Here is a 461373-nt window from a genome sequence, read left to right as displayed (position 1 = left end):
GCACTTGTTCACCAAAATGACTGACCTCTTCAGCATTAAAACTTGAAGGGATTAAAGGTGTCCATACAGGACCAGGCGCTACAGCATTTACTCGAATACCCCGTTTTATTAAATTTTGCGAGAGGGGGCGGGTAAAAGCTACTAATGCTCCTTTTGTAGCAGCATAATCAATTAAATGATCATTTCCTTTATAGGCTGTGACAGAGGTTGTATTTATAATAACAGCACCATTTTGTAAAAATGGTAATAAAGCCTTAACCATGTAAAAATAAGAAAAAAAGTTGGTTTTAAATGTTTCTTCCATTTGCACGCAACTAATATCCTCTTCGGTATCTTGAGGGTATTGTATTGCAATATTATTGATCAAAATATCAATTTTACCACATTGTTCAAGAGATATTTTACAAAGAGTCTCACAAGCAGAATACTCTTGTAAATCTCCATCGCTTAACCAACATTTTTGACCTATCTTTTCTATCATGTTTTTAGTTATTTTTGCATCTTCATGTTCATTTAAGTAATGGATGTAAATATCAGCCCCTTCTTGAGCAAATAAGCAGGCTACTGCCCTACCAATTCCGCTATCGCCTCCTGTGATTAATGCTTTTTTGCTTCTTAACTTATTACTTGTTCGATGATGAGGAGATATAAAAATGGGTTTTGGATGCATCTTTTTTTCGCTTCCTGGTTGTTTCTTTTGATGTTGTGGTGGTTGTTGAAAAGAGTTCTTTTTCATAATGAAATTCCTTTTAGAATATCTTATCCAACAGCCTTCATATTTAAATTCGATGTGCAGCTTATTGTGAAATAACTGGTAGGAATTGGTTTCTTCCATATTTATTATTTAATCATAGAAGAAAAAACAATGTTTGATCTTTTTTATGCGTAATATTTTTCAGGCTTAATTTAAATAACTTTCCGCAATCTAAGCTTTTTGATTACGGCAGTTATTTGAAATTTTTCAATACATTATAAGGCATTTAAAATCCTGTTTTTCTTTTTTTATAACGCATCCCATAGCAGGCGCATACTAATACAACTAAAAATTAGTGTATCGCGTGGCTTTTGTGATGTGATTTTTTTGCATGCTTTTTATGTGAAAAACCTTTATTTTTAGTTGCTAGAGCATGAGATTTTGTTGTTTTACTTATTCTTCCAGCAAATCTTTCTATTTTTCTTTCGGTTTCATTCGGAAGGTAAAACCAAACAGAAAAGAGCTTGCTCATGTAATTGAGGTAATTAAGGTTGTTTTTTAGCAATACGTTCATCTGTTTTTCCATGAGATCGTAAGGTGTACGAATTGCACCAAACTCTTGGGGATGGATGTAAGCAAAATCGAGAAACATTTTTTTACTTAATTCCATAGTGAGTGGTATGGCGGATGATAAATGACTGTTCATGTCTTCCATGTCTATCTCCTTATAAAAACTGTTTAATTAATTATCATAGAAGAAAAAAAACTGAAGTCAAAAAATAAAATATATCAAGTTACAGGAGTATTTTTTACGTCCAATATTATTCTTATATCTTTTTATTCATTGATGCCGCACTATGTAATAAACAAGAATAAGTTTTTAAATACTGATATCAATGCCCCCGGTGAGGCCATATTTACTTTTCACTTGTGTGCCATAACAGCTTTGTCTTAGTGGGATGTTCACTCCAAGGTAACAGGAAATGGCATGCATGTTGACTCTTAATCCGGGCAATAAAAAATACTATCTCCACCGCTATTCTGATCAGTAAGACCTGCAATATTATCCTTTGCAACATACTCACCATTGAATTCCATAACGCCATCGATATAAAACTTAGTCTGTTCATTTTGAAAAAGCTCTAAAACGGTCGCAAAATTATAATCAAATACCGAGATAATGTTGTTTCCTGCGTTCCTTCAGTGCTTTGGGTATAAATTAAATTCGAACTTAATGAAAATTTCTTAAATTGTTTGGAAATAATAATTCCTGCAAATGGGGTCCAAGCACCACTTCCAGGTTGATCTGATGCTGAAAATAGAATGCCATTTTACCTCTTGCTCGTCTTTAGCCAATGATATTCTTAAATTTCTTGATTATTATTTGGGAAATTGTTTATTTAAGTGCTTAATAATTAAGTGCTTAATAATTTATCTTTTGTATTTTCTTATGATATAGTTGCCAATTTTTGCAGCGAGAACAATAATAATGCCTTCAAATCAATTAGCTCTATTATGTCAACAAATTGAAAAGCAAAATACCGATCATTTTGGTAAGTTTTATATGTATGTTAGTTTGTTAAATACTTTGACCGTGAGAAATAAAACTTTTGCTGACGGCTTACCCAAATATACTCGTGGAATGGCTTTTTGGAGAGATAATCATCTGAATATTGGCGAGGAACTACCGATTGAATTTATTCAGCAACTAAACCTTTATTCTCGAGAGTTTATTAATACGGAACCTCATTGGTCGAAAACTCTTCATAATATTGTTATGACATATGTTCGTAAAGGGAAAATTACAGATTTAACCTACATTATTGATCAAATGCTAAATCATCTTACTGCGATACAAGGTTGTCAAAGTCATAACCAAAAGATCTATAAATACATTCAGTTTGATAAAAATAAAGCAGGTTTAGTAGAGTTTATTAACCAAATTTCAGCTTTTAATCAGCAATTATTATCTATAGCTGATGGGGGTTGTAATACTGCATTATCAATGTTGGCGGTTACTATCGGATTAGTGCTCGTTTTAGCCTCTGTTGCTTCTATTATACCTCTTATTATTGGTTTGCCGCTCGTATTTGGGGGGGGATATGGTACCTATCATTATGTGACCAAAGCAATAGCACAAGCAGAGCAATTAGAAGCGCAAGCGAATAAAATAGTGCAAAAAATGAATATGCTACCAAAGGATGAGAGTTTATTTGGCGATAAAAACTACAGTTCCTTTTATGCCGCAGCAATTAAGCCTTTACCTTATACAGCGATTACAGCAGGTGAGCAATTAATGTTTGAGGAGTCTCAACAGAAGTTGTTAACAGAGAGCCGCGAACAAATGGACCAATTAAGCCGCATTTTATCCATTTAATTACCCTCTATCTATTCGAGCATGCAGATAAATTTGCATGCTCAAGAAGTTTGGTTGTCAGATGAGCTTGGCTGAATTGAGTGGATTATTTTCATGTAAAAGTAGGGGGTTATATGATCTCTACTAAGATATTTTATATTACACATGTTTACATGTATTTTATTGTTTGAATTAGGTATGATAGCTATTGTTAATAGAATAAATAATGAGTCAATGATGAAAAAATTAATTTTTATTATGGCATTACTTCCACTGAATACATTTGCTATTGATCCTGTAAACCCAAATTTATATGCAAATAATGATTGTGAAAGCATACAAGATCCAGCAGAGAAAAAAGATTGCTTTAATATTGAAAAGAAAAATGAAGCGGAAGAAAATTTTAGAAATTTCCAAGAAAATAATCCTGCCCCCTATCAAGAAGAGTTCTAAGTAAAAAGAGAACCACTAAAATAGAGGTAGTGCATTGAATTGAATGATTACTCATGAATTTCCTAGCTGGATTTAGAGCGCTGTACTACTTACTACTTAATGATTTTCTCGAAATGATTAAATCAAATGTTTGTATAACAGATTCTGGTTTAACTAAAAATCAGGAAAAACTTTAGGGAAGTTACCTTGAGTACTACTACCTAAAATCCCATTTTAACAATACGAACATATAAATATTTTCTCAAAAAAAACTACCATTAGGGTGATTTATGGTCTATATGTATATATTATGTTCATTCTAATGCTTTTTGTATGATTTAAGGAGAGACATAATGAAAGTGATAATTGCATCTTCAGCGTTACTCATGTCCTTAAGTTTGGTTGGATGTAATACAATGAATGAGGCCAGTCAATACAGCAATGCAACTGTAGGTGCCGGTGTAAAGTATGGTGCTAACGTGGTAGGTACGGGTGTGGGTTTTGTGGCCGATACTGGTGCAGCTGTAGGACATGGAATTGGTAGGGTAGTTGATACTGGTGTTGGAGTAGTTACAAATCACCCAACTTCATATCGCAAGGTAAAAACCCATCAATAAAATATATTGTTTATTATAATGGCTTATACTAAAAAGTTCATATGTTCCTATGTGTTAATCTTAAATGGCTCTTCATTAAATTGATTTCAGAAGAGCCATATTTGCATCAGCAGGGTATTACTTTGTAAAATTAAAAGAGACTACAACTCGGGTTTTTGGGGGCATCTTTTGCTGTTGTTTCTGATTTCTTATGTCCTGGGGCATACATACTGTATGTATTAGCCAATGTGGGTACTTTTGTATTGAAACTTAATTTTCCTGCTAAATTTCCAAGTTTCAAGCCATCTAAGTATTCTTTAAACACAGGGTAATTGGCTTCCTGTTGCGTATCTATTATCGGAAATACGATATGTTGAAAGTGTTTGGCTCGTTTTTCAATTTCCTCACGATATATTCTGGCAACAATATCAGGCTTATTCTTAAAACTTCCGCATCCCCAGGCTCCCAAGATCGCATCAGTTTTTCCTTTAAGTATTAATGTATCGAGTTGAGCACCTATACGGCGTCTTAAGTCACTGGTGTATTTACCTAAAAAATCTTGATTTCCTAAGTCAATTTCTTTGCCAACAAGCTCAGGGGCAGCTGCTCTGATTTCATAAAAAGGAAATATTTTCTCTTTTGGGAGAAATGCGTAGCTCAATGTACTGTCTGCAATAAATTGTTTTGATGTGAATTCATCAGAATTTGTTGGAACCAGAATTTCCGGTCCTCTAAAACAAATCTGGGGTTGCTCATCCATAAAGACTTTATAGGCTTTAGGAGTTTTTATTCCAAGTCGTCTACTTAATGACTCCAATTCATCGGGGCTCATTTTTTCCTGCCCGCGCAAAAGTTTTCTGGTATTTTCATCATAAAGAAAATATTTTCGTGCCTCATCATAATAAATTCCTTCTGACAGTAATGAGCGGGCACAAGATGAACGATGCCACATATTTTCTTCCTGGGCGCTTCCTCCTTCTAAAGCAGCTCCGCCAGGAAATAAAGAATTGGCCATGTTGAGAACAGGATATACTTTTCCATGTTTTTTAGTCATTTCTAAAGCAGTGTCTCCAAAATCCTGGTGAACCACTTCAACTTTTTGGGGCGGTGCTTCTTTTTCTTTTTGCCATGATCTTAAATTATTAAATGCATGTGATTCCAATTCATGAAACATCTCTGGATCTGTAATATGGTCCAATGTTACTCCCATACTTTTATGACGCCAACGATCGCCAGAAAGAGTACCCCATAAAAAACCAGGTTTTTGGGAGAGATGGACGTCCTTGATTTTCGAAAAATGATAGGGTTTCATACGGTGATGTAATTCTCTTAATGCTCTCATAGTAACTCCCTTAAATATGGGTCTCATTCAGATATTTACGAGACAGCTCCTGTAATTCTGGTATAAATTTACCAGTAATGATCTATATTTTTCCATTGTAGTTCTTTTTACATCATTGTTGTTATCTCATATATTGATCTATCTGGTCAATAAAAACCTTTGATTGAATTGGGAGTAGCAAGAAATAAGGAATAGTGATAATTGTATTTAAAAGGCTTCACAAAATAAACGTTATTGAATATTTTCTTTATATTCAATAACGTTATTATATTTGAAAGGTTCAATATGAGTTTTTTGAATAATCACCATGTATAATAATATCCTTTGTGATAGGGATGTTTATGATATTTATAATGTTTATAAGGATATTTTTTGTGCTTATATTTATGATGGTATTTAACAGGATGACCATTATAGTACCAATTATGATGCTTATAGTGCTTATGATGTTTATGATGATGTCCATGATGATAGCCATTATATGCCAAAGCAATCGAACTTATACTCATGAATAATCCTATTAAGAACATCTTGAGTATCTTAATCATAAAAACTCCTTTTTAATGATTGTGTGTTAATTCTAGCTTAATTTGAACTCAATGTCTAAAAAATAATCATCTGAGACGCATTACCTTATTTTTATTGAATAAAATTTAGACTAAAATATAAAAAATGCTATATAAACTTTGGGACTACTTTAATTTTAGAGCATTTCCGGTGGATTAAGTAATAGAGAGGGTTCCAATTTTTTAAAGGGAATTTATTTTGAAAAAAGATTGTTCCTATTTTCAAACTATTATCGCGTTGTTATTTTTCATTTTTTGTGTGAATGGATGGTCTTCTCAAAGACTACCTCTTTTGAGTGATTTTATGCAAATTAAGACAGTCAGTGAACCTGATATATCGCGAGATGGAAAATGGGTAGTCTATACAGTAGAAGAAAATGTTAGCAAAATAGATGCAGTAAGTAATATTTGGGTAGTGTCTTACGATGGTAAAATATCAAAACAACTTACGACTGATAAGAAATATAGCAGTTCTTTACCCAAATGGAGTCCTAATGGTCAATGGATTGCTTTTTTATTTGAGGATGATGAAGCGACAATTCTTCAATTATTAAACAGACAAAGCGGACAAATTATTAAATTAACTAATAGCCTGTATGATGTGAGTGATTTTTCCTGGTCTCCCGATTCACAAAATATTGCTTTTATTGCCAGTAAGTCAAAAGAAAAGGATTCCAAAAATAAACCCATAGTTATCATAAGATATCTTTTTAAAAAGGATACAGAGGGTTATCTTGGCGAAGAAAGAACACATCTTTATCGCGTGGAGATCCAAAACAAGCAAATTAAATTATTAACTTCAGGTCCTTACGATGAATGGGCTCCAGCCTGGTCTCCTAATGGAGATTACATTGCATTTATTTCTAAAAGAGGAGCTGAACCGGATAGGAGTTACAATTCGGATGTGTATGTAATAAGCAACAAACCCGGAAGTAAGGCGATGCAATTGACCCGTATTTCAGGAGGTGGAATGGATCCGGATTGGGAATCTAATCCCGCATGGAGCCCTAATAGTTCTCAAATAGCTTATTTGAGCTTTAATAATAAGTCACCTACCTATGCTCCCACACAATTAGCGGTTGTTGGATTAACCAGTCATAAAGAGGAGATTATTGCCCCTATAGATCGCTGGTTTACTAAACCTAAATGGTCTGAAGATGGTAAGAAAATATATGCACTGATTGAGACGAGTAAAAATACTCATCTTAGTGAAATTGATGTCGTTACAGGTGCTGTTAGAGCATTAACTAAAGGAGAGCAAGTTGATAGTGAATTTTCAACAAGGCTGCAACGAATAGTAGTTGTTTCCTCTGATGATCAACATCCACCAGAACTGTTTGCAGTAGAAAATACTTTAAGACCATTAACTCATCATAATCAAAAACTTTTAGATGAAGTGATATTTCGTCCCGTGGAAAACATTGAATTTGAAAGTTTTGATGGAACTTTAATCGAAGGTTTATTGCTGAAACCTGCAAATTATAAACTTGGAAAACAATATCCTGCATTTTTAAATTTACATGGAGGGCCCGTTTATCAATTCAGCCATGAGTTTAATTTTGACTGGCAGTGGCTTGCTGCACAGGGGTATACCATTATAGCTCCTAATCCGCGGGGAAGTTCTGGAAAAGGATTTGATTTTGCCAATGCTATTAAGGCTGACTGGGGGAACCTTGATGTCAAAGATGTCCTTGCTTCTGTAGATCATGTAATTAAGAAAGGTATTATCGATCCTAATAAATTGGCTGTAGGAGGCTGGAGTTATGGTGGTATGCTTACTAATTACGTTGTTGCAAGCACTCAACGTTTTAAGGCGGCGATTAGCGGAGCTGGAACTGGTAGTATTTTGGGAAACTATGGTCAGGATCAATATACTTTAGATTATGAGTCTGAATTGGGGAAACCATGGTTAAATACTCAAATTTACCTGAAGCTTAGTTATCCATTAATGAAGGCAAATAAGATTAAAACACCTACTTTGTTTATGTGTGCCAGTTTGGATTTTAACATGCCATGCACTGGTTCCGAACAATTATATCAAGCCTTAAAATCACTGAGAGTACCCACACAATTGATCATTTATCCCGAGCAATACCATACGTTTGATAGACCAGATTTTCAAATAGATCGTCTGCAACGATTTAAAGATTGGATGGATTTATATCTTAAAAAAGACTAGACAACGCTCCTAAATTAACTATTGAAAAAGTGCGCCATAGGTTAATTGCAATCGAACTTTTTTTACTACTAAACCCATTGGCAAAGGGACCGGTTTGGGTTTGTCCATTTCATACAGTATTGTTCAAGAACATCATGGAACAATTTCGACTAACAATGTTCAGGGAAAAGGAGTGAATTTATTATTACTCTGCTCATCAAATAGGTCACTGAACTTGGCTTACAGTGATGAAAAGTTCTTCCTTAAATCCGCTGAGTATCTATACTATGTTTTGACTAAACTATTTACCAAAATATTTATTATAAAGAGCTAAATAAGTTCCATCAGTTTCTATTTGTAATAAGGCTTTATTTATTTTATCAATTATAGGAGCATTCTTTTTAAGTGCAATTATTCCATATCCATTTCCTGTAACAATAGGTTTTCCTACAAGTTGAAAACCATCTATGGTTTTGTTGAGTAATAGATATTTGGCAACATCTTCATTCATTAACGCTGCATCAACCTCATGAGTGCTTACAGCTTGTATTAATGCTGTAACTTGGGGATATGTTTTAATATTTTCTTTGGACGTATAGTTAGGGAGAATATTGTACTGGAAAGAAGTTGCTTGAAGCGCACCAATTTTTTTGTTTTTAATATCCTCTATTGAGTTGATATCGGAGTCTTTTAATACTACAAATTGTCCTTTACTTATCATATAAGGCAGACTGAATACGTAGTCTTCTGATTCAGTCGAAGAAAGAGGACTTGGTAACGTGGTAATGTCTATAACACCATCATTTAAATCTTTGAACTGCGAGTTCAAATCAGTGGCTTTGTAGGTACATGTTGCATTAATGCGTTTACATATTTCATTCAGCAGGTCGATACTGAAACCAAAGTAGTGATTGTTAGTACCCACTGATGAAAAAGGGGGAGCAAATTTTAAAACACCTACAATGAGTTGATCACAGTAGCCAAAGAGACTGTTGAACAAGAGGGTTATAAAAACAATATACCTGATAAGCTTCATGCTATTTATCCATCCTTTGTATATTGAAACTCTAGTTTGTTAGAAAAAGGTTGTCAATTAACATTGTTTTTTTATATTCATATAAGCAAAGAACTGAATCAAATCATCCAGATCCTTATCGGATAAAGAGTGTTTATCTGAACCACTCATTCGTCCTCGTGGAAGTGAACGGACTGATTTAGGATCACGAATAAATTTTTTTAATTGGGTTATATTAGGATAATAATCTAATGGATTTTTCGGACAATTCAAATCTGGGCCAATTTTACTTTTTCCAATGTGATTTATCATATGACAACCTTCACAATGACTAATGTAAATTTTATATCCGTTAGCAATCGCGGAATTTGTTGTTACGGGGGGAGCAAGAACATGTTGATAATTAAGTTTTCGAATAACTTTTATCGTAATGACACTCCATGCCCAATATTCATTTGATATATAGGAGCGTTTAGGATAAAGCCAAATAATTTCATAAGGCCCAGCAGTAAGACCCGTATGATTATCAATTATTGGCCATTTTGATGCAGGCTCTATAGCCAACATCGCGATGGAAGAATTTTTACTGCAATCCATGATTTTAAGTGCCGGTACATATACATGAAAATTATCTTTAGCTATGAATTCGATGATGTCATGTTGTTTGATGTGAAAGGGGGCAAGCAGCTTGCACAAAGGGATCACCTTATGATGCATGATTTTGTTGGGGTAGGCTCGGTCATTGTTAATAGTGACTTGGGTCAGATCCGGATGAGACAGCAACTCAGGGTTAGTTAAAGTGAATGTTTGTTTCGGAGTAATAATACGAAGTGTGGGATATGATGCTCCGGTTGCAGTAAAAGCAGTTTCCCATATTAGCAAGATACTGACCAATAAAAAAATATATTTCAGTCCCTTCACGTTAACTCCTGGCTTTTATAGTTGTTTCATATAAATACAACCCAATTACTTTTACACAGATGAGGGCATTTTTCCAGAAAAAATAAAATAGGTGTCTTGATTTTTGCATGCATACACATCATAGTGCAAAGCTGATTTTTGATGGGGCTTTACAAAGACATCATCGTTAATAATTCTTAGCAAGGAGTAAGACAAATGGGCTACAAATTTCGCTTAAGCTTTGCATTTTTATTGAGTGTGCCGTCGCTCTTGTTTGCGGATGATACCCTTATTTTTGCTGTTGATATCATTCGGCATGGCGATAGAACACCTATTGTTCCACTCACCGCTGTAAATTACCAATGGCAGGAGGGGCCTGGCCAGTTAACAGCTGAGGGGATGCAGCAAGAATATAAAATGGGTATGGAGTTCCGTAAAAAATACATTGAAAAGGCACATTTATTGCCCGAGCATTACGAACAGGGAACAATGTATGTACGTTCTACGGATTATGAGCGTACGCTTATGAGTGCTGAATCATTGTTAATGGGACTCTATCCGCCTGGGACAGGACCAAATACTTCAGAGTCTGCTCTTCCGGCTTTACCCTATGCTTTTCAACCCATTCCTATTTTTAGTGCACCGTCTAAATATGATGAGGTAATTATTCAACAGGTAAGTTCTGCAGAACGGGAAAAATTGATGGAACAGTATGTGTACTCAACAAAAGAATGGCAAGAAAAAAATAATGAACTCAAGAATCAGTATCCTCTTTGGAGTGCTTTGTCAGGTGTTCAAATTAAGAGCTTACCTGATCTTGAATTACTAGGTGATGCTTTATACATTCATCAAATACATAATGCACCGATGCCAATTGGATTGAGCACTCAAGATGTTGAAACAATTATCAGTGCGAGTAATTGGGCTTTTATGGCGCAAGAAAGACCGTATCCAGTGGCAACTGCATATAGCACCAAGCTCATGACTAATATTGCCAAGTATCTCGACGGCGGCAGTCAGAAAAAATCAAAACTTAAATATGTTTTGTTATCCGCACATGATACTACCATAGCTAGTGCCCTGAGCTTTTTGGGCGTTCCTTTGGAGACAGCACCCCCTTACGCTTCAAACCTCAATTTCTCACTTTATGAAAGTGATGCAAATGCTTACTTGGTAAAAATCACTTACAATGGAAATCCTGTTTCAATTCCAGCATGTGGCGGGTCTACTTGTGAGTTGCAACAATTTATAAAACTGGTGAATAATTCCAGAACTCATCTGAGTTAAGAACTTTTTTCTCTTCTGTGAAAAATTTGAATCTTAGTCATAGTGTGCTTCTCCAATTATAAATACCGTTCTTTTATATGTGCAAAATAGTAGTCGGGATTTAAAGTTTCACCAGTTGCAATATGTAATAGTTCATAATAGGTTAGTAATTTTCCTTTCTGATGAATATTTTCCCTTAGCCAAAATAACAAAGGTTTGAAATCACCTTGTTTTAACTGTTCTCTAATATCAGGAATTGATTTTTTTACTGCCGAAAATAATTGAGCAGCGATTAATGCTCCAAAGGTATAGGCAGGAAAGTATCCAAAAACTCCTGACGGCCAATGTACATCTTGCATTACTCCATTTTTATCATCACCTTTTATTGATAATCCTAAATATTTTTGCATGGATGAATCCCAAATTTCGGGTAAGTCAGCAATACTAATCTCAGAGGAAAAAAGCTTTTGCTCTATTTCATAACGGAGTATCACATGTAAAGGGTAGGTTACTTCGTCGGCATCAACACGAATTAAACCAGGTTGTACTTTTGTATAATGATAAAAAATATTTTCTTCAGTTATATTTTCTACATCCTTGAAATATTTTTGGGCAATAGGTACCAGAAAATGGAGGTATTCCAGACTTCTGCAAATCTGCATTTCAATAAACAAGGACTGACTCTCATGAACTGCCATTCCTAAGGAATGACCAACCGGTTGGGTACTCCATTCTTTTGATAAGCCTTGTTCATATAAGGCATGGCCTGTTTCATGGGTAATTGCCATTAATGAAGATAAAAATTCATGTTCATTGTATCGTGTTGTAATACGTACGTCACTTGAAATGCCGCCACAGAAGGGGTGATGACTCACATCCAGTCGGCCATGATTAAAATCAAAACCCAGACGCGTCATTATTTCCGTGCCCAGTTGTTTTTGCTTTTCTATGGGAAACGATCCTGAAATTGTTTTTATTTGCCGTGTTTTTTGCTTTTCAATAATCCTGGGGATCAGTTTTGGTAATTTATCTTTTAAAGAGTTAAAAATTGGAGTAATCGTCTTACAATCTAAATCTGGAGAATACTCATCAATTAAAACATCCAGAGGGGATTTCCCAAATGTTTGTGATTTAATTTCTGCAATTGTTTTTACTTTTTGAAATAATTTTTCCAGAAAAGGCTTAAACGATTTCCAATCATTTTTTGCGCGTAATTCTCGCCATGCCTGGCCACAAATTAAAGATTCATTAGTAAATTCTTCGACTAAATTTACAGGAATGCAGGTTGCCTGCATATATTCTTTTTCCATCCAGTACAGATTCTTTTGCTGCCATAATGATAAACCTTCAATATCTTTTGCTTGGTTTAGCAAGTCGCCTACTTTTTTATTGGTCAACCAATCATGCTGAACAGCACTTAATGTAGCCAAGGCTTCTGCTCGGGCTTTGCCTCCACCAACTGGCATCATAGATGCTTCATCCCAGGATACAATTGCTGCTAGATTTTCAAAATCATAATACTTTTTAAAATGTTGTTCTAATTGTTTGTATGCGTTCATGTGAATTGTTCTCATTATTCTGTTTCCAATTGCGCAATTTTAAATATATATCCATATTCATATGAGTCAAAATAAATTGATGCTAGATAAAGGGAATTATTTTTTCCTAATCGTTGCTTTGTATTTTGCATATTCAGGATTTTTTATTACTTAGTAACGTTTTCTTTGTGTTTTGAAATGAAAAAATGATTAATCCAGAAACAGATTAAATTGTACAGTTCTACCAAAATTTGTAAATTAACTGTCTCCAAGTTTGTTAACCATGCTTTCAATCGTATCCATGATGAATGCCCTAGGCTTAGTTGAGGAAAATGATCTGGAAGAAAACCTGAGCCAAGAAGAACAAGCTCAAGAAGAAGTAAAATCAACCGAGCAGCAGGAAGAAGTAAGTGACGCAAAAAATCAAAAAGAAGAAGAACCGAACGAAGAGCACGATCGAGGGTACAGTTACTTTATGTAAGATGTAAACTCGAATTCCGCAGCCTTGGCTGCGGAATCACTTTAACCATAATCTCACTTAAAAAGATTCCTATTAATCTCCAAACTTTTTTATTTCCTAGAATGCTCACGATTGCTAATCCACACTAATTTCCTATAATATCGACGCACCTAAAAAAGCGACTTGAAATTAAAAAAAGGAATAATAATGAGTGGTATAAAATGGATGTTAATTGGATTTTTTGCTTCTGCTTCAATGTCCCATGCCAATTTACCTTATTTTCCCTTAGATTTTCCCAGAGATGAAGCGGCTCATTATCAAAATATACCTTATTCATTTGATCGTCTCATTGAATGGTGGTATTTCAATGGCAAGTTGGTGACTGATGAGGGTAGGCATTTAAGTTTTGATGTTGCTTTGTTTAACTCAGCTATCAATGTAAAAGGACGTGTTTATACACAACCCATGCTGCATATGCAAGTAGCGGATTTGGATAATAAAATAGGCTATGGGGTTGCTAAAGACTATTTTCTTAATGAAGGTAAATTTGCTACAGATAAATTAAATATTATCTTAAAAAATGATTACAGCTTACAAAAAAAGATTCAGCAGGGAAAAGAGGTATATTTGTTGAAAGCGGAGGGACGCCAAAATAATACGGTTTTAAAATTCAATTTAGTTTTGGAACCCAATGCACCGTTTTTTTTGATCAATGAGAATGGACTGATGCCAATGGCTGATGATACCAATTCCTATTATTATTCCATACCCCATTTTAAAACAACGGGGAATCTTAAACTCAACGACAAGATTTATCAAATTAATCAAAACCCTGGCGATTCATGGATGGACCATCAATGGGGTGATTTTAATCTGGATGCGAATGGTTGGGAATGGTTGGGGGTTCGCCTGAATAATGGAATCGTTGCTAACATTTTTCTTATTTTCAATTTCAACGGCAACAATGTAATCGGTGGTTTAGCCAATGTCATTCTTCCTTCAGGGGAAAAGCAATTTATTTCTTATCAGGAGATGGAAGTGATTCGTGAGGATTATTGGCTTGACCCAGAATTATCAATTCTTTATCCCACTACATATCGGATTAATATACCCAGTATAGGCCTGTCATTTACTAATGTTGCAGCTTTTCCCGAGCAGGAAAAACATGGTTATTGGGAAGGATATTGCGAGATATCAGGGAACTACAATCAACACGAAGTTTCGGGTTTTTCTTATACAGAAATTGTTTACCAGAATCCAACTTTATCTTTTTCTCCCCGGCTAAGTGGATTTGAGAATGAATAAAATGATCAAACCTCAGTGAGTGCACATCATGGAAGCGAGAATAAATGAGACTATTAATAAAGATGATTAAAAAACTTCTTTTTTTTCCATTCATAATGATAATTTTTTTCATCGCCATTTCAGTGAATGGTGCTCCTGAGTCTAAAGAAATTCAGCTCGAGATAAACAAACTGGCTGAAATCGATAAAATAGGTACTAAAGTAAGCCTTACTCAATTGCCTGCTCCTTGCGATAAGTTATTAACTCAACCTTTAATGACGAAAAGTATCGAACAATATTATGCGCGTAACGCCATTATAAAAATAATATACGCAAATAGAGATCAAACTAGCAATACTTACAGTCGCTCCATCGTAATGTTTGTTGATAGCAACAAAAAACGAAATAAACCGAATATTGCACAAACTAAAAAAGAACTGATGGCAGTTGAACTTGCCTTTATCACTATGAACTTTAATGAACTCCCAAAGAGCATTATAGAAGAAGTTCTGCATACGAATACCCCTTTTGGTAAACTGCTGGTCAAACATCATGTACAAATACTTACTCGAGACCGAAATTATTATAAAATCAGGTGCGACAGCAAATTGGAGTCATTAATCCATTGCAATTTAAATAATTTTATTTATGGGCGTAAGAATACCATTATTAGAGCGGATAATAAAAAATGGCTGGCACATGTTGTAGAGATTTTACCGAATCCTGCCGCAGAAACTTCCCAATACAAGGTCAAAAAAAGTTTTATATAACTGTTTGTTTCAGTGAGTATTAAATGTTTATTATGATATTATTTAAGCCAATAAGTTATTATATTAAAGTCATTGATATTTCATAATACTACTGAATCTAATTGAGATTTTAATTATTTAAAAATAGAGCAAAAGGAACTTGGTGATTTATGTGGAATCAAAAAGCAACAAAACCCTTCCTCATTATTTATATTGGCTTTTTATTTCTTGCAACTTTTTTTATTGTTCCTACCTTCACTAGTTTTTATTATTACGCTTGGGGAAAACACTTGGCTTGGTCCTATTTTGATGGGCCGCCCATGATTGCTTATTTTTTCCATATTTCTCGAGCGATTTTTGGCGAGAAATTTTTTTCAATTAATATTATTGGTTTTTTGTGCTTGATTGCAGGTGCTTATTATATGTACAGGATAGGTTGCCTTTTGCACGATCAGCGAACAGGATTAATTAGTGCGTTGATATGGGTTGCTTTGCCTACTACTACAGAAAGTATTTTCGTTCGTGTTTTATATGATGCACCATTGAATTTATTTACTATCCTGTCTTTTTTTTATTTTGCTCGTTATATTTCATTCAAGCGAATTCTTGATTTATATCTTTGTGCTTTGTTAATTGGCGCCATGCTTTTATCTAAATATACAGCCGCAGTGACTGTGATGGGGATGCTGTACATTGTATTTTCAAAACAGAGACAACTGTTTAAAAGTATGCACTTTTATCTTGCCAGCCTTGTCATTATTCTCATGGTTGCTCCTGTTATTTATTGGAATGCTAATCACAATTGGGTATCAATTACTTATTTATTAAATTTTCACAGTCAAACTCAAAATAATACTACAGCAGCTCATAGTCTCTTAGTACTGTTAGGTTCATTACTGATTAATTATTCGGTTTTTTTATTGTTCGCTGCATGGGGTTGGTTCAAGTATCGACAAACTAAAAACTCATCCGATAACCCGGTTTTGGAACTGACTTATACGGTATTGTTTGTGGGACTATTATTCTGGATTATCGCAACTTTATTAGGCGGTGATACCCGAGCGGTTTACTTAACCCCGCTTGGGATGAATCTTGCCTTAATCACTGGGTTTAACGTTGCACGATATCATTATCAACGCTTTTTCATGATCGTTTACCCCTTCTTTTTAACTTTTAGTATCCTTGTAATTATTGTTAATTCATGGCCAATCGCAACTTATCTGAAAAAGGACGGAGCTTATACGGTACTAAAAAAAGCGATTAACGCGCCAGAAATTATAAAAAAAGGACAACCAGTAGTTACAGGTTATTTTGCTAATGCTGCAGTATTGAGTTTCTTTATGCCCAGCGATCCTGTTTATGCAATTCCTTGCGGTGATATTAATCAATATCAATATTGGGGAGAAGCTTTTTTAGATGCTTTATCTAAAGGAAAAATTGATAAAATTTCTTATATTGATTTTAGAGATACAAAGCAATGTGCAGAACAATTTTTTAACCATTGCCAATCAGTGGCGACATTGTCTCATCATAAGATGATTCCGGTAATCCACAAATTGACCCAACCTATATATTTGTATGTCTATGAATGTTCTTCACCTCGTATACAAACTTCTAATGCATAGATAAAAATGAACTGGTTTTTCACTATCACTTAGTCCCTGGCGTGTCTTGGGTTTGCAATTTATTTTCTCATTCTGGTTTTCTTTTCAATTGCACTTGTAGTTTTATAAAGTAATAATAAATCCCGTTTTCCACCGGTTACAAACATATGGTGTTTGTATTAAGCTTTATTTCTTTAAGGAAGAAAAATGAAACAAAAATTACTCATTGGATTTACTGTTGCCGCACTATCTTTTGCAACAATATCGCATGCAGATTTTACATTTTATTCTAGTGCAAATAGTTGTGAAGATGTTCCTGGAAATTGGGCAGGATCAGGAAAGGCCTCTAATTGGTTAATCGAGTGTGTGTATAATGGATCGGGAACAGTCAGTGCTCTCGATAGTGCTGGGAACTTTAAAATCGAGGTCAGCGCAGACAAACGTTCAGGAAGTATTTTGTGCCCCGACCATCATACCACAAAGCTGGAAGGAGTTTGTGTTAATGGAACGGTTACTATTAAAACAGAATACGGTAACTTAAATGGTATTTTTACAAAAAATTCAGGCAGTGCAAAAGGAGCACTAAATATTTCTCCAGGGGTGGATGTTGATGTGGCAATTCAATTTAAACGTGTAGATTAAAAAATTCTCACCTGGTAGCAGGGAGTTAAAATGACGAGGCTTTGCTAAAGTCCAAGTTTCACTTCGCTGCATTCAGGCTATATGTGCCAGTGCCCAACCTCAGCCAGGGAACGGGCTGTATTTGGCGTATCTTGCGAAAAAACTATCCTAATCAATACTCACATACTGATGTATGCTGCGCTTGCTTAGAAAAATTTTTTCACAACCTACGCTCAAATCCAACCGTTCTAATAAACATTCAAAGGATCTATTCACCTAATTTAATGATTTTTTTAAAGCCACTATATGCTGATATGCTTCATTTATCCGTTCTTGGCTGATTTCTCCAGATTGGACTTTGGTTTCAATTATATTGATGACTTGAGCTGGATCTTGAGCCGGAACAGATAAGTTGTTACCGAACATCAGCATATCTGCCCCGGCATTAATCGCCAATACTAAGGCTTGCTCAAGACCATAATTGTCGCTAATTGCTTTCATTTGCATATCATCTGTAATAATTACGCCTTTGAAGTGCAGTTGATTTCGTAGAAGACCCGTTAATATTTTGTGGGATAGAGTTGCTGGTAATCCAGATGGATCTAATTGACGATTTACAATATGTGCTGTCATGACCATACCGCACGTAACAGGAGAGTTCAGCAATTGCTCAAAAGGATTTAATTCATAAGGTCGCCAAGTATCGGTAACATCTACAAAACCCAAATGTGAGTCTTTGGTAGAGCTGCCATGTCCTGGAAAGTGTTTATAAGCACACTGAATTTTTTGATTTAAGAAATGATATGTATAAATGGTTGCATAGCGTATTACTTGCTTGGGATCGCTGGAAAAGCTTCGATCTTTTTTTCCAATCACAGGATTATCTGGGTTGACGTTTACATCCAGTTCTGGAGCAAAATCCAAATTAAATTCTGCCTTTTTTAAAGTTCGAGCCATGGAGCCGGCTGTGGATTCAGCTTCTTTAGTTTCTCTTTTTCCAACTTCGGCAGCGGATAAGGCTGGAGGAAAGCCATATTGCTCTCCTAAACGATTTACATGTCCTCCCTCATAATCCACTGAAATTAATAGAGGCAATTGCAGTCGATGATGTTTCAAATTACCTTGTTTGGCAAAAAAGTGTAGTTCATGATTAAGTTTTTTTACCTGTTCTGGACTTGCAATATTTTTGTCAAACGTTTTTGTGCGATAATTGTAGTCAAATAAGATGACGCCACCAATATTATTTTCTTCAATCGCTTTTACTATTGCAGATTGTTCATTAATCTTTTTTCCATCAAAGCCAATAAGAAGCATTTGGCCAATTTTATCGCGCAAACTCGTTTCAGATGCAACACCAGCGAGGCAGCTCGTGGAAAAAAGTAAAGCAAGAAATAATGAATAAAAACAGTTCATATGTGGTGCCCATGTATTTACCGAGTGGAGCCAATTTTATCATTAGGTGTTGTTTTGTGCAATCTGATTCTTGTTTTGCCTGTTCTGGCTTAGTATACCTGAATGATGAGAGTTGCTATTATTTCTCTTTTATTAATTAAATAATATAAGGTATAAATTATGATTGCCGCGAGTGAGTACTTTAATAAAAATTGGCAACAATATCAAAGTGCTATTAAAAATAATACATTATATCATCGTGAAATGTTGCAGGCGTTACAAAAATTTCTCGCAACCCATATAGGAAACCGTCCTTTTTCTTTTGTAGATGTTGGTTGCGGGGACAGCAGTACCGTTGTTTCTGTGCTTACTGCAACCTCAATAAAGAAATATATTGGTATTGATGCAGCATCAGATGTTCTAAAAATTGCAGAAAACATGCTTTCTTCACTGGATTGCAAAAAAGAGTTCATTGCAGATCATATGATTGCAGCACTTCCTCGTTTATCCGCTCCTGTCGAGGTGATTTTCACCAGCTATGCGGTTCACCATTTATCGTTACACGATAAAAACAGTTTTATTGCTATGTGCAAACAAAAACTAAATCCTAATGGTTTTTTATTAATGGTTGATGGTGTTCTTAGACCGCATCAAACACGTGATGAGTGGCTGGATGCTTTAAAATCACGGATGTTGGAAAGTGATCCCGAAATAACTGATGATGAAATTGTTGCACGGATGGAGCATCCACGTGCTGATGATCATCCCGAAAAAATTGATACATTTGTCCAAATTGCCCGTCAGCAATCTTGGAGTAACTTTCAAGTTCTTGTAGACAAAGGGATATTTGCTTTTATGGCATTTACCAAATAATTTTCCTGGGTTATGTCTTCGTGAATAGATGCACGCCGTCACGATCAACATCATTCTGCTCATCCTGAGAAACTGAAACATCCTCAAGAAAAATCTAAATTAGAACCTCATTTTCATAAAAAAGAAATAACGTGACTGGAAAGTAAAACTAAGAGCAAATAAATTTCTTAAGCAAAATTATATTGAGGAAAGTTGGCTTTCCCTTTTAAGAAAGGCAAGGCCAAGGAAGTGATTATCTATATCAACGTAATTGACCCAAGCATTTCGCCAGCAGCCTGGATGATATGGAGCTGGTGATGAATTGGGTCCTGGAGCATTTAATACACACATACCATACATATTCCTATGATAACCATGGCCGCATCCTTGAGCTGCACTGGCAATGGACGTATAACCTATGGCGAAGAATAATGAGCTTACTATAATACCTGTACGTAACATTATTGAAATGCTTGAACTTGTATTCATTACATCCTCTTTGACTTTACTTTTTACTCTTTGGGTCGGTTTATTATCGAAGCAGTCATTCTTGAAATACAGGTTAATTTTCCTTTTTCATTAGAAATCTTAACTTGCCAAACTTGAGTAGAACGTCCCAGATGAAGAGGAGAGGCGATTGCTGTAACTACACCATCCTTAACCGAATGAATATGATTGGCATTAATTTCCAAGCCGACACAAAAAAAATGATTCAGATCAATAACGGCGTTTGCTGCAGTACTGGCTACTGTTTCGGATAATGCGACATTGGCACCACCATGAAGAATTCCTATAGGCTGTTTGGTACGCGCGTTTACAGGCATGGTTGCTTTTAAAAAATCATCACCAATTTCAATAAACTTGATGTCCAGAAATTCAGACATAGTATTTTTCCCAAATTGATTGAGATCTTCTAGAGTAATTTCTTTGAACCATATAGCCATGTTATATCCTTTTTATTAAAACCTAAAATAAGATAAACTTTATTTATCCTAAAACCAATAAGAAATTTATGATGAATCAAATATGTATGAGATGTTATATCTCGGGAAAAGTTCAGGGAGTGTGGTATCGCGCTTCAGCACAAAGAGAGGCGAAAAAACTGGGTATCACGGGTTGGGCGCAAAATCTGAGTGACGGGCGTGTAGAAATTTTTGCTTGTGGAGCGGTTGAAAATTTGAAATTATTTTATGCATGGTTGCAGGAAGGGCCGCAACTCGCTGTTGTAGAAGAGTGTACTTATGAAGAGCTCAGTTGGCAGGAATATGAAGGTTTTGATACTTTTTAAGTGCATTTAAATTGTATCCTGTGGGTGAAGGAAAAGCCGTAGCACAGGATGCACTGCGCTGCACCGAGGGTTACACGTAGTGTGCTTTGATAAACTGTTCTATAGATTCAATTAACCGAAAAACTTGATCGGGCACAAATATTTCAAGTTGGGCAAAAACATGGATCATCCCCTTAAATTCTTCTAATTCAACAGAAACTCCTAAAGTTTTTATTTTTTTTGCAAAAGCAATTGCTTCGTCAAATAAAGGATCGTATTCAGCAGCTGCAATGTAACAGGGTGGTAATAATTCCAAATGTTTAAAATACATTGGTGATGCTTGAATTCGATCGCCGCCATTTTTGAAATAATTGTCAAAATACCATTTAACTTTCTCTCGTGTGAGCAAAAATCCATCTCCATTACGTTGATATGATTCATAGTTCATAGAGAAATCAACAGAAGGATAAATTAACACTAATCCTTTAATTGTATGATCACCACATTCTTTCATTTGATGACAAACAGAAAGTGCCAAATTTCCTCCAGCACTATCGCCCGCTAAAAAAACATGGTCCATATTCACTTGAAACTCTTTAAGCAACTCCACTTTTTGTTCGAAAACTGCCATACAATCGAGTAATCCTGCCGGGTATGGATATTCTGGAGCTAAACGGTATCCAACAGAAAGGACTACGGAGTTACTGGCAACAGCAATTCGCCGACAAAGAGCATCATGAGTTTCGAGACTTCCTGATAAATGTCCACCACCATGAAAATAAATAATTAAGGGTAATTTTTTTTGTGGAGCTGGATGATAAATTCGTGTCGCTATCTCATGATCAGCAAGCCGAAGCATTGAATTGCTGATCAGGGGGACAAATAATTTAGGTAGAGCAAAAGCGTCTGCTGTCTTTTCAGCGAGATCACGTACTTCCTCGGGTATAAAAATAGCTGGTTTTGTATTGGTCAAAGCCAGAAAATTTTGTAGTGATTGTGGTATCTGGCCATGCGACATTATTGCCTCCTGCTCCAATTAAAGAATTAAATAGTTAATCTATATCGTATATCACTTCATTATCTTCAGCGAGTTTTGACGAGGTCTATTGTATTATTGGTCTTTGGGGATTTTATTAACAATAGTGCTACAACAAGTAACCAAACAAGGCTTAAAATAATAATAAAACTTAATAAAGGATTGACCATTAAATAGCCCATCACAATGACACTGAGTGTTGCAAAACACATGTTAACAAAACTCATCATGGCTGCGGCGCTGGCTTTGTCCTTAAGTGCATTAGAAGCAACAAAAGAGCCTCCTGAAAATAGAAAACTGCTAAATAGATATAAACTGGCTGTAATAAGAAAAAACCATAATGAGGATTGAGTCCCAAAATACCACATGATTAATAAATTAATTATTCCTGCAGCAACACCAAGAAAACCAATGGTGATGAGTTGGTTTGCTGAAAAACGTGCGAGCAATCGTTTGGCTAATAATCCACCTAAGAGCATCCCAATAATATTAAGGATATTCCAATACCCATATTCAGCTGCCGAAAGTTTCAATATTTTTTCTGAAATTTGAGGTCCAGCAGCAGAAAAGCAGTAGGATATTGCAGAGCAGCAACCTACTACTAATGAAAAAATTACCAATTTTGCAGAAGCAAGTGCAGCATAATAATCGCGAACAATAGTCAAGATATATATAGATTTAGGATGAGTCAATGTTTCACTAAATATACAAGTTCCCCACAGCATTATTAAACCATGTGCGAGTAAAATCCAAAAACATCCTTGCCAATGAAGAAATTCAGTAATTATCCCACCTATGACTACAGCGATACCGATTCCTAGTGCAAAGGACAAAACTGAATAGGCCATGGCCGTTTTGCGTTGTGTTTCGGGTAACCATTCATTAATTAACATGAAGGTGCAGGCAAGCCCACTGGCAGCACCCAAGGCAGTTATCAGTCGTCCGCCTATAAGTAACCAGTAGCTTTCTTGAAGCAATGCGAGCAAACATACAACAAGCCCAATCAGGTTAATTACCAGACCTATACGTAATGCTTTTAAACGGCCAAATCGATTAGCAAGCGGTCCATAAATCAATTGACCAACTACATAGCCAATCAAAAATGCCGAGACTATCCATTCGATAACGCCGGGACCTAAAGCATATTCAGTTTGGATTTTTGGTAAAGCGGGAGTGATGATAGCTGCTGAAACGGATGCAATAGAAATGTAGTTGAGCAACCAAAACAGATTAAATGAGGAAATTTTTTCTGTTGCACTCATGACTATCCTTATGGACTTTTTAAATTAAGGGGTTCATTGTAAGTACTTCTTTATCTGAGTCAACAATTCTTTTTTGTCATGTGCAGAGTTTATTGAGAAATATTCATTCTGAATAAATATAGTAAATTCGAGTTGCATTACTCTATAGGTGCTTTGCGAAATGTCCTGACTATGTTATTTGTTTGATTGTCGATAATCTCACCGCGGATATCATCAAAGTGTCCATTAACTTGAATTAACATCCAGGTATAAAGCTGATCAATATCGTTTCCTGTTTGGGTTGCGATTCTTTCTTCTTTACAGTAGACATTTGCAGTAAATTGTTCGCTCATTTTAAGAATCCTTTAATCCAAACATCATATATATAAGTTTAGCTTTTTTTAACTGTTTCACCACGTTATTTAAGGATATATTGACTATAATTTATATAGGAGGGATTTTCAGGAGATTGTTATGGGTACCAATTTTTTAGCTTCAGCACTAGGTTGGTATTTGGTAATTATGAGCTTACTTTTACTTACACGACGTGAAGTTGTAATCACCGCCATGAGAGAATTGATGGGACAACGAGCGGTTATGTTAGTTGTTGGTATAATCACATTAATTATCGGATTATTAATGGTTCTGAGCCACAACGTGTGGGTAATGGGTTGGCCAGTCATAGTGACAGTCTTTGCCTGGCTAATACTAATTGGTGGTTTGTTTAGGCTCTATTGTCCAGATACTGTGTATAAAGTTTGGAATAAAATGATAAATAAATCGGAAGTGTTTATCGCAAGTGGAGTAATTACATTAGTTATTGGTCTATTTTTATTATATAAAGTTTATTTTGGCTGATAAAATGACCCAAAATACATAGGTCGAATCGAACTTATACCTATATTTCCTGGGTTTTAAGCGGGGTAAAAAATTTATTTTGCCCCCTTAATTAAGCTCTTTGAATGTTACAGATAAACTGGTATAAAAAATAGTAGTTGTACTTTCATATCCGGAGTCCGTACCGAGAATTAGCCATACCTCACCTTTATTATTGGTTCTGGTTGTGTAGCTGGCGAGTTTTTCTTGCATTTCTTCAGTGGGTAAGTAAGGTAATGTCTTTAATCTGTAAACGGAGTTTGCAGTGTCTACCCCAAAGGAACCAATAGTGATCATATCGTTTCCATCAAGAGCTTGATTTCCTTTGTCCAAATTGATTCTGTAATAATTAGAGTCATCCACGTATCGTTGAGGTTTATGAGATACAGCCCCAATTTTTACATAGACTGAATCACCAGGTGAACCTCCTACACCCATAGAGCCCTCAGGAGCATTTGAGGCAAATTCAAAAGAAAAACTGGCGTGATAGGTTGTATTGGGTTTTAAATCCTTTACCTTTTTATAAGCATACATAAATAAATCATCACTATGATTATTGCCTGATATTTTTAATCCATGAAGAGAAGTATTAATTTCATGAGGTAATTTAGCACCGTTTTTAAATTGAAGTTCAAAAAACTTTTCTTTGCCTTTAGGGTAATCAGCGAAAGAGACCTTAAAATTTTCTTTTTTGGAGAAAGTATACTTATATGATTTTATCTCCGGATTATTTAAAGCAAATGCGGAGTAAGAAGCTATTAGAAAAAGAAAAAATAAAACAGATCTTTTCAAGATTTATCCAATTTCTGGTTGATAATGCTGCATTTTAAAATTAAACCTCCAATAGAGCAATAAAGCACTGATGAGCGCACCTAATGACATACCCCACCAGAGGCCAACGCCTCCCCATTGCAGAGGAATTGCAAACAAGTAACCTATAGGTAACGCAACTCCCCAAAAACTAATCATTGAAATCATTAAGGTATAACACGTATCTTTTAACGCACGTAAAGCGCCAAATAGCGAGATGCGGGCTGATTCGAATATTTGAAATACTGCACTAACTGCCAGAAGTTGAATTGCAAAATGTAACATTTCCTGGTTGCCGGGCTCATGAATATCAAAATCAATAGCAATAAGTACTTTAGGGAAAAGCCAATAAATAAGTGCAGCACTAAACATAAAAGTAACTGAGGTAAAAGTACCGATGTAACCTACATGTTTTGCAGTAATTACATCGCCTTCTCCCAATAAATGCCCCATGCGTACAGTGATTGCCTGAGCTATTGAAAAAATAATTGATGTTAAAATACATAAATATTGTAATGTGATCTGATTGGCTGCCAACAATTGATTGCTCAGTGAACCCATAATTAAAATCAATACAAAGAAAAAGCCAATTTCAACACAATACATTATTCCTAAAGGGGCCCCAATTTTGAGTAGCTCAATTAAGTAAAATGGTTTGACATAAGTAAAGAGTAGGCGAGTATAGGGTTTATAGTTTTTATTTGTAAAAATATACCAAGAGAAAAATAATACGGTAATCCACAGACCTATAGTTGTCCCCCAACCTGCACCAGCAATCCCCATGGCTGGTAAGCCAAATTTTCCAAAGATCAGGGCAAAACTAAATAAAATGTTCAATGAGACATTCAATGCACTAAAAAATAGTGCAAGTCGAGTTTTGCCAAGTCCTATAACAAACTCCATGAGTACCACCGTAATAAAATTTGCTAATAACCCCCATGTAAGTGCATGCAAATATGATTCAGTGAGTTTCACTAAAGCTTGGTTTTGGCCAAGATATAAGAGTAGTGGAGCAATATGCCAAAAGAAATAACAGGCAGGAATGGTCAAAATACAGGCTAACCAAAATCCATCTCGAAACACTAAAGAAACTCCATGTTCATCTTGAGCACCATGTTGATGAGCTACTAAGACATTAATCGCATTTAATATACCGATAACAATGATGTTAAATGTCCCAAAGAGCCAGGCCACCAGTGAACCTGCTGCCAATGCATCTTGGTTAACACGAGCTAAGAATATAGTAATAAAAAAGTAAACAGAAGATTGTAATAATCCGGTGAGAATTAGTGGAATAGCTAATCTTAATAAGGATTGAAAATTATTTTTAAATGCTTTCACAACTTTACTGCCGTAGTTTATCCCTTTCGTTATTCGAAAAAATAATACGAGAAGAGATTAAATTGATATGCTAAATAACCTAATTATAGTTGTTACATTTAATAATGAGCATATTTGTGATTCATCCATGTATTAAGTTTTGAACGAAGTATATCAATAATCTTAGCCGATTTGAGCACCGGCTAAGATAAATTCAAGTTAGCAAGTAAGAGAAGTCGATTTAGGTGCTTTAGGACAGTAATCATCATAGAAGCATTTTATGTCTTCATGTAATCCTATTAATTCCTCAATATCATAAATTTCTTTTTGAGCTTGTTTGTTTAACTCATCGTATTTTTCAATGTATTCTTCGAATAGACTCTTTATATCAGGGTCATTCACGCGTTTATCTCTTTGAATTGTTACAATAAAATCATCTAATTCAGTTTTTATTCCCTCATATTCATCTTTATTTCCTAGAATTTTCACTTCGGGATCAGGTTTATTGAGTGCTTGATATACGAGATAGAGTGCAAGTAATCCAATAGGAATTAAAACAATTAAGCCCAAATAAACACCGGCATAAGATGTTTCTTGTTCTGATGCTCGGCATACAGCCATATCTTGATCGCTGCAGGCTGCTATAGTTTGGACTTGCTCTGGAAGCACAGGACACGCTGCTTGCTCAGCGATCAAGTTGGGCAAACAATTTTCTTTTCCTGAAGAGTATTTGTTCGATTCAAAGAAGGATGGACGTAATTTTGATGAGTGATGAGATTTTTGTCTTGGTTGTGGTAATAAGTCAAGTTTGTCCGGTTCTTTGGGTGGCTCCAAACCTTTAAGTGTGTATTGGAATGTGATCCAGCGATGCATCGACTCCATCAATTCATTTAACTCCTGAGCTTGTCCAGAAAGTGTTACGAAGTCAGTGCTTTTTACTTTAGGACCATTTAAATGACCAATAACGTAATTTACTTGTTGCTTAAGTACTTGATTGGTTTTTGTAAGATCGGCTGTGGTTGATGGAAATTGTGCCAAAGTATCTTGATTTTCTATGAATGTGTTTAACTTTTTTGGCTCAGATGTTAACCATTTTTTTAGAAAAGATAAATTTTGTTCCTCATGAATCGCTTTATGATAAGCAAGTGTATTTGCATGAATAATTTCTTCAATATGAATGGATGATTCATCAATAAAATGTTCAATTTGTTTCAATAATAAAGATAATTGCTCCTTAAATTGAAAAACGGTATACACTTCACCAGCTTGTTCTAAGAGGTCCATTGTTTGAGTAATAACTTTTTGAAACTGGTTGAGCTCATTTAAATCAGTTATGGCTTTGGCATAATGATCTAACACTTTACTTTGCATGTTGATTAACTGAAAATTGGGACAATCTTTAAGTTCTTCGCTTGTTAACTGCAATACAGAGATAGGGTTTTCTACGACAGCAGTTGAAATTTTCCCACATTCTTTTACTGCCTGGGTGGGGTAGGCTTTTAAATCAGCTGGCCTATCGATTGTGAAGGTATAAGGATGAGGATTAACCTGATTCGTGTTCAGAGCAAAATGTAATATTCTGTTGCGCTCAGTAGATAATTGCTCAATGGTTTTTGATAATTCACCAAGACGATCTTTTAATAATTGTGATTCAATCTTATGTGTTAACTGTGGGTGGATTTCATCATCAATTACGCTGCGGAAATTAGCTAAAAAAAGTCGATCTGAACCTGCAAAGGGAGAAATGTTTTTTTCAATAGTGCGTACGTAACGGGTGACATGCTCCAGTTGTTCTCTTGCTTGTTTGATATTCGGATTTTGACTTATTCCTTTCAGAATATGATTCAGATCCAATAAGAAAAAATTCATAGGCTGGTTTAAATGAGTTTGGGGCAATGCCTGATTTCTTAATAATAAATAATCTCCAGTTTTTTGCATTAAGTCATATAAAGTAGTCCATTGGAGGCGTTGGCCATCAATAGGCTGAACGTGAAAGTCATCCCGGGTTAAAACGTGACGGGTCCTGAACGCATTAGAGTAAAACCAGGAGTGCTCATAAACATTGATTAAGGCCTGGGAATCATCAGCAAACCAGGAGCTGGGGTTTGATAAATAATCAGGATGAATTCCTGAGTTACTGCGGGTTTTAAGAATCAATATTCTTTGCTCTAATTCTTCCTCAGTATAACAGGACTCCGAGTGGACCCAAAAACGAGATTGATGCTGCTGAGGCTGATATGAGGTGTAATACTCTCTTTTTTCCTTTGCCATACTTCTCACTCCTTGAGATAGAAATAACATGAAATTTATTGTACGGTTGGCAACTAAATAGAATATTTTTGAACCAATTAATTTGATAACATTCTTTACATAAATATGCAACATTGGAGAAATTGACATATTGGAAATATGGTGCAACATTCTGTTTTTTGTTAAATTACATTTTTTAACTTGAACGAGTAACTTATGCCTTCTTTTGATATTGTCTCTGAAACAAATATGGTTGAATTACGTAATGCTGTGGATAACGCTTTGCGTGAGATGGGTACTCGCTTTGATTTTCGAGGAGTAGAGTCAAGTATAGAACTTAAAGATCTGACAGTGACATTACGAGCCGAATCTGACTTTCAGGTCAGGCAATTAGAGGACTTATTCCGTAATCACTGCAGTAAACGTAATCTTGATGCTTCTGGAGTGGATATAGAAGATGAGCCAGTGCATAGTGGAAAATTTTATTCCTTAAATATGACATTTAAGCAGGGAATAGATCAGCCAACAGCTAAAGACATTGTGAAATGTATTAAAGACTCCAAAGCTAAGGTCCAAGCCTCTATTCAAGGAGATAAAATTCGGGTCACCGGTAAAAAACGTGATGATTTGCAGGAAACAATTGCGCTTTTAAAAAAATCAAATATCAAATTGCCGTTGCAGTATGAGAATTTTCGAGATTAATCGTTACTTACACTCATTTTATAATGTATTTTATTGTTAGAATAAATTTGAGTAGTCTGTTTGCAAGCAAACGGACTATTTTTTAATTCACAATTTCATCAATTTTGGCAGAGATCCTTTCTAATAAATAAGGGTCTTTGTTTGCAAGACTACGGGCCACTTTAAGTTGAGCTACTGCTGCTCTTTTTTGTCCTTCCAGAAGTAAGCACTGAGCTTGGGTAAAATAGGCGTAGCCTTTTTGATGTGATTGTGCTTGGGCTCGAGCTAACTCACGACATAAAACAAGATCTTGCTTATATTTCCTACTGCCTTTAAGTAGGATACTTGCTGCTTTTTCATGTTGATTTGCAGCCAATAAACCTTGGGCGTACGCCATAAGTGCTGCATAATTATCCGGGTAATTTTTTTGTATTTCTCCCAATCGGGAGAGTGCTTCTTTATGTTGGAATAACCCTGTTTCAGTTTGTGCCATAGCAATTTGAAAATAGAGATTATTATTTTGTACCAATAAAGGTGTCAAAATGGCAGCTGCTTTTGTATAATTATTATTGTTGATTAAGGTAAGGGCATGACCATATTGGCAAGCATATGCAGGAGTTTTTTTGTTACATTGATGCTCATAATAATCAAGTAACATTTTAGGATCGCGGATGACTGACGTGCGAATTAATTCTTTGACTAAGGGATATTCGAGAGAGTCTATATGTTTTTTGTGTGAAAATTGCGAGGTTCGGTTTTCTGCTTCAGCGATTCTATCTCCATCAAGAGGGTGGGTTCGTAAAATGGCAGGTACGTTTGCAGTGTAATAATAACGAGAATTTTCCTGCATTTTTTTAAAAAAAGCAGCCATACCCTGAGGGTTATACCCTGCTTTAATCAGCATATCGATTCCAATTCTATCCGCTTCTTTTTCTTTAGAACGGGTAAAGTTGATGTTATCTTGGGAAAATCCTGTCATGGCACCCATCATTCCCGCCATCCCAACTGTGGGATTGATGACGCCTAAAGCAGCAGAGGCCAGTATGGAAGCTAGCATGGGGATACGCATTTGTTTTTGATGCTCGATCATTCTGTAGAGATGATGCAAACGCACGTGCGCGATCTCATGGGCCATAACTCCAGCAAGTTCACTTTCACTACTCGTGGTTAAAATAAGCTGTGAATTAATGCCTATATGTCCTCCTGGACCAGCAAAGGCATTGATTTCATTTGATTTTACTATAAAGAAATCAGGTGTTTTAATATGACCTGCATGAGCAAGTTTTTTCCCAATACGGTTAATGTATTGGCTTGCTAAAGGGTTTCGCTCCACGCTTTCCGACTGATTAATTTGCTGTATGAATTCTTTTTCTAATTGTTCCAACTCACTCGTTGAATATGGAGACAGCGCCGCAGAGAAAGAGGGCTGCGCAAGAAAAGTTGCTAACAGTATCCAACAGACGGTTTTCTTAATTTTCAATTTAATCATTAGGCTACTCAAAAATTGAATAATTTGTTATCATTCAAGCATCGTAACTACTCATCCCTTCTCGTTATCCCGAGGCTTATCCTTGGGAAGGCGTCTATTGAGCACGTGAGCAGTTACCATGCATCTTAGAAAGGTACTAAAACAATGCACAAAAAGTTTTTGCTCGCAGCACTTGATCAGGCCCGACTTGGACAAGGCCATTGCGCCCCAAATCCCTGCGTTGGTGCTGTTGCTGTGCAAAATGAAACTATTATAGCACAAGCATGTCATAGCGGTGCAGGGACTCCGCATGCAGAACAATTATTGTTAACACAGATTCCTCCTAAAATTCCAGGGGTTACTCTATATATTTCTCTCGAACCCTGTAATCATTGGGGAAGAACGCCGCCGTGTGTCGATGCAATTATTAATCATGGCGTGGAAGAGGTTGTTTTTGCTTATTTAGATCCCAATCCAGTCGTTGCTAAAAATAATTCTTCAGATAAATTACGTGCTCATGGCATCAAGGTAACTTATTACCCTGTAGATGAAATTACAGAATTTTATAAAAGTTACTCCCACTGGACTTTAACCAAAATGCCAAGGGTAACGGTAAAAATAGCACAAACATTGAATGGTAAAATTGGCCGCGCAGTAGGAGAACGTGTTATTTTGTCAAATACCCAATGCGGGGAGTTTACACATCAAATGCGTGCTGCAACGGATGTAATTCTTACTACGGCCAGAACAATACAACTGGATAACCCTAAGATGAATGTGCGTTTAGGCCAGCAAGAACACGCAAAACCAGTTGCAATAATCGATAGACAGTTGGGTCTTAATCAACAATCCATAATTTTTTCAACAGCAGCTCATTGCCATGTATATCATTGTAATGAGCAGGAAGTTTCTTATCCCACCAACAGTACTTTACATTTAATGCCCATGAAAAATGGAGCAATGGATTTAGGTGCTGTGATCTGCCATCTGGGAGAATTGGGATATCATGATGTTTGGGTTGAAGCAGGAGGTGCTCTTTTTAGTGCACTGCACCAGGAAAAGTTAGTTCATCGAACTTATTTATATATCGTTCCAAGTATTTTGGAGCACGATGCAATTTCAGCATACCAGCAAAGTGGGATATTTGACCGAGAGCATACTATTTCTTGGCATGCTATGGGTGACAATATGATAGCATGTCTGGATTGGCAGGAGGATTAAATGAACACTGGATCAAATGAGGTCGCGTTATGAAGTATTCATTAGCTACAATAGAACACGCAGTGGAAACACTCAAAGCCGGTAAAATGGTTATTTTAATGGATGATGAAGATAGGGAGAATGAAGGAGATCTGGTTGTGGCTGCAGAGTATGCTACGCCAGAAGCAATTAATTTTATGTCTCGTCATGGTTGTGGATTGATCTGCTTATCGATGGCGGATGAATTGATTGATAAATTACAATTGCCAATGATGGCGCAAAATAATAAATCACCTTATGGCACAGCATTTACCGTATCCATAGAAGCAGCGGAAGGTGTCTCAACGGGGATTTCAGCTAAAGACAGGGCTCAAACAATTAAAGTCGCAATTAATCCTGAGAGTGGTCCAACTGACATCATTTCTCCAGGACATGTTTTTCCCTTACGTGCTAGAAAAAAAGGCGTTTTGGAGCGACAAGGTCAAACAGAAGGTAGTGTTGACTTGGCAAAGCTTGCTGGTTTAACTCCTGCTGCGGTGATTTGTGAAATTATTAATGAAGATGGTACCATGAGTCGCCGTGATGAATTGGTTTCTTTTTCCAAAAAACATAATATTCCTCTGGTAACGATTAAAGATTTGATAGAATACCGAATTCGCCATGAGGTGTTGGTCAACTCTGCTGCTTCAACACGTATTCCTTTGCAGAATAAAGGTGATTTTAATATGACCGTGTTTGCAAACGAACTTGATAATGCAGAACATTTTGCTTTGGTAAAGCCACCGGTGTTTGCGAATCGAGTACCTTTAGTGCGTATTCATTCAGAGTGTATTACAGGTGATATTTTGGGTTCCTGTAAATGCGATTGTGGCAATCAATTGGAAAAATCTTTGGCATTGATTGCCGCTGAAGGTGGTGTTTTAATTTATTTACGTCAGGAAGGACGAGGAATTGGTCTAGCGAATAAACTAAAAGCTTATGCCTTGCAGGAGCAAGGGTGGGATACCGTTGATGCGAATCATCAATTAGGTCTTCCTGTTGACAGTAGAAATTATGCTATTGCCTATCAAATACTCAAATATTTTGGTATTGATGCAATAAGGTTATTAACCAATAATCCTTCAAAAATTGCTGCTGTGGATCGTTATGGAATAAAGGTTATGGAGAGAGTGCCTTTAGAAATAGAACCTACTAAGGAAAGTCACAGATATTTGAAAACTAAAAAAGAGAAACTGGGACATTTATTGGCGATAAATTAGGTTGATTTTGTTGATATTTTTGTAGCCTGGGTGAAGCGAAGCAGAACTCGGGGAATCTGTAGAAGGAAACTCCGGGTTCTGCTTCGCTTCACCCAGGGCTAGGCTACAATAAAATCCGAATTTTCTATTTCTCTACCGAACAGTACTTAATTAGCAGGATACAAGGTCAATTATGACAAATTTTATTTTTATTACAGGTGGAGTGGTCTCTTCCTTAGGAAAGGGTATTGCAGCTGCGTCACTTGCTGCGGTTCTTGAGGCACGTGGTCTTAAAGTAACATTGATTAAGCTTGATCCCTATATTAACGTTGATCCTGGAACTATGAGCCCATTTCAGCATGGTGAAGTTTTTGTGACCAATGATGGTGCAGAAACGGATCTGGATTTGGGGCACTACGAGCGTTTTGTAAATACGACAATGACAAAGCGTAATAATTTTACCTCAGGGAAAATCTATGAAAACGTCATTAAAAAAGAAAGAAGAGGCGATTATTTAGGGGGTACAGTTCAGGTAATTCCCCATATTACCAATGAGATCAAACGATGCATCAAATTAGGTGCCGATGGTTTCGATGTGGCAATGGTTGAAATTGGCGGGACTGTAGGAGACATTGAATCATTACCTTTTCTTGAAGCAATTCGTCAAATGCGCATTGAATTAGGCTTACAAAGAACCTTATTTATCCATCTGACTTTAGTACCTTATATTGCTACTTCAGGTGAGACAAAAACAAAACCAACTCAGCACTCAGTGAAAGAACTACGCTCTATAGGTATCCAACCTGATATTTTGATTTGTCGCTCGGAAAAAGCGCTGGCTATGTCTGATCGCGCTAAAATTGCTTTGTTTACCAATGTGGAGAAAGAAGGGGTTATTCCGCTTGAAGATGCGCCCAGTATTTATCAAATTCCAAGAATATTACATGAGCACGGGCTTGATGACATCGTTGTGAAAAAATTGGGTCTCGAAGTAAAGCCTGCCGATTTAAGTGAATGGGATTGTGTGGTGGCAATGCGCGCCGCTCAAACCATGACTGTAAAAATTGCTATGGTAGGTAAATATATTGAATTGAATGATGCATATAAATCCATTAATGAAGCTTTGCTGCATGCTGGACTTCATACTCAAACTAAAGTTGAAATTGTTTATTTGGATGCCGAGTTAATTGAAAAACATGGAGCTTCGCTTTTGGATGGTATCGATGCCATTCTTGTTCCAGGTGGTTTTGGGGAGCGTGGAGTTGAAGGCAAGATCAAAGCAATCCAATATGCCCGAGAGCATAAAGTTCCTTTCTTGGGAATTTGTTTGGGAATGCAAACCGCGGTCATTGAATTTGCCAGAAATGTTGTTGGTTTAAAGGAGGCGAACTCCACTGAATTTAATAAAGATACTCCATATCCTGTGCTTGGTTTAATCAGTGAGTGGATGGATGCAGATGGCTCAAAACAGCTTCGTGATGAACAAGGTGATTTAGGCGGTACAATGCGTTTGGGCGCGCAATTGTGTCAATTGGAAGAAGGTACGCTCGCACGCAAGGTCTATGAAAAGCCACAAATTATTGAACGTCATCGTCATCGCTATGAAGTCAATAATAAATATGTTGAAAGCCTGGTTGAACATGGATTAATTATCTCTGGACGCTCAGCAGATAATTCTTTAGTTGAAATGGTCGAATTATCTGATCACCCCTGGTTTTTGGCATGCCAATTCCATCCTGAATTTACATCAACTCCGAGAGCAAGCCATCCACTGTTTAAACAATTCGTGCTTGCTGCTCGAGAGAAACATCAAGGAAAAAATTAAGAATGAAATTATGTGGCTTTGAAGTAGGTTTAGATAAACCTTTATTTTTAATTGCTGGACCTTGTGTCATTGAGAGTGAAGAACTGGCTTTTGAAACAGCAGGTTATTTAAAAGAAATATGTGTTCAATTGCAGATTCCGTTTATCTATAAATCCTCGTTTGATAAAGCAAACCGTTCTTCTATATCCAGTTATAGAGGCCCTGGTTTTGAAAAGGGATTGTCCATTTTGGAAAAGGTAAAAAACCAGGTGGGCGTTCCTGTTTTAACGGATGTTCATGAAGACACCCCTTTGCTGGAGGTATCCAGTGTAGTTGATGTGTTACAAACTCCGGCCTTTTTATGCAGACAGACCAATTTTATTCAGAAAGTCGCGTCAATGAATAAACCGGTTAATATCAAAAAAGGGCAATTTCTCGCTCCTTGGGAAATGAAACATGTAATTGCCAAGGCAAAATCATGTGGTAATGAGCAGATTATGGCGTGTGAGCGTGGTGTGAGTTTTGGGTATAATAATTTGGTTTCAGACATGCGTTCTTTAGCCATTATGCGTGAAACTGGATGTCCTGTTGTTTATGACGCGACGCATTCCGTACAATTACCTGGAGGAAACAACGGAGTTTCGGGAGGGCAACGTGAATTTGTTCCTGTTCTTGCGCGTGCTGCTGTAGCAGCAGGTATTTCAGGATTGTTTATGGAAACCCACCCTGATCCGGATAAAGCCTTGAGTGATGGTCCAAATAGCTGGCCCCTGGCTAAAATGAAACCTTTACTTGAATCACTAAAGGCGCTTGATGCAGCATATAAAAAGACAGGAGAAATTGAGTAATCAATTTCTTCCTTGCAAATCCTATAGCATTATGGGCAATAGATGGAGGTTAATTTATACTAAAGCAAAAAAAGAAATTGAATTACGGAAGCAAAAAAGGCAAAAATGGAATTAGAGTGGAAAGATGATCCAGTTAATAATAAGGTTGAATTAGATGAGCTCAAAGCCACTCAGGGTGCAGTGGATTTACCAACGGAATTGAAAGCCAAAATAGAACATTTAGGCCCTAAGGATGATGGTTTTTTGGAAACAGAAGAACTCAAATACACCTCTAATAAACCAGCGCCTTAATGGTACTTTATTCTGATTTTACTGTGTTTTTATTTTCTCACTATTTTTTAAATTTTGTAGCCACTTTTCTCTATTTTCTTTTCCCATGTCGTCCTTCTTAATCACATAGTGCAAAAGATAAATTCCTTGATCATCTTTGAGAAACATTTCCAATTCATCTTGAACTTGGTTTTGTGGTTTCTCTATTCTTATTTCAAGTATTACTCTGTTCTCCGTATCCTCAAGGTAATTCACAATAGGTTGGTACCCTAAGGATTTTATATTTTCAACCATGGTATTTGCGAATTGTTTTAGAGACATTTTTTTCTGTAGTCCAGGAAAAAATTGACTTGTAACTAATTCATGCCAATGATTAATATCGTCACCTGCAGGAATGTATTCAATTGTTGTGCCAATTGAACTTTTATTTCCCCAAGCCATTTGCCAAGGGCGATCATCAAATACAATTTTTAATTGTTCATAGTTTTTTATTTCAGGATCAACAGCCTGCGTATCAGTTTTTGTTGCATCACAATAAAGAACACCTCTATAGAGGTAGTATTGCACGCATTGAGTATCATTTTTCGGAGTGACTTTAACTAAATTGTCAAAAGAAAATGAAGCTGCTGCGATTGAGTTCGAAATCACGAAAGTCGAAAGAAGTAGAATCAGTCTGCCGATTTGCTGCATGATGAATCTTTTTTAGGGGAGGTCTATAAAGAATAGCTTATAACTATGAAATAGTTAAGATGAAGATGGAGCAGGGTAAATAGTTTGTTTGAGATGTAAGTGACCTCTCCCAGTTGGAGAGAGGTTTTATAGGGTTCAACAAATCCTAACTCAGTTCGCCCATGGTAGATACCGCATGGTAGCCAGCATCTACATGTACTACTTCACCAGTAATACCCGAAGCAAGATTAGAGCATAAAAATGCCGCAGTATTACCCACTTCTTCAATAGTAACATTTCTATGGAGTGGGGTAATGTTGGCATAAGCACTTTGGATTTTACGGAAATCTTTAATTCCAGCAGCAGCAAGTGTTTTGATGGGACCTGCAGATATGGCATTGATACGGATACCTTTAGAGCCTAGACTTGATGCTAAATAACGTACAGAGGCTTCAAGGCTTGCTTTGGCAACGCCCATAACATTGTAGTTAGGTACTGCTTTCTCAGCACCATAGTAAGTTAACGTTAAAAGAGAACCTTCGGTACCTTCCATCATGGGTAAAGCCGCTTGTGCTAAACCTATTAGGCTGTATGCACTGATGTCATGAGCGATTTTAAAGCCTTCGCGAGTGCAGGATTCTACGAAATCTCCACTAATTTGATCTGCTGGGGCATAAGCAACGGAATGGATTAAGACATCCAAATGATCCCAATGCTTGCGAAGATTAGAAAAGAGAGCATTGATTTCTTCATCATAGGCTACATCGCAGGGAAAGGTTAGTGAAGAGTTGAATTCTGCTGCCATTGTTTCCACACGTTCTTGCAACCGTTCATTTTGATAAGTAAACGCTAATTCAGCTCCTTGCTCATGAAATGCTTTGGCAATACCATAAGCAATCGATCTATTACTAGCCAGACCAATAATGAGTGCTTTTTTACCTGCTAAAAATCCCACCATTCCCTCCTCAAATTAATTAGTGTGTGACGCTAACAATTCACGCATCTTAGCTTGAATCATTTCAATAGCAATCCTGTTTTCTCCTCCGCGAGGAACAATGATGTCAGCGTAGCGGCTGGATGGTTCAATAAACTGTAAGTACATAGGACGTACTGTTGTTTCATATTGATGTACTACCGATTCAAAAGTTCTATGCCGTTCAACCACATCTCTTTTTAAACGTCGGGTTAAACATACGTCGAGAGGAGTGGACATAAAAATTCGAATATCCATTATTTCTCGCAATTCTTTATCGCTAAAGAGTAAAATACCCTCAAGAATAATGATGGCATGTTGGCCAACTGTTCTGGTTTCAGGCAGACGCATGTGCTTGGAGTGAGAATAAATTGGAATTTCGATAGGCGTTCCATCTCTTAATTGACGTAAATGTTCGCAAAGCAAAGCATGATCAAAAGAATCAGGGTGATCATAGTTAACTTTTTCTCTTTCAGGGAAAGGCAAATGGCCATTATCTTTATAGTAAGCATCTTCAGAAATAACCACTACTTGTTCTGAGCCAAGCTCATTAACAATGGTATTTGCTAAAAGACTTTTTCCTGATGCAGAAGGGCCAGAAATCCCAATAATTATCGCTTGCTTATTCATGATGATATCGCTAGAAATTTCGTGCAAATACTAAAGCTTTTTCGTGTTAAATTCAATCTTTATATTAGGTCGTACTTACAAAACTACTGGTTTTTTTAGAGTAATAAAACACACTCTCCTCTTAGTATAAGTTTAGCTGATTTCGATATTTTTTTGATATTCAAGCTTGGCAGCAGCGAAGCAGAACCCGAGAGCTGAGATAAATCATTCCTGGGTTATGTCCTTGCCTTCACCCAGGAATTTCTATATAAAAAGCCCTTTTTTAATTAAAAGCCTGTACTACTTCTTGCAAAGGCTGACCCACAGCTGCAGAGGGTTTTTTTATCATAAGAACAGCAGATAAAGTGGGTGCAATATCAGGTGTGTAAGTCGGTCGAAAAATACGTTGTGCTTTGAAATACGGGTGAACGAAGAGTAGAGGGACATAACTGTCATATTGCCAAGGACCGCTATGAGTTACGCGATCTTTACTTTTAGTACCATATGATTGATTGGGAGGTTGAATGAGGTAAATATCCCCAGAGCGATCTGGATAATACATTTTGTTGACTTTAGCGTTCAGCCAGTCTTTTTGTATATCAGTAATTGGTAATGCATATGCTTTGAATATTCCTGGTTGCTGTGTTAAAGCATGAGCAAGATAATTTTTCACTTCATTCAATTTCAGCTTATGCTGACTTATGACTTGATGATTGAGATAGATATAAGGCGGCGTAATCGACATCAGAGTTTCTTCTGGAAGTGCATATTGTTCATTTAATACAGTACGAATGTATTGTTCCATTTGAGGGATATCAATGGGCTTAATTTCAGTCATATGATGCGCCTTGAGATAAGTTGGCCCATCATTTACGCCATGATCTGCTGTAAGAACAATGAGGGTATTTTTTAGACCCACTTGTTTATCAATAACTGTAAGAAGATGTGCTAAAGTTTTATCCAATTCTAATAAATTGTCTTCGGACTCAAGACTATTTGGACCAAATTGATGGCCTATCGCATCAACTGCGGAGAAACTGATACCTAGATAATCTGTTTTTCTGGGAGATTGTCCTAATCGTTCTTCAGTTAAAAGATGCTCTGCGAAATCTGCAGTTAATTGGTCGGCTTTGGGAGTTCTAGATAAAGATTTAAAAAATTCAGGACTTGGAGCTTGTGTTACATGATGTGGAAAAGTTTGACCAAAAAGCTCATCTTCATGATGGAACACAGGTGAGTTGGTATTTTGATATTCTGCTTTTGCTCGACCAAGAGTCCAATCATAGTTTTGCGGATGGTAGTTTTCGTTCCAATTTTTAACCCATTGAGGGTATTGATCGTAATAGTAAGAACTGGTAATAAAACCACCATTGGTTGTATCAAACCAAAAAGCTTTGCCCGCATGGCCTGCAAGGGTTATTGCAGAGCGATCTTTTAATGACACTCCAAAGGCACGTCCTTTTTGGGAGAGTATGAGCTCATCACTTAAGGTTGAAGTATATAAGTTCTTAGGAGAACGTCCCGGAGTAATAATGCGTGTATGAGGAGTATTTAATATATTGGTTTTTAAATCTTCCATGCAATAGATTGGTTGCTGTGATTTTCGGTCATACCATTCATTATTTACAACACCATGTAAGGCTGGAAAACTTCCTGTTGCTACAGTCGCATGCCCTGCGCACGTTGTTGTGTTAGCATGTGGATGATGGGTATTATGATAATCAATGGCATTGCTTAATAAATAATTAAATCCTCCTTTACCAAATTGCTGTTGATGTTGTTGAATTAAATCGCCGCGTAATTGATCAATAACCAGTTGAATAACCAATTTGGGTTGATTGATTTGGGCATAGGTGTTTAAAGCGCTTAGAAAAAGAAAAATGAAGTAGTATTTCTTCATAGCTCATCCTGTAGGACAAAAGTGTAAATTAATCAACAGGACAGTAAAAAGCAATCAAAAAAGGTAAATATAAAGCTTTATTCCAATTTCTTAAGTCTTTCGGCATTGATTGTAAACAAAAAAAAGATATCTGATCAATCTTGAGTATGCTCTCTATGTTATTGACTTTAAAGATTAAAAATTAATTAAGAAGTAAAAAGAAAATGCATGACTGGCTTTGTGAATTAGTTTAAACTTCCCCTTGGAGTAAATTTTACTAATCCCGATTCATGGAGTTTAAGGAGAGCAGAAATGGGTTTTAAGTATGTTGACTATGATACATTATCGAAATATATCAGGGAGAGTATTGCAACTGAATTAAAAAGTCATAAGCTCGATGCAAGAAATTTACCGAAAGCATTAAGAACTCTTTCTATTAAACATCCTGATCGTGCAATTCAGTGTAGGTATTTACTTGCAGTTCTTAACTGTCTTGATAAATCCAGTAGCCCGGAAAAAACAGGGATACTCAATGCAGCCGCTTTTTATGTCCGTGAGCAAATTTTTAATAGTTATCAAGGAACTGTAGCTTCATTTTTCTTGTCTCCCGAGAACAGTACTTTATATAATGCATTAACTACTTCGCTCAATCTCACCCTGGAAAATTTTCCTCACTCCCAAGATTTGCTCGAAATGTACGATGCTCTTAGTAAATTCATGCATGCACATGTATATGTCGATTCAGATCCAAGCAAAGGGTATCTGGATTTAAGTAAACAACCTTTCTCAAGTCAAAAAATTAAGAATTATAAAGTAGAAAAAGTCCTAAAAGACTTGGTTAAAAAAGTGGCCAACTTTAAGGTGGAGCAGATTGATCAGACTACTGATAAAAAAATAAAGAACCGTATGGGGCTATTTGCAGATAAAGCTATTGAGCCTTCTTCATCTCCATCTGAGATTGTTGTAGAGAAAGTATCAATCCATACACCACTATAATTAGGCTGCAAAATTTGTAGTCTGAGTGCAGCAAAGCAGGGTTACTTGTTCAAGTATCAAATATCAGAGTCTGCTTGTTCTGCCCAGACTATAAATAAAATTACAATTGGAGCTCGGATGTTTTTTTCTGCTGTTCTATAGGGTAACCCGACATTGCCCAATCGATAATACCCCCATCAACCGAATAAACTTCTTGATACCCCAAGTCCATTAAGGATTGCGCAGCAAACAAAGAGCGTATTCCACCTTTGCAATGCAAATAAACGGGTTGATCTTTATTAGGGATTGTCGCTGCAATAGATGATGCAATGAGGTCTTTAGGAATATGGATCGCCCCAGGTATATGAAACTCTTGCCACTCGTCCAATTCACGAACGTCAATCAAACAAAGAGTGGAATTATTAGTCATTTTTTCTTTTAGTTGATGCACATCGATGGTTTTAATATTAGGCTTGTTCATAGCGAACCTCTCTGATTGTCGGTCTTGTAAGTGTGGAGTGGTGCAGCAACCAATAAATTGTTGCCGTGATCACACCCCCTATTAACGTTGCAAATGCCCAGGTGGCCGCAGAAACCAAAACTGGTTTTTGTCCCATACGATTCATGTTTCCTGCATCATGGGCGACGGCACCAGCAAAAATCAAATGTAAAATACCATTGATCAGCATCATGATATATAAAAAAGTTTGTATTTGTGTGGAAAATTGTTGCACTAGCTCATTGAACATGAATAAAGTTCCTTTAGTTTGTCTAATCAATGTTTGTTGGACATTTAAGTCCAACAAAACTTATTCCGTTAGTAATATTATGCAATTCAGTTGCTCACCAAACTCAATATTAATAAAGATTATATTGAGGATAAAATCTAACCTGCAATATAATAACAGAAATCAATAAGATCTTTTATTTCTGTGTTAACCCCGGTAACATCGTCGAAAAGAATAAAAAGAGAGAAAGCATGAATGTTCATGAAATCCCTGTACCCCATTTGACTACAGCACATTCTGGCCCATTGTTTCATGTGGAAAAAATTGTTTTAAATCAAATAGCAGCTATTGAAGCATGGTTTAGACACCAATGGAAAGAAACTCCTCCGCCATTAACTTCATCTGTTGACTTGCGGCATGCCGGATTTAAACTGGCGCCTGTAGATACTAATCTATTTCCAGCCGGTTTTAATAATTTGAATCCGGAGTTTCTCCCCTTATGCATTCAAGCCGCACAATCGGTATTAATCGATTATATCCCTGATTGCACTAGAATTTTACTGATTCCTGAAAGTCATACTCGAAATAAGTTTTATTTAAAAAGTCTTAATGTATTACGAACTATTTTTATAAGAGCTGGATTTGTAGTTCGTATCGGCAGTTTAGATCCTGAGCTTAAAGAACCTACTGAAATTGTTCTTGACAGTGGAGAAGTGCTCTTGTTAGAACCCATACAGCGTCAGGGAGATCGAGTGGGTCTGGCTAATTTTAATCCATGTTTTCTCATGCTGAATAATGACTTGTCCCAAGGGGTCCCTGAAATTTTGCAAGGAATACAGCAAAAAATAAGGCCTACAGCACAATTAGGTTGGTTTTCGCGATTAAAATCCAACCATTTTAATTTTTATGATGAGATTGCTACAGAGTTTTCCGAGTTGGTAGGAATGGACTCTTGGTTAATCAATCCTTATTTTAGTGCCCTCGAGGGTTTGGATTTTATGGCTCAGGAGGGTATAGACAGGTTAGCAATTGAAGTAGAGAAAATTCTCACTTTAATGAACGATAAATATGCAACCTACGGAATCAAAGAGAAGCCATTTGCTGTTATTAAAGCAGATAATGGCACTTATGGTATGAGCGTGATGATGGTGCATAATGCTGAAGAAGTACGTCAATTAAATAGAAAACAACGTACTAAAATGTCTGCCAGTAAAGGCGGTCGCAAAGTAGACAGGGTAATTATCCAAGAGGGCGTATATACTTTTGAAACGATGCCAAACGGTTCTGTTGCTGAGCCTGTAGTTTATATGATTGGTCAATTTGTAGTAGGTGGATTTTATAGAGTCCATCAAGAGCGCGGTATTGATGAAAATCTGAATGCGCCGGGCATGCATTTTGAGCCTTTAGCTTTTGCTCAGGCATGTAATATGCCTTGTGATGATTTAACTGAATTGGATGAGTCTAATCGTTTTTATGTTTATGGGGTTATTGCTCGATTGGCTGCACTTGCTGCGGCAAGGGAAATTGCAGCGATTGGAGGTGAATAATGAAACTTGCAGTGTTGTTGGATCCTTTAGACCAACTGAAGCCCTACAAAGATACAACTCTGGTTATGATTAAGAGAGCACAAGAGCTGGGTTGGTCTTGTGTTGTTTTTACTCAAGAAGATTTATTCTGCAGGGAAGGACGTGCTTTTGCACAAGTTTATGATTTAAACATAGGCGATGTGCACAGTAAGGATTGGGCGACAACTAAAGACTTATCTGAAAAACCTTTAGGTGAATTTGACATTATTCTGATGCGTAAGGATCCTCCTTTTAATACAGAGTACATTTATACCACATATTTTCTGGATCTCGCAGAACGTGAAGGAGTACTCGTAGCAAACAAGCCACAAAGTTTACGGGATGCCAATGAGAAGTTCTTTACTTTAAATTTTCCTCAGTGCTGCCCAGCAACACTTGTTTCGCGAAATATGAAGAGGTTGAGATCTTTTTGGGAAGAGCACAAGCAAGTTATTTTTAAACCTATGGAAGGAATGGGAGGAAATTCTATATTTCATGTTGAGGAACAAGGGAAAAATTTGGCAGTTATTTTAGAAGTCTTAACTAAAAATCAGACCCAAACTATTATTGCTCAAAAGTATATTCATGAAATAAAAAAATCGGGTGATAAACGTATTTTATTAATTAATGGAGAACCTGTTCCTTATGCATTGGCACGTATTCCTGCGGAAGGAGACTTGCGAGGTAATTTGGCGGCGGGGGCGCGAGGTGAAGTGGTGCCCATTACAAAAAGAGACCGATGGATTTGCGAGCAAATAGCACCTACCCTTAAAGCTAAAGGTTTATATTTTGTTGGTATTGATGTGATTGGTGATTATTTAACGGAAATCAATGTGACAAGCCCAACGTGTCTTCAAGAAATAGAAGCTGAAACAAAACTCGATATTGCGGGTGATTTTTTACGTTGCCTCGAAAAAATATGTCGTGCCTAGTCTGTAGACTTCTATCCTAAGTCTTTTATTCATCTACATAATCACCACCAGTTTCTGCAGCAGCTTCCTGATCTGCTTTCTTATCATCAACATACAAAGCTCCGGTATCTGGTTGAGTACCGGTGATAAGATGATTACGATATTGTAAGTAGGCATCTCTCATGAAGGCATATTTATCTAAAGCCTCATCCATTATGCTATCAGTATCTAACAGTTGCGCACGTAAATCTACCACGCGTATAGCAAGCAGGCTGTAAACTAGAGTATCTTCATTAATGTAAACATATGGACTGTATAATGCAAATTGAAATAACCATCCTGCTCCATCACGCAGAGTACTTGGTCCTAACAAAGGAAGAACCAGATAGGGGGAGTTTTTATCGCCCCATTTGGCTAATGTAAGTCCTAAATCATTAGAGTGAGGGGGCAGGCCAAAGGTTTTGGCTACATCAAATAAGCCACCCACACCTAAAGAGGAGTTTATAATGAATCGCCAGGAGTCACGAATTGCCCACTTTCCCTCAGCTTGTAGAAGATCATTTCCTACGGTTGGAATAAGATCTAAATTGTTATAAAAATTATTGATACTTTTACGAACAGGTGCTGGAAGGACGGATCGATATACTTTTGCGGAGGGTCTTAAAATTACGTTGTCTAATGCAGTATTAAATTTATATACTTTTCGATTAAAAGGTTCAAAAGGATCGGCGGGATGAGTTCCTTTATGCATACAACCAGTTAAAATGATACCACTGGTAAAACTTATAACTATTGAAATTAATCGCATGATTTTTTTTATTATTTAACTTAACGAAAGATGTTACACGAGTTTAATGCTCTTGCAAACAATCATAGTGAGGACGTTACTTTTCATTTTATTCCTAGAATTTTAGCAAAAAAGTTACAGGTCCATCATTACACAAATGGACCTGCATATCAGCACCAAAACATCCACTTTGTGTATGAGGATATAACTGAGCGGCTCGCGTCATGAGATTATCAAATAATTCTCGACCCAGTTCAGGTGGTGCTGCATTTGAAAAACTGGGGCGCAATCCTTTTTGAGTTTCGGCCATTAAAGTAAATTGAGGTACTAATAATAAACCACCTTGAACTTCTTTAAGGCTTAAATTCATTTTACCTTGGCTGTCGCTAAAAATACGATAATTGATGCACTTATCTAACATTTTATTGATATTATGTTCTGTATCATTGGGTTCAAATCCACAGAGTACCAAAAGCCCCTGATCTATCTTTCCAACGGTCTCACCATCAATATCTACTCGGGCTTGTGTTACTCTTTGAATGACAATCAACATGCATCAAGTCCTTGTTTGGAAATTTCTTTACTCGCATAAATTAGGGCATCAATTATACCCGACTCTCTATCCGAATGTCCCGCATCACGAACTATTCTTAAATTAGAAGCCGGTATCGCTTGATGAAGCTCAAAAGCACCAGCGAGCGGAGAAATTAAATCAAAACGACCGTGTATGATGTAAGTCGGGATGTGTCTTATTTTATGGACATTTGCCATTATTTGATTTTCTTCAATGAAAAAATGATTGTTGATATAATGGGATTCCAATGTTGCAAGAGCCAGAGCAAAATGAGGATCACTGAATTGATCAATAACATATAAATGAGGTTGCAAACTACTGCAACGTGCTTCCCACAAGGCCCATGATTTTGCTGCACTCATGCGTGCCAGTTCATTAGATCCTTGCAGGCAATTGGCATAATATTTGGGAATTTGATCCAGCATGTTTTCAGGGACACTACTAGTAAATTCTTGCCAATAATCAGGATAAACCAGGCTGGCACCATGCTTATAAAACCAATCAATATCTTGTTGTCTCCCTAAAAAAATTTGATGCAGTTGTAGTGCCTTAATTTGTTGGGGGAATTTTTGAGCATAAAGTAATGCAAGCAAAGAACCCCAGCCTCCTCCCGATAATACAAACTCAGATAATCCTAAAAAATCTCTGATGGCATCGATATCATCCAATAATAAACTGGTCGTATTTTCAAGAATTTCCAGGTGAGGAGTAGAGCGCCCAGAGCCACGTTGATCAAAAAGTATAATCCGATAATGTTGTGGATCAAAAAAGCGCCTAAGGTAACCATCCCCAGAAGAGGCGCCTGGACCGGGATGTAATACCACGACAGGCAGACCTTCTGAATTTCCTGTTTCTTCAAGATAGAGTGTATGCAGTTCACTGACTTTTAGTTCATGTTGCGCATAAGGTTTAATTGATGGATAGAGCGAGTGCATTTTAGTCCTTTAGGAAGTTTTGCTTTTAGCATATTGCGTTATTTTGCGCCGTGAAGCGTTTGAAAGCAATAAGTATTCACTTTCAAACAAGGTTTATACTTATAGTGAGTATAGCTCCAATTTTCTTTCGCTTGCGAGAGAGTGGATCTATTAATAGAATACAGCATCTATTTTTCCTGGAATTTATTTATGACACTTGCTGCAATTCTTAAAGGATTGAATGAACGACAACGTGAAGCAGTTACTTCCCCGCTTGGTAATACGCTGGTGCTTGCTGGGGCAGGAAGCGGTAAAACAAAAGTTTTAGTCAGTCGCATTGCTTGGTTAATTGAAGAGGAACATATTTCGCCGCATGGGATACTCGCAGTAACGTTTACTAACAAGGCTGCTGGTGAAATGAGGACGCGATTAAACAGTATGTTAAGTGCTCCTGTGCTGGGATTATGGGTTGGAACTTTCCATGGACTGTGCCATCGTTTGCTCCGTCGACACTATAAAGACGCTAATTTGCCTGAACTATTTCATATTTTAGATTCTGAAGATCAAGCACGTCTGATAAAGCGGGTCATTGGCTCATTAAATCTTGATGCGGAACAATGGCCAGTAAAACAGGCCCAATCCTTTATTAATGGACGCAAAGATGAAGGGGTACGACCTCAACACGTACATACTTCGTCTTATGGGCCAGGTAAAACGTTACTCAATATTTATAGTGCGTATGAGCAAGCCTGTCAGACAGCAGGGGTGATTGATTTCGCAGAATTGTTATTGCGAACCCACGAGTTATTGCGCGATACCCCAGAGATTCTTGCCCATTATCGTCAACGTTTTCAAGCAATATTGGTTGATGAGTTTCAGGATACCAATACAATTCAGTATGCATGGATACGTCTTCTTGCGGGTGAGCATGCTGCTGTTTTGGCTGTAGGCGATGATGATCAATCCATTTATGGTTGGCGTGGAGCCAAGGTTGAGAATATTCAGCAATTTGCTCATGATTTTAAAAACACACAAATTATTCGGTTAGAACAAAATTATCGTTCAACAGTAACGATACTCGACGCAGCAAATGCATTAATTACACATAATAATTCACGTATGGGGAAAGATCTGTGGACAGATGGAGCCACTGGAGAAAAAATTCTGGTCTACAGTGCTTTTAATGAGCTTGAAGAAGCGCGTTTTGTCTGTGAACGAATTATGATGGAAATCAATCAGGGTATAAGTGCTGATGAAATTGCTATTTTATATCGCTCCAATGCTCAATCCAGGGTTTTAGAGGAAGCGTTATTACGTGCAGGAATTGCCTATCGTATTTATGGTGGATTACGTTTCTTTGACCGTGCAGAGGTAAAAGATGCCTTGGCTTATTTGCGCTTATTGGTTAATCCCGATGATGATACTGCTTTTGAGCGCATCGTTAATTTCCCCACTCGAGGTATTGGTGAAAAGACGCTTGATGAGCTGCGTTATTATGCCAAATCAGAACAATGCTCTTTATGGCATGCCGCAAAAACATTACTGCAATCAGGTGAAATGGCGCAACGGGCAGGTTCTGCACTATTAAAATTCATCGAATTAATCGAACAGTTACAACATAATACAGTAGCAATGGAATTGGACGAGCAGTTATCCGTAGTGATTCAGTTGAGTGGCTTGTATGCTCATTTCAACAAAGTCAAAGGGGACAAGTCGGAGTCCCGCCTGGATAACTTACAAGAATTAATCAATGCGGCAAAACAATTTCGTTATGAGCAAGAGGAGGAAGAGGAAATTCCTTTAGTGAATGCATTTTTAGCACATGCTTCTTTGGAGGCTGGAGAAATGCAGGCGGGAGAACATGAGCGTTACGTACACCTGATGACCTTACATGCTGCGAAAGGCCTTGAGTTTCCCATTGTATTTTTAGTAGGCATGGAAGAGGGGATATTTCCAGGAAAACAGTCTTTAGAAGAGCCTGGGCGTTTGGAGGAAGAGCGTCGTTTATGCTATGTAGGCATGACACGTGCCATGCGCAAACTGGTTTTATCTTATGCTGAAATAAGACGACAATACGGGCGGGAAGAATATCATCGGCCCTCACGATTTTTAAGGGAACTTCCTCAGGAATCACTTGATGAGATTCGCGTTAAGGCGAAATTTCAAGCACCAGTTATATCCCGAAATAAACCTTCCGTTGTGCCAGAAACTTCGGGGTTGTCTTTAGGCCAAAGTGTGACTCATGCAAAATTTGGTCAAGGAGTAGTAATGGCAGTAGAAGGTAGTGGGGCCCATACCCGTGTTCAAGTGAAGTTTAGTGAGCATGGGGTTAAATGGCTTGTTTTAGCCTATGCAAATTTAGCTGTTGAAATGCAGTGAGTTAGTTTGAAATGTAGTGGGCAAGCCGGTTTTAATTCGTTATAATTAATGGCTTCGCCCCTGCACCAAGGCTTCGAGAAATCTATATTAACCTTTATAATTGCGATACAAAAATTAATGCAATAACACACTAACTAGGCCTGTTTACAATTCGCCATTTAAGTTCAAAATAGTAGAATTGTAAATAGACCCTATTGAATTTTCTTAAAGCGGATGCTAGGGTGCCGGTTGGAAAGTTGTAGGTATTATGTAAACTATATAAATTAAGGGGAACTGTGTGAAATTTACAAATTTATTAACAGTAGGAGCGCTGGCAGCATCTTTAGTATCACCTGCAATTATGGCAGCAGATACCAATAATACAACTCCTATGTCTGATGCACAAAAAAAAGAAATTGAAAAAGTAGTGCATGACTATTTAGTAGCGAATCCCGAGGTGCTCTTGGAAGCTTCACAAGCGCTGCAACAAAAACAACAACAAAATATGCAGCAGCAAGCTCAATCTGCTATTAAAGAAAATACAGATCAATTATTCCAAGGTAAAACTACGATTGTGGGTAATCCAAAAGGTAATGTGACTATAGTAGAGTTTTTTGATTATCAATGCATTCATTGCAAAAAAATGTCACCAATTATTGCAAGCTTGATTAAGAAAGACAGTGATTTGCGTGTTATTTATAAAGAGTTTCCAATTTTTGGTAAAAGCTCTGAGTTAGCTTCCAGAGCTGCTTTAGCTGCTGGTATGCAAAATAAATACCAAGCCATGCATAATGCATTAATTTCTGTTGACAAACGCCTAAATGATCAAATCGTTATGTCTACTGCTAAGTCCTTAGGTTTGGATATGAAAAAATTTAAGACTGATATGCAAAGCAAAGAAGTAACCGCTATTTTAGATGCAAACCGTGAATTAGCAGAGAAGTTACATCTGATGGGAACTCCCGCATTTATAATTGCCTCAACTCCAAATGGTCAATTTAAAGTAGGTTCTGAGCCATCATTTATACCTGGTGCAGCCAGTGAAGAGTCACTACAAGAATTAATTAAGAAAGCAGCAGGTAATTCATAAGTAATCAAGTTAAATACAAACGTAGCCTGGGTGAAGCGAAGCGGAACCCAGGCTTTTCATGATACAAATTTTTCCTGGGTTCCGCTTCGCTTCACCCAGGCTACGTTGAGATCTTCATGACAAAACCATCTACATTTCAGGACATTATTCTCACTTTGCAGCAATATTGGGCTGCTCAAGGATGTGTAATTTTACAACCTTTTGATATGGAGGTTGGCGCGGGCACCTTCCATCCGGCAACTTTCCTGCGGGCAATAGGGCCTGAGCCCTGGTCGGCTGCTTACGTACAGCCTTCTCGAAGACCTACTGATGGTCGTTATGGAGATAACCCAAATCGTGTGCAACATTATTACCAATTTCAGGTTGTACTCAAGCCTTCACCTATAGATATACAAGATAAATATTTGGATTCATTACGAGCACTGGGAGTTGATCCTTTAGCTGATGACATTCGTTTTGTTGAAGACAACTGGGAATCACCTACTTTAGGGGCGTGGGGTTTGGGATGGGAGGTTTGGCAAAACGGAATGGAGGTATCCCAATTTACCTATTTCCAACAAGCAGGTGGTTTGGTGTGTGCACCGGTAACTGGTGAGTTGACTTATGGTTTGGAACGTTTGGCAATGTATATATTAGGAGTGGATAATTTATTTGATCTGCCCTGGAGCAATACCACAAATGGCATAATCACTTATGGTAATGTGTTTCATCAAAATGAAGTGGAAATGTCTGCTTATAACTTTGAACATGCAAATGTAGAAGAATTATTTAAACAATTTGATTATTATGAAGGCGAGGCACAAAAACTGATTGCATTGCAATTACCACTTCCAGCTTATGAAATGGTAATCAAAGCATCACACTCATTTAACTTGCTTGATGCCCGCAAAGCGATATCCGTTACTGAAAGACAGCGCTATATTTTACGCGTAAGACATTTATCAAGAGCAGTAGCGCAGGCTTATTACCAAGCGCGCGAAGCTTTAGGCTTTCCTATGCTTAACCAAAAGGTGTGTGATGGTCAATGATTTTATTTTTGAATTGGGTTGTGAAGAATTACCTTCTGGTTCAGTTTGGCCTTTGGCCGATGAGTTTGCTAATCAATTATTGGCTGCATTAGATAAAGCACAATTAAGCTATGGACAAGTAAAGCGTTTTGCTACACCAAGACGTATCGCGATTACTATTTTGGATTTGCAAGAAGAACAAAAAAGCCAGAGTGTTACCCGTCGAGGTCCCGCATTAGCTGCTGCATACGACAAAGAAGGCAAACCAACACCCGCTTTACTTGGCTTTGCCAAATCATGTGGTGTAGAGGTAGCGCAACTTTCCCGAATAGAAACAGGAAAAGGGGATTGGATTGTCTATGAAACCCAAAGTAAAGGTAATAAAACCAAAGATTTACTCCCTGTTTTAATCAGCCAATCTTTAGCTGCCTTGCCGATTGCTAAACCTATGCGTTGGGGAGTAGGAGAGGAAGAATTTGCCCGACCTGTACATTGGGTAGTGATGCTTTATGGTGACAAGGTTATAGAGCATACTTTTTTGGGAGTTCAAAGTGACCGTAACAGTAGTGGACACCGTTTTCATCATCCACAACAAATCGTAATTAACTCAGCACAAAGTTATGAATCACAAATGAAAGAAGCATTTGTTATTGCTGATTTTACAACCAGAAAGCAAATGATTAAAAAACAAGTTGAGGAGTTAGCAGCGTCCATTCAGGCTACAGTAATCATGCCCGAAGATTTGCTCGATGAGGTGACTTCAATTGTTGAATGGCCTCAGGCTTTAATGGCTGATTTTGAAAAAGAATTTCTCGAAGTTCCTGCTGAATCCTTAATTGCTTCAATGCAATCACATCAAAAATGTTTTGCTCTAAAGGATAGCCAAAGGAAGTTGCTGCCTCATTTTATTACGGTTTCGAACATTGTCAGCACCAATCCCAAACAAGTAATTTTAGGGAATGAAAAAGTGATGCGAGCGCGTTTAAGTGATGCAGCATTCTTTTTCCGACAAGATAAGAAACTGCCTTTGAGTCAGCGTATTTCGGGTACAGAACATGTTGTTTTCCAAGCAAAATTAGGAAGTTTACAGGATAAAGCGTTACGCATTGAAGCATTAATGACTTATTTGAGTCCTGCTATGCATTTGAACTTACAACAGGCACAACGTGCAGCACAGTTGAGCAAATGTGATTTGTTGACAGGAATGGTTGGTGAATTCCCTGAGTTACAGGGATTAATGGGATATTATTACGCACTCAATGATGGCGAAGATCAAATTGTTGCCCAAGCTTTAAATGAACAATATATGCCGCGTTTTGCTGCGGACAGTTTACCTGAATCGGATTTGGGTTTGGCTTTATCTTTAGCAGATCGGATCGATACTTTGGTTGGTATTTTTGGTATAGGGCAAAAGCCTTCCGGGGTAAAAGATCCATTTAAGTTACGTCGTCACGCTTTAGCTGTTGTCCGTTTACTTAGTGCAACAACAGCACAACTCAATTTAAGTACATTAATTGAACAAGCAATGATTCATTATGGCAATCTGATAACTGTTGAGCCCAATTTACTGAATGAATTGAAATCGTTTATTCTGGAACGTTTACAATCTCATTATCAAAGCCAAGGGCTAAGTGTTGATTTGGTACATGCGGTACGAGCTCGTCAAGATGACTGGTTGTATGATCTGGATAAGCGTTTGAATGCGCTGCAGTTGTTTGTAAAACTGCCTGAAGCAGCCTCACTTTCTGCTGCATGTAAGCGCGTGAATAATCTGCTTTCTCAAGCAGGAAGACAAACTTTGCTACCTGTTAATGAACAACTCTTTGAAGAAGAGCCAGAGAAATTTTTATATGTCCATATCAATCAAATTGCACGCGCAGTAGAACCTTTATATCGTTCTGCTGATTATGGACTATTACTTAAATTACTTGCCAGCCTTAAAGAACCGGTAGATCTTTTCTTTGATAAAGTAATGGTCATGGTGGAGGACTCAGCAATAAAAACTAATCGTTTAGCACTTCTAGCGCGATTGCAGGATTTATTGCAAGGAGTTGCTGATATTTCATTGTTGCAGATTGGATAATTGCCGTAATTTATGTAGTAGATGTAGCCTGGGTGAAGCGTAGCGAAACCCGGGATATATAAATTTTACTTTCCCGGGTTTCGCTACGCTTCACCCAGGCTACAATTGAATAACTCTTGCGATATTATATGGTCGATATTTCAGCAGTAGGTTATGAGCACGAAAACCTGCACGATAAAGCAAAAGCAATTGCAAAACAATTGAATTTTGTTGTAGATAGAAATGCAAGTCTTTGCCTCTTTGTTACTGAAGATAAACTGTCATTAAAAATACCTGGTTTTTCCCCAATCTTTGCTGAATTCAGTGCCGCTTTTTGGAGTAAAAGAAAGTCTGAGGGGAAAAAACAAGGATTAGTTCGTGCCTGCAAACCCTCTCCCGGGCTTAAAATTATTGATGCAACTGCAGGTTGGGGGCGAGACTCTTCCATTTTAGCCAGTTTTGGCGCTGAAGTATTAATGATTGAGCGTCATCCTGTTATGGCTTCTTTATTGTCGGATGCTTTAATTCGCAGAAATGAATCAGAACAACACCCACTGCATTTGATGCTTCATGCTGGAGATGCTTATTCCTATTTGAATTCCTTAACAGAACAAGACTACCCTGACGTTATTTACATTGATCCCATGCACCCCGAACGCAGTAAATCCGCATTGGTAAAAAAAGAAATGCAAGCGTTACAACAAATCATCGGTACAGATGAAGACGCACTGGGACTCATTCAATTGGCGATAAGTCGGGCGAAACAAAAAGTAGTAGTAAAATGGCCGCAAAAAATAAAACCTTTATTGCCTGGAAATGTGGCTGTAGAGGGAAAAACAGTGCGGTTTGATATTTATTTTTCTAATTTTCGGTAATTGTAGCCTGGGTGCAGCAAAGCGGAACCCGGGATTCAGGACTATTTTTCTCCCGGGTTCCGCTTTGCTGCACCCAGGCTACAATACTAACCAAATTCTGCAAGTTCTTCTCGGAGACGTTTTTCTTCAAATAAGTCTTCTATTTTTCTTCTTCGCTCCAATTTAGTCGAAGGATTTGTTTCCGTAGTTAGGGGGGTATCGACACCAAACTCTTCCATCTCGTTAGCTTCTTCATCGAATTCACGAGTATCATCCATAGCTATCTCCTTAGCCTAACCCGTAGTTAATCTTATAAAATAACAGAAATTAGGTTGAGGGAATAGTGGAATTTTTTGAGCATTATTTTAGGTAAACTATCAAGAACGTCATACCTGGTTTTAAAATAAAAAACCAGGTGGCGTTTTAGTTAACTACTGAGAATTTGCTTTATTTTGTCTTCATGTTCATGTTCTTTAGTCAGATCAATTTCTGGTCTATGTTCTTTTCTACCGTCATCTAATTCTTTGCGAAATTTTTGGGTAGTTGTTTCGGAAGATACTGGTGTAGGTACTTTTACTAATTTATCGAGTTTCTCACGTGTTTTGGCTGCTTTTTGATGAAGATCATTCAATTCTTCGTCAGAGAAGAGATCTCTTGGATTAATTTCATTGCCAGCTCCATCTTTTAGATGAATACCTTTTCTTTGCTCTTTTGCATCTTTCTTCTCTTCCCCAGGTAGCGGGGCCGGATCAAAACCCGTTTCAAGTGCTGCTTTATAAGCTTCTCGAGCTCTTGCTTTTTGGGTATCTTTATCCTTGAAATTAATAGTCATGGTGATTGAGTCAAATCCAGAGGCTCTAACTGCTTGAGCCATCGTCAGCATGTCTACTTTAGGTTTTTCCTTATTACTTAAATAGTAAAAAGGAGAAAGTATGCGAGGATGCATTTGTACTGTCCACACACCAGGTTGGTCAGCTGTTCCCTTAGTTTGGTATATCCGAGACCCGGATAGGGAAATGATAAAATCTAAGTCTTCTGCGCGTACGGCAGAGATTGTATCCTTATCATCGCTACTATCTATATAAGCTGTTGTAAGCTCATCTGGACGAGTCATCTGCCTTCGCTTCAGGTTCTCCTCTCGTGCCCGATTCATTTCATCCAACATGTCTTGTTTATCTTGGTCGTTCAGCTGTAATCTCGTCTTTTCTAATAAGACAGAGAAGACCATACGTCTTTGTTCCTGGCCAGCAGCTTTATGGAGTATTCCCTCATTGTCTTTTGCAGTTTTATCGAATTCGGCCCGTTGTTCTTCATGGGATTTTTTTAAGTCTTTGATTAAATTATCTTGTATTTTTTGTATTTCCCCAGGATCGCTAATATTTAAAGCGGTTCCGATTTTCTTCGCTATACCCTCGGCTTTAGCTTCTAAATTTTTTAGTTCTTCTTTTTGTTGAGCGAGTAGTGCGTCTCTTCCGCGAGTAGTAATTTGTTCAAGTTGGCCTCGAAGGTTGTCTATTGTAAGCTCTGGAAATTTCTTCATCCGTTCATGAAAATACTCCATTGAATCTTTATATTGCTGTTGCGCTGCAGTAAAAAAATCTTGGGGTTCTAATATTGATTTGAGTTCATCTCTAACTTCTTTTTTCTCTTTAGGAGTATCGCCTTTGAGTAATTTCTCAAGAGTATCTTCTTCCTCTGGACCGATTTGCGTTTTAAAGCCTGTGTGATCCTGGATTCTTTTATTAACATGGTTATCAAAAGCTTTATCTCCAAAAGTAAGGTCTTCAGATAATCCGACTGTGTCGCGATAGTCTTTATAGATTTTTTCTAGTTCTTCAGGTGTAAATTGTTTTGTAAGTGTTCTAGAATGTAAAAGATTAAAAAATGCTTGTCTAAATGAAGGCATAGATTGTTACCTCAAGAGTTCTCTTTTTTATAAAGTATAACACTTTTATGAAGTATAACACTTATTCATTAAGAGAGGATTAGGTCCAAATCGTCAGGATTGTTAAGATTGGGTAAACACAGCTAATGATTTGAACATGAGATTTTTACCAAATGAAACACTAAAATACTCTTGGCTTGACGGCCATGGGTTGTATGCCTAGTATTTTTCGATGTTCGCGAGAGCCGCACGAATGGTGGCTGGAACAAAAAGGAGCCTATTCCATAACCCTGGGTGACGGCTTTGCCTTCACTCAGGTTATCAATCTAAATAGATCTACCAAGCAGGAATGGCTGAATCGCCAAACAAAGTTTTCGCCTTTTCTTTAACCTCTTCAGAGTTTAACGCCTTAACAAAAAGCTCCAGTTGTGCTTTTTTAGGAGAGTTGCTGCGAATGACAATGATATTGGCATAAGGTGAGCTCTTATCTTCAGTAAATAATGCATCACGTGCAGGACTTAAACCTGCGGGTAAGGCAAAGGTTGTATTGATTACTGCTGCATCAACATCAGGTAGAACTCTTGGTAATTGTGCGGCATCCATTTCTTTGAACTTCAGGTTATATGGATTTGTTGCAATATCTTTTGTGCCAGTATTCTGAGTCGGTTTTAAGGTAATCAGTTGTGCTTTTTCCAATAATTGCAGCGCACGCATCTCATTGCTGGGGTCATTGGGGAGGGCGATTACTGCTTTTTCCGGTAATTCTTTTAAAGAGGTGTATTTTTTGGAATAAATTCCCATTGGGTAAACAAACGTTCTACCTATTGCCTCTAGAGTATATGCATGTGCTTTAACAGCCGTATTAAGATAAGGTAAATGTTGGTAGACATTTGCATCCAAGCTTCCATCTTGTAATGCTTCATTGGGTAAATTGTAATCATTGAAGGTTACAATTTTTATATTTAAGTCGTATTTATTCTTTGCTACTTCTTTTGCTGTTTCAACCAGTTCAGTTTCTGGACCAGCAATGGTTCCTATTACCAAAGTATTTGGTGATGGTTTGTTGCATGCAACAAGACTCAATAATAAAACGCAATAAGCTAAAATACGCATTTAATACTCCAAAAATAATATAGATTAAGGCCTAGTTATGTAAAAAACGTTTTGCTAAATAATCTCCGGCCATTTGAATCAGTTGTACCATCACAATCAAAATGATTACTGTTGATATCATCACTCCAGCGTCAAAGCGTTGGTAACCGTAGTTAATTGCCAAAGTACCCAAACCGCCAGCACCAACAGTTCCTGCCATTGCTGAATAATTGACTAAAGTAATCGCCGTAACAGTAATCGCATGAATTAATGCAGGTTTCGCTTCAGGTAATAAAATATGCAAGATAATTTGTTGGGTGTTCGCACCCATTGCGTAACCTGTTTCGATAAGGCCTGAAGGTAAACTGCGATAAACATTATCTACCAATCGAGCAAAAAAGGGTGTTGCACCAAGTGTAAGAGGTACTATTGCCGCGTTCATTCCAATTGAAGTACCCACTATGAGCCGGGTAAATGGAATAATTGCTACTAATAAAATAATAAAAGGTATGGAGCGTGCCATGTTAATGAAAGCGGATAATGCTTTATACACTTTAGGCATTGGTTTAACATGACTGGACGAATAAAGCCATGTTCCTAAAGGTAGGCCGAGTATAATTGCAAATAAAGTACTAATGGCTACCATATACAGTGTTTCATATGTTGCAATGAATAAATCATATGCCATCGGGAAGGACATAACCTAAAACCTCCACAGTTAAATTGGCTTGTTTACAGCGTTCAATGAATGCTTCAAGTAAAAATTGATGTGCAGTTAATTCAACAACTACAACGCCGCAAGTTACCGTATCATAGCGATCGATGTTGGCGAGCAAGATGTTAATGTCCAGATTTAACTCACGACTTGTTTGACTAATAAAAGGTACCGTTGCTTCTTCGCCCTGGAAGAATAGGCGCAGTAAAGGTTTATCGGTTACATAATCTGCGAGTCTTTTAGTAAGACATTCAGGCAATTGTGGGCTAAGCTGTGCATAAAGCATACTTCGAGCCAGACTGTCTTTTTTATTAAATACACTAGCAAGTGCGGTGGTTTCGACTAACTCGCCATCAACCATTACTGCCAACCGGTTACAAATACGTTTCACTACATCCATTTCATGAGTGATAAGGATTATAGTGATGCCATAAAGCGCATTAATTTTTTTTAGTAACGCTAAAATAGAGTCTGTTGTTTCTGGGTCTAATGCTGAAGTTGCCTCATCGCAAAGCAGAATCTTAGGTGAGCAACTTAAAGCACGAGCTATAGCCACTCTTTGTTTTTGGCCCCCACTGAGTTGTGCGGGGTATGCCAGTTTTTTATCGGTTAATTCGACAATTGGCAGTAATTCTTCAATTTTATTACATATGACCTCTTCGTCAATTCCTTGAATGCGCATGGGGAGCGCAATGTTGTCATAAACGTTTTTTGAGCCGAGTAAATTGAATTGTTGAAAAATCATTGCCATTTTGTGGCGGGCTAAAGCCAAGTCTTTTCTTGAAAGACTTGTTAGGTATTGGTTATCAATGATGACATGACCTTCATCAGGTCGTTCTAGAAGATTAATACATCTTAATAAGGTTGATTTTCCTGCACCACTTTTACCAATGATTCCGAAAATTTCACCTTCTTGGATAAATAGATTAATGTCACGAAGAACCTCTTTACCCGAAAAGGATTTGGATAATCCACTTAATTCAATCATATTATAACCTGAGATTATGCGTGCGGGCAGAGACTTAGAGGAATGTAATCATATCCGCTTTAGCCGTATTTTCAAAAAAGAGCTCCTTTTTTGAGCGTCCGCAAGCTGAATTTCAAATCGACGCCATTGCAATATTATACACAAATTGTTGGCATAAACAAATGCGATATTTTAAATTTTAATCGTGTTTTGATGTTACAAATGAGTTTTGGAGAACAGGACAGTAAGTGTGAGTTGGAGCAATGTTTTTTGTTGTCTCTGAAAGATATTGTTTATGATTTTATTGCATTGTAATATGTTTAGCTTTAATAAACATTAACTTGCTGAGATGCCCAAGCTGAGTTGTCCACTTCGGTGGATACAGAATGATGGATGATGCAGTTTAAAGAAATACAAGGATGTCTAATGCGTTTTGATAAAGCCAGCTATAGAGGATTAGTACCAATATTTTTGTCCTTCATGAGTTCAACTGCTTCTTTTGCAGAGGGTCAACCAGTAAATAATTTCTTTTTCGATTATACAAAAGGTCATTTGGTTCTTGAGCTTGGAGGATTTTATGCATCTCAGGGGAAAGCTCAAGACATTAGAGTGCAAAACTTAGTTGGAAATCGATATACGGTTAAAAGTCATTTTCAAGGTAGTGGTCTTGCGGGAGTGGGTTATTTTTTAGATGGTCCACAACTGGATCGCTTTAATTTTTCTTATGGTGCAAATGTTTTCTTCTTAGGTACAACCACGACTAAAGGGTATATTATTGAAGAGCATTTGGATACGAACCTTTCTTATACCTATAAGATTCAAAACATTCCATTGTTTTTTATGGCTAAAAGCATTGTTCCGATTCATAGTGAAAAAGTTAATCTTGCTTTAGATGTGGGTATTGGTCCGAATTTTATTGAAACCAGTCATTATAAAGAAGTACCGCTTACCTTATTTACCCTTCCTAACAATGGTTTTTCAGATCGTAATTCCACTGCATTTGCAGCTACAGTGGGTGCTGGTCTTCAATTTAACAATGTTGCAGATAAGATTCCTCTGGAATGTGGTTATCGTTTTTTTTACTTGGGTCAAGGGCAATTGGCGAAGAATAATGATCTCATTATCAATACTCTAAAAACAGGTAATAACTATGCTAATGCCATTATTTGTTCAGTCACAATTTAGTAAAAAGGAATTCTAGGATGATGAAAAGGACACTCTTTATTGGTATGACGCTGTTTTTCTTTTTAGAGCCAGTGGTTTTTGCCACATGCAATGATTTTATCCCCGGATCCGGACAACATTTTTTGGCAACGATTCCACCGGCTTCATCAACGCTTTCTATTATTACGACTACTCCGAGAAAAATTTATCCCACGGCGGGAATAAGAATTCTTACACCAGGATATAGTATTATAGGCCAATCGCCATCCGCCAATGGATTTGTCCTTTTTTCGGTGAGCGATACCATGCCTGCACAATTCGCTATAGATGGTCCGATAGGTACTATAAACATTAGGCTGTGTTTGAATGGTATGGGAAAAAAATATTCCTGTGAAGAATATTTTTTATCCATATCTTAGTCCAAAGTTATTTTTACCGCTTGAAGGACTCTCTAAGATTAGTTATGGATACTGCTGAATTTTTGTAATAATGCAGCAGTATCCATTTTTTATTGTTGTAATTCTTCACGATCTTTAAAATAATCTAATGAATTAGGGTTTGCCAGAGATTGCAAATTATTTACAGGTAAACCATGAACAACTTGTCTGACAGCAACCTCTACTATTTTGCCGCTAATTGTTCTTGGAATATCTTCAACTTGCAGTATTTTCGCTGGTATGTGTCTTGGTGAGGCATTCTGACGAATCGTTAAACGTATTTTATTTATTAGCTCTTCGGTGAGCTTCACGCTGTCACGCAATTTAACAAACAAAACGACCCGCACATCGTCTTGCCAATCTTGACCAATTACAATGCTGTCAACTACTTCATCTATTTTTTCTACTTGTCTATAAATTTCAGCGGTACCAATACGCACGCCTCCAGGATTTAAAACAGCGTCGGAGCGTCCGTAAATGATTAATCCATTGTGAGCGGTAATCTCTGCAAAATCTCCATGAGCCCATATTCCGGGAAATCGTTCGAAATAAGCGCGTTGATATGCAGTTCTTTCGGGATCATTCCAAAAACCTACAGGCATGGACGGGAAGGGGGCTGTACAGACTAACTCCCCGCGCTCTTCACGAACGGGATGTCCTTCTTCATCAAATACATCAACAGCCATACCAAGACCTAAGCATTGCAATTCCCCTCTGTAAATTGGAAGCATTGGATTACCTAAGGCAAAACAAGAAATGATGTCTGTACCACCTGAAATAGAACAAAGCTGCACATCATCTTTGATTTGTTCGTAAACAAAATCATAGTTTTTAGGTAGAAGTGGTGAGCCTGTTGAAAGAATGCATCGCAAGTGAGTTAAATCAAACTCTTCTTTAGGTTTAACTCCTGCTTTTTCTACGGAGGAGATAAATTTGGCACTGGTGCCAAAAACAGTGACCTGTTCGTCTGCGATTAATTTGAATAAACGATCGCTTTCAGGGTAAGTCGGAGAACCTTCGTATAAAGTGAGAGTCACTCCTAAGGCAAGTGCAGAAACAGTCCAGTTCCACATCATCCATCCGCAAGTAGTATAAAAGCATAAGTTGTCTTTAGCATGCAGATCGGTATGCAACCCTAACTCTTTAATGTGCTGTAATAGAGTTCCACCCGCTCCGTGAATAATGCATTTTGGTTTTCCAGTAGTTCCTGATGAGAACATAATGTAAACTGGATGTTCAAAAGGCATGGAAACAAAGTCACAGTGACTTGCTGGACGAAGAAAATCCTTCCAATGCTGAGCTTTAGGCAGTGCAGAGATATCTATGGACTCGTTTATATTAGGGCAAATTACAATTTGGATGAGTGAGCTAATAGCATCATTAAGTTGTTTGATTTTTTCAGATCCACTGTGTTTTTTTCCTTGGTATTGGTGACCGTCACAGATAAACAGTACTTTGGGGTCAATTTGTCCCAATCGATCAATTGCGGCTTGAGCGCCAAAATCAGGTGAACAGGAAGACCAAATCGCTCCTAATGATGTTGTAGCGAGCATGGCGATAATTGTATGTGCAGTATTGGGCATTAAAGCAGCTACTCTGTCACCAGCACTAACTCCTATCGCTTTTAAACCTGCTGCACATTGTGCGACCAAATCATGTAATTGTTCATAGCTAATTACTTGTTTGCTGTTGTCTTCATTAAGACTAATTAAAGCTGGATGTTTATCTTTGCGGGATAATAGTTTTTCAGCAAAATTAAATTGAGTTCCAGCAAACCAATGTGCATTTATCATTTCATCATTATGATAATGATTCAGAATTTGGTAAGGTGCAGTATCAAACTGCACATGAAAGAAATCGCAAAGTGTTGGCCAAAATGAGTCAGGATGTTTAATGGACCAGGTATGCAGATCTTGATAATTTTCAAAAATCTGACCGTTTTTTTTGGCAGCGAACTCCATAAATTGCCACATTTTACTTTTTTTAGGGTGTTTGGGCTTCCATAAGATATCATTCATGTTTCACTCTCTCATATTTATTACTTTATTTCAGCCAGACTCTATTCAATAGAGACAGTCTGGGAGACGTGGGATATACCTTGATAAATATTCTAATTACAGGGGTTTGCTAACATAGCATTCGCGACTTTTGATTGATTCTTACGTCCTAAAATTTTACAGATCATATCGCCAGCCGTCACAATTTTAAATATATCCACGCCTGTATTTATTCCTAAACCATGCATTAAGTATAGAACGTCCTCGGTAGCTACATTACCGCTTGCTCCACGTGCATAAGGGCAACCACCAAGCCCAGCAACTGAACTATCAAAACGGTGGACACCGTGTTGTAAGGAAGTATAAATATTTGCTATGGCCTGGCCATAAGTGTCATGAAAATGCATTGCTAATTGGTTTAGAGGCAATAACTTAAGTGCTTGTTCGAGTAATAGATGAGTTTGATATGGAGTTCCAACACCTATAGTATCTCCTAATGAAATTTCATCTACGCCCAAATCCAATAGTTTTTTAGTTACTTCAACTACTTTCTCGGGAGTTACACTTCCTTCATAAGGACAACCAAGGACACAGGAAATATACCCTCGTACCTTGATGTGTTTTTCTTTTGCTAAAATGAGGACGGGTTTAAAACGAGAAATACTTTCGTCGATGGAACAATTAATGTTTCGTTGGTTAAATTGTTCACTTGCTGCCGTAAATACTGCAATTTCTTTTACACCAGCTTCCAACGCTTTGAGCATGCCCTGTTCATTAGGAACTAATGCAGAATAGTGTATGGATGGGACTTTAGCTATTGCACGGAATACTTCATTATGGTCTGCCAGTTGAGGAATTGCTTTTGCAGATACAAAACTTGTTACTTCGATATATTGCAAACCAGATTCACTGAGTAAATTGATTAACTCAATTTTATGTTTGCTGGATACAAAAGAAGACTCATTTTGCAAGCCATCACGCGGGCCTACTTCTATAATGGTTACGTTTTGCGGATAGTCCATAATTATCTCTTTTAATTTTCCAAGGTGGCCATACTTTGTTGGTAAAGCGAAACTGTAATCATGTGCTAATCCTCTCTGTCATTCCCGCGAAAAAGGGAACCATTTCTAGCGAGGCAAAGTGCTACTTTAAGATTAGATTCCCGCTTTTACGGGAATGCAAAAACTCTTAATTTAATGGTAATGGTGCTAACTCCTAGGGTTTGTTTCGTTTCCTCCAGCAATATGACCAAACTTATTTAAGAATCTTCTTCACTTAATGACAGTAATTCTTCTCCTTCGTTCACTTGTGCGCCCACAGTATAGAATATATTCAATAAAGTACCGTCAGTGGGGGCATGAATGGTATGTTCCATTTTCATTGCTTCTAAAACGATTAAACGTTCGCCTGCTTTTACCTTCTCGCCGATATTTTTTAAAATTGCGACTACAGTAGCTGGCATTGGTGCTGTAAGCTGTCCTTTATGAACGTTGGTTTGCGCACCAATTGTTCCCCAGTTAAACCGTTCAATAGTAATTTGCCCTTGATTCGTATACAAGGTCAAAGATTGTTTTTTATTTTCAACTGTAGCGTGATGTTTTTGTATCTTTATTTCAACAAAGATTTTATCACCAGACAAATGAGCATAAATTAAATGCTCCTGTGTTTTGAATCGAACTTTAAAGTGATTTTTATCAATTGGAGTGATAAATGCTTCGATCAATTCATTCTGATCTTTATAACGCCATATCCAATGGCTTGATATTTGAGATTGCCAGGCAAAAGTTTCTTGCAATAAGGGATCTCGAAATGTATTGATGTTGTTTAAATAATCAAAACTCACGGTCATGACTAAGGCTATTTCTTTGTCTATTGCAGAGAGTATGATTTTTTCCTGGCTTAAAAAATCGGTACTGAGTTTTGCCTGTCTAAATTTGGGATGTTGGCAAATAGCTTGTAAAAACGGAATGTTCGTTTTCACTCCGCCAATAAAATAATTGGATAAAGCATGTTCTAATCTGGATAAAGCTTCATCGCGATTAGCCCCCCACACGATAAGCTTAGCGATCATAGGGTCATAGTACATAGTAATTTGTGATGAAAGTTGTACCCCTGTATCAATGCGTATCCCATCTCCAAAAGGTTCTTGTAAAAAGTGGATTTGCCCTATGGATGGAATAAAGTCATGATGCGGATCCTCGGCGTAGATACGGCATTCGATTGCATGACCATGTACTTGAATTCTATCTTGTACTAAGGGTAAAATTTCATTAGCAGCAATTTTCAACTGCCAGGCGACTAAATCAAGTCCAGTAATCATTTCCGTCACTGGATGTTCTACCTGCAATCGAGTATTCATTTCCATGAAATAGAAGTGTTCTGAATCATCTACTAAAAACTCAACAGTACCTGCGCCACTGTATTTTATAGATCGGGCTACTTCACAGGCCGCCTCAGCAAGTTTTTGTCGTAAAGAAACAGATAAATTGGGTGCTGGAGCTTCTTCAATTATTTTTTGGTGTCTCCGTTGAATGGAACAATCCCGCTCGAATAAATGAACTACATTGCCATGATTGTCTGCCATGATTTGTAATTCAACATGGCGAGGATGAAGCACCAGCTTTTCTATAATCATTGTATCATCAGCAAAACTTGCCATTGATTCACGTTTTGCTCCTGCCAGGGCAGCACGAAACTCTGATTCGTGATGAACAGCACGCATCCCTTTACCCCCACCTCCATTAGCCGCTTTGAGAAGGACAGGAAATCCTATTTTTTTTGCTTCAGCCAGTAATTTGTCTTCAGTTTGTTCACTGCCATGATAGCCCGGGGTTAATGGCACTTTGGTTTTTTCCAGTAATTGTTTGGCCAATTGTTTGGAGGCCATTGCTTCCATTGCTTTGACTGAAGGACCAATAAACACAATGTTAGCTTCTATACATGCTTTGGCAAATTCAGGGTTTTCAGATAAAAATCCATAACCGGGATGAATAGCTTGTGCTCCACATTCCTTGGCAATATGAATAATATTAGCAATATTCAGATAGCTGTCTTTAGCTGGTGCGTCACCAACAAAATACGCACTGTCAGCACTTCGTACATGCAGACTGTTTTTATCAACCGAGGAATAAATAGCTACTGTGTGTATGCCCATAGATTGAGCAGTTTTGATAATTCTGCAGGCAATTTCACCGCGGTTGGCAATAAGAATTTTATTAAACATTAGTGCCTCATTAATTTTTACTTTTATAACCACTTAAACTCTTCTAATGGAGTCCGAGTACTTTGTAGCTTGGTGCAGCGCAGCGGAACCCGGGATCGGTAAACGATGTATTTCGGGTTCCGCTGCGCTGCACCCAGGCTACTAATTCCAGTTTGGTGTTTCTTTCTTTAAAAACGCATTAAGTCCTTGTTGTCCTTCAGCTGATACTCTTTTTTGAGCGATTAAGGAAGCAGTGTAATAAACAAGCTCTTCATTTATTTTTCTATTTGCTACATAGCTTGCCAGTTGCTTTGATGCTCTGACTGCGTCGGGTGCATTGTTGCTGATTTGTTTTGCATAATTAAGTGTAAATTCCAGCAATCTTTCCTCAGGAACACAGTGTTGTATTAAATGTAATGACAATGCCTTAGCTGCATCAAAAACCTCAGCACTCATAAATAACGCTTTAGCACTATGTTCGCCAATGGCTTGCACGACGTATGGACTAATTACTGCTGGTATTAGGCCCAATTTAACTTCCGAAAAACAAAAACGTGCTGATTGGGAAGCTATAGTAATGTCACATGCTGCTGCAAGTCCTGCTCCACCACCAAAAGCAGAGCCATGCACCATAGCTAAAGTCGGTTTAGGACTTTTATTTAAAGTGTACATCAGATTACCAAGTATCATGGCATCCTTGAGATTTTCTTCTTCATTATAACGTGCCATGTTTTGCATCCAGGCTAAATCAGCGCCTGCAGAAAAATGTTTTCCATTTGCTTTGAGCACTATGACACGAACATTAGAATTGGCAATAGCAGCATCAAGCTGATGTTGCATCTCACTTAAAAGCTGATTATCAAAGGCATTGTGTTTACTCACACGATTTAAAGTGAGTAAACACAATCGATCCTGAATTTCATACAACAAGTCACTCACCTGTGTGCTCCTTACATGCGAAATACGCCAAAGCGTGTTGATTCAATAGGGGCATTTAATGCGGCTGATAACCCTAGCCCTAATATTTTGCGTGTATCCTGAGGGGCGATAACACCATCATCCCACAATCGGGCACTGGCGTAATAAGGATTTCCCTGAGTCTCATATTGGGAGCGCAATTGCTCTTTAAAACGTTCCTCCTCTACCACAGGCCAATCGTTTCCTTGTTTTGCCAATTTGTCTCGATTAACTTGCGCCAAAACATGAGCAGCTTGTTCTCCTCCCATGACTGAAATGCGTGAGTTAGGCCAAGACCAAAGAAAATTAGGGTTATAGGCACGCCCGCACATAGCATAATTCCCTGCACCAAAACTACCGCCAACAATTACTGTAAACTTAGGAACATTGGCATTGGCAACAGCGGTTACCATTTTGGCGCCATGTTTTGCAATACCGGAAGCTTCATATTTAGAACCAACCATAAAACCAGTAATATTTTGCAAAAACAACAAAGGAATTTTACGTTGGCAACAAAGTTCTATAAAGTGGGTTCCTTTCAAGGCACTTTCACTAAATAGAATGCCATTATTTGCAATAATTCCTATGGGGTAACCGTATAAATGTGCGAAGCCACAAACCAATGTTGTGCCAAATAATGCTTTAAACTCATCAAATTCAGAACCGTCAACAATGCGTGCAATAATTTCTCGAATATCAAAGGGTTTCCGGGGATCTGTAGGTACTATCCCATTTAGTTCTTTACAGTCATAGAGTGGTTCTACGGTTTCAATCCGCATTAATTGCTGTGGTTTTTTACGATTTAAATTACTAATGGAGGTTCGTGCTAGATGAAGTGCATGAGCATCGTGTTCGGCGTAATGATCCGCTACGCCTGAATGTCGACAATGAACTTCAGCGCCGCCTAATTCTTCAGCACTGATGACTTCACCTGTAGCTGCTTTGACAAGAGGCGGTCCACCAAGAAAAATCGTAGCTTGATTTTTAACCATAATTGATTCGTCGGCCATTGCAGGAACATAAGCTCCTCCAGCAGTACAAGAGCCCATAACTACTGCAATTTGTGGGATATTTTGCGCAGACATTTGTGCTTGATTGAAAAAGATTCGTCCAAAATGATCGCGATCAGGGAATACTTCATCCTGATGGGGCAAATAGGCTCCTCCGGAGTCTACCAGGTAAATGCAGGGCAAATGATTCATTAGCGCGATTTCTTGTGCCCTTAGGTGTTTTTTTACGGTTAATGGATAGTAAGTGCCACCTTTTACCGTCGCATCATTCACAACAATAACACACTCAATACCTGAAACCCAGCCGATCCCCGTGATAATCCCTGCAGCAGGGACTATATCATCATATACTTGATAAGCTGCAAGCTGTGAGAGTTCAAGAAAAGGGCATCCAGGATCAAGTAATTGCTGCAATCGTTCCCTTGGTAATAATTTACCGTGTTTTAAATGACGGGCACGTGCTTTTTCATCGCCACCTAAAGCAATGTACTGTATTCGATTGTGTAATTCATCCACTAAGGATTGCATAGCTGTTTGGTTTTCTTTGAATTCTTGACTGGTTGTGTTGATTTGGCTAATTATTTTTACCATGCCTGTTCCTTATCGTAGTACCAAAATATCGCTTAGGACAATGATTGTCCAAATAATCCAAGTAATTGCAATAAAGTGAGGCATATTGCCCCCTTTTATGAACTTGTAAATAAGCGCTGGAACGGCAGTAATCACTACAGGTAATACAACAAGAACCAAAATTTTCCGAACTACAAGCCCCCAGCCTGTTTGACTGAATATAGGGGTCAATTTCAAATTAACGTAGGTGAAAAACATATCAACATAGACAATAATAAGATGCGCGTATTTTGCGAATAGTACTACTAAAATACTCAGTAGCAGATAGATAATACTGTGTCGTAGCATGAACATCCTTTTTTGTAAGTGCTCGGCCCTATGAGGGAAATGGCTGTATTTGGAAACATCTTGCGAGAAAAATTTTCTCACATCCTGAACTCAAACCCAACCATTCGAGTAGTATTAATATGGGAACCTGAGCTATTACCTTTATTTATAAGAAAATCCCCTATCCCATTTATGGGTTAGGGGCCTTTTTGTTTTAAATTAATTCAATTGCCATAGCCGTTGCTTCACCACCACCAATACACAATGAAGCGACACCGCGTGTTTTTCCTTGATGTTTTAGAGCATGTATTAAAGTTACTAAAATACGCGCACCGGAAGCGCCAATAGGATGGCCCAAAGCACAAGCTCCGCCGTGAATATTAACTTGTTCTGGATTTAATTCAAGTTGTGTCATAGCTGCCATTGTTACTACAGCAAATGCTTCATTTATTTCATATAGATCCACATCATTTTGTTTCCAGGATGCTTTATTCATGACTTTACGAATGGCATCTACTGGTGCTGTAGTAAACCACTCCGGTGCTTGTGAATGACTTGCATGAGCAACAATACGGGCAATGGGTTGAATACCACGTTTTTCAGCCTGTCCCGCACTCATTAAAATCAGACTTGCTGCACCATCAGATATGGAACTTGAATTGGCTGCGGTAACGGTTCCATCTGTTTTAAAAGCAGGTTTTAATTGGGGTATTTTAGCGATTTTTGCAGCATCAGGACCTTCATCTACATTCACTGTAATATCACCCTTACGTGTATTAATCGTTATCGGAGTAATTTCTTCTTTAAAAGCTCCATTTTCTATTGCCTCGAGTGCTCTGCTCATGGAGCGAGTGGCAAATTCATCCTGCTGATCTCTGCTAAAATGAAAATGATTCGCTGTAGCTTCTGCGAAAACACCCATTAACTTTCCTTTATCATAGGCATCTTCTAATCCGTCAAGGAACATATGATCTTTTAATTCACCATGTCCTAGCCTGTATCCTGAGCGTACCTTATTCAATAGATAAGGTGCATTACTCATACTCTCCATACCACTGGCAAGGATAATATTTGCAGAGCCTGCTCGAATTAAGTCATGAGCTAACATGACAGCTTTCATTCCTGAGCCACACATTTTATTTATTGTGGTCGCTCCTGAAGAGTTGGGCAATCCTGCTTTAATGGCTGCTTGTCGTGCCGGAGCTTGACCAATTCCAGCCTGTAAGACACAACCACTGATTATTTCGTCTATTTCTGCTGGGCTAATTCCTGCTTGAGATAAGGCCGCTATATGTGCAATTGCCCCTAATTCTGGAGCTGAAAGAGTTGATAAATTTCCTAACATGGCTCCCATGGGAGTTCTTTTTGCCGCAACAATTACGATGTCATTCTGTTCCATTTTATTTTTCCTTATGCTGTTTCTTTAAAAAGTTCTCGTCCAATAAGCATTCTTCTGATTTCAGAAGTACCAGCCCCTATTTCATATAATTTTGCATCGCGCAGTAAACGTCCTGTGGGATACTCATTAATATATCCATTACCACCAAGAATTTGAATTGCTTGTAATGCCATTTGTGTTGCTCTTTCAGCCGTATATAAAATCACGCTTGCAGCATCTTTACGACTGACTATACCTTGATCACAAGCTCTGGCAATAGCATATAAATATGCTCTTGAGGCACCCAGATCAGTATACATATCTGCTAATTTACCTTGGATGAATTGAAATTCACCTATGGATTGTTCAAATTGTTTGCGTTCATGTACGTAAGGCAAAACAACATCCATACACGCTTGCATAATTCCTACTGGGCCTGAAGCCAGAATGGTACGTTCATAATCCAGTCCACTCATTAATACAGTTACACCTCGATTGACTTCGCCCAAAACGTGTTCTGCTGGAATTTCACATTGTTCAAATACCAATTCACAGGTATTTGAGCCACGCATTCCTAGCTTGTCGAGTTTTTGAGCTGTTTTGAAGCCTGGCATTCCTTTTTCAATTAAAAAGGCAGTGATTCCCTTGCTTGCAGCGTGTTTGTCAGTCTTGGCGTAAACAACCAGGACATTCGCATCAGGTCCATTGGTGATCCACATTTTGGTGCCGTTGAGAATATATTTGTTGCCTTCTGGACGAGCATGTAATTGCATACTGACTACATCGGATCCTGAATTGGACTCACTCATAGCCAGAGCCCCAACATATTCTCCACTAATAAGTTTAGGCAGATATTTTTGTTTTTGCGAATGCGTGCCATTTAAATAAATTTGGTTGACGCATAAATTGGAGTGAGCGCCGTAACTTAAGCCTACAGATGCTGATGCCCGAGAAATTTCTTCCATAGCGATAACATGAGCAAGGTATCCCATGTTGGCACCGCCATATTCTTCACTGACGGTAATTCCCAGTAAACCCATTTCACCTAGCTTTCTCCATAAATGGTTGGGGAAAGTATTACTTTCGTCAACTTGAGCAGCAAGCGGAGCAATTTCAGCACGAGCAAATTGGTAGACACTGTCGCGCAACATGTCGTAAGTTTCACCGAGTTGATAATTCGGTCCTGTATACATAGGTGCCCCCTGTGGTTATAACTATTACCTGATACAAGAATTTAATGAACGCCTGAATTTGTCTAATCTTGATGCAGAGTAAGTCGTCTGTTGTTTTTTACAAATGTGTTAGACTATACCCAATCAAGTTGAAGATGCAAATAGAATTTCGCAGATCTTTTTTCTTACTAGAAATGCTCCTTTACCTGATTTAAAAAATCGCCTAATCTTAAGCCAAAGGAAAAACTATCGAACTGTTTATAAGGGTAGTTATAGCTAAAGTTTCAGCATTTCGGTTTATTTATTTAGGAGAGTCATTCATGCGTAAGTTAGTACTCTGGGGACATAGTGTTGATGAGTATCGTGAGATGTTTGATTTGTCTCAAGAAGATATGAACTCCAGGATTTTAGAATATGGATGTGGTCCCAGTGCAGTAAACGCCCAACAATTTCAGGAAGCACATCAAGCCGTAAGTTGTGATCCTTTGTTTGTTTTGGATAAAGATACATTATCCTCTAAAGCAGTTATGATTTTTGCACAAATGGCAGATGAAGTACGCCGAGAACAAGATCAATTTGATTTCAGTCGTGCTGGAGGGTTAGAGCAATTACTGGAAAACCGTCGTAATGGCATGAAAAAATTCTTTGCCGATTATGAGCGAGGTAAGACTGAAGGACGATATTATGGCGCAGCAGATTACCATTTACCTTATCCTGATTTCTCTTTTGATTTTGCATTAAGTGCGAATTACTTATTTGCCGACTTGGAAGAACAAACTGTCAAATTTCATGTAAATGTAATTCGTGAATTAGCAAGAGTAGCCAAAGAAGTAAGAATTTTTCCTTTAAATGACATAGAAGGCAAGACCTCTGAGTTCTTAGGCCCCGTATTACTTGAATTACAAAAAGAAGGATATGGTGTAGAGATTAGAGAAGTAGAGTATCATTTGCATAAGTCTGAAAACGCTATGCTGCGTGTTTGGGCACAGAAATGCGATATTTAATAAATGTAGCCTGGGTGACGCGACACGAAACTCAGGTTTGGTATTAACTCTAAACCCCTTTGGTTTTGCCTACACAGACGACAAGGTTTTTTATGTATTCAATGTTACGTCCTTTACTTTTTAGCATGAATCCTGAAAGTGCACATACTTTTAGTTTATCTGCTTTACGTTATGTACCTAAGATTTGTTTTAAAAAGGTTAAGCCTAAACCTACTACAGCCTTAGGATTACCATTTCCTCATGTTGTTGGTTTGGCAGCAGGATTGGATAAAAACGGAGAGTATTTGGATGCATTGGCGAAATTAGGTTTTTCTTTTATTGAATTAGGAACAGTTACACCAAGACCACAAATGGGTAATCCCAAACCACGGTTATTTAGGTTACCAGAAGCTGATGCGATTATTAATCGTATGGGGTTTAATAACCAGGGCGTGGATGCTTTGGTGGACCATGTAAAAAAAGCACGTTATAAAGGAATCTTGGGCATTAATATTGGTAAAAATAAAGACACTTCGTTAGAACATGCCGCAGATGATTACATTCATTGTTTGAGAAAGGTGTATGAATATGCTTCTTATATAACCATCAATATTTCTTCACCGAATACTCCTGATCTACGCCAATTGCAGCAGAAGGAGTATTTTGCCAATTTATTATCGCAAATTCAGGCTGAACAAATTAAATTATCCGATAAACTTCAGCGCCATGTTCCCTTGGTGGTTAAAATATCACCAGATGAAGAACCAGAAACTTTAAAACAAATGACTGAAGTGATTTTGAGTTATGGCATTGAAGGAATTATTGCGACGAATACAACCTGTTCCCGCAACGGAGTGTCTCATTTACCTTATGCTGAAGAAACCGGAGGGCTAAGTGGTAAGCCCTTATGGGAGCTATCTACTGAGTGCTTGCGCTTGCTAAAACACTATGTAGGTAACGATGTAACTTTAATCGGAGTCGGTGGCATCGACAATTGCAGCAGTGCACAGGCAAAGCTGGATGCAGGTGCTTCATTAATTCAAGTGTATACTGGTTTGATTTATCAGGGACCTAGGTTGGTATATGACTTAAAAAAAGGATTAAAATAAAACAGCAGGCGAAGACTTTGGCAGTCACCTCCTAAGTAGGATGCTTATGAGCAGTATCTAAGGATCTTGCTTTAAAAAAGAGCTCCACAATGTCTCAACGCATCGTTCTGGATGGAGAAATTTGAAGGATCACTTAAGCCTAAAACCAGGGAAGAAATTTGGGGAGGCTCTGGGGATTCAATGGGAACTATTTAAGATGAAATGTATTACTAAAGATCTGGCAGCACAAATGGAGTCTTGCATCAAGCAAACTCATATAGAAGTAACTCAGCAGTATTCTCAAGGAAAGATAGTGGAAATTAATGGGGGCGCTGCCTGTTTTTCAGGATTTGATTCTTACTTGTCGCAAGTAGTAGGGTGGGGATTTAATACGAAATTCAAGTATTTTCAGCCTGAGATTGAATGCATAGAGCAATTTTATAGGAGATTAAATCATAAGCGAGTAGATATTGAATTATGTCCTTTCGTAGGAAATGAACTTACCGTATTTTTAAGTCAGCGTGGTTATTGCATCACCGAATTAAATAATGTCTCAATCCTGGATTTAAAAACATATCAGCCGCTTGATTGCGTTGCAGATCTTTTAACAATTAGAGAAATAAAATCAAACGAAACGAGAGAGTGGGCCAAAAAGGTAGCTCTAGGGTTTAATGCCCCTGAGGCTGAAGAGCAATTTTTTTGTTATGCCCAATCTAAGGGGGTCAGTGCCTATGCTGTCTATGATAAAGATGTCATTGTAGCTGGGGCAACACTTGCCATACATGGCGATTTTTGTGATTTAGGAGTTACTAGTACTTTACCTGCTTACCGAGGGAAGGGGTTACAAAAAAAATTATTAGTGACCCGATTGAATACCGCAAAACAGAATGGATTGTCTTGGGCAACGGTTACAACAGAACCTGGAAGTGTTTCCGATTGTAATGTCCAAAAAGTAGGATTTCATTGCGCTTATACACGAATCAAAATGACCTTGGAATGATGTTTGCCGATAGGTAGTCAGGGTGCGGCGTGTATAACTCGGGTTTTTTGATGCGAATGAACATTCGATGTTGGTTTGCTGCTGCACTGTGGCCACCTGCATGCTTTAAGGAATATTAGCACTTCCATGTAATAACAGTTACAATAACCCATGTTTCGATTGAACTACTTGAGTCATGAAAAAGAAACTTTCTGTTAAAACCAGCATTTTATACAAACGTTTGTTAGCTTATGTGAAGCCATTTTGGCCCATATTGGCCTTAGGTATTTTTGCCAATATTTTGTATTCACTGATTGACGCAGGTTTTACTTATATGATGCGGCCTTTTTTTGATAAAAGCTTTATTAATGTTGATATGGATTTTATTAAAAAAATTCCTTATATCATTCTAGTAGGGATTACTTTGAGGGGACTTGTCAGCTCCGTGGGTAGTTATTGTATGACCTGGGTTGCGCGCGCTGTGGTTAAGGTATTAAGGGAAAAAGTTTTTAACCATATTCTTCACTTACCTGCAGATTTTTACGATGAAGCAACTTCAGGACAAATGCTTTCTAAAATTCTTTATGATGTAGAACAAGTAGCTCAGGTTAGTGCAGAGGCCTTGACAGATATTGTTCAAAATACGTGTTTAATTATAGGCTTTCTCACGGTCATGATGGTGATTTGCTGGCAATTATCCCTTATGTTTCTGTTAACCATTCCCTTTGTTGGTCTTATTGTGAATTACACCAATAAACGTGTGCGACGAATCAGTCATAAAGTACAAAAAACAATGGTCGAGGTGACTGAGATTGCGAGTGAAGCAATTGAGAGTTACAAGGTGGTGCGCATTTTTGGAGGTGCTTCTTATGAATCTGAAAAATTTACTAAAGCCATAGAGTATTCACGTCAGAACGATATGAAAGTTGCAGCAAGTAAAGCACTCAATGTCTCTGGGGTACAAATTGTTATCGGTATAGGAATTGCCGCAATCATTGCAGCAGCCATTAAACTGTCTACGGTAGTGATTATTTCTGCAGGTTCTTTTTTAGCAATTATCGCGGCAATGATTCAGTTGATTAAGCCGATGAAAACCCTCACTACTTTGAATGCAGTAATTCAAAAAGGCTTGGCTGGAGCAGAAAGTGTGTTCAATATGTTGGATCTCCCTACAGAACAAGACCGAGGAATTGTTCTATCGCAAAGATCACAGGGTTCTTTGGAGTTTAAACATGTGTCTTATGCTTATAGACAAGGGGATAAGGTATTGCATGATGTAAGTTTTACGATTGAATCGGGTAAAACAGTGGCATTGGTCGGACATTCCGGGAGCGGTAAAACTACCATAGCCAGTTTATTACCTCGTTTTTATGAAGTAACTCAAGGTGTGATTACTCTGGATAATATCCCTATCAATCAAATAAGTTTGACCAGTTTGCGAGAGCAAATGGCGTTGGTCAGTCAAAATGTGACCCTTTTTAATGATACTTTGGCTAATAATATAGCGTATGGCCGCTCGGATGTAAGCCGACAACAAATTATACAAGCCGCTAAAATGGCTTTTGCCCATGAATTCATTAGTCGTTTACCCGAAGGTTATGACACATGTGTTGGTGAAAATGGTGTGTTACTTTCCGGTGGTCAGCGGCAAAGGATAGCGATTGCGCGTGCTATTTTGAAGAATGCACCCATTTTAATTCTTGATGAAGCAACATCTGCATTGGATAGTGAGTCAGAGCGATACATACAAATTGCTTTAGAAGAAGTAATGAAAAATCGAACAACTATAGTCATTGCGCACCGCTTATCGACGATCAAACACGCAGATAAAATTATTGTGATGCAACAAGGATGTATTGTGGAACAAGGCACTCACCAAGAATTACTTGACTTGCAAGGATATTACGCACAGCTTCAGGGCATACAACACTCAGATACAATTCATGAGGATGCAATAGCCTGATGTCTTCTTTCTTAGAGCAATTATGGTATGGCCATCATCACCCGCTACAATGGATATTGCGTCCATTATCTTGGGTTTATTCTACGATTGCTTCAGCCAGACGTTATTTTTTGCGACGTTTTAGACAAATAAGTTGTCCAGTTCCTCTCATTGTTGTTGGTAACATAACAGTTGGAGGAGTGGGTAAAACTCCTCTGGTGATTGAATTGGCTAAGAGAATACAACAAAAAGGATTAAAGGTTGGCATTGTGAGTCGTGGCTATGGCGCAACAATAAAGCAATTCCCCTATGAAGTTCAAGTCAATGATCCCGCTCCAAAAGTTGGAGATGAGCCCTTACTGTTAGCACAAAAAACCAAATGCCCTGTAGTGATTGCACCAAAGCGAATCCAGGCTGTACGCTATCTCTTAGAAAAACATCAAAGCCAAATCATTATTAGCGATGATGGATTACAGCATTACCGTATGGGGCGAGCTATTGAAATTGCTGTTATTGATGGGACCCGAGGATTAGGTAATGGTTTTTGTTTGCCGTCAGGACCACTGAGAGAATCTGCTATACGTCTGGAACAAGTTGATTTTATTGTGGTAAATGAAGGTCATTGGAGCAATGCATATCCTATGAAATTAAAACCCGGAAAAATTAAAAAATTAAGTACGGATGAGGAAGTTGATGCACATACATTACATGGAAAATGGGAAGCGATCGCCGCAATTGGTAATCCTCAACGTTTTTATTCCACTTTGTTGCAATTAGGGATAGAATTCGATAGCACTTCTTATCCTGATCATTATCAGTTTAAGCCAGATGATTTGAATTATTCCAAATCACCTATTATTATGACGGAAAAAGATGCGGTGAAATGCCGATCATTTAGTTCGGACACCATGCATTATTTACCTGTAGACGCTGTATTGGATGATGCATTTTGGGACGCATTGTGGTTACATCAACAGTTAAAAGGTTATTGCTGATTATGTTTGCTTGGATTCGCTGTTTTTTATTTGTAATAATATTCCACACAAGTACAGGATTGTTTGCATCTGAAGTAGAGCCCATGCCGCAACCGGTACAATCCACCGAACCAACCATAGGGAGTTGGACTTTTTCCGGTATGGTGAAAAATGAGAGTGGGGATAAATACGGCTATTTTTTTGAAATGCAGCGTCAAGGCTCCGATTTCCATACTAAAGCTGCTTTAGTTGATGGACAAACAAACCAATTAGTATTTTTTTATGAAAGCAAAGAAAAAATAAAACAATCAACACCGCTTGATTGGCATGTTGGTTATTCTTTTATTCGTTTCAATCCCATCAATGACAGTTGGATCTTTGGTGTTAAGGCAGCAGACAAAAAAGGCTTTAATTTCAAGGTGGACATGTTAAAGCAAGAAAATAAGGCCAATGAAACCTTAGTCTTGCGTCCCGGAGTAAAATTTGCAGTGTTACAGACAAGCCAGCTTAATGGACATTTGCGTATTGATGATAAAGAACAATTTGTTACCGGGAATAAAGCCTGGTTTGGCAAATTGGTATTAAACAATGATCAGAAAGACGCACATGAAATCAGTACAACTTTTTGTCGTTTAAAGGATGATAATGGTTTTTACTCTGCAAATCTTAAAGAAAAGGATGCAACCAGTGCGGCTGTTGCGGGTTGGCTTGATCCTTTGGGTAATAAAGTCAAAATGTCTCAATTTGTTTCATTAAAACCATTAAAAGATGATCAGTGTATGCTGAGTATTGGATTGCCTAAACTGCACCTAACATTGATTAATACTCTGAAGGCTAATGATCCATCATCACATACAGTTGCTGGGTTTTCTAAAGACAGTAGCGGTGACTTTTGTTTTGTTACTCAACAATCATTCTTAAAAAGTACTGAATTAGATATCGAAAATATCAAGTTAACTGCTTGATATTTATAAAATATGTAGCCTGGATGCAGTTGCGCTGCATCCAGGCTTGAATACATTAAACAAAACTCAAAGTATCTTTCTGATCCTTGTCATCATGACGAAGTACTTGCGTTTTTTGTATCATTTCTAATCTTTTCTCTACTTCAGGAGGCAAAGCAAGCTCAGGAGGAACGGATTTTTTATGAGGACCTCCTAATGCTCCCACCATCATTTTATGCGAGGTAGGTTTAGGCTGTTCCAGATGAGGGTCTAAATTTGCTTCCAGTTTCTGTGCTAATTTAGGGTCCAAAATCCACATGGCATCGGCCAGAGCAGGAATACACATATTAGGCTCATCATTTACCCACCAACCTAAATCGGTCATCGCTTCACGTAACAAATTTGCCTGCTTGTTATGTTTATCGAGTGCGTAGCGTAATATGGTGACAAGTGCTTTTTCTGGTTCATTATAGTCAATAGAAAGTTCTTTATTCCAACTTAAAAATTTAAACCACGTATTTTCTAATTTTTCATGATATTTTTGTTGAAACATATCACACAAATGTTTGGTGCTTTGCTCTTTTGGTGCTGATATCTTATATTGGCCAAGGATTTCTTTACTTTTATAAAATTCAGACATCAACAATGCATGCATGGTGGCGGTTGGATGAACATCATCCCAAAACATATGCTTCATACCAGGAGATGTTCCATCAGGATTTATCTTATAATCTGGCGAGTCTTTATAAGCTTCTTTTAGTTTTTTGGCGTCAAAGTATTGAGCATATTTTGATTGTTCACCGTAAATACGAACATCATCATAAATTTTACTAAAGACAGTGTTGATATCGAATAGATCAATTGAGCAATCAGAATAATCTTTTTTTAGTTTTTCATATTCATCTTTTAATTTCTTATTATAATATTTTGCTATTTTTGCAGCATTATCTCGCTCTGATTGAGGCTTATTCTGAAAACGTGGTGTTAATGACAAATCGGGCAAATTACATAGAACAATATTTTTATAACCTTCATCCATTAATTTCTTAATATTCTCAAGGTTACTTTTAATGGCCAGATCAGCTGCTTCTTTTGTTGGTTCTGCATTAGCTGTAATTAAATCATTGGCTCCAGAAAATACAGTAATCAGGGTCTTTTCTTTTTCATCGGAAATTTCTTGTTTCTCAACGTCCTCTAAGAATTGATCTACCTGCTTGGTCAAGTTGGATACCATTAAGCGAGTGAAAAATAGTTTTATTGAAGTAAACGGAGAAAGAATGGAAAGAAATAGGCCTTTCCAGCTGTAATCATAAGATGTTGCACCACCTTGGGCGTAATTTGCAAAGAAATTTTGCCCGTTATATTGAGCAGTGCGACCATTATCGAGTGAATAATATTCCTCAATATCCTTTCTATAACGGGGATCTGTTATTACCTCGTCAGATATATCATCAGAAGATTCTCGAAGTGTGATTTTGGGAATCTCTTCTCTTTTCATGAGAAAAGTACGTTTTATATTATTTTTGTATCGTTGTGAGATTACAGCATCAGCTATATCACTACTATCGACCATATGTCTGGGCTTTTCTGAAACTTTTGGAGTATTTTCTTCCTCTATTGAAAATAGATGTCCTATTTCTCTATCTTGTACACGTTTTTTACGTTTTACTTGATTTGATTCAGCTTCAACTTCTTCCCAAGTATATCTTTTACGCTGATTAGGTGACTGAGAGATAACATCATCACTGATATCTGCATTATCCAGGTTATATTTTCCAAAGCGATGTGCAGAATCCTTTTTTATTTTATCATCATTAAGAAATTTGCTGATAAGAGTGGCTCTAAGCACATCTGCCCAAGTATAACCATTCGTGAAGCGTTCTTTAGGAGACTTATCTAATCCTAATGTTTTTTTCCATAATCCGTTGATCCAGGGGCCTAGAAAAGAAAACTTTTCACCCATGTTTTTACCATCAGAAAGACTATCACCCAATACAACAAAATGGGTTATTTCCTTTTTAGGATGAGGAGGTTTATGATCTCTTTTGGCTTCTGCCATACAAAATAACCACACAATGACCAATAATTGTTTATTTTATAGCTTAATTATTAAGGTTTTATTAAATAAAATAACCTGCGGTGGACTTTTCCTTTGTCAGTCTAATGTTTTTTAATGTTGTCATGTGAGTCTCCTCGAAACGAAATCCACTTCCTTTGAGTATGGAGAAAAGGCATTCCACTTTTTCCTGCAAGTAATGCGGCAACTCCCGCTGCTTGTTTCGACGGGAAGTAAAAAGTTATATTCTGCACAGTGGCATGATGGAAGTGTTTTCTAAAGAACAGGAGGTGGATTGGCCGGAAAACTATACGCTTTCTCTCGAAGTATTAGGTATTGAATTAGGCAGAAAAAAGAAAACCATTAAGATAGAGATCCCTTCGCACTTGGTGGTGCACTCATCGTAACATCTTTTTCTGTTAATGGTGATGATGATTTGAGCTTTGCTAAATGTGTTTTGAAGCTGGCGCTATTTTCCGGTTTACACATTTTTTTAAGAAAATCAGCTTCAGCATCTTTTGCGATATACACGTTAGTATTATCTTGAAATAATAAAGTTTTATTTTTATAACCCATTGCATCACTAAACGCGCGAGCTTCCTCCTTACTCGCAAAGGTCAATTGTATGGAATAGTCTATTTCTCCACGAGTGTCTTGACGTATTTTAGTATTTTCATATTTAACAGTAGGTGCTGCAGAAATTTGTACCTTTTTAACAACCTGTATTTGTTCCACACATTTTTGTTGTAATTCCTTTGTTCTTTGTTCCGAAGGCTTATCATCTTGATGCCCCTGCATTACATGAGTAAATGCAAGTTTGGGTAGATTAATATCAAGGGTTAATATCTTAGCAACCGCTCCCTGAGTTAGATAAACTTTATTATCATTTTGAAATAAATTTTTCTTATCCCTCAGCGAAACGTGATTGGTAAATTGTCGCGCTTGTCGTGCATCTTTAAAAACTAATTCTATAGGAAAATCCTGTTGGGTATCTTGCTTAATTTTTTGCGGATAATGACCCGTATGCACCGTTGCCGTGGTAAAAGCTGGGCTGCTTTTAAGATTTTTTTGTAAATCAACCACTGGTTTCATTTTTTCTTGTTGTGCTAATTGTTTTTTCTCGTCTTTGCTTTTCTTAAATGCTGTTAGAAAATTTTCATCACAAGTATTCATATTCCTTTGAGTTTTTAAATCAATTCCTTTTTCCGTTGAAAAAACAGCGTCTACGGCGATGCTCGTTCCGTCTCGTTTAAAGGCTGTATTCGCTTCACTGTGTTGGTATCTAAAATTGGGATTCGGTAGGAAATTGTGCATTTCCTGAGGAAAACTCTTAGGTCCATTATTCATGTCGCCACCCACAACCACATCGATGTCACTATGATGTTTTCTGAATTGTTCCACATCTTTCATGACTTGATTGAGATCGACTCGAGGAATTTTTGGTGGATAAGGAGCTCCAGGTTTTGGAGGGCTTTCCGCATGCACATTGACCAAAAGCCTTTTTTTGCCGTTCTCATCCTCAACCAGTGTGATTAAAACCTGACCCTTCGTTGCGCCTGAATCTTCATATTTTTGTTGTAACTTTTTTACATCTTTTTCTAATGCTTGATTAGGGCTAGGTGTAACTGGATTACAACTGAACGTGAGATTGCCAAAAGGATGAGTACCATTTTGATTATACCTCATGCTCAATTTTTGCATGGGATCTAAATACTTCTCAATATTGGCGATTAATTCATCTTGGGAATCATGAGGTATTTCCTGCAACATGCCACTGGTAACCTCTCCGCTGTTAATTTTTTGCGCTATGGTAAAAGCTTTCATTTCTAAATCATCATTGAGATTAACTTTATCTATGTTCCAGATTAATGTTTTACCGAATAATTGGGGATGATGATCTGAGTGAAGATTTTGTTCTTGAGTAGTTGTTTTGGTGCCTGTTTTAACTATTGTTTTTAATTTCTTAGCCATAAGTACCCTGCACTTCAAATGAAACTGTCTTAAAGTATGTCTGGCAAAATATAGATACAAATATTGACTTGACGAAACTGACGCTCGATTAATACAGACTATATTTGCTATTTCTTATACCCTTATATAAATACAGTGTAGCAGAAACTACAAAAAGTATTGGAAGATTCGAGTTCTGCTCGCTTATGATTTGGATTTTATTCGCGATAAATTAAATGCCTTCTCCAGAAAGACAGCAGAATTTAGAAAAATAAAAAATCAACCGTTCCCACTCCTATACAAATAGAGAGTCTCTTATGATTTTTTGTCCTGCACAGAGTGGGTGCTTAGTGGTAAAGCAGTTTAAATATAAAATCACTTTCCTAGGATCTTGGGCAATTTACATTTATCGTCATTACGCTTGTTTCTCTGGAAGAAATTGTGATAAAACGCTGGCGATAACTAACGCAGCTGGAATGATTAAAAGGGTAAGTTGATAATCCCCTAGAGTATGCATGTTCGTATTGCCTTTGAAGTAGTCGAGTAAATAACCTACGAGCGGTTGCAGTAGCGGGGCAGTGGCCATGGCTAAGGTATTTGTGAAGCCTGTACAGGCGGAAAGTGATTCTGACGGTGCCAGTTCATTGGCAATGGTAAAGGCAAGCATATATGCGCCACAACATAACCCAATTGCAAACAACAAAATTCCAACGAGGAGCAGATGATGTATTGGTAAGTAAAGAACAAGGATGAATAAAACGGCAGTTGATAAACAGGAAATATGGATGAGTGGTTTGCGTTGAGACAGTTGAATGGACAGCCAACCATAAATAGGACAACTTAACCCGGCTCCCAATAAGATCATTGAGGTAAGAATGCTGGCACATTCTAGAGAACATTTTAATTTTAACTGGAGAAAAGGAACTGCCCACATTGCAGCAAAAACAGTAATAACAGAAAATTCCAGTCCAACAAATAATCCATTAAACCATATCAATTTATTTTTTAACATGAGCACTAAATGCTTTTTATACTGCTGATAATTATTGATTACTGGTTTGTTACTGGGAATAAGAGTCGCACATAAAACAGCAATTAAAAGACCAACGACTCCGGAACCTACAAGAAAATAATTCCAGCTAATGCGGGTTATCTGGGAGCCCATTCCAATCATACTAAATACAGTAATAGTAAATCCTAGGGTTTCGGTGAGCCCAATCATAAAGGCATATTGTTTTAGAGGGTAATGTTGGCGTAGTATTCGCGTCATACCCACAAAGGCAAATGCAGAGCCGCCACCTATAATTAAACGACCTAGAAATAACACAAATAAGTTATATCCTGTAGAAAATAAAAAACAGCCCAAAGCACACAATAAAGCATTTAAGGACAATAAGGTTCGTGTATTGAATCGATCAAAAAGAAGGCCAACAGGAATTTGCATTGTGGTGTAGACATAATAAAAAGCACTACTTAATAGACCAGCAGTGAGTGCGGTGAGGTGCTTCTCATACATTATAGCACCAATAATAATTCCTGAAGATAATTGCAAGAAAAATTGAAATAATAAAAAGGATACGCCGACTAACCATATGATGGTTCTTTTGGAGCTATATGAATGTGTTGAGGTCAATAATTTCATTGATTCTGTTTCAAGAAAAAGGCGAAATATATAGCATCATGGACAAAGTGTAAATTTTTTTTAAAAAATGAGTGCACTTATGTAATTTTTAGGTTGGGTGCAGCGTAGCGGAACCCGCCGGTTGGTGGGTATGAATGAACTTGTTGATCCCTGGCTCGTGCTACAAATACAACCAGGAATTAATTTTATCTAAAGGAAATGAATGATAGGCACACCAACGTTGAATAATATTCTGATCTAACGGTAAGGATATTCCGTGCACTCCAGGCGTCAGTTTTTCTTTCAGGAACGTTAATGCGACACGGTTATGGATATAAAATTCCGGATCGATATATTTCATTGGTGTAGGATCATTGAGTACAAAATTAACTGGCATTTTATGATTTAAGACTTCTTCATCGCTAAAATGAGGGCCAAACTCATCATAGACTCCTAAATTCGCCAGAATTTTTCCACTAAACCAGGAGTGAGGATAAGCACTCATAATGGCTTTTTGTCCAGTTGCGGTAACAACCACATTCGTTTCAATTAATGCACGTTCTAGCTGGCTGAAATCCTGAGGATCAATCGCTTTGATACCCAGATTTTGTGCTAAATTTCGTTGTTTTTCATTGGGATCGACAACAACGACAGGAACTTTATTTTGGCTGCAAAAATAGGCGAGGCCGCGACCAATCTTTCCAAAGCCAAATATAATCCATGATGTTTCCGCATGATTGATTCCTGTCAATTGAGTCAAGGCTGTATGGCTGCTTTCAGCACATCCAAAAACTGTTTCGAGTTGTTTTGTCAATGTGCGATCAACACTAATCACAGGAAAGTTAAGCGTTTGTTGACGATAAAATTGATCACCGGAAGCCGTTAATTCGATTGCACCAATTTTGGGTTTTCCCAAAAATTGATAAAGCTGAGCACCACAATCAAAATAAAGATCATACATTTCACCAGCAAGCGAGCGTGGATCTTCTATGTAATGAATTTTTGCTTCAATTAAAGAGGATACCGCATGCGGATGGGCATAACAAAAGTCTGTAGGATTAGTGACTGTCACATCAGCACCTGCTTCAAGTAAGCATGCTATTTTTAATAAAGTATTAGCTACTATAGGAACATGATGGATCACACGTAATCCAGTCAGAGGACGTGCGGCACTCCATTCGGCGAGTTGTTCGTACATAAAAGGAGCTTCTGTCTGCGGGTAATTTTGAAAAAATTTTTTTAGTGCGTCCTGCATCATGTCATAACAAAGGATAAAGAATGTCACATCCTAGCATAATTTATTCATGCAGAATATTTTCTAAAAAATAAAATTAGTCTGGGTGCAGCACATAGCCGTCAAGTGATGCAGCAAGCGGATGCTCTCGCTCCTGCGAAGGCAGGAAACCATCCATGATTAAGCACATTGCCAATATAAAAATGGATCTTCGCCTGCCGCGCGGAAATGACGGAGTTACTTGCAAATTGGGTCATAATGAAACACTAAGTGCTCTTAGCTTGACGACCAGGGCAGCACAACCCAAACTTCAATCGTTTCTCTATTGGTTTATTGCCTTAAAGACAATCTATTTTCCTCAGTAGAAGAGCTGTTATAGCCAAAACCAAGCCAGTTTACAATCCACTGCCAAAAATCAGTGTCTGAGTCTTGCTTTTTAGTATGAAAAAAAGAATGATTGCTCAATCTACTTTTGGGATTATTTATTTTTTTTAAATAAGTTAATTCATCACGAAATAGAGTACGAGTAGCTGTAGTATCATTTTCATTGATTTTTTGATTGATTGAATCAATCAATTCATCTAGGTAAGGCAACTCTTCCACAGTATAAGAATTGCGAATTACTTCTTGGAGATCTTTTTTAGCAGTATATTCGTCTTTAAATTTCAGTTGTGACGCTAAATCTTTTTTTAATTGAGCCCCGTCATCATTAACTAGGATCGCATATTCAATAAGGAACACTTCTTGTTCTGTTTGTGCTAATTTAATTAAATTTTTGTAATGTTGGGCACGAGTTTGTCCACGATAATAATCAAAGAAATAAGAAAACAAGCTTAAAGTGTGATCCCGATGTTGCAGATAATAATTCAATGCTGCAGTGCATCCCTTTTTCAAGGCAACTAGACGAGATTGTGTTGCAACTGATATAGACGGCGAGGGTTCTTTCTCTTGTAGTGTTGGTGAACTCTCGGATGGGGGGGGTGGGAAATAGCCCCGAATCTGAGGTAAAACAAAACTCTCTGGTAAGTTTGCTTGTATTAATGTTTCACGAAGTAACTCGATTGTAGTATTTAATTTTTTTTGAGTTTCTTCACTTTGTTCTGAGAGCGGTTTTTTAAATTGTCTGAGTAAACAATACAGCTTAAACTCCAATTGACACACTTGTTTAAATCGAGGGTTTTCTATCAATTTTTCCAAAATCCCTGCATGTTCTTCACTCAAGTAGTCCGGAGAAATATCTTGCCCTGCCATAACGCTTTTTATTTGTGCCAGATGATTTACTATTTCTAAGCTTTCAATGGCTTGCTCGAGATCAATTTTCTGTTCGGTGATGATCTTCTGGCATTCCTCGAATATTTTACCAAGCTCTTCCAGAGCTTGCTTATATGGCAAGCTGTTAAAAGTATAACGGTAAATTTGATTGTTTAAATCAAGCTGTTTTTCCAGCATATTAAACTCAATACGCTCCAGAGTTTTTTGAATGTCCTCTCGATATGGGATGGCTAATTGAACAAGAATATGCGTGTTTGTATTAGCTAAAAGTTTAAATAACTGCGGACGGACGTCGGTTTTATCATAATGTGCTTCGAGGTTTTCTAAATAAGCCTTAATAATGTCGATACCATGTTCTTCGACATGTAGTTTTATATCCGAATCTAAATCATTCCATACTTTGTTTTCAATAAGATTGGCAAACGTTGCCCATTCTTTTTGTTTAAAGGCTTCATCTAATAATTTTTTTAGACCGTATTTTTTTTCAAATAAGGGAAAGATACTTGCAAAAAGAACAGGGTCTTTTAAAAAGTTTATAATACTTTCATCCGGCCCGCTTGGAAGGTTGCTTTGTGCAAACAATGTGTCAAATATCTTCTCATTTTTTTCTTTAATAGCGCGTTTTAAGGGATTTAAATACAGCGTAGTATTTTGGAATAAGGGATCATGTTCTCGATTTTTAATTGATCGTAGTAAAGAGGCTCTTGGGTTTTGTACATTAGTTTTTAATAATAATTGATAAAGCCTGCCATAACCTTGTGCATAGACCGTATCAAACAGCTCGGAAGCAGATTGATCGTCAAATAATTGTTGAATTGCACTTTGCTTTTCAGTGGGACTCAGAATAAATTCTTTGGTAAGCAGCAGGTTGGCTATTTTTGCTTGTTTTTGAGCGCAGCTAAAAAGAAACAATTCTTTGAAATCCAATCCGAAATTAAGACTGGATTCAATAAATGGTTCTAAAACAGAATCATAGCCTTGTAGAATTGCTTGTTTAAGCAATTCTACAAGGGGTTGTTTGAATTGCGTATCAGGTGTTATTCTTCCCAGTTTTAAAAATCGGGCAATTAAGTTTTTATAATTATTGGCCAAAGCCGAAGCAAAAATTTGTTCGGATAATTCTTGTTCAATGGCAATTTGATCTTTAGCCAGTAAAAAATCTATAGGTTTCAGCAAATTATTTTGTGTCAACATGGGTACAAGTTTTGGTTTTTGCTTCAACTCTGGGAAATTTTGAAGCAAGCATATGATTCCATTTTCATTTTTTTCCAGAATTAACTCATCAAGAAAATTATCGAGCTCATCTTCTCCCCATGCTACTTTGTTACATAATATTTTTGCCAGATTGAGGAGTTTATTTTTGAAACAATCTTTGATTGCTTTTTTTTGTTCTGAGATATCAAGATTCAATGAAAGTGTATCGGGAGGAAGAGAGTGCGTATTAATTACTCTATTGAGCTTAGTTAGTTTGCCAAGGTTTGTGATTGAGTCATTAAGATACACATTATAAAGTTGAGGCTCTTTTTGGATGCAAAGTGTTATTACAGGCCCAATATTCCAGTTTAAACTGTATTCTAAAAGGAGTTGCTTTATTTTGGGGCTTGCTTTAGTAAAACACCTTTCAATAATTGAATAGTCATCATACTCAAAACACAGCATAAAAAGTGCGTGTATGTCTTTGATGTTATAGAGTACATTGAAATTTAATTGAGTAAGTACGGATAAAATGGATATGTCTTCCTCTTCTAATCCTTTATGGTAGAGAAATTCCAAGGTATCTGATTCAAGATGGCTTTTTTTAGCTTTTAATTTTTCCTGGAGGAACAAGCACATTTCTTGATTACCGTTCAGTATGGCAATGGTAAGCGCGCTTTTGATCATCTCCTCAGTAATATTATCTTTCCATGCATTTTTCACATGATTATTTTTCCTAAGGAAAATGAGTGCATTGAGTAGCGTTGTTGAACCTAGGGAAGTGCTTAAGTCGATTAAGTCATATTGAAATTGATCAATATGCTCCCAAAGAGTTGGGTCAGTTTGCTCAGCCAATGCACGTGCATATGTTTCAAAAATTGTTTTGTCATGACGCTGCATGCATAGAGGAAGTAAATCTAGGGCTTGGGTATCTACAGTAAAACCATTTTCAAGGAGTCTTTTTAAAGTTGTTGAATTAACCTCTTCAATAAGCTCTTTAGTGAAAATAGAAGGAAATGATTTGGGAGCAATTTTTGCAGTTGCTAACTGAGAAATTAATAGATTTAAAACATGATGTTGATTGGTGATGGCGGCGCACTGAATTTGTTTTATTATTTGTTCTGGAGAAATCTTGCTTAAAAACTGCTCTTTTGATAAAGGTTTTACTTCCTGTTTAACAAAGGTTAGAAATTGCAGGTGATTATAAGCGGTTTGATTTTGAGGTTCTTGAGAAAGATTTAATTGCTCGAGCAACTTTAATAACTTGCTGTGGTCTGCTTCTTTTTTCATGAGCAACAAGTGTTTGCTTACCGGTTCGTCAAGCAATTCTTGCAGTGCGTTTTTTAATTCATCTTGTTCCTCAGCTGTAATGTACGTCTGGATATAATGATCAATCAGCTTTTCTGCTTCTTTGTGGTTTCCTACATAGAGGGTGGCTCTAATCCCTCTTAAAATAGCATTTTTTAGAATAGGTGATTTAGGTTGCTGCAGCAAAAAATCATTAAATTCAGAACGAAAATATTCTTTTCCTAAGTTGTCATAGTCAATTTTATTGTGTTTAAATAAGTACTTAACTGTATCAATATCTTTTGCTAGAGCAGCATAGAAACTTGAATCAATATTTGTCTGATCTGCGAAGGCGATTTGATGTAATTCATCGTGAGAAGGGTAGTGTTCAGGTGTTGCATGGGGATGAGCAAATGTGCGAATTATTAAGCCGAAAGAGTCATTTTTGTAATCAAAGCACTCTTTAATTTCCTTAATTAATTCATCAACTGTTTCAAACTCTTTTGTTCTTCGATTATAGTTCGGATCATAAATTGTATAGCTGTATTTCCCATTTTGAAAAGTTAGAGCGATTGCATGGGTTTTACTGGAAATATAGTATGATCGATTATTACGGCCGATTTTTTTGAAAATTTCTTTCCAATGTGTTTCATTTGTGTTGAGGCCCAAATTAAATTCATTTCTTAGAGGTTTCTCCCTAATATCCAAGAGTTTCTCGAGATCAGTTTGTAAGATTTCGTAATTACTGAATTCTTCCGCATTAAATGTTTTTTCAATTTTGATAATGAAATTATCAATGGCATGATTATCACCGAATCGGTAAGTGCTAGGTAAACTGGCTAATTGGTCAAGCAAATAAAAAAACAGTGATGTTTTATTTTCTAATGTATATTTGATGTATAAAGCAGCAAGTGCGGAACAAACTCCTTTTTTATTTAGTTCAAAATCAATATTGTTTTTTTGCTTGATGCAAAGATTTACTGCATTAATAATTTTGCCTTGATTTGGCATAACAATCCCTCTTTTTTGATTTTGTGATTATAAATGTCAAAACAGTTTAATTCAATACATAATGGATTAAATTTAAACAAAATGATTCGTTTGCAAGATAGTGTGAAAACATAAACATTTTAGCGCGCTATGATTCCAAAATAATTTCATGCGCGGGTGAACGTAAATTGTAATGAGAGCTCATACAGTGCCCATAGGCACCAGTGTTAGCGATTAAAATGATGTCTTCTTCATGTGTGGTAGGTAATAAACGGTCGTATCCAAGGGTATCTCCTGATTCGCAAATTGGACCTACCACATGTGAAAATCCAGCTTTTTGCGAGTACAACTGGCTTAAATTGACAATTTCGTGATAAGCACCATATAAAGAGGGTCTAATTAATGAGTTCATCCCTGTTTCAATTCCTATAAATTTTACTTCGCCTTTTTCTTTACATTGAGTGACCTTTGCCAGGATGACGCCGCTTTCTGCAACAAAAAAACGACCGGGCTCCAACCAGAATTTTAAATGGGGATAATGCGATTTTACTGCCAATAATCGTGTATCGAGTTTCTCGAGATCCAAAGGTTTTTGTCCTGGTTTTTCAACAATTCCTAAACCGCCACCTAAGTTAATGAATTGAGTATTGGGAAATTGCTTAATGAGCGACGTGAGTATTAAAGCAGTCTGTTCCCACAATTCTGGGGTAAGAATTCCACTTCCTGAATGTGAGTGTAATCCAATGACACGGATATTATGTTCCTGGGTCAGTGTTTTAAGTTGTTCTATATCTTTTTGGTCAATGCCAAACTTTGATTCATTTCCCCCTGTTACAACGTGTTTGTGATGGCCTGCGCCCGCACCTGGGTCAATACGGATGATGATGTCGCGGTTTTGAAACAGCTCGGTCCAGCTTGCTAAAGGGTACACATTATCTATTGTTACATAACAACCTAAATTCATTGCAAATTCATATTCATTTTTTGGTGCGAAATTGGGGGTAAATAAAATTCTTTTTTTGTCTATATCTGGAAATAGTTCTGATATTCGCTTTAGTTCCTGAATAGAAACGCACTCAAAACCAATACCTTCTTTTTCCAATGTTTTTAAAATCGAAGGATGGGGGTTGGCTTTAATTGCATAAAATAAAGTGTCGATTGATTCCAGACTCAGTAATCGTTTCGCCTGAGATATTTGTGTTGCGCAGTGATATACATAACAAGGTGAATGCGTTTCTGCTATTGCAAGCAAGGATTTTCTCTCAATTTGCCACCATGGAGCAGGACGTGTAACTTTTTCTGGTTTTTGAGGATGAAAAACTTTTTCCAATTGAATGATAAAATTATCCAAAATTGGATTATCTCCAAGTAGATAATCATCAGGGATCATGCACAACTGTTCAAATGCTTCAAAAAATTGCTCCGTTTTATTCTCCAAAGCATAGTGTTCGTATAAGTCGGTCAATCCAGTATAAGCTGATGATTTATTTAGTATAAAATCCTTATTGGACTTTTGTTTGAGGCATAAGGTGAGCGCATCAATAATTCGGCTTTTTTGTGACATTATGAGCTCATGGGTTGGTTTTATCATATGAAATTATAATTTACAAGTAGATCGAATTCAATTCATATTGTATTTGGTTTAATGTTGTTCATTATGATGTATAAATTTATGCTTGCAATTTTATTGATGCTCACATAGTCTGGTTATTCCAATTAATTATCACAAGGAATTGATATGGCCAAAGATAAAATAAATATTGATGATGCTGGTAAGACGGCTACATTACTAGCGCTTGGAAATACAATTTTAGCTCCACTGTATTGGGTTGATGCAAAACTGGGTTTGACTGCAGCAATTGCTGCAACTGGTGCATTTTTATATGGTGCGCATGAGATAGGCAAAAAAAGAAGAGCTGTTGGAAATAGAATAAATGGTATGAATTCTTTTTTTGGCGGTATAACTGGTGATAAAAGTACAGAAGTGCAAAATACTCTGGCAAATATCGCAGTTGGAGGTGCGGCGATATTTGATGAAATTATGCCCAGTGAAAGTAAGCGCCCCTAATACGTATCTTAATAACCTATCAAGGAAGTAGTAGTATGCCTAGAGATCAAATAAATCCTGAAAAAGCACTAAAGACTGGCGCATTAATCAGTTTTGGAAATTTATTTATGTCCCCTTTTTATGGAAGATTAGGCACATTTGCCTCCCTAACTCTTACTGCTGCAGCATTATTTGGATTGCATGAAGTAGGCAGAAGCAAACAATCGGGAAATGGTTTTTGGGGTTTTTTCTCAAATAAGACTAATCCTGGTGTCTCCGATGTAAATACTGCAATGAACCATGTTATGGAGGGAGGTTCAACTGTATTTGATCGGATTTTTCCTCCAGGGAAAAAATAAGAAAAGTTCAGAGATTGGGCTTCGAGTTTGTAGCCTTGGGAGAGTACTGCGGAACCCAGGTTTTCTACTTACAGAACCTCCAGGGCTCCTCTGTGTTCCTCTCAGGCTAACATATATCGCATCATTATCCCAATTTATAAATTTTAACCAACATGCCAATCTGAGGATTGTCCAAATAATAAACAACATCATCTTTTAAGCGCTGTTTTTGTGACACAGTAAATGACGATTGTGGATTGCTGGGTGGTGATACCTGTAACTCTGCATCAAAAGAATAATAATTACTTTGCTTCACATTTAATGTACCCTGCATTTGCCAGCCATTATGTTCTACTACAGGCAGTGCGACATTGCTTTGATTATTGGCTGGTTGTCTCCATGAGTAATGACCCAAAACTTGGTAATGTGATTTTCGACTCAATAGGTAATACTCATCGCGCAGACTGGAGGATGATGGAGATAACAAACGATAAGGTTTTCCTGATTTTTCTGTATCCGTTTGCAAAAATATAGCATGTGCACCCATTGGAATAAGAGGTGCGTCAACTGCCATTTCCGCGTTTTGATTGGGATGGGCAAATATAATTAAATCAACTTGATAGGAAGACTTGGCTAAAGTCAGGCAGGAGTATAGGATACTTAGCGTTATTATTATTAATCGTTCCATGGCTCAATTTATTTATTGTTATTATTTTAATGGACTTTACCCTTAATCGCATTGTAGCTGAATAAGGGATGGTCTTAACTCGATTATACCTGTCTCCAAAGAATTCACTCAACAACAATTTTGGGAAATTTGTCTGCATAATTAATTGGTTTTTTTGCCAATTCAATAGCGCTTTTCATCGCTGTTTTCAGGAATGTATTCGTTAACTTGTCGCGAGTATGAGTCGCAGTAGGGGACCCCTCATCACAGTTTTGTCTTATGCGTCCATCTAAGGGAAGTTGTCCGAGTAATATGATTTGGTGCGCAGTACAAAGCGTTTCAGCTCCACCTGCACCAAAAATTGCTTCTTGATGTCCGCATTGACTGCAAATATGGGTGGACATATTTTCTATAATACCCAGCACATCAATTCCTGTTTTAGAAAACATGGTTAGCGCTTTTTGGGCATCAAGTGTCGCCACGTTTTGTGGGGTGGTCACTACTATAGCAGCAGTGAGAGGGATTTTTTGCACCAAAGTTAATTGAATATCACCAGTTCCAGGTGGTAAATCGATAAACAAATAATCCAGATCATTCCAAAGGGTAATATCCAACATTTGGATTAGTGATTTAGCGAGCATAGGACCTCGCCAGATAAGTGCTTGTTCACCATGTGTTAGATAACCAATAGACATAGTTTGTATTCCATGCGCTTTTGCAGGAAGATAATGCTCACCACTGACTTCCACTGGTTCAGTTTTTCCAAGCATTAGGGGCATGCTTGGACCGTAGATGTCAGCATCTAAAACACCTACCTTTGCACCTAAGCGGGCTAATGCAGTCGCTAAGTTGACAGTTACAGTAGATTTTCCCACGCCTCCTTTCCCTGAAGCTACAGCAATAGTGTTTTTAACTCCACGTAAGCCTTTGCCAACGAATTGTGTTCTGTGTGGTTTGATTCGTTGACTGATGTGAATTACTATGTGTTGATGTGGGAGTGATGACTGTAATGCAGCTAGTAATAAAGGTTTATAATTTTCTTCAAGTAAGGAGCAGGGAAATCCGGAAGTTAGGTTAATGATCAACTGATTATTTGTCACTTCAAGACTGCACTGTAAATTCATTTCTTTGCCTGTAAGGCCAAGAAATGGATCTTTTAATGTACTCATCAAGTGGATTACAGTATTTTCAGTGGTCATAGATTGGCCCTTAAACACAAAAGAGGAATGATAGCGCAGAGCAGTGTTATTTCATAGAATTTGTTTTCAGTGATCAAACCGTTAGCTCAGAGCGCTCATACTGCCAACTAACCCAATGATTGCTGGGTAGATAATAAATACCACAATAGACAGGAAGGGATGTGTGGGTGGATAGATAAGAACCGTATTCATGTAATTGTTGTCGGTGTTTCATCAATGAAATTTCATCTTCTTTTCCAGTTTTGAAATCAATAATCCAGCGTTTACCTTGATCTTCAAAAGTACGATCAATAATGCGAGTAATGGGTCTATTTTGTTGTGCCACCAATAGTTCGTATTCGTTTTGTTCCTGGTCATGTTTGTTAATAATCCAAAAACCTGTTTGATCCTCAAACATCCGGGTAATTTGTTCTCGCATGGTAAATAGTGCTTCATGTTGTGTTCTTTCATCAAAACCTAACTTTCTCAATTCATACCGAGCGATGCTCCAGGGAATTTCCGTTATAGCTTTTGGGTGATTATCACAGATCCATTGCAATAATTGGTGAGTTACTATGCCAATGAGTCGAGGAATACTTGTTGATAAAAGAAAGGGATCTGTCTTTATATTGAGATGGAGATTAAAAATTTCAGATTTTTTATTTTGGTAATAATCAAGCGGTAAACTTAATAGTTTAGGCAGAGATGAGTTTCGCTCTTCAACAAGCAACGTCGGTTCATTATCAGTAAATTCTAGATGCTTAAGAAGATTCCTAAATGATGCTTTGGAGGATCTTTCTGAATGATCCATTAGATACAAACGTGACTTTGCTCGAGTCACAGCAACATACAGTAATCGTTGTGCTTCATAATGACTTTTTACTTCATCTAATTGGCTTAAATAATCATATAAAGCACAATGTTCTTGATGTGCGCCTTGTATCGGTGACATGAGTAATAAATTGCCCTGTTTTTGTGTCGGTAAATTCAGCCAGCGTATCATTGGATTATCGCCACGATTAGGTTGTGCGCCTAAACCAGGTAAAAATACCGTATCAAATTCAAGTCCTTTGGACTTATGAATGGTCATCACGTGTAAACGAGCAGGATTTGCTTGCTGTGAATAGAGTTTATTGAGTTCTGAGAGAAATTCTTTTATATCCGGTAAGCGACCGTCTTGTTCATAGCGATCAAGTAAGGTCCAGAATTGTTCGAGATCATTGAGTTGATTGGTGTTTAGGATATTGTCGATGTGTAATTCTTTTAAAGTTTGAATTACCCAGTCAGAGAGCCTGATTTCATACCTTTGAGTCAGTGCTTTGTGCATAATGTGTATAAAAAAATTAGCGCGAATTCTGCCTTCCTCGCTTAATCCTAGGATTTTGTTTAAATGCAATAAAGCAAAGTAAATCGACTTTTTCTTGTTAAAGTTGGCTATGATATGGATATCGTTTAAATCCAAACCACAATAAGGACTATGAAGTACAGCGAGCCAAGAGAGGCGGTTTGCTGGGGTTAGTAAAGCCTGGGTTAATGACCAAACATCACGCAGGTGGCTTAGATTGGCTAATAAAGTGATATCAGTGCCCTGATAAGGAACTTGATGGTGGCGCAAGAGACGAATGATTTCACCAAGTTGAGTTCTTGAGCGTACCAAAATAGCCATAGTTTGTTCGGGATTAGTTTGCAATTCGTATTGAATGATTTCTATGAGTTTCTTTGCTTCCTGTTCTCGATTTTTAAATTGAATGGTATGAATTGCGCTGTATTTTTCATCCTGGATGACATCTTTACTGGGATGAAATGAAACTGCACCTGACTCAATATCAACTTGCCTGGGGAAGATATAGGCGAATTGATTATTTACCCAATTTACAATCGTTTGTGTTGAACGGAAATTGCAACACAGTTGCAGCGAGCGGAGTTTGACGGGGCCTATGCCTCGTTCTTTGGCGCGAAAAAATAATCCTACTTCTGCTTGCCTAAAGCGGTAAATGGATTGCATGGGATCACCGACGATAAAAAGAGTTTTCCCATCACCTTCCTGCCATCCACTTACAAGTTTGGTTAACAATTCAAACTGGGTAATCGAAGTATCCTGAAACTCATCGACCAGAATATGATGAAGTGTATGATCTAAATATAAAGCTAAGTCAGTAGGATTTTCTACATCGCCTAATGCACTCAATGCTTGCTGCGATATTGCAGTGAAATCAACTTCATTTTGTTCGCTAAACAAAATGTGTAAATGACCTACAAGAAGAGGAAGTAACAAAAAGAGTGCTTGCAGAACTTCCCATTGCTCAGGATCATATTTTGGCTCAGGTAAATTGCTGACTTGAATTAATGCTGCAAGGAAATCAGGATATTCATTGAGCTCGTTGAGCAATTCTTTGCTGGTATTTTTGAGTCTTTTATATTCGTCCGGTGTACAGGAGCTACTAAGTAAACCAACGTGATGATCAAAACTTTTACGAAAATTCGCATCGCCTGTAAGCAAGAGTTTACTTAAAGCGTTCGCAATCTCTTGATTGGTGTGTTGAAAATCATGCCAATCTTTTAGCTGATAGCGTGGCGAGTGGGGATTATTTTCTATAATTGCCAATTCACGAGCACATTGGGTCAACTCAAGAGCCAAATGTGAGGGTAGACTTTGTTTGAACCGCTTTAATTCATGCTGTTCTATAAGTCGTAGTGCGCGTTCAAAAGTTGATTTTTCTTGTGCACGTGCTTGAAAGAGAGGGGCTAACCATTGATCTCTTTGAGAAAGGAGTGCAGTAAATAATTCAAGTAATCGATCCTGACGATTATCAACATGCAACAAGAGTGTTTTTATCGCCTTTTGATATTCATGTCTTGCCAGAGCAAACTGAATACAGTGTCGGCTCGCGTTTAAATAATAACTGTTAGCTTTTTCAGTAATCTTTGAATAAGCAATTTGTTTTTCTAAGAGAGGAATTGCCTGATTGATGCTTTGGCATAAAGAGTCAATTGTAATGACTTTTAATCGATTCGGTTGATGTAATAAATTCCATTGAAAATGACTATCACACTGAAGGGCTGCACGAGCAAAATCGAGTGTCATTTGTTGATGAAGTGTATTGGCTTTTTTATTATTTGCGGCTTGTTGTAATGCGAGCACTATACGCTCCCGCATTTCACTTGCAGCTTTGCGGGTGAATGTTAATGCTACAATTTGCTCTGGGGCAGTTACAGTGCTTAATAGCCGCAAATAACGCTGCGTAAGAATTTCAGTTTTACCTGAGCCTGCTGGAGCTTGTACGATAAATGATATGGAAGGATTTGTGGCTTGGCTTCGTTGATCACTGTCGATTAGCATTGTTATTTTTTATCCCTGTATTTTTGTTATTAATGGGGAGAGGGCGAGTAATGAAATTGAATTATAAAAACATCATAATCCTTCTATGGGGACCTTCGCTCCACTACCATTTACCATTAGGTTAAGGAAAAAATGTTCATTCCTGCGAAGGAGGAAATTTATTTCTAGCGAGGTACAGTGCCATTTTAAAAATAGATCCCCGCGTGTGCGGGAATGACAAAAAACCTTTAACTTAATGGGCCTTCTCCCAGAGGAGAAGGAATCAATCGATAACAATTTCTTGTGCCGGTGGACGTAAATTGTAATGTGAACTCATGCAACGGCCGTAGGCTCCAGCATTAGCAATTAATAACACATCACCTTCTTCGGTGACCGGTAATAATCGGTCATAGCCTAAGGTGTCTCCTGACTCACAAATGGGACCTACGATATGAGAAAAGCCCGCTTTTTCCTCATGCAATCGACTTAAGTTGACAATTTCATGGTAAGCGCCATATAAGGAAGGTCGAATTAGTGAATTCATACCTGTTTCAATGCCTACAAATTTTACCTTACCTTTTTCTTTACATTGAGTGACTTTGGCAAGAATAACACCGCTTTCTGCTACAAAAAAACGACCAGGCTCAAGCCAGATTTCAATGTGTGGATAACGTGATTTTACTGCCATTAACAAAGCATCCATATTTACAAAATCTAAGGGTTGTTGCCCAGGTTTTTCTATGATACCCAAGCCACCTCCCAGATTAATGGATTTGGCATGTGGGAATTGCTCTGTTAGAGAGGCAAGCATTAAGGCAGTTTGCTGCCATAACTCCGGAGTAAGAATGCCGCTACCTGAATGTGCGTGTAAACCAACTACCTGGATTTTATGTTTATTGGTTAGTGCCACAACCTGGTCAATGTCATTTTGGGTAATGCCAAATTTTGACTCATTTCCCCCAGTTGAAACATGTTTGTGATGGCCAGCACCAGTCCCTGGATCAATACGAATAATGACTTCACGGTTTTTAAATAAATTAGGCCAATGTTCAAGGGGGTATAAGCTATCTATGGTCACATAACAGCTAAGATTTAATGCATATTCGTATTCCGTTTTTGGTGCAAAATTAGGGGTAAACAAAATTCGTTTTCGGTCTATGCTAGGAAAGAGTTCCAATACTCTGTCTAATTCTTGAATGGAAACACATTCAAAACCGATGCCTTCATTTTCCATAGTTTTTAAAATCGATGGATGAGGATTGGCTTTAATCGCATAAAACAATGTATCGATCGATTTTAAAGTCAACAATTGCTTGGCTCGGGCGGCTTGAGTTGGACTATGGTAGACATAGCAAGGCGAATTAAGTGAAGCAATAGTTAATAAACGATCGCGCTCTTTTTCCCACCATGGAGTATCACGAACAGCAGGTTTGCCAAATTCCTCATGCCAGCTTTTTGAATAATAGAAAATTTGAGGATTATTTTCTATGAGCAAATGATGCAGCTTTTGGCATAATTGATTTGCCTGCGATTCATCAACAACAAAGGTTAGGTTCAAGTCATTAGATGCGAGTGACATTAAATAGACTTGTTTTGCTTCAAACACTTCTAACGCAGGACCAAGTTGTGGCAATACAGTTCTGATATGATGGCCTACGAGGCTCACAGCACTACAGGGTTCAATGAGCTTTGCGCGGCCAAATTGATTCAATTCAGCGAGTAAGGCATTAATTGCTGGTCGGTCATGTATTTTACTATTGATATCGAGAGACAATGTGACGTTAAACTCAGAGGAAGAGAGTAAATCTACTGAGAAACCGTGATTTTTGAAGGCTGTAAATACATCAGATAAAAATCCAACTTGTTGCCACATGTGCAAGGTATCTATAGAAATCAATAAAATACTGTTTTTGATTTGAATGGATTTTATTAATGGTGCAGTTTCATCAATATCCTTAGTAATGAGCGTTCCTGAATGTTCTGGCATTTGCGTAAATTTGACTGACATTGGAATATTGGCTCGTCGAACAGGAGGAATACAATTGGGATGCAATACTTTCGCTCCCATCGTCGCAATTTCCTGAGCTTCATCATAATTTAATTTTTTCAATAAACGTGCCTGTGGCAATTGATGAGGATTCGCAGTATAAATTCCAGGAACATCAGTCCAGATTTCACAAGATGAAGCTTGGAGTTTTCCAGCAAGTAAAGCCGCCGAAGTATCAGAACCCCCGCGGCCTAACAAAACAGTCTCGCCCTGAGGATTCGCAGCAAAAAAACCTTGAGTAATAATGGTTTGAGCACCGCTTGAGATAAATTTTTCGACTAATTCAGGATCATGTTCACTCTCACAACGGGCAGACAGATAATTTGCAGACACCCCATCAGGGAAGGGTGTGCTGGTTAAAAGTTCACGTGCATCATACCATTTACAACGAATTCCTTGTTTTTCGAGAAATGCATGACCTAGACGGGTCATCATGAGTTCGCCCGTACTTAAAATTTCTGCATGCGTTTTCGCAGGAGCTTGTTTTAATAAGGCGATGCCAGTGAGCCACTGTTGTAATTGCAACAAATCTTTGGCAACTAATTCAGAATCTACTTCCAGCTGTTTAGCTAGATTAATATGTTCATAACGAATATCAGCAAGAATGCTCTGATGTTCATTGATTAAAGCAGCCTCAATGGCTTTTTCAAGTCTGTTAGAAATTTGTGTGAGTGCGGAGCATACAATAATGGGCTGTACCCCAGCGCTCATATGTTTTTTAGTTATGGAAGCAATGCTATTCCAAGTGTTACGAGTTGAAACGCTGGTGCCACCGAATTTAGTTACTATTTGTCGCATGATTCATGTCCGCACAAAATTAAAACACATTAGCATGGACGGGAGTAGGTGTACAAGTCTAAATGTTTTGAATTGGACATTCATAGACAGGCTTCATATTAATTAACCATGATGATTTAATTAAAATCATCATGGTTAATATTCATTACTTATTGAATATAAATAAGAAAAAAGTGTTTTTAAGGTGTTTTTAATGATTTGAAAACAGGGTACACTCGCTATTTAGTGGACGTATTTTATCAATTTTTTTGAAGTATAACGTTATCCACTAAGTACTAGATGAGGCGCGAGTAAAGTAAGATGAAGGAGTGTACTCAAGTACATGACTGAGCCGAACGAACTTGCAACGATGTATAGAACTTAGTGGGTGGCGCTATATGATACTGGAGGAGTTAAGGAGTGAAAAATATGCACAAACCTTTAAGGACACTAGTTAGCGCGGCTGTCATTAGTGTTCTGGCTGCAGGTGGAGTTCATGCAGCAGGATTTTCTTTATACGGAGAGGGCGCTGGATATGTAGTTGGTAACTATGCTGCTGGTTCTGCAGCTGAAGCAGCTGATGCATCAACAGGCTGGTATAATCCTGCTGGTTTAGCCTTAATTCGTGAGCAGCAATTAGTGTTTGGTGGAGTTGGCATATTTCCCACTATGAAACTGGATGGCACGAGTACTTTTACTACGCGCACTGGTCCTACTTCTGTTCAATACATACAAAATTTCGAAGGCCTAGATGGAAGCTATGATGCATTTGTTCCTTCATTTCATTATGCTCTTCCTTTAGGTGAGCGTACCACCTTTGGCATAAGTGTTACTTCTCCATTTGGGTTGTCTACCGACTGGGCTTCCGATTCTCCTGTACGTTATTCAGCGACGTATACCGAAATTTTGACAATGGATGTTTCACCAGAATTAGGTACTCGACTCACGGAACACCTTGCATTGGGAGCTGGTCTTGATATTCAATGGTCTCGTGTTAAATTTAATCAAATGATTGGTGCGCCTACTTTATTTCAAATTCTTGGAGAAGATCCTGCTCTCGTTGACACTTTAAGTTACAACAAAGCAAAATCTTATGGAGTTGGCTTCCATGTTGGAGTGATGGGAATATTTAATGATAATCACACCCGCATAGGTCTTAATTATCAATCCAGAGTAAGACATGTTTTTTACGGACATAGTCGCTTGACTGGAGTATTGGCTAATAATAATTTTAATCTGATTTTCCCAGTATTACCCCCTTCAACAACCCGTAGAAATAATGAGCTATTTGGTGATCCACAAGAATTCCCAGATGTACTTACATTAAGTGCTTATCAGGATGTCAATGAGAAGTTAGCTTTATTAGGATCTGTTGTTTATACAGGTTGGGGTGTTTTTAAACAAATTCAATTAAATAATGTTGCAGTACCCAATATTGGGCCACCATTACTTTTTAATGTGACGCAAGCAAATATTAATAGCGTCGTACCACAAAACTACCATGATTCTTGGCGTGTTGCTCTTGGTGCAAATTATCATGTGAATCAAAAACTTATGCTTCGTGTAGGTGGTGGCTATGATCAGACTCCAACAACCGATACGGATAGGAATGTTCGTTTACCTGATATGGATCGTTGGGCAATTGCTTTTGGTGCCCATTATCAATGGCGACCCACTATTGGTGTCGATGTAGGATACACTCACCTGTTTCCTGGAGGTAAGCCAAATGTTAATTCTGTCCAGGCACTTTCACAAACCTCTACATACAATGTGAATGTTAATGAGGGTAACTTCGCAGCCGATCTTGTGGGTGCTCAATTGACATGGATTATTGATAAAGTTCCCGAAGTACCTACTAAATAATTATTTTAGAAGTAGTCACGATAAATTAAAAGCCACTTAAAGTGGCTTTTAATTTGTACCCGTAGTTTTGCAACCCACTGTGTATCCTTCGAGTTTCATTGCTGGGCTTTGTAAGCCCAGAATCAGCCTACATAGGCTATGACCCATTTGCCATGCATAGCAGCGGACGGTTACTTTTATGTTATTAATTTATTACTGAGTAGTTTAGATGGAGGCGAATCCGCCTCCTAACTGATATAAATGAAGATAATTAATTTTTGGTAATGGTTGCCTCACCAAGACCATTTACAAAAAGGGTATATCCGTTCCTTGATAAATATTTTGGAGTGATATCACCGGTTTCAAGATCCATACGAAGTTCTCCAACTTCTATGGGATTAGCAGTATTAGTAGCCATTTTAATTATTGCAGTACACTGTTTACCAGTTGTATGTCCATAGCAGGCCAATTTTACGAGATTCCAATAAACTTTTTGTGTTGAATTGGCGGCAGTGGGGTATGGGGAAGGTACACCTGCAATGTATGCATTTGACTCTACAGGAGTATTGTTATGGGTGATTAAATAAACGGGGCTTGCAAAAGCTGTTACAGCACTTAAACTTAAAGCTACTGCTGAAAAACCTTTAAATATTAAATTCATTATATCTTTCTCTCCATTTAATTTATAAGTGATTCGTTAGAAGTTAATATGTCACTAGGTTGTGAAAAAATAACTGTTCTTAACCAATCGGATTTTTTACATCTTTAAAACGCATCAAAGAGTATATCTCGCAAAATAACTTAGTGTCTATTACCATTAACTTAAGCAAGTTTTTGGAATGGTATTAGAAGTCTATTTTCCCTCAGATAACAAAAGCAAACTAAAGAGTCTGTGCTTTCTTCTACATAGAGAATAAGTGTTTTAGCTAAGCGCGCTTATACTATATGATTTATTCTTACTCAATAAACGTGCGATATCTTTGGCAAAGTAAGAAATAATAAAATCTGCTCCAGCACGTTTTATCGCAACCAAACTCTCCATTATAGCTTGCTCTTCATTGATGAGCTTGTTTTGAGCAGCAATTTTAATCATCGAATATTCACCGCTTACCTGATAGGCACAAAGAGGAACTTCAGGGAAATGTTGCTTTAGCTTCGTTATAATATCCAGATAAAATCCGGCAGGTTTTACCATGATCATATCGACTCCTTCTTCAATGTCCAGGGCTGTTTCTCTTAAAGCCTCGGCACTGTTTGCGGGATCCATTTGATAGGCCTTGCGATCACCGAATTTTGGTGCACCCTGAGCTGCCTCTCTAAAAGGCCCATAAAGGCAGGAGCAGTATTTGGCGCTGTAACTTAAAATAGGAATATGCTGATATCCTTGGGCATCCAATGCTTCACGAATGACACTTACCATTCCATCAGTCATTCCACTAGGTGCGACCCAATCTGCACCAGCTCGTGCATGACTTACAGCTTGTTTTGCAAGAAAAGCCAAAGTCTTGTCGGTATCAATGCATTCTCCAGCGAGCACCCCACAATGGCCATGATCTGTGTATTCGCAAAAACAAAGGTCAGTAATAATTAGGATGTCCTTATTTACAGAACGAATTGCTTTTATCGCTTTTTGAATAATTCCTTCATGATTAAATGATTCACTACCATAAGCGTCTTTATATTTAGGTATACCAAACAAAAGCACTGCAGGAATACCCAAGGAAGTGAGTAATTCAATTTCATTTGGAATACAATCGAGACTTAATTGAAATTGACCGGGCATTGCACTTATTTCTTGTGGTGCATTAAGTAATTCACTAATAAATAAAGGAGCAATGAATTGTTGTGGATGTAAGCGTGTTTCTTTAACTAAAGCACGAGACATTGCACTATTTCTTAAGCGAGTTAACCTTAATGGTATGTTGTAATCGGTCATGAAATTAATCCTGTTATGTAGTTCATTTCGGCACAGCCATGAGAATCGAAGATGCAAAATCGTAATATATTAACATAACTTCTGTAATGCTTGGTGATGCGTGGCGGAATCCTTGTTTTGTTCCTTCACCCAGTTCAAATTACCTCGAGTGTTTTTCTTTTTTAATTTTTTTATTTGAGGTATACAAAAAGTCAATAGCACTACTCGTATCACTGTTACTTACTTGAATACTAAAAAACTTGCTGAGTAAGTATCTCAGGGTCAACATATTTGTATCTGTTTGAGATAGGCCAATGTTATAGCTTAAATAAAGACGTTTTGAAAGTGATTTTCCTACCATAAAAGAAGTAGTATCACTCGTGGTATTGGTTATTTGATTGTAGTTCGTATTCGTTTGTATATTAAAATCAATACCTGCTGTTTGTTTGAGTTGCTCTAAAAGTTGGAGGCTCTTTGTGTCACTTCCTAGATTCATAGAAGATATCGCCGCAAGAAGTAATTGACCTCCAGCCTTATCTGCTTGGTCCGCCGGGCGACCAAGGACAAGCAGGGAAAGGATATCTGCTTGAGAAAAAGTTGAAGGATCGGAAAATAACTGAATTTTAGGACGTATTAATCGACCTGTGACTTCTACGCCTAGAATCATTGTTTCTCCGTAATTAATATTTTGTAGGTTTGTGCTATTGAAGTCCAAAAGTTGGCTTGAGGTGGCAAAAGCAGTTCCAGTAGTTCTAATTTTTTTTGCTGCACGTAAGTTAATTCCAGGATTACTCATGGATCCGCCAAATATTAATTGTCCCTGTTGTATTGCTAAGTTCTGCCCATAGGCTTTATAAATACCATCTCTAACTGATAATTCACCATATGCATTCATTGAACTTTGTTGTTGTTTGATATTCAGTGTTCCATCTAAATGCCCGTTTAGTCCTTTTACATTGACAGCAACTTCTTTTCCCATTTCGAGATCAATATCTATATTGTTAATTAAAGTAAATGAAGAGGATGTTTTTTCTTTACGTTTAAAAACTACATCATCCGGTAAAGAAATGCTGTTGTTGAATGAGCGAGGTTTAATTTCAGCATAAGGAACCAAAATAGTACCAGAAAGAGATTGCAGACTTGGCGTTAAACGCAGATTAAGTTTGGGTGAAATGTTAATTTTGTATTCACTGGTTTGAACCAGTGGAAAATCATTGCCTTCAAGAGTGAAGTCCCCTGTAAATTGAGAGTTTAAGCTTCCTTTTCCGGCAAGTGATAAATGGCGACCTGCTGATGCTGCTGAACCTGTTGCTTCCCAAGAGCGTTCATTGCCACGTACATTCATTTCGAGGGTATCTATATTAAGACCCAGTTTAGGTAAGGAAAGGCTTGCTTTACTGAGTATTAAATGACTCTCTATTTTTCTTTTATTCAAAGTGCCATTTACTTTTAATGAAGCGATCAATTGTCCTTTGATCTTATCAATTTCAGGGCTAATTTTTTGCAAAAAAGTCAGAGAATTTAATTCCAATGATAATTCGCTGTTTATTGCTTGGTTGTCTTTTAAACCAGCATCGAGAGTAAATTTAGGCAGGTTAAATTGCAGTTTTAAGTTTTTATTTTCGTCAATTGCCAAAATACCAGAGCCTTTCAGCTGTTCTGGTGAAAGGATGATCTTTAAAGACCCGCCTTTAAATTGAACAATTGGAAGGATGTCAAAATTGGGGTCATGATAAAAGCCAGGACGTATGGTCAGTAATAAATTACCTTGATTTTTGGCAGTGATCTCGCCACGGGTAGATAAATTAGTATGCAAACGAGCATGTTGAGCAGAGATATTCTGAGGTTGGATTAGATTGGCATTAAAAGTCCACTTCCAAGGAAAAGTTCCGCGAATTTTTGCATCCATTAACCACTGATCTTTGGGTACTGTAGTTATTTGTGAGTGCATATTGATTTGTATGCTTGGTAAAATACCGGTTGCGGTGATTGTCCCTTTTTCACTGTCTATGATTTTATCTTTTGCTGTATCCCATTGCAGACCTTGCCATCGAGCAGTCACTAATTGACTTTCTCGCAAAGAATGAGGCTGCCATTTTACTTCTAATTGTTCTATTTTTACTTTAAGTGATTTATTTTGGTATTCAATTCCATTCAGAGTAAAATGATTGAGAAGGCTTCCTTCAAGTTGCTGGATTTTTAGAGTGCCAGGAAAGTATAGACGACTGAATTGAATGAGAGTATGCAGCCCTGGTTTTGTATCCAATAAAAATAAGACTATTCCGGCTAGTAAAATAAGGAATAAAGAGCTTATATAAAGTGTTTTAACTAATACTCGCAGAATTTTTATCAGGATTCGTTTCATAAATCGGGTCCCATGCTGATCACCAAACGAGGGTTGTTTCCATCACGTTGCCATCGATTATTAATTGTCTGGGCCAACCCTACTTTGATTGGACCTAGAGGTGAAACCCACATTATACCACCGCCCGCATCATAATAAGGTGTTAAAGGGGCTGGATTGTAAACAGCTCCTGCATCATAAAATGCAATCAGATACCAATTTTTTTTAGTTTCCTTTTGAATTTCAAAACCAGCATAACTTAGTATTCTTCCTGGACCTATTGAATTAAATCCAAATGCTTTTAAATTATCCATTCCTCCCAAAAGTAATGCAAGTGATATAGGTTGCTGATTAATATTATTGATTGCGGTAACCCCTTGAATTGCATGCCCATAAAGGCGTAAACGCAGAGGTTCGATTCGCATTGCAGCTTTTATATCTAATGAAGCCTGAGCAAAATTAATAGTAGATAGAAGAACTTTGCTTGCAGCAAGGCCATTAACAGTGATGTTATATCCTGAAGGTGAAAAGAGTAGATCTTGGGTTTTGCTAAACGTTAAACTTGCTTTGGGATAAAGTAGAAATTGCTTTGAATTTTCCTGAAACGAATAATGAAAACCTTCATAAAGTGTATTTATAGAGAGTATACGCTGATAATTGGTTACCCGATGTTGTTGAGCCAGGGAGATAAGATATGAATTACTGTACCCTGCAGTGTAATTTAAATTCGAAAAATTTCCTGTAAGAGTGTATTGATCATTGACGGGATTATTACCGGGAACAATATATTGCGCTTGTAATGCATTTTGAACAAAAGATCCTTGAGCCATTAGATTGAACTTATGTCCTTGGCGATTGACTGGTACTACATGCATTGCAGCTCGACCACGAACGCCCGTATCTGTTCCAAATCCTGCACCAAGAGTGTAAGAGTATTTGGATGAAGGTTCAGTATGGATTTGCACTGGAACCGTTGAGTTTTCAGTAAATTGAGGTTTAACAACTACAGAGCTAAAGTAACCGCTATTTGATAAATCATTATTTAACTGAAGTATTTTATCCCCGGAATAGATTTGTCCTGGATGAAATGGAACAAAACGATGCAGTAACTTAGGGTTGATGTATGTAGGATTAAATTGTATTTGTCCAAAATAATAAAGAGGCCCAGTATCAAGAATAAGTGTAATTTCTGCAGTGTAATTTTCTTCATCAATTAAAATTTCACTTTCCTTAAATCCAGCACGCATGTAACCTTGACTTTCTGCTGTATCGAGAAGTTTTAATTTGGTTCGCTCATATTGCTCTGTGAAGAGAGGTGCTCCTTGCTTTAATGGTACATTTTTTATTGCATCACGCAGGATAAGGTTGTGTGATCCTTCACCTGTGAGTTCTATTTTAAGTTGTGAAATTTTGATTTGCGGCCCAGCATGGATTATGACAGTCAACTGCTGTGTATCAGGCCATCGTACAGTAGCATCAGCTTTAAAATAGCCAAAAGGTTGGATTGCCTGCATGACTTGTTCTTGCAATTCTTCCTGGCTGAATTGTGAAAGAGGTTTTAATTTCTGTAGTTCACTCAAACGTTTTTCGACGTTTGCTTCGACTTTTCCGAAAACTCCGTAAATTTTAATGGATACTTGATCATTATTTTGAGCGAATAACGCAAAACAGGTAATGAGAAGTATCAGATAGATTAGTTTTTTCACGATAGTCTCAATACTTTTTTCACCAAAAATGTTCCTATCTGCATTAGAAAACATTTTGAGAATATACACTTAATTGAGAGGAAGGGCTAGGGTAGTATAAAAGGATATATAATAATCATTCTTATTACACTTGAATTAATATGTAAAATTAGTCAGCATGCAGCACATTTAATTACGGCTACAACGCTGTACGATATATGTACTTTGAATCACTTTTAACTTCTAATCTGTTTTTCACTAGAGGCAAAGCTGTGTACTGTGAACAGTCAGAGTGTGCTTTTCCAGATCCCACAGTTAAGAGGTTCAATTGAATAATGACATTAATTTTTTACCATACTTTTAAGCCGATAAATTAAATCAAGTGCTTCTCGAGCAGTCAGGTGATCAGGATCAAGCTGTACTAATTCATGTAAAATAGGTGATTGGTTAGGTACTTGAACCTCTGAGTGTATTTGAGAAACTGGGGGTGTGGTTTGTATGTGATTTAAATGAGCATGAGCAATTTTTAAAACCTCAGCGGGGATGCCGGCAAGCTCTGCTACTTCCAATCCATAACTTCGATTTGCATGTCCTGGTTCCACTCGATATAAAAAGATGATGCGTCCCGTATCTAATGATGCTTGTAAATGAACATTCCGGATACATGGCCATTGCTGAGGAAGATGAGTTAATTCAAAATAGTGTGTAGAAAATAAAGTATACGCTTTGATGGTCGTTGCCAGATAAGTACAAGTCGCATAAGCCAGAGCCATGCCATCATAAGTGCTAGTACCGCGCCCGATTTCATCAATCAAAACCAAGCTTTCATGTGTTGCCTGTCTTAGAATTTGTGCTGTTTCGGTCATTTCCACCATAAAAGTTGAACGCCCAGAGGCCAGATCGTCACTCGCACCAATACGAGTAAAAACTCTATCAATAGGTCCTAAAGTTACCGATTTAGCAGGAACAAAGCTGCCAATGTGAGCTAGAAGGACAATTAAAGCAGTTTGACGCATATACGTCGATTTACCGCCCATGTTGGGACCAGTGATGAGTAATATATTGTGCGACGGTTTGAGATGTAAGTCATTGGCGATAAAACGTTCTTGTAACAAATGCTCAATTACTGGATGACGGCCTGCCTCAATGGAAATTTGCGATTCGGATACTAGGGTTGGGCAACACCAATTGAAACTTTGAGCTCTTTCTGCAAGAGTCGTTAGTACATCCAACTTTGCTAGTGCTTGTGCTAATTGTGTCAATTTATTTATATTTTGCTGAATTTCTACCAGTAAATTTTCATACAGCCACTTTTCGCGTGCCAAGGCTTTTACTTGTGCTGATAATACTTTTTCTTCAAATTGTTTCAATTCAGGTGTGATATAACGTTCCACATTTTTTAAAGTTTGCTTTCTGTGGTAATGCAGAGGTGCTTTTTCTGCCTGGGTTTTAGAAAGCTCAATATAATAACCTTGTACATTATTGAAACCGAATTTCAGAGTAGATAGTCCAGTTTTTTGTTTTTCTTCTTGCTCTAAATGAATGAGCTTATCATTGGCTCGCGTACTAAGGAGTCTTAATTCATCGAGTTCCTCATCAAAGCCAGGAGCTATGACGCCACCATCACGAATCAGTACAGGGGGATTTTCTATAATTGCCGATGCTAGCAACTGTTGTAATGCAGGTATTGGCTTAATGTGTCTTTTTAACTTCACTAGGAGTTCGCTTTTGTTGTGAGTAAGTACTGCATTCAGCTCAGGAAGTAAGGTTAAAGTATGACTTAAAGCAACTAAATCGCGTGGACGCGCTGATTTCAGAGCAATGCGCGACACAATTCGTTCTACATCACATATTTGTCTCAATAGTTCATAGATGGATACATCGTGTTGTAGAAGGATGATTTCCTTTATGGCATGTTGACGTGCCATGATTTGTTCATGTTGTTTGAGTGGTCTTCCCAACCACCGTTTAAGTAAACGGCTGCCCATGGAGCAGGCAGTTTTATCCAGCAGAGATAATAAGCTGTTTTCATGGTTGCCACTCATATTTTCAAATATTTCTAAGTGTTTTTGTGTTGAGGCATCCAGTTGCAAGTAATCATGGGCATGCTCAAGAGTCATTGTGGTTAAATGAGGAAGAGCTTGTTTTTGTGTCGTCTGTAAGTAGCTTAATAAGGCACCTGCTGCAACCAGAGCAGTAGGATGATCTTGTTCACCAAAAGCAGAAAGATCGTTGACTGAAAATTGCTCGCATAGGCGTTTTTTTGCGTTGTCAAAACAAAATTCCCAGCCAGGTCTCAGTTTGATTGGAAAATTCGCGCAGTATTCTTCCAAAGAAGATTCTTCTTGTAAGAGCAATTCAGCGGGCTGCAGTCTCATAAGTTCTGCGCTAAGCTGATTTGCTTCCATTAATTCCAACAAATGAAAACGTCCGCTGCTTAGTTCAACCCATGCAAGACCAATTTTTTGTTTTTGATAGTGAATAGCCAGCAATAAATTATCTTTTTTTGCATCCAAAAGCGCTTCATCAGTCACTGTTCCTGGAGTGATAATACGAGTAACCTGACGCGCTACAGGTCCTTTACTTGTAGCAGGGTCTCCTATTTGTTCACAAATAGCCACTGACTCGCCTTTTTTAATTAATCGAGCCAGATAATTTTCCACAGCATGATAAGGCACACCAGCCATGGGAATTGGTTTGTCAGCAGATTGGCCGCGATGGGTCAAAGTAAGATCCAATAATTGAGCTGCACGTTTGGCATCATCAAAAAATAATTCGTAAAAATCGCCCATACGGTAAAGCAGAAGCATATCAGGGTATTCTGATTTAATGCGTAAATACTGTTGCATCATCGGTGTATGGGAAGTGGTCATGAATGTATTTTGCTTGAGTTGAAATTGCGGCAATTCTAACAAAATCACATGAAGTAGAGTAGATACAATTTATATTCAACTTCAATAAATAACCCTGGATTCAAAAATAGAATCTGGGATATTATCAATGACTCATAACGAATAGGCAAAGGAAATGCTATGTTAACTCCAAAGGATGTTAAGACTGTTGAGGCAGCAAAGCAAATTATCGAGGAGCGAAATCTGACCCACATCAAGGTTGGTTTATTTGATGTGGATGGGGTGATGCTTGGAAAATATATGAGTCGTAATAAATTCTTCTCGGCTCTGGACAATGGGTTTTCTTTTTGCGATGTGATCTTAGGATGGGACTCCAAAGATAAACTGTATGATAATGGGAAATATACAGGTTGGCATACAGGATACCCTGATACATTAGTACGCGTTCTCCCAGAAACGTGCCGTGAGCTTGTTTTCGAAGAGAATCAACTGTTGTTTATGGCTGAATTTTCTGGAGAGGCCGAAGTGTTATGTCCTAGAGCATTACTACGTCGAATTGTTCAAAAAGCCGATTCAATGGGATTTGATGTTTATGCCGCATTGGAATATGAATTCTTTATGTTTGACGAGACTCCAGACAGTATACGATCTAAAGGGTTTCGTGATTTAAAACCGATGACGCCTGATTTTTTTGGTTATTCAATGATTCGTAATACGGTTCATGCGGACTTATATCATCAGATCCTCAGTATGAGTGAGATTATGGATTTTCCTATTGAGGGGCTGCATGCAGAAACAGGCCCGGGGGTGATTGAAGCAGCAATCGCTGTAGATAAAGTTATAGAAGCGGGAGATAAGGCAGCGTTATTTAAAACATTCATGAAGATCTTAGCCCAGCGTAACAATATGATGGCAACTTTTATGGCTAAGTGGTCTCCGCATTATCCTGGACAAAGTGGACATATTCATCTCTCCTTACGCCATAAAAATGATATGAGAAGTGCTTTTTATGCCCCCTCGATGCTACATAATATGAGTGAAATTCAGCGGCATTTCGTGGCAGGTCAACAGAAGCTTATGCCTGAGTTTTTGGCAATGGTCTCGCCCACAGTGAACAGTTTTTCCCGCTTGATTCCCGGACTCTGGGCTCCAACTGATGCGACATGGGGGGTAGAAAATCGTACCACGGCACTGCGTGTTATACCAGGAAGTGATAAATCGCAGCGTGTTGAGTATCGCTTGGGTTCCGCCGATTCGAATCCTTATTTGGCTTTGGCAGCAGCTTTAGGTTCTGGCCTTTATGGAATTGAACATGAACTGGAACCATACCCAGAAGTCAAAGGTAATTCCTACGCACAACATCATGAAGAAGAGCTTGCATTGCCACGTACATTGTGGGAAGCCGCTACTCGTCTTAAGAAGTCAAAGGCTGCACGTTCTTTATTTGGTGAGCCTTTTGTTGATCATTTTGCTGCTTCTCGTGAATGGGAAGAACGAGAATTTCGTCGTCATATTACAGATTGGGAATTGGACCGTTACTTTGAAATTATTTGACTCGGATCTAGATTATGGAAGATACATTGAAGACCTATTCACCTATAGACAATTCTCTTTATGTGGAGCGTGCTTTTGCCAATGACCATGAGATTCAAGCTGCATTGGATCGCGCAATAGGAGCAAAAAAACAGTGGGCTGCGACCACCTTAACTGAGCGGGCGAACTATTGTACTGCCGCGGTAGATGCTCTAGTTGCTAATAAGGATGAGATTGCTAGCGAAATTTGCTGGCAAATGGGAAGACCCATTTGTTATGCTGTTGGAGAAATTAACGGCCTTGAAGAAAGGGCTCGTTATATGATTGCTGCCGCAAATGCAGCACTTGCTCCTATCAGGCTACCTGAAAAACAGGGCTTTATTCGTTACATCAAGCGTGAGCCATTAGGACTGACCTTAGTTATTGCTCCCTGGAATTATCCTTATCTTACTGCAGTCAATGCGATTATCCCAGCCATTATGGCTGGAAATGTGGTGTTGCTGAAACATTCAGCGCAAACACCACTTGCAGCAGAACGGTTCGACCAGGCATTTAGGGAGGCAAACCTTCCGCAAGGGGTTTTTCAGTATTTACATCTAACGCATACTAATACAGAAGAAATCTTACGTCACTCAGCAATAAATAATGTTGCGTTTACAGGTTCTGTTGCTGGTGGAGAGATGGTTGAACGAGTAACGGCCGGACGCTTTTTGAATGTAGGACTAGAGCTTGGAGGAAAAGATCCTGCTTATGTTCGTTTTGATGCGGATATTGATAAAGCTGTAGATACGCTTATGGACGGGGCATTTTTTAACTCAGGCCAATCCTGTTGTGGAATTGAGCGTATTTACGTACATAAGAATGTTTATGATCATTTTATCAGTAAAGCAGTCGCATTGGTTAGACAATATAAACTCGGACGTCCTGATGAATCGGAAACAACTTTAGGACCACTTGTTCGCCCATCTTCTGCTGAATTCGTTCGCGCACAAATTCAAGAAGCTTTGGCCCAGGGTGCTGTAGCACATATCGACAGTCGAGATTTTGTCATGGATCAACCAGGATCTGCCTATATGGCTCCCCAGATTTTAACGGAAGTAAACCACAAAATGCGGGTGATGACGGAAGAAACGTTTGGACCAGTGGTCGGTATCATGTCTGTTGACAGCGATGACGAAGCTATTGCATTAATGAATGATAGTAACTATGGATTAACTGCAGCTGTTTTTACCCAAAATATAGACCAAGGAATTGCTATTGGTGAGCAACTTCACACAGGAACATTTTTTATTAATCGTTGTGATTATCTAGATCCTGCCTTGGCTTGGACTGGCATTAAAAACTCTGGGCGTGGATGTACTCTCTCTTCTATAGGATATGATGTACTGACCCGACCCAAATCTTTTCATGTAAAAATGATCGATTAGAAAGGAAATTATCGATGAGCACATTATCATTAACGGCCAATTGGAACTATCCTACTTCGATAAAGGTGGGGGTGGGACGTGTTCGTGAGCTTGTTGATGCCTGTCATACATTGGGAATGAAATCACCCTTGTTAGTCACAGACAGTAACCTTGCAAAATTACCAATGATTGAATCCGTATTGATGAATTGCCGTGAAGCGGGTTTGCTTATTGCTTTATTCGCTACTGTAACAGCAAATCCATCAGGTGAACATGTTACGGCAGGTGTAGATATTTACCGAAAAGGGCAACATGATGGAGTCATTGCCATGGGAGGAGGATCTGCTCTTGATGCGGGTAAGGCCATCGCATTGATGGTTGGACAAAATTGTTCCTTATGGGATTTTGAAGATACAGGAGATAATTGGCGACGGGTGAATGTTGCTGGTATAGCTCCTGTTATAGCGTTACCGACTACTGCGGGTACTGGTTCAGAGGTGGGGCGTGCTTCGGTTATTACCGATACGCAACAACAGCGTAAAAAGATCATTTTTCATCCTAAGATGTTGCCTGCCATGGTTATTTTAGATCCGGAATTGACAGTTGCTTTACCTCCGAATATTACAGCAGCAACAGGTATGGATGCATTATCTCATTGCTTGGAAGCTTATTCTGCTCCCTGCTATCATCCATTGGCAGAGGGGATTGCTCTTGAGGGGATACGTCTAATAAAAGAATATTTACCACGAGTAATGCAAAATGGTAATGATATAGAGTCAAGAACACAAATGCTTGTCGCTTCTCTGATGGGCGCAACAGCTTTTCAGCGTGGTTTGGGCGCTATGCATGCACTTGCTCATCCATTAGGAGCGATTTATGATGCCCATCATGGTCGATTAAATGCCATTTTAATGCCTTATATATTGCAAGCCAATCGACTTAAGATTGAATATAAAATAACACGGTTGGCAGCTTATTTGGAGATTGACAATGGATTTGATGGATTTCTCAATTGGATACTGAAATTACGTCGTGAATTAGGTATCGAGCATCGTTTAACTGAAATTGGCATTGATGAGCAATATGTGACACGTATCGCACTAATGGCAACAGAAGATCCTTCAGCACAAAGCAATCCGATCCTTTTCGACCAGCAGCAATATAGAAGCATTCTTATAGCAGCAATCCAGGGGGATGACTCACATCATTAGACCTCTTTCCAACCTCGCTAAGGAGCGCGGAATGCGAGGAGACGCGGAGCGGAGAACCGGAGTGTATATGCAAGTACATAAGGATTCGAGCACCGCATCGACGAAGCAATTTGCCTCTTTAGTAGAGTTTGAAAGGAGGTTTATTTGAAGACTGTGGTACTGAGATTGGCAGAAGCGCCTTAAAAAACTCCATCGGGACTATTATGAAAATTGGAATATTGCAATGTGGCCAAGTAGTACCAGAATTAATTGCTGTCCATGGCACTTATTCAGAAATGTATACCAAACTACTGCATCAGGCAGAACCCAATTTGATATTTACAGTCTATGATGTTTGCCATGGTGAGCTACCCGCTCATATTAATGTCGAAGATGCTTATGTTATTACTGGGAGTCACTATAGTGTTAATGATGGCTTTACATGGATTACTTCACTTGAAGAATTGGTCCGATGCCTTCATGCGGGTAGAAAAAAAGTCGTAGGAATTTGTTTTGGTCATCAGCTTATTGCGAAGGCATTAGGCGGTAAGGTGATTCAATCTCCCAAGGGTTGGGGGATAGGAGTGTCGGTAAATAAAATCACTCAGCATAAATCTTGGATGACTCCATCTCTTAGAGCGCTTAACCTAATTGTTAGCCACCAGGATCAAGTTGTGGTTCTACCGCCAGAAACCGAAGTGCTCGCTGCAAATGATTTTTGTCCGTTTTATATGCTGCAAATTCGCGACAATCTGTTTACTGTACAAGGTCACCCTGAGTATAGTAACAATTATGCCCAGGCATTGATTGAAATCCGTAAAAATAAGCTGAGTAAGGAATTGGTCGATCAGGGACTAAACTCATTACAGCAATCTTGTGATGATAGAGTATTTTCTAGTTGGATTGTTAATTTTTTGAGTTTTTAAATAAGAAAATATTGTATGCTTCAACTTTTTTATTGAAATATCAATAGGTCATGGTTGAATTTAAATTTATTTGCTAGAATCTAAAGGGATTTAAAAAAATATAAACTTATAGGGAGAGTAAAATGAATCGTTTCGCTTTAGTTGCAACAACTGGTTTATTAGCATTAGCGTTAACTGCATGTGGTGAGCAAAGTAATAAACAACCCACGGCAGGAACAACTGATACCACTACAACACAACCAGCACCAGCTCAGCCTGCTGGCGAAAATCAAAACCAAACTCAAAATCAATAAATCTTTTAACCTGGGTGAAGGTTTAGACCGAAACCCAGGGATAACGTCTACATATTCATATATTCATGAGCTCTTTTGATAAATTAATCAAAGAAATTGCTGCAATTCTAAAAAAAAAGAGTTGGCAATTAGTCACAGCTGAATCATGTACAGGGGGGCTTATTGCAAGTTATCTCACTGAAATTTCTGGAAGTTCAGTCTGGTTTGAGCGTGGATTTGTTACGTACAGTAATTTAGCCAAAGAAGAGCTGCTCTCAGTACCTAAAGAATTAATTGAGGAATATGGTGCTGTCAGTGAACCTGTTGCACAGGCTATGGCGACTGGCGCTTTACAACATAGTGCAGGAGATGTGGCTGTATCTGTTACTGGTATTGCAGGCCCGGACGGAGGTAGCTTTGAAAAGCCAGTGGGTACTGTATGTTTTAGTTGGGCAGCTAGGGGCATGAGTTCTAAAATATTAAGAAAACAATTCACTGGAGACCGACAAGACATACGCTTGGCTGCTTGCCAAGAAGCTTTGTCAGGTATTCTTTCCTACATCAAAAATTGATGAATATTCTGCGATGTATAAAAAAGTAATCTTATTGAGGGTTGGAAATTTCAATATATCGAAATTTCCAACTTTTGATAGTAACACCAAACCCGGGTATTTGAGCTATTTATTTTAGGAAAGATATAGCGGTTAAATCCTCAGCCACCGTTAGTGCTTTTCGTTTAAATTCAAATTGAGCACGATCTATAAAGCGTACTCTTGATTCCTCTGGGGTAGGAAAAAAGAGATGCTTAGTGGCATTAGAAATATTAATTACTATGCGTTCTGCATACAATGAAGTAGATATTACGTCAGAAATTGGTGATGGTTTTTCATTTTTACTTTGCATAAAATTTTCTATTTAAGATACATTTATTAGTATTTTACCATGTAGTAAAAATATTAATCAACTACTGGATTGTGAATGGATATTAATAGGGCTCAAAAAAACTCTTTTAAACTGGTGAATCAATTTGCTGCTTGTTTCTATCTGTGTGATAATTTTACCCTTGCCTAACTCTAACTACCTGGAAAATATTATGGAAGAAAATAAACAAAAAGCATTATCAGCTGCCCTTTCGCAAATTGAACGTCAATTTGGTAAAGGATCAGTGATGCGTATGGGAGACAGCAACGTATCCCGAGATATAGAAGCCATTTCAACAGGATCTTTAGGATTGGATATCGCATTGGGAATTGGTGGTTTGCCTAAAGGACGTATTGTTGAAATTTATGGTCCCGAATCTTCTGGTAAAACTACTTTGACCTTACAAGTTATTGCAGAATGTCAAAAAATGGGAGGCACTGCCGCATTTATTGACGCAGAACATGCTTTAGATCCTAGCTATGCACAAAAACTGGGTGTTAATGTGGATGAATTATTGGTTTCTCAACCCGATACAGGGGAACAAGCTCTAGAGATTACCGATATGCTGGTTCGTTCAGCCGCTGTAGATGTAATTATTGTCGACTCTGTTGCTGCATTGACTCCTAAAGCAGAAATCGAAGGGGAAATGGGGGATTCACATGTTGGTTTACAAGCTCGACTCATGTCACAAGCTTTACGAAAATTGACCGCTAATATTAAACGATCTAATACGCTAGTCATTTTCATTAACCAAATTCGTATGAAAATTGGTGTGATGTTTGGTAGCCCTGAAACAACCACTGGTGGTAATGCATTGAAATTCTATGCTTCTGTCCGCTTAGATATCCGCCGCATTGGGTCAATCAAAAAAGGCGAAGAAATTTTAGGTAGTGAAACCCGTGTTAAAGTAGTTAAGAATAAAGTTGCTCCACCATTCAAGATGACTGAATTTGATATTCTTTATAATGAAGGTATTTCTCGTGAAAGTGAAATTATCAACTTGGGTGTCCAACTCAATCTGATTGAAAAAGCGGGTGCTTGGTACAGCTATAAAGGAGAGAAAATTGGCCAAGGTAAAGATAATGTTCGCTTGTACCTTAAGGAAAACTCTCAAGTTGCGGCAACTCTTGAGCAGCAAATTCGTGCTGAGCTCTTAGAGAAAAAACTACCTATGCTTGCATCAGCTAGTGCCGATGAATTTGAGACAATTGATGACTAAAGCATTTGATAGTGCTGTGCGCCTGCTATCCAGGCGCGAGCACAGTAGGGTAGAGCTTTATGATAAATTAAAACAAAAAGGATATAATCCAATAGAAATAAAAAATGCACTGGAGGAGTGTCAGCGCTTGGATTTACAAAATGATTATCGTTTTGTAGAAATATACAGCCGCTCGCGCATTCGTCAGGGTTATGGACCTTTAAAAATAAGCCAGGAATTAGGTAGTAAAGGCATTAATAAGGAATTAATTCATCAGTTTTTGCGGCAGGAGGAAGATAATTGGTTGACTTATGCTTTAGATGTTTGGCGGAAAAAAAGTAAAGGTCAATGTGATTTATCTTTTGAGGAACTCCAAAAGCAGCAGCGGTTTTTGCTTTATCGTGGATTTAGCATGGATATCATTGCTCAAGTAAAAAAAGAATTGAAAAAATAAAATGAAATCGAAGCCTAGGATGCTTTTGCATCCTGGTTATATTAAAAGATTAACTCAAATTGGTGTTGATTATAAATGAAAAGTTCTGAAATTAGACAAGCATTCTTTGATTATTTCACACAACGTGGTCATCAATTAGTGGAATCCAGTTCATTAGTTCCTGCGAATGATCCTACTTTATTGTTTACAAATGCAGGTATGGTGCAATTTAAGGATTTATTTTTAGGACTTGAAATACGCCCTTATCAACGGGCAGTTACCTCGCAACGTTGTGTGCGCGCAGGTGGTAAACACAATGACTTGGAGAATGTGGGCTATACAGCAAGACACCATACATTTTTTGAAATGTTGGGTAACTTTAGTTTCGGAGATTATTTCAAGCGAGAAGCAATTAAATTTGCTTGGGAATTTTTAACTCAAGTTCTGCATTTACCTGAAGAGCGTTTATGGGTGACTGTTTATAAAGAAGATCAGGAAGCAGAAGATATCTGGCTAAAAGAAATGAAAGTTTCAGCCGCACGATTCTCGCGTTGTGGGGAAAAAGATAATTTTTGGTCCATGGCCGACACCGGTCCCTGTGGTCCTTGCACTGAAATCTTTTATGATCATGGCCCTGAAATTCCAGGTGGTCCTCCAGGCAGTCCTGATGAAGATGGGGATCGATATATAGAAATTTGGAATCTGGTATTCATGCAATTTAACCGAGATAAGGATGGGAGTTTGCATCCTTTACCTAAACCTTCTGTAGATACAGGTATGGGACTTGAGCGACTCGCCGCAGTAGTTCAAGGCGTACACAGCAACTATGAAACGGATATTTTCCAATATTTAATCCAAGCCACTGCAAAACTTGGAAACATTATTGATTTAAACCATACCTCTTTAAAAGTCATTGCTGATCATATTCGCTCTTGTGCGTTTTTAATTGCCGATGGAGTGATTCCTGGCAATGAAGGACGAGGATATGTATTAAGAAGAGTTATAAGAAGAGCAGTAAGGCATGGTAATAAGTTAGGCTTGTCAACACCATTTTTTTCACGATTAGTAGAGCCCTTAATTAAAGTAATGGGTGATGCATATCCTGAGTTGATAAAATTTAAAGCTCATATAGAAAAAATCCTTAATCAAGAAGAAAATCAATTTGCTCGTACTCTCGATCAGGGCCTACGTCTCTTGCAGGAACAAATGCATTCTCTTGGGGGGCATGAAATATCTGGAGAAATCGCATTTAAGTTATATGATACTTATGGCTTTCCTGTTGATTTGACTGCTGATATAGCTCGAGAACAAGGGCTTTATGTGGATATGGATGGTTTTAATCAATTGATGCGACAGCAAAGAGAACAATCTCAAGCTGCGAGCCAGTTCAGCGTGGATTATAGCACCAGTGCTCAATTAGACTACCAATCTGACTTTCATGGATATGAAAAAAAGGAAACAGAAGCAAAAATTATTGCCTTGCTGCATGAGGGAAGTAAAGTGCAAACCTTAACTCAAGGTACAAAAGGAGCTTTAGTTTTGGATCACACACCCTTTTACGCAGAAAGTGGTGGTCAAGTAGGAGATAAGGGAATATTAACAAGCAAGGGCTTTTGTTTTCGTGTCGATGATACGCAAAAAAAAGGTCAAGCCATAGTACATTATGGTGAAGTGGTGGAAGGTACTGCAGCTTTAGATCAATTAGTTAATGCTCAAATAGATAATGAGCGTCGAGAAGCAATCCGTTTAAATCATACAGCAACACATTTATTGCATGCTGCGTTAAAAACGGTAGTTGGACCACAAGTCCAGCAAAAGGGTTCATTGGTTGATGCGGAGCGTGCGCGTTTTGACTTTTCTCATTTTGAACCACTAACTGCAGAACAAATTATAGAAATTGAATCGTTGGTCAATGATCAAATTCGGGCCAATCATGATGTAGTAACTCGAATTATGGATATTGATTCTGCTAAAAAAAGTGGTGCAGTAGCTCTTTTTGGAGAGAAATATACTGATAAAGTGCGCGTATTATCCATGGGTGAATTCTCTAAAGAGCTTTGTGGTGGAACGCACGCGCAACGGACAGGTGATATTGGTCTATTTAAAATTGTTGCGGAATACGGTATTGCCAGTGGAGTGAGGCGTATCGAGATGGTGACAGGGCGTTATGCTTTAACATGGGTTAATGAACAGCAGTTTATGCTGAACGAATTAGCATCTTTGTTAAAAACCACAACAAATAGTTTATCGGATAAAGTAGGGCAGCTTATTACCGAAAATAAAGGTTTGGAAAAGGAAATTGCTAAATTACACAGTGAGAAAGCACAAAAATCAGGTGCTGATCTGGCAAATGAAGTGGAAAAAATTAATGGAATCAGTTTACTTGTAAAACGATTGGAAGGTGTAGATAGTCAAACCATGCGTACTACTTTGGATCAACTGAAGTCCAGGCTCGACTCAGCTGTCATTGTTTTATTTACCATAGACCAAAATAAAATGAATGTGATTGCGGGAGTGAGTAAAAATATTTTAAGTGAAGCACCTTCTGCGGCTGCTTTAGTAAGGCATCTCTGTGGAAAAGGTGGAGGCCGTGATGATATGGCCCAAGGAGGAGGGGGTGTCCCGCCTGATTTGGAGAAAAAAATAGAAGAAATTAGAGAAATGGTGCGCCACTCTTAAAAATGATGCAAGTAGCCTGTTTTCTTAGGCTACTTCTCTTGAAAACAACCATCCATAAGGAAATGACATGAGTTTTCTGCAAGAGTTTAAGAAATTTGCTATCAAGGGAAATGTGATTGATCTTGCCGTTGCTGTGGTTATAGGTGCTGCCTTTGGCAAAATTATTAGCTCCTTAGTCAGCGGTATTATTATGCCTTTAATTGGTTTGTTATTAGGTGGGATCAATGTCGCAAATAGGACGTTTACCGTAGGTGATGCGGTTGTAAAGTGGGGAGAGTTTCTCCAGGCAGTGATCGATTTTACCATTATTTCGTTTTCAATTTTTGTAGCAATTAAATTGATTTCTTTATTAAGAAAAGAAGAGGAAAAGAAAGAAACCCCAACAAGGGAAGAAACTTTATTAACTGAAATTCGCGATTTATTGAAAGAAAAAAAAAGTAAAAGGAATAAAATTTAATCTTTTCATTATTTCTTAACCTCTCTCTCCCTACGCATTGTGCTTTATGCATGGCACGTAGGATGAAAAAATTTTGGGGAATCTCTAATGGAGTCCTGGGTTTTTTCTATTCGAGTTTTTACAGGTTCCGCTGTGGCCTCACCCAGGCTATGTAAATTTTTATCGTTTTTCTGCCGGTAGACCCCTAAGTATTTGCAAGTCTGCTATAATTTTAAACAGGAAACCTCATTAATAAGGATAATTAATTATGGCCGAGATTCTAAATTTAATCGCTGTAATTGTTATTTTCGGGGTGGCTTTGTGGTTAATCAATACTTTTATTCCTATGCCACCATCAATTAAAAGCCTGTTAAATGTGTTGGTACTCATCATTTTAGTTATCTATATTTTACAATTTTTTGGTTTGATAAAAACAATTTTACCCATGATTAAAATTATAAAATAAATTAATCAAATAAATAATTAAGTTACAAGTTTTTTGTAGCTCTCATACCTATTTTAAAGAGTTAGTATGGATTCTTTGAGCGCTGTTGCTAGGCTTCGTCAGCAACAGCCTACATAGTTGCGCTACTTCCAATTTCAATGTTTCCCCAAAGCCTTCATAACTTTGTTGACATCTTCCTCAATAATTTTATTTATTTCCGACGCTTGATCTGAATAACCAACAGATTCAACAACCAATGTAGCGACTTCTTCATAAAAAGTATCGCGTTCGCGATGTTGTTTTTCCAGGAAATTCTTCATGTCATCTATCGGAAGTGATGGAACTCGGCCATTTTTCATACGACCAAGTTGCGCTGGAATAGATACTTTCAAGTAAACAACAAATTCAGGGGATAACAATTTTCGACACTGTTCGCTTGACACAACACATTCTTCTAATAAAGCGATAACATTTTCTTTTTCGGTACAATGAGAAATGATATCAGCTTGACAACGATTAAATGCTGCTTCACCTTGCTCGCCCAGAATATCTCGTGTCTGTCGACCAATGTAACGTTCAATACTTGGGTTTGCATCGACGATTTGCCATCCTAATTTTTTAGCCAACGCTTCAGTAAATATAAACTTACCTGAACCCATATGGCCGACGATGAAGATACGCTTTGTCATTTTTTAATATCCCCTTATAGTTTCAGCAATGAATTATATCATGTTGAACTGGTCAGTCCCTAAGACTTCATTAAATATCATTTTACTAATGAATGGTTAGGATTAAGCAGTGAGCGTAAATTTGAGTGAGATGGCGTCATGGGCGCCTTCATTGATGCCAGTTATAATATTCTGGGAGGTTTGGATATCAATATGTTCCTTTTTAAAAAAACCATGGCCATAACCGAAATCAACAGTGAGATGGTTCATCAATCGATATCCCATGGAAAAACCGGTAATCAAACTGTCTCCAGGTCCTATTTGAAATCGCCCATTCGAGGGTGACTGATTATATGTTCCTGCTACTCGGACTACCCACTTTGGTGAAACTTGATAAATTGTCCCGAGGGTTAGAAGCCAACTGTTGTGAAAGTGATAATTAATGCGGGCTCGGGGGACGATAAAGACTTGGGATGCGGCTTGCGTTGCAAAATTATATACAGAAACTTCTTTAAAGATATTCCATTGCAGGTATTGAACAGTTCCTAAAAAGCCTAATTTATCATTGATAAAATGGCTTAGTGTCACAACACTTCTTGCTGGTGTCCAGTATTTAAAATGGTAATCATCCGAAGAAATACTTTGCGAACCAGTTATTGTACTACTACCCTGTAAATTATAAGTCACTGCACTGCGGTAATTAAAACCCAAGACTGTTTTTTTACCGGGTTTAATTAGTAGCCCTAAATCACCGCCCAAACTATTTGCTTGACTGTCATTCAGGCTACGGCTTTCAGGAATATTCAAACGGGCTATGCCTGCAGCAATAGGCTCCTGGATGAGATGAGCATAGGTAAAATTAATGTTTCCCCCTATGGAAAGATATTGATTATTTTTAATGCCAAGAGCGGGAATAAAATCAATATTATTCGTTTGATTGCGTGCAAGAATATAGCGAAGAATCGGGTGGTTATCCAATTCGCGATTAAAATCATTCGCAACAACAGCAAAACCCACCACGAATCGTTCATTTATAGGGACACTTAGATACATGGAAGGTAAGAAAAAATTGGATTTATAGGTTGTTGATCCCGACTCAATAATCCCAAAAGGTATTTTTTGCGCACTCCCGCTAAATTCAAATTGCGCTTTTGCCAAGGTGCCAAGAAGGATAAGTTGTTGATGAGGTGAAATAGTTAGTGCTGCCGGGTTAAAGTAAACGGCTGTGGCATCCTTCACTACAGCAGCTCCCATTGTTTGTTCAATAAAAGAGGCATGTAATGGTGAGACTAATAACAAAAACCCTATAATTACGTACTTCCTTAAATCAATTATGCTTGCCATGAGTCGTAAGGAGAGAGGGAATGTTCTTCAAGTTGTAAGAGTATTTTTTCATATAGTCAAGGTTATTTATTTTAGGGCGATGGGATCTCACTTATATTATTCAATATAACTAAACGTTAACTTGCAGAGTCCAGTTCGTCCCTATCAAAAATCCAAAGATAAGCCAGATGATCTTGAGTATCAGGCTTATTGAATGGGTAAAAAAATAGCTGAAGCCAGTCAGTATTGTTATGGAGGCCACAGGATGAAGAATGTTTTAAATGCTTTGGAAAAATTCTAGGTATTCGAATCTAAAAATTCTTCTAGAGCTGATTGCGGCCTGTTTCCCATAAGATTGTTCTTCATATTATTTTTAAATGTGACAGGAACACCTCTAATAGCAGTACCACAAACATTTTCAAATTTATCATTTGCCATTTGATAGAAAATCCAATCCCTGTATTTTTCTTTATCAGAAACTTGCTTGTAAACCGGCAAAAAAGCCTTGCAGTGTGAGCACCATGATGCATGAACTAATAAGACCGTTTTAGGCATTGCTAAAGCAGCACAATCTTTGCTAGTAAATGGTCTTAGAGTTGCAAAAGACAGAGTAGGAATCAGAGTTATTAGCGCTATAGCGAAACATTTTGTTACATTTTTCATTTATTTCTTACACTGGATTTGATTTCGATGAGAGATGATAAGATATATGATAATTCAAATCAATTAGAAGGAAATAGCTCTATGAAGAGTGTAATGAGCTCAGCTCGCAAATCATATTTAAAAGGAAGTATCTTTTTAAATGAATGAGTAGAGTATAGTCGAATACTCTATGAAAAATGACTTTTATAAGCAGTTAGAGGATTAATATGCCTTGCAATTAAGAAAAGGCTAAGGGTTATATAAGAATTTATTTTTTGAACAGGAGAAATACATGTGGGCTAAGGATTTATTTATTGATATCCCTTTGCGAGATAATGCACCAGAAACCAAATTGCATATACGGATAGTCAGTGAAAATGAGGATAATCTCAACAAAATGCCTTACATTTTTATGCTTCCTGGCGGCCCTGGTGCGAACCACTCTCACTACAAGGATTATGAATGCCTACGTACGACAGGCAATATAGTATTCATTGATCCCAGAGGATGTGGATTAAGCGATAAACACGACCCTTCATCATATACCATGCAAAATTACATCCATGATGTTAATGAAATTCGGAAAGCCCTTAATCTGGATAAAATCGTTTTATTGGGTAAATCTTATGGAGCAATGTGTGCATTAGGATATACCCTTGATTACCCGAAACATGTTTCCAGTCTTATTCTGGCAGCAGGTTCTCCAAGCTTTAGAAATATTGAGACGGCGCGTCTCAATGTTGAAAAAAGAGGTACCCAGGATCAGCAAAAAGCCTGTGAACAGTTATGGGAAGGGAGTTTTAGAAGTGATGAAGAGGTAGATAAGTTTTTTGATGTCATGGATTCCATGTATTCTTGGAAAAAAAGACATAAGCTCCCGGTAAGTCGACCAGCCCCGGATTATGTTTTTGCTCATGAACCTTTGAATCAGGGATTTGGCGGATTTTTACGAACATTTGATTATGAGGATCGTTTACATGAAATAACATGCAAAACGCTCATCTTGGTAGGTGAGGAAGACTGGGTTACCGATAAAACACATTCCGTGTTCATGGCGAGCAGGATTCCAGATAATGAATTTATCGTGTTTCCTAATGCAGATCATTCAATGGAATCTGATGTTCCAGAGGCATTCTTTTCAAGCATACAATCCTTTGTGAAAAGCCAGTGTGAAAAAAAAAATCCTCATCATTTTTTCCAAGAAAATGAAAATACTGGGAAGGGAAACCTAATTTGACTGCTGATGCAACTAAGAGTTTTTTATTAAGTTAAAAATTATCTGAGATATGCGTTCCTAAAGGGGCACTAAAACTTTCTTAAGCCTGATTAACTGTATAATTAGACCTAAAAAACAATTCTATTATTAGATATGTTCATTATCTTGTTTCTCTATCTGCTTTTCTTTTTTTTAATGCACAAATACATCAAACAGAAGTGATGTCAATCTACCTTTTTTCCGGTTGGTTTCGCATTGATTTTTGCTGGGGTAAGGTTGCTGGTAATACGAGAGACGGTTTTATCTACTCGTCGCTGAAGCATGATTTCAACCATTACTGTTTCATTCGGATGAAGAATTTTGTTAATGTCAGCGAGTGAGGAATGAAAATCAAGTAGCTTGTAATAGGCAAGGGCTTGGTCACTTGATTCAGGGTATGCCTTAATACGGAAACCCAGATTACCCTGCATTTTGGGCGTATTAATTCCAGCCTCCATGATATCATAGTCAAGAAAATAAGTTAGTTTTCCCCGATCATGCTGGTTTCGCTGACGGTCTGCAAAGAAACCTGTAGGAAGCGCATACTCGCTATATTGGGGGCCAGCAGTTAGATAAAGATCATAATCGTCAAGATGATTGCCCCGGTCATCAATAAGTCTGAATATAATCATAGAGTAGCGATTGGTGATATACTCACGTTTATGTATAAGAGTCTTTACAAGTTCTGTATGCTCATTTTTCTGGGTTTCTTTAGTAATCTTATCGAGATCTTTTGTCAATATATTATAGGTGTCACGGTTTTTTACTTGGAGGCATCGCAAGACCCATATAGCCGTAGGATGAGTAGCGGCATTGGCCATAGTAACACTGCGGATGATTCCCATTTTTTTACCGGAATGCGAACACTCAGGCAGAACCCCAAATGCCATTTGTTTTGTCCGTGTCATTTTGGAGACAACAAGATTTTCACCGTTATTCCCCTCTTGATGTAACTTTAATAAACTGTAATTCATATTTGCAGCAGCGACGCGGACAACTCCATCAGACCCAGCTTCTCCCGTGTAGGAGTTAAGAGCATCATAAAGTTGGCGATCAATTTTCTGACCTGTAAGTACAAACGAATAGATACCATGAGCAGTGCAATCGTAATCAAGCCAACTTTCATTAAGTTGCCAGCTCATATTGCTTCCAAGCTCAAGCCAATCAAGTACCTGCTGTCCTGGTTCAATACCTTCAAAAAAACTTTTTATACGGCCTAGCCGGGATTTACCAAGTTGAGCAAGTGCAGAACCATGGTTGGCGGGGGCCAACATGATAAGATGGCTCAATGGGCATTTTGCAAGATTATTCTTAAAGTATAAATCCATCCATTTACGAACAATGGGGCCACCGGTAGAGTGAGTAATACAAGCAAAACGCGCTCCATCTCGCAGTTTATCAGCAATTTCATCGCGCACTGCATGATCAAAGGCACGTGCTATATCGTCGACAGTTACTGTATCGTCAAAACTGATATAGTGTCCAAGATAGATATTACCAACTTGAATATTCAGCTTTCTGTCTTTGCTCTGACTTTCAAGCCATTGAGGAAGCTCTCCATAAGTATTGGTATGTGTGACACTCCAACCATGGACGAAGATAACAATCATAATTTTCCTTAATTTATTGACATTTCAAGGGGCATTGTTGAGTAAGTCGGATGATATTGGATTATTTTACAATAAGATAGTTAAGTAAATTAAAAACTTGAGGATTGACACCTTGTTGCCAGTAATTAACTCTAACTGTTGTTGCCCGAATTTATAAAACCCTGAAGTATCACTACAATGTCAAATCTTACCCATTTTTTTATAAAGAAAGAATGGCAACCGAGTGATTATTGCCATAATAATTTTCCAAAAAAAAGGATAGTAAAACACTCTTTTTCTGTGTATCAGCGCGTTCCAACAGGCTTTTGCACAAGCATTTGGAGGGGCTGCATAAAAAATACCAGGTAAACCATAGGTTTGCTTGGTATCAATAAAACCCAAGCGGGCAATGGTAATGTGTTGATTAGGACTGGCTCCCTGTTGTAGACCATGGAGGTAAATTTCAATGCTTGCTTTGCTGGCTCCATAAAGACTGTTTTTGGATCGCCCTCGACATGCAGCAACCGAACTTAAGAACAGCAAATTATATTCTTTTTGTTGGCGATTTAAGTAAGCGTGGATCAATAAAGTAGTTGTCAAAATATTCAGTTTGATAAGATGAGAGATTGTTTCATCATTTAAATGATCGTTATCGGTGAAGTCACTATGTGCAATAAACAAATCAAGTTCGCCATCTTTTGTTTTAAGCATTGAAACTAGAGCATCAATTTGCTCAATTAAATCCAAAACAAGTACATCACAACTGATTTTATACCTAAGTTTAACATCATTTGCGATGAGATTGAGTTGCGTTTTCTGGCGTCCTACTAAAAGTAGTTGATGTCCTAACTGGGCAACAATATGTGCAAATTTTTCTGCAATGATGGAAGTTGCGCCGATTATGACCCATGTTCTCTGTGTCATTTTTTTAGCCCTAAACGTTGTGCCAGATCAGAATGCATAGTACATCCATATTGCTCAAGAGTTTGAGAAAATTGTTCATGTTTCTCATACATCTGGTGAAATTGCTCTTCATTCAAAAGTAAATCCTTAGCCAAATAAACTCGACCATTGAGTTCAGTGATTAATTGATTCATGGCTGATATTGCCTGTTTCGCTTGTGAGTTATGAATAAAATCAACGGCTAAGGTAAATCCTGGTTTACAAAATGAGAGTAAACCTTCACCTGATTGGGTGAATAGTTTGAGTACAGCAAGAGTAGGTGTTGCTTTATGAGCTTTTATCGACTGTACTAACTGTTCCAAAGTGTCTGGGGCATGGTCTTCACTGAATACTGCCTGGAATTGAATTAATCCTTTAGGACCATAAAGTCTATTCCAATGCATGAGTTTATCAAGAGGATTATTGAATTGTTCAAGCGCAAGTTTTTCATGTCCTTTTTTATTATTAAAAAAATACTGATTAAATAATTTCATGTTCCATGATTTGATTAAAGAAAAGGGAATATTAGGTATTGTATGGATTTTTATTTTTTTATTATCGAAAGGTTCACAGTGATCCGCCACTGAAAGAACGGCGCGTAAATCAGGATTGAGTAGATCAAGCCAAGCTACTTGATAATCATGGTGAATACCTATGGTTTTCATATATTCAGTGAGTGTTTGAAACGATTCGAATGGCTGATGTTTTGCCTGCACAAAACGAGGAGCCTTTCTAAGACGGATTGCAGCACGAGTTATAATACCAGTAAGACCTAGACCTGCAATTGTGGCATGAAATAAGTCACTGTTTTCATTACGACTGCAATGAAATTTTTTACTTTTTATCAATAAATCAAATTCAACAAGATGGTGGCCAAAACTACCTGCGCGATGATTATTTTTTCCATGCACATCGTGAGCAATTCCACCAGCAACTGTAGCGTGGACAGTGCCTGGAAGGACAGGAGGAATGAAATCAGGATGCACTAAAAATAAATCTTTAAGTGGTACTCCAGCCTGGCAGATAACAATACCCGTTTCACGATCAAAATTGATAAAATGATTCAGCCGTTCGCTGTCGATAATTAAACCATCGGTATTAAAACAACTGTCGTTGTAACATAACCCTGAACCGCGCACGAGTATGTTTTGCTGAGGATTATGGGCAAGATAATCAGTAAGTTGTTCTTCATTCTCTGGACGTAGACAGAAAGACTGACTGGAGCGTGCACGGCTAAAATTACTGAGCGTTCTTATTTTGCTGCGCATTTTAGGATTATTAATAATTTTGAATATTTAAGACTATAATTTATTTAAGAGTATAATTAAAAGGAATTATAATGAAAAATTTTTTAATCATTTGGGGTTTTCTTTTTTCATTTGCAGTTTTTGCAGCAGATATTCCTCAAGATACCTTGGGTGCACAAAAATACGATAGAACACAGTGCCTTCATAATACAACTCAAGATTGTATTAATTCGCAATGTCTGACCTCAGAAGAAATTGATTGCCAGGAGAATTGTCGAAACATGGCGCAAGCAAAATGTCAGCAAGAAATTAATGAATAAATTGAGCTAATATTTTTTTCATTAATTTAGATGCATTGTCAAATGATTGGCATATGATTTTTTGACTGTCAAACCTGCCCATCTTTTTTTCCAATTCATAATCGAGGTGCATTAGAGATTGTGTCATAAGTGCGTTTTTATAAATGGCATATAGTTTGCATAAGCCTATTCAATAGAAAAATCATGATGCTTACTTGAATGTAATGAGTGAATTCAAGTTTAAAAATTAGTATGGATTGCTTATGGCTGATAAAAACGTTTTATCACAAGAAGAAATAGATGCGCTGCTGAAAACAGTTAGTGAGTCTCCCGAAGCAACAGGAGATCAAGCCGCTACCGGAGAAAAATCGGACCATAAAAAAGCAAAAAGCAGGAAAAAGGAAGTATCTAATGCTGTATTTGAACCTGTAGTACTACAGCAAGAAGGTGATGTAAAAACACTTAACTTTACTGCTCAGGAACGTATTGTCAAAGGCAAGTTACCTGTATTAGATAGAATTTATGATCGCGCAGTGCGTTTATTTGCATCGGATATCTATAATGTAACTGCCAAGGATTTTGAAATTAAACAAGATCCATTGCTTATTATAAAGCATCGCGATTTTATGGAGAGCTTACCTAATCCAAGTTTAATGAGTATTTTTAAATTCAAGCCATTACGAGGCAAAGGCATTATTCTTTTTGATAGTACTTTTGTCTATGATCTCGTCGACTATTATTTTGGCGGCAGTTCTCAATTCTTTGCCCAAAAAGATAGAACCGATTTTACTGCGACTGAGCTGCGTGTTATGGATGTAATTACGAAAAAGCTTATTGCCAATCTTACCCAAGCGTGGAAGCCAATTATTCAGCTCGATATCAGCAAATTTAATGATGAAACTAACCCGCAATTAGTCAATATAGCAGAACCTGGAGAAATGCTGTTAGTCGCACGATTTTCAATGGATTTTGGCAAAGAAATCGGTATCTTCTATTTCATCTTGCCATACTCCATGGTTGAACCCATCAAAGAGCAACTGGAGCTTGGTGCTTCTCGTCCGGATGATGAAATTGATCCGAACTGGGTTAAATCATTAAAAGAAGAGTTAATGGACGTTGAATTAACTGTAAGTTCTGTAATGGCTGAAACACAAAGTACTTTAGGTTCTGTAATGTCATGGCAAGTAGGTGATTTTATACCTATAGAAATGAAAGAAATAGTTACATTAGATATTGAAGGGACACCAGGTTTTACGGCAACTCAAGGAACAGCAAATGATAAGCGTGCTGTAAGAATAATTAAAAATATTAGTTACTAGGAGATGAGGAATGTCTCAAGAAGCAATTGAACAACCTAAACCATCAAACACTCTTCATCAGGAAGCAGACAGTGAGAAAATGGATATGATTTTGGATATCCCTGTTTCGGTCACTGTAGAAATTGGTCGCACCAAAATGACCATCCGTAATTTACTCCAGTTAAATCAAGGAGGAATTGTTGCCCTCGATTGTTTAGCAGGAGATCCTCTAGATGTTTTAGTCAATGGGACTTTAGTTGCACATGGGGAGGTGGTTGTAGTTAATGACAAGTTTGGTGTGCGATTGACTGATATCGTCAGCAAAGCAGAACGAATTAAGCGATTAAGATAATGCAAAGTGTACTTAGTCATGGAGAGCTCATGCGTATTGTCATGGGCTTATTATTAGTTTTATTGCTCATCATTGTATTGTCTTGGGTAGTGAAACGATTATATGGGATGCAAATGAGGTCGGCAAAAGGATTTCAACCCATAGCGAGTATGATTTTAGGACCTAAGGAAAAAATTACTTTGTTAAAAGTGGGAATGCGTTATTTATTAGTCGGCTCAGGTTCTGGACAGGTTACACTGCTCTATGATTTTGGTGAGCAATTGCCGACAGGCTTTGACTCTAAAAATAAAACTTCATTTGCAGATCTGCTTAAATCAGTTGCGAAATCATAAGATGAAGATAATGAATTTATACGTACGAAAATGGTTATCATCGGTATGGAAGTTGTCATTCTCGCTGTCGAGATCCAACTTTAATCGAATATCTATTCTAATTCAGAAATGGATTTCCGCCTGTGCGGAAATGACAAAATTCCATAACTTAATGGCAGAGGGAGGTTCTAAATCCTGGGTTACGCTTCGCTTCACCCAAGCTACTTTAGTTCTGATTTTATTTTGTTTTGTACCCTTTGCTTTACAGGCAGCCCCTTTATCATTACCTGCATTAACAGTACAACCTGGTGCAAATGGTGAGCAAACTTATAGTGTTAATCTGCAAATTTTGATTTTTATGACCTTGTTAACTGTTTTGCCAGGAATGTTGATGGCAATGACAGCTTTTACGCGAATAATTATTGTACTTTCCATATTACGTCAAGCCATAGGCATGGCCCAAACTCCTACGAATCAAATTCTAATTGGTATTGCTTTATTTATGACTTATTTTGTGATGTCTCCTGTTTTTAACAATATTAACGAAACAGCGGTGCAACCTTACCTCGCGGAGACTATAAAATTTCCTCAAGCCTTGGCGAATGCACAAGTGCCTTTACGTCAATTTATGTTGAATCAAACACGTAAAAATGATTTATCCTTGTTTGAAAAATTTGCTCAAACAAATCCAGCGACTCTTAATGACGTGCCAATGAGTGTGGTAATTCCTGCATTTATTACCAGTGAATTAAAAACAGCGTTCCAGATAGGTTTTATTTTATTTTTGCCTTTTTTAATTATTGATATGGTGGTATCGAGTGTTCTGATGGCTATGGGTATGATGATGCTATCACCTTTGATTATTTCATTACCCTTTAAGATTATGCTCTTTGTGATGGTCGATGGTTGGACACTTGTTTTGGGATCGCTTGCGTCAAGTTTTGCTATGAATTAAAAGCCGCATTTTATCAATGCTACGAATTATAAGGATAATAGAACTTCTTGAAACTCGCTGTAGTGAGCGAAGTACGAGGAGAAGGGGGTGTACACGCAGTGACATGAGGATTCGAACATTGCATCGACTAAACAATTTGCCGCTACAGTAGAGTTTCAAAAGAAGTCTAAAAAATTATAAGGAAATAATATGACTCCAGAATCAGTGGTTTCAATATTCAGTGAAGGAGTATATTTGATGCTGTTACTTATCAGTGTACTTATTCTTCCTGGTTTGATTATTGGTGTTATTGTTTCCATGTTTCAAGCGGCAACACAAATTAATGAAACGAGTCTAAGTTTTATACCCAAGTTATTTATTACTTTTTTGATGCTCGTATTTGCAGGCCCCTGGTTACTCAAGATCATAGTGAATTACACAGATTCTTTAATTACCAATATTCCATATTTAATAGGTTAGTCTCAAGATGAAACTGGATTATCCAACAATAATACATATGATAAGCCAGATTATTTGGCCAATGGGACGCATTGGTGGCTTATTACTTACAATACCTGTTTTTTCTTCTGTTTTATTACCCCCACGTATTAAAATTATTTTGCTTTTTGTTTTAAGTTCTGTTTGTGCCTTTACGGTTCCTAAGGAGCTTTCATTTCTGAATTTCAATGGGTTTTTTTTGGTATATATCATCCAAGAACTGCTCTTTGGTCTATTAATGGGTTTTGTATTGCAGCTTGTTTTTCAGATTTTTGTTTTGGGAGGACAAATTATTGCGATGCAGGCTGGTCTTAGTTTTGCAGTGATGGTGGACCCTGCAAGCCGAGCCAGTGTTCCATTGGTCAGCCAACTTTATTCAATGATGATGACTCTAATATTTTTGGCGCTTAATGGACATTTAACTGTTTTTGAAACGTTATTGGATAGTTTCAGAATAATACCTGTAGGACAGATTTCTGTTACTCAATCTATGGTATGGAATGTCATTTTATTTTCGGGATGGATGTTCAAACAAGCAGTATTAATTTCAATCCCAGCTTTATTGTCTTTGCTTATTGTGAGTCTTGCATTCGGAATTATGTCTCGAGCTGCGCCACAATTAAATATTTTTTCTTTGGGATTTCCCATTACGTTAGTTATGGGAATAGTCGTAATTAAGGTGGGTTTGCCTAGCGTTGCAATACAGATGGCAGATCTTATCAAAGAGGGAATGCGTTTTATGACAAGGATGTTGCACTGATGGCTGAGCAAGAACACTCACAAGAAAAAACGGAACAGCCCTCGGCCAAACGACTTAGAGAGGCTCGTAAAAAAGGCCAGGTTGCACGCTCAAAGGATTTCAATACCACAGTAACGTTACTTTTTACTGCATTGGGATTTCTTATTTTTGGCAAGCAACTAGCCAACCAGCTAGTAGCCCTGATGCATTATGCATTTGAATTTGATACGCGAGCTATCATTACTTCAACAGTAAGTGTTGAGCGTTTATTCTTTTTAGCGAAAATGGGGTTTTGGTCCTTAATGCCTTTATTAGTGGTTATTTTTCTCGTTACTTTGGCTGCTCCTTTGCTCATGGGAGGATGGGTTTTTAGCAGTCAAGTCTTACAGCCTAAACTTTCACGATTAAACGTATTTCAAGGATTTAAACGAATGATTTCGTTGAAAGGTTTTGTCGAAATGTTCAAATCGTTTTTTAAATTTCTTATCGTAGCAGTTACCGCTATAGTGGTACTTAAAGCACAGATTCCCATATTACTCAGTTTAGCCCATGCTCCTATTGAAACAGCAATTGGTAGTGGTAGTTTGGTCGTGGTGAAATCTTTTGTGTTGATTTCTGCCAGCTTGATTTTGATTGCTGCTTTTGATGTTCCTTTTCAATTGTATGAGCATCAAAAAAGCATGAAAATGACAATGCAAGAATTAAGGGATGAATACAAAGAACTAGAAGGTAAACCCGAAATAAAAAGCGCTATTCGTCGTGCTCAGCAAGAGATTTCGAGACGGCGTATGATGAATGAAATATCTAAAGCAAACGTCGTTTTAACCAATCCAACTCATTATGCTGTAGCAATCAGTTATAAAGAGAAGGGGCATAAAGCGCCCATAGTAGTCGCAAAGGGTAAGGATTTGATTGCTTTCCAAATTAGTAAAGTTGCAACATCACATCAAATTCCCATTATTTCAGTGCCACCTTTGGCTCGTGCTCTTTATTTTTCTACCAAATTAAATGCAGAAATACCAAGAGGCCTTTATATCGCTGTAGCTCAGGTTTTAGCCTATGTGTTTCAACTGCGAGACAAAGAACGTTATGATTATAAACCTGCTGTATTACAAAATGTCCCTATTCCAGAAGAGTTAGTAAGAGAAGCAGAGGAGGATGCTAATGAATAAGGCATTGTACTATGTACAATATTGGATGCGTCAAGGTTTAGGAACACCTCTGGTGCTGATCATCATGCTTGGCATGATGATGTTACCTCTGCCTCCATTTTTATTGGATGTCTTTTTTACTTTTAATATCGCTTTATCACTTGTAGTTTTGTTAGCTGTGATTTACAGCGAAAGGCCTTTGGATTTTGCTGTATTCCCCACAGTTATATTAATTGCAACTTTATTACGTTTGACATTAAACGTTGCCTCAACTCGTGTTGTTTTATTAAATGGCTATAAAGGTACTGATGCTGCAGGACATGTGATCCAAGCATTTGGCGAAGTAGTAATTGGTGGGAACTATGCAGTGGGTTTGGTTGTTTTTATTATTTTAGTAGTCATAAATTTTGTTGTAGTAACTAAGGGTGCTGGGCGTGTATCTGAAGTAAGCGCTCGGTTCACTTTGGATTCTTTACCTGGAAAACAAATGGCTATCGATGCCGATCTGAATGCGGGTTTAATTAATCAGGAGCAGGCGATAAATCGTCGATTAGAGGTAGCACAGGAAGCAGACTTTTATGGTTCGATGGATGGTGCGAGCAAATTTGTTCGAGGTGATGCAATTGCTGGGATTTTGATTTTGGCTGTTAACATTATTGGTGGATTGTTAATTGGGGTTTTTCAGCATGGAATGAGTGTTCCTGATGCGCTACATAACTATATTTTGTTAACTATCGGTGATGGTTTGGTAGCGCAAGTGCCTTCTTTAGTTTTATCAACAGCTGCCGCTATCATTGTTACTCGAGTTTCCAGTGCGCAAAATATGGGACATGCAGTTATTTCCCAATTATTTGCTAACCCACGTTCATTAATTATTGCATCAGCTATTATGGGATTGATTGGTATTATTCCTGGGATGCCCCATATTGCATTTATTTTACTTTCTGCAGGTTTGGGAGGAATTGCCTATTTGTTTCTTCAACAAGATAAAGAAAAACGCAAGGAACAACTCAATCAAGAAAATGAATCTAACACTATTCAAAACCCCAATATTTCTACTGAATTGTCATGGGATGATGTGAATCCAGTTGATGTGATTAGCCTTGAGGTAGGATATCGTCTGATTCCTTTAGTGGATCAGGAACAAGGAGGTGTTTTACTTTCTCGTATTAAAGGGGTACGAAAGAAAATATCACAAGAGCTGGGCTTTTTAATTCCATCTGTACACGTGCGTGATAATTTGGATTTAAAGCCTAACCATTATCGAATTGGTTTGGCGGGAGTGGTGATGGGGGAGGCAGCAATTCATCTTGACCGCTGCCTGGCGATAAATCCTGGGCAGATTTTTGGTGAAATTGAAGGAATAAAAACACTTGATCCGGCTTTTGGTATGGAAGCTGTCTGGATTAATGAAAGTCAAAGAGAGCAAGCCCATACTTTGGGTTATACCGTAGTCGATACCTCTACTGTTGTTGCCACACATTTAAGCCAAATATTAGAGCAAAACAGCCAGCAATTGTTAGGTTATGAAGAAACCCAACAGCTTTTAGATAAACTTGCATTAAGTTCGCCCAAATTAGTGAAAGAGCTAGTACCTGAGGGGCTTTCACTAGGGATGGTTAGTAAAGTGTTGCAAGGCTTATTGGCGGAACATATTCCTTTAACGGACATTCGCACTATAGTCGAAACTTTGGCGGAGCAAGCGCCAAAATCTAAGGATACGGAACATTTAATCAGTCAGGTCCGTATCGCCTTATCTCGATTAATTACTCAAAAAATCAGTGGTGTTCATGAAGAACTACCAATTATTACGCTAAAACCTGAGTTGGAACAATTATTGCAGAATATTATTCAGAGCAGTGGATCCGGAGGCGTAAATTTTGAGCCAGGAATGGCAGATAAAATACAACATTCTTTGACACAATTAGCAATGCAACAGCAGGCGAAACAAGAGAGTTCTGTATTGGTAGTACAGCCAGGAATACGCGCAGTGTTGGCACGATTTGTGCGTAATATTTCTCATGACTTTCATGTTTTGTCTTATCAGGAAATTCCTGATAATAAACAAATAAGAATAGTAGGTACAGTGGGATAGGAGTAACTGAGAGTGTATCGCAGGGGTGTTGAATGCAGGGGCCTAGGGTTAAACTTCTCAGTTTTCCTACAAACAAGCTACACTTTCTAAAAGAGGCATTGCGTGAATAGTGACAAATTTCTTCATAAGCAGGAGGCTTTATGAAATTAAAACGTTTTGTTGCGACCGATACACGCAGCGCTATGAAACAAATTAAAGAAACGCTTGGTGCTGATGCCGTTATTTTGTCCAGCCATCATATAGATGGTGGAGTGGAAGTTGTTGCTGCGATTGATTTTGATGAAACAATTCTGTCAACCTCAGCAGCAGTAGCTTGCGCTGAACCAACGAGTCAAGCTAATAAATTCCAAATGCAAACACCCCTCGATGACATGCGTCAGGAGATTCAAACACTAAGAAGTATGCTTGAGGCACAGTTAAGGGGAAACGTGGGCGTCCATGAGCCTTTGCATACTATTTTACTGCAAAAACTTCTATATCTTGGGGTAAGTCATACTACAGCCGCAACTTGGGCATGTTCTGTGCCATCTGATTTAAATCAACAAAGAGGCTGGGAAGCTGTATTGAATCACATTGCGGATCAATTAACCATTTGTGATACACGAAGAATAGAAGAAGGTGGGGTTTATGCTTTTGTTGGTCCAACTGGTGTTGGAAAAACGACAACATTGGCCAAAATTGCAGCCCGATTTACCTTGAGATTTGGAGCGGATAAGTTAGGTCTTGTTACTATGGATACCTATCGAATCGCGGCGCAAGAACAACTCATGATGTATGGAAAAATTTTAGGAGTTAAGGTCTGTGTTGCACAGGATGAAGTTTCTTTGGCGCGAGTATTACGGCAATTAAATGACAAAAAATTAATTCTGATTGATACCGCTGGAATGAATCCTGCGGATGAGCGAGTTGTAAAACAAATGCATGTCTTGGGTACTTATTTATTGTCGATTTCCAAGGTTTTGGTTTTGCCTGCAACAAGTCATTACCAAGTGTTAATTGATGCAATAAAACGGTATGAAGCAAATCAAATTGATCAGTGTATTTTGACCAAGTTGGACGAGTCATTGGCGGTAGGTGGGGCGTTGAGTGCACTTATTGAGTCGGGTTTAGGTGTGAGCTATCTAACACACGGGCAACGCGTACCTGAAGACATTAAAATGGCCACGCGCCATCAGTTAATTGAGTTATTTGCAGAGCAAGAAACACAACTATTCCAGACGGATAAAGTTAAGAAAGTACAGCAAAGTTCTGGGAGAGAATATCATGTCTAAAGTGAATCAAAATATAAGCGATCAGGCTTCTGGTTTGAGAAATCTGTCTCGTGCAAAACCGATTAAAGTAATTGCAGTTTCAGCAGGAAAGGGAGGTGTAGGCAAGAGTAACGTTTCTGTCAATTTGGCAGTTGGTTTGGCTCAGCTTAAAAAAAGAGTAATGCTGCTTGATGCTGATTTAGGATTGGCTAATATTGATATCATGTTGGGGTTGCATACCCGATATAATTTATCACATGTAATGCAGGGAATCTGTCATTTAAGTGACATTATTATGTCAGGGCCTGATGGCATCCTTGTCATTCCTGCAGCCTCTGGTACAGAGTTCATGACGCAACTCTCTGCTCCAGAGCTTGCTGGAATCATCGATTCATTTAATGAGCTTACTGATGATTTAGACTACATGATTATTGATACTGCTGCTGGTATTTCTGACACTGTTTTAAGTTTTGCCCGTTCCTCGCAAGAATTAATTGTTGTTGTATGTGATGAACCCACCTCATTAACCGATGCATATGCTTTAATTAAAGTAATGAGTAAGCGTTATGAATGGACTCGTTTTCATATTTTGGCAAATATGGTACGGAATGAGAGAGAGGGACGGGAATTATTTAACAAATTATTCAAAGTTTCCGAGCAATTTCTCGAGGTTCAGCTAGACTATTTAGGAGCAGTACCTTTTGATGAACACATACACAAGGCAGTGAAAATGCAAAAACCGGTATTAATTGCTTACCCTGATTCTGCTGCTGCTTTAGCACTTAGACAGTTAGCAGATGAAGTATCTGAGTGGCCTCCCAGCTCCTTATTGGGAGGTAATACCAGTTTCTTTTTAGAGCGTTTAGTAGCAGGTGAATTTTAAGGAGATCATTGTGGATGCTTTGGCTGCCTATAGCAAAGTTAACCAGCAGATTCAGGAAACGCTGGTAAAAACTCATGCCTTATTGGTTAAACGCATAGCACATCATTTATTGGGACGTTTGCCACAAAGCGTACAGCTGGATGACTTAATACAAGCAGGAATGCTCGGATTACTGGAAGCAACACGACATTATGATTCTTCCAAAGGCGCTTCATTTGAAACCTATGCGGGAATTCGCATTAGAGGGTACATGCTTGATGAAGTAAGACGTAATGATTGGGTACCTCGCTCAGTACATCGTAATGCAAGAATGATTTCGGAAGCTGTTAAAAATATTGAGCATCGGTTAGGAAGGGAAGCTAAGGATTCTGAAATTGCAGTTGAGCTTGGAATATCGATTGCTGAATACCATGGAATGTTGCAAGACTCTGTGAGCAGTCACTTGTATGGTTTTGACGATTTGGGCGTCACTGATGATGCCCTGCAGGTTGAAAATGGATACGTTTCTACTGAGCCGCATGTCAATGTATTGCATAGTGATTTAATGCATCGTTTATCCGAGGTTATTCGGGGATTGCCTCAGAAAGAACGAATGGTACTTTCTTTATATTATGAACAGGATTTGAATCTAAAGGAAATTGGGGAGGTTATTGGCGTTAGTGAATCACGCGTTTCACAGATTCTTAGTCAGGCAATACATCGAATTAAATCACGGTTACCGGAATAAAAAAGAATGGATGCTTTAACTTTAATAGGGATACTCACTAGTTTTTTAGCTATTACACTTGCCCAAGTTCTTGAAGGTGGAAGTATGCAGGCTTTAATGAATTTGTCTGCATTGTTGATTGTGCTCGGAGGAACAATTGGAGCAGTTATGGTGCAAACACCACTATACACCTTTAAAAGAGCATTTAAAATTTTGCCTTGGGTTATTACTCCCCCTAAACTTGATTTTGAACCTTGCCGCAACAAAATGTTGGATTTAGCACGAAGAGCACGTCAATTGGGGCTTCTTTCTCTAGAGGAGCACTTAGAGGTTGAAAAAAATCCGCTTATCAATAAGGGCTTGGAGTTATTGGTAATTGGTGTAGATAAACTCACTATAAGAAAAGTCTTGGAGGACGAGATAGAGCGAGTAGAAACTCATGATATTCACGCAGCACAAGTATTTGAAAGTATGGGGGGATACAGTCCAACCATAGGAATTTTGGGAGCAGTGTTGGGATTGATTGAAGTGATGCGTCATTTATCTGAACCGAATGAATTGGGATTAGGTATTGCGGTAGCTTTCGTAGCGACAATTTACGGAGTTGGAATGGCAAATCTTATTTTTTTACCCGTGGCAAATAAGTTAAAAAGTTGTATTGCTCGTCAGGTACATTATGACGAAATGATTGTAGAAGGTATTGTCACTATTGCTTCTGGGGAAAGTCCAGGTGTTTTGATGTTAAAACTCAATAATTTTGGTCAGCAAAAGAAAAATGAAAAAAAGAAAAAAAAGAAATGAACAGCATAATGATCATCATCGTTGGGTTGTCTCATATGCAGATTTCATTACCTTATTATTCGCATTTTTTGTAGTGATGTATGCTATTTCGTCTGTCAATACCTCAAAGTACAAATCACTTTCAGATGGAATGAAATCGGCTTTTAATAAAAAAGATGAAGCTCGAGCTCTTAAATCAACAAAAAGTATAAAAGATGGACCACAAACCACACCATTTCAAGGGCCATTTCATGATGGGCTTGATGAATTAAATCAAGCACTTATAGAATTACAAGATGGAAATTATAAGATAAATCGACAGGAAGGTTGGATAGAGTTGGATATTAAATCAGGAGCTTTATTTGACTCAGGTGAGGCAGATTTAAAACCAGAAGCTTTTGTTAAATTAATGCAATTAGCCGCTAAAATTAAAAAATCATCTTCTATTGTCGCAGTAGAAGGATACACAGATAATGTTCCTATAGAAACACCGCAATTTCCATCAAACTGGGAGCTTTCAGCAATGCGTGCAGCAGTTGTTGGACGTACTTTAAATTCATTTGGGATAGCAACAGATCGTCTTTTAGTGACGGGTTATGGTGAACAATATCCAGCTGCAGATAATGTTACAAAATTAGGGAGAGCTGCAAATCGTAGGGTGACTATTATCATTGCTTTGAATCGAAATGTTCCTCGACTTTTAAACCCTGCGATAAGCGAACAAGCTCATAGTGTGGTCATCGGGGGTAAAAATAAATGATAACTTTTCTTTTAAGCGTTAATGTGGTTGTTTTTTTATTTATCGTGAATTACTTATTGAGTCAGCGGAAAAAACTAATCAGTTTTCGAGAGGATTTGAATACACAGCAAAAATTAATTGATCAAATCACAAAGGATCATCCTGTATTGATTCATGCTGATTTATTATTCTCCAAGCAGTTAAAAGAAATTAATACTCAATTGATTAGTATGGATAATCAAATCCAGGACTTGGAAAATAAGCGAGATAATGATGGTGGATATCGCCATGCTTTGCGTATTTTGGAGATGGGTGGTAATCGCGATGAAATTGTCGAAAGTTGTCATTTATCCCTCGCAGAAGCAGATTTATTAATGAATTTGCAAGCCTATCGGACCGCAATGAAAACTTCATAGCTGTTTTTTTGCCTACTTTCACGGTAAAATCCCAGACTAATTTTTTACTAAGTAATGCTCTTCTCATAATGTAGCCCAGCCAGGGCTACATTATGAGAAGAGCATTGGGCGATTACTATTTTTTAAGAGACATTTATGTTAGAAGTAAACCAAATTAATCTTAATCTGGTGGAGCTTGATAAGCGAGTAGATGCGCTTAGGGGGTATCTTTGACTTTGACGCTAAGAGTGAGCGTTTAGAAGAGGTTGTCCGAGAACTGGAATCATCAACGGTTTGGGATAATCCAGAGATTGCGCAGGCATTAGGACGAGAAAGAACACAGCTTGAAGCAATAGTTACAACTTTAACTCAATTAGGTCAATCCATTACTGATTTAAGTGAATTGTTTGAGATTGCGCGTGAGGAAGGTGACGAACAAACGATCAATGAAATTGGCGAAGAATTACACTCTATTGAACAAAAGGTTGCCGATTTAGAATTTCGCCGTATGTTTTCCGGAAAAATGGATGACTCGAATGCTTATTTAGATATTCAGTCAGGTTCAGGGGGTACGGAGGCACAGGATTGGGCAGAAATGTTGTTGCGCATGTATTTGCGTTGGGGTGAGCAGCATGGGTTTACTACGGAATTAATTGAGTGTTCTCCAGGCGAGGTTGCCGGGATTAAAAGTGCTACGATTTATTTTAAAGGAGAGTACGCTTTTGGATGGCTGCGTACTGAAAGCGGAGTACATCGGTTAGTACGAAAGTCCCCTTTTGATTCAGGAAATAGACGGCATACCTCTTTTGCAGCAGTATTTGTTTCACCTGAAATTGATGATGATATTGATGTAGAAATTAATCCGGCGGATTTACGTATTGATACATACCGAGCTTCCGGAGCTGGAGGGCAGCATGTTAACCGAACTGATTCAGCAGTACGTATTACTCATGCGCCAACTGGGATTGTAGTACAATGCCAGAATGATCGAAGTCAGCATCGCAATAAAGATCAGGCAATGAAACAACTGCGTGCCAAATTATATGAATTGGAAATGCAAAAGAAAAATGCAGAGCAGCAAGCATTGGAAGCAAGTAAATCAGATATAGGGTGGGGATCCCAAATTCGTTCCTACGTATTGGATCAATCTCGTATTAAAGATCTGCGCACCAGTGTCGAGACGAGCAATACGCAAGCAGTATTGGATGGGGCGTTAGATCAGTTTATTGAAGCCAGTTTAAAGGCAGGAGTAGGGCAGCATGAGTGAAGAACAAATTGAACATATTGATGAAAGTGAAGTTTATTGTATTCGTAAACAAAAATTGGCTGAATTACGTACAAAAGGTTTTAATTTTCCAAACCAGTTTCATCGTGAAAATTTAGCCCAGGAAATCATAAAACATTATGATTCATTAGATAAGGAATCTTTAGCGCAACAGCATACTAAGGTTACGGTAGCTGGGCGTATTGTGCTGAGACGTATTATGGGTAAAGCCAGTTTTTTTCATATTCAAGATTTTTCTGGGCGTATCCAAGTATATCTCCGAGCCAATGATCTTCCTGAGCAGTATGAAGAGTTTAAACATTGGGATTTAGGTGATATTGTCGGGGTTAAAGGTGAATTATTTAAAACAAATACGGGCGAGCTTACGGTAAATGCAGAGTATATAGAATTATTAACTAAATCATTGCGACCTTTACCGGATAAATTTCATGGCTTGGCTGATCAAGAAGTAAAATACCGTAAACGTTATGTAGATTTAATTGCTAATGATGAAAGTCGCCTTACCTTTTTAACACGTTCGCGATTGATACAAGCATTTAGACAATTTATGGATCAACACTATTTTCTTGAAGTAGAAACCCCCATGATGCATCCTATTCCAGGCGGCGCTATGGCACGTCCTTTTGTGACGCATCATCATACTTTAGATATGACCATGTATTTGCGCATTGCGCCTGAACTTTATTTAAAGCGCCTCGTTGTGGGTGGCTTTGAGCGAGTTTATGAAATTAATCGTAACTTCCGTAATGAAGGGATTTCAACACGCCATAATCCAGAATTTACTATGGTTGAATTTTATCAAGCCTATGCAGACTATAAGGATTTGATGAATTTTACCGAGGAATTAATGTCTTACCTCTGCGATTCTGTTTTGGAAAGACGTCAGGTGGAATATCAAGGTCAAGTAATTGATTTTGATAAGCCATTTACACGCATGACTGTAAAAGAAGCCATTTTACATTATCATCCGGAAATCGATGCGAAAGAGCTCGAAAGTGTTGTGAGTTGCCGTACCATATTACAGAAAAAAGGATTTCCTTTTAAAGAAACTGATGGTTTGGGTAAGTTACAAATCATATTGTTTGAGGAAACTGTTGAGCATCAATTATTTCAGCCTACTTTTATTACGGGTTATCCTACTGAAATATCACCTTTGGCACGTCGCAGTGATAATGATCCTGATGTGACTGATCGTTTTGAGTTTTTTATTGCTGGCCGGGAAATTGCTAATGGATTTTCTGAATTAAATGATGCCGAAGATCAGGCAGAACGTTTTCGTAAGCAAGTTGAAGAAAAAGATGCAGGTGACTTAGAAGCCATGCATTTTGATAGTGATTATATTGAAGCTCTGGAATACGGATTGCCTCCCACGGCAGGAGAAGGGATAGGGATTGATCGGTTGGTCATGCTATTTACCAATTCTCAATCCATTCGGGATGTTATTTTGTTCCCCCATTTACGACAATAAAATAGAATATTTTTTTATAGTTTGGTTGTAAAGATGTTCTAGCTGGTTTTGAGAGAGTCAAAAGTGGCTTTCTTTAACCACTGCCATTAACTTACTGGCAGTGTCTCTATAGCCAGACTATGTAATTATGAGTTCTATTAAGCACTGTTCCAAATATAAGAAATAGAAAATCAAGGAATAATAATAAGTTATCAGGTGACTTATGTTTGTTACTCACTTCCAGAGGGCGATTACATATATTAGAGAAGCCCAGGAAATCGCGTTATTTATTACACTGGCTGATGCAAGATTATCTGCGATATTTCGTATATCACCTTTATTTTATATCATGTTGCCTTTTATAGGTTTCTTACTGACTGTAAATGCTTTAATAAATGGCTATTATCTCGCAAAAGCAAGCAATCACAATTTTGATCGATGGTTTCTTTTTACTACTTCTGCAGCTTGCGCGGTTTTAGCCAGTATATCACTCTATGGTGCAGCAATATCAATGGCCCTTGGTTATAGTTTTGCTGCAGCACCTTGGTTTCTTATCAGTAGTTTAATTGTGGCATGGGGGCATCAGCTCGTCATGTTGAGTCTCAATTTATATAGAGCATTTGAATCTCCACCAAATAGCATTCAACGTATGCATTATATCCAAGCAGCATTGAGTAATTTGTTTACTATGACTCTTTTAGCTTCTGCTTTAGCGGCAGTTGTTTTTACTCTGCTTTTTCCTATTGCTCCTGCTGTAGGAACTCTATTTGCACTAACTGCAGTCTTATTTACTGGCCTCGACATATTGTGGCGTATTGCTCCTTATAGTTTAAAACAAACAATCAAAGGATGGTTTCATTTGAGTAAACCCGATGTTACTCAGGATGCAATTGCAAGTCAGGAGGAGATCTTAAAACTTAAAAATTTAAAAGAAGAAGCAAATTATCCCAAACATTATAGGATATTTACATGTTGTGATTACAGTGCAGTAATTCGAACGATGGCTCTGGATGCAATCAAACCGTATCTGGTAGGGCTTATTCAGTGTAAATTGCAAGTATTAGGACAAAAAGCCGATCTACAAAATGATAAAATAAAAGATAAAATTTCCTTACTAACAACATTATTAAACGTGATAGAAAACCCTCGAGAAATTTCTAAAAAGGATATATTGGCAAGATATCCTTTAGCGTTTCAAAGTTTTTGGTCTGAAAAAGGCGAGATTGAGCAAATATTTGATGCGGTAATTGTTTCTCAGAATAGGAGTCAACCCACAGAGATAAATAATCTATTACATAAAATAAGTGTATAAAAATATATCAAATACGTGCAAAAGTATATATAATGTTACAATTATTATCTTTTTGAATAAGAAATTTGTTAGTTGAAATGAGACTTTTCAAATTTTGTCTTAATTGCTATGGTCTATATTTATAGTATGTCCTACAAATAAATGATCGAGCAGTAAAGGAGAGTTTTATATGCCTTTTAAATATCGATCGATTACAGCAAATTGTGGCAATGACACACTTGGTGAAGGTGCATCCCGCAGAATTATTCAGTTGCTTTATGAAGACGATGCAGATTTTTTCGTCATTAATTGTCAAGAAGCTCATTTTGGAAAAACTCAGCAACAGTTAAAAGAATTAGCTCTGGAAGGCTATGAGGTAGAATGCTTGAGCCAGATGGCAACTCATACTAAATTGGATACGCAGATCCTTCCTACGACAGGAATGGCAACCTTTGTTATTCATAAAACGGGGTTACAGGTAAGCGTCGTGGGTGATCCAGTAGAAGCACGACGAAGTAGCAGCAGACTAAGTGGTGCCGCATATAATAAAGGAGGCTTGGTTACTCATTTTACTGTAGCACGAAGCGAAGACATTGAAAAAGGTATTAGTGAAGAGCATATTAAGGTTCAAGCAGTTACTGGGCATTTGGATGCAGGTAATGTAGTAAAGCGTAATACAGATTGGCAGAAGCTCTACAGAGCAACTGTAAAAGAGGTTAGCAGCTGGAAGCAGCTTGTTGATGCGTGTCCTGATTTATTGCTTTCGGGATATGATGCAAATACCCGAAACAAATTTGATAAGAAGCATAAGACCGAGACTAAGATTTGGGATAATCCTGATGCTTATCCTGAACTACATGCACTTGATCTTGTTTCCAAGGCAGCAGCCAAGTACAGCAAAGATGAAACCTATAGTCATATAACAAAAGACCCACAAACAGGTGAAGACGTAATAGCTGATCCAAAACGTGAAGGTGATGCAGCACGTGGAACACTTGATTTTGTAACTATCTATGATGGTAATCGCGATGATGAGATGGTTCCAAAGCATATTCAATTTGGTAAAGAAGTAATTGAAGTCAAACCCGAAGAGGGTTCTGAGCGTGATCATAGTGTGATTATCTGTCCTCCTCAAATATGTACACCTCTTGATCCTAATAAGTCATTTGATCGAGTTAAAAATCTAATGGCTGCCCGTTTAATTGGTGTTGCCCCAGATTTAGCTAAAAAAATTCGAAAAATCGAGGAGAGTGAAAAAAGTCAAAATGAACTAGTGAGAGTCTATCAACAATATTTAGGTCCCAATGGATTTTTAGATAAAGCTATCGATTTACACATACGTAAATTGGAGTGTGTTCAACGAATACTGAATGATCCACAAAATAAAAACTTAGAAAGAGTTCTTAAAAATGCTTTATTTAGTGAACTTGAATGGTGTGCTGGTGAGCCAGAACAATTAAAAGCAAAACAAGAGTTAGTGGATAAGTTTCTGGATTCATTGGCTGAATGTGAGCATGCGGTAGGGATCGATGCGCGTTTGGTTTGTTATCTTGATCTAAAACAACAGCTCATCGAAGGTAAAAAAATAGAAGAAATAAATGCAAATGAAGCTTTTAGGGATTCAGCAGTCCAAGCGTATCAAAATCATTATCTGGTCTTTACACAGGCATTAAATAAACTAATGAATGCGAATCCAGACCTTCAAAATGAAATGGGGAAAATATTAATACCACTTCATGCAATTGCTGATCATAGCGATGAAGCTGCATTGAAAAATCTTGATCCAAAAAAATTGGATACGCTGACTCATATTGTTGCACAGTGTCATAAAAGTGTTACTCTGTTGCAGGCAGGTGAAACACAAGAAATGGAAAAAATTAATGCGGAATTAATTAACCTTTCTCATGAGGCAATGGGAAGTTCTTCTTCCGTATGGCGCGCTTTGGCCGAAACTGTGAAGTTCTTTGTGTCTTTAATTTCTAAGATCTCGTCCAACTCAAAATTGGCTGAGCAAGTAGGAATTGTTCAAGATAAAAAATTATCCGACTCTATAATAAAATATAATTCTGCTCTTTATAAATCTGCTCTTAAGGAAATAATTCCCGAGGAAGAGGGAGATAAAAATCACCTGCTTAGTAAATAACTTTACAGGAAATATGGCTAAGGAAATGAAATAAGATTGGGATGATGAAAAAATCGAATAAAGATAAAGTTTATGAAGCTTATGATGAGCTCATTGATTGGTTTGATGCGCATCGCAATAAAGAACTCCATATGGAGCAATTTTATTTGCACCAAATCAAAAAATATTTTCCTCATGGTGGGAATGTACTGGATGTTGGCTGTGGTACAGGAGAGCCTATTGCAAAATTTTTTATTGGAGCAGGTTATGATCTAACCGGTGTGGATGCCAGTAAAAAAATGATAGAACGTTGCAAGCAAAACTTCCCAAATGCTCAATGGGTTTTAGCAGATATGCGAGTGATGAAATTTACTATTCAGTTCGAGATTGTTATTGCGTGGCATAGTTTTTTTCATTTACCGCAAGCTGATCAACGAGGTGTGTTGAATTTATTTTCTTCCTTGGTTAAACCAAATGGTCTATTACTTTTTACGTCGGGGCCCGAGGCAGGGGAAGTCTGGAGTGAAAATGGTGGATATGATTTATATCATGCTTCACTGGATGCTAAGGAGTATGAAACTATTTTACATCAGAGCAATTTTCAGGTTCTGCTGCATAATGTGCGCGACCCCAATTGTAGGGGAGCAACAGTATGGCTTGTCCAGAAGAAAGAGTATCTAGACAAGAAAACAACATCGAATTAATTGAACTGTAAACTATCTTTATTCGCCAGGAATTCCTTGATTGAATAAACACATGTCTATTTGATTATCAGCACAATTCTTGTATCAGGTAATGGACTTCAAGTACAATAATCCCGAAATTTTTTAAATCAAGGAAAAACAGGGAGTGCAAACAAATCCTATTATTGAACTAAATCTTTGGTTGGCAAATGAGCGAAAGAGTGGAGCACCTCAACCCAATCACGCCGTTCTATCATCTACTTCATTGGATGGTACGCCACATAGCCGCGTTGTCGCTATTCGCGAAATTTCAGATGAAGGGATTTTATTTTTTACACAAAAAAGTACTCGCAAAGTAAGCGAATTAAAAAACAATCCCCAAGTAAGCCTTGTGTTCTGGCTGGAACTGTTACAACGGGAAGTGATTATTGAAGGTAAGGCTTTATTTCTAAATCAGGCTGAGAATCAACATTATTGGAACAGTTATCCTCAGTGGGCGCAAATTCGTTTTTTAAGTTATGCTTCTACGTCAATGCAAGTGATTGAGGCCAAAGAAATTCTTGAGAAAAAACACCAAGAGATTAAAGATACATTTCTCAATCAACCAATCTCTATAAGTCCGGAATATTGTGGTTTCCGTATCCAACCTGAACGCATGGTATTTTATGCATACCGACAGGATGAACTATCCGATGTATGGGAATATATTTTATTGAATAATGAATGGGGTTTGCGACGTTTGTCACCTTAAATGCCAACTGATTCAAAAAAAACATTGTGCTAGTATATTTTTAAATCATTCTCTATCATAATCACCCCTCAAATAAAAGTAATGAGTGAGAAGCATCCTAAGCGATTTCTTGCCTATTTAAATCATATTTAAAGGGTTCTTATGTCCAGATTAACACAAATACATAAAAAAATACGTACGAATTTTAACGCTTATTTATCTGATAAAAGGAAAATAGAGTTATTAGCTGAAAATATTGAGCTGTTTGAAGAAATACCAGTTTCTTATTTAAACGAATTTTTTAAAAGAGCACCGGTATTTGCTTTTGCAGAAAATAATGAAGTTTTATTAACTACCGCACACAGCTACATCCATTATTCTTTTGAGAATAAAGAAAATATGAGTCTTGATGAGCTGATTGTTCTGCTAAATAAAGCGAATGCTTGTTTCCAGAGAATAATTAATTCTTATCAATTACTTCTTCCAACTTTGTTAAGCACAGAGCATTCAGACCATATATTAATAGCTAACTTTGGATTACATAAAATTAAATTTCTTAGAGCTGAAATGCGACTTTTTTTTATTGAAAAAGAAGCAACAAATGAGATTCAAAATATAACCATAAAAAGAAAAGAGTTAACAAATATTATTGATGAGTACACCCTTTTTCATAGTATTTTGGATAATCAGTATAAAGATCCGTTTCTTAGAGAAAGGCTTTCAATCAATAGTAAACTATTGTTCTCCATTCAAGAGGGACTTGGCCAGGCAAGAAATTTATTGAACGTGTTGCCGCAACGGAAATCACAAAAGAGATATTTACCGGGAACCATTTCGGAAAATAAATTTTCTACTCAGGTAGGCATAGATTCATCTAAAGTAAAAAGAAAAAAACAAGAAGTAAAAAAAAATAATAAGTCAAGTTCATTAAGTTTAAACCAATCACAACAAATGCATTCAGAGAGCGGAAATAGCTATGAAGGGAATGATTTAGCAATTTTAAGTGCTGCTGCTGTTGAAATGGCACCCATGGGGATAACTCATGATGAAAGTGAGATGATTTTTCCATCTATGTTTGATCCTGATGTTGTACCGCAATTTCTTTGGTCACAACCACCTGTTCCTAAATCCGTAGAAGACAGTAAAAAGTTTCTCATAGAGTTTAAGAAATGGGCTCATGTGTATTTCAATACAAAAAGCGATTTTCCAGAAATAGAAAAAACTGGAAAATGTTTAGAAAAAATTGCTCATTCTTTATTATATGCTGCAGTTACTTTGCAAAAGGAAAGTTCGGTTTTTAAAGGGGAAAAATGCAATCCTGTAGTTCAAAAAGCGATACAGTTACTTTTATACACAAGTGAAAAGGGAGCACAATCAACTTTGGAAGCAGTAGAGAAATTAAAGAATTTATCAATGACCTATGCTGCACTATTAAAACCTTTCATACGTTCATTTCTTCATTTGGAATCTGAAAAATATATTAGCCACTTAAGGATGCAACTTGCTTCTGGAAATTACTCTAATATCTCATTTCTTGGCTTAGAGGCTCAAGAAATTGTTGAGCGATTATTTAAGCTATTTGAAACAGAATTAACTGACGAAGATTATGATAAAGTAATGAAATGCTGCCTTGATTGTGTGATACGGGCTCATGATAGATTGACTGAGCAAAATCATGTTCTATTTAATCAAGGCTATTAGCTGAATAAGCTCAAAAATAAAAGATGATGAAACGGATGGCTCTCCGTTTCATTCATACGTTTTATACTTGAAGGCTTACATCCCAGTATAATTTGGTCCGCCACCCCCTTCTGGCGCATGCCATACGATATTTTGTCGAGGATCTTTGATGTCGCAGGTTTTACAATGGATGCAGTTTTGGGCATTAATTTGTAATCTAGGGCCTTTTTCTTCCTCAATTATTTCATATACACCTGCAGGACAATATCGACCTTCTGGGAATGCATAAGTTTTTAAATTGAGATCAATTGCCAATTGAGGTTTTTTCAATACGAGATGACAGGGCTGATTTTCCTCATGATAGGTATTTGATAAAAAGACAGATGAAAGTCTGTCAAAAGTGAGAACTCCATCGGGTTTAGGATAATCTATTTTCTTTGCTTCCTTTGCCGGAATTAAAGTACTGTGATCAGCATGATTCTTTAAGGTCCATGGAGAGTATCCACGTGTAATGTATGTTTCAAAAGCGGCATTGATTAAGCCTGGAATTAAGCCATATTTAAATCCGGGTCTTATATTGCGTACTGCATAAAGCTCTTTATCCAGCCAGGAATTTTTGATTTTCGCTGGATAACCCGTTAATTCAAATGGGGCAGAGTTTTTTTGTTGCAGTGCTTCAAAACATGCTTCTGCTGCAAGCATGCTGGACTGCATTGCCATATGTATTCCTTTGATTTTAGGTACGTTAAGAAAACCTGCAGCATCACCAATCAATGCACCACCTGGAAAAGTGAGTTTTGGTAAGGATTGCCATCCCCCTTCATTAAGGGCTCGCGCACCATAACTGATGCGCTCGCCTCCAGTTAAAATAGGTTGAACTAACGGGTGTGTTTTAAAGCGCTGGAATTCCGCAAAAGGATTTAACCACGGATTTTTATAATCCAAACCGACTACAAAACCAATAGCAACGCGTTGTTTTGACAGATGATATATAAATGAACCACCATAGGTTATGTGATCCATTGGCCAGCCTACAGTATGAATGACTAGTCCGAGCTTATGTTGTTCTGCCTTGACTTGCCATATTTCTTTTATTCCAAGTCCATATGTCTGTGGATTCGCATTATCCCTTAAGTGATAATGTGCCATCAAACTTTGGCTAAGTTGTCCACGACATCCTTCGGCAAATAAAGTCTGTTTTGCAAGAAGATGCATACCAGGTTGATAATTATTTGTTTTCTCTTTATTTTTGTCGAGGCCCACACTCCCAGTTGCAACACCAATTACTTGATTGTGGTCGTTATAAAGTACGTGGGCTGCGGCAAATCCAGGATAAATCTCGCACCCCAGCGACTCAGCTTGTTGTGCGAGAAATGCGCAAAGCTCGCCTAAGCTAATAATATAATTTCCTTCATTATGCATGGTCTTTGGAGTAGGGAGCTTATAGGAGTTTCTTGAGGTTAGAAAATAGAAACGATCTGCGGTTACTGCGGTATCAAGAGGAGCCTCTTGCCAGGTATCAGGAAGTAATTCTTTAAGACTTCTGAGCTCTAGAACAGCTCCGGAGAGAATATGAGATCCGACTTGGGCTCCTTTTTCCAAAATACAAATGGATAATTCTTTTTGCGCAGCTAAGGCAAGCTGTTTCAATTTAATCGCGGCAGATAACCCCGCCGGTCCTGCACCGACGATGATTACATCAAATTCCATGGTTTCGTGTTCCACACGCGCTCCTAACTGTGATTATAAAAAGATAAAATAATCGCTTTTCTATGCTTTAATATCAAGATTTATATTGAAAATTAATATATTTTGTAGGGGCGGATGAAGCACAGCGAAATCCGGAACAGTAATACCGATTTTGGGCTTTGTTGTGCTTCACTCAGGCTATATACGAATCTAGCAATTAAATTGAATATTGATAATCATTTTCACAACAGTCCGTTGTTGCAGAAACAACTGTGGCCGCTGAACGAGTAAATAGCGAAACAATGCTGTGGGGAATACTAAAAACTGTTAGCAAAGCTCCTGCGGCAGTTCCAAGAAGTGTTAAACCCACAAGAGCAAGGCTATTAGCGACCCCTTCCAACGCTGTATTACGATACTCGGCACTCATCATTATAATTGACAAAAGCCCAAGTAATGTGAATCCAACAAAGTAACACGCAGCAATAAGTGCGGTAAATGCCATAAATGCCGTTCCAGCTGCAGATGCTATAGGATACCAAATCGGAGCCAATAATCCGCCTGCAAATTCCTGACCATCTTGATAGGGAGTAAAAAAACCGGGGCGTTCCCAATATTTGCTTACTGCTCGTTCAATGATTCCTGAAAGATAACTTTCATCCTGTGCTTCATCGTTTAAATCTAATATTTCACTTATTTCATTCCAGCCAATTAAGTTTAACATAAAATCCTCTTAATGATTCAGCTTTGTGCAGGGTATCTAATTTAATTAATAGAGTCAAATAGTTAGCTTTATTTAAATCAATTTCCAAATTATGATTTTTTATTGAACTATTTTTTGATTTCCTGAATAAGAGTACGGCAAAAGTGGTAACAGAATTTAACAAAATAAGCTAAACTGATTGTAGGTATTAAAAAGGAGTTTGTTAATGAAAACAGTATGGGGTTTATTGCTTCTTAGTTTTTCCATGATGGGCTATGCAGATGATAATTTAACCATGAATGTTAATGTGAATGCTCCAAGTTTTGTAGTGACCTTACCCGCAAATCCAACTACAGGATTTCAATGGTCTGTTGTGCGCTTTGATAAAAATTTATTAACGCTCCGAAGCAGTACTTATGAACGACCGAAGACTGATCTTATCGGTGCCGGTGGGCAAATGCATTTCACCTTTGGATTACAGAAAAGTAAAAGCTATCCAGAAAATACGATAATCGTATTTAAATACGCCCGCTCCTGGGAGCCTGATACAGCAACCTTGAAAAGTATTAAAGTAAATTTCGTAAAAGCTGATAAGAATTCAATGTAATGTAATGTAGGTTGGGTATAAGTTGCGCGCTTACACCCACCTACATTACATTGTTTTTAGTTTAGAACATTCATCAGGATTTTTTTAACTTAAATGGTAAATATCTAGGTTCCCAAAACATATCTTCTACCAGTTTTTCCAAATCAGCATCATGATTTTTTTGTGCAAGTCCCGAATTAATAGCGCAACGTGCTACAGCGACCGCAATTTCCTTAGCAACCGTTTGTGCATCATCCAAAGAGGGTAATAAGGGTAAGTAACTTTCTTTTTTACTGGGTGCGAACTGACATAAAGTATGTGCTGCAGCCAGAATCATATCTTCAGTTAATTTTGTTGCGTTAACTGCGAGGACTCCAAGTCCTATTCCAGGAAAGACCAGAGCGTTATTACATTGAGCAATTTGTACCATACGATTATGGTATTCAACTGCCGGAAAGGCTGTGCCTGTAGCAATTAAAGCTTTTCCCTGACTCCAAGTTAGGATATCTGCTGGTTTGGCCTCGCATTTTTCATCTGGATTAGACAATGGGAAAATAATAGGACGTTCACAATTAACAGTCATGGTTTCGATGATGTCTTGAGAGAAAGCTCCTGGTTGAGCAGAACAACCTATAAGAACAGTAGGTTTAACATGTCTTACAGTATCAGTAAGTGAAGGATGTTGTTTTTCATTAATGGTCCATTTTTCTATTTCTTTGGGGGTACGTGCATAAGGCTTTTGTGCCTCAGTAAGATCGGGGTCCGTGTTAAGTAATAAGCCTTGACGGTCAATCAACCAAAAACGTTGGTACGCTTCGTCGGAACTAATCCCTTCACGTACCATTGCATCAATAATTTGATCACTAATACCAGTTCCTGCGGAACCTGCACCAAAAACAACGATTCGCTGTTCATGCACTTTTGTACCGGTTACATCACAGGCCGCTAATAAAGCCGATAAGGTCACAGCGCCGGTACCTTGAATGTCATCATTAAAGGTACATAATTGGTCTTGGAATTTTTCCAGAATGCGTCGCGCATTGCCTCGGCCAAAATCCTCCCAGTGTAAAAATGCATTGGGGAATTGTTTGTGAATTTCATGAACAAAAGTAGAGATAAAATCGTCATATGCAGCTGGACTAATGCGTGGATGGCGACAACCTAAGTACATAGGATCATTGAGTAATTCTTGATTATTTGTGCCTACATCAAGAAATATTGGCAGGGTACGAGTCGGTTCTATACCTCCGCATAAACAATAAACCATCAATTTCGCAACAGGAATGTCCATTCCTCCAATTCCTTGATCACCGATACCCAAGACTCCTTCTCCATCAGTAACGACAATGACATCAATTTCTGGATTAGAACGATTTTTTAATATTTCTTCTATTTGATTTTTATCTGTATGGGAAATATATAAGCCGCGAGGTTGTCTATACTCATGACTGAAGCGTTTTACTGCGGTTCCTACAATAGGAGTATATATCGTAGGTAGCATTTCACCTAAATGACGGTTGATTAATTTATAGAATAAAATTTGATTTTTATCGTGTAAATTATTTAAATAAATATTTTGTTGTAGCCGTGTTGTATAACTGGAATATTGTAGATAAGCGCGTTTGACTTGTTCCTCCAGTGTTTCAACGCGATAGGGCAGTTTTCCCAACAGACCAAACTCTTTTCTTTCTTCGTTGGTGAATGCTGTACCTTTGTTCAATTGGGGAGTGGTTAGGAGTGGTTTACCGCAAAGAGAAGTTTCAATATATTGTTCTCCTGTTTGAGGATCACGTAGCAATTTAAAATCAAGCATAGTTATCTCATAAGATGGTGTTAGCGTTTGTCTAATGATAATATCGGTTTTTCGTAGTTTACAATAGGTTGAGTATGAATAAATCTTTGGCAGTATTATTTGTAATTTTAGGGTTAACGTCTTGCTCAGCAAAAAATGAACATTATTACAGAACGCATCCTAATGAATTGCAACAAGCGATAAAAGCTTGTCCAAACAGACAACCAGCGGGTTTGACCTGTGAGCAATTGGAGTCTCTTGCCAACCGTATGAATAAATTGGCATATCAATTACAGCTCAGTCCCCAGGGTTTTGGAAAAAAAATTATGGCTTTGCAAGAGACAATTGCTAAAGAACAAGCACAATTAAAAACTGAGAATAATAATGCAAATTTACAAGCCAATTTAACTCAAAACAGACATGATTTAGCTGATCATTTAGCAGTGGTTAGATGGTTTGAATCACCTATGAGTTAAAAAATGAGAGTACTAATAAGTAATGATGATGGAGTTTTTGCACCCGGAATTAATCGATTAGCCAAGGAACTATCAACTTTTGTAGATATCGAAGTTGTTGCACCTGATAGAAACAGAAGTGGCTCAAGCAATTCTTTGACCTTGTCGCGACCGCTAAAAGCTAAAAAATTGGATAATGGTTATTATAGTGTTGAAGGCACTCCAACGGATTGTGTGCATTTGGCAGTAACAGGCTTTTTAGATACCGAATTTGACATGGTTGTTTCTGGAATTAATGATGGCGCTAATTTAGGGGATGACATTCTTTATTCAGGGACGGTAGCTGCCGCAATGGAGGGACGTTATTTAGGTTTGCCTGCCCTTGCATTTTCTATGGTAGGGGATAACATCCAACATTATGACACCGCGGCAGTTATTGCCAAGTATTTGGTAATGAAATTAAGTACGCACCGCCTTCCTTCGCAAACTATTTTAAATATTAATGTTCCTGATATGCCTTTGGATAAAATAAAGGGATTGCAAGTTACTCGACTAGGTACTCGGCATGGGGCTGAGCCTGTTGTAAAAGATAAGGATCCTAGAGGGCGCTCTATTTATTGGATTGGCTTGCCTGGAGCAGAGGCTGATGCAGGCCCCGGAACAGATTTTTATGCGATAAGTGAAGGGTATGTTTCAATCACACCTCTTCATTTGGATATGACAAATTATAAAATGTTCGATCAATTAGCTAATTGGCTCGATGGAATTCGCATTCAATAAAACAATTTGTTTGAGGTTTAATAAAATGATAGCCACATTTTGCAAAAGATTTTTATGTCTTTTCCTCATTGCAACCTTAGTTGGTTGTGGGAATAATTTGGCTCCTGTTACAGAGTTAAAATGGAGTCCTTATTCGCGCTATCAGAAAGTATACGTTGTAAGGCGTGGAGACACGCTTTTTTCTATTGCATTTCGCTATGATACGAATTACAGAACCCTAGCTCGGTTAAATCATATTAATCCACCTTATTCTTTAATAGTGGGGCAAGTAATCAACTTGCAAGGTATTATTCCAAGACATAGACAAACAACACGTCCAACCACAGTGAGACATTATGTTACTCCACAGGCAAGACCTTCTGTAATTTATTCGCCTGCAAATAGATATGTTCGTTCTGCTTCGGGATGGTTATGGCCTGTGAGTGGACGAGTAACTACAACATTTATTCCTGAACAAGGCAAAAAAGGTATAAACATTGCATGTAAAAAGGGCGAGAAGGTAATTGCGGCGGCAGATGGTGTGGTTGCTTATGCTGGAAGTGGATTAGCTGGTTATGGTAACTTGATTATTATTAAGCACAATCATGAGTATTTAACTGCTTATGGCAATAACGCACGGATTATAGTTTCCGAAGGACAGCATGTAAAAGCAGGACAAATTATTGCAATAGCAGGTATTATCGATCGTAAGTATACAGGTGTTCATTTTGAAATCAGAAAATCAGGAGTACCAGTCAATCCTTTGAATTATCTACAAAAAGGTTGACAGATAACTTGTAGTTATAGCAACAATAGTCTTTTTATGAAGTATAATGTAGTTATGGAATAAATTTCGCAACATGACTAGGGGCTTATATTTAGCTAGCTTAAGTCAAAACGACCTGATTTTCTGCGCTCCAAAGCACACCATACACGTAGTATGAGAGCTTTGGAGCGCAGAAAATCAGGTCGTTTTGACCAAGATAGTAGAAATGTAAACAGGCCTTAATACTATAGGTGAAAAACAATGCATGAAGATGATGAGTCAAGTAAAAAGCCAGAACTTAAGGATGAAGATTGGTCTGAACCGGACGATGAATCACTCTTAATGGAGGAAAACATTGATTCTCTTCTTGAAAAAAATGAAGAAGATGAAGAGCCCGATCTTCCTGATTTTTCGGATGATAATGCCTTTCCCTCATTTCGTGGTAAAAATGCACTAAAAATGATGGATGCGACACAGCTCTATTTGAGTGAAATTGGATTTTCTCCTTTGCTTAGTGCTGAAGAAGAAGTGCACTATGCAACCCTTGCTTTGAAAGGGGATGTTTCTGCCCGTAAAAAGATGATTGAATCTAATTTACGTTTGGTGGTTAAAATTTCACGTCGTTATCTTAATCGTGGTTTACCTCTTCTCGATTTAATCGAGGAAGGAAATTTAGGTTTAATGAAATCAGTTGAGAAATTTGATCCTAAACGTGGTTTCCGTTTTTCAACTTATGCCACATGGTGGATTAGACAAACAATTGAACGTGCTATTATGAATCAAACACGGACTATTCGTTTACCTATCCATGTAGTTAAAGAGTTGAATGTGTATCTTAGAGCAGCAAGACAACTAACCCAAAAATTAGATCATGAGCCTTCACCCGAAGAAATTGCGGACATGGTTGATAAACCTTTGGAAGATGTACAAAAGTTATTAGGATTGAATGATAAGGTAACCTCTGTTGATACTCCTATAGGCTTTGACGAAAATAAATCATTATTAGATACTATTGCTGATGAAAACAGCGTAAATCCTGCAGAGCTCTTAACTAATGAAAACCTACGTTTACATATTGAATCTCTATTGGATAAATTGACTGAAAATCAACAGCAGGTTATCGCGAGAAGATTTGGCTTAAGGGGTTTTGAAAAAGCAACGCTTGAGGATGTGGGTAAGGAAATTGACTTAACACGAGAACGTGTTCGTCAAATCCAAGTTGAAGCATTAAAAACATTGCGTGGTTTGTTGGAAAAAATGGGGTTAACACAAGAAGATTTATTTTAAGCCGGTAACCGTAAAAAACTGCTTATTTTAACCTGGTGAAATGAAGGAGCATTGAATTTTCAGTGTTCTATTTTTTTTGCACCAGGTTAGTTTTTTACTATTAATATAAAAGACTGGAGTTGTTGTAATGAAAAATATGAATTTTATCAACTTTAGTTGTATTATCATCGGTGTCTCCTGCAGAGCCGCCGTTATGGCTGCGCTTTCACCAAGATTTACTATGGGGATGCAAAGTTCGCTTTCAGTCCTTGCCAGCAATCCACATAATCTTTTTGCATTTGTGGAATACGCATAGCTTGCTCGGTAACTTTCCATACATCCCTAGTTTCAAACATGAAGGCTAAAGTATTCAGATACACTTCCGGTTCCAGTTTTTGCGCCACTGCCTTTTCATAACTTATTTGATCAGGTCCGTGCGGCGTCATGCAATTATGAATGCTTACTCCGCCAGGTGAAAATCCTTCTTTTTTGGCATCATATTCACCTCGGACAAGCCCCATAAGTTCATTCATGTAATTACGATGATAATAGGGTGGTCTAAATGTATGTTCGGCAACCATCCATCGAGGAGGAAAAATGACGAAGTCTAAATTGGCTACTCCTGGCGTATCACTTTCTGAAGTTAATACGGTAAAAATACAGGGATCAGGGTGATCAAAACTTACTGTATTAATTGTATTAAACAAACTTAAATCATAACAATAAGGAGCATAATTACCATGCCAGGCTACTACATTAAGCGGGGAATGATTGCATTTTGCTGTCCATAATTTATTTTGATATTTGCATATAAGGGTCGCTTGCGTAATATCTTGCTCAAATGCAGCTTTAGGAAATTGAAAATGTCGTGGATTTGCTAAACCATTAGCTCCGATAAGTCCTAATGGAGGTAGGGTGAGCGGGCTGCCGCTGTTTTCACATAGATATCCTTTTGTTTCGGAACCAATGAGTTCCATTTTGAATTTAACTCCACGGGGAATAACAGCTATCATGCCTGGGCATATATTTAATTTTCCAAACTCAGTATGTAAGTTCACTTCGCCTAAGTAAGGAACAAAAAGCATTTCCCCGTCATTATTGGCGAAGTATTTATTTTGCATGGAGCGGGTGCAATGATAAGTATATGCATTTACATGTTGGCTTCCTGCAAGATGAAACATGCCATCGACAAAATCAAAGTCTTCTTCTTTAAACAAATCCAGAGGGGACCAGCGCATGGGATTTGGGGACTGTTCTGCATGATAGGGTTTGAACAGCTCCATTTCATAAACCTGATATGTGCCTTGGGCTACAGAAGGCAGAATGCGATAAAGCCAGCTTCGTAAATTACTCTGTCTTGGACGAGTAAAGGCTGTCCCACTTAATTGCTCGGCATAAAGACCTAAGTTACAGTGTTGTGGTGAATTCTGACTACTTGGCAAAGCGCCTGGAACTGCTTCAGTTTGATGATGATTACCGAATCCCTGCAAATACACTGTTGATCTCCTTTAGTGTTTATGATCATTACGATATTAAAAAACTTAATGTCGACTATAGTCTAAAAAAGTTAAAAATGTCGAGTCCAAATATAAGTTAAGTTATTCTTTTTAACAAAAGAGCATGTATAATTTATACAAAAATTAAATAAAGTTTCGAGGTAGTAACATGGCCGGTCATAGTAAGTGGGCAAATATTAAATTCCGTAAAGGTGTTCAAGATGCAAAACGTGGAAAAATATTCACTAAATTAATTCGAGAGATTACTGTAGCTGCTCGTATGGGAGGAGGAGATGAGTCTTCTAACCCAAGATTAAGGGATGCAGTTAAAAAAGCACTTAGTGCGAATATGAAACGCGATACAATTGAGAATGCGATTAAGCGTGGAGTAGGAGGACTTGATGGTGAAATAATGACTGCCATGCGTTATGAGGGTTATGGACCTGGTGGGATTGCAGTTCTAGTAGATTGTTTATCAGATAATAGAAACCGAACTGTATCCGAAGTGCGCCATGCATTCACGAAAAATGGCGGTAATTTGGGAACAGATGGCTCAGTATCTTATCTCTTTACTAATCAGGGCGAGATTCTTATGGCACCAGGACAACCCGAAGAGCAGGTTATGGAGATTGCCATAGATGCTGGAGCAAATGATGTTTCCGTAGAGGAAGGTCAAATTGAAGTGATTACTCCTGTCGAAGCGTATCATAGCGTTTTAAATGCGCTTACAGAAGCGGGTCTGGAAATTGAACAATCTCATTTAACCATGCGTGCACAAACTTTAGTCTCTATTGATGATGACGCAGCAGAAAGTCTCTTGAAGTTAATCGATATGTTGGAGGATTTGGATGATGTGCAAGAAGTGTACAGTAATGCGGAACTCTCAGAAAAACAATTAGAATCAATAAATTAATGGACATAATTTTAGGGATAGATCCTGGTTCAAGGATTACTGGATATGGATTGATCAAAGAGTCAGATGGTAAAATTGAATACATTGATAGTGGTTGTATACGTACTACTCCAGATGGAGAGTTAAGCCAAAAATTATTGCAAATATATGATGGTATTTGTCAGTTAATGGATCATTATTCGCCTACAGAAGTAGCGATTGAACAAATATTTATGCATGAAAATCCAAACTCAGCTTTAAAATTAGGGCATGCACGCGGTGTTGCTATGGTGGCTGCAGCATCGCATCGTGTTAAAGTAAGTGAATATTCCGCGCGAGAAATTAAGCAAATGGTAGTCGGGTATGGCGCTGCAGAAAAGGCTCAGGTAAGTCATATGGTCGTACATCTTCTTGCTCTGAATAAGGAGCCACAAAAAGATGCTGCAGATGCCTTGGCAATAGCAATTTGTCATAGTCATATGCGCCATAATTTATCATCAGTGATTGGTAGACGAGGATTAAGGAGAAGGAAAAGATGATTGGTTGGTTGGATGGGCAAATAATTGATAAACATCAACCAGGAAAATTGGTCCTTAATGTCCATGGAGTTGGTTATGATGTAGAAACCTCATTAAATACCTTTTTTCAGCTTGATAACCTAAGTGGTTCAGTAGGTTTACATATACATACTATTGTTCGTGAAGATGCTTTGTTGCTCTATGGTTTTTTGGAGAGGCAGGAAAGAGAGTTATTTAGAGCTTTGATTAAAGTAAATGGTATTGGCCCAAAACTGGCCATGTCGATTCTTTCCAGCATTACTCCAAATGAATTTATTCAATGTATTCACCAAGAAAATGCTTCTTTTTTAATGAAATTACCTGGCATAGGTAAAAAAACAGCCGAGCGTTTAGTTGTTGAAATGCGTGATAGCATGAAGCAATTCTCTGTATCTGCTTCTCTAAATGACAAATCAATTCTCATGATGAGTGGTCAGGATGAAGCCGTTAGCGCTTTGGAAGCACTGGGATATAAACCTCATGAAGCATTAAAAGCAATCAATAAAGTAAATGATAACTCTAAAAATTGCGAGCAGTTAATTCGAGACGCGCTGCAAATTTTAGCGGCTCGATAATTAAATTAATAATAATTGTAGTTTGGGTGAGCCGGGTAAGTAATATGGTAAATAAAATAAAGGAACAGACTATTTTTATTGAATAGGCAAAAAGAATCTTACAATTAAACCTGTGCCTTTCTTGGGTGTATCCAGCATGAGTCTTCCACCATGTAACTCGGCAATTTGCTGAACTATTGCTAAGCCAAGACCACTGCCCGGGCTTTTATTTCCCAGAACACGGAAAAAACGCTCAAAAACACGCATTTGTAATTCAGCCGGAATACCTGGTCCATTGTCACTTACTTCAAGCATTATTTCGTCTTGCAGTTTAGCCAGGCGAACTATAATTCTTCCATGTTCATTACAGTATCGTATTGAGTTATCTACAAGATTACGAATTAATATTCCCAACGCAGTTGAATTGCCATAAATAGTTAGATTTTCTGCATCGCTTTCAAATTCTAGATCAATTTGTTTTTCCACAGCAGCTGGTGCAAGCATAGCAAGTATCTCGCGAGTTAATCGACTCAGATTGACCTCATCTTTTTCATCCATGTGAGCGGCTTCTGGTACAAGTCGACTCATAGTAAGTAACTGCTGAACTATGTGAGTACTGCGATTAACGCTTGCAATAAGTTTTTGTAATGCCTGATTTTTTTCTTCTATATCATTAGAGTGCAATGCAACTTGTGCTTGTGTTTTTAGTGCAGCAAGAGGGGTGCGCAGTTCATGTGCTGCATCCGCAGCAAAACGCTTTTCTCGTTCAAATCCTTCTTTTAGTCTGAAAAACAATTTATTCAATTCATCGATTACAGGTTTAATTTCCTCCGGAACCTCATGTAAATCAACCGGTTCAAGATGGGTGGGAGCGCGGTTAGCTACTTCTTCAGCGACTTTATCTAGGCTATCTAACCCACGCCCAATAATAATCCATATGAGCAGACCTGATAACGGGAAAGTCAAAAGCATAATATAGAGATCATCTTGAGCAATTCTATGGCCCAACTCATTCCGTGTGTCGTAACGCTCAGCTAAAACAGTGCGAATTCCTGCTTTATCATTGTAGGTAGTAAAGACTCGCCAATCTTGGTTAGATACTTTTTTATCACTAAATCCATCAACTTCCGAGGTTAAAGGAATTTTTGGTGCTGAAGATGAGTGTAACAATAATTTGCCGCCATTGGTCCAAACCTGAAAATTAAACTTATTCAGATAATTTTCTGGAGGCTCTTCATTCAAAAATCTTTTTTGATAGTATGTATCAATTTTTTTAGGAATTGTTTCGAGTGCTTCTTGAATTTTCGCTAAAGGGCGTTGATGAAGATCGTCACCTAGTAATGCTTGATAAGAAAGTGCAGAAACGGCCATTAAACTATCTAAGTGATCTTGAATGTCCTTTTGATCAAGATAATAGTTACCTATAGCAGTTAATGTGGTCGTTATAGTAATGGCCAGCAATAAATTTATGAGAAGAAATTTTCTTATAGAAGATTTCACGATACAGGAATACCATCATTTTTTTCTGCCATATATCCAACACCTCTAATCGTTCGAATAAAATTGGCATTAAGTTTTTTACGTAGATTATGTATATGAACTTCCAACGCGTTACTGTCTACATCTTCTTCCCATCCATAAATACTTTGCATGAGTTGTTCGCGTGATAAAACTTGACCACTGTTTTCTAGAAGTTTCTGCAATAGCGCAAACTCTCTACGTGGAACATTAACTAAAACATCATCAACAAATACAGAGTGAGCAGCTGGATCTAGAGTAATGTTTCTATATTGCAGAACAGAATCAGCACGGCCTTGTGAGCGTCTGACTAGGGCTCTGATTCGGGCACTAAGCTCATTAAGATCGAAAGGTTTTATCAAATAATCATCTGCACCGCTGTCCAAACCTTTTACACGATCCTCAACTGATTCCCGAGCTGTTAAAATAATAACGGGAGTCGGATTACCATCATGGCGTATACTTTGTAACAACGCGAGTCCAGAGAGTTTAGGTAAACCCAAATCCAGAATAATGAGCTCAAATGATTCAGATTTTAACGCGGCTCGAGCAGCTTCACCATCTCTAAGCCAATCTACAATATAACCAAATTGAGTTAAGCCTGTTTTGACCGCATCACCAAGTAATTCGTCGTCTTCAACTAGCAATAGTCTCATTTTTGCTCCTATTGTTTTTCCAGGCCAGTTTCATCCATATGTTTTGTGAGATAAAAAGCTTGAATTAATACAAAAAGCAGAGTAAAACCAACCCCACCGAATAACTTAAAGTTAACCCAGGCATCAGTATTAAAATTATAGGCAACATAAATATTTACTGCACCCATTAAAATAAAGAACAAAACCCATGCCAAATTCAATCTATGCCAGATTTTTCCGGGAAGAGTCACATTAGCTTCCATCATCTTCTGGATCAACGGTTTGCTACCAATATAACCTGAGCTAAAAAAGACCAAAGCAGAGAGCCAATAAATACCTGTTGGTTTCCATTTAATAAACCATGGATTATGGAAAAAGAGGGTGGCTCCTCCTAAGACCATAATTATTGCAAGGCTAATTAAATGCATTTTTTCATAATGCTGAAATTTTAATCGGTAAAAAGCCACTTGGCTTAAAGAGGCAATCATAGCAATGGCTGTCGCAGTATAGATACCAAAAAATTTGTATACTATAAAAAATAAAACTATAGGAAAAAAATCAAATAGTAATTTCATATATCTTAATACACTAAAATAAGTTACTTTGAGTATAACACAAGTTTTTGTGCTCTCCTCCCTGCTTTATATCAGAAATGAAAAATAATTGTTAATAATAAACCACTATGTTTTCATAAAATCAATTGGTTTTGTTCTTGGGCAGAGTAATGATGACACTAAAACCCTTGTCGCCTATATCCATAATGATTTGAAATGCAACAGTAGATTCATTAACCAACAAATATTTTTTGTCCACTATGCAATGGTTCATTTCGTTTAAGACCAGGGTTTAATGAAATAATGCGCTCAATTTGCGTTTTATGTTGTTGGGCTATAGCACTGAGGCTGTCGCCTTTTTTTACAATATACTGAATGGGTTGATGTACTCTTTTCCAAACCACGAGTTGTTGACCTTTTTGTAACGGTTGATTACTTGCTAATTTATTCCATATTTGGATGTCTGTAGCACTGACACCATAAGTTCTTATTAGCGTCTGATACGTCTCATTCTCTTGCACAATATGAATGACACGATGGTTTTGTGGTACAGCTATTTGATGCCCTAATGATAGGGGGGGAGGTGCTGCGGGTTCCATTTTAACAACGGCAGGAGCATTTCTGGTACTTGGAATTAAAAGGAATTGATTGGGTTTAACACGATTTGTCGTGAGTTGATTTAACTGTTTTATTAAATTCACCGTGGTGTGATATCTAACAGCAATCTTGTCCAAGTTGTCACCGGGTTGTACTATGTGCTTTTCCCAGCTAACACGTTTTTCTGCAGGAAGGTTAGCAAGGTTTAAATTAAATTGATGTACTTTTTCAGCTGGGATAAGTAATTTAATGGGTTTATCGGGAGCGGTTGTCCAGCGATTAAAACCAGGATTTAATTTGATTAACTCTTTATAAGTGATTCCTGCCATTTTTGCAGCATGGTTTAAATCAATCGGGCTTCCAATATTTACTTCCACAAAATAAGGAAGATAAGGTATTTCAGGTAATGTTAATTTATATTGTGATGGATTTTTAATAATTTCTGATAAGGCGAGTAGGCGAGGAACATAAATTTGAGTTTCTCTTGGCACAGTTAAATCCCAAAAACTCGAAGCGCGTCCACCTGTTGCCTTGATTGCTCGATCTATAGTTCCTTCTCCTGCATCATAAGCTGCTATGGCCAGGACCCAATTGCCATTAAAGAATTTATTGAGATAAAGAAGATAGTTGAGCGCGGCATCGGTTGAAGAGCTGATGCTGCGTCGCGCATCAAACCACCAATCTTGTTTTAATCCTAAACCTGCACCTGTTTGCGGCATTAATTGCCATAATCCAGCGGCACCAGCTACAGAATAAGCAAAAGGATCATAAGCACTTTCAATCATAGGCAACAGAGCCAACTCACCGGGGAGATTTCTATTTTTTACTTCGCTAATAATATGATAAAGATAGGGTTCAGATTGATGGCATACTTTGTTAAGAAAACCAGGATGAGCTATAAACCAGCGAATTTGCTCCTGTACTTCAGCACGAGATGTTTCATGATTTAATGTGAGTTGCGCACGTAATACTTCCCATGCATCAGTAGCTGCATGTACTAAAGTCTCATTAGTAATGCCCAAAAAAATGAGTAAACAGAATAAAAAAGCTTCTATTTTGAAAAACTTAAATTTCAATGGTAATTACCTATGAATATAATTAGCTATTGAGTTTACTAAAATTAGTTATAGGATTAAACCCTAGTTGTACTTGATTAATTCATAAAGGTCTAAATTGAATCTCTCTGGGTATTTATTTGAATGAATTTTTTTCTTCTCTTAAAACCCTAAATATTTCTAATGAATTATTTGATGTTGCTCCATGCTTTAATGCGTACTTTTGTACTTCAAGTTGATCAGTGCGTAAAAAAGGATTAATTGATAATTCCAGTTCCAAAGTTGATGGGAGTGTGCATGGATTTTTTGAGTGATGTATTTTTTGTAAGTAGTGTTGAATAGTAAAGTTATTAGGTTCCACTGTTTGTGCAAAGCGTAAGTTTTGTTGTGTGTACTCATGAGCACAAAATATTTTTGTGGTAGGAGGTAATGTTTTGAAAAGATGTAACGACTGATGCAGTTGTTCCATCGTTCCGTCAAAAACACGTCCACAACCTGCAGAAAAAAGCGTATCGCCGCAGAACAATAATTCATGCTGGGGTTCATAATAACTAATATGAGTTGAAGTATGTCCGGGGTTGAATAGAATTTTAAAAATACATTTCCCAATTTGGATGGTTTGATGTTGTTGTATTGTACTATTTACATAAGGGATACGTGGGTCATTTGGACCATAAACGATACATAATGGATAGGATTTGCATAATTGATTAACTCCTCCAATATGATCTTGGTGATGATGTGTTAACAAAACTGAACGCAACTCCAACTGGTTTGCATGAGCAAATTGCACTACAGGTACAGCATCACCTGGATCGACACAATCAAATGCTCCTGCAGTTTTATCAATAATCGCCCAAATGTAATTATCTGAAAAAGCAGGAATTGGAAAAATAGTCATGAATAGGCCTCAATAGTATAAGAAGAAAAGCCTGGGTTAAAATAAGCTTTAAGTGCATTTAATACAGTTTTCATTTCCTCAGCTAAAGTAAATGGTGGATTAATTATCCATAAACCACAACCCGACATACCCTCCATTGGTGCTCCAGTCAGGTTAAATTCAATATGCAAAGCATTTTTTGCCCGGATTTCTTTCATGCCTCTATGGAGTTTATCAGTTAACCTTTTATTGGCCAGTGGATACCAAAGACAGAATACTCCTGTAGCGAAACGGGAATAGGCATGTCTGATTGAAAGCGGGATTTCTTTGTATTCTTCTTTTACTTCAAACGAAGGATCAATAAAAATGAGTCCTCTTTTTTCCGGTGGTGGTAGTAATGCATTCATCGCTACAATACCGTCAGTATTGCTAAAATGTACTTTTTTATTCAATCGGGGAAGCAGGTTTATCGCTTCAAATTCCCTTGGGTGAAGCTCACAAAAATACATTCTATCTTGCATTCGTAGCATGTTGATCGCAAACACCGGTGAACCAGGATAATATCTTAATGCACCGGTAGGATTGAGTTGATCAATTAACTGAAGATAGTTTTGAAAAACAGAGGGAAGGGAGTTTCTGTCAAGCCAAATTGGTTGAATACCTTGTTTGTATTCCCCTGTTTTTTCAGCTTGTTTATTCTTTAAGTCATATAAACCTTTGCCTGAATGGGTCTCAAGATAAAATATGGGTTTATCTTTAAGTTTTAGGTAGTCCAAAAGACAGGTTAAAGCAATATGTTTGATGATATCAGCAAAATTACCTGCATGATATCCGTGTTGATAACTGAGCATGTTATTCCTAAAGCATTTTTATAAATGTCTACTATACTCTTTTTAAGAGAGTATAAAAGGGGAAAGCTATGGATCTTCACGAAGATTACGATGACCAATCATTCTCTGATTATAATTATGACGATGATGTTGAGTCTACCGCTCATCGAAAAAACATTAGGCGCCTACTGGAGGAAAAGTTGGAGCGTAAACGTTTAAAAGAAGAGTTTAAAGATGATTTTGATGAGTTGAGCGGGGATTTTGATTGGGATGTTATAGATAAGTAGTTTTTTATGCAGCCTGGCGCTGCAAGCTAGGATCTATTGAAACACATTCTTGGTTGCATGCAACAGTGTTACCGATGTATTCTATTTTGATAAGATCGCAGCTTTTAATGTATTTTCAAGCAACGTAACTATAGTCATTGGACCTACCCCTCCGGGTACAGGTGTAATCCATGCGACTTTGTTTACCGCTTTTTTAAAATCTATATCGCCTCTAATACTGCCATCTGCCAAACGATGGATGCCCACATCAATAATTATCTGCTCTTTATTAAGCCACTCACTGTTAATAACATCCATTTTACCTGTTGCGATGATGACAAGGTCGGCTATATGTACTAATTTTTCTAATTGTTGAGTGAATTTATGAGCTATAGTGACTGTTGCCCCAGCAAGAAGTAATTCTAAACTCATAGGACGGCCAACAATGTTCGATGCACCAATGACAAGAGCATGTTTTCTTTTAACTTCGAGTTGATAATGTTCTAGTAAATTCATTATGCCAAGAGGTGTACATGGGCGTAATAATGGATTGCGCTGAGCAAGTCGACCTAAATTATATGGATGAAAGCCATCAACATCTTTTTCTGGTTTGATGTGTTCAATAATGACACGCTCATTAATATGTTTGGGTAATGGCAATTGAATGAGAATTCCATCTATTTGATTAGAACAATTTAACTCATCAATAAGCCTAACTAACTCATCCTGGGTTGTTTCTTCGGGTAAGTCATAAGAATGAGAGATAATTCCCACGTCGGCACACGCTTTACGTTTATTGGCTACATACACAGTAGAAGCAGGATCATTGCCAATGAGAACTACAGCAAGACCAGGGACACGATGTTTCATTTGTACATAATCATGTACACGGTGTTTTAATTCTTCTCTACGAAGAGAGGCGACCACCTTCCCATCAATTAATGATGCTGACATAGTTAACCAGAAGAAATCAAAGGTTGTAATTATGAATTAGAGGTTGCGGTAATGCAATAGAATTAATGAGGTCTATAGTGATTATTCAACATTCTCGGTACTCCAAACTGCTTTTAATTTCTCTGAAGAAATATTATATTTAATGTTAATTTTGTTATAGGTTACCTCTATCAACGAGTACCTTGCTGTTAAGCCGTTTATTCAGAAAGTTGTAGGTCCAGGCAATGAGGTAGCTACTAATGAAGGTACTAATAAATACGCCTATTCCGCCGAGTAAACATTGGCTAAAGGAAAGATCATAGTTAAAGTATATTGTTCCCATGATACCATTAAACGGCTTCCCTTTATTAAAAAGTAATACCATCAATCCCATAAAAAAAGTAGATATTCCTGATAGAGCACCAAGAGATACTCCTAAAGCAATGGGGTCTATTTTGCCAAATTTCATGATAATTACCCTATTATTTTTCCTAATAATTAATCCATTATTCATCATTATGATGGCCATTGGAAGTAAATACAAGCGACCTGTTGCTTAATGAAGAAGCAGAATAAAATGAGCAAATAGTTTTGCTATTAAAGTATGATTGACTCATACGCTTGCTATGTCTATACTGAAAAACCGTTGATTTTATGGTAAATATCGTGGATGAACTTACTGAATTACTTAGACCATCTTGGGGTGCAGAAAAATGGATTCTAGAAGGGTGGAACAAGATTACTGCAGATGAGAAACAACTCATAAAAAACAGATTAAATGAGTTATTTTGCGATGGTTTACCTTTTGAGCTTAAATCCGATAAACTTTTTTATATTTACACGTTTTCTCTTTTAGCACAACTTGAAGTATTAGCCGTTCAAATTCCTCTTAAATTTGAATCAAAAATGTCAACTGTTGAATACAGAGAGCGTATGCGTCAACAATTACTTGACGAAATATTTCATGGCTTGGTTTTCACTAAAATTGTTTATATGCTCTGTGCTCCTTATGCTTCTCCTCCTCCATACAGTCCTCATATTGAAATCATTTGTAATTTTATTCGTAATGAAAGTTGTCCCAAAGTAGCGATTATGTTGCTTAATCTTATTGGCGAAGGCTGGATTGAGGAGATTTTTGAGAGTTTACATCGCTATGGTGTTGCGCCGAGAGTATTCACAACAATTCTTGAGGATGAGCATCGCCATGTATGTGAAGCGGATTTGTATCGTGATATTGGTTTTCCAAATGTTGATGAAATCAAACCAAAAATTGCCTATTTGGAAGAACAGTTGATAACCAATATTTTTATGCAATATAAATATATGTCTTCAGTTTGTGCCTTATTGGGTGTTGAAGGGGTTATTCATTTTAAAGAATCACTAAATAAAAAGCATATACAGCAACTAAGTAAAGTAAATCTTGAACCCAGTGAGAATTGGAAAAATTTCATAGAATTTGCGGATGAGGTATTACCCAGAGTGCGGAGTTATACTGAGTCAAATCGGGAGGTTGAAATGACCCCGATTCGAAAAGTATTTATGACTCAGTGGGATGGTCCAAGTGATCCTACCATGACAGGGCAGTTTAGCATTGATATCTCTTGCCTTGATTTTTTTAATAAAAAATTTGCTTCAGAGACCTTAACTACTTTGATGTTGCAAACAGTTAGTTCCTGGATGACATTATCAGATTCTTTTAGGAATTATTTGAGTTTTAGAAAAATCTTCCAAACTAAAGAAGCTTATGTTGGTCTTGTAGTCATGCTACCAGGATGTGGTGATCATTTAGGCACGATTGTCTTTGAAAATTGTCATAATCTTAGTTTTTATGAGTTGTCCGCAAAAATTCGAACTATTGTAAATATGATGGTTTATTGTTACAAAAAACGTGAACAACTAGAAAAAACTAATCCGCGTGTTCAACAACTTATGAAAGATATGGTTTATGAATATGCTTATAACACTTATCCTTATCCTCTCGCAGGAACTCCTTATATCACACTAAGTAATATTGGTGTTTTTGGTTATACCCAATCCATGGCGCCTCTTCGTAAAACCGAGTCCATGAGATTTACTATAATGGAAGTTGAGCGCAAACCTGTTTGGCAAAAAGAAACTCACTCATTTGAGCCTAAGGATATGCTGCCGGTATCCATCAGTGCAGATCATCGTATTTTTGATGGTAATTCGACAGTACCTAAAATGGTAGAGGAGCGATTTCATACAATGCTTGCCAAAATGTGTAAGGAAAAACCGAAATCAAAACCGGAATTACATCAATATGAACATTTAGAATTAATCATAGAACAATTGCTCGCAACTAATATTGAAATGGGATATAAGACTTTAATGTTACTGCAGACTTGTTGGTTTGACTTTATTTCTATTGAAGAATGTTATGTCGCGTCCAGTTATCATGGTGTTGCAAACCACGATACTCGGGAGCCAACACTTATCTAATGTAATCAAGAAGAAAGTTATATATCCACGCAGCAATATAACTACTTACAAAAGTATTCATAAGTACTATAGCTGCACCAAGACCTGCATTAGCCATAGAAGGATTATATGAAAGGTAGATACTTCCAACCATGGCTACTATGGGTTTTCCCGTATAAAAAACAAAGGCTGCTACACCCATAAAAAATGAAGCGAGCGCCGATAAAACACTAACAGATATTGCTAGAGATAGCGGATTAATTTTGGTAAATTCCATGATTTTTTATCCTGTTTTTTCAATAAATAATTAATTCTATTATTAATCATTCTTTCTGTGATGGGAAGCTCATTTTTGCTTGAAATTTTAGGTATGCCGGTGTGAATCCTCAGTCAGCGCAAGAAGGTTGGGGGGACGGCTTTTGTAAGATTAATTTGAAATATTGGCTAAATTAAAAAGTTTAATAATTTGTGTGCGAGTGTGGTTATCAAAAGTGCTCATGTATTTAATCTCTAATTACTTGAATAGATAAGCAAATAATGTTATTTTTTTAAGTTAGCATGTCTTCAACTTCAGAGGGCGTAGAGGGGCTCTGATTGAAAAAAACTTCTTTCTATTTATCTTTATTTTCACTTACTTTACCTCTATGTGCCTATTCACTTGGCTTAGGTGAAATGAAAGTGGAATCAGCCCTGAATCAACCTTTTCTGGCTGAAATTGAATTAATTGATGCGCACGAAGTTTCTTTACCCAATATTAAAGTTGGACTTGCTGATCCACAAAATTATCAAAGTCTGGGTGTTGAACGCTCTGAAGCAATAAATATTCTTTTTTTGAATGTTAAAAAAAATAAACAAGGAAAACTCGTTGCAGAGATTCATTCTAAAGAACAAATCACTGAACCTTATATACAACTTATTGTTGATTTAACATGGCCTAAAGGGCAAATTTATAAAGTTTATACGGTTTTGTTGGACCCACCTGGTTATAAACTAGCGAATACAATTGCACAAAACAGCCTAACTTATCAGAGAAAATTTGCTAATTATCATCAGAAAACAAAAGCTTCTGCCAAAAAACATGATAAAGTAGCATATTCTGGACAAGAGAAAAAAACAGTTTATGGACCTACAGCATCCAATGAAAATGTATGGCAAATCGCACAGCGATATAAAACTTCCGAGGAAATTTTACCACAAATAGTCCTTGCAATTGTGGGAGCAAATCCTGATGCATTCATTGATGGAAATTTGAATGGATTAAAAGTGGGAGCTCAGCTTAAAATTCCTTCTGATAGAAAGTTTTTAGAGGTACCTGCCGATTTAGCTACGGTTGAGGTAATGGCTCATGATAAGGCCTGGAATGAAAAAACATCAATTAACCACGTGTTGACCCCACCCTATATAACAGGACAAGCATCCCACGCAACTCCTGTCGAGTTTTCACAAATACCTCCAGCTCCAAAGTTTCCTAGCGCTACAACTGCTATGCCGAACCAAAAGCTGCCAGGATTTATTATAACGAGTTCAATACCCTCATTAGAAAAGCAAGTAAGTCCAGAGCAAAACAGGACACTCAAGGCTGAAATATCTATTACAACTGCTGCTGTAGATTCCTTACGGGAATCTAATTCCCTATTAACAGAGCAGTTGAGTTTGTTGCAGACACAAAATAAAAAGTTACAAAAACAATTGGATATCCGTGATAAAGAGCTTCAATTGATGCGTAATCAAATTCAAACTTTGATGAAAGAACGCATAGCCATTGCGGGGCAAAGCAGCTCAACAAAGATACCTAATAAAACGGATGTTTTTTGGATTTTATTCTTACTACTTCTAGTTGCAGGAGGGGGGGGCGTTGCTGCATTTTATTATTTTAAACAACGTGATCACAGGAAAAAGCAGTCATCTACAGCAACAGGATCTTCTGCTCCAATAGCATCTCATCCTGCTTCAATTCAACCTATTATCAATCCCATAGAAGAGTTAGTTAGCGAAGGACCCATAGAAGAAATTAAATCAGAAGTTAAATCGGAGTCTGAATTTAAACCTGAACCTAAGTTAAAGCCCGAACCTAAGTTAAAGCCTGAGTCTAGGTTAAAGCCTGAGCCTAAGTTAAAGCCTGTGTCTCAAGCAAAACTAAAACCTGAATCTGAGTTAAAGTATGAGCCCGGGTTAAATCAAGAGTCTTTGTTAGACTCTGAGTTTGAGCTTAAGTCTGAACCTGGATTAAATGTTGAATCAGAATTAAAGGCAAGCACAAAATTAGATCCCGATTCCACAGGTGCCATTTCTCCAATAGAAAAGATGAATATAGAGTCTGTTGATGACTCTATAGAAAATATTTCTCTTGAGTCCGCAGCAACAGATGAAGAGCCATTATTGGAAATAATACCGATTGAAGAAGAAAGTGAGCCATTTTTGCAAACTAACGATGAACAAAATTCTTTAATTGATAAACCTGAGGAAGATAATTTATTGGAATTTGAATCAGGTCTGCATCATTTACTTACAGATAGGTCGACCATAAAAGAGGATAATTCTCAAGAGCAAATAAATGATGATAATGGTTTGGATTTTACTCCTTCAATGCCCGCTGAAGCAGGGCAAACACAGAAGGATGATGGAAGTAAAAAACTTTCTAACTTAAAGAACCAAAAAGCATTAGATACTCTTTTAGCACTCGCTAAAACTTATATAGGAATGGAGGATATTGAGTCCGCATTAAATTCTTTAAATGAAGTTATGGAACACGGTAGTAAATCACAAAAAGAAGAAGCGCAACGCCTAATCGAAGAGATTCACAAAAAGTCTTAATATTTGTCTCAATTATCTGCTTAGAAAACGTCCTATACAGTGTCTAATGACTCGTAAAATTCCTTCAAAATTCCCTCAGAGAAGACTGGTAATTTGGTTTTATATAATCATTTTAATTGTAAATGTACTATATTTTTAAAATGGCATACAGGGAAGTACTATCATGAAAGAAAAAATAAATATAGTTAATCAAAAATTACTGCAGATTAAGAAGATTGAATCAGAATTGCAAAATTTTGAACAGCAGGTCAGTAAGTTAAAGGGTACCTTTTATACAACTTATACAACAAAAAAGTGGGTTCCAGATACATTTAAAATGAAGGATGAAGTTGATCCAAATGCCCCTGATGAGTTTAATATGGAGCCAGCAACATGGAAAGAAGTAGATGAGCATGAATGGGTTGACCGTACTCCGACAAAACAGGAAAAACAGCAACTTGATTTACTAAAACAAGAAATTAGAAGTAGAGAAGAAGCAATTCATAAATTAAAAGGTGAAATGGATGTAGCGAAGGTTATGTATACTGTTAAAGCTGTTATACGTTATCTTGATCCAACAAGGCATGCAAGAGACATTGCTAATTTGCAAGATTTAGAAAATCGATCTTATTCTGATTTGAATGATCTCCAAAATCATATTAATACTTTGTCACATGGCCAGTCTAGTGTAACACGAAAACTGTACGAGGCTATACAGAAATCAAACAGCTCAAATATTGATGTCAAACTGGAAGCGGTTTCTGACAAAATAGTAGAAAGAGAGAATGTTCATAAAAATGAAAAGTCATTTAGCTTTGAAAATTTTAAAAATTTGTTTAAGAAGGAAATACCTAGAGTAAATCTGGATGAGAATAGTGAAAGTGAAGATAAAAATAGTCCAATGCTATAAATAATCATTAGCGATGATTTTGTTCCTTTTTATGGAGTAAACAAGATACTGCTCGAGACTCGTCATCCAAATGAGTCTACGGACAAAAGATCCTATTTCATATTTACACTGATTGTTTTTTTATTTTACAAAGCTTTTTTCTCTTCCGAAAAGATACGTTGCAGTGACTAAAACCTCATTTGAGCGGTAGGAGCCAGGATTTAATGATTGTTCAGCCCATGTATTAATGCCATTACCTGAGGAAATCGGGCCTAAATCTTGATAAAGATAACCAATTGAGAGAATCAATTGAGGAAGGACTTGTATATCAATCCCTGCACCCAAATTGTAAGCAAATTCACTTATATTGGAATCCCTAAATTCAGGACTAACTCGAGGCGTAACCCCAGAAAATGCCTTCTCACAATAGTTAGATACATTATTGAACGAACTTCCTATCCCACCATTAATATAAGGGGAAAATATCCTATATTGAAATAAATTAATTTTTCCAGAGGCTAATAAAAGATTAGAAACAAAGTCGAGATTGTAATTGTAATTTGTAAATTCAGGTAAGGAGTATTGTGTTATTTCACCATGGATATGAGTTTTAAAAAAGTACTGCCAGAATAAGCCCAAGGAATAGGATGGAAGCCAAAAGTTATTATTTTGCCAATGTCGGCCTATAGAGGCTGCAATCACTCCTCCATTGTCATTTGCGATTGAATAACGATCATGATCAAAAGGCTCTGGAAATCCTGAGTTATTATTTACTTTCATATGGGAATTTAAATCAGGAAATTGACCGCCTCCTCCAAGAGATATAAACCAATTACCTTGACTGTTGAAAATAGATGGTGGTAATCCATTTTGGATATTTTTAATATTCTTAGAGAACGATGGATTACCGATGACGAGTAGTAAAGTGATAGCAGTTGAGTAAAATAAATTCCATCTCATATATAAGTCTCAAAATTTAATAATAACTACAGGCTTTGTTTACATTTCTACTACCTGGGTCTAAATGACCTGATTTTTTATGTTTCGATGCTCTTACATATTCATGTATGCTTAGCTTCGGTGCTCGAAAATATCAGGTCATTTGAGCTCAATCTGGCGAAATATAAATAGCTCCTGGAAAGATTTGTACAATTTGATAATGATTTCATTGTGACACGAAAAAGTATCATAATTAAATGAGTTAAATCAATAAAATGATTTTGTAAATGAAATTACATTCTCTGATATACAAGAGCTTAATAAACTTTAATTGCAGAACTGAGGACAAGAGAAATGACTATAATATTTAATAAACTTGAAAATCAATTATATTAGGGTATAGACAAAACATATACTGTATTATAAATTGACCCTTTTATCAGGAATAATCAATGCGTATTGCCTTGGTGCTTGAGTACGATGGTAGCCAGTATCATGGCTGGCAAGCACAGACAGGCTTGCATACTGTGCAACAAGCCGTAGAACATGCTTTATCAAAAGTAGCAGATTGTCCCATTTCTGTGGTTTGTGCAGGAAGAACAGATACTGGTGTACATGCGACAAATCAAGTAATTCATTTTGACTGCAATAAAGTACGCAGCATTCGTGCATGGATTCATGGGGTGAACTCCTTTTTACCTAAAGATATTTGCGTTAAATGGGGAAGGGATTTACCAGAAGAGTTTCATGCAAGATACTCTGCTACTGCAAGAAGATATCGTTATATTATTTATAATAGTGCCATTCGGCCTGCTTTACTGCGAAGCAATGTAACTTGGCAATACAGACAATTAGATCACCGTCTGATGCATCAAGCGGCACAGGTTTTACTGGGGGAGAATGATTTTACTTCATTTCGTTCTGTTGAGTGTCAGTCGAACACACCTATGCGAAATATCCATAATTTAAAGGTTAGTCGTATGAGTGATTTGGTGATGATCGATATTACTGCCAATGCGTTTTTGCATCATATGGTACGCAATATTGCTGGCGTGTTAATTGCAGTCGGCTCAGGAAAACATCCCATATCTTGGGTAGATGAAGTACTAAAAGCAAAAGATAGAAGATTAGGTGCCGAGACTGCACCTGCTTATGGATTGTATTTAGTGCAAGTGACTTATCCACTGGAGTTTTCTATATTACAGAGTAGCCTGGGGCCTTTTTTTCTTCCGGAGAAATAATGAAAACGGCACGTGTGCGAGTCAAAATGTGCGGTATGACACGTAGCGAGGATATCGCATATGCCATAAAACTGGGTGTTGATGCTATAGGTTTGATTTTTTATCCAAAAAGTTCTCGTTGTGTCTCAATAGAGCAGGCAAAAGTTTTATTAAAAGATCTGCCTGCATTCGTAGACTCGGTTGCTGTTTTGGTTAATCCTGAACGAAATTTTGTTCATAAGATAATAGATGAATTGCCAATTCAATTATTGCAATTTCATGGTGATGAATCAGCTGAGTTTTGCCAACAATTTAATAAACCGTTTATTAAAGCCATACATTGTGATTCAGCAGAGTATATTCACCAGGAAGCACAGCTCTTTATGACAGCACGGGCATTATTGCTTGATTCACCTTCCGAGACGGCCAGAGGCGGAACTGGATGTGTTTTTGACTGGAAAATTATTCCAAAAAAGGCAGCGAAGCCTTTCATATTGGCTGGTGGACTGAATGAGTATAATGTATGTGAGGCAATTAAATTATGCCACCCTTATGCTGTAGACTTATGCAGTGGGATCGAGGCATCGCCTGGAATTAAGGATCATGGCAAAATGAGCCGTTTTATGCAGCAAATATTAAATTAATTGTATCGTAGTTTAGGTGAAAAGCATGCTGAGATGCTTCATCTGGTCTATGTTGATAAGAGGTTAATTAAGGTAAACTAATGAACAAAAAAGAACTTCCTGATGAGCGCGGACACTTTGGTCCTTATGGTGGTATTTTTGTAGCAGATACTTTGATGCATGCATTAAAGCAATTGGAGGAAGCTTATGCAAAATATCGAAGAGATCCTGATTTTTTAGCTGAGCTGAATGCTGAATTAAAAGACTATGTGGGGCGTCCTAATCCACTTTATCATGCGCGACATTTGAGTGAGGAAATAGGTGGTGCACAAATCTACTTAAAACGAGAGGATTTGAATCATACTGGAGCACACAAAATTAATAATACTGTAGGTCAGGCGTTGCTTGCCAAACGCATCGGAAAAACCAGGGTAATTGCCGAAACAGGTGCAGGCCAGCATGGAGTGGCTTCAGCAACAGTAGCTGCTAAATTAGGCTTGGAATGTGTGGTATACATGGGTATTGAAGATATAAAACGACAATCATCCAATGTCTATCGCATGAAATTGTTAGGTGCAGAAGTTGTTCCCGTTACATCAGGATCACGAACATTAAAAGACGCGTTAAATGAAGCCATGCGCGATTGGGTAAGTAATGTGGACAATACTTTTTATATTATTGGAACGGTTGCAGGCCCACACCCTTATCCGCAGATGGTTCGGGATTTCCAATCCGTCATTGGCATTGAAGCAAGAGCCCAATTTTTAGAAAAAACTGGACAACTTCCTGATGCATTGGTTGCTTGTGTAGGCGGTGGTTCTAATGCAATCGGTTTATTTTATCCGTTTCTTAATGACTCGACAGTTGCTATCTACGGTGTAGAAGCAGGAGGAAAAGGCTTAGAAAGTGGTGAACACTCTGCCTCCTTGATTGCTGGAATTCCAGGGGTTTTACATGGCAATCGAACTTATTTACTCTGTGATGAATACGGTCAAATTAAAGATACTCATTCAGTCTCAGCAGGCCTTGATTACCCTGGAGTAGGTCCTGAGCATGCTTATTTAAAAGATACCGGGCGTGTGATTTATGAAGCAATTAATGATGATGAAGCATTGAATGCATTTCGTACTTTAACACGAGTAGAAGGAATTATTCCAGCCCTTGAATCAAGCCATGCAGTTGCTTATGCAATGAAACTCGCTAAAAAAATGTCAGCGAAACAAAATATTATTGTGAATTTATCAGGTCGTGGTGATAAAGACATGCATACTGTGGCACAAATTGATGGGATTACTGTATGAACAGAATTGACAAAACTTTGATGCGTCTGAAAGCTAGTGGCAAAAAAATGCTGAGTCCTTATATTACTGCTGGAGATCCTTATCCTGGAATCACGGTCAAACTCATGCATGAATTGGTTAAATATGGAGCAGATATTTTGGAGTTAGGCATCCCATTCTCTGATCCCATGGCAGAAGGTCCGGTTATCCAAAGGGCGATGGAGCGTGCGCTCGCTCAGGATGTACATTGTCAAACTGTATTGAATATGGTGAAAGAGTTTCGCTTGCAAGATCTAGAGACTCCAGTTGTTATAATGGGTTACTTAAATCCCATTGAACATTTGGGTTATGAACTTTTTGCACAAAACGCAGTAGAAGCCGGTGTAGATGGAACTATCCTTGTAGATTTACCGCCCGAAGAAAGTGAAGAGGTAGCTAAAGTCTGGAAAAAATATGGTTTATACAGTATCTTTCTTTGTTCGCCTACGACCTCAGATGAGCGAATGGCATTAATTAACCAATTTGCCAAGGGATATTTGTACTACGTGTCTTTAAAAGGCGTTACCGGCTCTAATGCATTGGATGTTTCGTCTTTAAAATCACAATACCAACATCGAAAATCGCAAACCACGCTCCCTTTAATGGTCGGTTTTGGTATAAAAACATCGGAAATGGCTGCGGAGGTTGCTCGTTTTGCAGATGGTGTGATTGTGGGGGCTGCTCTGATCACAAGAGTCTTGGATGCTTACAACGCAAATAGCGATATTTTGCAAGCAGGGGCAGACTTAATTTGCTCTATGCGACATGCTATGGATAATGATAAGTAATAGGTCATACTAATCCTCTTCTTCCATATAAGTTATGGAAATTTTGAATAAAGAGACCTGCTGCAAATAATGTAAAGTTTTGGATAAAGTTAAAGATGGGACCTTGTAACTCCTTTACCTTTATCCATGCATAGTAATAAACAGTGACGGAAAGATCGAATGATAGAATTAACTGAAAAACGAGCTCATTTTATAAGACAACTAATTACTGATGAACTGGCAAGCGGCAAACATAAGTCTGTAGTGACTCGTTTTCCTCCCGAACCAAATGGATATCTACACGTAGGGCATGCTAAGTCTATATGTTTGAACTTTGGTTTGGCGCAAGAGTTTGGCGGTATTTGTTATTTACGTTTTGATGATACAAATCCTATAAAGGAAGAAGAGGAATACGTCAACGCTATTATTGAAGACGTGCGCTGGCTGGGTTTTGAATGGTATGAAATGACTCATTCTTCGGACTATTACCATGAGCTCTATGAGTTTGCAGTATTGTTAATTAAAAAAGATCGGGCTTATGTAGATAGTTTGAGCATGGAAGAAATCCGCGCTTATCGAGGGACTTTGCAAGAACCAGGAAAGGAGAGTCCTTACAGAAAAAGACCAATAGAAGAAAATTTGGATTTATTTGCTCGCATGAAAGCAGGAGAATTTCCTGATGGAGCCCATGTGTTGCGGGCAAAAATTGATATGCAATCAGGTAATTTAAATATGCGAGACCCTGTAATCTATCGTATTCGACATGCATCTCACCAACGAACAGGTGATGAATGGTGTATTTATCCTATGTATGACTATGCACATCCTATTTCTGATGCTTTGGAAAAAATTACTCATTCTTTATGTACATTGGAGTTTCAAGACCACCGACCTCTATATGATTGGTGTGTTGATAACTTACCTTTACCGGCAAAGCCCATACAAACTGAGTTTGCGCGTTTGAATTTATCGCATACAGTTACTTCTAAACGCAAATTGCGTGCATTAGTTGAAAAAAAAGCAGTATTTGGATGGGATGACCCGCGTATGCCTACTTTACGTGGCATGCGTAAGCGCGGTTATCCTCCTGCAGCAATTCGTCAATTTTGCGAAGTAATAGGAATATCACGTAGTGATTCAGTGATTGATATGTCTCTATTAGAAGACTGTGTCCGTGCAGAGCTAAATAGAACAGCGAAACGTGCTTTATGCGTTATGGAACCATTAAAAGTAGTTATAGAAAATTATCCTGAAGGTAAAGTAGAAATATTAAAGCCTGCTTATAATCAACAAAATCCAGATTCAGGCACACGAGATTTACCATTTACTCGAGAAATCTTTATCGAGCGCTCTGATTTTATGGAAGAGCCACCAAAAAAATATTTTCGTTTATCGCCAGGTGCTGAAGTACGCTTACGTCATTCTTATGTGATTAAATGTCATGATGTAGTGCATGATGAGCAAGGTAATATCATTGAGTTGCGTTGTACCTATGATGAAAAAACTCTAGGTAAGAATCCTGAAGATAGAAAGGTTAAAGGAGTCATTCATTGGGTATCATGTGAACAAGCCTATCCCGTGACGGTGTTGGAGTATGATCGCCTATTTAATGATCCTAATCCGGGCCGTGAAGATGATTTCTTCCAGTTTTTAAACCATAATTCATTGCAAATAAAGCAAGGATATTGTGAACCGGCTTTAGCAAATCAACAATTAGGTGAGGTGTTTCAGTTTGAGCGCTTGGGATATTATTGTGTTAATGAATTAAAAGATGGACGTGTTCGCGCGTTTCATCGTGTAGTTGATTTGAAAGATACTTGGGGAAAACTAGGGTAAGTTAGAGGGGCAGTTATGTTGCATTTATATAATTCTTTAACCAGAACAAAAGAACCATTTGTTTCCATCGTGCCCGGAAAAATTGGTATCTATGTTTGTGGTATTACTGTATATGATCATTGTCATATAGGCCATGCTCGCTCTATGGTATCTTTTGACGTTATTGTTCGTTACTTACGCTCACAAGGTTACGATGTGAAATATGTACGTAATATTACGGATATTGACGATAAAATTATTGCACGTGCACATGAACGTGCAATACCCATAGATGAATTGACTGCTCAGTATATTGCAGCAATGAATGAAGATACAAAAGCGTTAAATATTTTACCTCCGGATGTAGAACCACGTGCTACAGAGCATATAGGCAGCATTATTCAGTTAATTGAACAGTTGCTCGAGAAGGGGAATGCATATCTTAGTGAGAATGGGGATGTATGTTATCAAGTCGAATCTTTTTCTGACTATGGTAAATTATCGCACAAAGATCTGGAGGGGCTAATCGCTGGGGCTCGAGTTGAAATTGTTAAAGAAAAACGCTCCCCATTGGACTTTGTTTTATGGAAAAAAGCAAAACCAGGCGAGCCTAGCTGGCCTTCTCCTTGGGGTGAAGGACGTCCAGGATGGCATATTGAATGCTCTGCAATGGCAATGAGTGAATTAGGTGAGCAATTTGATATTCATGGAGGAGGATTGGACTTACAATTTCCTCATCATGAGAATGAGATCGCTCAGAGTGAGGCTGCTACTGAAAAACCGTTTGCAAATTACTGGTTGCACGTAGGAATGCTGCAAGTTAATAATGAAAAAATGTCAAAATCATTAGGTAATTTTTTTACTATTGCCGATGTTTTAGCCAAAAATCATCCAGAGGTTGTGCGTTATTTTCTTTTAAGTAGTCATTATCGTAGTTCATTAAATTATTCTGAAGAAAATTTAGCTAATGCCAAGAAAGCATTAACTCGTTTATATCAGACAGTAAAAGACAGTCAGGTTATTACAAATAATGAATTAGATAATCATTGGATTAATGAATTTAACCAGGCAATGAATGATGATTTTAATACTCCAATTGCATTATCTGTTCTATTTCAACTTAGCCATGAAGTAAATAAAAAAAATTCGTCTGTTTTAATGAATACCTTGAAGCACCTAGCTGGTATTATGGGACTATTGCAAGAAGATCCTGCATCTTTTTTACAAGCAGGGTTTGCAGAAGAAGACAGAGTGCAAATAGAGCAATTAATTGTTGAGCGACTTCAAGCACGCGCTGAGCGGGATTGGGAGCGCGCTGACCAGATAAGAGCAGACTTATTAAGTCGCGGAATCGAGTTAGAAGATGGAGTGAATGGAACTACTTGGCGCAGAGTAGAATAGTCAGTTTCATTTCACTCATAATGGGATGTAACGAAGTTTTTCTTGCAAACAGGATTGGAGTTATTTCTAGTTTTAAAGCCAATTTGCTAAATGTATAAGCAAGAGAGAATTAAGACGCCTTTGTGATGCGCTCATTTAATCTCAAATGGTTAATATCTCTGCTCGCACTGATAGGGAAGTATAATACTGTTTTCAATTAACTCATGATTACTTTATAATTACGCCGATTATTTTTAATAACCAGTTTAAAAATCCACTTTTGTATAGTGTAGCTCGTGAAATCTTTAATTTTTTTAATATTATTTTTTTCTGCTATTTGTCATGCAGATATAGCTGATTCGGTCTTAGAAAACTATAAAGCAAATCTTTATAAATTGCCTTTAGTGAAACAGGAGCACTTTTCAATAAGAATGTACCGAATCACAGGCGATAAAGAACATCTGAATTCTGTTATTGATTATGTGTATTTTTTAAGCCAAAAATATCAATATCTTTTTTCAAGTTTCGATCAACCTGAGCTCATCCTTAAAAAATCAAATAATTTATTATTAGATGCTAACGAAAATCCCTCACAAAAATACAAGTTACGTATCAAAAAAATATCACAATATGGTGATTTATTTTTTTATCTTTATTTATTAGAGATAACCAATAAAATTTTTTCCTATCATTTGGAAAACACTTCTCTGTTTCCGCAGACCAATACAGTTATTGACGTATTAAAAACTCAAATTACTCGGCTGGAGGAATTTATCTTAAATGAAGAAAACATTAAGATTTATGGAGCTCAATTAGTTAATTACGTTTATTATTTACATGATTTACACATTATTGATTTAAGAAAATCCTATACCAAACTATTTCAGCAAACTTTTCCAGACTATAGAGATAGTCAACTCTCAGAGTTTGAATATGAAGCAAAAATTTATGGTATGACTCATTTTATTACTGCAGCAAGTCATTATTATCAAAACTCAGTAAGAGACGAAGATTTTCGCTGGGTAAGCGAATATTTTGAGCACAATATACAACAAATCATGGAGCGAACCGAAAATGATGTTATTGCTGAAGTAGGAGTGTGTTTATTATTATTAAATAAAAAAGATTCTCCACCAATTAAAAAAATAAGAGATCATTTAAAAACGGTATATAACATGCAACATCAAATGATTCCTACTCGTACGAGCTCAGTAGATTTTATATTTGGGGAGCATCGTAATATTCTTACAGTAATGCTTTTTAAATGGCCAGAAAAACTTATAGATGGCCCTTTCTTTACAGAAGAATTAAGATTAATTCGTTGATGTTTTATAGAGAGAAAGGAGAGAGATTGATCTGGAATTGATGTCAGCGTGTTGAAATGAATAACAACTTATGCAAAGGACTCTTATATTTCTTTATTAGAGCAGGATTTTTTTTACTACGAAATGGAAAAATAACGATTAAAAAAATAAGTAAAATGAGTGCCATCCAACCCATAAGATAAAAGCAATCATCTAGGGCTAAAGCAGTAGCCTGCCGCGTAAGATAGAAATTTAATTGAGCCGAAGCGTGTTTTCCTTGAATATGTAATAATTTTGCCCGCTCTAGAAACTGTTGTGTTTCCTGGGAAAATGCAGTCAAACTGCTTCCTAAACGAAGATGAAAAAATACTTCTCGTCTATGCCATAAAATAAGAAACAAAGCCACTCCTAATCCACTACCAAGCAAGCGCGAAATATGAAAAAAGCAAATGCATTCAGCTAGTTTTGTTTCAGGGAAAGTGTTTACTGATAGCTGAAAAAGAGGGGATAAAAACAATGCAAGTCCTACTCCAGCTAGCCCTCGCGAAAATGCAATCCGGCTAAAATTGATATCCACATTAAAGTAACTGGTATAGAAACAGGAAATAGCAAAAAAAAGCAAGGCAATGAATAATGGATAAAATGGCTCATATTGTCTTTTATTGATGAGAACTGGAATCCATCCACAAAATGCCATCGTTCCTATGATGAGGGCAATCCAATCAGGAGTATAATTAACATAAAGTTTTAGCCATAAAGACAATAAGATCACCATGCCAAAATAGAGTGCGAAAAATAATGCGATATAAATCATCGCAAATGAAAAATAAAAATTTTTAAGTAATTTCAAATCAATGACAGGATGCTGAGCTGACCAACTGCGTAAAATAAAAAAAATAAGACTTATGACACCAAAAATAAGTAAAAAAGTAATTAAAGAGGAGCGAAACCAATCTAACTCCTGTCCAGTAGTTAAAGCAGTTCCAATAAAAATCATGCTGATACAATAGTAGAAATATCCAAGTTTATCAAAATATGTTTTTTTTATGGACTCATGATATTTTCTATAACCATAGCCAACATACAAAATTAAAAAGATACATAAAGGTATATTAGAGAAAAAAAGGAACCGCCAATGGTAGTTGTAAGCAATCCAAGCACCATATGAAGCACCGATTACGGGAATTATCGAAAGACAAATCAACACTAAAGAAACAATATAAACTTTATCCTTATTGGGAGAAAGCAAGGGAATAAGCGTACATGTAATAAGAAGAAACATTGGCCCTGATGCAAAGCCTTCTAAAAATCTAAATAAAATAAACGTAAAAAAATCGTTCGCAGTAGCGCATCCCCATGAGCATAATGCAGTGAGGCTAAGACAGACCACAAAAAGCTGAATAGGACTTAATCGTGTTACTGCGGGTTTTCCTAAAGGCACTCCTAAAAGATTTCCAATACAAAAAAAACTGACTGTATATGAAGTCATATAGGGACTGCCACCCAGATCACTTACAATATATAGGCCTGCCATTATAGGTAAGGTAAGATTGAAGATTACTGCAGCAAGTGATAAGAGTAAAATATAGAGAATCATTGTTTACTCATCTCATTTAGGACAATGTTATTTAAAATTAAAGGTGAATTGGCATACTTCTTAAGATTAGGATCCAAATTACTCTTAATAATATTTGCTATAAGTTCCTTATCACCTGTTTCTTCTTTTTGGAAAATATCAGTAACATAATGCGGCGATTCAGAAGTTGAGGTGGGAACTAAGGGGCCGCTTTGATCGGATAGATCTGTTGTTACTCCTAAAGAAAGGCCTATTCGCAAAGGATGTTTTTTTAATTCGTCCTGTACTACTGCAACCCGAACAGGCAATCTTTGAACAATTTTAATCCAGTTTCCTGAAAGATTTTCAGGTGGTAACAATGAAAAAACATTACCTGCGCCTCCTGGTAAACCAACAATTTTTCCGTGAAACACAACATCAGAACCATAAAGATCAGAAGTAAATTTAACGCTCTGGCCAAGGCGTATTTTTTTTAGTTGGGTTTCTTTATAATTGGCATTTACCCATATTTGATCCAGGGGAATAATAGACATAAGTGGCTCCTTAGGTGAAAGCCACATGCCTACTTGAATTGTTCTTTGTGCTACCAGTCCATCTACAGGTGCATAAATTTTACATCGATATAATTGTACCCACGCATCACGTACTTCTTGCGCAGCTGCTTGTACCCTGGGATGTTCGGTAATGGACGTTCCTTGTACAAAAGCGAGCATTTTTTGATAATTGTTCTTAGTACTATTTAATGAAGCAATTGATGCCTTTAGATCATCTTGTGCATTTTGATAATCTTCTAAAGAAACTCCTTTGGCATCAATAACATCATGACGATGTTTAAGGTTTTGTTGTGCTTTTAAAAGTTGTGCTTTCTTCATTTCAATGTCTGCAGCCAATATAAACACATCATGAAATGCCTGGCAAACATCACGCACCGTGCTGGCAAGTTTCTTTTTGGCTTTTTCAAGAGCTATAAGTGAATCTGTTTCATTTAATGAAACAATGAGTTGTCCTTTTTTTACTAGAAAACTATCATCAGTATAGATACCCGTAACGAATCCTGGGCGTAAGGATTTGATGTAGACCTGATTCCCTTGCACATAAGCATCATTGGTATAAACTTGGTGGCTCCAGACAAAAAGCCAATACAAAGAAAAGAAAATAAATAAAACGATAAGAATGACTGCAAAATAAAAAGAGGCGGATCTTTTTTTCATGAGTTTTTCACCAAGGGTATCGTATTTTGATAGTAACCTCCTCCCAACGCTTTGGTTAATTTTATAGAGGCTAAGTATTGATTATAAAGTAAAGTAACATCTGCAAGCTCTTTTTGAATGACTTCTTCTTGTAAAAAATAAAGATCAAATAAATTGTCTAAGCCTTTTTGTTGACGCAAGTGACTTAATTGATAGCGCTGTTTTGCATACTCCACCACTTTTTTTTGTTCTATTTTTTGCTGGTAGATATCCTCAGCAAAAGCTAAGACATCAAGAACTTCTTGAGTACTATATAAGAGTAAATTATTGTATGCGTCAATCGCTGCATCAAATTGTGCCTTAGTTGCTTTGATATTAGCGCGTATCGCTCCTGCAGTGAAAATGGGTAATTGCAGTGCAGGTCTAATTGCCGCGGTACCACTCGATAAATCAAAAAACTTTCTCCAACTTGTGCTTTCCAAACCAATCAGACCAACGAGATTGATATCGGGGTAATATTCTGCCATTGCTGCCCCTGTTTTATAGGCTAAGGCTTTGGCTCGCCAAATTTGCGCCATAAGATCGGGTCTGCGGGCTAAGAAATCCAATGGTAGGAGTTGGGGAATATTCAGAGTCTTGGGTAGTGAGGAGAGTGTGGAATTAATCAATAAAGGATTATCTGGCCCACGACCTGCTAAAGTATTAATCAAGTGTTTGTTGGCAGCTAATTCATTTGTAATGCTTGATAGTAATTTTTGAGATTCAATTAATTTTTCTGAAGTTTCTAATGCAGGCAGTTTTGAAGATAGTCCTTTTTTTACCAATAAATTTTGTAATTTTGCAATTTTTTGTCGTACTTCAATTAACTGTGTATATAATTTTTTTCTTACGCGATTCGTTTTATAAGCAAAATAAGCTTGTGCAATTGCGGTACTTGTAATCAACTCCACTTCTGCAGTTTCCGCTTCTTGAAACTTTGCTTCTCCTAAAGCGGCATAAAAAAGATTACGGTTTTTTCCCCAAAAATCAAACTCATAAGTAAAAGAAAGAGAAAGATCCAATAGTCTGACATTTAAAGGAAATTTAGGATTGAATGCGCGATATAAACCGTTTTTACTTACATATTGTCGATTTTCATGTGCATTAAAAAAAACTAAAGGGGCTAATAGCGAGCGTGTAACAATTGCTTGCTGTTTAGCGACTTCAATGCGGCTTTTCATTTCATGAATTGAAGGATTTTTAGCCAAAGCTTCTGTAACTAAGATATTGAGCTCAGGATCATTATAAGATAACCACCATTGTTTGCTTGGCCATTTGCCTTTAGAAAAAATTTCTTTTTTTTGTAAACTTTTTTTAATGGAATGCCTCATGCTTGGAACAGTTTTTATATTTTTAATCTGGCTTTGTTGAGGGAGAGAAACAGTACAGGAGACTAGTGTATATAAACTGAAACAAATAAATCCTCTGATCCAAAGCCGCATAACACTTCCTTTTTATTTGGCAACACATCCATCATTAAAAATAGCTTCAATTCCATCATCAAAACTATCTTAATATAGTAACCATTAACATTTGATTTTCAAAGGTATTTTCTATCGATTAACTAGATAGCTACAAATTATTAAGGAATTCTCAAGTTTTGAGTTTTCTTTTGAGCAATGAGGGTGTGAAATATTACTCTAAGGAAACTCAAGCAAGTCTTTATAAGGCCTGCATTTTTATGGCATTGTCAGTTAGATATTAAATCTGATATTTGTTCCAATGTAGTTACGCTATGATATATTACGGATGCTAAAGCATCGAGACAAAAGCTTATAATTGGATTAGCATTTGCTACCGAGAATTTAGATAAACATACTGCGGTCTTAAAGACTTACATTATTTAACCAAATATCTAAGGATTCGGCCTTGTCTATCTTAGTTACTGGTATTATAAGAGCTTCCTTAAAAAATGGACAATAATGTTGTGTATCTACTTCAAGAGGCTGTGACTTGCAATCTGGCTTTCCGTTATCTTATGATGATATCGCATTTTAAAGCGAGTTAACTTTTTGACTGTAGACCACCTCACGCTTTCTAATGACTTAAATAAATAAGGAGTTATATAACATGTACAAAAAGGATTTTGCTGTAATTTTTATCACAAGCAGTCTCATAGCAACCCCACTATTTGCTTCCGATTTTTTTCATCATTTTGCAGTAGATCCAACAAAAAAGATAAGTACAGCATTAAAAGAAAAGGCACAATTTAAATCAAAAAATGGAGTTAAACATTTTGTTGATTTTTCAGGAACATGGGTAGGAAATTGTACTGGTTATGAAGGAACAGATACTGTTGCTATAGAAAACTCAGATTCAGAATTTATAATTAATGATAAAATATATCATATTGGCTCATTAGAAACTGAATCCAGATCAGATAAAGAGGCTACATTTTTTTTCCACAACTTATTGGAATGGAATGCAGATTATTCTAGTCTGATATTTAGTTTTTCCTCTATCGGACATTTCCATGGGCAAGATTTGAGTATGAAGAATTTTGGTTATGGGACTATGACAATTTCATTAAAAAATGATCAGTTAATTTTGGAAGGAAGCTCACAAAATTCAAATGCTGAGAATGACACCATTTTCTGTTCTTATAATAGACAATAAATCCTTTTTTTATCAATCATAACCTTAATGGAGCGAAAAGATGTATCGTTGTATTAAGGTTTCCGCAGAATAGTTTCACTTTTTAAATTATGGTATTGATTAACTTTGCGTTGTTACGCGAAGAATTTCAGCAAGTGATGTATCGCCGGCGAGCACCCTCTTAAATCCATCATCTCGAATACTGGGAGTAGTAGGGCGTAAATAACTTTCCATTGTTTGCAAATTTTCATGGCGATGAATCATTCCTCTTAGTTCTTCATCTACAGTAATCAGCTCATAAATGCCAGTTCTTCCTTTATAGCCTAGGTGATTACAGAAATCGCAACCTTTAGACTCAAAAACTTTAGATATATCTGCGTCTTCTGTGAGTCCCATAAGTTCCTTTTCATCATCTCTTAATTGATGGGGTGTTTTGCACTGGGGACATAGCTTTCTGACCAGTCGTTGTGCGATAAGTCCAACGATACTAGAAGATAAGAGAAAGGATTCAACACCCATATCGCGTAAACGAGTGAGTGCCCCTAATGCACTGTTTGTATGTAAGGTTGATAATACCAGGTGTCCTGTAAGACTGGCTTGAACTGCAATTTCAGCAGTTTCTAAATCACGAATTTCTCCTATCATGACTACATCAGGATCTTGTCTGAGAATTGCCCTTAAACCCTTGGCAAAGGTCATCTGTACCTTGGTATTAACCTGTGTTTGTCCAATACCCTCAAGATCATATTCTATGGGATCTTCTATCGTTAGAATATTGCGTGTGACTTGATTTAATTCAGTTAGCATGGCATATAGAGAAGTAGTCTTTCCAGAACCTGTTGGTCCAGTAACCAAAATAATACCATGCGGCTCTGCGATCATTTTTCGCATGGCTTTTACTGTGGGTTGAGGCATGCCCAATAGATTTAAATCCAATTGCGCAGCTTGTTTATCCAGAATTCTCAAAACTACACGTTCGCCATGGTTTGAAGGAAGGGTTGAAACCCGAACGTCAATATTATGCCCGCCAATGCGTAGTGAAATACGACCATCTTGCGGAATGCGTTTTTCTGCAATATCCAGTTTGGCCATAACTTTGACTCTAGAAATGACTAAGGGGGCTATGGCACGCTGAATTTCTAAAACCTCATGTAAAACACCGTCAATGCGATTGCGTACTAATACTCTATCCTCATACGTTTCAATATGAATATCAGAGGCTTTTTGCTTTATTGCTTGGGTAAATAATGCATTCAATAAACGGATTATTGGCGCATCATCTTGATTTTCTAACAAATCTTCACTTACTGGTAGTTGACTTGCCAACAATGAGAGATCCATATCTTCTTCCATGCCTCCAGCAGCCTCTAATATTGATGATTTAGATTGATACACGTGTGCTAAATGTTGTTGAAATGCTGAATCATCAACCTGTTTCAGAGTAAAGTCGCATTGTAATAAACGTTTTATCTCCGCAAGCGCTTGTAATGAGGTATTAGGTAAATAATAAACCAGGGCATGGTTATCGCTCATTTCATTAGCAACAACAATCCCATGGTTTTTTGCGAAACTGTATGGGATTTTTAGTGATTTCTCTTCATTTTTCATGGTTTACTTCGTTACGAGCAAAGGTGGACGATGAAACGGTTTGGGCAATTCAGCTCGTTTCAAAGCAGGCAATACGGTTGAGTTATCGCTTTGTACAAACGCATCTTGTGATTTTAACCAATCCAGTTCGTATTGACGAACATGGTTGTACTTTTCACTGGTGAGATGCATGTTATCGCGTTCATTACGTAAAATAAGGGGTTTAATAAAGACCATAAGTACACGTTTTTCACGAGAATTTATATTACGTTTGAATATACGACCCAGACCTGGTATATCTCCTAAAATGGGCAAACGGTTGTGGTCATTATTTAGACTATCTTGAGTTAAACCACCTAAAACAACCACATCACCACTCTCAACATGAACTGAAGTAACTATACTGCTAATTCGAAACGTTGGAGTAGTCGTATTCGGAGCAACAACTGGTGGATCCAGCGTATCATTACCTTGATCGATTTGCATTTGAATTCCATTTCCACGTGTAATTTGTGGTCTAACATAGAGGTGTAATGCAACGTTGACTCGATCAAAAGTTGTAAATGGACTCGCAACTGTTGTACCTCCAGCATTATTAGGATAGTTAGTCGATGCAACTGAAACCTGTTTACCTACCAATATTTTGGCTTGGCGATTATCAAGAACTACAACTGAAGGTGTTGATAAAATATTCGCTCTGTTCTCTCTGGCCAACGCATATATTTGTGCTTGTAAATCATCAAGTCTGGTTCCGCTATTAATTATAGCAAATCCTGGTCTAAAATCTTGTGGTCTGCCTGTTAGTTGATTACTTCCCCATTCAATACCCAAGTCATTAACATCCGATTGATCTATTTCTGCGACCATTGCCTCTATAAGTAATTGTGCTGGTTTAATATCCAGTTGAGCAGTTACTCTTTTAAGAATACGTATTACCGATGCGGGCGCATTAAGAATAATGGAGTTTGTGTTAGGCTCAGCAATGATTTGTACTGATGGTTTCGTTGTTCCTTCATTTTGCGTTGTTGTAGTCGTAGTATTTGCAGTAGCTCCTGATGCAGTTAATGGAGAAGGGCCACCACTCCCTGATCCTGATGAGTAAAGAGAAGTAGAATTGGCACTGGAACCTTGTATGTTTGAGTTACTGGTAAGATTGGAAGCTGGGTTTGTACTGTCCAAGATAGGGCGAGTAATCGTACCAATGGTTGTTCCCACATTACCACTGAAATTTGCCTGCGCAATACCGGCAAGAATGGGAACCAAGTCTTCTGCTCTGAGGTAATTGAGATAAACAACTTGAGTGTTCGCGTTAAGTCCTTCAGAGCTTTCTTTATCTAGCTTTAATATCAACATCCTAAGACGTATTCTGTCTGTTTTGGATCCACTGATTAATAGAGAGTTGGAGCGATCATCAGCAGCAATAGTTAACTGTGTGCGTGCTCCTCCCATGCTGGGTTGAACTTTAACAAGATCTTTTAAAGTAGCAGCAATATCCATGGCTAATGAATGTCTTAAAGGAACTATATCGATACCGTTTGCAGATGAAGTATCTACTTGTTTGATGATGTCTGCAAGACTACGAATGTTGTTGGCTCTGCCTGACAAAATAAGCATGTTTGAGGGAGCATATGCAGAGATACTACTCCATTGAGGCATTAGGGGTCGTAAAACAGGTACTAGTTGTTCTGATGGAACATAATGAACGGGCACGACGGACACCATCATGTCATCGCCTTTAGGGGGCCTTTTCATTTCGTTTAAAAGATCAGGTGATTGTGTTTTTGCATCAATATTAGGAATAATTTTAATAATTGCACCACTTGGTATCGCGGCATAACCTGAGACTTGCAAAACTGAAAGAAAAACTTCATAGAGTTCGTTATTGTTCATTGGTGTTGTCGATACGATGGATATTTTTCCTTGTACTCGCGGATCAATGACAAAGTTTTTTCCAGTTACCCGAGATACTTCAGCGATGACAGCCCTGATATCTGCATTCCTTAAGTTCCATAATTTATTGTTTGGCGGTGGTGGGGTTTCTACTTGGCCACTTGAATTGTAAGATTGATTTGATTGAGCTAAAGGAAGAGATTGATTTTCAATGTGTTTGTTTTTTTTAGAATTGATGATTTTTTGAGTTAATTTATTCTGCAAGGCACGTGCGGTGAGATAATCATTAATTGGTCCAATTTGTACAAGATAAAGCTTCTTATCCGATAGATTTTTAATTTCAACTGGTTCACTAACGAGAGCAGATAATTCTTGTTGGCGTTGTTTTGCATCTTTTTCTAAATTAAATGCGCCTGCTTGCAAATAAAAAGTAGTATTTCCATTTTTGGTGGTTGTGGAAATATTAATTTCGTTTGCATGAGTTAATGCAGAACAAATAAATGTTAAAATTAAAATTACTATCGAGCGCATTGAAAAATCGCAAAATCCTAATTAAGTAACATCATAACTAAATTTATAAACTTACAATAGTTTTTTTGACTCTAACGGAAGGTATTTTGAAGTATTTTTAAAATTGTGCTTCAAGATTATCTTAACTGCTAAGAATCCATCTCTATATTTACTTGTTTTTATTTTGAGGCATGAATTCTAAGTTTAACGTGTGAAATCATCCTCTGTCGGTCAAAAATTTTCTTACTTTATAAGTCCCGGACAACTTAGCGTTAATCCGGGACGCTTTTTAATTGGGCTTGTGAGAATGAGTATGTTCATCACGATGTTCATGAGTATGCTGATGAGCATATGGTTGGTGATGTGAAGGGTGCTGCTGGGGTATATAATAGGGTTGTTGGGGGTGTGAATGATAATAGAAAGAATTAGGGTGAGCACCCAGTAATGGGGCTGTAACAACCACCGTAGTGTGAGTATGCGGTTGGATTGTGGATGGATGAGAGTGCTCATGGGAGTTTGGCTGATGTCCGTGCTGTTTTTTCATATTATTTCATCCTCATTAAATAAGAATTGAATTGTATTCATTCATTTATGCAGATGATAATGCATACAAAGTTGTACATTTTCAATATCATCTTAACGCATTATATGCAGATGGTTTGCTAAATGTATATGTTTTTCTGATCATTTAAAAAATTGAAATTGCATCAAGGTATTGGCGGAACCTAGAGCGTGCTGCCTTCTACTTACTCTATAAATGTAGAAGGCTCTTGGGATTTTTTCTTTATAGAGGTTAAGGGCAATAAATTGTGTCACTAACTTCTTCAAGATCCGCATTACTGGGATCGTTTAAATCATAATTTCCGTGAAGCTCTTCACCTGCTGCGCTTATGTAAGTTTTTTCAGCATTTCTTTTCGCTACCGCATTTTGTCTACGCAATGCGAGAGCAGGGGGAACTTCATCAAGATTAGGCAATTGCATGAGCGGATTATCTGATAACTCAGCTACTGGTGTTCTTCCTCCGGTAACAAATAAGGTTTTCGTTTTTGTATCGAAAAATTTTGTCATGATAATCTCCAGCTGAATGGGTTATGTGATTATATACTGCAACTTAGTTGAGCTTATATGTCCGTTTAAGTAAAGCAACTTTTCTCCACAAACGCAATTATTCAGTGAATTATAACCACCATATTCACCCTCAAGGACAAGAGAGTTAACTTTCATGAGGCAATCAATGGAGCCATCATCATGGAAGATAAATCCATCCATGTTTGCGGCATACAAAACAATTAATGGGCATCCCAAATATCCTTGTGATCAATTTTACAAACGAGTAAGTTAAAAGCCTGTTTTAACTTACTAGAAAAAATATTACAAAAACAATACTTAATATGAAGAGTAAAAAATTAATTTTTTGTCGTGTCAACAGCTTTAATAAAGTATAGAGAATAATACCTCCACCAATTCCATCAGCAATAGATGCAGTAAAAGGAATCATCATGATGGTAACCATACAAGGGGCTGTTTCACTTACATCATGTAACTTCATATCAGTGAGGTGTTTCATCATACAACACGCCACATACAAAAGAGCTGGGCCTACTGCAAAGTTAGGAATCATTCGCGCTAAAGGTGAAAAAAATAACATAAGGAGAAAACCGATCGCAATGACTATGGCTGTTATTCCACCGCGTCCACCTGCTTCAATTCCTGCTGCAGACTCGATGTAAGGTGAGGTGCTTGCAGAGCCTAATAATCCTGCTACAGCTGAGGCAGCTGCATCAACGGTTAGACAATTGCTAAGACGTTTGGAATAATTTTTTTGTTGTTTAAATACAGAAGGATTTAATAAGCCGATCAAGGTTCCCGTGGCATCAAACACAGCAATTAGAAAAAAGGTAAACGTGGCTTTTAAGGCGGGAACGGTATTTAGGCCAGAAAAATCGAGCTTTAAAAAAGTAGCCTCCATGGAAGGAGGCATGGAAATTAATCCCTGCCATGTAGATAAACCCATCAATAGGCTCAAGAGAGAAATACTGAGTATTCCAATGATAATCGCTCCAGGAATTTGAAAATAATCTAAAAACAGTATAAGTAAAAATCCTAAGAAAAATAAGCCGCTTTCTGGACGTTTAATTTCGCCAAGGCGCATTAAATTATGCTGATCCTCAATAATAATTTGATTATTTTGTAAAGTAATTAAAGCAATTAATAAACTGATTCCTATTAAGATAGCGATTTGTAAATTATGAGGAATGGCTTCGATTAATAGACGTCTCAGGCGGGTAAGTGACATTAAAAAGAATAAAACACCTGAAAGAAAAACAATGGCTAATGCTTGTTCCCAAGCGATTCCCATGCCTTGCACTACCGTATAAGAAAAGAAGATATTTAATGCCATACCCGGTGCAATGCCAATGGGGGTATTAGCAAATACCCCTGCAAAAAAACAGGCAAAGGCGGTAATAAGACATGTGGCGGTAAATACTGCTCCCTGGTCCATCCCTGCCTCATGAAGTATGCTTGGGTTAATGAATGCGATATACACCATGGTTAGAAAAGTAGTGATTCCCGCAATGATTTCAGTTTTCAGAGTGGTGTCTTTAAGAAAATAGGATTTTAACCGTTCCATAGTATTCTATTCTCCTATTTGAAAAAGGAATTTAAAGACACTGGCTAATCTCTATGCAGTGCGCGAATGTAATTGTTTTATTAAACATAACAAAAATTCAATTTAAAGTATCTAGGGTTTTTTGTAATTAATAATATGAGAAAAAAATAGTGCGAAATCACTTTAGTTGGGAAGTCTTAAATTCAACATGAAATGCTACTTCTTAAACTAGGGTAATTAGTGGAGTGAAAACTTTATTTGTTAGGTACAAAAAATAGCATATTCAGAAAAATTATCGAAATTAACTCTCAATTATAGGAGTAGGCATCCCCGGTCCCGGTGCATTATTTTCAACATCAGAGGATTGATTTTCGGATATTTGTTCCAGGTGCTTTTGTTTAAAGCTATGAAATTTCGATTTATGATCCATGTGCGGGGGAGTTTTAATATTATGTTTTGTATGAGCTAAAGAATCAGGAGTGGACAAAAAAGTATTTTCACTTTCTTCAGAATAATTGGGTTCTAAAATACTTTGGATGTAATCAAAAAATTTAATTAATTTAGTACCAATAATTTCAAAAATATCCATAGATAAGAACGCTCCAAGTCCATATTTGAAGCAAAGTGTGGCTATGATAGCGCTTATTTTCTATTTTGAAAAAGTGAACACTTTTGTCATACAATAATTTGTGAACATAACGCCCCCGAATTCTTTGATTTGTTTTGCTTCAGTACTATATCCATGATTTTCAAAAAATGGTTTGGCTGTGATGCTGACGTCTGAAAAAAGTTTGGGTATCCCTAAGGCTATTGCTGTATGTTCACGAGCTTCTAATAAGGCTTTGCCAACTCCTTGTTTTTGATAGTCCTTATCTACATAACCTCGATTGAGGTAACCATTTTTTTCCAAATCTGAGAATCCAATGATTTTGTTACTTTCTTTATCAATAGCTACAAAGGTATAGTTTTTCGCAAGAGACTTTCGCCATTCGGATAAGTTGGGTTTTTTAGGTGCCCATACATTGAGTTGTTCTTTCGTATAATCCCTGCAATTGATGGAATGGACAGTATCATAAAATAGTTGATAGATTTCTGCTTCATCACCCGGTTCAAAAGTTCTGATATAAAATTTCTGATTTAATGCTTTAAAGGCGGGATAAAATTCTAAAGAGTTCGCAGTCCAGAGTTTTTTGAGCTCAAGAAGTATGTTTGTTGCCATTTGTTTTAAGTGAGGCAATAAATTGTTTCTTGATGCAACGTGAATAAACGCTTGCAAACGCGATAAAACTCTTGGCCTCACCCAGTTTTCTTCGTTTTTCCATAGTGAATTTTCTGGAACAGGTCCTGATGGCCCCACTCTGTCTTTTTCCAGAGTTGAATCAAGAAAAGGGAGCGTTTGTTGCAATAACCAGAAGCCACACGCTTCGCTATAGGCTTTAGCATAAGCCAAATCATCTGATGCGGCTGGAATGGTTTGTTTGAGCTCTTCTCGATAAATAATCTCTAATGGAATGATGACTTCTTCAGGTATGGATTTGGCACACCAACATGTAGGCATGCTCATTCTAAGATAAGTACCATCGAGTAGCGCATTGCGTGCAAAGGCCCATTCAAAATCAATAAGTTGCAAATCATGCCCTTCTTCATGGTCAAAAACATTATCTGGACAAATATCGCCATGGGTAAGCACAGTAAATGGGCCTGGTTTAAGTAAAGATTCAATCAGGGAATTCGCTTCATTAATGCATTCTGTTGTTAACGGTAAATGTAACTTTTTATTTGCTGCATGCAATTTTTCGAGTAAATCAGTACGTGTAAAGTCTAAATCTTCCTGAAGTGTTTCAACGTTACCATGAATTTTCTTTAACATCGCTTCATACATTGCTGTTTTACCATAACTTGCTGCATGCAAGCTTCCTAATGATTTCATAAATCGATTTAAGGCACGCGTTGCTTTATCCCGGTAAGGAAGTGTTAAAGAGTCCACTAAACTTATATGCTGCTTTCCCAAATCCTCAATAAGAATAAATCGATATTCTTTATTACCACCATAAAAGAGAGGAACATTATGCATACTTTGATGAATCTGATTTGCAAACTCAAGACCAGCCCAATCGCGAGCAAACCGGGCATAAGCCTCTTTGTCATCGCGATCTGATGCTTCAGGGAGGGATTGTTTAAGAATGATGCTTTTGGGAATAGAGTTTGATTTACTCTTTAACGAGATACGCGCCACAATATTACGTCGCTCTTTTTCACTTAGAAACTGTATGGTGTTTATTTCTACTTGGGTTGCAAAATGCTGTTGAAGCATTTGTATCGTTTTTTGTAACACATCACGATTAATTTTTTGTTCCTGTACTGTCATGTTACTTAACCAATATATGAGGGTTTCAGGCATAAGCAGATATGATTTATCTTCGCTGTAATCAGTATGTCTAGATCCCGATTTTCATAGCAGGAGAATCGTATGATAATTATTCGTTCCTGGATCCTCAAGAAAGACACGAAAATTGTAGGGTTCTGTTATGAATGTATTTATGTATAAATTTTTATTTGGTGTTTGTTGTGACTTATTGATTTAATGGTGGCTATGGGTGGACTCGAACCACCGACCTCAGCATTATGAGTGCCGCGCTCTAACCGGCTGAGCTACATAGCCACAAGACGCGTGATTTTGTCGTTTTAATGGAAAATTGTCAAGTCTGTTATCCTATTTTTTTTGATTTTTTTATGATTATTCCTAAAGTATACTTAATCATTTTTTATAATGGCTTAAGGTCACTATTTACTGATGGTAATAAAACAAAAGCATAATCAATCGATTAATAAAAAAATGTCAGTCGAACTCTCAATTAGGAAATTTAGAACTTTAATTACATAAAATATTGGACCTCTATTTATTAAAAATTTATCTTAAATGAGAGAGTTAAAAACTTATTGAGTATTGTCGGGTGATTTGGCGGACTGAGGATATATACCCAAATACTTTTTTTGAAATTCATAGTTAAGCAAAAGGTTTCTGCTAAAAATAAAGGAAAAGTCGATGCATAACATCAATCAACAAAATCAAAGTCCTTTTGATGAATTAGCTAGCGAGATGCTATTGGAGATTCTTAATGCACGCAATAAAGATAAGAATTATATCCTTAAGCCAAACGATATGGTTTCTTTCGCCTTAAGTTGCAAACGGTTTAACTGGATAAGCCAGAAAGCCAATTGTTTTTTCTTCCCTCACACTTATAAAGAGCTTCGAGAGAAAGCTTCGGATTATCATAATTACAAAGAAAATCAACTTGCGAAATTGAGGCTTGAACAAAGATTGCGAAACGAAAAAAGCGGTCCGTTTTATTGGAATAAAACCATTAGAAATAGAATATCCTGTTGTTTGGGCTTATTCCTGGCATCTCTTTTAGCTCTCAAATTGGATATAAACTATGAAATTTTTTTATTAACCACTTTAGTTTTGACCATGGTGACTATGATAGTTAACGAACTCATTATGAATCACCTGGAGTTTTCTTTAGATGTATCTAATGCAAGGAAGATTCCTCTCCAGTTTTTTGAGGAAGAAATAGCAAGCATTCCTGGCTCATTGAACTTGTAATTAACTAATTTGTATTAACTTTTATACTTTAAGATCGATATCTGCATAACAGTTGAGGTTCTGAGTCTCAGGTATTTGAAGTCGCTTGTTAAGCAGTACTTTTCATGAAGTCTATCTAACTTTTCTTGGAAGTTCGCGTAGGAGAGGAGTCCTGGGTTCCGCTGTGCTTCACCCAGGATAAATTGTTTCGTAAGTTAGATGATCAATAAATACATGGCACCTGGTCCACGTAATATTTGAACTAATAACTCATTTTTTTTATGTAGGGCCATTTGTTGTAATGATTTAACGTCTTTAATTGGAGCTTTGTTCGCAGAGATAATAATGTCTCCAGGTCTTAAACCAGCACGCCATCCTGCACTTGTTTCTGAGGCACCAACGACTTGCACACCAATGACGTTACCATGAGGTGGTGTTTCTTGCTCAAAGTTTCTTAATGCCAGCCCATAAAGAAAAGGATTCTCTGATTGTAGTTTTTGTTCGTGTGATTTAATGTCAGTAACGACTGCATCCAGCGTAATGGTTTTGCCATCACGTTGAACGACCATTTTAACGTTTGAACCTACACGCAAGAGACTAATCGTTGTTTTGACCTGAGTCGCTTGAGTGATTTTTGTATTGTTAATTTGGGTAATAATATCGCCTGATTTTAAACCAGAACGCTCAGCAGGAGAGTTTGGATTAACTTGTGATACCAGTGCACCTTGGAAATCTTCTGGATATCCTAGGGAATGAGCAAGCTCAGGGGTTAAATGCTGAACGAATATACCCATCAAACCCCGATGAATAGAGCCAAATTTAATGATTTGTTGCGCTACATCTTTTGCCATATTGATGGGGATAGCAAAACCTATCCCTACGTTACCACCATAAGGAGAAAGAATTGCAGTATTAATCCCAATCAATTCTCCTTTAGTATTGACTAACGCACCACCAGAATTACCTGGATTAATTGCAGCGTCAGTTTGGATAAAGTTTTCTACTCCTTCAATGTTTAAGTCGCTGCGTTTTAAGGCACTCACAATACCAAACGTTGCAGACTGGCTGTTACCAAAACTGTTTAAGCCAAAAGGATTGCCAATTGCTACTACAAAATCACCTACTTGCAATTGATCAGAATCCCCTATAGGCAAAGATTTTAGATTGGTAGCATTAATTTTTAATATGGCTAAATCTGTTTCGCTATCACTACCAATCAGTTTCGCTTTTAAACGTCGGCCATCTTGTAACGTAATTGTGACAAGATTTGCGTTACGAATGACGTGATCGTTAGTAATAATAATCCCATTTTTTGCATCCACAATCACACCAGAACCTATACTTTCAAATTTACGCCCTTTTTCAGGAGCTGTTTGATGTGGTTGTCTGCTGTTTTGGGCTTCTTCATCATTTCCAGCACCAGGGGATGTTGTATTAGCGGGTAAATAACCTTGTACCGCAACATTCACAATTGCAGGCATAATATTCTTTAAGACAGGGGCCAAACTAGGTATGGATGTAGGTACTGTTTCATTAGCCGCATAAGTTAACGAGGTTGTTAAAAGAAGCAGGCTACTTATAATGAATTTGATATGTTTTATCATAATTATTAATCCTGATGTTGATCATTAAACCAAATTAAGGTAGCTATTCTACCTGTTTGTGACGTTCTTCGATAGGAATACAACTCACTTTTTAACTCAAAAGTGCATAAACCAGACTGATAAACGGCTTTTATCCCTTTTAAGTTCAAAACAATTTCAGCAATTAGAGGCAAATTAGCCAGCCATTTTCCATGAACGGGTGTAAATGCCTGTTTACTTAAAGGATATATCTCGGTAAAAATTTGATATACTTCTTCTCCGACTTCATAACACTTTTGACAAATTGAGGGTCCTATCCAGGCTAACATCTCTGACTCTGAACTCTTCATTTTATCGAGTGTTTTTTCAATGATACCATGAGCTAATCCCTTCCAACCAGCATGAATTGCTGCAATCTCTGTGCCTTGCACATTACAGAGCATGATGGGTAAGCAATCAGCAGTAAGAATGACTAAAGGATGTTTCATGGAACGGGTTATAGAGGCATCAGCATTTCTGTTTAGATCTTCTTCTGCAATAACACAATGAGTTCCATGTGTTTGATGTAACCATTGCGGCTCTCCGGGAAGTTGTAACAACTCTACAAGCTGTTGCCTGTTTTGCAGTACATGGTGATCATTGTCCCCTACATTCAAGCCCAGGTTGTTGCTGTCATAAGGAGCTTCGCTATATCCTGATAAACGAGTTGTACTCAGGGCTGTGACATTTTTTGGCGCTGGCCAATTAGCTAGGTTAGTCTTCATAATGCTCGTCCAATGTGTTAAGAAGAAGGTTAAAATCATCAGGTATTGGAGCCTTAAACGTCAATTCATTTTCTTTTTTTGGATGATAAAGTGAGAGCGTACATGCATGCAGTGCTTGTCTTTTAAAATGTTGCAACAGGGCGCGCAATTGCTCAGTTGCCTGGGCTGGAAATCGCATACGTCCCCCATAAAGTGGATCGCCAACTACTGGATGATTGATGTAGGCCAAATGGACTCTAATTTGATGAGTTCGTCCAGTCATTAGCTTAACGTCTAATAAAGTAAAATCCTGATATTGTTTTTTTACAAAATAATGAGTTATTGCTTGTCTTCCTTGCTCTTGAACTGCCATTTTTAATCGATTTCGTGGGTTTCTCCCAAAACCCGTATCAATTGTACCTCCAGAAATAATATGACCTTGTACTAAAGTAATATAATGACGTTGAATCTCACGAGATTGCATTTGACGTATTAAAGAAGTATGCGCGGGTAGTGTTTTTGCTACGACTAATAGGCCCGTTGTATCTTTGTCTAATCGATGAATAATACCCGCTCTGGGTAAATGATGTAGGGATGGTGCATGATGCAACAATGCATTGACTAATGTGTGCTCTTTATTTCCTGCCCCAGGATGAACGACCATGTTTGCAGGTTTGTTGAGTACTAAAATGTGTTCATCCTCATAAACGATATTTAAGGGAATTTCTTCGGGAATACAATGACTAAAATCCTTTTCCATTAAAGTAAAATCAACATTAATCTCAATTATATCTCCACCCAAAGCTTTGTCTTTAGGTTTGCATGGCTTTTGATTAAGTGTTATTGTACGGTTTTTAATCCAAGTGCTGATTTGCGAACGTGAGTAGTCAGGCAGTAAAGAGGCGAGTACGCTGTCAATACGCTGATTGTGATGCTCGCGCGGAACAGTTAATTGTTTATGAATATGCTCTATCATCAAATCGCTTCAGTATCAACTGTCATGAGACGTCCCCGTAATGAGTTAGGCAATGCATCATTGATTTGAACATCGACGAATTGTCCTATCAAATGAGCAGGGCCATCAAAATTCACTACCCGATTGCATTCAGTACGGCCAGAAAGCTGTTGGAAGTCTTTTTTAGAGTGTCCGGTAACTAATATTTTCTGTGTGCTTCCTATCATAGATTGACTGTACCGTGAGGCTTGTAATAGTAGCCTGTTTTGTAATATCTGCAGTCTTTGCTTTTTTACTTCTATAGGGGTGTCATCTGGTAAATTTGCAGCTGGAGTACCTGGTCTTGGACTGTAAATAAAGCTAAATGAGGTATCGAAACCTATTTCATGAACCAAATCCATGGTGTCCTGAAAATCTTTATCTGTTTCTCCTGGAAAACCAACAATAATGTCTGTTGATAAACGAATGTCTGGGCGCACTTTACGTAATTTCCTGATTTTGGATTTGAACTCCAAAGCAGTATAACCACGCTTCATTAGCCCTAAAATGCGATCAGAACCGCTTTGTACAGGTAGATGTAGATGATTCGCCAATTCAGGGACTTCTGCATAGGCATTAATTAAATTATCTGAGAACGCCAAAGGATGGGATGTAGTAAAACGAATTCTGCCTATACCTTCTATTGCAGCAAGATAATGAATTAATAGTGCCAGGTCAGCGATATCACCATTTTCCATCACACCACGGTAATCATTAACATTTTGTCCCAATAAATTGATTTCTCTGACACCTTGTATTGCCAATTGATAACACTCAGCAAGTACATCATCAAAAGGACGACTAATTTCTGTACCGCGAGTATAGGGTACAACACAAAAACTGCAGTATTTGCTGCAGCCTTCCATAATCGAAACAAATGCCGAGGGTCCTTCAGCTCTAGGTGCTGGCAGATGATCAAATTTTTCAATTTCTGGAAAGCTGATATCAACAACGGATTTTTTCTTTTCTATTCGCTCATTGAGTAATGCTGGAAGTCGATGTAATGTTTGTGGCCCAAAAACGATATCGACAAAGGGGGCTCTTTTAATAATGTCTTCACCTTCTTGACTTGCAACACAGCCGCCTACACCAATAACTACATGAGGATTTTTAGCTTTATATTCACGCCACTGTCCCAATTGAGAAAAAACTTTCTCTTGTGCTTTTTCGCGAATAGAACACGTATTGAGTAAGATCACATCTGCTTCTTCAACGTGTTCCGTTTTAACTAAGCCATGCGACTGCAACAAAACTTCTGCCATTTTAGTTGAATCGTATTCATTCATCTGGCAGCCGTTGGTTTTAATGTATAATTTTTTAGCCATATCAAATCTACTTTAAAAATGTGTAGCTTGAGTGAAAGCAGAGTTCGTCTTTGCTGCACACAGGCTACTGTATCTCAGGAAGTTTCGTATTATTTCATTAATGTACACTTTGGCAATAAGTTTCTTTAATTTTGGGCAAAATAATTAAGGCAATAAGCATTCCTAGTGGAAGAATTGCAAGTCCGGTATGGTAAGCCTCCAATGGATATACTCTAACATTCCCATTCATCTCACCTTGCCACAATTTGTCAAGAATATAGCCAATAAACGGCTGGGCCAGCGCAATACCTAACATGTTCATCATGTTCATAAAGCTTAAACCTGTAGCGACATATTTTTTATTGCATAACTCTTTGGCTACAGAAAATGCGGGTAAAAAGCCTGCCGAGAAGATACCAAACGCAAATAACAAAATCTCCATATAGATTGCGGTATTAATTGGAGCAAAAATAAAAATGGTGGAGCATATAAGTGCGCCGATACATCCTATACGCATAGGTGGTTTTCGCAAACCAATACGATTCGAAAATATTCCCCATAAGGGGCTGGCAATTGCCCAACCGATAAAGACCAAGGAAATATAATTTGCAGCCGTTGTTTTGGTGATCATCATTTTAGTCATCAAAAAGGGAACTCCCCATAGTCCACAAAAAACGGGAGTTGCCATGTACATCAAACCGCCGTAGCAAGCAACTAACCAAAGTTGTTTGTTTTTTATCAGTGTTAATAAACTAGGTATTAAAGGCTCTTCTTCGACAGGATGGTGGTGAGATATTTCATGATTTTTAGGAGTATCTTTAGCAATGACAATAAGTAAAACTGCAAGAATAAGGCCGACTATCCCCATAATGAGCATGCTATGGCGCCAACCAAATCGCTCAATTAACAAGGCTAAAGGTGTTTCACCACCAATCGCACCTAACATTCCTATGGTAACCATGAGGCCGGTAAGTAAAGCAAAACGCTGAGCAGGGAACCAATTTGCCGCGAGCTTCATTGTACCTACCGCAGCAAATGCCGAGCCAAACCCTATCATTAAACGTGCTAAACAGGCCATAAAAAAGTTATCTGTCATTCCAAATGCAATGGTGCTGACAGCACAAACTACAGTCGCTATAGTTAACAATCGATGGGGACCGAAATAGTCCATTAACACACCGCCAGGTAATTGCATGGCCGCATAAGAATAGAAATAGATGCCAGATAAAATTCCTAATATTTGGCTAGTAACAGCGAAATCCCTCATTAATTCGTTACTCATAACGCTGGGTGATACTTGCAAAAGACATTCGTAAAAATAAAATAAGCAACCTAACCCCCATACCATCCAAGGCATTATTGATTGTATCCCAAAACTTACTACTGAGTCGGACCGTGTATTGTAGTGTGCCATTCTTTTTATAACTCTCCAGATTCATCGATACGAAATTGATTTTGTATAAATCACTCTTGGCCAAGATTTCATTGATCAGTCAGGCCAGCCATCCTGGGCGTTTCGCCAATTTAAAAATTTTCGTATGCAATCCTTACTTTATCCTTGCTTTTTACGCTCTAAAACTTCACTTTGATGAAACATGTGAAGTATACATTTTGAATAAAAACTGGGAATAGTTCTGTAGATCAGGTTGTTAAACCTAGTGTCACATGTAATGCAGTTTTTTTAAATCAAAAAGTCAACCTGCAAAGTTACCATACAAATATACAAATTTCATCATGTAAAATATTAACAGTTTGTTTATTATTTGTCTATTGCTCGTTTGGATAGACAGGAGGATCGATGACTACGCGAGTCCCTTTCATTCCATTCCCTGGTAGGTCAATAAATTCTTCATTAAGCCAGCGAGCATCCTCAACAAACATCCTGATACAACCGTGGCTAGCTCTATATCCTGGTACATCATAACTACCATGTAATGCATAGCCTCTAAAAAAATGCATGCAATATGGCATTAACGCACCTCCATCGTTGCCATCCGATCTTCTCGGGAAAACAGTGGACACACAATCAATATCTTGTTTGCGAATAATGCGAAATGAACCAGTTGGGGTGCTGCACCCTCCAATGACGCTTGGGCATTTACTTACCCCTGAGGAAATAGGTCCCCACCATAGGAGCTCGCCATCTTGATCATAGGCTGCCCAAGCAAGTTTTTTTTGGCTTACATAAATTGCTTTTTCTCCTTGAGGGTCAATATACCTTGGAAAAGGAGAGACATCATAGATAGTCAGGCGGTCGATATTTTTGGGTACTGCTATAGTCATTCCCGAATGTAACGCAACGTTCATACGATTAATTCGCCGTACCATGTCTCGTTCTTCGGGATTAGGAAATAGTTTTTCCCAGCTTTCGCCATGTTTAATTTTCATGCAAAAATAGTCGGGTGAATTACATAAATTTTCACCGTATCTTGCATGGGCAAGAGCGAATTGACTTGTTGTCAATAAATAAACAGAAACGCTCATTGATATCATAATTTTCATAAATGATCTCAATTGGGGGCATTATAATCTTTATAGCGGCACTTTAAAAAATAACTTTATATTAACCTCAAAGTGAGTTGAGGTTATATTATATGAATTTCATACAGGGTATCTTTTTTAGAGTCTAATATCATTTAATTCCTAGGAGAAGCCCCTGGGTTTTGCTGTGCAAAACCCAGGCATCAGTATGGTTTCAAAGATAAAAATCAAGATGAAAGTGAAGGGTCAGACTCTGAACTGCTGGGCGAAACTTTCTGCCAAGCCTCATGAACTTGCGCAAGTAACACGTTGGATTGCACTAACAATTCTTTATCGTTATTGAGATTTGCTTTTAATAGTAAATATTCAATATGCATGTAAATTTGGAGTAAGTTTTCTGCTATTTCACCACCTTGCTCATGGTTTAAACTGGTTTTTAAACCTTCAATAATACTTAATGCCTTACTAATATGCTCTCCCTTTTCTTGAATTTCTTTTCGATCAATATTGCCTTGGGCTGTGGCAATATGAGTTCGCGCGCCTTGCAATAACAAATTAATTAATTCATGAGGGGAGGCGGCATCAATACGAGTTTTTAATTCGATTGCTTTATAGTGATTTATAACTTGTTGATTAGTATTCTTCATCTACAATGCTCCAACTATTTGGTTTTTAATTTGGGTAGATTCGACAAAATTTGTGTCAGTGTATTGCTGGTATTTTGCATCTGTGAGATTAAGAGGTCCACGGCATTCCATTGTTTGTAATATCTTTTTTCAAGAGTAATGCTACGTTCATTGATGCGTTCTTGGATTTCATCTAATTGTTGGGCTTGAGTATTTAAACGATCTATTCTTTCCTCAATTTCACCGTCTTCACTGATTAATGAATCTAAATAGCCATCAATCAATGAGGCCAACCCATCACTAACTATAATTTGCCCTCTATCTCCAACGAGTCCAGAAAGAATATCAATTGATAATGTACGGAAGTCACCGGTACCATTTAGGGTAATTCCATCTGTTGAGTTGGCTAACATGCCTCCTATGGTACCTGACATGCTAATGTTTGGGGTATATTCATTTAAAATGACATCATATGCTCCTGCAGCAACTTCAGTATCCAATGAATTAATTTTAATATTTGGATCGGTAGCAGTTACCCTTTTGGCAAATAAATTTCTAATGTCTTGATAATTATTATTAATCGCTTTATCCAACATTTCGGGATCAATTTCCAGTAAACCATGTTTATCGCTGGTAATCCCCAGGTCAGCAAGACTTTGGATGGGACCATCAGTAGTTAATGGGTTAGTGGCTAAGTGATATAAGTTTGTTTTTAAATCTCTAAGCTTATCGTCACCTTGCAATACTCCTCTTTTTCTCGTTTCCATATCGAAACCAGTTAAAGCAGTGAGGAAGTTTATAAAATCATTATATTTTTTGACGAAATCATTAATTAAACCTTTGAGATGCTCTACATCTTTTTTCACGGTTAAGGTGATTGTTGTTGCTGGATCAGCTTGTTGAATATCAAGCGTTATTCCTGTTAACGCATTTTCCAGTCGATTACTGCTTTCACTTAGAAGCAATCCATTAATTTGTACCTGGCTATTCTGGGCAGCCATAGTTTGACTTAAAGAGGTATTGGCTGTTGTGGGATCATAATTCATGGCCGTTAAACTACCTGTAATTTGCATCGCATATTTTTCACCTGATTCAGATGAAGTTAAAGTTAATCTTGAACCAACACTATCTTGTACAATCGATGCGGTAACACCTGCGTTTGCAGCATTAATGGCATCGCAAACCGCGCTAAGACTGTCATTTCCTGGAGTGATATTAATTGTTACAGGAGACACTTCGGTATTTTGTGTGAATATTGTATTGTCATTGCTGTATGTGCCGAAGTTTATCGTGATGCTGCCACTGCCTACTGAAGAACTATTATTAGTGAAATAACCACTTGCAAGACTTTGCGCCTGAGCCAATTGATTCACTTTTATTTGATATATGCCTTCAGCTGCTTGTTCTGTCGCAGAGGCAGAAACATATCCAGTTTTGCTGAGTAACAAATTCATTTTATTAAATTCACTAGCAGAAGATAGTGAATTGAGTGTTGTCTGAAAGTTGGATATGGCACTTTTTAATTGTCCAAAAGCAGACAACTCAGTGGTAACGGAATTAAGCTTTTTATCATGTCGTATTTGTGCAGGCATGAGATCGGCTTTGACCATGCTTTCAACCATTGCTTTAATGTCCAAACCTGACCCAATGCCTGGAGTTGATAGGCCCATAATATTCCCTTTATCTGTTTTAGTAATTTCAATGAAATTACGTTTTATCCATAAATCACATCAAACATGTTTATCTATAGAACCACTAATTATCCCATCAAGCAAGTTGAGTAAGTGCAAATACTCATCTGAGGGTATTTTGCGTATTATTTTATCTGAAATTTTATCAGTGACTATAGTTTGCAGAAGGCCTGTGGCATGGTCTATAGCCTGTTTCGAATCAGTATCCAGATTCAGATCTGATGTAGCGCATTTAGTCACAGGTTTAATGTTTTTATCTTTTAATTTGACTGAATCAGTTTGTAGCAATTTATTATTTGCTGGAGGAATCGATTCCATAGTCATTTTTTTACTCCTTTCCCTTGATTGATACTTTAATCATTGGGATATAAATAAGCCGAAAAGCGGCAAGTGCCGCATTTCGGTTTTTACTTCTTTTACAACTATCCCAACAAGGAAAGAACAGATTGTGGCATCGCGTTTGCTTGGGCCAACATCGCTGTTCCTGCCTGTTGTAAGATTTGGTTTTTAGTTAAATTAGCCATTTCTGCTGCATAGTCAGTATCTTGAATACGGCTGCGTGCAGCAGACATATTATCAGATACGTTTTGCAGGTTAGCTACTGTTGCATCAAGTCGGTTTTGCAAAGCACCTAATGCAGCGCGATTATTAGTGACGCTATCTAATGCAGCGCTGATTCTTAATATTGCTTGTTGTGCGCCGTCTTGAGTCGTGATGTCAATACTATTAACACCATTTGTATCCAGGCTGATTGTACCTGATAGACCAACATCAGCTATAGTTCCACCTATAGAAATAGTTTGAGCAGCACTCATAGTGAGTTGTCCTCGTAGAGTGGCTGCAAATGGACCGCCTGTGACTGTCAGTCCGTCAGTACCTGCAGTAAATCCAGTACCACTTTCAGTTACTGCAATGTTTCTTCCATCTGTTGCAGTTAAAGTCATGTCACCACCATTTAAAGATGCCACAACCCCTGTTTGACTGCTTACCGCATTGATTGCATCCATAAGGTCAGTATTAGTTAATGCAGTGGCGACGTCTTGGTTAGTAAATATGTTAACGCCGTTAATGGTCAGATTGTAAGTATCTCCAGCTGTTCCTCCTATAGCTCCAACAGTTTGGGTACCACTTGTTGATGCAGTTACTGTTAAACCAGGAACACCTGCAGCATTAATTGCAGCTGCTTTGGCATATGCGGATGAGCCGTCTTGGCCATTTGCTGTTCCCACATAGTTTGCAGAAGAGCTGATGCTCACTGCCGCATTAGTACCAAGAGCAATAGTAATATCAGCAGCAGCGTTAGCACTTACTTCACTTCCTTGTTGATAAGCAATACTACCTATTGTTGAAGATGCAATACTGTTTATCGAAAACGAAAGGGTTTCACCTGCATTAGAGCCAATTTGAAGAGAGGCATTAGTGTATGAACCATTCAAAATGCTTTGTCCGTTGAATTGCGTACTCATAGCGATGTGATCCATTTCACTCAAAAGATTATTTACTTCATTTTGTAATGCTTGACGGTTTGATTGGCTATAGGTTCCGTTTGCAGATTGAAGTGCCAACTCTCTCATGCGTTGTAAAAGGTTAGTTGACTCTTGCATCGCACCTTCCGCAACTTGTGCCAGTGAAATACCGTCGTTGGCGTTTTTCACTGCTTGATCCATACCGCGAATTTGTGATGTCATATTTGTTGCAATTGCCAGCCCTGCAGCATCATCTTTTGCACTATTAATTTTTAGACCAGATGATAATCTTTGTATTGCAGTAGCCATAGCATTACTTGATTTAGACAAGTTTCGCTGAGCAACTAACGAGGGTACGTTGGTATTAATAATTTGAGCCATAGTTATAGTCTCCTCAGACCTAAATCCCTGGTTTGGGACATTTTGTAAATTGGCAAATTCCTTTTAAATGGCGAATTTACCGTACGCAAAAAGGTTATCGGACATACGGCAAAAAACTTTAGGAAAGCACCTGTTTTTTTTCAAAAAAATGGAGATTTTTTTTATTAAAATGAATGGGTTGTATTTTTTGAGCACTTTGTTTTTGTTTGTGATTATCACGATATTTTACTTTTTTATCCCAAAGCATTAGCCATGGTGAATCGCAGTGAAACGAACTTCCGGGTTTTCGGATCCAGGGGATGAAAATCTTTAAACTCAAATTCCGCGCAATTCGCTGTATGCTGGTTGGATAAAAAGACCATACAGATTTACTGCTCAAGAAAAATTCCAATACGATTTAATGTACATTTAAGAATATTTTTTTCTGTGTATAATACTATTATTCTATAATATTGGGTTACAATTATGAGTTGGTTTAAAAAACTGTTGCCTTCAAGAGTTAGTACGAGTTCTTCCCAAAAAAAAGGAGTTCCTGAGGGTTTATGGCTTAAATGTTCAGGCTGTAATGAAGTTCTCTATAGTACTGAATTAGAAAAGAATTTAATGGTCTGTCCATCCTGTAATTTTCATCACCGGATATCTGCACGGATCCGAATTCAACAATTTCTTGATGAGGGAGACCAGGAGGAGATTGCTGAATCATTAGAGCCTCAAGATCGATTAAAGTTTAGAGACTCAAAAAAATATAAAGACAGGATCTCACAAGCTCAAAAAGCAACAGGGGAGAAGGAAGCTTTGATCATTGTCAAAGGTACGCTATTGCAACAGCCTGTAGTTGTTGGATCCTTCGAATTCAATTTTATGGGTGGCTCTATGGGAGCTACGGTCGGAGAGAAGTTTGTTCGTGCAATTCAAATAGCAACAAAAGAACAAAGACCTTATATTTGTTTTACAGCAAGTGGTGGTGCACGTATGCAAGAAGGACTTTTTTCCTTAATGCAAATGGCCAAAACTTCAGCTGCTCTTGCTAAATTTGCTGAAACTGGTTTACCTTTTATTGTAGTATTGACTGATCCAACCATGGGCGGGGTTTCTGCCAGTTTCGCTAGTCTGGGAGATGTGATTATTGCTGAGCCTAATGCATTAATTGGTTTTGCAGGCCCAAGAGTTATTGAGCAAACTGTAAGACAAACTTTACCTGAAGGGTTTCAGCGTAGCGAATTTTTGTTAGAACATGGACATATCGACATGATTCTCGGACGAAAAGATATTCGTCCGGTTGTTGCTGAATTGATATCTAAATTAACGCGCAAAAGTGTAGGGGATTCCATTGCAAAAGCAGTATCGTATTAAACCTCTTACGAAACACGCTGTAGACATGGAACATAAAACTGGAGTGTGCACGAGCGTACATGAGGACTCGAGCACCGTATCGACGAAACATTTCTCCTCTGCAGAGTTTCGAAAGAAATCCATTGATGAATGGTTGCATGATTTAGAAACTAGAAATACCCATGAAATACAACTTGGTTTAACACGTATTATGGAAGTTGCACAAAAATTATGTCTGCAACTTCCTGGTTGTCCTGTTATTACTGTAGCAGGTACTAATGGAAAAGGTTCAACAGTAACTGCTCTTGAAATGATTTATCATGTTGCGGGATATAAAGTTGGCACTTATACCTCACCTCATCTTATCCAGTTTAATGAACGTATCCGTGTAAATTTAACGCCCATTTCTGATGAGGATTTATGTCAGGCTTTTAGTATTATCGAAGAAGCTCGTGGAGAAATTCTTTTAACTTATTTTGAAATGACTACCTTGGCAGCATTGTGGTATTTCAAAAAAATGGAATTGGATATCATTATTCTTGAAGTAGGATTAGGTGGTCGGTTGGATGCTACTAATATTGTGGATGCAGAATTATCCATAATTACTACCATAGATTTTGATCATCAGGAGTACTTAGGGAATACACTTGATGCAATTGGCTATGAGAAGGCGGGTATCCTTCGTTCTGGTAAACCGTTTATCTATGCTGATATTGATCCCCCTGCATCAGTAACTTATGTAGCAAAACAACTGGGTGTTCGCGCCTATTTTTTGGGCAAAGAATTTTCTATTCAAGAAGAAGATTCTGCCTGGAGTCTTCATTATGAGGGAAAACTAGGATTTTATTCAGATTATAGATTGCCTAAGCCTTCAATACAGCTAAAATCAGCAGCTGCTGCAATTACTGCTTGTGTCTTACTTGAGCATCGTCTGCCAGTGATTTTTTCCCACTTTCAAATTGCCATGCAGCGCATTTATATTCCTGGTCGTTTGCAACTGTATAAAGACAGTATGAGTACTTTATTTGATGTGGCTCATAATCCTCAATCGGTAAGATTACTTGCAGATACTTTGCGCATGATGAAAAAAACAAAAATTCATGCTGTTTTTTCTGCTTTAAAAGATAAAGATATTTTCGGTCTGATTACGCCTTTGAAAGATTGTGTTGATCGATGGTATCCTGCACAATTGGATAATAAACGTGCTGCCAGTGGTGATTTGCTGCTCACCTTTTTTAAGGATGCAGAAATTCCTGTGGAAATTTGTTATAATAACCCCCTTGCAGCTTTTGAAGCTGCATTGGAGCAAGCTAAACCTGGTGACTTAATTGTTGTTTATGGGTCATTTTTTACTGTGAGTCATGTTATGGCTAATAGGAGATTCAATGAAATTAGTAATTGATGAGAAGCTAAAACATCGTTTAGTTGGTGTAGCTGTTGTTTTATCATTGGGTGCAATTTTTCTGCCTGCAATGATGAAAAAATCAAGTCAACGCCTTGAAAATAATTTTAGTGTAAAGGTACAGTTACCTCCTAAACCAACAACTCCTGATGTAGCGATAGCTGATAAACAGGAGATGTTTAAAACCCTAAAAGTGGCTAAGATTGAAATTCCTCCTGCTGTAGAGCAAAAAAAATTAAATTCAGGGAAAGAAGATTTCATTCAATCCGTTCAAAAAGATGACGCAGCTGTTTCTGTAGCTAAAGCAGAGGCATCTAAGATGGATGCTGTAGCGAAACCAATTGAGTTAGCATTAAGTAATGCAGCACAAAATGTCGTTAAAAAACAAATAAAAACAGCTGCATCAACGATACCGTCTAAACCCGTTGCGTCCGTTAAACCAATTAAACCGGTTGCAAATGTGAGTCATAAAGCGATTCAAAAACCGACAATTGCTCAAGTAAATACAAAGATTAATACCAAAAATTACAAAAAAACTATTTATGCTGTTCAATTGGCCTCATTTTCAAAGTTGGCCAATGCCCAATCCTTAGTTAGTAAATTACGTAGTAAAGGATATAAAGCAAGTTACATCAAAATAGCTGGAAGGCATGGTGCTACTTATAAAGTTTATGCGGGACATTCATCCATTAAAAGTGATGTGATGAAATTAAAAATTCAATTAGCAAGTGCCATGCAGTTGGATGGTTTTGTAGTCAATACTGGAGTTAGCTAACCATGCAATTTCAATGGGTTGATTTAATTTTTATAATAATAATAGGATTATCCTCGATTACTGGTTTGTTAAGGGGATTCATTAAAGAATTTATTGCCTTGGGAGTATGGATATTAGCAGTATGGGCAGGTTATAACTACTCAGGAAGCCTTAATCCCTATCTGCAACCTTATATACAAGATCAATCAATTCGTACAATAGCAGGCTTTATTGTTGTTGTACTTGGTGTTTTAATCGCTGGAGGTATCGGTAATGCGATACTTGGTCTTTTTTTAAGAGGAAGCGGTCTAGGCGCTATGGATAAAGTTTTAGGGGGTGCTTTTGGCTTTGCCCGTGGTGTTTTTATTCTTTCTCTTATCTTCGCAATACTCAGTATGACTTCTTTGCCTTATCAGCAATATGTTCAAAGCTCCAGAGTTTATAATCAGCTTTTACCCGTTATAAACTGGATTTCCAGTTCTTTACCCGGTTTAATTAATAAAGCAAAACAAACGGTATCGGTAAATGAATCCTTTAATTTTATTGATATAACTCCTGACTCTTAATGTATTCATAGACTATATAAGGGAGCTTGTTTTTAACATCTGCTCCCTGTTGTATTTCTTCACGAATGGAAGTGGAAGAAATATTATAATTACCTGCATCAAATAAAAAAACTTTTCCTGCTTGAGTGTTTAAGAGTTCTATTTTTTTTTTAGTCCGATACTTTTTCAAAAATTCCTGCATAGTTTCTGGGATAGTTTGTCTGGCAAATTCTTTTCTATTGATTATCAGTAAATTCGCCAGGGTAATAATTTTTTCCCACTGATGCCAACACGGTAACGATAAAAAGGCATCATATCCAACAATCAAAGTTATAGATGCTTTGGGGTATTCCAGTCTAAAGCTTTCTAAAGTTTCAACCATATAAGAAGGGGAATCGCGCTCTATCTCGCGTAAATCAAGCATAAAGTCGGGAATTTCTTTAATAGCTAACTTTAACATTTCTACTCTTTGCACATTGTTAGCGAACGTTGGCGGCTTTATGGTTGGTGTTTTACAAGGGAGAAAAATATAAGAGTCAAATTTAATATGTGTCTGTATAAATTTGCTGGCCTGCAAATGACCATTATGTATGGGATCAAAGGTACCGCCAAAAATAGCTATGCTGTGCATGTGTCACCTATTAATTTTCCCAAACAAAATGAAAGAGCGGCATTTTCTAAGGAGTTCCATACTTGAGTGTATGAGCTATTCGATTTAATGCGCTCATCGATGAAGTAACAGTATCGGTGGAGCTGCTGCAGCATTACTCGATTGAATCGATTACAACATATCTTATAGATGTTGACACGCCGGGGCCAAATTTTTAATTGATTGCATGCATTTTGAATATCAATTTTCTTTTCCATTAAATAAGATAGCTGTATGATTAATCTTATTTCCTGACTGAGCATCCATAAGACTAAAGTAGCTTCTGTCTTATTATTTGCTGCATGACGTAGAATCTGAATTGCCTTATCCCCTTGACCAAGAAGACATGCATCGACTAATTCGAAAAGATCATGGTCACATTGATCGGATAAGTGCTCCAATACGTGTTGCGTCTCAATTTTGCTGTTAGAAGTATAAGATAATGCTATTTTTTCAATAACTTGGGCACAAGCTAACATATTTCCCTGTGTATATTGGTGAATTAAATCAGGAACTTGCAGATCATAACTCATGAAGTTTTTCTTTAATTGCGTGACTATCCAACTTTTTATTGCTTCTGTATTAAGTGGGTAGGATAGAACAAGCGCTGCGTGCTCATGAGATGATATCCACTGTAATTGTTTTGCAGGTACATTCGGCGCTCTAATAACAATGAAGCAGCGTGAATTAATCAAGTTAAGGTATTCAGTGAGAATTTTCTTTCCCGTAGCGTCTATGGATTTCTTATCATAAAAAATATTTAAGAGCACAGTATCTGAAAATAAGGAGTAACTGTTTGCTTCTTCCTTTACAGCATGCCAATCCTCTGCTGACTGGATGGATATGACTTGCTCATCATAGTTATAATTTTTTTGTATGGCTGACTTAATGGTAGCTAAAGACTCTTCCAGCAAGTAATTATCTTGCCCAATAATTATATAGAGCGGGGCAATTTTTTTTTGTACTTGCTGTGCAAGCATTTGTTGTTTGATTTGCATGATAATTTTAGTTTAAGCATGAGCAGCATGTGCCGCTTTTTTCTTACCCACGCTACCTTTTCCCTTATCAGAGCTAGGTTCTTGTAGATGGCTAAGTCGATAAATGATTTGGGTTACAGCATCTTGCTTCATTTCTCCAATTAAAATATTTTCCTCATCTTTGGAACCCAGAATCCTGTCATTATTTAATATAAGTTCCCGGGAAGTACTTATTCTACCAGGGGCATTAATAATTTGGCCTGTTCGTGTTTTCAGTACAAATACTATAGTTAGAGTTAAAGTATATTGTCGGGGATTTGTGCTTGCCCCAACACTGATAATCTGTTGTTGTAAGTTCACCTCATTGACGATCAACCAATATTGAGCTTGAGAAGGCTCAGGATTGACTTCAACATTGGCTCCTTCCAGTCGGGATTGCAATATTGAGACAAACTGTTTGTCATCATTTTCAGAAATAATAGCAACATTATTAAGCCAGCTAGGCAAATTGTTTATGCCGCGTAGATGAAACCCACAGGATGATAGTAATAATATGAGCAGTAACGGTACTGCATGGCGTAAAGCTGCAATTTGATTTTTTTGTTGCTCATGTCCCGCAAATTGATGCGGGACTTTAGATGCATCAAGATGAGTGCACTTCATTTAGTTAACAACCAAATTAATTAATTGCCTGTGCGCAACAATGATTGCTTTTTTTACTGTTTTATCAGCCAGAAAATCTTTTGCATGTTCTTTGGCTGCAGTAATTAATGCTTCTTCTGGAGTATCCACACCTGCGGTAAATTGAGCTCTCAGTTTCCCATTAACCTGAACCACATAATCCACTTCGTCAGTCTTTAGAGCACCTTTATCTACTCTTGGCCAATTTGCATCAATAATCGCTTTTTCAAAGCCTAATTGTTGCCAAATATGATGTGTAATATGTGGCGTTATAGGAGCCAATAATCGCAACAGTATACTCATGCTGGAGTGAATAAAAAATTTATCTTCTTCAGTTTTTATAGAATAACTGGATATTTCATTAAACAGCTTCATGCAGCCTGAAACTACTGTATTGAACTGATTACGATCATAATCATGTGTTGCTTGTGCAAGAATTTGATGCACAACAAGACGTGATTTCTTTAACCTACTTTCCACTTGCTGCCAGTTCACATGTCCATTGCCACTTTGAATGATGTCATTGATCTCAATGAACATATTTTGGTACTGATAGACAAAAGCCCAAATACGTTTTAGAAAACGATGCGCGCCTTCCACAGCAGTATCTGACCACTCCAACGATTGCTCAGGAGGTGCGGCAAACATAACGAATAAACGTGCCGTATCAGCACCATAAGTATCGATAAGATGATTGGGGTCGACGACATTACCCACAGACTTAGACATTTTATGTCCGTCTTTTAAAACCATCCCTTGAGTTAACAGAGCTTTAAATGGCTCATCCGAATTCACTAAACCTTCATCACGCATCAGCTTATGAAAAAAACGAGCATAAAGTAAATGCATTACTGCATGCTCGATCCCACCTACATATTGATCCACAGGAGTCCAATATTTTGCTCGGTCATCAAGCATGGCATTTTCCTGACTTTTACATGCAAAACGAGCATAATACCAAGATGACTCAACAAAAGTATCAAAAGTGTCTGTCTCGCGGGATGCATCCTGACCACACTTAGGGCAGCTCACATTAACAAATTCTGGACATTGTGCAAGTGGCGAACCGGTGCCAGTAAATGTTACGTTTTCTGGAAGAATTACTGGAAGATCTTCGTCTGGAACAGGCACAGTACCGCATTGTTCGCATAAAATCATGGGGATAGGAGTTCCCCAATATCTTTGTCTTGATACGCCCCAGTCACGTAATCTATAGTTAATTGTTGCTTTTCCTGCGTCATGTTCTTCAAGGAAGCTGGTTATAGTCTCCACTGCTTGGGAGGAGCTTAACCCATCAAATTGACCTGAGTTAATTAATGTGCCTTCTTCAGTATAAGCGGACTTGCTTAAGTCATGTTTTGTATCATTTGCAGGTTTAATGACTTCTTTAATAGGTAATTGGTACTTGCGTGCAAATTCCCAGTCTCTTTGATCGTGGGCTGGGACTGACATTACAGCTCCAGAACCGTATTGCATAAGTACAAAATTTGCTACCCATATCGGTAGTTCTTCACCAGTTATAGGATGAATTGCCGACATGCCTGTAGCGACACCTCGTTTTTCCATAGTAGCAAGCTCTGCCTCAGCCATTTTAGTACCTTGGCAACTGTCAACGAACTCTTTGACTTCCTTGCGAGCATTTGCAGCTTCTTTGGCAAGGGGGTGATCTGTTGCTACGGCAAGGTACGTTGTACCCATTAAGGTATCAGGGCGGGTTGTATATATTTTTAATCGTTTGGAATAATTATTGACGTTAAAATAAATTTCAGTACCAGTAGAGCGACCTATCCAGTTGCGTTGCATTTGTTTTACTTGCGCTGGCCACTCCTCCAATGTATCCAGTGAACTGAGGAGTTCGTCGGCATAAGCTGTAATTTTAATAAACCATTGTGAGATTTCTTTTCGCTCAACAAGAGCTCCAGAACGCCAGCCGCGTCCATCGATAACTTGTTCATTTGCCAAAACGGTTTGATCTACAGGATCCCAATTTACCACGGCATTTTTTTTGTATACTAATCCTTTTTCGAATAATCGAATAAAAAACCATTGTTCCCATCGATAATATTCAGGTGTACAAGTACAAATTTCACGTCGCCAATCATAGGCATTACCAAGACGTAAAAATTGTTTTTTCATGGACTCTATATTTTTTTTTGTCCATTCAGCAGGAGGGATTCCGTTTTTGATGGCTGCATTTTCAGCCGGCAAGCCAAATGCATCCCAACCTATGGGTTGAAGAACATTTTTACCCAAAGCACGTTGATAACGAGCAATAACGTCACCAATAGTGTAGTTACGAACATGCCCCATGTGCAGTGTCCCACTTGGGTAGGGAAACATGGATAAACAATAAAATTTCTCTCTGTTTAAATCTTCTGAAACGTTAAATGATTGTTTTTTATGCCAATACAGTTGAGCTTGTTCTTCAACTTCTTGTGGTATATAGGTATTATCCATAGTCCGATTTTTTAAGTGACTCTAAATCGCTAAGGATAACTCCTCTTGTGCCTGCCAGCAATAGATTATTACTGGAATAAGCGACGAAGTTGAATAAAAAGTATAAAAACAAGAAATATTGTGCAAAATATAAGCACAGGGTACTCATTCCAAATAATCCAAGGAGTAAGGCCTTCGGCAGGAAATATGCTGCTTTGTAAGATGCCAGAGCTAAATGGAGGAAGACTTTCTACTATATCTCCGCTTGGGTCAATTACTGACGATAAACCGTCATTATTGACAACTATTTGATATCGTCCTGTAAGTAGAGAAAGAATTTGAGCCATTTGTAGTTGTTGGTAGCTGGCTAATGAGTGTCCAAACCAGCCATTATCACTAATTGAAACGATCCATTGGGCTTTAGGCATTTGATCACGTAAAATGTTGGGATATGCAAGCTCATAGCAAATGAGACTTGCTATAGGATGGTTTTCGATTCGAATTAGAGGTTGTTTTCTTTTTCCTGGTAATAAATTGGGTTCAGGTAAATTCAACCAACGATTAATGGTAATCAAAGGTTTGGGAATATACTCACCAAAAGGAACCAGATGACGTTTGAGTTTTTTCCCTTTTGCCTGCCCAAGCGTAATTACCGAGTTGTAATAATTTGTTTCACTATCGTTTGTAGGTTGTAAAATGCCTACCATAAGTGCACTGTTTGCTTTCAGAGCTTTTTTGTTCAGCTTCAATAAGTATTTATCCAGATAACTTGCAGGCAGTGGTATGGCTGATTCTGGTAAAATAATTAATTGTTTACCTAAGAGTTTATTAATTGCATTTTCATAGTATTTTAATAAATTCCAAAATAAGGTTTCATCCCATTTGTCGCGCATGGATAAATTCGCCTGGACAGCTCCTATACTTATAGGCTCTTGTTTGATTTGTGACCATGAGATATTTTTGCAAAGTATTGGGCTAATAATAATAAGCACAATTAGGATCAAATAATGGTAACGTTTTTGGGAGTTTTGTAATAAAGCTAGTGTCAGTAATGCAGAAATTAAAACACATACAAAACTGAGCCCATAAATTCCTAAAACAGGTGCAATGTATTTAATAGGAGTATCAATGAGGATGGTGCCTATTAATAACCATGGAAAACCGGTAAATAAAGTAGCACGACAGTATTCACTCAAGCACCATAAAACACAAAATAAGGTTAAAGACAATAGTTTTCGATTTTTGAGCTCAAGCAATTTATACAGACCAGCAACAAGGGCAGGAAAAAGCGCGAGATACATAATGAAAATTAATGTAACTAAACCTGCAAAGAAATAATTGAGTTGGCCATAGTCATGAATACTGACTATAACCCAGGAAACTCCAAAGCCGAAATAGCCTATCCCATAAAAAAAACCAAGCGAAAAGCCTTGTTTTCCAGAGCAATTTTGGAGACTCGAATAGAAAAAGGCCAGACTTAATAGTGCTAATCCTGGTATATGGAAAGGTGCAAAACCAAAAGGCGCCAGAATGCCTGCGATAAATACAAAAAAGTATTTAATATAGCCAATATGAATTGATGAATTCAAAGGAATATAATTGGCTAAAGCGGTTTGCTTCATGAGCTGTTAAAAAATTATAAAAAGATAAGATAATTGAGTCCTTTATCCAGGTCAAGAATTAATGAAACATTTTATAGTTGCTATCCCCTAATCCGGGTAAATACAGGTTAAAGTAATAGACTAATATTTGTTTCTGTTGCCCCATCCTGACTTGTATCTTTAATTTGTAAGCAAGAGATGAATTGATAGGATGGGGCGAAGTATTATTTTTTCAGAACATATGTTCCTGGTGCATCACAAATCGGTCTTATTTTTTTCTCAGGGTTGCCTAGTTCAGGTGGTTTCTTTTTCGTACCAGAATAGCCTGTAAGCCATTTTTCCCAGGCTGGCCACCAGGAGTCTTTAAAATGAGGAGCTCTTTCCAACCAAACATCGGGAGCTAAATGTTTATCATTTTCTTTATGAGTTAGCATTTGATAACTTCGTCCAGATTCACCTGGCTCATTAATAATTCCTGTATTGTGTCCTGCATTGGTCAGTACAAAGGTAATATTGCTGTCAGTGAAGTAATGAATTTTATACACTGATTTCCAAGGTGCTATATGATCTTTTATGGTACTTACTGCGAAAGTAGGTATTTTGATATCGGCAAGATTAATGCTTACATCAAGAATTTTAAATCGTCCTTGAGCTAAATCATTATTTAAAAACAAACTACGTAAATACTTGCTGTGCATTTTGTAGGGCATGCGTGTGGTATCGTAATTCCACGCCATTAAGTCACTAACTTCCTGTCGTTTGCCCAATAAATAATCATAAACCACTCGAGACCAAATGAGATCTATGGAGCGTAACATATTAAACGCTCCAGCCATTTGCGAACCTTCTAAATAGCCCTTTTCCCACATGATATCTTCAATATAAGTAAGTTGGTTTTCATCAATAAATAACTGCAGTTCACCTGCATCCTGAAAATCGGTTTGCGCTGCAAACAACGTAATTGTTTTTAATCGCTCATCATTATCAGCCGCCATTTTTGCAGCAACCATTGTTAATAGGGTTCCTCCAATACAATAGCCTACTGCATGGATTTTTTCTTGTGGAATAATTTGATTTATTGTTTTTAATGCATCCATCACGCCATGTATTACGTAATCAGAAAAGTCTAAATCTCTATCTTCAGAAGTTGGATTTTTCCAGGATATCATAAAAACAGTGTGTCCTTTATCCACTAAAAATTTAACCATTGAATTATTAGGCGAGAGATCAAGAATGTAATATTTCATGATCCAAGCGGGGATGATTAAGACAGGTTCTGGATACACTGTTGATGTTGTTGGTTCATATTGGATAAGCTCAATTAAATGATTTCGATAAATAACTTTCCCAGATGTTACTGCTACATTCTTTCCTACTTTATATTGTTCACTTCCTGCTGGTGGTTTGTCATTCAGTTTTAGGATGATATCATCAACAAAATTATTCCATCCTTTGATGAAATTCATTCCTCCTTCATTGATTGTGGTAGTAATTACTTCAGGATTCATTCCAGGAAAATTAGATGGAGCAAAAACGTCTAGAATTTGGCGTGTTACAAAATTAACTATGTTTTCATGGTGCTTGGAAACACCACGAAGATGTGTTGTAGCATTGTCCCACCATTCTTCTGTTAATAAAAAAGATTGTGAGTACACATTGAATGGAAACTGAGACCATAATTTATTTTGAAAGCGGTGATCTGTTTGACGTACTTCAATACAGAGTTCACATTTATCTTGGCTTTGTTTTTGTGCATATAATAATAAATGCCCCAGTTTTTTGAGTGCGTTTTTATTTAAATCAATTCGCTTCGCTGGCGAAAAAGCTAAATAGAACAGCCAATCTGTAAAAGACATCATGAGTGTTCCTGGGGATAGCCAGTTACACAATTGGCTGATTAAGGCATGGAATAATCTATCAAAACTTTGCCCTTCATAGTCGTATTTTTCTGATTCAGTTAATAAGGAGTTCTGCGTATTCCCAGTAGATTGTTGGGGCTTCTTCTTAGATTTATTCATGATCAATTCCCTTTATGAGTTCAAGAATTTTTTAAAAAATAGTCATTCCTTTTTGAATATTATGGCTTAAAAAATAAAATAACTCGATTTTAAAAATTGTCATTTTGTTCTGCACATAGTTTAGAGAATACTATCCAATTCTAAATATTTTGTGTAGGATGATTGCGTTTTATAATGGGAGAGGGATAAATGTATAATGTAATGATTACTGGTGCAGGGAAAATTGGTAGCTTAATCGCTTGTTTGTTATCAGAGAGCGGTTCTTATCAGGTTCATCTGGTTGATATTGATTTTAATGGCTCAGATGTAAAAAGACTGTTGGATGCAGTACCCAAAATTAAAACAGTAGCCTTAGATGTTCGAGATCAGCAGTCAACCCAAGCTTATATGGAAAAAAATGGTATTGTGACTGTTATCTCAAGCCTTCCATATTTTCTAAATACTTATGTTGCTGAGGCTGCAAGAGCCGCTAAAGCACATTATTTCGATCTCACAGAAGATACCGCGGTGACTGAAGCAGTGAAAGCAATTGCTCTTGATGCAGAAACTGCATTTGTTCCTCAATGTGGATTAGCTCCTGGGTTTATCAGTATCGCTGCAAATAGTTTAATGCACGAATTTGAAGAGTGTCATCATGTTAAATTACGTGTCGGAGCTCTTCCTCAAAATGCAAATAATGCACTGCAATATTCATTAACTTGGTCAACTGATGGAGTTATTAATGAATATGGCAATCCTTGTTATGCAATTAAATATGGAAAAGCAGTAACTTTGTCCCCTTTAGAAGGATTAGAAACTATTCAAATCGATGGATGTGAATATGAAGCATTTAATACTTCAGGTGGATTAGGAAGTTTGGCGGAATTGCATGCGGGTAAAGTACAGACCATGAATTATAAAACAATGCGTTATCCTGGCCATTGTTCAAAGATGCGTTTATTAATGAACGATTTACGATTAAACCAAGATAGACCTACGTTAAAGAGAATTTTAGAAAATGCTATTCCTAAAACTTATCAAGATCTTGTTATCGTTTATGTTTCTGTTGAAGGGATAAAACAGGGCGAGTTGACTGAAACAAATTATGTGAAAAAGATTTACCCTGCAGAAATTTGTGGTTTGGAGTGGTCAGCAATTCAAATAAGTACTGCTTCTGGTGTTTGTGCAGTGGTGGATTTAGTGCTTGGGCAAGAGAATGAGTATAAGGGATTGATTTTACAGGAAAAATTTCAGTTGTCTGCAGTGCTGGAAAATCGCTTTGGTCGTTATTACGCTTAATCTAGAAATATCATGTTACTGTTCCCGGATTATGTTTTTGTGAATCCGGGTTACTATGGAGGTATTTAATGGACATATTAAAACGCTTGAAAATACACGCAGTTAATCCGGGAGCCTTTAGCGGTCAAGGTTGGCAAAGTGGAATTCATGAACACCAATTAATCTCTTATAACCCGGCAAATGGTGAAAAGCTTGCAGAAATAGCAATGTGCACTATGCGCGATTATGAAGAGGTAATGGCTCGTGCTCAACATGCTGCACATGAGTGGAAAAAAGTTCCCGCTCCCAAAAGGGGAGAAATCATCAGGCAAATTGGCCAAGCATTGCGTGACCATAAAGATGCTTTAGGAAGTTTGGTTTCCCTTGAAATGGGTAAATCCAAGCAGGAGGGGGATGGAGAAGTTCAGGAAATGATTGATATAGCCGATTTTGCGGTAGGTCAATCGCGTATGTTATATGGTAATTCCATGCATTCGGAACGTCCACAACACAGAATGTATGAGCAGTGGCATCCATATGGTATTGTTGGCGTTATTACAGCTTTTAACTTTCCCGTTGCAGTTTGGTCTTGGAATGCTTTTCTGGCAGCTATCTGTGGTAATGTGACTTTGTGGAAACCTTCAGCAAAGACTCCTTTGTGTGCTGTTGCGGTTCAGCATATTTGCAGTGAAGTATTAAGGGCTAATGGTTGCCCGGAAATATTTAGTTTAATTATTCCAGAAAGCCACGATGTGGTTGAAGAAATGGTTAATGATAAACGTATACCTCTTATTTCATTTACTGGCTCAACAGCTGTAGGTAAACAGGTTGCAGAAAAAGTCGCAGCTCGATTAGGTAAAACTATCCTAGAGTTAGGCGGTAATAATGCAATTATTCTCGATGAATCAGCTGATCTTCATTTAGCAATCCCAGCCATTGTTTTTGGGGCAGTAGGCACTGCAGGTCAACGGTGTACTTCTACACGACGTTTATTTGTTCATCATTCTAAGTATGATTACGTTGTAGAGCGGTTACGATTTGCCTATGAGCAAATAACAATTGGTGATCCTTTAGATAAGAAAAATTTAATGGGACCGCTTATTGATGAACAAGCTGTTTATCAATTTAATCAGGCAATAGCTCGAATTAAGGAAGCAGGTGGCCAGATTATCTATGGCGGTGAACCAGTCCAGCGTCCTGGTTTTTTTGTCCAGCCTACATTGGTATGTAATGTAAAAAATCATTGGGAAATTGTGCAAGAAGAAACATTTGCGCCAATTTTATATGTTATGCCTTTTCAGACAATCGATGAGGCGATTGCTTTACAAAATCATGTGCCTCAAGGCTTGTCTTCTGCCATGTTCACCCAAAACTTAAACAATGCGGAACATTTTTTAAGTGCCTGGGGCAGTGATTGTGGAATAGCCAATATTAATATAGGTACTTCAGGGGCTGAAATTGGTGGTGCATTTGGTGGGGAAAAAGAAACCGGTGGTGGGCGTGAATCGGGATCTGATTCTTGGAAAGCATACATGCGTCGACAAACCAATACGATAAATTGGGGAAATGAATTACCTTTAGCACAAGGTATACGTTTTGATTTGTCTTGATTTTAATCAATTGTTGTGGCCTGTGTGAAGCAAGACATAACTCGGGCTACATTGTAAATAATGAGGAAAAAAGAATGCAGGGACCTTTTTTTATAAAAAAAGTCGCAGTTCTGGGTGCTGGGGTGATGGGTGCGCAGATTGCAGCGCACTGTGTTAACGCAGGTATAGAAACGTTACTCTATGATTTGGCATCTAAAGAAGGAAATGCGAATGCACTGATTGATAAGTCAATAGCTAATTTAGGGAAGCTAAAGCCTGCTCCTCTTGCTACTGCTCAAACTGCAACATTATTGCAAGCACGAAATTATGATCAGGATCTTGCTGATTTATCTTCATGCGATTTAATTATTGAAGCAATAGCTGAGCGTTTGGATTGGAAAGAAGATCTATACAAGCGGATTTCCCCATTTTTAGCAGAACACTCTATTCTAGTGAGTAATACTTCAGGATTGAGTATTAATTCTTTATGTTCTGTTTTACCCAAAGCACATAGAGAAAATTTTTGTGGTGTTCACTTTTTTAATCCTCCGCGTTATATGCATCTTGCAGAACTTATTCCTGCTGAAACTACAGATAAGGAGTTGGTTGATAACCTGGAGACATGGTTAACTCGTTATCTAGGTAAAGGAGTGGTGCGTGCCAAAGACACGCCTAATTTTATTGGCAATCGTATAGGCGTATTTTCTCTCTTAACAACCTTACATCATGCTTTTGCTATGGACATGGGATTGGACGAAGTTGATGCATTGACAGGTCCTTTGTTAGGAAGACCAAAGTCTGCCACGTTTCGTACTATGGATGTTGTTGGTCTGGATACCATGCAACATGTAATCCACACAATGCAGCAACAGTTACAAGATGATCCATGGCATCATACCTTTAAACTGCCTGAATGGCTCCTTAATCTCGTTAAAGATGGACATTTAGGGCAAAAAACAGGCCAGGGTGTTTATAGAAAAAATGGCAAAATTATTGAGGTTTATGATATTGGAACAGCAAGTTATCGTCCGGCGCATCCTGTTGTAAGTGATGCGTTAAAAGCGATTATGGGTAATCCCGATCCCGCAGCACGCATGCAAAATCTAATTATTTCCAATAACAAGCAAGCACAATTCTTGGCTGCATGTTTCAGAGATTTATTCCATTATTGTGCGTATCATCTTGAGTCAATTGCAGATAATGTTAGAGATGTTGACCTGGCGATTCGCTGGGGTTTTGGATGGATGCAAGGACCTTTTGAAACGTGGCAATTAGCTGACTTGGCAAAAATGACTCAGTATATTAATCAAGCAATAAAGGAAAAATCATCGCTTAGTACAGCGCAATTGCCCGGATGGCTTTTGGAAATCGATGCTTTCTATACTGAAAATGGCGCATATTCTCCACTGAAGAATGATTATCAATCGCGAAGCCAATTGCCTGTGTACAAACGTCAGCTTTTTACTGACCGGGTTATTAAAGAACCAGAACATCCTACGCCCGTGATTTATGAAAATGAAGGTGTGCGTTTATGGCATTTACAAGATGATGTCGCTGTAGTGAATTTTAAAAGTAAAGCAAATACTGTAGGACAAGCAGTTCTTGATGGATTGGAGGCTGCAGTGGAAACTGCAGAAAAACAATGTCGTGGGTTAATTATTTATCAATACGATGTGACTAATTTTTGTTCGGGTGCTGACTTACGTGGTGTTCTTAATCTAATTAAGGACAACAAAATGCAGGCTTTGGATGCCATGATTGCACAATTTCAGCGCATCGCTTTGCGTTTGAAATACAGTTCTGTGCCAACAGTCGCAGCTTTGAGAGGACGTGCTCTTGGTGGTGGTTGTGAATTAATGATGCATTGTGATGCTGTAGTGGCTTCCTATGAAGCTTATCCTGGTCTGGTTGAGTTTGGTGTTGGCGTGATACCTGCTGGAGGTGGATGCAAAGAAATGGCCATGCGTGCTGCACATCTGGCTCCTAAAGATTTGATGGCAGTTCTTCAGAGTTACTATCAACAAATTGCCACTGCACAAGTTGCAGGTTCAGCTGCTGAGGCAATGCAGATGGGCTATTTGCGAAGTACGGACAGTTATGTCATGAACGCTAATGAAGTGCTCTATGTTGCATTGGCTAAGATAAATTCCATGCATACTGAAAATTATCTTCCTCCTTTAAAGAAACAGTTTCAAATTGCTGGAATTGAAGGTAAAGCACGACTACAGGCCGGTTTGGTTAACTGGTTAGAGGGTGGCTTTATTTCTCAGCATGATTATTTCATTGCTACCGAACTGGCAACAGTGCTTTGTGGCGGCAATCTTAATCAAAACACATTTGTTGATGAGAACTGGATGCTTAAGTTAGAGCGAGAAGTTTTTATAGCTCTTGCTGGAACGCAATTAACTCAAGCACGGATTAGTCATTTACTAGAAACTGGCAAGCCGTTACGCAACTAAGGGAGATTTGAAAATGACTAATGTATATATAGTCGATGCATTACGCACCCCAGTAGGTAAAGCGCCACGTGGTGTATTTAAGAATACCTTACCCGATGATTTATTGGCCCATGTGATCAGAAGCTTAATGGAACGTAATACATCAGTGGATCATCAGGAGATAGGTGATGTTGTAATAGGCTGTGCTATGCCTGAAGCAGAGCAGGGTATGAATGTAGCACGTATTGCTTCATTACTTGCTGGCTTGCCTCAGTCTGTTCCCGCAATGACAATTAATCGTTTTTGTTCTTCTGGAGTGCAAAGTATTGCTACTGTTGCAGAGTCTATACGTAGTGGTGATATGCATTTGGCTCTTGCTGGTGGTGTTGAAAGCATGTCTATGGTTCCTTTAGGTGGAAATAAATACACAGTGAATCCTGTTCTATTCAATAATGACGATATCGCAATTGCATATGGGATGGGTATTACCGCTGAAAATGTTGCAAAACGTTGGGAAGTTACTCGAGAGCAACAAGATGAGTTTGCTGCCGAAAGTCATAAAAAAGCAGTAGCAGCACAGCAGCGGGGTGACTTTAAAGCAGAAATCAGCCCCGTAGAAATTACCATAAGACAGGCAGATTTAAAAAATGCATCGGTAATAATGAAGAAAAAATGGGTAAATGATGATGAAGGACCACGAGCTGATACTTCTTATGATGCTATTTCTAAATTAAAACCAGTCTTTGCTGCAAGAGGAACGGTTACTGCAGGAAACAGCTCACAGACCAGTGATGGCGCAGGCATTGCTTTATTGGCCAGCGAACAGGCTTTACATCAATATAATTTAAAACCAATAGGACGATTGCTGAGTTATGCTGTCGCCGGGGTTCCTCCTGAAATTATGGGGATTGGCCCTATCAAAGCAATTCCAGTTGCTTTAAAACGAGCAGGTCTTACTTTAGATCAGCTGGATTGGATAGAGCTTAATGAGGCTTTTGCAGCGCAAGCATTGGCAGTGATTAAAGAGCTTGATCTCCCTCGAACCAAAGTGAATCCTTTAGGTGGAGCTATTGCTTTAGGACACCCTTTAGGTGCAACAGGTGCAATAAGAACAGCTACTTTATTGCATGGATTAAAAAGAACTAAAGGACGTTATGGCATGGTCACCATGTGTATTGGCACAGGCATGGGCGCTGCTGCAATATTTGAAGCTTTATAGTTCTTTAAGGCTCAGGGTAGCAAAGCGTTTAACTATTCTCATAGCTGGGTGAAAGCGAAAGCCGTAACCCTGGCTGCAATCTAACATTTCGAACGATTACCAAAGCGTAGGCCGAGCTGCACTTTTCTTCGCTCCAGCTCACTTTTGTAGAGAATATATTTTTAAATAAGATACTACTTAGTTTTTATCGCGGAATATAATGCGACCTTTGGTTAAGTCATAGGGAGTTAACTCGACTTTGACTTTATCACCGGTCAAAATTCTAATGTAATTTTTACGCATACGACCAGAAATGTGAGCAGTGATCACATGTCCATTTTCTAATTCAACCCGAAACATGGTGTTGGGTAAGGTATCTATAACCGTTCCAGCCATTTCTATATGATCTTCTTTTGCCATAGGTCTCTCAGTGATGTACAAATTTATAAGATTTATTATTATATACTTACTGCGTGTATACTGCACTAAAATGAAGAAAATGGCAATCTACGCTTATTAAAATTTAATTATTGTATTATTTCGTCATTGGTCTACTCCAGACATTATGGACTCGTCATTAATACAATTGCTCTTATCTTGCTTTATTGATATTAACTAATCCAGGAATATCTTCAGCTACAAATACATCGGCAACATACTCAGCATAGTATTTCTCTTGACTGATTTGTGCGCGACTTGGTCTAATCAGCCCATGCAGATTCAATTCATTTTTTTGTAATTCAAAACTAAGCGTCCTAATCTGATCTGGAGTAACACTTTGTTCAAATAGTCTCTTTGCTGTATTGAGAAAACACTGCATTTCCTCATCAAATATTGCTTTATCTTGCATATATTTTGTTTTTACTTCAAGTGTATCTGTAAATGCAGGTTCTCTAGGAGGCTTAGGAACCATTTTCCAGCCCTCATGGGTTAAACCCAGTCGAAGATGTTTTACCATCTCATGTTCTTGAGAGTAATATGAAACAGTTATTATCCCTGCTGAATTATCACTTATTAAAAATACAGCCTTAGTTTCTTTTTTTGTAGCACCGTGGTTTTCCAAAATATCATGTAATTGGTTACTGCTAAGTTTTCCAAAAATAATAGAAACTTTAGATTCTGATTCATTATTTTGTTTTGACTCCATAGGCAAATACTCCGGGTTATATAGTAACTAAATTGTCAATCATTGAAGCCATAACAGGATGAAATGGTAATGGTATGTCTATATTGTATAATAATAGTACACTGTTGTTGTTATTTGAAATATTAAGTAAGGATGATATTCCATTGACCTTGCTTTGTAGGGTGTTCTAATGATTGAGATAATATATGAATAAATTCTTTTCGCTCGATAACTTTAGCGCCTAAACTTTGTAAATGATTGGTTGGAATTTGGCAATCAATAAAATCAAAATTCCATTTTACCATTGTTTTACATAAATAATAAAAAGCAATTTTTGATGCATCTGTTATCTTGTGGAACATCGATTCACCAAAAAAAGCATGACCTAAACTCAGCCCATATAAGCCCCCTACAAGTTCATTTTCATACCATATTTCAAAGGAATGAGCATAACCCATAGTATGTAAACGAGTATATGCTTCGATCATTTCTTTCGTTATCCAGGTATTATTTATTCGTGCAGTACTCGTGGCGCATGCAGTAATTACTTGTTTAAATGCTGTATCTATTGTGAATCTAAAGGATTTTTTTAATGATTTTTGTAAACTGCGAGACACTTTAAATTCATTGGGAATCAATATAAGTCTTGGATTTGGAGACCACCAGAGAATAGGTGTTCCTGGCTCATACCAGGGAAAAATTCCTTGTCTATAAGCTTGAAGTATACGTTGGGGTGATAAATCACCGCCAATGAATAATAGGCCTTGCTCATCACTTGTTTCCGGATTTGGAAAGAAGTGGATTTCATTATAGCTCAATACAATCTCCTAGATTTATAAAGATTTTTTTCTTAAAAATCTTTTTTATTCTACAATTATTATAAACCGAGAAAAAGTAGTAGAGACCTGCTGCGCAAGCTAAAGGTATCGAATCTGCTAACATATTAGCCCCTTTTGTTTGTGTGCTACGGTTTCTACTACTTTTTCTAGGTTAAGAACTGGAGGAAATAATTGGATTATTTGTATAGCCTGGGAAATATTTTAATGCTTTTGAGTCTTTGTTTTAGAAAAGTACTCCTTTTGCGTATAATATTTGTACTATCTGATTTATCCTTTTTGCTTTATGGAGCATTGGCTAATGTACCTCCCGTTGCATATTGGGCTATCGCATCTTTAATCATTAATTTCGTACAGATTGGTATTTTGTTAAGAGATATGATACCTAGAGACTTGCCATATGACTTGCAACAGATAAAAGATTTATTTTTTTCAAGTGTGCAAACAAGTGATTTTATTCGTCTTATTAAATTAAGTTACCGAGGTACTTCCAGCAATAAAAAAATGCTGACTGAAGGGGAGCCTGTAGAAAATTTAATGTTGATCACTCAAGGTTTGGTTTATATTGAGGTAGATGGGACTACTATTGAGGTAGGTCCATATCATTTTATTGGTGAGATGAGTTATTTTAGTGATGGTAAGGCCAGCACTACCATACATTCTCGAGAACCAGTAGATTTTTTATATTGGCGTTATTCTGATTTGCGCCGCTTACAAGAAAAAAACCCTGCCTTATTTATGAAAATGGTTGAAGCTATGGGGAAAGATATTATGCTGAAAATGCTTCATCAAAATAAAACACCAGGGGCATCATAAATTGGCAGCTCTATTAGGGCAGCAAAGCAGAGTATTACATTATAAGTTAGCTTCACCGCACCAGATTTCAATTAAACGTTACTTCCTAAATTCAAATCCAAGAATTGTTCTGCATCAAGAGCAGCCATACAACCAAAACCTGCAGAGGTAATGGCTTGTCGGTACACATGGTCAGCCACATCACCACAAGCAAATACACCGGGAATAGAAGTACTGGTTGCCATACCTTCCAGTCCTGATTTGATAACGATATAACCATTATTCATGATCAGTTGATCTTTAAACAAATCAGTATTAGGAGTGTGTCCTATAGCAATGAATACACCATCGACATTTAATAATTCCTTTGCATCATTTTGTACATTACGAATTAAAGCTCCAGTTACTTTTTTATCATCACCAATGACTTCCTCAAGAGTGGAGTTCCAAATTATTTTAATATTGCCATTACGTGTTTTTTCAAAGAGTTTATCCTGAAGGATTTTCTCAGCGCGCAGACTGTCGCGTCGATGTACCAAGGTTACAGATGAAGCGAGATTAGACAAATAAAGCGCTTCTTCAACCGCAGTATTTCCTCCACCAATAACACAAACTTCTTTATTGCGATAAAAAAAGCCATCACAAGTGGCGCAGGCAGAAACGCCTCGGCCTTGATAAGTTGATTCTGACTGTAATCCCAGATACCGCGCAGAAGCTCCAGTGGCGATGATCAGGGCATCACAGGTATAAATATCACTATCACCATGCAATGCAAAAGGTGCTTGTGTTAAATTAGCTTTAACAATATGATCAAAAATTATTTGAGTATCAAAGCGTTCTGCATGTTTTTGCATACGCTCCATCAAGGCAGGGCCTTGTAGTCCCTCGATGTCACCAGGCCAATTATCAACGTCCGTTGTGGTTGTTAATTGACCTCCTGGTTGCATTCCAGTGATTAAAACCGGATGAAGATTGGCTCTTGCAGCATAGACTGCAGCGGTGTAACCTGCTGGCCCTGAACCTAATATGATTAAGCGGTGGTGATTGCTTGAGCTCATTGTCTCTGCCTTCCTTAATATTTTGATATTTTGTGTTAAGATGGCGAATATTATGACAAAAACAACTATATGAAAATACCTATGGAAAAACAACTTTCAGGAAAAAAATCCGGTACTTCTAAAAAGCACATGCCCAGCTATGTTGTAAAGCGACTTAGCGAGGGTAGTTTTATATTAATTTTAACAAGTGCTCTTTTTGTGCTCTTATCTTTACTGACTTATAAAATCAGCGATCCTGGATTTTCACATGCTTCACGATCTGGAGTAGTTGTTGCAAACTCAGGAGGACAAGTAGGTGCTTATATTGCAGACGCTCTTTACTTTGTGTTTGGGTATTTTGCCTATTTAGTTCCTGTCGCTTTTGTTTATATTTCCTGGACCTTATTACATGATCTTCGTGCATTAAAGATCCTTGATAAACGCGTTTTAATTCTTCGTTCTGTTGGACTGATGCTTATGTTTTCTGGTGGTTGTGGCTTATTAAGCCTCGAGGCAGAGATGAATCAATTGGATTCTATTCATGGAGCCGGAGGATTTATAGGACAGGCTGTTGGTGGTGGTTGGTATCAAATGCTGAATTTACATGGAGCAAGCTTGGTTCTATTGGCTATGCTTTTGGTAGGAACTACCTGGCTAACCGGTTTGTCATGGATAAGGGTGATTGAGCTGATCGGTTTTTATACATTATTCGCTGTAAATTATATTTCTAAAGCAATACAAAAAGTAATACATCTTTTTAAGGCTCAAGTTGAACGTTCCAGCTCAAGAGAAATAACCAAAATACCTCGTGCAAAAACTACTCCGAAATTATTTAAATCAAAAGTAGAGAAAGAAAAAGAGGTGATAGCTTCTCCTATTTTAATTACTAATGAAATAAAACCTGAAATTGTTAAACCGGTTAAAGAAATAAAGGAAATCCGTATTCCAAAAGTAAGTACTTCCGGTGAATTGCCCTCTCTAAGCTTATTAGATAAAGGACAGCCTGGAAAACCAATGGGAGGATACACACATCAAGAACTAGAAAATTTATCACGGGAAGTAGAGCAACATTTACTGGATTTTGGCATTCAGGCGGGTGTGGTAGCTGTACATCCTGGTCCTGTGGTAACTCGTTTTGAATTACAATTGGCAGCAGGTGTAAAAGTAAGTAAGTTGACTGCGCTGGCTAAAGATTTAGCCCGTTCTTTATCTGTAATTTCAGTTCGTGTTGTTGAAGTAATCCCAGGTAAAACTGTAGTTGGATTGGAGTTACCCAATCATTCGCGAGAAACTGTTCGGTTATCAGATGTTTTGTTAGCGGATGTATATCAGCAGGCTCATTCACCGATTACCTTAGCCTTAGGTGTTGATATTGCAGGCCATCCCGTAGTGGTTGATTTGGCAAAAATGCCGCATTTATTGGTTGCTGGGACCACCGGTTCTGGTAAATCGGTTGGTATTAATGCCATGATTCTAAGTATCTTATTTAAGGCAACTCCCGATCAGGTACGTCTCATTATGGTTGATCCTAAAATGTTGGAGTTATCAGTTTATGATGGTATTCCACATTTGTTGACTCCTGTGGTTACTGATATGAAAGAGGCGGCCAGTGCTTTGCGTTGGTGCGTCGAAGAGATGGAGCGTCGTTATAAACTGATGGCTGCTTTGGGTGTAAGAAACTTGGCAGGTTTCAATAGTAAAATTGCTGAAGCGATTGCTGATGGTCAACCTTTGGTTAACCCTTTATGGAAGCCTGTTGATTCAATGGATGAAACAGCCCCAGAGTTGGAGCTTTTACCCTATATTGTCGTCGTGATTGATGAGCTTGCCGACATGATGATGGTTGTAGGCAAGAAGGTAGAACAGTTAATCGCACGTATTGCTCAAAAGGCCCGTGCTGCTGGAATTCATATGATTCTTGCTACACAGAGACCTTCGGTGGATGTTTTAACTGGGCTGATTAAATCAAATATTCCTACAAGGATGTCATTTCAAGTTTCGTCAAAAATTGATTCTCGTACTATATTAGATCAACAAGGTGCTGAACAATTATTGGGGCATGGAGATATGCTCTATTTGGCACCAGGAAGTGGAGCACCTTTACGTGTTCATGGGGCTTTTGTTGATGACAAAGAGGTTCATCGTATTGCTGATGACTGGCGAGCTCGAGGGGAGCCTGATTATATTGAGGATATTTTAAAATTATCTAGTGATGGTAATGAAGGTGGAGCAGATGAAGAGGGTCAATCTACTACTGAGGATGATGATCCTCTTTATGATCAAGCAGTAGAATTCGTTATTCAAACACGTAAGGCAAGTATATCCGCAGTTCAACGACGTTTAAAAATAGGTTACAACCGTGCAGCAAGAATGGTTGAGGAAATGGAACGAACAGGAATTGTGGGGCCATTAGATGGCGGTTATCGTGATGTCTTGGTTTCATCCGTGACGGAGGATTAACAATGAAAAAAATATTAATCGCATTACTCTTAAGTATTTCTATCGCCGGATTTTGTGAAACACCTGATGCATTGTTGCAGGGCAAATTAAATAGCATACGCTCAATGACAGCTGTTTTTAAGCAAACAGTAAAAGCAAAACATCGAGTCGTATCTCGTTCATCAGGAACTATGGCATTACAAAGACCAGGTCGATTTCGTTGGCAGACGACACAACCTATGGCGCAGTTAATGGTAGCTGATGGTCAGAAAATTTGGGTCTATGACAAGGACCTAGAGCAAGTGACTGTTAAAGCGCAACAAAAAGGTTTAGGGGGAACTGCGGCTTTATTCTTGAGTGGATATGATGATACTGTAACCCGAGATTTTAAGGTGACTCAGAGTAATGTGGGTAAGGATCTTGTTTTTGATTTGAAATCAAAATCACCTAAAGCAAATTTCCAACGGATAAAATTGATGTTTCGCCAAAATACTTTAACAGGATTGGAGCTTTATGATCAATTGGGTCAAGTGACAACTGTCCAATTATTGCAAATCAAATTAAACCCTAAATTAGCCGCTAGTGTGTTTCAATTCAAAACGCCAAAAGGGGTTGATGTGGTTCGGCAATGAGCTTATTTAAGACGATACCTACACCACCATTAGCAGAACTTTTAAGACCCAAAAGTCTGGATGAAGTAATTGGGCAAAGTCATTTATTGGGAGAGGGAAAATCACTACAGCTTAGTTTTGCTGGGAAAAAACTTCACTCAATGATTTTATGGGGGCCTCCAGGAGTTGGTAAAACGACGATTGCCCGCATTGCTGCTGAAGCTTTTGACTGCGAATGGATAGCCCTTTCCGCGGTTTTCTCCGGTGTTAAGGACATCCGTGCTGCAGTTGAAAAAGCCCAAGAAAATCTGATTTATGGTAAACATACTTTATTGTTTATTGATGAAATTCATCGTTTTAACAAAGCGCAACAAGATGCATTATTACCTTATACTGAATCAGGTTTAGTGACATTCATAGGGGCTACCACTGAAAATCCTTCTTTTGAAGTAAATTCAGCTTTACTGTCACGCGCCCAGGTTTATGTTTTAAAGTCTTTGACTGATGAAGAATTAGAACGTTTGTTCCAAAAGGCATACAGGGCTGTTTTATCTCACATCCAGTTTGATGATGATGCAATAGAAATGCTTGTCGGATTTGCTGATGGTGATGCTCGACGATTATTGAATAGTCTTGAACAATTGCATGCAGCATGTACCACAATGAATAATGTACATGTGACTAAAGAATTTGTTATGAATTCACTGACAGAACAGGTCAGACGTTTCGATAAAGGCGGCGACAATTTTTACGATCAAATTTCTGCGCTGCATAAATCAGTGCGCGGCTCTCATCCTGATGCAGCACTTTATTGGTTATGCCGTATGTTAGATGGGGGAGTGGACCCTCGTTATTTGGCACGGCGTATTGTTAGAATGGCATGGGAAGACATTGGTTTAGCTGATCCACGTGCTGTCCAAATCGCAAATGATGCCGCACTTACTTATGAAAGACTGGGCTCTCCTGAGGGAGAGCTTGCTCTTGGAGAAGCTGTTATTTATTTATCGATTGCTGCAAAAAGTAATGCAGCTTATATCGCATTCAACCAGGCTATGGATTTTGTAAAGCGGGATAAATCTAGAGAAGTGCCCATTCATTTGCGCAATGCTCCTACTCGTTTAATGAAAAAAATAGGACATGGAAAAGAGTATCGTTATGCTCATGATGAGCCTCATGCTTATGCAGCTGGAGAACATTATTTACCTGATGGGATGCAAGAGCCTGGCTGGTATAAGCCAGTAAATCGTGGTTTAGAAATAAAGATTACCGAGAAGTTAGACCTTTTAAAATCATTGGATGAAAAAAAGCGAGAGTCGTAGTTCAAACTACTAAAAAAGTAGAGAGTAGATCCTTCACTGCCTTACAAGCCACGGAACGTAGATAGCATTTAGAGCCTTAATTTTAATACAGTGAACGGCACTGATTCTCTGGAGCGACTCTTTTCTCAGTTTTGTATTGCTACGCTTATAATTTACAATCCAGAGTATTCCAACTCGACTCAATAATATTTGCTCCTGCTTCATGATATCGGCTGTAATTAAATACCAATGGTTTACTAGAGCTAAAAAAAGGCGCATATAAATTTTTATAAGCTATTTGGCTATCTGTAAGGAATACCGAACATGTATTCGGTAACAACGCTGCTACACTTTTGATATTTTTATAGCGAGAATTTTCACTGATGTAACTGTGATCAAAACCTAAAAAAGCTAGGTAAGGCTCTCCATAACTTTCATTTTCAATAATTTTTGCTGCCTTGCCATTGAAACAATGAATTCTGAAGTGTTCATCTCCATTTAAGTATCTGATTTGAAAACTTCTAATAGAGGATAAGATTGCAGGATAAGAATCCAGAGCAACTATACGAATACCAGATTTTTTGGCTGTTTTTACTATATCTGTATAACCAGAAAATCCACATTCACTTGTTACATCTTTGAAATGCAAATAAGCAGCAAGTTCAGCAGGCAACTCTTTATTAGGGCTATTGAAATACTCATCAAGCAATTTTTGATGGCGATCATAAAAGAGAAACTCAAAAAACAAGGTTTTTATTCCTAATTTTTTAAAGTATTCCAGATTTTCTATAAGAAATTTTTTAGGAAATTTATGATGATGAATTTCACCTATGTAGATTCCTTGAGGAAGAGAATTTTTATTTTTTAATTCTTTGAATGTTTTTTTTAATGCTTCTTTTCTTTGGGGTACTGATAAATAGGAATGTGACGATTGTGGAAAACTCCAACAGGATGGGGAATAACTTGTTTGCCGTGCTAAATCAACAGACAATTGACGTAATGATTTAATTTCGGATACATATTCTTCCGTTGACTTATTATGCCAAAGAAGGTAGAGATTACCATCCCAGCCTGAAGAAAAGGGTAGTTGGGTTAAATGAAGTTGTAGTTTTTCATCAAAATCCGTATAAGTGATTAGAGCGTCCAACTCATCGGGGTAGTACTCAAAATGAATTTGTCGTTTTTCATCATCAAAATAAATTTTGATGCTCCCCCGTGGGAAGCCTTTTTCAACCAAAGCCTCAATAAGTTCCTGATAACATTGTTTGATGATCGGATAGTTGATTTCATCAATGGATTCGCTTTTTGTTCCTATTAAAATACATATGCTCATGAGTAAGCCCTCTAACTTTAACAAGGGCGCTTTTTTGAGATTATCCTGAACACTGGTATTGGGAATGCGGGGAAGTTATAGCGCCAAATTCAACTGCACATGCCCAACCTGAAAAACAATGTTCAGGCAGCTCATGCACATAGTCATATTGGAACGCATAATTGTCATAAAATTACTTTTTTGAATAATTTAATTACAATATCTATATCATGGTTATTTTTTTATGTCAATAAAAAAAATCGGGGCTTTTTAAGCAATTAATTGCATGATTTTAAATGTATTTTCATTTTACTTTAAATTTGTTACAGTCATCTTATTAATTAAAATAATTTCATCCAGTATGCATTATTCTAATTACCAAACATGTGCTGTAAGACCGCAAATACCTCTTTCTGAGTGGGATATTTTATCCAGCCTGCCAACTGCTTTGGTAATTATCAATTCACAAGGACGAATTGTGTGGTTAAATCCTCCAGCAGAAGCAATGTTGGGATATGGATTATTTGATTCATTATGGTTGGATGTGATTTTACGTGCTTTTGCTCCTCGTGCTGATGATGGCCATGAAGTTTCTCTGGCGGATGGCCGTCGTGTCCATGTAGCGATTGCAACCTTGGACAGTTTGCCGGGCATATTAGTCAGTTTAACTGATATAACTGCCACACGAGATTATGAGAAAGCTAAAGAAAATGAAAAACAATTGGTCTCAATTGGTACAATGACTGCGCAACTCGCACATCAGATTAGAACTCCTTTGGCTTCAGCGATGTTGTATACAGAACATTTGAATAATCTTCCTGATTTGGATGTGCGTACCCAAAATTGGATACATCGATTGCAAGAGTGTCATACAAGCATTGAGCAGCAAATTCAGGACTTATTGTTGTTTGCTCGAGGTACTACAATAGAGCCGACACGTATAGATATGAACTATTGGTGCTCCTTACTCGTACAACGTGCGCAGCCTTATGTTTTAGCTCGTAATGTAACCTTCAATGTGAACAATCGACTGATTTCCAGTGAATCATTAATCCACGCAGAATCATTAATTGGTTCTGTTTTAAACTTGGTGATCAATTCATTGCAATCTGATGCAACAGAAATTAATTTAACACTTGCATCTATGGATGATTCAGGTATACAAATATCAGTAGAGGACAATGGTAAAGGAATGCCTGAAGAAGTAAAGAATCAGGCTTTTTCCCCTTTTTATACTACAAAGGCGCAAGGAAATGGTTTAGGTTTGGCGGTTGTTTATGCTGTAGTAAAAGCACATGGAGGTCGATTGAGTCTGGAGTCTACAGAAGGGGTTGGAACTCAAGTTAATTTGTTTTTGCCATAATATTTTAGGTTGTCATCCTGAGCATTTTGAAGTGTCTTTTGCTTGAGTTTTTAAGAGGTGCTTTACCACGCACGGATGATATCCTTATTTATAACACTTAGAAAAAGGACTTTTTATGAGTCATGTTTTAATCGTTGAAGATGATCCAGTATTAAGAGAAGCGCTGGCTGAAACAATGACTATTGCTGGCCATACATATATTACTGCTAAAGATGGCAGGGAAGCTTTGGCTCTTCTTGAAATTCATAATCCATCAGTGGTATTAACGGATATTCGCATGGATGAACTTGATGGAAATCAGCTATTGGCTGAGATCCAAAAAAGAAGATTGGGACTACCTGTAATTTTGATGACTGCTTATGGATCAGTACAAGATGCAGTGAATGCTATTCATAACGGTGCGGTGGATTATTTACAAAAGCCATTTAGTGCTCAAGTGTTAACTGAAAAAATAAATCAATATATTAAACTTGAGTTTGATGAAAATACCGGAGAGCCCATTGCCCAGGATCCTAAAAGTCAGGCCTTACTGACAATGGCATTAAAAGTAGCCCAATCGGACGTTGGTGTGATGATTAGCGGAGAGAGTGGCACGGGTAAAGAAGTTTTAGCTCATTTTATTCATGATCATTCACCCCGGAAAAAACAACCTTTTATTGCGATTAATTGTGCTGCAATTCCTGAGCAAATGCTCGAGGCCACTTTATTTGGTTATGAAAAAGGCTCATTTACAGGGGCTTATAAATCAACGGCTGGAAAGTTTGAACAGGCGCAAGGGGGGACTTTGCTTCTTGATGAAGTGAGTGAAATGCCTTTAAGCTTACAAGCTAAATTGCTTCGAGTTTTGCAAGAAAAAGAAGTAGAGCGAATTGGAGCCAATAAAACAATTAGTTTGGATGTTCGCATTTTAGCTACGACCAACCGACAGCTTAAGGATGAAGTGAAGGCTGGTCGGTTTAGGGAAGATTTATTTTATCGTTTGAATGTATTCCCATTGCAGTGGCATCCTTTACGCGAAAGAAAAAATGACATCATTCCTTTGGCTAACTATCTGATTCGTAAACATTGCCAGCACAAGCAACCTGTGATCCCGGTGATTTGTCCAGCAGCTCAGAAGTTAATGTTGGCTTACCCATGGCCGGGAAATGCGCGGGAATTAGATAATGTGATTCAAAGAGCATTAGTTTTACAAACTCAAGGTATTATAGAAGTAGAGCATTTACAATTGTCATTGAACGCTGCCTTGGTTCCTGAAACTACTCCAGCTGCTAATAGTAAAAACCTTCAAATTCATGAATTTGAATTAATTGAAAAAACTTTATTGGAGAATGAAGGAAATAGACAGAAAGTAGCAGCTTTATTGGGAGTAAGTGAACGAACATTACGCTATAAATTAGCGAAAATGCGCGAGGAAGGGTATACAGTATAAAAAATTGTATCACTTTGGTGCAATGACAGATTATGGTATCCTATGAGAGGCTGCTGTATGGTGCCAGGTCAGCAGAAAAAAAGGATAAAACGCCAAATAAGTATGAGGTAAATAAGGATATGAGTGATATTAATACAGTGAATCTGCTAAATCAGATAAAGACAATGTCTGCCAAGGCAGAAGGTTCAGTGATTGAAACAGAAGCAAATCAATCTCCTTTTGGTACGGTTTTTCAACAGGCATTAAATCAAGTCAATGAGTTAAATCAATCTGCAGACGCTTTAAAAGCACGTTTTGAAATGGGAGACCCTAACGTGAGTTTAGGGGAAGTAATGATAGCTGCCCAAAAAACTAATTTGGGGCTTGAGGCTACTGTTCGAGTTCGTAATAAAGTGGTACAAGCATATCAAGAAATTATGAATATGCCAGTATAATTAGGAGCTCGATATGGCATTGGCTGATAGTGCATCAACTGTAGCAGCAAAATTTGCAAATCTTTCTATTGCGCGACAAATTGGTTTGCTCGTGGGTGTGGCTGCAAGTATTGCAATCGGTTTAGCAGTTGTTTTATGGTCTCGTGATCCGAATTATGTTCCTTTATACACGCAAATGAATGCGCGTGATGCAGCCGAAGTAGTCTCTGCCCTTGAGCGTAATGGCATTGATTTTAGGATTGATAATAACAACAGCATGATTATGGTTGCAGCCGATAGTCTGCAAAACGTACGTCTTAAACTGGCAATGGAAGGATTACCTCGTGATTCTGTAGGTTCAGGAGAGCTTTTTTCCAGCTCTAATGCGTTCAACAGTAGTCAATTTATGGAAAACGCACGTTACAAGCAAGCTTTAGAGGCTGAGCTTGCTCGTACTATAAGTAAATTTAATGATATTAAATCAGCTCGAGTTCATTTAGCAATTCCACGTGAATCTGCGTTTGTTCGTGATGCTCATGAGCCTAGTGCTTCTGTTTTTCTTGATGTTTATTCAGGTTTGGAGCTTAAAAAACATACAATTGCTGCAATTGTAAATTTGGTTGCATCCAGTATTCCAAGTCTTTCTGCAAGTCGGGTAACGGTTGTTGATCAGGATGGACAATTGTTAAATGAAGGCGGTGGGCAAACCCCTTTTACAGATACAGAGCGTTTTTTAGATTACAGACAAAATTTGGAACATCAATATGCTCAAAAAATTCAAGATATTTTAACACCAATACTTGGTTATGGTCGGGTTAGAGCAAAAGTTTCTGCTGATATAGATTTTACCAGTTATGAACAAACACAAGAAATGTTCAATCCCGAACTGCCTTCATTGCGTAGCGAACAAACTATGGAAGAAAAACGTAGTGTTTCAAATGAAGCAGTTGGAGTCCCTGGTACGTTATCTAATATACCGCAAGCTAAACCTACTCTTAATCCCAAGAACGCACCTCCTAAAAATGTACCGCCAAATGAGCCACCACAGACAGCAACAGATACTAATCAAACCTCGGATTTGCGTACGCAAAGTACGAAGAATTTCGAGTTGGATAAAACAATTAGTCATACCAAAAATCAACCCGGAACGATTAAACGACTTACTGTTGCAGTTTTGGTAGACAACAGAGCGGTAATGGATGAGAAAACTAAAAAAATGACTAAGACTCCTTTGACGCAAAAGGAAATACAGCAAATTAAAATACTTGTTGCAGATGCAATTGGATTAAATGTACAGCGTGGTGATAGTTTAAATGTGATCAATACTGATTTTGTTAAACCCGACCCTATAGTTGCTATTCCCGAAGAGCGTTTTTGGCAAAAAGATATTTTCTGGTCCATAGTGAAGCAAACGACAGCTGCTTTATTTGTTTTAGCTTTAATTTTTGGTGTGCTAAGACCCATGCTAAAAACACTGGCCAGTAACCGAAATGTCCGAGGTGTTCCAGATGATGAGCACCCTACATCAGACTTGACCTACGATGGAACAATTTCAATCAAAGAAGCAAATGATTATGAATCGCAGTTAAATTTATTACGCCAGGTTGTTGATAAAGAACCCAAGCGCGTAGCACAGGTAGTTAAAAATTGGGTTGATCGGGGGTAATTATGGATGGAATAGAGCGCGCCGCCATCTTGCTATTAAGCATGGGTGAAAAAAATGCTGCTGAAGTATTAAAACATCTTGAGCCGAGACAAGTACAAAAGGTGGGTGTCGCGATGTCGACACTCAGTAATGTTACCAAGGTGAAAATGGAAAATGTGCTCGTCGAATTTACTAGTGCTATTGGCGAACAAACCAGTTTAACAGTAGATACAGAACATTATTTACGTACTGTACTCATTGAAGCTTTAGGATTAGAAAAGGCAACTCCTTTTATTGATCGAATCCTAATTTCTGATAAAGACAGTGGACTTAACCGGTTAAAATGGTTAGATGGTCGATTAATTGCTGATGTAATCCGTAATGAGCATCCACAAATTATTGCAACAATATTAATTCATTTGGATAGTGAGCAAGCAGCTGAAGTGGTACGCTATTTTAGTGTGGATAAACGATCGGAAGTATTATTACGGATGTGTAATATTGATACAGTAAAACCAGAAGCCATTTCAGAATTAGGACAAGTTATAGAGAAGCAGCTCAGTGGTCAGAAAGTAAGTAAATCTGCTTCAGTGGGAGGCATTAAGAGTGTTGCTGATGTAATTAACTATTTTGATGGTGCTATGGAAGAAGAAGTACTGAATAAAATTAAAGATTGGGATGAAGAGCTAAGCGAAAAAATCCGAGACAAAATGTTTGTCTTTGAGAATTTGGTGGATATGGATGACCGTAGCATGCAAACATTATTGCGTGATGTGACCCCTGAGCAATTAAAACTGGCTTTGAAAGGAACTACTGAGCCTACTAAGGAAAAAATATTCTCTAATATGTCTAAACGTGGTGCTGATTTATTACGAGAGGATATTGAATTACAAGGTCCTGTTAAAGTAGTTGATGTAGAGCGTGCTCAACGTGATATTCTGGCTATAGCAAAAGGCCTTGCAGACGATGGTAAGATTGCCCTAGGCTCCAAAGCTGGGGATGAGATGATTTAACCTATAAGCTGTAGTGCAAAGGACAAGGGTTATTTTTTTGATTTGCCGTACTTAAGTTATATTTTATGATTGGATATGATTTCAGGGATGATAAGTATATGTCGAATGAATTCGAGCCTTACCTAAAGAAAAATGAGAATAACAGCGAGTTTAGTATTTGGGAATATGAATCGATTATAAATAATGAAGCGAAAGTTGAAATTAATGAAGAGCAGCGTTTTCTCGCTGAGTGTGAGCGTTTAAAACAGGAAGCTAGAGACAAAGGCTATGCGGAAGGAATACAACAAGCACAGACTGAAATTAATGAAAAAAGAAAACAGTTTGTATATTGGTTTGATCTGCTACAAAAACCGATAAAACTTGTGGATGAACAGGTTACGCAAGAAATAATTCAAACAATAATTTGGTTAACTCAGCATTGTATTGGTGTAGAATTATCCGTTAATCCTGATAAATTAAAAGATTTACTCCATGCCATCAAATCCGAGTTGCCTTCCCTACAAACCTATAAAGTGCTTGCCATGCATCCAGAAGATGTCACCTGGGCCAAAAGTGAATTTGATGAAAAAGAGATACCAGGCCTGCAAGAGATTTTGATAGCAGATTCTTCATTAAATCGAGGCGACTTTTATTTAAAAGGTGAATATAGTGAGTTAGATGGTCGAGTATATACCCGTTTAGCCACTTTGTTTACAAAGTACGTTAATCACGATCTGATTGAACCTTTGCAAAACTAGGGTGAACAGATGAAAGTTTATGAGTCACATCTGGTCCAGATACTTCCTGAAATTCGTGAAAAAAAGCATTTAGGATTATTACATTGTGGCCGCATAAGTCGGGCTGTTGGCCTCACACTAGAGGCTAAAGGCTTTAATCAACCTGTTGGTGCACGTTGTTTTATTACTATTGATGAATCACGTACGATTGACGCTGAGGTGGTTGGCTTTAGCCAAGATCGCGTCTATTTGATGTCAATTGGTGCGATTCAGGGACTTGCTCCCGGGATGATTATTACCCCAACTGGGCGTGTTGCTCAGGTTGAAGTTGGGACTCAATTACTAGGGCGAGTTATCAACGGTTCTGGTGTTCTTATAGACGGAGGGCCATCTCTTGAGTTAAGTGAGGTATATCCTTTAGTTAGTCCTGCAATTAATCCTTTAAAAAGAGCTGTTATTGATACACCTTTAGATGTAGGGATACGCGCAATTAATGGATTACTTACTGTTGGGCGAGGCCAACGAATTGGATTATTTGCAGGGTCGGGAGTAGGAAAATCAGTTTTGTTAGGTATGATGACTCGTTTTACCAAAGCTGATGTGGTTGTTGTTGGTTTGATTGGCGAGCGAGGTAGAGAGGTCAAGGAATTTATCGAATTAAATTTAGGTGAAGAGGGTTTAAAGCGTGCGATTGTTGTTGCAGCTCCTGCTGATGAAAGTCCTTTAATGCGTTTACACGGTGCTAAAGTAGCTACGAGTATTGCCGAATATTTTCGCGATCAAGGCAAACATGTATTGCTGTTGGTAGACTCTTTAACTCGTTTTGCTCAGGCACAAAGAGAGATTGCTCTATCTATAGGTGAGGCGCCAGCAACTAAAGGTTATCCGCCTTCTGTGTTTGCCGAATTACCAAAACTCGTCGAACGTGCTGGTAATGGAGAGGCTGGTAGTGGTTCGATTACTGCATTTTATACAGTCTTAACTGAAGGCGATGATATGCAAGATCCTATTGCAGATGCAGCACGAGCTATTTTGGATGGACATATTGTTTTAAGTCGGTCTATCGCCGAAGAAGGACAATATCCTGCTATTGACGTGGAAGCTTCTATTAGTCGAGTAATGCAAGCTATAGTATCTGAGCAACAAATGAATGATATGCTATTATTCAAAAAGAATTTATCACTGTATGAAAAAAATAAAGACTTCATATTGCTTGGTGCTTATGCTACGGGGAGTGATCCGAATCTCGATAAGGCGATTCAAGCCCGAGATAAAATTCGAAAATATATGGAGCAAGGCATCAATGAACGGTTTCTTTATAAGGAAAGTGTGGATATGTTATCCCAGTTGGCATCATCCTTGGGAGCTAGTAGATGAGTCAGCGATTGGAACGTTTAAAACAGTTTTTGCAGATAAAAAAAGAAGCAACTCATGCTGCATATCAAGATCTATTAAAAGCGCAGGAGCAATTTAAGCTTAATAAGTTAAAGCATGATCAGTTAGTCGCTTATCGACAGGATTATCTAAAGCAAGTTGAGAAAATTGGTGAACAAGGAACAATTGTGGCTCGATTACGTAATCGCATCGATTTTATTAGCCATTTGGATACAGCTTTAATACAATTAAACGCACATTTAGCTCATTTAGGAAAAATGAAGACTAAGGCTGAGCTCAAATATAAACAGACAAAGATTTCCGAAGAAGGGGTTAGCCAACTGGTAGACCGGGTTAACAAGGTCGAGCAACTCAAATTACAGCGCATCGAACAAAAAGAAAATGATGAGTATGCGCAAAAGCAATGGTATAGTAAAAAAATCAATGAGTAATCGAACACAGCGTGTGAGTGTAGTATTAAAAAGAGTTTGGATGCTTTTAGCTGTCCTAATTATCTTTATGGCTGTTTTATCCAGCATATTCCGCTCTCTAACTCCCTGGGCAAAAGAATATAAGGGTGAAGTAGAACATCATCTATCAATTCTTATAGGACAGCCTGTAACCATACAAACAATGGAAACAGGATGGTATTGGTTTCAACCTGTACTTAAATTAAATCAAGTTACTTTGGGAGATGATTCGGAACATAATTTTCGTATCAATAAATTGTTAGTCGGAATTAACTTATTTAAATCATTATGGAATTGGCAGATCCAACCGGGGGTTCTCTTTATTGATAATATGCATCTCAATTTGAGAGAAAAAGATAATCATTGGTCTATTGATGGTGTTGCAACCGATCTGCTAAATAATAACGATATGACGCCAGAGAAAACCAAACAGATTTTGATCTGGCTATCACAGCAGGAACACTTAATCATTAGGCACGTTTCAGCTTATTTCCATTTTAGCGACGGGGGCTTGATTCCTGTTAATGGTTTAAATGTATCGGTAGCAAATCGTAGCGGACATTATAAGTTTAAAGGAGAAGCTCGACTTGCACAAACAAGCAGTACTAATTTTCAACTATTAGGTGATGGATATTTTGATCCAGAGCATTTTGAGGATATTGAAGGGCAATTTTATTTTTCGGCTAAAAATATAGTACCTGCTCAATGGCAAAATTTGTTTCCTAAGACAACTGAGCATTTTGAAGGGGGGAAGGGCAATATTAATTTATGGCTTGATGTACATCATGGTGCGGTTTCTTCAGTGCAAGCACAGATAGCATTTAAACGACTGGCATGGAGGTTATTGAATAATCAGCACAGCCAACTTGTCCAATCATTTTTTGCAAATCTCTCATGGAAACCCGATAATTTAGGTTGGCAGCTCCAGGCTGATCCAATTAAATTGCGTATCGGTGGTGTGGCTTGGCCTGAGAATAAATTATTGCTTAAATACAATAAAGAACAACAAAGTTATCTTTTATTTGTAAAATCAATTATTATTGAATCGTTGTTTTCTGATGCAATTAACTGGCCTAAAAGTATCGAGAACATATTGGCTATGAAACCACAGGGAGTCTTAAAAGACACTCAGATTCTTTTCTCATTAAATACCAATGTTTCAGTTATTCCTCCAATCCCTGTTTTTAGTATGATTACTGCAAATGAACGTTTGCAATCAGAAGCTTCAACCTTACTGGGAACAACTCAAAATACTGCTGACATATTACAAAAAAGAGGGGATAACTTTTCCATTGATGACTATTCTATAAATTATGTTTTAACACGTTTTGAGCAGTTAGGATGGGATGCCAAAGATGATATTCCCCAAATAAAAAATCTTTCAGGTGTTATAAACTGGCAACCTGAACAAGGACGATTGGAGCTTGATTCTGAAAACACTTCGATAAGTGTGAATGGGTATCCAGAGCAAACATTCACCGTACTGAATGGTGCTTTTGACTGGAAAGAGTTAAGTGATGGTTTACGAGTCAGTATGGAACGATTTGTTGTAAGCCAGCCTGAGTTAACATTAAGTATGCAAGGTGCGGTAGATCAGGTAACTCGCCAATCTGTAGGGCATGTTCGTCTTGGTGCGGAATTTTCCGGTAAAAATTGGCAACAATGGGTGCCTTTTTTACCTAAAAAACACATGAAACCTAAATTGTATCTTTGGTTAAAAAATGACGTAAAACGGATTGCTAATGCGAGTGGAAGAGTAAGAGTTAATGGTTTGGCAAAAGATTTTCCTTTTGATAAAAATACTGGTGAATTTATTATAGAGAGCTATGCAAGTGGCGGTGAGATAGCAATCAACTCCAAATGGAAGGCTATCAAAGAAATTGATGGATTTATTCATTTAAAAAACCGTAATCTTAATATTGATATAGTCCATGCTAATTTCCAGGGTGTGCCTGCAAGAGAAATGCATTTGCGCATCGATGACATTGGAAAAAATAAAGAAAATTTGCTGGTGACCGGAAAAATTGATGCATCAGTACAAAAAATGATTAATTATGTTATGGCTTCTCCTTTAAAGAAAAAGCTAACGCTTTTAAAAATGTTGTCCATTAAAGGATCAGCCTTGCTCAATTTAAGCGTACAGGTTCCTTTATATCCAGAAAATGATGATGTACTTGCTAAAGGAAACCTTTCCTTTAAAAATAATACAATTACAGTGAATCATGAATTAGCCCAGTTTTCTGTGCAAAATCTATCAGGCGGGTTGATGTTTAATGAAACAGGGATAACAGATAGTTACCTCTTTGCCACAATCTTGGGGCATCCAATGAACATCAAAATTCAATCAGTTAAAACACCTATGCCTGCAACAACAATTACGATCAATGGGAAATGTACTGTTGATTCCTTGAAAAACCAATTTAAATTGCCGCATTTTTCTTTAGTTGATGGTTCATTAGACGTGAACGCAGTATTAAAGTTAAGTGATAAATCCTCTGAAGCAGACAGTATCAGTTTTAATAGTACTTTAGAGGGGATGGATGTTAATTTACCTGCGCCTTTAGGTAAAAAATCAAATGAAAAGACGCCGCTGGAATTAATTCTTGAGCTCAATGAGAAAAAATCAATGCGCTTACGAGGTAATTATGATAATCGTTTAAGTGCGGATCTATTATTCAAAAATTCTAAAGAGGGCTTTGCTTTTGATTCTGGGCAGTTGCGTTTAGGTGGTGTAAATGCTGTAAATCAAAAATTGCCAGGCCTTTCTGTGGTAGGTGTTTTAAAAGGATTTGATTTTCAGGAATGGAATGATATATACAGTGAATTTTATTCAGCAAAAGCAGACTCATCTATATTAAATAATTTGCGAATTATTAATGTCACTATAGATAAATTCAGTTTTTTGAAACAGCAATTTAATAAAATTATCGTCAAAGCAAAAATATTACCGAGTAAAGATTGGTCTTTTAATCTACAGCAAAAAAATGTTGCTGCTGACTTAACTTATCATGCGCCTACCAATGAATTAAGCGGCCATGTACATTATTTAAATTTGGATAAGATGGTTACTACAGGTAAAGAATTTTCTGAAACGACGCAAATGCATCCAAATCAAATACCAAATCTTAATTTGCGTGTTGATAATTTATCTGTGGGGAAGGTGCAAGTGGGTGATGTAACTTTGAAGAGTAAATCCACCACTGAAAAATGGAAAGTGGATTATTGCCAGATTACATCCCCAGTCTATCAATTTAATGTTCAGGGAGAGTGGATTCAAAAAGAAAATGTAAATCAGACAAATCTTGATGTAAAACTGAATATCACTAATTTAGCTAAAACTTTAGAGCGCTGGAATGTAACTCCTGTTGTTCATGCAAAAAAAGGATATATGGAATTTCATGGGGGTTGGAAAAAGAGTTTGCATCAATTTTCCCTTGCCTCGCTCAAAGGGAATATATATTTACAACTTAAAAACGGAAGAATTACGCATTTAAGCAAAGAGACAGAAGAAAAGTTAGGTCTAGGTAAATTATTAAGTATTCTAAGTTTGCAGACCATACCTCGTCGCTTACAATTGGATTTTAGCGATTTGGCACATCAAGGATATAGTTTTGATATTTTTCAGGGAAATTTTATCGTGAATAAGGGGATTATGAGTACACAGGATAGTTATCTTGATGGTCCTGTTGCTTATGCAAGTATGAAAGGAGATCTTGACTTAGTTAAGCATACCTATGATCTGAACTTGAAAATATCTCCGCATATAACAGCAAGTTTACCTGTTGTTGCAACGATTGCTGGTGGTCCTGTAGCGGGTGTTGCAGCTTGGGTCGCGAACAAAATTATTAATCAGAGTATGCAAAAAATCTCTGCATACAGTTATAAAATTTCAGGGCCATGGAGTAAGCCTGTTGTACAACAGCTTGGAATGGTAAAAAAAATAATGAAAAGAGAAGAATCATTATCGGAGAATAGGTAGTTTTATAGTCTGAGGTAGCTCAGTAAAGCCTGAGGTAAAGTACATCAATATCCGAAATTTCGAGTTTTGTTCGGTGTATTGTCATTAAACTAAGGATCTAAATGTTGTTCCACATGAGCGACTTTGTTCTCGGGACGGAAGTAAGGGTCAAGAACTATTAATTTAATAGTGTCGCTGTGCTGTATCTAAGCGATTAAATTTAATTAAAAAATGAAGACTTAAATGTTGCATCTAATATTTGATCGTTATTGGGATATTTGCTTATTAAAGGAAAGCCCAGAGAATACACCTTACTCCATTACTCGAATGGTTTTGAGTGCTGTCTTATTGGCTTTACTTATGACGATCGAATGGGACTCTTTTTATTTCAACTCTTCTGAAGAGATGATAAATAATGTATTCATTTCAGTATGTTTAATTATCTCTTATATTATTTATACTTATCTTGCTTTGTTTTTTAAAGGATTGACTCCGAGACTTGTGCAGACAGCCACTTCATTGTACTGTATCAGTATTATTATCCATATATTAGTTATTCCTTTATTGATTATTGCACCATATCTTTCTCTGGCTAATTTAAGAAATCCTTTATTTTTATTTATTGGCATTCTTTATTTATTTTTGAGTTTGGGATTATCTGTTTGGCAGTTTGTTATTACAGCATATATATATAAGTTCGCATTAAACATTACAGCAATTCAATCTGCATTGGCTGCATTTGGTTTAATAGCGGTTAATATTTTAACTATTTCTTTATTACAATGAGATTAGGATTATCATGCATTTACATATTTTAGGTATAAGCGGAACTTTTATGAGTGCTTTAGCTTTGTTGGCGCGTGATGCAGGGTATAAGGTTACTGGAAGTGATGCCAACTGTTACCCTCCAGTAAGTGATTTACTCGCAGCAAAAGAAATAACCTGGGCTGAAGGCTATGATGATACTACTTTAGCATTACAAGCAGATCTGATTATTGTGGGCAATGCCATTAAAAGAGGTATGCCGGTACTTGAGGCTGTAATTGAGTCAGGCAAACCATATACTTCTGGACCACAATGGCTTGCTGAAAATATTTTATCGAGATATCAAGTGATCGCTATTTCTGGTACTCACGGTAAAACAACAACTACTTCAATGGCTGCCTGGATTTTACATCAAGCAGGACTTAATCCTGGATTTTTAATTGGTGGGGTATCATCTGATTTTCAGACAAGCTCTTGTCTTGGTACGGGTAAATGGTTTGTAATTGAAGCAGATGAATACGATAGTGCTTTTTTTGATAAGCGTCCTAAGTTCATGCATTATCGTCCAAGAATCGCCATTTTAAACAATCTGGAATTTGATCATGCAGATATCTATCCTGATTTAGCAGCGATCCAATTACAATTTCATTATCTGATGAGAACTATCCCCGCAAGTGGGGTTGTGATTAAGCCTCAAGATGATAAAGCACTTAATGAAGTGATTACTCGTGGTCAATATTCGCGAGTTGAAGAGCTGAGTTTAGATGGTGATGCGCAATGGACAGCACGATTAATTGAAGAGAATGGTTCGGCATTTAAAGTCTTACATCATGGTAAGGAAGTTGCTGAAGTAAGATGGCCTTTAATTGGGCGCTTTAATGTGGAAAATGGTTTGGCTGCTCTTGTTGCCAGTGTAAATGCTGGAGTACATCCAGAAGTCGCAGCTGAAGCTTTAGAGCGTTTTACTCCAGTAAAGCGTCGTTTAGAGGTTCGATCCAATAAATACGGTATAACACTTTATGATGATTTTGCGCATCATCCTACAGCCATCATGCGAACAGTTGATGCTTTAAAACAAAGTAATAGACATCAACGCATTTTTGCGGTGTTGGAGTTTGCCTCGTATACCATGCGTACTGGTGTTCATGCCAATGAAATGGCACATGCTTTGGAACATGTCCATGGCGTATATGTTTTGGAGCCGAATGATTTTAATTTGCACGAAACTGTAAGCAACTGGACTTGTCCCTATAAGATTTGTAAAAATCATGATGAAATAATTAGAGAAGTGACAGAAGTGGTACAAGAAGGAGATGCTGTTTTGGTCATGAGTAATCGAGGTTTTAATGGAATACATCAAAAATTAATCAATTCTATAGACGAGCGCTTTTTAAGATAATCTGTAATCTGGTGAAGCGCAAACATTACCCGGGCCTCCTTTCATAAATTTTCTTGGTCTTATGTTTCTTCACCCAGGCTGCCTATCTTAATTCTTTATATCCTTCTTACTGAGTTATCCTCGAACGTATTGGGCATAAAAAATTATAAAAAGGACTTTTAATTCTTTTTATGTTCAATTAGTTAAATTAATAGTTGCAATATTTTTTATAGGTTGCTATAAAAAATGAAGGCGTTAACATTTTTGGACAATGACGCGTTGCAGTTATTGCGGGTCAATATTTGCAGGAGGGACGCAATGACAATGTTGTTTGCCGAATTTCAGCAAAAAGCAAAACGACTTGCGACGTGTTTAGCGCGAACTTCTGGACAACATGTGGGATGTTTAAGTTTTTTTTCTCTATTCATTTCGAAACATGCTGCCATGGATGATGCGGCTACAATAAGTATGCTGGCTCACAGTTTAGATGAGACATATGAATTAATCCAATATGTTAAAGATGTTAGAAGAAATCCTAAGTTAACTCTTGATGATTTCAATGAATTTAGAAAAAAGGTTATTATTGGAATATATTTGGTCAAGTGGTTTCAATATAATTCCTCGGTAAGTAATTATCTTCATCAAAGTTTAATTGATTTATTTCGTAGTCATTTAGGCATTCAATCTCTTGAAGACATGGACAAGGATTTTTTTAATTCATGCTTGAGTGAATTCAGTTACTATTGCACTTTTGTATATGAAAAGCGTGAAGAAAAAACATATGAAGATCTAAACAAACGATTAGGAGCAACAATTCAAAAGGATATTCATGAGACAAAATATTTTTCGTTTAATAAGAACTCTTCATCCTTATATGGGCTTTATAAAGGCGTTATGAGTTCTCTAGGAATGAGTATGTATTAAGGAGGATGTATGACTTTTACCCCGCTAGAATTTGCAAAATTTAGAGTCAATACGCTTAACCTGGAAGCAAAATACTCAACATTATTAGGAAGATATAGAGTAGTGGATAGTCAGGTCAGTGATAGATCCTCTGTAGTACAACAATCGAGCCTTGAGGTATTAATCGCTAGAACAAATGAAGTAATAAAATGTAAATCAAGTAGGGATACACAGGTTGATGTGTTTAATTTATTAGTTAATGAACTGCGTCAAATTCCCAAAGAAGATAAAGAAAAAACCCAGCAAGGTACTTTGTTTTTATTAGGTGCCTTGCTTCATCGCTATTTTCGATTGATAAAAGAATACGAAAATCCTAATGGATATATTTCTTGGAGCTTTTTTGGTTGTGATGTGACCTCGTGTAAGTTATTCCAAGCCATAAGAAGAGCCTTGCAATTTAAAGAAATAGACGTTATCAAAAAAAAATATAAAGAAGATGATTTAAAGATTCTTGATGTTGTAACCATTGTAACAGCATTAGAAGTTTTTCGTGATAATATGTTGCTTGAAGATAAAGAGAAAGTTCCTCGATTCATGAAATACCCCCATTTTGTTAAGGATGAACATTTCAAACAGTATCTTCAGGATATTATTGATGAGCACAGAAAGCGTGGCGCAGCGATGTTACATCGATTCAAAGCGATTGCTTTTGTTCAATCTCTAACGATACAAATCAACAATGAACGCCAACAGCTTGAAAAAGATATAGAGAAATGGTGTAAAGGAGTAGCAAAAGATTATAAGAACTTTAACACGTTTCAATGCTTAGATGATGAAGCAATTAATACCAGTCTTATTAAACATGTTGAATCAGAAGCATCAAGGAATATAATTTTTAGATTATTTTATGCCCCGATAATTCAAAGTAATCTTGAATCTATGGATCACAGTACTTTTTTAACAAAAATTAAAGAGTGCTATGATTATACGTGCAGTTATATACTTTTTGGCGGTTATGTTTTGTTATTACAAAACTCAAAGACATTCGATACAGATCTATTATTTACTATGCAACAGGCCTTAGGTTTGAAAGCATCTCTGGATGAGTTAACTAAAGTAGATATGTTAGACGGTGTGAAATTTCTCAAACAGTTCCTTGAAACAGAACCTGGTGTTAACTTGGATTGTGAGTTTTTTGAAGGAAAAGAGAGGATGCATACTGCGATTGCAAGGGCAGAGAAAGAGCTTACATTGCAAGTAGCACAGAAAAAAGAGGAAAGCGAAGTAATACTCACGGTTTAATTTTTATTACAAAGTAACTTGAGTGGTAGCGCACAGCAAACCCAGGTTAAAATTGATTCACGGATTTGGATTTATATGCTAGGTGAATACTGGTTTCAACAGCTATTTGCTGAGCGTGTAAAATGTTAAAGTGTAGCAACTGTCTTAAATTAAATTTTATTTTAAGACAGTTGCTACACTTACTTCACTGAGACTACAAGTGATTAATGACTTGTAAACTTCATCTCATTATCTTTATAAGTGACTTTAATTGTGTCACCTGACTTGAATTTCCCCGTCAATATATCTTGAGCCAAGGGGTTTTCTAATTGTTGTTGAATGGTGCGCTTTAAAGGTCTTGCTCCATATACTGGATCGAAGCCCGCTTCCGCTAAGTGCGATAATGTTTCCTGAGTTACATCAAGATGGATATCTTGTTGTTTCAGACGTTTTTGCAAATAACCAATTTGGATTGCAGCAATTTTTGAAATTTGATCTTTAGCAAGAGAATGAAAGACTACAGTATCATCAATGCGGTTAATGAATTCAGGACGGAAGTGTTGGCGCACCATTTCCATTACTGAATCTTTAATTTGTTCGTATTTAAATTTATTTCCCATTTCCTGAATCAGATTGGAGCCCAGGTTTGAGGTCATGACTATAATGACATTGCGGAAGTCAACAGTACGTCCTTGGCCATCAGTCAAGCGTCCGTCGTCCATCACTTGCAAGAGTATATTGAACACATCCGTATGCGCTTTTTCTACTTCATCAAGTAAAATAACTGAATAAGGTCTGCGTCGAACTGCTTCCGTTAAATAGCCTCCCTCCTCATAACCAACATATCCGGGTGGAGCGCCAATGAGACGGGCAACGGAATGTTTTTCCATAAATTCGGACATGTCGATGCGTACCATTGCTTCCTCGGTATCAAAGAGAAATGAAGCCAGGGCCTTGCATAATTCAGTTTTACCTACCCCAGTAGGACCAAGGAATAAAAATGATCCAATAGGACGGTTAGGATCGGATAACCCGGCACGTGAGCGTCGAATAGCATTCGATACTGCATCTATCGCCTCATTTTGACCTATGAGACGATGATGTAATACCTCTTCCATCTTCAGTAATTTTTCTTTTTCACCCTCCATCATCTTGGCCACGGGTATACCTGTCCACCTGGAAACGACTTCTGCTACCTCATCTTCTGTCACTTTATTCCGGACTAATTTGTTTTCATGAGATTCTGCCTCAGCCACCTGTGCCAACCGTTTCTCGAGCTCTGGAATGCGTCCATATTGTAATTCAGACATTCTACTCAAATCTCCCGCTCGCCGTGCGGTTTCCATTTCAAGTTTTGCTTGTTCAAGGGCTTCTTTAATTTGAGTCGCTCCTTGCATCATTGCTTTTTCTGATTTCCAAACCTCTTCTAAATCAGAGTAATTGTGTTCTAGATCCTCAATCGTATGTTGTAAGTCTTCAAGTCGTTTTTTAGAGGCTTCATCATGCTCTTTTTTGAGTGCTTCACGTTCGATTTTTAATTGAATCAAACGTCGCTCCAATTTATCCATGCTTTCGGGTTTTGAATCTATTTCCATGCGAATCAAACTTCCTGCTTCATCGATTAAATCAATCGCTTTATCGGGAAGTTGTCTGTCCGTAATGTATCGGTGCGATAGAGTAGCAGCTGCGACTATAGCTGGGTCAGTAATTTCAACTCCATGATGTACTTCATATCGTTCTTTTAAGCCACGAAGAATAGCAATTGTATCTTCAACACTGGGTTCATCAACCAGAATTTTCTGGAATCGTCGCTCTAAAGCGGCATCTTTTTCGATGTACTGTCGGTATTCATCAAGAGTAGTTGCACCGATGCAATGGAGTTCACCGCGCGCTAAAGCGGGTTTTAGCATGTTTCCTGCATCCATTGCGCCTTCTGCTTTTCCAGCACCAACCATAGTATGAAGCTCATCAATAAAGAGAATAATTTGACCTTCTTGTTTTGCCAGATCGTTAAGAACAGCTTTTAGTCGCTCTTCGAATTCACCGCGAAATTTTGCTCCGGCAATCAATGCACCCATATCCAATGAGAGCAAGCGTTTATTTTTTAAACCTTCAGGAACTTCACCATTAATAATACGTTGTGCCAGTCCTTCAACAATTGCTGTTTTACCTACACCGGGTTCACCAATTAAAACAGGATTATTTTTTGTGCGTCTTTGCAAAACTTGAATGGTTCTGCGAATTTCATCATCGCGACCAATCACAGGGTCTAATTTACCTTGCTCTGCACGGGCGGTTAGGTCTAGAGTATATTTTTCAAGAGCTTGACGTTGTTCCTCGGCATTAGGGTCATTAACCGTTTCTCCACCGCGCAACTCATTAATTGCGTTTTCTATTGCTTTTGCTTCACAGCCTGCTTGTTTGAGTATGCGAGAAAGGCTACCTTCTTCACTTATTGCCGCTAAAACAAAAAGCTCGCTGGAAATAAAATTATCTTTCTTTTGTTGCGCCAGTTTATCAGTAAGATTTAGTAGACGATTTAATCCGTTTGAAATATGGATATCACCTCCAATTCCAGCTACTTTAGGAAGTTTATCTAATGCTTGATCTATAAGAGTTCTTAAGAGAGGAATATTAACGCCAGCTTTACTGAGTAGAGGTCTGCAAGTACCTCCCTGTTGATCCAGAAGTGCCTTCATTAAGTGTTCCGGTTCGATAAAGCCATTATCTCTTCCTAAAGCCAGAGATTGAGCATCTGCCAGGGCTATTTGAAATTTTGATGTTAGTTTATCCATTCTCATGATGTATAACCTTCTAATGGTTAGTGGGTATTAATTTTCTTGCATCTACCGTAAAATGAGGACTAATTTAATTATTTCAAGTGAATTGATTATGACAAATGACCATTCTTCTAATTCTACTTCAGATTCTCAAGCTTTGCTGAATCAAATCATTATTGATTATATGAAAGAGGAAAAAAGGAAGCGCAGATGGAAATGGTTTATGCGTGTTATTTATTTGCTTATTATTGCTTATATAGTTTATTACGTGTCAAAGGGAACCAATGAAGACATGGGTACTAATATCAAGCCTCACGTAGGTATAGTAGATATTACAGGCGAAATGTCTGAAACTAAAGCCAATGCAGATGATTTTGCCAAGGGACTGGATTCAGCTTATAAAAACGCTGGGTTAAAGGCCTTAATTATTCGTATCAATAGCCCAGGCGGTAGTCCAGTTCAGGCTGAATACATGTATAACATGATCAAATTTTATCAGAAAAAATATCCAAATATTAAAATTTATTCAGTGTGCGTGGATGCATGTGCTTCTGCAGCTTATTATGTTGCTGTTGGTACAGAATCCATTTATGCTAGCCCGGCAAGTATGGTTGGTTCTATAGGTGTTTTGTATAATGGTTTTGGTTTTGTTGATCTAATCAATAAAGTGGGTGTTACACGAAGATTACAAACATCAGGTGTAAATAAATCATTTTTAGATCCTTTTTCTCCCGAAACAGATTTTGCAAAACAAAAACTGCAAGTTATGCTCGATCAGGTTCATCAGCAATTTATCAATAGAGTCAAAGAGGGAAGGGGAAGTCGTTTACACATTGATGACGAAACATTCTCTGGGCTTTTTTGGACCGGTGAACAAGCCTTAACAATAGGGTTAATTGATGGTTTTGCAAGCAGCGGACAGTTAGCCCGTGAGGTAATTAAAGTTCCTGATGTGATCGATTATACCCGTAAACAAAATCTTTTTGATCGAGTGAGTAAAAATCTGGGAACTGCTCTGGCTGACGAACTTCCCTTAAGTTTTGGAGTGAAGCAGGGATTTAAATAAAATGATAACTGAATGATTTGTAATCTGGGTGAAGCAGCAGAACCATGCCGATTGCTCACCCAGACTACAATCTTACTTATTCAAAACAGGTGAAATAGTTTGTAATAATGATTTAAACACTTTAGGTGTTCCAGCAACAATGTCTCCATGCTTGAGAAAATCATCACCGCCTTGTAAATCGCTAATTAATCCACCTGCTTCTCGAATTAGTAAGGATCCTGCTGCAATATCCCAAGGACGTAAGCCGAACTCCCAAAATCCATCCAGCCGACCACTGGCCACATAAGCTAAATCAAGTGCTGCGGATCCAGTTCTTCTGACCCCAGCACATTTACCAAATAATGCTTCAAAGGTAGGTAAATATCTTTGCGCTACATTGATGTTACGTGAAGGGAAGCCAGTTCCTAGAAGCGAGGCTACAAGTTGGGTTTGCTTAGAAACGCGTATTCTTCGATCATTTAATCGCGCTCCACGTCCTCGGCTTGCAGCAAAACATTCGTGTCGTAATGGGTCATAAATAACTCCATGCTCTATCCTTCCTTTAACTTTCACCGCTATAGAAACTGAAAAGAAAGGAAATCCATGTAAGTAATTGGATGTTCCATCTAATGGATCAATAATCCAGATTGACTCGCCATCTCTTTCTTGGATACCACTTTCTTCTGCGAGAATTCCATGTTCAGGATATGCTTTATGAATCGTATGAATAATAGCTTGTTCGGCTTTGATGTCTACCTCGCTAAAATATTCATGGTTATTTTTAGCGGTAATTTTGAGACGATCCACTTGGTCCATATGTCGAATTATAATTTCACCGGCCAGTCGTGCTGCGTTAATTGCTATATTTAAAAGTGGTTCCATGAATATACTCTTGAATGTACAAAACCTGTGATTCTATCATATTTTTTTTGCGCAAATAGAGTTAAATATGAAAAAAGCAAAAATCGTCAAAAAGGGTGTTCAATGATATGATATAGTCATTTCAATGCATTAATAAAAAGTTTTTTATGAAGTTAAGTTCAATTCGTATTATTCTAGTAGCAACATCTCACCCAGGTAACATAGGCTCAACAGCTCGAGCGATGAAAACTATGGGGTTAAATTCACTGTATTTGGTAAAACCTAAATCTTTTCCGGATTATAAAGCAAAGGAAATGGCTGCAGGTGCCGATGATCTTTTAGAAAGTGCTGTAATTACTGAAACTTTAGATGAGGCTTTGATTGGCTGCCAGCTGATTTTGGGAACAAGCGCAAGACCTAGAGGACTTTCTTTGCCTGGCTTAGTTCCGGCATCGTGCGCAGATTTGGTAAGCCAACAATTAGAAAACACACAAATTGCGATTGTATTTGGGAGGGAGCACGCAGGTCTGACTAACGAAGAACTGCTAAAGTGTCATTATCACATCCATATTCCAAGCAATCCTGAATATGGTTCACTTAATTTGGCACAGGCGGTGCAGATTATTGCTTATGAGTTGCGAATGAAGCTATTGGCACCCAAAGCAGAAGTGGCATTGCGTCAGGATGAATATGCAGCAGCAGATGAAATTGAGCAATTTTATGAGCATTTGAGAGAAGTTTTTATTGAGATTCAGTTTTTAAAAGTTTCAAATCCAAGGCGTTTAATGCAGCGCATGCGTCGATTATTTAATCGGGTGAATTTGGAAAAAATGGAAGTAAACTTGCTAAGAGGTATGTTGAGTCAAGTACAAAAATCGTTGGAATGGGCAAATAAAAGGGGCCAGAGTGAACAGAATAATTAAAATACCGATCTATTTTGATTATATGGCAACAACACCGACTGATCCGCATGTAGTAGAGCGCATGATACATTATTTAGGCCCGGATGGAGACTATGGTAATCCTTCTTCTGTAACTCATGAATACGGTCGCATTGCAGCTCTTGCTGTTGAGCATGCACGTTTACAGGTTGCAGATTCAATTCATGCTTCCATCCAGGATATAGTATTTACTTCAGGTGCTACAGAAGCGAATAATTTGGCGATAATAGGCGCAGCCCATTTTTATAAGAATAAAGGAAAGCATTTGGTTACGATGAGTACAGAACATAAAGCGGTACTCGATAGCTTTGACCGTTTAGAAAAAGATGGATTCGAAGTAACCTATGTGCAACCGGAATCCAATGGTTTGCTTGAGCTTGAAAAACTTGCCCAAGTATTGAGACCTGATACCATTTTGGTATCCATTATGCATGTGAATAATGAAATCGGCGTAGTGCAAGATATTGAGTCTATTGGTGCTTTATTACGTAATAAAGGAATTCTTTTTCATGTTGATGCAGCACAAAGTGCTGGAAAAATTCCTATTGATCTTGAACATCTTTCTGTAGATTTAATGGCGTTATCAGCGCATAAAAATTATGGTCCCAAAGGTGTAGGCGCGCTTTATATACGGCACAAACCACGAGTTCGTCTCCAGCCGCAAAGTTTTGGTGGAGGACATGAGGGAGGTTTACGTTCAGGGACCTTGGCTACGCACCAAATTGTGGGCATGGGAGAAGCATTTGCATTAGCTGAAAACTTAAGAGAAGAGGAGCAAGCCCGTCTTTTAAGTTATCGTCAGCGTTTATGGAATGGTATTAAGCATTTGCCAGGTATCCAGCTTAATGGAGATATACACAAGCGAATCGCGGGCAATCTTAATATGAGTTTTGCCGGTTTAGATGGGGATTCTTTGCTGTTAGCATTGAATGAGTTAGCTGTATCTACTACTTCAGCCTGTAGCTCTTCCAGTATCCAACCCTCTTATGTGCTGAGGGCTTTAGGGTTAAGTGATGATTTGGCACAAAGTAGCATTAGATTATCTATGGGGCGTTTTACTACGGAAGAAGAGGTAAAATACGCGATTAACGCTATTTGTACCCAAGTAACTCGATTGCATGAAATATCACCATCATGATATATAATAGAATTGTACAGGATTGTTTTTTTTCGCCCAGACATGTAGGGGTTATCGATTTAAATGATCATTTTGCTGTAGTTGTTAAAAACAACCAAAAAGGTCAAGGAACGATTGAACTCTATATGCAGTGTAATTCAGAGAGTACAATTGTTCGAGCCTGTTTTAAAACCAATGGTAATCCTTATGTAGTTGCGGGCTTGGAATGGTTATGCAGGCAGCTTGAAGGGCTGCTTCTAGATGTCGTACCACAAATTGATTATCAACTGATCGTTAAAGAGTTAGATATTCCTGTTGCTCAATATCCTATAGCATTAAGGGTTATTGATGTTTATAAAAAAGCATTGCTTTTAATGAAAAAGGCAAAAATCGAATCGAGAGGTAATAATGAGTGTAGTGATGCATCATGCAGAAAGCACCGTTCCTGAAATTAGTTTTACTGAAGCAGCAGTAAAACACTTGGTGTCTTATTTGCAAAAAAATTCTGAATATACTGGGGTTCGTTTATCAGTAAAAAAAACTGGGTGTTCGGGTTTATCTTATGTCGTTGATTATGTGCGAGCCCCTGATGAAGGCGATTGGGTTCTTGCTTTGACTGAAAACTATAGTGCATGTATTGATAAGACCAGTTATCCTTTTATGAAAAATATGAGTGTTGATTACGTAAAACAGGGATTAAATTATAAATTTGTTTTCAATAACCCTAACCAAACAGGCCAATGTGGATGTGGGGAAAGTTTTACAGTGGATTAGAATAATATGTAGCCTGGGGTGCAGCAAAGCGGAAACAGGGATGAATACAGGTACAGAAATTTCCCTACGGGCTGCTGCCTTCACCCAGGTTACAATTATTCGATGAATAAAAACAAATATCGTGAACAGTTACTAAATTCCGAGTTCCGCTGTACATCACTCAGACATCCATAAATAAAAATCATCTCTATTACATGGAAAAACGGAAACTGGATTGATGCTCTTTAATTTGTTTCCTGCTTAATTGCCCCTTATTTGAAAAAAATCCTAAAAATTTATTCAATTCAGCTTTGGCTGAAGCACCGAAAATTAGTTCATCATCTGTACCTAAGACGACAGGATCACTTAGGTCCTGATAAACTGTTGTAATTGGATGAGGCTCTTTTTCAAGATGCCAATTCAATTTGCTGTGGCAGCTGGGACATACTTCTATAGGAATGCCAAGCGTGTTAATGCGATTTTTTTGTTGCGGGGTTAGATACAATGACCTAATCGTACTTTGCCATGCAACGGATTTTTGTTTTTATCAGGGTGTTGTGATTTCCATTCTTCTAATGCTGTTAAGACCATATCAGTGTCTTGTCGTTCCTGAGCATTATCAGACTCACCAGCATGAATCGCAACAGCAACACCTCTATTTAAAGCGAGTTGAATCACCTTCGCTAACTCATTTCCTGCTAGAGTTCTATTTGCCACAGGGTTTCCTGAAATATCCAAACCGACTAATAGCTTATCTGGACTTGTTAATATGCGATCGATAAAGTAGTTTGCATCTTCTAGATTGTGTAGTGTTCTGTCCAGGCTCAATAATCCAACAGCTATTTTGTCCGTTATTGTTTGATTTGCTTGGAGTAGACCGAATATAAATGAATCTATATATTTATCACGCGTTTCATTTGCCATTTCTTTGGGTGTTGTTCTAATTTCAAGGTACTTAGCTTTTGAGCTTTCTACTATATCCACCACACCATCAGAAATATCAGTTAGATTCTGAATAATCTTATGCACAAAACTAAACTGTTTCCAAATAATCGCAATTAACTCTTTAGAGTAACCACTTTCTGGTTGTTGTATTGTTTTTTGGAGATATTCTGCACGTACTCGCATTAATTCTTCATATATTTCAATGCAATTATTTATTTGTGCTGTTTTTTCCAGAACGGGAAGCTGAAGCTTCCATTAAGATGGCAATGCAAATCACTGGTATGTTCTTTAGTCATATTTATCCTTAATTAATTCAAATACGCCCAGTTTATTAAGAATATTTTAAAAATAAATAAAATTTTTTAATTTTGGGAAACCAGAAAGAAATTACACAAATTTTCTTATTATTTTCTTCGACTTAATAAAAATAACAGTAATACAGTAATTAAATAATAAATTCGCCTTGTCCATTTAACTTGTAAAATGGTAAAATTTTTTTGACTTAATATTTCCTTAAGAAATGAATATCATTAAAACAATATTTACACTCTTTGAGATGTTTGGTACTATATAGGCCATAGTGTTCGGTGGGTGTGTGTACTGGGCATAATTTTATTTAATTAATTTGTACTAGGAGACTTAAATGAGCACAGAAACAATGGTGCAAAGCAGCGAAGCACTTTCACATCAAGTAATTCATGCTGTTAAGGGTTATTTAACCAGTGTTAGCAATAAAGATTCTAACTTAAATTTATATCAATTAATTGTTGAGGAAGTTGAAGCGCCGTTATTTCGTACTGTTATGGAGTTAACTCGTTACAACCAATCAAAAGCTGCACGTGTTCTTGGTGTAAGTCGCGGTACTTTGCGTACTAAATTAAAGCGTTATTTTGATGATGAATTTATTGGAACTCGTGATTTCTAATTGATTAGAATAATCTCGCTGTTTTTTCATAATTAAATTTCCTAATATAGTGGTCTTTGGCTAGGCACTCTGCTACTATTGATAACAGAGTTGGTCAGACAATCGCTCTTTGCTTTGCAAAGGGAGGAAAGTCCGGGCTCCATAGGGTAGAGTGCCAGGTAACACCTGGGAGGTGTGAACCTACGGAAAGTGCCACAGAAAATATACCGCCTCTTTGAGGTAAGGGTGAAATGGTGCGGTAAGAGCGCACCGCACGGCTGGTAACAGACGTGGCAGGGAAAACCCCACTCGGAGCAAGATCAAATAGGAATCCTTTTGGCTGAAAAGTCATTACGCGTGACCCGCACGGGATTCGGGTAGGTCGCTTGAGGCATGTGGTGACGCATGTCCCAGATGAATGATTGTCCATGACAGAACCCGGCTTATCGACTAACTCTTTTTACTTCATTATCCGCTAAATAACCCCTGAAACAAAATAAGCTCCAGTTCCATTGCACTATGAAACGGCTGTTGTCGAATTTTAGGCGACAAGCATCTCGGCTGCAGCATGTTGCCAAATTTCTTTATCATTCTGGAATTGAATTCGTTGCTGTGGTGCGGGGTTGGTGTAGCGCCCCAACGGCTACAGCAAAGAGATTCCTGATTTTCCCCATCAGTGCCAGTACAATCTGAGCTTGCTGTTGGTGATTTGAAACGAATGAGGCATTTTTCTTTTCTCCGTCTAGACTGGCGGGCATTTTCTATCCGGTTGTTGTGCCCCTTCTTAAGCACCTCTGAACAAAATCAATTCAATTGTTTGTCTATAATTAAATTATGCTTGTTGAATTGAGATTGTACTATGGATGAACGAAGAGAAAAGTTATCTGAGAGTTCGAAAGGTACAAGTTCAAGTACTAATAACGTTATTTACGTTAAACGAGAAGATATCGAATATGTTTTTAATTCTTGGCTAAAAGAACCATATATCAAAGTTAATTCTGATGTTGCATTTGATGCTCAAATGCAAAAAGAGAAAATGCTCTTTCCACGATTAGATTTGTCACTGGAGAGTTACTCAAAATCAAAATTTTACACAGAGCGGTCGAAAAGTGGAGTTCTTGTACATTCAGCTCAATTATGCGACATTATGATTGATAAATGGGGGAAAGTTAATCGTCCTAATCATGGTTTGGGTCATACACTAAGAACAGCTGCTTATATACCTATGGTTGTAGAAGAGTTTAAAAAACATCATCCAGAATATGAACATCTCAAAGAAGAAGATATTAAGAAAATTCAGTATCTTGCATTATTTAGTATTGTTGGACGTTTAAATGAATGTGGATGGGCAGATAGTCTCACGACTTATTCCTATTTTCGTTGGAGGTCAGGAGAAATTTTTTATGATTATATGATGCAAACGATAGAAGGTGAACCTCGTTATAAATCACTAGGATTTAAAGATGAAGAAGAAGTGAATCATTATAAGCAACAACTTTTAGAGATGGGTGAACCAAATAATAAAGATCCGATTCATGTAATTTTAAATACGGCTCATAAAATTGATTTAATGCGTTGTTCGTCAAAATCTAATCCATTTAAAGGTAGATTCGATGATTATTTAAAAGAATTCCTCCCTATTGATTCGATACAAAAATTAAGAGATGTTGGCGAAACTCTTATCATCCAGACGGGCGAGCATATTCAAACAGGTGAAACCAATGACTATGATCGAAATAGAGAGGGTTCATTATTCGAGCCATGCGAACGCGATATAGATTTTTGCCTCAGACAAATTGATGGGGCCTTTTCTCTTAAAGCATCAAAAGAGTCTGAGTTACAGCCATTTGTTGCTAAAGCCACAGGCGCATATCGTTTTAATCAACGAAACTTTTTTGATTTTTTTGATGATATGACAAGAGATCCTGAACAACACCGTAACCCGAAATATAGACCAATACAACGTAAGCCTTATGGTTATACAGTGAAGGATTCGACTAGAGTAGAAAGAATTGGTGATAAAAATCCAGCAACACGTGAAGAAGATAAAGATCAGGCAACCTATATAACTTCAGCAACTTATATTGATCCAGGCAGCAAAACACCACTTTTTGGTCATGAATTAGAGAACTGGAGGTTTTTAGTAGGCGTTGCAATTGATCCTAAAGATGCATTCTTTAATCGCTTTATTAGAAAAGATATTAATACATATACAAGACCTCTTGATTTTCAATCAAAAGATACAGCAAATGACTTCACTCAAACTCAACAGAGAGAGCCTAAGGAAAGGGCAATATATGACAACTTGACTGAATTTAAAGAAGTTGTAAAAGAAGATGCAAAAAAGAATGTTCATAACGAAGTTATGGTAAGAATGCGTTGGAATTGTGATGGAACAAGTAGGGTATGCATTTTTGCTGATACACTTGAAGCACGTTTAACAGCACAACATTATGCAGAATATTTACAAGATAGAATTCATAGAAGTAAAAATGCTGTCGGTTATTACGAAGATTATCAAGTACCAATACAATTTTATACGCCACATCAAGAAACCAATGGAAGGTTTTACACAAGAAGCGATTATAAAAAAGATAAGGAAGAAGCATTAGCCATTTTTAATAATGAAACATTAAAAAAGGCTTACTTTGATGATGATAATTATGTTTTTTTATTAGGATTGGATAGTAAATCCCTATCAAAAGCTTTAATGGAAAATGTTAATGGTCAGCCTATTTGGATAAAAATGATCAGCTCTCATAATAATTATATGCTTGAAATGCTTTTATCTAAATTAGACCCAAAAGATGATTTAATGGTACTTAAACAAACATTTAAGCAATATAAGTTAAATACATTCGATGATCAGTTTATTAATGAAATAGTTCAATATGGTTACATCAATAGTTTGAATTTATTTAACTCTATCGGATATAGACAAGATTATATTAAGAAAAATATTGATAATTTACTCAATTTATCAATCGAAAACGGACGTTCAAATATCTTTGCAGCACTAAAGGATTTATCTGGTGAAAAAAAATACCAAGAAAATGTGGAAAATTATTTACTGATGGCAATTAAACATCGGCAATTAGCAGCGTTTCAATTCTTATTAAATGATGTTAAAAAGCCGTTAAACCCTGAGTTTTTAGTTGCAGCTGCCGAAACGGGTGACGCTAAGTTAGTTAAGATGTTATTCGCTCGAGGTCTTGATGCTAATGCAGCGAATGATTTGGGAACCACAGCGCTTCATGGAGCGGCTAAGTCAGGTAAAAATAGTCTTGTGCGATTGTTTTTGAGTAGAGAAAATATTGAGGTTAAAAACAAAAAAGGAGAAACGCCACTACATTTTGCTGCTCGTGCTGGAAATGATCATACTGTCGAATTATTAATAAAGAGTGGAGCTAATATTAATGTAAAAGATAATAGCGGAAAAACACCTTTACATTGGGCAATTGAATCAAAAAATATTAATCTGATTAAATTTTTGATTCAAGAAGGAGCGGATATAGATGCAACTGACATCTACAATAGAAGTCCTATAGATCATGCTATTTACTATTATGAAAAGGATACGACTTTTAAACCTATAGTCATAGAACTCTTAAAGGAAGTACAAGATAAGCCGTTTATACTTTCGTTTTCTCAGCCAGGTTTGCGATCGTTGTTTTATGATCTCATTGAGGGCGTAGAATCATATAAACATAATCTAGAATATATGAGCACAGATGTTGTCAATAAAGTTCAATTTATTAATAAATTAGCAGAAAAACTCCAATACATTCCACAATCTGATCCGGTCAATATAAAGACACCATTACATCATGCTGCGGAAATGGGACAAGCGGCTTTAATTGAAGGTTTTGCAAAAAATGCAAAACACCATATTAATGCCCAAAATGAAAAAGGACAAACCCCATTGCACTTAGCTGCAATGAGCGAAAGTCCGTTCGCTATCAATGAATTAATCAAAAATGGTGCTGATTTAAATATAAAAGATGAGCGTGGTTTTACACCACTTGATTATGCAATCAAATCAGCTCATTGGGATTCGATTACAGTATTAATCAAAAATGGTGCTAAATTCGATTCGCAAGAATTTTTGAAAGAAATGCAACGCTTTAAAAATGAAAACTCTGAATATTGTGAAAAATTTGACTCGTTAATAAAAGCAGTGGAAAAACTGGAGTCTCAATTGGTAACAAAACAATCCGAAAAGATACTAAAGCCTCCATTTTCGGTTGCAAAAAAGCAATCTGTTGATTTTCTTATGAAATCTCTAAGAGGAATGTTAGATCCAGATAAAGATTCTTCTTTATATAAAGAAAGTACAAAAGCCCTAGAAGATGCTTTAATGTTTTCATTATTAAAGGAACAATATGGCGGAAAACGATTAAGAGGACGTTCTATTGTATTGGGACACTTATTAGATTTCGTAAAAAATAGCGATTTACCTATTGAACCAGGAGGTAATTTAGACTGTCTAGTAAAAAAAGCTGAATTGTTACAAAGTCGTAAAAAACAAGTTGGGTCTTTTATAACACACCTAGCTCATCTATCAGTATATAATAGGGAACAAGAACAGGTAATTGAATTAATCAATAAATTGAATAAAGGTGATATAAGTAAGGAAGAAGCTTGTGGAAAGTTAATTGAATTTGTTTCAAAAGATAGTGAAAGAGAGGATCCTAAGAAACAATGTGCCGATATAAAAGATAGGCTCCAAGGAGAAAAATCAAAGCATGAAGAGAATCCTAATCCAACAAATCTAACTGAACTACCCTAATTTTGAGTGTGTTCATTTAACTGAAATAGTGCATGAGTGTGAAATTAGGGTAATACCCTTAATGTAAATTGTATTTTTATTTTGCTCAAGGGATGTTTGATTTATTGTCAATTTTGACTATAATATAGTCACTCTGTTTTTAATATGTAACGATTAATATGAAAAATCAGCAGTTGCGAGCCATTTATTCAAGCCCAGAAAAAATTTCATATGAGCAAACTCTTCTAGAGCAAGTTAAAGAATTCGCTGAAATAGGGTTTAATAAAAAACTTAAAGAATACATTGAGTCAAATAAGAAAAAAATCGGATTATACACATCTACCCAGTTTGATGCCTCAAAATATTCCGAGAAGTATTTGGAGTTCCTAAATGACTTGATTCTGGCCTTGTCCGTAGAGGAAACGGATATCGACACACAAGTTATTCGTGATGCACGTTCTTTGAATGAGCATTATGCAAATCAAAAAGCAACTAAGGATAAATATCAGTCTATCAATTACGAGGTAGGAGACTCTACTCTCAAAAGGAACGTGACCAAACGACTGGCTGTATTTAAAAAAGAATTAGAGGCTCTTCGCAATCAACAACTAATCCTCAAAGCTGAGTCTTTAGTAGAATTAGCAAATGCTGACATAGATTTAAATCAAGAAAACTTGAGATTAATGAAAATCGATTATCTTGAGTTGCTTTCAAATTACTCACTAGAATCATTTGTTGCGTTTGAGCAGAAATTTGATCGTTTATTTGGTGAGAAATCTATCTCAACCTTCAGAAATAACTTTGCTGAAAGAAAGAGAATTATGGATGGAATCATGGAGGAATGCGAAGGAACCCCTGTGGAAGAAGTGATTAAAAATAAACAATATGATCTTAATGAGCACACCATGGACTTTGAATCGATTATGAAGGAAGCAACAGATTTAAAGAGCTTAGCAACACCACTTAAGCAAGTAAAAACTATTGAAGATAGTGTCACACAAAAAGCAGGTGAACTACTAATACCTTCAGATGCTCATAAACTTCAAGAACTCATCGAATTTATTGCTGATAAAGAAAAGGAAATACAGCTTATTAAAGAAGGGATTAAGGGAGCCTCAGAGATTCATCAACAAACTATTCGGGCTATTGAGAATCTTGAGCAATCCATTCGGAAAAAAAAGGAGCAAGCTGAATTTTTTTTACAGAAAATTAGTGATAAAAGTAGTGAAGCTCAACAAATAGAAGACCACCAAGAGGACGTTTCTACTCCACAAAAGTCTTCTACGAAAAGTGAGCCAAAAAATGAAGAAGCATTCATAACAAAGAAAAATCGGCTGCAAGAAGCAATTTCATTAATAGAAACATATAAAGGAACAATAGAAAAAGAGCAAAAACAATTTTCTGTAAAATTTTTCTATAAATCACGAAATCAGGCGAAGATCAGCTATTGTGAGTTGTTAGCAAAGGAACTTAGATCACAAGTTGAGAGTTTAAATTTTGAAAGCAACTTACACGATATTATTAATAACGCTCATAATGAAGTAACCAAAGGCACTGGTGCTAAAAAAGAACTCACCACCAAAGGTGGTAGTTATTTCGGTACAAGCCGCATGCTCAGTTTACAACGACTTTTGGGCATTGATGAAGCCTGGCAAACGAAAGGACACTCCAAATTTCTTGTATTTTCAACTCAGTCTAATTTTCATGGGCTTAAAACCTCGGGCGTTATTGGCGATAACGTACAAAACATCGTGAAAAATTTCTATCTTGAAAAAGATAACAGTAATGAAGGTTACCAGGAGCTAAAAAAACAGGTATTCCCAAGTGAAGCTGACAATAAACTAGAATATTTTTAATAACCTCGCTTAATTTGAACGCAAGGAGGAGAGCATTCTTTAATGCCTAAAGCTAAAGCATTATGTGAACAGGCACCTCGAGTTTCACGATAAAATTTTTTTCTAATTTAAAATGACTCATTTCCTGTTAAATGTTTTTTTAGTAGGTTATTAATTTGTTCCGGATTTGCCTTTCCTTTAGTCTGTTTCATAATTTGTCCTACAAAAAATGCTAATAATTTTTCTTTCCCGGCTCGGTAATCCGCTGTTTGCTCAGGATGTTGCTGAATCAATTGAATAATCATTTCCTCCCAAACAGCAGTATCATCTATTTGTTGGTATCCTTCACGCTCGATAATTGCATCAATGTCTTTTTCACCAGCCCAAAGAAAAGCAAAAATAGCTCGCGCATTGTTTAAAGAAATAGTTGCGTCATGCAGTTTATTGAGAAGATTCGCCATGAGTTCTGCTGATATACGCGGTGTATCAAAGGTTAAATTCTCTTCATTTAAAGCAGCAGCATATTGACCTTTAAGCCAATTAATAATCATTTTTTCCGGAGCACGGCATCGAGCTTTAATTGATTTAAAAAACTGATAAGCTGGAGGTGAAGAGAGAATAAAATTAATATCTTCCTCATTTAGAGAAGGTGTATTTTTTAATTCAGCATGAATTTTCTCAGGCAAATCCGGTAAATTATTCTTTACTTCGGCAATAAGGAATCGGGTGATTTGTATTGGCAGTAAATCGGGATCTGGGAAATATCGGTAATCATTTTCATTTTCTTTACTGCGCATTGCATGCGTTGTATGGGTGTCAGGATTATAAAGACGAGTTTCTTGGATTATGTGTTGGCCGGTCTCCAGTATATCCTGATGTCGTGCTTGTTCATAAGCTATAGCTTTTTCAATAAAACGAAATGAATTCAAATTTTTCAATTCAGTTCGTGTTCCTAAAACAGAAGAACCTCTAGGTTTTAAGGATAGGTTCACATCACAGCGGAAATTTCCTTCTTGCATGTTTCCGTCACAAATGCCTAAAAACTGAACCAGTTGATGCAGTTTTTTGAGGTAGCTCACTGCTTCATAACTTGAAAACAAACAGGGGGCAGTTACTATTTCCAATAAGGGTGTGCCTGCTCGATTAAGATCAATACCACTGTAACCCGAATGAACTCCATGCAATGATTTACCCGCATCTTCCTCCAAATGGGCACGTACGATCATCACTTCTTTTTCAGTGCCATCATTCAGAGTAATTACCAATTTACCATTGCTGACTATAGGTTTTTGAAATTGGCTGATTTGATAGCCTTTGGGTAAATCTGGATAAAAATAGTTTTTACGCTCAAAAACAGATTGATCATTAATGTCTGCTTGGATAGCTAAACCAAACTGAATCGCCATAATGACTGCTTCCTGATTTAATACAGGCAAAACCCCAGGAAATCCTGCATCGATAAAGCAGGTTTGAGAATTAGGGGCGGAACCAAAAGCAGTAGCTGCACCAGAAAAAAGTTTTGATTTTGTTTTTAGCTGAATATGTACTTCAAGGCCAATGACTGTATCCCATTCCATAATTCACCTTTATTGGTTTGGACTGGCTAAGTGCCAGTTGGTCTGTTGTTGATAATGATGGGCTATCTGGAGCAAGTGGCTTTCACCAAAATGTTTGCCCATGAGTTGCAATCCTATAGGTAACCCTTCAGCAAAACCTGAAGGTATTGAAATTGCGGGAAGCCCCGCAAGATTAGCAGCCACAGTAAATACGTCGGCCAGGTAATTTTGAATGGGATCAGCAATTTTTTCACCAAGTTTAAAGGCACACGTTGGGGATGTGGGTCCAAGAATAACGTCAACCGAATTCAATTTTGTGACAAGTTCCTCCTGAATAAGTCGACGAATTTTTTGTGCTTGCAAATAATAAGCATCAAAATAACCCGATGAGAGAACGTGAGTACCAGTAAGAATTCGGCGTTTTACTTCGATACCAAATCCTTCACTGCGAGTATTACGAATGAGTTCGATTAATGTTGATGCATTATCACTGCGATAACCAAAACGCAAACCATCATAACGAGATAAATTGGATGAAGCTTCAGCGCACGCAACTACATAGTAACAAGGTACCCATAAAGGTTGGAGTTCTAAATTCAAATGAATGATTTCGGCGCCCATGCTTGCAAAAATTTTTACTGCTTCACGAATCACATTTTGTATTTCTTGATCTACTTGGGGTTGAAAAAAACACGAAGGTAATCCAATTTTTAATTTGGATAAAGGTTTATTGAGTTCAGCATGATAATCGGGAATTGTTGTATCAACCGATGTAGAATCTTTGGGATCAAATCCTGCCATAGCTTGAAGCACCAATGCGAGATCCTCAGCACTTCGGGCCAAAGGTCCTGCCTGATCCAGACTGGATGCATAAGCAATCATTCCGTAGCGAGAAATGAGTCCGTAAGTAGGTTTAATTCCACTGATTCCACATAAGCCGGCAGGTTGGCGAATCGAGCCTCCAGTGTCAGAGCCTATAGCGAAAGGGATTAAACCGGCAGCTACAGCTGCTGCTGAACCCCCAGAAGAACCACCAGGAGCCCGTTCTTTATCCCATGGATTTTTTACGGCGCCAAAGTAACTGTTTTCATTAGACGAGCCCATGGCAAATTCGTCCATATTTGTTTTACCTATCAGAATCGAGCCTTGTTCAAGTAACTTACTGGCCAAAGTCGCTTCATAGGGCGACTGGAAATGTTCAAGCATTTTAGACGCACAAGTAGTTGGCATACGCTTGGTACAAAATAAATCTTTCAGAGCCATAGGGATGCCAGTAAGGATTTTATTATCCCCATTTTTTAACTTATGATCTGCTTTTTGAGCCTCAAGAAGAGCATGTTCTTCATCTAAACTGATAAAAGCATTTAAATCTTTATGTTTTTGAATTTGTTTTAGATAGTGTTGAGTTAATTCAACACTCGAGAGTTTGCGATGATGTAAAGCCTGAGATAATTGCTTTAATGATAAATTTTCCATGATTATTTACTCTGGTCTATGACTTGAGGTACTAAATAAAGATCCTGTTCAAATTTTGGTGCAAGGGACTCTAACGTAATCAGACAATTTTCTTCAGTAACCGCATCAGGCCTTAAACGTTGACTTAAGGCAAGTGGATGAAAAAGCGGTTCCACTTCTTGGGTATTAACAGAGTGCAGTTGTTCGACAAAATTCATGATTGCGTTAATATCTTCGATTAGTTTTGGTAAATGCTCTATATTCGTATCCAGATAGGCTAATTGGGAAATTTTCTCTAAATCTTTTGCTGAGATGGTCATAAGATGGTACCTCACAGAGTTAACGCCATATTATAACGAGGATGTTATAACTTATAAATATAATTCCATATCCAGGCAATAATAACGTTAATTACTTTTTGAGATAAGGAAATTCATCTTGCAATAGGTGAATTACATGCTGTAATTGTTCTTTGCTTTTTACAATAAGAAGCACGGTATCATCCCCAGCAATTGTACCTAATATACCTGAGCTTTGAGCGATTTGAGGTGAGTAAGATACGAACTTTCTGTCAATAAAAAAAGCCAGGCTGTTTGCATTTCCAGGATGTGTATGAAGCACGATAAGTCCATAATCGGATACTTGTATATTCAATACTAAAGGCAAGTTGGGAATATTGAACTCTACAACTTGATAAGTGCCACCTATTTTCGCAATTTTTAATTTTTTCAATCTACGCGATAGGGTTGCTTGAGGGATAGTATAACCTCGCTCCTTTAAACTGTTTTGTAAATCAATTTGTTCCGCGATTTTCTCTGTTTGCACAATATTTAATATATGCCCATCAAGAGCAGTATCTTGACTCATTCATCTCTCCACTTTCATTTGTATTTTTGAATACAAAATCGTTTTTAATGAAATTATATTCAAAATATATTGACAGGGCAAGCTGAGATTGATAAATTTAAAAAACGCATAAAAACTGGATTTATATTCAAATGAAACAAATATTCTTTACATTTTTAGTAGGGTTTGCCTTTTTTGTTTCTCTTTGTTACGCAAAGATTTCCAATGATGGAGGACAATATATTCATTTTGCAGTAGCTGCAGAATATCCACCATTTGAATACAACGATCATGGTGAAATCAAAGGGTTTGATATTGATTTAGCACGCTTGATTGCCAAAAAACTTGGTAAGGAAGCAATTTTTGATACCATGCAATTTAGCAGTATTTTACCTGCTTTAAGTACAGGACAAGTTGATACAGCAATTTCTACAATCACGATTACAGAACAGCGAAAAAAGAATTTTGATTTTACTAAGCCTTATTATTTCGAAAGCATGGCGGCTGTTTTTCCTGAAAAAAAACCGATTAAAGATGTGACACAATTAGCTGATAAAAAAATAGCAGTTCAATTAGGTAGTACCATGGAAATTTGGTTAAAAAAGAATATGCCAAATGCCAGTCTTCTAGTAATGGATAGTAATAATCAAACAATCGCAGCTCTAAAAGCGGGTCATGTTGATTTGGTTCTCGTTGATGGAGTTCAAGGCGCGGTATTTAGTCAGAAAAATCCTGGATTATCCTTTGCGATTCTTGCTCAGTCAGTAGATGGTTATGGCTTGGCATTGAAAAAGAATTCTGAATTAACTCAAAAAATAAATCATGTTTTAAATGAACTAGAGCAAAGTGGAGAGCTTGCTGGGCTCAAGAGGAAATGGTTGGAGGACACACAATGGAAGAATTAAAACAAAATGTCTTCTATATTGGCGAGGGAGCTTTAGTTACTTTAATTCTGTTATTTGGTGGATTATTGATGGGGACTTTATTAGGGACAGTACTGGCTTTATTGCGATACCAAGGGATTATGAAGCCATTAATCAATGGATTTATCTCGATAATGAGAGGAACCCCAGTAATTTTACAACTTAGTTTTATTTATTTTGCTGCACCTGCATTAATCGGTATCAAAGCAAATATTTTAGTAGCGGGACTTTTAACTTTTGGTTTGAACAGCTCTGCTTATATTGCCGAGATCCTGAGAGCAGGAATAGAGCATTTACCAAAGGGACAGTTTGAGGCAGCAAAAACGCTGCAAATATCTGGTTTATATCTATGGAAGGATATTGTTTTGCCACAAGTAATTAAGAATATTTTTCCTGCATACATTAATGAAATGATTGCACTGCTGAAAGAAACTGCTTTGATTGCAACTATAGGAGGAATGGACTTGATGCGCAGAGCTCAATCTGTGGCTGCAGAACAATTTACTTATTTTGTTCCACTATGTATTGCGGGTTGTTTTTACTATGGTATGGTTCTTTTGATTGAGTTCCTAGGAAAAAAAATGGAACAAAGGAGGCTTTATGTTGGCCATTAATCAAGCCTGTAAATACTTTGGTTCGCTAACCGTATTAAATAATATTAACTTAAATGTGCAAGCACAAAAGGTAGTTGGCTTGGCTGGGCCATCTGGGAGTGGAAAATCCACGTTGTTGCGTTGTATACAACAATTAGAAACTTTGGATTCAGGTACGATTGAAGTAGCCGGTCAAAGTGGTTTTATGTTTCAGGATTTTCAGCTTTTTCCACACATGACAGTGATGCAAAATTTGGTGTATGCCCCTCGTTTACAGAACAAAATGTTAAATTATGAAGAACACGCACAAGCGTTACTGCTGAGTTTGGGAATTAGCGATAAAGCATCTGCCTATCCTCACCAATTGTCTGGTGGGCAAAAACAACGTGTTGCTTTAGCACGATGCTTAATGATGAAACCCAATTTATTACTTTGTGATGAACCTACATCGGGTCTCGATCTGGCAACGATTGATGAAGTGATTAACTTATTAAACTCAGTGAAATCTTTAGGAGTTACTATGGTAATCGCATCCCATGACCTTGATTTTTTAAGCAAAATGTCAGACCGATTAATTGTTTTAAAGGGAGGTCAGTTAGTCGCGGATGTAGTACCTAAGGAATTGGCTGAACCTATTTTACATTTAAAACAATACTACCAGGAGTAAACCATGACTGAATCGATTAAAAAAATTGTCCTTGCCTATTCGGGTGGCTTGGATACTTCAGTAATGATTCCATGGCTTAAAGAACATTACCAGCAAGCAGAGATTATCGCCATGGTTTGTGATTTAGGGCAAAATGAAGATTTAAGGGCGATTAAAGAAAAAGCAATAAAAAGCGGTGCATCGAAAGCTTATGTGATGAATGTCCAAGAAGAATTTGTTAGTGACTATCTGTGGCGATTGGTTAAAGCAGGGGCACTTTATGAAAACCAATATGTTCTAGGCACTATTTCTCGACCTCTCATTGCAAAAAAAATGGTTGAAATTGCCCTGTTAGAAAAAGCAGATGCTGTTGCTCATGGGGCTACTGGAAAAGGTAATGACCAGGTTCGTTTTGAATATACGGTAAAAGCTTTAGCTCCGGAGTTGAAAATTATCGCACCCTGGAGATCCTGGAACATTAAGTCCAGGCAAGAGGCAATTGAATATGCCAAATTACATGGTATTGAAGTACCAGTTACACCTAAATCACCTTATTCACGCGATCATAATCTTTGGTATATTTCTCATGAAGGTGGTGTTTTAGAAGATCCAGGGCAACCCAAGCCCGATGATTTGTTACTGATGACAGCATCTTTAGAACAATCGTCAGCTAATGCTGAATTAGTGAGTATTGAGTTTGACCACGGTGTGCCTGTTGCATTGAATGCAAAAGAAATGAACTCAGTGGAATTACTCAAAGAGTTAAATAAAATTGCAGGCTCTCATGGAGTCGGAGTGGCAGACATTGTCGAAAATCGATTGGTCGGAATGAAAATCAGAGGAATATATGAAGCACCTGCGGCAGCAGTACTTTATAAGGCTCATCAGATGCTTGAAAGTTTATGTCTTGATCGAACAACTTTGCATTTAAAACAGTCCCTACAGCAAACTTATGCCAATCTTGTTTATGAGGGACGATGGTTTTCCCAGGCTAAAAATGCATTGGATGCCTTGATTGATGTAACGCAGCAGCATATGACTGGCACTGTGAGTTTGCAATTATTCAAAGGGAACATTATTCCTTATGGGATGCATTCTCCATTTAGCTTGCATGATCCTGCATTGGCTACTTTTGAAGAAGATGGTGTTTATAACCAACAGGATGCTGAAGGATTTATAAATTTATTTTCTTTATCGGCACAGGTGTATGGCAAGGTACATAAAGGAGATAAATAATGGCTCATAAAACATGGGGAGGACGATTCAAAAAAGAACTCGATTCGAGAGTCATGCATTTTAATGCTTCTTTGGCTTTTGATAAGGTGCTCTATGCTCACGATATTGTTGGGAGCCAAGCACATGCAAAGATGCTTGCACGACAAAAGCTTATTTCCGATGGCGAAGCAGATTTGATTTGCAATGGATTGGAAGAAGTAAGACATGAAATAGAAAAGAGTATCCATGAATTTGATGAATCTTATGAAGATATTCACATGTTTGTGGAGCAATTGCTTATTGCTAAAATTGGTGATGTGGGTAAAAAGCTGCATACAGGTCGAAGTCGAAATGATCAGGTTGCCCTGGATTTACGATTGTATTCTCGTGATGCTGGTTTGCAGATTAATCTGCTTTTGGAGGGCTTAAACCAGGTTTTGCAAAAGCTGGAAATCCATCATGCTGAAGATAAAATTCCAGGTTATACTCATTTGCAGCAAGCTCAGCCAATTTATTTAGGTCAATTTTTTGCTGCTTATTTGGCAATGTTTCAGCGTGATTTAGGTCGTTTGCACGATTGGCATACACGAATGAATTTCTCTCCTCTAGGTGCGGGAGCTTTAGCAGGAAGCACGCTTCCTTTAGACAGAGTGTGGGTTGCAGAAACTTTGGGATTTAACGGAGTGATTGTGAATACACTTGATGCGGTAAGTGATCGTGATTTTATTATTGAACTTTGTTCTGTTGCTTCCATTATTTTGATGCATTTGTCACGCCTCGCTGAAGATTTGATTCTTTGGGCTACTCAAGAGTTTGGTTTTGTTACTCTTGATGATGCGTTTGCTACCGGCTCATCGTTGATGCCTAACAAGAAAAATCCAGATGTTCTGGAGTTAATCAGGGGTAAAAGTGGTCGAGTTTTTGGGCATTTAATGGGTATTTTAACGGTAATGAAAGGATTGCCACTCGCTTATAATAAGGACATGCAAGAAGACAAAGAATGCCTCTTTGATACACTAAATACCTTGACCGCGTGCTTAGAAATAATTACTCCTTTTCTTGAAAGCGTGCAATTTAATACGAAATTGATGGAACAGAAAGCTAATAGCGGCTATCTGAATGCTACAGCGGTTTTAGAATCCTTAGTATTGCAAGGAGTTCCTTTTAGGGATGCACATCATCAGGTGGGTTTGTGGGTTCAAGCTGCAATCGATAAGAATTGTTCTCTTGATAAGATTATTAAAAATAAAATTTGAATAATGACCAAGCACTCTATGAGATTCTTGCAGAACACTATTTTTAAAGTAGAATGGCAGATTCATATAATTATTCGATCGAGTTATTCATTTCATGTTGCAGCATTACAAAACCCAAGGGGGTGTTGAAGTAGAGTGTTCTCAGTTCACTCTTGAGTATCAACAAGGTATTGAAAATCTTCTTGAGCATTTAGACTCACGAAGAGGAGCATTATTTGCTTCAAGTTTTGAATATCCAGGACGTTACACCTGTTGGGATATTGGCTTTTATAATCCGCCTCTGGCTGTTATTTGCAAACAGGATTTAATTCAAATTGATGCTTTAAATCATCGTGGCAAAATACTGTTAACTTTTATTATGCCATTATTGAAAAAGGAAGAGTCTTTAGAAGTTGTAGCGCAAAATAATGAATTGTTGCAAATCAAAATTAAAGCCTCTGAACGGGTTTTCAGCGAAGAAGAACGCAGCCAACAGCCTTCAGTGTTTACGGTTATCCGTCAGATATTATCCTTTTTTAAATTGGAAAATGAATCTTATTTGGGGTTATATGGAGCTTTAGGATTTGATTTAATTTTTCAATTTGAAGAGTTACAAAAGCATAAAGAAAGAGATCTGTCTCAAAGAGATATGGTTCTTTACCTACCTGATGAAATTTATGTAGTGAATCATCGCAAAGAAGAAGCTTTTCTTCGCCGTTATGATTTTCAATTTCAAGGTCAATCAACAAAATCTTTGGCGAGAGAGGGAGTTTTTGAAGTATACCAAACACCTGATAAACCAAAAAAAGAATGTGATCATATGCCAGGCGAATATGCTCAGGTTGTAAATACAGCCAAGGAGCGTTTTGCTTGTGGTGATTTGTTCGAAGTAGTTCCAAGCCAGACATTTTATACCCATTATAAAGAGCAACCTTCTTCTTTATTCAAACAAATGCGTCGATTAAACCCTTCTCCTTATGGTTTTTTTATAAATTTGGGTGATGGAGAATATTTGGTTGGTGCGTCTCCTGAAATGTATGTGCGAGTCCAGGGAAGAAGGGTAGAAACTTGTCCGATTTCTGGGACTATTAAACGGGGTGCTGATGCAATTGAAGACGCAGAAAATATTCAGATCTTATTAGATTCAAAAAAAGAAGAATCTGAATTAACCATGTGTACTGATGTGGATAGAAACGATAAATCTCGTATTTGTGAAGCAGGCTCTGTGAAGGTTATTGGTCGTAGACAAATTGAAATGTATTCGCGAGTAATTCATACGGTGGATCATGTTGAAGGCATTTTAAGGGAAAATTTTGATGCTGTAGATGCTTTTTTAACTCATATGTGGGTCGTTACTGTAACTGGGGCGCCTAAAATTTGGGCTCTTAATTTTATTGAAAAACATGAAAAGTCTCCTCGCAAGTGGTACGCTGGCGCTGTGGGATGGTTTGGTTTCGATGGAAATTTAAATACCGGTTTGGTTTTAAGAACTGTACGTATCGAAAAAGGAGTTGCTGAAATTCGTGTAGGCGCTACCTTGCTTTTTGATTCGGTTCCTGAATCCGAAGAGCAGGAGACGCGCTTAAAAGCATCCGCTTTTTTAGATATGCTGCAAAAACGAGAAGCCAATGTTCAACACGAGACAACACATTTGCCTTTGATTGGAAAAGGTAAGCATGTCTTACTTATCGATCATCAGGATTCTTTTGTACATACTTTAGCAAATTATCTCCGCCAAACTGGAGCAAAAGTAAGCACAATTCGTTTTGATAAGGCATTACAGTATTTACAAAATCAAAAATATGACCTCGTTGTTTTATCTCCTGGACCTGGAAAGCCTGGCGATTTTAATTTATCTCAAACAATTGCTGCTGCTGTTTCTCTTGGCATTCCTTTGTTTGGAGTTTGTTTGGGCTTACAAGGAATTGTTGAGCATTTTGGTGGCATTTTGGATGTTCTAGAATATCCCATGCATGGTAAGCCATCCATCATAAAAGTTGTAGATAATCCAAAATTATTCTCGGGTTTAGGGAAGAGTTTTAAAGCAGGGAGGTATCATTCACTCTATGCACGTTTAAACTCGATGCCAAAAGAGTTGAAGGTTACAGCTATGAGTGATGACGGAATTGTGATGGCTATTTCGCATCAGCAATTACCCATTCATGCAGTTCAATTTCATCCTGAAACCATATTGTCTTTAGTTAATCAGGCCGGACTCAAAATTATTAATAATTTGATGGGGATGATTTAACACAATGCGCAATAAGATATTAATGCTTTATGCTGTATCTTTTGTTTTGGGTATTGTTGTTGGCCTTGTCGGTTCAACATTTCGACTATCAATCGATGTGTTAGGCAATTTGTTAGATAATTTTTTTCGTTTTCTTAGTCTTCATGGATGGCCTGCCGGATTGATTTCAGGCTTGGTTTCAATGATTATGGTTTACGCCGCATATTTTGCTGTGAAGCATTTTGCACCTGAAGCATCAGGAAGTGGCGTGCCGGAGATTGAAGGTGCATTACTTCATTTAAGACGAATATCTTGGCGCCGTTTATTACCCATAAAATTCTTTTTTGGTATTTTGGTGCTCTCTGCCAAAATGATTTTAGGACGAGAGGGACCCACCATCCACATTGGAGGTAGTTTGGGAGAAATGCTGGGAGGTTTATTTAGCCTGACGCGACGTAGAAAGGATAGTTTAATTGCTGCAGGGGCTGCCGCAGGTTTAGCAGTTGCATTTAATGCTCCTCTAGCCGGGGTTATCTTTGTCATGGAGGAAATGCGAAATCAGTTCAACTATTCTTTTACCAGTTTCAGTATGGTGGTTATTTGCTGTATCACCGCTACTGTCATTCTTGATTTGATAATTGGTCCTCAACCAACGATTCCAATGGATGTATTTGAATTTCCTCATCTTGATTCTTTGTGGTTATTTGCTCTGTTTGGAATTGCGGTAGGCTTTGTAGGACTTTTATTTAATCTTTCACTAATAGGTACCCTAACGCTCCTGGATAAACTCTCCTCAAGACAAAAAACTTATTATGTGCTGACCGTAGGATTTTTGATTGGCTATGTAGCAGTACATCATCCGGATGCGGTAGGTGGCGGCATGCATATTATTCATCAGGCATTAACTCTGGCTCCAGGATTTGGAATTTTGTTTTTTCTTTTAGTAGTGCGTTTTGTAGGAACGATGGCATGCTATGGAACAGCGGTTCCGGGAGGAATTTTTGCTCCTATACTTTCTTTAGGGACACTTCTTGGTTTGGCGATGTTCCATATCTTAGAAATTTTGCATATTGACTTTTTAACCCAACCAGGGATGTTTGCAGTCGCGGGAATGGCTGCGCTTTTTGCCTCATCTACGCGCTCACCAATAACCGGAGCAGTATTGGTGGTAGAAATGACTCATAATTATTATTTAATCTTTCCTGTGATGATGGCATGCATTACCGCAACTATTGTGCCCCAGCTTACCCCAAATGGACCCATTTATGAGCAGTTATTAAATCGTGCTCTGAGTTTAGATGCTTCGAAAAAGAAAATTGGATCTAACTAAATAATGGATATTATAACCTGCTACAATACCTCCGGACTTAATCTATATGAACAACAATTTTGCCAAAATGCGCACCTGATTGCATGTATTGATGCGCCTCTTCAATTTGTTCCAATTTAAATTCTGAATCAATAATGGGGGTCAATTTCTTTATTCTCAGGTTTTCCATCCACTCTTTATGGGCTTGGCTCCATAATTTATTTTTTTCTTCAATCGATTGAGAACGAAGTACAAAACCAATAATTTGTAATCTTTTGCGCATAATCAATGCAAGATTGCATTCCACTGAACTTCCTTTGAGACACGCGATCTGGATGAGCTTGCTTTGAGGTTTCAATAAATGCAGATGCTTATTAAAATAATCTCCGCCTATAAAATCAATGATTAAATCAACGCTGTGATCTTCAATTAAGTCTTCAAAATCCTGTTTATGGTAATTAAACACTTGATCTGCACCGAGTTTAATTGCTTTTTCTACTTTGAAATCCGTTCCTGCTGTGGTGATTACATGAGCATGGGTCAATTTTGCCATTTGAATTGCCAATGAGGCAATACCGCTTCCTGCTCCATGAATAAGAAATGTTTGTTCGGATTTGAGTTTTCCTAAATCGAATAGAGTGGCATAAACAGTTGCAAGTGCCTCAGGAAGTGCTGCAGCAAGCGAATAACTCCAATTTTTAGGGATGTGCTGAACTAGTGATTCTTCGACAGGACAAAACTCAGCATAAGCACCACTGCCGACCAACCCATAAACTTTATCCCCTGGTTTGAATTGTGTTACATTTGCACCAACTTCGACTACTTCTCCGGCAATTTCCAGACCCAGAACATCTGATTCTCCAGGAGGAGGCGGATATTTACCGTAGCGTTGCATGATATCTGCTCGATTAAGGGCAGTGGCTTTAACAGCCACTAAAATTTGTGATTTGCTGTACTCTGGCTTAGGCCTATTTTTGATGACCAATCGGCTGTGTGGGCCTGGATTTTCTATATCTACGTAGCGCAAAATGTTTTTCCTTAACTTAATGAGTGAAGATCACTCAAATGGTTCATGCACTTAAGCCTGTTCTGCTGTGCTCTGCACTCAGACACTTTACTTAAAAAAACATACCTATATAATGCTTATACAGACCCTCTTATATATTGGGCAATGGCTAAATTCAATCATCAACATCTTTCTGCTTGGCTTTTTATAATTCCACAACTTATTGTTACCCTGATATTTTTTATTTGGCCTGCATGTAATGCATTATTGCAAGCTTTCTTTTACACAGATGCTTTTGGTCTACATAAAAAGTTTGCAGGATTTTCCAATTTCGTGGATCTTTTTCTTGATCCGGGTTATAGCAAGGCAATCGGGGTAACTTTTATCATTGCTTTTAGTGTGACTTTCTTCACAATGAGTTTAGGACTCCTTATGGCCATATTAGTGAATAATAGAGGCAAGACGCAAGGAGTTTATAAATCTTTATTAATTTGGCCTTATGCTATAGCTCCTGCCGTAGCGGCGATTTTATGGCGCTTTTTATGCCATCCCACTTTAGGATGGCTGACGCATCTTTTGCAATTATTAGGGATTAATTTTGACTATGTAAATAATGTAAACCAGGCATTTTCAGTAATTATTCTCACCGCCACTTGGCAGCAATTCAGCTATAATTTTCTATTTTATCTCGCAGCGCTCAAAGCAGTTCCTCCGTCATTAATTGATGCGGCGATTATTGATGGTGCATCTGGATGGCAACGTTTTTGGCAAATCATTTTTCCACTTTTATCACCAACTACTTTTTTCTTGCTAATTATAAATTTAATGTATGGTTTTTTTGATACTTTTGGCATTATTCAAGTGATGACACATGGCGGACCTGGTAACAGTACGACTAACTTGATTTATAAGGTATATCAAGATGGATTTGAGGGAATGGACTTGGGAAGTTCATCAGCACAATCAGTACTGTTGATGTTTATTGTAATTATTGTTTCTTTAGTGCAGTTTAGATATCTCGAAAAAAAGGTTCATTACGCATGAAATCATATTTCTCTCGTGTTTTACAGCATAGTTTTTTATGCTTTTTTGTGATTTTGATGTTGTTACCTGTTTATTTGGCTCTTGTCGCTGCCAGTAATGAAGGTAGCGCTATGATGCAATCTCATATTCCTACGGTTCCAGGGACCTTATTATTTAAGAATTTGAAGGCTGTTATGATCGAAGGTTTATCGGTCACAGGTGGGGAACCCATTACTTCTATGCTGTTAAACAGTTTTTTTATGGCTATGGCTATCGCTTTGGGAAAGATTATGTTTGCCTTAGGCTCAGCCTTTGCTTTAGTTTATTTTGATTTTCCTTTTAAAAAATTATGTTTTGCATTGATCTTTACTACCATGATGTTGCCCATAGAAGTCAGGATTGTACCTACCTTTCAGGTGGTTGCTTCATTTGAATTATTAAATTCATTTACTGGGTTAACTTTGCCTCTATTTGTATCTGCAACTGGAACTTTTTTGTTTCGTCAGTTTTTTAAAACCATACCTTCTGAACTTGTTGATGCAGCAAAACTAGATGGAGCTGGTGCTGTACGTTTCTTTTTTGATATCGTTTTACCTTTATCCAAAACGCAAATTGCATCATTATTTGTTATTTTGTTCGTGTACGGTTGGAATCAGTACCTCTGGCCATTAGTGATTACTACGGAGACAAAAATGGCTACGGTAGTTATGGGGATACACTACTTAGCTGGAGTGGCAGATCAAGTTCCACAATGGCACTACATTATGGCTGTTGCATTGATTGCTTTGGTTCCACCCTGTATGGTGGTCATGTTAATGCAGCGCTGGTTTGAAAAAGGGTTAAAGTAAGCATGGCAACAGTCAGTCTCATTGAAGTTTCAAAAAGTGTTGGATCAACAACGATTCTGGATAAAGTAAGCGTGAGCATCAAAAAAGGCGAGTTTATAGCGATTGTTGGTCCTTCTGGATGTGGAAAAACTACATTATTGCGCTTAATTGCTGGTTTGGATGATTTAAGTTCGGGCTCGATTTTGATTAATGATCAATGTGTTAATAAAATACCTGCAGCAAAAAGGGATATGGCTATGGTTTTTCAAAATTATGCTCTTTATCCTCATATGACTGTATTTGAAAATATGGCTTATGGATTAAAAATGAGGCGTTTTAAGAAAGCAGATATTAAGCAACGAGTAGATGAAGCAGCACAATTGTTGCATTTAACTCCTTATCTAGAGCGTAAACCTCAGGCACTTTCCGGAGGACAAAAACAAAGAGTTGCGATGGGAAGGGCTATGGTTCGTTCCCCGGCTGTATTTTTATTTGATGAACCTTTATCTAATCTGGATGCAAAATTACGTACGGAAATGCGTCATGAAATTCGCCGTTTACATCAGCAATTAAATACTACCAGTTTGTATGTAACTCATGATCAAACTGAAGCAATGACTATGGCGGGACGTGTTATGGTACTTAATCAAGGAGTTGTTGAGCAGATAGGCACTCCCCAGGAACTGTATCAAAATCCTGCTACCTTATTCGTTGCAGGATTCACAGGACATTATCCTTTGAACATAGTATCTGGCGTCTTCGATAAAAGCAGCAATACAGTACAAACAGATTTGGGGGTTGATTATCTTATCCCAGAATTGGCACAGAACCTTGAAGATAAGGACGAGCTCATTATGGCAATTCGAGCGGAGCATGTTGGGCTTTGTTCCGAAAATAATCCACAAAGCATCTCAATTCATGTCGAATTTGTAGATAATATGGGTGCAGACAAATTAATACGTGCGAAATGCAACAAGAATAATCAACCGCTTAATTTCCGTATTACCGCGGATCAACACATTTCGAGTGGACAACTCTGGGTTGAGCTACCTAAAATTAAGTTACATCTTTTTCATCGTAAGTCTGGAAAACGTATTGGAGAATGACGTGAGGAAAGAAAAAAGCAAGCAACTAAAACCAATTGACACTCCAGTTTATCGCTATTGGTCAGCATTGTATATGTCTTTTTATTCACGACGCCTTTATGTGGATGTTGGAAAACGTTGGCGAGGGCTTGGTATTCTCTATCTCTTGTTAATTATAGCTTTATTATCAATTCCTTTTGCTTTAAGAATGAGTTTTAGCCTCCATCAGGCGTTTAAAGAACAAATTACTGAGCCTTTATCAAAGATCCCTGTTTTTTATATACAAAATGGGGAGGTTTCTTTTAATAAGCCCATGCCTTATTTGATCAAGAATGATCAAGGACAAGTGGTTATTATTGTTGACACAACAGGAGAAATCAATGATTTTCCTTCGAAATATCCTTACCTCACGATTTTGGTAAACAAAAATGAAATTTCACTTAAGGTGCCCAGTTTGAAACTTTTTAATATGGCAGAAACAAAGCCGAGTAAAGGCACTCCATTTGTTCAAACTTTTGATAAAGGAACTAATCTAGTATTTGATGGCAAAAAAATTGCAGAAGAAGATTCAATTAAAAATCTAAGATTTTACTCAGAACTCATGATTTATCCTATGGTTGTAGCTATGTTATTTTCAATTTTCATAATTCTATTCCTGGTTTTAGCTTTTTTAGGACAAGTTTTTTCAACCATATTTTTTTCTTTTAGTGTAACCTTTGCCCAATCAAGCCGGCTTTTAGCGGTTGCTGGAACCCCTATGTTATTACTACTACTTGTCATGCTCACACTCAATTCAATTTTTATGGGTTCTGGTTACATTTTATTCGCGTTGCTTATTTTTTATTACAGCTTTGCACTTTATTCCCTACGCGCAGAAAGCAGACGAGTTGCCATTTTATAAGAAATTGTGTTTTTTAAGGCAATTTTCGTGGAGGTGGAATTAAACCGCTTATGGAATTAATGAAATGGAGGATATGCACGTGGTGACCTTATGAAAGAGTTGATTCATTTTGCACATGGGAATGGCTTCCCGGCTTTATGTTATAAACAAATGCTGGAGCAACTCGAGGAAGAGTTCGATTATTGTTATATTGATAAGATTGGTCATGACTCTTTGTTTCCGGTTGGTGAAAACTGGCATAATCTGGTTTTAGAAGTCATCGCCAGTATTAAAAAACAGGCCGATCGTCCTGTTGTAGCAGTTGGGCATTCATTAGGTGGCATTCTAAGCTTATTAGCAGCAGCTGAACAACCTGAATTATTTAAAGCGGTAATTATGTTGGATTCACCCTTAATTGGTACTTTTAAATCAAGCATGGTTCGTTTGGCAAAAGCTCTGGGTATTATTGATCGGGTGACGCCGGCGTTTAGAACCCGAAGTCGGCGCATATATTGGAAAGATCATGAGCAATTAATGAGTTATTTAAAGACGCGAGAGTTATTTAAGACCTTTACTGATGCCTGCTTAAATGATTATATTACCTACGGTTTAGAGTATAAAGATGACGGTTATCATCTGCGATTTGATAGACACATTGAGTATCAAATTTATCGAACTATCCCACACGTCATTCCAAACTATGAAGGTAAGTTATTAATTCCTGCAGCATTAATTTATGGTGACAAAAGTACTGTGGTTGGTAAAATGGATGTGCGCTACATGAAAAAATATTTTAATGTAACAAGTCATAAAACCAAAGGGACCCATTTATTTCCTATGGAACACCCGGAAGTTGTGGCAAAGCAGATTATAAAAATTGTGTCTGGTTTATACTTAAATAGTACGAGTGGTCGAAAGACCTCAATTAATTAAGGAGAATAATGTGCTACACGCTATTTTAGTGCTCATAATCATTGGTGCTGCAGGGATATTGCTTACCAGGCAGGCAGCAGTTTCAGTGTGGGCTATTAGCTTTGCTCTATTTAGTGCTCTTGTTTTCATGTATGGTTCTCCAGGATTGGCGACTCAAATAGTGCTTGTTTTAGTGGAGCTTATTTTAATTGCTGGCTCTATAAAACCTTTAAGACGAATATTATTATCCAAGTATTTTTTTAAAACAGTAAGCAAAGCCATGCCTGCCATGTCCTCAACTGAGAGAGAAGCACTGGAAGCGGGCACTGTAAGTTGGGAAGGTGATTTATTCAGTGGTGCCCCAGACTTTTCTGTACTGAGAAATGCCCCCACGGTTCGTTTGACTGATGAGGAGCAAGCTTTTCTTGATGGTCCTGTAAATACGCTGTGCGGGATGGTCGACGATTGGGATATAACTCATAACCTAACCGATTTACCTCCAGAAATCTGGCAGTTTATTAAGGAAAATCGATTTTTAGGTATGATTATACCGAAACGTTATGGCGGCCTTGAGTTTTCTGCTACCGCACAAATGTCAATTTTAGTAAAAATCTATGGTCGTTCAATCACTGCTGCTACAACTATATCTGTACCTAATTCTCTGGGACCAGGCGAGTTGTTGCTTAAATATGGAACAGAAGAACAGAAAAATTATTATTTGCCACGCTTGGCTGATGGACGGGAAATTCCTTGCTTTGCGTTAACTGGGCCCAATGCAGGCTCTGATGCCGCATCAATTCCTGACAAAGGTATAGTATGTCATCAAGAAATTAATGGTGAAAAGATATTAGGTATCCGCTTAAATTGGGATAAGCGCTACATTACTTTATGCCCAGTAGCCACAGTAATTGGATTGGCTTTCAGATTATTTGACCCGGATAATTTATTAGGTAAAGGTGAGGATGTAGGCATTAGTTGTGCATTAATACCGGCAAACACCCCAGGGATTACCAAAGGTCGTCGTCATTTCCCATTAAATACCGGATTTTTAAATGGCCCAACTCAAGGGAAGAATGTTTTTATTCCCATGGACTACCTGATCGGTGGTGTAGCTATGGCAGGTTGTGGCTGGCGCATGTTAATGGAGTGTTTAAGCGCTGGCAGAGCCATCTCTTTACCTTCAAGTGCTAACGGAGGTGCTCAGGCTGCTGCTTTGGCTTCTGGAGCTTATGCACGTGTTCGTAAACAATTCAATCAACCAATTGGAAAGTTTGAGGGAATTGAAGAACCCTTAGCCAGGATTGCAGCGAATACTTATGTCATTGATGCTGCTGTAACAATGGCTGCGGCAGCCATTGATAATGGAGCCAAGCCTTCTGTAGTGGGTGCTGTATTAAAATACCACACTACGGAACTCGCAAGACAGATATCCGTTGACTCTATGGATATTCATGGGGGAAAAGGTATTTGTCTTGGTCCTAATAATTATATGGGTAGAGGATATCAAGGATCTCCTATTGCAATTACCGTTGAAGGAGCGAATATACTCACTCGGAGTTTAATTATTTTTGGCCAGGGAGCAATTCGATGTCATCCATATGTATTTAGGGAGCTTGAAAGTATCAGAAACAATAATCTTGTTGAATTTGATAAGGCATTTTTTTCTCATGCAGGATTTATCATTGCCAACTTTACGAAGTCAGTTATTTTTGCTTGGACCGATGCATACTTGTCCAAAGCACCAGTAAGTAGCGTAAAGCGTTATTATCAACTTATACATAAATACAGCGCTAATTTGGCGTTTCTTGCTGATTTCTCCATGACTGTTCTAGGGGGTGACTTAAAACGTAAAGAAAAATTATCTTCACGTCTTGGGGACATGCTTAGTTCATTGTATTTGATTTCAGCAGTCTTGAAACGTTTTCACGAAGATGGTGAACCCAAAGCTGATTTACCTTTGGTTGATTGGAGCTGCCAACAACTATTGTATGAATGCGAGACGGCAATGCATGGTGTTATTGTCAATTTTCCAGTACGCTGGGCACGAATTGTTTTACGCTTGATTATTAAACCTTTTGGTAATCGAAGAAATAAACCAAATGATCAGCTAGGTCATAAGTTAGCCAGGATTCTAATTGAACCTGGTGAAGCCCGTATGCGCCTTACTCGTTTAGTTTATAGTAGAGCCGGAGACAATTGTCCTTTAGGTCGTCTGGAGGAGGCTTTCCATAAGATTTGTGCTGTTGATGAGATAGAAAGAAAAGTAATGCGTGCGGTAAAAGATAATGTTTTAAAATCACTTACTCTGCTGGAACAAATCAATGAAGCTTTGGATTGTGGTTTGCTAACTGATAAAGAAGCCAAGCAATTAAAAGAAGCGGAATTGGCACGACAGGATGTGATTAAGGTAGATGATTTTAATGATGAGGATTTGCGTCGCCCTGCATCAATAAAAGCTGCCGGTACTAAAAAGGTTGTTGTTAATAAAGACGATGTGGAATCAGAAATGATTTGATTTGACTCCAAGTACAACATAACTCTATAAGTATTTTTCATAACCCGGGACCAGATATTAACCCCCCGGGTTTTTCTTTTACTGCTCTCTGCCAGCTGTTATGTAATTTAGCCCTGATGAGGACGGACATTAATTATCTGTTTCTTACCTCGTGGCCAGTATAGTGGGTTGCTTCGTGTTACTGATATCCATTTACCTTTGCTGATTCGTTCAATCAAGTTTCCCGATTAAGCTACATTAATGGAGCAGTTAGTTTTGTACCTTAAACTTTCTATATTTTTGGCAAAAGTAACGCATTGATTAGTAAATTATTTTTGAATAAATTGTGCCTTGGATAAATACGTCATTTCAATATAATCTTTCTAAGAAAGTCTCTAGGCGTTTTCTTTAATATCATCTGGCATAGTGATGTTTAATTCGAGCACCGAGTTATCTCCCATGCGTTCAAGATTCACACTGACTTGATCACGTGTGACGTGTACGTATTTAGCAATAACAGTAAGAATTTCTTCCTGAAGTTTGGGTAGGTAGTCAGGTGTGCTACGTTGGGAGCGTTCGTGAGAAATTATTATCTGTAAACGTTCTTTAGCAACTGATGCTGTAGCACTCCTTCTGCGCAGGTAATTGAAAATACTCATACCGTCACTTCCTCCTTATTTTTGCTGAATAAGCGACGCAGCAACCCTTTACGATCATTATTTATGAAGCGCATAGGCCTCTCTTCACCGAGAAATCGAGCAATTGCATCTTGATAAGCAATACCGGCGTCACTTGTTTCATCAAGTACTACTGGTATACCTGTATTTGAAGCTTTAAGTACAGATTTTGATTCTGGAATAACGCCAATTAATGGAATGGCTAATATTTCCTTTACGTCAGTAACAGAAAGCATGTCACCACGCTCAACGCGCTCTGGGTCGTAACGTGTTAATAACAAATGTTCTTGAACTGGTTCTTGATTTTCGATGGCTCTTTTAGTCTTGCTTGCGAGTATTCCAAGTATGCGATCAGAGTCGCGTACAGAGGAAACCTCTGGATTAGTCACAACAATGGCATGATCAGCAAAATACATAGCCATTAATGCACCAGTTTCAATTCCAGCAGGTGAATCACAAATAATAAAATCAAAATCCTTTGCAAGATCGTTAAGGACTCTTTCAACACCTTCAATAGTTAATGCATCTTTATCTCGGGTTTGTGATGCAGGAAGTATAAAGAGGTTTGCAATACGCTTATCTTTAATTAAAGCCTGATTTAGGCTTGCTTCCTTATTAACAACATTAATAAAGTCATAAACAACCCGACGTTCACAGCCCATGATAATATCGAGGTTTCTTAAACCGATATCAAAGTCAATGACGACGGTTTTGTGCCCCAATAGGGCGAGGCCAGAAGAAATAGCTGCAGAAGAAGTAGTTTTTCCTACTCCGCCTTTACCCGATGTAATTACAATTATTTTAGCCAACGCTGAACCCTTCCTATTATTTTTGATTCAACACAATATTTAAACAACAGTGTACACGTTAATTGATAAATAATTCAAGTGGTGCAATAGCTATCTGTGGAAAAACATTTTTTAAAATTAAGGGAAAATCTAAAGACAATTGTTTCACTTTTTATTGCCTTATAAATACTGTAAATTTTAAATTATTAGGTTAAATAATATTAAAAGTATTCTGATTTCAATGAAAAATGAGGGAACTTTGATAAAAAAGGACCAATAAGGCCTATAATTACAAAGATATAAAGAACTATTTTTGTTTTTTGTAAATTATCTGTTTAATTTGTTCGCAATTTATAGTAAACTATTCTGTTAATTTAATCCTGTAACGAGAATAAAATGGCTCTTTCTATCGTGCAGCAATCACTAACTTTTGATGATGTTCTTCTTATTCCTGCACACTCTTTAATATTACCTAAAGATGTATCTTTAAAAACAAAATTAACTCGCGCAATTAGCTTGAACATTCCTCTTGTATCAGCAGCTATGGATACTGTGACCGAGGCTCGCTTAGCCATAGCTTTAGCGCAAGAGGGGGGTATTGGTATTATTCATAAGAATATGAAAATTATGGCGCAAGCTGATGAAGTCAGAAAAGTGAAAAAGTTTGAAAGTGGTATGGTGAAAGACCCGATTACAGTGACTCCTAATATCACAGTGAAAGAATTGCTCGACGTAATGACCAAATATAGTATCTCGGGAGTTCCTGTAGTTGATGGTGAAAATTTAGTCGGTATTGTAACCAGTCGAGATATTCGTTTTGAAACCAATTTATCTTTGAGTGTTGAGCAAGTAATGACTCCTAAGACAAAATTAGTCACTGTGAGGGAGGGATCAAGTCGTGAAGAGATACGCAGCTTATTGCATAAGCATCGTATAGAAAAGTTGCTTGTAGTTAATGATGCGTTTCAATTACGTGGATTGATCACAGTTAAGGACATACAAAAAGCCAAGGAAAATCCTTATGCATGTAAAGATGCTGCAGAACAGTTGAGAGTTGGTGCGGCTGTTGGTGTAGGCGAGGGTACTGATGAGCGTATTGAAGCATTAATTGAGGCGGGTGCTGATGTGCTTGTTGTTGATACGGCACACGGACACTCACAAGGCGTACTCGATCGCGTAAAATGGATTAAGAAATATCATCCGGATATAGAAGTGATTGGAGGAAATATAGCTACAGCTGCCGCAGCTCGAGATTTATATGCGGCGGGTGCAGATGCAGTAAAAGTAGGTATAGGTCCTGGTTCTATTTGTACTACGCGGATTGTAACCGGTGTTGGTGTTCCTCAAATTACTGCGATTGCGAATGTGACACAAGAACTTAAAGGGAAAATTCCAGTAATTGCTGATGGCGGCATACGTTTTTCTGGTGATGTGTGTAAAGCGCTTGCTGCTGGTGCAGATACTGTAATGCTTGGAGGTATGTTTGCAGGTACAGAAGAGTCTCCAGGTGAAATTGAATTATATCAAGGCAGAACCTATAAAAGCTATCGAGGGATGGGATCAATTGGGGCTATGGCTTCATCACAAGGGTCTAGTGACCGTTATTTTCAGGATGCATCATTAGGCTCTGAAAAATTAGTTCCAGAAGGAATTGAAGGACGCGTTCCTTACAAAGGATTGGCGCAAACAATTATTCATCAGTTGTTAGGTGGTTTGCGTTCATGTATGGGATACACAGGATGTGAAAATATCGAACAATTACATACTAAGACTGAATTTGTACAAGTGACTAATGCAGGAGTGAGGGAGTCACATGTTCATGATGTAAGTATTACAAAACAGGCACCAAACTATCAGGTTGATAATTAATAATGAGTGATTTAAAACAACATCCTTTGCTGATCCTTGATTTTGGCTCTCAATACACACAACTGATTGCACGACGTGTGCGTGAACTAGGTGTTTATTGCGAAATCCATCCCTTTAATATGACACAAGAACAATTTGCTGCTTTAAATCCTTGTGGCATTATTTTATCTGGCGGTCCAGCGACCGTAACCCACGATGAGAATCCACGAGCACCTCAATGGCTGTTTAGTAGTGGCCTTCCTATTTTGGGTATTTGTTATGGAATGCAAACCATGGCAGTGCAATTAGGTGGTGAAGTACAGTCATCCTCTGTTAGAGAGTTTGGTTATGCTGAATTGAAATTACATGGTCACAGCAAACTATTTTCACAAATTGAGGATCGACTCAATTCTGATGGAAATGCTTTATTGGATGTTTGGATGAGCCATGGAGATAAAGTAACGAAATTACCTCTCGGTTTTAAGGTCATTTGTGAGACACGTAATGCCCCGATTGCTGGGATGGCTGATGAAAGTCGTCACATGTATGGAGTACAATTTCATCCGGAGGTAACGCATACTCTACAAGGGATGCGCATTTTATACCGTTTCGTTGTCGATATCTGTAAAGCGTCGACTAATTGGACGTCTGAACTCATTATTGATGAAGCAATTAATAAAATCAGAGCTCGTATAGGAACTGAGAAGGTTTTACTCGGCTTGTCTGGCGGTGTGGACTCTTCTGTTGTTGCTGCTTTATTACATAAAGCGATTGGCAAACAGTTGGTTTGTGTTTTTGTAGATACTGGCTTGTTGCGTTTTAATGAAGCAAGTGAAGTTATGGAAATGTTTGGCAAGCACATGGGTATTGAAGTTATTTCAGTTCAAGCAGAAGAGAAGTTTTTGCATGCACTTAAAGGGGTTACCTGTCCTGAAGAAAAGAGAAAAATTATTGGGCGTACTTTTATTGAAGTATTTGATGAGGAAGCATTAAAAATTCCTGGAGTTTCTTGGTTGGCTCAAGGAACAATTTATCCGGATGTTATTGAGTCAGCAGCAACGAGTACGAATGGTGCTTCAGTCGTCATTAAGTCCCATCATAATGTGGGTGGTTTGCCAGAAACATTGAACCTGGGTTTATTAGAGCCTATTCGTGAATTATTTAAGGACGAAGTTCGTAAAATAGGACTTGAGTTAGGTTTGCCTCACGATATGGTCTATCGTCATCCGTTTCCTGGGCCAGGCTTGGGTGTGCGAATTTTAGCGGAAGTTAAAAAGGAATATGCTGATATTTTACGTCAAGCTGATGTTATTTTTATTGATGAATTAAGAAAAGCCGATCTTTATCATAAGGTCAGCCAAGCTTTTGCCGTATTTTTACCCGTTAAAAGTGTTGGTGTGATGGGTGATGGGCGTAAATACGATTATGTGATTTGTCTTCGTGCTGTTGAGACGATTGATTTTATGACAGCGCATTGGTCACAATTGCCTTGGGATTTCCTAGGCCATGTATCCAATCGAATTATTAATGAAGTACAGGGCGTATCTCGCGTCACTTACGATATTTCAGGTAAACCTCCTGCTACGATTGAATGGGAGTAATTGAATTGTGCTGGGTGAAGGCGAAGCCATACCCAGGAAGTCTGTGATTTCAGGTTTTACATTACCTTCATTCAAAAGGTTTTAAGATTTATAGCTAATAATGAATGATTATTATTGGATGCAAAAGGCATACGAAGAGGCCATTCTTGCCCAAGAGGAAGGGGAGGTTCCTGTAGGCGCCGTATTGGTAAGCAAAGACAATCAGTTATTAGGTTTAGGACGCAATTTTATCCAAAAAAGTCACGATCCATCGGGTCATGCAGAGGTTCGTGCAATTAGACAGGCATCGCAACAACTAAAAAATCATCGCCTATTAGATACAACACTCTATGTGACTCTTGAGCCATGCGCTATGTGTGCTGGACTTATTGTGCATGCACGAATTAAAAGACTGGTTTTTGCTACTAGAGATTTTAAAGCAGGTGCTGCAGGCTCTGTCTATAATTTATTACAAGGTTATCCCTTAAATCATAAAGTTCAAATTGATGAGGGAATAATGCAAGCGGAATGTTCTCTTTTACTTACTGATTTTTTCCAAATGTGTCGATAATTACTGTTCATTTTGAAGTGATTTGCAATTCGTGGATTAGCTTTTGTTTTAAAACTTTCTTTTCTTCACTAGCTAATGACTGATTTTGTTGATTTGTAATGTAAAATGTATCCTCCGCGCGTTCCCCAGCAGTCACAATTTTTGCGTTATGTAAGTGAATATTTAATGTTGAAAAGACTCTGCCTATTGTTGCCAACAACCCGGGTCTATCTGCAGTGACTAGAAATAAACGGGTATGATGATAAGTTAGGTCGTCATTGTAATGGATTTGAGTTTTGACATTAAAATGTGCTAAAGCACGCGAAAGCCTTTTTCGTGCTACAACGGGAAGTTGTTCAGTTTTTGCCAAGTGAGTACATAGAGCCTGTTGAATATCATGAGAACGTTGTTTATCAAAAAATGCCTGATTTCGCTCATCTAATATAATATAGGTATCTAAATCATATTGATTATCACAGGTAAGAATCATTGCTTCCTGAATGGTGACATTGTGATTACTTAAAACAGTTGTTGCAATAGCAAATCGATCATCTCTGTGAGGCATGTAAATAAAAACTTCAGTACCGCCTTGGCTGTGGTGAGGCATAATTATAACCAGAGGAAATTTAGTGCAGGCAAGTATCGCTTTGGTATGACGTGCTATGATTTCAGGGGACTCATGCAAAAAATATCTTTCTTTGAATTGCTTCCATAAATCCTCTACCGCTTTTGCTGCTACACCTTCCGTAACCAATAGAGATAATGCATAGTGTTTGCGTGCTTTAATGAGTGCTGTTTCATCTATTAATTCTTGTTCTTTATGTAACATATGTTTTGCAGCACGATATAGCTCTTTCAGTAGAGAGTCTTTCCAGGAGTTCCATAAAGTAGGATTGGTACCGCAAATGTCAGCAACAGTTAACAAATACAGATAATCGAGGTAGTAGGGGTGGGGTAAAAGCTGGCAAAAGTTTTTTATAGTATTGGGATCATAAATATCCTGCCTTTGTGCTGTTTGTGACATGATGAGATGATTGCGTACAAGCCAAATAAGTAAATCACTCTCTTCTTTTTCAAGATTGTGATTTTGTGCAAAATAAGATGCTTCAATCGCACCTAATTCTGAATGATCACCGCCTCGTCCTTTAGCAATATCATGAAATAATGCGCTTAAATAAAGCAATTCAGGCTTGTTTAAATTTTGCATTATTTGCGCGCAAAGTGGAAATTGCTCTGCATAATTTTTTTCTTTGAAGCGGGACAAATTACGAATTACGAATAAAGTATGTTGATCTACTGTATAAACATGAAATAAATCATACTGCATTTGTCCGGTTACCGAAGCGAAACATTCAAGATAATGCGCTAGAACACCGTATCGGCTCATTCGATGTAAGGCTTTATAAGGCCCATCCGCTGTTTTAAGAATATTCATAAACAATTCCGTTGTTTCTAAAGATGCTTTAAAACGTTTATTCATTAGATAGAGCGATTCCCTAATTAATCGGATAGTATTTGCTCGAACGCCTTCAATATCAGGCCGTTTTGCTATCCAAAGAAACAGTTTTAATAATGCCTGGGGATGGTGAATGAACACACGAGTATTTTTTACTTCAATGTAATTGTTGGATAACTGAAATTCATTATCCAGATGAAATAGCTTTTGCTTTGGGGAGTGAGCAATGGTTTCATCAAACCATTGCAATAACATTTCATTGAGCTCTCTATTACGTTTAATTACTTTAAAGTAATCCTTCATGAATTGTTCTATGGCTAATGAGTGGGGTTTATCTTTATAACCAAAAAACTGAGCCAGTTTGATTTGGTAATCAAAGGATAAACGTTCTTCTGCTTTTTCAGCTAATACATGCAAAGCAAAACGCACACGCCAGAGAAAATGCTGACAATAAGTAAGTTTTTCATATTCTTTATCAGTAATGAATCCATAGTTTATGCCATCAGCCAGTTTTTTAATATTAAAATGGCGTTTGCCAATACTGAGCAGAATCTGCAAATCGCGCAGGCCGCCGGGACCATATTTGACATTGGGCTCCAAGTTATAAGCTGTTTCACCGTACTTAGCATCACGTTTCTTTTGCTCTTGGAGTTTCGCTAAAAAGTAATCTTGGCTGCTCCACATGTGTAAGGGATGGATTTGATAAATTAATTCTTCCATTAATGCACCGCGGCCACATAATAAAAACATATCCATGAGACTGGAAATTACTGTGACATCTTGACTCGCAAGTTCAGCACAAGACGAAACACTCGTGATTTGATGACTGAGATCCAAACCTACATCCCAGCAATTCTGGATAAAGTTTTGTGCGCGATGCAATTGCGATTTAGAGACCTTATCACTATGCAGCAACAATATATCAACATCAGAATAGAGTTGCAGTTCTCGACGTCCATAACTGCCTAGAGCAAGAAGACAAAATGCATCATGATCCAGTTGATTCTTAATAAATAAACGAATAACCAAATCATCAATGTAGGTAACTAATTTACGAATGATGGTGGTAATGTTGGTTTTATAATCGAATTCTTCGCGAAGTTTTTCTTTAAATTGTTTTAGGTTGTTTTTTAGATGTTGCAGTTCCACTGTCATCCCTTTTTTTTCTGAATTCTGCTCCTGGGCAAAGAGATGAGTTTTTGTATGTTTACTTTCTTTCTTCATCGCGCAGAGTCAAAATTTCCACGCCATCATCGGTAACCAATAAGGTATGCTCCCATTGGGCTGAAAGGCTATGATCTTTAGTGACTACAGTCCATTGATCAGGCAATAAGCGAGTTTGGTGTTTTCCAACGTTGATCATAGGTTCTATAGTAAAGGTCATCCCTGGTTCCAATTTCATTCCTGTTCCGGGTATTCCATAATGCAATACTTGAGGATCTTCATGGAAGATACGACCTATACCATGACCACAATAATCACGGACAACCGAGCAACGATTTTTTTCTGCATGCTGTTGTATAGCATAACCTATATCACCTAACTGGACTCCGGGTTTTACCATGTCAATTCCAATAAACAAACACTCCTGAGCCACCTGAACTACATGTTTTGCTTTAACTGAGGGAGCCCCAATAATGAACATTTTACTGGTATCACCATGATAGTCGTTTTTTATTACAGTGACATCAATATTAATTATGTCCCCATCTTTTAAAACCTTTTTTCCCGGGATCCCATGACAGACTACATGATTTACTGAGGTACAAATGGACTTTGGGAAGCCATTATAATTTAAAGGGGCGGGTATCGCTTTTTGTGTATTCACAATGTAGTTATGACAAATAGTATTCAATTCGTCTGTGGTGATACCTTCGTGTACATGAGGACCGATCATCTCAAGAACTTCAGCAGCAAGTTTGCCAGCAACACGCATTTTCTCGATTTCGTCAGGGGTTTTTATAGTAACTGCCATATGAATCCAAAAGTGTTTGATTGTCCAATATATTTTGTTCCAATATATATAGTGTAGGTTAAATAAGAGCTGTATGTCATTTTGGAACGAAAAGCATATTAGCATAATTGATTATGCATGTCACCGAATCCCAGTTTTAGTCTGGCTTTGATTTTATTGATGAGTACACTTGATGCAAAACAACTTTGCATCAAGTGTATTTATTAATTATTTATAAATAAGAATCAGGTCGCATTCGGATTGCTACCAATGTGTCTGCGATTTTCTCTTTGTTCTAACATTGTATCTTCAATTTCTGATTCTTGTTTAGCAGTTAAATACATGTGCTTATACCAAAAAGAACCGTATTTTGTGTGGTGTTTAGGATCATATTTCTGCGCACTTTTTCCACTCACAATTTCGGGTTCTACTGCAGTCGGATATTTTCCATTATGATTTGGGATATAAGCTAAAAAAAAATCATCCGTTTTAGGTGGTGTATTCAGATAGATAGTAAATTCTTTTAAATCAATATGTTTTTTACGCCCTGTATTGTTACGTAAAGCATCCTTAACTAAATCTTGTAGTTCTATGACAGTTTCCCTTTGCGGATCCACAAAACAATCTTTTATCCTTGCTCCTATATCCACTTTTCTAAAAACCATGCCAACAGGAATTGATAGATAAATCATAAAACCTCCATCTTAGATCAAATAATCACTCGAGTGTAACATAGGTACTCAGAATTTCTGTTTATTTATCATAGAATTTTGGTGCACTTACTTTCATTTCGAGTACTATACTTTATTAAAACTGGCCCCTTAACTCCAGGAAAGAAAATGAAACTCCGCAAACGTGTTTTAATATCTACCTTATGTTTCCTGCTAAGTACTTCTGCTTTTGCTTTTGAGGGGCATGGGGGCGGTTATCATGGTGCGCTTCAAAATACTGAGTATCATAATAATGGATACAATAATGGGCATTATAACAACTACCATGGTAATTATTACAATAACGAATGGTATGGAGGGAGTGTAAATGTGAATGCCTGGAATGATGGTATTTGGTATGATGATAATTTAAATGATAATAGTAATGTAGTTCTTGGGGTACCTAATGAAGGGTATTATGATCCTTCATGCCAAACAATAGATGATTGTAGCTCAGGTACTTGTGTTCTGGTAAATACTTGTGATCAAGAATAAGTTTATGCATAAAAAAATATATCAATGGGCAGTAGTAGGGGCCGGTCCTTCTGGGATCGCAGCAGTGGGCAAACTAATGGATAATGGTATTTTGTCAGAGGATATTTTATGGTTTGATCCTCATTTTAAGGTTGGAGATTTTGGTCTTTATTGGCGTAATGTTTCAAGTAATACTAAGGTCAAATACTTTAAAGATTTTTTATCAGCAGTTCGTTCTTTTCATTATCAAGAGGCTCCAATTGATTTTCAATTAAATCATTTGCCCCTAGATGAAACATGTTCTTTGAGTTACATGGCAGAACCCTTGCAGTGGATTACAGAAAGTTTTTTACAAAAAGTCCACGCAGTAAAAACAACCATTCACAATATGTTTTTATCTAAGCGCGTATGGTCTTTAAGTTCTGGTTCACAAACCTACCACGCTAAAAATGTAATATTAGCTACAGGTGCATTGCCGTTAACATTAAATTACCCTGGTGTTGATGTAATTCCTTTTGATACGGCAATTGATAAGGAAAAATTGTCTGCTGTTATTCAACGTGATGAAACTTATGGAGTATTTGGTGCTTCTCATTCTGCAATCATTATTTTAAAGCATCTAGTAGAATTGGATGTAAAAAAGATCATTAATTTTTATCGTTCACCTTGTTGTTACGCTATTGAGATGGATGATTGGATTCTTTTTGATAATACTGGGCTAAAGGGGCAGAGTGCAGCTTGGGCCAGAGAACACATCGATGGAGTTTTACCCTCTAATCTTGTTCGTTACAATGTTAGTGAGCTGAATATCGCGCGGTTTTTGCCTGAATGTGACCAAATAATTTATGCGGTAGGTTTTGAGCAACGTAAAAATATTGTTATTGGTGATTACGAGCATGTGCGTCATAATCCCTATGTTGGTATTATTGGTCCTGGGCTTTTTGGTTTAGGCATTGCCTACCCAGAAACCAAGGCTGATGTCTATGGTAATGTGGAGTCTCAGGTAGGCTTATGGAAGTTTATGGTTTACCTCAATAAAGTGATGCCAATCTGGCTTAAGTATCCAACTTAATTCTGCTTTGAGCTCTTGGGATATTAAGAGGAACATTATCCCGAGGGCCTTAATTACAAACGTATCGTTTTAAAATGAAGGAAAAATACTTTTCAACCTAAGTAACACCTACTAAAATGAGTCTCTTTTTAACTTAAAAAAATAATAATGCAAAGGATAGATATATTATTCTTGTTTTTAGCGGGACTATTTGTTTTTAGTTGGTCTAAAAATGCAGAATGTGCACTTGAACGTGATTTTCAAACTTGGCTTAATGTTACAACCATTGGGAAGACTCACAGTAAAGATAAAATAGTAAGTCGCATACGATATTGGTTAGAAACGCAAGAACGTATAGGTGAGGATAGCAGTCGTTTCTCACAGATATTATTACGTCCGGGATTAGGCTTTGCGTTAACAGGTAATCTTAGTATTTGGCTTGGATATGCTTGGATATATACAGGTAAACCCAATACTTCAAATCCATTTGAGGAAAATCGAATTTGGCAACAACTTCTATGGGTTAAAACCAATCGATATCTGACATTTACCTGCCGAACACGCACAGAACAGCGATTTCTAGAGAATAGTCCTAAAACAGCTTATCGATTTAGAGAGCTTATTAAAATTTCGGTACCACTCAAACAATATACTCGATTTAGTTTTGTCACGAGCGATGAACTGTTTCTTCATAAGAATAATTTTGTGGGGACAAACAGCCGTGGTTTTGATCAAAACCGATTTTTTGTAGGTTTGGGCTATAAAATAAATCCAACAATTACTACTGAAATTGGTTATATGAATCAATACATTAGACGTTTTGGGGTCCCTGACTTTTTAGCCAATATTGCATCAATAAACTTTTTTATGAATTTCTAAAAGAGTGAGTTTTCAAGATGAACTTAAGTGAAAAAATTGCAAGTTATTATTTTGAGTATCATCCTGAAAAGCATCCACTAAAGTAGGTTATTTAATCCTCGTAGTCGTTTTTTAAGTACAAAGCTTATTTTTCTTTATTATGAATCATCAATGGCTTAATAAAGCTCACTTGAGTGGAATAGGTCATCGGGATTTTTTCCTCATCAAGTGCTTTTTTAATCATCGTGAGTACTTCATCAAGTGAGCGGCGTTGCTGGCTGGGCTCGGGGTTTGTCCACCAATATATCGCAAAGTCAATGCCATTAGAAGAAAAAGAAACCACATAGACTTGAATGTACTTATCTTTAGAAACTGTTTTACATTGTTCCATAGCCTTTTTAATGACTGAACGAGCTTTTTCTACATCGGTATCAAAATTAATACTGCAAACAATTTTTTCACGTCTGAGCGAAGTATCAGTAAATACCCGTACTATACTGGTATACATTTTAGAGTTCGGAATGAATACCCGTGAACCGTCCGTTTTACGTAAATGAGTATTTTGAACAGAAATATGATGAACATAGCCTTGAGTATCTCCTTGTTGTGACTCGATCTCAATAAAATCGCCAATGCTAAAAGGTTCTCTGAGCAGGATCAAAATGCCAATAAAAAAATTTTCAAAAACATTTTTGAATGCAAAGCCGATCGCGACAGAGGTTAATCCTAAAGTTGCCAGAATATTTGCAGTTGTTATTGAGGGAATCAGTATGGCTGAAATAATTAATATTCCTAAAAACCAGACTATGATAATGGTTAGCTTATGAAAAATTATTACTAAATTGGCACGAATTGCTATTCTCGGTAAAAGCGAACTCACTAGTCGACTAATTAGCTTTGCGAGAAAATAAGTAATAATGGAAAAAAAAATGGCAATAATGATATTGGGAGTAAGCGCAATAAAGTTTTGCGCAAATTTATTTAGAGTTTTTAGAATAAGCTCTAAATAGTTCATGTTGAATTTCCTTATTCTACTTCGGCTATTTATTGAAGAGATTATTTATTTGCCGATAATAAAAGATTTCGAAATGGATCTATATGCAGTGTAGCAAAAAAACTCGAAAGAAAGTAATAAGCACGATCCAGACACAGGTAAACGCATCTAAATTATGAATGCAAAAAACATCACTTTGCCTGCTCGCCAGCGCTGTGAGCGGGATTTATGCAGTCTCACATCAAAAGCAGTGCTGGTCTACGCGCATAAAGTGCGTAACGTAGGCATTTTGATTTATATTGGCCCATTAGATGCATTTACTCTGCCACAAAAGTATTTTTTAGCAACTCTGTACATACATCGTCAATAAGACCACTTTAAACTGGTGAATAATAAATAATCAATGTGAGTTGAAAGAAATAATAAATAACATATAATGAACATCTAATTAAATTAATTATAGAGGTGATATGCCAATAATTACGAACAGCAATGGTCATGGGCTTAGTCAGGAAAATTCTAATTTTATGGAAAAATATGAAGTTGCAAAAAAAGTTTCAGTTCCAGCCACACAACAAATCATTCGGCCTAATCAAATAGTTAAACTATTAAAATCCCCGTCTCGCCAAAAAGAAGCAGAAAAAGCTTTTTTATATGCATTTGCAGATATAGAAAAACAAGCGGTATTCGATTTTATTAAAACCTTGCAAGACTTACCTTTAGAAACTCCGGATCCTGAAACCGCTGCAATAATTCATCAATGGTATGTCTCAGCTGGCATGCAAAATAAAAAGGAGTTTCCAATGACTGATACAGAGTATCAGCATTATAAATCTGCAAACATTGCTCGTATTATCACTACTCATCTTTCCCCTCAACAGAAGGAAAAATTGAAAGGAAAAGCTCTTCTTGATATAGGTGCTGGCGATTGTGCAATGACTTATTTGGTAAGCACACATTTAAAGATGGAAGGAAATGCGGTTGATATTCAAACTGAGATTGACTGGGGTGGTGAAAATAGTAGCGATAAAAAAAGAAAAAATCATTATATGGTACAACTTCATAACTATTATGAATATGATGGTAGCGATCTAGTCGGTGCAGTTAAAGGGAAAAAATTTGCGGTTGTTATGTATAATCATTCATTACATCATTTCCCTTCGTTTCAAGCACAGCTCAACAGTTTAAAGCAGGCAAGTCAAATTATAGAACCAGGGGGAATACTCTTTTTATCAGAACATGCGAATTGTTTTGATGAGGATATCTTAGATTTATCTCATATTCTATTAAACCTAAGGTATAGTATTGATAAAAAGCAAATTCTTACTCCGGAAGATGCTATGAAGGCTATTTTAAAATTTAAATCCGAATATCAATCTTATTATTTTTCTAAAAATATTCTTGATGTAATCACCAAGCAACTTGGATTTACATTGATGAAAGAGGAAATTCGTTCTCCAACGGATGTAGCAAAAGCAACATTTTTCTGTTTTGTTAAAAAACTCTCAAGAGCTGAGTTAACGTATTCCCCATATTTCTTTGATGAAGATATGGCAAGTAGACTTCATCACCATGTAGAAGACTCAGATCACCAGGATTTACCTCAAAGAAGATATTCTGCGGAATCTTTTAATTAATTACTTGCAATCAAGTAGGGTTAGCCTGTATTGAACCTTGATATAGGCAAAACCCATATGAGCAGAATTTTTACATTAAAGGAACATTAAAATTCATTTCTTAATGTATCTTTGGAAGAGATTACTGATTCCCATACAGAGTGTACAAAGTCAGAATCTTCTAATTCAGGTAGTGTAACTGTTTGGGGCAATGAGGAATTTACATCAGCGAAGTGATTTCTTACAATTTCTCCATGACGCAAGTCTTTTAAATCCGTTATATAAGCAATAATGCGCTCTGCAGGTAAACATTCGATAATTGCTTCATGGATACATTCTTCTGGAATTAAATCTGTATAATCGAGTAAAGAAGATAGCATAATTAGTTTTTCTGCAACTCCTACGACTAATCCATTCTTCCCATTTTCAATTTCTTTATTCTTTAAAAAGCCTGAGAATAAATAATCAAGAACAACAGCTCCTCCATATGTTATTAGGGGTTTTTTTTCCGATAAGTATTTAGTTAATGTCTCAATAGTTACTCTGTCAAAATTACCTCGTGTTGGTAAGCCATCTTCAGGAAAAGTATCATGAATTCTATAATAAGGCATATTACGTTCTATTGTTGATGCTAATCCACCAATGCTTTGTGGTTTTGTGCTAAAAAAATGCAGCGTCACAATACTCATGCCGACACTCCGAATAAATAAATATACTTCAAAAATCAAAAGTAATTAGAGCGTTCGTATTTTTATACGTTACCATAGTATTAATTATAGTCCTTATTTGGCTTAACGTCTTTTGACAGGGTATTCTTGGATCCAACTTTACTTCTTAGACAAGTTCGTCATGAGTCGATAGCAATCGTATGTGGGGAAAAGCCCAGCAAACAAGGTTTCATTTTACATTGAATTATTATTAGGCGATTAAAATGGATAGAGAAAAAAACTGGTAGATTAAATCATAGAAAAGCACCAATTGATCCACATGAAAATTGTGAACACCTCTTTTTAATACTTAACTCACAGTCTACTTGCGTGTATCGCTTAAATAATTGTTTTTAACATTGTGATAAAGCTTTCGGATGCACTAAGTTTAAAAAATCTTCACTTCTGATTTTTAGAAGTTGATTATGATTACCGGCATTAAAAACGAACCATTCTTTATGCGCAAGACTATCTGCAAGATAGACATCCATACCATAAAGTTCACCAAACAATGGTATCGCTCCCACTTCACAGTCTGTAAACCTGTCTTGAAATTCAAACTCTTTAGCAATTTCTACATGCTTTGCCTGCGTTTCTCTTTTTAATTGGTCTAAATCCAGACGAATATGGGCTGGAATTGCTACTAGTGCAAATTTTCCATCCAATTTGACAACTATAGATTTAGCAAAACAGTTTCCTTCAATATGTGCGGCTTGTGCACATTGTGACGCTGTATATGCTCTAGAGTGGCTTATAGTCTTATATGCAATATCATGATTATGCATGTATTTTCTAATTGATGGGCTTAACATGGGAGTCTCCTGAAAAAGATCTATTTGATTAATTATAGTTCTTATATATCCCTGACAGGGTGATTTTTGCTGCTTATTTATAAGAAGAACTAAAAAGCTGAATCCACGCTTGCTTGGCAAGGCGTACCGTCGGCGGCAGTCAATAAGAATAGAAATCTCCGATCTCGCAAACGCTGCACTCAAACTGAACGCTGTCAGCATGATCGTGATGAATCGCTCTTTATAATATTCCCCTAAGTTGAAGCTTGAAACTTAAGTTCAACCAATGATTCTGTTAATTACTACTGATATAAACTCACCTAATTATAGGTGTTATTAAAATTTTTTTGCGTCAAAATTATGAAGATTTGATGAGGATGTTTAGATAAAGCAGGCTATTAAGCTCTATGTACTATAATTGATACAAACAATGAAACATAAAGGTGTAAATATGAATAGGGACGCAGAGGTATTAGAAATTTATCATCGAGATATAAGTAAAGAAGAAAAAATTCATTTACTTGAAGAAATTGCTCTTGACCTGCGTAATGAAATGGAAGCTCAAGATCAAAATATGCATCCAGAAATTCATAATAAATTAGCTGAAGGCTTGAGACTTGCAACGAATTTTATAAGGGAATTGCATAGTCAAAGTTAAATCTGAGCTTCTATGAAACGGAAATCGTAGACTGCCGGCTGTTAAGCCCAGCGTTTGCCGAATTGATTTTAGTTGCTCCTGCAACAAAAGATAGTTTGTATAAGATACAAGCCCGTTTTGCTTGCAAACAGGAGTTAATTCATTCTTCTGTTTATTCCATTTGATCTCTAGATTGTAATAAATCCTGTAAAGGTTGGGGTAATATCGAGCGAATTTTATGTGTTAGTTGTGCTTCATTTTTTTGCCAAAGCAAACCTAAATAGATAATACCAAAACCGATAACAGTCAGGGCAACAGGGAATAAGGAGCTGAGTTTAAATACCTTGAACGCTAAATATCCTAAATAAAAACAACTACCTAAAGCGCCGAATAGTACAAATACTTTTCTGTTTAAAATAACTCCAATCAAGATCATTAAGAGATTGATACACAGATATATAAATTTAGAAAGCTCATTATCTGAGTGTTGCGCACTAAGTCCTCCCCAAAAAGTCATAACTCCAAATATATAAAGCCAGAAAGCAAAGTCTGCTGAATTTCTTGATCTAACATCCACCCAAAAAGCAATTAATACAGCAATTATGCCAAAATACATAGAAACCATAGCGCTTAGCTCAAAGGTATAATTTTCAGGCGCAAGCATGGAAGTAAGATCCATAGACATGTACCAGAGGGTAACTGCAATTGGCATAATCATAAAGGGGTAGCGATAGATCCAGGCCATTATAATTCCAACGATAAGAGTCCCAAGCTCCATGTAGATCCAGTTCCATGCGATATAGACATGGTAGTCATGGTACACGCTGTTATCTGGCCACCAGCCCATGCCTCGTTGTAATCCATAAATAGCCAGGGGAGTAAGACAGATTACAAAGGTGGCACATATTCCGGCAGGTATTTTATAACCGATATTATGTAACTTATGAGTAAGTGCAACACCCAGAATACAATAGCACACTGAGAGAAATAAAATCCCCCAGCCTCCATACATTTCCCACCCCAAATTCATGAATAATGTCATGGCACCTATAGCAATAAGTCCACCAAAATAATAAAGAACATTAGTTAGATTAAATCCTGGACTTTGCTCGGGAAGATTTTTTATGAATTCAATTAAATCATTAGCTTGTTTTTCTGTGATGATTTTAGCTTCAATTGCCTTATTCATCATATTCCGAGAAATTTTCATCATAACTCCATGAGATGCGGAATTCTTTTTCTAGTAATTAAATTATAGATTAGACCCAGAAAGCAAATGCACAAATCTTACCCTAAATAGTTCTAAACAGCAGTGTTTATAAAATTTTAACTTTATTTTAAATATTAATTTCTTACTCCTTTGATAGCATTAACATGTATCCCCTTACGCCATTATTTCGCAAGAGAAACCTAATTAAGACGAAAATCCTTATCGTCTGCATTAATTTCACATTCTTGGTCAGGGAGTTCTATTTGGAGAGTTATGTTTGTTGGACTCTCTGCTGGTGTTTGGCATTCATCGCACTCGTTCATTGATCTTGATTTGCTTGTAGTTTTCTTTAGTTGGATCGGTGTGTTGAGATGCACTTTGTGCATAGCGAATCCCCTGCGTGATTTTGAATAGATCATTGCGGTTTCAGCTAATTCCCTTTCCAGAGAGCCTATACACCCTATGCTAATTCGTTGAAGAAAAGCAAACAGGGCTATGCTTGCTTAAGATAATCTACTCAGAGTAGGATGAGTTAAGAAGATATTAAACTTAGGCTGCTGAAGTAAAAGCATGAATTAAAAACATACAGTACATATTTGAAAGGACAATATACATGGATAAGATAACCCCCCATTTATGGTTCGATAAAGAAGCTAGGGAAGCTGTCGAGTTCTATACTTCTTTGTTCCCTAACTCGAAAATTACGAATATTATGACACTTCATGACACACCGTCAGGAGATTGCGATGTTGTTTCTTTTGAGCTTGCAAACCAGTCTTTTATGGCGATCAGTGCAGGGCCTCTTTTCAAACTCAATCCATCGGTTTCATTTCTCGTAAATTTCAATCTGGCAGAGGGGGAGGATGCCAGAGAAAAACTCGATATGTTATGGAACAAATTGCTCAGTAAAGGCGCGGCGATCATGCCGCTTCAAGAATATCCTTTCAGCAAATACTATGGTTGGGTTCAGGACAAATATGGTCTTTCATGGCAACTCATTCTTTCGGATATCGAAAGAGAAGAGCGGCCGCTCATTGTTCCGTCGCTTCTGTTTGTAGGAAATATGTGTGGCAAAGCAGAAGAGGCTATCAACTTCTATAAGTCGATATTTAAAAACTCAAGATGGGGCAATGTCACTCATTATGGTTCGGGTCAGCTTCCGGAAAAAGAAGGGACAATTGCATTTGCCGACTTCATGCTTTCAGGCAAATGGTTCGCTGCAATGGAAAGCGCTCAAAATCATCACTTTGCTTTTAACGAAGCTATATCGTTCATGGTCACCTGCGAAACTCAGGAAGAAATTGATTATTATTGGGAGATGCTCTCTGCAGTCACGGAAGCAGAGCAGTGTGGCTGGCTCAAGGACAAATACGGTCTCTCATGGCAGGTAGTTCCCTCAGCTATGGGTGACATGATGCAAAACGGCACTCGCGAGCAGATTGGCCGTATAACGCAAGCTTTTTTACCAATGAAGAAATTCGATATTGCAACGCTTAAGCGAGCTTATGAGGAAAAAATATAAGAAAACTGGTCTCCTATTATAACATTTGAAGTATGATGCAAGCTCCTGGTGGTCCGGAAGAAGATCCCGCTGGCGGATTTAAATTGCTGGAAAGTGTGGTTTCACCAAGTGGAGTTGTCGCTGCTTCATACGTGCGCGCAGGAGATGTTAAAACAGGGTTATTCGCACAGAATAAACCATCGGCAGCAGAGCTTACTCGTCGTAAAGAGAGATGGCGATGCTATCAAGACAAAAACTTCATTGTATTATCGAACATTATCTTGCTCTTTAGCTCTTTTGAAGAGTTCATCATGAAAATAATACACATTTTCGATCTTCATTTTGATTTTATAAATTTCTTGAGGGTGAATAAAAGCTATTCAATCCAGAAGTGTAAAAAGAAATTTCTTTGATGGGATCAAATGCTCATTTTTTGGCAGTAGGTACTAAGAAGAAATAAATTATTGTTGGCTTATGCCTATATAATCCTAAATAAGATACGCTGTATTATTTGCGACATTATTTGCCATATAGATTATTTTAACTACAATTAAAATACGACCTACCCTAGTGAAAATAAAGGTGGTGCATTATGCGTAACAAAATGTCACAAACACTATTTCCTTTAGTGTCTCGTAGAAGTCTATGGACTCTTTCCAATTATCCAGTAACACATGATGTATCTTGGAGATTGCAGACTTTATGTTTTCCAACGAGTACTTTTAATGGCTCAAAACTAAGTGATTTTAATTTATTTGATATCTTTACAATGCCTCGAACATATGGCCTTCTATTTAGAGGCATGTCTAAAAAAGAGTCAGATTGTGTGTTCAATAAAAAAATGAATGGTTTTGTGGGAAGAGAGCCCAGAGCATTCAGAAGTAAAGACATAGAAAGGTTGATGATCGAGCACCAAAGTGGCAATACTAAGGGAATCTCTACCTCTTTTAGCTTAGATACAGCAAAAAGTTTTAGGGGTAAAAAGCATGAAGTAATGGTATTTGATTTAAAAAATATTCCTAAGTCTGAAAGGTACAATCAAAAATATGAGCCAGGTGAAATGGGGGTGAGTGTTACAGGAGATGATATTGACTATAGTCATGAAGCTGAGTGTACTTTAAGTGGCGCCCATATATCCTCTTGTATTGCAAGAGTAGAGAGTGGTTTACTTTTCTGGAAGGTTGAGTTTAATCCTTTATATATTGATCTAAAAATGTTACCTCCAGATTTAAAGGAAGAGTTTAGAGAAGTGCTCAATTCTTTTTATGATCTTATTCAAACTAGAAAACCTAGTTCTGAGAAAGTTAATGAATATGAACAAAAAGAGCTACATTTTTATCTAAAAGTCGCGGATGCACTTGATTACAGTGAGGAGCATAAAGCGGCAATAGTTTCTCACTTTAAAGGAAAGGGCTTAGAATTTGAGAAGAAGGAGGGCCCGGACATAGGCTGAACATCCTAATTGTTTCCAGGTTTTGAAATAAAAGGGATCTTTCTCTTGCACTCAGGAAGTAACATTTACGTTAGTGTTTATACCTATTAGTGAGTTGATATGGCGTGTAAAAGCACGCCATGATTTAAAAATTTTTAATTTTAATTTTAATTTTAATTTTAATTTTAAGATAGCTGCTATGCTTATCTTTCAGATAAAATTGTATTTATCAAGTGGTTAAAAAATGACAAACAAGTAAGCTTAGATTATTACCTAATGATAGTTATAACTAACGTTTATTTTAATTTTGTAATCAGTATGATATATTATTGCGCATTCCCAGTGTCTATAAAACAGATTATGTTTAGTAAATATCCTGCATTTTTTCCAAATAAAAATATAAATTCTTTCTCAAGTGTGCAGTTTTCAAATGTTGTAAAAACTTCCTCTGTAATCCAATCATTATATCGAGGTGATAATAATCTTTCAGGTGTAATTTTTCTTTTACCTACGCTACTTACAGGAGTTTTTTGTCAAAGCTTTCCTGAAGTAGTAGATATCGAGCAAATAAGATTGCATAAATTAACCAACTTATCTAATGATTATCATATGGTAAGTATGTCAGAAGACTCTCAAATTGCATTAGATTGGGGGAATGGATGCTTTATTGAAATCGACCCTACTTTATTTTTTAATTATATTGTAGATGTTAATGCAACCTTTCAAAAAAATCAGCGAAATTTTCCTGCTCGAATGGAGCGAGAAAAAGAGCATATCGCATTAGCCATCCCCCTTTGTAGCATAAAAAAAATAATGATTCATAATAAAGGATTAGATAATCCTTTTTATTTAAGTATATCTCACGATAATCACGATGCGATAATGGCATTTAGTACGCTCTATTGTCAGCTAACTTCACTTTTAAGAAAAAAATATACTCAAGAAGTGGATTATGAAGAGGAGAAAATAGCATTACGTGCTTATACTACAGCTTATTTAGAGTTTTATGCTAAATTCAGTGGTAGTGACAATCCTTTTAATAAAAGTCTTATGGAACTATTTAAGCTCTATCCGGAATTTATGGGGAATTTTTTTCAATCGAATCAGGTAACATCAAAAGTAGTCACGATGAAAGATCTTGTTCTATCATCTGATAACTTATTTAAAGAGCATCCTTATACTAAAAATATCAATGCTTCTTATATCTACAGAATAAAAGAGAGCACTACTTGTGATGAAGATGACTGGGCCAAACCAATTTATGATTAGTTAATAACAAAATTGACAAACCCTAATCGCTCACATCTTGCTTCTAATAATTGGAGATATTTTTCTTGCATTGTCTTTGATAAAAAGCTCATACCAATTAATTCCCGCCATTTAGGTACAGCATACTGAATCTCTTGTAGGACTTCAGCAATAATCTTGGGGTTTAAACCTAATCGCTCACCAGCAAAATAATCAATCAAGTCATGTTGAGTTAGGTTATTTTTTCTGCCTCTTATCGGCAAAGCCATTTCTTCTTTTGCATTCTTTTGGGCAATAGTCGAGTTAAGTAAATCATAAGCGGGTGATAGACAAATTTTTTTATCTTTAGTGATGAGGGAAAAATTTTTTAAATGCATGTCTTCATTGCCGATAAGAAAGTTAAATAAAGTTAATTTAAATAATCTAACGAACTCAATTTTTGGAAAAGTACAAAACTTTTCTATGACACTAATTACTCTTTCCATTGAACTATCATATTTTGTATTGCGATCTTCTCCTGATAGCTGGGCAAAATCTTCCAGAGCTAATTTTTTATTATGTCCTATTCGATCAAATCGTTTAATAAAATAAGTCATACTGTTATCTTTAGAATAAACTAAGCCATGAATTGGTACCTCAAGGTCAATAGTTTTTGCTAAGGTCATAGTAATGGCTTCATTTTCTGGCAGTTCAGGATAAATATCACTTTGTGGTTTTAAAATATAGTGACCATTTTGATCAACTATTTCAAAACATGTTGCTTTAATTTTTAATTGTGCACTTAGTTTTTTTTGTACCCCCTGGATCGACATTTTTCCTACGCGATCTATTGCTTCTTTACGTTGTTCCTCCGCACTGAACTCCAATGGATTAAGAGCTTTTAACTGGGGAGAAAGCAATCGTAATCCTCGTTGTGAGTAGTTTTCTTGGTCACTTATGATTTCATAAGTAATAGGGCAGTGTTTCATTTTAGATCCTCAATAGTCACTGCTCCTACAACATCTTGTCCAATTTTTATCAGCTGCCTAAAATAGTCATTTCTATCGATTTTATATTTACGTAATAATGCTTCAAGCATAACACCTTCTGGAAGCAATCCTTCGAAAAATGGAGGGAAGACATCAAATTCATAAATCTTTTTTGTTAAAGGCATAGTTAGAGAAACAGGTGCGCCTTTATATTCAGCATCGTAAGTAAATTGGTATTTCCTCTCATCTAACTTTTCTAATATTCCAGCCTTAATACCATTAACTAATACGCGAGCTTTTTTCATGAATTATTATCCATTGGTTGTGCAAAAGGCGTTTCAAATTTCATTCGAATATTTAAAACATCTAACACTTTTAACAGTGTATTTAATCGGACCGTTTCTTTACCTTTTTCAATATCAAATATAACGGTTTTACCCACTCCCGCTAATGTGGCCAATTCTTGTTGTGATAAACCGCTTTGTTTCCGATAAAAATGAACGAGTTTTGCAATCTCGTTTTGCAGCATATAACCCCCTAAACTAAGAATATATTACTGTTATAGCAGTAAAAATAAGAAAAATGAAGGGATTAAGAAACTTTTTTATCGGGAAAACAAGTATTTTACTGCTATACCAGTAAAAAAACCAATTTATTTAATTATTATTAGGAAAATCATATATAAAGAACATAAAATTACTGCTATGGCGGCATTTTTTATGTGTTTTCTAATATAATCAAGAAATTTCTTGAGGGTGAACAAAGTTATTCAATCCAGAAAAGTAAAAAGAAACTTCCTTGATGGGAGCAAGTGCTCATTTTTGGCAGTAGGTATCTAGAACAAATAAATTATTGTTGGCTTATCCTACAATGGAACAAGTTTTTGCTGCAAATCCGGATAAAATACTGTATAATATGTGACAATTTTTATCCATTAACTTTATTAAGAGCGCTATGACTGATTTAAACCTTTACAGAAACATTGGTATCTTCGCCCACGTAGATGCCGGAAAAACCACCACTACTGAACGGATCCTTAAGCTCACCGGTAAAATTCACAAAATAGGTGAAGTGCACGATGGTGAATCAACAACCGATTTTATGGAACAGGAAGCGGAGCGCGGCATTACCATCCAGTCAGCAGCGGTAAGCTGCTTCTGGAAAGGTCATCGCTTCAACGTAATCGATACCCCAGGACATGTTGACTTCACTGTAGAGGTATACCGTTCACTGAAGGTACTCGATGGCGGTATCGGGGTTTTCTGTGGTTCTGGCGGCGTTGAGCCTCAGTCAGAAACCAACTGGCGCTATGCGAACAACTCAAAAGTATCTCGTTTGATTTTCGTAAACAAACTGGACCGTATTGGCGCAAATTTCTTGAAAGTGACTGAGCAAATTAAAAAAGTATTGGGTGCAAACCCTTTAATTATGACTTTGCCTATTGGCTATGAAGACAGTTTCGTAGGTGTTGTCGACTTATTAACTCGTAAAGCGTATGTTTGGGATGAATCTGGCCAGCCAGAAAATTACAAAGTTACTGATGTACCTGCCGATATGCATGACGACGTTGAAATGTACCGTGCGCAATTAATTGAAACGGCACTTGAAATGGATGATGATTTGCTGATGGCTTATTTAGAAGGAGAGGAACCTTCAATAGAAGAAATTAAGCGTTGTATCCGTAAAGGTACGCTTGAATTAGCCTTCTTCCCAACTTATTGCGGTTCAGCCTTTAAAAACAAGGGGATGCAGCTATTATTAGATGCAGTGGTTGACTATTTGCCTGCTCCCCACGAAGTGAATCCACAACCTTTGACTAATGCTGAAGGTGAGCCAAACGGTCAATTCGCTATCGTTTCTCCTGATGAGCCATTTCGTGCTTTGGCATTTAAAATCATGGATGACCGTTTTGGCGCTCTTACGTTCATACGTATATATTCAGGAAAACTAAATAAAGGAGATACTATCCTTAACTCCTTTACCGGTAAAACTGAACGTGTTGGCCGTATGGTTGAGATGCAGGCGAATGAGCGTAATGAATTACAAAGTGCTGAAGCAGGTGACATTATAGCGATTGTAGGCATGAAAAACGTTCGAACCGGCCATACCCTTTGTGATCCTAATCATGAGTGTACACTGGAAGCGATGGTTTTCCCTGAGCCAGTCATCTCTATTGCCGTTACGCCAAAAGATAAAGGCGCTACCGAAAAAATGGCTATTGCTATTGGTAAGATGGTTGCAGAAGATCCAACGTTTAGAGTGGAAACCGATCAAGATTCCGGTGAAACCATTCTTCGTGGTATGGGTGAATTACATCTTGATATTAAAGTGGATATTCTGAAGCGTACCCACGACGTTGAATTAATAGTAGGTCAACCACAGGTTGCTTACCGTGAAACCATAACCAAATCGATTCAAGACAGCTATACTCACAAGAAACAATCAGGTGGTGCTGGTCAATACGGTAAAATTGACTACACTATTGAACCAGGAGAACCAAATACGGGATTCACTTTCATCACATCTGTTGTGGGTGGAAATGTTCCTAAAGAATTCTTTCCGGCAATTGAGAAAGGGTTCCGTTCAATGATGGATACGGGTACGTTGGCAGGTTTCCCCGTGTTGGATGTTGTAGTTAACATCACCGATGGTGCTTACCATGCTGTTGACTCCTCAGCAATTGCATTTGAAATTGCGGCTAAAGGTGCTTTTCGTCAATCCATACCAAAAGCTGCCCCACAATTGCTTGAGCCAATTATGAAGGTTGACGTTTATAGCACAGAAGAAGATGTCGGTAATGTGATTGGTGACTTGAACCGTCGTCGCGGCATGATCTCGGGTCAGGAACCCAGTGCTGCCGGTGTCCGTATTAAGGCCGATGTTCCTCTTTCAGAAATGTTTGGTTACATCAGTACCCTGCGTACCCTTACTTCTGGTCGTGGTCAATTTTCGATGGAGTTCTCCCACTATGCTCCTTGCCCAAGCAATGTAGCTGAAGCAGTAATTGCCAAAGAAAAAGAAAAGAAAGCCGCAGCTATTGCGTAAGATAGTTAGTAACTTTTAAAAGCTCTGTCAGAGTTTGTTCTGATGGAGCTTTTAAAGCGACAAAATAAATCAGGATAGAGTTTAAAGAGTAATAGGTCACCCCTAATAAACTTCCAAGAAGTTTATTAGGGGCTCTCATCAGCTATATATTTCAATCCAATTCACCGTCAAAAGATCAAGTAAAGTTGAGAAATCTCTTATCGATTTCTGTTTTAAAAAATATAAAATAGCTCATTATTAAAGTTACTTAAAGATTCTCTAATGAAAATACAATTGCCCGAGACGATAGCAGAATGCCATGAGTTGATAAAACGGCTTATTGAGATCACTGATGCATTAGTTTTACGGGTTGAAAAGTTAGAAGAAGAAAATAAAGCGCTTAAAGAGCGCCTGGATACTAATTCATCGAACTCATCGAAACCGCCCTCACAGGACTTTAAAAAGAAAAAGAGCAAGAAGAAGCCAAATCCCAACAAGGGTGGAGGAGTTAAAGGACATCAAGGACATTTCCGAGAGTTGTTGCCAGTAGAGGAAGTCGATGGGGTAGTGTCCTGTAAGTTACCCAAGCGCTGTGTTTGTGGTGAAAAGAAAATAAAAAACCAAGACGTGTTAAGACATCAGGTCTATGAGTTACCCCCAATAAAGCTCCACATCACTGAATATCAGCTAGAAAAAGGAACCTGTGTGTGTTGTGGCAAGAAGCGGCTGGCTGCCTTACCAAACGGCATTACATGGGGAATAACCGGCCCCCGATTAACGAGCTTGATGTCCCACCTACTCTCAAAATACAAGTTGTCTCGTCGAGGGCTTCAATCATTTTTAAGCGAACAGTTCTCCTTTACTTTAAGTATGGGATGTATTTACAAAAAACAACGCCTCGTCAGCGATGCGCTAAAAGAGCCTGTGGCTGATTTATTAAACCAAGTGAAAGCAAGCCACTGTGCTCATATGGATGAAACAGGGCATCGCCGCGACGGAGTTAATCAATGGCTTTGGGGCATGATGTCGGAATCAGCCGCTTTTTTCTCTGTCGAACCTTCTCGCGGCAAGAAAGTGATTGACTCCTTAATGGGAGACTTTGATGGCATTCTTGTGTCCGACCGCTATGCCGGATATAACTATTTTCCCAGTAATAAACGTCAAATCTGTTGGGCTCATTTAAAACGCGACTTCACGAAGCTTTCTGAGAAACAGTACAAACCAATTGCCCGCATAGGGAATGAGTTACTAAGATGCCAAGCCGATTTATTTGAATTGTGGCACCAGTACAAGCAGAGCGACTTCTCGCGATGGGAGCTAATACGTAAAACTCAGCTCATCCGACATAAGGTAGGGGAACTTCTGGAGCAAGGAACCTATACCGATCCCAAATTAAGGGTCGTGCGGTTTTGCACCAATCTATTGACGCATTTTGATGCCTTATGGACTTTCATTTTTAATGAAAATATAGAGCCAACCAACAATCATGCGGAACAATGTTTACGGCCTGCGGTGATTTGGCGAAAAAATTATTTTGGAACGCGCTCTGACTATGGCTCTGACTTTGTTGCCAGAACCATGTCTCTTCTTACTTCATGCAGATTGCAAGCAAAAAGTGCTTTTGATGTTTGCTCGCAGATTTTGATGGACCATTTCTCACGACAAAAATCCTTGGTCTTTGCTAACTACCCGTGACCTATTACTTTAAAGAAGGTTTTTATACTTTGAAGCCTGCCATGCTCATAAGTATTCGAAAAAGCAGGGCAATAACGCTTAAGCCAACAACTCCTGCTCCCCATAAAAGGATTAACCATCCAACACGATATAGCCATGTTTTTCTCATATTAGTGATATCCCTCTCCAACCTTCACTTTGCCACGAAATACATAATATGACCACATAGTATAAAAAAGAATGCATGGAATTACTAATAGAGCACCAACCAAGGCAAATCCCATACTTTGAATAGGTGCTGCAATTTCTCTATAAGTTAGAGAAGGGGGAACAATATTCGGCCATATACTGATAGCAAGTCCTATATATCCCATAAAAATAATAAAAAGAGTAAGAATAAATGGAGAAAGATGGGGGGTTTTTTGCAAGACACGAAGCATTACTCCTCCGGCAGCCAAAGCCAAAAGAGGAAAAGGCGCAAGAAGAAAAATATTAGGAAAAGTAAACCATCGTTGAAAGATATTGGTGTGAGTGAGAGGTGTAATAATACTCACGAGCACAATCATAGTGAGAAGTGTGATTAATGTGGGTTTTGCCAGTTTCGTTACCTTTTTTTGCAGACTCCCTTCAGTTTTCATAATTAACCAGCTGCATCCTAAAAGTGTATAGGTGGTGATGAGACCAAGGCCGGTAAATAAACTAAAAGGAGTCAGCCAGTCTAATGCATTTCCAACATAGACCAACCCATTGAGTTTGATCCCATTAATAAATGCTCCAAGTGTTACTCCTTGAAAAAAAGTTGCGATGTAGGATCCCCCGATAAACGCTTTATCCCAAAATGGTTTATGTTTCTCACTCGCTTTAAAACGAAATTCAAATGCTACTCCACGCCAAATCAATCCACATAACATGAGAATTAGGGGAATATAGAGGGCTGTTAATATCACTGAATATGCTAAAGGAAAAGCAGCCAATAATCCTGCGCCGCATAAAACGAGCCAAGTTTCATTCCCATCCCAAACAGGCGCAACACTGTTGATCATCACATCACGTTCCTCCGGATTTTTTATAAAGGGGAACAAGATGCCTATTCCTAGATCAAAACCATCCATAAACACATACATCATCAATCCGAAGCCAATAATTAAATACCAAATGAGAGGTAAATCAATGCCCATTAGAATTTCTCCTTACTCAGATGTAATTGATGGATCAACATCGTTAGGTGCTGCAGAAATAGGACGTGCGGGACTATGTATTCCTTTAGTATCTGCTTCTATATCTGATTCATGATCTTTGGGACCTTGAGCAATCAATTTTAATAAGTAAATGATTCCTGTTCCAAAAACGAAAAAATAGATAATTATGAAAATAGTTAGACTTATGGAAAGTGTGAGTGCGGAATGATTGGATACAGCATCTTTGGTTCGCATGACTCCATAAACGATCCAAGGTTGTCTCCCGATTTCTGTGGTATACCAACCAGCAAGAATTGCTAAAATTCCTGTAGGTCCCATCAGAGTGGAAAAAAACAAAAAGGGACGTGATTGAAATAATTTATTACGGCAGCGCAACCACAAACTGATTATTCCTAATAACAGCATTAATAGTCCTAAACCAACCATGACTCTAAATGTCCAAAATATAATAGTAGAATTAGGGCGATCTTCTGGAGCAAAATCTTTTAAGCCAGGAATCTGGCCATTCCATGTATGAGTTAAAATGAGGCTACCTAGGTGCGGAATCTCCAAGGCATAGTTCGTATTTTCCTCTGTCATATTAGGTAGTCCAAAAAGGATTAAGGGAACACTTTCCCCCGGTTTATTTTCCCAATGCCCCTCCATAGCTGCTATTTTAGCGGGTTGGTATTTAAGTGTATTTAATCCATGCTGGTCGCCAAGAAAAATTTGTAACGGTGCCGCCACTAAAATCATCCACATTGCCATGGAGAACATAATCTTAATAGGGCGTATAGTATTTCCACGTAATAAATGCCAAGCTGCAGAGGCGCCAACAAATAAGGCTGTTGCCAGAAATGCCGCAGTTACCATATGGAGTAAACGATAAATAAACGATGGATTAAAAATAACCTGGAGCCAATCTATGGGTACAACATGATTATTTTCAATGATAAATCCTTGAGGTGTTTGCATCCAACTATTGGATGCTAATATCCATGTTGCAGAAATTAATGTTCCCAAAGCAACCATCACCGTGGAAAAAAAGTGAAGCTGAGGCCCCACTTTATGCCACCCAAAAAGCATGACTCCCAGAAATCCTGCTTCAAGGAAAAATGCTGTTAATACTTCATACATGAGTAAAGGCCCTGTCACCCCCCCTGCAAATGAGGAAAAATCACCCCAGTTTGTTCCAAACTGATAGGCCATAACGATTCCAGATACCACACCCATAGCAAAATTTACAGCGAATAATTTGCTCCAGAAATGATAAAGATCACGATAAACACGTTCATTTTTATAAAGCCATAAACCTTCAAGAACAACAAGATAGCTCGCTAACCCTATAGTAATTGCAGGGAAAATAATATGAAAGGAAATAGTAAATCCAAATTGAATTCTGGCAAGTTCTAAGGCGTTTAAAGGAAACATGTCTCTCCTCTCCTAAACAACGATGGGTTGCTAAAAGGGTTTATTTAGAAAATCTGTTGGCAACTGTACTGATTTTTTTAATTCAGATTAAATTAAGCTTTCCTAAAACATACATAGTGTATTTGGAGAGTGTTACTTTCCAGTTTGGTCTGGCTCTTCCTGCAGCACTATCTATATCTAACTTTATAAATTGGTAAGCAGTATATTTTAGCAGCTATATTTTTTTTAGTGTATATGTTATGCGTCAAAATACGGTGATTTTTACTCTTTTATGTAAAAATGTATAAAATAACTATTTTTTAAACAGAAATCGCCAAAAAGATTGAGTCAAAAGGATCCAATCTGCTTGGCAGGCTTATATCGTTTTTGCTAAACCACATCAATTGAATAAGGATAAGATGCTGGATTTTGCAAGTTGATTGTCAATTAGTTCAATAAGGTCAAGTAGCAATTGATTGGCTTTTTGATTCTTTTTGAGCAAATTCCATTTGCTCTCAGTCAAGCAGTGGGGTTCAGGCCGGTAATAGACTGAAAAAAAACCATTTCCTACGCTTTCTTGCTTGATGCGTAAGAGAGCATATTTTTTAATAAGAGGATGATCGATGTTCGCCTTACTTTGGCAGAAATCGTGAAATGAAATGGACATTTTATCCTGATACTGTTCTACGTATTCTTTTTGTATCGTTTTGAAAAGAGTGGAATGTCCACTCTCAAGCTTTGAATCCTCATCTAACATTCGTAATATTCTTGTAAGCATCTCCTCGTATTGTTTAGGACTTGCTTTATGCAAGGAAGTTTTTCCTTCCAGCAAATCTGTTTCATCCAAATCGAGAGAATTCATTAATAAATGGATGCAGCGCATCGCCTCTTCATAATGAGTGGTGGTACCATAGCTTGAGCAGGCAAATCGGAATCCCTGTGGGGTTGGTAGTGCTCCCAGATTATATAAGCGCAAAGCCAAATCTTCATGACCCAAACGCAACAAAAATTCGGCTGGTCGCATCGATTCATATTCAAAATTATCTTGATTATTGATAATGAAGAATCGTTCCTCATGGGTGATATTGTTCTCAATATAACTAATAAAGTCATGGAGTAATTTAATAAGCTCGTAGTCACCCAAACTCGATACTATTAAACTTTTGAGTGGGTTATTGCCACTTCTGGGGTAGATCAAACTCAGGTAAGGGGATTGATCTAAAGTTGCAAAATTGACTTGCTTTGTCATCAATTCTCTAAATAAAGTGACCATCTGAGTAGACGAAAAATTTAATTCATTGGTAGCAATAATATTTGCCAGGGTTGTCGTTAATTGAGTATCATGGATTATGGGATCTGGATAGCAATATACTCTCTTTGTTGCGATAGTTGTCCAGTGGGGCGGAGTATACTCATCTCCTTCAATAGTTATATGACTCATAACCATAATATTTTGATTTAAATATTCGGCATCGTGATTATGAATGTAGGATATTAGGAGATGATATTTCTCATCTCTATCAAGCGCGTCGTTATTTAATAGATCTGGTAATTGGCTATCCTTAATCATTGGATTCATGCTTAATTTTTGAGAAGAACCCTTGTTGCTATTATGATAAAAAAGACGTGGTGTTTTTTTTGTTTGTTTGCTTTGCATAATTAAGAATCCATTTTCAAAAAGTTAAAAACTGACGGCTGATATAACAGAAAGCTTCGAACCCATGCGCGTGGAACAATCATCTTAAATGCTTTAGTTATTAGACACGGTGACTCAATATTTACTATATTGTTCATATAAGTCAAGTATAGGGTCGCTCAATTAGTTTTGCTAAATCAAATATGATTGTTTTTTAATGAATTAAAAAGTAAATGATCTATTGTAGCTTTAGGCTATGATCCTGTAATGCGATTGCCTGAAATCAAGTGTGGTCCTTCTTTTGTCCTGTAACATATCATGATATACTGCATCATTCTGCCCTTTGCCTATTGGGAGGTAGTGCAATGGAACACGAACAACAATTGGGTGAAAAATTCATACCTGCTTTCGAAAATCCTCCACTTCCGAGAACATCATCTGAATTCATCACTGTGTTGGCGCATTATCATCGAGCCGAGATCGGTCGGATGGCAGGATGGCGGGACCGGATCGACCGGACGAGTAATTGGGCAATTACCGCTGTAGCAGCAATGCTTTCGCTGTCTTTGTCGACCTCCTCTGCGCATCACGGAGTGCTGCTGTTTGCGATGCTGCTTGTTCTTCTACTTCTTCTCATAGAGTCGAGACGATATCGTTTTTTTGACGTCTACAGAGGACGTGTGCGTTTGATCGAACGGTTTTATTTCGCTCCTATGTTTATGGCAGCCAAAGTAACTGATGAACACTGGGCTCAAATTCTTGGCCAAGACCTGCGTGAGCCACGTTTCCTTATGAGCTTCAGCGCGGCAATTTCGCGGAGGCTGCGTAGAAATTATGTGTGGATGTTTCTCATTTTACTGATGGCATGGATCCTGAAAATCTCTTCTCACAAGCTAATTAGTGGTGTTCCTCAGGGAATGGAAATGTCTTGGGATAAGATCGTGGGAAATGCAGCATTGGGACCAGTTCCTGGTTGGGCCGTCTTGATCTGCGTTGTCCTATTTTTTATATGGATCGCCTATGCCTGTCTACATTCACCAAAATATACCGGCGAACTATCACATGGAAATGTTCATGTATGATGGGTGCTATGATTATTTTTTATTGATTGAGCATGCTTATCATAAGTATTAATAATATGGCTATGACTATCGAGGTAATTCTCCTGAGGTAATTATCAATCTTAGAGAATGGTGAATCTTATTAGGAGGATATTTTAAAAAACATTTTAAAAGGTTTCTGAAACAAGTTTACAATTTTATGCTAATTCATTGATTTTAAATGAAACTTTCTGAGGGATAAAATATGCCTTTTGCTATGAGAGTGTGGCAATTTTAAAAAGAAAAAATTTCGATGTTAAGCATGCGACAAGCATTTAAGATTTCTTCAACACACAACTCATTATCATTAGAATAATAAAAAAAGTCTCTATGGATGTTACTACTGACGGAGTTTAACGAACAGCCATAAATAGAAGAAACAGCACTATTTCTTCCGTCAGAAAGACTAACTCTGACGACTCGACCATAATCTGTGGATAGCGAACATGTCATTTCCTCGTTATTAGAAAAAATTGAATTCAAAAAAAAGGAATTAAAGCACTTACAGGCGAACACATTGTTATTAATTGATAAAAGAATTGCCATCACCAACATTAAAAAAGTATTTTTAAAAGTGAACATCATGATCAGTACCAAAACTAAGTCCATTTTTTAAATTATAGAACATCAAAATCTAAAGCAGGCATATCGTGGTTGGGTTCAAATGAGGAGTGAAATTTTTATCTTTTGCCAACTGTTTAAAATCCTTCGTTCTCAAGCTAACGGTCAATTGCTGTTAATTGCAGACCAATAATTATAAATTTCATATGAGGTATTTGGAGAATAAGCATCATTTTATTTGTTAAGGCAGCTCATCATTGATCTCCAATGGAGGATTACCACATTCATTTCAGTTTTTCTAATAAAATAATATCCGCACCGCGGATATGCGATATTTTTTTTACTGATACTGATGTTTCCTGTAGCATTTTTTGTATATCAGAAAATAAATCAAGACCATGATGTTTTAATGGGCGTAATAAAAAATAAGCTTTACCTTTGTTTGCAAGCGAATTTTCTAGCGCTCGAATATAGCTCTGAAAAGAGCTGTCTAAATAAAATCTACAGCGATTTTTAAATTTGGAAGGAGAAAGTATTCCGTGGCCTGGTTGGAAATAGGGTGGATTGCTGATAGTCAAATCAAATTTTTCTTCCCATTTTTTTTCATGTAATTCATCATAATTTAAAAGATGCCAGCGAAATTGCAATTCAGGTCGATTGGCGTTAGCTATATTTTGATAAAAATATTCAGTATAAATATCCTGGATCTCAATAAAATCAATCTTCCGGATTGCTTGAAGATGCCACGATAGTTCAATTCCAATGACTCCGCAGCCTGCGCAGAGATCTAATACTCTTAATGAACCAAGATCTGTATAGGATTTCAATTGTGTTGCGACAAATTTTGCAAGATGAATTGAATCAAGACTGAAATGATATTCGTCAGGTTGTTTGTAATTATAAGTAAAATGTATGTTTAGTTCGTTCTGCATTGTATAAATCATTTTAAAAATTATTTTCTGTCAAAGTATTTTATTCGTGCTCCCTTATCTGGTTCAAGCCTTATGTCGTGTGATGAGCACCAAAGCTCCAATTTTAATAAGTAATTTATTCTGTAATGACTACCAGTACGACAAAGATAAGTTCCACTGGAAATCGATATCTTTTAAATTTTTGAAGTCAACATGGGTAGTCATTGGATAATGAGCTAATGGGCTAAAAAGCAAAGCTGTAAAGATTTACTATTTATTTGACTGCGTTTGCTTATGGATCTATATGTTAAAATTATAATCATCAATAAGGGTGGTCAAAATGTCATATGAAGATCGATTCTTTGTGCCAACCGTTGAGCTAAAAGAAAGAATAAAATCAAAACAGGAAGTTAGACCAGAAGATTTTACGATAATAGCTTATTCAAGTTCTGGTGGCGATGAAAGTTCTATCACCTTATTAGAACAGACTACGGCAGCCTTTCCCAAAGAATTGGTTAGAAATTTAGTATGTTTGTATCCTGGACGACTTGTTGAACATGAGATTCTTGCCCAACTCCAGGCAACAATAAAATTGGATAAGCATGTTGATGATGAGCTGGATACATTCGGGTATGCTTTTACTATGGTACAAAAAAAATTAGTAGGGGAGGCTATTAATAGAATGGAGTCCAAAATAGGCTTAATGCATGCCAATACCAAGATAGATGTTATTGAATTTTTCAATGACTTAGCTCATGGTAAATCAAAAGAGGTGTATCCTTTTTCCACTGAGGAGTTAGAAGCTCTTAGATCATTTCATGCGTCAGTTTCAGGAAAAGAGCCTTGGAGTACTGATAAAGAATTACTTAAAGATGTTTGTGTTCAGCGAGCCATGGCATTGATTTATACTCAGAGAGCACGAGCAATAATTGAACCGGTGGTGGCAGGATCTATTAATGAGCTTTGTGAACAGCGTACTTTGGAGCGATTAGAGTACGTTGAAAAAGAGCGATCCGTAGCCGTATTTACTACTGGAGGAGTTGCCTCTGGAAAAGGGAGTTGTCTTAAACTCGTTTCAAAAGTTATTGGACAATATGAGCCCGAACCTATTGCATGGAATCAACTCGTTCATCATAATGCGGATAGACTTAAGCCCTTTCTGCAAAAACCAGAAGTAGATCCCCTGAAATACTCTCAATTTACTTACGAAGAAGCATTATTGGTTAAAGAAAGGGTAATGCAAGTTATTGCAAAAAAAAGCAATATATTGGAGGGAGAGAGATACCCTGGTTTTCTTCATGACCAAACCAAATTAAAACCTGATGAGCTTCGAGAGGCGAATCAGCGCTATGGTGAAGTAGATATTGTTGCGATTTCTACGGATGTAGCTGCTGCTGTCGAACGAGCACATGGTCGCGGGAAATCAACACAACGATATGAACATACAGAAGGGCTGCTTGGATCCCATCAAGCAGTTCCTGGAGAAATGATAAAATCGTTAAATCAAGAAGAGTTAATAGGTTCTAATGTATCTGTGGCGATGTTTGATAATAATAGTCCTACAAGAGAATTGACTATGTTTGCTGCAGTGAACATGAGAACGAAGGAGATTATTATTTATAATGAGGAAATGATGCAAAATTGGATTAAGAAAGAAAATATTAATCCTAAAGCAAAACCAGGGGAGTCTTTATATTTAGAAAAACCAGTTCGCTCAATTACTGAATATTTTGGTCCTTTGATTGAAAGGGGTTTCGAATTTGAGCTTGAGGCTCCTGAGGCTACCATGAAATTTAAAGTATAATTAAATTAGCCATATTTGCTAAATATAATATATTGTGGCTATAATGGTTATAATTTATTCACAAGGAGTAAACATGATGTCGAAAGAAGCTAAAGAAGCTAATGGTGAAAAAAGTTCTAGTAATACTAAAAAAACATGGTCTTTTCTAGATACGTCTAAACGAATTTTAGAGGAAGAGAAAAGTCAAAGCGCTGCAGCAAAAAAAACAATTAAAGATAAAGACGAAACCTCAAATAATATGATTGAAGTGGAGCCAGATATAAATCAGCTTTTTAAACATAAATAGTTTGGATAAAAGAAGCTATTCAAAAAATCGATGCCTCATGCTGTTGTATGCCAATAGAGGCAGGTCTTTCCTTTTCTCAGATAATCTTTCTGGGCGATTGGCCCTCCCAAATTATAACTCTTGCAGATAATCTTGAGATTATTTTACACCGGGTGTCCGTCGATTTTCTTCGTGGTGCCTCATTGCTAGTGGTTTCATTTATTGCATCTTATTTTGTTAATGTTTTATTCTTTTATGTTTTATTTTTCTGGTTCATTGCCTTTGCCACATTCAGCATTTCGATGTCGGCGCGATTAGTCCAGTTGTCTGATGATCATGCAAGCTCTGAGTCTCAACTTTCTGGCCAATTGATAGATAGCTTGTCGAATCAATCCAATATTCATATTTTTTCACGAAAAATCTATGAAGCAGAGCTCCGATTTTAATGCTTGATGAAACCACATCTCAGCTTGATTCCATCACAGAATCCAGCATTCAAGAGAGTCTCTGGGAATTGATGCAGTCAAGAACAACGATTGTTATTGCTCATCGCTTATCTACTTTGTTACATATGGACAGAATTTTGATATTCGATAAAGTCCATATTGTTGAAATTGTTGAAGACGGTACACATGCTGAACTATTGCATCTTGGCGGCTTTTACAAAACTCTGTGGGATACGCAGGTAGGCGGGTTTTTACCTGACGAACAAAAAAGAGCCCCTGAAGACTCAGCTGATAGTGGGGCAGTAGATGACTAAACTACATACATGGTGATGTATTATTTACTTAATGACTTACTATCAGGTTTGTACTCGATTTTAAAGGAAAATTTGCTCGGCATTTCTGTGTATGGTTCGGTCATTTGGGGGTGATTTTGATGAATAAACCTCAAGAAGTTCATTCATTTGTGCATGAAATGCTTCAGCATATTCAAGAGAGAGAATAAAAGATGTCAGTAACACAAGAACAACGACTCATCGAAGTAGTTCCCTATGATTCTAATTGGCCTATGCAATTTGTACAGGAGGCCGAACGAATTAAAAAAGCGTTAGGTAGTAATTGCATTAAAATTCATCATATTGGCTCCACATCAGTACCTGATTTGGCTGCAAAACCAATCATCGATATGATTCCTGTTGTTTTGGAACTAAGCAAAGTAGATAGTGCCAATGCTGCCTTGCAAGCCCTTGGCTATGAAGCAAAAGGAGAATACGGTATTCCTTTTCGACGCTATTTCCAAAAGGGAGATAATCTACGAACACATCATGCTCATATTTTTGAGCTTGGAAACTCCGAAATCGGACGGCATTTAAAATTTAGGGATTGGATGAGAACGCACCCAGAAGATAGAGAAGCTTATGCACGTTTAAAACAAGAGTTGGCGCATCAACATCCTTACGACATTACTGCTTATTGCTTAGGTAAAGAAGACTTTATTGCAGCAGTTGATAAAAAAGCAGGGTTTAATGGATTAAGAGTGGTTAAGGCATTAACAACTCGCGAATGGGATAAAGTACGTCATTTCAGACAATTCTATTTTTTTGACAAAGCAGGACTTTCCGACCCTTATACATGGACTTTTGAGCATGATGCTCATATTCATTTTGTTTTATTTCAAGGAAGCGACATCATTGGTTATGCCCATCTGCAATTATGGTCTCGCAAAAGAGCAGCTTTGCGTATCATTGTTATTGATGAAAAAAAAAGAAACCATCAATACGGTAGCCAATTCTTGACATTATGTGAAAAGTGGCTAAAAAACCAAGGGTATCGAAGTTTACACGTCGAATCGTCACCGGATGCTCTAAAATTTTATAGAAATAATAGTTATATCGATATGCCATTTGATGATCCTGATGGCTATGAAGGCGATGCTCGAGATATCGCGGTAGGAAAAATAATATGATCAAAATTGAAGTGAGTATTAAGGCACTGGAATTATCCGATATCCCCATTTTGGTCGATGCCTTTCAAAAAGCAAATTGGCATAAACCTGCGTCATTGTTTGAAGTGTATTACCAAGAACAACAACATGCTGAGCGAGTGGTATGGCTAGCTTATGTTCAAGACCAAATTGCTGGCTACGTTACTCTAAAATGGATATCGTACTATGAATCGTTCGCTCGGCAAAAAATCCCGGAAATTATGGATTTAAATGTATTACCTGTTTTTCGCAAGCTTGGAATAGGAAGTGCTTTGCTAACAGCTGCTGAAGAAAAGGCATCAAGTCAGCATGATCGTGTAGGTATTGGGGTTGGGTTATATGGTGGTCCTGATGAAGGATATGGACAAGCTCAGCGGCTTTATGTAAATCGAGGTTATATTCCTGATGGTTTAGGGATAAGCTATGGTTATAAGCCAACCATTCCGGGGGAAACATATCCCTTAGATGATGATTTAATTTTATGGTTTACCAAAAATTTAAGCGGTATTCATAAATGTTAAAATTTAATTCGTTAAAATCTCAATATAAAATTTATAAAAACCTGCAAAAAAATTAATTTTCTCTTAAGTACTATTTCAATTCTACTATTTTTATAGTAGCATCTACTAAAAATATAGTAGTAATATGATTTATTCAGTTTCTGGAGGAAAAATGTCACTAAAAAGAGGGGCAAACCCTGTTCACGATCGTCTCCTTACTGGGGTAGAACTTGAGTTAATGAATATTATTTGGAGCCTTAATAAAGTAACGATTAAAGATATTGTTTCACATTTACCCAAAGAAAGACCTTTAGCTTACACCACTGTGGCAACTGTAGTAAAAGTGCTTGAGCAAAAAGGATTTCTGGTATGCCAAAAAAACACTTATGCCCATGTTTTTCTTCCTCTTGTTACAAAGACTGAGTATGAAAGCACATGTATTGATCATATGCTAACACATGTTTTTGATGGTGAACCTGCGGCACTGGTGCAAAGACTCTTGATGGCTAACAAACTACAACATGACGACATTCAAGCAATTGAGGAAGCGCTGAAACAATTGGTAACTTCTAAACAATAAATAGAGGCCTAGTCATGTTTTTTCTAGAAATTTTATTGAGCATTCATTGCTTACTTTTAATAAGCTCATGGGGGATTGGTGGTCGTTGGCTTGCAAATCAACCGTCATTTAAACTCAAATTGACCCGCCTTTTACTAGTCAGTTGTGTGATTTCTCCATTAATCGTTCATTGTATAAATACCAATCAAAAACCTGGGCGGCATCACTATGCATCCATTGATACTTTACAAGAGTATGTGAACCGCCCCATCTTAAAGGCTGAACCCTCGCAAGAAACTCCTGAAGCTGAAACTTCTTTTTCAATAAGTAATACGAGTTATTTTCAGCTCTTTTATGTCGTGTTTTGTTTGTTCATCTTGTTTCACAGTTATAAAATAATATTGAGTTTGGGTGATTTAAGAGCACTATTAGCTGAAGCAATTCCCTATCGAACTTCTGGTAAACTGGTTATTAAAGTCTCTCACCGCTGCTGTATCCCTTTCTCAGTATTTCTATTGAACAAAGCTTATATCGTATTACCCGTATCCTTATTTTCTTCTTTCAAGAATGTGAAGATTGCGATTGCTCATGAAGGCCAACACCACCGTAATGGTGATTGCCTATGGGCTTATTTTATTGAAGCCCTGCGTATTATCTTCTGGGGTAATCCAGGTGTTACTCGATGGAGTCGTATTTTAAGCGAACTACAAGAATTTTCATGTGATGAAGTATTGGTTGGCCAGCCAAAAATTTCGGCACATGACTATGGCCACTGTCTATTTGATGTAGTACAGACAGTCTCTCAATGCACTTTGTCATCTAACCGAGAAATTGCATGCACGGTGGGCATGGCTTTGGGCAAACAAAACGAAGACTGTAGTTTTATCATCAGGAGGATTTCAATGTTATCAACTTACCCACTATATGCATCCAAATCCTTATTGCTAGGGGTAGCCTTTGCAGGGTTTTCTATTTTAGCTCCAATCTGTGTCGCCTATTCAGCAGTAGGATCATTGACTGATTTAAAAGCAAAAGAAATCGATACATCCCATTTAGATCCTAAAATACAAGACATTGCAGAGAAAGAAATTAGGGCGGCTGTGAAACAATATCATGCAAAATCGGGGGTTATTGCAATCATCAACTCAAAAACCGGTAATATTATTGCATTTGCACAAGCAAGTAAGAATAAAAGTCATAACAGTTGGGAATCGCGTGTTTTTTCACCTGGATCCACGATAAAGCCTTTTATTGCAGCGGCAGCGATTGATTCTGGAAGTAGCTCTGAAACAAAAAACTATGACTGTCGCTCACCTTATTCTATAGAAAGCAAAGTATTTACCAACTACAATCCTAATGTAGATTCTGCTTCTTTGACAGAAGCTATTGCCAAATCAATTAATGTCTGCCTTATTAAGGTCTCTCAAGAAGCAGGGGCACCAGTGATCCGTAAAAAACTCTCTGAGTTTGGTTTTGACATGAATACTTGGTGGCAAACAAATCAAAGTGACAGCTTGCAACTTGCTATGGCTTCACTCGGTGAGAATATCCCTGTTACTATTGAATCGTTAACAAAATCTTATGCCATTCTTGCTAATAAAGGACATTCATTCGATAGAAATGAGTCGCCTATTATTTCAGAAAAAACGACAAACTCAATAAATCATATGCTTGAGAATGCTGTTATAAATGGTACAGGGAAACTTGCAGTTATTCCCGGTGTTGCTGTGGCGGGTAAAACAGGAACCATTATAGATAACAAGAATAAGCATCTTGCCTTGTTTGCGGGGTTTATGCCAACTAGTTCGCCACGATATGTGATGTTAGTCGTCATTGAAGACGGTCAATTAAGCAAAAATGGCAAGTCTTTGACCTCTGGTGGGGAATTGGCTGCTCCTGTATTTCGTAAGGTTGCAATGAATAGTCTAAGTAGTACCAAACTATAAATCACCTGTGGTCGCGGCAGCTTTGCTGTACCCATATCGATATAAATTAAAACGATGTTGGAGTTGTTATGAAGAAAAAAATTGTATTTTTAGGTTTAGGTCTATTATTTTGTACTGCGACTTACGCTCAACGCACCTGCTTTTTAGCAAAAGAAAATGAAACTGTATTAAAACACGAAGGCAATGATTGCGATCAGCGCTATGCTCCGGCATCAACCTTTAAAATTGCATTAAGCCTTATGGGCTTTGATGCAGAAATATTAAAGGATGAGCTTCATCCTGAATGGCCATACAAAAAGGAATATCAACTTTCTGCTGTCAATGTATGTAAATATCCTCATACCCCGCGCACCTGGCTAAGAGATTCTTGCGTATGGTATTCCCAAATACTGACCAAACAATTAGGATCGACCCGATTTAAGAATTATGTTGATGCTTTTCATTATGGTAATCAGGATGTTTCCGGCGACAAAGGTCAGAGTAATGGATTAACCCATGCCTGGCTTTCAAGCTCACTTGCCATTTCACCAAAAGAGCAAATTCTGTTTCTGCAAAAAATAACTCATAAAAAACTTCCCGTGAGCCCAAAAGCTTTAAACATGACTAAAGATATTCTTTATCTCCAAGAATTAGCTGGCGGCTGGAAACTGTATGGAAAAACGGGAACGGGTCTACAATTGAACGACAAAAGTCAAAAATTATCTTTACAACACGGATGGTTCGTGGGCTGGATTGAAAAGAATGGTCGTGTGATTAGTTTTGCGAGCCATATCGCAGATAGCGAAGAAAAAACCAACTTTGCCAGTCTTAGAGCAAAAAATAATGCCTTCATTAAATTGTTTTATTTGATAAATGAATTGGAACAATAATTTTATCTAAAAATCCTTGACCTTATTGTTACTATATACCTTAGCTTTATATTCAAGGAGAAATATGATGACTCAATGGTTCGTAAAAGACTTAAGCAAAATTACCGGTGTTACGGTGCAAACGTTACATCACTATGACCGCATTGGTTTACTTAAACCTTCATTGCGACAGTCCAATGGGTATCGTATTTACTCCGAGAAGGATTTATTGAAATTGCAGCAGATTATTGCCTTGAAGTTTTTTGGTTTTGAGTTATCACAAATCAAAATTTTACTCTCTGAAGATCGTGGCGCGCTGAAACATTTTGAAGCCCAAGCCCAGGTGTTAGAACAAAAAGCAGCTTCGCTGACTTCGGGAGCTAAAACTTTAAGAAGCATTGTTGACTCTGTTGATATCAATGAATCCATTCCATGGGAAACCATTATTCAACTGATAGAGGTATATAAAATGGCAGAGCATCTTGAACATGATTGGGTTAAGGAAATATACACACCGGATGAATTAAAACAATATGTAGCGTTTGAAAAGGAAATGAAAACAAATAATAAAGAGGAGTTTGAAAAACGATGGCATCAACTCTTAGATGAGCTGAAACAAAATATGAAACATGATCCTGATTCCACTATAGGTATTCAAACAGGAAAAAAATACATGGAATGGGTTAATAGTGTATATGGTAAAAAATATGCACATCTAAGAACTAAAAAATGGGAAAAAGGATTTGGGGAAGGAAAAGGTCTTGATGACATTGGTTTAACACCAGAGATTATGGCATGGTTAGAAAAGGCTTTAGATGCTTATTGGAAGAATAGACTTTATAGTATTCTTGAACAAATAGGCAAAGCGCCAGTCTCTACCATATTAACACTTTGGGATAAGGCTTTAGATGATATGTATGGTGAGGAAACTTCACGGAAATATGCTGTTTGTGAAATTGCTTTGAATGATGATAAGGTCAGTCCAGAAGCAAAGGCTTGGCTTAAAAGTCTCTTGGATGCTTACAAAGTGTAAAAAATAGACGAAAATTCCGGATCGGTATTATTTTACCGATTCGATCTATAATAGATATCAACTTAACTCAAGCAACTTCTTTTAATCCGCGATTTAAAGAGTTCTTTATTCAACGAGAAAAAGAATGCAAAAACAGGGAATACACCACGGAGCATTCTGCCAGGATGAGGTTTCCTCAGCCTGATGAGGACTAGCACAGTGCGGTGAAAGTCGCAATCTGTGTTCTTAGAGGACTGCTCCTCAGTAATGAGAGTGGTTACTCGAGTTTATCCGAAAATCGAATATGGATGAGACCCTGGTAACTGAAGCAAAATTTCTTTTAAATGCGGATATTGGGATTTTTCGTAAGTCCTGTCTAAACTATAAAGACCATCTGAATTTAAGGTCATAGAAATGGAATATCTTACCGAATTTACCCCCTATCGCGGGTTAGCAGGCGGGGTTCTGATTGGTCTCAGTGCGGTTCTTTTTTTAGCGTTGAATGGACGAATTGCTGGGATGAGCGGATTAGTCCATGGGTTATGCCCGCCAGAAAAAGGTCAATCCTTATGGCGAATGGCTTTTCTGCTTGGTCTTCTCATTGGTGGTATGACCCTTTATTTGGTCCCGGTTATACAATTTCCATTGCGTCATGACTTTCCAGTTCTACTCTTGTTAATTGGAGGTTTCTGTGTCGGTTTTGGTACACGTATGGGGCAAGGGTGCACTTCAGGTCACGGTGTTTGTGGGATTGCGCGTCTATCAATGCGCTCAATCCTGGCTACGCTGACGTTTATGGCTTCGGCCTTTATTACCGTGTATATCGTACGGCATTTGGGAGGGATCTATTGATGTATCATTTGATGGCTTTTATCAATGGGATAATCTTTGGAGCGGGATTGACCATTTCAAACATGGTCAATCCTTATAAAGTACTTGATTTTCTGGATGTCACCGGCAATTGGGATCCCACTTTACTTGTGGTCATGCTTGCCGCGCTATTGACGACCTTTATTGGGTATCGGATTGTTCGCCTGTTGAAAAAACCGGTTCTTGATGAAGGTTTTCATATCCCTGAAAAAACAAAGATTACAAGGAGTTTCATTGTAGGTAGCGTTATATTCGGCGTGGGTTGGGGAATTGCGGGCTATTGTCCAGGCCCATCAATATCTGCTTTAGCTACTTTGAATGTGGATCCATTATATTTTGTTATCGGTATGGTCATAGGTTCATATGTCTATTATTGGTTTTATATCCGCAGTAGAAAGGAGTGAATTATGTTTATTGAACAATTTTACGACGATGGATTAGCACATCTTTCCTATTTGATAGGTGACGAGCAAAAAGCAATCGTTATTGACCCACATTTAGATGTAGATGATTATCTTGATTTTGCGCATAAAAAAAATGTGCGCATTATTCATATTTTTGAAACACACCGTAATGAAGATTATGTTATTGGATCACGCGCTTTATCAGCTATGACAGGAGCGGACATCTTTCATGGCAAGAATTTGCATTTCCAGTACGGTCATCCCGTCAAAGAAGACGATTTATTCAAGATGAATCAGATGGAAATCCGTGTTTTGGAAACTCCCGGCCATACGGGTGAAAGCATATCACTGGTTTTATATGATAAGTCGTCTTCTGATGCACCATTTGCCGTTTTTACAGGCGATGCTTTATTTGTTGGATCGGTCGGCAGAACTGATTTATGGAAAACACGTACGGAAGCCGCTGGAGAATTGTATGACAGTATTTTAAAAAAAATATTACCCCTGGGGGATCATGTCTTGCTTTATCCTGCCCATGGAGCTGGTTCAGTGTGTGGTGACGGTATAGGTGCACGTAACTTTTCAACCCTGGGATATGAAAAAAAATACAATAAAAGCTTGCAGGTCAAGAATAAACAAGCTTTCATTGACGCGCAAAAAGACAGGCAATTTGAGATCCCTCCTTATTTTAAAGAAATGGAAAAAAGGAACCAGAATGGGCCTGATGTATTTAAAACACTCCCAAAACTGGCGCCTGTATCTATAAGTGACCTGAAGGATAAAAAAGCACAAATCATTGACATTCGTTCTCCTGAGGCTTATGCCGGAGTCGCAATCCCTGACAGCATTTCTATCCCGGCCCAAATGATATCAAAATTTGCGGGATGGTTTATCGATTATAATAAAGACATCATTCTTATCGCAGAGAATGAACATATGATGGGGGATGCTGTTAGGCAACTGGTACGTCTGGGATATAAAAAATTTCTAGGTTGGTTTCCAGGTTTGCACGCATGGGAAATCACTGGTAAATCTTACTGGCATACACCTGCTATTCATGCCATGGAAGTCAAAGAACGTATTAAACAAGATAAGCCGTTTACACTACTGGATGTACGCAGCGACAACGAATGGAAATCCGGACATCTGCCGGGCGCTAAACATGTCTATATCGGTGAACTGTTAGATCATTTAAAAGAAATGAACAAAGACACAACGATCACAACGTTCTGCGGCAGCGGGCAAAGGGCAACCATAGCGGCATCTTTATTAAAGAAACATCAATTTGAAAACATTGAAATCTGCTTTGGCTCCATGGCTGCGTGCAAGGAAGTCGGATGTCCGATTGAGAAGTCGTAATGGCGTACACATGAAACTGGAAACTAATGATACAGACATGTTAGACTTGGCAGGGTTTACGAAAAACTCCCAATATCTTCGTTATAAAAAGTTTTCAATTAGGTCATTTAGTTATCTAGAATACCGAATGATTTAAATTTAAGCAGACAAACTTATAGCTATATGTAAATTTGTAATCATGGTGGTTTTATGATGACGAGATGTGGTCTCGTTTAGAAAAATTACTTCCAAAGTCTAAAGGTCAACCATCACTGATAATTAAAATAAAGATAAAGATCAGCATGTTTATATCGCATTTCGTAAGATTTGGTTGAATTTCCATCGATGATCCAACTTGGATTGGAAATCATTTTCTTTTGTGAGGATAGAAATTTTTGGTAATTATGTTCAACTCAGTTTTTAAAAAATATTTATCTAAAGATATTTAATATTTGCTAAACCATACAGCAAAAGTTGATTTACCCCAACCAGACCTGTAGATGATCATGATCTTCTGAATACTTTATCTAGGGTGATGAGGAGCTTTTGGGTATCGTGTGAATAAAGGCTATTTTAAAAATGAATAAAGATTATACCATAGTTGTTTGATGATTTTTGGGCATGTTAAATGGCGCGCCGGAAGAACTTTAACCTCCGATCCCCTGGTTCGTATTCTTCTTGTATTTATTTAAAACCTTGTTCATTCCTAGCACTTCTTGGGCAGCCCGACTTAGCGAATGGAGTGATATTAAACGAACTGGAAAAGCGGCTTGTATTACTGTTTGGAAAGATTGATTTAGATTGATGGAGTGAGTTGATGGATATTTAGCCGCTGTCTCTTGATGAGATATGATCAAGAGACAGTTGCTTGCAACCAAGATTTGTAACAGTATTGGCCCAATAAATCAAATCAATAACACACTGCGAGAATGCACATGATCTAGCAAATACGATATAATCATCTATTTATCCTGATTAAGAAGAAGTCATCATGTTATCCAGAGTATTTTCGCTACCGCTTGTGCCCCTCATTGTTATCTCACTATTAGGTTGCTGTATGGAAATTGATATTTCATTACCCAGTTTCCCGAGCATTATGACTTACTTCGGTAGTACAGAAGCACAAGTTCAAAACACATTAAGTCTTAATTTTTTAGCATTCTGTATTTCTGGGTTGCTGTATGGACCATTATCCGAAACATTGGGACGGCGTGTGCTGATGATTTTTGGTGCAACTTGTTTCTTAATTGGAGCAGTTGGATGTGTGTTTTCATTTTCTATATACCAATTAATGTTTTGGCGTTTTATTCAAGGATTAGGCGCCAGTAGTACTTTAGTGATAGGCTTTGCCATGATTTCTGATCGGTATAGTGGCGAAGTTGCTGCAAATTATATTGGTAAAATTAACGCCTATGTCACTATTTTTATGGCGGCTGCTCCTATTTTAGGAAGCGCTATTATCAACTATTTTACTTGGCGAGCTAACTTTACCTTCGTTGCGATTATTGCTTTGATTTCATGGCTTTTTCTGGTATTGCAATTACCGGAAACTAAAACAGAAAAGCAGCCTTTAAATATTTTGACCATATTTAAAGACTATCGGACAATTTGTTCGCATGGCAAGTTTTTAATTTATGCAAGTATGCCCAATATGTTAGTGACAGCCTATTTAACTTTTGTGGGTAGTGCATCGTTTTATTATATTAATACATGCAATTTATCTTATTTCCAATTTGCCATGCAACAAGGATTGATTGTATTGTTATTTTCGCTCACCAGTTTTTATGCCGATAAAGTGATTGCACGAATCGGTGCTCGAAAAGCTGTCCATTTGGGGATGATATGTTGTACCGTATCCATTATTCTTTTTACTTATTTTGCTTTCCAATATCCAAATTTCCCACATTTGATTACGTTTGCTATGTGCTGGATGGCAGTAGGTTGCGCATTTCCAATGAGCGTAACTTTTGCCCAATCATTAGAAATTTTACCTAATCTTAAGGGAGCGTGCTCTTCATTCATTATGTCAACACGCTTGTTTGTTTCCTCCGGAGCAGTTGCTTTAACCGGCTTATTATTTGATGGTTCGATGCGCCCTGTTGCCCTTGTTATTGATGGAGCTATCATTTTAGGAATTGGCATGTATTTCGTAATCGAACGAATGATGCTCCCAAGAATTCCTATGGATCAGAACTTGAATTTTGAGTAGTAAGCAGACTTCATTAAATACCTAGCGCAAATCACGAGAGTAATGTAACCTTTCATCACGTTTGAATTACTTGATGTTAAATATCTCTAACCGCATCAGAGCGCTCTAAGCTGATGCGTCTTCGCCTTTTTAAAAAATACGAATATTGGAGAGCGGGGCGCACTATGTACTTTTGTGCGCAGAAGGCAAATCAGCCCCAGAAATAGCACGCCATTTGAACAGAAATATTATTATGGTACGCTTATGGCTTAACCGTTACATACAAGATGGGGTCGAAGGTTTAAGAACCAGAAAGCCACCTGGTCGTCCGGAACAAAAAGCCCCTATTATTGAAACCCAGCTTGAGGAATTGCTTCATCAATCACCTCAAGACTATGGTTATCAAGTAACTGGATGGCAAATCAATGTATTGAAAGACTGGTTTGCCAGACAAGGTTTTCATGTTGTGATAATACGATAGTCAAGTCACTCAACCGTCTAGGCTATATTTATAAACGTTTTTCTAAAACATTGCTTAAAAATGCGCGGCCTGCTGAAGAAAAAAGAACTCGTATCAAGGATATTGTTTGAAGCCATTGGGCAAAATGAGCCATCAGACATTGAAATATTATTTTTGGATGAGATGCACTTTTCAAATCAACCCTATGTCAGCCGGGGCTGGTTAAAAAGGGAGAAAAAAAATAGTCCATACGGAAAAATCCCGCTTAGGGAAAATTGTCTTTGGAGCTTTAAATATGAGGACAAGCCGCATTTACTGGAAACATGCAGATAAAGGCAATAGTCAGCAATTCATCATGTTTTTACACCAGCTACATAAAGCAAATCCTGATAAAAAAATGATGATCATTCTTGATAATAGCCCTATACACAAAAGCAAAAAAGTTCAAAGATTCTTACAGAAGCACCCATGGGTAGAGTTGTTCTTTTTATCACCTTATTCACCTGAATATAATCCCATTGAACGGTTTTGGCACTGACTTAAACAAAAAATTTATAGCTGCAAATCTTTTTCAAAAATGGAGGACTTAATATAACAAGTAAGAAAATTGATCTGGCATTACCATGAGAATAGGATTGTTTCTAATATAAATTTTAATTTTCAGGCTTACAATAATTTGCGCTAGGTATTTAATGAAGTCTGCTTATTTGTCTACTGCACATATGAAAAACGCTGAATCAGATGTCGAAGACTTTCTCTATCTCAACAAAGTAAATTTCTCATTATCTAAAGGCAGTAATTTTCCTGATTTGGATTGGACTGATGCTCAGAGGAGTGCCGATTTTTGATGGGGTATAATGACCTAATAGTTCATTGACTTGCTCCCTAGCTCATTTTTTGCTTTAATCGGGACAATTTCTCCTTCATGAAAATTTTTAAAACAAGAGCATCTGATAGAACTAAAATGCACAAAACACGCTGTTCCTTCACTAAGAATAAACCCAAAACCTTTGTCTTTGTTAAACCATTTTACTGTACCGCGTAGCTCGTCTGACATATCTTCTTCCTTTTTATGTAACCACTTAGTGTACAATATATCTCCTAATGAATGCAGGGGAATAATACGTTTTTTAGAATATTTTTGAGAGAAAGAATCCATCCTTCTCAAAATGCAAGCATACTAAGGATAATGGTGTAATTGGTGCTCATGATATCGATTATTAAGAGTTACTAATACTCTTGTTAAATAATAAAAAATTATTTTTCCCTGTTGTTTTTATCTCATACAAAGCTTCGTCAGCCAGTTTAATTAAAGTATATAAATCATCTCCATGTTGTGGATAAAGGCTTATGCCAATGCTGGCGGTAATCGAAATTTCATGGTTTTTTATTGTTATTGGTTTTGCTATGGAAATTAGAATTTTTTTCGCTACATTAATCACCTGATCTATATCGGACAACTCAGTGAGTGCTACTATAAATTCATCCCCACCCTGTCGTGCAATAATGTCAGTTTCACGTAAAGAGGACTTTAATCTCTTGCCGGTTTCAATGAGTAATTTATCCCCGATATAATGTCCTAAATGGTCATTCACTTCTTTAAAATAATCCAAATCTAAGAACATGATGGCAATCTGTTTTTGGTGGCGTTTTGCATAAGTTAGTGCGTGTTCAAAAGAAAGTTCTAATTGTTTTCTATTTGCTAATCCTGTTAAAACATCATGATAAGCGATGTATTTTAGCTCTTGTTCTGCCTTTTTTTGAGCATCAATATTTTGAATTTGGATAATCATATAAAGGGGTTGATCTCCAGTATCACGGATTAATGAGCAACTGAATAAAATCCATATGATGCTGTTGTTTTTATGAACATAGCGCTTTTCCAAGTGATAGGATTTTATTGTTCCTTCAAATAATTGCTGCACCGCATATAAATCGAGATTTAAATCATCAGGATAGGTGACGGTCTCAATGTTAGTGTTTAATAATTCTTTTTCAGAGTATCCTAGAAGTTGGCAAAGCGCTTCATTAACTTTTAACCATTCACCCTCTAATGAAACTAAGGCCATAGCAATTGCGGAAGAATTAAATGCAGAGCGAAAACGCAGCTCACTTTCTTCCTGGGTTGCATTCTTTTTAATCAATTGATTAATTAAATCTAAGTTTTCATACCGCAATTTAAAATTGTTGTTAAGAAAACCATATCCCATCCAGGAGACTGTTAGTATAAAACAAAAATAAACCAATAACGCTCCTCCCAAAAGTAAATAAGTGGATGCATCCTGATAAAATAGCCAGAAGCTCAATGGAAGAATGGTTAGCATAAAAAATAAGAGACTTGCGGTTCTATTGGGTTGAAGGATGTGCAGTCCACCCGATGCAACACCGATAACAATCGAGATAATGAGCATCTGATTGAGTAAGTCGTTATAGGGGATAAGTACAGAGCCTGCAATACCCCACAGGGCACCGTAAATAATTGTTAAACCGATTAAAACTCTTAAATAATATTGAGACTTAATGGGATGTGAACGATTAAAGAAAAATAGGACTGCATTTAAAATAAAAGCAGTTATTGAAGTCATAAACCAGATGAGAAGATGTTTTTGGTTGGCCCTGTCATATAGGCCGATAAAAGCTATTAATGAGCATAAAAAATTGGCAGGGATGCTTAATAACAAGTTTTGATTTAAAAGTGTCAAATAATCAATAAATAATTGCTCAGCGTGCTCTTTTTCTATTGTTATTGAGTTGCTGGGCATTGGACTCTCATCATGAATTGTGTTTGATGCACCACAAGGAAGTTTCTTTTTCTATTATCTAGTTTTTGTGGCAACGGTGTGAAGTCTTTATTACTCATAACCAATCCCTTTTATTTGCTAATAAATAACTCTCAGGGCTTTTACATCAAACATGAAAACAATAGCGATGAAAAAAGTTCTGGAATCAATAATATAGAATGATTATTCCTACTCCTCAAGAACGATTATTCTCATCCAATATGTGATAAAATATCAAGTCTTAATGAATAAGCTGAAGACCTAAGCATGCATCTTTTTTGGCGGCAAGTCTATTTTAATACTTCAATTGATGAACTGGCTAAAGCCGCGCCGGCATCTATAAACATTTTGGAGGGAAAGAAAGTCTGGCTAGTTTTTGATTTGGAAATTTCTGGATGAAAAATTCCTTTAATGTTTTATACCCATATAATTTATTGACGTGGTCAAATAAAAGTTTACAACCCAGTTAAGTAACCTTCATTAAAATTTCTATCTTTTGTTCGAATTGGTTCGGACTTTGAGACCCCAAATAAGAGTGCAATCGATTGCTGTTATAGAACATTGTGATGTAGTTCAAAATATCTTGCTGAGTTTCCCACTGTGTTTGATAATTACGCATTGAACTCGTTCTTGCTTTAAGCTATCAAAAAAGCTTTCAACCTAAATACGTCAGTTGGATGCAGTATAAATGACACATATGCTGATCTTGCACTGTTTTTGGATGATTTTCCATCGAAAGAGTATCCTTCATACGGTGAGATTAAAAACCAATGAATAGCTACTTCTAATCTATTCAACTTCCGAATTTAGAATTAATAATCTATAAAAGAGAGAGTTTTTTTATGCGGAAGAACCCGATATGTTATGGCTTGTAATTAGAAATAGTACTTCCTATTTGAGTGTAATTCAAACCGTCAGTTGTTATCACTAATTAATGAATAGACTCACAATCTAATAAAGAAAACGTATTCAACTGTGAGTCTGTGAATGGCTATTTACACAAAATTCTGTAAAGGCCCGAACAGTACTCTTTACGCATACTTAAATTATCCGCCAATATGCCAATCTATATTTCCTGCAGTAGAATACCAGTAGCTGCCATCTTTTGTGGTATAGGATACTTGAACATTATCTGAGTGTTGGACTATACCGCTCACAGAGCCAGAGCCACCAAAAATTGAACACCATGGTTGGCTTGATTCAATGGTAAAATTTTTATTTTCACAGATATATTTCAATACAATTCTTGGAGCAGTTGTATCATCTTGGCTTATTGTGAACTTAGAAGCCACTTCATTGTTTTTAATTGTTTGAGGAGCTTGTCCATAAACAAATTTTCCACCTCTTAAATCATATTTTTCTAATTCACATGTATGCCCAGACTTATTATATATTGATATGTTTAATTGACCACAAAGATTATCGGATGCAGATGCTGTCATCGTAGCACCAAGCAAAGCAATACCAATTATTATATTCTTATTCACTTTATACTCCCTAAATTGATAATAAATATTAAATGTCTTCACCAGTTGTAAGGAGATCAATCGGGCAAAAGGATCAATTTTCAATTGGTGTTGACACAAATTTGCTTGGTAAATGTATACTAAGATCAAATTAATTTCAAATTGAATTGATGTTTATTAGTTTTTCGGTGAAATAATTTCCGAACGTTTTAAAATCTAATTCCACATTAAATATCAATTGGTGGCTGCAATTGTCGTCCTCTTAAGTATTTTTCAACAGCTTTGCTCAATACTCGATACCATTGTTGCTCTTCAGTTAGCTGCTCCGCATCACATTTAATAATTTAAAAAATGTCGTAATACGTCCTAAAAACAGTTTTATTTCTTCTGTCTTACCGTGGGTGGTTGTAACTTAATTCAGGGTCTGTCCGGCATGGGATGTTTGTTTCGCAACCGCATGAAGTAATAATGGACGGCTAGTAATCGCCTCTAAGTGTTTATTGGGATCAGCTAAACGAACAAATATACTCCAACAATTATAAATCAAACCTACAACACGCGAAAGCAGGCGACATTTGTAGAAATTATGTCATCTGTTTGAAAAATATTTCCTCGGACAACGCATCATTGTCGAAACAGTTATTGATCAATTAAAATCAATTTGCCAAATTGAACATACGAGACATCGTAAGCCTGATAATTTTGTTATTAACCTCTTATCAGGCTTAGCAGCTTATATGCTCAAACCGAGAAAACCTTCAAAATCCATGCCCTTAAAGATAATTGGGCTATGTTTATGTCGAGTTGAGGTTAATGTTGCTATTTCAAGGGCACAATGTATGGCTGTAATTGTGTATTCTCAAGAATTGTTAAATTCCGTACCAAATAATATAGAACAGATCACGATAATGAATATGTTTTGCCAATTAGTAAAAGATCAGTAGACTTATTTAATACGGTAGGTTTAACGATAATTATAAGAAAGCATTTACATTTTATAGTGCTCGTTTTTTGTTAGTGTCTGGGTATCGCTTTCTTTTTCTGGCCTTTTTGTACCAAAAAAACTCCATAAGGATGGGATGAGACTTTTTGGGGATGCTTGTTCAACAACACTAGAGTTTTCTACCTTCTCCGGACCGAGAAAACTGTTAACCAGATACTTACCCATGGAGCTAAAAATACCATAACTGGCGACACCAGATAGGATTGTGGCTCCATAATTCCAGGTAGTATGAAAGCTTCCTCTGGCTGTCTCTAAGAGTCCATGACCCAAGGCGAGAAACTGCAAACTGGCTGAAGTCATTTCTAATGTATTACTAAGCATGTGCAGGTTGTTGGCACGTAAATAGTCTGTAAGCAAATTCAGAGTGATGTGGCATAACTCGCCACCAAGTGGGATCATAAGCTGTTGAACCTGCTCAAAAAGACTCAAGTAGTCACTTGTGCTGGAGTGATATACCAGTTTTAAAAGAACAACTGCATAATAAATCGCAAGAACTTTTAAGCTGGCGTTTACATGGGTATCACCCAAGCGCATAAAAAGGTATTCCGTAGCACTACGAATCCCAAGGCTATATCCTAGGGATGCGCCTCCAAATGCATAGTTCTGCATTTCTTCTAACTTGCTAGGTTTATGAAAAAATAGACTATCTTCTCCATAAATTGCTTGACACATTTGTGCATCTAACGGGCCAGGCATAACGGCATAGGTAGAATTTAAACAGGCATCCATATTCACGCATAAGCTTGTATCTGATGTTATTCTATCGAGATATGGCATTACCGAACATCCCCTACCTTGAGGGGTATTTTGCAAATAGGCACGGATGGACTCTACATCATGCAGATGTGCTAAGCCAATAGCATGCCCTATTTCATGACTAATGGTTCTAAGATTATATGCTATGAGTTTACCAGAATTGTCATAGTAATTTGAAGGAATACATACCAGACCAAATTGAAACTTTCCCGATGTTGTGTATACTTGTTGCCAATATCCATTGGCTGCTTTCAGGTTGTCACAATTGGCTATTATGATACCATTAAAAGCATTCGTGTTGATTTTGTCAACGTAGATGAATTTAACTGAGTTTTCACAAGACTTTTCCCATTGTTTAAGTACTCTTTTAAGCCAATTAGTACTATGAGAGCTCAAAGGATCAAATGAACTTTGCGAAAACCTTTTGAGTGCGTCATCCTTGATGCGCTGCGGTATAATGGATAGATCGAAAGAGTATGGGATAGTCGTAGTCTTTTGCATCCTTGGCCAATGGTGAAGGGTGGCGTTGCGGATTTCGTCAATTGTCAGATTTCTACAGTTATTTTCTTTCATTACGGTATAATCAAGCAAAAGTGTGTACTATAACTGATAAAAATTAATAAAATATTAAGAACTATCCAGAGACACATGTTGTTCAATAGAATAGCGTTCTCAACGTTCAGAGTCAGTAGAAAGTGAGTTTTCGGCAAGCGTTCCTTTTAAAGTATCTCTTGATCAAACACATCGTGATTGAATTAAGAATGATCTTAAGCGATTGTGTCGCAAAAACTGCTCCAGATACAAAGCGAAGTTATTTTGGGCGTAGTTAAGCAGCTAGCTCATAGAATTGTTCATTTTCTGATTGTTGATGTTGTTTTTTTCTTAACATATGGTGTAGCTTAATCCCTAAATAAAGTAGCTTGCGCCACGCTCTAATGCCGATTCTTCAATTTCTCGATAGCGTAATAACATTAAAATGACACTACTTAAAACTGAGCATGCACTATCAAACTTTCTAGAGAAATCATCTAACTCTACCAGCTAGGACATCTTTTTGCGACACCCTTATTCTTGCAGTCACCCATTCTTTTAATTTTTCGTGTATTTCTTGACGCAGAGGCTGGTGCATTACTAGAACCATTCAGTTGCGCAAATCTGTTAAATCAAAATCAATTTCTTGTGGTACAAGCTTTGACAATTCAATCTTGATCATTGCCAAATAGGTGACAAAGTCAAGTTTTAAACTTATTTTTATCTATCGGTGTTAAGGTAGAATAAATTCTCAAAACACAAAGCACTACTCCCATGTTACGCTGTATGAGTAATTATTCCAGTGTAATTCAGCTGTAGTGTCTTTTGATAATGAGGTCACTCCTGCTGGGTTCCTGTATATATAATGTCCATAATTTTGCTCACCACATCGGAAAATTTTTGAAACAGCACTTTATATTATTCTTTTTTTAGTTATTTTATTAACCCGTTTGCGTTTTTTAGTTAAATATAAGCTCGCACGATTATATTTTATAAATTTACTTTTCTGCCATTTCATCATACCTCGAAATTTCGGATATCCTTTTTAGTAGGCTAATCCAAACTAATTGAGTATTTTCATGTTGAATGCAATCGCTGACGCAAACACATTCAATGTAAGCGAATACAACCAATCGAGTTTCTGCTCTAGTTATATCCCCAAAAGCAAGCAGGTATGATTTAGGCTTTTTAAAGCTACTGTCTTTCAACTTTAAATTTCTGGGAAGGGTACTATTATATATTTGGATGAATTAAAAGAAAGGATACTATTATGACTAAAAAACCAAAGCCTCCATTTCCTGAACAACCCATTACCCCACCTGGAATTGAAGAAGAAATGGACCCAAACCCTCATTATGAAGCAGAGGCTTATCATCCTGCTGGAAAATTAAAAAATAAAGTCGCTTTGATAAGTGGAGGAGATTCAGGAATAGGTCGTGCTGTTGCGTTACTTTTTGCTCGCGAAGGTGCAGATGTGACCCTGATTTTTTTACCCGAAGAAAAGCGGGATGCAGATAAAATTAAGCAGGAAATTGAATCTTTGGGCCGAAAAGTTTTGCTTATTGCGGGAGATTTGAAACAAGCAGATTTTTGTAAAAAAGTAGTGACGGATACGTTGGCTTTTTTCAAAAAGATCGACATTTTGGTTAATAATGCAGCCTTTCAAAAACATCAACCTAATCTGGATGCGGTGAGCATGGATCAATGGAATATTACCTTTACCAGTAACATTTATAACTATTATTATCTTTGTAAATTTGCAGTACCACATATGCAGCCTGGAAGTGTCATTATCAATACTGGTTCAATTACGGGATTAGAGGGAAGTAAAGAGCTTTTGGACTATTCTTCCACAAAAGGAGCCATTCATGCCTTTACCAAATCTCTAGCTAAAAATTTAATAGACAAGGGGATTCGCGTAAATTGCGTAGCACCAGGGCCTGTTTGGACTCCTTTAAATCCAGCAGAAAGAACAAGCGAGAGTATAAAAAATTTTGGTGGAAACACTCCTATAGGGCGACCCGCGCAACCTGAAGAGATTGCACCAGCTTATGTGTTTCTCGCTTCTAATGCGGATTCGGGATACATCAGTGGTCTCATTCTTCCTATTTTAGGGGGAAATACAATAGCCGGTTAGAAAGTGCTTTAAGTTATAAGGAATATTTCCCAGGGAAAATAATTGGATTTATACAACAAGTAGTGAGTTATAAAATATTCAGAAAGCTCATAATTATTTTTTATATCTATACTTGAAATTGTAGATGGTGTCGTTCTCAAAATTTGAATTGACATACAGTTAAAAGGAGATCGTTATGAGCAAAGGAGATAAATCAAGTTATACAGATAAACAAAAGCGACAGGCAAAACACATTGAGGATTCTTATGAAAAGAAAGGTGTGTCTAAGAAAGAAGCAGAAGAACGAGCTTGGCGTACGGTTAATAAACAAGATAAAGGTGGAAAGAAAAAATGATTTTAAACTTTTAAAAGCCTAAGTAAGGTGATTATTTGGGCTTTTATTTTGAAGCAAGTGATTCTTCCTAATTTGTTATAATCGCATCACCTAAGCTTTTAAAAACATTATTATTTGATGCTTCAATATAAGCTATAATCTATTTAAGTAGAGGAGACTTTAATGTTGTATCGACTTTTTATTAATTATTTTCGGCTTAAATTAATACGGATTATTTTAAATCGTATCAGAGGTGGTAAGCGAGTCAACACGAAAAATCTCAAAACCATCAATATCCTGACCTATTGTCTCGAATTTCTTACAACATATTATTTAAGTAGTAAGCGAAAGGTTAAATAAGTTCATTCTTCTGGCTGTAGCTCCATTGATTTGTTTAAAGAGGGCTAGCTATAAGTATGAATATCATCCTTTTATCATCTCTTCCACAGGCGAAGTCAAGAGAAAGCCCTGGTTTTATACTATAGTAAAACAATAAGTTGATTTAATTATGTATCCACAAGGGAGGTGGCTATGACTATAAATTGCCCCGGATGTTTATTGAAAAAACATATGTAGTAATAGTGGGATGAATCTTAAAGATATCATTCCTTAAGGAGATCAAAATGACAGATACTAAGAAAGATGTTCACTTAACTACAGAAATCTTTGAAACTAAAGAAGAGGCTGAAAAAGCCTACCAAGATGCTCTTGATGAAGGTTATACTCCGAAAGAGATAAATGTGATGATGTCCGAAGACTCTCGAAAAAGATATTATGATTCTGTTTTAGTTAAAGAAGGCTCTAAAACATCAGAAGGTTTGGCAATCGGTGGCGCTACTGGAGCTGCGGTTGGAGGTATTGTGGGTGCCATGGCAGCAGTTGGTACCAGCGTAGTCATCCCAGGATTGGGACTTGTAGTGGCAGGTCCTTTAGCAGCAGGGCTTGCTGGTGCAGGAGCTGGTGGAATAAGTGGTGGTTTAATGGGCTCTTTAATTGGCTGGGGAATACCCGAAGATAAAGCGAAAGTATTTGAATCTGGTATCAAAGAAGGAGGAATTGTATTGAGTGTCAATGAAACACACCCCAATAGCCATTTATCGTCTACCTGGAGCCATTATCATCATTTCCAATAGCAGTAAGTATGGATTAATAAACTTTTCATTGCGCTCCAAGTAAGGGGCGCAATTTTATTTAGTATACATGGTTTTGATCGCGCCCAATTACGTCTTATTTTTTAATAGTTGCAAAAGAAGAAAACCTATTCCACCTGCAATAAGTAAAGAGGTTATGGGTTTTTCTTTAACTTTGCTTATGAGTACGTCAGTGTGTTCACAGATACTCTCTTCAACATTGGCAGCAACGAACCCTTTTACATTGTTCCTGACTACTGAAGCAGGTCGTCATTTTTCTCTAACTTTAAATAGCGAAGAGTCATTAGGTAAAACAATTGAACTGACTCCACAACAGCCGCTATGCCAAAGTAAGTATAGAATTAATTGCTTTCAAAAAACGTTGTTTTAGATGAACTCATCATAGCTCGTTGCCAAAGGTAGATTATTATTGTCTGCTGCAAAGGGACATCTGTGCTATAATGTAAATATAGATTGTATAAACAAACTTATTTTTCGATCCTTCCTTAAAACTTGTAATCACATTATACCCTCTTTAGCTCACATTTATTATGTGCCTTTATTAATTTTTAGATCGAGAATTAAAGTGTTTACTTATACTGCAAAAATATATTTTGATAATTTTGAAATAACGAATCATTCGGGAAACGATTTAGAGTCTCTTTTCATTTGGATGTTAACTCAGGTACACGGAAAATTTGGTAACTTAAATGGTCAAATAATCAACAATAAAACGCATTTAGTCGAAAAAGAGTTCCAAACTTGTTCTTATGATTAACCCTTTGATGGTCCCAGCCTAACAACTATTATTTGATAAATGGCTGTATCAAGCAAAATTTTTTTGGCAATAGAATTGCTCTATGAAATTTTTTCACCAATACTAACATTACGATATCTTAGATATGCGCTTATTTGGGGAGAGCCTTGATTATACTGGTTTATATGGCGCACCCGGAAGGATTTATTGCGTAAGAATAAATTGCCGCATTAAATTTGCATAATCCAAAGATTCAAGGGAAGGATAGATTCGTCACTCACTTTGTTCGCTCCTCACCGCTTCTGAGTGTCTTGGCAACATTTCGGAGTGATTCTTATTTTGTGATTTTTATTTGAAAATGGCGCGCCCGGAAGGATTCGAACCTCCGACCCCCTGGTTCGTAGCCTTCTGCTGTTTAATAAAACCTTTAATAATCAAATCCTTGTGATGCATCACAAGTATAAAAGAACTGCATAAAACTGCTTAAAACAGCATAGTACTGTCACAGTTATGCCACAATTTATGACACAGTAATAAGGAGTATTTTATAAATTTATATTCACAATTTAACTTCAAATTTTGAAGACTTGGAATTTTTGATTAGTTCTTTTTGCCCTGTTGAGCAGACCACTTTATTGCTGGATGACTTTTAATATTTTCAATCAATGCGAGATCGTTTGAAATTAGTTCTGGTTTAATCAATCCATTATCTAATAATTGATGTAAAAAAGATGCTCATTATCTTTGAGGGGTAGAAAGTGTTGAAAGGCTTTCTGGCATTCTTGAACTAAGTTTTTTTCTAAGTGTTCCATTTTAAAGCCCGTGCTAGCTGCTTCTTGTTGTAATCTTTCTCTAGAAATCTTCATTAGGTTCTTCCCAAGAGCGCTCAAGAATATAATTTGGAACAATAAGGTTCCACCTCGGTAACCATTTTCCAGATTCTCGTTTGCCTCTTTTTAGGTAATGGATACTACTTGGTGTTTTTGACTCGTCGGGATCCAATTGTAACGCGGCTTCATCCAGGTGGCGCTCCAATTTCTATAAACTTAGCACCGGGCACATGATACAGCAGAAAACCCTTATCAGTACTGACTTAAAGAAAATTAGAAACTAGCTACGAGGTGTCTCGATGAGGACAGGAGGGGTGCTAACATCATGCGGTTATCCAAAGTCCAATTTTATCAACTATACTGATAAACAAATAACAGCAAAAGAAACGGACAGTAAATCCATCCTATTCTTACTTGTGGGGGTTCATGTTTGACTTTATACAAAAATCAATGACGCTTTACCAACAAATTGAAGACCTTAATAATGACTTAGAGAAGCAAAAGAAGTATAAGGAAACTCTAGCAGAACTTGAACTTATGGGAGCAGTGTGGGCAAATCGATTTTTAAGTTCAAAAATGGGGGGAATATACCATGTTTTCCTATCAGCTATGGGGAACAATGAAAATTATCGGGAATGGTTAAACAAATGGGTGCAACCACTAGAGCGAGAAAGAGAATTCTTTACGCTAAACACAGAGTTTGTCCACTCTTTGGATGAAAATTACTTAAAACTAGTAAACACCGAAATAGTTCGATCTCCGGATGGAAAGCACTTAGCATGGACAGGAGTGAATATTTCAAAAATCATAGAAGATGGTAAAATAATGATTCCTACAAGAGGAGCAGATATCAGAGAATTTACATGTCTTTTTAATTTAAACGACCCTGAAGCTCTAGCACAAAATATCTATGGAATATGTAAAGAGTACTTGGATAGAGTTCATCCTGAGTATGAGTTTGTAACATTTGATGTCACATCTAGTCTCGATGACCTTTTGGAAAACCCAATTGATTTTATTACAAAAGATATTTTAGATGAATTTCTATTGAAGAAATTTCATAGCTCTGACACTTTAGTTCTAAATAATACTTTTCAAACATTATGTAGTGAAGTTAATTTTCTTCGAATGTTAATAAATCTAAACAAAGAAAAGTGGCCATTATCAGAAAATAATCAACAATACTTAACTTATCTACAACAACTTGGGGCCCTTTATATGACTGGAAAAAGCTTACTTGAGGATAATAATAATAATAAATTAGCTTTTCAAAGTACACGAATGGTATACGAAGCGCTTAAAAATGCGAAGGAAAACCCTGAAAATGATGAAGATCCGTATGAGAAGGTAACAGAACAGTTTTACCTTGGTTACTCTAAGGAGGAGATGATAAAACTTGAAGCTGAATGCAATAATAGACTGGCAAAAATTTCAAGCTTGAATAATCTCGAAATAATACTGGAGCAACTTAATTCGAGTGTACTCAAATCTGTGTTGGATTTAGGCAAAATGATGCATCAAGGACTTGCACCAGTCCTGCAACTCGAAGATGGCTGGAAGATAAGAGAGTTAATCAATGATTGCGATCGTCAAGAACTCATAAAGTCTATTAATATTGCTTTGGGGTATGATAACGAGGGGCAATACTTATTCAGGAAGATCTTACTTGATATTTGCAATCCTGAAAATGCCGAATGCAAACTAATAGAAATCATTGCGAATACGGTACAATTAGAAATAAAAGAGTTGACACCTTCTCAAGAGAATGTTGAAAGCTTACGCCGTTGTTGAATAAATAAATAGATACTATTGAGTTATTTTACAAGAAGATAGATAAAATTGATTCCTTCAGCTAGCATACGCCTCCTTTTTCCTTCTGTTTTCCTTATTCATGCCATCTATTTATTCAACAACTACTAAAGACACCACCATGAAAAAAAGAATTCTCTGACCAAAGAGGATAAAAAGAAAAATCGTGAACTATCTAGCGAGCGTGTTTTGAACGAGAAGGTGATTGGCATGGTTAAGTGTTTCGGATGCCTTATATTTTTCCTGCGGAAAAACACCCGGCCTTTAAGGTTAAGGCTATCTGGGACTACAGGCCTCGGTATTCGACCCTTCTTGGCCTGACGTGACCACGTCACTTTTACTTGACCACGTCAGAATTCACATAGCATACCCTCTAAGCAATTACTACATTTTCATCGTGGATGAAACATCCTCTATGCGTTTACTCACCTCGTCAATAAATAAATTATGTAAATCCTCAAGATCGTGCTCCTCGTTTTTCATAAAAGCAATGATTTTTCCCTCGAGATCTTCTATATCATGATTAGTTTTGTTCATTACAATGCTGTTAAAAAAAACAAGAAGATTAGGCTTAATCTTTTCAAGATAATTCCGATAGAGCTCTTCATCTTGTTTCAACACTTGAATACAATCAATGAACTCATTGAGACATTCTTTACTCACATTCAATGTCGGATATTCAAAATACAAGAGAAAACAATTACAAGCATAGATCAACCCATCTGGATAACGGTTATTTAAAATAGTATTAATTGGTATAATAACCGTATCTTCATAATCCTGTTCTGCAAATGGATCATGTCCTGCTTCTATTAAAATACGAAGCAATTCTAGGTTTTTAAGTGGAATGTTCTTAATGAAGTCCTTATCATCGAAATAAAGATTAATATCTGCCCCCCGTTCGAGTAACAATTTCACAGCCTTGGTATTATTTAAAGTAATGGCATAATATAGTGGGGTTTTACCATCGCTAACTTTTTTATTTATATCTTCATCTGGTAAGTTTGAAATATAGTCCATGTATTTTTCATTTATTTCATCCGATTCCGCTCTAATGAACTCTTTTAGAGAAAGCAAATCTTTTAATATACGTGCATGATTTCGATAATATTCTGGTTCCTCGATATTCCTATCACGCAACAAAGTTTCATTAAAATTATTAAGTGATACTATAGTTGAGTCTAAACCTGTTAAAATATAGTCCTTAGCAGAAGCAACAATCATACGATTATTTTCGCATATATCATTTAATTTCTGAATTTCGTCACTAAGTTCACGGTAGATATAACTTAAGTCAAGATCTGGATTATCTATAGCGCGTTGTATGATTTCATTAAATTTATTGAGCTTATCTGCAAAATATCTCTTAACTCTAGGTTCATAATCTTTGGAGGTATCAGAAAACAATATTTCATTTTCAAAGAATGAACCATCTATCTTAATTTGATTTTCATATGAATATCCCTGAACCCCTTCTTCTAGAGCATTAGCAAAAAAGATATTATTTAGCTTAGTAGTAAGAACTGAAGAACCTAATCTTATAGAGTTCATATTATCAATTCTAGATTTGGCTTGTTTTTTTAACAAGTCATCATAGCCATCTAATGATGCTAAACCTTCAATACATATTCCAACCAATTCGGCTGCACGAAAACTATCATTTAATCCGTGTCCAAGAGGGTATAATGGCGTAAAAAACGAATCCCCAATTAACACAAAATGATGTTCGTTAAGACTTATATGAGCTTTATTACATAGTTGGCTGTCACCTTTAAAGGTTGTTATTTTGAGTTTATCTTTGTTGGGATTAGACTTACTTTTTGTAAATGTAATGTTTATTTCATCTTCACCTATTTTCAACTTAGTAGCCACATCAGATTTCACTTTTTCAATGACTGTAGCCTCTTTGACATCATTTAAATTTTTTCTAGCAACTACCAGATGAATTTTTTGCTCCGTTAATAATGCAATGTGTTGTTTTGCAGCTTCTTTAATATCTTTTTGCAATTTCTTACTTTCTTCATCTAAATCATTACTCTTAAGTTTCTTATCTATCTCAGATATAGATTCGAATAAAGCCTCTATTTCTGAATCTATCATTTTTAGATTATCGTCTATCTGTTTAAGCTCATCATCAATAGCTTTAATAGTATGATATAAGTTACTTCCTATTTCACCAATATATCCAAAATTTACATACCTTTCATTGCTCTTATACAAAGAGTTTTTATCAAACCGTAAAAAGTATAATAAATCAGTTTTTTTAGTATTGAATAAATTAAAATGGCCGCGTTTTTTATACGCTGCTAGAAATTCTTTTTCTGGAAGAGTTTCTCTTAAACTACCACCATTATTCATAGATAATCTAACAAAGGTACCCATATGGTATGTATCATTCATGAAAGATAGTTTTTTAGGTGTTTTCCTGATTACTTGCTGTTCTCTATTAAGGTTGCTATTGACTAAATCTAGTGTCTCAGCTCTTGCACCATCTGCAGCTATCAAATATTCGAATGTTACATCTGAGTACTCATCTTCATGCAAATCATGAAGTGTAATAGTTCCAGATTCCAATTGACATACAACAGGAAAAGTTTGATACCGGTAATCAATGTGAAGAAAAGTATATGTATCTGTTAGATCATCGATACGCCTTTTGATAAACCTTTGTATACTACTTATCTTCATTTCCGGAGCAATAGAAATGTTGTTTAAAAACTTAATATCACCATCATCAAGATCAGCGACAAACATATTTAAGAGATTTTTTTTTGCATCATTATCTAAAACGATATACTGAGGCCGTAAAGCTAAATCTTTTTCCGCTCTTTTTTCAATCATCAAAATATTGCAAGAACGTGGCGAGTGTTGTTGAACATCCCAAAGTGCATGATAAGCTGCCATTAGCCCAGATGGCCCCATACCAACAATAACTACCTTATATTCTGGTTGAGGTTTATTTTCTTCACCTAAATATTCAATCTTATCACTTCTCATACTTACACCCAGGAAATTTTAGTGAAATTTATATACACTAAGTATAGTATGCTGGGTTTAAGATGGTGTCCGGAAAGGGTAATAGCTCCCACATCGCCATTTTGTGTCTAAATTAAAATCATCTTATGTCGAACGATTTGATATTAAAATATGCTTTGTGACTTTAAAGATTTAGATGAGTCCGAGGATCTGGAATGTGATTGATGAAGCGTTTAACAAGGCAAGCTGCATCAATCGATCTTATGATTTAAGTTCAATCAAGACCAGTACGGCTGATGAACTATTTCATCGCAGCAAACCAAATTTAGCTGGAGTGGACGTAGGTTCTCGATACTGTGCGTTTCTTGCCAAAGCAGAACATCGCGATCATGAAACTTGGGCATTCACCTGCTTGATTTGCAAAAACTAGGATATGCCCGTATACAACTTCATTGCCTTAATCATACATACTTGGGTAGGACCGCGCTCGCCTAGTGTTCAATAAAATTCGGTGTTTTTGAACCATGACGCAATTTCAACTTAATTGATAGAATTAGTATTATTTGGGTTTTAAGCAAAATGGCGACGTTTCGTGAATAGCGGGGGGATCCTCTGTCTTCTTTGTATAGAATTCTTTATGAGTTTCATAAAATTTTTTTGCAGATTTCTGCTCTTTTTGATGCATCTTGCGAAAATCTGTGTCAATTTCCTTTATTTCTTTGTTGTGAGTATTATACTGCTGTAACCATTTAAGCATGGTATTCCTCCGGTGAATGAAAAATACAATCAAATCAGAATATGGTCAGAAATTAATTTTTGACTAATTTATTTCTGACCATCATACTGAATTGATTAATTAGTTACAAGCTAATCTTTAAAACTACAATCATAGTGTTGGTCAAGTTCATTGTTTTCCTCACATTCACGTAATAGAAACCGATCTCGTGTTGATTTCTGCTCGAAAAATCTGACTCCAAAGGAGGAGTCAGTGCATTGATTTGAAATATGTTTCGGGTAACCAAAAGCAAAATCTTTGCTAGCCAAGATAATATTAGCCGGATCTTTCTCACTTTTTGTTAGTTCAAGAAGGTTTTCAAAATTGCTCTTAATATCATCCAACTTGGATTCTAATTTATCGTGTTTGTCATAATCGCCTTTTAAAATCGACGGGATATATTTCTGCAGTGTGCTTAAATAAATTGTATCCTCTCCAGCGCGCTCAAAAACTTGATTAAACCGATCTAATACCTCATCTCGTGTTTTTCTATCACGAATTTTAACGATTATTTGTTGCACTTCTTCTTTATTTATTTTCGCGTCATAAAAATAAGAAGCTTTTTGCTTATTGATTTCCTTAACAACTGCTTCTGTGCTGTTGATGGTTGCTCTTATCTGCTTTACTTCTTTCATGGTTTTGTAATAGTCATTTTTTAAACTCTCTAAATCTTCTTTACGATTTGCTGCTATTTTTTCTGCTAAATAAGTAAGTAATGACATTACCGCCATGACAATTATAGCCATAAGAATAAAATTGAAAGAACGGTTAGCACGGTCTTCAGTTTCATTTTGGGTATTGTTTTCCCAGCCATAGTATATATTATCGAGCATCACAAGTAATGTGCATATTTTAAGCGACGCGGCATGTACGGATTTATCTACAAAACCATGCCTAAGATTTCCTTTTTGCCCAACCAACAAACCCGGTAATAAGTCCAACACTTTCCTGGAAAAATTATTTTGAAAAATATCAAGCTTTTCTTGTTGATTAATTTGTGATTTGCTCAGAAATTGCTCTTTAATTTCCTCTAGTTTTATTTTATTTACCATGTAATTGATACTATTTTCAATCGAACTGCGAGTTACCCAACCCTTGCTATTCAGATTAAGCGGTAAATTGGGTTCATTTATTATTCGTTCAAATATTTCTTTTTCTTTAGTTTCTGAAGTAACTCCAAGAGCATCCAAAACATTATTTATAATCAATCCCAACGCTAAGTCTAACCTTGAATTAAATTGGTTTTTGTTGTATTCATTTATCCGGGATTGTTCGTTATAACGAAAATTATGAAACATTTCATAATTCAATTTTGTTACAATTTCTTTAGATTGCTCATGTGTATGATTATGGTCATGTTCGCGGTTATAATTATGATTTTGAGTATGATGTTTGCGATGACCTTTCCGGTGTATTTTATTCGGGTTCTTAGAACGGGTAAGAATTATTCTTGAATGCATGGCCGCCTCCTATTCAATATGTATGTTTAATAATCATTTTAAGGCATGGTTATTAAGTGAATATTATTCACATTGGCTAAAATGCGACATATCAATTTTTATATATAGCACGCATTTTTGTATGGAATCGCTGCATTAAATACAACCAGTTTGGTTATTATATGCAATTATATCTCGAGACGTTCAAGAGCCATGCATGCCTTTTTAGGTGAATATATTAAGTGAATAGTTGCGGCTTTATTTTTAAGGTTTGTTTTAAATTTGTAATATTGAACGCTATTAGCGATTAGTAAATAAATTATAACTACTCTGCCACCAGATATAAAATAGTCATTGTTGCTTATTCTAAAATGGTTATAACAGCGATTTTCCTGGTTCTTGCATGGGGGCTAATGGCTCTTATTTTGAATGATTTTTTATTGTGCATACTAGTGACAAGCTACTGCTTACTAAAAATAAACCAGCAGAAATTTTAAATGGTAAACTCAACTCAATGCTCATCAGTGGGGCTACAAATAATCCAACACATAAAACACTAAGAGCCATAAATGTTGAAGCAAAACCTATTATCAAACCCCGGTGCTCTGAAGTCACTTGTGATTCTAATAAGGCAATACCCGCAGGCATAGAAAAAACCTGGCCAATTGCGAATAAGGTCAGTGAAATGTAGACAGTGTGCTCACGCTTCACGATGAGTATAATATGCTCGCAACGAATAGTGTAAGATGAGAAAGGATAAGTACTTGTGATGGCACCTTAAGAGCGATAATTTTGGTGATGACAACAAATATACTTAATAAAACATATATCATACCCATAGAAGATACAATAGTACCTATTTTAACAAGGTCTATTGATTTTTGTTGTATCATAAAAACTGTTAATAAATGAGTAAAAATTTCGGTGCCAAAGATATACAGACACCAGATGAGTAGTGGCAACCAAATTTTCATCATCGATTTGGGCTTCTTACTTGATTTGATATCTTGATGTTTGTTGGCTGTCATGGGAATAGCTACTTTGACAATCACAACCATGAGACACAGATAAGAAATGAGCAAGATGAAATACGGTAAGCCTCTTAGTACTTGATGTATGAAGGAAAATTCATAGGTCATTGCACCTAAAAGTGGTCCAATCAGCCAACCAATGCCAGCGCCAATATCCAACGTTGCCAGGTTGAAAATCTTTTTTGATTGCTCGCCTATCGAACAGATAATCGCTTTACTCACAACAGCTGTTGACTCACCTAACCCAGTCAAGAATAAGCCAAAGAAAAAAAATATTGATCCTGCGTATCGCGTAGATGATGAGGAGATTCGCCAAGATAACGCCAATAACAGTCAATTGAAGCACTTTTTTAGGGGCATAAGCATCATATTGGCGATCAACTAGCATAGAAAAGATAAGGCTGCCTAGAGGGTAACTGGCAATAGCGTATCCAATAGCTGTGCTGTTTCCTTGCCAAAGAGAATGATTACCCATGAAAAAAAGGAATAATCGTGATCGATAGAGAACGAGACATATTATTTAATAACAATACTAATCCGAGGTATACTTTTAAACTCACGATGATTCTTTAATTAATCATTATTTCTATTTTTAAGCAACCAAAAGATTCTTTAATGACGGTGCTATTTAATTAAACATAGGATAAACCATTAGGTATTTAGCCTATTAACGATAACATAAAATTAAAACAACTAATCGATTAAGACAGTCACGATGCTGCCAAAAAACCGATCCACCTAATTTTAAATATATAATAAAAGATATCATAGTTTAATTCTATTATATACTTCATAATATGTAGATTAACTATATACGCCATGAATAAGTTTGACTTCAATCATCCAATTATCCACTCTGGAGCACTCGACGAGTTCTGCCAACCATTTTTTGAGCTGTCGAAGATAAAAACTTTTGGTTTCATAGAAATCTATGAGAGCGGGAAATTTATCCAATTAGAAAGTAATTCAAAAATTTATAGCGATTTATTAGCTTCAACATTCTTGCATGATTTGCCACTAGCAATACTTAACTATTCCCCAAGGCCAGGTTTTTATTTGAACGAGTACTCTAATGTACAAAGCGAAATAATTACCAGGTTAAAGAAAAAATATCATCTTGCCAATGGTATCGGTTATATTGATTTGGTTGAAGATAAGACGGCTAATACATATAAAATATGTCATTATTATTTCTCAAGTCATGAAGACAATCGTGAAATTGTGGGTTTTTATCTCAATGAACAAGCAAAATTGTTAGATTTTTGCAACCATTTTTATCAACGCTTTCAGCCCTTAATTGGATCCCTGAAGAAATTTGACATCGGTTCTGAGTTTAAAGAATTATTTAACATTAAATTTCATGAGTTCATCAATAAAAATTTGCAGCAACAAAATGACTGTAGAGTAAATAGTGATGACAATTCCTATGTATTTGATTACGATAGTATTCCATTCAACATAAAAAACATTCCGAAATTAGGTACCCGGGAGAAAGATGTCATCTATCTTTGGTATAATGGATTTTCTGTCAATAAAATTGCCGAAATTCTAGAAGTATCAAGTCGAACCATTCAAAGAACTTTTCACATAATCATGAACAAACTAAATTGCACATCAAAAATTGAAATCATCAATAAATTATGGGGTCCCTCAAAGGGGCATCGTTAATTTAATCCCATAGTACGGCGTTGTTGCATAAATAAAATTTTGGACGATGACAGATTCAGGCTCTACCCCAAATAAGGTGGCATTTTAATCAAGTTAGTCTAGACTAACTCTTTGATTTGACGGTCAAAAGGAAGATTAAAATGCCTAAGAAAGATTGTATCCTAAATTTGCCAGGATATTCTATTAAAAAAGTAAGTGGAGAGAACCCCGTATATATTGAGGCAAGCTATCGTTGGGTAGTTCGTTGTATTCATTGTAATAAGAAGTTACGTAAAAAAGACAGTTTCATAAGGGCGAATACGCCATGAATCGATTGGATTACGTCACAGTTATTTGTGTATCAAAGCCCATAAGTATTATTGTCCTGCATGTGGTCGCTATTTTAATCAGCGTTTTCCCGGGATAGGTAAATATCAAAGAGCCAGCGAGAGTTTGCGTAAACAGGTATTTCACTACCACAGCAAAGGAGTCAGTCAAAAAGACTTGGCGCGTAATTTAAAGCTGGGTAAATCGACTGTAGAACTCAGAAAAGGATTTAGAAAGCTATCTTAATACCCTGGAAGGAAAAGAAAGGTACAGGTAGTCTGCATTGATTTAAGTTCCAGTTACCGCAAGTTAATCAGGCGTTACTTTCTAGCTTGCAAGCGTTTTTGCAGCTTCATTCATGATGGGTATATCAAAGAGGTATCTTGGCAGCATTGAGAACTAACCCCAATAATCTCACTATAAAGCGACTAAATAGACGAAGCGTTATTTGCAACAACAGCCTGTCATTGCTGCTATCTATTACTTTAAACAGCGATTACATCGATTACTCATGCGAAAACATCGTACCGCAAAGCAGTGTACGCGTTTAATACCTCTCTTTTTTAAACTGGTCTTGGCAACATTTCGGAGTGATTCTTATTTTGTGATTTTTATTTGAAAATGGCGCGCCCGGAAGGATTCGAACCTCCGACTCCCTGGTTCGTAGCCTTCTACTTGACATTTAAAATCTATAATAATCAATACCTTGCGATGCATCAAAATCGTAAAAAACTACCAAAAACTGCCAAGAACTGTCTAGTACAGTCACAGTTATGCCACAATTTATGACACAGTATTCTTATTTGTAAAATAAAATTTTATTGACTAGATAAATCTAGGCTTATGGATTTCATATAATTTTTTACAAAAAAGGTCTATTTTGGGGAACGTACTTATAGCCTCAGATATTTTTTCATACCATTAACGCAATTTAGTCAGAAAGTTAATTATTAAGCCAGGGTTTAACTTTAAATTACTATATGCATTATTTGACATAGATAACGTACCTTAATCTATGGGGTGCTAAGAATGAAAAATTGACAGAATGAGATGGATAAGATTTATCATCCAACAGAAACAGTTAACGTGCTTACTCTTCATGTTGTAACCTAGGTAGAATAGAATTTGGGATTACAACCATAATCCCAACAAATGAATGCACGATTCAACGATGCCTTATGGATTAAGTTTCGAAGATGGAACTTCATCTATATCATTAAAGGGTAAGTTAGTCATTGCCTCTTCTCGAGTTAGACCATTAGCGATCCTTCTAGCTTGATCTCTAGTTAAAAGCTGTAGATTATTAACGACTTCATCAATTGGAACTCCACGAACTTGCTGGTCTTGTATTAGGGCTATTAGAGCATCCATATGGTCATCAGTAAAAAATTTAGACTTTTGTTTTTCATACATACCTACCCAGTTAACCAATTGTTTAGCCAGCATATTGGCTTGTTCAAGTGTCATAAAGTGATTGGTGAATAAATAATTTAAGCCGAGTACCTCATAACTTACCAAACTAAAAGAATATTTTGATGCTATTTCTTTAATTTCTTTTTTGATTTCTCGATCAAAAGGTTTTTCATAATTAAAAAGTCCCCATCTAATACTGGGCAATGATTTTCTAGGATATTTTCTGTACATGATGTTTGTTTATTTTTAAGCAGTATATATATAATAAGGTCTAATGAGAAATTATACAAATTACTTATACTCAAGTTGCACATTACAACTTGCTTCCGAGAGTAATTTAAATCGTAGGATCTATTGGCTTAGCAATGACATAGATTAAAAACGATAATATTAAAAATATGTAGCATTAATGCGAAAAGAACTGCTAAACCTATTCTCAGGCTTATCGGTGTGAAATTTACATCTTGAGATTCGACTTTATAATATGAATTTATGAAGAATAGAACAGGTAGGAGTAACGTGAATTTTCCGCTGAGCATTAATAATGAAGCTTTTCTCAATTTACCTATTGATTTTATGTGGTTAGTGAGGCTTTATTGGTGTGGTTAGAACAAGAAAAAGATAAACCTCAAAACTAGAGTTGTTCAATGCTATTATTACTAATGCACCCAATTGCACATAAAAAAATTAGGGCATTAAGTAAAATATTAGGAGTATTCAGTAAATAGAGTTATAGCAAGTTCTATTTAATGATATATGGCACTCTATAAAAGAGACGGTATCTGGTGGACCGATATTTACCACCAAGGAAAACGTATACGCAAAAGCACTGGGACTGAAGTAAGACAAGACGCTCAACGCGTACACGACCAACTTAAACTTGATTTATGGAATGAGAAAACACAAAAGTCCTTAAAAAATCATGGATGGATGCAGTTGTTCGATGGCTAGATGAATCTTCTCATAAACGAAGTTTAGATATGGATAAAATGCACATATTGTGGCTTGATCCTTATCTAAGAAAGTTTATGTTAGTTGATTTGGATAGAGATGTAATTGAATCCATTGCACAAAAAAAGGAAAAAACGGGTGTAGCTTCTTCTACTGTAAATCGAATGCTGGAAGTAATTCGGGCAATTTTAAATCGAGCTCATAAACAATGGGGTTGGTTAGAATCTGTGCCAGTTATTCGGATGAGAAAAGAAGAGAATAGAAGAATACGGTGGTTAACTAAGGAACAGGCTGAACGTTTATTAAAGGAATTGCCTGAACATTTAAAATATATGGCAGCCTTTACTTTATGTACTGGTCTACGTGAATCGAATATTACTCAGTTAAAATGGAGTGAAATTTATTTGGATAGAGGACATGCTCTTATTCATCCTGATGAATCTAAAACTAAAAAAGCAATTCCTGTTCCTTTGAATAAACAAGCTATTTCACTTATTCAATCCCAAAAGGGGAAACATCCCTTGTATGTATTTACATACAAGGGTAAGCCTGTAACTCGATGTAATAATCATGCATGGAGGAAGGCTCTACAAAGAGCGAATATTGATGATTTTCGATGGCATGATTTAAGACATACATGGGCTAGTTGGCATGTGCAAAATGGAACAGCCTTACACGAGTTACAAGAACTTGGAGGATGGTCTAACTATGAAACGGTATTACGTTACGCTCACCTTTCAAGTGAACATTTAAAAATAGCTGCAGAACGAGTTTATGACACGTTTTTGCCACAGTAGATGGTTTTTTATGACACAATTAAAGGCTAGGTCATTGATTTTACTACGTTAAAATGGCGCGCCCGGAAGGATTCGAACCTCCGACCCCCTGGTTCGTAGCCAGATACTCTATCCAACTGAGCTACGGGCGCGTTGACTGGCGGAGAGAGAGGGATTCGAACCCTCGATGGGATTTCTCCCATACTCCCTTAGCAGGGGAGCGCCTTCGACCACTCGGCCATCTCTCCAATCAATGGTTGCGCAGTATAACAGGTATTTTGATGCCGTCAATATACAGTATCTACAAATTAAAGCTGGATGATTGGAATAAAAATTTTAAAATAATCAATATGCTCTATACTTGCTCAAGTAAGGATAAATTACTTTGTAAATCTTATAGTATTCATTTTTTTCAAGAAGTTAGTTCAATATTTTTTATATAATGCTTTATAAAAATTTCCAAATTTTCATGATTACTGCTACTCTTTATCATTCATAAATCAGAGCTAAGAGGTTTGGCGTTAGGTTAAAGGATTTGGGTTCTCTCAAAGAGAGCAGTCTTCTCAATTTGTTACAGAATAATTGAGAGTAATCTATTCTTTTTAACGAAAGATCGTTGCAGTGATGTAACCGCAATTTAAAATAAGGAGGATCGATGAAACAGAAGTCGAATTTACATGGCCGAGATGTGTATATTGTTGATGGAAATCGAACACCATTTCTCAAGGCCAAGGGAATAGGTCCTTTTTCTGGATCTGATTTAGCGGTAGCTGCAGGGATGGTATTATTAAATCGGCAACCTTTTGCTCCAACAGAGTTGGATGAAGTAATTATTGGTTGTGCAATGCCTAGCCCAGATGAGGCAAATATTGCTCGGGTAGTTTCTTTACGCCTGGGATGCGGTGAGAAAGTACCTGCATTTACAGTGATGAGAAATTGTGCTTCCGGGATGCAAGCATTGGACAATGCAGCCATCCAAATTGCAAGTGGTCGCAGTGATTTGGTTCTTGCAGGGGGTACGGATGCTATGAGCCATGCTCCATTATTATTCAACCAAAAAATGGCATCCTGGTTAGCCAGCTGGTATGCTGCTAAAAGTATGAGCCAAAGATTAGGATTAATTACAAAATTTAGACCGGGTTATCTTGCTCCTGTTATTGCTTTGCTACGCGGTCTTTCTGATCCTATTGTCGGTATGAACATGGGACAAACAGCCGAAAAAGTTGCTTACCGTTTTAATATTACTCGTGAACAAATGGATGAATTTGCCAATCAAAGCCATTTAAGACTGGCAAAGGCTTATAACGAAAGTAGAATGACGGAAGTATCACCGATTATTGACTCCAAAGGACATATTTATTCACAAGATGATGGATTACGAGCAGATACAACCGTAGAAAAATTAGCTAAATTAAAGCCTTTTTTTGATAAAAAATACGGTATGGTAACCCCAGGTAATAGTTCGCAAATCACTGATGGGGCTTGTTTGTTATTATTGGCTAGTGCTGATGCAGTAAAAAAACATGGGTTGCAGGTTATAGGAAAAATAGTGGATTCACAATGGGCTGCACTTGATCCGTCGCAAATGGGACTTGGCCCCGTGCATGCAGCAACTCCTATCCTACAAAGACAAAAGTTAAAGCCTGAAGACATGGATTGTTGGGAAATTAATGAAGCGTTTGCAGCTCAAGTTTTGGGTTGCGTTGCTGCTTGGAGTGATGAGAATTACTGCCGCACCCAGTTAGGCCTGGAAAAGGCGTGGAGAGGCCCTTCATTCGAGAAGCTTAATCGCGATGGTGGTGCAATTGCAGCAGGACATCCTATAGGTGCAAGTGGTGCACGTATCGTATTACACGTTTTAAAATCATTGGAACAAAGAAATGAATCTCGAGGTATGGCTTCTATCTGTATTGGTGGAGGACAGGGCGGGGCTATGTATCTTGAACGAGTGACTGAGGTGAAAGGACATGAATAATTACAAACATTGGGACTTGAAACGCGATAGTGACAATATTCTGTGGTTAGGCTTGGATAGAAAAGATACATCTGTAAATAGTATTAATGAAGAAATATTAGATGAACTCAATAGCCTTCTGCATGAAATTTCACAGGATAAAAATGCTATAGGCTTAATTGTTCATTCATCCAAAGAAAAAGGATTTATCGCCGGAGCAGATGTAAATGCTTTTTCAAAATTTGAGACTCCAGCCCAAGCAGTAGATTTCTTACGCAAAGGACAAGCTGTATTTGCTCGATTACAGGCGCTGACAATTCCTAGCGTTGCTATGATTGATGGTTTTTGCATGGGGGGCGGCTACGAATTAGCTTTGGCTTGTACTTACCGAGTTGCTAGTGATGAAAAAGATACTCGAATCGGTTTGCCTGAAGTGATGTTAGGTATACATCCAGGTTGGGGTGGTTCTGTACGTTTACCGCAATTGATCGGCGGCTTTAATGCTTTATCTCAAATCATCTTAACTGGGAATGCTGTACATGCTGCAAAAGCTAAGAGTTTAGGTATGGTTGATGAGATGGTACCTGTACGTCAGTTAAAGCGTGCAGCAGTTTATTTCATTAAAAATAAACCACCAAAGCATGAGCCTTCATTCATACAAGGACTTACTAATAATGCTTGGCTGAGAAAACCTATTGCCGCTTTAATGCGTCGTAATATTGCTAAACGGGTGCGAAGAGAGCATTATCCTGCACCTTATGCCATTGTTGATTTATGGGAGAAAGAAGGTGGTATAGGAGATAGGGCTTATTTGAAAGAAATAGACTCAGTAGAGCGTTTAGTATCTACTGGAATTACTTCAAAAAATTTAATCCGTGCTTTTACCTTGCGTGAACGTTTAAAAGGCTTTGCAAAAGGCAGTAATTTTAAAGCAAATCATGTACACGTTATAGGTGCTGGTGTCATGGGAGGAGATATTGCTGCATGGTGTGCTCTACGAGGTCTGCGAGTCACATTACAAGATCAATCTTATACTCAAATTGCTCCGGCAATTGGTCGTGCACACGTATTATACAAGAAAAAATTACGTAAAGCTCGTCTTATACAAGCTGCGATGGATAATTTAATTCCTGATCCTGAAGGACATGGTATTGCCCGCGCTGATGTAATTATTGAAGCGGTATTTGAAAATCTTGCAGTAAAGCAAGAAATTATGAGAAAAGTTGAAAAACTTGCTAAAAAAGACGCTATCATTGCTACAAATACTTCCAGTATTCCATTGGATGAAATGAGTAGTGTCATGGTTAATCCTAATCGTCTAGTGGGAATTCATTTCTTCAATCCAGTTGCTAAGATGGATCTGGTCGAAGTAGTGAGCAGTACACAAACCTCCAAGAAAGTTGAACTTAATTCGTGCGCTTTTGTCAATCAAATTGGCAAACTGCCATTACCGGTTAAGTCCAGCCCAGGATTTTTAGTGAATCGGGTATTGATGCCTTATCTCATGGAATGTGTTCAATTACTGGATGAAGGATATAGTGCTGAAACTATTGATGAAGCAGCTTTGTCTTTTGGTATGTTCATGGGGCCGGTAGAACTTGCAGATACAGTGGGATTGGATGTCGGTTTGGCTGTTGCTGAAAATTTAACAGGCCATTTTGGCGGAACTGTACCACAAAGGCTGCGTGATATGGTTAAAGAAGGAAAACTTGGTCGGAAAACAGGTCAAGGGCTTTATCAGTACAAAAATGGTAAACCAATTAAAAAACAACCTAGTACACCAATTCCACCTCATATTGCAGATCGATTAATCTTAAGAATGGTTAATGAATCAGCAGCTTGTTTGCGTGAAGGGGTTGTTGCTGATGCAGACTTGCTTGATGCAGGTATGATTTTCGGTACAGGATTTGCTCCGTTCCGCGGCGGTCCAATGAACTATGCTAAGGATTTTGGAACAAATAATTTGGAAAATTTATTTAAGACCCTAGAGTCCAAGTATGGCGAACGTTTTAAAGTGGATGAAAGCTTTTAATTTGCTTTTACTATTTTTATGAATATGTAGCCTGGATGAGCGCAGCGGATCCAGGTTACTTCTTACCTTCATCTGACAATGTTTATGGATAATTCATTGAAAATGATCTTCATTAAACAAAGATTATTTCTCCTGATTTTTATGCTATTCTTTTGTGTATTTATTTTAAATGCTACCACCTTGGTTATACCCGCAACTGGTGATGTAGTAGGAGAGGTTCAATATGCACAATCGGGGTTAAATGAAACGATTGATGAGATAGGGAAACGTTTCGATGTTGGATATTATGAGATACTCAGAGCAAACCCTCAAATCGATGCCAGGCGTTCTTCAACAATTAATTCAGGACTTATTATTCCTACACAATATATATTGCCTGATGTTCCTAGAAAGGGAATTGTAATTAATTTGGCAGAATACCGCCTGTATTATTTTCCTGAAAATGAGAATGTCGTGGTTACTTTTCCTGTTGGTATCGGTCGGAAAGGTTGGAATACCCCTTTGGGGGTTACTAAAATTGTAGCCAAAGAAGCAAATCCCAAATGGCGGCCAACAGAAAATCTACGTGTTGAAGCAGAAAAAAATGGAAATTTTCTTCCTGATGAGTTTCCTTCAGGGCCATATAATCCTTTAGGCCGACATGCTTTGCGTTTGGGATGGCCAACATTTCTTATTCATGGGACAAACCGAGTGAATGGAATTGGCACGCGCGTTAGCGCAGGGTGCATCCGCATGTTTCCTGATGATATCGATTTTTTATTTCGCATGGTTTCCGTCGGAACTCCAGTAAGGGTGATTAATGAACCCATTAAAATTGGGAAACATGAAGGCGCCTGGGTAGTGCAAATACATCCTCTTTTAAGTGAGCAGAGCAGAGTAACACTGCAATCAACTTTGCAAAAACAACTATTAAGAATTAATCATGCACTTAACTTAAATAACAGCAAAATAATTCAAAATGAACTTGCTAATCCTACAGGGTTACTAAGAAAAATTTAGAACAAGGCAAATTTTTGTGAAACTTTGGTTCTGCTGTGCTACAGCTCTACTATGTTTTTTCTCGAGAACACCATCTCAACAAATAGTAGCTAATCCATAAAACAATAAATCCACCGATGATATCAATTAAATAATGCCATCCCAGTAAAACACACGATGCAATAAGAAAGAGGTTAATTATGAGTAATAGAATACAAGGTATTGGCCATTCTCTAAGAAGATTTACACATAAGACTGCCCAAATCGCATGAAATGAGGGAAGGGCTATTAATCCTCCTTCATTTGTGGTTGGATTAATGTAGTTATGAATTTGTTTGAATTTAAAGCCCGTAGCAATTTGCTCGGGTGAGAAGAAGGGACTGTTGGTGACGCTTGCTGGAGCAGTTGTAGGAAAAAAATAATAAAACCCGAAACCAAATAAGACAGTGCATAATAAATAGAAATAATATTCTCTGATTAGATGAAAACGACATGTGATAATGATCAGCACAGGTAAAATGCTCATTTGATATGGAAGGCTGTCATAAATTACACCGAGTAAATATTTGAGCTGAGGATGATTATGGGTCCAGGCTACTATGGACTCCATATATACATGCATGTACTTCTCTTCAAACATGACAATAAATGGATCTATAATTGGAAATGGAGTTAATTGCACTGCATTTGTTGCGATGGCAATGACACTCATTACGGCAAAAAAGTAAATTAGTTCTCGTCCAATTTGCTTGATTTTATTGTCCTTAGGAAAATAAAGAATGAGTCCAAGGTTCAAAAGAATTAAGACTAAAGCTAGAAATGGGATGTTTTCAGGAAAGTAGTTATTGCCTGGATATTTGTAAAAAAAATGATTTATTAAAAAAATAACAGAAGATAAGGCCAGAATTAAACCGGAAAGAAAAGTAATTGAACGCGATGATACCTGGCCCATTTTAGATGAGTTATTCAACGGTTTCTAAAAGTTTTTTTTGTTTAATGGCATGAAAAATCTCTTCTCTATGCACGTTCACTGATCTGGGTGCATCGACACCAAATTTTATATTTCCATGTTCTTGTGTTTTAAAAGCTAAAATTTTAACAGTTGCATCACCAATATGAATCATTAAAGGTTCTTCAAATTGAAGAGAAATTATATCCATTAATTACCTCTGTAACTTTCAAATAAGTTGATTATAAATCAAAGACATTTAACTTATGCACGGTAACTCAATTCATAGATATTTGTCACTATAAATTAATAAAAAAATTTAAATATAGAGTTTAATTTTACCTAACTTAAGATATTTAATGATTTTTAATTGTTTGATAATTGTATGATGCGACTAAAATGGTTATAATTAGCAGCTTTTTTTAAACCTTGCCTTACTGTTGTTGCAGATGACAGAAGGCGTTAATCCATAAGGAGAAATCATGAGACATTATGAAGTTATGTTTCTTGTGCACCCGGATCAGAGCGAACAAGTACCAGCAATGGTAGAGCGCTATGAAGGGATCATAAGCAAGCACAATGGGGTTATCCATCGCAAAGAAGACCTGGGTCGTCGTCAATTAGCTTATCCAATTTGTGATGTACACAAAGCACATTATATTCTTATGAATATTGAGTGTGGCCTTGAAGCTCTGGATGAAATAAAAAATGCATTCAAATATAATGATGCAATTATAAGAAACTTAATTACTCGTCAAAAACAAGCGATCACTACTGAATCTGTTTTGATGAAGAAAGAAAAAGAAACCAGATCTGCTTAAGAGGAGTCCTAGTTATGTCAGCTTATTTTCGTAGAAAAAAAATGTGCCGTTTTAGTGCTGAAGGTGGTAATGAAATAGATTATAAGGATATCAATTTACTGAAAAATTATATTTCTGAAACGGGTAAAATTGTACCAAGTCGTATTACTGGCACCCAAACTCGTTTTCAAAGACAATTAGCAAGAGCAATTATGCAAGCCAGATTCCTTGGTCTGTTGCCATATTGTGATAGCCATAAATAAATAATTAATGATGCGTGCAGGCAATTTTATAACAAAACAATGTAAGATAATTCTTGAAAGCAAACAGCAAGCAATTATTTATGCTGTGATTTTTTCAATATTACCTTTTGCATCTTGGCTTTCAGTTGCCTTAGTAAGTTTGGTGACTTTAAGAAAGGGTGCAAAATCCGGTTTTGATGTTTTATTGCCTGCACTTGTTATTCATTCTGTTCCATTGATGATGTTAATACCATTATCCGGAGCACTAATTAATACTCTTATAGCTTATCTTCCATGTTATCTTGCGGCATTGAGCTTGCGAAATACTGAACGATGGCAGACAGTCGCTGGAGTATTTTTTGTGTTGGCTTTTTTGGGGTGTCTATTCATTCAACTTTTCATTCCAGGTTTTATTGTTGAGCAATTTAATTTGTTTAAAATGATTTTGACACAATATCAGGAAATGGTTGGGCCCGCTCTTAATGGCGTAAATTCAGTAATTTTGGCGCAATTATTTTTCGGAATTCAGATATTAAGTGTTCTTGTTTCTGCGACAATTTCCTTGATGTTTGCACGAGCAATGCAAGCAAAATTATTTTTACCTGGAGGCTTCAGGAATGAATTAATGGCATTTCGTAGCGGCAGGCTTTCATTTTTAGTTTTCTTGGGAGTTTCTTTGGCAACTTTTTATGAAATTCCTTGTGCTATGAATGTACTCCCCATAGTACTTTGTTATTTCTTGGCTTCTGGATTTGGTTTGGCTTATTTTATTTTTTCTCGTAAGAGACAAGTTAGGGTATTCATTTTATTAATGTTGTTAATATTAGTGAAACCCACTTTTGTATTATGTGCCTACATTGTCCTTGGTTCATTAGATAGTTTAGTTAATTTTAGATCGTATTTCCCATCAGGGGTTGGCGAATCAATTTAAGGGGTTATTAAGATGGAAGTTATCTTATTAGAAAAAGTGAGAAATTTAGGTAGCCTGGGTGATAAAGTAAATGTAAAAGCAGGTTATGGTCGAAATTTCTTGATACCACAAAATAAAGCTGTTTTTGCAACACCTAAGAACATTGAGTTATTTGAGCAACGCCGAGTTGAGCTTGAGAAAAAAGCCCAACAAGCCTTGGCTACTGCTGAGCAGCGTGCGGCTAAGTTAAATGATACTACTTTAGTTATTAACGCTATGGCGAGTGACGAAGGTAAATTGTATGGTTCTGTTGGTGTTAATGAAATCAAAGATGCTTTGACAGAGAAAGGTGTTGATGTGATCAAGCGTGAAATTGTAATGCCAGAGGGTCCTCTGCATTCAATTGGTAATTTTGAAGTTGAGATACATGTTCACAGTGATGTTATTGCTAAATTGAATGTCGAAATTGTTCCATCCAAGTAATTGCTTGTAATTCTCATAGCCTGGGTGCAGTGTAACACGCAGCCCAGGCTTCTTTTATAAAAATCTAAGTTGTGTTTCGCGCTGATGTATTGATTGCGTTATACTAAGAGAATTCGATAAAGTGCAAGTAGTGCAATGACTGTATTTAGGATAGCCCAAATATAAGAAGGGAATAATCCTTTATATCCGCTATGGTAAGCATATATAGCAACTAATGAGCTTCCCGAGAAAAATATCCATTTATCATTGTAAGCAAATCCCATAGAAAGTAAGGCGATACCAAAAATCCCCAATATTAAAAATACACTATTTTCCTTACCAAACATCAGATAGAAAGTGAGCAATTGACAGCACATTAATATAGGTAAGAAAAATTGAGTATAAGGGCCGCTACCTAATAAAATTGCCGCATGCCCTGCAATAAGTATTAGTTGAAGGGCTATAAAGTAAAACAGTCTAAAGTAAATGGCTGTTACTAGTAATGCAATGCCACCAATAAAATAATAAATTTGAGAGTGAAGTTTAGGCGGAGTAGTCTCAAAAAATTTCAAAAGACCACACAAAATTATAAGTGAGCCAACACACCCTAAAAGAATGAATATTTTTTTAGCCACATATCACCATTTTAAGTAAATTCCTTTTGCCACTGATTCTTGGATAATTGTACTTTGGGGCTTATTAAATGAAATCCAATAATTTCCCATGTTACTCAGAGCAAACTTAACTCTCGGATATTGACATACTTCTAAGACATTACGGCAGTCCACTAGAGTAGTACTTTCGTCAAAGCGTTTATAACATTTAAAATTTAAGTTTTTGACATCAGAAGCAAATGCACCCCAATTCATTGAATCCAATGTAGCATGTAAGGGCGGACTCATAAAAGCCTCTTCCGTATTTACGCGCTCCAATTCAATTCTGGAATCAGAATGGTTTTGTATTAAATAATAAGATTGATTTCCTGTTTCATTTAAAATTAGATAATTTTGACTGTATCCAAAGCCCGTCACTTCACATCCACGCGGGAAAATACTTGTTGCTTGAGCTGAGCTAATTAGAACCGCAGAGAAAATAATCGATTTATTAATTTGGTGAAATAAAGACATAACTACCTCAATAAGTATAATTTGTGGGTTATTTTAATCATAAAAAATACAAAGTCTATCCCACAATATAAAAATACGAGCTATTCTTTTTGTGCGGCAATTTTTGCCCTAATCATGGGGTAATAAGTTCTGTAAAAACTTAAAAATAAGTACATTCCAACATAAGCTAAAGACAAGCTAAGACAAATGATATTTGTATTAGGATAGCTAACAAGTATACAAATCGTGCTAATTGCATAAACAATAGAGCAGATATGCATGAGTATTTTTAATACTCTAGACTCTGTTAAATAGTCCAGTCTGGATGGGTATACATATTTTACAGGTACAAAAATAAGTATGGAGAGAATGATTAATATAATAGCATTCGTTACAGCTGCAGTGTTAAAAATAAACATGTATAAAATAGTAATATTCCAGTAGCATGGAAATCCTTTAAAGAAATGGTCTGGAGTTTTAGCATCTGCTTGACAAAATTGATAAGCAGAGGTAATTGAAACTGCAGCAATAAGAAAGACAGAGTATTCAGACGGAAGCATACCAGGTTTTACAAGCAAGAAAAAACATGGAGTAATAACGTAATTTAAATAATCAACAATGTTATCAAGCAGAGCACCATCGATCTTGGGTAAAATTTTCTTGATATTGACCAGACGAGCCAGACTTCCATCAACCGCATCGATAACAACAGTAATAAACATAAGCCATAAAGCGAAAATGTATTCGTGCTGATATATCTTTACTAATGAAAAGACACCGATACAGGCTGCACTTGCAGTAAAGAGATGCACTGACCAAGCCGCTACGTAGTGTAATGGATGGAATTGCTGTTTGCTTAAGTTCATTAATTATCCTAGTGTTAATAGAAAACCATTGCTTAAAAACACGTTCTCTTAAATATGGATTTTCCAAAATATTTATTAATTGTACTAATGTAGTGATTTAAACTACTATTGCTTTTTCTGAGAATCTAAGAATATGAAAATAGTATCAATAATCAAAAGTAGTGTGCAAGGAGAGTTGATAACTTTAATTAAATATACTTTATTCTGTATGGAGACATCATGATAATTCAAACTGTAAATCCCGCAACAGAACAAATACTGCAAAGCTACGATTGCATGAGTGAGCAGGAAGTTGATAAAAAACTTAGTGAGGCACATGAAGCATATTTGGAATGGAAAAAAACGTCTTTTAGCAAAAGAAAGACTTTAATGTTGCAACTCGCCCAACTCTTAAAAACAAAAACAGATGAATTGGCTCATTTAATGGCAATTGAAATGGGTAAACCAATCGCTGCAGGTAGCGCTGAAATTAATAAGTGTGTCTGGTTATGCGAGCATTATGCGGAGCATGCAGAAGAGTATCTTGCTCCAAAAGTAATCCAAACTGAAATGAAAAAAGCAAAAGTATGTTATCTACCACTTGGAATTGTTTTTGCCATCATGCCTTGGAATTTTCCTTTTTGGCAGGTCTTTCGTTTTGCTGTACCCACTCTTATGGCTGGAAACGTTGCCGCATTGAAGCATGCACCTATTTCAACAGGAACAGGTAACAAAATAGAAGAATTATTTCTTGAGGCAGGATTTCCCGTACACGTTTTTCAGCATTTGATCGTCGATAATGATGGAGCGGCCAAAGTTATAGAGCATCCTTATGTTATTGCTGTTACCTTGACAGGAAGCGGACGAGCAGGAAGTGCTGTCGCAAGTCATGCTGGAAAATTTTTAAAAAAATCAGTGTTAGAGCTTGGCGGAAGTGATCCCTATCTTGTTCTTGAAGACGCCGATCTTGATCTGGCTGCACGCTGCATTGTTAATTCAAGGCTTAATAACTCAGGTCAAGTCTGTATTGCTGCCAAGCGTATCATTGTTTTAAAATCCGTTGAAAAAGAATTGATACATAAAATAATGGAGCAAATGGCTGCATTTAAAATGGGGAGTCCACTTGATTCGGAAACCAAGCTTGGTCCATTAGCCCGTTCCGACTTGCGTGAAAACGTACATAATCAAGTAGAAAAATCACTGAAACAAGGTGCTAAATTATTGACAGGTGGTATAATTCCCGCCGGAAAAGGTTTTTATTATCCACCAACTTTATTAACTCAGGTGACACCTGGCATGCCGGCTTTCGATGAAGAGTTATTTGGACCTGTTATTGCTCTTATTACAGCCAATAACGAGAAAGAAGGCCTTGCATATGCAAATCAAAGTCAATATGGCTTAGGTGCTGCGGTGTTTACACGTGATTTGGAGAGAGGAGAGCATATAGCTACTTATGAGATAGAAGCTGGTGCTTGTTTTGTTAACGCTTTTGTAGCTTCAGATCCCAGGTTACCATTTGGTGGAATAAAAGAGTCGGGGTATGGTCGTGAATTATCGAAAGAAGGTATATTAGAGTTCGTTAATACTAAAACCATAGCCATTAGTGACTCATAATATTATTCACGCTGAGTAAAAATATGATTTTTTGGGCCACTCTTATCTGGACAGTTTATTTACTGTTTGGGTAAGAGTGGCTGGTTATTTATATTTAAACAATAATTCTCGCTGTAGGGCTGAGGCAAATCGACGAGGTAAAGCAACAATGTCTTATAAATTTGAAGAGGGTAAAGATGTATTAATTGAAGCCATTGTAAATAGAATTAAAAGTTCTATGGTTGGTGATCAAGCCGAGTTTTGCGCCGAATTTGCCAGACAGATGTATGGTACTGTAGCTATGGAAGATCTTAATGCCTTGACTGTCGATGATCTTTACGGCGCCGTAGTAAATTTTTGGACTTTAATTAGCGAACGCGCACCGCACGAGACAAAAATTAGAATCTATAACCCCGATTATGAACGTCATGGATGGCAAACAACGCATACCGTTATTGAAGTGATTTGTGATGATATGCCGTTTTTGGTTGATTCAATTCGTTTGGTAATCCATAGAATGGGTTTATCCTCTCATCTAACTATTCATATGGGAGGTATTCGAGTTAAAAGAGATACAGACAATCGTGTTTGTAAGATCTTACCTCGTAATCAAATGTTAGATGAAAAAGGGGTGCTCCATGAGGCACCAATATTTATAGAAATTGATCGACAAACTGATCCTAATGTACTTGAAGAGCTGCATAAAGGATGTGAACGAGCCCTTGAAGATAACCGAGTCGTTTTTGAAGATTGGAAAAAAATGCGAGCTGCAGTTCGAGAAGCAATTGCAGAGATTGATAAAGTTTCTTCAGTGCTTGATTTGGATGAAGTGGAAGAAACAAAGGCATTTTTACATTGGATTGAAGATCATCATTTTACTTTCCTAGGGATGAGAGATTATGAGTTGGTAGAAAAAGGTAAAGAAACGGTTTTACAAGCTGTTCCTAATACCGGGTTAGGACTTTTACGTGAAAACGTTACTAAATCAATGGCACGTAGCATTTCTGCAATGACACCAGAAGCACGTGAATTTACTTTGTCTCCACGTATTTTGGTTACTTCAAAAACGAATACATTGGCAAGTGTTCATCGTGATGCTTATACCGATTACATAGGAATTAAACGATTTAACGAACAAGGAGTGGTGATTGGTGAAAGAAGAATTATTGGGCTTTATACTTCTGCTGCTTATCATACTAACCCTAAGCAAATTCCATTCTTGCGACGCAAAGTAGCGCACATTATGGAAAATTCTGGATTAAATCCACACAGCCATGCAGGTAAGGTTTTATTAAATATTCTTGAAACATTACCCCGTGATGATTTGATTCAAGGAACAGAAGATGAACTTCTGGAAATTGCAATGGGTGTTTTTTACATGCAAGACAGAAAGCGCATTCGTTTGTTCGCACGAGTTGATGTTTATCGGCGCTTTGTTTCTTGTCTGGTATATGTTCCTAAAGACAGGATTAATACCGAGTTAAGAATGGCTATGAAGAAAATTCTTGACGAGAGCTTTAACTCAATTGAGACCTCTTATTCAACTCAATTTACCGAATCTGTTTTGGCACGAGTTCATTTTATTATTAAAATTAACCCGAATTTACCATTTGAATATGATTTAAAGGAAATTGAAAGAAAATTGATTGAGGCGGGACGATCATGGACGGACGACTTACAAACTCATTTATATGAGGCTTATGGAGAAGAACAGGCAAATTGTCTCTATGCCCGTTATAAAAATGCATTTCCTGTCGCTTATAGTGATATGTTTCCTGCGAGGACAGCTGTCTATGATATTAAACATATCGAGTTGCTTACCCGAGAAAAACCATTAGGTATTAATTTTTATAAACCCATGGATGAATCAGAAAACAGCTTTAGATTAAAAGTATATCAGCATGATACTACTATTCCTTTATCTGATGTGTTGCCAATACTGGAAAAACTGGGTTTGCGCGCTATAAGTGAACGTCCTTACGCATTGAAGTTTGAGGACGGTAAAATAGCTTGGATTAATGATTTCGCCATGCAGTATAATAAGCCGATTGAGTTTGAACTTGATGAGATTAAAGAATTATTCCAAAATGCCTTTGCTAAAGTTTGGTTTGGCCAAGCTGAAAATGACGGATTTAATCAGTTAGTTTTAGCAGCAGGACTTAATTGGCGTGAAGTAGCCGTTTTACGTACCTATGCCAAATATTTTAAACAAATAGGTATTACCTTTAGCCAAGACTATATGGAAATGGCGTTAAATAATAATGTTGCTATTGCTAAAAAATTAGTGAAATTATTTGAAATTCGCTGTAATCCTGCTGATGATCCACATCGAGAGGATCGCTTTACTGATTTATCCATTGAAATATTAAGTGATCTTGATACTGTTTCGAATCTTGATGAAGATAAAATAATCAGACAATACATCCATGCTATTAGTGCTACATTGCGTACTAATTTTTATCAGATAAGTGAAGATGGACACCATAAACCTTATATTTCGCTTAAGTTAAACAGTAAAATTATTCCCGGTGTCCCTAAACCACATCCGATGTTTGAAATTTTTGTTTACTCTCCACGTTTTGAAGGGGTTCATTTACGTTGTGGTAAGGTTGCTCGCGGTGGTTTGCGCTGGTCTGACCGAAGAGAAGATTTTCGTACAGAAATACTTGGTTTGATGAAAGCGCAACAAGTAAAAAATTCGGTCATTGTACCCAGTGGTGCCAAAGGTGGTTTTGTACCTAAGTTTTTACCTGTGAACGGTACTCGTGAAGAAATAATGGCTGAGGGAATCGGTTGTTATCAATTATTTATTCGTGGTCTTCTCGATATCACAGATAATTATGTTGAAGGTAAAGTAATCAAACCTGAGAATGTTATATGTTTTGATGAGGATGATCCTTACCTTGTTGTTGCTGCAGATAAAGGCACAGCAACTTTCTCTGACCTTGCTAATGCTATTTCTTTAGAATATGGCTTTTGGTTAGGTGATGCTTTTGCATCAGGCGGATCAATAGGTTATGACCATAAGAAAATGGGAATTACGGCAAAAGGTGCATGGGAATCTGTGAAGCGTCATTTCTATGAATTAGATATAGACATTGAAAATAACGATTTTACTGTTGTAGGTATCGGAGATATGGCGGGGGATGTCTTTGGTAATGGTATGCTGTTGTCAAAACACATCAAGTTAATTGGTGCATTTAATCATATCCATATTTTTGTCGATCCTGATCCTGATGCAGAAGTCAGTTACAAAGAAAGGGAGCGTTTATTTCATTTACCTCGTTCAAACTGGATGGATTATGATAAAAAACTTATCTCCAAAGGTGGTGGTGTGTTTAATCGTAATGCCAAATCCATCCCTGTCAGCAGCGAAATGCAAGCAGCTTTTGGAATTAAACAAACAGAGATTGAGCCAAATGAATTAATTAAGGCAATTTTAAAAGCTAAGGTTGACTTACTTTGGAGTGCAGGAATTGGCACTTATGTTAAGGCAAGCACTGAATCGAATGCTAATGTTGGTGACCGAACCAACGATGCAACTCGAGTGAATGCAAAACAATTACGTTGTAAAGTAGTGGGTGAGGGCGGTAACTTGGGATTAACCCAATTGGCACGAGTCGAATACTCGTTAAATGGTGGAATGGTGTATACCGACTTCATTGATAATTCGGGCGGAGTGAATTGCTCAGATAAAGAAGTAAATATTAAAATCTTACTGAATAGTATTGTAGCAGTCGGTGATTTAACTCCAAAACAACGCAATGAATTATTAATTGAAATGACGGATGAAGTCAGCAAACTGGTACTACGTGATAATTTCTTGCAAACGAGAGCGATTAGTTTAACTGCAGCACAGCCTCTTCAAGCATTGGATCTACAAAGCCGCTATATTAGTGAATTGGAGCGCACTGGAAAAATTGATCGTAATCTTGAGTACTTACCCGACGATAAGGTTATTTTGGAGCGCAAATTAACGGGTAAAGGTTTGATGCGTCCCAGTATTGCTGTATTGATGTGTTACAGTAAAACAATTCTTAAGGAACAAATTCTGGCATCAGGTGTTCCTGAAGAAGCATATATGACACAATTTTTAATTAGTTCGTTCCCGAAACCTTTGCAAGAGCGATTTAGCAAGCAAATGCAATCTCACCCACTAAAAAGAGAAATTATAGCGACTCGATTAAGCAATATTATAGTAAATGAGATGGGCTTTACTTACATTTACAGATTACAAGATGAAACAGGAGCTCCTGTTTCAGCCATCGTAAGAGCATATGTAATTACTCGTTCTGTGCTTAATCTAGAAGCTGTTTGGAAACAAATCGAAGAAGTGGGTACTAAAATCAGTGCTAAAAAGCAAATCGAAATGATGATGCTTTATTCCAGATTGGCTCGACGAATTACACGCTGGTTTTTGCGTAGTCAACGCAGGTCTGTGGATATTTCTGAGGTTGTAAAACTCTATGCGCAAGGTGTTGTTGAATTGAAGATGTCAATACCAGCGATTTTAAATGAAGAGCGACGGGAAAAATATGATCGACATTATCAAGAGATTGTTGATGAAGGTGTTCCATCAGCGCTAGCACATGATTTAACTGTAACTCGAGGTTTGTTTTCGGCAACCGACATTATCGAAATCGCTTATAAGAGAAATATGAAAGTAGCGCAGGTCGCTGAGATTTATTTCGGAATTGGAGAGTTCCTGGAGCTTGCCTGGATAAGAAAGCAAATTATTATGCATCCAAGTGAGAATCATTGGGAGTCTCTCTCCAGAGAGGCGCTGCGGGATGATTTGGATTGGCAACAACGTCAACTCACTGCTGGACTGATTAACTATGATGGTGATAACCCAGATTTGCAGGCACGCCTTTCTTCTTGGGGAGAATCTCATCGTGCATTGATTCAGCGTTGGCGCTTTATATTGGCTGATCTAAAAGCAAGCTCTGTTCTAAATTATACTATGTTCTTTGTTGCAATCAGAGAGTTACTGGATTTGACTCAAACTACTTTGCAGTCTTATACATTGGTTGAGCAAGAAGCATAAAATGAGTATGTTTTGTGTAGGTTGAATTTGGCTCAACCTACTTTTTAAATATTGCAAATATAAGAGCGCTTTATTAAGCAAGTGGATTTGATAATGTAACTGGTACATCAGTTAAGTCTACTAACTGATCATGCCCATCAAGAAATACCGCTTGCACCGCTTCTTTTAATATACTTACAGCAATTAAATACCGCCCGGATTTCAGAATAGAAAAGTCAACTAATTCACCAACTTCCGCCCCTTCGGGTTTGCTTAATAGTTTTTGTCCAGAATAAATTTTTTGCTCCGTTGCAATTTCATAAATTTTCAATTGATGTTTTATAGTCGCTTTATAGTGCATTCGAGCAATAATTTCTTGTCCTTTATAGCACCCTTTATTGAAACTAATGTATGAGGTTTGTTGTAAACCAAGTCTATGAGGTAAAAATAAGCCTCGAGATTCCGGATAAATCTCTATTTGTTGTTGGAGTAATCTTAAAGTGTGCCAGGTTAAAGAACCAAGAAGTTGGTCATTTTTCATAAAACGCTCTTGAAGCGCATGTGCATAGTCAGTCAGGACTAAAAAAATATAAAATCCATTACCTAAATGATAAGAACAAGAACGTTTGGTATATGTTTGAGCATAAAGTGAATTAGGGAAAAATTCTGTATCAGGCATCATATCGTCTTGATTTTGTAAATAAAATCCAAAAATATTAAATTTCGTGCTTCTTTTGAGTACAATGTGAGAAAGTAATGCATATTTGTTTAATGAATTAATTGTACTTTCTTGTAAATCTTGAGGCAGTACTAACTTAACTCCTTGCCAGGTAATAATATCCATTAAAGTGAGAATTCGTCCTTTAAGATTACACTGAGCACCTTCTATCATTTGTATGTCAGATATTGCGTTCAAGTCACAGGTTAATTGCCCTTGAAGAAAATCAATGGCTTTATTACCTTCAACATCAATCACCGCAAGATAAGATAAATCAAATAAATAATTTTTTTGAGGTAGAAGTACTAATTCTTCTTCTAATGTTTTGAAGGTAGTTAATGCTCTGTTATTGATTAAATATGTAAAAATTGCGCTCATTATTTTAAACCTGAAAAACAGTTACTCTCTATTTAGGGTAACTATCAGTTGAAATATACAGAGTTTATCTGATTTTTTAAACTCGCCATAGTAGTGTTTAAAATAGAGTTTTAATGATTTCGTTTATAAAGACAGTAGTGTATTATGTACCTGTAGCCGGATCATAAAGAGATTTACCCATGTTGGACACCAAGGAAAAAGCAAGACTTGCCTGGCATTGCCGCCGAGGAATGCTGGAACTGGATCTTATTTTGCGACATTTTCTTGAGCATCGACTCGTACATTTGTCTGTAAAAGAACTTAGAGCTTTTAATTCACTATTAAGTTGCACTGATCCAGAGCTGTACGCTTGGTTAATGGGCTATGAAGATCCTCAAGATAAAGAGTTAAAAAAAATTGTCACCATTATCCGAAATAGTAATTGAGCCAGGAAAGTCAAAGACTTATTTGCGTTTGATTTTACTGACTTGCCTCATTACCGTCATTTTGATTTTTTATTCATCAATGGCTCCATTTGTCAAACCAATCTTAATTGGATTTATTTTTGTCTTTATGAAAATTTATTGGACCAATCAAAGTCCGTGCTTATCAATTAAAAAAATTCAATTTACAGGCAATGCATGGGTTTTGGAATCCTGTCAGGATAAGAAGGAGACTTATACCCAAGCCGTTATTCTTATTCATAACCCTTTTTTTCAGCTTATTGAATTTGCAAGTCCAAGCAAAAAAAAGAAGGTTGTTTTATTTCTTGACCAGATAACAAACCATCAATTGCGTTTGTTACATCTCAAAATAAGTCGCAATGGTATATAATTAAACATATAGCGCAAATAATTTCTAGTCGTTCTTATAATGGAATTATGAGGAAGTGATGAATAAAGAAACTTCTTATAGTGATGAGGACTTGATTAAATTGGCGAGACAAGGAGACATGGAAGCTTATAATCTGTTGTTGTTACGGTATAACAATAAAATACAGCAAATTATTTACTTACATATTCAAGATAGAGCAAATGTTAGTGATCTGGCGCAAGAGGTATTAATTAAAGTTTATCGCTATTTACATTATTTTAAAGAGAAAAGTCAATTTTCTACTTGGTTGTATCGAATTACACAAAATACAATCAAAAATCATTATCGTGCTGTTAATTTGCGTATGGATATGGAAGCAGAATATGCTGATACTTATTATCCTTCGGTGCAGCTGTCCCCAGAATATCTATTAATTAATATTGAGTTTGGTGAGCAACTGGAGACAATTCTTTCTACTTTATCTGAGGAGTTACGTCTTTGTTATGGCATGTATATCCTAGATGGTCAATCTTATGAAGACATTGCAAAAAAAATGGGTTGTCCAGTTGGAACGGTACGATCTCGTATTTTTAGAGCTCGAAAATTAGTTATGGAATCAATAGGTCAATTTGTTTAAAGCTACCTTAGCGTTAACTGTTTTTTCAATTGGTTGCATCATCTTTAATAGTTTTTTCAATTATGTTATAAAACGACCCTGATTATTTGCTGATCAATATAAATACTATTTTTTTTTAATAAATTAAGGGATGAACTATGTCAAGTGCAATGGAAAAACGTTTAAACGAATGCGATCAAAAAATTGATGTACTGTTTCAAGGAGTGGAGCTCAATGAGGAAATTGAAAGACAATTAAAAGCACTAAAAGCTTATTATCACAAGTTATATATTGACGCACTTGAAGATGAATCAGAAAAAGAATCCATTAAAATATATGAACTTCTTGTATTAGGACTTGAGAGTGTAAAAAATGGACAACTAAACTCTGAAGAAGTTTTAAAAGAAATTGAAGAAATAAAGTCGTTAAGAAAAACGGGTATCATTCTTGAGAATATTCTTACTTCATTAGAGTTATTATTCTGGGCTACACTCTCAAGCACATTCTTCTCATATTGTGTGCTTATGGCAGCCCCATTAGTTGCGGTTAATCCTTTTTTTGCGCTTGCTGTATTATCAGTTTCATGTATTGCTGCAATATGCTCAACAGTCCGCTTTTTCAATTGTCTTGATGAATTTAAATCGTTCACTCCAATCGAGGAAGAGTTTGATCGAGAAAAAAATTTAATACTGTTCTTTAAGTCTGCTGTATCATCTCCTGAAATATCTCCATCTATAGTAACTGACTATGATGAATTCCAACAAAAAGAGAGATTATCTCCTCAAATAAATTAAGTATGATTTTCTATTATTGAGAAATATTTGGTGTGTTAGAGTCCCCAGGTGAGGGTAAAACTGTAATCCGGGCATAACGTGATTATTTTTTAGGTTATCACGGTGAAGCATCCATAAATATCTATTAACAAATAAGCTGCTATTCAAAAAACATATGATAAAATGCTACCATTCATCTGAACTCTTAAAAGAACTTTATGCTGGAAAGTGACCGCTTAATCAGTACTCAAAGTACTACCTCAGAAGAGGCTATCGATCGCGCTATTAGACCTCTAAGTCTTAGTGAATATATAGGACAGGATGCAGTAAGTTCGCAGATGCAGATTTTTATTGATGCGGCAAAAAAGCGAAGCGATGCTCTAGATCATGTCTTAATCTTTGGCCCTCCCGGTCTTGGTAAAACTACTTTAGCCAATATTATTGCTCATGAAATGGGCGTCAATCTGCGTCAAACCTCGGGGCCAGTGATTGAGAGAGCAGGAGACATTGCGGCAATACTTACCAACTTGCAAGCAAATGACGTTCTATTTATTGATGAAATTCATAGGCTTAGCCCTGTAATAGAGGAAATACTCTATCCAGCCATGGAAGATTATAAATTGGATATTATGATCGGCGAAGGCCCGGCTGCACGGTCTATCAAACTGGAATTGCCTCCTTTTACCCTAATTGGTGCAACGACACGAGCTGGGTTGCTTACTTCTCCTCTTAGAGATCGATTTGGTATTGTACAACGTCTGGAATATTATTCTGTTGATTCATTAACACAAATTGTTGTTCGTTCCGCACAATTACTCAATGTAAAAACTAAACCTGAAGGAGCAAGAGAAATCGCATTGCGTTCAAGAGGAACGCCACGTATTGCAAATCGTTTACTTCGACGTGTTCGAGATTATGCCGAAGTTAAGGGTAACGGGATTATTAGTGTTGATATTGCGCAAAAAGCTTTGGAAATGCTGGATGTAGATCAATATGGATTTGATCTCATGGATAGAAAATTGCTTTTAGCGGTAATTGAACAATTTAATGGGGGTCCAGTAGGTGTTGATAGCATTGCAGCAGCAATTGGTGAAGAAAAAGGCACAATTGAAGATGTTTTGGAGCCATTTTTAATACAACAAGGATTCCTTATGCGCACGCCAAGAGGTAGAATAGCCACACCAAGAGCGTATCAACATTTTGGTTTAAATACAGTAGAACAGGATTAATCAATGGATGCCACAATTACGCATCAACATTCTTTTCGTGTTTATGCTGAAGACGTAGATTATATGGGAATTGTATATCATGCGAATTATCTTTGTTATTTTGAGCGAGCTCGCACAGAAATGCTTAGAAAAAATAATTTGATCCTCTCCGATTTGATGAAGCAGGATACTCTTTTTGCAATATATGATGCGCATCTTCGTTATAAAGCACCCGCTCGGTTGGATGATTTATTAACAATTAAAACTCAAGTGCAGCAATTAGGGGCTTGCAGTTTTTTATTTAATCAGAGTATGCAAAATGAGCAGGAAACAATAGTTTGTGAAGCTAAAATTCAAGTGGTATGCGTGAATAGTAATTTGAAGCCAAAACGATTTCCACATTGAATACAAAATTGTTATTGTAATTTGAGATAAAACCACAGCACAAAATGGTACTGGAGATAATATAAATGGGTAGTCAAGCAAATGTATTAATGTATTTTATGCAAGCAGGAATGGTTGTTAAAACAGTTATGATATTGCTAACTGTTGCATCCATTACTTCTTGGACATTAATATTTCAACGAGCTTGGTTTTTTAACCGCAAGAAACAGCTCACAGATGTTTTTAATCAAAAATTCTGGGATAGTGGTGATTTAAGTAGACTTTATGCCGATATTGATAGTAATTCGGATGAACGACAAGGTATGGCCGCTATTTTTCATGCGGGTTTTAAGGAGTTTGTACGCGCCAGAAAGCAAGGTAATGTAGTTATTGAACCGATACAACGAGTAATGCAAATTACTCATACAAAAGAAGCAGAGAAATTGGAAAAGCATTTACCTTTTTTTGCTTCTGTAGGATCTATTGCACCTTATGTAGGACTATTTGGTACGGTTTGGGGTATAATGACCTCTTTTCAGGCATTAGGCCATGCCCAACAAGCAACGATTGCTATGGTAGCTCCGGGTATTTCTGAGGCATTAGTAGCTACAGCTTTAGGATTATTTACTGCAATACCAGCGGTTATTGCATATAACCGATATACAACCCGTGCTAATGATTTATTAAATCGATTTGATTTATTTCAGGAAGAATTGATATCGCTTATAGAGCAGCAAAACAGTGATACTGTAAGAGGGTAAAATTTGAAATGATCAGAGCAAAAACCAAGCGTGAGCGCCCTATATCAGAAATTAATGTTGTACCATATATCGATGTGATGTTGGTTTTACTTGTAATTTTTATGATCACAGCACCTATGTTGAGCCAAGGTGTAACTGTGGACTTGCCTAAAGCTGCAAGCCAAACTTTGGCACCTACAGATAGAGAGCCCATTATTGTTTCAGTGAATCAGCAAGGCACTTATTTTCTTAATATTAGCAGTACTCCTGCAGAACCTATAGAATCCCAGGATTTAGTTGTTCGTGTGGCTGCAGAATTGGAGCTGGCCCAGCAATCAAACCAAAAACTTAACGTTTTAGTTAAAGGAGACCAGGGGGTTACATACGGTAAAGTTGTTCAGGCAATGGCATTACTTAAGCAAGCAGGCGCAGAGCAGGTGGGATTATTGACTGATTCATCTCAAGAAAAATCAGAGGGGCAAGCATGATAAGCAATCCCAGTTATCGTAAAGCTTTTTTTGTCGCACTTGGCTTACATCTTTTTTTAATCGTGATGCTTTTAACAGATAATTCAACCCAACGACCTGTTTTAACTGCGGAAACTAAAAATACACCTGGAGCAGAACAACCTATTGCCGTTACACCTCAAACTGAGGTGGTGAAAGCAGTAAGTGTCGATAATAAACAAGTTATGGAAACAGTAAATCGCTTAAAACAAGAACGGGAACAACAAAAAAAAGCTGAAATTAACCGACAAAACGAGCTCAAACGACAGGCGGAAGCGGCAAGACAGCAGAGAATAAAAGAACAACAACAATTAGCTCGACTTAAAGAGGAAGCAAATAAGATTGCTATTGCTCGTAAAAAACAAGTTGAAGAGGAAAAAAAACGTTTGAAGAAACTTGAAGAGCAAAAAGCATTGGAAGCGAAGCGTATTGAAGATTTAAAAAAACAAAAAGAAGAGTTGATTAAGCAACAGCAATTGGAAGCTAAAAAACTTGCTGATTTGAATAAGAAAAAAATTGCGGAAAAGGCTCAAGCTGAAAAAGAAAAAGCAGAGCTTGCAAAAGCAGAAGCGGAAAGAAAAAAACAAGCAGAAGCTGCTGCCGTAAAACAAGCGCAAGCAGCAAAAAATGCTGAAAGGCAGGCACGTATCGCTGGTGAAGTTGATAAATATAAAGCACTCATTGTGAATGCCATCGGTAGAAATTGGATATTGCCTGAAAATGTTGATAGTAGTTTATCGAGTCAATTCAGAATACGCCTTGCTCCTGATGGAATGGTATTAGAAGTTACTTTAACTCGCAGCAGTGGTGATCCATTGCTTGACCGTTCAGCACAAACAGCTATTTATAAAGCATCGCCGTTGCCTGTGCCCGCAGATGCAGAAACATTTAATCTGTTTCGAGATATAAGTTTAACCGTTCGACCAGAACAAGTGAGGGGGTAAAACTCGTGATTAACCGAATTATTACACTTTTTTTATTGCTTTTTACACAGCAAGTTTTTGCTCTTGATTTAGAGTTAACCCAAGGGATTAATTCAGCTTTACCTATTGCAATTAATTCTTTTGGTTCAGACGGTGCTGCTCAAGAAATCGGACAAGTTATTGAAGGTGATTTAAATTTCTCAGGGCAATTTCGTATTGTTTCTGGCCCACAAGGCGCCAACGCGCAATCGTCAATAAGCACGCTTAAGCAGTTGGGGGCAGATAGTGTTGTAACGGGACATGTCATCCGCGCAGGGAATCATTATGAAGTGAGCTTTACCCTAACTGATGCTGTAGCAAATGGGGCTACTTTATTGACAAAAACGTTTCAAATTAGTGCGAATCAAGTCAGACCATTAGCACATCATATCAGTGATGAGATATACCAAAAATTAACAGGAGAGAGAGGGGTTTTCTCTACTCGCATTGCCTATATTTCTGTCCAAAGAACTCTAAAGAGCACTCGTTATTCACTTGAGGTTGCTGATGCAGATGGACATAATCCACAAAGCCTATTGATTTCCTCTGAGCCTATTATGTCTCCAGCTTGGGCTCCAGATGGCAAAAGCATTTCTTATGTCTCTTTCGAGAAAAAAAGAGCGCAAATATTTACTGTTTCAGTTGAGACAGGTCAAAGACGCTTAATTACCAGTTTCCCTGGAATTAATGGAGCCCCTGCATGGTCTCCTAACGGCAGAGAGTTGGCAGTCGTTTTATCTAAAAGTGGAACCCCCAAAATTTACAGCGTAGATATCAGTACCGGTAACATGAAGCAATTGACTTTTGGTGATGCCATTGATACTGAGCCACGTTATGCGCCAGATGGAAAAAGCTTATTATTTACTTCAGGGCGAGGAGGTTCACCACAAATATATCGCCTGTCTTTAGCCAATGGTCAGGTGAGCCGTGTAACTTTTGAAGGTAATTATAATGCACGTGCTTCCTATACACCGGATATGAAAAATATCATTATGTTGCATCGGGATGACAAGCAATTTAACATAGGGTTGCAAAGTGCAGGTGGTGGACCAATTGTCAGTCTAACTTTTTCTGGTCGTGATGAGTCTCCATCTGTTGCACCAAATGGTCGTTTAATTCTTTATGCGACCCACAATGAGGATAAAGGTGTATTGGGTATCGTTTCTCTCGACGGTAGAATACGAATGAGACTTCCCGCACGTGAAGGAGATGTACAAGAGCCTGCGTGGTCTCCCTATTTGGGTTAATGATGTCACGAATTATCTATGCACTAATTTTTTGTTTGGTGGCTGTAAACAGCTACGCTTGGAATGCAGCAGGCCACAAGGTAGTGGCTCAAATTGCCTACGATAATTTATCGCCAAAAGCCAGGACCATGTGTTATAAATACCTTCGTTCACGCACTCATAACACCCCCAATTCAAGTTTTGTTAGCTCTTCAACCTGGATGGATGAAATTAGGTGGAGGGAAGTATATTGGTATGATGTAATGCATTACATTGATATTCCTTTTTCCAGCGATGGAACCCACGTACCTCCTATTGAAAGTACCAATGCAATAAAGACAATGAAACAAGCAATTTCGGTACTTTCATCTAAAAAAGCAAATCCCTCAGACAAAAAGCTCGCATTACGCATGTTAATTCATATCACAGGTGATATTCATCAACCATTACACGCTATAACTCGAGTTAGTGCGCAACATCCTACGGGCGATTTAGGGGGCAATTTATTCTTTTTAGGAAAAAATCCAGTAGGCAGTAATTTACATCAGTATTGGGACAATGGAGCCGGCTTTTTTCTTGGGAAATTTGATGAAACTCGAGTGAGAAATACAGCACAGCAGTTGGAGCAAAAAATGCCCTGCTCGGTGATTGTTACAGAAAAGAAACCGGCTAAATGGGCAAAAATGTCTCATAAGCTGGCCATAAAAAATGCTTATCAGATGGATCCTAATGAAGTCCCGAGTGATAAATATCAAGAAAACGCCCAGCAATTAGTTCAAAAACAAGTTACATATGCAGGATGCAGGCTCGCAGCGTTGCTTAATAAAATTGCTCAATCATAAAATATGTGTTCGGATGCAACATTAGCGGAGCGGGGCATGTTAAATACAAGATTGAATATCTGATTGGCTTTAATCTCCAATTTTATTTTATCAAACACTCCACTCTGTTCTGATTGATAGAAGAAATCCTAATAACCCTATAAAAGCCGCTTATGTTATCTAAAAAAGCTCATGCTATTTTACATACAGGGGAAATAGTTAATATGCGGGCTTGGGGAGCAATGGAACAGCCAACCGACTTAAGGCTTTTCTGTTGTTCTTAATGGCCTTAACTCACCACGTTTTACCTCATCTCTGGCATGTCAAAGGAATATCGTCCGAGCATATTAATATGACCATATCCATATGCGGACAATCTGAGCTTTTTTCGGAAACATTTTTTATTGATTAATAAATTCAATGTTTATTATCAGCTCAGAATAGCCATCTAACACTCTTTGACATTGATGCTAGCCAACTTTATAAACCTGATTAAAAATATTTTTGCCCAAAATAAATACTTTTATGGTTAATACAGGACTTACGAAAAACTCATCAAAACTGATGGGTTTTGTAGCTCATTGAGAAATTTCTTCTATTTGATTGATCTATTGACCTAATGAAGGGGTTTTTCGTAAGTCCTGTAATAGTGCCAACTATTTCAAGCAAAAGGGAACTAAGTTGTCACAAAACTGCTCCGACGTACAGTACACACTAAGCCTAAAACAACGTTCTTATCGATATTAAATTATTGGATTAATGGACTCCCTGCAATCTAATTGATTTTAATAACAATGAAACTCATTTGGATGGCTGAGCATGTGTATGTGTACCATTTCCATAGGTCTTTTTGATAATAAATGTTGTCATTAACACTATGTTATAGCCTAGAAAATATAATTTGGAGGGGCATCTTAAAGTCCCTCCAAAGCGTCTGACAAAAATTAGTTGCCATTTATTGGACTATTTTTCTTTTTAACATCAGAACATCAGTCAATATGCATCAATGATATCTCCAAAACGGCTAAGTTACATGCGTAGTGATAGTTGTGTTCCTTGAACATCGGCAAGTTCATTCTCTTGAGGTATGGGTCGAGGCCTGGGTGGAGCAAAAAACGAAAACATAGATAATCTATGATTGCTACTTGTATTTCTGCTAATAAGAGAACTCGAGGGTAGAACATTGGTAAAACTATGATTACCTCCTTGTGTAAACAAAGCTAAATCATGAGGGCTTGTAATATTGTATTGATGAGGGTTAGCTTCAGGAGTGAATTGTTGATTTTTCCATTTAAATTTAGCAGTCAACTGTATTAGGGGGTTATTTTCTTCAATCAACTCATTTGGAGAGTTGTCTACTTGCAATGAAGCAAGTTCTTTCTCTGATAAGCTGGCCAATTTAATTGTATAGTATGCTCCTATTCGATTAGTTAATGGACATTTGTGTAGTTGGCTAAGTGTGTTTTCATCCTTAATATAATAAAGCTTGTCTTTCTCTTCTATTTTAGATGCAGGCACTTTAACTAACAAAGAGTTTTCTTTATCAATATTGTCAAAAGTAATAGGACAAGTATTTAAAAACGACATTTTTATACACCTCGGTTGAAAAAGTTTATTAATTCTAATTAAAGTTAACCCTTGATGAATTTTTATCAAGTCATGAAGAAATCGATATTAATGGATGGATAGATAAAAGCATTTTTATATTAATTAGCTTTTGCCATTGCCCGAGTTGAATACGCATCGATTGTTGGTTCATCTCAAGATAAGTGGTTTTAAATTGTACATAAAATTAATGCAATGTAGCAATCAATTTTTAAAGAACAATTGATGAATTTAATTATGTTAATGAGCTAAGCTAATGGAATGCTGGAATAGGAATGTCCTTATTCCGTAGGTATTGTTGAGTTACAAAAACTTGCAAAATGTAGTGGTGCATTAACTCTTGGTTTGATAGAGCGGATGGATATTTTGATTTTGCAAGCTTTGAAATTCCTTTGGGAAGTGGCAAGCAATGTGATTCATAGTGATGCATTTTTTGTAGGGCTTTATGCAATCGCTTTGACACAAACAGGTCGTGCTAATTCAGTACTCTTAAAACGCGATACTATAGAGCGGGAAATAGAGAAAGTCTGTTTGATTCCTGTGTCAAAATAACTTAATTCTGGTAAAAGGTAGTTAATGTAATTTATTGAATTTAAACTTTAAAATACTAATAAAAGCAAAATACAAATGCTGTGCTATATTTTAGATGCAATTGTTTAAAAATAGGATTATATTTTAACAAAAGGAATTATAAAAATGAACAAATTATTTGCAAAGATTGGTATGGTTAGCTTATTAATGAGCGTTTCATTATTTGGTTGGGCAGGATCAGGACCCTGCAAAGCTATCGCAATCTCTTGTATGCAAAATGGTTACTTTAAAGGGGGGGAGAGTGCAGGTAAAGAATTAGTCAAAGACTGCGTTTTACCTGTGGCAATGAGTAAAAAAAGATTACCAAATACAAATTTCAGTCCAGAGCAATTACAGCAATGCAAAATGAAGTTAGCTGAAAAAATAAAAAATAAAATGCAGGATAAAATGCAGCAATAACATTCATATCCTCTCCTTAATGGGTTGAATCTTCTACACATCGATGAAAAAAAGTCTACTCCGGTCCCGCGAATTGTCCGCGGGATCCAGAGGATCTGGGAAAAATACTAACCCCGCGGACAAGCCTTGAGGAGTAGGCAGAAATGTGATCAAGAGACCACTTAAAGAGGAAGAGTTTTCACCTTATCCCTTTTGTAACGATTCCATCACAGCCCCTAAGAAACGAGTTGCTTCGCCTCCAGTGACTGCTCTGTGGTCAAAACTTAATGATAAGGGAAGTATATTATGTGCTTCTACTATTCCTTGAGCGTTGACAACTGCTCCCTGATAGAGTCTTCCTACAGCCAAGATAGCAACCATTGGTGGAACAATAATTGGACTTGCGAAGCGACCAGCAAATTTTCCAAAATTAGAAAGTGTTATAGTGGCTCCTTTCAATTTATCTGCAGTAATTTCTCGATTGCTCACAGACTCTTTAAATTCATTGATCATTTTTCGCAGATCACCATCAGAAAGTTTTCCGACGTTATGAATAACAGGAACAAATAATCCTTCTTCATTATCCATGGCTAAGCCAAGATGCACTTCATCAAAACACTGGCGCGCACCATGTTTTGTATCAAACCATGCATTTAGGGCGGGTTCTTTTTTAGCGGCGTAAACTATTGCCCGGATTAGGCGAATCGTAATATCAGTACCTGGCTTCCAAGCACTGATATCTGCTTCATCAAAAATACTTACAGGTACTACTTCTGCATGAGATTGAGTCATACTATTGAGCATTGCACGTCTTACTCCGCGCAGAGGTTCAAAACCTGCAGGAATTTCCGAGTTCTTGTCAGCTTGTGCCTGAACATCATCTCGAGTGATGATGCCAAACTCGCCAGTTCCTTTAACTGTAGATAAATCTACATTCAATTTTTTAGCAAGCATTTTTACTGCAGGGGTCGCCTTGATACGATTTCTAGCCGTCTGTTGGATTCCGACAGTAAAATTATCCTCAGTGATTTCACTGCTTTCTTCTAGATTACCGACTACTGTTCCTTTGTCTTCAGTTCTAGCACTAGTTGATTTAAAAGCTACCAAAGGCTCACCTGTTTTAATTACATCCCCAGGTTTACCGTATAATTTGCTAATAGTTCCAGACTGAGGACACGGTACATCAACTACAGCTTTTGCGGTTTCCATAGAAACCAATGGTTGATCTACTATTACAGTATCACCTTCTTTGACAAACCATTCATGAATCTCAGCATCTGGCAGGCCTTCACCTAAATCAGGTAGATTGAAAATATTCATTATTACTCCATTATGCTCATAACACTGTTTTTAATCCTTGCAACACTAGGAATGTACTGTTTTTCCAGCTGGAAATAGGGCATTACAGTATCATATCCGGTTACCCGTTGGACTGGAGCCATTAAATCAGTCATAGAATTTTCCATAATCTGAGCAGAAATTTCGGCACCAACCCCACAAGTTTTTGCTCCCTCATGTACGATAACACAACGTCCTGTTTTCTCTACTGAGGCTAGAATTGTTTCAATATCTAGTGGCTTAATCGTTGCCACATCAATGACTTCACAAGAAACTCCTTCGTTGCCTAATTGCTTAGCTGCTTGTTGGGTTTCGTGGATATTTGCTCCCCAACTTACTAATGTGACGTCATCACCTTGTTGTAAAGTAAAACACTTTCCAATGGGAAGCGCTTCACCGTTATCTTCCACAGGTTGCTTTACCAAACGATAGATACGTTTAGGTTCGAGAAAAACCACTGGATCAGGATTACGCATAGCGGCTAAAAGAAGGCCGTAAGCACGCCGTGGTGAGGAGGGAATCACGACTTGCAAACCAGGAATATGAGCAAATAGTGCCTCGGTACTTTCAGAATGATGTTCTGGAGCTCGAATACCGCCGCCAAAAGGCGCACGAAAGACGAGAGGACAATGTAGTCGTCCGCGGGTTCTATTACGCATCCGGGCAGCATGAGAAATAATTTGATTCATTGCTGGATAAATAAACCCCATAAATTGAAATTCAGCAACAGGTTTCAATCCTTGTATTGACATACCAATTGCCAATCCGGCAATCATGGACTCTGCAAGTGGAGTATCAAAAACTCTCTTTTCACCAAAACGCTCTTGCAATCCTACTGTGGCACGAAACACACCGCCATTTTTACCAACATCCTCTCCAAAAACCACAACATTTTCATCATGAGCTAACTCATAAGCCAAAGCCTGAGTTACTGCCTCGATTAAAGTAATATCAGGCATGAGTTGCTTCCTCCATAGCTATTGCACGTTGTTCCACTAAATACTCGGGTAATTCGGCATAATGATAATCAAAAATACTACTGATTGGTTGCGGTTCCATACCCAAGTATTCGTTAACTGCCTTTTCTACTTCTTCAGAACATTGAATTACTAAATTTTCTTCGTCTTGTGCATTCCAGATTTTTTGTTCTACAAGAAACTCCTTAAATCGTGCTATGGGTTCTTTAGGCTTGGCTTTTTCAACTTCAGCACCAGGTTGGTAGCGAGTTGCGTCGTCAGCTGTTGTATGATCCGATAGCCGGTAAGACACTGCTTCAATTAAAGTGGGTCCTTCACTATGACGTGCTTTTTCAATTGCATCGCCAATAACTTGTCGGGTAGCCAGAATGTCATTCCCGTCAATTTGCATGCCTGTAAAGCCAGCGGCTACGGCTTTTTGTGCAATAGTTTGAGTACCCGTCTGCTGATCTCTAGGAACAGAAATCGCCCATTGGTTATTATTGACAACGAAAACAACAGGTAAATTCCATGTTCCTGCGACATTCATCGCTTCATAGAAATCACCTTCTGAAGTACCGCCTTCACCAAGACATACTACAGCGACACGCGGTTCATTTCTGTATTTAAAGGCAAATGCAACGCCTGTTGCATGCAAGCATTGAGAGGCAATTGGAACACATATGGGTAAGTCTTCTGAATTACAGGAAAATTGACTGCCGCGCTCATCTCCACCCCAGAAAGCGAGTATTTCAGACATTTTTACACCACGTTGAAATTGCGCAGCATAATCGCGGTAATAGGGTACAAGTACATCCTCAGGGCGCATTGCATGACCTATAGCGGCTGAAATTGCCTCCTGTCCATTAATCGGAGCATAAGTTCCCATTTTCCCTGTTCTTTGTAAGGCTATAGCTTTTTTATCAAAAGTTCGTGTAAGAACCATAATTTTATAAAGCTCTTTGAGCACAGCATGATCATGGGCAAAAGAAGGAAGCTGTCCGACTAATTTCCCATGTTCATTTAAAAGTTGAGTATATGTAATGTCAAATTGAGCAACTGTTGCCATACAAGGCTCCTTGTCAATAAAGCGTTTGCATAGCATACTCACAAATTAATTCAAAAACCAGAGAATTAATATGAATTCGTATTCCCTAAAAAACTAATTTTGTCGGATGATATGATATAGAAATAATTGGTGCTCCGAAGTGCAACTTAATGGAATAGGGGTTTCAGCTGTGCTGTACCCCAAGTTTTTATAATAATTACCTATGAGGAATATTTTGAGTCAATTTGTATTATATTCATTAGACTATCATGATTCACTGCACGAGTATTACCAAAAATTACTTCATTTACCTGGTTTTGTTCTTTTAGAAAGTACAGATCGCGCTCATGGACGTTATGATATTATCAGTGCCTGCCCTTATGATTTTATTCAAATCGATCAAAATACTGATGATTTATCACATTTATTAAAAAAAATAAGCCAGCTCTTATCGCCAATACCCTCCGTGGTGGATCTTCCTTTTCAAGGCGGCGCTCTGGGTTATATTTCTTATGATCTTGGTGCAAGGTTATTAGGAATAGATTCCCCCATGCAAGCAACATTAGAAAATATGCCTTTGTTAGATCTTGGTTTGTATGATTGGGCAATTATTGTAGATCACCATAATAAAACTGTAACCGTATTTGCTGCAAATACACATCAGTCAACTGCTAAAATAGTTGATGAAGTATTGGAGTTGTGGAATAACCCAGCCAAACAACAGGATAATGCGGCTATTAACAGTGATTTTATTCCTTTGATGAGCAAACAACATTACATCAAAGCATTTTCCTCCGTTTATCAATTTTTAAAAGAGGGAAGAAGTTATCAGGTTAATCTGACTCAGCCATTTCACGTTACTTATGAAGGAGACAGTTGGTCTTTTTATAAAAAAATTTGTTTGAAAAACCCTGTTCCTTTTGCTGCTTATCTACGAACAGCTCATGCTGATATTTTAAGTTTCTCCCCTGAACGTTTTCTATTCCATGAAGAGGGTAAATTAGTAACATCTCCTATTAAAGGGACAATAGGGCGATCCACTAATCGTATGGAAGATGAAGAATTAAAAAATAAATTGACATCATGTGAAAAAAATAGAGCTGAGAATGTCATGATAGTTGATTTATTGAGAAATGACTTAGGTAAAATTGCTCAACCAGGTTCAGTACGCGTAACGAGTTTATGTGAGGTACAAAGCTATAATTCAGTGCATCATTTAGTAAGTACAATTGAAGCACATTGTCTCGCTACAATTCAGCCATTTGATGCATTTTTGTCGTGTTTTCCTGGTGGTTCTATTACGGGAGCGCCAAAAATTGAGTCTATGCAAATTATTCATGAACAAGAATCTTATGCACGAGGTATTTATTGTGGAGCTATAGGTTATTTTTCCCGGCATGGCCGTTTTGATACGAATATTGCTATTCGTACGGCTACAGCCAAGGAGAATATTTTACATTTAGCTGCTGGTGGTGGAATAGTTATTGACTCAAACTGGGAAGATGAATATCGTGAATGTTTTATCAAAATAGCAGCGGTTATTAATGGACTTAAATGAAATTAAAGGAAAAAAACTGGTTCACTCGGCAGTGATTGTCTTGTACGAGCAATTATCTGATTCATTAATTCTGACTCAACGTAGCGATAAACTGCGTGCGCATCCAGGAGAAATTTGTTTCCCAGGAGGTACCTGGGAAGAGGGGGATGAAAACTATTATACTACTGCGCTTAGAGAGCTACATGAAGAGTTAGGTATTACCTCGGACCGCATCACTTTGATAAAAGAATTATCCATTCAAAATACCCTTTTAGGGAAAATTATTCATCCTTGGTTTGCTCGTATCGAGACGGTTCATCCTTACCAGTTAAATGATCAAGAAGTAACTCGTTTAATATCGATCCCAATGACATTAGTTCAAGATGCCCAAAATTATAAAGATTTTATAATTGAACGGAATGGTCGTCGTTATTGTAGTTGTGAATTTACTGCAAATAAAGATTGGGTATGGGGAGCGACTGCTCGCATAATGAAGCAATTGGTAAAATAAAAGAACTGATTTTTTGATTAAGTACCCTGGGCGAAGGCGAAACCTCCCTATCATTAATTCTTAATTTGGCTTCGCCCAGACAAAAATATTTATGTGGTAACGGCTGGTTTTTCCTCAGGGAGATTTGGAGATGCAGCATGAGAATCTTTAAGTGCTCGACGAAGAATTTTTCCCACATTTGTTTTGGGGAGTTCATCATAAAACTCAACCACTCTGGGAACTTTATAAGCTGTTAGATGCTCTCGACAATAGGAAATCACTTGCTCTTCAGTTAAATCGGGATCTTTTTTTACAATGCATGCTTTAACACGTTCACCAGATTCCTTATCAAGAACACCAACAACTCCCACTTCCAGCACGCCAGGATGCATTGCAATCACTTGTTCGACTTCATTTGGATAAACGTTAAATCCAGAAACGAGTAACATGTCTTTTTTTCGATCGACCAGGTAAATAAACCCTTCTTCATCCATCTTACCAATGTCCCCAGTTTTTAAATAGCCATTCTTAGTGAACACTAAAGCGGTTTCATCAGGTCGTTTCCAATATCCCGGGGTTACTTGTGGTCCTTTAACGCAAATTTCCCCACTTGTTCCTACAGCTACTTCATGTTCATCATCATCAAGAATAATGACATCTGTAGAAGGAATGGGCACTCCTATACTTCCATTATATTCAGTCAGATTCATAGGATTCATGATGGCAGCAGGGCTGGTTTCAGTTAATCCATAAGCTTCTAATACTGGTGTTTTAGTGATCTCATGCCATTTAAGTGCCACACTTTTTTGCAATGCCATGCCACCCGCGAGTGAAATTTTTAGGTTGCTGAAATCAACTTCTTTAAAGTTAGGCTGGTTTAGTAATCCATTGAACAGGGTATTAACACCGGTAATTGCTGAAAAACGCACTTTTTTGATTTCTTTAATAAAGTGCTTCATATCACGGGGATTAGTGATCAGCACATTTTTTGCACCTTGTTTTAAAAAAGTCAAACAATTAGCAGTGAGCGAGAAAATATGATAAAGAGGGATTGCTGTAATAATTGTTTCATCACCATTTAACCCCACTATAGGTTTAATCCATGCCTCAGCTTGCAGAATGTTGGAGATCATATTGCTATGAGTTAAAATAGCACCTTTTGCTACACCTGTTGTACCACCGGTATATTGCAAGAATGCAATATCATCATGACCCAACGTCATATGATGTAAAGTCGATTGTTTTCCTTCAAGCAAAGTATAATTAAAAGCTACGGCATGAGGAATATTATAAGCAGGTACCATTTTTTTAATGTATTTAATTATCGAATTGATAATGATTCGTTTCGGAGTTGGAAATAGATCTGCTATTTCAGTCACAATGACATGTTTTAATGCAGGAGTGGCGCTTAAAGCCTTTTCTACAGTTTTTGCAAAATTTGCAAGTACAATAATTGCTTCAGCACCTGAGTCATTCATTTGGTGAATAAGCTCATCAGTGGTGTAAAGTGGATTTGTATTAACAACAATATAACCTGCGCGTAAGATGCCGAATAAGGCTACTGGATATTGAAGTACATTGGGAAGCATGATTGCTACCCGAGCTCCTTTCTCCAGTTTAAGTTGCTGAAGATAAGCAGCAAAATCTCGGCTTAACTCATCCAGCTCACCAAAAGTAATACCACTCCCCAAATTGGTATATGCGGTTTTTTTAGCATAACGTGAGCAGGACTCTTTAAACAAATCTACTAGGGAAGAATACTGACTTGCGTCAATTTCATGAGGGACTCCTTTCTGATATTGTTCAAACCACCGTTTATCCACCTTAATATCCTTCTGTTATTGGTTTTCACATGTTAGTATAAACAAAAATATCGGTTATGGATATCATACTTATGGGTGAAAATACAACACAAACTCAAGCATTTAAGTTAAAAGGTCGTCTTTATACATTTACTGTATTACATGTATTAAATACGAACTCTGATGTTTTTTCGCAACAACTTGATGATACTATTGCCAAAGCTCCTAAATTATTTGAGCATACTCCCATTGTTTTTGACCTGTCTTCAGTACACCAGTTAGAGTTTGATTTGCAGCCTTTACTTCAGAGCGCGCGGGCGCATGGTATGATTCCTGTTGCCATTCAAGGAGGAAGTGTATTACATAATACTTTGGCTCAATGTCAAGGTTTGGCTGTATTGCACGCGTCTTCAACACAAGATAAACCTATTATTGAGCAGCCTATTGAAAACAACCATCAGGAATCAACAAGATCCATAACAAAATTAATTACGACACCTGTACGTTCGGGTCAGCAAGTCGTAGCAAAAGGTGTCGATCTCGTGGTTACTTCTTCAGTAAGTCATGGTGCTGAATTACTGGCGGACGGTTGTATCCATGTATATGGCGCTTTGAGAGGCAGAGCCTTGGCAGGAATTTCTGGAGATAAAGAAGCACGAATTTTTTGTCATTCACTGGAGGCAGAGTTGGTGTCAATTGCCGGGTTTTATCGTTTAAGTGATGCGATCGAGCCTTATAATGGCCCTTGTCAAATTTATTTAATCGATGAGCACATACAAATAGAGCCCTTATGATAGATGTTGTTTTTATTTCTGATCTTCATTTACATCCAGAAGATCAGGGCATTCAGGAACGGTTTAATCAATTTCTTGAATGGGCGCGAGTTTCTGTTAAAACTGTTTATATCCTGGGTGATTTTTTTCATGCGTGGGCAGGTGATGATGCAATCGATGATTGGAGCAGGGGCATTGCTCATCAGTTATTTGCTTTAAAAAAACAAGGAATTAACTTATTTTACATGCATGGCAATCGTGATTTCTTATTAGGAAAAACTTTTGCGCAATTGGCTGGATGGACTATTTTACCTGAGCCGACTGTAATCCAATTAGGGGCGGAAAAAATCTTGTTAGTCCATGGCGATCGGTATTGTACTAAAGATTTAGCGCACCAGCGTTTTAGATTGTTAACGAGAAATAGGATATTTACTACTCTTTTTTTAATTTTCCCGCTAAAATATCGTCGGCGGTTAGTAAATCAAATCCGTTATCGTAGCCAGATGAACAGCAACAAATCTATGGAAGAAATGGAAGTGGTTACTGAGGAAATTATAAAGCATATGTCATCCTATCAAGTGACCCAATTAATTCATGGTCATACTCATCAACCAGGCATAACTTCTTATCAAAATAACTCACAAAATTTAAGGCGTTACGTCCTGAGTGATTGGGATGACAAACCCCATCTATTGTGTTATCATAATACAAAAGGGCTCTATTTTGCTCATTTGTAATTTTTAGAGAGGCTGGTTATGCAAAGTAAAGACGAAGCGAATAAGCTTTTAGAAGAAAAAGCAGAGGAACTCCGTAAAAAGAGTTTTAAAGAAGAAAAAGAAGAATTTCTTTTAAACGCGAGACGTGAAGAGCAACTGGCATGGTCTAATTTTATGGCCAGGGTGAGAGAAAGCAGTAATGTCATGGACGAGAGAACAGGTAAAGAAACAACTTACTGGGATCAAATAAAGAAGTTAGCTGACGATGTAATTAATTCAGAACAAACCTCAATCAACGACTGGCGATCTAATATGATGAGTTTGTTAAATTTATTTGCTAAACTTAATAAAGCAATCAATATATCATCAAATCAAGTTTCAGCAGAGTTCTTGAATCTTATAAAAGGTGAAACCAACTACTCACCTACTCTTAAAGCTTTAAACCAAATACCGCTCATTAGGGCTATAACTCACCCTAAAGAGATTGTATATCAAGGAGTTAAGGCAGCGATACTTCATGCAATTAAAGGTGAAGGTGAGTTTGATGTTGAAGCTTTCAAACAGAAAGTTACATTTGAAGACGGAAAAGTTAAAATCGCCCGTTTGACTTATGCAGATGATGGGATTCCCTTAGAAAATGAAGATAAGGCAAGAAAAGCATTTAACAAGTTTGTTGAAATTTGGTTAATGGAAAATGAGTATGTACCTAGTCCTCAAAAAGATGGAACTTATGTCCATTTTGCGAGTGGTGCCGTATTGGATCAGGATACATTTAATAGATTGAATGATCCTCAAGCAAAAACAAATTTAGGGAAGTTTCTAGATGCTAATGCCAAATTTAAATTTGAGGATGAAGCAGAAGCGCAGTCAGGATTGACTCCTAATAACTCCTAGTTAATTTTTATTAAAATTTGGTGTTCTATTTAGATTGCGGTATTCCGCTATGAAAGCGAAATACCGTATCAGTTGCTAAAATAAAATCATTTTCTAAAGATAAAAACAGTTTTAAACGTTGTTCTATATCCCTGCCATATAATTTTGCCAAGCGCAGATAATCTTCAAAATGACGTGCTTCCGATCTGATTAAAGTAGCGTAAAATTTTACTAAGTCCTGATCCTCAAGGTAGGGGATAATTGCATGAAAACGCTCGCAAGAGCGGGCTTCGATAATGGCACCGATAATCAGCTGATCACATAAGCGTTGAAGGACATTTCTGCTTGTAACCTGTCTATGCATGTGCGTAGCGTATCCTGATGGTTGCAAGGGACAAAATTGAATCCCTTTTTGGGACATTAGGTTAATGACTTTTTCAAAATGAAGTAACTCTTCGCGAGCTAAAGGCGACATTACTTCAATCAACTCCTTTTTTTCCGGATATTTGCTGATAAAATTAATAGCCGTTGCTGCAGCTTTACGCTCACAATGTGCATGATCAATTAATAATAAGGGAATATGCTCTGCGGCGAAATCCAACCATACTTGCGGTGTTTTTACTTGGAGAAAGTCATTTAATAATTGTAAATCAATATCTAATCGTTTTAACATCTGCAAAATACACTATACTTATCAAATAAATTGTCTTATATCATAGGATCTTTTTACAATTCTACTATTTTGGCCGCAAGGCATTGATTTTCTGTGCTCCGATCCCTACATGCTTTTATGTATGCTGTGCGCGGTGCTCGAAAAATCAAAGCATTGCTGCTCAATCCAGCTCATTGTAAATAGATCTATACTTTGAAAAATTTGAATCGGATGAAAAATGAACGGGGAAGAAATTGATAATGAATTAAGCAATTGGTTTTCAACTTACGGAATAATAACGGCTGAACGTATATTAGGTAGGTACAAAGTCAATCTGGCACAAACTGAATTAGTAGTAGCTATTAAAAGTCCATTTAGTTTTTATCATCGAATGTTGCAGGTTCCATTAAAAAGTGTACTTAATGGCATTATCTTGCAACAAGCAAATGATTATCATGTTTATGTGCAAAAATTATTTATTGATTATTTATTGTCTGGGGAAAATTCTAAAGGAGAAGAAGCCCAAGGTGCTTCAACACGTGAAGTTATAGAAAAAGAACGACAACAATTAGTTTCGCTAGGGGATGAGTTTAATAATGTGCGAGGAGAACATGATTATTTGATTGCTACCAGTCAAGCTGCTTTGATAAAAATAGCTCAAATATTCAACTCAGAGTTGGAAAAAGCGATCACCTCATTAAAAAATGTACTTAAGAGTTCGGGTTTCTCAGAGAAAAAAAGTAAAATTCGGCAAGCAATTAATCATGCTTTGATTTATTGCAATATGACAGAAGTCCAAAACAATAAATATCTTTTTATAGATAAAATGAACGAGATACTTAATGTCTCATTATCGGACGATTTAAAGGAGAAAATTACAAACATTTTGTCCGAAATTTTGCAAATTGATTTGGATTTTGATGAGCAGATAAGTGATTTTGTTGCACAAACCGAAGAATTAAGCAGGACGGCTAATTCTTACCGTAATCTATTTTATGAGACGATTCTACGCGTTGTCGATTTATTAAAATCATTACCTGAGTATAAAATTAATCCTGAGCAAGATGCTATTAATCGAGAGCCCTTATACTTTGACAAGAATATAGGGGCGTTATGATCATCGAGACTCTAATTAATATAAAAAAGAATTTATATTAGCCATATAGCCTGCATTTCATGTATAATATTGCACTTTAACTAACCCCCCTGGAGTGCATGATGGCAAAAGAAACAACGTTGTCAATTATTAAACCTGATGCAGTAGCTAAATCTGTTATTGGTCAAATCTATGCTCGTTTTGAAAATGCGGGTCTAAACATAATCGCTGCAAAAATGATGCAACTTTCTCGTGAACAAGCGGAAAATTTTTATGATATTCATCGCGCACGTCCTTTCTTTAAAGATTTAGTTGAGTTCATGATCTCTGGCCCAGTAATGATTCAGGCATTACAAGGTGAAAATGCAGTAATGAAAAACAGGGAAATTATGGGTGCAACAAACCCTAAAGAAGCTGCACCTGGAACTATACGCGCTGATTTTGCAGACAGTATTGATGCTAATGCAGTCCATGGCTCAGATAGCCTTGAAAACGCGGCTCGTGAAATTGCCTTTTTCTTTGAACCACATGAAATTTGTGAAAGATAAGAATAGAGCTAATGGCATTTTAGTTAAATAGATAGCGTAGCCTGGAGGCAAAGCCGGAGTTCGGGGAGGAATTTCAACTCCGAGCTCCGCTGTCCTCTACCCAAGCCACATTATTTTAACATATGTCATTAAGTTTGGAGCAAAAATGACACAAAAAGTAAATCTGCTTGATTACAATTATCAACACATGCGTGAACTGCTAAATAGCTGGGGAGAACAACCTTACCGAGCTCAACAGATCATACAATGGATTCATCAGGCCGGTTTTACTGATTTCACAAAAATGACAAATCTTAGCAAAGCCTTAAGAGTAAAACTGGCACAGCTATCGTGTATTAAATTACCAGAAATTGTTGCTTGTCAAAAATCCAATGATGGCACCCATAAATGGCTTTTGAAACTGGAGTGCGGTAATTGTATTGAGACGGTATTTATTCCGGAAAGCAATCGTGGAACTTTATGTGTTTCTTCACAAGTAGGGTGTGCATTGAATTGCTCTTTTTGTTCTACTGCAAAACAAGGTTTTAATCGTAATTTATCCACAGCCGAAATTATCGGCCAAGTTTGGTTGGCAGTCCGTGAATTATCACAACAAGAAGGAATTCATGACAAGAAAATAACAAATGTGGTAATGATGGGCATGGGAGAACCCTTACTTAATTTTGATAATGTTGTAGCAGCAATGAATATTATGATGGATGATTTTGCTTATGGATTATCAAAACGTCGCGTTACTTTAAGCACTTCAGGCGTTTTACCTGATCTAGAACGTTTAAGAGAAATTAGTCCTGTTGCTTTGGCTGTTTCGTTGCATGCACCGAATGATGAATTAAGAAATGAACTTGTTCCTATAAATAAGAAATATCCATTGAGTCAATTGATGGCCTTATGTAAAAGCTATTTTAAAAATGAACCTCGAAGAAAGGTAACTTTTGAATATGTAATGCTCAAGGGAGTCAATGATCAACCAGAGCATGCAAATCAATTGATAAAGTTGTTGCGAAATATTCCAGCAAAAGTCAATTTAATTCCTTTTAATCCTTTTCCGATGACACATTATGAGCGCTCATCTCAGGAAGCAATTGATGCATTTAGAGATAGGTTAATCGCTCATGGTATTAATACGATTACTCGAAAAACACGAGGCGATGATATTGATGCGGCATGCGGGCAATTAGCCGGAGAGGTTAAGGATAGAACAAGTCGTTCTCAAAGATGGCAAAAATTGCATTTCATATCGAAAACAAACCAAGAGCAGCAAGCAGCAGAATAATGAGCTATGCTTTGGGTTTAGCAAAGTTATAAGTTCGGAAACTACAATAAAATTATTATTTGTGACAAGTTATTTTTTATTTATTTGTAAGCGGTTATAATGCGCATTCATTTCAAACCTTAGTGTGAAATACTGTGTTAAAAAAGTTTTATCTCTTGCTTGTTATAACGTGCCTGTTTTTGCAGGCATGCGTACATGATGAAGAAAGTGAGAAGCAAAATTTTAAAAAGACTGATCTCAGTAAGGCTGCATCATATAATATTCAGTTAGGATTAGGCTATTTAAAGCAAGGGGATAGGCCAAGAGCGAAAAAGAAGATCCTAACTGCATTGGAGCAAGAGCCTACTTCACCTGATGTAAATTCTGCAATGGCTTATTATTTTGAACAAACCAAAGAATTAGATCAGGCGGAGAAATATTATTTGAAAGCCATATCACTAGCAAAAAATGGAGGCGCACAGCTTAACAATTACGGTGCTTTTTTATGTCGACAAGGTGATTATAAAAAGGCTGAAAATTACTTTTTAAAAGCAGTTAACGATTTAAAGTATTTGCATACTGCAGGAGCTTATGAGAATGCAGGCCTTTGTGCTTTATCAACACCTAATGAAGATAAGGCTAAGCTTTATTTTGTAAACGCATTAAATCAGGATCCTTCACGGAAAGTGTCTTTTTATGAATTGCTAAAACTTGAAATTAAAGCCAAACATGATGCAGAGGCATTTGCTCTAGTACAAAAGCATTCTGACTTAGTTTTGAATGACAGGGTATTATTATCATTAGCCAAAGAGGTTTCTGATAAAGTTGGGCAACACACTTTAGCCGCAGAATATGAACAAAGCATGAATAATTTGAATTCCAATATCGATAATAGTGGAGTAAATAATGAATACAACAACCACACTGGATGAGAATGTAGCAGAGTATAATAATCCAGGCGAGCAACTTGCCAGTATTCGCCAACAAAAAGGATATACCGTTGAATACGTTGCCAATAAATTACACTTAAGGGTTCGTATTATTGAATTAATTGAAAATAATGAATTTCATTTATTACCTGAGCCCGTTTTTGTTAAAGGATATTTGCGTGCTTATGCTAAATTACTCGGTACATCTCCCGAGCCTTATCTGGCAATATTTAATGCTCAGTTTGTTGTTGAGAAAAAAACTGATAGAGCCCTCTTATGGCAGCAAAGTAAACGTGAATCATATAAAGTGGAACATATTATTCGTTGGTTTACAATTTTATTTGCCCTAGGTGTGATTGTGGCTGTAGGAATTTGGTGGCAAAAAAACAGAGATACGCAACAGATATTTTCGACGAAGACGGCTCCTGTTGATTTATCATTAAATCAAATACCAACAATTGAAACCAAAGAACTTAAACTCACTGATATATCAAAAATGCAATCTTTGCTAAACCCAAAACCGGAAATGTCTCCTTTGGAGAAGATAGGTGACTGAACGAATTCAAGCAATACGTGGAATGAATGATATTTTGCCTGAGACAATGGTATTTTGGCGTTCCATCGAACAGATTTTTGTGAGCGTTTTGTCCAGTTATGGTTATCAGGAAATACGTTTTCCACTTATTGAAAGCACCCAGCTATTTAAACGGACTATAGGTGAGGTTACGGATATAGTCGAAAAAGAAATGTATACTTTTAATGACTTAAACGGGGATAGTATTACCTTAAGACCTGAGGGAACAGCTGGCTGTGTTCGCGCTTGCCTGCAAAATGGGCTTTTGCATAATCAGCAACAAAAATTGTGGTATATGGGACCAATGTTTCGTCATGAAAGACCACAGAAGGGAAGATATAGACAGTTCAATCAATTAGGTGTTGAAGCATTTGGTATGCCAGGTGCAATGGTTGAGTTAGAGTTGATTTCTATATGCCGTAAGTTTTGGGAGCACTTGGGATTTGCAGATTTTATTCAGTTACAAGTGAATACCCTAGGCGAATTAACCGAGCGTCATCATTATAAAAAAATTCTTGTTGAGTATTTGCTCGATCATGAAAATCAGTTGGATGAAGACAGTAAACGCAGGTTAACTCGAAATCCACTGCGAATTTTGGACAGTAAAAATCCAGAGATGCAACAGTTATTGGCTAATGCACCCAAATTGATTGATGTTCTTGGCGAAAAAAGTCGCGCACATTTACAGTCTTTCTGTGATGGTTTGGATGCATTAAAGGTACCTTACGTCATTAATCCCGTTTTGGTGAGAGGTCTGGATTATTACGGGCATACTGTGTTTGAGTGGGTTACTGATAAATTAGGAAGTCAATCTACAGTATGTGCTGGAGGACGATACGATATACTGGTAGAACAATTAGGCGGCAACCCCACTCCTGCAGTAGGCTTTGCATTAGGTATTGAAAGAATATACCTGCTTATGGAAACCTTGGGTCTTTTGCAACAAGAGAGTAAAAAGAACGCATTATATTTTATTGCTACGAATGATCAGGCTGTGGTACGAGGTCTTGTGATTTCCGAATGGATACGTAAGGCCTATCCGAAGATAGAGGTATCAGTAAATACAGCAGGCGGCAGTTTTAAAAGCCAATTCAAAAAAGCAGATAAAAGCGGTGCACGACTGGCTTTAATTTTAGGTGAAGATGAATTGGCTAATGAGCAAATTAGTGTAAAAGATTTACGTAATGAGACTGAACAAATTACGGTAGATCAAAATATGATTAATCAGGTCTTAAAAGATTATTTAGAGTGAGTGTAGGAGAATATTATGTCAGTGTATATGACTGAAGAGGAACAACTAGAATCGATAAAAAAATGGTGGAAGCAATACGGTAATCTAGTCACCGTAGTATTATCGCTTGTACTCTTTGGTATTGCCGGCTATAGATATTTGCATTGGCATCAAGCAAAGATTACTCAACAAGCTTCTATTGCCTATGAACAAATGATGATCGCTCTTTCAAATCAAAATATCAAAGGGGTAAGAGCCTACGCTAATGAACTTATTCAACAGCATAGTAGCACAGTTTACGCTGATGCGGCGCATCTGACACTTGCGAAAATTTATGTATCAAAAAATAAACTGGACACAGCTACAGATGAGCTGAAATCAGTTGCTACAAATAGTAAAATGCCGTCTTTAAAGCAAATTGCTAAAATTCGTATGGCGCGCATCTTTGCAGCAGAAAAGTCTTATACAAATGCTCTTAAAGAATTAAGCAATATTGATGATAAAACTTATTTACCTGTTATTAATGAATTAAAAGGCGATATTTATGGGGCTACAGGCCAATATCAGGAGGCTATGAGTTCCTATAAACTGGCTTTAGATGAAGTAAAAAATAACGGGATGGGTAATTTATTTTTGGAAATGAAAACTAATGAGATAGCAAGTAAATCGCACTCAATGATTTCTGGAGATAAAAAAGTAGAGTCTGCATAAATGTTACAGCCTGAGGTGTAACAGATGAAGATGTTTTTTTATTGATATATTTGTAAAAATTGAGGTTTAATTTTCGTGAAAATGAAATTATTTATTTTAATTCTCTGTGCTTTAGTCCAAGGATGTTCAAAACTTGATGATTATATGTTGGGTAAAGACAACACGCCAAAACCTAAAGAACTCAAGCTAATAAAGGATAAAATTAAAGTTGAGCAAAACTGGACGGTTGCTGTAGGTAAGTCATCTAAAAATAAAGAATATTTAAGGATGAAACCAGTAGTTAAGAGTGGAATTATTTATACCGCTGATGCCAGTGGCTTAGTTCGTGCTATTTATAAGCATAATGGCGAGGTGAAATGGACTACGGCATTGAAACATGGCTTAGTTAGTGGCCCTGCTGTAGCCAGTGGCTATATCGTTGTGGGTACCAATAACTCGTCATTGGTTGTATTAAATAAAAGCAACGGTAATAAATTATGGCAAAAAAAGGTTACTGGTGAAATTTTATCACCACCGGCTATTTTAGGTGGAAAAGTTATCGTGAAGACGATTGACGGCAAAGTTTATGCATTTAACACAGCAGATGGCAAACAAATATGGATGGCAGAACATGGTTCACCCAGTTTAATCTTGAAGGCAAGCTCATCACCCATTGGCATGGGAAATTTGGTGTTGATTGGTTTTTCTGATGGGAAATTGGATGCCTTGGATGTAAAAACGGGTCGTGTTATGTGGCAGCGCAGCATTGCTTACGCATCAGGCCCAAGTGATGTGGAGCGATTGGTTGATATTGATGCGGATCCAATTGTGGAAAATAATGTGGTTTATCTCGCCAGCTATCAAGGTTACGTGGGCGCACTGTCTTTGTCAGATGGACAATTTATTTGGAGAAAACCGGGTTCCGTATATAAAAATATGGTCTTAAGCGGTAATACCTTGTATATAACAGACAGTCATGATGTCATTTGGTCTATTGATAAACGTAATGGTCAAGTGAATTGGAAACAGACTGGTTTAAAAGCGAGAATACTCACTGAACCTGCGTTAATTAAAAATGATTTAGTAGTAGGTGATAAAACTGGCTATCTACATTTTATTGATGCTCAAACAGGTGAAATTATAGCTCGCTCAAAGGTTTCTGCAGGCGTCAGTATTTCTCCAAGCGTAGTTGGAAGAAAGTTATTTGTTTTAACAGACAATGGAATGCTTAATCAATTATCTGTGAGTTAATAAATGATCCCTGTGATTGCACTTGTTGGACGTCCTAATGTTGGCAAGTCTACTTTATTTAATAGACTTACCAAGACTCAAGATGCACTTGTTGCTGACTTTCCTGGTTTAACTCGTGACAGACAGTATGGTCAGGCTCAACATGATAATAAACACTATATCGTTGTTGATACTGGCGGTATAGGTGTTGATGATATTGCTGTTGATAATTTAATGTCCAAACAATCGGAGATAGCCCTTAATGAGGCTGATATTGTGCTTTTTTTGGTTGATGGACGAGCTGGTTTGACTGGAATAGATGAAAAAATTGCCGGTAATTTGCGTAAATTAAATAAAAAAGTCCACCTTGTTATTAATAAAACCGAAGGGCTGGATGATGATGTTGCTTGTGCTGATTTCCATGCTTTAGGAATTGCTGATATCCATTCTATTTCTTCATCGCATGGCAGTGGTATTGGAACGTTGCTTGATGAAGTTCTGGCACCATTTACAACTCAAGCAGATAAAATTGAAGAGGATGATGTAATTAAAATCGCCTTTGCTGGTCGTCCTAATGTCGGAAAATCAACTTTAATTAATCGAATTTTGGGTGAGGAACGAGTCGTTGTTTATGATATGCCTGGTACTACTAGAGATAGTATTGCAATTCCTTTTGTTAGGGATGAGCAAAATTATATTTTGATTGATACTGCAGGTGTACGTAGAAAATCTCGAATTGATGAAAAAATAGAAAAATTCTCTGTGATCAAAACGCTTCAAGCGATTAAAGCGTCTAATGTATGCTTGCAGGTTCTGGATGCTAGAGAGGGTATTACCGATCAAGATATGAATTTGCTCGGTTTTATTATTGAATCGGGTAAAGCCTTGGTTATTGCGGTGAATAAGTGGGATGGTTTGGATGAAGAGCATAAGGAAAATGTTAAAAGTGAATTGTCCAGAAGATTACATTTTGCAAATTTTGCAAAAATTCGGTTTATATCGGCCTTGCATGGCAGTGGTGTTGGGGGATTATTTAAAGATATAAATGAAGCTTATGCTTCAGCAATTCAATCTTTTTCAACGCCCCGGTTAACTCGTTTACTTCAAGATATCAGCACGAAACATACCCCTCCTTGTGTGAATGGTCGCAGGATAAAATTGAGGTATGCCCATCTTGGAGGTCACAATCCGCCAGTAGTTGTAATTCATGGGAATCAATTAGCTGATTTACCTGATAGCTATAAACGTTATCTGAACAATGAATTTATTAAACATCTGGGATTAATCGGAACTCCTTTAAAATTGGAGTTTAAAGGCGGAACAAATCCTTTTGCCAATAAAAAAAATAAATTATCACAACGGCAAGTGAATAAGAAAAGAAGGTTAATGAGTCATATTAAAAAGAGGGCAAAAAGCAAAAAATAACAACCTTTTCGCGCTAGATTTTGTTATAGACTATTTCTTGGGACTTGAGTCTGGATCTGGATTTTCTTTTTGAATTTGCTCAAACATTTTTCTAGTAGACGTCTTGAAGTGAAAAAAGCTACTCCGTGGTGTATCAATAATTTGAGCATTTTCTTCGTGCTCAATGTACTGTTTAATATCATCCATTAAATCGTGTAAATTATGTTTGCCACCTGTTAATTTATCATATTGTTGTTGATAGAGAGTCTTTAATAATTCAAATTTTTTATAGCTTTCGTCCATTCCCTTACTTGAAGCAGACTTCGCTATTTGATCTATCCTTTTATACATGCGGTTCAAAATTTTCCACTCTTGCCTGTTTTCAGCATTTTTTAAAACTGGAGGCGGTGGAGGATATATAAATAATTTGTCACTTATCTTGCCATTACTTAAGTGTGTTTTAAATGGAAGCGATCTAAGAAAAAATGAAGAAATATTAGGTAATGATTCTGCGCTCATAGTGACTTGAGTGATATGTTTTGCAGCTGTTCTACAGTTATTATCTAATGAAATTCCTTGTCTGATTTGTTCTGGATCATAACCAGTACTTCTTCTATCTGAATCTGAGAGATTTAGATCTTCAATTCTATTTGTTTTTGAGGTTGCCATATGGTCTAACCATATAAATCTTATTTCTTCATCTTCCTCTGAATGCTCACCTCTATTTAACCATGTTGAAGGAATAGCAAAGGCTGCTGCATTGGATTTGTATTTATTTTTCAAGTCTGCTAAGAATTGAATAAGATTTTTATATTGAGTTTTTGATATAGTAAACGCTTGTATGTCAATGAGACTTCGACTTTTTAGGGGCATTCGTTCGTTGGTTAGATATGTGCCCATAAGCCCACCCCTACGACCAAACATTCCAATGACAAATTGTTCTTGGGTTTCAGAGTCCTTAACACCTACTATCATATATGAGTGATTTTTATAACCACACACTGCCATGAAAAATTCAGGTTTTTTGCAAGTAAAACTACCTTGATCGTATTTATATCGCATACATCTAAAGCCAAAAGAATATATCTTATATTACTAGATAATTATATAACCTATTAGATGAAAATTAAATTAAAATGAATAAAAGCAAAGCCAATTAAGGTCGTTGAATTCAGCATAGGAAAAGACCAAAACCATCAAAATTGTTTCTTGGTTGAGTGAAAAATATCGGATCGTGGCGACGCGAAACGAGATTTGCATAATTATCCTGTAGTAACATTACGGATAATTTTTAAATCCGTAATGTTACTACATCACATGGCGCATGATTGACTGCAGCATGTGCTGTACTTCCCAAAAATGAGTGCAAAGCAGAAGAAGAATGACTACCAATAACAATAAGCTGACAATCGAGCTCTTTAACTTTATTAAAAATATGCTCTTTAACCGAGCCTACTTCAACAAACTGTTGTTCCCGTGGAATATTAAAATTTTCGCCTATTAAGGCTAATACGGTCTGCGCATCATCTTTGGCTGGGTTGGCTAACTCTGCAAAACCAAGTCCTTGAGCCAATTGGAAACTGGCTGGCAGTTCAATGACATGTAACAAGTATAATTTAGCGTCAAATTGTTTTGCAATCGCGATTGCTTTTTCTGTGAGATGATTATGTTCATTAAGCAAATCCGTAGCAAATAAAATATTCTTATACATAGCAGCCTCACAATTGAATGTATTAATCTAAATGATAGTCGATTCCTGGGTATAAGTACCTATTTTACATCATAAAATATGAAATAATTTAAGCTGAAAGTTAATGGATGGTATTTATTGTGCACTTTTAGACAAAGGCAACCCTGAATACTAGATACTTGCTAATTAAATAATCAAGACTATCGCTTTGAGAGTTTATGGAGCTTTAGTTTGTAATTAGGATTTATTTCAATTAGGGGAATTAAGACAAAATTTCTAGATTGTATGTATGGATGAGGTATTACCAGTTTTTTAGAGTGAATGACTTGATCCGCATATAATAGAATATCAATATCAATAACTCTGGGGCCCCAGCGTTTTTTTCGAGTACGTCCCTGTTTTTTTTCAATTTTTTGGCAAGCGTAAAGTAGTTCTAAGGGAGATAAAAGCGTAAAGAGCTCGAGCACTGCATTGCAAAAGTCCTGTTGGCCTTGTAATCCCCAAGCTTTATTCCAATAAAAGGATGAAATTTTGGTAACCACCGTAGAATGCAAAGCTTTTATGGATTTAATTGCTTTTCGCAGTTGGCGCTCGGGCATGTGCTGATTTGATCCCAAGCCTAAATAACAAATATTCATTGTGCGTCACTAGCTTTAATACTTTTAGGTTTTTTACGGCGGCGTTTTCGTTTCGGTAAGTCAGGTGCGAGCTGAGCAACCATTTTAGTTTGTTCTGCTTCGTCTGCATCTTGAAATGCTGTCCACCATTGTGCAAGCTCCATGGATTCGTCACCTGCAAGAGCACGTAATGCCATAAAATCATAAGCCGCTCTAAAACGTGGATGTTGTAAAAGGTTAAAGGCTCTTCCTCCAAGTCTCTTGGCAAAACGGTACTGTAACAACCAGATCTCACGAATAATTTGCGTATAGCGCTTAGGGATTGAAATTATTTTATTTTGCTCTGCAAGGACAAGCGACATCGCTTTTTCTATAGAAGGAAGCGGGTCTACTCCCGTTTTTTGTAACTCCTTGGCACACTCAATCATAGGAAACCATAAGAGAACTGCAAATAAAAATGCAGGTGTTACCGGTTTTTCTTCATGAATACGAATATCTGTATTCTCAAGAGCGATTGTTAATAACGCGTTTACGGGATAAGTACCGTTTAATAGAATATGAGTTTGAGGACATAGATGTTGAAACAAGCCATATTGTATGAGCAATCCTTGCACTGTTACTGCATTACCACATTGGTATAACTTGGTCATTTCATCGAATAAACGTGAACTGGAAACATGAGTAATAAGATGACTAATTTCAGGAAAGGGCGCTTCAGTTTCTCGCGCAAGTTTAAAATTTAATTTTGCACTAAAGCGAATTGCACGTAACATACGTACGGGGTCTTCCTGATAACGTTTTCTTGGATCACCAATCATACGAATGAGTTTTTCTTCGACATCTTTTACACCACCAGTAAAATCAATAATCGATGAATCGTTGATATTGTAGTAAAGTGAGTTAATTGTGAAATCACGTCTCCAGGCATCTTCATCAAGGGAACCATAAGCATTATCCCGAACTAACATACCTCGTTCATTTGTTAGCTGACTCTCATCAATAGCCACATGACTTCTAAAGGTAGCAACTTCAATAATTTCACGATGGAAGAGTATGTGAACAAGCTTGAACCGACGACCAATAATTCGTCCATTTCTAAATAAATTTTTAACTTGATTAGGCGTTGCATCTGTAGCTACATCAAAATCTTTGGGGGCTTTATGCAGCAATAAATCTCTGACGCTACCTCCAACAATGTATGCCTGAAAACCAGCACCAATTAAGCGGTTAAGCACCTTGAGCGCATTGCTGCTAATGTCCGCTTTAGATATGGAATGTTTATTCCTTGGGATTATATAAGCTGAAGCAACAGGTTGCACATGAGCTCTGTTTCTCTTTAGCAGCTTTTTAATAAATTTGATGATCTCTGTATCTCACATTAATAAAACGCAGATATTATATCGAAGCAAAAGGATAAAGTGAATCATTTACCTTAATAAACATCAGGTTTCAATAAAGTTTATGTTGTAGATTGCAGAAAGATATAGGTAGATATCAGGTTAAGAGTATATTATATGGTTTTTCAATTTCTGATATCAGAGAATTTGATGTATTTTATTGACATTACAGTAAGCTTAATCGTCTTAGTCATATTAGAAATTGTTTTGGGAATTGATAATCTGGTTATTTTATCTATCCTTTCTGAAAGATTACCTCCCAAACAGAGAAAAAAGGCAAGGCGTTGGGGACTTACACTTTCCTGGGTTATGCGTTTGATTTTATTAGCAGTAGCGGTTGATTTAATCAAATGGACTAAACCATTACTTTATGTAGCTCAAATGCCTTTTTCTGTGCGTGATTTTTTTCTCATGGGTGGTGGTGCTTTTCTAATTTGGAAAGCAACAGAGGAAATTCATCAGGATGTGACCGCAGAGCCAGTATTAACGGGTGAAATAAAGACAGCAGCATTTAAAGCTACCTTTAAAGGGGTTATTTTCCAAATTGCACTCATGGATATTATATTTTCTTTAGATAGTGTATTAACCGCAGTGGGGTTAACTTCACATTTTTGGGTAATGGCTGTTGCAATTACGTGCGCTATACTCATTATGATTTTTGCCAGTGAATCAGTAAGTGCATTTATTAAAGAATATCCTACAATCAAAATGCTTGCGCTAAGTTACTTAATTTTGATTGGTATGGTGCTCGTTGCGGATGGATTTTCTTTCCATATTCCTCGGGGATATATTTATTTTGCTATGGGTTTTTCGTTGGGAGTGGAATCTCTGAATTTGATAAAACATTCCCGAAAAAAACGAAAACATCGTTCAGGAAATTAATTATGTTGTTTGTTAAGGCGTTTCATATTATTACTATGGTTGCTTGGTTTGCTGGGTTATTTTACTTACCCAGATTATTTGTTTATCACGCCGATACGCACGATGAGACAAGTCTTATTCGTTTTAAAATAATGGAAAGAAGACTTTATTATGGAATAACCTGGCCTGCCGCAATACTGACAACTTTATTGGGATTATGGCTTTTCAGTTATAATCCATCTTATTACTTAAAGGCAGGATGGATGCACGCCAAATTGAGTCTTGTAGTTATTTTATGGATTTACCACGTGTTATGTGGGCATTATTTAAAGGCATTTGCACAGAATAAAAATCAAAAAAGCACTCGTTTTTTTCGTATTTATAATGAAATGCCGACTTTATTACTGATAGGAATTGTGATCTTAGTTGTGGTAAAACCATAGAAGTTCTTGCCTGGATCCCGCACGCTGCACCCAGGCTACGATTGATTTATTCCATTTCAACCATATCAAAATCTTCTTTTCCTGCACCGCAATCTGGACAAAACCAATTTTCGGGTACATCTTCCCAACGCGTACCGGGTTCAATCCCATCTTCAGGCCATCCCTCAGCTTCGTCATAAATAAAACCACAGATGACACAAATATATTTTTTATACTCTTGCATGATAATACTCGTTTAAAAGAGCGTAATTTAGCTATTGTGGGCTTCGATGTAAAGATAAAGTGCTTTTTTTGCTAATTTTTAAGAATATCTGTAATATTATATCGCATAATTATGGAGATTTTTTATGACTCGTTCAACAGATTTATTTCACCAAGCCCAAATGTTTATCCCTGGAGGCGTTAATTCACCAGTGCGTGCGTTTAAAGGTGTTGGTGGCGATCCACTTTTTTTTAAACAAGGTAAAGGTGCTTATCTTGTTGATGTAGATAATAATGAATATATTGATTATGTCGGATCTTGGGGACCATTAATCCTCGGGCATTGCCATCCAGCTGTAATTGAAGCAGTGAATAAAGTGCTTCATAGTGGTATGAGTTTTGGAGCACCTACTGAACTTGAAATACAACTGGCTGAAAAAATTATCTCTTTAATTCCATCAATTGAAAAAGTGCGCATGGTGAACTCTGGCACGGAAGCTACAATGACTGCGATTAGACTGGCTCGTGGTGTAACCAAGAAAAATAAATTTATTAAATTTAATGGTTGTTATCATGGACATAGCGACAGTTTGTTAGTTAAAGCAGGTTCTGGCCTCCTTACATTAGGCATTCCTTCAACCCCAGGAATTCCACAAAGTGTTACAGAGCATACTTTAACTGCAAATTTCAATGATCTAAAACAAACGGAACAATTATTTGAAAAATTTCCTGATGATATTGCTGCAGTAATATTGGAGCCTGTAGCTGGAAACATGGGTTTTGTTTTGCCTGAGCCTGAATTCCTGAAAGGATTGCGTCAATTATGTGATCAATATAAAACTTTACTGATCTTTGATGAGGTAATGACTGGCTTTAGAGTAGGGCTAACAGGGGCCCAAGGGATCTTTGGAGTTACTCCTGATATTACTACCCTTGGTAAAGTGATTGGTGGGGGCATGCCTGTGGGTGCGTTGGGCGGCAAAGCAGAGATCATGTCCTTTTTGGCTCCCGAGGGACCTGTTTATCAAGCAGGTACATTATCTGGAAACCCATTAGCTATGGCTGCAGGTCTTGCAACTTTATCTGAAATTGAAAAGCCAGGATTTTTTGCTAAATTAAGTCAAATTACTCAATCGTTAACTATGGCATTGGCTTCTGTTGCTGAAACATTAAACATCCCATTTTTTACTGCTTCATTAGGTGGAATGTTCGGCTTTTGTTTTACTGAAAAAAAACATATTGCTGATTATGCGGACATTGCTGCATCAGATGAGGTTTTATTTAAAAAGTTTTATCATGGAATGTTAGAGCAAGGGGTTTATTTCGCTCCTTCCATGTATGAGGCTGGATTTGTTTCCAGCGCACATGGAGAGAGCGAAATTAGTAAAACACAAATTGCTGCCGAGAAAGTTTTAAATCAATTAAAAAGATAACAGGTTCTAAGGTGTTTTATAATTTGGGTGCAGTGCAGTGGAATCTGTGGAGGGGAATATGAATAACTCTCAATTTTGTGTTTTGCTGTATCGCTCCCAAAATGAAATCCAGACTCATTTATGGAGCAAAAAAAGATAAAAAATAAATTTTTAAAATACCTAGACAGTAATTTTTTCACATGTCATATTCAGAGACGTTCTTTAACAAGGAAGTAATATGATGTCGGTCATGTCATATAAAAAAGAATTTATACAGTCAATGCCGCAAGGGATTGTTCCTCTTTTTTTTATTCAGATTGTTTCTACGTTAAGCTTCAGTGTTCTTTATTCAACGCTTGTTTTATACATGGAAGGGCGGTTAGGGCTTCAGGTCAGCACTGCTAACAGCGTCATGGGTGTTTTTATTGCTTTTAATTACGGGTTGCATTTGCTTGGTGGTTTTTGGGGCGGGCGTTTGCTCTCTAATCGCGCATTGTTTTGCGCGGGAATGGTGGCGCAAATTATAGGGTGTATCCTATTGTCATTTGGTAATATTTCATTTCTTTATTATGGATTGGCGGCTTTTTTAACGGGTTCTGGTTTGAACGTAACTTGTTTAAATTGCATGTTAACTCAACGTTTTTCTCCAGAAGATACCCGACGTGAGACAGCATTTCTCATGAATTATGCGGGTATGAACATTGGGTTTTTTGTTGGTTTTAGCTTAAGTGGATTATTTCAGCTGACTCAGAACTATGAACGACTTTTTCTTCTTAGCAGCTTGGGAAATTTGATTGCATTAATTATTTGTTTATATTGTTGGCAACAATTGTCAGATAAAGAAACGATTTTTTCTAGAAAAGATAAGATGTCCCAAAAAAAAGCTGTTCTTTTAGGTGTTCTTCTGATTGTGTTACTCCCATTCCTTTTAAGCCAAATGCTTCAGTATGCAGATTGGGCTAAAAAACTGGTATTAGTCACAGGCCTGGTAATGTTGGGTGTAATTTTGTATTTGGCAAGACAACAATCAATAAAAGAAGCAAGAGATAAAATAGTTGCTTTTGCTGTACTTATGATTGTAGGAACTGTCTTTTGGATGCTTTATCAAATAGCACCCATGGGTCTTACGGTCTTTATTGACCATAATGTACAGCGTGATTATGCAAACTGGATAATTCCACCACAATGGTTCCAAAATATTAATACAGTAGCTATTGTTATTGGAGGGCCATTATTAGGGATTTTGCTACATAAGATGCGCAAAAATGGGGTGCAAATTAATATCCCTACTCAATTTGCATTGGCATTGCTTTTTATTGGTATTGCTTTTGTAATATTACCCATTGGTATCGCTTACGCCAACTATGAAGGGTTGGTGAATCCCTGCTGGATTATTTTGAGTTATATTTTGCAGAGCATTGGTGAACTTTTAATATCCCCAATTGGTTATGCTATGATAGGATATTTAGCCCCTTCATCATTACAAGGTGTGATGATGGGAATGTGGATGTTAAATACGGGCGTGGGTGCGGCCTTGTCTAGCTACAGTTCAAACATGATGATTGAAGGGCAAGAGAGCGTTTCCCCTTTAGTAACTAATGATGGTTATAGCCATGTGTTTTTAATGTTAGGTTTATTTGCAATTGGTTCTTCAATTGTACTTTTTATCCTAGCTGCCAAGCTACGGGAGTTGATCCGGGAAAATAAACCAACTGAATTACAAGAAGCCAAAGAGATGGCTGCTAATCGAGTGGTTGTATGTGAGTAATTTTTTTGTACCTATTAATAAGGCAGAGGTAGAGTGGCATGGAAATCTGCCTTTCTCAAAACAATATGATGATATTTACCATTCTTCCGAAGGTGGGATTAATCAAGCACTTTATGTGTTTATTGATGGAAATAATTTAATCAATCGTTGGCAATCTTTTTTTCCTGATGAGCCGCAAAGATTTACCATAGCAGAAACTGGTTTTGGAATTGGCTTAAATTTCCTTGTAAGTTGGTGTTTGTGGGAACAACATGCTCCCAAGTCATGTCAATTACATTTTATTTCCTGTGAAAAACACCCTTTGTCTCTTGCTGACTTAACGAAAAGTCTTGCGTCTTGGCCACAATTAGAAAAGCAAGCCCAGCAACTTATAGCAAGTTATCCTGTGTTAACTCCAGGATATCATCATCTTTCATTTTGTGATGGTAGAGTAGTTCTGACGCTAATGTTAGGAGATGCACTGGAATGCTATGAGCAGCTATTAATTTGTGGTGAGTACTCGCTTGAAAGTCAACTCAGAACAGCTTTTGTTGACGCATGGTTTCTTGATGGTTTTGCTCCAGCCAAAAATCAAAATATGTGGTCTGATGCTTTGATGAAAGTGATTGCTATGTTATCTAAAGAAGAAACCACCCTAGCTACTTATACAGCTGCCGGTACTGTTAAAACAAGTTTAAGTCAGCATGGATTCGTTGTTAAAAAACGAAAGGGGTTTGGTCCAAAACGACATATGGTTTGCGCTCGTTTTAAGCAAATATCAGCACAAAATGCCGCAAAACGTCATACTCCTTGGCATGTAGGGAAACCAGAAAAGCATTCCAGTAAAACAGCTGTAATTATAGGCGCGGGCTTAGCAGGTTGTTTTACAGCACATGCTCTTAATAAGCGAGGGTGGAAAGTAACGATTATTGATGAATTAAGTCAAGTAGGGAGTGGCGGATCAGCAAATCAGCAAGCGGTTTTATTTCCTAAGCTATCTGCATACAGCTCTCCTTTAACTCAATTTATGTTATCTGCATTTTTATATGCTGCGCGCACTTATCAATACATCTTAAAACAAGCGAAAATTGGTGAATTGAGTGGTTCTTTATTACTTTCTTACTCTGACAAGGAAAAGGCTGCTCAATCCAGCTTATGCTCTTGGTTGACTCATTATCCAGAGTTAGGAACTCTTGTAGACGTAGAACAAGCTTCGCAATTGGCAGGATTTTCGTTAGATAAGCCAGGCCTGTATATTCCTCTATCAGGATGGATTAACTCTCCAGAATTATGTCAATTTTTAATCAATATGGAAGGCATTTCCTTATTGACTCATACTGCAGTAAACCAATTGATTTTTGATAAGCGATGGTTCGTGAATGATTTGGAAACTGATGTGCTTATTTTAGCTAATGGTCATAAAATCAATTCGTTTAAAGAAACAAAACATTTACCAGTTAAACCCATTCGGGGACAAATGACAGCAATTTTATCAACAAAACAAAGTGCAGGTTTAAAATTACCTTTATGCGGCCAGGGGCATGTGCTTCCTGCAATACAGGGTATTCATCAGTTAGGTGCTACTTATGAGTTAAAATCAGCAGAATCTCTAATAAAGTCTCAGGACGATTGGAATAATTTGGCTAAGCTTAAACAGTTAGCCCCAGAGGTTTTATGGTCTGATAAGGTATGCAACCATTGGGCAGGAGTTAGAGCATCAACCCCTGATTATCTTCCTTTAGTTGGCAAAATCGCAGAAGCGGAGCAATTCGTGAATCACTTTGCTCTATTGGAAACGAATGCAAAACGTTGGATAGCGCAAGCCGGGCCCTATTATCCTGGACTTTATGCCTGTGCCGGATTTGGTTCTCGAGGCCTGACAACAATTCCCTTGTGTGCAGAATGGCTCGCCTCGGTAATCAATAATGAAATAAGCTGTTTGCCCAGAAATTTGCATTATGCTTTATCCCCCGCGCGTTTTTTACGTAAAAATATAATTCGGAGTGGTATTAAAATCGATTGAGATGAGATTCTCATTAGAGCATAATATTAAACCTGTAGTTTGGGCGAAGCAAAATATTTGAATCCACACAGGAAATCCAAGGTTCTGCTTCTCTGCACTCAGGCTACGTTAGTTTATATCATATTAGATCAAGGAGTGACAGCTAATGGCAAGTTCCATGGGCAAAGCCTTCAAACAGACAGTCAAAGAAAATAAACCATTACCCGTGTTGGGTACGATAAATGCTTATTCTGCTATGCTCGCACAGTTTTCTGGAGCTAAAGCTATATATCTTTCAGGTGCGGGTGTTGCGAATGCCTCTTATGGTATACCCGATCTTGGCATGACTAATCTATCACAAGTTCTTGAGGATGCACGCCGAATAACCGAAGCTTGTTCTTTACCGCTTCTTGTTGATGTGGATACAGGATGGGGAAATGCGTTTAATATCGCTAGAACCGTAAAACTTATGGAAAAAACAGGTGTGGCAGCCATTCATATTGAAGATCAGGTACTGGCAAAACGATGTGGACATAGACCCAATAAAGCTATTGTGTCTTTGAAAGAAATGGGCGACCGAATTAAATCAGCAGTTGATGCACGCCAGGATCCTGATTTTGTGATTATGGCAAGAACGGATGCCTATGCTGTTGAAGGAATGAATGCAGCTATAGAAAGAACATTGCTCTGCGTCGAATTAGGGGCTGATATGATATTTCCTGAAGCGATGACTCGTCTGGAGGAGTATCAAACCTTTACCCAGGCAATTCCTGTGCCTGTATTAGCGAATATTACTGAGTTTGGTAAAACCCCTTTATTTAATCGAGAAGAACTGAAACAAGTTGGTGTATCGTTAATTTTGTATCCATTGAGTGCATTTAGAGCGATGTCCCAATCGGCATTAAATACTTATAGAGCTATTCTTCAAGATGGAACGCAACAGCCCATGATTGATAAAATGCAAACTCGAGAAGAGCTTTATGAAGTACTTGGTTATTATCAATATGAACAAAAACTAGACCAATTGATGGAGGAAGACAATGAGTGTTAAAAGCGGCGGTTTAGCCGGTGTTGTTGCTGGTCAATCAGCAATTTGTACAGTTGGGCTAGCGGGTAAAGGATTGAATTACAGAGGCTACTCAATTGATGATTTAGCAGCATATGCCACATTTGAAGAAGTAGCTTATTTATTACTTTATGGACGATTGCCTACTCAAAAAGAATTGGATGAATATACAAAAAAACTAGCTAGTCTTAGAACATTACCTGATGCTTTAAAGACCGTACTTAAACTGATTCCCAAAAACACACATCCGATGGATGTTTTGAGAACTGGCTGTTCATTTTTGGGAACAATTGAACCAGAAGATAGTTTTTCACAACAATATCACATTGCAGATAGATTATTAGCTATATTGCCAGGGATAATGTGCTACTGGTATGCATGGCATTTTCATAATAAAGAAATTTCTGGTTTAAGTGACGAACAAACGACAGGGGCACATTTTCTTGCATTATTACATGGGCGTCATCCAAGTAAACTAGAAGCTCAAATGATGAATGCATCATTGATTTTATATGCTGAGCATGAATTTAATGCTTCAACTTTTGCTGCACGGGTTACTGCTGCAACATTGGCTGATTTTTATTCTGCGATCACAAGTGCTATTGGTACTTTAAGAGGTCCTTTGCATGGAGGGGCTAATGAGGCGGCAATGGAGCTTATAGGACGTTTTGATAGTCCTGATCAAGCTGAAACTGAATTAAGGAAGATGTTGCTGAATAAAGTACTTATTATGGGATTCGGACATAGGGTCTATACGACCTGTGATCCACGTTCTGATATCATCAAAAAATGGTCATTTCGCTTGGGTGAGGAGAAGGGGGATCTTCTTTTATATCATATTTCAGAACGCATTGAAGAAGTCATGTGGAGTGAAAAAAAGTTATTTCCTAATCTAGATTTTTATAGTGCTTCGGCATACCACTATTGCGGCATTCCTACATTTTTGTTCACGCCGGTTTTTGTTATGTCGCGTATTACAGGATGGTCAGCACATGTGTTTGAGCAAAGAGAGAATAACAAGTTGATAAGACCCACTTCTGAATATACTGGGCCTGAACTCCAAAAATTCCCTGCTATTGAGACAAGAGGGTAATTGCTCAATCTATGACATTAATAGGATGAATGAAATAGGACAAGGACGACATTATCGCCAGTAAGTTAAGGAACCATATCTACGTCCCGCGGCTTGTTCGCGGGATCCAGGACATTGAGAATAAGACTGAAATGTCTGGTTATTAATGCGATTTGCGAACAAGCCGCGAAACGTAGGGCAGTGAGATGAACTGTCAATACACTCTAATGAACATAAGAGGTTATTATGCATAGCTATGTAGAAGATAACATTAAGCCTGATTTCGATCAGGTTATGATTGATATTGCGGATTTTGTACTAAACAAGAAAATTGATAGCGCTTTAGCTTATGAGACAGCACGGTTATGTCTTATGGATACGTTGGGTTGTGGTATTTTGGCGTTAAATTTTGCTGAATGCACCAAACTCTTAGGTCCAGTTGTTCCTGGCGCTACCCTGGCTGGTGGAGCACGAGTTCCAGGCACAGCATATGAATTAGATCCGGTGCAGGCAGCTTTCAATATAGGTGCTATGATACGTTGGTTGGATTTCAATGATACCTGGCTTGCGGCAGAGTGGGGTCATCCTTCGGACAATTTAGGTGCTATCCTTGCTGTAGCGGATTATATGTCCCGACAAAATTATGCTACGGGTAATGCGCCAATTTTGATGCAGGATGTGCTTACCGCTATGATTAAAGCACATGAAATTCAAGGTTGCCTCGCTTTGGAAAACAGCTTTAACCGAGTCGGGCTGGATCATGTTTTTTTGGTGAAGGTTGCCAGTGCGGCTGTTGCAGCTCAGCTTTTTGGCGCTGATAAAGACATGATCTTAAGAACTTTGTCTCAAGTTTTTGTAGATGGTCAAAGTCTGAGGACATATAGGCATGCACCTAATGCAGGATCAAGAAAATCATGGGCTGCAGGAGATGCTACTTCAAGAGCAGTTCGCTTAGCATTAATTGCTAAAGCAGGAGAAATGGGTTATCCCAGCGCATTAAGTGCACCAACCTGGGGTTTCTATGATGTTCTTTTTGATAAAAAAATATTTAAATTTCAGCGCCCTTATGGCAGCTATGTGATGGAAAACGTTTTGTTTAAGTTATCTTATCCTGCCGAGTTTCATGCGCAAACCGCGGTTGAATCTGCTGTAATGTTACATCCTATTGTGAAACACAGATTTGATGATATAGCGCGAATTGATTTAGTGACTCATGAGTCAGCAATTCGAATTATTAGTAAGCAAGGTGCTCTGCACAATCCTGCCGATCGAGATCACTGTTTACAGTATATGGTTGCTATAGGCTTATTATTTGGAGATTTAAAAGCCGAACATTATGAAGATGATGTTGCAGCAGATCCTAGAATAGATATACTGCGCGAAAAAATGCATGTTACTGAAAATGAACGTTTTTCTCGTGATTATCTTGATCCAGAAAAGCGTTCAATTGCAAACAGCATCAAAATAATCTTTAAAGACGGTACTGAAAGTGATTTGATTACTGTAGAGTATCCAATTGGTCACAAACGCCGACGTGAAGAAGGCATACCTGTTTTATTGTCCAAATTTAAAAAGAACATAAGCACCCAGCTTCCTGCAGAGCGTGTTGAACGAATCGTGCAGGCAATGAGTGATACGAATACCCTTGCAGCAATGAAAGTGGATGATTTTATGCAACTGTGGGTTGTATCGTAGTTCTCCGGTCTGAGTAAACGTACGGAATACTGGATTATTAATATCCGGGTTCCACTACGTTATGTTGAATTGTTTGCTTATCCTTGTTAAATGTATATAATTTAATCAAGTGTGGAATAAGTAGCTCGGGAGAAGCAATGAAATTAAAACAAGCATGTCTCTCTGTGTTATGTACCCTGTTGCTTGATAGCTCTTTGTCTGTAGCGCAAGCCAGCTCTGCCGCTAATGAAAAAGTTGTTTCTGTATATTTGCTTATTGATAACCCCGAGCAACTTCAGCAGTATGTTAACGATTTACTTAAACTCAAAAAGCCTAATTTTAATCGTGTTATTTTTTCATTTGTTAGACCTTCATTGATCGATTATCAGACTGGTAATCTTGCTACTACGGGGATACTTGGTTATTTTACGGATCATGATGGCAAAGGTGCTCACGCTTTTAATCAATTAAGAGCAGCAATCAAATTATCTGAAGAGAAAAATATTCAAACATTCCTCTCCGTAGGCGGCTGGAATTACAGTTGTAATTTTGCGGTAGCGCAAGGAGCTTGTGGGCCCGCATCTTCAGGAATAAATCAAGTTTTCTACGATTGGTTTCCTGATCCAACTGACCCTGAACAAGCATCCAAAGCAAAAACTTCCTATGCGAATCTAATCAAGTTAGCGAATGATTTAGGAGTGGATGGCATCGATTTTGACTATGAAGAGTTTTGGCATGCTGATCAATATGCAGTTTCTTGGGGACCTAGTTCAAGTGGTGAATGGTCAACAGATCTTGCACAAAGTATATTGAATGCAGGTGGGCCAACATATGATAATCTCATGAAGTATGGGATAAATTCTGGATCTTCTTATGTTATGCCTAAAACAATTGATAAAGTAGATGCAATTTTGCATGCAATAATGGATGACCCTGGGGCAAAATATCTTAAATTTGCTACTGCAGCACCTCCTGTTGGTGCTCGTCCAATTACAGGCTTTGTATATGGAGATAAATATCCTGATATATATACCAAGGGTGGTCTTTGGTGGAAAGGAAATTTGAAAGGGTTATGGTATAACCTTGCGAATAAAGATGAAGCAATAGTTTCACGCTTTGACAGCTTGGGATTGATGACCTATGATTTGTGCGGAGATAATCCAGCTGAATGCGCTCCTTATGCTAATGGACCTTTGGATTTACCTGGTCAGGTCAAAGCGTATATGGAAGATTATACCAATTGGCTGAAAGCAGAAGTCGTTAGCAAACCCAGTTTAACAATTGATGGCACTGGAAAAGTGACTTTTTTACCAGCCAAATATCATATTAATTCAAAAATACAATTTGGTTTTGAAGTAAATCAACCCGCCTTTCCTAAAAATATTAGTGGCCAACTTCAACTGACAAATAAATTGGTTAATGAAATTCTTAATCAGCAAAAAGACAGTGACGGAGTTATTATTTGGCAAATGTATTCTAAGCAAAATGCCGCTGTACCGGATGCTGCCACTGTAAAATATACTATTCGTCAAAGCTGCAAAACTTTTTTAGCTAATGATGTGCGATATGATTGTGATGCGGATTTTCCTAGTCTAGCAAACTAGTTTATTTTAATGGGAATTGCATTAACCTAGTAGAGCACTGTAGTTATGTTTCCTGGGATTTTCTGGGCTGTACCCAGGCTACATTAGGCTTCTTTCCAAACGCTTCTCAATGGAAAATTGCTTCGTCGATACGGAAAATTTACCTTATATTTTACGGTGTAAACCTGACGCGGCCAGTATTTTGGTTGATATTTCCTCAATAGAATATTTTGTTGAATTAATATAAGAAATTTTTTCCTTTTGGTACATGGCTTCGACTTCATTTACTTCCAAACGACATTGTTCCGCTGAAGCATATTTACTATGGGGTCTACGTTCTGCCCGAATTTGTTGTAACCGTTGTGGGTCAATGGTTAACCCGAACAGTTTATTTTTATAGGGCTTTAGTACTTCAGGTAATTTAAAGCCAATAATTTCTTCTTCAGTAAAAGGATAATTAGCAGCTAAAATTCCATATTGAAGCGCCATATATAAGCAGCTTGGAGTTTTTCCACAACGTGAAACCCCAATAAGAATGATATCTGCTTTGTCGTAGCCTCGCGTTTTCACTCCATCATCATGTGATAATGCAAAATCTATTGCTTCAAGTCGGTGCAAATAAAGTTTGCTATTAACTACTCCGTGAGTCCTTCCGACTGTGTAAGAAGATTTTTCGTTAAGTTCTTCTTCCATGGGGCCAATAAAAGTACTAAATAAGTCAAATACACGAGCATTCGCTTTTTTAAAGTAATTTCTGATTTCTGGATCGATCAATGTCATAAATACTAGTGGTCTGATTCCATGTTCCTCAAAGGCTTGGTTAATTTGTTGAAGAGCATGTTCTGCTTTTTTTAAAGAATCAATATAGGGAATCGTGAGTCGCTCAAATTTTGTATTTTCAAATTGAGTAATTAAACTATGGCCTAGAGTTTCAGCAGTAATCCCTGTACCATCAGAGATCATAAATACATAACGTTTCATGAGTTACCTTATAAGAAAAATAATCTATATTCTATTTTAAAATGAATTAGTTAATATCACCAGTAAGTGTACTTATTTAAATCCATCTGCTATCTTAAATTAAAGAAAAGGATATTTTAGGGTTAATATGGAACAAGATCGATTCGGTAGTAATAGCAAGCTCTATATTTTAGGAATGATTTGCTTGGTTCTCTGCCTGGGCTTGCTTTTCTTTAGTTTATATATTTTGCCTTATCTTGCCTGGGGATTGATCTATAATGTTCCTGATATGGTTTTGACCATGTTAAGTTCATTGCAGGATGATTATAACTACACCGTGGGAGCAAGCAAGCTTATAGTTTGGTTAATATTTTTTGTACCCTGCGTGATTACTGGATTGATTTCTTATTTTGTATCCAATTATATTGATAACAATCTTTATAAATCAGAATTGAATATAGAGGAGGGGTCAGAAAATCCTCCTGGTAAACAAATTGGTAAAGAAATAAAAGAGTCCGCTGGTTTCGGGTTAAAGATTCTTGGTTTAATGATCCTCATTGTAATCGTGATTTTTTTATTACATTATCTTATCCAATCAACATAATAATGAGTGGCAGGAGAGTTTATGGCCTATTTAAAACGTTGGCAAATTAGAAGAATTATTAAGAAAATAAAAGCCATGCAAGCAAATCGGGTAAATAATCAACCCGGGGATGAAATGCTCAAAAAAGAAATTGCCTATTATTTTGAATTGGCATCCATTTACAGTAAATTGAAAGGAAATAAAAAGTTCCCCTACGCACAGCTAATGTACATGGAGTGTTATAGAGCAGCAGCAATGCTCGATGACGCGGAAGCGAATTATCAATTAGGGCAAATGATTCTTGAGGAGGCTAAGTTCAGGCAGAATTTAGAAAAAGAAGGTGTTTTTAAAAGTGAACCTAATTTGAAAAAATGCAATCAGCTTTTTGAAGAAGCACATGCTTATTTATTAGCTGCAATAGCATTAAACCATATTGCTGCAAAACGATTAAGAGGACTTAGCTTTATTAATGGTTGGGGATTAGAGGCAGATAAAAAAACTGGTTTTGAGTTAATTGTTGCAAGTATTGAGGAAGAAGGTGCATGGGATAGAGTACCCCAAATTTTTGCATCAATGGGACTGAATAAACCTGAATTTTTTTCACAAATTATGCAACGTAGAAAATCATCATAAAACCTAATTGCCTGGATGTACGGAGAACAGACGTCCAGGCGAAATTGATATTCAATGCTTTTATATTAGAATGTTTTGGTTAAATTCATTATCTCGTGGGAAAACTGTTGCTCCTGAATCAGAAGAAGCATCATGTGGTATTAAAATGGCTTTTAATGTAGAATTGTTAATCTATTTTTCTTGATTATGAACAAAAAAATTCATTTATTTATCGTTTGATGTATGCCATATCAATATAAGAAAAAAGCTCAACGCCCCATAACGCCTAATGAAAAATTATATATTGCTGGCGATGCAATGAATCATTCCTTTACACTGCAGTTGGTTCTTGAAATGGATGCAGAAGTGGATGTATCTTCCCTTAATCAAGCTGTTATTCAAACGAACTCTTCCAATCAATATATTCATTTGCGAGCAAAGTTAAGATATATCAATCCGATTTGGTATAGCTCCTCAAAAACTTCAATAAATCCTGAACCTGTTCGAGTTTTAGAGATAGAATGGGATGGTCACGATATTCAATCTGCCTCATTTTTCCATGGACATCAATTTAATCCTGGGCATTCTGCCTCACAAATTACTTATGTAAAGGGAACGCGCCATTTTTTGGTATTTCGTGCTTTTCATGGGGTAATGGATGGTATGGGCTTATATCATTGGGCGAGCGATGTTTTCCGTGCCTGGAGAAAGCAGCCTTTAATTGGCACGGATCTAACGATGACCGATTATGAATTCCTTCGGAAAAAAAGAAAAATTAAATATCGTCCAAATTTTCCATTGGATTGTATTGCACCAACAGGAAATACTGGTTTGGCTCATACTCATTATTTATGGCATAAAATAACGCTTTCCGGAAGAATCAATGCCATAACCGCCAAGATTTGCCACATACTGTTAGCTGCCAGCGCTGATCGAGGTGCTAAAAAGGCTCGCTTTATGATTCCGGTAGATTTACGTCATCATGTTTCTTCTGGGAACACCACAGCTAATTTTGCAAATCCGATTTTTATTGAGGCGAAAAAAGGGGCGGGTTGGCCAGGCATTTATAGTGATGTAGTAAAGCAACTTAGTAACCAAAATGAACTGCAGGTTGGGAAGTATGACACTTGTTTTCGTTATTTGTCTTTGTCTTTGTTAAAAGGCCTGCTTAACGCTCTGATTTATTATCAAAACAAAAAAAATCGATACATGATGTCTGGAGTCATATCGAAATTATCGATTAATTTATCCAATTTCAATTCAGAACAGGGGAGCAAAGCCGTTGATGGTTATTTTTTGCCAATTAATGTTCCTATTGCGCCTATTGTGTTTATTGTGACAGAACATAACAATGCAACAACAATTTGTTTTTCTGTATCAAACGCACATGCAACACATGAAGAATGTACTCATTTAGCTGTTCAATTGAAAAAGATGATTGATGAACCTCAATTACCTTTAAAGAGTAACTTACCTTATTGCGATACATTATGGTCCGTATATAACAATACAGGTGTTGACTATCCTCAAAAGCAAACTATCTTCACAAAGATATGGAAGAAAACAATAGAGTATTCACATCAACATGCTCTAATTTCAAAAACAAAGGTTTTAACTTATAAGCAATTAAATCATCGTGTTTTGGAAATCGCCAATTATTTCTCCGATTTAGGCGTACGATGTGGGGATAAAGTCGCTATTTATTTATCAAGAAATGAAGATATGGTTTGCTCCATACTGGCATGTTGGTATTTGGGTGCTGCGTATATTCCTATTGATGTAAAAGCACCAGTCACTTGGGTTTTAGCTTTATTAAAAGATGCTCAACCCGCTTTAGTTATTGATGAGCAGGATCAACTATTGAGGCAAAATTATTCCGGATTATGTGCCCACATTCCTTTAAAAATTATGAGTACAACTATGCCAAAGCGAAACGAAAATTCGCTAACTCAGTTGGCTTATATTATCTATACTTCTGGTTCTACAGGGACACCTAAAGGGGTAATGATTAACCATGGTCAATTGCTGAATTATTTATCTTGGGCAGTTAAGGTATACCGAAATAATAATCAACCTTATCATACAGCGTTGTTTACAAGCATCGCCTTTGATTTAACAGCGACAACATTATATTTACCCTTACTTTCGGGCGGCAGCATGATGCTTATTCCTGAGTCAATTAACTCTCTGAAACTAAAGGCGATACTAACAAATCAAACGATCAATTTTTTAAAGCTCACACCGTCGCACTTGAGAATGATAAGCAGTTTACCCATGTGTTCACAGCATAAAGTAACTTTAGTTGTTGGAGGCGAAGACTTGTCTTGTTGTTTGGCTCAATCAGTTACTGAAAAACTACCTAATGCACGAATATTTAATGAATATGGCCCTACAGAAACCACAGTGGGCTGTATGATCCATCAGTATGATGCTCAAAATGATCTTCAAGGCAGTGTGCCTATTGGTGTTCCCGCAGCAAATACACGTATTTATTGCTTAGATAGTACCCTTAAACCAGTCAGGATTGAAGAGGAAGGGGAAATTTATATTGCTGGGCGCAACGTAGGGATGGGTTATTTGAATCATTTAGAATTAACAAATAAACGGTTTATAAATGATCCTTTTTCCCCTGGACAACGTATGTTTCAAAGTGGGGATTTAGCGAAGCATCGAGAAGATGGTTTGTTGATTTATTTAGGAAGAAAAGATCAGCAAATAAAAATTCACGGCCATCGTATTGAACTACCTGAAATTGAAAATGCTTTATTAGCAATTGATAGTATTTCACAAGCGGTGGTAACGCCCATAAAATTAAATCACACCTTAGGAGAAGAAAATAACGAGTTAATTGCATATGTAGTATCGAATTCAAAAGAGCAGGAAGTTGATTTGCGGAAAAAATTATCTACAACACTTCCATATTATATGATACCAAAATATTTTATTTTTTTGACTGAATTGCCTTTAACTGTCAATGGAAAAGTAGATTGTAAAAATTTACCAAAACCTGCTTCCATATTGATTGCTCCACAGACAAATACACATGAGAATTTATTAACCCAAATTCGTCAGTTATTTGCAAACGTCTTATCCTTACCCCTTGAAGTTATTGATAATCATGTTATTTTTGGCGATTTAGGTGGGGATTCCATGCAAATGGCTTATATGATTAATGAAATGCTAACAAAAATGATTGCTCCTGAGCATCATGTTGCTTTTGCCAACAGATTGGAGCAATTGCTCATTTGCCCAACGCCCCATAATTTTTATGAGTATCTGTCAAAAATTATTTAAGAGTGCAGTAGATTTCTTATGGATTCATGGATTGAGTGATTGAAGAGTACGTTAATTGATTTTTAAGGAAATGATGGAAATGAACATTTTAGTTACCGGAGGCAGAGCCCCTGCTACCATGGATATTATGCGTAGTCTCATTAATCAGGGATACGAAGTTTATAGCGCTGAGAGTATGCTTTATCCGCTTGCACGATTTGTCAAAGGAGTAAGCAAACATTTTGTTATTCCTAAACCGAATCAAGATTTAACTGCATTTTTAAAAGCAATTAAAGAAATAGTGATTCAATATAAAATTGATCTACTTATTCCAACATGTGAAGAAATTTTTTATATAAGCCAGGGCTATGAGGAGTTGTCTAAGCATACCAAGTTGTTATGTGAGCCTTTTGAGCGTTTGAGCCAATTACATAATAAATATACGTTTAATCAGCTTGTCAATGAATATAATTTGACTGCGCCTCAAAGTTGGTTAATGAACACCGATAAGGACAAGCAAATTCTTCCTAATGAAGCGCTTGTTTTAAAACCTGTTTTTTCCCGTTTTGGTTCACGTACATTGATTAAACCTTCGAAAAAAATCATTTCAGAGCTCGCTATTAATGAACCTTATATTGCGCAACACTATATCCAGGGAAAAGAATATAGTGCTTATGCTATTGTCCATAAAGGCGAGGTACTGATTCAATCGTGTTATTACTCTAAATATCAAGCGGGTCGTTCAACTGGAATTTATTTTGAGCCTGTGGAAATTAAACCTATCACTGAATTTATTAAGACTTTTTGCAAATGTTTCCAATTCAGCGGTCAAATTGCTTTTGATTTTATTTTGGTGAATGATAAAGCATATGTATTAGAGTGTAATCCAAGGGTAACCAGCGGCTTCCACTTACTTACAGATAAAATTGATTGGTATACTATTTTGAGTGGGCAAAGGCAATATGATATACCCAATATGAAATATATGCAGCCTTACATGCTGGGGCAAGGAATGATGCTTCATTGTTTGAAATACATACCAAAAAAACCACGTCAATTTATTAAAGACTATCAAAGAGCACATGATGTATTGAGGCATAAAGCTTATCCTTGGCTTAGATTAAAAAGTATACTGATGATGCTTAATGTGCTTTGTAGAGCGATCAGAGTGAAGAAGGGGTTTTATCCTGCTTCGACCTATGACATTGATTTTAATGGAGTTGAAAATCTATTTAAATAAGTTTTACTTCGAATCATATCTTTTTCTATAATTCAGCAAGGCAAATTGAGGTGACAAAGCTGTAAACTGGGGGAAGGTTAAAAATCTATATTCTGATTTTTTATTTGCCTATACTTTAATATAGTCAACCTTTAAGGAAATCAAAAATGAAAAAAATACTATTAAGTAGTATTGGATTCTTATTTGCTGCACAAACTCTAGCACTTAGCACACCCATAGTGAATTCAGATGAAAATAAATCCTTGTTGCCATCCCCTTTACCTGTTTATATTTTAGGAGATAAGGGGGTCATTAATCATCCTTATCCTGGTGCAGAGCGCGCCCTTTTACCAACAGATAACAGCTACACTATGGCCCCTGGATGCTATATCGCATGTTATTCGCATAATAATCAAGGTATTTATTCTATTGCTGATGATATTTACGTAATGGGGCAAATTCGTGTTCAGGGTGAATATGTAGCACGAATTTGCCAGCCTGAAGGCTATAAGGGAATGGACATCAGCAAAGCAGAAAAATTTAAATCTCTCTGCTCTGTGAAATTTAAAGAATGCAAAAATAATACGTGTTGGGCAGGAGGTGATACTGGAGGTTGGTTTGGTATTCAGTAGTGTGTTCTTAATTTGTGATGAATTCTTAAATATAAGCTACATAGAAATTGGTTTCTGAGTCCCGCAGCACTGTAATGCTGATGGCCTGATGCTGCCACGGAATCCAGAGGGTCGAGTATTAGAGTTTTTTTACGCTAAATTTTACCAAGCAATTTTTTTATGAAAGGAGTAGTAAATCGATGAAAATAGCAGTATGTAGCGATACACTCTATCCCGTTAATGATTATGTTGTGAAGGAGCTAGAGCGGTTAGGACATGAAGTTGTTCCATTTGGTTCAATTAAATCACGACAAAATGAGTCGTGGATTCAAACAGCTCAAATTGCCGCTGAGGCAATTCGTCAAGGTGAATGTGACGAAGGCATTTTCTTTTGTTGGACTGGAACGGGCATTTCAATTGTAGCGAATAAAATACCTGGTATAAGAGCAGCTTTATGCACGGATGCTCAAACAGCAAAAGGTGCAAGAATATGGAATCGAGCTAATGTTTTGGCTTTATCCAATCGGTTGTTAACTCAGGATTTAGCAAAAGAAATTTTAGATTCCTGGTTTAATACTAAGGCCGATGAAGAAGATGAGCAGATTATTAAGGAAATTGAAGCAATCGAGCAAAAGAATCGCTAATAACTCTCTTTAGAAATAGCTCGAATGAAAAGTTTTTAAGGTGTTTGTCATGACATCTATAGATTTATTAAAACTTGTATAATTAACAACTTTCTGGCTAAATGAAAAGTAACACCTGATCATGGGGTCTTTCCATGTTAAAACGTGATATTTCAACGACTAACATTCTAATCGTTTCTGCAGGGGGAATGATTGGATCGGGATGGTTGTTTAGCCCGTTTATTAGTGCGCAAATGGCGGGTAGCAATTCATTGATTTCTTGGGTTATTGCTGCTGTTTTTATGATTTTTATTGCCCTGCCTCTATGTGAGTTAGGTACAATGTTTCCAATTTCTGGAGGCATGTCTAATTATCCAACTTTTACCCATGGAAAAGAGGTTGGTTTTTTATTCGCGTGGACATCGTGGTTGTCTTATGTTGTTATGACTCCAATAGAAATACAAGCAATTCTGCAGTATTCAAATCATTTTTTTCCAATACTAGTCGTCAAAGATTCAACAACATTCACTCTTTCAGGATATGGTTATGTTGCAGCAATGGGTATTATGTTCTTTGTCGTCATATTGAATTCTTATGGAATTAAATTGCTTGTTGAATGTAATAAATATGCAAGCATCATTAAATTTATATTACCAAGTATTGCGATTGTTTCATTGCTTCAAGTCGCACCGACCCTGGATAATGTCAAAATCAGTTTGTCAGATAAAGAAAGTTGGGTAAATATTTTTACAGCACTTTCTGCTGGGGGTATCGCTTTTGCTTTTACTGGATTTCAAAATGGTTTGATGCTGGCAGGAGAAGTAAAAAATCCACAACGAAATATTCCTATTGCTATTTTAGGTGCTGTGCTGATTGGATTTGTTTTGTATTTCATGTTGGAATTGAGTTTTCTCGCAGCAATGCCTCAGAAATATTTAACTCACGGTTGGCATACCCTAAGTTATCCAGGAGATAGTGGACCTTTAGTGGGCTTAACTTTGCTTTTAGGATTAGGTGTTGTAGCAACTTTACTGATGATTGATGCTGCTTTTTCTCCTTTTGGGACAACGTTGGTTTATACAGCTGCAACTTCCAGAATTTTATATGGAATGGCATTAAATGATCATTTACCCAAAATATTTTTAAAAGTAAATCGTCACAAAATTCCTTATGTAACTCTTTATGCCAATTTATTGGTTGGAATGTTCTCTTTCTTTCCATTCCCTGGATGGCAGAAGTTAGTCGCTTTTCTTTCTTCTGCAAGTATTCTTTCTTACAGTATTGGGCCTATATGTCTTTTAGCGATGCGGAAACTACAACCATTAACCCCAAGACCTTTTAGACTTTCTGGAGCGGTGATTTGTTCGCATATCGCATTTTACTTTTGTAATTTAATGCTGTATTGGTGTGGGTTTTCAATTATATGGAAGCTGGATATTGCTTTACTCATTGGTATTCTAATTTATTGTGTTTATCATCATAAAAGCTCCTGGGATAATAGCGGACTTTTATACTGGTTTTTATTTTATATGGTTACCATACTTATTGTTTCCTATTTAGGTGCTTTTGGTGGAATAGGAATTTTAAAGTTTCCCTTTGATCTCTTAAGTTTGTTGCCCTTGAGTATTTTTATTCTCTATTCGTCCCAAAGATTACTGAGTCCAATGCAACACGAGCATGTTACCTCTATATTAGAAGAACCAACTGAAATTTTGGAGAATGAAATCCTTACATAAAAGTTTTTTAATGAGTATTGTAAATTCGTGTGACGGATCAAAATACTTTAATTAAGGGTTGCACTTAGGCTCCGAATGGGTAAAGCTATATTTTATGGATCTTATTAGGGTAAATGTCGTGCGCCATTCTAATTATTTATGTTTCTTTGCCGTTTTTTTCTTAAGTCAAATAGGAAACTCTCAAACGCTTTCAGAGAAAATAGATGCGCTTATTGCACAGAAATTGCCTCATGCAACCGTTGGTATTCTTATTAAAGAAGCAGAGACGGGGAGGGTGGTCTACAGTAGAAATGCAGATAAATTACTTTCTCCAGCTAGTGGCATAAAGCTATTTACTGCAGCAGCAGCGCTGTATCAATTAAAACCAGACTATCGTTTTATAACAACACTTTCTAAAAAAGGCCAAGACTATTATATTCATTTTACAGGGTCACCGTCTTTTACTGTAGATAATTTAACTTCTTTAGTGCTCAATTTGAAAAAAAACAATTCAAACACAATAAATGGAAATGTGATAATTGATAGTTCGCAATATCAGGATCCATATTATCCAAGTGGTACATCGTATGATGATTTAGGCTGGTATTATGCTGCTCCAGATACAGCAGCAATATTAAATGAAAACAAAGTGGCCTATGAATTGATAAGTGCAAAAGAATTAGAAAAACCTGTAGTGATCAAACTAAAAAAAAACCAGCCCAAAGTACTGACACTTGTGAATGAAGTGGTTACAGTGAGTAAAGAAGAGGAAAAAAATCATTGTAGCCTAAATCTTGAAGTTAAATCCAACAATATCATTCGCTTATATGGCTGTAAGACTCAGGAGGAAAATCCAAAATTAATAGAACTTGCTATCCCCGATCCTATATTATTTGTAAAACAAATGATCCGAAAAACTTTTGATAAAAACAGAATTGCTTTGAAAGGAAAAATCGTTACAGGAGTATCGCCAGCCGATACTCAACTTGTTGCCAGTTTTCAATCAAAAACACTCAGTAAATTAATTACACATATGCTCCAGCAATCTGATAATCTTTATGCAAACAGCCTTACTAAAAAATTAGGCTACTGTTTAACTGGAAAAGGAACTCATAAAGAAGGGGCTTATGCTATTAAAAAAATATTATCTGAGCATACGAATCTGGATCTGTCGCAAATGGAGATCGTTGATGGTGAGGGAACACGCTATAATTTAATGACTCCAGAGCAAATAGTGATTTTGCTTAATGATCTTTATCATGATAAAGATATAAAAAATATTTTCTTAAAGGCATTGCCGCAAGCAGGTGTTTCAGGAACTTTAAAGGATAGAATGAAGAAAACCATGCTCGAGAAAAATGTTTATGCCAAAACAGGGTCAATGCATGATATCTCTTCATTATCTGGTTTTATTATAAATCCGCATGACAAGACTTTCATTTTTTCCATTATTATCAATGGGGTGAATAAACCTTTGGTAAAAGCAAAGTCACTTGAGGAAAAAATATTATTGGCTTTAGATGAATACAGTTTAGAGGGAGGGGCTACTTAATACCTCAATATTCGGTACCTTTAATTAACTAATAAAATAAGTGTTTTAATCATATCCTTTTCTTGATTATACTAAATCTATAGTCAAGGAAAAAAATATTGATTATAAAACATATTTAAAGCTTTGCGGAATAATTTGTTTTCTTACAGACTTTTTTAATTTATTCATCAGGTATTTCAATGCTCGTTATCAGTTAAGTTACCCTTAGATATCTTTATGAAGCCAACTACAGCTTGTTGCTTTATTTGGGCAGGTTTGTCATTGATTTTTTTAAATAACTTGAGTTCTAAACAGGAATCGTTCGATATAAAATTTTTTATATCGAACTCAAATTAATTAATTGTTATTGCTAAAAAAATCTGGATAATCACCTATTATTTTGACGAGCGGAAGCAATGAATACTGAAAAATTATTTTCTTATGGGACGTTATGTTATGAGGCAGTGCAACTGAGTAATTTTGGACGCAAATTACATGGAACAGCAGATAGCCTTCCAGGATTTGGTATGTCTAAAATAAAGATCAAAGATGTTAATGTTATTACTACGAGTGGTGAAGAGGAGCATCCCATTATTACTTATACTGGGAAATTTACAGACAGCATAGAAGGCATGGTATTTGATGTGAGTAGTGAAGAGTTAACAAGAGCAGATTCTTACGAGGTTGAGGACTATAAACGGGTCAAAGTGAAGTTGGCTTCAGGTATATTTGCCTGGGTATACGTTCATGTTGAGAGTGTAGAATAACACTTCGAGAAATAGATTCCCGTTGTATGGGAACGGGATTAAGTAATCTTCATTAAGCCTCAACTAAAGGCTTAATGATCAACTTTTAATGAGCTGCACGATGTTCATCTTTAACCCATCTTATCAAAAATGCTCCGATTATTTGGTATAAAGGTAAAACAGCTAAACCAATATGATAACTAAATAGTGAAAAACCGTGAGAAACATCTACATTACTAAAAGTATCAAGAAGTTTCCCTATTGCAGGCTCCGTAATTGCATCCAGGAAGGCGTCACTTGCATTGATTAAGGAAGTTACTGTACCTGCCAGGTATAATGGATTTGATTCTTTCCCAATTACAAATACTATTGGAAATGCTCCCAAACTAAAACCAAAGAGAAAAAGTAATACACCCAATAACCAAATTGGCATAGAGAGTGCATAAATGACCAAACTAATGGAAAAAGCAGAAACTAAAGTGCTATAAAACATAAATGTACAGCGATTTTGTACCCGATTAATAAATAAAGCAAATACAGGGCATGCAATCGCTAATCCTACAAACACTAAAGAAATAAGAGATGGGGCAACTAATTTATCTAAATGATAGGCTTTTTGTAAAAAAGGATTTCCCCATAAACCACAAAAAATAACTATAGGGGAAAATGCTAAGCCACTATATCCCGTTAACAACCAGTTTTGTTTGTTTTTTACAATTAATAAAATATCTTGCCATAAATGCGGGTTTTTAGGCACATGACTTGTTGTGGATTCTGGGGACTCAATGGTGAAAGAAGGTTTATCTTTCACAATAAAAAAGAATAAAAAGGCCAATATGATACCCATCCAGCCTACATATACTAAACTGGTTCTCCATCCTACCTGACTAATCAGCCATGCAAGCGGCATTTGTCCAAAAATTGCTCCTACCATTGCAGCGGTAACAAGTAGTGATGTCAGCAAAGCATAATATTTTTTTGGAAACCATACTGCTGCTAATTTGAAATAGGCAATGGAAGCAAAAGAAACGCCAACCCCAGTCATTGCACGCCCCCAAATAGCGGTATTTAATTCCTGAGCCTGGGAAAAAATATAAATTCCAAAGGCACAGCAAAAAATTGCCCCTGTTGTAACCCATCGTGTGCCATAATGATCGAGAACGATTCCTACAAATAAAGGTACGATAAGATAAGTCCAGAAATAAACTCCGGATAAAACGCCAAGACCTAATCCCTGTAGATGAAATGTATCCATCAATTGATGAGGCATTACACTTGGAAAATTTTGGAGGATGTATTTATAAAATAAAAATGCAGCGCATAAACTAATGATAAAAAGAGCGCGGTAGGTTATTGTTTTTTGTTGCTGCGATGCATCTGCATCAAGTGTGTTTCCCATAGTGAATTTCCTCAATATTGTTAAATCGTATCACTTGATTATTCAGCCCTCTCCCTAGAGAAGCTGAACAATCAAAAACGCGACTCTAGGGCGAGGAGAGAAACACCACGACCACCACTACAACTGAAACGATAGAAACAATAGCACGCACCAACCCAGCAGAGCTGCTTAAAAAGATTGGATGCAGTGAGTTATTGTTCATATATATTGCAGAGTGAGAAATTAATCGTTAATTATCCTGATGATACCAATTAGTATTAATTCATGTCAAATAAATTATCAAAAAAGAAGTGAGTAACAACCTAAAAAGTAAAAATGTATTGGTTGATTGAAAGAAAAACATGATAGAGGTGTAGAATAAGTTTAGAATAGGTATCCGAGACATAAACGCCTCGGATTAATCTGAGCATGTTGGATTCAATGGTATTGTTTCGAGTATTACTTTTTGTATTTTAATTTTGAATCTTCTTCTGGTACGGGAATATCAGGCATTAGCATTCTGAATTTGTTGAACCAATTATATCTTCTCCCTGGATCCATAATTTCACCAGGTCTGACCTCATTGATTAGTTTTTCTAATGCGTCTTTTCTATCCGGTGGAACTACTGCCTCAAGCTCATGACGTGCTTCGAGAATATCTTGTGGACGTGGGGCAGGCGCATGCGATGGTACTAAACGCTCTAACATGAGTGAGTAACTGCTTTTGGGTTGCGGTTTTGGCGTCATGCTAAAAGGCGTTTTTTCTGGTAGAAGTTGCAATTTAGTTGTCTGAACTTTATCTATGCGGTTCATCAACTCTTGTGCACGGCTTTGGCAAGATTGAGTTCGCTCTCTAAGTGATTCTAGCTCATGTTTCATTTGATCATTGCAGAAAAAATTAGCAGTACAAATGTTGGGCTTTGACTCTTCATAGTTTAGTTTTGCTTGTAACCAATCTTGTTCGCTTAATTGGCGTTCAGGAGATATATCTTCTGAAAAATAAGCATACGAATCACCATATCGTCGATAACGAGATAGATGATTTGGATCAATAATAAATTGTGCTTGACTGAAATCGTAAACTCGCTCCAACTGAGGATTAAGAAGAATTTTTTCGTTTCTCAAAATTTGCAACGCTTGAGAGAGTCCGCGTTCTTGCAATCTCAAACCTTCTACTTCACATACACGGTAGGGTGATTCATCTATATGTTCTGGTTCATTTAATCGAACTCTGACTCGATCAATTAATTGCTGGAACAATTGCTCGGAGGTCTGAGGAGGCTGTTGGAGTTGAGTTTGATGAAAGGAAAGTCGCTCTTCCAACATGCGAATTTTTCTATCAATACGTGATTTAGTCAGCTGTAGTTGTGTGGTATCGCTTGAAGTAGGAGGAATTGGCGTTGCTTGCTGTGCGCGAAGAGTGGCAAGTTGGGTTGTCAAGCTTGCTATTTGCTGACTTGTATGGGCAACATATTGAGTCATTGGCTGATTATTAAATAGAGGTACTTGCAGATAGGCATTAAGCTGATCCAGATCGTCAGTGAGATAAGCATGACTTTCTTCCATTAGTAAGACTTCTTCTTCAAGTGTTTCTAACTCTTCTTCTACTTCAAATAAGTCTTTTTCTAGTTTTCTTAGTTCTGCATCAAGCTTTTGAAGCTTATTGGCACGCATGTTGGCATCAACCATATGCGATGTAATGGAGTTACTTCCTCTTTTCCCTTCGGATTTTGCTTCTTTAAGTCTTTGATCAATTTGTAGTTGCGTTTGCTCGCTCACATGTTCTGCTTGTGCTTTATTCTTTACAATTAACGACATAAGAAGAAAAAGTAAACGTTGCTGCCGGAGCAGTTCTTCTGAATTTTTCTCCCTAATAAGTTGAATTTGTGCCTCTTCTTTCATGATTTCTTGAACGATCATATTTATGGTTTCGTTACCTCCGGCTGTTTTAAGAAAGTCAATCACCTGTGCGGCATCTTTTAATCCAAAACGAGCAAGAAATTGTGCTGCTAAAGAGGGGTTTGTTTCGTTTGTAGGGAGCCTATTGCCTTTTTCTATGTTTGCAAACCATTGTTCAAGCTGGCTTGAAGTCAAAGTCATTGGGGCAGATTGAGTCGGTGAGGATGTAGTGGGCACGAGGAACTCCAGTATATAAGTCTGTTCAAATTATAAACTTTTTCGAGCTTAAAGTAAAGCACTTGCTTTAGTAATAATTAGAGAAATCAAGATGTTAATTTATTGGGTTGATATATGATTAGCGAAAGCTGGTTGCATTTTCCAGGGATTTTTCTATAACCCTATGAAAAAGAAGTTTCTTCCATAAAATAGATAAAAACGTAATCAACACCAAACATACAATGATTAATGAATCATAATGAAGCAGTGATCCATATTTTATTGAAGCAGGGGGGGTAAAACTTACTGTAAGTGAAATAATGATGCCAATGAAACCCATAATAGAAAATAAAATAATGTGCCTATAAAAATGCTTTTTTTCTTTCCAGGCTAATCGTATTGCCCCTGCAAACATGAGTCCATACATAAATAAATACATTTGCGTGGCCAGCGTAATCATGAACCAATAGGAGGTATTAATACTGGGTAATAACAAAAAAAGAGTACTAATAAAGGATACACCACATGCCTGCATAATCAAGAATTTAGCAGAGGATTGACTTGTTGAGTTAAGTAGTTCATTGCTCGCAAATAAAAGACCTTTAAGAGGAGCAATAAGCCAGTTATTCGCGCAACCAATACACCCGAGAACGATTAAGAAATTGACAACCAAACTCAGTTTTGCAAATTGGATTTGGGTAAAAAAAACTTGGAATAACTCAGGTATGCCACTAATAAAATTCAATTGTTGAGGGGAAAGCAATAACGCTAAAGTTAATGAGCCAAAAAGCATTGTAACAAAAATAATAATCACCGAGATTGCAATGGCTTTAGGTAAAGCATCGGGTTTGCAATCTTGAGCATGAACACAAGCAATTTCAATACCGCAAAAAGAAAGAATGATTGCAGTTAGAGAAGCCCATGAATCTTGATGAGAAGGTGTGATAAGCTTTAGGGATTGAGGATGGTAAATAATCCAAATAAGTCCTATAACCAAAATTAAAAGGAATGGAAGTAAAAGTCCAACTATGGAGCAAAAAACCGTTAATCGATTGGATAAATGAAGTCCTTTTATGTTAATCCAAGTTAAGCACCAAATAAGAAGATTGATCATAATAAAAAGAAGCATTTTATTTTCAATAAGATTAGGGTTAATACAATACAAAAAAGCCCCTGCTATAAAGCTGAAAAATGTAGGATAAATAAGAATGTTTTGCATCCATTGGAACCAAATGGCGATAAAGCCCGCTTTTTTGCCCAGACTACTTTTTACCCACCCATAAACTCCTTCATGGGACTTAGAGGAAAACCATCCTGAAATAACGGCACTGGGTAATAAAAAGAAAAAAAATGCTAGAGCAAAATACCAAAAAATCTCTGTTCCAACTAGTGCTGCAGCAGGCAAATTACGAATGCTGTCTACAGAGCCGACAGTCATTAGGGTCAAACTAAAAATAGTTAGCTTTTTATTCATTAGAATCTCAATGATAAACAGCTTAAACCACCATCAATTTTACGAAACTCACTCACATCTACGAGGCTGACTTGAAAACCTGAACTCTGAACCATTTTTATGGATCGAGGAAAGCCTTGAGGCATAATGATGCTGTTATTAACTCTAATGCAATTGGCTGCATAGGCTTCACTTTCCTCAACAATTAATTGCTCGTATGAGTTAAAAGCAGAATGATCCACTAATTCACCATTGACCAGCAAGCAACCATTGCCCAGATAGGAAACTCCTGTTTTTAGATGCAGAAATTTTTTAAGTTCTACGAATGTACTTTTATAGCCATACTGAGTCAGCAAGGCAGACAATTGGCTCGCTCCTTCTCTGTTGGTACGCTGTGAAATACCTATATAAAAATGATCTTCTACTTGCATGACATCTCCTGCCTCCAATGTTCCAGGAGCTTCTATTTTATGGATTCGTCCTTTATAAAAGGTTTGGATATATGGTTCAATTAGATTAACCTCTCCTTGTCTTGATAGAGCCCCGGGACGTGTAAGCAGTGCGAATCGATTTGTAAGAAGTGCAGGGTCTTCAACAAAGCATGAATCAGGAAAAGTATCTGCTGCCGGTAAAACTGTTATTTCTAGGCCACAACGTTTGAGTGCATTAATGTAATTTTGATGCTGTTCCAGAGCTCTTAAATAGTCAGGTTGACCTAACTCCGTTGTAGAGGTTAATCCATTAATCAAATTGGGTGATGGTATTCGCACTATTGCTTGTTGAAACATAATAATTCCCTTTAATAAAAATAAATAGAGATCCACGCACGTGAATGGTCCCAAATCTTATGAGTCAAATCAAGAAATATGGCTGTTTCTTTGATGATATTTTGACTTGTATCTATATCACATAATAAATCTCTGATTATTGACAATAATGCACTAACTCGATGCCAGTGATTAGGATCTGAATGATTTCAGATCCTAATCACTGCTGCCCCAGTAAACCGCCCATGACGTAGATCTGCTAGTGCCTGATTCACTTCAGTTAATGGGTAAGTACGAACCTCCGTTTTAACGGGGATTTTCGGGGCTAATGATAAAAACTCTTCGCCGTCATTTCTAGTGAGGTTCGCGACAGAACAAAGAGTCCGCTCTCCCCAAAGGATACTATAAGGAAAACTAGGGATGTCACTCATATGGATTCCAGCACAGACTACGATCCCACCTTTGATTGTGCTGCGAAGTGCAAGAGGAACAAGAGCTCCTACGGGAGCAAAAATGATTGCGGCATCCAATAGATGTGGGGCGGGCTTGTCTGAATCGCCAGCCCAGGTTGCGCCTAATTTATAAGCAAATTCCTGTGCATGTGTGTCTCCAGGGCTAGTAAAAGCATATATTTTTTGATCTTGTTTTTGTGCCACTTGAATAAGAATATGTGCTGCTGCGCCAAAACCATATAACCCCAAATGTTTAGCATTGTTTGTTTTCAATAAAGCGCGATATCCAATTAATCCAGCACAGAAAAGAGGTGCGGCTTGAGCATCAGAATAACCCTCAGGTATAGGAAAACAAAATTGGTGGTTAGCCACACAATATTCCGCAAATCCGCCATCAATTTGATAACCAGTAAAATGAGCCTCATCACAAAGGTTTTCACGCCCTGATAAACAAAATGAGCATTTCTGACAACTTCCACCTAACCAGGGAACTCCAATTCGCTGTCCAATTACAAAATTAGTGACTGAAGCGCCAATTTTTTCAATGACGCCAACAATTTGATGACCTGGAATAAGAGGTAGTTTGGGATTTTTTAATTCTCCATCTACAACGTGCAGATCCGTTCGACAAATACCACAAGTACGCACTTTAATGAGGACTTCATTCTCTTTGGGGGCAGGTTTTCTTACTTCTTTGTATAATAAATTTTCTCCTGATTTTTCCATAACCATAGCATGCATCATAATCATCTCTTCCTTAAATCATTTTGAATGATAAATAAAATAATATTGATTAAACTGTAGACTAAATAATGGAAATTATTTGACTTGACAAATTACTTTTGTGTATCAAACTGTACTTGGTGTATTTTCAAATTTTATTAATGGATCAAAGGTACATTAGACGGAGCAATAATATGAATACGCTATTAAAATGGAAAAAAGGAATTGAACACTCCCATAATCCTTTTTTGAGCCTTCAAGAAGAAGTTGATAAGGCATTTCAGAATTTTTATGATATGTTTTCGTCAAGTAAGGATTTGTCACAATTTGAGGGTCTGAATCTTATGCCATCAATGGATGTTGTTGAGGATAAGGATCATTTTACCATTCAAATGGAAATGCCTGGAATCGATGGAAAAGACATTAGTGTGTCTTTTAGCGGTAATATACTTACTATTACAGGTGAAAAATCAACTTCTAAAAAAAATGAGAATAAAAAATATATTTCTCGAGAAATTGGTTTTGGTAAATATGAACGTTCGCTCTCATTACCTTCAACAGTAGATATTGATAAGGCTAAAGCTACTTTTAAGAAGGGAATGCTTTGGATTGCTCTACCTAAAAAAGCAGAAGCTAAAGGTAACTCTCGAGATATAAAAATCGAGCATATAAAATAAACCTATAATCGTACCTCAAAATCAATATGAGGCACGATTGCGGGATATGGCTTTAGGAGCTCATGTTCCATTTATCTTAACAGCCGAGACAGTGATGAATTATCTCGTAAAGCATCATGTGTTATGGCCTTTAGCATACACACGAAGAAAAAATAATGAAAATTACAACTTGGCGAAGTTATTCTGGTAGTTCTTGCAGGTTTGTGGATTATTAAGATGAATAATAAAATAAATAATATTTTTAAGCATACATTGATGTGATTTATTTGGAGCGTTATGTATGGTTCAGTGGCTTTTAAGATTGCTTTTTGTGATATCAGGATCAATTGCAAGTTGGTTTATTGGCCGGGAGGAGCTGAAATTTCCTGTCGTTCAAATGGTAATTGCGGTTATTTTGTTTACCCTTATTCTTAGTGCAATTGCTTTTTGGCCTGAGTTAAAAAGTTGGTTTAAACGAACCCGCAAATGACTAACCTGGTATTCCCATGAATATTATTAGCAAAAACCTCAACAGATAACATATTGATTTTATTTGATTAACTTTAAAAATAAGGAAGTTTTGCGTTGTATTTGAGGAAGCGATTTAATATTATCTGAGCAAGAATCACTCCCATATTTCTTATAACAATCGAGTATTTATCTTAAACCTCACTGGGTTTTAGGGCTTTGAGATGGTTCATCAGTAATCTCTTCTACCCTAGATTCTCTTTTTGTCACATTCGACAAGGATTGGATGGTTTTAACCATATGCTCCATGAGAGCCTCTTTATCATTAATTGGGATACTACTTGGAACATGTGAAAATATATGTGTCTCATCAATATCAAACATGTCGTTGAGCAAATCCAATAAGCCCGATTGCGCTATATATTTTGCTTCATGCATGGTAATCACTCTGGCATCAGGCGGAATAAGTTCCATCTCACGATTTCTTTGATTCACTAATTCAAATTCTTCTTCTAGAAAATTATCATTTTCAGTAAAGCCAACTTTAACTGAACAAACTCTAGGCTTGAATTCTGGATTTTCAATGCATGTTTCATGTACGGGAGTTTTTATGCTTATCCAATGTAACATTTTTCCAGGAACAGTTAATATATGAGCTGCCCTTATATCATGCATCCCTAATCCAACATATATTTTGCCAAGTTTATTAATCATAGTGATCTCTGAGTTTCCAAGTGTTGTTTCCACGACACCATCTGTTCCCATGAAAGCGACGGCGTCGTTTAGACCTTTGTCCCTTTCTTGACGTTTTTGATAACGTTGATACAGCTCAGGATGAGTTGCTAGTATTTCTTTGGAATTGATAAAGAATGGCGGTAGATTAGTTTCCAATATTGCTCCTGAGGTAGGTATTACGGTGCCTGTGCTCGCATATCTAACGCCAAGTGCTAATGATGGAGTAAAAGAAATAAATTTAGAGTTATTATTAATGACAACATGCTCCGCAATATTATAATGGTGTTGCTTTTTAAGACCAGCTGGGCATATGAATTCTTTATGGGATAGTATGTGCCTTAGTTCCTTCATGCTCATACCCCTGTAAATATACCGCCCCTTACTTCCACTCTCTATGGATGCCGCAATTTTTGGAAATTGATCTTCTTTAACAGTTAACATCTTTTCAATAGACTTAAAAGTTTTAGATATGTTTGGTATTTTGATAACTGAAGAAGGAGCTCCACCCTCGAATGCATTCACGAGCGCTAATGTTTTTTTTTGCAAACTGTGAATGTCTTACTACATTTTGACCAAGGGCAAAAAAGGGTATTGATAATTTTTTGTATGCCATGATGAAAACTCCTATCATTGAAGTTCAGATTGGATTCAATATGTATAAATTATATCGCTCGAGTTTGGTTTTTGCATAAATCCAAAAACTAGTGATGAGGTCAATGTGTAAAATGATGAAAAAAAGATGTAATGGGAATCACTGAAAGAGATAAAAATTATAACACTTAATGCAAAACCTGAATGAAATATTAGTAAGCACAGATGAAAATTGTTATAAATTACGAAAAATAAATAGGAGGAGCAAATGAAACACCATTCAAAGGGATTTTTAGCATTGGTAACAGAGGCTAAAAAAAGTATTAGAGAAATAACACCTCAAAAATTGAAAGAAAAAATTGACCGTCATGAACCCATGCAGCTTGTTGATGTACGTGAGCATAATGAATGGGAAACGGGTTGTATCTCAACGGCAATCCATCTAAGCAAGGGGGTCATTGAGCGAGATATTGAAAAAAGGATTCCCGATTTGAATACCCAAGTGATTGTATATTGTAGTGGCGGTTTTCGGAGTGCACTGGCTGCAGACAATTTGCAAAAAATGGGCTACACCAATGTTTCCTCATTGGAAACCGGTTTACAAGGCTGGCTTGATGGAGGGTATTTTTTGCACAAATAAACAAGTTTTGGACACTTTGATTCAACATGAAACCGAGTAAATCCTAACCCCTCTCATGAGAGAGGTCTATTTTTCTTGAAAATATTTCCTCTAATGAGCAGGAATATGTTTAAAATTGATGGTATAAGTATTATTCCAATGCCAATTGTTTCTCTGACTCGTGGTAATAACCACAGATTTTACTTTTTTTGTCTCTAATTTATTATTTTTCTTATAAAGCAATGAGAATTCACCAGTATTTTCAATAAGAGGTGAAAGGAGAAAAGCTGATTTTGCCATATTTGCAACAAGACGATAGTGTTTTGTAGCGCCATTTCCTAGTTTCAAAGTGATTTGCAATTGTTGTGGTTTAAAGAGAATGGCTGTCAAAGTGCCCAATACTGTTGGTTTTAATTCAATTTCTGCAAACAGCAACTGTTTTTCTGGTATATCAACTTGCTCACCAAGAACATGGGACTCTCTTTTTAACAAAGTGAGGTTTGTGTGATGAGGATGTGTCTTTTTACGGAGAAATAAAAAATTATTAGTTGAATGAGTGGGCAGATAAGTAGTTAGTAACAAGGGCCAGCTTGCACCATCCTCCATTGAAGGTATTCGTTGATCAATGGGTTCAATCTTAAAAATGATATTATCGGGTTTATGTTTTCCTTGAAGGTGTTCTTTATTGTCTTCAGCTAAACCTCGATTGAAAACCGAGTAGCTCTGAAAGATTGGACGCGGTGACCAAATATTTTGTGAAGATATTAAGTAGGTTTGATTGTATGAGTAAATATCAGTAGTTCCCTGTAAAATGGGGAATCCGGCTTGCTCGCGTAAGAAGTGCATCGTGAAAGTAAAATTCTTTTCGAGCCAGTAAGGATCTTGTATTCTGCTTTTTAAACCATGCCATGCAGTGGAATAAGTAGAAGTGAAGTTATCGCGAATTGATATGTGAGTATACTGACTATTAATATAATACCAGCTGTTTAATGATACTAAAATAAGTAAATAACTGATCCATGAATTGAAAATAAAGAGTAAAAACAGCGCTGCGAGCAAGAGAGATGTTCCTGGTATAAATGCATGCCCCAAATGACGCGTAAAACCCGTTTTAAAAGAAACAAATAAAAAAACAAAATACATGCTCAGTAAGAATATTTTTGTACTTCGTGGTATTTGTTTATGCCATGTAATGGCTAAGAAAATTAATAAACAAGTAAGTAAATAGAAAATGATCTCGTTTATATTTCCATCGGAAGACATGGCTTCAGTAAATCCTGATGCGATAAAGAGGGAGCTTGTGAGATACTTAGGTAAAGAGGATAAAGGTTGTCCTGCTGCAAGCCAAAATATAACGATTGAAACTGAGGGAGCGACCAGGAAAATCAAAGCCAGTTTTTTTTTATTGTGAGCAAGAAAAAAAGTAAAGCAAATAATAAGCATAAGAAGGCAAATAATTAGCATTGAGCCCTTGATTAATGCCATTAAGCCAAATGGAGCAAATAGAAAAAAGGTAAAAACCAGAAGATGAGGATTTTCAATTTTATTCTTTAAAAGGAGGATCTTAAAGCTGACCAATCCTGCAAGTAAGGGGTAAGAAAAAAATAGAGAATCTCGAGCATATATCATACCTAAAAAAGGCACGCAATAAATTAGAGTCCAGTACCATCGACTTGATTTCATTAAAAAAAGGAGATAAATCCAGTAGGATAGAGCTAAGTAAAGACATCCGGTAATCATCAAAAAATCAGTCGCTGGGTGATAGGTTTTTGTATAAAGAGATGAATAAGGGCCTAGAGTAAATATTATCTCTTTGCCAAAAGCTAACCCTTGAGCAACTGCTTGATTTAAACCCAGTGCCCATGAAGGGTCAATCCCCGGAGCTGGCATTTTGGGTGAGAAGGGAACAAAAGTACATATGATAATAATCAACAGGATTAGCTTACTTAAAACATCAAATAATTTATTTGTTGTTTCAATGAGTATTCCTTGTGTATTTTTCAATGTAGACATCCATCGTTCCAATTTTTTAAACGTAGTTTAGCTGCTCTCAATCTTCTACACAATTCACCAAAAAGCCATTTTCACCCAACCTGAACTGAAATCTGACTTTTCTCTAAGATTCTTAACTTGTAACTAACAGACAGATATTTAAAAGAGGAAGGATGCTCCTAAAGAAACCGTATTGGAGATATCTGGAGAAGTACTTGTATCTTCAATGGTTTTAAATGCACCGTAATCATGTTCATTTTCATATTCAACAAATAAATTGATACCGGGTATAAAACGATAATAGGGTCTTACAGTATAACGCATTTGATTCAAGCCACTACCAATTTGAGCGTTGACCAACGTTTTGGTTGCTAAAATGCTGCGGATACCCGTCCTGATCAAGAAATTATTGGTAATTTGGGTATCTCGCGATAGTTCAATATCAAATTTAACGCTGCCGCCATAAAAATAAGTTCTTATATCCGTGTCAATGAAAAATGGCATTAGCCCTTCCAGACCAAGACCAGCTTGCCAATAAGGTCGTGTGGCAGGTTGATTAAAATAGTTCACTCCTCCTTTAACTGCCCAAAATTGACTGATTAAATGCCAGTAAAATATATCAATATCAGCATTTTTAACTGTACTTTTATAAATTTCAGCGTCATTGATAAATAATTGCAATTTATTATAGTCAGGACCATACATGCCCTTGTAAGTAAGCTGTTGTGCATTATGCAAAGGATCGGCGCCTACATCCACAAGAGTTGCAAACCAAAAGTCTCCACCATGAGCCATGGGATGCTTTACTAAATGCAAATTAATCGGTCTGATTGCTTCATCGATACGTATAATCGGGCGATTATAATAATCAGTATTTTTCTCAATGTCTGCCGGTTTGGCTTTATGTTCAGCGATTTCAACTATGGTTGTGTATTGAAAGACTCGGTTCATACCAGTCATCATATGATAAAGCATATGGCAATGGAAAAACCATTGACCGCTTGCATCGGTATCTACATCAGCAGTTACTGTACCACCCGGTGGGATATCAAGCGTATGTTTCAAAGGATCAAAGGCATCCTTTCCGGTACGTAAAATAAACCAATGACCATGAATATGCATTGGGTGATGCATCATGGATGTATTCGTAAATACAAAACGATAGCGTTTACCAGGTTTTAAGGGAATTGGTTTAGCCTTATAACCAGGAACTCCATTAATAAACCAAATAAATTGTCCCATGTAACCAAATAATTCCAAATTAATTACTCCTTCTATTGGTTTGTTAGGATCATTGGTTGGAACAGCGGCAGTTAAATCACGATAATTTGTTTCCAGTGAGGTCATATAGGATGCATCAGAAGGAGATATCGTATCTTTAAATCGAGTGGGCTCAGTGGGCATTTTCATGTTCATGGAATGATCCATATGCATGTTATGATTCATTTTCATATTCTTGGAATGATCTATCCGCATATTATGGTCCATTTTCATGGAGTGCATTTGTTTCATTGAAGACTTTGATTTGTTTTTTTTTGGTTTATTCATGGGTAAGGTGCCATGATACATGCCACCCATCATAATGTTCATCATTTCTCTGGTGACAGGAATGGGCTCTGGGAACGGTTTTACTTGGCTGTAGTCAACGATTTGATTTGGTGCTGTTTTTAAAGCACCATATACAGTTCCTACCGTATCTTTTGAGCCTGTATAAATAATATAAGGTTCATTTTTTTCTATTTTTACTAATACATCATAAGTCTCAGCAGGTGAAATGGTTAATTCTTTAAGGCAATAGGGTTTTACATCGTTTCCATCAGCTTCTACTACCTTCATCATCGATCCAGGTATTTTAACTCGGAAAATCGTACTACTTCCTGCATCAATAAATCGCAAGCGAACAACATCACCCACTTTAACTGGTGCGGTCCAAGGAGTCGTGTTGGGATGGCCATTCATTAAAAAAGCGTCGAAAGCAACATCACTTATATCATAAATGCTCATACGCATTTGTTGCATGCTTTTATAATCATCAAGAAGGCTTTGTCGTTCTTTTTTAGATGCCTTTTGATAATCATAAATAAATTTTATTAGTGATGGTTGTAGTGGAAAGCGAGGAGCATAAAAATCCCCGTCTTTTTTAAGATTAGATAAAACTTGCTCAGGTTTGGTATTAATCCAATCTGATAAAACAATCACATAATCTTTAGTGTAAGCATAAGAAGATGGTTTCTTGGGATCAATCAAAAAAGCGCCATACAAACCTTGTTGCTCTTGTAAGCCGGCGTGGGCATGGTACCAATAAGTACCGGATTGCTTTAAAGTAAATTGATAGTGAAAAACACCACCCGGAGGAATTTCAGTTTGAGAGACTCCTTCCACACCATCCATTTGCCATGGAACCAATACACCATGCCAATGTAGGGCTGTTCCTTTATCGAGATGGTTGTAAACATTAATCGTTACTTTATCGCCTTCTTTAAAATGTAGGGTAGGCGCAGGAATTTGATTATTTACAGCAATCGCTTTAGCTGGCCTATTAGCGAAGTAGACTGTTTTATAAGCAATTTCTAAATTGATGACTTTATGTGCTGCAAACACAGAAAACGAGTGTAAAAGTGAAATGAGGAACAATAGAGTAATAAGATGATGTTTTTTAATCTGTAACTCATGAATACTTTTTATCATTTCGTTTTCCCTTAATATCGTACTAATCTCCTGCTCTTAAACCAGTCCTAAAGTTTATAGATTTGTACAATAGCATTTGTACAATAAGGAAAACAGAGAAAAGTTAGCGGTTTTTTAAAACGAATATTGTTTTAGGCGTACAGCAGTCTTTATTGCCAAAACGAAATTGCATAATTACTAGCATCTTTCAATATTACAATGATTTTATGATACCGGAAGAATGATCTGCCCTAATAAACCCAACATGGGATTCACTTTCAAGGTTATGTGTTTTTTTAATAGCAGCTACTTCAGTTACTGCATCATTTGTAGCAATTTCTACCTCCTTTGGAGATAATTGCAAATGTTGTTGTAATCTCACTAAGGCTTGTGAAAAACTAATTATTTGTCCATTACTTGCTTCGAATAATGTTTTGCCTTGGTACGCGTTATTAAGCATAGGAGCAGAGTAGGGCTCTAATTTTTTTGCAACATTCATTGCTTGAAATGATTGGAGACGTAAATTCAGACCAACCAAGTTGGTTTGATTTTGATATTTAAGTAATTCTTGATAAACATTTGCTAATAATAAATGACCGGCTGATAAATAGTAACTTGCAGCGATTTTGGCATAAAAAACGATCTTTTCTACAATTTTTTCATCAAATTTATGCTCTAATAAAGCAAATCCACCTTGGCATAAAGCGTTCAAAGCAAAAAAGCATCCATATACACCTGAAACTGCCAAATATTCTTCTGCATCTTTATAATATTCTTCTGTGTGTTCCATATCCTTAAAAGTTTTCCTGAAAACCTCATAAAGATAGAGTCCTTTTAGTAAATCAAAGCACGAGGGCGTAGTGATCATGGGTTGATATTCATGCACTGACTCTTGATTTAATGCCGCAGCTTCTTTGGGATTAATACCACAAAGACGCCAAATGTTTTCCCAATAAGCTTCTAATTCAGGTGATTTACATACCTTATCGATTTCTGGGTTCACCATCGCGAGCCTGAATAACAATTCCGGATCTAAGTTTTTAATTAGTCTATTCAGATAATCAGAGTCAAATCGGTTTTTTAAGCTCAAAATCTTAAACTGCTGGATTTTTTCTTGAGCAGTTAACTCAAGAAACTTAACTAATTTCATGCTCGATTCCAAGTTGAGTTACTAATATTTTTTTCCATAAGAGAGTTCTTATACTTTTATCACGCAAACAATTGTACACTGTGTTCTTGATTTTCCATAGTATTTATAAGTCTTATATCTTCCACAGAGGATGAAACAAAGACATTCGCATCATCCGTTTTTCTTTGTGGACCAAGCCAGGATAAGAGTGGTTGCTTGGGTTTAGATAAAGGAAGAGCAGGTTCACTAGTAGTTTTTAATGCGAGGTGCCCATGTCCTTTGATCTCCATGATTTGATCCAGCTTATGTTTCTTCAAAAGATCTAAAATTAATAAGTATGATGCACCGCAGGTACTTGATTTTCTTGCTTGCAATAAGTCTTTTACAAATTGCTCGGCTATTGATTTTTCAACTCCTGCGTTTTCTAGGTATTTGATAATCAAGTACTGATTGTCTATATTCGCATTGATGCTGATTGGATTTTGACCACTCCAAAAATTATAACACTTGATTTGCGCTCTGGATGGAGGCATTGATCCAGGACCTACATCACCCCCGATATTCTCTGACCGGAGCCATTTCCATGTCGCATCCATATATTCTTTTTCCCGAACCGCCATTGCTGCTGCTCCAAAGAAAATTACTTTTTTATCTGCAGAGCATACATTAAGGAGCATGTCATTTTTATCGTAAACAAGCGACAGATCACCCTCTACTTCTTTGCAAATACTTCTCATAAGACTGTCATCTTGTCCAACAGAATAAATTAATTGGTCACATTCGATGTCAAATTTTTTTGTAGTCTTTCCTGAATCTTCCGTTTTAAAAGATAATAATAATTTCCCACTGATTTGGGGTTCAATTTTGATTATCTCAGCCTGTATTAACTCGTTACGTGTTTTTGCCGTAGTTAATGCTGTAGTAGCGAGTTTACCAGTACCTGCTTTTTCAAATTGCCTTGCTATCCAGACAACAGAGTTTTTTTGGTTTTTTTTATCGAATTCCATCGTTTCAGTGTGCACATCATGACCAAAAAAACCCTTTCTATAGCATGCAGCAGCTGTTCCGCCACCCCCATAGATCACAACTTTTCTTGGTTCCTTATTGAGTTCCTCTGTATCCGTTAAAATAAATTGATTACCATCTACTATAGGCGGAAACCCTTTTGTTGGATCAACGCGGCTTAAGGACTCAAATTGATGACGAGGGATTAATGATCCTGAAATGATGTTTCGTGCAGGACCAAGGCCTGTGCAAATATTCAGTTCATTAGTATAGATACTTTTTATTCCCTCAGGTGTTTTCACAATTAAGCGATATTCTTGTTTTAGATCTTTCCAATCTCCTAAATGATTACTTCTTTTTTCAATCCTCACTACGGACGCACGTAATAATGGTGCTTCGGTAAAACCGAGATTCACTTGATTTGCCTGATAGACATGTCGACCATTAGCATGAGGATTTTTTAAGTAATAATCTGTAGATAAATAAATAGATGGATTTTCTTTGGCTGTTGTTTGCTCAAGGATACTATGAGGTTGCGCCAATGTGTAATCATGTTTCCAATTGCCTGCATCAGAGCCAATCATTAAAACAGAAGGAAGTTGTTTTTTTTCTAATTGCTCTTGAGTTGCTCCATGGTACTTTTTGAATTTCTCAAGCCAAAGGGTAGTCCCAGTATCACCTGACCCAATGATTATTTGTGGAACTACAGCAAAGTCTTTATCTTTCAATACGCGTAAAATACTTTTATTGATTTGCTTTTCTTTCTCTAGAGCTATTTCAAGTCGATCATAACCCTTTGTCACTTTTGACAAATCATCTTCAGGAAAAGGAGGAGTTGATTCAACTTTATCTTCTTTCTTTAAAGCAGCAGCCAGTGCAACTCTATGCTCTTCTTTTAGATTAATTTTATAAGCATACACATTATTGTAGGCTTTAATTGCTTTTTTGAGTATTTCAAAACACTCTTCAGTAGTATAATTTTCTTTAAATATTTGTTGGTTTTTACGGATTTGTTCAATAATTTGGTAAAAATTAATTCTGAGGTCTTGAGTCGTGCGAATTGATTGATGATTTAATACTGTACAAATGTAATTTATTTCATTTTGACGTATATCTTGGGGAATAACAGTTTTGCCCATTACTTACCTCTATATAAAGGTTTTAAACTGAACATAATGGGTATATATTGTATCACTAAAATATTAAGAGATTATTAATTGAGTATTTAGGATGATTATTTTGAATTGACTCAAATTACCTGTTGCCGAAGAAGTATCTAGCTAAGCATGCAAATTCCTTGGGCGCAATGAACGATTGTTTTAATGTTTCAATCATAAGAGTGGTTTTTATAAATGTCACGAACAGAACGCTTATTGGACTTAATTCAGCTATTAAGACGTCATCGTTTTCCAGTAAGGGGAGTATCACTTGCGCAAGAGTTAGGGATAAGTCTTCGTACTTTGTATCGAGATATTTCGATGCTGAAAGGACAGGGCGCTCCAATTGAAGGAGAAGCAGGGATGGGTTATGTGTTACGCCCAGGATTTACTCTTCCTCCGCTCATGTTTACTGCTGATGAAATTGAAGCTATTGTTCTTGGCTCACGTTGGGTTGCGGATCGGACGGACACGCAACTTCAATTTGCAGCGCAAAATGCCCTGGCTAAAATTGCAGCTGTGCTTCCAAATGAGTTACGTGAACAATTAGAAATTTCTGGGCTTCTCATTGCTCCTGGACATATCGCTGAAAGCAAAGATTCTGATTTAATTTTGATTAGAAAAGCGATACGATTGGAGAAGAAACTTCAGTTGACCTATCAAGATGTGAATGAAAACTTTTCACAACGTGTAATTTGGCCATTGGCACTGGGATTTTTTGACCAGGTCCGTATTCTTATTGCATGGTGCGAGCTAAGGAAGGATTTTCGACACTTCCGAACTGATCGTATTATTGAATTAAATCTCACAGAAACAAATTATCCTGAGCGTCGCCAAACTCTTTTAAAGAAATGGAAGACGCTGACTATAAACAAGTCCGCTTAAGTGGAGGCCTATTGTAGCCTCAGGAGCCATAAATTTAGAACCATAGGGTGCTCAATAATGGTCAAAGGAGCTGGCTTATTAAATATTCGATTG

General features: G+C 37.2%; 407 protein-coding genes, 3 tRNA genes, 1 other RNA gene and 7 pseudogenes (2 of these 418 only partly in view). 242 read left to right on the top strand and 176 right to left on the bottom strand.

The genetic code is table 11. The features are described 5' to 3' along the window. On the bottom strand, nucleotides 1–736 hold the 5' portion of the coding sequence (locus tag Ltuc_RS07875; protein WP_202972327.1) for an SDR family oxidoreductase. 77 nt of this gene lie to the left of the window's left edge; 736 of the gene's 813 nt are visible here — the first part of the coding sequence; the start codon lies at nucleotides 734–736; its stop codon lies beyond the left edge, outside the window. 310 nt (nucleotides 737–1046) lie between these two features. Continuing rightward, entirely contained in the window at nucleotides 1047–1409 is a 363-nt protein-coding gene (locus tag Ltuc_RS07870) for a hypothetical protein (RefSeq protein ID WP_058520727.1), read from the bottom strand. 774 nt (nucleotides 1410–2183) lie between these two features. On the opposite strand from Ltuc_RS07870, the gene Ltuc_RS07865 reads away from it, so the two are divergent. The 3 genes from Ltuc_RS07865 to Ltuc_RS07855 all read left to right on the top strand — a co-directional run bounded on the left by Ltuc_RS07865 (nucleotide 2184) and on the right by Ltuc_RS07855 (nucleotide 4099). After that, nucleotides 2184–3071 carry a hypothetical protein gene (locus Ltuc_RS07865; RefSeq protein WP_058520726.1) on the top strand — a complete coding sequence of 296 codons (888 nt, stop codon included), beginning with the start codon at nucleotides 2184–2186 and terminating at the stop codon, nucleotides 3069–3071. Nucleotides 3072–3284: 213 nt separating this feature from the next. Further along, entirely contained in the window at nucleotides 3285–3503 is a 219-nt protein-coding gene (locus Ltuc_RS07860; RefSeq protein ID WP_238584089.1) for a hypothetical protein, read from the top strand. Nucleotides 3504–3835: 332 nt separating this feature from the next. Continuing rightward, nucleotides 3836–4099 (top strand): hypothetical protein, encoded by a 264-nt coding sequence (locus Ltuc_RS07855; RefSeq protein WP_133138362.1) that lies wholly within the window; start codon nucleotides 3836–3838, stop codon nucleotides 4097–4099. Between the two features lie 130 nt (nucleotides 4100–4229). On the opposite strand, the gene Ltuc_RS07850 is transcribed toward Ltuc_RS07855, so the two are convergent. Continuing rightward, the gene (locus Ltuc_RS07850; RefSeq protein ID WP_065236213.1) at nucleotides 4230–5420 is read right to left on the bottom strand and encodes a poly(ADP-ribose) glycohydrolase domain-containing protein; all 1191 of its coding nucleotides are present in this window, start codon (nucleotides 5418–5420) and stop codon (nucleotides 4230–4232) included. Between the two features lie 302 nt (nucleotides 5421–5722). Next, entirely contained in the window at nucleotides 5723–5929 is a 207-nt protein-coding gene (locus Ltuc_RS07845) for a hypothetical protein (protein ID WP_133138363.1), read from the bottom strand. 361 nt (nucleotides 5930–6290) lie between these two features. On the opposite strand from Ltuc_RS07845, the gene Ltuc_RS07840 reads away from it, so the two are divergent. Continuing rightward, the gene (locus Ltuc_RS07840) at nucleotides 6291–8165 is read left to right on the top strand and encodes a S9 family peptidase (protein ID WP_133138364.1); all 1875 of its coding nucleotides are present in this window, start codon (nucleotides 6291–6293) and stop codon (nucleotides 8163–8165) included. 280 nt (nucleotides 8166–8445) lie between these two features. On the opposite strand, the gene Ltuc_RS07835 is transcribed toward Ltuc_RS07840, so the two are convergent. Both Ltuc_RS07835 and Ltuc_RS07830 read right to left on the bottom strand, forming a co-directional pair. After that, nucleotides 8446–9180 (bottom strand): transporter substrate-binding domain-containing protein, encoded by a 735-nt coding sequence (locus Ltuc_RS07835; RefSeq protein ID WP_065236212.1) that lies wholly within the window; start codon nucleotides 9178–9180, stop codon nucleotides 8446–8448. Between the two features lie 57 nt (nucleotides 9181–9237). Beyond that, complete coding sequence (locus tag Ltuc_RS07830; RefSeq protein ID WP_058520721.1) at nucleotides 9238–10080, bottom strand: c-type cytochrome; 843 nt, start codon at nucleotides 10078–10080, stop codon at nucleotides 9238–9240. A 195-nt stretch (nucleotides 10081–10275) separates the two neighbouring features. Here Ltuc_RS07830 and Ltuc_RS07825 point away from each other — a divergent pair, with 195 nt between their 5' ends. Further along, on the top strand, nucleotides 10276–11346 hold the full coding sequence (locus Ltuc_RS07825) for a histidine phosphatase family protein (protein WP_058520720.1): 1071 nt from the start codon (nucleotides 10276–10278) through the stop codon (nucleotides 11344–11346). Between the two features lie 56 nt (nucleotides 11347–11402). Here the strand turns inward: Ltuc_RS07825 and Ltuc_RS07820 are convergent, their stop codons facing one another. Next, nucleotides 11403–12884, bottom strand: a complete 1482-nt coding sequence (locus Ltuc_RS07820) for a carboxypeptidase M32 (RefSeq protein WP_058521643.1) — start codon at nucleotides 12882–12884, stop codon at nucleotides 11403–11405. Between the two features lie 262 nt (nucleotides 12885–13146). Between Ltuc_RS07820 and Ltuc_RS07815 the strand changes: the two genes are divergently transcribed. The 5 genes from Ltuc_RS07815 (at nucleotide 13147) to Ltuc_RS07795 (ending at nucleotide 17602) form a co-directional block, all read left to right on the top strand. Further along, the gene (locus tag Ltuc_RS07815; protein ID WP_058520719.1) at nucleotides 13147–13344 is read left to right on the top strand and encodes a hypothetical protein; all 198 of its coding nucleotides are present in this window, start codon (nucleotides 13147–13149) and stop codon (nucleotides 13342–13344) included. 186 nt (nucleotides 13345–13530) lie between these two features. Further along, the gene (locus tag Ltuc_RS07810) at nucleotides 13531–14628 is read left to right on the top strand and encodes a lipocalin-like domain-containing protein (RefSeq protein ID WP_058520718.1); all 1098 of its coding nucleotides are present in this window, start codon (nucleotides 13531–13533) and stop codon (nucleotides 14626–14628) included. 44 nt (nucleotides 14629–14672) lie between these two features. Continuing rightward, nucleotides 14673–15377 carry a hypothetical protein gene (locus Ltuc_RS07805; protein WP_058520717.1) on the top strand — a complete coding sequence of 235 codons (705 nt, stop codon included), beginning with the start codon at nucleotides 14673–14675 and terminating at the stop codon, nucleotides 15375–15377. Between the two features lie 149 nt (nucleotides 15378–15526). Next, nucleotides 15527–16981 carry a glycosyltransferase family 39 protein gene (locus Ltuc_RS07800; protein WP_058520716.1) on the top strand — a complete coding sequence of 485 codons (1455 nt, stop codon included), beginning with the start codon at nucleotides 15527–15529 and terminating at the stop codon, nucleotides 16979–16981. A gap of 186 nt (nucleotides 16982–17167) precedes the next feature. After that, on the top strand, nucleotides 17168–17602 hold the full coding sequence (locus Ltuc_RS07795; RefSeq protein ID WP_058520715.1) for a hypothetical protein: 435 nt from the start codon (nucleotides 17168–17170) through the stop codon (nucleotides 17600–17602). A gap of 255 nt (nucleotides 17603–17857) precedes the next feature. Here Ltuc_RS07795 and Ltuc_RS07790 read toward each other — a convergent pair whose 3' ends face one another. Then, nucleotides 17858–18994 carry a glycoside hydrolase family 3 protein gene (locus Ltuc_RS07790; RefSeq protein ID WP_058520714.1) on the bottom strand — a complete coding sequence of 379 codons (1137 nt, stop codon included), beginning with the start codon at nucleotides 18992–18994 and terminating at the stop codon, nucleotides 17858–17860. Nucleotides 18995–19153: 159 nt separating this feature from the next. Here Ltuc_RS07790 and Ltuc_RS07785 point away from each other — a divergent pair, with 159 nt between their 5' ends. Beyond that, entirely contained in the window at nucleotides 19154–19846 is a 693-nt protein-coding gene (locus tag Ltuc_RS07785; protein ID WP_058520713.1) for a class I SAM-dependent methyltransferase, read from the top strand. A gap of 177 nt (nucleotides 19847–20023) precedes the next feature. Here the strand turns inward: Ltuc_RS07785 and Ltuc_RS07780 are convergent, their stop codons facing one another. Both Ltuc_RS07780 and Ltuc_RS07775 read right to left on the bottom strand, forming a co-directional pair. Continuing rightward, nucleotides 20024–20314 (bottom strand): GCG_CRPN prefix-to-repeats domain-containing protein, encoded by a 291-nt coding sequence (locus tag Ltuc_RS07780; RefSeq protein ID WP_238584088.1) that lies wholly within the window; start codon nucleotides 20312–20314, stop codon nucleotides 20024–20026. Between the two features lie 23 nt (nucleotides 20315–20337). Continuing rightward, entirely contained in the window at nucleotides 20338–20769 is a 432-nt protein-coding gene (locus Ltuc_RS07775) for a hotdog fold thioesterase (RefSeq protein ID WP_058520712.1), read from the bottom strand. A gap of 68 nt (nucleotides 20770–20837) precedes the next feature. On the opposite strand from Ltuc_RS07775, the gene Ltuc_RS07770 reads away from it, so the two are divergent. Beyond that, a complete protein-coding gene (locus Ltuc_RS07770; RefSeq protein WP_058520711.1) occupies nucleotides 20838–21113 on the top strand; it encodes an acylphosphatase in 276 nt (91 codons plus the stop codon). A 70-nt stretch (nucleotides 21114–21183) separates the two neighbouring features. On the opposite strand, the gene Ltuc_RS07765 is transcribed toward Ltuc_RS07770, so the two are convergent. The 3 genes from Ltuc_RS07765 to Ltuc_RS07755 all read right to left on the bottom strand — a co-directional run bounded on the left by Ltuc_RS07765 (nucleotide 21184) and on the right by Ltuc_RS07755 (nucleotide 23722). Next, nucleotides 21184–22110, bottom strand: a complete 927-nt coding sequence (locus tag Ltuc_RS07765) for an alpha/beta hydrolase (RefSeq protein WP_058520710.1) — start codon at nucleotides 22108–22110, stop codon at nucleotides 21184–21186. A 65-nt stretch (nucleotides 22111–22175) separates the two neighbouring features. Beyond that, the gene (locus Ltuc_RS07760) at nucleotides 22176–23390 is read right to left on the bottom strand and encodes an MFS transporter (protein ID WP_058520709.1); all 1215 of its coding nucleotides are present in this window, start codon (nucleotides 23388–23390) and stop codon (nucleotides 22176–22178) included. 137 nt (nucleotides 23391–23527) lie between these two features. Then, on the bottom strand, nucleotides 23528–23722 hold the full coding sequence (locus Ltuc_RS07755; RefSeq protein ID WP_058520708.1) for a hypothetical protein: 195 nt from the start codon (nucleotides 23720–23722) through the stop codon (nucleotides 23528–23530). Nucleotides 23723–23843: 121 nt separating this feature from the next. On the opposite strand from Ltuc_RS07755, the gene Ltuc_RS07750 reads away from it, so the two are divergent. Beyond that, on the top strand, nucleotides 23844–24227 hold the full coding sequence (locus Ltuc_RS07750; protein WP_058520707.1) for a hypothetical protein: 384 nt from the start codon (nucleotides 23844–23846) through the stop codon (nucleotides 24225–24227). 87 nt (nucleotides 24228–24314) lie between these two features. Here the strand turns inward: Ltuc_RS07750 and Ltuc_RS07745 are convergent, their stop codons facing one another. The 3 genes from Ltuc_RS07745 to Ltuc_RS07735 form a co-directional block, all read right to left on the bottom strand. After that, on the bottom strand, nucleotides 24315–25037 hold the full coding sequence (locus tag Ltuc_RS07745; protein ID WP_065236211.1) for a hypothetical protein: 723 nt from the start codon (nucleotides 25035–25037) through the stop codon (nucleotides 24315–24317). A 3-nt stretch (nucleotides 25038–25040) separates the two neighbouring features. Continuing rightward, nucleotides 25041–26396, bottom strand: coding sequence for an MATE family efflux transporter (locus Ltuc_RS07740; protein ID WP_058520705.1), 1356 nt, complete (start codon nucleotides 26394–26396; stop codon nucleotides 25041–25043). 198 nt (nucleotides 26397–26594) lie between these two features. Beyond that, entirely contained in the window at nucleotides 26595–28646 is a 2052-nt protein-coding gene (locus tag Ltuc_RS07735; protein WP_058520704.1) for a hypothetical protein, read from the bottom strand. Between the two features lie 195 nt (nucleotides 28647–28841). Here Ltuc_RS07735 and Ltuc_RS07730 point away from each other — a divergent pair, with 195 nt between their 5' ends. Further along, the gene (locus Ltuc_RS07730; RefSeq protein WP_058520703.1) at nucleotides 28842–29327 is read left to right on the top strand and encodes a YajQ family cyclic di-GMP-binding protein; all 486 of its coding nucleotides are present in this window, start codon (nucleotides 28842–28844) and stop codon (nucleotides 29325–29327) included. A gap of 82 nt (nucleotides 29328–29409) precedes the next feature. Here the strand turns inward: Ltuc_RS07730 and Ltuc_RS07725 are convergent, their stop codons facing one another. Continuing rightward, a complete protein-coding gene (locus tag Ltuc_RS07725; RefSeq protein ID WP_058520702.1) occupies nucleotides 29410–30795 on the bottom strand; it encodes a M48 family metalloprotease in 1386 nt (461 codons plus the stop codon). 144 nt (nucleotides 30796–30939) lie between these two features. Between Ltuc_RS07725 and ribD the strand changes: the two genes are divergently transcribed. The 5 genes from ribD (at nucleotide 30940) to Ltuc_RS07700 (ending at nucleotide 36155) form a co-directional block, all read left to right on the top strand. Further along, entirely contained in the window at nucleotides 30940–31995 is a 1056-nt protein-coding gene (gene ribD, locus Ltuc_RS07720; protein ID WP_058520701.1) for a bifunctional diaminohydroxyphosphoribosylaminopyrimidine deaminase/5-amino-6-(5-phosphoribosylamino)uracil reductase RibD, read from the top strand. 29 nt (nucleotides 31996–32024) lie between these two features. Further along, a complete protein-coding gene (locus Ltuc_RS07715; RefSeq protein ID WP_058520700.1) occupies nucleotides 32025–33233 on the top strand; it encodes a bifunctional 3,4-dihydroxy-2-butanone-4-phosphate synthase/GTP cyclohydrolase II in 1209 nt (402 codons plus the stop codon). A 172-nt stretch (nucleotides 33234–33405) separates the two neighbouring features. Next, nucleotides 33406–35037, top strand: coding sequence for a CTP synthase (locus Ltuc_RS07710; RefSeq protein ID WP_058520699.1), 1632 nt, complete (start codon nucleotides 33406–33408; stop codon nucleotides 35035–35037). Nucleotides 35038–35039: 2 nt separating this feature from the next. After that, nucleotides 35040–35864 carry a 3-deoxy-8-phosphooctulonate synthase gene (gene kdsA / locus Ltuc_RS07705; RefSeq protein WP_058520698.1) on the top strand — a complete coding sequence of 275 codons (825 nt, stop codon included), beginning with the start codon at nucleotides 35040–35042 and terminating at the stop codon, nucleotides 35862–35864. A 105-nt stretch (nucleotides 35865–35969) separates the two neighbouring features. Beyond that, nucleotides 35970–36155, top strand: a complete 186-nt coding sequence (locus Ltuc_RS07700) for a hypothetical protein (protein ID WP_058520697.1) — start codon at nucleotides 35970–35972, stop codon at nucleotides 36153–36155. An 18-nt stretch (nucleotides 36156–36173) separates the two neighbouring features. Here Ltuc_RS07700 and Ltuc_RS07695 read toward each other — a convergent pair whose 3' ends face one another. The 4 genes from Ltuc_RS07695 to Ltuc_RS07680 all read right to left on the bottom strand — a co-directional run bounded on the left by Ltuc_RS07695 (nucleotide 36174) and on the right by Ltuc_RS07680 (nucleotide 40285). Further along, a complete protein-coding gene (locus Ltuc_RS07695; RefSeq protein ID WP_058520696.1) occupies nucleotides 36174–36824 on the bottom strand; it encodes a hypothetical protein in 651 nt (216 codons plus the stop codon). A 145-nt stretch (nucleotides 36825–36969) separates the two neighbouring features. Further along, nucleotides 36970–37761 (bottom strand): enoyl-ACP reductase FabI, encoded by a 792-nt coding sequence (locus tag Ltuc_RS07690; RefSeq protein WP_133138365.1) that lies wholly within the window; start codon nucleotides 37759–37761, stop codon nucleotides 36970–36972. A gap of 12 nt (nucleotides 37762–37773) precedes the next feature. Then, entirely contained in the window at nucleotides 37774–38406 is a 633-nt protein-coding gene (udk, locus tag Ltuc_RS07685) for a uridine kinase (protein ID WP_058520694.1), read from the bottom strand. A 262-nt stretch (nucleotides 38407–38668) separates the two neighbouring features. Beyond that, nucleotides 38669–40285 carry an alkaline phosphatase family protein gene (locus Ltuc_RS07680; protein WP_058520693.1) on the bottom strand — a complete coding sequence of 539 codons (1617 nt, stop codon included), beginning with the start codon at nucleotides 40283–40285 and terminating at the stop codon, nucleotides 38669–38671. Between the two features lie 291 nt (nucleotides 40286–40576). Between Ltuc_RS07680 and Ltuc_RS07675 the strand changes: the two genes are divergently transcribed. After that, a complete protein-coding gene (locus Ltuc_RS07675; RefSeq protein WP_058520692.1) occupies nucleotides 40577–41260 on the top strand; it encodes a hypothetical protein in 684 nt (227 codons plus the stop codon). 100 nt (nucleotides 41261–41360) lie between these two features. Here the strand turns inward: Ltuc_RS07675 and Ltuc_RS07670 are convergent, their stop codons facing one another. Continuing rightward, nucleotides 41361–41720, bottom strand: a complete 360-nt coding sequence (locus tag Ltuc_RS07670; protein WP_058520691.1) for a rhodanese-like domain-containing protein — start codon at nucleotides 41718–41720, stop codon at nucleotides 41361–41363. Continuing rightward, nucleotides 41707–41988, bottom strand: coding sequence for a hypothetical protein (locus Ltuc_RS07665; protein WP_058520690.1), 282 nt, complete (start codon nucleotides 41986–41988; stop codon nucleotides 41707–41709). The genes Ltuc_RS07670 and Ltuc_RS07665 overlap by 14 nt, the downstream gene beginning before the upstream one ends. Nucleotides 41989–42218: 230 nt before the next feature. On the opposite strand from Ltuc_RS07665, the gene gshA reads away from it, so the two are divergent. After that, nucleotides 42219–43514, top strand: coding sequence for a glutamate--cysteine ligase (gene gshA / locus Ltuc_RS07660; protein WP_058520689.1), 1296 nt, complete (start codon nucleotides 42219–42221; stop codon nucleotides 43512–43514). Next, nucleotides 43514–44464 (top strand): glutathione synthase, encoded by a 951-nt coding sequence (gene gshB / locus Ltuc_RS07655; protein ID WP_058520688.1) that lies wholly within the window; start codon nucleotides 43514–43516, stop codon nucleotides 44462–44464. The genes gshA and gshB overlap by 1 nt, the downstream gene beginning before the upstream one ends. Nucleotides 44465–44489: 25 nt before the next feature. Here gshB and Ltuc_RS07650 read toward each other — a convergent pair whose 3' ends face one another. The 3 genes from Ltuc_RS07650 to pip all read right to left on the bottom strand — a co-directional run bounded on the left by Ltuc_RS07650 (nucleotide 44490) and on the right by pip (nucleotide 46739). Then, nucleotides 44490–45251 (bottom strand): MlaA family lipoprotein, encoded by a 762-nt coding sequence (locus tag Ltuc_RS07650; RefSeq protein WP_058520687.1) that lies wholly within the window; start codon nucleotides 45249–45251, stop codon nucleotides 44490–44492. 94 nt (nucleotides 45252–45345) lie between these two features. After that, nucleotides 45346–45783: a D-aminoacyl-tRNA deacylase gene (dtd, locus tag Ltuc_RS07645; RefSeq protein ID WP_058520686.1), complete on the bottom strand. Its 438-nt coding sequence runs from the start codon at nucleotides 45781–45783 to the stop codon at nucleotides 45346–45348. Then, nucleotides 45777–46739: a prolyl aminopeptidase gene (gene pip / locus Ltuc_RS07640; protein ID WP_058520685.1), complete on the bottom strand. Its 963-nt coding sequence runs from the start codon at nucleotides 46737–46739 to the stop codon at nucleotides 45777–45779. Before pip ends, dtd begins: the two co-directional genes overlap by 7 nt. 189 nt (nucleotides 46740–46928) lie before the next feature. Here pip and uvrD point away from each other — a divergent pair, with 189 nt between their 5' ends. From uvrD to Ltuc_RS07615, 5 genes are all read left to right on the top strand, one after another. Beyond that, nucleotides 46929–49097 (top strand): DNA helicase II, encoded by a 2169-nt coding sequence (gene uvrD / locus Ltuc_RS07635; RefSeq protein ID WP_058520684.1) that lies wholly within the window; start codon nucleotides 46929–46931, stop codon nucleotides 49095–49097. Nucleotides 49098–49374: 277 nt separating this feature from the next. Next, the gene (locus Ltuc_RS07630; protein WP_058520683.1) at nucleotides 49375–50166 is read left to right on the top strand and encodes a DsbA family protein; all 792 of its coding nucleotides are present in this window, start codon (nucleotides 49375–49377) and stop codon (nucleotides 50164–50166) included. Between the two features lie 116 nt (nucleotides 50167–50282). Then, a complete protein-coding gene (gene glyQ / locus Ltuc_RS07625; protein WP_058520682.1) occupies nucleotides 50283–51194 on the top strand; it encodes a glycine--tRNA ligase subunit alpha in 912 nt (303 codons plus the stop codon). Continuing rightward, nucleotides 51184–53256 carry a glycine--tRNA ligase subunit beta gene (glyS, locus tag Ltuc_RS07620; protein WP_058520681.1) on the top strand — a complete coding sequence of 691 codons (2073 nt, stop codon included), beginning with the start codon at nucleotides 51184–51186 and terminating at the stop codon, nucleotides 53254–53256. The genes glyQ and glyS overlap by 11 nt, the downstream gene beginning before the upstream one ends. 128 nt (nucleotides 53257–53384) lie before the next feature. Beyond that, a complete protein-coding gene (locus Ltuc_RS07615) occupies nucleotides 53385–54110 on the top strand; it encodes a class I SAM-dependent methyltransferase (protein WP_058520680.1) in 726 nt (241 codons plus the stop codon). An 86-nt stretch (nucleotides 54111–54196) separates the two neighbouring features. Here the strand turns inward: Ltuc_RS07615 and Ltuc_RS15525 are convergent, their stop codons facing one another. From Ltuc_RS15525 to Ltuc_RS07595, 5 genes are all read right to left on the bottom strand, one after another. Then, nucleotides 54197–54367 carry a PA3496 family putative envelope integrity protein gene (locus Ltuc_RS15525; protein WP_165480985.1) on the bottom strand — a complete coding sequence of 57 codons (171 nt, stop codon included), beginning with the start codon at nucleotides 54365–54367 and terminating at the stop codon, nucleotides 54197–54199. A gap of 149 nt (nucleotides 54368–54516) precedes the next feature. Then, nucleotides 54517–55995: a hypothetical protein gene (locus Ltuc_RS07610; RefSeq protein WP_058520679.1), complete on the bottom strand. Its 1479-nt coding sequence runs from the start codon at nucleotides 55993–55995 to the stop codon at nucleotides 54517–54519. A 315-nt stretch (nucleotides 55996–56310) separates the two neighbouring features. Further along, nucleotides 56311–57087 (bottom strand): MetQ/NlpA family ABC transporter substrate-binding protein, encoded by a 777-nt coding sequence (locus tag Ltuc_RS07605; protein ID WP_065236210.1) that lies wholly within the window; start codon nucleotides 57085–57087, stop codon nucleotides 56311–56313. Between the two features lie 31 nt (nucleotides 57088–57118). Further along, nucleotides 57119–57766 (bottom strand): methionine ABC transporter permease, encoded by a 648-nt coding sequence (locus tag Ltuc_RS07600; protein ID WP_058520678.1) that lies wholly within the window; start codon nucleotides 57764–57766, stop codon nucleotides 57119–57121. Then, a complete protein-coding gene (locus Ltuc_RS07595) occupies nucleotides 57744–58769 on the bottom strand; it encodes a methionine ABC transporter ATP-binding protein (protein ID WP_058520677.1) in 1026 nt (341 codons plus the stop codon). Before Ltuc_RS07595 ends, Ltuc_RS07600 begins: the two co-directional genes overlap by 23 nt. Before the next feature lie 405 nt (nucleotides 58770–59174). Here Ltuc_RS07595 and Ltuc_RS07585 point away from each other — a divergent pair, with 405 nt between their 5' ends. Both Ltuc_RS07585 and Ltuc_RS07580 read left to right on the top strand, forming a co-directional pair. Continuing rightward, nucleotides 59175–59933: a hypothetical protein gene (locus Ltuc_RS07585; RefSeq protein WP_058520675.1), complete on the top strand. Its 759-nt coding sequence runs from the start codon at nucleotides 59175–59177 to the stop codon at nucleotides 59931–59933. A gap of 17 nt (nucleotides 59934–59950) precedes the next feature. Next, nucleotides 59951–60331: a hypothetical protein gene (locus Ltuc_RS07580; RefSeq protein WP_058520674.1), complete on the top strand. Its 381-nt coding sequence runs from the start codon at nucleotides 59951–59953 to the stop codon at nucleotides 60329–60331. Nucleotides 60332–60420: 89 nt separating this feature from the next. Here the strand turns inward: Ltuc_RS07580 and Ltuc_RS07575 are convergent, their stop codons facing one another. From Ltuc_RS07575 to Ltuc_RS07540, 8 genes are all read right to left on the bottom strand, one after another. Beyond that, nucleotides 60421–62367 (bottom strand): acetoacetate--CoA ligase, encoded by a 1947-nt coding sequence (locus tag Ltuc_RS07575; protein WP_058520673.1) that lies wholly within the window; start codon nucleotides 62365–62367, stop codon nucleotides 60421–60423. Between the two features lie 92 nt (nucleotides 62368–62459). Further along, on the bottom strand, nucleotides 62460–63368 hold the full coding sequence (locus tag Ltuc_RS07570) for a hydroxymethylglutaryl-CoA lyase (protein ID WP_058520672.1): 909 nt from the start codon (nucleotides 63366–63368) through the stop codon (nucleotides 62460–62462). A 236-nt stretch (nucleotides 63369–63604) separates the two neighbouring features. Further along, nucleotides 63605–65569 carry an acetyl/propionyl/methylcrotonyl-CoA carboxylase subunit alpha gene (locus tag Ltuc_RS07565; protein WP_058520671.1) on the bottom strand — a complete coding sequence of 655 codons (1965 nt, stop codon included), beginning with the start codon at nucleotides 65567–65569 and terminating at the stop codon, nucleotides 63605–63607. A 141-nt stretch (nucleotides 65570–65710) separates the two neighbouring features. After that, a complete protein-coding gene (locus tag Ltuc_RS07560) occupies nucleotides 65711–66487 on the bottom strand; it encodes an enoyl-CoA hydratase-related protein (RefSeq protein ID WP_058520670.1) in 777 nt (258 codons plus the stop codon). Between the two features lie 11 nt (nucleotides 66488–66498). After that, nucleotides 66499–68106: a carboxyl transferase domain-containing protein gene (locus tag Ltuc_RS07555; protein WP_058520669.1), complete on the bottom strand. Its 1608-nt coding sequence runs from the start codon at nucleotides 68104–68106 to the stop codon at nucleotides 66499–66501. Nucleotides 68107–68115: 9 nt separating this feature from the next. Beyond that, entirely contained in the window at nucleotides 68116–68433 is a 318-nt protein-coding gene (locus Ltuc_RS07550; protein ID WP_058520668.1) for a hypothetical protein, read from the bottom strand. Between the two features lie 193 nt (nucleotides 68434–68626). Continuing rightward, complete coding sequence (locus Ltuc_RS07545) at nucleotides 68627–69811, bottom strand: acetyl-CoA C-acyltransferase (RefSeq protein WP_058520667.1); 1185 nt, start codon at nucleotides 69809–69811, stop codon at nucleotides 68627–68629. An 11-nt stretch (nucleotides 69812–69822) separates the two neighbouring features. Next, nucleotides 69823–70983, bottom strand: a complete 1161-nt coding sequence (locus Ltuc_RS07540) for an isovaleryl-CoA dehydrogenase (RefSeq protein ID WP_058520666.1) — start codon at nucleotides 70981–70983, stop codon at nucleotides 69823–69825. Nucleotides 70984–71282: 299 nt separating this feature from the next. On the opposite strand from Ltuc_RS07540, the gene Ltuc_RS07535 reads away from it, so the two are divergent. The 6 genes from Ltuc_RS07535 to Ltuc_RS07510 all read left to right on the top strand — a co-directional run bounded on the left by Ltuc_RS07535 (nucleotide 71283) and on the right by Ltuc_RS07510 (nucleotide 77893). Beyond that, a complete protein-coding gene (locus tag Ltuc_RS07535) occupies nucleotides 71283–71966 on the top strand; it encodes a hypothetical protein (RefSeq protein WP_058520665.1) in 684 nt (227 codons plus the stop codon). 92 nt (nucleotides 71967–72058) lie between these two features. Then, on the top strand, nucleotides 72059–73054 hold the full coding sequence (locus tag Ltuc_RS07530; RefSeq protein WP_058520664.1) for a quinone-dependent dihydroorotate dehydrogenase: 996 nt from the start codon (nucleotides 72059–72061) through the stop codon (nucleotides 73052–73054). Between the two features lie 196 nt (nucleotides 73055–73250). Then, the gene (locus Ltuc_RS07525) at nucleotides 73251–74033 is read left to right on the top strand and encodes a GNAT family N-acetyltransferase (protein ID WP_058520663.1); all 783 of its coding nucleotides are present in this window, start codon (nucleotides 73251–73253) and stop codon (nucleotides 74031–74033) included. Between the two features lie 175 nt (nucleotides 74034–74208). Beyond that, complete coding sequence (gene msbA, locus Ltuc_RS07520) at nucleotides 74209–75975, top strand: lipid A export permease/ATP-binding protein MsbA (protein WP_058520662.1); 1767 nt, start codon at nucleotides 74209–74211, stop codon at nucleotides 75973–75975. Then, nucleotides 75975–76949 carry a tetraacyldisaccharide 4'-kinase gene (gene lpxK / locus Ltuc_RS07515; RefSeq protein WP_058520661.1) on the top strand — a complete coding sequence of 325 codons (975 nt, stop codon included), beginning with the start codon at nucleotides 75975–75977 and terminating at the stop codon, nucleotides 76947–76949. The genes msbA and lpxK overlap by 1 nt, the downstream gene beginning before the upstream one ends. Nucleotides 76950–76951: 2 nt before the next feature. Beyond that, nucleotides 76952–77893: a hypothetical protein gene (locus Ltuc_RS07510; protein ID WP_058520660.1), complete on the top strand. Its 942-nt coding sequence runs from the start codon at nucleotides 76952–76954 to the stop codon at nucleotides 77891–77893. 55 nt (nucleotides 77894–77948) lie between these two features. Here the strand turns inward: Ltuc_RS07510 and Ltuc_RS07505 are convergent, their stop codons facing one another. From Ltuc_RS07505 to lysA, 6 genes and pseudogenes are all read right to left on the bottom strand, one after another. Beyond that, nucleotides 77949–79931 (bottom strand): SGNH/GDSL hydrolase family protein, encoded by a 1983-nt coding sequence (locus Ltuc_RS07505; RefSeq protein WP_058520659.1) that lies wholly within the window; start codon nucleotides 79929–79931, stop codon nucleotides 77949–77951. 360 nt (nucleotides 79932–80291) lie between these two features. Then, nucleotides 80292–81899 carry a hypothetical protein gene (locus Ltuc_RS07500; protein ID WP_058520658.1) on the bottom strand — a complete coding sequence of 536 codons (1608 nt, stop codon included), beginning with the start codon at nucleotides 81897–81899 and terminating at the stop codon, nucleotides 80292–80294. Nucleotides 81900–82293: 394 nt separating this feature from the next. Next, nucleotides 82294–83520 carry an MFS transporter gene (locus tag Ltuc_RS07495; protein WP_083498059.1) on the bottom strand — a complete coding sequence of 409 codons (1227 nt, stop codon included), beginning with the start codon at nucleotides 83518–83520 and terminating at the stop codon, nucleotides 82294–82296. A gap of 160 nt (nucleotides 83521–83680) precedes the next feature. Beyond that, entirely contained in the window at nucleotides 83681–84754 is a 1074-nt protein-coding gene (locus Ltuc_RS07490) for a saccharopine dehydrogenase NADP-binding domain-containing protein (protein WP_058521640.1), read from the bottom strand. 309 nt (nucleotides 84755–85063) lie between these two features. Continuing rightward, the gene (locus Ltuc_RS07485) at nucleotides 85064–89497 is read right to left on the bottom strand and encodes a hypothetical protein (RefSeq protein ID WP_058520657.1); all 4434 of its coding nucleotides are present in this window, start codon (nucleotides 89495–89497) and stop codon (nucleotides 85064–85066) included. Between the two features lie 127 nt (nucleotides 89498–89624). Beyond that, a pseudogene (gene lysA / locus Ltuc_RS07480) lies at nucleotides 89625–90764 on the bottom strand (diaminopimelate decarboxylase); the annotation flags it as partial. Nucleotides 90765–91214: 450 nt separating this feature from the next. Here lysA and Ltuc_RS07475 point away from each other — a divergent pair. Together Ltuc_RS07475 and Ltuc_RS07470 are read left to right on the top strand one after the other, a co-directional pair. After that, nucleotides 91215–91544, top strand: a complete 330-nt coding sequence (locus Ltuc_RS07475; protein WP_058520656.1) for a hypothetical protein — start codon at nucleotides 91215–91217, stop codon at nucleotides 91542–91544. A 35-nt stretch (nucleotides 91545–91579) separates the two neighbouring features. Beyond that, nucleotides 91580–91882, top strand: a complete 303-nt coding sequence (locus Ltuc_RS07470; RefSeq protein WP_058520655.1) for a hypothetical protein — start codon at nucleotides 91580–91582, stop codon at nucleotides 91880–91882. A gap of 124 nt (nucleotides 91883–92006) precedes the next feature. Here the strand turns inward: Ltuc_RS07470 and Ltuc_RS07465 are convergent, their stop codons facing one another. The 4 genes from Ltuc_RS07465 to Ltuc_RS07450 form a co-directional block, all read right to left on the bottom strand. Then, entirely contained in the window at nucleotides 92007–92549 is a 543-nt protein-coding gene (locus Ltuc_RS07465; protein ID WP_058520654.1) for a CsiV family protein, read from the bottom strand. 104 nt (nucleotides 92550–92653) lie between these two features. Beyond that, the gene (gene apbC, locus Ltuc_RS07460) at nucleotides 92654–93727 is read right to left on the bottom strand and encodes an iron-sulfur cluster carrier protein ApbC (protein WP_058520653.1); all 1074 of its coding nucleotides are present in this window, start codon (nucleotides 93725–93727) and stop codon (nucleotides 92654–92656) included. 73 nt (nucleotides 93728–93800) lie between these two features. Continuing rightward, nucleotides 93801–97046 (bottom strand): UvrD-helicase domain-containing protein, encoded by a 3246-nt coding sequence (locus Ltuc_RS07455; RefSeq protein WP_058520652.1) that lies wholly within the window; start codon nucleotides 97044–97046, stop codon nucleotides 93801–93803. Nucleotides 97047–97308: 262 nt separating this feature from the next. After that, nucleotides 97309–99870, bottom strand: coding sequence for a bifunctional aspartate kinase/diaminopimelate decarboxylase (locus Ltuc_RS07450; RefSeq protein ID WP_058520651.1), 2562 nt, complete (start codon nucleotides 99868–99870; stop codon nucleotides 97309–97311). Between the two features lie 399 nt (nucleotides 99871–100269). On the opposite strand from Ltuc_RS07450, the gene Ltuc_RS07445 reads away from it, so the two are divergent. Beyond that, nucleotides 100270–101712, top strand: coding sequence for an OmpP1/FadL family transporter (locus tag Ltuc_RS07445; protein ID WP_058520650.1), 1443 nt, complete (start codon nucleotides 100270–100272; stop codon nucleotides 101710–101712). A gap of 250 nt (nucleotides 101713–101962) precedes the next feature. On the opposite strand, the gene Ltuc_RS07440 is transcribed toward Ltuc_RS07445, so the two are convergent. From Ltuc_RS07440 to mutS, 5 genes are all read right to left on the bottom strand, one after another. Then, nucleotides 101963–102352 carry a hypothetical protein gene (locus Ltuc_RS07440; protein ID WP_058520649.1) on the bottom strand — a complete coding sequence of 130 codons (390 nt, stop codon included), beginning with the start codon at nucleotides 102350–102352 and terminating at the stop codon, nucleotides 101963–101965. Nucleotides 102353–102613: 261 nt separating this feature from the next. Beyond that, a complete protein-coding gene (gene hemB, locus Ltuc_RS07435; RefSeq protein ID WP_058520648.1) occupies nucleotides 102614–103627 on the bottom strand; it encodes a porphobilinogen synthase in 1014 nt (337 codons plus the stop codon). A gap of 139 nt (nucleotides 103628–103766) precedes the next feature. Continuing rightward, nucleotides 103767–105971 carry a translocation/assembly module TamB domain-containing protein gene (locus Ltuc_RS07430; protein WP_058520647.1) on the bottom strand — a complete coding sequence of 735 codons (2205 nt, stop codon included), beginning with the start codon at nucleotides 105969–105971 and terminating at the stop codon, nucleotides 103767–103769. After that, on the bottom strand, nucleotides 105968–107656 hold the full coding sequence (locus Ltuc_RS07425) for an autotransporter assembly complex protein TamA (protein ID WP_058521639.1): 1689 nt from the start codon (nucleotides 107654–107656) through the stop codon (nucleotides 105968–105970). Before Ltuc_RS07425 ends, Ltuc_RS07430 begins: the two co-directional genes overlap by 4 nt. 320 nt (nucleotides 107657–107976) lie before the next feature. Beyond that, complete coding sequence (gene mutS, locus Ltuc_RS07420; protein WP_058521638.1) at nucleotides 107977–110508, bottom strand: DNA mismatch repair protein MutS; 2532 nt, start codon at nucleotides 110506–110508, stop codon at nucleotides 107977–107979. Nucleotides 110509–110667: 159 nt separating this feature from the next. On the opposite strand from mutS, the gene Ltuc_RS07415 reads away from it, so the two are divergent. From Ltuc_RS07415 to Ltuc_RS07395, 6 genes are all read left to right on the top strand, one after another. Continuing rightward, the gene (locus Ltuc_RS07415) at nucleotides 110668–112041 is read left to right on the top strand and encodes a glutamine synthetase family protein (RefSeq protein ID WP_058520646.1); all 1374 of its coding nucleotides are present in this window, start codon (nucleotides 110668–110670) and stop codon (nucleotides 112039–112041) included. Between the two features lie 14 nt (nucleotides 112042–112055). Continuing rightward, on the top strand, nucleotides 112056–113447 hold the full coding sequence (locus Ltuc_RS07410; RefSeq protein WP_058520645.1) for an aldehyde dehydrogenase family protein: 1392 nt from the start codon (nucleotides 112056–112058) through the stop codon (nucleotides 113445–113447). Nucleotides 113448–113461: 14 nt separating this feature from the next. After that, a complete protein-coding gene (locus Ltuc_RS07405; RefSeq protein ID WP_058520644.1) occupies nucleotides 113462–114637 on the top strand; it encodes an iron-containing alcohol dehydrogenase in 1176 nt (391 codons plus the stop codon). Nucleotides 114638–114840: 203 nt separating this feature from the next. Further along, on the top strand, nucleotides 114841–115542 hold the full coding sequence (locus Ltuc_RS07400) for a glutamine amidotransferase-related protein (RefSeq protein WP_058520643.1): 702 nt from the start codon (nucleotides 114841–114843) through the stop codon (nucleotides 115540–115542). Between the two features lie 122 nt (nucleotides 115543–115664). Continuing rightward, nucleotides 115665–115835: a hypothetical protein gene (locus tag Ltuc_RS15520; protein ID WP_165480984.1), complete on the top strand. Its 171-nt coding sequence runs from the start codon at nucleotides 115665–115667 to the stop codon at nucleotides 115833–115835. Between the two features lie 65 nt (nucleotides 115836–115900). After that, nucleotides 115901–116386, top strand: a complete 486-nt coding sequence (locus Ltuc_RS07395; protein ID WP_058520642.1) for a CinA family protein — start codon at nucleotides 115901–115903, stop codon at nucleotides 116384–116386. A gap of 109 nt (nucleotides 116387–116495) precedes the next feature. Here the strand turns inward: Ltuc_RS07395 and Ltuc_RS07390 are convergent, their stop codons facing one another. Continuing rightward, entirely contained in the window at nucleotides 116496–116717 is a 222-nt protein-coding gene (locus Ltuc_RS07390) for a hypothetical protein (RefSeq protein ID WP_058520641.1), read from the bottom strand. 190 nt (nucleotides 116718–116907) lie between these two features. Between Ltuc_RS07390 and recA the strand changes: the two genes are divergently transcribed. From recA to Ltuc_RS07365, 5 genes are all read left to right on the top strand, one after another. Further along, nucleotides 116908–117954 carry a recombinase RecA gene (gene recA / locus Ltuc_RS07385; protein WP_058520640.1) on the top strand — a complete coding sequence of 349 codons (1047 nt, stop codon included), beginning with the start codon at nucleotides 116908–116910 and terminating at the stop codon, nucleotides 117952–117954. After that, a complete protein-coding gene (gene recX, locus Ltuc_RS07380) occupies nucleotides 117947–118387 on the top strand; it encodes a recombination regulator RecX (protein WP_058520639.1) in 441 nt (146 codons plus the stop codon). The genes recA and recX overlap by 8 nt, the downstream gene beginning before the upstream one ends. Nucleotides 118388–118462: 75 nt before the next feature. Next, nucleotides 118463–121045 (top strand): alanine--tRNA ligase, encoded by a 2583-nt coding sequence (gene alaS, locus Ltuc_RS07375; RefSeq protein WP_058520638.1) that lies wholly within the window; start codon nucleotides 118463–118465, stop codon nucleotides 121043–121045. A gap of 67 nt (nucleotides 121046–121112) precedes the next feature. Then, complete coding sequence (gene mscL, locus Ltuc_RS07370; RefSeq protein WP_058520637.1) at nucleotides 121113–121502, top strand: large-conductance mechanosensitive channel protein MscL; 390 nt, start codon at nucleotides 121113–121115, stop codon at nucleotides 121500–121502. A gap of 247 nt (nucleotides 121503–121749) precedes the next feature. Further along, complete coding sequence (locus tag Ltuc_RS07365) at nucleotides 121750–121947, top strand: Thivi_2564 family membrane protein (protein WP_058520636.1); 198 nt, start codon at nucleotides 121750–121752, stop codon at nucleotides 121945–121947. Nucleotides 121948–122081: 134 nt separating this feature from the next. On the opposite strand, the gene Ltuc_RS07360 is transcribed toward Ltuc_RS07365, so the two are convergent. The 3 genes from Ltuc_RS07360 to Ltuc_RS07350 form a co-directional block, all read right to left on the bottom strand. Next, on the bottom strand, nucleotides 122082–122615 hold the full coding sequence (locus Ltuc_RS07360; RefSeq protein WP_058520635.1) for a shikimate kinase: 534 nt from the start codon (nucleotides 122613–122615) through the stop codon (nucleotides 122082–122084). 102 nt (nucleotides 122616–122717) lie between these two features. Continuing rightward, nucleotides 122718–123938, bottom strand: a complete 1221-nt coding sequence (locus tag Ltuc_RS07355; protein ID WP_058520634.1) for an OmpP1/FadL family transporter — start codon at nucleotides 123936–123938, stop codon at nucleotides 122718–122720. A gap of 276 nt (nucleotides 123939–124214) precedes the next feature. Further along, complete coding sequence (locus Ltuc_RS07350; RefSeq protein ID WP_058520633.1) at nucleotides 124215–124580, bottom strand: thioredoxin family protein; 366 nt, start codon at nucleotides 124578–124580, stop codon at nucleotides 124215–124217. Nucleotides 124581–124851: 271 nt separating this feature from the next. Here Ltuc_RS07350 and Ltuc_RS07345 point away from each other — a divergent pair, with 271 nt between their 5' ends. Further along, nucleotides 124852–125796: an alpha/beta fold hydrolase gene (locus tag Ltuc_RS07345; protein ID WP_058520632.1), complete on the top strand. Its 945-nt coding sequence runs from the start codon at nucleotides 124852–124854 to the stop codon at nucleotides 125794–125796. Nucleotides 125797–125999: 203 nt separating this feature from the next. Here Ltuc_RS07345 and plaB read toward each other — a convergent pair whose 3' ends face one another. The 3 genes from plaB to Ltuc_RS07330 form a co-directional block, all read right to left on the bottom strand. Then, on the bottom strand, nucleotides 126000–127424 hold the full coding sequence (gene plaB / locus Ltuc_RS07340) for a phospholipase PlaB (protein ID WP_058520631.1): 1425 nt from the start codon (nucleotides 127422–127424) through the stop codon (nucleotides 126000–126002). Nucleotides 127425–127604: 180 nt separating this feature from the next. Beyond that, on the bottom strand, nucleotides 127605–128327 hold the full coding sequence (locus tag Ltuc_RS07335) for an SDR family NAD(P)-dependent oxidoreductase (RefSeq protein WP_058520630.1): 723 nt from the start codon (nucleotides 128325–128327) through the stop codon (nucleotides 127605–127607). Next, nucleotides 128324–129613 carry an FAD-binding oxidoreductase gene (locus tag Ltuc_RS07330; protein WP_058520629.1) on the bottom strand — a complete coding sequence of 430 codons (1290 nt, stop codon included), beginning with the start codon at nucleotides 129611–129613 and terminating at the stop codon, nucleotides 128324–128326. The genes Ltuc_RS07335 and Ltuc_RS07330 overlap by 4 nt, the downstream gene beginning before the upstream one ends. A 71-nt stretch (nucleotides 129614–129684) precedes the next feature. On the opposite strand from Ltuc_RS07330, the gene Ltuc_RS07325 reads away from it, so the two are divergent. The 22 genes from Ltuc_RS07325 to Ltuc_RS07220 all read left to right on the top strand — a co-directional run bounded on the left by Ltuc_RS07325 (nucleotide 129685) and on the right by Ltuc_RS07220 (nucleotide 151281). After that, on the top strand, nucleotides 129685–129912 hold the full coding sequence (locus Ltuc_RS07325; RefSeq protein WP_058520628.1) for a hypothetical protein: 228 nt from the start codon (nucleotides 129685–129687) through the stop codon (nucleotides 129910–129912). Nucleotides 129913–130154: 242 nt separating this feature from the next. Beyond that, nucleotides 130155–131210, top strand: coding sequence for a flagellar motor switch protein FliM (fliM, locus tag Ltuc_RS07320; RefSeq protein ID WP_058520627.1), 1056 nt, complete (start codon nucleotides 130155–130157; stop codon nucleotides 131208–131210). 10 nt (nucleotides 131211–131220) lie between these two features. Further along, the gene (fliN, locus tag Ltuc_RS07315; RefSeq protein WP_083498057.1) at nucleotides 131221–131541 is read left to right on the top strand and encodes a flagellar motor switch protein FliN; all 321 of its coding nucleotides are present in this window, start codon (nucleotides 131221–131223) and stop codon (nucleotides 131539–131541) included. Next, nucleotides 131541–131873: a flagellar biosynthetic protein FliO gene (fliO, locus tag Ltuc_RS07310; protein ID WP_058520626.1), complete on the top strand. Its 333-nt coding sequence runs from the start codon at nucleotides 131541–131543 to the stop codon at nucleotides 131871–131873. The genes fliN and fliO overlap by 1 nt, the downstream gene beginning before the upstream one ends. Before the next feature lie 151 nt (nucleotides 131874–132024). Further along, nucleotides 132025–132807: a flagellar type III secretion system pore protein FliP gene (gene fliP, locus Ltuc_RS07305; RefSeq protein WP_058521637.1), complete on the top strand. Its 783-nt coding sequence runs from the start codon at nucleotides 132025–132027 to the stop codon at nucleotides 132805–132807. A 189-nt stretch (nucleotides 132808–132996) separates the two neighbouring features. After that, complete coding sequence (gene fliQ, locus Ltuc_RS07300) at nucleotides 132997–133266, top strand: flagellar biosynthesis protein FliQ (protein ID WP_058459189.1); 270 nt, start codon at nucleotides 132997–132999, stop codon at nucleotides 133264–133266. Between the two features lie 7 nt (nucleotides 133267–133273). Next, nucleotides 133274–134044 (top strand): flagellar biosynthetic protein FliR, encoded by a 771-nt coding sequence (gene fliR / locus Ltuc_RS07295; protein ID WP_058520625.1) that lies wholly within the window; start codon nucleotides 133274–133276, stop codon nucleotides 134042–134044. After that, nucleotides 134044–135195, top strand: a complete 1152-nt coding sequence (gene flhB / locus Ltuc_RS07290) for a flagellar biosynthesis protein FlhB (RefSeq protein WP_058520624.1) — start codon at nucleotides 134044–134046, stop codon at nucleotides 135193–135195. Before fliR ends, flhB begins: the two co-directional genes overlap by 1 nt. Next, nucleotides 135188–137269 carry a flagellar biosynthesis protein FlhA gene (gene flhA / locus Ltuc_RS07285; RefSeq protein ID WP_058520623.1) on the top strand — a complete coding sequence of 694 codons (2082 nt, stop codon included), beginning with the start codon at nucleotides 135188–135190 and terminating at the stop codon, nucleotides 137267–137269. The genes flhB and flhA overlap by 8 nt, the downstream gene beginning before the upstream one ends. A gap of 140 nt (nucleotides 137270–137409) precedes the next feature. Further along, nucleotides 137410–138540: a flagellar biosynthesis GTPase FlhF gene (gene flhF / locus Ltuc_RS07280; RefSeq protein ID WP_058520622.1), complete on the top strand. Its 1131-nt coding sequence runs from the start codon at nucleotides 137410–137412 to the stop codon at nucleotides 138538–138540. Then, on the top strand, nucleotides 138533–139402 hold the full coding sequence (locus tag Ltuc_RS07275) for a MinD/ParA family protein (RefSeq protein ID WP_058520621.1): 870 nt from the start codon (nucleotides 138533–138535) through the stop codon (nucleotides 139400–139402). The genes flhF and Ltuc_RS07275 overlap by 8 nt, the downstream gene beginning before the upstream one ends. Before the next feature lie 10 nt (nucleotides 139403–139412). Beyond that, entirely contained in the window at nucleotides 139413–140129 is a 717-nt protein-coding gene (locus Ltuc_RS07270; protein ID WP_058520620.1) for an RNA polymerase sigma factor FliA, read from the top strand. 6 nt (nucleotides 140130–140135) lie between these two features. Further along, nucleotides 140136–140909 (top strand): flagellar motor protein, encoded by a 774-nt coding sequence (locus tag Ltuc_RS07265; protein ID WP_058520619.1) that lies wholly within the window; start codon nucleotides 140136–140138, stop codon nucleotides 140907–140909. Continuing rightward, on the top strand, nucleotides 140884–141648 hold the full coding sequence (locus Ltuc_RS07260) for a flagellar motor protein MotB (protein WP_058520618.1): 765 nt from the start codon (nucleotides 140884–140886) through the stop codon (nucleotides 141646–141648). The genes Ltuc_RS07265 and Ltuc_RS07260 overlap by 26 nt, the downstream gene beginning before the upstream one ends. Beyond that, the gene (locus Ltuc_RS07255; RefSeq protein WP_058520617.1) at nucleotides 141645–142043 is read left to right on the top strand and encodes a DUF2802 domain-containing protein; all 399 of its coding nucleotides are present in this window, start codon (nucleotides 141645–141647) and stop codon (nucleotides 142041–142043) included. Before Ltuc_RS07260 ends, Ltuc_RS07255 begins: the two co-directional genes overlap by 4 nt. A 135-nt stretch (nucleotides 142044–142178) precedes the next feature. Next, a protein-coding gene (gene prfB, locus Ltuc_RS07250) for a peptide chain release factor 2 (protein WP_133138279.1) occupies nucleotides 142179–143289 on the top strand; the annotation gives its coding sequence in 2 pieces (ribosomal slippage) (nucleotides 142179–142253 and nucleotides 142255–143289; 1110 coding nt in all). Beyond that, complete coding sequence (gene lysS, locus Ltuc_RS07245; RefSeq protein WP_058520616.1) at nucleotides 143282–144775, top strand: lysine--tRNA ligase; 1494 nt, start codon at nucleotides 143282–143284, stop codon at nucleotides 144773–144775. Before prfB ends, lysS begins: the two co-directional genes overlap by 8 nt. Before the next feature lie 202 nt (nucleotides 144776–144977). Then, nucleotides 144978–146066, top strand: coding sequence for a hypothetical protein (locus Ltuc_RS07240; protein WP_058520615.1), 1089 nt, complete (start codon nucleotides 144978–144980; stop codon nucleotides 146064–146066). A 169-nt stretch (nucleotides 146067–146235) separates the two neighbouring features. Then, nucleotides 146236–148188 carry an exonuclease/endonuclease/phosphatase family protein gene (locus Ltuc_RS07235; RefSeq protein ID WP_058520614.1) on the top strand — a complete coding sequence of 651 codons (1953 nt, stop codon included), beginning with the start codon at nucleotides 146236–146238 and terminating at the stop codon, nucleotides 148186–148188. A gap of 41 nt (nucleotides 148189–148229) precedes the next feature. Then, on the top strand, nucleotides 148230–148871 hold the full coding sequence (locus tag Ltuc_RS07230; RefSeq protein ID WP_238584084.1) for a class I SAM-dependent methyltransferase: 642 nt from the start codon (nucleotides 148230–148232) through the stop codon (nucleotides 148869–148871). Nucleotides 148872–149016: 145 nt separating this feature from the next. Beyond that, the gene (locus Ltuc_RS07225) at nucleotides 149017–149601 is read left to right on the top strand and encodes a pyridoxine/pyridoxamine 5'-phosphate oxidase (protein ID WP_058520612.1); all 585 of its coding nucleotides are present in this window, start codon (nucleotides 149017–149019) and stop codon (nucleotides 149599–149601) included. Between the two features lie 141 nt (nucleotides 149602–149742). Further along, nucleotides 149743–151281 (top strand): hypothetical protein, encoded by a 1539-nt coding sequence (locus Ltuc_RS07220; protein ID WP_058520611.1) that lies wholly within the window; start codon nucleotides 149743–149745, stop codon nucleotides 151279–151281. 75 nt (nucleotides 151282–151356) lie between these two features. On the opposite strand, the gene Ltuc_RS07215 is transcribed toward Ltuc_RS07220, so the two are convergent. Further along, nucleotides 151357–152985: an electron transfer flavoprotein-ubiquinone oxidoreductase gene (locus Ltuc_RS07215; protein ID WP_058520610.1), complete on the bottom strand. Its 1629-nt coding sequence runs from the start codon at nucleotides 152983–152985 to the stop codon at nucleotides 151357–151359. A 181-nt stretch (nucleotides 152986–153166) separates the two neighbouring features. Beyond that, entirely contained in the window at nucleotides 153167–153670 is a 504-nt protein-coding gene (locus Ltuc_RS07210; RefSeq protein ID WP_058520609.1) for a hypothetical protein, read from the bottom strand. Between the two features lie 205 nt (nucleotides 153671–153875). On the opposite strand from Ltuc_RS07210, the gene Ltuc_RS07205 reads away from it, so the two are divergent. Then, nucleotides 153876–154256: a protease inhibitor I42 family protein gene (locus Ltuc_RS07205; protein ID WP_058520608.1), complete on the top strand. Its 381-nt coding sequence runs from the start codon at nucleotides 153876–153878 to the stop codon at nucleotides 154254–154256. A 73-nt stretch (nucleotides 154257–154329) separates the two neighbouring features. Here Ltuc_RS07205 and Ltuc_RS07200 read toward each other — a convergent pair whose 3' ends face one another. Next, nucleotides 154330–156048, bottom strand: coding sequence for an NAD-dependent malic enzyme (locus tag Ltuc_RS07200; RefSeq protein WP_058520607.1), 1719 nt, complete (start codon nucleotides 156046–156048; stop codon nucleotides 154330–154332). A 74-nt stretch (nucleotides 156049–156122) separates the two neighbouring features. On the opposite strand from Ltuc_RS07200, the gene Ltuc_RS07195 reads away from it, so the two are divergent. From Ltuc_RS07195 to rpoS, 4 genes are all read left to right on the top strand, one after another. Beyond that, nucleotides 156123–156503: a hypothetical protein gene (locus Ltuc_RS07195; RefSeq protein WP_058520606.1), complete on the top strand. Its 381-nt coding sequence runs from the start codon at nucleotides 156123–156125 to the stop codon at nucleotides 156501–156503. A gap of 3 nt (nucleotides 156504–156506) precedes the next feature. Further along, nucleotides 156507–157262: a 5'/3'-nucleotidase SurE gene (gene surE, locus Ltuc_RS07190; RefSeq protein WP_058520605.1), complete on the top strand. Its 756-nt coding sequence runs from the start codon at nucleotides 156507–156509 to the stop codon at nucleotides 157260–157262. A 25-nt stretch (nucleotides 157263–157287) separates the two neighbouring features. Further along, on the top strand, nucleotides 157288–158028 hold the full coding sequence (locus Ltuc_RS07185; RefSeq protein ID WP_058520604.1) for a peptidoglycan DD-metalloendopeptidase family protein: 741 nt from the start codon (nucleotides 157288–157290) through the stop codon (nucleotides 158026–158028). 240 nt (nucleotides 158029–158268) lie between these two features. Continuing rightward, nucleotides 158269–159294, top strand: a complete 1026-nt coding sequence (rpoS, locus tag Ltuc_RS07180) for an RNA polymerase sigma factor RpoS (protein ID WP_058520603.1) — start codon at nucleotides 158269–158271, stop codon at nucleotides 159292–159294. 218 nt (nucleotides 159295–159512) lie between these two features. Here the strand turns inward: rpoS and hmgA are convergent, their stop codons facing one another. After that, entirely contained in the window at nucleotides 159513–160769 is a 1257-nt protein-coding gene (gene hmgA, locus Ltuc_RS07175; protein ID WP_058520602.1) for a homogentisate 1,2-dioxygenase, read from the bottom strand. 169 nt (nucleotides 160770–160938) lie between these two features. On the opposite strand from hmgA, the gene Ltuc_RS07170 reads away from it, so the two are divergent. From Ltuc_RS07170 to ruvA, 3 genes are read left to right on the top strand one after another with little or no spacing between them, the layout of a single operon-like run. After that, nucleotides 160939–161682 carry a YebC/PmpR family DNA-binding transcriptional regulator gene (locus Ltuc_RS07170; protein WP_058520601.1) on the top strand — a complete coding sequence of 248 codons (744 nt, stop codon included), beginning with the start codon at nucleotides 160939–160941 and terminating at the stop codon, nucleotides 161680–161682. After that, nucleotides 161682–162200 (top strand): crossover junction endodeoxyribonuclease RuvC, encoded by a 519-nt coding sequence (ruvC, locus tag Ltuc_RS07165; RefSeq protein WP_058520600.1) that lies wholly within the window; start codon nucleotides 161682–161684, stop codon nucleotides 162198–162200. The genes Ltuc_RS07170 and ruvC overlap by 1 nt, the downstream gene beginning before the upstream one ends. Then, complete coding sequence (ruvA, locus tag Ltuc_RS07160) at nucleotides 162197–162793, top strand: Holliday junction branch migration protein RuvA (RefSeq protein WP_058520599.1); 597 nt, start codon at nucleotides 162197–162199, stop codon at nucleotides 162791–162793. Before ruvC ends, ruvA begins: the two co-directional genes overlap by 4 nt. Nucleotides 162794–162868: 75 nt before the next feature. Here the strand turns inward: ruvA and Ltuc_RS07155 are convergent, their stop codons facing one another. The 6 genes from Ltuc_RS07155 to Ltuc_RS07130 all read right to left on the bottom strand — a co-directional run bounded on the left by Ltuc_RS07155 (nucleotide 162869) and on the right by Ltuc_RS07130 (nucleotide 168862). Further along, the gene (locus tag Ltuc_RS07155) at nucleotides 162869–164272 is read right to left on the bottom strand and encodes an ATP-binding protein (RefSeq protein ID WP_058520598.1); all 1404 of its coding nucleotides are present in this window, start codon (nucleotides 164270–164272) and stop codon (nucleotides 162869–162871) included. After that, on the bottom strand, nucleotides 164269–164946 hold the full coding sequence (locus Ltuc_RS07150; protein ID WP_058459219.1) for a response regulator: 678 nt from the start codon (nucleotides 164944–164946) through the stop codon (nucleotides 164269–164271). The genes Ltuc_RS07155 and Ltuc_RS07150 overlap by 4 nt, the downstream gene beginning before the upstream one ends. 8 nt (nucleotides 164947–164954) lie before the next feature. Continuing rightward, nucleotides 164955–165500: a septation protein A gene (locus Ltuc_RS07145; RefSeq protein ID WP_058520597.1), complete on the bottom strand. Its 546-nt coding sequence runs from the start codon at nucleotides 165498–165500 to the stop codon at nucleotides 164955–164957. 212 nt (nucleotides 165501–165712) lie between these two features. Continuing rightward, nucleotides 165713–167152: a lytic transglycosylase gene (locus Ltuc_RS07140; protein WP_058520596.1), complete on the bottom strand. Its 1440-nt coding sequence runs from the start codon at nucleotides 167150–167152 to the stop codon at nucleotides 165713–165715. Between the two features lie 115 nt (nucleotides 167153–167267). Next, nucleotides 167268–168032 carry a hydroxyacylglutathione hydrolase gene (gene gloB, locus Ltuc_RS07135; protein ID WP_058520595.1) on the bottom strand — a complete coding sequence of 255 codons (765 nt, stop codon included), beginning with the start codon at nucleotides 168030–168032 and terminating at the stop codon, nucleotides 167268–167270. Next, nucleotides 168029–168862, bottom strand: a complete 834-nt coding sequence (locus Ltuc_RS07130; RefSeq protein WP_058520594.1) for a 23S rRNA (adenine(2030)-N(6))-methyltransferase RlmJ — start codon at nucleotides 168860–168862, stop codon at nucleotides 168029–168031. The genes gloB and Ltuc_RS07130 overlap by 4 nt, the downstream gene beginning before the upstream one ends. Before the next feature lie 68 nt (nucleotides 168863–168930). Between Ltuc_RS07130 and Ltuc_RS07125 the strand changes: the two genes are divergently transcribed. After that, nucleotides 168931–169128, top strand: coding sequence for a PA3496 family putative envelope integrity protein (locus Ltuc_RS07125; protein ID WP_058520593.1), 198 nt, complete (start codon nucleotides 168931–168933; stop codon nucleotides 169126–169128). Nucleotides 169129–169209: 81 nt separating this feature from the next. Here the strand turns inward: Ltuc_RS07125 and folD are convergent, their stop codons facing one another. Beyond that, on the bottom strand, nucleotides 169210–170061 hold the full coding sequence (gene folD, locus Ltuc_RS07120) for a bifunctional methylenetetrahydrofolate dehydrogenase/methenyltetrahydrofolate cyclohydrolase FolD (protein WP_058520592.1): 852 nt from the start codon (nucleotides 170059–170061) through the stop codon (nucleotides 169210–169212). A gap of 154 nt (nucleotides 170062–170215) precedes the next feature. Further along, nucleotides 170216–170509, bottom strand: coding sequence for a hypothetical protein (locus Ltuc_RS07115; protein WP_058521636.1), 294 nt, complete (start codon nucleotides 170507–170509; stop codon nucleotides 170216–170218). 197 nt (nucleotides 170510–170706) lie between these two features. Between Ltuc_RS07115 and Ltuc_RS07110 the strand changes: the two genes are divergently transcribed. Next, nucleotides 170707–172500, top strand: coding sequence for a 2-oxo acid dehydrogenase subunit E2 (locus Ltuc_RS07110; RefSeq protein ID WP_058520591.1), 1794 nt, complete (start codon nucleotides 170707–170709; stop codon nucleotides 172498–172500). On the opposite strand, the gene Ltuc_RS07105 is transcribed toward Ltuc_RS07110, so the two are convergent. Continuing rightward, nucleotides 172493–172756 (bottom strand): hypothetical protein, encoded by a 264-nt coding sequence (locus tag Ltuc_RS07105; RefSeq protein ID WP_058520590.1) that lies wholly within the window; start codon nucleotides 172754–172756, stop codon nucleotides 172493–172495. The genes Ltuc_RS07110 and Ltuc_RS07105 overlap by 8 nt on opposite strands. Before the next feature lie 317 nt (nucleotides 172757–173073). Here Ltuc_RS07105 and Ltuc_RS07100 point away from each other — a divergent pair, with 317 nt between their 5' ends. Further along, nucleotides 173074–175293 carry a FimV/HubP family polar landmark protein gene (locus Ltuc_RS07100; protein WP_058520589.1) on the top strand — a complete coding sequence of 740 codons (2220 nt, stop codon included), beginning with the start codon at nucleotides 173074–173076 and terminating at the stop codon, nucleotides 175291–175293. A gap of 163 nt (nucleotides 175294–175456) precedes the next feature. Next, nucleotides 175457–176182: a hypothetical protein gene (locus tag Ltuc_RS07095; RefSeq protein ID WP_058520588.1), complete on the top strand. Its 726-nt coding sequence runs from the start codon at nucleotides 175457–175459 to the stop codon at nucleotides 176180–176182. Between the two features lie 120 nt (nucleotides 176183–176302). Here the strand turns inward: Ltuc_RS07095 and Ltuc_RS07090 are convergent, their stop codons facing one another. After that, nucleotides 176303–177121: an outer membrane protein gene (locus tag Ltuc_RS07090; RefSeq protein ID WP_058520587.1), complete on the bottom strand. Its 819-nt coding sequence runs from the start codon at nucleotides 177119–177121 to the stop codon at nucleotides 176303–176305. Nucleotides 177122–177552: 431 nt separating this feature from the next. Between Ltuc_RS07090 and truA the strand changes: the two genes are divergently transcribed. From truA to Ltuc_RS07055, 7 genes are all read left to right on the top strand, one after another. Further along, complete coding sequence (gene truA / locus Ltuc_RS07085) at nucleotides 177553–178341, top strand: tRNA pseudouridine(38-40) synthase TruA (protein ID WP_058520586.1); 789 nt, start codon at nucleotides 177553–177555, stop codon at nucleotides 178339–178341. Beyond that, nucleotides 178341–178964 (top strand): phosphoribosylanthranilate isomerase, encoded by a 624-nt coding sequence (locus Ltuc_RS07080; protein WP_058520585.1) that lies wholly within the window; start codon nucleotides 178341–178343, stop codon nucleotides 178962–178964. The genes truA and Ltuc_RS07080 overlap by 1 nt, the downstream gene beginning before the upstream one ends. An 80-nt stretch (nucleotides 178965–179044) precedes the next feature. Continuing rightward, nucleotides 179045–180244 carry a tryptophan synthase subunit beta gene (gene trpB / locus Ltuc_RS07075; RefSeq protein WP_058520584.1) on the top strand — a complete coding sequence of 400 codons (1200 nt, stop codon included), beginning with the start codon at nucleotides 179045–179047 and terminating at the stop codon, nucleotides 180242–180244. Next, entirely contained in the window at nucleotides 180241–181050 is an 810-nt protein-coding gene (trpA, locus tag Ltuc_RS07070) for a tryptophan synthase subunit alpha (RefSeq protein ID WP_058520583.1), read from the top strand. Before trpB ends, trpA begins: the two co-directional genes overlap by 4 nt. 159 nt (nucleotides 181051–181209) lie before the next feature. Continuing rightward, nucleotides 181210–182865, top strand: coding sequence for a glutamine--tRNA ligase/YqeY domain fusion protein (locus tag Ltuc_RS07065; protein WP_058520582.1), 1656 nt, complete (start codon nucleotides 181210–181212; stop codon nucleotides 182863–182865). A gap of 15 nt (nucleotides 182866–182880) precedes the next feature. Further along, nucleotides 182881–184245, top strand: coding sequence for a cysteine--tRNA ligase (gene cysS / locus Ltuc_RS07060; protein WP_058520581.1), 1365 nt, complete (start codon nucleotides 182881–182883; stop codon nucleotides 184243–184245). Nucleotides 184246–184520: 275 nt separating this feature from the next. Then, on the top strand, nucleotides 184521–185549 hold the full coding sequence (locus Ltuc_RS07055) for a DUF3541 domain-containing protein (protein ID WP_058520580.1): 1029 nt from the start codon (nucleotides 184521–184523) through the stop codon (nucleotides 185547–185549). Between the two features lie 43 nt (nucleotides 185550–185592). On the opposite strand, the gene Ltuc_RS07050 is transcribed toward Ltuc_RS07055, so the two are convergent. From Ltuc_RS07050 to Ltuc_RS07040, 3 genes are read right to left on the bottom strand one after another with little or no spacing between them, the layout of a single operon-like run. Continuing rightward, a complete protein-coding gene (locus Ltuc_RS07050) occupies nucleotides 185593–187125 on the bottom strand; it encodes an MFS transporter (protein ID WP_058520579.1) in 1533 nt (510 codons plus the stop codon). Beyond that, nucleotides 187122–188315: an HlyD/EmrA/EmrK family protein gene (locus tag Ltuc_RS07045; RefSeq protein ID WP_058520578.1), complete on the bottom strand. Its 1194-nt coding sequence runs from the start codon at nucleotides 188313–188315 to the stop codon at nucleotides 187122–187124. Before Ltuc_RS07045 ends, Ltuc_RS07050 begins: the two co-directional genes overlap by 4 nt. Further along, complete coding sequence (locus Ltuc_RS07040; RefSeq protein ID WP_058520577.1) at nucleotides 188312–189775, bottom strand: efflux transporter outer membrane subunit; 1464 nt, start codon at nucleotides 189773–189775, stop codon at nucleotides 188312–188314. The genes Ltuc_RS07045 and Ltuc_RS07040 overlap by 4 nt, the downstream gene beginning before the upstream one ends. 628 nt (nucleotides 189776–190403) lie before the next feature. Here Ltuc_RS07040 and Ltuc_RS07035 point away from each other — a divergent pair. Next, nucleotides 190404–190949, top strand: a complete 546-nt coding sequence (locus Ltuc_RS07035) for a hypothetical protein (RefSeq protein WP_058520576.1) — start codon at nucleotides 190404–190406, stop codon at nucleotides 190947–190949. A 99-nt stretch (nucleotides 190950–191048) separates the two neighbouring features. On the opposite strand, the gene lspE is transcribed toward Ltuc_RS07035, so the two are convergent. From lspE to Ltuc_RS06995, 8 genes are all read right to left on the bottom strand, one after another. Next, complete coding sequence (gene lspE / locus Ltuc_RS07030; protein WP_058520575.1) at nucleotides 191049–192536, bottom strand: GspE family T2SS ATPase variant LspE; 1488 nt, start codon at nucleotides 192534–192536, stop codon at nucleotides 191049–191051. A gap of 3 nt (nucleotides 192537–192539) precedes the next feature. Further along, nucleotides 192540–194936 (bottom strand): GspD family T2SS secretin variant LspD, encoded by a 2397-nt coding sequence (lspD, locus tag Ltuc_RS07025; RefSeq protein WP_058520574.1) that lies wholly within the window; start codon nucleotides 194934–194936, stop codon nucleotides 192540–192542. Nucleotides 194937–195204: 268 nt separating this feature from the next. Next, complete coding sequence (locus tag Ltuc_RS07020) at nucleotides 195205–195459, bottom strand: hypothetical protein (protein ID WP_058520573.1); 255 nt, start codon at nucleotides 195457–195459, stop codon at nucleotides 195205–195207. A 249-nt stretch (nucleotides 195460–195708) separates the two neighbouring features. Next, complete coding sequence (locus Ltuc_RS07015) at nucleotides 195709–195984, bottom strand: hypothetical protein (protein WP_058520572.1); 276 nt, start codon at nucleotides 195982–195984, stop codon at nucleotides 195709–195711. Between the two features lie 283 nt (nucleotides 195985–196267). Then, a complete protein-coding gene (locus tag Ltuc_RS07010) occupies nucleotides 196268–197548 on the bottom strand; it encodes an NCS2 family permease (protein ID WP_058520571.1) in 1281 nt (426 codons plus the stop codon). Between the two features lie 280 nt (nucleotides 197549–197828). After that, nucleotides 197829–198116 carry a hypothetical protein gene (locus tag Ltuc_RS07005; RefSeq protein ID WP_058520570.1) on the bottom strand — a complete coding sequence of 96 codons (288 nt, stop codon included), beginning with the start codon at nucleotides 198114–198116 and terminating at the stop codon, nucleotides 197829–197831. Nucleotides 198117–198176: 60 nt separating this feature from the next. Further along, a complete protein-coding gene (locus Ltuc_RS14990) occupies nucleotides 198177–199895 on the bottom strand; it encodes a GNAT family N-acetyltransferase (protein ID WP_238584083.1) in 1719 nt (572 codons plus the stop codon). A gap of 217 nt (nucleotides 199896–200112) precedes the next feature. Next, a tRNA-Met gene (locus Ltuc_RS06995) sits at nucleotides 200113–200189 on the bottom strand. Between the two features lie 384 nt (nucleotides 200190–200573). On the opposite strand from Ltuc_RS06995, the gene Ltuc_RS06990 reads away from it, so the two are divergent. Next, nucleotides 200574–201134 (top strand): hypothetical protein, encoded by a 561-nt coding sequence (locus Ltuc_RS06990; protein ID WP_058520569.1) that lies wholly within the window; start codon nucleotides 200574–200576, stop codon nucleotides 201132–201134. A 194-nt stretch (nucleotides 201135–201328) separates the two neighbouring features. On the opposite strand, the gene Ltuc_RS06985 is transcribed toward Ltuc_RS06990, so the two are convergent. The 10 genes from Ltuc_RS06985 to Ltuc_RS06940 form a co-directional block, all read right to left on the bottom strand. Continuing rightward, complete coding sequence (locus tag Ltuc_RS06985; protein WP_058520568.1) at nucleotides 201329–202717, bottom strand: Do family serine endopeptidase; 1389 nt, start codon at nucleotides 202715–202717, stop codon at nucleotides 201329–201331. Nucleotides 202718–202722: 5 nt separating this feature from the next. After that, nucleotides 202723–203460 carry a peptidoglycan editing factor PgeF gene (gene pgeF, locus Ltuc_RS06980; RefSeq protein WP_058520567.1) on the bottom strand — a complete coding sequence of 246 codons (738 nt, stop codon included), beginning with the start codon at nucleotides 203458–203460 and terminating at the stop codon, nucleotides 202723–202725. After that, nucleotides 203450–204415: a 23S rRNA pseudouridine(1911/1915/1917) synthase RluD gene (rluD, locus tag Ltuc_RS06975; RefSeq protein WP_058520566.1), complete on the bottom strand. Its 966-nt coding sequence runs from the start codon at nucleotides 204413–204415 to the stop codon at nucleotides 203450–203452. The genes pgeF and rluD overlap by 11 nt, the downstream gene beginning before the upstream one ends. After that, complete coding sequence (miaB, locus tag Ltuc_RS06970) at nucleotides 204415–205758, bottom strand: tRNA (N6-isopentenyl adenosine(37)-C2)-methylthiotransferase MiaB (RefSeq protein ID WP_058520565.1); 1344 nt, start codon at nucleotides 205756–205758, stop codon at nucleotides 204415–204417. Before miaB ends, rluD begins: the two co-directional genes overlap by 1 nt. Nucleotides 205759–205855: 97 nt before the next feature. After that, on the bottom strand, nucleotides 205856–207151 hold the full coding sequence (locus tag Ltuc_RS06965) for an MFS transporter (RefSeq protein ID WP_058520564.1): 1296 nt from the start codon (nucleotides 207149–207151) through the stop codon (nucleotides 205856–205858). Between the two features lie 353 nt (nucleotides 207152–207504). After that, a complete protein-coding gene (locus Ltuc_RS06960) occupies nucleotides 207505–208239 on the bottom strand; it encodes a L,D-transpeptidase (RefSeq protein ID WP_083498055.1) in 735 nt (244 codons plus the stop codon). Nucleotides 208240–208445: 206 nt separating this feature from the next. Then, a complete protein-coding gene (fliS, locus tag Ltuc_RS06955) occupies nucleotides 208446–208865 on the bottom strand; it encodes a flagellar export chaperone FliS (protein WP_058520563.1) in 420 nt (139 codons plus the stop codon). Between the two features lie 14 nt (nucleotides 208866–208879). Next, nucleotides 208880–210514, bottom strand: a complete 1635-nt coding sequence (gene fliD / locus Ltuc_RS06950; RefSeq protein WP_058520562.1) for a flagellar filament capping protein FliD — start codon at nucleotides 210512–210514, stop codon at nucleotides 208880–208882. 60 nt (nucleotides 210515–210574) lie between these two features. Further along, nucleotides 210575–210859, bottom strand: a complete 285-nt coding sequence (locus Ltuc_RS06945; protein WP_058459256.1) for a flagellar protein FlaG — start codon at nucleotides 210857–210859, stop codon at nucleotides 210575–210577. 98 nt (nucleotides 210860–210957) lie between these two features. Further along, a complete protein-coding gene (locus Ltuc_RS06940) occupies nucleotides 210958–212382 on the bottom strand; it encodes a flagellin N-terminal helical domain-containing protein (protein WP_058520561.1) in 1425 nt (474 codons plus the stop codon). Between the two features lie 465 nt (nucleotides 212383–212847). Between Ltuc_RS06940 and accD the strand changes: the two genes are divergently transcribed. From accD to Ltuc_RS06915, 4 genes are read left to right on the top strand one after another with little or no spacing between them, the layout of a single operon-like run. Then, nucleotides 212848–213735, top strand: a complete 888-nt coding sequence (gene accD / locus Ltuc_RS06930) for an acetyl-CoA carboxylase, carboxyltransferase subunit beta (protein ID WP_058520559.1) — start codon at nucleotides 212848–212850, stop codon at nucleotides 213733–213735. Further along, a complete protein-coding gene (folC, locus tag Ltuc_RS06925; protein ID WP_238584081.1) occupies nucleotides 213713–215116 on the top strand; it encodes a bifunctional tetrahydrofolate synthase/dihydrofolate synthase in 1404 nt (467 codons plus the stop codon). The genes accD and folC overlap by 23 nt, the downstream gene beginning before the upstream one ends. Beyond that, nucleotides 215100–215891, top strand: coding sequence for an SPOR domain-containing protein (locus Ltuc_RS06920; protein ID WP_058520558.1), 792 nt, complete (start codon nucleotides 215100–215102; stop codon nucleotides 215889–215891). The genes folC and Ltuc_RS06920 overlap by 17 nt, the downstream gene beginning before the upstream one ends. A gap of 2 nt (nucleotides 215892–215893) precedes the next feature. After that, nucleotides 215894–216436, top strand: a complete 543-nt coding sequence (locus Ltuc_RS06915; RefSeq protein ID WP_058520557.1) for a CvpA family protein — start codon at nucleotides 215894–215896, stop codon at nucleotides 216434–216436. Here the strand turns inward: Ltuc_RS06915 and nadD are convergent. The 6 genes from nadD to Ltuc_RS06885 all read right to left on the bottom strand — a co-directional run bounded on the left by nadD (nucleotide 216411) and on the right by Ltuc_RS06885 (nucleotide 224777). After that, entirely contained in the window at nucleotides 216411–217046 is a 636-nt protein-coding gene (gene nadD / locus Ltuc_RS06910; protein ID WP_058520556.1) for a nicotinate-nucleotide adenylyltransferase, read from the bottom strand. The genes Ltuc_RS06915 and nadD overlap by 26 nt on opposite strands. Beyond that, nucleotides 217034–218062, bottom strand: a complete 1029-nt coding sequence (gene holA / locus Ltuc_RS06905) for a DNA polymerase III subunit delta (RefSeq protein ID WP_058520555.1) — start codon at nucleotides 218060–218062, stop codon at nucleotides 217034–217036. The genes nadD and holA overlap by 13 nt, the downstream gene beginning before the upstream one ends. A 12-nt stretch (nucleotides 218063–218074) precedes the next feature. Further along, nucleotides 218075–218704: an LPS-assembly lipoprotein LptE gene (locus tag Ltuc_RS06900; RefSeq protein WP_058520554.1), complete on the bottom strand. Its 630-nt coding sequence runs from the start codon at nucleotides 218702–218704 to the stop codon at nucleotides 218075–218077. Then, nucleotides 218705–221179, bottom strand: coding sequence for a leucine--tRNA ligase (leuS, locus tag Ltuc_RS06895; protein ID WP_058520553.1), 2475 nt, complete (start codon nucleotides 221177–221179; stop codon nucleotides 218705–218707). A gap of 68 nt (nucleotides 221180–221247) precedes the next feature. Then, on the bottom strand, nucleotides 221248–222780 hold the full coding sequence (gene lnt, locus Ltuc_RS06890; protein ID WP_058520552.1) for an apolipoprotein N-acyltransferase: 1533 nt from the start codon (nucleotides 222778–222780) through the stop codon (nucleotides 221248–221250). 203 nt (nucleotides 222781–222983) lie between these two features. Continuing rightward, entirely contained in the window at nucleotides 222984–224777 is a 1794-nt protein-coding gene (locus Ltuc_RS06885) for a PHA/PHB synthase family protein (protein ID WP_058520551.1), read from the bottom strand. Nucleotides 224778–224966: 189 nt separating this feature from the next. Between Ltuc_RS06885 and Ltuc_RS06880 the strand changes: the two genes are divergently transcribed. From Ltuc_RS06880 to Ltuc_RS06865, 4 genes are all read left to right on the top strand, one after another. Continuing rightward, nucleotides 224967–226055, top strand: coding sequence for a saccharopine dehydrogenase family protein (locus Ltuc_RS06880; RefSeq protein WP_058520550.1), 1089 nt, complete (start codon nucleotides 224967–224969; stop codon nucleotides 226053–226055). Nucleotides 226056–226123: 68 nt separating this feature from the next. Continuing rightward, nucleotides 226124–227644: an L-piperidine-6-carboxylate dehydrogenase gene (amaB, locus tag Ltuc_RS06875; RefSeq protein WP_058520549.1), complete on the top strand. Its 1521-nt coding sequence runs from the start codon at nucleotides 226124–226126 to the stop codon at nucleotides 227642–227644. A gap of 74 nt (nucleotides 227645–227718) precedes the next feature. Beyond that, nucleotides 227719–230082, top strand: coding sequence for a 3-hydroxyacyl-CoA dehydrogenase/enoyl-CoA hydratase family protein (locus Ltuc_RS06870; protein ID WP_058520548.1), 2364 nt, complete (start codon nucleotides 227719–227721; stop codon nucleotides 230080–230082). A gap of 13 nt (nucleotides 230083–230095) precedes the next feature. Next, a complete protein-coding gene (locus Ltuc_RS06865) occupies nucleotides 230096–231280 on the top strand; it encodes an acetyl-CoA C-acyltransferase (RefSeq protein ID WP_058520547.1) in 1185 nt (394 codons plus the stop codon). Between the two features lie 177 nt (nucleotides 231281–231457). Here the strand turns inward: Ltuc_RS06865 and infA are convergent, their stop codons facing one another. From infA to aat, 3 genes are all read right to left on the bottom strand, one after another. Continuing rightward, nucleotides 231458–231679: a translation initiation factor IF-1 gene (infA, locus tag Ltuc_RS06860; protein ID WP_019233117.1), complete on the bottom strand. Its 222-nt coding sequence runs from the start codon at nucleotides 231677–231679 to the stop codon at nucleotides 231458–231460. Between the two features lie 172 nt (nucleotides 231680–231851). Beyond that, complete coding sequence (locus Ltuc_RS06855) at nucleotides 231852–232406, bottom strand: hypothetical protein (RefSeq protein WP_058520546.1); 555 nt, start codon at nucleotides 232404–232406, stop codon at nucleotides 231852–231854. A gap of 122 nt (nucleotides 232407–232528) precedes the next feature. Continuing rightward, complete coding sequence (aat, locus tag Ltuc_RS06850) at nucleotides 232529–233203, bottom strand: leucyl/phenylalanyl-tRNA--protein transferase (protein ID WP_058520545.1); 675 nt, start codon at nucleotides 233201–233203, stop codon at nucleotides 232529–232531. A gap of 261 nt (nucleotides 233204–233464) precedes the next feature. Here aat and Ltuc_RS06845 point away from each other — a divergent pair, with 261 nt between their 5' ends. Next, nucleotides 233465–234037, top strand: a complete 573-nt coding sequence (locus Ltuc_RS06845) for a Crp/Fnr family transcriptional regulator (protein WP_238584080.1) — start codon at nucleotides 233465–233467, stop codon at nucleotides 234035–234037. A gap of 71 nt (nucleotides 234038–234108) precedes the next feature. Here the strand turns inward: Ltuc_RS06845 and trxB are convergent, their stop codons facing one another. Continuing rightward, entirely contained in the window at nucleotides 234109–235074 is a 966-nt protein-coding gene (trxB, locus tag Ltuc_RS06840) for a thioredoxin-disulfide reductase (RefSeq protein ID WP_058520543.1), read from the bottom strand. 81 nt (nucleotides 235075–235155) lie between these two features. Here trxB and Ltuc_RS06835 point away from each other — a divergent pair, with 81 nt between their 5' ends. Genes Ltuc_RS06835 through Ltuc_RS06825 form a run of 3 tightly spaced genes read left to right on the top strand, consistent with a single transcriptional unit; the run spans nucleotide 235156 to nucleotide 239422 of the window. Then, entirely contained in the window at nucleotides 235156–237513 is a 2358-nt protein-coding gene (locus tag Ltuc_RS06835; protein ID WP_058520542.1) for a DNA translocase FtsK, read from the top strand. 2 nt (nucleotides 237514–237515) lie between these two features. Next, the gene (lolA, locus tag Ltuc_RS06830; RefSeq protein WP_058520541.1) at nucleotides 237516–238124 is read left to right on the top strand and encodes an outer membrane lipoprotein periplasmic chaperone LolA; all 609 of its coding nucleotides are present in this window, start codon (nucleotides 237516–237518) and stop codon (nucleotides 238122–238124) included. Next, the gene (locus Ltuc_RS06825) at nucleotides 238121–239422 is read left to right on the top strand and encodes a replication-associated recombination protein A (RefSeq protein ID WP_058520540.1); all 1302 of its coding nucleotides are present in this window, start codon (nucleotides 238121–238123) and stop codon (nucleotides 239420–239422) included. Before lolA ends, Ltuc_RS06825 begins: the two co-directional genes overlap by 4 nt. A 145-nt stretch (nucleotides 239423–239567) precedes the next feature. On the opposite strand, the gene Ltuc_RS06820 is transcribed toward Ltuc_RS06825, so the two are convergent. After that, nucleotides 239568–240734, bottom strand: a complete 1167-nt coding sequence (locus tag Ltuc_RS06820; RefSeq protein ID WP_058520539.1) for a TraB/GumN family protein — start codon at nucleotides 240732–240734, stop codon at nucleotides 239568–239570. Between the two features lie 340 nt (nucleotides 240735–241074). On the opposite strand from Ltuc_RS06820, the gene Ltuc_RS06815 reads away from it, so the two are divergent. From Ltuc_RS06815 to Ltuc_RS06755, 13 genes are all read left to right on the top strand, one after another. Then, nucleotides 241075–242076, top strand: a complete 1002-nt coding sequence (locus Ltuc_RS06815) for an ATP-binding protein (RefSeq protein ID WP_058521632.1) — start codon at nucleotides 241075–241077, stop codon at nucleotides 242074–242076. Nucleotides 242077–242191: 115 nt separating this feature from the next. Continuing rightward, on the top strand, nucleotides 242192–243505 hold the full coding sequence (locus tag Ltuc_RS06810; RefSeq protein ID WP_058520538.1) for a sigma-54-dependent transcriptional regulator: 1314 nt from the start codon (nucleotides 242192–242194) through the stop codon (nucleotides 243503–243505). Between the two features lie 119 nt (nucleotides 243506–243624). Next, nucleotides 243625–243939, top strand: coding sequence for a flagellar hook-basal body complex protein FliE (gene fliE / locus Ltuc_RS06805; protein ID WP_058521631.1), 315 nt, complete (start codon nucleotides 243625–243627; stop codon nucleotides 243937–243939). A gap of 13 nt (nucleotides 243940–243952) precedes the next feature. Beyond that, entirely contained in the window at nucleotides 243953–245584 is a 1632-nt protein-coding gene (gene fliF / locus Ltuc_RS06800; RefSeq protein WP_058520537.1) for a flagellar basal-body MS-ring/collar protein FliF, read from the top strand. A gap of 2 nt (nucleotides 245585–245586) precedes the next feature. Next, nucleotides 245587–246576 carry a flagellar motor switch protein FliG gene (fliG, locus tag Ltuc_RS06795; RefSeq protein ID WP_058520536.1) on the top strand — a complete coding sequence of 330 codons (990 nt, stop codon included), beginning with the start codon at nucleotides 245587–245589 and terminating at the stop codon, nucleotides 246574–246576. Nucleotides 246577–246674: 98 nt separating this feature from the next. Continuing rightward, nucleotides 246675–247313: a flagellar assembly protein FliH gene (locus tag Ltuc_RS06790; RefSeq protein ID WP_058520535.1), complete on the top strand. Its 639-nt coding sequence runs from the start codon at nucleotides 246675–246677 to the stop codon at nucleotides 247311–247313. 9 nt (nucleotides 247314–247322) lie between these two features. Continuing rightward, nucleotides 247323–248669 carry a flagellar protein export ATPase FliI gene (gene fliI, locus Ltuc_RS06785; RefSeq protein WP_058520534.1) on the top strand — a complete coding sequence of 449 codons (1347 nt, stop codon included), beginning with the start codon at nucleotides 247323–247325 and terminating at the stop codon, nucleotides 248667–248669. Then, a complete protein-coding gene (locus Ltuc_RS06780; protein ID WP_058520533.1) occupies nucleotides 248666–249118 on the top strand; it encodes a flagellar export protein FliJ in 453 nt (150 codons plus the stop codon). The genes fliI and Ltuc_RS06780 overlap by 4 nt, the downstream gene beginning before the upstream one ends. Further along, complete coding sequence (locus tag Ltuc_RS06775) at nucleotides 249078–253115, top strand: YhdP family protein (protein WP_274519404.1); 4038 nt, start codon at nucleotides 249078–249080, stop codon at nucleotides 253113–253115. The genes Ltuc_RS06780 and Ltuc_RS06775 overlap by 41 nt, the downstream gene beginning before the upstream one ends. Before the next feature lie 222 nt (nucleotides 253116–253337). Continuing rightward, complete coding sequence (locus Ltuc_RS06770) at nucleotides 253338–253880, top strand: hypothetical protein (protein WP_058520532.1); 543 nt, start codon at nucleotides 253338–253340, stop codon at nucleotides 253878–253880. 13 nt (nucleotides 253881–253893) lie between these two features. Continuing rightward, entirely contained in the window at nucleotides 253894–255258 is a 1365-nt protein-coding gene (gene mpl, locus Ltuc_RS06765) for a UDP-N-acetylmuramate:L-alanyl-gamma-D-glutamyl-meso-diaminopimelate ligase (protein ID WP_058520531.1), read from the top strand. Nucleotides 255259–255555: 297 nt separating this feature from the next. Further along, nucleotides 255556–256161, top strand: coding sequence for a hypothetical protein (locus Ltuc_RS06760; RefSeq protein WP_058520530.1), 606 nt, complete (start codon nucleotides 255556–255558; stop codon nucleotides 256159–256161). 9 nt (nucleotides 256162–256170) lie between these two features. Then, nucleotides 256171–257442, top strand: a complete 1272-nt coding sequence (locus Ltuc_RS06755; protein ID WP_058520529.1) for a hypothetical protein — start codon at nucleotides 256171–256173, stop codon at nucleotides 257440–257442. A gap of 203 nt (nucleotides 257443–257645) precedes the next feature. Here Ltuc_RS06755 and clpB read toward each other — a convergent pair whose 3' ends face one another. Next, complete coding sequence (clpB, locus tag Ltuc_RS06750) at nucleotides 257646–260222, bottom strand: ATP-dependent chaperone ClpB (protein WP_058520528.1); 2577 nt, start codon at nucleotides 260220–260222, stop codon at nucleotides 257646–257648. A gap of 91 nt (nucleotides 260223–260313) precedes the next feature. Between clpB and Ltuc_RS06745 the strand changes: the two genes are divergently transcribed. Further along, complete coding sequence (locus tag Ltuc_RS06745) at nucleotides 260314–261267, top strand: S49 family peptidase (protein ID WP_058520527.1); 954 nt, start codon at nucleotides 260314–260316, stop codon at nucleotides 261265–261267. 72 nt (nucleotides 261268–261339) lie between these two features. On the opposite strand, the gene Ltuc_RS06740 is transcribed toward Ltuc_RS06745, so the two are convergent. Continuing rightward, complete coding sequence (locus Ltuc_RS06740) at nucleotides 261340–262128, bottom strand: inositol monophosphatase family protein (protein ID WP_058520526.1); 789 nt, start codon at nucleotides 262126–262128, stop codon at nucleotides 261340–261342. A 146-nt stretch (nucleotides 262129–262274) separates the two neighbouring features. On the opposite strand from Ltuc_RS06740, the gene trmJ reads away from it, so the two are divergent. From trmJ to Ltuc_RS06720, 4 genes are read left to right on the top strand one after another with little or no spacing between them, the layout of a single operon-like run. After that, the gene (trmJ, locus tag Ltuc_RS06735) at nucleotides 262275–263030 is read left to right on the top strand and encodes a tRNA (cytosine(32)/uridine(32)-2'-O)-methyltransferase TrmJ (protein WP_058520525.1); all 756 of its coding nucleotides are present in this window, start codon (nucleotides 262275–262277) and stop codon (nucleotides 263028–263030) included. Next, a complete protein-coding gene (locus Ltuc_RS06730; RefSeq protein ID WP_083498054.1) occupies nucleotides 263014–264186 on the top strand; it encodes an IscS subfamily cysteine desulfurase in 1173 nt (390 codons plus the stop codon). Before trmJ ends, Ltuc_RS06730 begins: the two co-directional genes overlap by 17 nt. Continuing rightward, nucleotides 264183–264614 (top strand): iron-sulfur cluster assembly scaffold protein, encoded by a 432-nt coding sequence (locus tag Ltuc_RS06725; RefSeq protein WP_058520524.1) that lies wholly within the window; start codon nucleotides 264183–264185, stop codon nucleotides 264612–264614. The genes Ltuc_RS06730 and Ltuc_RS06725 overlap by 4 nt, the downstream gene beginning before the upstream one ends. Beyond that, entirely contained in the window at nucleotides 264574–264939 is a 366-nt protein-coding gene (locus Ltuc_RS06720; RefSeq protein ID WP_058520523.1) for a HesB/IscA family protein, read from the top strand. Before Ltuc_RS06725 ends, Ltuc_RS06720 begins: the two co-directional genes overlap by 41 nt. Nucleotides 264940–265129: 190 nt before the next feature. On the opposite strand, the gene Ltuc_RS15785 is transcribed toward Ltuc_RS06720, so the two are convergent. Both Ltuc_RS15785 and Ltuc_RS06710 read right to left on the bottom strand, forming a co-directional pair. Next, nucleotides 265130–265423, bottom strand: coding sequence for an amidohydrolase family protein (locus tag Ltuc_RS15785; RefSeq protein ID WP_058520522.1), 294 nt, complete (start codon nucleotides 265421–265423; stop codon nucleotides 265130–265132). Then, nucleotides 265414–266046 carry an amidohydrolase family protein gene (locus Ltuc_RS06710; RefSeq protein WP_058520521.1) on the bottom strand — a complete coding sequence of 211 codons (633 nt, stop codon included), beginning with the start codon at nucleotides 266044–266046 and terminating at the stop codon, nucleotides 265414–265416. The genes Ltuc_RS15785 and Ltuc_RS06710 overlap by 10 nt, the downstream gene beginning before the upstream one ends. Nucleotides 266047–266506: 460 nt before the next feature. Between Ltuc_RS06710 and Ltuc_RS06705 the strand changes: the two genes are divergently transcribed. After that, on the top strand, nucleotides 266507–266788 hold the full coding sequence (locus tag Ltuc_RS06705) for a helix-turn-helix domain-containing protein (protein ID WP_031566118.1): 282 nt from the start codon (nucleotides 266507–266509) through the stop codon (nucleotides 266786–266788). 86 nt (nucleotides 266789–266874) lie between these two features. After that, nucleotides 266875–267229, top strand: an RNA gene (rnpB, locus tag Ltuc_RS12375) — RNase P RNA component class A. Nucleotides 267230–267354: 125 nt separating this feature from the next. On the opposite strand, the gene Ltuc_RS15320 is transcribed toward rnpB, so the two are convergent. Beyond that, entirely contained in the window at nucleotides 267355–267525 is a 171-nt protein-coding gene (locus tag Ltuc_RS15320; protein ID WP_157064603.1) for a hypothetical protein, read from the bottom strand. A gap of 101 nt (nucleotides 267526–267626) precedes the next feature. On the opposite strand from Ltuc_RS15320, the gene Ltuc_RS06700 reads away from it, so the two are divergent. Together Ltuc_RS06700 and Ltuc_RS06695 are read left to right on the top strand one after the other, a co-directional pair. Beyond that, nucleotides 267627–271556, top strand: a complete 3930-nt coding sequence (locus Ltuc_RS06700) for an ankyrin repeat domain-containing protein (RefSeq protein ID WP_058520520.1) — start codon at nucleotides 267627–267629, stop codon at nucleotides 271554–271556. Between the two features lie 158 nt (nucleotides 271557–271714). After that, nucleotides 271715–273391, top strand: a complete 1677-nt coding sequence (locus tag Ltuc_RS06695) for a hypothetical protein (RefSeq protein ID WP_058520519.1) — start codon at nucleotides 271715–271717, stop codon at nucleotides 273389–273391. Nucleotides 273392–273498: 107 nt separating this feature from the next. Here Ltuc_RS06695 and gatB read toward each other — a convergent pair whose 3' ends face one another. From gatB to Ltuc_RS06675, 4 genes are all read right to left on the bottom strand, one after another. After that, the gene (gene gatB, locus Ltuc_RS06690) at nucleotides 273499–274947 is read right to left on the bottom strand and encodes an Asp-tRNA(Asn)/Glu-tRNA(Gln) amidotransferase subunit GatB (protein WP_058520518.1); all 1449 of its coding nucleotides are present in this window, start codon (nucleotides 274945–274947) and stop codon (nucleotides 273499–273501) included. Between the two features lie 9 nt (nucleotides 274948–274956). Then, nucleotides 274957–276402 carry an Asp-tRNA(Asn)/Glu-tRNA(Gln) amidotransferase subunit GatA gene (gene gatA / locus Ltuc_RS06685; RefSeq protein ID WP_058520517.1) on the bottom strand — a complete coding sequence of 482 codons (1446 nt, stop codon included), beginning with the start codon at nucleotides 276400–276402 and terminating at the stop codon, nucleotides 274957–274959. A 2-nt stretch (nucleotides 276403–276404) separates the two neighbouring features. Beyond that, the gene (gene gatC / locus Ltuc_RS06680; protein ID WP_058520516.1) at nucleotides 276405–276701 is read right to left on the bottom strand and encodes an Asp-tRNA(Asn)/Glu-tRNA(Gln) amidotransferase subunit GatC; all 297 of its coding nucleotides are present in this window, start codon (nucleotides 276699–276701) and stop codon (nucleotides 276405–276407) included. Nucleotides 276702–276792: 91 nt separating this feature from the next. Next, on the bottom strand, nucleotides 276793–277248 hold the full coding sequence (locus tag Ltuc_RS06675; protein ID WP_058520515.1) for an arginine repressor: 456 nt from the start codon (nucleotides 277246–277248) through the stop codon (nucleotides 276793–276795). A gap of 131 nt (nucleotides 277249–277379) precedes the next feature. On the opposite strand from Ltuc_RS06675, the gene Ltuc_RS06670 reads away from it, so the two are divergent. The 7 genes from Ltuc_RS06670 to clcA all read left to right on the top strand — a co-directional run bounded on the left by Ltuc_RS06670 (nucleotide 277380) and on the right by clcA (nucleotide 285399). After that, nucleotides 277380–278132 (top strand): substrate-binding periplasmic protein, encoded by a 753-nt coding sequence (locus tag Ltuc_RS06670; RefSeq protein ID WP_058520514.1) that lies wholly within the window; start codon nucleotides 277380–277382, stop codon nucleotides 278130–278132. Next, entirely contained in the window at nucleotides 278120–278764 is a 645-nt protein-coding gene (locus tag Ltuc_RS06665) for an amino acid ABC transporter permease (RefSeq protein ID WP_058520513.1), read from the top strand. The genes Ltuc_RS06670 and Ltuc_RS06665 overlap by 13 nt, the downstream gene beginning before the upstream one ends. Beyond that, nucleotides 278751–279410 (top strand): amino acid ABC transporter ATP-binding protein, encoded by a 660-nt coding sequence (locus tag Ltuc_RS06660; RefSeq protein ID WP_058520512.1) that lies wholly within the window; start codon nucleotides 278751–278753, stop codon nucleotides 279408–279410. Before Ltuc_RS06665 ends, Ltuc_RS06660 begins: the two co-directional genes overlap by 14 nt. 3 nt (nucleotides 279411–279413) lie before the next feature. Next, nucleotides 279414–280625: an argininosuccinate synthase gene (locus Ltuc_RS06655; protein WP_058520511.1), complete on the top strand. Its 1212-nt coding sequence runs from the start codon at nucleotides 279414–279416 to the stop codon at nucleotides 280623–280625. Beyond that, nucleotides 280625–281860 (top strand): argininosuccinate lyase, encoded by a 1236-nt coding sequence (argH, locus tag Ltuc_RS06650; RefSeq protein WP_058520510.1) that lies wholly within the window; start codon nucleotides 280625–280627, stop codon nucleotides 281858–281860. Before Ltuc_RS06655 ends, argH begins: the two co-directional genes overlap by 1 nt. A gap of 94 nt (nucleotides 281861–281954) precedes the next feature. Next, on the top strand, nucleotides 281955–284090 hold the full coding sequence (locus Ltuc_RS06645) for an anthranilate synthase component I (RefSeq protein WP_058520509.1): 2136 nt from the start codon (nucleotides 281955–281957) through the stop codon (nucleotides 284088–284090). A gap of 4 nt (nucleotides 284091–284094) precedes the next feature. Then, on the top strand, nucleotides 284095–285399 hold the full coding sequence (gene clcA, locus Ltuc_RS06640) for a H(+)/Cl(-) exchange transporter ClcA (protein ID WP_058520508.1): 1305 nt from the start codon (nucleotides 284095–284097) through the stop codon (nucleotides 285397–285399). Nucleotides 285400–285436: 37 nt separating this feature from the next. Here clcA and Ltuc_RS06635 read toward each other — a convergent pair whose 3' ends face one another. Continuing rightward, nucleotides 285437–286405, bottom strand: coding sequence for an NAD(P)H-quinone oxidoreductase (locus Ltuc_RS06635; RefSeq protein ID WP_058520507.1), 969 nt, complete (start codon nucleotides 286403–286405; stop codon nucleotides 285437–285439). Nucleotides 286406–286549: 144 nt separating this feature from the next. Here Ltuc_RS06635 and Ltuc_RS06630 point away from each other — a divergent pair, with 144 nt between their 5' ends. The 6 genes from Ltuc_RS06630 (at nucleotide 286550) to Ltuc_RS06605 (ending at nucleotide 293626) form a co-directional block, all read left to right on the top strand. Beyond that, nucleotides 286550–287428, top strand: coding sequence for a carbohydrate ABC transporter permease (locus Ltuc_RS06630; RefSeq protein ID WP_058521628.1), 879 nt, complete (start codon nucleotides 286550–286552; stop codon nucleotides 287426–287428). Continuing rightward, complete coding sequence (ugpE, locus tag Ltuc_RS06625; RefSeq protein WP_058520506.1) at nucleotides 287425–288255, top strand: sn-glycerol-3-phosphate ABC transporter permease UgpE; 831 nt, start codon at nucleotides 287425–287427, stop codon at nucleotides 288253–288255. The genes Ltuc_RS06630 and ugpE overlap by 4 nt, the downstream gene beginning before the upstream one ends. A 2-nt stretch (nucleotides 288256–288257) precedes the next feature. Then, nucleotides 288258–289340, top strand: coding sequence for an ABC transporter ATP-binding protein (locus tag Ltuc_RS06620; protein ID WP_058520505.1), 1083 nt, complete (start codon nucleotides 288258–288260; stop codon nucleotides 289338–289340). A 1-nt stretch (nucleotide 289341) separates the two neighbouring features. Beyond that, entirely contained in the window at nucleotides 289342–290220 is an 879-nt protein-coding gene (locus Ltuc_RS06615; RefSeq protein WP_058520504.1) for a DUF1189 family protein, read from the top strand. A 90-nt stretch (nucleotides 290221–290310) separates the two neighbouring features. After that, complete coding sequence (locus Ltuc_RS06610) at nucleotides 290311–291132, top strand: alpha/beta fold hydrolase (protein ID WP_058520503.1); 822 nt, start codon at nucleotides 290311–290313, stop codon at nucleotides 291130–291132. A gap of 10 nt (nucleotides 291133–291142) precedes the next feature. After that, nucleotides 291143–293626: an acyl-CoA dehydrogenase gene (locus tag Ltuc_RS06605; protein ID WP_058520502.1), complete on the top strand. Its 2484-nt coding sequence runs from the start codon at nucleotides 291143–291145 to the stop codon at nucleotides 293624–293626. A gap of 374 nt (nucleotides 293627–294000) precedes the next feature. Here the strand turns inward: Ltuc_RS06605 and minE are convergent, their stop codons facing one another. Together minE and minD are read right to left on the bottom strand one after the other, a co-directional pair. Then, the gene (minE, locus tag Ltuc_RS06600; RefSeq protein WP_058520501.1) at nucleotides 294001–294264 is read right to left on the bottom strand and encodes a cell division topological specificity factor MinE; all 264 of its coding nucleotides are present in this window, start codon (nucleotides 294262–294264) and stop codon (nucleotides 294001–294003) included. Continuing rightward, nucleotides 294261–295091: a septum site-determining protein MinD gene (gene minD / locus Ltuc_RS06595; protein ID WP_058520500.1), complete on the bottom strand. Its 831-nt coding sequence runs from the start codon at nucleotides 295089–295091 to the stop codon at nucleotides 294261–294263. The genes minE and minD overlap by 4 nt, the downstream gene beginning before the upstream one ends. 375 nt (nucleotides 295092–295466) lie before the next feature. Between minD and guaB the strand changes: the two genes are divergently transcribed. From guaB to tadA, 3 genes are all read left to right on the top strand, one after another. Next, the gene (gene guaB / locus Ltuc_RS06590; RefSeq protein WP_058520499.1) at nucleotides 295467–296939 is read left to right on the top strand and encodes an IMP dehydrogenase; all 1473 of its coding nucleotides are present in this window, start codon (nucleotides 295467–295469) and stop codon (nucleotides 296937–296939) included. Between the two features lie 2 nt (nucleotides 296940–296941). Further along, on the top strand, nucleotides 296942–298519 hold the full coding sequence (gene guaA / locus Ltuc_RS06585) for a glutamine-hydrolyzing GMP synthase (protein ID WP_058520498.1): 1578 nt from the start codon (nucleotides 296942–296944) through the stop codon (nucleotides 298517–298519). Between the two features lie 100 nt (nucleotides 298520–298619). Next, nucleotides 298620–299069 (top strand): tRNA adenosine(34) deaminase TadA, encoded by a 450-nt coding sequence (gene tadA, locus Ltuc_RS06580; protein WP_058520497.1) that lies wholly within the window; start codon nucleotides 298620–298622, stop codon nucleotides 299067–299069. A 7-nt stretch (nucleotides 299070–299076) separates the two neighbouring features. On the opposite strand, the gene glnD is transcribed toward tadA, so the two are convergent. The 3 genes from glnD to Ltuc_RS06565 all read right to left on the bottom strand — a co-directional run bounded on the left by glnD (nucleotide 299077) and on the right by Ltuc_RS06565 (nucleotide 303150). After that, entirely contained in the window at nucleotides 299077–301659 is a 2583-nt protein-coding gene (gene glnD, locus Ltuc_RS06575; RefSeq protein WP_193786859.1) for a [protein-PII] uridylyltransferase, read from the bottom strand. Nucleotides 301660–301711: 52 nt separating this feature from the next. After that, nucleotides 301712–302479 carry a type I methionyl aminopeptidase gene (map, locus tag Ltuc_RS06570; RefSeq protein WP_058520495.1) on the bottom strand — a complete coding sequence of 256 codons (768 nt, stop codon included), beginning with the start codon at nucleotides 302477–302479 and terminating at the stop codon, nucleotides 301712–301714. 224 nt (nucleotides 302480–302703) lie between these two features. Next, on the bottom strand, nucleotides 302704–303150 hold the full coding sequence (locus Ltuc_RS06565; protein ID WP_058520494.1) for a hypothetical protein: 447 nt from the start codon (nucleotides 303148–303150) through the stop codon (nucleotides 302704–302706). Nucleotides 303151–303297: 147 nt separating this feature from the next. Between Ltuc_RS06565 and Ltuc_RS06560 the strand changes: the two genes are divergently transcribed. The 3 genes from Ltuc_RS06560 (at nucleotide 303298) to Ltuc_RS06550 (ending at nucleotide 305572) form a co-directional block, all read left to right on the top strand. Then, the gene (locus tag Ltuc_RS06560) at nucleotides 303298–303663 is read left to right on the top strand and encodes a hypothetical protein (protein WP_058520493.1); all 366 of its coding nucleotides are present in this window, start codon (nucleotides 303298–303300) and stop codon (nucleotides 303661–303663) included. Nucleotides 303664–303667: 4 nt separating this feature from the next. Next, complete coding sequence (locus Ltuc_RS06555) at nucleotides 303668–304714, top strand: FAD-dependent oxidoreductase (RefSeq protein WP_058520492.1); 1047 nt, start codon at nucleotides 303668–303670, stop codon at nucleotides 304712–304714. Between the two features lie 147 nt (nucleotides 304715–304861). Continuing rightward, entirely contained in the window at nucleotides 304862–305572 is a 711-nt protein-coding gene (locus tag Ltuc_RS06550; RefSeq protein WP_058520491.1) for a DUF2490 domain-containing protein, read from the top strand. Between the two features lie 124 nt (nucleotides 305573–305696). Here Ltuc_RS06550 and Ltuc_RS06545 read toward each other — a convergent pair whose 3' ends face one another. Further along, nucleotides 305697–306566: a mechanosensitive ion channel family protein gene (locus Ltuc_RS06545; RefSeq protein ID WP_058520490.1), complete on the bottom strand. Its 870-nt coding sequence runs from the start codon at nucleotides 306564–306566 to the stop codon at nucleotides 305697–305699. A gap of 506 nt (nucleotides 306567–307072) precedes the next feature. Here Ltuc_RS06545 and Ltuc_RS06535 point away from each other — a divergent pair. Then, a complete protein-coding gene (locus tag Ltuc_RS06535) occupies nucleotides 307073–308182 on the top strand; it encodes a methyltransferase domain-containing protein (protein WP_133138276.1) in 1110 nt (369 codons plus the stop codon). A gap of 86 nt (nucleotides 308183–308268) precedes the next feature. Here the strand turns inward: Ltuc_RS06535 and Ltuc_RS06530 are convergent, their stop codons facing one another. Further along, the gene (locus tag Ltuc_RS06530) at nucleotides 308269–308850 is read right to left on the bottom strand and encodes a hypothetical protein (protein WP_058520487.1); all 582 of its coding nucleotides are present in this window, start codon (nucleotides 308848–308850) and stop codon (nucleotides 308269–308271) included. 371 nt (nucleotides 308851–309221) lie between these two features. Continuing rightward, entirely contained in the window at nucleotides 309222–309680 is a 459-nt protein-coding gene (locus Ltuc_RS06525) for an aminoacyl-tRNA deacylase (RefSeq protein ID WP_058520486.1), read from the bottom strand. Nucleotides 309681–310110: 430 nt separating this feature from the next. Between Ltuc_RS06525 and Ltuc_RS06520 the strand changes: the two genes are divergently transcribed. Further along, entirely contained in the window at nucleotides 310111–310317 is a 207-nt protein-coding gene (locus tag Ltuc_RS06520) for a hypothetical protein (protein ID WP_058521627.1), read from the top strand. Between the two features lie 151 nt (nucleotides 310318–310468). Here the strand turns inward: Ltuc_RS06520 and Ltuc_RS06515 are convergent, their stop codons facing one another. Continuing rightward, on the bottom strand, nucleotides 310469–311506 hold the full coding sequence (locus Ltuc_RS06515) for a hypothetical protein (protein ID WP_058520485.1): 1038 nt from the start codon (nucleotides 311504–311506) through the stop codon (nucleotides 310469–310471). A 613-nt stretch (nucleotides 311507–312119) separates the two neighbouring features. Here Ltuc_RS06515 and Ltuc_RS06505 point away from each other — a divergent pair. The 4 genes from Ltuc_RS06505 to lart1 all read left to right on the top strand — a co-directional run bounded on the left by Ltuc_RS06505 (nucleotide 312120) and on the right by lart1 (nucleotide 315708). Continuing rightward, complete coding sequence (locus Ltuc_RS06505) at nucleotides 312120–313028, top strand: VOC family protein (RefSeq protein WP_058520483.1); 909 nt, start codon at nucleotides 312120–312122, stop codon at nucleotides 313026–313028. A 32-nt stretch (nucleotides 313029–313060) separates the two neighbouring features. Next, on the top strand, nucleotides 313061–313420 hold the full coding sequence (locus Ltuc_RS06500) for a hypothetical protein (RefSeq protein ID WP_157064602.1): 360 nt from the start codon (nucleotides 313061–313063) through the stop codon (nucleotides 313418–313420). A 389-nt stretch (nucleotides 313421–313809) separates the two neighbouring features. After that, nucleotides 313810–314460, top strand: coding sequence for a hypothetical protein (locus tag Ltuc_RS06495; RefSeq protein WP_133138275.1), 651 nt, complete (start codon nucleotides 313810–313812; stop codon nucleotides 314458–314460). Nucleotides 314461–314799: 339 nt separating this feature from the next. Next, complete coding sequence (lart1, locus tag Ltuc_RS06490) at nucleotides 314800–315708, top strand: NAD(+)--arginine ADP-ribosyltransferase Lart1 (RefSeq protein WP_058520480.1); 909 nt, start codon at nucleotides 314800–314802, stop codon at nucleotides 315706–315708. Here lart1 and Ltuc_RS06485 read toward each other — a convergent pair. Genes Ltuc_RS06485 through Ltuc_RS06475 form a run of 3 tightly spaced genes read right to left on the bottom strand, consistent with a single transcriptional unit; the run spans nucleotide 315705 to nucleotide 317184 of the window. Continuing rightward, complete coding sequence (locus Ltuc_RS06485; protein WP_058520479.1) at nucleotides 315705–316655, bottom strand: HipA domain-containing protein; 951 nt, start codon at nucleotides 316653–316655, stop codon at nucleotides 315705–315707. The two genes, lart1 and Ltuc_RS06485, sit on opposite strands and share 4 nt — an antisense overlap. After that, nucleotides 316652–316960, bottom strand: a complete 309-nt coding sequence (locus Ltuc_RS06480; protein WP_058520478.1) for a HipA N-terminal domain-containing protein — start codon at nucleotides 316958–316960, stop codon at nucleotides 316652–316654. The genes Ltuc_RS06485 and Ltuc_RS06480 overlap by 4 nt, the downstream gene beginning before the upstream one ends. Next, the gene (locus tag Ltuc_RS06475; RefSeq protein ID WP_058520477.1) at nucleotides 316957–317184 is read right to left on the bottom strand and encodes a helix-turn-helix transcriptional regulator; all 228 of its coding nucleotides are present in this window, start codon (nucleotides 317182–317184) and stop codon (nucleotides 316957–316959) included. The genes Ltuc_RS06480 and Ltuc_RS06475 overlap by 4 nt, the downstream gene beginning before the upstream one ends. Before the next feature lie 425 nt (nucleotides 317185–317609). On the opposite strand from Ltuc_RS06475, the gene fusA reads away from it, so the two are divergent. Both fusA and tnpC read left to right on the top strand, forming a co-directional pair. Continuing rightward, entirely contained in the window at nucleotides 317610–319700 is a 2091-nt protein-coding gene (gene fusA / locus Ltuc_RS06470) for an elongation factor G (RefSeq protein ID WP_058520476.1), read from the top strand. 273 nt (nucleotides 319701–319973) lie between these two features. Continuing rightward, complete coding sequence (gene tnpC, locus Ltuc_RS06465; protein ID WP_162264360.1) at nucleotides 319974–321374, top strand: IS66 family transposase; 1401 nt, start codon at nucleotides 319974–319976, stop codon at nucleotides 321372–321374. Between the two features lie 22 nt (nucleotides 321375–321396). On the opposite strand, the gene Ltuc_RS14835 is transcribed toward tnpC, so the two are convergent. From Ltuc_RS14835 to Ltuc_RS06450, 4 genes are all read right to left on the bottom strand, one after another. Further along, nucleotides 321397–321522, bottom strand: coding sequence for a DUF2474 domain-containing protein (locus Ltuc_RS14835; RefSeq protein ID WP_065236209.1), 126 nt, complete (start codon nucleotides 321520–321522; stop codon nucleotides 321397–321399). Nucleotide 321523: 1 nt separating this feature from the next. Further along, nucleotides 321524–322531, bottom strand: coding sequence for a cytochrome d ubiquinol oxidase subunit II (cydB, locus tag Ltuc_RS06460; protein WP_058520474.1), 1008 nt, complete (start codon nucleotides 322529–322531; stop codon nucleotides 321524–321526). A 12-nt stretch (nucleotides 322532–322543) separates the two neighbouring features. Next, nucleotides 322544–323962: a cytochrome ubiquinol oxidase subunit I gene (locus Ltuc_RS06455; protein ID WP_058520473.1), complete on the bottom strand. Its 1419-nt coding sequence runs from the start codon at nucleotides 323960–323962 to the stop codon at nucleotides 322544–322546. Nucleotides 323963–324341: 379 nt separating this feature from the next. Beyond that, the gene (locus Ltuc_RS06450; protein WP_058520472.1) at nucleotides 324342–325598 is read right to left on the bottom strand and encodes a hypothetical protein; all 1257 of its coding nucleotides are present in this window, start codon (nucleotides 325596–325598) and stop codon (nucleotides 324342–324344) included. A 344-nt stretch (nucleotides 325599–325942) separates the two neighbouring features. Between Ltuc_RS06450 and Ltuc_RS06445 the strand changes: the two genes are divergently transcribed. Continuing rightward, the gene (locus Ltuc_RS06445; protein ID WP_058520471.1) at nucleotides 325943–326659 is read left to right on the top strand and encodes a DUF2270 domain-containing protein; all 717 of its coding nucleotides are present in this window, start codon (nucleotides 325943–325945) and stop codon (nucleotides 326657–326659) included. Nucleotides 326660–327522: 863 nt separating this feature from the next. On the opposite strand, the gene Ltuc_RS06435 is transcribed toward Ltuc_RS06445, so the two are convergent. Beyond that, nucleotides 327523–328182, bottom strand: a complete 660-nt coding sequence (locus Ltuc_RS06435; RefSeq protein WP_058520469.1) for a methyltransferase — start codon at nucleotides 328180–328182, stop codon at nucleotides 327523–327525. Nucleotides 328183–328489: 307 nt separating this feature from the next. Between Ltuc_RS06435 and Ltuc_RS06430 the strand changes: the two genes are divergently transcribed. From Ltuc_RS06430 to Ltuc_RS15310, 17 genes and pseudogenes are all read left to right on the top strand, one after another. Beyond that, nucleotides 328490–329953, top strand: a complete 1464-nt coding sequence (locus tag Ltuc_RS06430) for a DEAD/DEAH box helicase family protein (protein WP_058520468.1) — start codon at nucleotides 328490–328492, stop codon at nucleotides 329951–329953. A gap of 73 nt (nucleotides 329954–330026) precedes the next feature. Then, nucleotides 330027–330239 (top strand): hypothetical protein, encoded by a 213-nt coding sequence (locus tag Ltuc_RS06425; protein WP_058520467.1) that lies wholly within the window; start codon nucleotides 330027–330029, stop codon nucleotides 330237–330239. Between the two features lie 46 nt (nucleotides 330240–330285). Next, nucleotides 330286–330978 (top strand): annotated as a pseudogene (locus Ltuc_RS14985) (ABC transporter transmembrane domain-containing protein); the annotation flags it as partial. A 191-nt stretch (nucleotides 330979–331169) separates the two neighbouring features. Then, complete coding sequence (locus Ltuc_RS06410) at nucleotides 331170–332126, top strand: bifunctional GrpB family protein/GNAT family N-acetyltransferase (RefSeq protein WP_058520464.1); 957 nt, start codon at nucleotides 331170–331172, stop codon at nucleotides 332124–332126. Next, the gene (locus Ltuc_RS06405) at nucleotides 332123–332665 is read left to right on the top strand and encodes a GNAT family N-acetyltransferase (RefSeq protein ID WP_058520463.1); all 543 of its coding nucleotides are present in this window, start codon (nucleotides 332123–332125) and stop codon (nucleotides 332663–332665) included. The genes Ltuc_RS06410 and Ltuc_RS06405 overlap by 4 nt, the downstream gene beginning before the upstream one ends. A 151-nt stretch (nucleotides 332666–332816) precedes the next feature. Further along, on the top strand, nucleotides 332817–333224 hold the full coding sequence (locus tag Ltuc_RS06400) for a BlaI/MecI/CopY family transcriptional regulator (protein ID WP_058520462.1): 408 nt from the start codon (nucleotides 332817–332819) through the stop codon (nucleotides 333222–333224). Between the two features lie 14 nt (nucleotides 333225–333238). Beyond that, nucleotides 333239–335149, top strand: a complete 1911-nt coding sequence (locus Ltuc_RS06395; protein ID WP_058520461.1) for a M56 family metallopeptidase — start codon at nucleotides 333239–333241, stop codon at nucleotides 335147–335149. Between the two features lie 68 nt (nucleotides 335150–335217). Next, nucleotides 335218–336018, top strand: coding sequence for a class D beta-lactamase (gene blaOXA / locus Ltuc_RS06390; RefSeq protein ID WP_058520460.1), 801 nt, complete (start codon nucleotides 335218–335220; stop codon nucleotides 336016–336018). A gap of 67 nt (nucleotides 336019–336085) precedes the next feature. Next, nucleotides 336086–337030: a MerR family transcriptional regulator gene (locus Ltuc_RS06385; RefSeq protein ID WP_058520459.1), complete on the top strand. Its 945-nt coding sequence runs from the start codon at nucleotides 336086–336088 to the stop codon at nucleotides 337028–337030. A 393-nt stretch (nucleotides 337031–337423) separates the two neighbouring features. Then, nucleotides 337424–337861 carry a YeeE/YedE family protein gene (locus Ltuc_RS06380; RefSeq protein WP_058520458.1) on the top strand — a complete coding sequence of 146 codons (438 nt, stop codon included), beginning with the start codon at nucleotides 337424–337426 and terminating at the stop codon, nucleotides 337859–337861. Continuing rightward, nucleotides 337861–338283: a DUF6691 family protein gene (locus Ltuc_RS06375; RefSeq protein WP_058520457.1), complete on the top strand. Its 423-nt coding sequence runs from the start codon at nucleotides 337861–337863 to the stop codon at nucleotides 338281–338283. The genes Ltuc_RS06380 and Ltuc_RS06375 overlap by 1 nt, the downstream gene beginning before the upstream one ends. 3 nt (nucleotides 338284–338286) lie before the next feature. Further along, on the top strand, nucleotides 338287–339642 hold the full coding sequence (locus Ltuc_RS06370) for an MBL fold metallo-hydrolase (RefSeq protein ID WP_058520456.1): 1356 nt from the start codon (nucleotides 338287–338289) through the stop codon (nucleotides 339640–339642). 970 nt (nucleotides 339643–340612) lie between these two features. Next, the gene (locus tag Ltuc_RS06365) at nucleotides 340613–341830 is read left to right on the top strand and encodes a multidrug effflux MFS transporter (protein WP_083498053.1); all 1218 of its coding nucleotides are present in this window, start codon (nucleotides 340613–340615) and stop codon (nucleotides 341828–341830) included. A 145-nt stretch (nucleotides 341831–341975) separates the two neighbouring features. Continuing rightward, complete coding sequence (locus Ltuc_RS06360) at nucleotides 341976–342290, top strand: helix-turn-helix domain-containing protein (protein WP_338011332.1); 315 nt, start codon at nucleotides 341976–341978, stop codon at nucleotides 342288–342290. A gap of 60 nt (nucleotides 342291–342350) precedes the next feature. Beyond that, nucleotides 342351–342602 (top strand): hypothetical protein, encoded by a 252-nt coding sequence (locus tag Ltuc_RS15315; protein ID WP_133138273.1) that lies wholly within the window; start codon nucleotides 342351–342353, stop codon nucleotides 342600–342602. Next, the gene (locus tag Ltuc_RS15875) at nucleotides 342511–342807 is read left to right on the top strand and encodes a transposase (protein WP_083498051.1); all 297 of its coding nucleotides are present in this window, start codon (nucleotides 342511–342513) and stop codon (nucleotides 342805–342807) included. Before Ltuc_RS15315 ends, Ltuc_RS15875 begins: the two co-directional genes overlap by 92 nt. 154 nt (nucleotides 342808–342961) lie before the next feature. Beyond that, nucleotides 342962–343117 carry a hypothetical protein gene (locus tag Ltuc_RS15310; RefSeq protein ID WP_157064601.1) on the top strand — a complete coding sequence of 52 codons (156 nt, stop codon included), beginning with the start codon at nucleotides 342962–342964 and terminating at the stop codon, nucleotides 343115–343117. Between the two features lie 14 nt (nucleotides 343118–343131). Here Ltuc_RS15310 and Ltuc_RS06350 read toward each other — a convergent pair whose 3' ends face one another. The 4 genes and pseudogenes from Ltuc_RS06350 to Ltuc_RS06340 all read right to left on the bottom strand — a co-directional run bounded on the left by Ltuc_RS06350 (nucleotide 343132) and on the right by Ltuc_RS06340 (nucleotide 346536). Further along, nucleotides 343132–343326, bottom strand: a complete 195-nt coding sequence (locus Ltuc_RS06350; RefSeq protein ID WP_058521626.1) for a cold-shock protein — start codon at nucleotides 343324–343326, stop codon at nucleotides 343132–343134. A gap of 163 nt (nucleotides 343327–343489) precedes the next feature. After that, nucleotides 343490–345031 (bottom strand): GGDEF domain-containing protein, encoded by a 1542-nt coding sequence (locus Ltuc_RS06345; protein ID WP_058520452.1) that lies wholly within the window; start codon nucleotides 345029–345031, stop codon nucleotides 343490–343492. 484 nt (nucleotides 345032–345515) lie between these two features. Then, nucleotides 345516–345706: pseudogene (locus Ltuc_RS14975) on the bottom strand (IS3 family transposase); the annotation flags it as partial. Between the two features lie 389 nt (nucleotides 345707–346095). Then, a complete protein-coding gene (locus Ltuc_RS06340) occupies nucleotides 346096–346536 on the bottom strand; it encodes a hypothetical protein (RefSeq protein WP_058520451.1) in 441 nt (146 codons plus the stop codon). A gap of 560 nt (nucleotides 346537–347096) precedes the next feature. Here Ltuc_RS06340 and Ltuc_RS15870 point away from each other — a divergent pair. Next, a pseudogene (locus tag Ltuc_RS15870) lies at nucleotides 347097–347297 on the top strand (transposase); the annotation flags it as partial. Nucleotides 347298–347503: 206 nt separating this feature from the next. Here the strand turns inward: Ltuc_RS15870 and Ltuc_RS06335 are convergent. Continuing rightward, the gene (locus tag Ltuc_RS06335; RefSeq protein WP_058520450.1) at nucleotides 347504–348847 is read right to left on the bottom strand and encodes a zinc metalloprotease; all 1344 of its coding nucleotides are present in this window, start codon (nucleotides 348845–348847) and stop codon (nucleotides 347504–347506) included. A 1228-nt stretch (nucleotides 348848–350075) separates the two neighbouring features. Here Ltuc_RS06335 and Ltuc_RS06330 point away from each other — a divergent pair. The 6 genes and pseudogenes from Ltuc_RS06330 to Ltuc_RS15865 form a co-directional block, all read left to right on the top strand. Then, entirely contained in the window at nucleotides 350076–350942 is an 867-nt protein-coding gene (locus tag Ltuc_RS06330; RefSeq protein ID WP_058520449.1) for an SDR family oxidoreductase, read from the top strand. A 175-nt stretch (nucleotides 350943–351117) separates the two neighbouring features. Continuing rightward, nucleotides 351118–351276, top strand: a complete 159-nt coding sequence (locus tag Ltuc_RS15510; RefSeq protein WP_010653565.1) for a hypothetical protein — start codon at nucleotides 351118–351120, stop codon at nucleotides 351274–351276. 602 nt (nucleotides 351277–351878) lie between these two features. Further along, entirely contained in the window at nucleotides 351879–352388 is a 510-nt protein-coding gene (locus Ltuc_RS06320) for a hypothetical protein (protein WP_058520448.1), read from the top strand. 190 nt (nucleotides 352389–352578) lie between these two features. Continuing rightward, entirely contained in the window at nucleotides 352579–352776 is a 198-nt protein-coding gene (locus Ltuc_RS15680) for a TraK domain-containing protein (RefSeq protein ID WP_238584079.1), read from the top strand. A 1622-nt stretch (nucleotides 352777–354398) separates the two neighbouring features. Continuing rightward, complete coding sequence (locus tag Ltuc_RS06310) at nucleotides 354399–355763, top strand: hypothetical protein (RefSeq protein ID WP_058520446.1); 1365 nt, start codon at nucleotides 354399–354401, stop codon at nucleotides 355761–355763. Nucleotides 355764–355907: 144 nt separating this feature from the next. Then, nucleotides 355908–356007: pseudogene (locus tag Ltuc_RS15865) on the top strand (IS5/IS1182 family transposase); the annotation flags it as partial. Nucleotides 356008–356165: 158 nt separating this feature from the next. On the opposite strand, the gene Ltuc_RS06305 reads toward Ltuc_RS15865, so the two are convergent. Beyond that, nucleotides 356166–358778 (bottom strand): ankyrin repeat domain-containing protein, encoded by a 2613-nt coding sequence (locus Ltuc_RS06305; protein ID WP_058520445.1) that lies wholly within the window; start codon nucleotides 358776–358778, stop codon nucleotides 356166–356168. A 175-nt stretch (nucleotides 358779–358953) separates the two neighbouring features. Here Ltuc_RS06305 and Ltuc_RS06300 point away from each other — a divergent pair, with 175 nt between their 5' ends. Then, entirely contained in the window at nucleotides 358954–359187 is a 234-nt protein-coding gene (locus Ltuc_RS06300; RefSeq protein WP_133138271.1) for a hypothetical protein, read from the top strand. 129 nt (nucleotides 359188–359316) lie between these two features. Here Ltuc_RS06300 and Ltuc_RS15585 read toward each other — a convergent pair whose 3' ends face one another. Both Ltuc_RS15585 and Ltuc_RS06290 read right to left on the bottom strand, forming a co-directional pair. Continuing rightward, nucleotides 359317–359514: a hypothetical protein gene (locus Ltuc_RS15585; protein WP_058520443.1), complete on the bottom strand. Its 198-nt coding sequence runs from the start codon at nucleotides 359512–359514 to the stop codon at nucleotides 359317–359319. A gap of 110 nt (nucleotides 359515–359624) precedes the next feature. Further along, nucleotides 359625–360992, bottom strand: a complete 1368-nt coding sequence (locus Ltuc_RS06290) for a hypothetical protein (RefSeq protein ID WP_058520442.1) — start codon at nucleotides 360990–360992, stop codon at nucleotides 359625–359627. A 421-nt stretch (nucleotides 360993–361413) separates the two neighbouring features. On the opposite strand from Ltuc_RS06290, the gene Ltuc_RS06285 reads away from it, so the two are divergent. Next, on the top strand, nucleotides 361414–361662 hold the full coding sequence (locus tag Ltuc_RS06285; RefSeq protein WP_058520441.1) for a hypothetical protein: 249 nt from the start codon (nucleotides 361414–361416) through the stop codon (nucleotides 361660–361662). Nucleotides 361663–361678: 16 nt separating this feature from the next. Here the strand turns inward: Ltuc_RS06285 and Ltuc_RS06280 are convergent, their stop codons facing one another. Both Ltuc_RS06280 and Ltuc_RS15300 read right to left on the bottom strand, forming a co-directional pair. Continuing rightward, nucleotides 361679–362254: an MFS transporter gene (locus Ltuc_RS06280; RefSeq protein WP_058520440.1), complete on the bottom strand. Its 576-nt coding sequence runs from the start codon at nucleotides 362252–362254 to the stop codon at nucleotides 361679–361681. Then, complete coding sequence (locus Ltuc_RS15300) at nucleotides 362238–362477, bottom strand: hypothetical protein (protein ID WP_133138270.1); 240 nt, start codon at nucleotides 362475–362477, stop codon at nucleotides 362238–362240. The genes Ltuc_RS06280 and Ltuc_RS15300 overlap by 17 nt, the downstream gene beginning before the upstream one ends. A gap of 344 nt (nucleotides 362478–362821) precedes the next feature. On the opposite strand from Ltuc_RS15300, the gene Ltuc_RS06275 reads away from it, so the two are divergent. Both Ltuc_RS06275 and Ltuc_RS14960 read left to right on the top strand, forming a co-directional pair. Further along, nucleotides 362822–363670 carry a LuxR C-terminal-related transcriptional regulator gene (locus Ltuc_RS06275; RefSeq protein WP_058520439.1) on the top strand — a complete coding sequence of 283 codons (849 nt, stop codon included), beginning with the start codon at nucleotides 362822–362824 and terminating at the stop codon, nucleotides 363668–363670. 140 nt (nucleotides 363671–363810) lie between these two features. Then, nucleotides 363811–364550 (top strand): annotated as a pseudogene (locus tag Ltuc_RS14960) (transposase); the annotation flags it as partial. A gap of 602 nt (nucleotides 364551–365152) precedes the next feature. Here the strand turns inward: Ltuc_RS14960 and Ltuc_RS06270 are convergent. After that, on the bottom strand, nucleotides 365153–365620 hold the full coding sequence (locus Ltuc_RS06270) for a hypothetical protein (protein WP_058520438.1): 468 nt from the start codon (nucleotides 365618–365620) through the stop codon (nucleotides 365153–365155). A 525-nt stretch (nucleotides 365621–366145) separates the two neighbouring features. Between Ltuc_RS06270 and Ltuc_RS06265 the strand changes: the two are divergent. Beyond that, nucleotides 366146–367137, top strand: a pseudogene (locus tag Ltuc_RS06265) (tyrosine-type recombinase/integrase). A gap of 54 nt (nucleotides 367138–367191) precedes the next feature. Here Ltuc_RS06265 and Ltuc_RS06260 read toward each other — a convergent pair. Next, nucleotides 367192–367268, bottom strand: a tRNA-Arg gene (locus Ltuc_RS06260). A gap of 6 nt (nucleotides 367269–367274) precedes the next feature. After that, nucleotides 367275–367364 (bottom strand) — tRNA-Ser (locus Ltuc_RS06255). Between the two features lie 407 nt (nucleotides 367365–367771). On the opposite strand from Ltuc_RS06255, the gene Ltuc_RS06250 reads away from it, so the two are divergent. From Ltuc_RS06250 to Ltuc_RS06240, 3 genes are all read left to right on the top strand, one after another. Continuing rightward, nucleotides 367772–369091: an acetyl-CoA C-acetyltransferase gene (locus Ltuc_RS06250; RefSeq protein WP_058520437.1), complete on the top strand. Its 1320-nt coding sequence runs from the start codon at nucleotides 367772–367774 to the stop codon at nucleotides 369089–369091. Further along, nucleotides 369084–371102 carry a 3-hydroxyacyl-CoA dehydrogenase NAD-binding domain-containing protein gene (locus tag Ltuc_RS06245; RefSeq protein ID WP_058520436.1) on the top strand — a complete coding sequence of 673 codons (2019 nt, stop codon included), beginning with the start codon at nucleotides 369084–369086 and terminating at the stop codon, nucleotides 371100–371102. Before Ltuc_RS06250 ends, Ltuc_RS06245 begins: the two co-directional genes overlap by 8 nt. Before the next feature lie 102 nt (nucleotides 371103–371204). Further along, nucleotides 371205–372101 carry a L,D-transpeptidase family protein gene (locus tag Ltuc_RS06240; protein ID WP_058520435.1) on the top strand — a complete coding sequence of 299 codons (897 nt, stop codon included), beginning with the start codon at nucleotides 371205–371207 and terminating at the stop codon, nucleotides 372099–372101. A gap of 49 nt (nucleotides 372102–372150) precedes the next feature. Here Ltuc_RS06240 and Ltuc_RS06235 read toward each other — a convergent pair whose 3' ends face one another. Then, nucleotides 372151–373032 carry a phosphatase PAP2 family protein gene (locus Ltuc_RS06235; protein ID WP_058520434.1) on the bottom strand — a complete coding sequence of 294 codons (882 nt, stop codon included), beginning with the start codon at nucleotides 373030–373032 and terminating at the stop codon, nucleotides 372151–372153. 10 nt (nucleotides 373033–373042) lie between these two features. Beyond that, a complete protein-coding gene (locus Ltuc_RS06230) occupies nucleotides 373043–373240 on the bottom strand; it encodes a carbon storage regulator (RefSeq protein WP_058520433.1) in 198 nt (65 codons plus the stop codon). Nucleotides 373241–373511: 271 nt separating this feature from the next. On the opposite strand from Ltuc_RS06230, the gene rpsF reads away from it, so the two are divergent. Genes rpsF through rplI form a run of 4 tightly spaced genes read left to right on the top strand, consistent with a single transcriptional unit; the run spans nucleotide 373512 to nucleotide 375464 of the window. Beyond that, nucleotides 373512–373850, top strand: a complete 339-nt coding sequence (gene rpsF, locus Ltuc_RS06225) for a 30S ribosomal protein S6 (protein ID WP_058520432.1) — start codon at nucleotides 373512–373514, stop codon at nucleotides 373848–373850. Between the two features lie 14 nt (nucleotides 373851–373864). Continuing rightward, nucleotides 373865–374092: a 30S ribosomal protein S18 gene (gene rpsR / locus Ltuc_RS06220; RefSeq protein WP_010653600.1), complete on the top strand. Its 228-nt coding sequence runs from the start codon at nucleotides 373865–373867 to the stop codon at nucleotides 374090–374092. 7 nt (nucleotides 374093–374099) lie between these two features. Further along, complete coding sequence (locus Ltuc_RS06215; RefSeq protein WP_193786844.1) at nucleotides 374100–375002, top strand: hypothetical protein; 903 nt, start codon at nucleotides 374100–374102, stop codon at nucleotides 375000–375002. A gap of 12 nt (nucleotides 375003–375014) precedes the next feature. Further along, nucleotides 375015–375464 (top strand): 50S ribosomal protein L9, encoded by a 450-nt coding sequence (gene rplI / locus Ltuc_RS06210; protein ID WP_058520431.1) that lies wholly within the window; start codon nucleotides 375015–375017, stop codon nucleotides 375462–375464. 98 nt (nucleotides 375465–375562) lie between these two features. Here rplI and Ltuc_RS06205 read toward each other — a convergent pair whose 3' ends face one another. From Ltuc_RS06205 to pcsA, 3 genes are all read right to left on the bottom strand, one after another. After that, nucleotides 375563–376078 carry a hypothetical protein gene (locus Ltuc_RS06205; protein ID WP_058520430.1) on the bottom strand — a complete coding sequence of 172 codons (516 nt, stop codon included), beginning with the start codon at nucleotides 376076–376078 and terminating at the stop codon, nucleotides 375563–375565. Nucleotides 376079–376081: 3 nt separating this feature from the next. Continuing rightward, a complete protein-coding gene (locus tag Ltuc_RS06200) occupies nucleotides 376082–376570 on the bottom strand; it encodes a hypothetical protein (RefSeq protein WP_058520429.1) in 489 nt (162 codons plus the stop codon). Nucleotides 376571–376650: 80 nt separating this feature from the next. Continuing rightward, a complete protein-coding gene (gene pcsA, locus Ltuc_RS06195) occupies nucleotides 376651–377415 on the bottom strand; it encodes a phosphatidylcholine synthase (RefSeq protein ID WP_058520428.1) in 765 nt (254 codons plus the stop codon). Nucleotides 377416–377634: 219 nt separating this feature from the next. Between pcsA and Ltuc_RS06190 the strand changes: the two genes are divergently transcribed. Then, nucleotides 377635–379008, top strand: coding sequence for an NAD-dependent succinate-semialdehyde dehydrogenase (locus Ltuc_RS06190; protein ID WP_058520427.1), 1374 nt, complete (start codon nucleotides 377635–377637; stop codon nucleotides 379006–379008). Between the two features lie 148 nt (nucleotides 379009–379156). Beyond that, complete coding sequence (locus tag Ltuc_RS06185; RefSeq protein ID WP_058521624.1) at nucleotides 379157–384034, top strand: NAD-glutamate dehydrogenase; 4878 nt, start codon at nucleotides 379157–379159, stop codon at nucleotides 384032–384034. 73 nt (nucleotides 384035–384107) lie between these two features. Here Ltuc_RS06185 and ygfZ read toward each other — a convergent pair whose 3' ends face one another. Next, nucleotides 384108–385109, bottom strand: a complete 1002-nt coding sequence (ygfZ, locus tag Ltuc_RS06180) for a CAF17-like 4Fe-4S cluster assembly/insertion protein YgfZ (protein ID WP_058520426.1) — start codon at nucleotides 385107–385109, stop codon at nucleotides 384108–384110. A 179-nt stretch (nucleotides 385110–385288) separates the two neighbouring features. Between ygfZ and Ltuc_RS06175 the strand changes: the two genes are divergently transcribed. From Ltuc_RS06175 to Ltuc_RS06125, 11 genes are all read left to right on the top strand, one after another. Next, the gene (locus Ltuc_RS06175; RefSeq protein WP_058520425.1) at nucleotides 385289–385534 is read left to right on the top strand and encodes an FAD assembly factor SdhE; all 246 of its coding nucleotides are present in this window, start codon (nucleotides 385289–385291) and stop codon (nucleotides 385532–385534) included. Further along, nucleotides 385506–385922 (top strand): hypothetical protein, encoded by a 417-nt coding sequence (locus Ltuc_RS06170; RefSeq protein ID WP_058520424.1) that lies wholly within the window; start codon nucleotides 385506–385508, stop codon nucleotides 385920–385922. The genes Ltuc_RS06175 and Ltuc_RS06170 overlap by 29 nt, the downstream gene beginning before the upstream one ends. 58 nt (nucleotides 385923–385980) lie before the next feature. After that, nucleotides 385981–386538, top strand: coding sequence for a sigma-70 family RNA polymerase sigma factor (locus Ltuc_RS06165; protein WP_058520423.1), 558 nt, complete (start codon nucleotides 385981–385983; stop codon nucleotides 386536–386538). Between the two features lie 137 nt (nucleotides 386539–386675). After that, the gene (locus tag Ltuc_RS06160; RefSeq protein ID WP_058520422.1) at nucleotides 386676–387311 is read left to right on the top strand and encodes a DUF5638 domain-containing protein; all 636 of its coding nucleotides are present in this window, start codon (nucleotides 386676–386678) and stop codon (nucleotides 387309–387311) included. A gap of 197 nt (nucleotides 387312–387508) precedes the next feature. After that, the gene (ruvB, locus tag Ltuc_RS06155) at nucleotides 387509–388519 is read left to right on the top strand and encodes a Holliday junction branch migration DNA helicase RuvB (RefSeq protein ID WP_058520421.1); all 1011 of its coding nucleotides are present in this window, start codon (nucleotides 387509–387511) and stop codon (nucleotides 388517–388519) included. Between the two features lie 3 nt (nucleotides 388520–388522). Next, nucleotides 388523–388903 carry a YbgC/FadM family acyl-CoA thioesterase gene (locus Ltuc_RS06150; RefSeq protein ID WP_058520420.1) on the top strand — a complete coding sequence of 127 codons (381 nt, stop codon included), beginning with the start codon at nucleotides 388523–388525 and terminating at the stop codon, nucleotides 388901–388903. Between the two features lie 65 nt (nucleotides 388904–388968). Beyond that, on the top strand, nucleotides 388969–389643 hold the full coding sequence (gene tolQ / locus Ltuc_RS06145) for a protein TolQ (RefSeq protein ID WP_058520419.1): 675 nt from the start codon (nucleotides 388969–388971) through the stop codon (nucleotides 389641–389643). A gap of 8 nt (nucleotides 389644–389651) precedes the next feature. Then, the gene (tolR, locus tag Ltuc_RS06140; protein ID WP_058520418.1) at nucleotides 389652–390110 is read left to right on the top strand and encodes a protein TolR; all 459 of its coding nucleotides are present in this window, start codon (nucleotides 389652–389654) and stop codon (nucleotides 390108–390110) included. Further along, nucleotides 390107–391072 (top strand): cell envelope integrity protein TolA, encoded by a 966-nt coding sequence (tolA, locus tag Ltuc_RS06135; RefSeq protein WP_058520417.1) that lies wholly within the window; start codon nucleotides 390107–390109, stop codon nucleotides 391070–391072. Before tolR ends, tolA begins: the two co-directional genes overlap by 4 nt. A 5-nt stretch (nucleotides 391073–391077) precedes the next feature. Then, nucleotides 391078–392337 carry a Tol-Pal system beta propeller repeat protein TolB gene (gene tolB, locus Ltuc_RS06130; RefSeq protein ID WP_058520416.1) on the top strand — a complete coding sequence of 420 codons (1260 nt, stop codon included), beginning with the start codon at nucleotides 391078–391080 and terminating at the stop codon, nucleotides 392335–392337. A 2-nt stretch (nucleotides 392338–392339) separates the two neighbouring features. Next, nucleotides 392340–393158: a S1/P1 nuclease gene (locus tag Ltuc_RS06125; RefSeq protein WP_058520415.1), complete on the top strand. Its 819-nt coding sequence runs from the start codon at nucleotides 392340–392342 to the stop codon at nucleotides 393156–393158. A gap of 1008 nt (nucleotides 393159–394166) precedes the next feature. On the opposite strand, the gene Ltuc_RS06120 is transcribed toward Ltuc_RS06125, so the two are convergent. After that, nucleotides 394167–394724, bottom strand: a complete 558-nt coding sequence (locus Ltuc_RS06120) for a hypothetical protein (RefSeq protein ID WP_058520414.1) — start codon at nucleotides 394722–394724, stop codon at nucleotides 394167–394169. A 375-nt stretch (nucleotides 394725–395099) separates the two neighbouring features. On the opposite strand from Ltuc_RS06120, the gene Ltuc_RS06115 reads away from it, so the two are divergent. Both Ltuc_RS06115 and Ltuc_RS06110 read left to right on the top strand, forming a co-directional pair. Beyond that, nucleotides 395100–395294, top strand: a complete 195-nt coding sequence (locus tag Ltuc_RS06115; RefSeq protein WP_058520413.1) for a hypothetical protein — start codon at nucleotides 395100–395102, stop codon at nucleotides 395292–395294. Between the two features lie 144 nt (nucleotides 395295–395438). Then, nucleotides 395439–395732: a hypothetical protein gene (locus Ltuc_RS06110; RefSeq protein WP_058520412.1), complete on the top strand. Its 294-nt coding sequence runs from the start codon at nucleotides 395439–395441 to the stop codon at nucleotides 395730–395732. A gap of 183 nt (nucleotides 395733–395915) precedes the next feature. Here Ltuc_RS06110 and Ltuc_RS06105 read toward each other — a convergent pair whose 3' ends face one another. Genes Ltuc_RS06105 through pdhA form a run of 3 tightly spaced genes read right to left on the bottom strand, consistent with a single transcriptional unit; the run spans nucleotide 395916 to nucleotide 399074 of the window. After that, nucleotides 395916–397031, bottom strand: a complete 1116-nt coding sequence (locus tag Ltuc_RS06105; protein WP_058520411.1) for a dihydrolipoamide acetyltransferase family protein — start codon at nucleotides 397029–397031, stop codon at nucleotides 395916–395918. A 2-nt stretch (nucleotides 397032–397033) separates the two neighbouring features. After that, on the bottom strand, nucleotides 397034–398008 hold the full coding sequence (locus tag Ltuc_RS06100; protein ID WP_058520410.1) for an alpha-ketoacid dehydrogenase subunit beta: 975 nt from the start codon (nucleotides 398006–398008) through the stop codon (nucleotides 397034–397036). After that, the gene (pdhA, locus tag Ltuc_RS06095; protein WP_058520409.1) at nucleotides 398001–399074 is read right to left on the bottom strand and encodes a pyruvate dehydrogenase (acetyl-transferring) E1 component subunit alpha; all 1074 of its coding nucleotides are present in this window, start codon (nucleotides 399072–399074) and stop codon (nucleotides 398001–398003) included. Before pdhA ends, Ltuc_RS06100 begins: the two co-directional genes overlap by 8 nt. A gap of 214 nt (nucleotides 399075–399288) precedes the next feature. Here pdhA and pabB point away from each other — a divergent pair, with 214 nt between their 5' ends. Further along, nucleotides 399289–400611 carry an aminodeoxychorismate synthase component I gene (gene pabB, locus Ltuc_RS06090; protein WP_058520408.1) on the top strand — a complete coding sequence of 441 codons (1323 nt, stop codon included), beginning with the start codon at nucleotides 399289–399291 and terminating at the stop codon, nucleotides 400609–400611. Beyond that, on the top strand, nucleotides 400598–401101 hold the full coding sequence (locus Ltuc_RS06085) for an NUDIX hydrolase (RefSeq protein ID WP_058520407.1): 504 nt from the start codon (nucleotides 400598–400600) through the stop codon (nucleotides 401099–401101). Before pabB ends, Ltuc_RS06085 begins: the two co-directional genes overlap by 14 nt. Nucleotides 401102–401190: 89 nt before the next feature. Here the strand turns inward: Ltuc_RS06085 and Ltuc_RS06080 are convergent, their stop codons facing one another. Next, nucleotides 401191–402903 carry an AMP-binding protein gene (locus Ltuc_RS06080; RefSeq protein WP_058520406.1) on the bottom strand — a complete coding sequence of 571 codons (1713 nt, stop codon included), beginning with the start codon at nucleotides 402901–402903 and terminating at the stop codon, nucleotides 401191–401193. A 71-nt stretch (nucleotides 402904–402974) separates the two neighbouring features. Here Ltuc_RS06080 and minC point away from each other — a divergent pair, with 71 nt between their 5' ends. The 3 genes from minC to Ltuc_RS06065 are packed head-to-tail and all read left to right on the top strand — an operon-like array spanning nucleotide 402975 to nucleotide 405265. Further along, nucleotides 402975–403676 (top strand): septum site-determining protein MinC, encoded by a 702-nt coding sequence (gene minC, locus Ltuc_RS06075; protein WP_058520405.1) that lies wholly within the window; start codon nucleotides 402975–402977, stop codon nucleotides 403674–403676. After that, the gene (locus Ltuc_RS06070) at nucleotides 403673–404392 is read left to right on the top strand and encodes a UDP-2,3-diacylglucosamine diphosphatase (protein WP_058520404.1); all 720 of its coding nucleotides are present in this window, start codon (nucleotides 403673–403675) and stop codon (nucleotides 404390–404392) included. Before minC ends, Ltuc_RS06070 begins: the two co-directional genes overlap by 4 nt. 18 nt (nucleotides 404393–404410) lie before the next feature. After that, nucleotides 404411–405265: a hypothetical protein gene (locus Ltuc_RS06065; protein WP_058520403.1), complete on the top strand. Its 855-nt coding sequence runs from the start codon at nucleotides 404411–404413 to the stop codon at nucleotides 405263–405265. A gap of 25 nt (nucleotides 405266–405290) precedes the next feature. Here Ltuc_RS06065 and Ltuc_RS06060 read toward each other — a convergent pair whose 3' ends face one another. After that, nucleotides 405291–405917, bottom strand: coding sequence for a MiaE family protein (locus Ltuc_RS06060; protein WP_058520402.1), 627 nt, complete (start codon nucleotides 405915–405917; stop codon nucleotides 405291–405293). Between the two features lie 217 nt (nucleotides 405918–406134). On the opposite strand from Ltuc_RS06060, the gene Ltuc_RS06055 reads away from it, so the two are divergent. From Ltuc_RS06055 to der, 9 genes are all read left to right on the top strand, one after another. Then, nucleotides 406135–407013: a hypothetical protein gene (locus tag Ltuc_RS06055; protein WP_058520401.1), complete on the top strand. Its 879-nt coding sequence runs from the start codon at nucleotides 406135–406137 to the stop codon at nucleotides 407011–407013. Between the two features lie 101 nt (nucleotides 407014–407114). Further along, nucleotides 407115–407540: a nucleoside-diphosphate kinase gene (gene ndk, locus Ltuc_RS06050; RefSeq protein ID WP_058520400.1), complete on the top strand. Its 426-nt coding sequence runs from the start codon at nucleotides 407115–407117 to the stop codon at nucleotides 407538–407540. Between the two features lie 145 nt (nucleotides 407541–407685). Next, nucleotides 407686–408813 (top strand): dual-specificity RNA methyltransferase RlmN, encoded by a 1128-nt coding sequence (gene rlmN, locus Ltuc_RS06045; RefSeq protein ID WP_058520399.1) that lies wholly within the window; start codon nucleotides 407686–407688, stop codon nucleotides 408811–408813. 134 nt (nucleotides 408814–408947) lie between these two features. Beyond that, on the top strand, nucleotides 408948–409724 hold the full coding sequence (pilW, locus tag Ltuc_RS06040; protein ID WP_058520398.1) for a type IV pilus biogenesis/stability protein PilW: 777 nt from the start codon (nucleotides 408948–408950) through the stop codon (nucleotides 409722–409724). Then, nucleotides 409699–410277, top strand: a complete 579-nt coding sequence (locus tag Ltuc_RS06035) for a helix-turn-helix domain-containing protein (RefSeq protein ID WP_058520397.1) — start codon at nucleotides 409699–409701, stop codon at nucleotides 410275–410277. The genes pilW and Ltuc_RS06035 overlap by 26 nt, the downstream gene beginning before the upstream one ends. After that, entirely contained in the window at nucleotides 410270–411547 is a 1278-nt protein-coding gene (gene hisS / locus Ltuc_RS06030; protein WP_058520396.1) for a histidine--tRNA ligase, read from the top strand. Before Ltuc_RS06035 ends, hisS begins: the two co-directional genes overlap by 8 nt. Before the next feature lie 15 nt (nucleotides 411548–411562). After that, nucleotides 411563–412237 carry a YfgM family protein gene (locus tag Ltuc_RS06025; RefSeq protein WP_058520395.1) on the top strand — a complete coding sequence of 225 codons (675 nt, stop codon included), beginning with the start codon at nucleotides 411563–411565 and terminating at the stop codon, nucleotides 412235–412237. A gap of 75 nt (nucleotides 412238–412312) precedes the next feature. Then, complete coding sequence (gene bamB / locus Ltuc_RS06020) at nucleotides 412313–413467, top strand: outer membrane protein assembly factor BamB (protein WP_058520394.1); 1155 nt, start codon at nucleotides 412313–412315, stop codon at nucleotides 413465–413467. A gap of 3 nt (nucleotides 413468–413470) precedes the next feature. Next, nucleotides 413471–414871: a ribosome biogenesis GTPase Der gene (gene der, locus Ltuc_RS06015; protein ID WP_058520393.1), complete on the top strand. Its 1401-nt coding sequence runs from the start codon at nucleotides 413471–413473 to the stop codon at nucleotides 414869–414871. A 30-nt stretch (nucleotides 414872–414901) separates the two neighbouring features. Here the strand turns inward: der and Ltuc_RS06010 are convergent, their stop codons facing one another. The 4 genes from Ltuc_RS06010 to pcnB all read right to left on the bottom strand — a co-directional run bounded on the left by Ltuc_RS06010 (nucleotide 414902) and on the right by pcnB (nucleotide 418476). Beyond that, nucleotides 414902–415912 (bottom strand): hypothetical protein, encoded by a 1011-nt coding sequence (locus tag Ltuc_RS06010; protein ID WP_058520392.1) that lies wholly within the window; start codon nucleotides 415910–415912, stop codon nucleotides 414902–414904. Nucleotides 415913–416141: 229 nt separating this feature from the next. After that, nucleotides 416142–416561, bottom strand: coding sequence for a universal stress protein (locus Ltuc_RS06005; protein WP_058520391.1), 420 nt, complete (start codon nucleotides 416559–416561; stop codon nucleotides 416142–416144). 179 nt (nucleotides 416562–416740) lie between these two features. Then, complete coding sequence (gene folK / locus Ltuc_RS06000) at nucleotides 416741–417178, bottom strand: 2-amino-4-hydroxy-6-hydroxymethyldihydropteridine diphosphokinase (protein WP_058520390.1); 438 nt, start codon at nucleotides 417176–417178, stop codon at nucleotides 416741–416743. Continuing rightward, nucleotides 417175–418476 (bottom strand): polynucleotide adenylyltransferase PcnB, encoded by a 1302-nt coding sequence (gene pcnB, locus Ltuc_RS05995; RefSeq protein ID WP_238584076.1) that lies wholly within the window; start codon nucleotides 418474–418476, stop codon nucleotides 417175–417177. Before pcnB ends, folK begins: the two co-directional genes overlap by 4 nt. Nucleotides 418477–418704: 228 nt before the next feature. Here pcnB and Ltuc_RS05990 point away from each other — a divergent pair, with 228 nt between their 5' ends. Next, nucleotides 418705–419436 carry a TerC family protein gene (locus Ltuc_RS05990; RefSeq protein WP_058521623.1) on the top strand — a complete coding sequence of 244 codons (732 nt, stop codon included), beginning with the start codon at nucleotides 418705–418707 and terminating at the stop codon, nucleotides 419434–419436. A gap of 2 nt (nucleotides 419437–419438) precedes the next feature. Continuing rightward, nucleotides 419439–419858 (top strand): protoporphyrinogen oxidase HemJ, encoded by a 420-nt coding sequence (gene hemJ, locus Ltuc_RS05985; protein WP_058520388.1) that lies wholly within the window; start codon nucleotides 419439–419441, stop codon nucleotides 419856–419858. Between the two features lie 46 nt (nucleotides 419859–419904). On the opposite strand, the gene Ltuc_RS05980 is transcribed toward hemJ, so the two are convergent. Continuing rightward, nucleotides 419905–420081, bottom strand: coding sequence for a rubredoxin (locus Ltuc_RS05980; protein WP_019232400.1), 177 nt, complete (start codon nucleotides 420079–420081; stop codon nucleotides 419905–419907). Nucleotides 420082–420205: 124 nt separating this feature from the next. Between Ltuc_RS05980 and hemL the strand changes: the two genes are divergently transcribed. The 7 genes from hemL to Ltuc_RS05945 all read left to right on the top strand — a co-directional run bounded on the left by hemL (nucleotide 420206) and on the right by Ltuc_RS05945 (nucleotide 430636). Next, a complete protein-coding gene (hemL, locus tag Ltuc_RS05975) occupies nucleotides 420206–421492 on the top strand; it encodes a glutamate-1-semialdehyde 2,1-aminomutase (protein WP_058520387.1) in 1287 nt (428 codons plus the stop codon). Nucleotides 421493–421712: 220 nt separating this feature from the next. Beyond that, on the top strand, nucleotides 421713–423239 hold the full coding sequence (locus Ltuc_RS05970; RefSeq protein ID WP_058520386.1) for a peptide MFS transporter: 1527 nt from the start codon (nucleotides 421713–421715) through the stop codon (nucleotides 423237–423239). Next, entirely contained in the window at nucleotides 423232–425241 is a 2010-nt protein-coding gene (gene mnmC, locus Ltuc_RS05965; protein WP_058520385.1) for a bifunctional tRNA (5-methylaminomethyl-2-thiouridine)(34)-methyltransferase MnmC2/FAD-dependent 5-carboxymethylaminomethyl-2-thiouridine(34) oxidoreductase MnmC1, read from the top strand. Before Ltuc_RS05970 ends, mnmC begins: the two co-directional genes overlap by 8 nt. A gap of 145 nt (nucleotides 425242–425386) precedes the next feature. Continuing rightward, on the top strand, nucleotides 425387–426271 hold the full coding sequence (prpB, locus tag Ltuc_RS05960; RefSeq protein WP_058520384.1) for a methylisocitrate lyase: 885 nt from the start codon (nucleotides 425387–425389) through the stop codon (nucleotides 426269–426271). After that, nucleotides 426261–427379 carry a bifunctional 2-methylcitrate synthase/citrate synthase gene (prpC, locus tag Ltuc_RS05955; protein ID WP_058520383.1) on the top strand — a complete coding sequence of 373 codons (1119 nt, stop codon included), beginning with the start codon at nucleotides 426261–426263 and terminating at the stop codon, nucleotides 427377–427379. Before prpB ends, prpC begins: the two co-directional genes overlap by 11 nt. A 225-nt stretch (nucleotides 427380–427604) precedes the next feature. Beyond that, nucleotides 427605–429053 carry a bifunctional 2-methylcitrate dehydratase/aconitate hydratase gene (locus Ltuc_RS05950; protein WP_058520382.1) on the top strand — a complete coding sequence of 483 codons (1449 nt, stop codon included), beginning with the start codon at nucleotides 427605–427607 and terminating at the stop codon, nucleotides 429051–429053. 137 nt (nucleotides 429054–429190) lie between these two features. Then, nucleotides 429191–430636 (top strand): glycoside hydrolase family 18 protein, encoded by a 1446-nt coding sequence (locus Ltuc_RS05945; RefSeq protein WP_058520381.1) that lies wholly within the window; start codon nucleotides 429191–429193, stop codon nucleotides 430634–430636. Between the two features lie 144 nt (nucleotides 430637–430780). Here Ltuc_RS05945 and ppsR read toward each other — a convergent pair whose 3' ends face one another. Next, nucleotides 430781–431596, bottom strand: a complete 816-nt coding sequence (ppsR, locus tag Ltuc_RS05940) for a posphoenolpyruvate synthetase regulatory kinase/phosphorylase PpsR (RefSeq protein WP_058520380.1) — start codon at nucleotides 431594–431596, stop codon at nucleotides 430781–430783. Between the two features lie 127 nt (nucleotides 431597–431723). On the opposite strand from ppsR, the gene Ltuc_RS05935 reads away from it, so the two are divergent. The 9 genes from Ltuc_RS05935 to Ltuc_RS05895 all read left to right on the top strand — a co-directional run bounded on the left by Ltuc_RS05935 (nucleotide 431724) and on the right by Ltuc_RS05895 (nucleotide 442509). Next, a complete protein-coding gene (locus tag Ltuc_RS05935; RefSeq protein ID WP_058520379.1) occupies nucleotides 431724–432179 on the top strand; it encodes a hypothetical protein in 456 nt (151 codons plus the stop codon). Nucleotides 432180–432200: 21 nt separating this feature from the next. Continuing rightward, nucleotides 432201–432791, top strand: coding sequence for an SEL1-like repeat protein (locus Ltuc_RS05930; RefSeq protein WP_058520378.1), 591 nt, complete (start codon nucleotides 432201–432203; stop codon nucleotides 432789–432791). 222 nt (nucleotides 432792–433013) lie between these two features. Continuing rightward, nucleotides 433014–436064 carry a non-ribosomal peptide synthetase gene (locus tag Ltuc_RS05925; protein ID WP_058520377.1) on the top strand — a complete coding sequence of 1017 codons (3051 nt, stop codon included), beginning with the start codon at nucleotides 433014–433016 and terminating at the stop codon, nucleotides 436062–436064. A 79-nt stretch (nucleotides 436065–436143) separates the two neighbouring features. Further along, complete coding sequence (locus tag Ltuc_RS05920; protein ID WP_058520376.1) at nucleotides 436144–437283, top strand: ATP-grasp domain-containing protein; 1140 nt, start codon at nucleotides 436144–436146, stop codon at nucleotides 437281–437283. A gap of 146 nt (nucleotides 437284–437429) precedes the next feature. Then, nucleotides 437430–437894 carry a hypothetical protein gene (locus tag Ltuc_RS05915; protein ID WP_058520375.1) on the top strand — a complete coding sequence of 155 codons (465 nt, stop codon included), beginning with the start codon at nucleotides 437430–437432 and terminating at the stop codon, nucleotides 437892–437894. A 179-nt stretch (nucleotides 437895–438073) separates the two neighbouring features. Further along, nucleotides 438074–438517, top strand: a complete 444-nt coding sequence (locus Ltuc_RS05910; protein ID WP_058520374.1) for an RpiB/LacA/LacB family sugar-phosphate isomerase — start codon at nucleotides 438074–438076, stop codon at nucleotides 438515–438517. A 134-nt stretch (nucleotides 438518–438651) separates the two neighbouring features. Then, nucleotides 438652–440232: an APC family permease gene (locus Ltuc_RS05905; protein WP_058520373.1), complete on the top strand. Its 1581-nt coding sequence runs from the start codon at nucleotides 438652–438654 to the stop codon at nucleotides 440230–440232. 118 nt (nucleotides 440233–440350) lie between these two features. Further along, nucleotides 440351–441763 (top strand): D-alanyl-D-alanine carboxypeptidase/D-alanyl-D-alanine endopeptidase, encoded by a 1413-nt coding sequence (gene dacB / locus Ltuc_RS05900; protein WP_058520372.1) that lies wholly within the window; start codon nucleotides 440351–440353, stop codon nucleotides 441761–441763. A 395-nt stretch (nucleotides 441764–442158) separates the two neighbouring features. After that, entirely contained in the window at nucleotides 442159–442509 is a 351-nt protein-coding gene (locus Ltuc_RS05895) for a gamma-glutamylcyclotransferase family protein (protein WP_058520371.1), read from the top strand. A gap of 85 nt (nucleotides 442510–442594) precedes the next feature. Here the strand turns inward: Ltuc_RS05895 and Ltuc_RS05890 are convergent, their stop codons facing one another. The 5 genes from Ltuc_RS05890 to Ltuc_RS05870 all read right to left on the bottom strand — a co-directional run bounded on the left by Ltuc_RS05890 (nucleotide 442595) and on the right by Ltuc_RS05870 (nucleotide 449394). Further along, nucleotides 442595–443887 (bottom strand): MFS transporter, encoded by a 1293-nt coding sequence (locus Ltuc_RS05890; protein WP_058520370.1) that lies wholly within the window; start codon nucleotides 443885–443887, stop codon nucleotides 442595–442597. A 438-nt stretch (nucleotides 443888–444325) separates the two neighbouring features. Further along, a complete protein-coding gene (locus tag Ltuc_RS05885; RefSeq protein ID WP_058520369.1) occupies nucleotides 444326–446002 on the bottom strand; it encodes a hypothetical protein in 1677 nt (558 codons plus the stop codon). A gap of 118 nt (nucleotides 446003–446120) precedes the next feature. After that, entirely contained in the window at nucleotides 446121–447455 is a 1335-nt protein-coding gene (locus Ltuc_RS05880) for an APC family permease (protein ID WP_058520368.1), read from the bottom strand. Beyond that, nucleotides 447455–448222, bottom strand: a complete 768-nt coding sequence (locus tag Ltuc_RS05875; RefSeq protein ID WP_058520367.1) for a dimethylarginine dimethylaminohydrolase family protein — start codon at nucleotides 448220–448222, stop codon at nucleotides 447455–447457. Before Ltuc_RS05875 ends, Ltuc_RS05880 begins: the two co-directional genes overlap by 1 nt. 188 nt (nucleotides 448223–448410) lie before the next feature. Next, complete coding sequence (locus Ltuc_RS05870; RefSeq protein WP_058521622.1) at nucleotides 448411–449394, bottom strand: zinc-dependent alcohol dehydrogenase family protein; 984 nt, start codon at nucleotides 449392–449394, stop codon at nucleotides 448411–448413. 176 nt (nucleotides 449395–449570) lie between these two features. Between Ltuc_RS05870 and Ltuc_RS05865 the strand changes: the two genes are divergently transcribed. Both Ltuc_RS05865 and Ltuc_RS05860 read left to right on the top strand, forming a co-directional pair. Next, entirely contained in the window at nucleotides 449571–450053 is a 483-nt protein-coding gene (locus Ltuc_RS05865) for an Hsp20/alpha crystallin family protein (protein ID WP_058520366.1), read from the top strand. A gap of 280 nt (nucleotides 450054–450333) precedes the next feature. Next, complete coding sequence (locus tag Ltuc_RS05860; RefSeq protein WP_058520365.1) at nucleotides 450334–450522, top strand: hypothetical protein; 189 nt, start codon at nucleotides 450334–450336, stop codon at nucleotides 450520–450522. Nucleotides 450523–450701: 179 nt separating this feature from the next. Here the strand turns inward: Ltuc_RS05860 and Ltuc_RS05855 are convergent, their stop codons facing one another. After that, a complete protein-coding gene (locus Ltuc_RS05855; RefSeq protein WP_058520364.1) occupies nucleotides 450702–451781 on the bottom strand; it encodes a hypothetical protein in 1080 nt (359 codons plus the stop codon). A 313-nt stretch (nucleotides 451782–452094) separates the two neighbouring features. On the opposite strand from Ltuc_RS05855, the gene Ltuc_RS05850 reads away from it, so the two are divergent. Continuing rightward, on the top strand, nucleotides 452095–452466 hold the full coding sequence (locus Ltuc_RS05850; protein WP_058520363.1) for a rhodanese-like domain-containing protein: 372 nt from the start codon (nucleotides 452095–452097) through the stop codon (nucleotides 452464–452466). 90 nt (nucleotides 452467–452556) lie between these two features. On the opposite strand, the gene Ltuc_RS05845 is transcribed toward Ltuc_RS05850, so the two are convergent. The 4 genes from Ltuc_RS05845 to Ltuc_RS05830 all read right to left on the bottom strand — a co-directional run bounded on the left by Ltuc_RS05845 (nucleotide 452557) and on the right by Ltuc_RS05830 (nucleotide 460377). Beyond that, the gene (locus Ltuc_RS05845; protein WP_058520362.1) at nucleotides 452557–454458 is read right to left on the bottom strand and encodes a hypothetical protein; all 1902 of its coding nucleotides are present in this window, start codon (nucleotides 454456–454458) and stop codon (nucleotides 452557–452559) included. 138 nt (nucleotides 454459–454596) lie between these two features. Next, complete coding sequence (locus Ltuc_RS05840) at nucleotides 454597–457125, bottom strand: multicopper oxidase domain-containing protein (RefSeq protein ID WP_058520361.1); 2529 nt, start codon at nucleotides 457123–457125, stop codon at nucleotides 454597–454599. 193 nt (nucleotides 457126–457318) lie between these two features. Beyond that, a complete protein-coding gene (locus tag Ltuc_RS05835) occupies nucleotides 457319–458254 on the bottom strand; it encodes a DUF5630 domain-containing protein (RefSeq protein WP_058520360.1) in 936 nt (311 codons plus the stop codon). 59 nt (nucleotides 458255–458313) lie between these two features. Beyond that, nucleotides 458314–460377 (bottom strand): hypothetical protein, encoded by a 2064-nt coding sequence (locus Ltuc_RS05830; protein ID WP_058520359.1) that lies wholly within the window; start codon nucleotides 460375–460377, stop codon nucleotides 458314–458316. A 213-nt stretch (nucleotides 460378–460590) separates the two neighbouring features. Here Ltuc_RS05830 and Ltuc_RS05825 point away from each other — a divergent pair, with 213 nt between their 5' ends. Then, nucleotides 460591–461280 (top strand): helix-turn-helix transcriptional regulator, encoded by a 690-nt coding sequence (locus Ltuc_RS05825; protein WP_058520358.1) that lies wholly within the window; start codon nucleotides 460591–460593, stop codon nucleotides 461278–461280. Nucleotides 461281–461358: 78 nt separating this feature from the next. Here the strand turns inward: Ltuc_RS05825 and Ltuc_RS05820 are convergent, their stop codons facing one another. Then, nucleotides 461359–461373 carry the final stretch of an NAD(P)-dependent oxidoreductase gene (locus Ltuc_RS05820; protein ID WP_058520357.1) on the bottom strand. It continues 852 nt past the right edge of the window, so only the last 15 of its 867 coding nucleotides appear in the window; the start codon falls outside the window, past its right edge; its stop codon occupies nucleotides 461359–461361.

It is taken from the genome of Legionella tucsonensis, assembly GCF_001468035.1.
GTDB lineage: Bacteria > Pseudomonadota > Gammaproteobacteria > Legionellales > Legionellaceae > Legionella > Legionella tucsonensis.
The sequence above is the reverse complement of the archived record's forward strand: the minus strand, read 5'-3'. Positions and strand labels throughout refer to the sequence as shown.

Coding starts and splice junctions, on each gene's coding strand:
- Ltuc_RS07870 (WP_058520727.1), bottom strand. CDS start 1,409: ATGGAAGACATGAACAGTCATTTATCATCCGCCATACCACTCACTATG.
- Ltuc_RS07865 (WP_058520726.1), top strand. CDS start 2,184: ATGCCTTCAAATCAATTAGCTCTATTATGTCAACAAATTGAAAAGCAA.
- Ltuc_RS07860 (WP_238584089.1), top strand. CDS start 3,285: ATGATGAAAAAATTAATTTTTATTATGGCATTACTTCCACTGAATACA.
- Ltuc_RS07855 (WP_133138362.1), top strand. CDS start 3,836: ATGAAAGTGATAATTGCATCTTCAGCGTTACTCATGTCCTTAAGTTTG.
- Ltuc_RS07850 (WP_065236213.1), bottom strand. CDS start 5,420: ATGAGAGCATTAAGAGAATTACATCACCGTATGAAACCCTATCATTTT.
- Ltuc_RS07845 (WP_133138363.1), bottom strand. CDS start 5,929: ATGAGTATAAGTTCGATTGCTTTGGCATATAATGGCTATCATCATGGA.
- Ltuc_RS07840 (WP_133138364.1), top strand. CDS start 6,291: ATGCAAATTAAGACAGTCAGTGAACCTGATATATCGCGAGATGGAAAA.
- Ltuc_RS07835 (WP_065236212.1), bottom strand. CDS start 9,180: ATGAAGCTTATCAGGTATATTGTTTTTATAACCCTCTTGTTCAACAGT.
- Ltuc_RS07825 (WP_058520720.1), top strand. CDS start 10,276: ATGGGCTACAAATTTCGCTTAAGCTTTGCATTTTTATTGAGTGTGCCG.
- Ltuc_RS07820 (WP_058521643.1), bottom strand. CDS start 12,884: ATGAACGCATACAAACAATTAGAACAACATTTTAAAAAGTATTATGAT.
- Ltuc_RS07815 (WP_058520719.1), top strand. CDS start 13,147: ATGCTTTCAATCGTATCCATGATGAATGCCCTAGGCTTAGTTGAGGAA.
- Ltuc_RS07810 (WP_058520718.1), top strand. CDS start 13,531: ATGAGTGGTATAAAATGGATGTTAATTGGATTTTTTGCTTCTGCTTCA.
- Ltuc_RS07805 (WP_058520717.1), top strand. CDS start 14,673: ATGAGACTATTAATAAAGATGATTAAAAAACTTCTTTTTTTTCCATTC.
- Ltuc_RS07800 (WP_058520716.1), top strand. CDS start 15,527: ATGTGGAATCAAAAAGCAACAAAACCCTTCCTCATTATTTATATTGGC.
- Ltuc_RS07795 (WP_058520715.1), top strand. CDS start 17,168: ATGAAACAAAAATTACTCATTGGATTTACTGTTGCCGCACTATCTTTT.
- Ltuc_RS07790 (WP_058520714.1), bottom strand. CDS start 18,994: ATGAACTGTTTTTATTCATTATTTCTTGCTTTACTTTTTTCCACGAGC.
- Ltuc_RS07785 (WP_058520713.1), top strand. CDS start 19,154: ATGATTGCCGCGAGTGAGTACTTTAATAAAAATTGGCAACAATATCAA.
- Ltuc_RS07780 (WP_238584088.1), bottom strand. CDS start 20,314: ATGAATACAAGTTCAAGCATTTCAATAATGTTACGTACAGGTATTATA.
- Ltuc_RS07775 (WP_058520712.1), bottom strand. CDS start 20,769: ATGGCTATATGGTTCAAAGAAATTACTCTAGAAGATCTCAATCAATTT.
- Ltuc_RS07770 (WP_058520711.1), top strand. CDS start 20,838: ATGATGAATCAAATATGTATGAGATGTTATATCTCGGGAAAAGTTCAG.
- Ltuc_RS07765 (WP_058520710.1), bottom strand. CDS start 22,110: ATGTCGCATGGCCAGATACCACAATCACTACAAAATTTTCTGGCTTTG.
- Ltuc_RS07760 (WP_058520709.1), bottom strand. CDS start 23,390: ATGAGTGCAACAGAAAAAATTTCCTCATTTAATCTGTTTTGGTTGCTC.
- Ltuc_RS07755 (WP_058520708.1), bottom strand. CDS start 23,722: ATGAGCGAACAATTTACTGCAAATGTCTACTGTAAAGAAGAAAGAATC.
- Ltuc_RS07750 (WP_058520707.1), top strand. CDS start 23,844: ATGGGTACCAATTTTTTAGCTTCAGCACTAGGTTGGTATTTGGTAATT.
- Ltuc_RS07735 (WP_058520704.1), bottom strand. CDS start 28,646: ATGGCAAAGGAAAAAAGAGAGTATTACACCTCATATCAGCCTCAGCAG.
- Ltuc_RS07730 (WP_058520703.1), top strand. CDS start 28,842: ATGCCTTCTTTTGATATTGTCTCTGAAACAAATATGGTTGAATTACGT.
- Ltuc_RS07725 (WP_058520702.1), bottom strand. CDS start 30,795: ATGATTAAATTGAAAATTAAGAAAACCGTCTGTTGGATACTGTTAGCA.
- ribD (WP_058520701.1), top strand. CDS start 30,940: ATGCACAAAAAGTTTTTGCTCGCAGCACTTGATCAGGCCCGACTTGGA.
- Ltuc_RS07715 (WP_058520700.1), top strand. CDS start 32,025: ATGAAGTATTCATTAGCTACAATAGAACACGCAGTGGAAACACTCAAA.
- Ltuc_RS07710 (WP_058520699.1), top strand. CDS start 33,406: ATGACAAATTTTATTTTTATTACAGGTGGAGTGGTCTCTTCCTTAGGA.
- kdsA (WP_058520698.1), top strand. CDS start 35,040: ATGAAATTATGTGGCTTTGAAGTAGGTTTAGATAAACCTTTATTTTTA.
- Ltuc_RS07700 (WP_058520697.1), top strand. CDS start 35,970: ATGGAATTAGAGTGGAAAGATGATCCAGTTAATAATAAGGTTGAATTA.
- Ltuc_RS07695 (WP_058520696.1), bottom strand. CDS start 36,824: ATGCAGCAAATCGGCAGACTGATTCTACTTCTTTCGACTTTCGTGATT.
- Ltuc_RS07690 (WP_133138365.1), bottom strand. CDS start 37,761: ATGGTGGGATTTTTAGCAGGTAAAAAAGCACTCATTATTGGTCTGGCT.
- udk (WP_058520694.1), bottom strand. CDS start 38,406: ATGAATAAGCAAGCGATAATTATTGGGATTTCTGGCCCTTCTGCATCA.
- Ltuc_RS07680 (WP_058520693.1), bottom strand. CDS start 40,285: ATGAAGAAATACTACTTCATTTTTCTTTTTCTAAGCGCTTTAAACACC.
- Ltuc_RS07675 (WP_058520692.1), top strand. CDS start 40,577: ATGGGTTTTAAGTATGTTGACTATGATACATTATCGAAATATATCAGG.
- Ltuc_RS07670 (WP_058520691.1), bottom strand. CDS start 41,720: ATGAACAAGCCTAATATTAAAACCATCGATGTGCATCAACTAAAAGAA.
- Ltuc_RS07665 (WP_058520690.1), bottom strand. CDS start 41,988: ATGTTCAATGAGCTAGTGCAACAATTTTCCACACAAATACAAACTTTT.
- gshA (WP_058520689.1), top strand. CDS start 42,219: ATGAATGTTCATGAAATCCCTGTACCCCATTTGACTACAGCACATTCT.
- gshB (WP_058520688.1), top strand. CDS start 43,514: ATGAAACTTGCAGTGTTGTTGGATCCTTTAGACCAACTGAAGCCCTAC.
- Ltuc_RS07650 (WP_058520687.1), bottom strand. CDS start 45,251: ATGCGATTAATTTCAATAGTTATAAGTTTTACCAGTGGTATCATTTTA.
- dtd (WP_058520686.1), bottom strand. CDS start 45,783: ATGTTGATTGTCATTCAAAGAGTAACACAAGCCCGAGTAGATATTGAT.
- pip (WP_058520685.1), bottom strand. CDS start 46,739: ATGCACTCGCTCTATCCATCAATTAAACCTTATGCGCAACATGAACTA.
- uvrD (WP_058520684.1), top strand. CDS start 46,929: ATGACACTTGCTGCAATTCTTAAAGGATTGAATGAACGACAACGTGAA.
- glyQ (WP_058520682.1), top strand. CDS start 50,283: ATGACAAAACCATCTACATTTCAGGACATTATTCTCACTTTGCAGCAA.
- glyS (WP_058520681.1), top strand. CDS start 51,184: ATGGTCAATGATTTTATTTTTGAATTGGGTTGTGAAGAATTACCTTCT.
- Ltuc_RS07615 (WP_058520680.1), top strand. CDS start 53,385: ATGGTCGATATTTCAGCAGTAGGTTATGAGCACGAAAACCTGCACGAT.
- Ltuc_RS15525 (WP_165480985.1), bottom strand. CDS start 54,367: ATGGATGATACTCGTGAATTCGATGAAGAAGCTAACGAGATGGAAGAG.
- Ltuc_RS07610 (WP_058520679.1), bottom strand. CDS start 55,995: ATGCCTTCATTTAGACAAGCATTTTTTAATCTTTTACATTCTAGAACA.
- Ltuc_RS07605 (WP_065236210.1), bottom strand. CDS start 57,087: ATGCGTATTTTAGCTTATTGCGTTTTATTATTGAGTCTTGTTGCATGC.
- Ltuc_RS07600 (WP_058520678.1), bottom strand. CDS start 57,766: ATGTCCTTCCCGATGGCATATGATTTATTCATTGCAACATATGAAACA.
- Ltuc_RS07595 (WP_058520677.1), bottom strand. CDS start 58,769: ATGATTGAATTAAGTGGATTATCCAAATCCTTTTCGGGTAAAGAGGTT.
- Ltuc_RS07585 (WP_058520675.1), top strand. CDS start 59,175: ATGCGTTTTGATAAAGCCAGCTATAGAGGATTAGTACCAATATTTTTG.
- Ltuc_RS07580 (WP_058520674.1), top strand. CDS start 59,951: ATGATGAAAAGGACACTCTTTATTGGTATGACGCTGTTTTTCTTTTTA.
- Ltuc_RS07575 (WP_058520673.1), bottom strand. CDS start 62,367: ATGAATGATATCTTATGGAAGCCCAAACACCCTAAAAAAAGTAAAATG.
- Ltuc_RS07570 (WP_058520672.1), bottom strand. CDS start 63,368: ATGGACTATCCGCAAAACGTAACCATTATAGAAGTAGGCCCGCGTGAT.
- Ltuc_RS07565 (WP_058520671.1), bottom strand. CDS start 65,569: ATGTTTAATAAAATTCTTATTGCCAACCGCGGTGAAATTGCCTGCAGA.
- Ltuc_RS07555 (WP_058520669.1), bottom strand. CDS start 68,106: ATGGTAAAAATAATTAGCCAAATCAACACAACCAGTCAAGAATTCAAA.
- Ltuc_RS07550 (WP_058520668.1), bottom strand. CDS start 68,433: ATGCTACGACACAGTATTATCTATCTGCTACTGAGTATTTTAGTAGTA.
- Ltuc_RS07545 (WP_058520667.1), bottom strand. CDS start 69,811: ATGGAACAGAATGACATCGTAATTGTTGCGGCAAAAAGAACTCCCATG.
- Ltuc_RS07540 (WP_058520666.1), bottom strand. CDS start 70,983: ATGTATACAGGACCGAATTATCAACTCGGTGAAACTTACGACATGTTG.
- Ltuc_RS07535 (WP_058520665.1), top strand. CDS start 71,283: ATGCGTAAGTTAGTACTCTGGGGACATAGTGTTGATGAGTATCGTGAG.
- Ltuc_RS07530 (WP_058520664.1), top strand. CDS start 72,059: ATGTATTCAATGTTACGTCCTTTACTTTTTAGCATGAATCCTGAAAGT.
- Ltuc_RS07525 (WP_058520663.1), top strand. CDS start 73,251: ATGAAATGTATTACTAAAGATCTGGCAGCACAAATGGAGTCTTGCATC.
- msbA (WP_058520662.1), top strand. CDS start 74,209: ATGAAAAAGAAACTTTCTGTTAAAACCAGCATTTTATACAAACGTTTG.
- lpxK (WP_058520661.1), top strand. CDS start 75,975: ATGTCTTCTTTCTTAGAGCAATTATGGTATGGCCATCATCACCCGCTA.
- Ltuc_RS07510 (WP_058520660.1), top strand. CDS start 76,952: ATGTTTGCTTGGATTCGCTGTTTTTTATTTGTAATAATATTCCACACA.
- Ltuc_RS07505 (WP_058520659.1), bottom strand. CDS start 79,931: ATGGCAGAAGCCAAAAGAGATCATAAACCTCCTCATCCTAAAAAGGAA.
- Ltuc_RS07500 (WP_058520658.1), bottom strand. CDS start 81,899: ATGGCTAAGAAATTAAAAACAATAGTTAAAACAGGCACCAAAACAACT.
- Ltuc_RS07495 (WP_083498059.1), bottom strand. CDS start 83,520: ATGAAATTATTGACCTCAACACATTCATATAGCTCCAAAAGAACCATC.
- Ltuc_RS07490 (WP_058521640.1), bottom strand. CDS start 84,754: ATGCAGGACGCACTAAAAAAATTTTTTCAAAATTACCCGCAGACAGAA.
- Ltuc_RS07485 (WP_058520657.1), bottom strand. CDS start 89,497: ATGCCAAATCAAGGCAAAATTATTAATGCAGTAAATCTTTGCATCAAG.
- Ltuc_RS07475 (WP_058520656.1), top strand. CDS start 91,215: ATGGCCAAAGATAAAATAAATATTGATGATGCTGGTAAGACGGCTACA.
- Ltuc_RS07470 (WP_058520655.1), top strand. CDS start 91,580: ATGCCTAGAGATCAAATAAATCCTGAAAAAGCACTAAAGACTGGCGCA.
- Ltuc_RS07465 (WP_058520654.1), bottom strand. CDS start 92,549: ATGGAACGATTAATAATAATAACGCTAAGTATCCTATACTCCTGCCTG.
- apbC (WP_058520653.1), bottom strand. CDS start 93,727: ATGACCACTGAAAATACTGTAATCCACTTGATGAGTACATTAAAAGAT.
- Ltuc_RS07455 (WP_058520652.1), bottom strand. CDS start 97,046: ATGCTAATCGACAGTGATCAACGAAGCCAAGCCACAAATCCTTCCATA.
- Ltuc_RS07450 (WP_058520651.1), bottom strand. CDS start 99,870: ATGCGACAAATAGTAACTAAATTCGGTGGCACCAGCGTTTCAACTCGT.
- Ltuc_RS07440 (WP_058520649.1), bottom strand. CDS start 102,352: ATGAATTTAATATTTAAAGGTTTTTCAGCAGTAGCTTTAAGTTTAAGT.
- hemB (WP_058520648.1), bottom strand. CDS start 103,627: ATGACCGATTACAACATACCATTAAGGTTAACTCGCTTAAGAAATAGT.
- Ltuc_RS07430 (WP_058520647.1), bottom strand. CDS start 105,971: ATGAAACGAATCCTGATAAAAATTCTGCGAGTATTAGTTAAAACACTT.
- mutS (WP_058521638.1), bottom strand. CDS start 110,508: ATGACCACTTCCCATACACCGATGATGCAACAGTATTTACGCATTAAA.
- Ltuc_RS07415 (WP_058520646.1), top strand. CDS start 110,668: ATGTTAACTCCAAAGGATGTTAAGACTGTTGAGGCAGCAAAGCAAATT.
- Ltuc_RS07410 (WP_058520645.1), top strand. CDS start 112,056: ATGGAAGATACATTGAAGACCTATTCACCTATAGACAATTCTCTTTAT.
- Ltuc_RS07405 (WP_058520644.1), top strand. CDS start 113,462: ATGAGCACATTATCATTAACGGCCAATTGGAACTATCCTACTTCGATA.
- Ltuc_RS07400 (WP_058520643.1), top strand. CDS start 114,841: ATGAAAATTGGAATATTGCAATGTGGCCAAGTAGTACCAGAATTAATT.
- Ltuc_RS15520 (WP_165480984.1), top strand. CDS start 115,665: ATGAATCGTTTCGCTTTAGTTGCAACAACTGGTTTATTAGCATTAGCG.
- Ltuc_RS07395 (WP_058520642.1), top strand. CDS start 115,901: ATGAGCTCTTTTGATAAATTAATCAAAGAAATTGCTGCAATTCTAAAA.
- Ltuc_RS07390 (WP_058520641.1), bottom strand. CDS start 116,717: ATGCAAAGTAAAAATGAAAAACCATCACCAATTTCTGACGTAATATCT.
- recA (WP_058520640.1), top strand. CDS start 116,908: ATGGAAGAAAATAAACAAAAAGCATTATCAGCTGCCCTTTCGCAAATT.
- recX (WP_058520639.1), top strand. CDS start 117,947: ATGACTAAAGCATTTGATAGTGCTGTGCGCCTGCTATCCAGGCGCGAG.
- alaS (WP_058520638.1), top strand. CDS start 118,463: ATGAAAAGTTCTGAAATTAGACAAGCATTCTTTGATTATTTCACACAA.
- mscL (WP_058520637.1), top strand. CDS start 121,113: ATGAGTTTTCTGCAAGAGTTTAAGAAATTTGCTATCAAGGGAAATGTG.
- Ltuc_RS07365 (WP_058520636.1), top strand. CDS start 121,750: ATGGCCGAGATTCTAAATTTAATCGCTGTAATTGTTATTTTCGGGGTG.
- Ltuc_RS07360 (WP_058520635.1), bottom strand. CDS start 122,615: ATGACAAAGCGTATCTTCATCGTCGGCCATATGGGTTCAGGTAAGTTT.
- Ltuc_RS07355 (WP_058520634.1), bottom strand. CDS start 123,938: ATGGCAAGCATAATTGATTTAAGGAAGTACGTAATTATAGGGTTTTTG.
- Ltuc_RS07350 (WP_058520633.1), bottom strand. CDS start 124,580: ATGAAAAATGTAACAAAATGTTTCGCTATAGCGCTAATAACTCTGATT.
- Ltuc_RS07345 (WP_058520632.1), top strand. CDS start 124,852: ATGTGGGCTAAGGATTTATTTATTGATATCCCTTTGCGAGATAATGCA.
- plaB (WP_058520631.1), bottom strand. CDS start 127,424: ATGATTGTTATCTTCGTCCATGGTTGGAGTGTCACACATACCAATACT.
- Ltuc_RS07335 (WP_058520630.1), bottom strand. CDS start 128,327: ATGACACAGAGAACATGGGTCATAATCGGCGCAACTTCCATCATTGCA.
- Ltuc_RS07330 (WP_058520629.1), bottom strand. CDS start 129,613: ATGCGCAGCAAAATAAGAACGCTCAGTAATTTTAGCCGTGCACGCTCC.
- Ltuc_RS07325 (WP_058520628.1), top strand. CDS start 129,685: ATGAAAAATTTTTTAATCATTTGGGGTTTTCTTTTTTCATTTGCAGTT.
- fliM (WP_058520627.1), top strand. CDS start 130,155: ATGGCTGATAAAAACGTTTTATCACAAGAAGAAATAGATGCGCTGCTG.
- fliN (WP_083498057.1), top strand. CDS start 131,221: ATGTCTCAAGAAGCAATTGAACAACCTAAACCATCAAACACTCTTCAT.
- fliO (WP_058520626.1), top strand. CDS start 131,541: ATGCAAAGTGTACTTAGTCATGGAGAGCTCATGCGTATTGTCATGGGC.
- fliP (WP_058521637.1), top strand. CDS start 132,025: ATGGCAGAGGGAGGTTCTAAATCCTGGGTTACGCTTCGCTTCACCCAA.
- fliQ (WP_058459189.1), top strand. CDS start 132,997: ATGACTCCAGAATCAGTGGTTTCAATATTCAGTGAAGGAGTATATTTG.
- fliR (WP_058520625.1), top strand. CDS start 133,274: ATGAAACTGGATTATCCAACAATAATACATATGATAAGCCAGATTATT.
- flhB (WP_058520624.1), top strand. CDS start 134,044: ATGGCTGAGCAAGAACACTCACAAGAAAAAACGGAACAGCCCTCGGCC.
- flhA (WP_058520623.1), top strand. CDS start 135,188: ATGAATAAGGCATTGTACTATGTACAATATTGGATGCGTCAAGGTTTA.
- flhF (WP_058520622.1), top strand. CDS start 137,410: ATGAAATTAAAACGTTTTGTTGCGACCGATACACGCAGCGCTATGAAA.
- Ltuc_RS07275 (WP_058520621.1), top strand. CDS start 138,533: ATGTCTAAAGTGAATCAAAATATAAGCGATCAGGCTTCTGGTTTGAGA.
- Ltuc_RS07265 (WP_058520619.1), top strand. CDS start 140,136: ATGGATGCTTTAACTTTAATAGGGATACTCACTAGTTTTTTAGCTATT.
- Ltuc_RS07260 (WP_058520618.1), top strand. CDS start 140,884: ATGAAAAAAAGAAAAAAAAGAAATGAACAGCATAATGATCATCATCGT.
- Ltuc_RS07255 (WP_058520617.1), top strand. CDS start 141,645: ATGATAACTTTTCTTTTAAGCGTTAATGTGGTTGTTTTTTTATTTATC.
- lysS (WP_058520616.1), top strand. CDS start 143,282: ATGAGTGAAGAACAAATTGAACATATTGATGAAAGTGAAGTTTATTGT.
- Ltuc_RS07240 (WP_058520615.1), top strand. CDS start 144,978: ATGTTTGTTACTCACTTCCAGAGGGCGATTACATATATTAGAGAAGCC.
- Ltuc_RS07235 (WP_058520614.1), top strand. CDS start 146,236: ATGCCTTTTAAATATCGATCGATTACAGCAAATTGTGGCAATGACACA.
- Ltuc_RS07230 (WP_238584084.1), top strand. CDS start 148,230: ATGATGAAAAAATCGAATAAAGATAAAGTTTATGAAGCTTATGATGAG.
- Ltuc_RS07220 (WP_058520611.1), top strand. CDS start 149,743: ATGTCCAGATTAACACAAATACATAAAAAAATACGTACGAATTTTAAC.
- Ltuc_RS07210 (WP_058520609.1), bottom strand. CDS start 153,670: ATGTTAAACTTAATTGGCTGGAATGAAATAAGTGAAATATTAGATTTA.
- Ltuc_RS07205 (WP_058520608.1), top strand. CDS start 153,876: ATGAAAACAGTATGGGGTTTATTGCTTCTTAGTTTTTCCATGATGGGC.
- Ltuc_RS07200 (WP_058520607.1), bottom strand. CDS start 156,048: ATGCTTGATTTTAAATTGCTACGTGATCCTCAAACAGGAGAACAATAT.
- Ltuc_RS07195 (WP_058520606.1), top strand. CDS start 156,123: ATGAATAAATCTTTGGCAGTATTATTTGTAATTTTAGGGTTAACGTCT.
- surE (WP_058520605.1), top strand. CDS start 156,507: ATGAGAGTACTAATAAGTAATGATGATGGAGTTTTTGCACCCGGAATT.
- Ltuc_RS07185 (WP_058520604.1), top strand. CDS start 157,288: ATGATAGCCACATTTTGCAAAAGATTTTTATGTCTTTTCCTCATTGCA.
- rpoS (WP_058520603.1), top strand. CDS start 158,269: ATGCATGAAGATGATGAGTCAAGTAAAAAGCCAGAACTTAAGGATGAA.
- Ltuc_RS07170 (WP_058520601.1), top strand. CDS start 160,939: ATGGCCGGTCATAGTAAGTGGGCAAATATTAAATTCCGTAAAGGTGTT.
- ruvC (WP_058520600.1), top strand. CDS start 161,682: ATGGACATAATTTTAGGGATAGATCCTGGTTCAAGGATTACTGGATAT.
- ruvA (WP_058520599.1), top strand. CDS start 162,197: ATGATTGGTTGGTTGGATGGGCAAATAATTGATAAACATCAACCAGGA.
- Ltuc_RS07150 (WP_058459219.1), bottom strand. CDS start 164,946: ATGAGACTATTGCTAGTTGAAGACGACGAATTACTTGGTGATGCGGTC.
- Ltuc_RS07145 (WP_058520597.1), bottom strand. CDS start 165,500: ATGAAATTACTATTTGATTTTTTTCCTATAGTTTTATTTTTTATAGTA.
- gloB (WP_058520595.1), bottom strand. CDS start 168,032: ATGACTATTTTTCCAATTCCTGCTTTTTCAGATAATTACATTTGGGCG.
- Ltuc_RS07130 (WP_058520594.1), bottom strand. CDS start 168,862: ATGCTCAGTTATCAACACGGATATCATGCAGGTAATTTTGCTGATATC.
- Ltuc_RS07125 (WP_058520593.1), top strand. CDS start 168,931: ATGGATCTTCACGAAGATTACGATGACCAATCATTCTCTGATTATAAT.
- folD (WP_058520592.1), bottom strand. CDS start 170,061: ATGTCAGCATCATTAATTGATGGGAAGGTGGTCGCCTCTCTTCGTAGA.
- Ltuc_RS07115 (WP_058521636.1), bottom strand. CDS start 170,509: ATGAAATTTGGCAAAATAGACCCCATTGCTTTAGGAGTATCTCTTGGT.
- Ltuc_RS07105 (WP_058520590.1), bottom strand. CDS start 172,756: ATGGAATTTACCAAAATTAATCCGCTATCTCTAGCAATATCTGTTAGT.
- Ltuc_RS07095 (WP_058520588.1), top strand. CDS start 175,457: ATGAAAGAAAAAATAAATATAGTTAATCAAAAATTACTGCAGATTAAG.
- Ltuc_RS07090 (WP_058520587.1), bottom strand. CDS start 177,121: ATGAGATGGAATTTATTTTACTCAACTGCTATCACTTTACTACTCGTC.
- truA (WP_058520586.1), top strand. CDS start 177,553: ATGCGTATTGCCTTGGTGCTTGAGTACGATGGTAGCCAGTATCATGGC.
- Ltuc_RS07080 (WP_058520585.1), top strand. CDS start 178,341: ATGAAAACGGCACGTGTGCGAGTCAAAATGTGCGGTATGACACGTAGC.
- trpB (WP_058520584.1), top strand. CDS start 179,045: ATGAACAAAAAAGAACTTCCTGATGAGCGCGGACACTTTGGTCCTTAT.
- trpA (WP_058520583.1), top strand. CDS start 180,241: ATGAACAGAATTGACAAAACTTTGATGCGTCTGAAAGCTAGTGGCAAA.
- Ltuc_RS07065 (WP_058520582.1), top strand. CDS start 181,210: ATGATAGAATTAACTGAAAAACGAGCTCATTTTATAAGACAACTAATT.
- cysS (WP_058520581.1), top strand. CDS start 182,881: ATGTTGCATTTATATAATTCTTTAACCAGAACAAAAGAACCATTTGTT.
- Ltuc_RS07050 (WP_058520579.1), bottom strand. CDS start 187,125: ATGATTCTCTATATTTTACTCTTATCACTTGCTGCAGTAATCTTCAAT.
- Ltuc_RS07045 (WP_058520578.1), bottom strand. CDS start 188,315: ATGAAAAAAAGATCCGCCTCTTTTTATTTTGCAGTCATTCTTATCGTT.
- Ltuc_RS07040 (WP_058520577.1), bottom strand. CDS start 189,775: ATGCGGCTTTGGATCAGAGGATTTATTTGTTTCAGTTTATATACACTA.
- Ltuc_RS07035 (WP_058520576.1), top strand. CDS start 190,404: ATGTACAAAAAGGATTTTGCTGTAATTTTTATCACAAGCAGTCTCATA.
- lspE (WP_058520575.1), bottom strand. CDS start 192,536: ATGAAAAATGAAGAGAAATCACTAAAAATCCCATACAGTTTCGCAAAA.
- lspD (WP_058520574.1), bottom strand. CDS start 194,936: ATGCGCTCGATAGTAATTTTAATTTTAACATTTATTTGTTCTGCATTA.
- Ltuc_RS07020 (WP_058520573.1), bottom strand. CDS start 195,459: ATGAAAAAACAGCACGGACATCAGCCAAACTCCCATGAGCACTCTCAT.
- Ltuc_RS07015 (WP_058520572.1), bottom strand. CDS start 195,984: ATGACAAAATTTTTCGATACAAAAACGAAAACCTTATTTGTTACCGGA.
- Ltuc_RS07010 (WP_058520571.1), bottom strand. CDS start 197,548: ATGGAACGGTTAAAATCCTATTTTCTTAAAGACACCACTCTGAAAACT.
- Ltuc_RS07005 (WP_058520570.1), bottom strand. CDS start 198,116: ATGGATATTTTTGAAATTATTGGTACTAAATTAATTAAATTTTTTGAT.
- Ltuc_RS14990 (WP_238584083.1), bottom strand. CDS start 199,895: ATGACAGTACAGGAACAAAAAATTAATCGTGATGTGTTACAAAAAACG.
- Ltuc_RS06990 (WP_058520569.1), top strand. CDS start 200,574: ATGCATAACATCAATCAACAAAATCAAAGTCCTTTTGATGAATTAGCT.
- Ltuc_RS06985 (WP_058520568.1), bottom strand. CDS start 202,717: ATGATAAAACATATCAAATTCATTATAAGTAGCCTGCTTCTTTTAACA.
- pgeF (WP_058520567.1), bottom strand. CDS start 203,460: ATGAAGACTAACCTAGCTAATTGGCCAGCGCCAAAAAATGTCACAGCC.
- rluD (WP_058520566.1), bottom strand. CDS start 204,415: ATGATAGAGCATATTCATAAACAATTAACTGTTCCGCGCGAGCATCAC.
- miaB (WP_058520565.1), bottom strand. CDS start 205,758: ATGGCTAAAAAATTATACATTAAAACCAACGGCTGCCAGATGAATGAA.
- Ltuc_RS06965 (WP_058520564.1), bottom strand. CDS start 207,151: ATGGCACACTACAATACACGGTCCGACTCAGTAGTAAGTTTTGGGATA.
- Ltuc_RS06960 (WP_083498055.1), bottom strand. CDS start 208,239: ATGAAAATTATGATATCAATGAGCGTTTCTGTTTATTTATTGACAACA.
- fliS (WP_058520563.1), bottom strand. CDS start 208,865: ATGAAGAATACTAATCAACAAGTTATAAATCACTATAAAGCAATCGAA.
- fliD (WP_058520562.1), bottom strand. CDS start 210,514: ATGGGCCTATCAACTCCAGGCATTGGGTCAGGTTTGGACATTAAAGCA.
- Ltuc_RS06945 (WP_058459256.1), bottom strand. CDS start 210,859: ATGACTATGGAATCGATTCCTCCAGCAAATAATAAATTGCTACAAACT.
- Ltuc_RS06940 (WP_058520561.1), bottom strand. CDS start 212,382: ATGGCTCAAATTATTAATACCAACGTACCCTCGTTAGTTGCTCAGCGA.
- accD (WP_058520559.1), top strand. CDS start 212,848: ATGAGTTGGTTTAAAAAACTGTTGCCTTCAAGAGTTAGTACGAGTTCT.
- Ltuc_RS06920 (WP_058520558.1), top strand. CDS start 215,100: ATGAAATTAGTAATTGATGAGAAGCTAAAACATCGTTTAGTTGGTGTA.
- Ltuc_RS06915 (WP_058520557.1), top strand. CDS start 215,894: ATGCAATTTCAATGGGTTGATTTAATTTTTATAATAATAATAGGATTA.
- nadD (WP_058520556.1), bottom strand. CDS start 217,046: ATGCACAGCATAGCTATTTTTGGCGGTACCTTTGATCCCATACATAAT.
- holA (WP_058520555.1), bottom strand. CDS start 218,062: ATGCAAATCAAACAACAAATGCTTGCACAGCAAGTACAAAAAAAAATT.
- Ltuc_RS06900 (WP_058520554.1), bottom strand. CDS start 218,704: ATGAAGTGCACTCATCTTGATGCATCTAAAGTCCCGCATCAATTTGCG.
- leuS (WP_058520553.1), bottom strand. CDS start 221,179: ATGGATAATACCTATATACCACAAGAAGTTGAAGAACAAGCTCAACTG.
- lnt (WP_058520552.1), bottom strand. CDS start 222,780: ATGAAGCAAACCGCTTTAGCCAATTATATTCCTTTGAATTCATCAATT.
- Ltuc_RS06885 (WP_058520551.1), bottom strand. CDS start 224,777: ATGAATAAATCTAAGAAGAAGCCCCAACAATCTACTGGGAATACGCAG.
- Ltuc_RS06880 (WP_058520550.1), top strand. CDS start 224,967: ATGTATAATGTAATGATTACTGGTGCAGGGAAAATTGGTAGCTTAATC.
- amaB (WP_058520549.1), top strand. CDS start 226,124: ATGGACATATTAAAACGCTTGAAAATACACGCAGTTAATCCGGGAGCC.
- Ltuc_RS06870 (WP_058520548.1), top strand. CDS start 227,719: ATGCAGGGACCTTTTTTTATAAAAAAAGTCGCAGTTCTGGGTGCTGGG.
- Ltuc_RS06865 (WP_058520547.1), top strand. CDS start 230,096: ATGACTAATGTATATATAGTCGATGCATTACGCACCCCAGTAGGTAAA.
- infA (WP_019233117.1), bottom strand. CDS start 231,679: ATGGCAAAAGAAGATCATATAGAAATGGCTGGAACGGTTATAGATACC.
- Ltuc_RS06855 (WP_058520546.1), bottom strand. CDS start 232,406: ATGGAGTCAAAACAAAATAATGAATCAGAATCTAAAGTTTCTATTATT.
- trxB (WP_058520543.1), bottom strand. CDS start 235,074: ATGAGCTCAAGCAATCACCACCGCTTAATCATATTAGGTTCAGGGCCA.
- Ltuc_RS06835 (WP_058520542.1), top strand. CDS start 235,156: ATGGAAAAACAACTTTCAGGAAAAAAATCCGGTACTTCTAAAAAGCAC.
- lolA (WP_058520541.1), top strand. CDS start 237,516: ATGAAAAAAATATTAATCGCATTACTCTTAAGTATTTCTATCGCCGGA.
- Ltuc_RS06825 (WP_058520540.1), top strand. CDS start 238,121: ATGAGCTTATTTAAGACGATACCTACACCACCATTAGCAGAACTTTTA.
- Ltuc_RS06820 (WP_058520539.1), bottom strand. CDS start 240,734: ATGAGCATATGTATTTTAATAGGAACAAAAAGCGAATCCATTGATGAA.
- Ltuc_RS06815 (WP_058521632.1), top strand. CDS start 241,075: ATGCATTATTCTAATTACCAAACATGTGCTGTAAGACCGCAAATACCT.
- Ltuc_RS06810 (WP_058520538.1), top strand. CDS start 242,192: ATGAGTCATGTTTTAATCGTTGAAGATGATCCAGTATTAAGAGAAGCG.
- fliE (WP_058521631.1), top strand. CDS start 243,625: ATGAGTGATATTAATACAGTGAATCTGCTAAATCAGATAAAGACAATG.
- fliF (WP_058520537.1), top strand. CDS start 243,953: ATGGCATTGGCTGATAGTGCATCAACTGTAGCAGCAAAATTTGCAAAT.
- fliG (WP_058520536.1), top strand. CDS start 245,587: ATGGATGGAATAGAGCGCGCCGCCATCTTGCTATTAAGCATGGGTGAA.
- Ltuc_RS06790 (WP_058520535.1), top strand. CDS start 246,675: ATGTCGAATGAATTCGAGCCTTACCTAAAGAAAAATGAGAATAACAGC.
- fliI (WP_058520534.1), top strand. CDS start 247,323: ATGAAAGTTTATGAGTCACATCTGGTCCAGATACTTCCTGAAATTCGT.
- Ltuc_RS06780 (WP_058520533.1), top strand. CDS start 248,666: ATGAGTCAGCGATTGGAACGTTTAAAACAGTTTTTGCAGATAAAAAAA.
- Ltuc_RS06775 (WP_274519404.1), top strand. CDS start 249,078: ATGCGCAAAAGCAATGGTATAGTAAAAAAATCAATGAGTAATCGAACA.
- Ltuc_RS06770 (WP_058520532.1), top strand. CDS start 253,338: ATGTTGCATCTAATATTTGATCGTTATTGGGATATTTGCTTATTAAAG.
- mpl (WP_058520531.1), top strand. CDS start 253,894: ATGCATTTACATATTTTAGGTATAAGCGGAACTTTTATGAGTGCTTTA.
- Ltuc_RS06760 (WP_058520530.1), top strand. CDS start 255,556: ATGACAATGTTGTTTGCCGAATTTCAGCAAAAAGCAAAACGACTTGCG.
- Ltuc_RS06755 (WP_058520529.1), top strand. CDS start 256,171: ATGACTTTTACCCCGCTAGAATTTGCAAAATTTAGAGTCAATACGCTT.
- clpB (WP_058520528.1), bottom strand. CDS start 260,222: ATGAGAATGGATAAACTAACATCAAAATTTCAAATAGCCCTGGCAGAT.
- Ltuc_RS06745 (WP_058520527.1), top strand. CDS start 260,314: ATGACAAATGACCATTCTTCTAATTCTACTTCAGATTCTCAAGCTTTG.
- Ltuc_RS06740 (WP_058520526.1), bottom strand. CDS start 262,128: ATGGAACCACTTTTAAATATAGCAATTAACGCAGCACGACTGGCCGGT.
- trmJ (WP_058520525.1), top strand. CDS start 262,275: ATGAAGTTAAGTTCAATTCGTATTATTCTAGTAGCAACATCTCACCCA.
- Ltuc_RS06725 (WP_058520524.1), top strand. CDS start 264,183: ATGATATATAATAGAATTGTACAGGATTGTTTTTTTTCGCCCAGACAT.
- Ltuc_RS06720 (WP_058520523.1), top strand. CDS start 264,574: ATGAGTGTAGTGATGCATCATGCAGAAAGCACCGTTCCTGAAATTAGT.
- Ltuc_RS06710 (WP_058520521.1), bottom strand. CDS start 266,046: ATGCGAGTACGTGCAGAATATCTCCAAAAAACAATACAACAACCAGAA.
- Ltuc_RS06705 (WP_031566118.1), top strand. CDS start 266,507: ATGAGCACAGAAACAATGGTGCAAAGCAGCGAAGCACTTTCACATCAA.
- Ltuc_RS15320 (WP_157064603.1), bottom strand. CDS start 267,525: ATGCCCGCCAGTCTAGACGGAGAAAAGAAAAATGCCTCATTCGTTTCA.
- Ltuc_RS06700 (WP_058520520.1), top strand. CDS start 267,627: ATGGATGAACGAAGAGAAAAGTTATCTGAGAGTTCGAAAGGTACAAGT.
- Ltuc_RS06695 (WP_058520519.1), top strand. CDS start 271,715: ATGAAAAATCAGCAGTTGCGAGCCATTTATTCAAGCCCAGAAAAAATT.
- gatB (WP_058520518.1), bottom strand. CDS start 274,947: ATGGAATGGGATACAGTCATTGGCCTTGAAGTACATATTCAGCTAAAA.
- gatA (WP_058520517.1), bottom strand. CDS start 276,402: ATGGAAAATTTATCATTAAAGCAATTATCTCAGGCTTTACATCATCGC.
- gatC (WP_058520516.1), bottom strand. CDS start 276,701: ATGACCATCTCAGCAAAAGATTTAGAGAAAATTTCCCAATTAGCCTAT.
- Ltuc_RS06675 (WP_058520515.1), bottom strand. CDS start 277,248: ATGAGTCAAGATACTGCTCTTGATGGGCATATATTAAATATTGTGCAA.
- Ltuc_RS06670 (WP_058520514.1), top strand. CDS start 277,380: ATGAAACAAATATTCTTTACATTTTTAGTAGGGTTTGCCTTTTTTGTT.
- Ltuc_RS06665 (WP_058520513.1), top strand. CDS start 278,120: ATGGAAGAATTAAAACAAAATGTCTTCTATATTGGCGAGGGAGCTTTA.
- Ltuc_RS06660 (WP_058520512.1), top strand. CDS start 278,751: ATGTTGGCCATTAATCAAGCCTGTAAATACTTTGGTTCGCTAACCGTA.
- Ltuc_RS06655 (WP_058520511.1), top strand. CDS start 279,414: ATGACTGAATCGATTAAAAAAATTGTCCTTGCCTATTCGGGTGGCTTG.
- argH (WP_058520510.1), top strand. CDS start 280,625: ATGGCTCATAAAACATGGGGAGGACGATTCAAAAAAGAACTCGATTCG.
- Ltuc_RS06645 (WP_058520509.1), top strand. CDS start 281,955: ATGTTGCAGCATTACAAAACCCAAGGGGGTGTTGAAGTAGAGTGTTCT.
- clcA (WP_058520508.1), top strand. CDS start 284,095: ATGCGCAATAAGATATTAATGCTTTATGCTGTATCTTTTGTTTTGGGT.
- Ltuc_RS06630 (WP_058521628.1), top strand. CDS start 286,550: ATGGCTAAATTCAATCATCAACATCTTTCTGCTTGGCTTTTTATAATT.
- ugpE (WP_058520506.1), top strand. CDS start 287,425: ATGAAATCATATTTCTCTCGTGTTTTACAGCATAGTTTTTTATGCTTT.
- Ltuc_RS06620 (WP_058520505.1), top strand. CDS start 288,258: ATGGCAACAGTCAGTCTCATTGAAGTTTCAAAAAGTGTTGGATCAACA.
- Ltuc_RS06610 (WP_058520503.1), top strand. CDS start 290,311: ATGAAAGAGTTGATTCATTTTGCACATGGGAATGGCTTCCCGGCTTTA.
- minE (WP_058520501.1), bottom strand. CDS start 294,264: ATGAGTATTTTCAATTACCTGCGCAGAAGGAGTGCTACAGCATCAGTT.
- guaB (WP_058520499.1), top strand. CDS start 295,467: ATGGCTCTTTCTATCGTGCAGCAATCACTAACTTTTGATGATGTTCTT.
- guaA (WP_058520498.1), top strand. CDS start 296,942: ATGAGTGATTTAAAACAACATCCTTTGCTGATCCTTGATTTTGGCTCT.
- tadA (WP_058520497.1), top strand. CDS start 298,620: ATGAATGATTATTATTGGATGCAAAAGGCATACGAAGAGGCCATTCTT.
- glnD (WP_193786859.1), bottom strand. CDS start 301,659: ATGACAGTGGAACTGCAACATCTAAAAAACAACCTAAAACAATTTAAA.
- map (WP_058520495.1), bottom strand. CDS start 302,479: ATGGCAGTTACTATAAAAACCCCTGACGAAATCGAGAAAATGCGTGTT.
- Ltuc_RS06565 (WP_058520494.1), bottom strand. CDS start 303,150: ATGATTTATCTATCAATTCCTGTTGGCATGGTTTTTAGAAAAGTGGAT.
- Ltuc_RS06560 (WP_058520493.1), top strand. CDS start 303,298: ATGAAACTCCGCAAACGTGTTTTAATATCTACCTTATGTTTCCTGCTA.
- Ltuc_RS06555 (WP_058520492.1), top strand. CDS start 303,668: ATGCATAAAAAAATATATCAATGGGCAGTAGTAGGGGCCGGTCCTTCT.
- Ltuc_RS06550 (WP_058520491.1), top strand. CDS start 304,862: ATGCAAAGGATAGATATATTATTCTTGTTTTTAGCGGGACTATTTGTT.
- Ltuc_RS06545 (WP_058520490.1), bottom strand. CDS start 306,566: ATGAACTATTTAGAGCTTATTCTAAAAACTCTAAATAAATTTGCGCAA.
- Ltuc_RS06535 (WP_133138276.1), top strand. CDS start 307,073: ATGGAAAAATATGAAGTTGCAAAAAAAGTTTCAGTTCCAGCCACACAA.
- Ltuc_RS06530 (WP_058520487.1), bottom strand. CDS start 308,850: ATGAGTATTGTGACGCTGCATTTTTTTAGCACAAAACCACAAAGCATT.
- Ltuc_RS06525 (WP_058520486.1), bottom strand. CDS start 309,680: ATGTTAAGCCCATCAATTAGAAAATACATGCATAATCATGATATTGCA.
- Ltuc_RS06520 (WP_058521627.1), top strand. CDS start 310,111: ATGAATAGGGACGCAGAGGTATTAGAAATTTATCATCGAGATATAAGT.
- Ltuc_RS06515 (WP_058520485.1), bottom strand. CDS start 311,506: ATGAAAATTTCTCGGAATATGATGAATAAGGCAATTGAAGCTAAAATC.
- Ltuc_RS06505 (WP_058520483.1), top strand. CDS start 312,120: ATGGATAAGATAACCCCCCATTTATGGTTCGATAAAGAAGCTAGGGAA.
- Ltuc_RS06500 (WP_157064602.1), top strand. CDS start 313,061: ATGATGCAAGCTCCTGGTGGTCCGGAAGAAGATCCCGCTGGCGGATTT.
- Ltuc_RS06495 (WP_133138275.1), top strand. CDS start 313,810: ATGTCTAAAAAAGAGTCAGATTGTGTGTTCAATAAAAAAATGAATGGT.
- lart1 (WP_058520480.1), top strand. CDS start 314,800: ATGTTTAGTAAATATCCTGCATTTTTTCCAAATAAAAATATAAATTCT.
- Ltuc_RS06485 (WP_058520479.1), bottom strand. CDS start 316,655: ATGAAACACTGCCCTATTACTTATGAAATCATAAGTGACCAAGAAAAC.
- Ltuc_RS06480 (WP_058520478.1), bottom strand. CDS start 316,960: ATGAAAAAAGCTCGCGTATTAGTTAATGGTATTAAGGCTGGAATATTA.
- Ltuc_RS06475 (WP_058520477.1), bottom strand. CDS start 317,184: ATGCTGCAAAACGAGATTGCAAAACTCGTTCATTTTTATCGGAAACAA.
- fusA (WP_058520476.1), top strand. CDS start 317,610: ATGACTGATTTAAACCTTTACAGAAACATTGGTATCTTCGCCCACGTA.
- Ltuc_RS14835 (WP_065236209.1), bottom strand. CDS start 321,522: ATGAGAAAAACATGGCTATATCGTGTTGGATGGTTAATCCTTTTATGG.
- cydB (WP_058520474.1), bottom strand. CDS start 322,531: ATGGGCATTGATTTACCTCTCATTTGGTATTTAATTATTGGCTTCGGA.
- Ltuc_RS06455 (WP_058520473.1), bottom strand. CDS start 323,962: ATGTTTCCTTTAAACGCCTTAGAACTTGCCAGAATTCAATTTGGATTT.
- Ltuc_RS06450 (WP_058520472.1), bottom strand. CDS start 325,598: ATGCAAAGCAAACAAACAAAAAAAACACCACGTCTTTTTTATCATAAT.
- Ltuc_RS06445 (WP_058520471.1), top strand. CDS start 325,943: ATGGAACACGAACAACAATTGGGTGAAAAATTCATACCTGCTTTCGAA.
- Ltuc_RS06435 (WP_058520469.1), bottom strand. CDS start 328,182: ATGATTTATACAATGCAGAACGAACTAAACATACATTTTACTTATAAT.
- Ltuc_RS06430 (WP_058520468.1), top strand. CDS start 328,490: ATGTCATATGAAGATCGATTCTTTGTGCCAACCGTTGAGCTAAAAGAA.
- Ltuc_RS06425 (WP_058520467.1), top strand. CDS start 330,027: ATGATGTCGAAAGAAGCTAAAGAAGCTAATGGTGAAAAAAGTTCTAGT.
- Ltuc_RS06410 (WP_058520464.1), top strand. CDS start 331,170: ATGTCAGTAACACAAGAACAACGACTCATCGAAGTAGTTCCCTATGAT.
- Ltuc_RS06405 (WP_058520463.1), top strand. CDS start 332,123: ATGATCAAAATTGAAGTGAGTATTAAGGCACTGGAATTATCCGATATC.
- Ltuc_RS06400 (WP_058520462.1), top strand. CDS start 332,817: ATGTCACTAAAAAGAGGGGCAAACCCTGTTCACGATCGTCTCCTTACT.
- Ltuc_RS06395 (WP_058520461.1), top strand. CDS start 333,239: ATGTTTTTTCTAGAAATTTTATTGAGCATTCATTGCTTACTTTTAATA.
- blaOXA (WP_058520460.1), top strand. CDS start 335,218: ATGAAGAAAAAAATTGTATTTTTAGGTTTAGGTCTATTATTTTGTACT.
- Ltuc_RS06385 (WP_058520459.1), top strand. CDS start 336,086: ATGACTCAATGGTTCGTAAAAGACTTAAGCAAAATTACCGGTGTTACG.
- Ltuc_RS06380 (WP_058520458.1), top strand. CDS start 337,424: ATGGAATATCTTACCGAATTTACCCCCTATCGCGGGTTAGCAGGCGGG.
- Ltuc_RS06375 (WP_058520457.1), top strand. CDS start 337,861: ATGTATCATTTGATGGCTTTTATCAATGGGATAATCTTTGGAGCGGGA.
- Ltuc_RS06370 (WP_058520456.1), top strand. CDS start 338,287: ATGTTTATTGAACAATTTTACGACGATGGATTAGCACATCTTTCCTAT.
- Ltuc_RS06365 (WP_083498053.1), top strand. CDS start 340,613: ATGTTATCCAGAGTATTTTCGCTACCGCTTGTGCCCCTCATTGTTATC.
- Ltuc_RS15315 (WP_133138273.1), top strand. CDS start 342,351: ATGCGCGGCCTGCTGAAGAAAAAAGAACTCGTATCAAGGATATTGTTT.
- Ltuc_RS15310 (WP_157064601.1), top strand. CDS start 342,962: ATGAAGTCTGCTTATTTGTCTACTGCACATATGAAAAACGCTGAATCA.
- Ltuc_RS06350 (WP_058521626.1), bottom strand. CDS start 343,326: ATGTCAGACGAGCTACGCGGTACAGTAAAATGGTTTAACAAAGACAAA.
- Ltuc_RS06345 (WP_058520452.1), bottom strand. CDS start 345,031: ATGCCCAGCAACTCAATAACAATAGAAAAAGAGCACGCTGAGCAATTA.
- Ltuc_RS06335 (WP_058520450.1), bottom strand. CDS start 348,847: ATGAAAGAAAATAACTGTAGAAATCTGACAATTGACGAAATCCGCAAC.
- Ltuc_RS06330 (WP_058520449.1), top strand. CDS start 350,076: ATGACTAAAAAACCAAAGCCTCCATTTCCTGAACAACCCATTACCCCA.
- Ltuc_RS15510 (WP_010653565.1), top strand. CDS start 351,118: ATGAGCAAAGGAGATAAATCAAGTTATACAGATAAACAAAAGCGACAG.
- Ltuc_RS06320 (WP_058520448.1), top strand. CDS start 351,879: ATGACAGATACTAAGAAAGATGTTCACTTAACTACAGAAATCTTTGAA.
- Ltuc_RS06310 (WP_058520446.1), top strand. CDS start 354,399: ATGTTTGACTTTATACAAAAATCAATGACGCTTTACCAACAAATTGAA.
- Ltuc_RS06305 (WP_058520445.1), bottom strand. CDS start 358,778: ATGAGAAGTGATAAGATTGAATATTTAGGTGAAGAAAATAAACCTCAA.
- Ltuc_RS06300 (WP_133138271.1), top strand. CDS start 358,954: ATGAGTCCGAGGATCTGGAATGTGATTGATGAAGCGTTTAACAAGGCA.
- Ltuc_RS15585 (WP_058520443.1), bottom strand. CDS start 359,514: ATGCTTAAATGGTTACAGCAGTATAATACTCACAACAAAGAAATAAAG.
- Ltuc_RS06290 (WP_058520442.1), bottom strand. CDS start 360,992: ATGCATTCAAGAATAATTCTTACCCGTTCTAAGAACCCGAATAAAATA.
- Ltuc_RS15300 (WP_133138270.1), bottom strand. CDS start 362,477: ATGGGTAATCATTCTCTTTGGCAAGGAAACAGCACAGCTATTGGATAC.
- Ltuc_RS06275 (WP_058520439.1), top strand. CDS start 362,822: ATGAATAAGTTTGACTTCAATCATCCAATTATCCACTCTGGAGCACTC.
- Ltuc_RS06270 (WP_058520438.1), bottom strand. CDS start 365,620: ATGTACAGAAAATATCCTAGAAAATCATTGCCCAGTATTAGATGGGGA.
- Ltuc_RS06250 (WP_058520437.1), top strand. CDS start 367,772: ATGAAACAGAAGTCGAATTTACATGGCCGAGATGTGTATATTGTTGAT.
- Ltuc_RS06245 (WP_058520436.1), top strand. CDS start 369,084: ATGAATAATTACAAACATTGGGACTTGAAACGCGATAGTGACAATATT.
- Ltuc_RS06240 (WP_058520435.1), top strand. CDS start 371,205: ATGATCTTCATTAAACAAAGATTATTTCTCCTGATTTTTATGCTATTC.
- Ltuc_RS06235 (WP_058520434.1), bottom strand. CDS start 373,032: ATGGGCCAGGTATCATCGCGTTCAATTACTTTTCTTTCCGGTTTAATT.
- Ltuc_RS06230 (WP_058520433.1), bottom strand. CDS start 373,240: ATGGATATAATTTCTCTTCAATTTGAAGAACCTTTAATGATTCATATT.
- rpsF (WP_058520432.1), top strand. CDS start 373,512: ATGAGACATTATGAAGTTATGTTTCTTGTGCACCCGGATCAGAGCGAA.
- rpsR (WP_010653600.1), top strand. CDS start 373,865: ATGTCAGCTTATTTTCGTAGAAAAAAAATGTGCCGTTTTAGTGCTGAA.
- Ltuc_RS06215 (WP_193786844.1), top strand. CDS start 374,100: ATGATGCGTGCAGGCAATTTTATAACAAAACAATGTAAGATAATTCTT.
- rplI (WP_058520431.1), top strand. CDS start 375,015: ATGGAAGTTATCTTATTAGAAAAAGTGAGAAATTTAGGTAGCCTGGGT.
- Ltuc_RS06200 (WP_058520429.1), bottom strand. CDS start 376,570: ATGTCTTTATTTCACCAAATTAATAAATCGATTATTTTCTCTGCGGTT.
- pcsA (WP_058520428.1), bottom strand. CDS start 377,415: ATGAACTTAAGCAAACAGCAATTCCATCCATTACACTACGTAGCGGCT.
- Ltuc_RS06190 (WP_058520427.1), top strand. CDS start 377,635: ATGATAATTCAAACTGTAAATCCCGCAACAGAACAAATACTGCAAAGC.
- Ltuc_RS06185 (WP_058521624.1), top strand. CDS start 379,157: ATGTCTTATAAATTTGAAGAGGGTAAAGATGTATTAATTGAAGCCATT.
- ygfZ (WP_058520426.1), bottom strand. CDS start 385,109: ATGAGCGCAATTTTTACATATTTAATCAATAACAGAGCATTAACTACC.
- Ltuc_RS06175 (WP_058520425.1), top strand. CDS start 385,289: ATGTTGGACACCAAGGAAAAAGCAAGACTTGCCTGGCATTGCCGCCGA.
- Ltuc_RS06165 (WP_058520423.1), top strand. CDS start 385,981: ATGAATAAAGAAACTTCTTATAGTGATGAGGACTTGATTAAATTGGCG.
- Ltuc_RS06160 (WP_058520422.1), top strand. CDS start 386,676: ATGTCAAGTGCAATGGAAAAACGTTTAAACGAATGCGATCAAAAAATT.
- ruvB (WP_058520421.1), top strand. CDS start 387,509: ATGCTGGAAAGTGACCGCTTAATCAGTACTCAAAGTACTACCTCAGAA.
- Ltuc_RS06150 (WP_058520420.1), top strand. CDS start 388,523: ATGGATGCCACAATTACGCATCAACATTCTTTTCGTGTTTATGCTGAA.
- tolQ (WP_058520419.1), top strand. CDS start 388,969: ATGGGTAGTCAAGCAAATGTATTAATGTATTTTATGCAAGCAGGAATG.
- tolR (WP_058520418.1), top strand. CDS start 389,652: ATGATCAGAGCAAAAACCAAGCGTGAGCGCCCTATATCAGAAATTAAT.
- tolA (WP_058520417.1), top strand. CDS start 390,107: ATGATAAGCAATCCCAGTTATCGTAAAGCTTTTTTTGTCGCACTTGGC.
- Ltuc_RS06125 (WP_058520415.1), top strand. CDS start 392,340: ATGTCACGAATTATCTATGCACTAATTTTTTGTTTGGTGGCTGTAAAC.
- Ltuc_RS06120 (WP_058520414.1), bottom strand. CDS start 394,724: ATGTCGTTTTTAAATACTTGTCCTATTACTTTTGACAATATTGATAAA.
- Ltuc_RS06115 (WP_058520413.1), top strand. CDS start 395,100: ATGGATATTTTGATTTTGCAAGCTTTGAAATTCCTTTGGGAAGTGGCA.
- Ltuc_RS06110 (WP_058520412.1), top strand. CDS start 395,439: ATGAACAAATTATTTGCAAAGATTGGTATGGTTAGCTTATTAATGAGC.
- Ltuc_RS06105 (WP_058520411.1), bottom strand. CDS start 397,031: ATGAATATTTTCAATCTACCTGATTTAGGTGAAGGCCTGCCAGATGCT.
- Ltuc_RS06100 (WP_058520410.1), bottom strand. CDS start 398,008: ATGCCTGATATTACTTTAATCGAGGCAGTAACTCAGGCTTTGGCTTAT.
- pdhA (WP_058520409.1), bottom strand. CDS start 399,074: ATGGCAACAGTTGCTCAATTTGACATTACATATACTCAACTTTTAAAT.
- Ltuc_RS06085 (WP_058520407.1), top strand. CDS start 400,598: ATGGACTTAAATGAAATTAAAGGAAAAAAACTGGTTCACTCGGCAGTG.
- minC (WP_058520405.1), top strand. CDS start 402,975: ATGGGTGAAAATACAACACAAACTCAAGCATTTAAGTTAAAAGGTCGT.
- Ltuc_RS06070 (WP_058520404.1), top strand. CDS start 403,673: ATGATAGATGTTGTTTTTATTTCTGATCTTCATTTACATCCAGAAGAT.
- Ltuc_RS06065 (WP_058520403.1), top strand. CDS start 404,411: ATGCAAAGTAAAGACGAAGCGAATAAGCTTTTAGAAGAAAAAGCAGAG.
- Ltuc_RS06060 (WP_058520402.1), bottom strand. CDS start 405,917: ATGTTAAAACGATTAGATATTGATTTACAATTATTAAATGACTTTCTC.
- Ltuc_RS06055 (WP_058520401.1), top strand. CDS start 406,135: ATGAACGGGGAAGAAATTGATAATGAATTAAGCAATTGGTTTTCAACT.
- ndk (WP_058520400.1), top strand. CDS start 407,115: ATGGCAAAAGAAACAACGTTGTCAATTATTAAACCTGATGCAGTAGCT.
- rlmN (WP_058520399.1), top strand. CDS start 407,686: ATGACACAAAAAGTAAATCTGCTTGATTACAATTATCAACACATGCGT.
- Ltuc_RS06035 (WP_058520397.1), top strand. CDS start 409,699: ATGAATACAACAACCACACTGGATGAGAATGTAGCAGAGTATAATAAT.
- Ltuc_RS06025 (WP_058520395.1), top strand. CDS start 411,563: ATGTCAGTGTATATGACTGAAGAGGAACAACTAGAATCGATAAAAAAA.
- der (WP_058520393.1), top strand. CDS start 413,471: ATGATCCCTGTGATTGCACTTGTTGGACGTCCTAATGTTGGCAAGTCT.
- Ltuc_RS06010 (WP_058520392.1), bottom strand. CDS start 415,912: ATGCGATATAAATACGATCAAGGTAGTTTTACTTGCAAAAAACCTGAA.
- Ltuc_RS06005 (WP_058520391.1), bottom strand. CDS start 416,561: ATGTATAAGAATATTTTATTTGCTACGGATTTGCTTAATGAACATAAT.
- folK (WP_058520390.1), bottom strand. CDS start 417,178: ATGAATATTTGTTATTTAGGCTTGGGATCAAATCAGCACATGCCCGAG.
- Ltuc_RS05990 (WP_058521623.1), top strand. CDS start 418,705: ATGTATTTTATTGACATTACAGTAAGCTTAATCGTCTTAGTCATATTA.
- hemJ (WP_058520388.1), top strand. CDS start 419,439: ATGTTGTTTGTTAAGGCGTTTCATATTATTACTATGGTTGCTTGGTTT.
- Ltuc_RS05980 (WP_019232400.1), bottom strand. CDS start 420,081: ATGCAAGAGTATAAAAAATATATTTGTGTCATCTGTGGTTTTATTTAT.
- hemL (WP_058520387.1), top strand. CDS start 420,206: ATGACTCGTTCAACAGATTTATTTCACCAAGCCCAAATGTTTATCCCT.
- Ltuc_RS05970 (WP_058520386.1), top strand. CDS start 421,713: ATGTCGGTCATGTCATATAAAAAAGAATTTATACAGTCAATGCCGCAA.
- prpB (WP_058520384.1), top strand. CDS start 425,387: ATGGCAAGTTCCATGGGCAAAGCCTTCAAACAGACAGTCAAAGAAAAT.
- prpC (WP_058520383.1), top strand. CDS start 426,261: ATGAGTGTTAAAAGCGGCGGTTTAGCCGGTGTTGTTGCTGGTCAATCA.
- Ltuc_RS05950 (WP_058520382.1), top strand. CDS start 427,605: ATGCATAGCTATGTAGAAGATAACATTAAGCCTGATTTCGATCAGGTT.
- Ltuc_RS05945 (WP_058520381.1), top strand. CDS start 429,191: ATGAAATTAAAACAAGCATGTCTCTCTGTGTTATGTACCCTGTTGCTT.
- ppsR (WP_058520380.1), bottom strand. CDS start 431,596: ATGAAACGTTATGTATTTATGATCTCTGATGGTACAGGGATTACTGCT.
- Ltuc_RS05935 (WP_058520379.1), top strand. CDS start 431,724: ATGGAACAAGATCGATTCGGTAGTAATAGCAAGCTCTATATTTTAGGA.
- Ltuc_RS05930 (WP_058520378.1), top strand. CDS start 432,201: ATGGCCTATTTAAAACGTTGGCAAATTAGAAGAATTATTAAGAAAATA.
- Ltuc_RS05925 (WP_058520377.1), top strand. CDS start 433,014: ATGCCATATCAATATAAGAAAAAAGCTCAACGCCCCATAACGCCTAAT.
- Ltuc_RS05920 (WP_058520376.1), top strand. CDS start 436,144: ATGAACATTTTAGTTACCGGAGGCAGAGCCCCTGCTACCATGGATATT.
- Ltuc_RS05915 (WP_058520375.1), top strand. CDS start 437,430: ATGAAAAAAATACTATTAAGTAGTATTGGATTCTTATTTGCTGCACAA.
- Ltuc_RS05910 (WP_058520374.1), top strand. CDS start 438,074: ATGAAAATAGCAGTATGTAGCGATACACTCTATCCCGTTAATGATTAT.
- Ltuc_RS05905 (WP_058520373.1), top strand. CDS start 438,652: ATGTTAAAACGTGATATTTCAACGACTAACATTCTAATCGTTTCTGCA.
- Ltuc_RS05895 (WP_058520371.1), top strand. CDS start 442,159: ATGAATACTGAAAAATTATTTTCTTATGGGACGTTATGTTATGAGGCA.
- Ltuc_RS05890 (WP_058520370.1), bottom strand. CDS start 443,887: ATGGGAAACACACTTGATGCAGATGCATCGCAGCAACAAAAAACAATA.
- Ltuc_RS05880 (WP_058520368.1), bottom strand. CDS start 447,455: ATGAATAAAAAGCTAACTATTTTTAGTTTGACCCTAATGACTGTCGGC.
- Ltuc_RS05875 (WP_058520367.1), bottom strand. CDS start 448,222: ATGTTTCAACAAGCAATAGTGCGAATACCATCACCCAATTTGATTAAT.
- Ltuc_RS05870 (WP_058521622.1), bottom strand. CDS start 449,394: ATGCATGCTATGGTTATGGAAAAATCAGGAGAAAATTTATTATACAAA.
- Ltuc_RS05865 (WP_058520366.1), top strand. CDS start 449,571: ATGAATACGCTATTAAAATGGAAAAAAGGAATTGAACACTCCCATAAT.
- Ltuc_RS05860 (WP_058520365.1), top strand. CDS start 450,334: ATGGTTCAGTGGCTTTTAAGATTGCTTTTTGTGATATCAGGATCAATT.
- Ltuc_RS05850 (WP_058520363.1), top strand. CDS start 452,095: ATGAAACACCATTCAAAGGGATTTTTAGCATTGGTAACAGAGGCTAAA.
- Ltuc_RS05845 (WP_058520362.1), bottom strand. CDS start 454,458: ATGTCTACATTGAAAAATACACAAGGAATACTCATTGAAACAACAAAT.
- Ltuc_RS05840 (WP_058520361.1), bottom strand. CDS start 457,125: ATGATAAAAAGTATTCATGAGTTACAGATTAAAAAACATCATCTTATT.
- Ltuc_RS05835 (WP_058520360.1), bottom strand. CDS start 458,254: ATGAAATTAGTTAAGTTTCTTGAGTTAACTGCTCAAGAAAAAATCCAG.
- Ltuc_RS05830 (WP_058520359.1), bottom strand. CDS start 460,377: ATGGGCAAAACTGTTATTCCCCAAGATATACGTCAAAATGAAATAAAT.
- Ltuc_RS05825 (WP_058520358.1), top strand. CDS start 460,591: ATGTCACGAACAGAACGCTTATTGGACTTAATTCAGCTATTAAGACGT.